The sequence below is a fragment of the Mucilaginibacter gracilis genome, assembly GCF_003633615.1.
Taxonomy (GTDB): Bacteria; Bacteroidota; Bacteroidia; order Sphingobacteriales; family Sphingobacteriaceae; genus Mucilaginibacter; species Mucilaginibacter gracilis.
In genome coordinates this window covers 4,209,488-4,670,860 of the sequence record NZ_RBKU01000001.1, presented here as the reverse complement: position 1 = coordinate 4,670,860, position 461,373 = coordinate 4,209,488, and the positions used below count along the sequence as shown (strand labels likewise).

Genomic DNA, 461,373 nt, shown 5'->3' with positions numbered 1-461,373 from the left:
CCCTTGGAAACCAACAGGTGGCGCTTCCAGAACTTTTTTCCCCAAAGGAACATTTTCATCGAAGGGTGGCAATGCAGGTCGATAATGGCGTTGTCATTCATTTTGAAACCATCGTCAGTCACACTCGCGGCCAGTGCCCTGATGGGCGCGGGAACAGCGAATGCTGCAAAAGCGATTGTCGTGTTTTTTAGGAATTTCTTTCGGTTTAATAATCCGTTCATGACAGGCAGGTTAAGTTCTGTTAAATATAAAAATAATATTTTAAATAGCTCATATTAAGGTAGTAAATTATATATTTGATATTTATAGTTAGTATTATATTCATGTTAAACGATTTCCAGATGGCTGCTCCTATTTTTCCTTATATCGATCATGTGTTCGTCCTGATGCTGGAGAACCATTCCTTTGACCATTTGCTGGGTTTTTCGGGAATCCTGGGGCGGGACGCGGAGACGGGCAACCCGACCGCGGTAGACGGATTGACAGGAGGAGAGTCGAACAGCTATTTGGATGTGACTTACCCGGTTAAGAAAGGAGCGGATTATTCGATGCCGGTGGATCCGGGGCATGAGTTTGTGGATACATGCCTGCAACTGACGGGTAGAGCGGACTATGATCCCGCTTCTGGTTATGGGGTGATCGATAACAGTGGCTTTGTGTTGGATTATGTCACCAGCCCGACGGCGGGCGAGGGGAAGGCACCGGATAACTTCGGAAAGATCATGCAGTGTTTCGCGCCGGAACAATTGCCTGTACTGAATGCCCTGGCACGGGAGTTCGCGGTTTGCGACCGCTGGTTCTCATCGGTTCCCGGGCCGACCTGGCCGAACCGCTTTTTTGTGCATGCGGCTACTTCCGGTGGCCTCGACCATAGCCCGACGACGGAGGAGATCTTGCTTTGGCAGAACATCGGCGGGATCCATTTTGAACAGGGGAACATCTTCGACCAGTTGCGGATCAAATTCGATGACGGTTACCGGCTCTACCGGGGGACCAACTTTTTGAGCGACGTTTTCCCGAACGTGGCGGCCCTGAAAGGGATCAACGCCACCGAGGTGCATAAAATGTGGGCCTTTGACGCGGATGTGAACAGCGGGAATTACCCTTATCCCTATACCTTTATCGAACCCAGTTATGGCGATGTGCTGCACAATACCTATAAAGGAGGGAGCTCCCAGCACCCGCTGGACGACGCGACGGGCGGCGAAAAGCTGATCAAATCGGTTTATGAGTCGATCCGCAGGTCGCCTTTATGGCCCAAGAGTCTGCTGCTGGTGCTTTGGGATGAGCACGGGGGATTTTATGACCACGTAGCGCCGCCCGCAGCCGTAGCACCGGGCGACCGGACCGTGAACGCTTCCCTGAACCAGTATGGCTTCGATTTTAAACAATATGGGGTGCGGGTACCCGCGGTGATAATTTCGCCGCTGATCCGAAAAAATACGGTCGACCACCGGGTTTATGACCATGCCTCAGTATCGGCTACCCTGCACGACCTGTTTGACACGGACCTGATGACCGAAAGGGACGCGAACGCGAATTCGCTGATGGGCCTGCTGGATACGGCGAACCCGCCCCGGACAGATGCGCCGATGACCCTGCCGGATCCGGCTGATTCGGTCCTTAACTTTCCTACGCAAACGGTGTTCCCGATGAGTTCGGGTACGCCCGGTGTCACCGCCAATAAGGGGAGTTTGCCTGGTATCTTACATGCCGCGCTAAAAACGGACCTGGCGATTTCCCCGCCCGAAGACCATCCAGCCATTCAGACGGAGTTCGCTGCGATCCAGACCCAGGACGACGCGGCGAAATACATGGGTAAGGTCAAGGGCAAAATGGACGCCGGCAATTTATCAATAACCTAGCTATGCAATTTTTCGATCTCCATTGTCATCCGGGTCTGAAGACCCTGTTTCGTCCGCAAGACGGGACACAGTTCTCGGCCTGGGAAACCCTGGGCGCAGCCCGGGTATTCGGTGATATCCTGTCCAGCCAGTGTTCGCTGCAGCAGATCACGCTCAGGCGGCAGGTGCCGCTGATCTGCATGACGCTACATCCGCCGGAGTCCGGGATGCTGGACCAGTTCATCATCAGAGCCGGTGCGAGCGTGTTGTTTCGCCAGTTGATGGACGTCCATCGCTTACAGGAGATGTACAGCGGAGCGGATGGATACCAGTCTGTATTCGCGGAAGAACTGGCCAACCTCACCGCCTTACCGCGTCCGGCCGATAACATTTCGGCGCAGGTGGCGGTCAAATTTCTGAAGCACTGGGGTGATTTCCGGCCGCAGGATACGGGTACGGTCCACGCGGTATTCAATATCGAGGGCGGTCATGCCCTGTACAGCCATGCCGATCAGCCGGGAACCGTGAAAGAGGCGACGGACAACCTGGATGCCTTCCTGGCACTGGGCTACCTCATCCTATACCTCACACCGACCCACCTCACGCCCAATCAGTTTATCAACCATGCCTACGGGAACAAGATCCTGACCAAAGGGCCCTTGCTCCCCAGGGGCATGGGGATCACACCGGACGGGATGGCCCTGATCCGGCATGTCTATGCCAGGGGACTGCTGATCGATGTCAAACATATGAGCTTGTTGTCCCGATTACAGTTCTACCGGTTACACGCCCTGCATTTTCCGGACCGCCCGATCATCGCCAGCCATGCGGGCCTGGTGGGCTATTACGCCTTCAATGAACCGGGGGACGCTTTCCTGGGCTGGGCGGTGAACGAGGTGGTGACGGCCGATTACGTGGAGCTGAAAGGGGTGAACAACCGGGGCCTGATGGTTGGTACTTCTTTCTATCCTTTATCAATCAATCTTTTTAATGAGGACATCGTCGCGATCCTGAAAAGCGGCGGAATGATCGGTATCTCCATGGATGTCCGTATCCTGGGTGGCAAGGATAATGACCAAGCCTTGCAGCATGATTACCTGAGCCCGGCTGAATATGCCGTATTGAAGCTGCCCGATGCGGAACGGGAGAAGAAGATTGCGGAGCTGGCAGACAATTTATGGGCGGGAGCGGCCCCGGCGGCGGAAACCGTCCCGGCTGATCAGGCCGTTTGGCAGCCCGTGGTCGAAACCGAATCAGCTGAGCTCTTTACGGCCAGTGTACCTACCGCGGTCGGTCCCCTGCTGACGGAACATGCGCGGCTGATCGCCAACCATTTGCTGCAGATCCATTTTGTGGCGGACATATCCGGGCTTCCTTTACCCTGGCAGCAGGTCTGCATCGGTTCGGATTTTGACGGGTTGATCGAAGCGGTGGATTGCTGTAAAAATATCACCGCGTTGGACCGGATGGCTACCGCCCTGGTGGATGCGCTGAAATCCGGAGCCGCTGAAAGGGAGATCGATCTGGGCATGGCATCGGCTGATATTGTGTCAGCTTTTTGTTATGGAAATGCGGTAACTTTCCTGGAAAGGCATTTCACAGGGTGATAACAGTTTTATTTTAACTCGCCAGCTGGCAATCACATCGGATTGACCCAAAGATGAAATTATTCTGGAAAACCCGACCATGATCCACTGCATCTCGCGTCAAGGTCACAGTATCGATGAAATGGGGACCCCACACATGCAGATTCAACAGGGACCTAAGTAAGCATTAAATCGCTATAGCGTATAGTGAGGATTCTGCAGTAGTGTCAGCACCACCTGGTGAGCTGTTTTCTTTTCCCAGCGCGCGATTAACCATGCAATAAAGCTCAAAGTGAAAATGTCGTCGTTTTCTGCCAGATCAGTCAGGTTTAAAACAGATTTTCTATAGGCTGGCTCAACAGCCACACGGGGGTTGAGCAGGTATTTTTCAACCAGCTTCAGGAACGATAGCACGCGTTCCTCCGAAGTTTTAAGCAGGTACTTCTTGTACCGGCGCCGGAAGCTGCTGATCCGGGACATGGCCAGCTCAATGTTAGCAAACTGTGCATGCACTAAAATTTCCATCAGGCTTTTCCGGATGGTCCACAGCATCCCCATTCTTTTTTCGTACCAGGCATCAGACTGTGTCAGTAAACTTAGTTGTTTCAAACTTCCCCGGTCATCGCACAGGGCCAAAAACATGGTCAGGCATATGCGCAGATCTTCGGTATCTTCCGGCTTGGACCTGTGTTTGGTATCGGCGAGTGATTTTTGTAATAGCGTAATCGCATCGCCCGTAAAGCCGGTAAAAAACAGGTTGAGTGAAGCGAGTAACTGATAACGTAAATAAAACAATGCCCCGTAGTGGCTATCGGTCACCATCAGATCCATCATTTGCTTCAGATAGGTGGAACTCGCTTCAAAGCTCTTTCGTCTCAGGTGAAAGTTCGCCAAAAAATACAGGATGGATATATGGTAAAAAAGATAGGTCTGATTTTGATGTGGCTGGCCTTGCATGAATTGGTCTGTCCGCCGGATATAACGCTCTATTAATCCATAATTCTGCTGGATGGCCGCGTATTCATTGGCGATGAAAAGAATTTGATAAATGGATTTATAGGTCATCAGATCCTGCTCTGAAATTTTGTATTTGCGGATCGTCGCGATCATCAAAGCCGTTAGGTTAACGATTTTTCCGTTCAGGTGGACTTCCTGCAGTTCCTGCCTCAGGTAGGCATAGGCCATATGGAGCCTGGCATCGCGTTGCATCTGAGACTGGTTCTGCAGGAAGCGTGCGGTCAGCGTTTCGAGCGTTTCGGCTCCCTTCAAATGGGCGTACTGGATTTTGAGCTGCAGGAGCTCATTTAGTAAATTAAACTGCTCCGATTGTTCAGCCAGGCGCTCAGCCCTGTCCAAACAGTTGAAAGCGATCTTAACCACTTCGTTTTCCAGCAGGAAACGCCCCACCACAAGCAAGCGCAAGGCCTCGTAGGTTTCCGAATGATTGCTTTCAAAGGTTTTCTGGGACAAGAATAACAGCAGATTGTCCTGCAAGCGCTTGCGCAAAGCATGGTAGGCGTCACGGTTTTTCTTTGAATTGTAGAGCTTATTTAAGATCGTTATATCGTCAGTTCCAATCAAATCAAGCAACTGTAGGTTTTTCACATCCAGCCTTTTATTTTTTCGGCTTAAAAACTGCCTGAAAAGTATTTTATCATTATTATCAAGCAGATTGATCAGTTCAGCAAGCGTGTCCATATAGATATATTACGATATTTTAAACGCAATACTACAAAATTATATCATCAGTAATTTTAATTATTTGATTTTGTGCGGTTTGTTTTACACCCGACATTTACTTTCATATTCATCACTAAAACAAAATAAAAATGGAACCGCTAACCAACAGAACAGAAGAAAATTCAAAAATTAGAAACCCGTTCAAACCAACCGCCGCATTTATCGGCGCATCCTGGTTTGCCTTATTAACCGGCGCGATGAGCTATTGCATTGGCTTATGGAACGCCGGCATGGCGCTCAACGAAAAAGGTTATTATTTCACCATTTTATTATTCGGATTATTCGCCGTTATTTCCGTACAGAAAAGCGTCCGGGACAGGGCAGAAGGACTTGCGGTGACCGATCTTTATTACGGTATCAGCTGGTTTGCCACTATTGCATCCATGCTCCTGTTGACGATCGGACTCTGGAACGCGAATATGGCGCTGAGCGAGAAAGGCTTTTATGCCATGGCCTTCTGCCTGAGCATGTTTTCAGCCATTGCCGTACAAAAGAACACCCGTGACGCGAAACTGATCGGGGATAAAGAGCTGTAACGTAGCGGTTGCCGCCCCGCAGTGCCTTGCCCAGCAAGCCTGCGGGTTTTTTGACCTCTTGATCCTTCAAGCTATTTTCTGATTTTGAAGTGGTCTATGTGGATAAACCAATAACAATAACCAATCACTTCTAAACAGAGGCATATGTATATGCGTAGCGGATTACCAATGTATATATCTAAAGAGTTCGAGGAGTCCTTCAAAATTGGATCCTCTCCGGGTTCTTGGAAAGTTACTCCAGGTGTTAATGAGGTGAAACATTTATTGATACAGTAAACCACCTTAAATCAGATCTGGAATCCGTAATATTTGTCAACTATGATCCTTTAAGTTACCCATCGGATTTCAAGTGAAAAATTATGTCCAAGCACTACAAGCCGCTAACTATCACGAAGCGGAGCATAGTGGGAAGATTTTTACGTATTTGAAGCTGCTAGTCAAAGAATGAAGTACATCAATTAAGATGCACATCCAAAAATCAGGCAAACCACTGCCATACTTACAAAGTAAAGGGCCTTATCAAACTCAGATCGGTAATTATAATATCAATATTTCGGTGAAATAATGGAGAATAGGACGACCAGGCACAGTCAGCTCTCGAAGCTTGTCAGCAAACTGACCATGAGGAATTATCTGAAAAAGATTACGGACAGGTATGTAACCGGATTGCCATGCTCTAGCATGCCCATGATCTGCGTTTGCCCGTGCCTTTAAGCGTAAACCTCGGCAAGGAAGTATTAGTCTATCCTTTCCCGTGAAGCATTAGGGAAAGTGTGGTAAAAAGATTTGTCGATCTCGCCAATACCAAAGGGATGACCCACGACAAACTGAAGAATCGTCGTGAGGAAATGTGCCGTTCGGGCTACAGTTATTGAACCATAAGAGAAACCCCATTGAAATACAGCACCCTCAATTTGATGGAGCGGGTTGTCCAAACCTCCTTTATTTTACCCCTGATATTTTAAGTCGCCGCCAGCGCACAGCTCGCAGATTACTCCGAAAATTAACCTTATATTTAATCTTATTGAAATAGACACTTGTTAAATACTAATAAAATTAGTAAATTGGCTTTATGGAACAACGATTCAAGAGCCTGTCATTATTTGAATTTCAGTCAAGATATCCGAACGATGAAAGCTGTGTAAAGTATTTAGCACAACTCAAGTGGTCTGGTGGTTATCATTGCAAGAAGTGTGGCAATGGTCATTACTGTAAAGGGAACAGTGCCGAAGATCGTCAATGTACGAGATGCCGGTATATTGAGTCGGCAAAATCGCGGACAATGTTTCAGGGCTGTAAGTTTCCAATTTTAAAAGCATTCTACATTGTATATTATGTTTCGACAAGTAAAAATGGTATCAGCAGCACTGAACTGAGCAGGAAGTTAGGCTTGAGGCAGAAAACCTGCTGGTTGTTTAAACAAAAGGTAATGAGGGCTATGAAAAGCAGCGGCAACTTTCCTATGGATGGTAAGGTAGATGTAGACGAAACCTATGTTGGCGGCCAGGACGACCAATCCATAGGCCGGAACGAAGGCCGGAAGAAAATCGTAGTAGTATCGATAGAAAAACAGGGGGTAAAGGTGTGTCCAGAATGTATGCACGGGTTATCAAAACCGCAAGCAAGGAGAACTTACTAAATTTCATGCAAGACCATATCAGAAAGGAAGCCAACATTCGTACAGATAGATGGGCTGGCTATAAAGGCTTAGAAAACGAGTTTCCGCATATTATCCGTGAGAAATCAGAAAAGAAAGGAAAGAACTTTGCTGACCTGCACCGGTGCATTATGATGTTTAAAGCATGGTTAAGGGGTGTCCACCATGCTGTCAGGCACCTTCAATCCTACCTTGATGAATACACCTACCGTTTTAACAGGCATAAAATGAAAGAGGGCATTTTTGAAAACCTAATGACCAGAATGGTCGAAAAGCCACCGTATACCTATAAAATGATTATCAATTAAACGCCTATTTCAATAAGCTTAATTTGAATGGATATGTCAAAAACAGACTATGCGGAAAGAGCGATGAACGGAGGTGTTGAAATTGGGCTGAATAATCAACGCATCGTCCCCTTTGATCAAAAACTGGATGACGGGAGCGAAGTGGCTTGGTAACTTACTGACCGACCATACTGAAAAAGAAGGCCCGACCGGGTGTCAAACGCCCGGTCGGGCCTCATGAAGTAGATATACAGATTAACGTTTAATAGCTGTGTTAGGTTTATATTGAGAATACCAGAGACCGAGTTTGGTTAAATTGCCATTGGCGTCTATCAAAGCCGATGACCACAAACGGGCGCTGGTGGGCGAGCCAGAAAACCAGGAGTAGCGCTGCACAAAAGTGAGATCTTCCAGTTTGGGCAGCAGCCTTTGCATAAAGGCCAGCACCATATCCGGTGTATAAGGATTATCAGAAACATTAACCGCACCATTGGCAACAGTAGCAAATTCGGTGATCCAGATAGGCTTGTGATACTTGTTATACAGGTCCTGCAACACTTGCACAAAGGCATTTTCATCGGTACCCACATACATGTGTACGCAAATAAAATCCACCCTGCGGCCCTGTGAGATGGCCTGGTCCATAAAGTCGTATATCCACTGCCTGGTGGGGTAAGATGCCGCCGGACTGCCAAGCGGTAAACCTATAGCTTCCAGTTGTGGCCATGCCGCCAGTGCGTCGGCCACGGTCATGTTGGACTGATCGGCCAGGTCGGGCTCATTGAAGCCCAGTACGTAACGCGCGCGGCCCTGTGTTGCCAGTTGCTTGGTATAAGCAACATTGGCATCGGTAACCGAGGCCTTACTCCAGAACATGGGCACAAACTCCGCGTTTTGTGGCGCAAGTTCCAACGGAATGGAATTACCCCAGGTATAGTACCAGTTGCTTTGCAGGTTAATGGTGTTTCCCCACCATGTGCCAATCTGGGTATTGGTATTAAAGTCGGCACCCTTTTTACCTGTCGGCACAAAAGTAATCACGGAGGATTTTGCCGGGATATATTGATTGCTCTTTGAGCAGCTCAAAAATGTTCCGCAAAGCATCGATAGAATAATATATCTTTTCATTTTATCTTTTTAAGTGTTTAATAAATAATTAAAGTGTTGCCAAACCGCCGTTATAACCAGCATGTTGCAAAGTAGGGTAACCATCCGTATCCGTTTTCCAAATCGAATAATCAAAACCCATTGTACTCTGGAAAAACGTTTGCGTGGTTGTATTTGCCGTGGCGCCATCTAACCCGGCAGCATCATTACCAACAGCTGTTGTGCGTAATGCGGTGGTTACACTGGCAGCAGCGTAGTTACCGGCGTTGGCGCCCGGGCTGTTGCCTGCTGTACCGGCTATCCTGAAAATGTAGTCCCCGTTTGGCGGCGTTGGCGAACCTTCCAGCGATGTTGAACCAACAAAGCTATTGGCTGTGTAACCCCCGTTTTGATAGGTACTTACCATACCGGCAACCGGCATCAGGTTTGTTGTGGCGGCAGCTTTAAACGTTGCATTCTTAACCACACAGTTAACCAGCTTTACCTTGTTTGTTCCGGCTATACCACCAATATTTCCGGTTTGCGGTACGCCAGTACTGCGCAAAGTAGGGAACGCATTGCCAGGCCCCATACCCACAACCAAACAGTTGGTGATACTTGAGCCAACGCCCGCAATACCGCCGATAGAAAAGCCGGCCGAAATAGTGCCCGTAAACATACATTGATCGATTGGTACGATCCCCGCGTTTTGATCGGCACCGAAAATACCGCCTACGCCGTTAACGTTGACCGCGGTGGCAGTACCTGTAGCCGTGATTGATAGTGTAGCCAGACAGTTTTTTACAATACCGCCGCCTACAACGGTTCCTTCGGCGCGGGCCAATATACCGCCTATCCGGTTTTTAGAAGCATTCTCTTCTATCGAACCTGTAGCTGTAGAGAAGGATATCTCGGCAGTAGAGCCTGAGGACGTAGTTAGGCGGCCAACAAGGCCACCAACCATTCCGCAAGATGCAACCATCGTTAAATTCGTATAACATTGGGTTACTTTACCCCCTGCCGCCAATTCACCCACGATGCCCCCCAGCACGTCGACCGTATTGGTTGATGTGACCGTGCCACTCACCATTACGTTTTGTATGGTGCCACCATTGTTTTTACCGGCTACCACACCAAACGGAGCGCTTGTATTACAATTAACATTGGCAAACCTGATATTTTTAATGGTACCTGTATTGGTATTCACCCAGCCATCGTTCGTTATTGCAGTTGTAATAGTCATGTTGTTTACTTTAAATCCCTGCCCGTCTATCGAGCCGCTAAAGCTTGGGATAGGCACCCATTGGCCCGTAAGTGTGATATCGTTAACGATTTTGTAATTTTTGGTAACATCGTTTCTCACCGCATCCAAAGCGGCTGCAGTCGAGATCAGATAAGGGCTGCCAACAGACCCATCACCGGCGTCAAATATCGACCCTTGTGTTTTCGAGAATATTTTTATGGTGCGCAAAACAGATAATTTATTGCTCTGCAAAGAAACAGTCAAATCGCCCGATATAAAACCGGTTAACGGTGTAAGCGTTAGTTTTTGAGTTCCCCCAATAGGTGCTGTGGTTAAGTTAGCCGGAGTAGTTACTACAGTTACTGTTCCGGTGGATGGTGCAAACGAAAAATCAGCAGCTTGCGGAGTCGAAACCCCATACATTGTAGTAGGGAGTGTAGTAGGTACAACCAATATCACATTGGCATTTTGCAACGAACCACTGTTTACCGTTGGTGTTAAACTGGCAATATTGTTACTACCTGTTACATTAAAGGCGCTAATATCGCAACTTGCAATAGTGCCAAAGTTATTACCTGTAATACCACCAACAAAGGTAGTACCGGTTAAGTTACCATTTATAATAACATTGGTTACAGTTCCCCTGTTGATCCCCGCAAGGCCGCCTATATTACTTTGGCCCGTAATATTGAGGTTATCAAGTGTTAAATTTTTAACAACAGCCGAAGTCGATAATTCGCCAAAGTAACCTAATTTGTCGGTTGTAGCGGCATTAATGGTACAGCCCGATATCTTTTTACCATTACCATCTAATGTTCCGGCAAATACAACTCCGGTTGCTGTGCTGGTAGCCTGAGTGATATCGTTGGCCAGTATATACGAGTAGTTTAAACCGTAAGCCACCCTGTTCAGGCGGTCGGCATCGGTCAATTCAAAAGGTGTTGTTGCTGTACCGTCGCCTTTGGAAAATGCGGTCAGTTTAATGGTTTGAACCAGTGGTGGTAACGCCATAAAGGTAGAGGTAACTACTAAATCGCCTGCGGTAAACTGGCTCGTCGGTGTGATCTTCAGCGTCCTTCCTTTAGGAGATGTACTGATCACCTCAACAGTAGTATTGGCCGGTGCGGTGATGGTTAGCACCGTCGAACGGGGATAAATTTCAAAATTAACGCTTGTGACCACATTAACGTTAAACAGCTTCGCCAGAGGCAGGCTTGAGGTAATGGCCGTGATATTCGGCAGATCGACATTGAAGATCTTGGTACAGATATATGTTGTACCTCCAAGATCAATCTTAACAGTCATGGTAAATGTGCCATCGCTGGCAGGGATACCCTTTAGAGGAACATCTACCGTCGCATTTCCCGATAGGGTTACCGGGGTTGGATCGATGGATAAGCCGTTAATCGCCTCAGCACTTATGGTAGCGGATGTACCGGGTGCCGCATTCAGGTAAGCCAGCGTAAAAGTATTACTCGCGGTTAACGCAGTACCATCAACCAGATTACCATTGACCGCCGACTTGGTATCCACAATTTGAAACCTATCTGCAATGGGTTTAACTTCTGATTCTTTTTTACTGCACCCGGTCATCACCATAAGTACCAGGCTCAGAAGAGACAAGCTCTTTTTATATAAATTTTTCATTGTTCGTTTTAAATTAGAGGGTTAATTATTGGCGTACATAGCCTTTTTTAATAACCAGGTAAACATCGCGCCATAAAAGCGAGGCCCTTGATGCAGGCAAATTTTCATAGTGGGTTACCACCATTTCATTTTCAGAAATAGAGGTGATCTCGTATTCTATCACGTCGGCCTGCCCACGGTAAAAGAAAAAGAACGCGCCATCGTAAAGCTGGAGATAATGCTTGCCGTTACGCACCTGCATGGTCCAGTGCTGTATAGGTTTGTTGGGCGTGTAAGCAATCTGTAAGTCGCCGCCATCAGCGGTAGCACTGGTTGTAGTTCCCCAGTTGGCATTTAATTCTTTTAAACGATATTGGGCTATACCATCAATTGTACCGCCGTGGCAATAAGAACTGTTGTTGTTTTTGTAAACCACCTCTTTATTGGCCAACTTAAAATTCAGCTCATCATCGTAAACGCCCTTTCCGGTTTTGAGCAGTTTATTCCATGGCGTATTAGAGTTGTTGTTAATGAGCTTTACGTGCCCGTCTGACAATGAATCCAAAACCCAGGTTTTGCCTGCCGCAGCGCCAGCACCTCCTGTTAATAAACCGTAAACAGGGTCAAGGTCAAAATTATCAGAAGTGAGCGATAAGTTTACCTTTTTTGTTACCGCTGTAATGCCGTTAAATACCGTGAGGCTAACTACATAATCGCCTTTAAAGGGGTATTTACCCAACACGGTGTCGCCAGTAGCTGTAGAGCTATTACCCAGATCCCATTTGGCAACGGCCGTTTTTCCAATTTGGGCGTTAATAAAACGATAAACATTGGGTGTACTGGTTGCTTGTACAATAATATTGACGGTATTGGGGTCAATAGGGTTTTCCAAACTAGCTGTTTGTTTTTTGCAGGCCGCCAGTATCAACAGCAGGCATGCAACTTGTATTATCCTTTTCATATTTTTCCTTGTCTTAATTATTAATATCCCGGATTTTGAACCAAAGCATTGTTCGACACAATAATTTCCTGATCAGGTATAGGGAACAATCCTGCGGCAGCGGTATTGAACTTGCTGATAAAGGGCTCGCCCCTGTTAATGTTGATTTTCGATTGTGCATAATCGAGACCTCTTCTCATCAGGTCCCAATAGCGAACACCCTCAAGGGCCAGTTCAAGGTCGCGTTCGGTATATAGCACATCAAGGGTGACTGTTGGCGGCACATAGGTTGATGGCCTTGCCCTGCGTGCCACCCGTTCAAAATACTGCTGGGCCTTTACGGCACTGCCACCATGCAGCAACTGAAGTTCAGAAGCCATTAACAGCACGTCAGAAAACCGGATATTAATAAAGTGGTTAGGAAAGTTTAAGTGATAATCGCCCTTGGTAGATTGGTTAGTTTTTAGAGCCGCCCATTTTTTAGGGAAGATATCGGTATTTTGGTAGCCGGGAGTAAACGATACCGACTGCGCTTTAGGTAAGAACAAGGTGGCATCCCGGCGGACATCCGTACTGGCGAAGCTATTGTACAGGGCAGTATCCACCGGTGCGAACGACCATCCAGCGGAATACAGAGAGGAAGCGTTGGGATCGCGCATCGACCATAGCATCACAGACAGGTTACCGTTAGCTTCTTCCCGATAGCTGTAATTACCGCTGTAGGCTAAGGCTGAGTATTGGATCTCAAAAACCGATTCTTTGTTATTATTATTAAATGGCGCATCTAATTTAAATACGTCGGCAAAGTTGGGTAACAGGTCATGCCCGCTGTTATTAATCAGGTCTTCGCTAATATTCAGTATTTGGGAGGATGATACTCCCGGCAGGTCGGCCTTTTTATAATAGCCCGTATAATATAACCAAACCCTCATCATCAAGCCACGTGCCGCGTCTGACGATACCCGGCCCAGCTCTTCAGCCGGCAAATTTTTGTAGCGTGGTAAAACGTTAATGGCCTCGGTTAGGTCCTGCGATATCTGGGTATAAACCGTTTCGGGACTGGCCTGTTTTTGCGAGTACTCTGATGCCGATAAGGTTTTGAGGATTAACGGAACATTCCCGAATAAGCGTACCAGGTCAAAATAATAGAATGCACGCAGGTACTTACATTCGGCGGTATACCTTACCCTAACTGCGGGGTTATCAAACTGGGCATCGGGCATTTTTTCGAGCAGCAGGTTGCAGCGGTAGATGCCTGTATAATATTTATACCACAACGCTTTTGGTGCCAGGTCGTCAACACGGATGTTGCCGCGGTCCATACGGCCGATTGTAGGAATATCCGTTACCGAAGCGCCACCGGTAAAGCAGCGGTCGCCCAATACTTCGCTAACGAGTTGGAAGGGAACATTCTGGTTTTGGGGCGCGTCCCACAACAAAACGTTATAGGCCGCGGCCAGGCCCTGGTAACAATCTGCCTGGTTTTTATAAAAATTGGTTTCGACATTAGAAGTAATGGGATTGAGATCAATTTTTTTATTACACCCAACGCTGAGCAGCAGTATAAATGCCACAAATATTTTTATAGAGTTTTGAATTACTTTCATGATACTTTGAATTGAATGATTTAAAAGCCTATGGATGCTCCGAAAATAATGGTACGGGCCTGCGGATATACGCCACGATCAATACCCAAACCCAGGGCACTCCCCGAAACTTCGGGATCAAAACCTGTATATTTTGTTAGTACAAACAGGTTGGTGCCGGTAACGTAAACGCGTATAGTTTTAGCTTTTATCTTTTTAATATCGCGGAGCGTATAGCCAATTGATGCATTGCGAAGCCGCAGGTAATCACCATCTTCTAAAAAGAAGGTTGAGGGATTGACAAAATTTCCATTCAGATCACCGGTAGAAACACGCGGAAAGCTATTAGAGGTACCCTCGCCGTGCCACCTGTTCAGTACAGCTATTGGGTAATTTGCGGTAGGCAGGTCCCAGCGGTGTAAACTGTTGTATATTTTATTGCCGGCTAAACCGTTAAAAAAAACATTCACATCAAAACCCTTATACCTCGCGGTTAAATTTAGCCCGTAATTGTATTTTGGATGCGGTGTACCCACATTAGACCGGTCCTGGTTATCAATTTTTCCGTCGTTGTTCAAATCCAGGTATTTGATATCGCCCGGTACGGCGTTCGGCTGGATCAGGACACCATTCTTTTGATAGTTGTTGATCTCTGCCTGGTTTTGGAAAATACCCTGCATGGTGTACAGCCAGAAGAACCCGATCGGGTTACCCGCCTGCATCCGGGTTACGCCGGTCATTTGATTACTTGCGTCGGCACCAGTGATAAAGCCCGATGACGTGCCCACGTATGTGACATTGTTATAGTTATAGGATCCATTAGCGTTAACTTCCAGGTAGAGTTTACCAAAAGCCTTATGGTAGCCCAGGCTCAACTCAATACCTTTATTGACCACGTTGCCCGCATTGCCCGTTGGGGCAGAGTTGCCAACGTACAACGGAATAGGGATAGTCACCAATAAGCCGATAGTCTCCTTTTTATATAGATCGAGCGTCGCGTTAAAGTTGCCTAAAAATTCAGCATCAATTCCCAAATCTGTTTGTTCAGACGTTTCCCATTTTAAGTCGTCGTTTGATACCCCGCTTGGCGAGGCGCCTACAACCTGCGTGCCCCCGCTACCAAAGTAATAGTTACGGGCATAGGTGCTAATGGTTGACACATATTGGTAATCGCCAATGTTGTCATTCCCGGTACGTCCCCAACTCGCTCTAACCTTTAAAGAGTTGATAGCAGTTATGTTTTCCATGAATTTTTCTTTGGTAACATTCCAGCCGACCGAGACTGACGGGAAATACCCTATCTTATTGTTCGGGCCGAAGCGGTAAGAGCCATCGGCACGCATGGTTGCTGTTGCCAAATATTTACCATCATAATCATAATTTACCCGGCCAAAGTAAGATATCAAACCGGAGTGAAATGCGCCACCGGATGCCGACGCACTCGTGTTATCTTTAGCCAAATCGAGGTAGGCATATGCGGGATCGTCATAAAGCAACCCGTTTTTTGAGGCCGATACATTGGTACCTTTACCGGTGTTAACTGTGTTTCCGATCAGCGCGGTAAAAGAATTACGCTTGATAACCTTAGAATAAGTTAAAACATTCTCCTGATTAAGGTATTTGCTCTCGGCCATAGCGGCACTTGCCCCGGAGGCAATAGTTTGATTTGTTGAATTGAGGTAATAAATTGGCGTGTAACCAGCCGAAACGTCGTACTGTAAGGCATAGCCCAAACTGCTTCTCAATTTCAAATCTTTGGTAAAGTGCAGTTCGCCAAAAGCATCTCCGTTAAAACGGGTATAGCCCGAAGTTCCATTGGTATAATAGATGCGTGCCACGGGGTTCACAACTTCCTGCGAAACATATCTTGAGATGGCAAACGTGCCGTCGTCATTCATAACCGGGGTAACCGGATCCATATTGATGGCGCTTAATATCGGGCCTGCATTACCGCTATTTGATGTAATGGCATCGCGCTGCACATTGGTGATGCTCACGTTTACACCGGTATGCAAAAAACCATCCAAAAATTTTTGCGTTGTATTTACGCGCCCGGTGTACCTTGTAAAATCCGATTTGTTTTTAGCGATGGTGCCGGCCTGCGTAAAATAGGAGAATGATGTTGCGTAGGTTGAATTATCAGACCCGCCCGAGAAAGATAGCTGGTGGTTTTGAATAGGTGCGTTTTGGTAAGCTATCTCTTTTTGCCAATTAGTACCGGTACCCAGTTTTGCTATCTCATTCTCCGAAAACGGCATTGGCTGGTTAGAATTAAAAAACGCCTCGTTTTGGATACGCGCATATTGGGTAGCATCTAACAAGTCGAGGTTCTTACGGGTATTTTGTATGCCGTAATAATATTCGTAATCTATCCTGGGTTTACCTGCCTTGCCTGCTTTGGTGGTGATAATAACAACACCGTTAGCACCACGCGCGCCATATATGGCAGCCGAGGCGGCATCTTTGAGTACCTCCATGGTCTCGATATCGCGTGGGTTTATCGCCTCCAGGTCTCCCCGCGGAAATCCATCTACAATGTACAATGGGTCGTTGGATCCGTTTGTACCCGCGCCGCGTATCCGGATGCTAACGCCTGCACCGGGCTGGCCGCTGTTCAACATCACGGTTACACCCGCAGCTTTACCCTGCAAAGCCTGGTCGGCCCGCATCAGCCCCGGTACCTCAAGGTCTTTCGTTGTAATAGACGAGATGGCACCGGTAACCAAACTCTTCTTCTGTACACCGTAACCTACCACAACAACGTCGTTCAGCGTGGTTGATTGCTTGTTGAGTACAATTTGTAAAGTAATTTGATCGGTAAGGGTAACCTCTTTGGTCTGCATGCCAATGGCGCTAAAAACCAACACTGTTGCTCCCACGGGGACATTGATGCTGAATTTGCCGTCAACATCGGTGGCAACACCAACGCTGCTGTTTTTTACCTTAACAGTAGCTCCCGGAATAGCCGAATTGTCTTCAACATCCTTAACAACGCCCTTTACTGTTTTCGTGTTCTGCGCATTTACCACTGTACAGCACACGGTAAGGTAAAGTACAAGTAAAAAAAATCGCATTAATTGTGTAAAATTGATTCTCATAATTAGTAATTAGTTTTTAAAAATTGCTGGTTTGTATTTGGTTATCAGTTAGTTAATTATATACCATATCCCATTATTTAACGGTATACTATTTGGGTAAAGGCGTTGTGGTAGCTACTATAGCATTTACCGGCTGCAGCCCCAGCGCTTTAATATAACCGTCGTTAGGCTTGCATTTCGTAAACTTGCAGTTATCTAAAAGCTCGGTTAACACTTGTTTTAGCATTTCTCTTTGTAATGGCAGCTTGCGTATTTCTTTAAAGCTTCCTCGGGGGGCCTCTGCGTAATTCACCAGCGAATCATACTTAGCCGGGGGGATGATCGACAGAATGTTTTTAGAACTATCCATTTTTTTGTAGGGCCAAAAATGCCAGCCAATGTGATTGCTCTCCAACAGCGTACGAAATTTGGAAATCCATTCGTCGGTGTTTTCGCCGGTTTCGCCTGCATAAATTGGAACATTGTACTTATCCCTAAAAGCAATAAAACGGGCTATTGAGCCTAAATCAGGTTTATCGCCGTATTTATGAAAAGTGTAGATGATTTTGCTATCGAATGGCTGATTGAATATGGCAAAATTGGTATCCCACTGCGCGCCACCTAAAAACAGGATATGGTTTTTATCAACCTTACGGATCGATTTGCTGATATCCCTGTACAAAGGCTCAATGAGGGGGTTAAACTTTGTAGCGTCAAAGTAATGAGCAACCGGCTCGTTCAATAGGTCGTAACCTAAAACTGCGGTTTCATTTTTGTACCGGTTGGCTATTTTATGCCAGATATCGATCGTTAATTTACGGTTGGCTGCGCTTCCGTATAAAAAGGGATATCCAAAACTATCATCAATATTATCTCCTGTTTGGCCGCCCGGTGCGCAGTGCATGTCTAATATCACATAAAGACCCTCGGCTTTGCACCATTTAACCACGCGATCGAGCATTGTAAACCCTCTGGTTGCATCATTTGCACTCAAGTAATCTTCTCCGGTAAATAAACGGTAGTTAAAAGGTACCCTGACAGAGTTTGCACCGATGGACTTTAAATAATGAATATCGCTTTGTGTGATGTAGGTATCTAAAAAATCCGACCAGAATTTCGCTGTTTCTTCCGGGCCTATTACCTCGTTTATCATCTCGTTAATTAGCCTGGGTGAATTGGTGTTTTTTAATTTGAACATATACCCCTCGGGCACCAGCCAATTACCCAGGTTGCTGCCTTTAATTAAAAATGGTTTACCATCAACACCAATAACGTCTTTACCCTGTACGGTAATAAACTTTGGAGGCACAGCATAGGCCTGCGTTAAAAAGGTAAGCAGTAATAAATAGTATGGTAATAGTTTTTTCATCAGTGGATGCTAATTTTTTGTTTGTATTTGGTTGTAATAGTTTTTTAGTATGTAAAAGGCTTTCTTTTTACGGCCCTGCTGGTCTATCAATCCCTTGTTGTTCCAGCCCTCCTGGTAAGTAGGGTTATTGCGTCTTGGAGACCGAAAATCGGCCAATATCCATGGTGAGGCACCTACATAATTATCAGGCATACGTTTCAGCATGGCAACCTGCTCTTTATAAAACCGCTCCTGGAACTCTTCCGTCCACAAGGTGCCAGCATCGCCGTGGTAGCCACCCAGGGCCTCGGCACCTGTTTCGCTGATGAATAGGGGCTTGTTGTACCTGGTTGACCATCTGGCATCGCGGCAGCTTTCGGGCGTACCGCCGTACCAGCCCAGGTATTCATTAAATGAAACAACATCAACATATTCGCCTAAAGGGTCGTCTACACTTCGCAGGTTTTCGGCAGAATGGTAATCAACTTCTAAAGCTGCCGAAACAAGGCGGCTTGGGTCTGTCTTTTTCGCAGTCTGGAGTAAGGTTTTCATAAAGATAGTTCGGATGTCGCTAACAGGTGTTTCGTTACCAACCGACCAGATGATAATGCTTGCGCGATTATGATCCCTGGTTATCATTTCGTTTAACTGGGCTTGTGCTTTGCCAAGCACCGCCGCGCTCGAAAAATCTATCGTCCAGTAAACCGGTATTTCTGACCATACGAACAAGCCCAAAGAATCGGCCAGGCGGGTCATTTTTTCATCGTGAGGATAATGTGCCAGGCGCACCATATTACAACCTAACTCTTTGGCCCACGTTAATAATTGCAGCGCATCACTTTGGCTTTGCGCGCGGCGCTTACCTTGCGGTATTTCGCCGTGTATACTTATTCCACGCAAAAAAACAGGCTTTCCATTAACCAGTATGCTTTTTCCGGCAACTTTTACAGTTCTAAATCCTATCTTCTCTTCAACCCTATCACTGTTGGTTTTAATAATTACTTTGTAGCATTTAGGGTTTTCTGGCAACCAGCATTGAAACTGCGGAAGGGTTAGTTTAACCTCGGCAAGGTTATTATTTACATTAAAAGTATGTTTTACCTTCAATTCCGGTATTTCAATGGTCGCTTTTTCATTTGGAACGGCGTTGTTCAGCTTAACCCATCCCTCAATTTCGCCGTTTGTTGATGCCGGCGATAATTGAATAAAGTAATCAATGATAGCCGAAGCGGGCAGTTCAACCAGTTTCACATCTCGGGTAATACCACCGTAATTCCACCAATCGGTATTTAGGGTAGGTATCTCATCGGCATAACGCTTATTGTCTACCTTGACCACCAGGTAATTACCTTTTTCTTTCAGGACAGAATCAGCAATTTCAAGATTAAAAGGCGTGAATCCGCCCTTGTGCATACCTAATTTTTTTCCGTTCAGGTAAACATCGGTACGGTAATTGGCCGCGCCGAAATAAATGAACAGCCTGTTTGAAGTTGTCGATTTTTTATAGTCGAACGATTTTTTGTACCATACCGTGCCTTCATAATAATACAGTCTGTCATTTTGTGAGTTCCAGTCCGACGGAACATTCAGCGTATATTTATCAATATAGCCATGCTCCTTCCTGTCCATTTTATTAACCTGAACATCACTGCTCCAGTAGGCTTCGGCATCGGCCTCTTTACGTTCTTTAAAGCGGTAATCGTAAAAACCGGTTTCGTAAGGATCAACAATATATTGCCATCTACCATTCAGGCTGATGGTGTTGCGGGAGGGAATGTTAGCAATAAGATCGTTTTGCGAAAACGCCAAAAAAGGCAGCGATAAAAACGCTGATATTAATAAAATAAGCCTTGTAATAATAGGTTTACAGATCATCATGATGTATTAATATTTTAATCGGTTATGGCACCCTGAGGTGCTGTACGCTTATTTAAATCGGCTTCGCCTATCAGCTAACCATCGGTTGCGCCACTAAATACTGCTGTACTGCTTTGGTTTACGCTGGCAAATATAATTTAGAATAAATGAATAAAACAATTTTATTCGTCGTATTTAATTGATTTATAGATAGTTAAAATGAAATTAATACACTTAAACACCATTGGTTTTTTTACCTAAAATTTGCTATATCACGCAGATAGCAACTTTAGTAAGCCCGTTTAAAAAAAAAGTAATACGCTTAAAAAAAATGAAGTATTTTTAGTTTAATGATCACGAAGGTTTAAACCGGCAAGCGAGGGTGCCTTAAAGATGAATTTATTGATTATAAAACGAGAATGGGGAAGTTATTCAAGGACAAGCCTGCTCCAGCCTTTTTCACCAGCATTACGGAGTTCTTTTTTTCGCTCATCCATGACCTTTAATATTTTGGCGCTATAGGACCAGCAAGTAGCCTGCCTGATCTCCAGCACTTCAGAAAGCTTGTAGGAGGATATCTTACCTTGCGTGCTGTACAAGAGGTAAACCAAGTAGAACGCCTTATTGATTGGTATTTTAGTTTTGTGGAATATCGTATTGGTGGTTACCGATTCATCATAATCACAACTCGCGCACCTTTTACTATACGGTGTGTGGCCATTAAAAGCGGTTTCATGACCGCATTTTAAACATTTAAAACCATTTTCCCATTTCAAATGAGCCAAAAATTTAAAGCAGGCATTATTATCGGGGTATATCCGGCTAAATTCGTCAAAATTAACCTCCTTCGACATTACCCTGGCCTGGGTGACTTCTTCTATGTTGGTATGCAGTACTGCGTTATCCATTTGCAAAAGAGCGTTCATCCGACTGATCTCTTGCGCCTGTTCCATTAGTTCCTGGTTCTTTTTTTCAATAATGGCTGATTTTTCTACGACTTCCCGGGTGCGGTCTTGTACTTTGATCTCGAGTTGCCTGTTCAAGTCGTCCTTTAGGGTATGCTTATGCTGTAATTCGAGTATGATCCTCTTCTGAGCTTTTTCCTTTTTTCTTTTCAGGATACGCACATTGTCGCTTATTGCAAAAGAAACAAAGAGCATTTCGACCAGGAGGCAAAAACTTAGACTATAGAAGTTTGCAGGGCCAAACGGGAGGTTGATGACAATTACCCTTTTGATAAGCCTTATTAAAAAGCCAATAAGGATGAAGGAATATCCTGCTACAAAAAAACGCGCCGGATGATATCCTTTGCGCCATACATAAACGCCGGATAACAACGCTAAGAGTATGGGTACAATTTCGATAACCTTGTAAACAAACAAATGCTTGTCTACCAGCAAACAGGCCAGAAAAAAAATACTTCGCAGAACTATAGTTCCAATAATCAGTTTATCTAAAAGCGGCGCTTTGGTCTTTAGATGCAAAAATGACCTCGTGAAAAACAATGCGAAAGTGGCAGCCGAATAAAGCGCTATGCCATAGGCGATCTCGTTCCAGCGTGGTGAATTCGGCCAGAAATATTGATAGGCGATACCGTTCGAACATATTTCGTAAATGCCTATACTCAAATTGTAAAGAATATAATATATATACTGCTTTTGCCTGAGCGCAAAAAATAAAAGAAAATTATAAAGACAAAATATCAATATCATCCCATATAAAGCCCCAAGCAAAATATATTCGCGTAAACCGTACTGGATGAACCAAGTCAAATTCTTTAAAACGATCATTACCGCAGCTGGCTGCTCAGATCTGATCGCGAAATAATACACGCGGTCGCCGGGTAAACTCTTATCAATTAAAAAGGTGATGTTTTTATGATGGAATGCGCGATTTGAAAATCCTAAACCAGCGCCCAGTCGATATTGTTTGAATTGCCCCGGACTGAGCTCCACATACATATCAATGTGGTCAATCGTTTGATCGTAAAATTCCAGTACCCAGTTTTCATGGGATACTACCGCACTTTTTTTTAGCCGGATACGATACCAATATGTATATTCACAGTCATAAGTCTTGGGCGTAAACGAGACTGAGGGCATAAACCTCAAAGAAACAGTTGGCTTAATAATATCCTGTATCTTCAAATCTCCCTGCTTATCTACAAATTCATAGATCTCGTGATAGGAAAAGATGTGCTGCCGGACACTGTCATCCATGGAAACGGAATTCTGCGCATGAACTTTTGTTGCCGTAATAGCCCAAAGTAAGAATATACTGATCAGAAAAGGAAAATATCTAAGTATCCTATTGCTCATTCAATTCGGTAATTGGGTTTATCGGATATGCAGATGCGAATATACAGGAGTTTAATGACTAATACAGATTTTGATTTTGAGACCCGCTTATTCGGACTGATGGACAGGTTGAGAGAGTTACTAAAAGACTATGACCATGAAAAATATCACCCAACAGTTTAATGAGCGATTCGTGCCGTTCAAAGCCCTGCTGATATATAAGTTTGACAGGGAAGAAAAAGCCGACCAGTTTCAAAATAGCGAAAAGGAAACGCAGATTTATGTGGAGAGTTACGACATAGGCTACAATGGTAAACCTATAATAGAGATAAGTTCGAACCCAGGTTGGAGCCACAAAATCAACGATTTAACCCAGGGCTGACGCATAAGAATAGTTAAAAGTTGATATGGTTATGAACAAAGTGTTGGAAACGTAGGTATAACTTTTGTGGTTTCGGGAGGATTAGAGTCGGGTTAGCGTTTTTTCTTTGTAAAAGCATATGACGACTTCACTTCACAATCATTTTAGATGGATACCTGATCCTCGTACAGGTAATAATAAGAAACACAATTTACTGGAAGTTATCATTTTGTCGGTATTGGCCGTTCTATGTGGTGCAGAAAGCTGGTACGAGATGGAAGAATTCGGGAAGGAGAAAGAAGATTTTTTAAAGCAGTTGCTGCCTCTTGAAAACGGCATACCCAGTCATGACACGATCAACCGGGTTTTTATGCTGATCGATTCGGCGCTTTTTGAACAGTGTTTTCGTGCCTGGACAGCGGAACTTAGCCGGGGTCTTGAGGAGTCGGGCCTGTCTGGCGAAAAGGAGTTGATCGCTATCGATGGAAAGAGCATCTGTAACAGCGCCTGCAAACACCAGGGGTTGGGGGCCTTGCATTTGGTAAGCGCCTGGTCGGGTCGTAACCAGTTGGTACTGGGGCAACAAAAAGTGGATGACAAGAGCAATGAGATTACGGCGATCCCAGCATTGTTATCGCTATTGAACATCAAAGGGGCGGTAGTAAGCATCGACGCAATGGGTACACAGAAAGCGATTGCTGAACAGATTGTCGAAAGCCAGGGCGATTATATCCTTGCTTTGAAACAGAACCAGGAAACACTTTATGAACAGGTAATCAATCAGTTCAACTTTAAAGAAGACAGTTACAGCCAGCACCTGGATAAGGGCCACGGGCGGGCGGAGATCAGAGACTGCAAAGTCATTCATGAACTTAACTGGGTTGACGAAAAGGAAAATTGGAAGGGAATAAAGACCATCATCAAAATAACCTCGGAAAGGATAATAGGTGACAGCCACTCCATACAAGACCGCTACTATATCTCCAGCCTCCGTGCTGATGCTGCCTATTTTAACCAAGCCATCCGCGCACATTGGGGCATTGAGAACCAATTGCACTGGCAGTTGGATGTCGGATTTGGCGAAGATTACAATACCACACGGAACAAACAGACCGCCCAAAACCTTGCCGTAGTCAGAAAGATAGCCCTAAATATCCTAAAAGCCGACAAAACCAGTAAGGCCAGCCTGAAAGCAAAAAGAAAAATGGCCGGGTGGAACCATAAATTTCTTCTTTCATTAATCGCTAAAACAAATTCCTAATGCGTCGGCCCTGCGATTTAACCCCGCACTTCGGCAAGTTTGGGTTTTTTTGTGCACAGAATTTGCACAAAAAAGCTACAAAATAACGATCGCTTTCTTTTTGCATAAGTTTGCCGTTGCCCTCATTGTACACATCAAAGTGCTATGAAATCTTTAAATCTGATAAATAAACTGTTTTTAAGAGCTTCCAAATTTTCTTAGATGGGATGTTGATACGGTTAAGTTTCTAGGGGGGGATTAGTATTCTAAAAAACCAGTTTTATTCGATAAAGCAAAATCTATTGTTAATGTTTAGTTTACAATGGATAACTTACTTTGGCGCATCATTTTAGTAAATTTATTTACACGTAATGGATCTGCTTAGTACGCTTTCTGATGAAGAACTATTGCCTGAATTGATCGCGGGCCGTGCTGAGGCATTCAGCGTTCTTTATGAGCGTTATAACAGAAACATCTATCAGTTTATATATAAATATGTACATTCTGCTGCTTTGGCAGATGACCTTACCCAGGAAGTGTTCATCAGGCTTTGGAACGGTCGGCAGCAATTGAGCCATGTGCAGTCTTTCAAAGGATATTTATTGATCAGTGCCCGAAACCATACCCTAAACAGCCTTAAAGCGGCCTTACGTTCTGAAAGGGCAATGGGGGAGGTTGTAAGAAATTTTGTTGCGCAACGGAAGACTACAGACGAACGTTTGCTGGAAAACGACTATGCGGCGTTTCTGCAACGGGAATTATCCAAACTACCGGAACGCAGTCGGGAGATATTCCGCTTGTGCCGCCAGGAATACCGTACCTACGAAGAAGTTGCCCTGGAGTTGGGGATTTCAAAGAGTGCTGTAAAAAACCACATGGTATATACTATGAAAGTGTTAAAAGCATCGGTAGAGCACGAGCTTGGGGTATCCTTAGCTAGCGTTTTAGTTGTTTTTTTACTTCGGTAAAATTATTTTCATTTTTACTACCCTCCCTCCATATGAGTGTTGTCTTATCCAAAGAAGCGTAAAGAAATGGAAGACGACGAACAATATTATAAATTATTGGTACAACGATTTTCTGACCGTACTGCTACGGACGAGGAATTGGAAGTATTTATCAAATTGGCTAACGAAGGTAGACTGGATAAATATCTAACCGAGGCCATGAACCGCGATGCAGGTATCGCCGCAGAAGATGAAGCGAACTTTTTGCCTCCCGCGAAGATCGGGAGACTTTGGCCGCGTAAAATAGCTGCCGCATCTGTATTATTAGCGATATCAATAGGAGGTTATTTTATATTACACAAACCTGCCGCATTAAAACAAACTGCTCAAATTCAGCCTCAGGATATATTGCCGGGCCATAACCAGGCTACCCTTACTTTGGCCAACGGAAAAAAGATAGTGCTAATAAAAGGCCTTTCGGGTAAACTGGCCCAGCAAGGCAATACACAAATCAATGTGAATGGCTCCAGTGAGGTTATTTACACCGAAACCGGTGCAAATACGGCGATCCAATATAATACCTTATCAACCGCCAAAGGTGAGGTATCTCCGTACCCGTTAGTATTAGCGGACGGGACAAAAGTATGGCTGAATTCGCAATCTTCAATCACCTTCCCGATAGCCTTTACCGGTAATCAACGCCATGTTGAGATCACAGGAGAAGCGTATTTTCAAGTAGCCCACAATTCGGCCAAAGCGTTTACTGTAAAAGCGGGGAATCAAACTGTTGATGATATTGGCACTGCGTTTAATATCAATAGTTATGGAGATGAACAAACTATCAGGACGACTCTTGTCGAAGGTTCGGCAAAAGTAACCGCGAATGGTATCGCTAAAATACTTTCTCCGGGTCAGCGTACTTTGGTAACACAAAACTCTCTTCTATTGCAAACAGCAGACACCGAAGCTGAAACGGCCTGGATGACAGGCAAGTTTATTTTTCACGATGAGGATTTACATAGCGCTATGCGCCAACTTGCCCGTTGGTATAATATTGATGTGATTTATGATTACGACCCCAGAAACGTTCTCCTGGGCGGAGGATTTTCAAAATCAAGAAATATATCTAAAGTACTCGGCGCATTTGAGCAAACCGGTGCTGTTAAATTCAGGATCGAAGGGCACACGGTACATATAACACAATGATCCTTTAAAGAACTGTCAGTTTAAATAAAAAAATCATGGAAAAAATTTTACGTCAAGGCTCACCCTAAGGGTAGCCAAGCGACGAAACAAACCAGGAGTGCGGCAAACACCCCCGGTTAAATGTTTAGGTTGCTCCCCCAGTAAAAAGTGCGAACAAATTATTGAAATTACTAACCCAAACGTCCAAATGTATGAAAATTTGTACAACAAATTTTTGTAGTGAAACCTACATTCCTAAATTTCTGCTGGTCATGAAAATTACCGCATTTATGATACTCATCTGTATCATGCAAGTAAGCGCCGCAACTTACGCCCAAAATATTACGATAAAAAAATCGGGTGCTCCATTAAAAGCAGTGATAGAAGAAATTCGTAAACAGAGTGGCTACGACATTGTTTTCGATGCTAATCTGATTAATCGTTTAAAGCCCGTAACAATAAATATTAAAGACGCGACGATTGAAACCGCCCTTGATATTTGTTTACAGGATGAGCCAATAACTTATATAATACAAGATAAGTTTGTAGTACTTAAAATTAAGAGTCCCTCAACCTCGGTCATATCATCGCAAGTTGTGGTTAAAGACATTGTAATAACAGGTCGAATTGATGACCAGTATAACAAACCGCTCCCCGGCGCTACTGTTAAAATTCAAAATTCACCAACCGCCGTTGCAACTCAGGAAGATGGGACTTACAAAATAGTAGTTCCTGATGCTAAAGCTGTATTGGTTTTTTCATTTGTTGGTTACGAATCGCAGACGGTAACCGTTGGAAACAAAACTGAAATAAACGTTATTTTAAAAGATCGCAACAGCCAATTAAACGCTGTAGTTGTGGTTGGCTATGGCACACAAGCAAAAAAAGATGTATCCACATCAATTGCAAGCGTAAATGCAAGCGATTTGGAAAATCAGATGGTAGGAAATTTTGACCAGGCCCTTGTTGGTAAAATGTCCGGGGTTCAAGTCATCCAAAATAACGGAAAGCCTAATTCACCCACTGACATCAGAGTTCGCGGTACCGGCTCCATTACCTCCGGTGTTGACCCTTTATATGTTGTCGATGGGGTGCCTTTAGGTAGTGGACAGGTAACCGAACTTGTAGACATGAATGATATTGAAACTATTGACGTGTTGAAAGATGCATCTGCTGCTGCGATTTACGGCTCACGAGGCGCGAATGGTGTTGTAATGATAACTACAAAAAAAGGCAAAGAGGGCAAAAAAGGCAAAACAACGGTCAATTACTCATCTTCGTATGGACTGCAATCTATCACCAAAAAAATTCCGATGTTGGATGCCTACCAATATGCTCAACTGTCCTACGAAGGCCACAACGCTGCATATTTAGGCGATGGGGCTACAGCCAGCAACCCAAACCCTCAACCAGGCGATCCGGCTTCTGTCCGGCCAAATTCGTATGATAAAATTCCACCAGATCTATATCCTTATTTAGGTTTAAAGTCGGATGGTACTCCGGGGGGAGCAATTGTTGCCGGGCTAACCAACACCAACTGGCAAGACCTGATATACAGAACGGCCCCAATTGCGCGGCATAGCCTCTCCGTATCCGGTGGAAATAGTAAATCAAAATATTACATCTCGGGAAATTATGAAGACCAGGACGGGATTATCATCAATTCTGATTACAAAAGGTACGGGCTAAGAATGAATTACGCTTTTACTGAAGGGAAGATCAAAGTAAATGTAAATGTTACACCCAGCTTTTCAACAGAAGACCGGGTAAACAGCGACGATTATTATGGAAATTACGGCATAGTTCAATCTGCACTTGCCATAAGCCCAATATGGCCTGTGTATAATCCCGATGGATCTTATAATTACGATGCCAACGGTAAACTTAGGCTGGGTACCGATTATCAACATAACGAGGTTGTTAACCCAGTGGCAATAGCCAATCTTTATAAAAACAAAGTAGATCATGCCAATTTTTTGGGTAACGTTTCTTTTGATTGGGAGATATTAAAAGATCTTCATTATAAATTATCCGCAGCAGCAACTTATAACACTTATGGAAATGATACTTATTGGCCATCAACGCTCCCGCTTATCGGTGTTAAATATTACGCAGCGGGTTCCTATGTACCATCAAGCCCAATTGGCCATACTTCCACTACCACCTACCTGGATTGGTTGACTGAAAATACTTTAAACTACCAGAAAACACTGGGCCAGCATCATATCAGCGCACTTGTAGGGTTTTCGACACAAAAAGATCAAATGAAGAAAGAAGGTTACAGTACTTCCGGGGCTACTAATGATGCTGTTCAAAATGCCGGGGGCGGAAGCTTTTTTTCAGGGACGCCCGATTATGATTTACAAACCTGGACTTTGGCTTCTTTATTAAGCCGGGTGCAATACGATTTTTCAGGAAAATATTTTTTTACCGCTGCATTAAGAGCCGACGGTTCTTCCCGTTTTGGGAAAAATGACCGTTGGGGCTATTTTCCATCAGCCTCTGCAGCCTGGATTGTCTCATCTGAAAAATTTATGGAGCGTGCCAAGTGGATCACCAATATGAAGTTAAGGGCAAGTTACGGGGTATCGGGTAACTTTAAAATCGGTAACTACCAGCAGTCGGAGTTACTTGGCAACAGTGTTGCGGTTTTCGGACAAACACAGGCACTGAGCGTCGGCACCGCCCCCACACAATATGGCAATGATGAATTAACCTGGGAAAAAACTGCCATGACTAATGTCGGTCTTGATATGTCGTTTTTAAATGATAGAGTTGGCTTTGAAGTAGATATATATAATGGCAACACTTTTAATTCGCTATTAAACTTGCCTGTTCCTACCATTACTGGTTACAGTACCGCCTTACAAAACATTGGCCAGGTTAATAATAAAGGATTAGAGATCGCTTTGATCGGCAGCAACACATTTGGGAAATTCAGATGGAAGACGAGATCAAATATTTCTTTTAATACCAACAAAGTAGTCAAGCTGGGCACTCAAAATGCGCCGATCATCACATCAAGTGGAACAGCGACGGCTTATTTTATAACCGAGGTAGGTAAGCCCATCGGTAGCTATTATCTCTTAAAAACTGACGGGATTTTCAAAACGGCAGCCGAATTGGCAAGTTATCCCCATTTCCCAACGTCACAGGTTGGCGATTTTAAGTTTGTTGACGTTGACGGCAATGGCGTAATGGATGTTTCGGCAGATCGTACTATTGTGGGTAGTTATTTCCCGAAATTCACCTACGGCTTTACTAATGACTTTTCTTTTTCAGGATTTGATCTGTCTGTATCTTTTCAGGGCGTTTACGGTAACCAGATTCTCAATCTTTCGCGCCGGTATATTGCTAATATGGAAGGAAATATTAACAATACCACAGAGGCTTTAAACCGTTATGTTGATGCTAATAACCCCGGTAACGGATTGGTGAACAGGGCTAACCGGAAGTCGACAGGTAATAATGCTACAATTTCTTCCTGGCATGTAGAAGACGGATCGTATTTAAGATTGCAAAATATTGTATTTGGCTATACCATTCCTACATCTTTGCTTAAAAAAGTAAATATCCAAAAAATAAGATTGTATTTGAGCGGACAAAACCTGCTGACGATTACAAAATATTCTGGATATAATCCCGAAGTCAATATGAACGGTGGCGGCAACCAGTTGACGCCGGGTGTAGATTATGGCGTATACCCCTTAGCAAAAACGATTGCAATGGGACTTAATTTAACTTTTTAAATTCAACCGACATGAAAAAATATTTAATCATCATCATACTGCTTGGCTCGCTAACTTCTTGTAAAAAGTTTTTAGACCTGGCTCCCGAGGCCGCTGTAACAACCAATAGTTTTTACGTAACAGCGTCTGACTTTAACGCTGCTGTTGTTTCCTGTTATTCAGCTTTACGTTCTTATCCTACCACGGAAATTTTTCCATTAGTGGAATACCGCTCCGACAATATGTACGTGAAGGCTTTTACGGCAGGCTCCCAGGATCAATACATGATCAATAAATTTAATGACGTGTCTGCTAACTCATTGACCACCGCGGCTTGGTCAGATATGTATAATGGGGTACTTAAATGTAATGAGGTAACATCACGGATAGAAAACGCCACCTTTTCCGCTAACCTGAAAGCACAGTACGACGGAGAAGCGCGTTTTATTCGTGCATTATATTACTTCACGCTGGTGAGAATGTACGGCGGCGTGCCGCTCGTTCAAACACCAATTTCTGTAAACGAAGCGCTTTCGACTCCGCGCTCAAGCGTTGCCGATGTTTACGCATCAATTGAATCTGACTTAAACACCGCAATTACTGAACTGCCCGAAACTTATGCGTCTACCGATTTGGGCCGGGTAAGAGCTTCTGCGGCGAAAACATTGTTATCAAAAGTTTATATAACGGAAGGTAATTTTTCTGCTGCACAGCCGGTACTTCTTGATGTAATTAAACACGCAGGTTATTCATTACAAACAAACATTGCTAATGTGTTTTCGGTATCAACAGAAATGAACAGCGAAGTTATCTTTGCTATCCGTTTTGCAAAGTCTCTCACAGGCGGCGGTCACGGTGCATGGTTCAGCCCGGGAGCAGATTCTACCACATCAGAAGTAAATGCATCTTTAATTGCAGCTTACAAGGCAGATGCAAGACGTAAACTTTTATCTTTTACAAAAAGCGGTAGTATCTATTACATCAATAAATATGCTGATGTGCCCGATGCTACAACAAAAAACTTTGATAATGATTTTATCGTTTTAAGGTATGCGGATGTGCTGTTGATGTATGCCGAATGTTTAAATGAAATATCTGCGTTAAACAGCGATGTCACAAGCGAGTCAAGTCCTTTGTTTTGGCTTAATCAGGTGAGAAAGCGCTCCAGTCCTACAGTTCCATTTACCGCAGCGCAGTATACAAGTCAAAGTGTGCTGCGCGATATTATTATTCAGGAAAGGTGGTTGGAGTTTCCATTAGAGGGCCAGCGATGGTTTGATCTGATCAGGACGAAAAGCGCCAAAACGCAGCTACTGAAGAATTCAGGAACGGGCGCAGCTCCTATAACCGACGTGCCCGATTTTCGGTTGATTTACCCTATCCCTAACGCCGAAATACAAAAAGTAAACAACCCGCAAATTTTATCTCAAAACCCTGGTTATAATTAAATAAGGTTTTAACAGGAAATGTATTAGCTCATATATTTCCTGTTAAAACCTCATATACAACTCGTATGAAAAAAGAATCTTTTAAAAAACTGATCATATTTCCTCTCTTGTTGCTGATATCATTGGCAAGTGCCCAGCAATCTCCTCAGGAAAAACTAAAAAGCGTATTTAATCCGCAAAGTAATAAAGTCTTGGTGGCTGCACATCGCGGCGATTGGCGTAATGCCCCCGAAAATTCGGTACAAGGGTTAAAAAATGCTATCGGTATGGGTGTAGACATTGTTGAGTTGGATTTAAAAAAAACAAAAGATGGCGTTTTGATTGTGATGCATGATAAAACTATTGATCGAACGACGACAGGTAAGGGTTATCCTCAGAACTTTGTTCTTGATTCACTGAAAAAACTTTTCCTGAGAAAAGGAAATGGCGTACCGTCAAACCATAGGATACCAACCTTTGAGGAATTTTTAATTGCGGCAAAGGATAAGGTTATTATTGATGTAGATAAAGGCTATGAATATTTCGATGATGTAGTTAAAATGTTAAAAAAACACGACATGACCAAACAAGCGATAATCAACATAGATGATAATACGTATTACAACAGTATTGTTACCCGTTTTGGGGCAATTGATACTTCGGTCATTATTATGCCTATAATCAATTATACCAAACCAAATGCCGGGAAAATCATCGCCAGCTATTTTGGTTATCCTAATACCATCTTCCAGCCGGTTTTTAAGTCAGATACATTATCGCTTATAGCTAAGATGGATTTGCTGAAACATCAAAAATTCGGTTTATGGTTAAATAGTCTTTGGCCATCTCTTAATGGTGGCCACGATGACGATAAAGCTGTAGAAGAAAACAACCCGGATGAAACCTGGGGCTGGCTACTTAAAAAAGGAGCCAACATTATTCAAACAGATCGTCCAAAAGAGCTGCTTAATTATTTAAAAGAGAAAAAATTGCACCAATAATACATAATCTCGTTAGTTAAAGTAATAGTCTACCAAGATTATCAACAAATAGTTCCAAAGTTGCCAGGTAAGGTACATGCTGCAAATCAGATTCTTAGCAGGTTGTCGTTTTTTCCATCAAAATCTGCCTTTACGATAAAGAATACGGATTGTTCTTTAGCGACGTACACGCCTGTTGCTATTTGCTGCCTAACTGCAATATCGCATCCAAGTAACCATTGCCACAGGTTATGATGGTTTTCTTAAGTTTCTTTTCTTCCTTTGCCGGCTCGGTCTCGATTTGTTCCAAGGCTTCGTAAAATAGATCCTCATAATACTCAATATGTTCTGGGTGTACGGTTCGCCAATGGCCGCCAAAATCTTTTTTCAAGAATGGTTGAAGTATAATGTGGCTAAACCGATAGCACTGGCCTCTCTTCGCCGATTTACTTTCTTCTCCTAAGATCTTGAACTTAAGCACTAATGGTGGTTGTTTTTAAATTGGCCAAGCGGGGTTAATCAAATGTGGTTTATCCACCTTAACTTCTAAAATACTTCATTGCTTTTTCATAGCAGATTTAGGTATTTATATCTATGAATTATATATTTGTCGCCTGCATGGGTAGCCCACACCTTTGTTTTTTAAACCAGTTATGAAAAAGGAGATAGAAGATATTCATATTCGACATATTGAGGGGCTTAAATGCGGCCGTCAGGCAGATTTCAACAAGCTTTATTCTATCTACGCCGACCTGCTTTACGGCTTTGTTTTAAATCTTACAAAATCCCCATCAATAGCAGAAGATGTTTTACAGGAAACGTTTCTTCGTATCTGGCAAAGAAGGGAAAGTGTCTCAATCGAGTTGTCATTTAAATCATATTTGTACACCATTGCGAAAAATTTAGTGATGGATTCCTTTCGGAAACAGGTACAAAATATAAATTTTGACACTTATATCCAAAGCGAATACCAACACCCTGTAGAAGATTACATGGGTCAGAAGATAAATTTTGATGACTTTACGGCGAAATTGGAAAGCGCAAAAGAAAAATTACCTCCACGGCAGAAGGAAGTGTTTGAACTCAGTAAGGAAAAGGGACTAACAATCACACAGATTTCCGAACAACTCGATATATCACAGAAAACCGTAAAAAACCAATTGTCTCTGGCTTTAAAGACAATCAAACAGGAATTGACACCGCTTTTACACGTTATTCTTTTGATGATGCTTAAACAATAAAATACGTGCCTGAAAAAAAATAAAATTATAACCGGGACTTTTCTGCCGTTTTAGCGTATCTCTTAAAACCAAATAAACCGAGATGCAGGGCAGCTATTTTAAGAATCTTCTGGAGAAGCTTTTTCAAGGAGAAATTACCTATGAGCAATATCTTGATTTAAAGGATCAGGTTAAAGATTCGACAGACGAAGAAATTTCGTCTGGACTCCAATCGTTGTGGGACGGTTATTCATTGGCTGAACCCATGGAACTGGCAACTAAATTTGGTGTGCTATCAAATATTCATCAGCAAATAGGCGTCGAAAATACCAGGAACAGCCGCCGCACTAATTGGTGGAGATATGCTGCGGTATTGGCCATTCCATTGCTTATCATTAGTACATATTATGCTGCTTTCCACCAAAAAACCAAGTACGATTTTACAGTATTGACGAGTGAAGGCGAAAAATCGCAATTGTTATTGCCTGATGGAACGAAGGTTTGGTTGAATTCGGGCTCAAAGATTACCTACGCCAACGACTTTAGCGAAGACAATAGGGAAGTGCGTCTGATTGGGGAAGCATTTTTTGAGGTAAAAAAGGATGCAAAACACCGCTTTGTAGTTGCAACAGAGCAAGTTAATGTAGAAGTGCATGGAACGGAGTTCAATGTATCGGCCTACCCGGACGAACGGGATACTAAGGTTTCGTTGCTTAGCGGTAAAATATCGCTTATTGACCCCACGAATAATAAAACAATGGCGACAATGAAACCGGGATACCAGGTTGCGGTTAATAAGAATTTACACCGGTGGTTGAGTTATAGCTGCGACGTTGAAACAGAGGCTTTGTGGGTGAAAAGTGTGCTGCGGTTTGAAAATGCCGCCGCCGGGGAGGTTTTTACCAAACTGGAGCATTGGTACGGGATAAAGATTCATATCGAAAATCCCGATACCTCGATAAGGTATGGCTTTACACTTAAAAGCGAATCTATCCGTGAAATGCTCGACCTTATCAATAAAATAACTCCTATAAATTATAAAATAAACGGAGAGGAGGTTTTTATACGGTATAAATAAACTAAAAAAGCACAAAAAACAATTGTTTTTTGTGCCCATGTATGTCTACAATAACGTGAACTCCAAAACTTGCCAGTTTTTCAATTTTTTGATGAAGGAGCAAACGTATGTTGTGGCAAATTTACCATTATAACTTTATAAACCTAAAACGTATGTTGAAAAGAAGAAGTATACTATTCAGCCTGGCCATTCTATGCCTGATGAGTAATATTGCATTTGCCCAATCATTACCCAAAATTGATCTCTCATTGAAAGGAGTAACGCTGAAAGAATTCATCTCAGCTGTAGAATCCAAAACTAATTATACATTTATTTATAATAACCTGGACTTAACCCAAGCTGTTTCTATCGAAATTAAGCGAGGTGATCTTCGGGAAATACTCAACAAAGTATTATCGGCCAAAAAGATAGCTTTCGAAATATCTGGCACAAGAATTATCATCGATCCCAATATCACTAAAAAGAAAATACCCGATAACCCGCAGCTACAAAAAAAGATTTCGGGAACTGTAACAGATGAAAAGGGAATGTCTTTAATTGGCGTGTCTGTAAGAATAAAATCAGCCGGTAGCGGCACAGCCACTGACCAAAACGGAAATTTTACGTTGATGGTGCCGGAAAGCGCAACCCTGGTTTTTTTTTATACAGGCTATAAACAAGAGGAAATAGTTGTGGCCGGAAAACAACAAATCCTTGTTACCCTGAAGGAGGATCATCGGATTTTAGACGAAGTGGTAGTAGTAGGATATGGTGTTCAGAAAAAATCAGATCTAACTGGTTCTATCTCCTCCATCAAGGGAGAAGAACTACAGCAATCAAAAGCGATATCTTTTATGGATGCGATGCAGGGAAGGAGCGCAGGCGTGCAGGTTACCTCTTCCTCTGGCGAGCCGGGCGCGGCAACAACGGTTAGCATTCGCGGAACCAATTCTTTCAACTCGGGGACGCAGCCTCTGTATGTTATTGATGGTGTGCAGATAGATGTCAATAATGCCGAAGCGGCAAGTTCTGGATTGGGCAATACATCTCAAACTAACCCAATGGCAGGTATCAACCCATCTGACATTGCATCGATCGAAATCCTGAAAGACGCTTCTGCCACGGCAATTTTCGGCTCAAGGGGTGCAAATGGAGTGGTCATTGTTACAACCAAGAGCGGCAAATCAAATACATCGGTTATCGAACTCAATACCTATGCTGGTGTTTCCTGGGCATCTAGGAAAATAAAAATGCTTGGTGCACAGGATTATGCAAACTACAGGTTTGAGGCAGATGGCCCTATTGATACCGTATGGTCGAGAGATAGTAATGGCGACGGATTACTGGACGCACCGAAAAATATGGCAGGTGTACCCTCGCACGACTGGCAGGATGAGGTATTGCGCAAGGCATTGTCGCAAAGTTATAACATCAGTTTTAGCGGTGGGAGCCCAAAAACAACATTTTATGGATCAGCCAGTTATTTAAACCAACAGGGCCTTATTCTAAATAATAAATTTGAACGCTACGGATTTAATTTAAAGATAACTCACAATGCAACTAACCGGCTTCGTATAGGCGGAAACATCAATGTTTCGCAGGCTATCGCTACTGGTCCGGCATCAAACGGGGGGGATGGTGTAACGAACTCCAACGGACTTATCCAAAATTTCATGCTGTACAAACCTGTAAATGTTCCAGACCCTGGATCTTTGGCGCTTGATCCTGACGGATCAGCCTTTGGTAGTCCGGTAGACTTTGTAACCTATGCCTATAAATCATCGCCCCTGTCAAGGGCAATTGGTGATTTAGTGGCAGATTACCGGATAATCGACGGGCTTACATTAAGTGTAAGGAGCGGTGGTGTTCTAACTTATTCCTCCAATAAAGAATTTTATCCGAGTAATACATCCTGGGGCCTAGCCGCAAACGGGAAAGCTATATTAAATAACAGTAACAGCACTAACTGGTATGAAAGTAACACGCTGACTTATACGAAGCGATTTAAACAAAAGCACGCACTTACTGCACTGGTGGGCTTTGAAGCAAACTCTTACACCAGCGAAACATTTGACATGGCTGGAGAAGGTTTTGATATACAAAGTATTAACGCGGTGGATAACATTTCAAGCGCGAAAGTGTTGACGAAGTTGCCAACCACTAATAAAATAAAATATAATAGGGTTTCTCAGTTTGGCAGGTTAATCTACGGATACGACGACAGGTATTTATTTACAGCAACTTTAAGAAATGATGCTTCATCAAAGTTAGCCGACAATCATAAATCCGCATTATTCCCGTCTGGTGCGTTCGCATGGCGAATGTCCAACGAAAGATTTATGAGAAAGCAAAGACTGTTTTCGGATATAAAATTCAGGACCAGCTTTGGTATTACCGGTAATGAAAGAATCCCACCATACCAGTCACTCTCCACCATGTCTAATGTTTATTACTCCGCTTCTACCGGCAGTGCTACATTGGGAGAGGCCCCGTCAATATCAGGCAATTCATTACTTACCTGGGAAACCACTTATCAATATGATGCCGGGCTTGATTTCTCGTTATTGGATGACAGAGTAACCGTGTCTACAGATGTCTACTTGAAGAAGACAAAAGATCTTTTATTGCAGGCCGATGTTTCATCACAAACAGGATTTATGAAACAGTGGCAAAATCTTGGGCAGATTGATAACAAGGGTCTTGAATTTTCTTTAAGTACCATAAACCTGCGCAATAAGAACTTTACTTGGTCGAGCAATTTTAATATCAGTTTTAACAGAAACAAAATCATCAACTTAGGATCTGTAAGCTATCTTCCGGTCAACATAAAAGGAGGTAATATTTCCTCCGTAGGCCGTGTTATCGTAGGGCAGCCAATTGGAACCGGGTATGGTTACGTGTTTGACGGTATCTACCAAACCAGTGATTTTATTACAACAGGCACGGTAAATACTTTAAAACCCGGTGTGCCATCAATATTAGGCCGGACCGTTCGGCCGGGCGACCTCAAATTTAAAGACCTTAACGGTGACGGACGAGTTGATAATACCAACGATTATACGATCATCAGCAACAGTAATCCCAAACATTACGGTGGTTTTTCCAATAATCTTAAATATAAGAATCTTGAATTGAATGTGTTATTGCAATGGTCTTACGGTAACGATATTTTAAACACAGGTCGCTACCGGTATCAGGCTGGCGCGGGTTTCTTTGCCAACTTATCCCAGGATTTTTGGACAAACAGGTGGACTACGTCAAACCCTACAAACACCGTTCCGGCATTGAAAGGGCAAGGTAAGACCGATATATCTTCCTACTATGTAGAAGACGGCTCCTACATGCGTCTAAAAAATATCACACTAAGCTATAATTTGAAAGGATCGAAGTTTTTAAAAACGGCAGGCATATCCGGATTTAGATTATATATAACAGCAGAGAACCTTTATACATGGACAAAATATACAGGCTTTGATCCCGAAATTGCTTCTTATTCGCCGTTGTTACCTGGTATAGACAATATCTCCTATCCAAGAAGTAAAACAATTACACTCGGTTTAACCGCTAAATTTTAATTGCGATGAAAAAAATAATTTACTCCTATTTCGCCTTAGTGCTTTTGCTTAATGCCGGATGCAAGAAATTTTTGAAGGAGCAGCCGTACTCGGTAGTGAGTACTGAGAATTTTTATAAAACGCCCGCCGATGCCGAACTGGCTATTACCGGGGTCTATGATATTTTAAACTCACCGGACGTACAAGGGCAGGGCAACCAGCCCATGTGGGGGCGATCTATGGAGTACCTCACATCTATGGGTTGTGATGAACTGATCGGGGATCCCGGGCTTCTAAGCACAGATGTTAATTTCCTGGCGCTAAGTAATTACACTTACACCTCGGAAAACACCCTGTTGTGGTACACCTATTTTGCTTTATACGCAGGTATAAATCGTGCAAACCTGATTATAGAACGCGTTCCCGCGATCAGTATGGACGCCACCAGGAAAAAAACGATTGTTGCCGAAGCGTATTTTATGAGGGGTTTGTTCTACAGTTACCTGGGCTGGCTTTGGGGTGGCGTACCTTTGGCTGATTCATCCATAGTCGATTCAAAGAGCCCCAGAGCTACGATGAAAGAGATTATGGACAGGGCTGAGTTTAACTTTAAATACGCCTACAATAATTTACCGGCCCGCAATACAATTACAGGCAGGGTAAACAAATATACCGCGGCAGCCTTTCTTACTAAACTATACTTATACATAGCCAGTTGTAAGGAGAATAATGTAGGCCAAGGACTGAATTTTCCACTCAATAGTTTTGATTGGGTAGATAAAGATTCTGCTTACCAGTTAGCCTTGCAATATGCAAAAGATGCGTATAGTAATAGCGGCTATAAACTGATAAGGCCATTCAATTACCTGTTTCTCGCGGCAACAGAAACAACCGCCCGTGATGAACACATGATGATTGTACAGGCTGGCGCGGGTGGTAATCAGGAGTATATCGTCTTTACTTATCTTGCTGGTCCAACGGGTAACGCTACAGTTAATTCAGGAACATATGGCTGGGTAAGGCCAGTGAAAGAAGGCTACCTTCGCTTTAATACGAACGACGGCCGAAGGGCGCTAAGTTTCAGCGGTTCAATCCCAAGCAATGCGGCATCAACAGTGATTAATGGATACACATATTACACGCCAGCCGCCATTGCCACCAATCTTTCCAATATCTGCATCAACAAATGGCGGGAAGATGACCCCGTAAGCAAAAGGAACAGGGGAATTCCATCCTGGGCAGGAGAGACAGATTATGGCATTCTTAGGTTTGCGGATATTATACTGATGTACGCAGAGGCGAGATTTAAAACAGGTGACGAAGCCGGCGCCCGTTCCTTGTTGCGCGAAATAAGGTTAAGAGCTTGTAATGACAATGTAACCCAGGTTAATGCCATCACAACCGCCTACCTGAAAACAGATTTTATGCAGGAATTGCTGGACGAAAGATCAAGGGAGTTGTTGTGTGAGGGATGGAGGAGGTTTGATCTGATCAGGACAAATAAATTACAAACTGTAGTGGCGGGTTTGGACGAAGCGGTAATGTTTCCACGAGAAGACGTTCCTTCATTAAAAAGTAATTTTAAGCCTTACAAGATATGGTATCCTATACCCAGCCGGGATTTGGCAACGAATCCAAACCTGATACAAAATCCGGGTTATTGAGTGCCCCGAACAATTAATAAGAGCCCTGTGACGGCAGATTGTTAAGCACTGTTTTACGAGAGACCCGGGGGTGAAATTCCCCGGGTTTACTCCACAACCAGGCAAGCTTTGAACATAACCCAATAAAGGCGAACGCAATAAATTTTGACATAGTAGAACTAACAGATATGTTTATAAAATACTGTTTTAAGCTGTTGCTTATAGCAACCACATTATTTGCCTTTGTGCAAAAAGCAAAGGCCCAAAATTATTCCGAATATTTACGAAAAGAATATGTATCGTTAGCTGGTGATACGATCCGTTATCGGATACTTTATCCCGAAGGTTACGACCGGCAAAAGCATTATCCATTGGTGCTTTTCATGCATGGCGGTGGTGAACGGGGCAGTGAAAACCAGCGCCAGTTGTATACAGGAAATTTGGGTGCCCTTTTATTGGAAAACGAGAACAGAAAAAAATTTCCTTGTATAGCGCTGTTCCCACAATGTCCAACCGATAAATATTCGGCATCTGCTAATATTAACCGGCAAACAAAGCCTTATACCATAGTCTGTAATTACAGCAATCCCATGCCGGTAGTGCTGCAATCCATGCTCGCTCTTACCAAGTCGGTTATCGCCGCCGAAGCAGTAGATACCAACCGCGTTTACATTATCGGCACATCAATGGGTGGTATGGCAACTTACGAGGCAGTTTATCACAATCCAAACCTGTTTGCCGCGGCGGTAGCTGTTTCTGGAGCGGGCGATACCGGGCTTTATAATAAATGCACCACCGCAGAAACGTCATTTATCATTTATCACGGCGAAGAAGACCCCGTGATTGGAGTATCAGAAGCATATCGCATGGATAAATGTTTGGCTACTTTGAAAGCTGATGTGTATATGGCTACATTCCCTGGAGTAGACCATGTGAGTTGGATCAAGGCGTTTGCTCTGCCAGACTTTCTTCCGCAATTATTTTCGAAGTCAAAAAAAAATAAAACTCCATGTAATGGCAAGTAACAACATATACGCTAATCCTAATCAATCGTTAGCATGGTAAAAAACAAATTGAAAAGAAAGCCTTTTTTATTGTTCCTCATGATGGTCTTGCTAAACCAAGCCTTTTCCCAGGAAACGGTATATGTAACCGCGTTCGGAGCTATACCGGACAGTCGCCAGGATGTAACACCGGCACTTAACCGGGTACTTGCATACTGCAAAGGAAAAGCCCGGGTTACTATTCAATTTCCAAAAGGCCGCTTTGATTTTTATCCAGAAGTTGGTCATAAGAAGTCAAACCCCATAGGGATTAATTTATTTAAACAGCATGGCCTTACTATTGATGGCGGCGGTTCAGAATTTATTTTTCACGGAAAAATGCAGGTGGCTAATGTTGATTCAAGCAGTGATATTGTGCTACGTAACTTCTCTGTTGACTGGGACCGCCCGCTGATATCGCAGTGCCAGGTAGTTGCTGTTACAGATACCTGCCTTGACGTAAAAATAGACCGGCAGGTCTATCCGTATGTGATTGAGCAGGATACCATCCAGTTTATTGGAGAGGGTTGGAAATATCCGGTATTGGAAATGTATAGCACCCTATACGATAAAGATACCAAAGAGGTTGTTTACAATACCTGGGATGCCCCGTTAGGTAATATATTTCAAAGTAAAGCAGAGCAGCTGGCCGGCGGGGTTGTTAGGTTTCACGGTAAACCGAAGATGAAACCGGAGGTGTTTTCGGACAAGGTAGACCAGCCCGTTGCGGTTAGGTATGCATGGTCTTTTTCTCCTGATGTTACGCTTTATAACGATGATGGCCTCCCTGCTGCTCCATTTCGTACTGATGACTGGTAGTAATAGAAAGTGGAAACTTATAGATCATAACAAAGGCCATTATCTGGTAATGGCCGGAGTAGCCATACCACTAATTGATGAATTTTTGAATTAACAAAATAGAATATGATAAAATATGTAATAATTGCTTGTTTTTGCCTGATGTCTTTTGTGGCTTCAAAAGCACAGGAACTCAAATCGCCCAATGGGAAGTTTGTCTTGACATTCGATTTAACAACCGATGGAACGCCAAAATACAAACTCGCTTTTAATGGTAGAATAGTTATAAAGCCAAGTAAGTTAGGATTTGAGATAGAATATGGATTACCTGTAGCAGAAGATAATAGGGCTGCTGATGTAGCGCAAAGAACGGTTGACCCCAAAGCGTCCTTATTTGACAATTTTACCATTATTGATACAAGAACAGCCTCGTTTGATGAAAGCTGGACCCCCGTTTGGGGGGAGGTAAAAACGATACGTAACCACTACAACGAATTGGCAATTACCCTTGACCAAAAAACGACCAACAGGCAAATACTGATCCGTTTTCGCCTATTTAACGACGGCCTTGGGTTTCGATACGAGTTTCCAGAGCAAAAAAACTTAACCTATTTCACCATTAAAGAAGAAATAACACAGTTTGCTATGGCGGGTGATCATACTGCCTTTTGGATTCCCGGCGATTATGATAGCCAGGAGTATGATTATACAACGTCCAGGTTATCAGAGATAAGGAATTTGATGGCAAAATGCAAAGCGGAAAACCCATTGCAAACATTTTTTTCACCAACAGGCGTACAAACCTCGTTAATGATGAAAACTGCCGACGGTTTGTACATCAATCTGCACGAAGCAGCTCTGGTTAATTATGCATGCATGCATTTAAATCTTGATGATAAAAATTATGTTTTTCAGTCTTGGTTAACGCCAGATGCCACCGGGCGTAAAGGCCAAATGCAGGCGCCTTGCACTTCGCCATGGCGTACCATACTTGTAAGTGACGATGCACGGGAGATCATCGCGTCAAAGATGATCTATAATCTCAATGAACCCTGCAAAATAAAAGAAACGTCATGGATCAAACCAATGAAATATATGGGCGTTTGGTGGGAAATGATCACCGGTAAAAGCACGTGGGCTTACACTAATGCATACGCATCTGTTCAGTTGGGGGTCACCGATTATAAGCAGGCAAAACCGAATGGAACGCATGGTGCGACAACTGCTAATGTGAAAAAGTATGTTGATTTTGCTGCATTACACGGCTTTGATGCTGTGTTGGCCGAGGGGTGGAACGTAGGTTGGGAAGACTGGTTTGGAAACACTAAAGATCATGTTTTTGATTTTGTTACCCCCTATCCTGATTTCAATGTTGAAGAAATAAGAGATTACGCAAAATCCAAAGGCGTAAAGATCATCATGCACCACGAAACCTCTGGTTCTATACGCAACTATGAGCGTCAAATTGATACCGCATACAAGTTCATGAAAGCTAATGGTTATGATGCTGTAAAAAGCGGTTATGTTGGGAGTATTCTCCCGTTGGGTGAGCATCATTACAGTCAATGGACCGTCAATCATTACCAGTATGCCATTGAAAAGGCCGCTGAATACCATATTATGGTTAATGCACACGAAGCCGTCCGCCCAACCGGCATAGCCCGCACGTGGCCTAATCTGATAGGTAACGAATCTGCAAGAGGAACCGAATATCAGGCATTTGGCGGCTCTAAAGCAAACCATGTAACCATACTACCTTTTACAAGATTATTGGGTGGCCCTATGGATTATACACCCGGTATCTTTGAAATGGATGTCAGCAAGCTTAATCCCGCAAACAAATCTCATGTCAACAGCACAATTGCCAATCAACTCGCTTTGTATGTAACCATGTACAGTCCGCTGCAAATGGCTGCCGATTTGCCGGAAAATTATAACAGGTTTCCTGATGCTTTCCAGTTTATCAAAGATGTAGCGGTAGATTGGGAAGACAGCAAATACATTGAAGCAGAACCAGGAGAATATATTACCGTTGCCCGCAAAGCAAAAGGTACGGGCAATTGGTTCGTAGGCAATGTAAATGGCTATAATGCCCGCAACTCAACCATTGCATTCGATTTTCTGGACGAGGGTAGGCCATATCTTGCCACGATTTATGCGGATGCAAAAAATGCACATTATAAAACAAACCCGCAAGCCTATACCATCCGAAAAATGGTAATAACTAACAAGTCTAAGCTAACACAGTTTTCCGCTCCTGGTGGTGGTTATGCTATAAGCATTATCAAGGCTGATAATGCAGAAATAAAATGATGGAGAAGGTTATAGTTTTTAAGGTACTAAAAAGCAAGTATTCTTTTATTCCGGAACACACTGAAACTGGAAATAATAACATTTATTAATTAAGACTTATGAAAATAAAATCGCCTGTATTGGCAGCCATTCTATTCGGGGTGGTGTTGCCACTAAAAGGATTTTCGCAAAATCAGGATTCCGCGATTACGAAAAAAGTAAATTCCTTATTAGCGCGTATGACTCTTGAAGAAAAAATAGGTCAGATGAATCAGTACTCGGGAGAAGCGGTCACGGGCCCGGTGAATTCTATGAATAAAACACAAAAGAGCGATATCAAGGCCTGGTAGGTTCTATGCTTAATGTAAAAGGAGTAAAAGATACCAGGCAAGTACAAAGTATTGCTTTACAGTCACGCCTCAAAATACCGCTATTGTTCGGCCTTGATGTTATACACGGATATAAAACGGTTTTCCCTATACCCTTGGCAGAAGCGGCATCCTGGGACATGGAGCTATTGGAACAATCTGCACATATCGCTGCAAAGGAGGCTGCCGCTGCTGGCATCCACTGGACATTTGCGCCAATGGTAGACATTGCCCGCGACCCGCGATGGGGACGCATTATGGAAGGTGCGGGCGAGGATACTTATTTAGGGAGTTTGGCCGCCAGGGCCAGGGTAAAAGGCTTCCAGGGAACACTGGGAAGTACTGATGCTGTACTGGCTTGTGCCAAACACTTTGCTGGTTATGGTGCGGCTACAGCAGGTCGTGATTACTATGCTGTTGATATGAGCAACCAGATGTTATGGGAAACTTATTTGCCGCCGTTCAAAGCCGCTGTAGATGCGGGCGTGGCAACATTCATGAATTCTTTTAATACTTTAAACGGTATCCCGGCTACAGGTAACGTTTACCTGCAACGTGACATACTAAAAGGCAAATGGGGTTTTAAAGGGTTTACCGTAAGTGATTGGGGCTCTATCGGCGAAATGGTTACTCATGGCTATGCCGAAAATGATACAATAGCTGCATTGCGGGCTATAACTGCGGGTAGCGATATGGATATGGAAAGCAGAGCCTACCTTAAAACGTTGGGCACCTTGGTCAAACAAAAGAAAGTAAGCATGGCGTTAGTTGATGATGCTGTAAAAAGGATATTATACCTGAAGTATAAGTTAGGATTATTTGATGACCCATACAAGTTTTCTGATGAAAAAAGGGAAAAACAAGTATTAAACGATACATCGCACAAATTGATAGCGCGTTTTTGCGCTGAACGTTCCATTGTTCTATTAAAAAATGAAAGAAATACACTACCCATTCAATCAACAGTAAAGACGATAGCACTGATTGGCCCATTAATAGATGCCCGGGCAGACCTGGACGGTAGTTGGGCTGTTCAGCCTGTAGATACCGCAGCTATTGTAACTTTTGTACAAGGTTTAAAAAACAGATATGGTAATCATGTTAAATTTCTGACTGCTAAAGGTTGCGATGTAACCGGCGCTTCAATGGCCGGTTTTGATGAAGCTGTAAATATAGCGAAGCAAGCCGACCTGGTATTGATGGCGATCGGGGAGTCCGGCAGTATGAGCGGCGAAGCAAAGTCGAGAAGCGATATTCATGTACCAGGCGTGCAGGAGCAACTATTTGCTAAAGTTAAAGCAACAGGGAAGCCGGTTGTGGCAGTTATAATGGCTGGACGGCCCCTTATACTTGATTCAATTGCTGACAAAGCGGATGCTATACTTTATGCCTGGTGGCTGGGCAGTGAATCCGGAAATGCTATTGCCAGCGTATTATCCGGCAATTACAATCCAGCTGGCAAGCTGCCGGTATCCATTCCCCGTAATGTTGGGCAACTGCCTTTTACCTATGCACAATTAAACACTGGCAGACCGGTGATGGAAGATCAGAATACGACATATAAGTCGGCTTATATCGATGTTGCTAACTCACCCCAATATGCCTTTGGCTACGGGCTGAGTTATACCACTTTTGCGTATTCAGATCTTAAATTAAGCCGATCTTTCATGTCCGCAACCGACACCCTAAAAGTTTCATTTACATTAACAAACACGGGCGACTATGCCGGTGAAGAAATTGCTCAACTATATATAAGGGATAGGGTAGCATCAGTTGCAAGGCCAATAAAAGAACTGAAAGGTTTTATCAAAAAAAAATTGGAAAGAGGCGAAAGTGAAACGCTAACCTTTGCCATTACTAAAGAGAGTCTTTCTTTTTATAATAGCCAGTTGAATTGGGTGGTTGAGCCAGGGGAATTTGATATCATGATCGGTTCTGCCTCAGACAAAATTTTGCTTCGAGATAAAATCTTTGTCAAATAAGTATAACTGCCGGGACTTTTCGTTTCAAATTGCCCAGCCTGCCAAAGCAATATTTGTGTTTTTTCTTTGATCGTAATGGTTGCCAGTATCTTATATCGAAAATTCTTAAAAAGAAATGTAAACCTACCAACGGTAAATTACTAACCATAAAAACTAAATAAAATGAAAAACAAAAACAAAATCGGGTATTTCTGCCTGGGCCTGTTAACCCTCGGTGTGACGTCATGTAAGACTGAAAAGTTAATTGACCCCGAGTTTTCAAACGCATCATTCAGAACGCTCAGCATCTCCAGCCAAAGATCTCTGACGCCAACGAGAGCTGCTGATTACGTTAACTCCATTGGCGTTAATGTGCATTTAACGTTTGTACCTTATCATGATCATTTTTACGATATTGTTTACCCGAAACTTAAATTACTGGGTATTAAGCATGTTCGTGGCGGGGTGCCTTACAAAGGGTTTCTGAGCACTGCTGATACCGGTATTATTAAAACTCGTTTTATTATTCTGCACGACAGCCTGGGTATAAAAACAAACTATTCTATCGCAAACAAAAAAGTGGTGGATAGTTTAAACCTTAGAGACGGTGGTAATTATCTATCCGTATTCCAAAACAACTCAAAACTGGTTCAAACTATCCAATCGCTCGAAGGATTTAACGAACCCGATCTTACCATCTATGGCTGGTATCCTTCCAATTACGATACGCTCACTTACAAAATCCAAAAAGGCCTCTATAATAAAACACATTCAATGCCCGAACTTGCTGGTATTCCCGTAGTATCTACCAGTATAACAGCCTGGTGGAGCAGCCCCTCAAGGCCCAACAAGATTGCGGCTATTACGCCGAGCATCAGCAATTACTTTGACTACGCTAATTTTCATCTTTATGATGCAGGCGATGCCAATTATAAAATGTTCCCTGGAACCTATTATGACCTAACCAAAAGTTTTTTCCCACCGGTACGTAACGGCAAACCCTATGTTGTAACGGAAACCGGCTATGAAAATGCCCGCTACTGGAATCAACCAGGCTTAGCTGGTTATAATTCAAATACATATCACTATTTGTCGGAATTGAGCTCCGGAAAATATTATTCTGTAATGTTCATGGAGGAATTGAGTCGCGGTGCTCAACGTGTTTATGCTTATGAATTTATGGATGAAAATACAAGCGATCAAACATATTCTGAAAATAATTTCGGTTTGATCCATACCGATGGTACCGTCAAACCTGCGTTCACAGCCATCAAAAATACGATAGATCTCCTGAAAGATGTTAACACACCTTTCGTGCCAACATCACTTTCATTTATGATGACAGGCGATACCACTAACGTAAAAACCATGCTTTTCCAAAAAGCGGACGGTCGTTATTATTTAGCATTCTGGCAGGGTGTAAAGAAGACTTCAACACCCAACGGGATCAACTATGATTTTCCAAACTTCCAAGATCTACCTGATGACGTGCAGAACGTGCAAGTCACATTTACGTATCCTTTTTCAACAGCTAAAACCTATATACCTCTTCAGTCCGCTTCCCCGGTTACCAGCGGTATTAATATCGTTACGATAAGCATTCCTGTTCCCGATCAATTACTTATTCTGGAACTCAATCCGTAATAGTCAGAGGAACTGCATCCAGGAAATATTCTGAGATGCAGTTCCATATATTGGATAAACCTATAACACTGACCTCTCTTCGCCAATTTATTTTCTTTTCATAAAAGCCTGAATTTAACAAATTGAGGTAAGCAATTGAGATATTAGCCTGTATTTTGTTCTTTTTTTGCTACATTCGGGTTGGCGTGTGGCAAAGATGGATACCCTAAGTGCACTTTCGGATCAGCAACTTTATATTTTGTTTCGGCAAGGTAACGGGATGGCTTACACCGAGATCTATCATCGTTATAAAGGGATACTGCACCTGCACGCATACAAAAAGCTGGGCGATTTTGAAGAAGCCAAAGATGTAGTGCAAGAGTTATTTACCTTGCTTTGGAACGGAAGGGAAGCCTTACCTGATACGGATAACTTTTCGGGCTACCTATATCAATCGCTGCGCAACCGTATTTTTAATGTCATCTCGCATAAAAAGGTAAAATCGCGTTATGCGGATTCTATTACCCAGGTTTTTAACGAAGGTTACGTGATAACCGATCATTTGGTTCGCGAAAAGCAACTGGCATTGAGTATTGAGGCCGAGATTGCTAATTTGCCGCCTAAAATGCAGCAGGTTTTTCTGTTAAGCCGTAAATCATATCTTTCTCATAAAGAAATAGCTCAGGAATTATCTATTTCCGAGTCTACAGTTAAAAATCAAATCAAAAGTGCGCTTAAAATTCTGCGTACCAAGCTGGAGTTGTTAATTTTAATGGGTATTGTTTTCTTTATCGATAAGGTTTGACTGTTTTTGTTAAGCTTTTGTTAATTTTTTTGTTTTTGATATAGCCCCTAGCCCTAAGTTAACTGTCTTGTTGTTATAAAAGGAGAAAAAAATCCTTATAATATGCAAGATCAGGACCCACACATACTATTTGAAAAATACTTGGCCGGCAATTGTACCGAGCAGGAAAAAGCATGGCTTGAAAGCTGGTACCTGGAGTATAAGGAGCAAAACCTGCCCAACCTTACTTCAGCTCAATTTCAGGAAATAGAAAACTCACACCCAAAAGTACTCGGCGCAAGCCCCCGCGTGGTATCGTTTTGGCCACGTATTGCTGCCGCCGCGGCTGTTTTGTTACTGGTATTAGGTGGCGCATGGTTGGTGGTGCGTAAATCCAATTTGGCTACAGTTGCCGAGCAACATATTAGTAGGGATATAAAACCGGGTAATAACAAAGCCATTTTAACACTTGCCAACGGGCAAAAAATTATTCTGAATAATGCTAAGATCGGTCAAATGGCCACGCAAGGAAATGCGGCTGTAGCCAAAATAGCCGAAGGGCAGCTGGCTTACAATGCAAGCACAACAATGGCTTTAGCCGAGGTATTAAACAAGATTGAAACACCGCGTGGGGGGCAATACCAGGTAGTTTTGGCCGATGGTACTAAAGTTTGGCTAAATGCAGCATCATCATTAATCTTTCCAACTGCTTTTACAGGTAAGCAACGCCGTGTTGAGCTTCATGGCGAAGGTTATTTTGAAGTGGCGAAAAATAAAAACATGCCTTTTATTGTAAGCAGCGATGAGCAACAGGTTGAGGTATTAGGTACACATTTCAATATCAGTGCTTATAAGGATGATAACGGTGTTTTTAAAACTACTTTGCTGGAAGGTAGCGTGAGGTTAAATAACAAAGTAATGATGGTACCCGGAGATGAGGCGGATAATACCAATAACAATATTAAACTAAAGCAGGTTGACGCCGAAAACTCCATTGCCTGGAAAAACGGCAAGTTTACTTTTCAAAACGAGGATATTCAAAGCCTTATGCGCAAAATTGCCCGCTGGTACGATGTGCAGGTGGTTTATAGTGGATCAATGATGCATAAAAACTTCTCGGGCAGTGTATCGCGCTTCGCTAATATCGCTACAATGTTGGGCGTGCTCGAATCTACCAATACCATTCACTTTAAGATTGAAGGAAGGAGGATTACCGTTATGCCATAAATATACTTCTCCATAACGGTAACCAAAAAAAGAAAGCCAGGAGTGCTTGGAACCACCCCTGACTTGTTTTTTGCCGGGTTACCTCTTTAAAAAGTACTGCGACTAAACAATCATTTTACGATTTAACCCTAACAATTCAAATGTATGAATTTTTATATTCTTACGCGCACGTATAATTGCCGTGCCGTTCACAAAACCCTATTGGTTATGAAGTTGATCATGATTTTCCTAACGGTTGCTATTTTGCAAGTAAGTGCAAATAGCTTTGCCCAACGGATAACCCTGAACGAAACTAACAGCTCACTGGAAAAAGTTATAAATAAAATCCGCCAGCAAAGCGGTTATGATTTTGTTTACAATGATTTTGATTTGCAGGGCGCGCTGCCTGTTACAGTTCATATCAGCAATGTGGATCTGAAAAGGAGCATTGATATATGCCTTGCGGGCCGCGATCTGGATTATGAGATCAAAGAAAGAACGATCATCATTAAAAAGAAGGAAACAACTTTGCTAACCGAGTTAACAGAATTGCTTACGCCAACTGGCTTGATACATGGGTCGGTTATTGATGCTAATGGTGTTGGTTTGCCGGGTGTAATTATTAAAAACAAAGCCCTGAAAACCATTGCTGTTACAAATACCAACGGTGAGTTTATTTTAAATGTTGAAGAAGGTACCACTTTAATATTCTCATACATCGGCTTTAAGCCACAAGAGGTTATTATGCATAAAACAACTAAAAAGTTCATAATTAGTATGGAGCAGGATATTTCAAAACTGGACGAAGTATCGGTAGAAGGTTACCGCACAGATTCAAAGCGTTTATCAACCAGTGATATAACTATGGTAACAGCCAGTGACCTTGAAAAGCAGCCTGTTCAGGATGTTTTGCAGGCACTGGAAGGCCGCGTGCCTGGTATGAATATTACACAATCGAGCGGTGTGCCGGGAGCGCGTTTAAGTGTTGAGGTAAGAGGAAGATCAAATTTCGATTCAAATTTATCATCAGATCAGCCTTTGTTTATTGTTGATGGCGTGCCGATGGCCGCTGCCAATGATAAGATCAACTCGCAATCAGGTCCGTTTGGTGCTGCAACCGTTCAAGGTTTAACAGCATTTGCAGGTATCAATACGGCCGATATTGAAAGCATTGCTGTTTTAAAGGATGCCGATGCAACAGCTATTTACGGTAGCCGCGGTGCAAATGGTGTAATATTGATTACCACCAAAAAAGGTAAGGCAGGTAAAATGTTGGTAAATGTAAATGCGTATTCGGGCATTAGCACGGTTGATGTTTTAACACCGCTGCTCAATACACAGCAATACTTAACCATGCGTAATGAAGCTTTTGCTAATGATGGCTTAACTAAAACCAATGCCAACGCTTATGATGTTTTACTTTACAACAGCACCCGTTATACCGATTTTGAAAAACTATTGGTGGGTAATAATGCCCGTACAAATGATGCCCAGGTTAGCGCATCTGGCGGCGATAAATATACCCAATACCGTATAGGTACAGGTTATCATAAAGAAACAACAGTTTGGCCGGGCGATAAATCGGCAGACAGGGCTTCGGCAAGTTTTGCTTTGAATACCAAATCGAGCGATGAACGGTTTACCGCGGCCATAACAGCCAATTACTCGGTAAGTACCAACAACCTTACCGCGGTAGATTTGGCTTCGGCAGTAACATTGCCACCCAATTACAGGCTGTATGACGCCAATGGAAATATTGCCTGGAACGAAGGCGGAGTTAACGATGGACGCACAAATCCACTGGCGCAGCTTAATCAACAATATCTTTCTACGCTTATTAATGTAAATGCCAATATGGTATTGAATTACAAGCTATTAAAAAGCCTCACCTTGCGCAGTAGCTTTGGTTACAATAGCTCGCAAAATAATGATCAGCGGTTAACGCCAATATCGGCACAAAACCCATCATTAGCTAATTTGAGTGGTTTGGCAGGTTATGGCAATAATCAGCTTAAAGATTGGATCATAGAGCCACAAATACAATACACCGAAAATATTAGCAAAGGTAAATTAGATGTTTTGGCAGGTGCTACTTATAACAGAACCAATACTGCGGCACAAACCATCAACGCATCCGGATATACCAGCGATGATTTGTTGAGTTCGTTAACAGGCGCAACAACCATTACTGCGGCTAATACTGCCACACAATATAACTACCAGGCATTTTTTGGCCGTGTAAATTATAACTGGCAAGATAAATACATTGTCAATTTTACAGGCCGTAGGGATGGCTCAAGCCGTTTCGGTCCGGATTTTCGTTTTTCAAACTTTGGTGCTGTAGGTGGCGCATGGATATTTAGTAATGAGGACTTCCTGAAACATAACAAGATCATCAGTTACGGAAAACTACGTGGCAGCTATGGTGTAACCGGTAACGACCAGATAGCCAATTATCAATACCTGGATCAATGGAAAGCTACAAGCACTTACGGTGATTCGTCAACCCTGTATTCTGTTAAATTGTTAAACCCGGTGTTACATTGGGAAAAAAACAAAAAAATGGAATTTGGTTTAGAGATGGGCTTTTTCAATGACCGTGTTTTGTTGTCGGCATCAATTTACCGCGATATAACTTCCGATCCTTTGGTTACTTACCCTTTACCTAAGATTACCGGTTTTTCTTCCATTGTAGAAAATTTGGATGGGGTACAAATAGAGAATAAAGGTTTAGAGCTAACTTTTACAACACAAAACATAAAAAAGGGCTCGCTAACCTGGACTACCGATTTTAACTTTACGTTACCTAAAAACACCTTGTTAGCGTTCCCTAACCTGGCAACTTCCAGCTATGCCACCACCTATGCCATTGGCGAATCTTTAAACAGGATATATGCCGCTCAATATATTGGTGTTAATCCAACTACAGGCTTGTATACAGTGAAAGATGTAAACGGGGATGGTGTTGCCAACGTATCTGATTATGCTAGCCTGGGTACTAAAGACCCTAAATTTTATGGTGGTTTAAACAATACATTTAGCTACAAAAGAATAAGCCTGAGTTTTTTCTTCCAGTTTATCAAGCAAATAGGTAAAGATTGGAGAGCGAGTTCAATCGTGAATCCTCCGGGAACGGTTTATAATATGAGTACGCTTGCCCTGAGCAGATGGCAAAATCCGGGTGATGTTACCGATGTTCAGAAATTTACAACATCGGCAGGCTCAATAATCGGTACTTCGGGTTATTACGCTGCATATCTCTCTAACGCGTTTTATACCGATGCATCATTTATCCGTTTAAAAAATGCTTCTCTATCCTATACATTGTCACCTAAGGGACTTAGTGCTTTACATGTATCTGCGTTTAAGTTTTACGTACAGGGGCAAAATCTGTTCCTGATCACCCCATACAAAGGTGCCGATCCGGAAACGCAGAGCTACACCGTTATGCCCCCATTGCGTACCATTATTGCAGGTTTACAATTAACACTATAAGCTATAAAGTCATGAAAATAAATTCGATATATAAAAAATTTACGATATGCACTATATTGATCATGGGCATATTAGTAGCAGGATGTAATAAGTTTGTAGATGTACCAGCCCCGGTTGATTCTATAACCGGAGCCCGGGCTTTTGATACTGATGCAAAGGCCGATGCCGCCGTACGCGGGATGTACCTGTACATGGTATTAGGCAATACGTCGGGGTATGGCAGTACATCACCTGGTTTGGGCGTATGTTCTGATGAGTTATCACTTACAACAAACACAACCTCAAATGCATACTATCAATTATACAATAATGCTATTACATCGGTAAACTCGTCTATCTATAATTACTACTGGGCGCCTATGTATAACGTTATCTACACAGCTAACGCCATTATAGAAGGTTGCGCAAACTCTACAGGCATGAGTGCTGCTGCCAAGATACAGTATACAGCCGAAGCCAAATTTTTAAGGGCCGTAAATTATTTTTACCTGGTTAATTTGTGGGGCGATGTACCAATGCCTGTAAGTAGCGATTATACTGTAAACGAAAACCTATCGCGTACTCCGGCAAGCCAGGTTTACAGCTTAATTGTGGCCGACTTGCAATATGCTCAGGCTAACCTGGCTAAAACTTATTTAGGAGGTGCGCTGCGCTATCGTGCAAACAGGTATGCTGCCAGTGCCATGCTTGCTCGCGTTTACCTCTATCAGCAAGATTGGGCCGATGCTGAAACTGCTGCGACAGATGTTATAGATGGTGCAGGCAGCTCGGTGTATGCAATGGAGCCTACTTTAAATAACGCATTTTTGGTTACCAGTAAGGAAGTTATTTTGCAGATAGTGCAACCTGCTACCAATCTTTATACCTGGGATGCTTTTAATTTTGTACCAAGCCTGGCCACCAGTTTGCCAAATTATCCAATTACCGATGCCTTGTATTATTCATTTGAAACCGGCGACCTGAGAAAGACTAACTGGATCAAAACCATTACTATAGGTACTGTTACGGCTCATGCGCCATACAAATACAAGTTAACATCGGGCACTACCGCCACGGCTAGCCGTACCGAAGCGTTAGTATTTTTACGCCTTGGCGAGCAATATTTAATACGCGCCGAAGCCAGGGCTCAGCAAAATAAATTAGCCACCGCCATTACTGATCTGGATGCAGTACGCCATCGGGCCGGGATTACTTTGATAGGAACAACGCAGCCAAATATTATTCAAGCAGACCTGTTAACCAAGATAGCTCACGAAAGATTTGTTGAGTTGTTTGCAGAACAGGGCCATCGCTGGCTTGACCTGAAACGCACTGGGCAAGCGGATGTAGTGTTAGCAGGTAAACCTAACTGGACACCGCAGGCCCAACTTTTCCCTATCCCCGCTACCGATATCACCAATGATCACAACCTGGTTCAAAACCCTGGTTATAATTGATCTTACTACATCTTAAAATGAAAACCATGAATTTTAAAAGTTTTAAAATTTGCTTGTTAACCCTTGCGCTACCTGTAATGGCACTGGCACAGAATGATCCGTTTACCGTTACTGGTAAGGTAGCAACATCGCACAATGGCGATGTTGTTTACCTTGTCTACATAAATGGCAAAACAACTGTTAAGGATAGTACTATAGTTAAAGATGGCGGCTTTACCCTTACCGGTACTATACCTGCTCCACAGGTTGCTTACCTCCGTATAGGTAAAGTACAGCCAGCTAACAACATCGATTTTTACTTGTCGAAAGAGAAGGTGACCGTTACCGCTACCGACTCATTAAAGTACGCCACAGTAACCGGTAGCAAGCTTGCCGCGGATTATAGCCGTTTAATGGAAAAATTGCATCCTTTAATTAAGCAAAGAGTGCTGGCACAAAATAAATATGTAGCCATTGCGGCAGCTGATAGAAAAGGAGCAGAGGGCGTGGCTTTGGTGGCCCAGATCACGGAGAGCAGTAAGCAGATGAGCGCGGCTATTTATGATTTTGTGGATCATAACCCAACATCATACGTGTCACTTGATTTTTTGGAGAAGGTTGCCGGCTCGGTTATCAGGTACGATGTAATTATGCCGCACTATGAAAAGCTGAACGCTGAGTTGAAAAGTACGATATCAGGCAAAGAGTTTGGCGAAAAGATTGAAGGGTCAAAAGGGATACAGGTTGGCAATGTTGCAAAAGGCTTTGAATCAACCACGCCAGACGGTAAAACGCTGGCCTTAAAGGATGTGGTGGCAACCGGCAAATATACACTGGTTGATTTTTGGGCCAGCTGGTGCGGCCCCTGCCGTGCCGAAAACCCTAACGTGGTAAATGCTTATGCAACTTATCATGATAAAGGATTTAATATTCTGAGTGTATCGTTAGATACCAAGGGCGAGAACTGGAAAGCCGCCATTGCCAAAGATGGGATGCCCTGGAACCATGTATCAAGCTTGCTGGGTTGGAAAGAGCCTGCCGCCGTGTTATATGGTATACAAGCTATCCCGCAAAACGTTCTGTTAAATTCTAAAGGCGTGGTAGTAGCCACCAACCTGCGTGGTGAAGCGCTTTTGGCTAAGCTGAAACAATTGATGTTGTAATTAAAACCTCCACAGTTCAAAAAGCACATCTCCCCGAAAGGAGAGGTGTGCCTTATTTATCTATCTAAAAAAACACCCCATGAATTTTAAATATTTTAAGATTAGCATACTCGGTGCTTTGCTGCCTTTTATGGCCATAGCACAAACCGCCAATATTACCATTACCGGAAAAATTGATCCATCGCATAATGGCGAAAAGGTTAGAATTATTTATGGCCTTACTTTACGAAATATACGTTTGGATAGCGCCACGGTTACAAACGGCCACATCGCATTTAACCTGCCCAATGTTCCGCCACAAGTGGTAACTATAAGCAATGGTAAAAAAATACCTTTTGATCGTTTGTCCATATACGTAAACAAAGAAAACATTACTCTCACTACTCGGGATTCGCTTAAACTGGCCGTAGTGAAAGGCGATAAGCTAACCGAAGATTACAGTCGGATGAATGCCGCCATAGTTAAATTACAAGATCAGGAATATGAATACATGGCTAAATTAAGTGCCATACCGGTAAGTGAGCGCAAAACCAACGAAGCCGCATTATCAATAATGGCTAACCAGCAGGATATTAAACTACGCATAAGCGAAGCCACCTATGCTGCAATTGATGCCAACCCAAATTCATACATATCATTTGAGTTTTTGAAAAATATAACAGGTGGCACTATTAAATACGATTTGGCCATGCCCCACTTTTCTAAACTAAGCCCCGAGATTAGAAACTCCAAAGAAGGAAAAGAATTTGAAACTAAAATATTGCTGGTGAAAAACCTACGCTCAGGTTTAAAGGCGGCAAATTTTGAATCAACCACGCCTGATGGTGCAAAATTAAGTTTACAGGATGTGATTGCGAAAGGCAAATATACCCTGATTGATTTTTGGGCAAGCTGGTGTGTGCCCTGCCGTGCCGAAAACCCTAACGTGGTAGAAGCTTACAATAACTATCACAACAAGGGGCTTAACATTTTAAGTGTATCGTTAGATACCAAAGCCGATGCCTGGAAGGCCGCCATAGCTAAAGATGGCATGCCATGGAACCATGTTTCGGGTTTAATAGGCTTTAAAGAGCCTGCTGCCGTGTTATACGGTATCCAGGCTATCCCTCAAAATGTATTGGTTGATGCCAATGGCACCATTGTAGCAACCAACCTTCGCGGGCCGGATCTGCAGCAAAAGCTAAAGCAAATTTTTGCTCAGTAATAATTCTTAGTTTTTAGTGTGTGTTGGGGTATTAGTTGCCGTTAGGCAATTAATACCTTTTGTGCTATCAGGCTATCAATGTACTGGCCTATGGTTTTAATGGTGGCACTTTCTAAAAAATCTTCGTTACGCTGCATCCATTCGTTACCTGCTTTAAAAAGCATGGCAATACGGCCGTCGGCAAATTCTACCTTCCAAACCTTCCAGCTTTTATATTTATCTACAGTAATGCGTACTAATTGTGATGTGTTGGCTAACAGAACTTTGTATTTCATGATCAATGTTGTAGTAGTTGAGTAGCGTTTTTACCATAACCTTTTTGATTTGACAGATGTTGTTGTAAAGACGTTCCGGACAGAACAATATTATACAACCACAGGGTAATTAGCGTTAAAATTGTGTTAAACTATTAAAAATTCCATTTATATAACCCTGAATATGGATTTGTATAGGCTATCACTATGGGATAAGCATAGCTTTAAACGCATTACAATCTCCCCGGAAAGTATCAAAATCCACCGTATGGTGAATACCGTTCACGGTTGCCTTACTGCTGTGCTGCCAGAATTTTCAATAGTTGGCTTTATCAATGTAATCTTCCGGTTTATCGTAGTGAGCTATCCATAGCGGGTATTCATCGTAAAACCCTTTTAAGTAATCACGGTAAAAGCTTAAGCCAGAATAAATAATAAGTTTTACCGACGTGCGGTGATTAATGGTGGGCATACCTGAATTCAAAGCCAATGCCCCGGACGGTTTCCAGGCTGATGTTCGCGTCGGCGCTTAAATACTTCCGCAATTTGCTGACAAAGACATCCAGGCTGCGGCCCGAGAAATAGTCGTCGCTTTTCCAGATATGCAGCAGCAGTTCATTGCGTTTGATCAGCCGGTTGCGGTTCGCGCAAAAATACAGTAGCAGCGTGGCCTCTTTTTCCGTCAGCCGGGTATCGCCCGTCACGTGGCGCAGCAGCAGGCTGGGGTGGTCAAAACTATAGCTGCCGATTTGTAATAGTTCGGGAATTACCGTTTCAGGCGGCTCCGTGCGTTTCAAGATATTCTTGAGCCGCAAGACGAGCTCCTCGACCTCGAAGGGCTTAACCACATAATCATCGGCACCAAGGCCGAGCCCCTTCAATCGGTCTTCTTTCTGGTTCCGGGCGGTCAGGAAAATAAAAGGTATGCCCGGATGTATCCCGGTGATCTTTTCGGCAAGGGTAAAACCATCCATCACCGGCATCATTACATCCAGTACACAGATGTCCGCGCTTTCCGTTTTAAAAAAGGCGAGGGCCTCCGCGCCGTTCATTTTCCAGCTGACTAGGTAGCCTGCCAGTTCCAGGTATTGTTTAAGGATACCGCCGAAATCCGGGTCGTCTTCTGCTAACAGGATATGTTTGTTCATCGGGGTAAAATTAAAGTAAAAGTGCTGCCCTGCCCGGTGCCGCTTTGCAGCCGGATATTCCCGCCGTGGGCCGTAACCACCTGTTCACTATAGTAAAGGCCAAGGCCAAGGCCCTTGGTAGTATGGATGTCGCCCTTTTCGGCGCGGTAGAATTTCTCGAAGATACGGGACTGGTCAGATTCGGTAATGCCTTTACCGTTGTCACGGATAGCGATGCGGTAAGCATCCGTCTCCGCAACCGTGGTAACGATGACCTGCCCGCCGCCGTATTTGACAGCATTGTCCAGGATATTGACGATGGCAGTGGTCAGGTGGAAGCGGTCGGCTTTAATTGCAGCTACCTGGCTATCCAATTCGGCAATCAGTTCGGTCTGCGGGCTGCTCAGCTTAAAATCTCCCAGAAGTTCGGTGATAAAGGCAGGCATATGGACCAGTTCCCGATGTAGCCGGAGCTGCTGTGGCCCGGCGGTATGCGAGATTACCTGCCCGATCAGTTTCCGAAGCCTTTGCTGCTGCCGGTCAATGGTGGCAACCGAGTTATCCAATACCGCGTCAGGCTGACCGGCAAGCCTTTCTTTAACCGTGCTGAGCGCAACGCCCAGGGTAGCCAGCGGGGTGTTGAATTCATGGGTGATGTTGTTGATGAAGTCGGTCTGCATGTCCGAGATCTTCTTTTGGGTGATTAGGCTCCTGATCGACAGGTAAAAAAGCAAAATGACCACGCCCAGCAGCAGCACTGAGAAGATGAGCAGGCCCAGCATCTTCCGCAGGATACTGTTTTCGCCCCCGTTGATGGCGAAGCCGGAGCGGGAAGTAAAGTTACGGACTAGCCCGCCGTTGATATTGTTATCCGTGGTCAGGTCATGGATGACCAGTTGTTCGCCGTACAGCTGACCACTGCCGAACCAGGGCCGGTCGGTCAAGGTAAATGTTTGGCCGGAAGGGCTTTCCAGCAGGACCTTGCTGATCACCACCTGGTAAACCGTGCGGTACTGGTGCAGTACCGGGTTGGAATTGATATATTGGGCTACCTTTCTGCTCAATACCGGGGCCCCGGAACTGAAAAAACTTTGGGCAGCGGTGATACCCCGCGCGCGCAGCAGGGCGTTGCCATGCACAAACCAGGCATTCCGGACCGAATCGATATTGATCAGGTTCTCCATCCGTATCAGTTCCAGGCGTACCGCGCTTTGCGCTTCCTTCTCTTTGAGGATATACGTATTGTAAATAAAATAAGACTGGATCGCCGCCAGCGCCGTTATCGCCAGGCTGCATCCCCAGATCAGGTATCTTATTTTGCGCTTCATAAATTCAAAGATAGTCGGGTCCGGTGATTTATGTGCAGGAAAGGGCGGCATTAACATTCCGTTAACCAAGCATTAACCCAATCCGGGCTTTCGTTAAGTGATGTTTGCAGCAAATCAAAAGATGATGCGCCGATTTATTTACTTATTACTGTTATTGCCGCTGGCCGGGTTCAGCCAGTCGATCAAATTGTCCGGTCAGCTACAAGACGAAAAGCACCAGCCGGTTCCTTATGCCACAATTACCTTGAAGCACCAGCCGGATTCCCTGGTTTTTAAAAACAACCTTGCCGACAAAGACGGGCGGTTCGCCTTCAGCGGTATCAGCAAGGGCAATTATATTTTACAGGTAAGCGCTGTCGGTTTCCAGGCGCATCAGCAAAGACTTACGCTTTCCGGGGATGCCGTTTTGCCGGTCATTGTGCTGAAGGAGGAATTGACCCAGCTTGGGGAAGTGACGATTGCGGCCAAAAAACCCACGGTCACCCGGAAGATAGACCGGGTGGAATTTAACGTGGAAAATACGGCGCTGTCATCTACCAATGCCTGGGAGATCGTTAAACGCGCGCCGGGCGTACAGTCGGGCGGTGGTGAGCTGTCCATCCGGGGCAGCAAGGGTATCCTGGTGACCATCAACGATAAAAAAGTTTACCTGTCTGGCGATGAATTGAAAGCTTACCTCGAAGGCACCAATGGCGGGGATGTAAAATCTGTGGAAGTGATTACCAACCCACCTGCCAAATATGAAGCTTCGGGCAGCGCGGTTATTAACATCAAGCTGAAAAAGAATACCCAGGCCGGTTATAAAGGCTCGCTCGCCGGGAGTTATGTACAGGGCATTTATGCGAAAAGCAATGTCAGTACCAGCCAGTATTACAAAACGGAAAAGTTGTCGCTCTCCGGTAGCTATACCTTCGGCAACGGAATATATTATAACGAGATCAAAGAAGTGACCCGCTATACCGCCGGGCAGCAGACCTGGGAGGATGAACTCAGGCGTAAGAATTACCGGGATGCGGAACATACCTACCGGGCGGGTTTGGACTATGCCATCGACAGCCTCAATAGCCTGAGCCTCGGGACGGACGGCTATATTGCCCGGCAGAACCATGCACAGTACAATGTACCTACCCGGATCTACGACCAGGCGCACCAGTTGGTCTCTTATTTCGAGACACAGAATAACCGGCTGGCACCTAATCATAACGGTTCTTACAACCTGAATTACGAGCACCTGTTTTCTGGCAAAGAAAAGATCAGCTTAGGGACGAACTATACCGATTACAGAAGTGAAGCTGACCAGGATGTACGCACGGCCTATTATTTTGTTAACCCTCGCGACGCCCGTTTTACCACCGATAATACCCAGCATATCCGTTTATTCAGTACGCAGCTGGACTACAGCAAAAAAAGCAAACTTTTTGATCTGGAAACGGGTTTTAAGTACAGCCATGTCAAAGCGGCCAACGGGGTTGATTTCAGGCGGGACACGCTGGGCGGATTGGTCAATGATCCGGCACTGAGCAATACTTTTGCCTATAATGAATCAGTCTCTGCGGGATATCTGAGCCTGAACAAAGACCTGAAAAGTTGGAGTTTCAAAGCAGGGCTAAGAGGGGAATATACAGCCATTAACAGCCGTTCGGTAAGCCCCTCGGAGCTGAATAGCCAGCATTATTTCAACCTGTTCCCGACCTTGTTTATCCAGGATAAATTATCCCCGGATCATCAACTGGGGTTCTCCTATGGTAAACGGATCAACCGCCCGCAATACAGTTACCTGAACCCATCCCGGAGCTATTTCAGCCCCAATTCCTACCTCGTGGGCGATGCCCGGCTGAAACCGGCTATGACCGACCAGTTCAGTCTGAATTATGATTACAAGGAAAATTATCATGCGCAGTTGTATTACATCAGCGAGCGTAACCCGACCATACAGCTGCCCTTTCAGGATAACGCGACCAATACGCTGATCCAAAAAGTAACCAATATTCCCGGTAACCATTATTATGGTGTTGACCTGAGCACCAGTTTACAGCCCGCAGCCTGGTGGTCTGTGGATGTGCAGGCCGGGCCGGGGCATGTGGAAAGCAGTTTCGGGCTTGCCGATGGTACGGTATTGCATAACCGGGCTTTTACGGTTAATGGCAGCCTGGACAACCAGTTGACGGTCAATAAAAAAGCCGGTTTTACGGCGGGGATCAATTTCAGCTTCAATACCGCCGGTGTGCAGGGCCCTGCACGGGTGAGCGGTACGAGCAGCCTGGGTTTCAGCGCCCGGAAAAAACTATGGCAAAACCGCGCGGAGATCTCCCTGTTGGTATCGGATATCTACAGGGGTGAAAAGATGAAGGTCAGTTCAAACTATGCGGACCAGCATAATTATTTCACCTATTATGGCGACAGCCAGAACCTGCGCATCAGCTTTAAATATAACCTGGGTAACACCGGCTTAAAAGCGAAGGCTGCAAAGGCGAAAACGGAGGAACAAAACCGCTTATAAAAAAGCGGTTTAATGTACACGCAAAACCTTTTATCATCTTTACTGGTTTTGGATTGATACAACTAATTCATGACGACCGAATGTTTTAGACCGTACCACTTTGTATCCTGATCCTGGTGAAAAACGGGCTGGATATAACAAGCCGCGATCAGCATATTGACCATCCTTTATTCCGGGAAGAAATCTCTCTCCAAAAAACAGCAATTATACGCTTTCGAACTTACTTCTTTTCGTCAATTAGCTAAATTTCCTGATCGCATCGGCGGTAACCGGGGTAAAAAAATTAATTAAATTACCATCCGGGTCCCGGAATAATAACGAACGATTGCCCCATGGCATCGTGGTTGGTGTTTGTACGATGTCATTAATAAAATCTTTGATTCTTTCATATTCATCATCAACATTCGCTACGCGAAACTCAATGATTACACTATGGTTATGGGCTGGCTTAACCAATCCCTCGCCAAATAGGCTCATCGTTTTGGTGCTCCCTATGGCCAAAGTAGCCGTGGGGGAAGCAATTTCTGCAAAGTCGTCTGTGTACCACTGTGCAGGTAGCCCGGTTACCTGTTCGAAAAACGGAACCAAAAGTTTAATGTTATCGGTTATAATTCTTAAGGATGTTAATTTCATGATATTGCCCTTTAATTAATTGTGTTGGGCAAAAGTAATAAGGCGCTATGACAGCAGTATGTCAGGGGTGTTGGAAGTTTTTTTCTTTATCTTTTAAATAGGATGCAAGCGTTAGTTCGTGGGGCTCGAAATGGATATGAAGTGGAGTTATACTGGTTATTCGGTCTAAATTAAACATCCGGTACGCTTTTCGTAATCTACAGTAGGCTATCAACGACCAATTTTCTTGCAGCGTGTAATACAATGCAAATGGTTCAATGTTTCTTTCCGTTGTTTCGTCTTTGTAGCCAGACCTGTAGGTAATATTTAAAACTTTAAAGGATGTTAATGCATTTTGAACCATTGTTAACCAATTGCTTGTGGTGGTATTGGGCATGGCGGGGCTAATTGCAATTCTGTTAGCCAACAATTCAATTTTATCTTTGGTTGCATATAATAAAACAGCTTTGATCTTATTGATCGCTTCGGAATATGCGGTAACCAGCGAACTGTCACTATTCTTCATCACCACCTGTTCAACCGTTATCAAAGCATTTGCCTCATCTTGGGTAAACATAACGGGTGGAATTCGATAACCTTCCAGCAATGCGTATCCTTTTCCGTCTTCTGTATAGATAGGTACACCTGCTTGTTCCAAAACTTTGATATCTCTATAAATTGTCCGGATGCTTACACCAAACTTTTCAGCAAGGGTGGTTGCGGTTAGCATTCTTTTAGTTTGCAATTGTGTTAAAATTGCCGTCAATCTCGAAATTCTCCTGGTATCCTTATTATTCATGTTCGGCTCATTTACGGCGTTTTCCATTTGGCGAGGGCTCAATTAGCGTTTGCGCCGTGTTAAAATACGGTTTTAATAACCTTATCCACCCCGTTAATCAGGTCGGCCACCTCCGCCGGTTCGGGTTCGCGTTTTTTGTTGACGGCGCACAAATCATAAAGCTCGGCCAGTAAACCGATGTGCCGGTAGGCCGGGAAATCAATGATCTCGTTTTTTTTAAGAACTTCGTTCAGGTCGGCGATGGTTTTCCGGCTTATTTTCAGTTGCCGGCGCTCACAAACCTGCTCCATGTGTTTTTCGAGGGCGATGGCGGCTATAGCCCCGGCTGCCCGCAAATGTTTGTTTTTGAGTAGTAAAGCTGCTTTATCCAGTTCGGCATCCAGCAAGGCGGCTTGCACCTCGCGCCGGATATCCAGCAGCGAACTATCCAGTGTTTGCAGCACCGCCGCGATGATTTGGTACTGCTGCTCGAAAGCCGGGATAGCCGCGTCGGGTCCCGCAACCACCTTTTTATCGAAGCCGGCGGTCACTATGGTTTCACTGAAATAATCGGCTATCACGTAATTGTCCTTATTAATCTCTTTCCGGTTCTTCGGCTTTTCATATAAGGCCAAAAAATCATTGTAGCGTAATGGGAGCAAGGTCTTTACTACGGCCGTGGCTTCGCTGTACCAGGGCTGGTAAGCGGACTTAAAAACCGGCAACCCCTTTTTAAATTCCTGGTAGTTTTTTTTAAGCACGTTGGTAAAATGCTGCTCGATTTGCTCGGGGAACTGCTCGTCTCTTATGGCGTTCAATAAGTTTACCCCTTGGGTATGCAGGCGCTTCACCTCGGCTTTCAACTGCTCTAAATCGTTTCTCATATCGGCGGCAAAAATAATAAAAGTCGCCAAAGCATACTGCCGGGCAACGTTTCTCCTAAATATTGTGCGTTATGGTTTTAACAAAAAGGCCTCAACGATATTAATATAGACATTTGGTTCCTCAAACATAGGTGCGTGTCCGGAATATTGCATTTCCACAAAAGTGGCATTTTTTATGAGTGAAGCAACTTCCTTTCCGTCAGCAGGAGGGTTCAGGCCATCATACTTTCCGCTGATAACCAGTGTTTTTGCTTTAACTTTATCGAGCTGTTTTCTGAAATCGAAAGCACTAATAGCTTTATTGGCCGCATTAAATTGTTCGGGGCTCAGCTTTGTTTCAAATACCTCCAAATGGTTTTTCATCAGTTCGGGGTCATACACCATAAATTTTAATAGTTTTAATATGGTTTCGTGCATATTAAAACCCTTAATTTCTTCCTCATTTTCTTTAAACAAACGCTGTATCGAAGAGGTAAGTCCATTGGACTTTGTAACCGTTAATATTAACTTATCAATACGATCAGGCACTGTGATAGCAACCTGTTGAGCGATATAACTGCCCATGGATAGGCCAAGCAAATGCGCTTTTTCGAAGCCAAAATGATCCATGATGCCAATAATATCCTGCACATGATCTTCCATAGTGAATGCTAACGGCTTATCTGACTGTCCGTGACCACGGCAATCCAATGCTACTGTTTGGAAGTTTTTCGACAGTGGTTCAATTACATTTCTTAAATGTGCCTGGTGATCGCCGCCGACGCCATGTATTAAAATAATAGGAAACCCAGTTCCTTTGACTTCGGTATAAAGCCTGATACCATTGATTTTTATAAGTTCCATATAGATTGTTTAAACGTGTTTTGCCATGAAAAGGTATACTTCCTGAAAAATGTAAACATTAAACTACTTTATAAGATTAGTGCCTCCGTTTCTATAACACTGTTATCACATTTAATTATTGCCCTGCATTTAATTGGCGGGGTATGTAGCCCAAATAATCAGGAATATTTTATTCTGGACAATATGCAGGAGGGTTACGAAGAAATTCCGGCAATAATAACCGGCATTTATTATTTTGAGGGCAAAAAGATCCCGGTCAGATTTGGATGGGTCAAGCATCGCAAATCATAAAAGACTATTCTTTATAGATATCGAAACGGCCGAACGGCACTTTACAAAATTTTTAACAATACTTTGAAATATAAATTCTCATCCAGTCAAGAAGAAAATACGAACAATAACAAACTGTACGGTGATTGTAGCGATTAGGCACAGAATTGCGTATTACATAAAAATCAAATTACATTAACCGTTGCAAAACTTGCTTTATGAAAATCACAAATTTACATTTATTGATATTATTGCTTGTCCTAATGGCTGCCGTAAACTTGGCCAACGCCCAAACGAAAGTTGGTATAAAAGCCGGGGTGAACTTTTCTAACGTAATGATGAAGGATGAAAATGGCAATAAAATTAACACCCAATCTGTGCCGGGCATTCTCCTGGGACTGACTGTTGATATACCAATTGCAGGTGACGTTTATATACAGCCGGCAGCGCAATATTCCCGTAAAGGATATAAGCAAGAAAACGGTGGCTTTTATGGCTCCGCCACCAACTTTAAAATTAATGCATCCTATATAGAAGTACCTATCAATTTGCTGTATAAGCCACGTTTAGGTAACGGCAAGTTATTGTTCGGTGCAGGGCCATATATTGCGTATGGAACTGGTGGTGATTGGACGTCGGACAATGATGCGGCTATTGGTGATATTGTTGTAGGGAAAAAGGGAGACGTTATTTTTAAAAACAATGCGATGGATGGAGGGGATATAAATTCGTATTTGTATGGAAAGCCACTGGATTATGGTTTGAATTTTTTAGCAGGGTATGAGTTTTTTAATAAACTTTCTGTTCAATTGGGCGCACAGTTGGGGTTGGCAAATTTACAGCCGCACGTTGACGGCGTAACACGCGAGGACAAACTAAAAAACTCGGGGTTCGGTATTTCGCTTGGTTATAAATTCTGATGGAAATTCAACACGTCCTTTTTAAGTAAAGGGATCACTGCTTTTTTTTTACATTTTGTGTTATTACCTTTAAAAATCATTTTTATACCATACAATGAAGCAACTCCGCATTACTATATATGTCCTCCTGATTTTTTTAGCGCCCAAAGCATTGATGTTTTTATCAACCGTTTAAGAAAGCACCTTGCAGCAGCCCCGTCCATTCGTGTTGGAAATGTGAATGGCGCAGGGGATTTAGGTTTTGTATTGAAGGACAGGCATAAACCCCAGTACGATCAAAAACGAACATCAACTGTTCGTTTCTGATACAAAAGGAGAGTTAAGCAAATATCCATAATTCACTATCGGTCAATCAAATACAAATCAGGCACAATCTTTAATGATACGTCATCTTACCGGATTTTAATTATATTCTTTAGCATATGTTTAAAAACAATATCCTTACAGCATGGCGTAATTTAGTTAGAAATAGGCTCTATTCATTTATTAATATTTCAGGTTTAGCTTTAGGAATAGGATGTGCGATATTGATTTTTTGTCTTTTACGCTACCATCTGTCTTTTGATAACTTTCATAAAGATGAAGACCGGATATACCGGGTTGTTTCCAAGACGACCTATGACATGATCGATTACTCGCAAGGTATTCCAGCACCATTCGGCAAAGCATTTGGCAATGATTACACTTATGCCGAAAAAATTGCGATGCGGGTGAACAGAACAGGCGTTTTATTCAGCACGACAGGAAGAGATATCAAACGTTTTAAGGAAAATGCCGCTTATGTAGAGCCCGAATACTTTGATATATTTAATTTTCCGATGCTTGAAGGTAATGCCAAACAAGCGCTCATTGCCCCTGATATGGCTATTGTTACCAATAAAATTGCTAAAAAGTTATTTCCTAATGAAAACGCTATAGGCAAGCAACTGGTACTTAATAATAAAGATGTATACACGATAAACGGGGTATTAAAAGACATTCCTGTAAACTCGGATCAGCAGCAACAGATCTATTTATCCTATGCTAATTTTAAGAAACATAATCAATGGCAGGCCAGTGACAGTTCATGGAGCAGTATCAGCAGCGGGGTACAGTGCTTCCTGAAATTGAAACCAGGGGTTAAAGCCCAGGAAGTTGAAAACTCATTTCCCCAATTAATTAAAAAATATTGTAAACCTGCCGATGCCAATAGCTACTTCTTTTACTTACAACCTTTATCATCTATCCATTTCGATACCAGGTATGACGGAAAAATTGAACCGAAATATTTGTGGGCTTTGGCGTTTATCGGCTTGTTCCTGGTTATAACGGCATGTATTAATTTTATAAATCTTGCTACGGCCCAATCGTTAAACCGCGGTAAAGAAGTTGGTGTACGCAAAACGATGGGCGGTTCCACAGCACAGATGTTCAGCCAAATCATGGCGGAAACAGCGGTACTAGTCATTACAGCCATCCTGATTGGGATGGGATTGGCTATCATAGTTTTACCATTATTTAACCAATTATTCCATACAGAAATAGCCAGAAATGAATTTTTGAAATGGCCGGTATTATCCTTTGCCGTTGTATTGCTTATTGTGGTTACATTGTTATCAGGCTATTATCCAAGTATAAAGCTGGCCAAATTTAATCCGGTTGAAGCCTTGAAAGGCAAAATAACCCAGCAACAAGGTGGCGGCATATCTATCCGAAGGGTATTGATCATCCTGCAATTTACCATCGTACAACTGATGATAATCGCTTCAATTGTAATAGCTAAGCAAATGCGGTTTTCCTTAAATTCTGACCTGGGATTTAATAAAGACAACATCCTGTTGATTGATCTCCCGGGAAAATCAGCCAAGGCTTTACCTACGCTGCATAACCAATTATCCCAAATCCCTGGTATCAGTAATATTAGTTTCTGTTCCAGTGCGCCCATGTCCGACAGCAATGACTGGTACGGGTTTAAGTTTGACAATCGCCCCACGGAAGAAGCATTTCAGGTCAATGTCAAAAGAGGAGATGACCATTACCTGTCAACCTTTGGCTTGAAACTAATAGCGGGCCATAATATTACTTCTTCTGATACCGTTAGCGGCTACTTAGTCAATGAAACCATGTTGAAAAAGTTAAACTTATCAACTCCGCAAGAAGCACTTCAAAAACGGCTTATAGTAAATGGGTTTTCATTTCCGATTGTTGGCGTTATAAAAGATTTCCACAATGAAAGTTTCCATGCCGGTATTGATCCCATTTGTATATTCAGCATGTCAAAAGATTTTTATAGATGCGCCGTCAGAATTCCTGCAAAATCAACAAAGGAGGATTTATTAGCCATCCAGACATTATTTACAAAAACTTTTCCAGACAATGTTTTTTCATATTCATTCCTGGATAAAGATATCCAGGAGATGTACGAATCGGAGATTAGTTTGCAACAACTTATGGAAGCTATGGTTGGTATTTCCATTGTTATTGGCTGCATGGGACTTTACGGGTTGGTTTCTTTTATGGCCGTACAAAGAAGAAAAGAGATTGGTGTAAGAAAAGTACTTGGCGCAAGTGTAAGGTCTGTGCTTTGGCTTTTTGGAAGAGAATTTAGTAGGTTACTCATTATCGCTTTTTTAATAGCAGCCCCTTGCGCATGGCTTTTGATGTCACACTGGCTTCAGGATTTTGTTTATAGAATAAATATAGACGCGACCATATTTTTACTATCCTTAACTATCACTGCATTTATCGCTACAGTAGCTATCGGTTACACCTCTTTAAAAGCATCCCTGGCTAATCCCATAAAAAATATAAGGACTGAGTAAATCAAATTGACCAACATGAAAAGAGCTATTTTAAGTTCAATATTTGTATTATTCACAGTTGTATCTTTTGCTCAAAAATGTGATTGTAACCTGTATTACAACTGGGTGAAAAAAACCTTCGAACAAAACGATGCAGGATTCACATACACTATTTCAATAAAGGGGCAACAAAGCTATGACCTTCATAATAAACTCTTTCTTGAAAAAGTTTCTAAAACAACCGACTTTACTGCATGTACTGTACCTAGGGTTTTATAATTTTATCCGAGAGTGCAATAAGTTCATTCTGTGTGCCTTGATCTGCTTCGTTTGAAAGTAAAACAATACCTGAATTCAAATCGGGGTAAAATACCATATAACTGCTAAATCCTAAACTGCCGCCTGTGTGGGAGATGCTCCGCTTACCGTTCTCCGTTTTTCTTACTTTCCAATTAAGTGCAATAGCACCATCTTCAACCTTTCCAAAAGTTGGCTGGTGACTTAATTTTGCGATAGCGTTTACTTCATTTAGGTGAAATTTCATATACTTTAACATATCTGAACTCGAAGAAGCTATACTTGCTGCCACTTGCAGATCCTCCCAATCAATAATGGGCATCACACGTCCTTTACCATCATAACCTTTTGCCATTTTTGAGGGCAGTTTTCCAAGAGTTAATAGGAGTGTGTTTTTCATTTTGAGTGGTTCAGCGAAATGTATTTTCAGAAGGTTTTCGTAGGAGTTGTTATAGACGATTTCCATAATATAACCAAGCAATTGGGCGGCGGTGTTACAATGTCGAGCAGTGCTTCCGGGCAATACCTGTAGTTTTACATGATGCAGATCTCGGTAAAAATCTTGTCTGCTATATTTTGTGTGAACTGAATCTAAAATATAGGGAATGGAGTCTGGATTTGCCTTTCCAAAGATATCTTTATCTGGCATCCAGTTGGGTAGTCCAGATGTGAGATTAACCAAATGAAGTAAAGTGATAGGTTTTCCGTTGTAATTCAAATTAGGATAATCTTCTTTGAGGTACTTTCTTATATCATCATCAAGGTTTACCTTTTTATCGAGAACGGCTTTTGCAAGCAAAGTTGCCCCAAATGTTTTTGTAATGGATGCAAGTTCGTAAACGGTATTGCCCGTTGGTAATTCTGATTTTTCCTTTTGGATTGAACCATAATTATAGAGATATGACTTTCCATCTTTAATAATCCCTATTGAAATGCCAACCCTAGAATTATTTTTCATAAATGCAGAAACTGATTGCTCTACCAGTGTATCTAATGAGATTTTTAATTTATTGTCGCTGGGTAATTTAAGTTGGTTTTTTTGCGCAAAGCAGAGCAATATTTGCATTAGAAAAATTAAAAATAGGAATACTTTTTTCATATATTATTATTGAGTCTCTTAATAAGACGCTAAAAATTACGAATAGGTTGCACCGATAATATTTCATGAGACGGATTTGGCTCAGAAGGCTTATAAGGGATCTAAATGAAATAGGTTCAGTAGAAACACTTTGAACACGGTCTAAAGAATATTTAAGCTAGAAAAAGGCAATAAAAAACCGGAATCGATGTGTTCGATTCCGGTAAAGTACTCAAACCCGACGTCTACACGAACCCTTTATTAGAAGACTTAAAACGTTTGGCCACTCTGTTTGATGATTAAGGTCAATTTGAAATATCTAACCCGTTTTCGATTGAACCATTGTTTATCACACTTTACCAAATGTAATCAATCAATATATGTTGACTTAATAAGATACATATAACTTCCATATTTAAGGCATTTCAAGGGGTTTATAACCAGTCATCGCGTCAATATTTCTAATAAGCTCTTTTATCGAGGCTCTTATTTCTGCATCGCTGCTTTTGCTTTGCGTTTTTTCTAAAAAAGCTTTGACGTTTGTTTTAAATATCGAGGCATCTTCTTCGCCAATAGATAGGCGTTCAAGTGCATAGTTTAACCCATTCAATTTTTGTGTGAGCCATTTACGGTCTCTAAACAAACTAAGATTGGCATCATGGTTTCCGATACCATCCAAGCAGGCTTTTATTGTTGCTTTCATGTAATTATAGGTTTTAGGCTAAACAAGTATAATAGATTTAAATTACCCTAAATCATAAGCCACTATGCTGTGAACGCTCATTAACATGGCTATATATTTGGCCGCCGTGCTTTTGTGCATATTGGGAAATCGGTAAATCGCTATTTTGTCGTAAAATAGTTGCGCTCGTTCTATTTTTTCAATCAATTCAGCAAAAGCATTTTTATACTGATCGGGGACGATTGGGTCGTTTTTTAAGAATACTATGTTATGGGCTTGGCTTGCCAGTCTGATGTTTGCATCTTCTTTATGGATGTGAATAGCTTGCAGAATGTTCCCCAGCCTTTCCAATGTATTTGAAGCCCCCATAACTTAGTCGGGCATCGAGTTTATCCTTTGGATTACTTCGATTTGTTCACCACGTTTTTGAAGTGCAGGCACTACAACCGTATCGTAAACAAAACGCTGTTTTGATGACAAGCAATCGTAACCCTCATCTATGACTTTTTGAGAAATGCCATACGCGGGTGTTCCTTTTTCGATTAAGCCCTCATCTAAAAGGTCTTGTATTGCTTCATGCAATTCGTGGTCATAGTCATTAACGCTCATAATATTATTGGTTTATATCAAATATAGCGAATGCCTTGAAATATAAGTGCATGAAATTCAATACATTTGTATAACTTAAATTAACCCGTCAGCGGGATATTATTGGTTAGATCTTTCTTGAAAAATGGAGTTTTGATGGTTTGGTACATCGAACCGGAAAGTTGAACAAAGCGATGGAGCTTATCTATCTGATTAACAGCACTTCACCTAAAAAACAAAGCCGCGTTAGAACTAAAATACGTCCTAATCGCGGCTTTGTACCCCTCGACCTTGTTGGTTCGAACCAATTTATGCAAGATCTTATTCAGTTATCGAGAATACCCTTAAAGTATAATAATGTGTCTATTTATAAATCTTAATTGACGAAGAGGGAGAGCGTTATGGTTCACCCATTCGCCATATTCCTCATTGTAAACGCTATATTTTCTGGTGACTTCTCTTTTGTATTCAAAATCTGCCAATAACGGAAAATGTGAATTTCTTGATTGCGAAAAGGCGTACATAATCGCTACAAACTTATTTGCCGAAAAGCAGTCTGCCGGAGCTAGGATGCGAGGTTTCGCCATCGAACTTTTTTGATAAGGTGTTATGTGCGCTTAGTGCAGATCAATAAGGCAGAATGGCTCTTTAAATAGGTATATATATATATTAAAGCGGGTAGAATCAAGATTTATCACATTCCACTGGAGGTCACGAAGGTTTACTATGTTTATATCTTCCGGCTCAAAAGGCGCAGGGTCTTCTGCGACGGCATAAACGTCGTCAGGATTTTCATCTTCCATTGGATGTAAATCTGAAAAATTTCGCCTCCATGAGAGGACCTGAAACAGTTAATAAGCACCTTTTAGCTTTTATTCAATATTAAAATATTTCTTTTTCAAAAAGAAACGAATACTTACTGTACAAAAAACTGTTTAATGCATTTCGGTATTGTGTGTAATTAGTGTTTTTGTACACGATTTTCAAGCATCGATTTACAAAATTCGATATAAATACAGATATTGTGCCTTAATTTAGGCTATTATTAAATGGGAAATGTGACTGACGACACAAATTTGTGGACTGAAGCTTTGCGAAAAGGTGACGAGAAAGCACTGGCCCATTTTTTTAAGCTTCATTATCGCGGGTTACATTACTTTGTTAGTAAAATGGTTCTGGATGATGCGGAAGCCGAAGATATTGCGGCCTCTGCGTTTGTAAAACTTTGGGAACGTAAAGAAGATTTTGAATCTGCTCAAGGAATCAAAGCTTTTTTGTTCATCACCTGCAGGAATGCAAGTCTGAATTTTTTAAAGCAGTTAAAACGAAGAACCTCCAAGCAACAAGAATACGTTCAGCATCTTGACCTGATAGATTTGGCTGTACTCAACCAAGTTGTAGAGTCGGAATTTTTAAATATTTTGCACCAGGAAGTGGAATTACTTCCTGAACAGTGCAGGAACGTCTTTACCTTACTATATTTTGAAGGTAAAAAAACAGATGAGGTTGCAAGTCTTATGAATATATCTGTTAAAACTGTACGGAATCATAAAGCTCGTGCAATCGAAATTTTGCATAATTCATTTTTGAAAAAAGCCGCTTCCGATGCGCTCACACTCGCCGTATTCATCTTTCTAAATAAAAAATAAAAAAAAACATTTTTGACTGGGCGTTTTGCCGTTTTGTGGTTTCTATGTTAGATGCTGGTTAATAAATTGTAAGATTAAACTTCGGAATCGGCATCAACACCAAGAGACATGTTTGAAAAAGAATTTGATATTGCAACGTTAATCGGCCTCTACCAGAAAGGTGAGATGAGCCATGACGCACGACAACGGTTGGAGGACTGGCTCAGAGAAAATCCAGCCAACCAAATTCTTCTAAATGAATTAATGCAAGAAAACAGGTTGCATTCAAAATTTACAAAATTCAGGGCAATTGACGAAAACTCCGGGTGGCGAAAGGTTTTAGCAGGGATTTCGGAAATTCCGCATCGTCCTGTAAAGGGGCGATGGCTTCATTTGTGGCCTCGTATTGCAGCATCGGCAGCGATAGTCATCATCGTTTCAGGGCTTTATTTTTATAGTAAGAATAATCAATTAAGCCACAAGATACACCCCGCTTACGTTAATGATATTTCTCCTGGAAAAGTTGGCGCAACGCTGACTTTAGCTAACGGTAAGGAAATTAAATTAAGTGAAACTTCAAATGGTGAAATTGCCAAAGAGGCAGGGGTTAGCATTTCCAAGTCCGCAAATGGTGAAGTTGTATACAAGATCAAATCAAACAACAACGATCCAAACAAAACCAACACTTTGACCACCGCCAAAGGCGAAACCTATCTTTTAATCCTTCCGGACCATTCAAAAGTTTGGTTAAATGCAGCTTCTAGTTTAACCTATTCGGCTAACCTTATGGATCATGGAAAACGACGCGTAACACTAAAAGGCGAAGGTTACTTCGAAATTGCCAAAGATAAAGTACATCCTTTTATAGTTAAAAGTAATGATCAGGAAGTTGAGGTGTTAGGAACACATTTTAATGTAAATGCCTATCCTGATGAATATGGCATAGCAACCACTTTATTGGAAGGTTCTGTATCGGTTAGATCTGGCCGCAATTTTCGCATGATCAAGCCGGGTGAACAGGCGTTGAATACAGGGAGTTCAATTAACGTCAGTGAAGCCAATATTGAAAATGTTACCGACTGGAAAGGGGGGGATTTCTTTTTAAATCATATCAACTTCAAAGTGGCAATGCGAAAGATTGCTCGATGGTATGATGTTGAAGTAATTTATGATGCTTCAGTTCCTAATGAACTTGAATCCGGTGGTTGGATATCCAGAAATAATAAACTTTCAGAAGTTTTGAGTGCGATAGAGGCTTCAGGGCAGGTGAAATTTAATATTGAAGGTAGAAAAATACGTGTCTCCCGCTAAAATTTATATCCCCAAATGCAACAAAATCAACAGAATTATTCACTTAAATCAACAATAATGAGAAAACTATTACTTCCGTAAACCTATGGCCATAAAAGAAGAAGCCAGGAATGCTTGTAACATCCCTGGTTCTCGTTCAAAACAATCAGCTAAATAATCAACTGTTTACCCGCAGATGCCACGACCTTCGAAAGCACGGCGTTCTGCTTAATCGAACTAAACAAATGTATAAAAATTATACTAATGAAGTTGGTATACCCAAACCTCTATGCCATAAAATATTGCTAATTATGCGATTAACCACCGTTATCCTTATAACCTTCTTTATGCAAGCCAGTGCCGCCGGATTTGCACAAAAAATCACATTAAACCGGCGGAATGTGCCGCTGGAGGAGGTATTGAAGGAGATCCGTAAACAAAGCGGTTTTGACTTTTATTATGATGGAAAGGTTATTTCCACTATAAAAGACATTGACGTGTCTCTTGAAAATGCTTCAATAGATAAGGCAATGGACCAGGTTTTATCGGGATTGAGCCTTTCCTACACAATTGATGGAAAAATAATCTCTATTAAAGCGAAAGAAAGTTCTATTCTAAAGCAGTTATTTGAAAATATTGACGTAACAGGGAGAGTGCTTAATGAGAATGGTGCTGTACTCGTTGGTGCAACGGTTAAAATTAAGGGGAAGAATTTTAGTGTAGTAACCAATGAAAAGGGCGAGTTTAGAATCAATAATGTAAGAGACGATGCTGTTCTTGAAATTAACTATATAGGCTATAAAGTTAAAGAAATAAAAGTATCTCCAAACCTTGGCGATATAAAACTTGAAGTAGCGGTAAGTAACCTCAATGAGGTAAATGTCCTGGTTAGCACCGGCTACCAGACTATAGCTAAAGAACGGACTACCGGTTCCTTTGGTACAGTCAGTAGCAAAGAAATCAGCAAGTCGACTACTTTTGACCTCGGGTCTGCACTGGAAGGGAAAATAGCAGGAGTTGTCAAAGATCAGAATGGTTTCACCATCAGAGGTAAAGGTACCTTTCTTAGCAATGGTTCCGATCAGCCACTTTACGTGATAGACGGATTTCCAGTTGAAGGGGAGTTACAGTTTGTAAACAATCAGTTTATTTATTATAAGATGCCGGCAATTAATCCCGACGATATTGAAAGCATTACAGTTTTGAAAGATGCTGCTGCAGCTTCAATATACGGTGCCCGCGCAGGCAATGGTGTTATCGTTATTACTACAAAAAGGGCAAAAAAGAAAGGAGCCGCAGAGGTCTCCTTTTCAACCGATATACAGGTAACACCGAACTATGATTATAGCTACATGAAGTACATGTCAGCAAGCAAGTATATTGACATGCAATGGAATTTTGTGAACAATAATCCCGCATTGATAGACCCATCTCAAAGGCAATTGGAAGTAAATAGATTGCGTAATGGGGATTTTATTCCGTCTCCCAGTTTGGATCTAATGCTCAAATATTATGACGGTTCATTATCTAAGCAAGAAGCAGATAAGCAATTGATGCAGTATCGTTCAAACGGGGTTCCTTTACTTGATGACCTTAAAAAGTATATCTATCAGTCGCCTATTATTCAACGATATGCGCTTTCGGTAAGCAAAGCCACAGATGGAATCAATACGACTGCATCGTTTACTTTTTCAAATAACAAAGGATCGTCTCAGCATACAGACGATCAGTCGCTCATTACAAGCCTTCGTAATTCTATTAATCTTACAAAATGGCTTACAGCTGAAATTGATGCTAATCTCCAGTATGGTAAAGGTGAAGCTCCGCAGTATGGGGCGGATGCTGCCGTAACTGATTTGTATCCGTATTCTCGCCTTGTAGATGGTAGTGGAAATTCTGTTTCTTATTACAGATCCAGAACTCAACCAAGCGACCTCACTACCCTCAAACAATATCCTAATGATTTGTTGCCCCTTGATTTTTCCTTAATCAATGAACTGGGAAGTAGCCTGGTCCATACTACTGAATTTCGTACGCGAATCGCTACAAGCCTGGATTTTAAATTAACAAAATGGCTGAAATTTACTTCGGGGTTTCAATATGAGAACGGTAAGGATGAGGCAATTACGTTGGATGATAAAGATTCTTATAGGATGAGATACCTTTATGATGTCAATACATATCTAGATCCAAGTTCTAATACAATTGGTCACCGCGTACCTTATGGGGATGCCCGTACGGTGGCCACAAATAATTCAGAAAACTATACCTGGAGAAACCAGTTGAATTTTAATTATACGACAAACGATCACCTTCATTCATTGGTGGTACTTGCGGGTAACGAAATGCGGGAGGTTAGCGGTAATTATTCAATGAACAAAGTTTATGGGTATAACAGCGATCTTTTAACATGGACAGATTTGAATAACTATGACCTGATACAGGGTGGAGGAAACGTTTTCGGATCGTATGCTTCTTTCAGTAGTGATGATTTCCATGCGGAACGGGAAAATAAAAACCGATATGTCTCGTACTATGGTAACGCTGCTTATACCCTGATGAGCCGCTATGACATAACAGGTAGCATACGGTGGGATAAATCTAACTATTTCGGAACCAGTCTTAAATACGAGAACAGGCCTCTTTGGTCTGGGGGCGTGGCCTGGAATATGATGGAAGAATCATTCATGAAAGATGTTAAGTGGCTTAATCGTCTTAAACTCCGCGCTACGTACGGTGTTAACGGAAATATTGCAAGGGACGTTTCGCCATACCTTGTTGCACAATATAGCTCCGATCAAACTAATTCTGTGACCCAAAGGCCTTACGGTACAGTTAGTTCCCCTCCGAACGCAAACCTTCGATGGGAAAAAATAAAAGTTTTCAACCTTGGTGCCGACTATACCATACTGAACAATCGCCTTAATGGTACTATTGAATACTATAAGCGAAATAGTTCTGACCTACTGGTAGACACACAAATAGACCCTACTTATGGTTTCAGTACATTAAAGCAAAATGCCGGCGATATGACCAATAGTGGAATTGAAATGAGCCTTAATGGATCTATTCTTAAGAAGAAGGACTGGGGATGGACGGCTGGTTTTACATTTGCCTATAATAAGAACAAAGTTACCAAAGTATTTATTCAGCCTTCCGGCACGGCGAGTATTGCCGCCGGAGGAACCGGTACTGGGACCCTTATCGAAGGGTACCCACTAAATTCTTTGTTTAGCTATCGGTTTGCCAGGATTAATGATAAAGGCGATCCAGTTGTTTACGACGAAAAGGGCGCAGAGGTATCAAATGCAAATATTAACAATTTCAGTGCCCTTGTATACAGTGGAAGCCTTGTTCCATTGTATACCGGAGGTTTTAATACGAGCTTTAATTGGAAAGGAATGGAGCTATCGGCCAATATAATCTATAGTGGCGGAAATGTAATGCGTAAACTCAGCGCGAGTCCTGACCTTTCTGCGTACGAACAAGGTGTTACTAACCTTATGTACGATGGGTATGATAATGCCTGGAAGAAACCGGGTGATGAATTGAAACCAGGTGTAACACCAAGGGTAACCTATAATTATGATCAAAACACTACTTACCGAAATCAATATTGGCTCTACACCGATGATAAGGTAGTTTCTGCGAGCTATATCAAACTCCGAAGTTTGACATTTTCATATGACCTGGCACAAACAAAGCTTTTAAGCAGAAGTATTTTCAAGAGCATCCGTTTACGGGCACAAGCCAACAACTTATTCTATATCGCGGCAAATGGCGAAGGTAGCGATCCCGAAGCGTATAATGCCACTAATGGAACACGAACACTCAAATTAAAGCCAGGTTATTCTTTTGGCATAAACTTTTTATTTTAAAATTAAGATCATGAAAAAGATATTATCCATAATAACATGGAATAAACGAAAGGTGATAATCAATCTACCAATATTTATTTTATGCAGCTTCCTCATATCGGGATGCGGTAAAGACTATTTGGGGATCGTTCCCAAAGGGCAAGTAGTTCCAAAAACAATTGCAGATTACAGAGCTTTTCTGGAAAATACTATGTTGCTTACGCACGATGGTAAAACTAAAAGACAAGTTGTAAACGAAATATTTCAGACTTCATCACAAATCAGTGACGCTCCTTATAGAAATAACTATTTGTGGATAGCTACAATAGGAGCTAGAATAGATGCCACAGCAAGCGATGGAACTTATGATGGTGATTATTCTTCGTTATTTTACTACAATCTGGTGATAAACGATGTGCCTAAAATTTCTGGGTTAAGTAGCGCCCAAGTCAAAGAAGCAACGGTATTGGTAGCACAGGCAAAAGTATTCAGGGCTTTATTTTATTTTCATTTGATTAATACATATGCCAAAGCATACAATCCTGCGTCTGCCAATACAGATGGCGGGGTGCCTTATATCTCAACAGCAGATGATTTTGAAACACCTGTACCGCAATTAACAGTGGCCCAAATTTACGGACATATAATGGACGATCTAAATAGTGCGATCCCCGTGATGGACGATAATGTTATAAATTTTGTCTTCCCGACGAAAACTGCGGCCATTGGCTTGCGTGCACGCATCCATCTCTTTATGCATAATTTTAATGACGCGCAGGCGGATGCCGAAACGGTGCTTGCAAAACAAAGTTTTATTTACAATATGGTGAATTATTTCAACACCAATATTGACCCGAATGGCACCGGAAATACCATACAGAACAATCGTTCAGCCTTTGGAGGTCTTCCCCAAATTTGCTTTACCGACGCCAATGCCGAAAATTTATGGGTAGTGGGTGGCTTAACGAACATAGACTACAGTCCCGCTTTTACACCTTCTCAGAACAGAATACCGCTGAGCGACTCTGCCGGAAACCAATTTTGCACGCGTGGTCCGGGTCGTTTTGAAGACGGTGATACGCGTTTTCTCTGCAATTTTTATAGGAACTCGGATAACGGTTATTATGACTATCGCCGGGTGGATTATGCAAATACCGGAGGTATCCGAACACTGGAAGTCTACCTTATCCGCGCTGAATGTAATGCACGTCAAGGTACACAAGCGGGCATTGATAAGGCAATGGATGATCTGGATGCCATTCGGGCAAAGCGAATAATTGCCAGCAAATACATTCCATGGAAAGGCCGGGTAACAACTAAAGCCCAGGCAATAGATTTAATTCGCCATGAACGTGACGTTGAACTCTTTGGAACAGATATGATGTTCTATGATATGAAACGCTTCAATACGGAAACCGAATATCAGCGAACGATGATAAAGACAGATGATAGCGGTGTTAAGCGAACGTTGACTCCTGGTTCCGACCTTTGGATCATGCCATTCCCAAGAGATGTGACAGAAAAGAACCCCCTAATTAAACAAAACACGTCAATATAATTTCTGAAAACCCTGTAGAGCGATGAGACGGTAATGCTCATCGCTCAATTAAAAACCTACAATATTAGTTACTAAACTGTTCGTGTGCGGATAGTATTACGAGAATTATGTCTCGTGGTTAATAAAGAGTTAAAAACAATTCAATGGATAATAAGCATAATGAATCTGGGACTACGGGTGATAGCATCGTTAAGATTGAGAACCTTTCTCATCGTTATACCGTTCAGTGGGCGATAAAAGGTATTAATCTACAAATTAATAAAAAAGGAATATATGGACTGCTTGGATCGAATGGTGCAGGGAAATCTACATTGATGAACATCATGTGTGGAGTTCTAAAACAGACTAATGGCGACATTTTTATTAATAATGTTAATGTAAAGCATGATCCGATACAAGCGAAACGTTTCATTGGATTTCTACCTCAGAAACCCCCTTTGCATACAGACCTTACAGTAGAAGAATATCTTCGTTATGCGGCATACCTTCGTTGGATACCCGGTAACTCGGTCAAAGTCGCCATTGATGAAGTACTCGAAAAATGCAATATCACCCATTTTCGTAAGCGCCTTATCCGCAACCTGTCCGGTGGCTATCAGCAACGTGTGGGTATTGCTCAGGCCATCATACATCGTCCTTCACTTGTGGTATTTGATGAACCAACAAACGGGCTGGACCCCAACCAGGTATTGGAGATCCGAAAGCTGATAGCTGAAATTGGAGAAGAAAGAACCGTTATTCTTTCCACACACATGCTTACCGAAGTTCAGGCAGTATGTGATTATATCTATATGGTGGAACAGGGACAAATGGTTTTTCAGGGTACGGTGAATGAGTTTGATAATTATCTATCTCCTAATAGTTTGTTAATCAGTATGATGAATCCTCCTTTAACAGATGAACTGTCAAGTTTGCATGGTGTTTTAAAAGTAGAGGAGATTGGCAGTAATCGCTTCCGGTTACAGTTTATCGATGTCAGGGACGTTACAGAAAATATCATGAGATTGAGTCTGGAACGCGGGTGGCAATTGACAGAAATTTCTTTAGAGAAAAATTCGCTCGATACCATTTTTGCAGAATTATCAAAAAAAGCCCATAAGTAAGACAGCGCCTAATCACACAAATCATGAAGAAAGTTTCTAATAACCTTCTCCCCAATTCTCATTGGGAAGAGAAGCAAATAGTATGGCGTATTGCGCTGACGGAACTGCAATCGTTATTTTATTCACCAATTGCCTGGGTAATTCTGATAGCATTCACATTGCAACTGGCGCTTACGTATACCGGACAACTTGGGGGATTAATTCAGGGACAAATTGATACGGGTGTTGGGCAATCGGAATTGACGTCCCGCATTCTTGGACAAGGAGTTTTTGGCCTTGTAAGTGTATATGGAGGTGTGCTCGATAATCTCTTTTTGTATATTCCATTAATAACAATGGGACTTTTGAGCAATGAATTGCAAAGCGGATCTATAAAACTATTGTATTCATCTCCTGTAAAAAACTATCAAATCATTCTTGGAAAATTCTTATCGATGATGATTTATGGCTTGGTTCTACTTTTCATCATTTTCGTTTTTGTGATATGGACCGGCTTTGTTGTGAAAGATTTCGGATGGGCACATGCCCTGACCGCAATGGTTGGAGCCTACTTGTTGATCTGTACATTCTCAGCGATAGGATTGTTTATGTCAAGCGTGACCTCTTATCAGGAGATAGCTGCAATTTCTACACTTGCAGCACTTACCTTTTTCACATTGGTCAATAAGGTGGGCCAGGATATTGATTTTATAAGGGACGTTACTTACTGGTTTTCAATAGCCGGTCGTGCAGAGTCATTTGTTAGAGGCATGTTGTGCTCTGAAGATGTCATCTATTTTGTGGTAATTATATTGCTCTTTCTTTCTCTTTCCATAATTAAATTGAATGCTGTAAGGCAACAAAATAGCTGGAAAGCATCGCTGTGGAAGTACATAGCCGTAATTGTATTAAGTTCTGGAGTCGGTTATCTTTCATCAAGGCCTCAATTGATGTCCTATTATGATGCTACTCAAACCAAAACCAATACAATTACCCTCAACAGCCAGGAAATATTAAAAAACCTGAAAGGCGGGCTTACAATAACCACCTTTGTCAACATCCTTGATGATATTTCTGTCGCAGGTATGCCTCAGAACCGGAAAGGTGATATGGAAAATTTCAGACAGTTTATCCGCTTCAAACCGGATATCAGGATGAAATATGTTTACTACTATGCAGATGGTGGTAACCTTGAACTAAAAAAAAAATACCCTGGTCTTAATGCAAGAAAAATTCTTGAGAAGGTTTGTCTTGTTGAAGATCTCGATCCGAATGATTACTCGACTGCGGAAGAGGTAGAGAGGAAGTACCATGTAGATCTTAAATCTGAATATTACCGGATGGTGCGCTTGGTGGAACGGGATAGCGGTGAAAGGACTTATCTAAGGATGTTTGATATGCCAGATCCTCAGCCACGCGAAACGGAGATATCAGCCGCTTTTAAGCGTTTGACAATGAAATCACCTGTGGTAGGATTCTTACAGGGGCATGGAGAACGTAAGTTTAACCAACAGGGGGATTTAAGTTATCGTAGAATTAGTACAGACAAGGTCTATAGGTATTCACTGATAAACAATGGATTTGATTTCCAGCTGGTATACCTTGACAAAGAAATTCCTAAGGATGTAGATTTGCTGGTTATAGCTGAAATGCGTACATCCCTTTCTTCGGATGAGCAGAAAAGATTGAACACTTTTATTGCTCGCGGCGGCAATCTTTTCATTCTTGGGGATATCCGCAGGCAAAAAGTGATGAATCCTGTTATAGAACAATTCGGCGTTCAGTTCAGGCCCGGACAGCTTGTACAATTATCTGAAAATGGAATCCCTCCCAATTTTATAGTTTCTTTCCCTACTGATGAGGCAATTGCACTTTCATACCCCTACAAGCCCTTTGGTTCAAAGAGGGGTATTGGTATGTCGGGAAGTTTGGGAATAAAATTCATCGCAGATAGCGGATATAAAACGATACCCTTTTACCTGACAGATAACAAAACTGTATGGAACGAATTAAAACCCGTTAATTACGAAGATGAGACCCCTGTTATAGATTCGGTCGCCGGTGAAAGGACCGGATTGTATGCTACCGTAGTAGGTCTTACCCGGATGGTGAAGGGTACACAGCAGCGGATATTAATATCAGGTGATGCCGATTGTATCAGTAATGGGGGAATAAATTTCTATCCAAAAGGATTGCCAATATTTAATGACCGATTGGCCAACGGTAGCTTTTTCTGGCTTTCTGGAAATAAAATGCCGGTGGATACGCGCCGTCCGAAAACAACGGACAATGATATCCATTTGGGTACAACGGGGTTTAATATAACCAAAATTTTTCTGGTGTGGGTACTACCAGGATTAATGTTGGTAGCAGGTATTGTAATCTTTCTAAAAAGAAGGGGGCGTTGAAAAAATATATGAAAAAAAATATTGTAAAAAGGATTGCTTTTACGGAGCTACAGACACTTCTCTTCTCTCCGGTTGCGTGGTTGGTGCTTATACTTTTTACGTTTATGTCTGCGATGAACTTTTCGGATATATTGATCCGTTCGGTTCGGTCAGAAGTGTTACACCGTGGTATAACCAATCTTACCCTCAACAGATTTGCAGGCGGTGAAGGGTTTTTTCGAAATGTCCTGGGATTTCTTCAACTATATATACCGCTACTTACCATGGGGTTAATGAGTAGGGAGTTCAGCAGCGGATCTATTAAATTACTTTACTCATCTCCAGTTAAAACTACTCAAATCATATTGGGTAAATTTTTAGCAATGGCGGTGTTTTGTTTGTTACTGATAACGATCGTTTTCATTTACGTTTTAATTGGTTCGCGTGCCATAGAAAACTTCGATTGGGGATTAGTGCTCTCCGGAATGCTGGGAATATACCTGTTGATTATTACCTATTCCGCGATAGGTCTGTTTATGTCGAGTCTAACATTCTACCGGATTGTCGCTGCTGTAATGACAATCACTTTTATCGTATTACTAAACTTAGCAGACTCGTTTGGTCAAAGTGTTGATTTTGTGCGGGAAATAACCTATTGGCTTTCTATTGCCGGAAGAGCGGACCAGTTCATATCCGGATTGATTTGCAGTGAAGATGTCCTTTACTTTTTAATTATTACAAGCCTCTTCCTTACGTTGTCATCTTTGCGTTTACAGGCTGCCAGGGAAAAAATCCATTTGACAAAAGCATGGACAAAATATGCGGTAGCTTTTTTGGTTGCGATGTTCCTCGGGTATTTGACTTCAAGGCCGATACTGATGACGTATTATGACGCCACCCAAACTAAGCAACGAAGCCTAACTAAGAATAGTCAAAATATCGTGAAGAAAGTTACGGGAGGACTTAAGATGACCACATACGTCAATATTTTTGACAATAGTGCATTTGCTGCCATTCCCGAAGCACAAAAGTCTGATAAAAGGCCTTTTATGCAGTTGATACGTTATAAGCCCGGGATTCAAATGGAGTATGCCTATTACTATGCACCAACACTATCCTCTGATCTCATCGCATACAACCCAGGTCTTTCAACGGAAAAATTAATCACTAAGAGTCTTGAGAAGATGAAGGGATTGAGGCGAAGTGAGGTTCTTTCATTGCCTGATATGAATAAAATAATAGACTTGAAAGCAGAAGGGTATCAATTAGTGCGTGTACTTGAACGTGATAATGGAGACAAAGTATTCCTTCGAATGTTTGACGATTTGGAAATGTACCCAAGTGAACACGAAATATCTGCTGCTCTTAAACGAATGACCATGGTTCATCCTCCGTTAGTGGGATATCTGAGGGGGCAAGGCGAACGTGATTTGGAACAAACGAACGACGCCAGTTATAGTCGTTTTGCAACGGAAAAGTCATTTCGTAACTCACTTGTAAACCACGGTTTTGACTTTGTTGTGATTGGATTGGAAAAGGATATTCCTGTAAATATCAATATCCTGATTATTGCCGATATGCGCAAAAAATTAAACAAGCAAGAACAGTCGCATCTTGATGCTTACATCAATCGCGGAGGAAGCCTGATTGTTCTGGGTGATATACATCGCCAGGAAATAATGAATCCAATACTTTCGAAAATTGGAGTTAATTTCCTGGCCGGGCAACTCGTCCAGTTTACCGGAGAGGACTATAGTCCGGATTTCATTGTTTCAGAAGCTACCACTGCGGCTAAAAATCTTAGCTATTTTTTTGATGGTGGCGAATCTTTTCTTGTTACCATGCCCGGAGCAGTTGGATTAAGCTACCGCACCGATATGGGGTTTGACGTAAAGCCTATTCTTGTTACGAAAAGTAAAGGAGTATGGAACGAACAGGAAACATTCGATTTTATCGATAAAATACCAAAATTGAATGAGGCAGCCGGCAAGGTTGAAAAGTCATATCCCACAGCAATTTCTATGGTACGTAAAATTAACGGCAAACAACAGCGGGTAATGATATTTGGTGATGCAGATTGCATGAGTAACAATGAAATTGGCCGAACCAGACAAGGCCTCGCCTCCCAGAATTTCAACCTCATTTTGGGCACTTTTAACTGGTTGTCAGGCAATGAATTTCCGGTAGATACCCGCCGCAGGGAGCCAATTGATAATAACATCATTATCAATATGCATGAGGCAAAGATGTTTAAAATGCTGCTTATGTGGGTATTTCCATCGCTCTTGCTATTTGGATATTTGCTGTTATGGTTGCGTAGGCGTGGAAGATAAAATGAATAGTTATGGCTTTTTATATTGACAATCAAACACTGGAAGATATCAATGTCTTTGGGAAAAAAGGCAGAGCGTCTGTTTTTAACTTATATAATGTAACAAAAACAAGGGGGGGAGCAAAAATCCTTGAAAACATATTCCGTTATCCTTTATCAGATGAGCGGGCAATCAACCGCAGGAGTTCAATAATCCGTCACATGATGGATTCAGGGGTAGAGTTTTCATTCAGCGGAGAACTATTTGATACGATTGAGCATTATTTAGCTAACATAGATACGCGTACAAAGCTAATAGTTGAAGATAATTTTGTCCAACGGAAACTAAAAGGAGCGGTAGGTGCTGATAACGAATATAAGCAATTGCACAAGGGGCTGCTGGCTATTATCGAAATATTGCATCTGTTACATGTGTTTGCGGGAAAGATGGAATTAGATTCCTTCAAAAGCCCCTATCATGAGGAGCTGGAAAAGGTATATAGCTTATTACGTGATCCTGAACTTCGGCCATTTTTGGATAAGCTGGAGGCCAAAAAGATGAGTTTTTCAAAAACCGCTGAACTGGATACATTAGCAAGGTTTAAGGTGCGGGAAAAGCTGCTGGGGATTTTAGATTATATCTACCATTTAGATGTATATATTGCTGTCGCCACAGTGGCATCTCGCCTTGGGTTCTCGTTTGCCGCGGCTTTGCCATCATATAGCACTCAACTGGACGTGGAAGGAATGTATCACCCTATGGTGAATAATGCCGTGCCAAATACAATAAAGACCGACGAAAATGGAAATGTCCTTTTCCTCACGGGTGCAAACATGGCGGGTAAATCCACCTTCATGAAGACACTTGGGCTGACCATGTTTCTCGCTCATGCGGGCTTTCCGGTTCCCGTTAAAAAAATGAAGTTTTCGGTGCTGGATGGCATGTTTACTACCATTAATCTGCCAGATAATCTTGGCACCGGTTTTAGTCACTTTTACGCGGAAGTTATGCGTGTTAAAAAGGTTGCCGGCCATCTGGGTAAATCTAAGCGACTACTGGTTATTTTCGATGAACTCTTCCGCGGCACAAATGTAAAAGATGCTTATGATGCCACAGTTGCCATTGCAGAAGCTTTTGCAACAAGGTTAGATTGTCTATTTGTTATTTCTACGCATATCATTGAGGCGGGCGAAATATTGCGTAGTCGATCGAAAAATGTACGCTTTATCTACCTTCCCACTATCATGGAAGGTACTACTGCAAAATATACCTATACCTTGAATGAGGGCATCACCACCGACCGTCACGGAATGATGATAGTTAATAATGAGAATGTTTTGAACATTCTTGGTTCAGATAAGGCTATAAAAGAATCATCCCAGAACCCCATTAAGCGGTTTGCGGTAGACAAGCAAACACTGGAAGACCTTAACTTATTGGGGGAATTCCGTCCAGACTCCATATTTAACATCTATAAATGTGCCAGGACAAGGGGCGGGAAAGCGCTCTTGGAAGAAATGTTTCTAAATCCATTGACTGACGCCGGTTTAATCAATGAAAGAATTGATTTATTTAAATATTTTCAAGATGAGAAGCATAGCTTTTTGCCCAACAACGAAGTGTTTGAGCGGGCGGAACAATATCTTCAGTTTGCCGGACAAGGAAGCGCTGCCACATCCTTGATAAATATGGGTCAGAAGCTACTGATGCAGTATTTAGCAAACGATAGGGAGTTTCAAATGATCAAAGAGGGCTTGGCGGCGGCTGTAACATTGATTGCGCACTTTAAAATTTATGTTAGTCAATTAAATCGTAAAGATTTACCTTCTTCCATGCTTCCCGCGATAGAAAATTTAGACCGCTTGTTCTCTGATAAAAAGCTGTTATGGATATCGAAAGATGAATCTGGCGAAATAACATGGCGACAAATTGCAAAACATGATTATCTGCTGCGAAGGGTTTATCATCAAGAGATGCAGCAACTGCTTAAAACGCTTTATGAGATCGACCTTTATACATCAGTTGGTGAACTTGCAAGTAAAAGAGGGTTCGTTTTTCCTGATGCCATTCCTTTCAATACGATGGACAACCAGATTTCAATAGATCAATTCTATCATCCAGGGTTGCCAGGTGCCGTTGCAAATCATATAACGATATCGAAAGAGAAAAATGTAATTTTCCTTACCGGAGCTAACATGGCTGGAAAATCAACCCTAATGAAAGCTTTTAGCGTTTCGGTTTATTTAGCTCACATGGGGTTTCCCATTGCAGCTAAGTCAATGAAATTCTCTGTGCAGGACGGCATTTATACTTCCATTAATGTATCTGATAACCTTACTTTAGGGCATAGTCATTTTTATGCGGAAGTTCTCCGTGTAAAACATATTGCAAAAGAGGTGGCCGAAGGAAAAAAATTAGTGGTGGTTTTTGACGAACTATTTAAAGGTACCAACGTGCAAGATGCATTTGATGCAACACTTGCCGCAACAGCTGCTTTTGGAGGACATCGGGATTGCTCATACGTCATATCTACTCATATCATTGAAGTGGGCGAAGCATTAAGAGAAGGCGGTAATAATTTTCAGTTTTCGTATTTGCCAACAATAATGGAAGGCGTGGTTCCCAGATACACTTATAAATTAACTAATGGGATTACCGAGGACAGGCAAGGTATGATCATCATTAACAATGAAAAAATCCTTGAACTTATTACGGATAGACCCCAATAAAATGGAAACGACATGAGCTTTTATACATGTTGTTCATCAAGCAATAATTAAATAAAAAATGAAATTCAGATATCTTTTAGCTTACACGATTAGTGTTTTTGTTATTCACAATGCTAACGGCCAGATTTTGCCCTTAGACCCTGCCGTGAGGACAGGCAAATTACCAAATGGCTTTACTTATTATATACGCCGAAATACGGAACCCAAGAATAGGGTGGTGATGTATCTGGCCAATAAAGTAGGATCTGTTCTGGAAACCGACGAGCAGCGGGGCCTGGCCCATTTTATGGAACACATGAGTTTTAATGGTACCAAACACTTTCCAAAAAGTGAGTTGGTGAATTACCTACAGAAATCCGGCGTGCGTTTTGGTGCAGACCTAAATGCTTCAACTTCTTTTGATCAAACGGTATATCAATTGCCTCTCCCGGCAGATAACCCGGAAATACTTAAAAACGGAATCCAAATTATGCGCGACTGGGCACAGGAGGCTATTTTAGAACCGAATGAGATCGACAAAGAACGTGGTATCGTTATGGAAGAGAAACGCCTGGGCAAAGGCGCCTCAGAAAGAATGCAGAGACAGACTTTTCCTTTAGTGCTGAACTACTCGAGATACGCCTCACGCCTTCCTATCGGAACAGAGCAAGTGTTATTGAATTTTAAACCAGACGTTATAAAGTCGTTTTATAAGGATTGGTACAGGCCGGATTTGCAAGCACTGATCGTGGTTGGTGATATAAACGTTGCAGAGCTGGAAAGAACCATTAAGACTAAATTTTCTGATCTGAAGAATCCCATAAAAGAGAAAACAAGAACAAAATATACTGTGCCTTTAACAGGTAGGAATCAATTTATTGCCGTTACAGATAAAGAAATGCCTTCTACCGTGATACAAGTTCTGATCAAGCATAAAGCACAGGACCTCAAAACCGCTGCAGATTATCGTAGCTCGCTCATCGATGGCTTATTTAATCAGATGTTGAGTGAGCGCTATTCGGAGTTGTCCAAACAGGCGGATCCACCATTTTTGCAGGGCGGGGCAAGCATTGAAGACTTGATGGGCGGCCTGGATATGTATGCAGTTTCGGTAGTGGCTAAGCCGGGGGAACTGGAAAAAGGTTTTAAAGCAGTTTGGAGAGAGAGCCGCCAGGCCCAGTTGTTTGGTTTTACGCAGACTGAACTAAACCGTGCCAAGCAGAATTACCTGAGCAGTATGGAGGCTGCGTTAAAGGAGAAAAACAAAACGCAGTCAGAATCTTACGTAAACGAATACCTTCAATATTTCTTAAACCAGACCGCAGCTCCTGGTATTGTTAAAGTAAATAAACTGGTAAACCTGTATATTCCTGGAATTTCCCTTCAGGAAGTTAATGCAGTGAGTAAAGAATATATTAAAGATGTCAATCGGGATATCCTTATCATGGCACCTGAGAAAGACAAAGCCACCTTGCCGGATGAAGCTAAAGTGCTTAGTTGGATACAAAGTGTTAATGAGGAGAAACTGGAAGCATTTAAAGATAATACGAGTGCCCTGCCTTTGTTGACGGGAAGCCCCATAGGCGGGAAAATTGTAAAAGAGGACAAAGACGCTGCCTTGGGGATTACTACGCTTACCTTAAATAATGGGGTAAAAGTGCTTCTTAAAAAAACCGATTTTAAAGACAACCAAATCGTATTCTCGGCGTTTTCCAAAGGAGGGACTTCTCTGTATAGCGATTCCGATTTTCAAAGTGCTACTAATGCTGCGAGTTTAACCGTAGCTGCCGGAGTAGGGAATTACACCTCTACCCAATTACGTAAATTTCTTACAGGTAAACAAATAGGGGTAGCTCCTTATATCGGAGAACGCACACAAGGATTTAATGGCAGCGCCACGCCAAAAGATTTAGAAACCGCGCTCCAATTGGTCTATGGATACGTCACAGAACCTCGTAAAGACGAAGATATTTTTAAAGGACTCGTTGCTAAAACAAAATCAGGTTTGGCAAATCGCGGAGACGATCCAAACATGGTATTTAGTGATACCGTAAGTGCAGTCCTGAGCAATTATAATATCCGCCGAACGGGACCCAGTATAGAAAAAATTGATCAGATTGATCTGGATAAAGCATTTAATATTTATAAAGAACGTTTTTCAGATGCCTCAGGGCTTACGTTTATTTTTGTTGGAAGTATTGATGAAGCAACGCTAAAACCATTACTGGAAAAATATCTTGGTTCTTTGCCTTCTAAAGGACACCATGATGAAGCAAGGGATTTAGGTATTCATATTCCGCCAGGAAAAATATCTAAAACAGTTTATAAAGGAACAGAACAAAAATCCACGGTATACATGGTGTTTTCAGGGCCTTTTGAATATAGCTATGAAAATGAAGTTAAAATGGATGCTTGGGAAGAAATTCTGGAGATCCGGATGTTAGAGCGGCTGAGAGAAGACGAAAGCGGGGTCTATGCCCCAAGGGTAGAAATTAATACTTCAAAGTATCCTCAGGAAAGATTCAACATGGTAATTTCCTTTGGTTGTGCGCCGGCTAATGTGGAAAGCTTGATTGCTTCGGCCTTGGATGAAGTGAAGAAAGCTGGTAAAAATGGTCCTACACAAGAAAATATCGATAAATTTAAAGCAGAAGGCCAGAGAACCAGGGAAATGGGATTAAAGAATAATAGTTCCTGGTTAACCTATCTCAATGGACAGCTGATCAATAATGAACCTTTAACGCAAGTTAACGATTATGATGCGGCTATTGGCAAAGTCACGGTATCAAGCCTGAAAGATGTTGCTGCGAAATATCTAAATGGGGATAATTATATCAGACTTATGCTTCTCCCGGAAAAATAAAAAATATTAAGATATAACTAATTATTACAAATCATGTAGATCAGTATTTTGCCCTAATTAGTGATCGCTACGCCCGGGTTGTAATGGTCTGCGTGGCCGTTTTGGTTTTTCGGTCTGATTATCACGGCGGGGTGAACCTGATAAGCCAACGGGTGGCTTTTTCAAAACAGGCTTTGAACTCTTATCTTCTGCAAAACGGACACTAATAGTACCGTCATCGATACTGGCACCATGGAATGCTTCATTAGCCCTTGCTGCACCGGTATCATCGGTCATGGTAATAAAACCGTAGCCTTTACTTTCGCCACTCAACCGGTCGGTCACGATGGTAACGGTGTTGACAGTCCCGTGGATGCTGAACATTTCCACCAGTTCAATGTTCCTCCATATCTTTCGGTATGCCTACAATAAAAAGCTTCGCCATGGCGCAAATATAAACACTATGTCAAAGTATTGGCAAATCCGCTAATTTGATAAAACGTACTATTTTCAGGAACTTGTGTTATAAATGGTTGCTGATATGATGATTACTGCGAGCGTAATAACATTAAAGTCGGTCGGGTGATCTTTGAGGATTTTTCTGCCAAGACCTTTAAGCGGCGGCCTGAATGGATGAAGATGTTAGGCGAATTAAAACGGACCAAAGGCAAGCTGTGTGAAATGATCTTGTTTACGAAGTGGGATAGGTTTAGCCGGAATACGGCAAACGCTTATAACATGATCGACGTACTGCAAGCACTGAGCATTGAGCCAAACGCCATTGACCAATATTTAGACCTGAAAATTCCTGAAAGCCGGATTATGCTTGCGGTATATATCGCCCAGGCCGAAGCTAATAATTTAAGAAGAGGTTTGAATGTGGTTGTTGGAATGCGCCGGGGTAAAGTAGAGGGGCGATGGATGGGAAAGGCACCTGCCGGTTACGTCAATAAGATACGTGATAATAAAACAAAGTATATCGACATAGTTGAGCCGGAAGCCAGTCATTTGAAATGGGCATTTGAAACCTTAGCGAAAGGGTTATTCAGAACTGAAGCCGTTTGGAGGTTTGCCCGGTCAAGAGGGATGAAAATGACAAGGAATACCTTTTGGGTATGTATCCGTAATCCTGTTTATTGCGGTAAGATCATTGTTCCGGCGGATGAACATAACGAAATGTACTTAGCTGATGGCAAACATACGCCCATCATCAGCGAAAAGCTATTTTGGGATGTTCAGGATGTACTGAACGGTAGAAAAAAGGTACAAAAGTTTAATCTTGAAGTACCTGAAAACTTAGTTCTTAGAGGATTTTTATATTGCCCTCATTGCGGTAAACAGTTAACAGGCAGTGCCTCAAAGGGTCGCAACGCATATTATACCTATTATCACTGCAAATCACCATGCAAGGCAAGGTTTAAAGCAGACGACGTGAATATGGAATTTGAAAAGGATTTGAGGAAATTCTTACCAAAACCAGGCATGGCGCAACTATTTAAAGAAATAGTGTGTGATGTTACAGCGGATGATCAGCAGAATTTTGAGGTAGAACGTAAACGCTTAATCAACGAAATTTCAGAACAAAATAATATCCTGACTAAAATTCGCACGATGCTTTTATCGGAAGATATAGACCTGCAAGATTATAAGATTATGAAATCTCAATGTGAAGATAAGATCGTGAGGCTTGAGGCAGAATTAAAGGAAGTCAAGGCGAATAAAGCGGTTGAAACGGATTTAAGTTCCATTGTTGATGAAGCTTTAATTAGGCTAAAAACCCTTATAGAATTGTATGATGGGGGCAATACTGATGAAAAAAGGTATATAATTGGTTCGATCTACCAAAAAAAAATGATAATTCTTGAAAATTCAGATCGAACCGGGGATGCTAACTTAGCAGCGCAGCTTATGTATCAGATTAACGACGGTTTAAGAAAGAAAAAAGCCGGAGTTAGAACTAAAATTAGAACTAACTCCGGCTCGGTACCCAGCGCCGGAGTCGAACCGGCACGGTTTCCCACAGGTGTTTGAGACCAGCGCGTCTACCAATTCCGCCAGCTGGGCATGTTGTAAGTTCTATAGTTCCTTACAAGCGGGCTGCAAATGTATTTAAAGTATCTTTAATTCGCAACAAATATTTCTGTCTGTAGTAAATATCTTTTATGCTGTTTAGCTGGCTAAGTTTAGTTGCCTCATCATCAGTTTCATAGGCGGATATGGCTGTTGATAATTCTTTTTCCAGTTCGTTATCCATGCCCGCAATTTGCATTTTAATGGCGTTAAAAGCAGGTTGATCCTCAATTTCCATCAACGCTTCGTTAATTTCCATCATCTCCATTAAAAAACCTGGGGCCAGTTTATGCTTGTCGCCGTCGGCCAGTAGGCCATGTAGCTGTAGTATGTATTCGGTACGCCTGGCCGGGTTGGAGAGGGTTTGATACGCTTTGTTATTCAGCGTGGATAGTTCGAGTATCTCTTGCTGTTTAGCCTCGTCTTCGTTAGCATAAAAATCGGGATGGTATTTTTTGCTGAGTTGATAAAATTTAGCTTTCAACGTTTTTTCATCTACCGAGAATGACTCAGGAAGCTCATATAATTCAAAGTAATCCATAAGATGGGTTATTAGTGGATTGGGTTTATTAAGTATACGGGTTCATGCGGAGCGTTAACTAAAGCCTAATAAACACTCATAACTTAATCAATGTTGCTTAGTTACAAGAGGCAACCCCATCGGTGTCACAGGTTGGTAGCAAAACGAATTAAATAAAAAATTGTGCCGTAGGTACAACACCTGTTGAGGTGGCATACCTACGGCATGCAAATATGCAATTATTAACTAAAACCGACCTTTTGCACCGATGATGCATTTTAAAATTGTTTAACTAAACAACATTGATAACTTAATACCAATTAGTATTTAATAAAATGCTTTAAAATACTATTACCATATACAAATACCATTAATGTAATGAGTATTACAAAACCCACAATTTGTGCGCGTTCCATAAACTTATCATTTAAAGGTTTGCCTTTTATCATTTCTATAACCAAAAACATAGCGTGCCCGCCATCTAATACTGGTATGGGCAATAAGTTCATTAGTGCAAGTGCCATTGATAAAAGCCCCACAAGGCGCCAAAAGTTCAACCAGTCTATATGCCCACCAAACATAGTGGCTATCTCAACCGGGCCGGCAAATGCCTTTGTGGCCTTAACTTCGCCCTTAAATACTTTTCCTAAACCTTTGGCATTAGCTGCAAAAGTAAGCCAGGCCTTTGATGCACCTACAGGCAACGAACCAAAAAAGCTGTAAGTTTCGGTTGTTTCCTTAGGAAAACTATCACGATCCCTGTAAAAGCCCAGCGTGCCATCGGCAGAAACCTGAGCAATTAGTTGTTTAGGTACGTTGTTTCTTTTTATGGTAAGATCTAATTTTTTATTTATATTTTGCTTAATGGCATCCTGTAGCTGGTCGTAAAACTCAATAGGTTGTTTGTTTACGGCAACAATACTATCACCTTTTTGCAAGCCTGCCTTATAGGCATTACTGCCCGGCATTACCGAGTCTATCTTAAACTTGCTGCGCAAATTGATAAATTCATCAACATTGTCTGATAAGTCGTTCAATATTGTGGGAGGTATGGTAATTATCACTGTTTTATCGCCACGCAACACAGTAAGTTTAGTATTGTTCATCAATACGTTCGAACTATGCAACTCGTCGTAACGCAACAGGGGTTTACCATTAACTTCGGTTATTTTGTCGCCAGCCATAAGTCCTATTTTTCGGCCCACACTTCCGGGAGCTATACCATATTTTACATTGGCTGCAAGTGTATAGCTATCGCCGTATTTAACGGTAAGCATCCAAAATATAAAAATGCCTAAAACAATATTTACAAAAATACCAGCCAGCATTACAATTAAGCGTTGCCAGGCTGGTTTTGAGCGGAACTCCCAGGGCTGTGGCGGGCCAGCCATTTGCTCGGTATCCATAGATTCATCAATCATGCCGGCAATTTTTACATAACCGCCCAGTGGTAACCATCCAATTCCATATTCAACGCCTTTGTAATTAAATTTTACCAGGCTTACGTTCCAAGCATCAAAAAACAAATAAAATTTTTCTACTTTAATGCCAAAAGCCCGAGCCGCTAAAAAGTGGCCAAGCTCATGTAATATTACCAAAATAGAAAGGCCCAGTATTAACTGGACTATCATAATAACTACACTCATCCTTTATATTTATATCAAATAGTTATAAGCGCCTGCGGCGCTTGCTTAATTAAATTTTGCGCTAATATGCGGGTTTCTTTATCAGTATTCAAATAATCGTCTAAAACGGGCTTTTGTATAAAACTCATTTTTTGCATGCATGTTTCAATCATATCGCTCATGCCCAAAAAGCTTACATTGCCGTTAAGAAAGGCCGCTACAGCAACCTCGTTAGCGGCATTGATAATACAGGGCATGTTACCGCCCATGCTTAATGCCTTGTATGCGATGCCTAAATTACGGAAAGTTTCCAGATCGGGTTTTTCGAAACTCAGTTCCGGGTAATCCATAAAATTGAACCGCTTAAAATCGTTTTTAACGCGGTTAGGGTAGGTGAGGGCATATTGTATGGGCAGGCACATATCGGGCAAGCCCATTTGCGCTTTAATAGAGCCATCCTCAAATTGAACCAGCGAATGTATAATTGATTGCGAATGAACAATAACTTCTATCTGGTCGGCATCAACATTAAACAACCATTTGGCTTCAATTACCTCCAGGCCCTTGTTCATTAGCGAGGCCGAATCGATAGTGATTTTGGCTCCCATTACCCAATTTGGATGCTTTAGGGCATCGTTTTTAGTAACCGACGATAAATAATTTAAATCTTTGCCCCTAAAAGGGCCACCAGAAGCGGTCAATATCAGTTTTTCTATCGCGTTGCGTTCCTCGCCCACAAGGCATTGAAATATAGCCGAATGCTCAGAGTCAACCGGGAGTATTTTAACCTGATGCTGATTGGCAAGCACCGTTATTAACTCGCCGGCTACAACAAGGGTTTCTTTATTTGCGAGGGCTATGGTTTTGCCTGCTTTAATGGCGGCTATTGTTGGCTCTAAACCAGCAAAGCCAACCATTGCGGTTAAAACGGTATCAATTTCGGGGTGGGTAACAATAGCTATAACGGCCTGGCTGCCTGCTAAAACCTCAATAGGCAAATGAGCAAGTGCTGCTTTAACGTAAGCATATTGTTTATCGTCGCCAATAATTACGTAGGCCGGCAAAAAAGCTATGGCTTGTTCAATAAGCAGGTTAGCATTGCTTAGTGCGGTAAGCACAAAAGCCCTGAATAAATTTTTATTACCCGCAATTACTTTTAAAGCCTGTGTGCCTATGCTACCTGTTGAACCCAGGATAGCTACATTTTTGGTCTGTTGTTGATGCATCTATAATTTTAATTCCCGCCTAAAATCGTTCCCGGCACGTCATCCTGTGTTGTACAAAAGTATTATTCTTTTGGTAATTATTTATCCCTTATTTGAGTAATGTAATAATTCGTTGGCAATCTTACGGTCGTTAGCTAAACGCGGAACTTTATTTTGGCCGCCCAACTTACCTTCCGATCGCATATAATCAATAAAAGCATTCTTTTTTAAACTGGTTACTTTTAACGGTTGCAGTATGCTCCCTTTAATGAGGTCAAAATAGTAAATATTTTTCTTTTGCAAAGCATCATCAACCTTTAAACTAAAGGCTGCTAAATCTAAAGGCTCTGTTCCAAATTCAACAAACCATTCGTGATAGGGTAGTTGGCCCTGTGGCGGGTTTACCTGTGGTGCTACGGTAAACTCGGTAATATCAATCTCTTGCTCCCGGGCAACACTCAGCAAGGCGTGTTCAACCTCTTCGCCAATTACATGTTCGCCAAAGGCCGATATATAATGCTTAATACGGCCGCTTACCACAATTTTATATGGGTTTTTAGATGTAAATTTTACCGTATCGCCAATACTGTATCCCCATAACCCGGCATTGGTGTTTAATATGAGGGCATAGTTTTTATTAAGTTCAACCTCTGATAATTGCAAGCGGGTTGGATTGGCGTCAAAATACTCGTCAACCGGGATAAACTCGTAAAATATGCCCGAATCTGCCAGTAACAGCAAACCTTTATCTTTTTGCGAATCCTGGAAGGCAATAAAACCCTCGGATGCCGGATAGGTTTCAATGGTATCTATTTTAAAACCTATGCTTTCTTCAATTTTAGCGCGGTAAGGCTCGTAGTTTACGCCGCCATAAACAAAGAGTTTAAAGTTGGGGAAAATATCCTTTATCTTTTTTCCTCCCGCTTTTGCGGATAACCTGTCGAAATACATTTGGCACCAGGGCGGTATGCCCGATATGAGGCGCATATCCTCGGTTAGGGTTTCGTCAACTATGGCATCAACCTTTTGTTCCCAATCTTCAATACAATTAACCTCGTAGCTTGGCTTGCGGTTTTTTTGCAGGTATTGCGGTACATGATGCGCCACAATGCCCGATAGGCGACCAACTTGTATACCATGTTTTTCGGCCATGATGGGGCTGCCCTGTAAAAATATCATGCTGCCGTCAACAAAATCGGTTTTGCCGGTTTCGTAAATGTAATTGAGTAAAGCATTGCGTGCGGCCTTAATATGCTGCGGCATGCTTTCTTTAGAGATCGGTATGTATTTTACGCCCGATGTTGTACCCGATGTTTTTGCCAGATAACTTGGTTTACCGGGCCACAATACATCCTCATCGCCATGCACCATACGGTCTATGTAAGGGCGCAGGTCTTCATAATCTCTTATGGGTACGTTGCGTTTAAAATCGGCGTAAGTTTTAATGTCGCTAAAATTATGGTCTATGCCAAAAGCGGTATTTTTGGCTTGCGCTATGAGTTTTAAAAACACCTGCTGCTGCATAGGCACTGCATTTTTGCGCAGTTTATTCAATCGCAAATTAATAAGCGCTGCAAAGGGCTTGCTTAGTGCTGCTTTTAGTCCCATAGGTTAAAGTGTTTCGGCAACATCGTCGTCAACATCCTGATTGCTGTAAATCAGTTTACGGTAAGTGACTATTAAAATAATGTTTACAAAAGGGTAGGCAAATAATAAAAGAACCGATAGAGGAGGCAAATACTGCGAAACTTTTGCCGGAATAGCTATTAATATCACTATGATACTTAAAATAGAGACCACGTGAACCATGTGATCTTTTGTTAAGCTAAAGCTTTGATTTAAAGATTCAATTGGCCCCGACAGATCGTCTACCACGTAGGTATTAAAAAACATAAACCTCAATATTAAGTACAACCCAATAATTACGCCTAAAACGTTAGCCGCAACGCTTGCTAAAGGGTAAGGCAATAAATGATCGAGTATAAATATTTTGTAGGTTACTACACAGGTGCCAATTATAAATATTACGGCCAAGTAGCTTAAAATCATTCGGATGTGTGGCAGTACCTGTCGAATTTCAAACTCATAATATTCGCTGTCTATGAGCGTAAATATCAGCTTATAGAGGCCCAAGGTTGTATAAGCTTGTATAAAAACTAAAATGAACGAGGCCAGCATCTCGGTATAAAAATCGCCCGATGGGATTACTAAACCTATTACTATCGACATAAAGAGCATTAGAAGTGATGCTATTGCCGAGTACACAATAATGGTAATAAAGTTTTTTCTGAAAATACCCCAGGCGGTTTTAATTGTATCCGCAACAGAGAATGGATGGTACATGGCTTATGATTTTTTAAGTATTACCCTCTTCCACAAATCTTGAATAAAGCCCAGGCCGTAGGCTGTTAGTTGCGTAAAGGCTGCAATAATACTCAAAAATGCAACTTTTACCGATTTATTACTAATTAGGGAGTGAAAAAATATCAACAAAGTAAAAATAGTTAATATAATGTTACACAGGTAAGTTAACGGCGTTTTAATAACATTTGTAATTATTGTGAACAACAAAAACAGGGTGAATGAGGCCGGAAAAAAATGCACCAACTTTAACTCGCCGGGGAAAAACTTGTAAATATTGATACGCGCCCTCCCAAAAAAATGCAGTTGCTTAAAAAACTGTACAAAGCTTGTGCGCCGCTTATGGAAAACAACGGCATCGGCAATTAAGCCGATTTTAAAACCCATTTTATGGATGCGGATACTATACTCAATATCTTCGCCTAAACGGGTTATGATAAAGCCGCCGGTTTTTTCCCATACCTGGCGCGAAATACCCATGTTGAAACTTCGCGGATGGAACTGGCCTATACCCTTTTTATTACCACGTATGCCACCGGTTGTAAAAGGGGAGGTCATGCTGTAGCTGATGGCTTTTTGCACAGGTGTAAATGATGCTGCCGCGCCATCCGGGCCACCGTAGGCATCCAGAGGATGGCTATATAAATAATTTTTTACCGTATTGAGGTAATCGGGCGGAATTAAACAATCCGAATCAAACACCACAAAGTAATCGCCTTTAGCTTTTGCGAAGCCATAGTTGCGTGCAAAACCCTGGCCCTCGTTGGGTTTTACGTAATAACTAATATCCAAGCGGTTGCTGTAACCCTCAACCACGGTTTTAGCATCAGCGGTTGAACCATCTTCAATAACCAAAACCTCAAACTGTAAATAAGTTTGATGGGTTAGGCTTTCCAGCAGCTCGTTGATTTCCTGCGGGCGGTTATATAGGGGTATGATGATGGAAAAAAACATTCTTGTTAAATGTGCAGATGAGTTGGAATGTGCATATGTACAAATTAGTAAATGTGCAGGTATATTTATTTTTTAATGATTAAATGATTGCTTAAACTGTTTAAAATACTCAAATGCGTCATTGCGAGGTACGAAGCAATCTCTAACTATACAGAGCGATTCTGCAAGTCCGTTTGTCCTATGTAGAGATTGCTTCGTACCTCGCAATGACGTGATTATTGGATGTTTTATAGTTTATAATTATTAGTAATAAATTTAAACAAGCCATAGCTAAAAAAAGCATTAGCACATCTACTCATTTGCAGATCCGCACATTTACAGCTTTTCTTCTATCTGGTAATTATTTCTTTCGGTTGAGTTACGCGCCACCAATTCGGCAATAAAGCCGGTTAAAAATAATTGGAAACCTACAATTATTGCTACCAATGCTATATAAAATAGTGGATCGTTTGTGGCATCGCGATATGGTATCTTTAAATGCTGGGTTTCGTTTTGATGAATAATATATTGCTTTTGGCATACTATCCAAATTGCTATCACAAAACCTGTTAAAAAGCTTAAAACACCCATAGTGCCAAAAAAGTGCATAGGCCGTTTGGCAAATTTGCCTACAAAGAAAATAGAAAGCAGATCGAGAAAGCCGTTAACAAAGCGGCTTAGGCCAAATTTAGTTTTGCCGTATTTGCGCGGAAAATGCTCTACAGCTTGTTCGCCAATTTTAGTAAAACCCGCCCATTTTGCAATAACGGGTATATAACGGTGCATTTCGCCGTAAACCTCAATGTTTTTCACTACGGTTTTACGGTAGGCTTTTAAACCACAGTTAAAATCGTGCAGGTTGTTTACGCCCGACATTTTGCGTGTTGCGGCATTAAACAGCTTGGTTGGTATAGTTTTACTTAACGGATCGTGCCGCTTGGCCTTCCATCCCGATATGAGGTCGTACTTTTCTTCTGTAATACGGCGGTAAAGTTCGGGTATTTCGTCCGGACTATCCTGCAGGTCGGCATCCATCGTGATAACCACGCTGCCAACTGCGGCGGCGAAACCCACATTTAAAGCTGCAGATTTACCATAATTACGACGGAACTTAATACCTTCTATAAATTGGTTCCCTTCGCTTAGTTTGCGTATCATTTCCCACGAGCCGTCGTTACTGCCATCATCAACTAAAATGATCTCGTAACTAAATTTGTGTTCGCTCATTACCTTGCTTATCCACGAGGTAAGCTCAGGCAACGATTCCACTTCATTATATAAAGGAACTACAACAGATATATCCATTTTTTAAGCTGAAAGCTACGAAGCATAAAGCTAAAAGCTTTTTTTGAAGATTGATTTAATTTAACATTTTTTAAGATAGCCGCTATTACTATTTACTTAGTTCGGCATAGTGTTTGTGAAACAATGGTATGGTTTCTATCCCCTTGTAATAGTTAAATATATCGTATTTTTCGTTTGGCGAATGCAATGCGTCGCTATCCAAACCAAAGCCCATTAGCACGGTTTTTATACCCAATACCTCTTCAAACAAGGCTACAATAGGTATGCTACCACCACCACGGGTTGGGATAGGCTTTTTGCCGAATGATTCTTCAATAGCTTTTTGGGCCGCCTTATAAGCTATACTATCTGTAGGAGTAACCACAGGCTCGCCACCATGATGCGGGGTTACCTTTACCTTTACATAAGGCGGTGCTATCTTTTCAAAATGTTTAGTAAACAACTCGGTTATTTTATCCGAAGATTGATTTGGAACCAGCCTCATCGAAATTTTAGCATTGGCTTTTGATGGTAAAACCGTTTTAGCGCCTTCACCAATATAGCCGCCCCAAATACCATTAACCTCTAAAGTTGGGCGGGTGCCGGTGCGCTCAAAAGTGGTATATCCTTTTTCGCCCCAAAGCTCTTTAACGTCCAGGTCTGTTTTGTATTCCTCTTCATTATATGGAGCTGCATTCAGTTCGCTGCGCTCGGCTTCGGTTAATTCAATAACGTCATCGTAAAAACCGGGTATGGCAATGTGATTATCTTCATCATGCATTGAGGCTATCATTTTAGCCAAAATAGTTGCCGGGTTGGCAACCGCACCACCATAAACGCCAGAGTGCAAATCGCGGTTGGGGCCAACAACTTCCACTTCCAGGTACGAAAGGCCACGCAAACCTGTCTCTAACGACGGGTTTTCCATGCTTATCATGGATGTATCGGAAATTAAAACTACGTCGGCTTTTAATCTGCTGGTGTTAGCTTTAACAAAAATACTGAGGTTTGACGAGCCAACCTCTTCTTCGCCCTCTATCATAAATTTGATATTGCAAGGCAAAGTATTGGTTTGCATCATCAGTTCAAATGCTTTTACATGCATATAAAACTGGCCTTTATCATCGCAAGCACCGCGGGCATATATTTTACCATCTCTAACTGTGGGTTCAAAGGGCGGTGTTTTCCAAAGCTCTAACGGGTCGGGCGGTTGTACATCGTAGTGCCCATAGGTTAAAACAGTTGGGAGTTTGGGGTCAATTATTTTTTCGCCATAAACTATAGGGTAGCCTGCTGTTGTGCATACTTCAACATTATCGGCACCGGCATCACGTAGTTTTTGAGCAACAAAATCTGCCGTTTGTAGAACCGATTCCACATATTTGGGATCAGCACTTACCGACGGAAACCGTAACAGATCAAAAAGTTCGCTTAATAAACGCTCTTTATTTTGCTCTACATATTGTTTTATAACCTGCATGTTTTGTATTTTGAAGGCAAATATAGAATTTAACTTTTATCTGATATAACCAAAACCCGCCCCTGTACTAAAAAGAAGTTATATAAGATAGTTAAAATGAGATTTTATGGTTGTATATTTGTTTGAGTTGCTACGAGTTAAGCAATAAGTTTTGTTACGATGGGTTTGAGGAAGTTACTTGTATTTTTAGTTTTATTTTTTTGCTTTTTGAGTTTGAAGGGTTTGGCCCAAACGCCAAGCTGTAGCGCGGCATCTAAATTTTACAGTAAAGATAGTATCATTATAACAACTTTTGGAGCCAGTACTGTTGCTGGTGTTAATGGTTACTCGTTTCAACCATATTTGCAGGCAAATTTTAAATATTGTTACGTAGGTAAAGCCATTGTTGTAACCAACTACGGTATAGCCGGGCAAACAACAACGCAGGGCCTTGCTCGTTTTCAATCGGCTATTACCGGTAAAACCGGATTTGTATGTATATTAATGGGGGTAAACGATGCGCTTAACCTGGTTTCGGGCTCAAAGCCGGCAACTGCTGCACAAGTTACCAAGGCATTGGCCATTACCCAAAGTAATATGGAAGACATGGTTCAAATGGCCCTATCAAACAACCTGGTGCCCATTATTGGAACTATACAATATGTAAATGACAGAAATTTAGCTGCTTATAAAACGGCAAACAGTTACATTAAGCGTATAAACGCCGGTTATATAAAATTGGTTAGTAAATACAAAGGCAAAGTTTATTTGGCCGATATAAACGCAGCACTTGGTTATGATTTTACGCTTTTTCAGGCAGATGGATTACACCCTAATGATAAGGGCGACAAAGTTATAAGCTACGTTTGGTTTGACGCTATAAACGAGGCTATTGAAAATAAATTATTATTAATAGGCTTAGATCAAAATTACCCTAACCCGGCCCGTACTAAAACAACCATTGGTTTTAGTTTGTCGCAATCGGGCAATGTTAATATACAGCTATACAATATGCTTGGCCTGCCATTAAAAACTTTAGCTAACGAGTTTTATAATTCGGGCTACCACCAGTTGGATGTTACACTTAACGATTTGAAGCCCGGCATGTATATATACGTGATGAAAATTGCAGGCAGGCAACTCACTAAAAAAATGATAGTAGTAAATTAGTTTTAAGTTAATAGTACTAAGTATTGAGTCAAAAGTTAGATTATTCTTTTTTTGACTTAGAACTTAAGACTTCCGGCTAAAGACTAACCGTCAGCTCTCATACATTAAATTAATCTGCGCGGCCTACGGCATCGTATAATGGTGCTTTATTATCGCTCTTTTGCAAAATATTCTTTTTAGTTTCTAACTTAGAAACGTTAGCAGCAACATTAGCTTTTTTTAAGCTGTTTGATAACACGATGCCTGTAGATAACAAAGCTAAAACAAGTATGATAATTTTTTTCATGATAACAATAAGGTTATGTATTTGTGTTAAAACTAGCTGTATTTAAAATACAGCCGTATAATGTTTTATTAATATCCCTGGCCTACGTCTGTTTTATCAGAAGTAACATTTTTTTGTTTAGAACCTGGTTTTACACTATTGTATTTAGTACATTATTGAGCACCGCCCACAACTGGAGGAGGAGGAGTTGGAGTAGTATCGCCTGTGTAGTCGCCCTGGCCTACGTCGGTTTTATCAGCAACAACTGTTTTTTGAGTGGGCTTTACGCTGTCTTTAGTACAAGAAGAAACTAAACCTGTGGTTGCAATTACAAATGCTATGATGATTATTTTTTTCATGATGGTTGTGTAAATAGATGGTGTAGAATAGGTTATTACTTTGTTTTTAATTATTGAGCACCGCCCGGAGTTGGTGGAGGAGTTGGGGTAGTATCGCCTGTGTAGTCGCCCTGGCCTACGTCGGTTTTATCAGCAACAACTGTTTTTTGAGTAGGCTTTACGCTATCTTTAGTGCAAGACGAAACCAAACCTGTGGCTGCAATTACAAATGCTATGATGATTATTTTTTTCATGATGGTTGTGTAAATAGATGGTGTAGAATAGGTTATTACTTTGTTTTTAAATTATTGAGCACCGCCCGGAGTTGGTGGAGGAGTTGGGGTAGTATCGCCTGTGTAGTCGCCCTGGCCTACGTCGGTTTTATCGGCAACAACTGTTTTTTGAGTGGGCTTTACGCTGTCTTTAGTACAAGACGAAACTAAACCTGTGGTTGCAATAAAAAATGCAGCAATCATTATTTTTTTCATGTGGATAGGTATATAGAGTAGTTATTAAATAAATCAAATTAAGGGGCAACATTGAGTGGGGAAACCCGTATAAATCAATCGCCCTGCCCAACGTCGGTTTTATCAGAAACTATAGTTTTTTGTGCATTAGCTGCTGGCTTAACAGTATTCTCCTTATTGCAAGATGAAGCTACAGTAAGTGTTGAGATCGCAGCGAATAAAACAATTATTTTTTTCATAATATGTTATTGATAAAGTTGTTACAATGTTTAATTGATTTTTTTATTGAAGCAAAACTATTAATTTAATATTACTTACCAAAACTTTTTTCATAGTTTTGCAAATTTTTTTTTTGAGATGATTTTTAGCCGACTGGCGTAACTTTAGCATTAGCCAACCCGTATAAAACTGATTATTTAATTTGTTTCAACCGTCCAAAATATTACTTTTATTTAATGAAATCCAAATGTCTTTGTCTGTTAGTTATTGCGTTAACTGTCGCCACACATCTGAGCGCATTTACTGTAAATGATAAAAGCACGCCTGATTCTATCAATATTATAAAGCTTAATAAGCAGGCCTATAATAATAGGTTAACCGACCCTAACGAAACTATATTACAAGCCAGAAAGAATGTTGTTTTAGCGCAGAAAATAAATTTTGATAATGGCGTTGCCGAAGCTTATCGGGTTATTGGTATAGGGTATGATTATGTTAGCCAGCCAGATACGGCACTTAATTACTTTTTTAAAGCCCTGGCTATTTTCCAGTCTACAAACAATCAGGATGGAGAAGCTAAAGTAAATAACAACATTGGCAACCTGTATCACGAAAGCGATTACGAAAAATCAATAGAGTATTTTAACGAGGCACTCAATATTGCAAGCCGGGTAAAAGACCAAGACCTTATTGCCACTATAAATTTGAATTTTGGTAATATTTACTATCGAAAAAAAAACTTTACCAAAGCGCTCGATTACTACACCAAAAGTAACGAGTTATTTATAAAAGTTGGTAATGCTACAAACTCCATTTTGTGTTCGCAAAATATTGGAGTGATATACTATAATTTAAACCAATTTGATAAGGCAGAAACTTTGCTGCTTGATGCTAATAAAAGAGCCAAAGAAAAAGACCTGAACGCAGCAGTTGCCAGTATTAATTTAACACTAACATCGTTATTTGAAAAAAAAGGGGAGTTTGCCCAAGCCGAAAAGTATTTGGCCGAAGGCTTAACCTATGCTTTATTAGTAAAAAGCAGCAAGTTAGAGTACGATTATAAATTAACCAAATACGAGCTTGAATTTACCCGCCGTGATTACAAGGCCGCCTTATTTAGCTTACAGGATGTTTATAAGCTTGATAGCATAAGGTATAAAAATAACGTATCAAACTCGCTTAGTTTGCTCACCGTTCAATACAAACAAATAGAAAGCCAGCATAACAACGAAATGCTGGCCGCACAGCAAAAAAAGCAACAAATACTTTTTTGGGCCACTATATTGGTAGCCAGTTTATTGCTTGTAGTAATATTTTTATTAATTAGCAACGTTAACAGCAAGGCAAAAACAAACAAACACCTTACTGCCCTCAACGAAAAAATAACCGAGCAAAAAGAAAACCTCAACCAAATAAACCATCATCTGGAAGAAATTATTGACGAAAGAACCAAGGATCTCCAGGTAAAAAACAAAAAGCTGGCCGATTATTCGCTACATCTTTCGCACCAGATACGGGGGCCTATTGCTACCTTAAAAGGTTTGTTAAACCTTGAAAAAGACAGGCTGATAGACAAGGATGAATGCGTTAAACTGATGAACAAGTGCGTATCGGAGATTGATGATAATATTATTGATATGAGCGATATGCTGCACGAATCGTCAAATAAACCGGTTTAATGTATTTGCCAGTTTATAGGTTGCTTTCCTTCTTCTATTAAAATTTGATTGGTTTTTGAAAACGGGCCACTGCCAAAAAAACCACTATAGGCAGAAAAAGGAGAGGGGTGGGGCGATTTTAGGATGTGATGTTTTTCACCATCTATAAGCTGGGCTTTGGCCTGTGCAAACTTACCCCACAAAATAAATACGATACCTTTTTTATTGTTCGAAATTTCGCTAATCACCTTGTCGGTAAATATTTCCCAGCCTAATTTTTGGTGCGAGCCTGCGGTATTTGCCCGTACCGTTAAAGTGGCATTTAACAGCAACACGCCTTGCTGTGCCCATTCGGTAAGATCGCCGTGTGCAGGTATCTTAAAACCTGCTATATCTGTTTGTAACTCTTTGTATATATTTTGGAGCGATGGTGGCACTGCAACACCCTTTTGCACCGAAAATGATAGGCCATGAGCCTGGTTTACTCCATGATAAGGGTCTTGCCCAAGTATAACTACCTTTAAATTGGTAAAAGGCGTTTCGCGGAAAGCGTTGAAAATATCTTTACTCCGCGGATAAATAATTTGATTTGATGCCTTTTCGGTTTGTAAAATATTTTTGAGATTGACCATGTAATCCTTCTCAAATTCGCCCTTTAAAATATGGAGCCATGATGCTTCTAAATCGATTGACATAAATGTAAAACAGGTGTTGGTTAACAGTACAAATAAACAGATATTTGCAACGTTATAAAATTACAAACTATGTTAAATATTGTTCGTTTAATTATTGCCTGTGTGGTACTTGCTGCCTCAATAGCAATGTGCGTTTTTGGTTTATGGGGATGGGGGATACTTGTTTTCTTTATAGGAGGATTAATTTTGTTAACTTTCTTTTTAAACGAAAATATGTTGATAGCCCAATATTATTTACGTAAAGAGGATACCGTAAAATCTGAACAGTGGTTACTGAAGATAACTGATTACGAAAAACAACTTTATAAGGGCCAGCACGGCTATTATAATTTATTGATGGGGTTGATTGAATCGCGCAAGGCACCTTTAAAATCGGAGAAATTTTTTAAGAAAGCGCTTTCTTTAGGGATGAAAATGTCGCATAACGTTGCATTGGCAAAATTAAGCCTTGCCGGGATAGCCATGGCTAAGAGAAATAAGCGTGAAGCTACCATTTTATTACAGGAAGCTACCAAGGCAGATACCAATAAAATGCTTACCGAACAAATTAAGATGATGAAGGGCCAAATGGCTCAAATGGATAAACAACAGGTTGTACGCGGCGGATACCGCCAGCAGTATTAAAAGATATAATCTGTTATCACACAAAAAAAGCTGATGTATAATTAAAATACGTCAGCTTTTTTTATTTGTCGTCTAAATGGCTGTAATAATCGGGACTAACTAGTGTAGGCCCGTCCGAAAAATTATTATCCGGAATAAAATAATCGTTAGATGAATGGGATATCTCCACAATTTTTAACAAATGGCGGATAAAAGAAACATCAAACTTGCTCCGGCTAAACTTAATTAGATATTCGTTTTCTGTTATTTCGAGGCTGGTGTTAGTCATAACCAATGGATTTTATGAATTATAAATATATATCTTCATAATCATGCCAAGGTTTTTAAAAAATTAAGCTTCGGTTAAATTTGTGTGAACTCAATTTCAATACTTGTTGAAAAGGTTTGTTAATAACTGCAGTTTGCTTTTAATAGCTTTATCTTCTTTTTATACATTGCCCTTTGTTATCATCAAATGAAATTAAAATTCATTTGATGATAACATTAATACGGCTTTGCTTACTTCGGCTTATTTATACGCTGTTCCAATTAATTTACTAAACAAACCAAGCCATTACCACCTCTTTTACGGGCATTGCAATATCAAGCTTTAACTTTTTGCGCATGCCGCCCAAATCGTTAAATACCTTGTTGGGATTGCCTGCCTTGAGTTCTTTAATGTTACTAAAGCCCATTTTTTTAAGTACCGGTACCCACTCTGTTGGTACACCGGCGGCTGTAAATTCAAGGTTTTCTTCGGCTTCGTCTTTTATATTGGTAACGGTTATACTTTCGGGGCGCATTTGTGGGAAGAACAACACTTCCTGAATGGTGGTTTGGTTGGTCATGAGCATCACCAAACGGTCAATACCTATACCCAGGCCCGATGTTGGCGGCATGCCGTATTCTAAAGCACGCAAAAAGTCGTCGTCCATAGCCATCGCTTCCTCGTCGCCACGGCCAGCTAAAAGCAATTGTTCCTCAAAACGCTCACGCTGGTCTATCGGGTCGTTAAGTTCGGTGTATGCGTTGCCAATCTCTTTACCCATTACAAACAACTCAAAACGCTCCACCAAACCATCTTTAGTACGATGTTTTTTAGCAAGCGGTGTCATTTCTATCGGGTAATCGGTAATATAAGTGGGCTGTATTAAATACTCTTCAACTTTGGCACTAAATATCTCGTCAACCAGCTTACCTTTTCCCATTGTGGTATCCACCTCAATAGCAAGGTCGCGGCAGGTTTGGCGCAAAGCGGCCTCGTCCATTGCCGATACATCAATGCCCGTGTACTTCAAAATACTATCAAACATCGAAAGTTTTTCGTAAGGTCCGGCAAAGTTAATATCGTGTTCGCCAACGGTTACTACCGGTTTTCCATGCACTGCAAGAGCTACTTTTTCTAAACACTGTTCTACCATAGCCATCATCCAGATATAATCTTTATAGGCTACATAAATTTCAACCGAAGTAAATTCGGGGTTGTGGGTACGGTCCATCCCTTCATTGCGGAACATCTTACCAAACTCATAAACACCATCAAAGCCTGCTACAATTAGCCTTTTTAAATAAAGTTCGTTGGCTATGCGTAAAAACAGCGGCATATCCAACGTGTTATGGTGCGTTTTAAAAGGCCTTGCTGCGGCGCCACCGTGTACACTTTGTAAAATAGGCGTTTCAACTTCCATCCAGCCCTGGCTATCAAAAAAGTTTTGCATGGTGCGGATTACTTTTGACCGGTTGATGAAAATTTGTTTAAATTGCGGGTTAACCGTTAAATCAACATAACGCTGGCGGTAACGCATTTCCGGGTCGGTAAAGGCATCGTGTACTGTACCGTCTTCTTCGCGCCTAACAACGGGCAGCGGTTTTAACGATTTAGACAGGATGGTTAACTCCCGAACATGTACCGATGTTTCGCCGGTTTGAGTAGTAAACACATACCCTTTAATACCTATAAAATCGCCTAAATCCAGTAATTTTTTAAATACGGTATTGTACATAGTTTTGTCCTCACCGGGGCAAATATCATCGCGCTTAATGTATATCTGTACGCGGCCGGTAGAGTCTTGCAGTTCGGCAAATGATGCGCTGCCCATAATGCGGCGGCTCATCATACGGCCTGCAATTACCACTTCCTGGTAAGCATCGGGCTTGGTTGCAAAATTCGCCAAAATATCTATGGCGTTAGTATTTACGTTAAATGCTTCGGCAGGATAGGGGTTGATGCCTAAATTGCGTAGTTGCTGCATCGCCTCACGGCGAAATATTTCCTGTTCGGATAGACCAATGCTCATAGCTAAAAGCGTATTTATTTAAAGGATTGCAAAAGTAAGATTTTATGGGCAGAGTTGGGAATGTTGTGGATAGTTTTGATGTTATACATCAGCATCACTTTGTGAAACCTTATTGGCGAAGTGGCATATTAAACCACAGACGCTACCAATTACCGGTACTATCACTATGATAATAAATGAGCCGAGCATAATAGCCACACCCTGTGGCATACCGCAGTGAATATTTGAACCTTGTAATGAATTCGTAATAAGGTTAACAGATAACATAGTTAAGCCCACGCCTAATAACATCATTAATGCCATAATTGCGCCAATGGGTATTGCTATTTTATGACCAAGCCTAAACCCGGTTAAAATAACTGAAGTATGGGTGGGATAAACAAAATAAAATATTCCATAGTATGAACATTATTTTCGGATGTTTAATAACTAATTCATTCTTGTTTAAGTTGCCTGAACTACCTTCTTTTTTTATAGTTCCAAATTAGAAAGCCTGCCATTCCAACTATCGGAATTACAATAGTGCTAACCGCCACGCCATAGAGGATAAGTACAAAACCTGTTAACGCATCTGGTGGCTGGTGAGTTATGTAATTGGGCTTTCTTTGATAATATGATAAAGCAGCAATCCAGAAAATGTTTAAAATGGTGGCTATAATTGCAATTTTACCGATAGATAAACGTATTCTGTTGTTTATCCTTAACAGTGTAAGAATAGCCTGTATTATTGCAGGCGAAAGAAATAGAATTAATAATGTAAATGCCGTCATATCATTTTTATCAATTCCATCTTTTAATATTTTCATCGCGTGAATTTTGCAAAGTACCTTTGTACGGATTAATGCTTGCCTCGCCGATGTTTTTGGTTTTTGAGTACAATATTAACCCACCAATTATGCCGATTATTGGTATAATAATTACGATAAGGAAAAAATTTATGCCAATTACGGCAGGAATTGTCATATCGCATTTAATAACAGTTTTGCTGTATGTTGCATTAACTGCATATAGGCACCAACCCAATTAAGCTTAGTATAATTGTTGATAGCATGGCCAACAAGGTTATGCTCATAATGCTGGTTTGTATATTACCCCTAAGCCGTTTGCTTACCAGCACGGTTTGGCCTATTGGAGAAGCGAAGATTAAGAATATGACCAATATACCACCCATGCTATTAAATTTATAGTTAATACAAAAGCAAACAAAAGGTAACCTAAGCCTACCTTTTTTGTATTATTTATTTAAAGCAATACACCCACGTAAAATACAAAAGGTGGCTTAGTTTTACCCAAGCCACCTTTTGTATGTGTTTTTTTACAATATTGCTATCCGTGCCTGCCGTGGTTACCACCCATAGGGCGGCCACCGCCGCCAGCCGGACGTGGCTGACCGCCTTGCGGATGTTGCGGAGGCCGCTGTTGCGGAGCATGTTGCTGCGGTTGCTGCCTTTGTTGTTGAGGCTGTGGCCTTTGCTGCTGTTGCTGAGCAGGCTGAGTATGCTGTTGTTGCGGAACTGGTTGCACATTCTGCGGTTGCCCTTGCGGTTGAGTAGCGTGATTGCCAAAACCACCGTGATTGGTATTTGTAGGCGGCGTATTATGCTGCGGCTGACCTTGCTGTTGACTGCCTTGATTTGTATTTGCCGGCTGGGCAGTATGCTGTTGCTGATTTTGAGGTTGGCTGCCCTTATTACCAAAGCCGCCGGTATTAGCAGGGTGGTTTTGGTTGGTTTGGAAACTACGACCGCCTCCATTACTTACCGCCGTGCGGGCTGGCTGCCCATGGTTGGCGTTAGCATATTGGCCCTTATCGTTACGGGCGGCTTGCACGTGCGACTGTTGTGCCGCTGTTGGCTGTACATGGTGTTCGGTCATGGCTGCGCGCTCTTCGGGGCGGGGAGTTGCCCTTACACCACCGGGCCCGTTAAAACTAACGCGATTTACAGTTGTGTTACGAATAACGGTGTTGTTTACATAGGTATTGTGTACCACTGTGCGGTTAACATGCACCACTGCCGTATTATACCTAAACGAATTGCCACGCCATTCGCCACCCACAAAGCCGGTGCCTATGTAGCCGTAACCGTAGTTAACACCGCCGTAAAAACCTACATGGCGGCCCCAATATCCGCGGTGAAAACCATAAATGCCACCTTCGTAACCCCAGTAAGCGGGCGTCCACAAATAACCTGGTTCGGGTGGTGCTACCCAGGCGCCCGGCACCCAATAGTAACCGTCAACATCGTTATAGGCCCAATACCCTGGTGTCCATAAATATCCGTCAACCGGGCACTCTGGCTGATCGTAAACCGGTAGAGGCGGGGGTGCAATACGAGCAGAAATGCTTATCCCTAAGCTTATTTGCGCAAAAGTTTTTGGCGTATTTAAGCCCAAAACTAATAGAAATGCTAAAATTTTGAAACTATTTTTCATAACATTGATTATTTAAAAATCAAGATTATGACAGTTAAAACGCGTTAAGGTTTTATTTGGTTAATATAATATCCAATTTTAATCCGGCTTTAATCTACTTCGGCTTCCTGTAAATACATTTCATCAATAATTTGCGCGTATTTTTTTTCTATCACTTTACGCTTGGCCTTTAGGGTGGGAGTTATTTCGCCCTCGTCCATACTAAACGGATTGCGTTTTATTTTAAAGTTTTTAATACGTTCAAATTTGGCTAACTCGTTGCTTAGTTTGCGTATGTCCTGGCCTATCCAGCTTGTTATTTCGGGGTTGTTAATAAATAAGTCAGGTTCTTCAAAAAAGGCATTGTCCAGGTTAAATACCTCCTGTAGCGTTTCCCTTGCGGGGACAATAATTGCCGTAATGTATTCACGTTTATCGCCTATTAAAAATACACCCTCAATTTTGGGGCTTTTTAAATAAGTGTTTTCAACCGGGGTGGGGTAAACGTTTTTACCGTATGCATTAACCAGCATGTTTTTAAGCCGGTCGGTAATTTGCAGGTTGCCTTTATAAAAACGACCAATATCGCCGGTATGGAACCAACCCTCTATATCAATGGCAACGGCTGTTTCTTGCGGCTTATTCCAGTAGCCCTTCATCACACAGTGGCCGCGAACAATGATCTCACCTTCCTCGCTTTGGAAATCAGGATTAAACGATTCGTAAGTTTGGATGCTGTAAATATGCCCAGTATCAACATTTTGTATAGCTACCTCAATACCCGGTATAATGCGGCCAACGGTACCATAAACCTGCCTGTCGTATTCCGTAACCGACATAACCGGCGATGTTTCGGTTAAACCGAAGCCCTCCAATATTTTGATACCCAAATCGCCAAAAAATTCACCTATGTTTTTAGGTAATGCGCCACCGCCCGATATCATAAATTTTAAGCGGCCACCCGTTTTTTCCTTTATCTTACTAAAAACAAGTTTTTCGGCCAGTTTATGCTGTTGAGCCAAAATGAAACCTGGTTTTTTACCGGCTTCGTGTACCAGGCGATATTTTTTACCTATTTCTAGTGCCCACAAAAATATTTTGGTTTTGGCGCCACCTGCTGCTGTACCGTTTTTAATGGCTTTATCATGAATGCGCTCCAGTAACCGGGGTACGCAATTCATTACGGTTGGCCTTACCTCGCCCATATTTTTGGCCAACAGATCGAGGCTTTGGGCGAAGGCTATTTTACAGCCCTTGGCTAAACAAACATGGTATGTTGCTGTGCGTTCAAATACGTGCGAAAGCGGCAAAAACGACAAAAAAGTTTCGTTTTCATCAATAACGGGTATTTGATCCAGACAAACACGCACGTTTTCAACCAAATTGGAGTGGGTGAGCATTACCCCCTTTGGCGTACCTGTTGTACCGGAAGTATAGATGAGGCACGACAGATCCGACGGGATAATTGCCTCGCGGGCGGCACCAATGGCGGAACGGTATTGATCTACGCGGGTTAAACCTTCGGCTATCAAATCGGTAAAGCCTATAACGCCTGCATTAAGATTAACGTTGGCAGTGTGTTTTCCAAATTCGTCAAAAGTAGGCACAATACGCATTAAGTCGGCACAGTTATTGGCTATTTTAATAACCTTGCGGAACAAAAAAGGATTGCCCACCAATACAGCCCGCGCGCCGGAATCGTTTAGTATATATTCAATATCACTTTCGGATAGGGTGGGATAAATGGAGGTATTTACGGCTCCAATTTGTTGCAGGGCCTGGTCGTAATAAACATAATCGGGGCCATTTTCAATAATGAGGGCCAGCCTGTCGCCTTTTTTTATACCGATATCTAAAAGATAGGCCGAGATAGCATCAATTTTATCTAAAGCTTCCCGATAGGTTATCTCAACCCAGGCATCACCAACTTTATGGATCATGAAAGTATTGGTGTCAGGGTGGATATTGGCTACCGTATTGCGGATTAATTTAGGGACAGTTGATTGAGGTGTTACCGGGTTCATTAAATCAGGGTTATAATCAAGCAAATTTATATTATTTAACATAAATATAAAGCTATCTTGGTTTTGAGTTGTTTATTTATTTTAGTCTAATTTTGCCAAATGCCGTCAATTCGCCTCGAAACCCCAATAAATGCCCCAATTGAGCTGTGTTTTAACCTTTCGAGAAATATAGATATTCACCTGGCATCAACCAAACAAACGCAAGAAACTGCCATTGCCGGTAAAACATCGGGCTTAATTGAACTGGGCGAAACCGTAACATGGCGCGCCAGGCATTTTGGCGTTTGGCAAACGCTTACATCAAAAGTTACCGAAATGGAAGAGCCGTTTTTTTTTGCAGATGAAATGGTACACGGAGCTTTTAAATATTTTAGGCACGAGCACCACTTTATTGAGTATAATGGTTGTACCTTAATGACTGATGTTTTTATTTTTGAATCGCCTTTAAAAATATTAGGTAAATTAGCCAACGCGCTGTTTTTAACCCGGTACATGACTACTTTATTAGCAACACGTAACAGTATAATTAAACACCTTGCCGAGCAACAATAAACAAAACAAAGTACCTTAATTACCGTATACATAAACAAAAGCTATATTTATGAAAGTTTTTAAAGCCATATTGGCCGCGCTTGTATTGGCCATTATTTATGGCGGTTGCGCAAGGGATTCGAAGAAAAACACTGCCGTGGCAGCCGTACCCAAATTAGTGAGCGGCGATTTTAACGGCGATGGCAAGAAAGAAACGATAACGCTGATTAAGCCCAAACTAAATGCCGACGGAACAGCTTGCTTAGATAGTAGCTGCACGGCTTACATCAGGTTTTCGGATACTACAATTCATCAAATTGCTGTTAAAAATTGTATAGGGGGCACCCCCGATAATTTGGGCGACCTTAACGGCGACGGCAAAGATGAAATTGGCCTATTGCCCGATTGGTTTACAAGTTGCTGGCATAGCTACCTGGTTTATTCGTACACAAACGATGAATGGGTTTACGCTGTACCACCCATACCCACACATTGCAACCAGTGGGAAGCGAATATAAAGCCCATTGAAAAAGACTCGTTAAATAAAGGATACGTGGTTATACACTACAGCGAAATGGATAACGACAAAATTGTAACAAAATCTAAAATTATATCTATCAAATAGCTTCTTATTAACCACGAAAAACTGGGCTGGAATCACCTTGCGGGTTTTTTTTGACAGTTGCAGCCGTGTTTGTGATATTTAAAAACTGCTGAACTAAAACTTTAGTGTTAATTTATGTTAAAACATGTGCCAAATTAGATACATTAATATAACTTTATATCACCAAAGTATTTAGCCAACTTACAATACACAAAGTTCTTTATTTGGTAAATAATAAGGTCAGTTAATTAAAAAGAGAGAGCACCCCGTGTTTTCTCTTTTTTTTTGCCCGGGTTTTAAAAAGGTGTGCTAAAAACAGGAGCGGTTTCTTATTTTTTCTTTAACGAGCCATTAACTTAATTTTGCCCAATGGCATATAAAGGCTAATTTTAGGTGAGTTGATGATGAATAATCCGCAAAATAAAAAACGGCAAGATAAAAGTGGTGCATACATTTTGTTGTTGTTTTGCCTGGTAATCTTATTTTCGGCCTGGGATTATTATAGCAACGTACCGGTTGGGCCTTATCAACTTATATATCCTTCTAATTTTGGTAATCGCATTAATATACCCCAGGATAACCCAACAACAAAGCAAGGCGTTTATTTAGGCAGGCTGTTATTTTACGAACCTAAACTATCGGCCAATAACAAATTATCCTGCGGAAGCTGCCATCAGCAGGATAAAGCTTTTACCGACGGAAAAGCTTTTAGCGAAGGCGTGGATGGTGTGCCTACTCCGCGTAACTCCATGTCGTTAACTAATTTATTGTGGACACGCAGGTTTTTTTGGGATGGCAGGGTTACAGGGTTGGAAAGCCAGGCCGCCGTACCGCTAACCAATGAGCACGAAATGGGGCAGGCTTTGGCTGTATCGGCAAAAAAGCTAAAGGCCGATAAACAATATACTGCCTTATTTGAATTGGCATTTGGCGACCCCACGATAACCGGCGATCGCATTTTAAAAGCAATAGCACAATTTGAACGTACACTAATTTCGGCAAATTCGCGATACGATCAATATTTGCACGGAACCTATCAGCCAACAACCGACGAATTGAAGGGCATGGAGCTATTTAACCGCGATCCTGAGCCTGAAAAAGGTATTCGTGGTGCAAATTGCGCGCGCTGCCATGGCGGAGTTAAAAATTATAGCGAACTCTTCCACAATAATGGTTTGGATAGCATACCTAAAGACAATGGAATTGAAGCCCAGAGCGGACTGGCAAGCGATCGTGGCCGTTTTAAAGTACCCACATTGCGTAACATAGCCCTCACTGGGCCTTACATGCACGATGGCCGTTTTAAAACCCTGCAAGATGTTGTTGACCATTACAGCGATCACATCAGGCAATCGGTAGCGTTGAGTACTTTTTTGCGGGGACAATCTAACGAGAAAAACGGCAAAACGTTAAAATTGCTGCCCGAAGAAAAGAAACAACTTGTCGCTTTTTTAAATATGCTCACCGATTATACCTTTGTAAACGACCCGCGTTTTTCTGATCCGCATCAACCTGCATCTAAAAATAAACACCTATGAAAAAAATACAAACCCTTTTGCTTTCCGCATTATTTGCCTTGCTGTTAAATCCTGCTTTTACCAGCGCCCAAACAGGCAGCAAACAAGCAACGGTTAAAGTTAGTGGCGAGGTTTCGGCACCGCTTGATATTAAACTGAGCGATATGGCACAGTTTGAGCAAACCAAAGTAAACCGCAAAGATAGGGACGGTAAAGAGCGCGTATATTCGGGCGTGATGCTTTCGGCGATATTACAAAAAGCAGGCGTTACCATGGGTAAGGATTTGAAAGGGGAGAACCTTACCAAATATGTATCGGTTGAAGCAAGTGATGGTTACCAGGTTATATTTGCCTTAGTCGAACTGGATAAAGACTTTACCGACAGGCAGATTATTTTAGCCGACGAGGTTGACGGAAAGCCCCTGCCCGAAGGCGACGGGCAATTCCGTATCATAGTTCAGGATGAAAAGAAACCCGCCCGTTGCATCAAAATGGTAACAGCAATTACCATAAAATTTGCCAAATGATGAACTTGTAGACGCAACGGTATTTTGCCAAGGCAGGGACTAAAAACCAATTACAGTTAACAATTGGGCCTGTTATTGAAATTTAAAATCACAGCAATAACGCTCACTAAGTGGGTAAGTTGCCTTGTTTTACTATTTGGTTCGGTGTTCTTTAATGTATTCGGCCATGGTGTTTACATCCACCAACACCTTTCTGCCGTCTTTTGGGTCGCGAATATCAATGCCATACTCACGTTTCAGCAGCACTATCAATTCCAGCGAATCTATCGAATCTAAGCCTAAGCCATCGCCAAATAAAGGTTCATCATCCTTAATTTCTTCGGGCGTCATCGGGGTTAGGTTTAAAAACGAAATGATCTGTTGCTTTAACTGTTCTTTTAATTCTGCTGTTTCCATTAATTTCTATTATCTATAAACTTGCCGCGTTTTGGTTTCGCTAATAGCGGCTTAAACTAAATCAATTTTTTAACTTTTAACCCTAAAACGGCTGTAGCCTGTAATACCAGGGTTATACCCAGCAAAGGTATAATATTTACTAAAACATCTTTCAGCTTTCCACCCTCTAAAAAAAGCCCATAATAAGCTTCAAGGCACCAATGTAGGGGCGATAATTTCATCACAACCCTAAACGATTCGGGCATCGAAAAACTGGGCACCATTAAACCGCCTATAGCAGCCAGCATTACAATGGATATTGCTCCAAAGCCATTTGCTTGTTCTTGCGTTTGCGCAAATACCCCTATACAAATAGCATAGCTTACCGCGCACCAGCCACACACCAACGATACAAAAACCAGCGCGCCAAAATCTGCCGGGAGATTTAATACAGGTAAACCCATGTAAGGGAAAAGCCATATCCCGATAGCAAATATAACCGCAGCCTGTAGCAGGGTAACTAAAAGATAGGTGATTTGTTTGGACAAAAGCGCCACAAAATAATTGGTAGGCAGGGTTTTTAACCGGATAAAACTGCCGCTTAATTTTTCGCGAACGATACTCCCGGCAAGGGATATGACCACAAAAAACATAGCAAAGATAGTCCACGACGGTACGTTGTGTTGTGATGCATTGGGAATATTGCGGCTGCCATCCCATAAAACAGGGGTTTCGGTAATGGTAATTTTATTGTTAAGCAGTTCATCTTCCAGTTTAGGCGGAAGTTTTTTCGAGTTGATAGCGAGGTACATAACCCTAAGTATCTGCTTGCTTTGTACAACCTGCAAAGCACTGTAAAGCGCGCCCTGTACAGATTGCCTGAACTGGTTTTGCAGTGCTGGCTTATAATACATATTGAGAGGCAGCATGGGCTTTGCAGCCGAATCTACTTTGCCACCATCGAGGCCAAAAGTGTTAAGTGCCTTGCCCGATACCAGCTTTGCCTTTGCATCTATCATTGTCGAAAAATCGGCGGGAATAACGATGGCTAATGGTGCCTCGCTATTGTGCATGCGCTCGGTTAAGTTTTCACTACGCTCAGTTTTGGGGATAGTTTGCATTTTAAACATGCCTATACCATTAACAGCTTGCAAAAACTCTACACTCAGTTTCCCTGTATCGTTATTGCAAACCAGCAGTGCAACCTTGCTTTTATTCACCAGGTTAAAGGTGCTGTTTTGTATACTGGTGATGATAAGCACCAGCGCTATGGGCATGCCAAACATCAAAGTAATACCAACCTTATCCCGGCTTAATATCCGTATATCTTTAATTATAGTTGCCCACAGTTTAAACATATTAATCCCTGTAGTTTTTACCTGTTAAATTTAAAAACAGGCCCTCAAGCCCATCCTGTTTGTGTTCGGTTAATAAGTTGCTTAGGCTGTTATGCGCAATGAGTTTACCCTCGTCTATCATGGCTACTTGTTGGCAAAGGCCTTCGGCCTCGCTTAACTGGTGCGATGTATAAATGAGCGTGGTGCCGTTTTTATTGAGTTCTAACAAATAGTTGATGATAGCATGCCGGGTTTGTACATCTACGCCAACAGTAGGTTCGTCTAAAAACAAAATGGCGGGGTTGTGTATTACGCCAATAGCCAAATTAACGCGCCGCTTCATCCCACCCGAAAACTGCTGAACCGGTTTATCACTCACATCGGCCAAGCCTAAAACATCCAGCAATAGGGTAGTGCGCAATTTTATTTGCTGCCTGTTTAGGCCACACCATGCGCCAAAAAATTCCAGATTTTCAACCGGACTTAACTCCTGGTAAAAAGAAAAATCTTGCGGTACAAAGCCAAATAGCTTGTTAACTTGCTTGTTGTTGCCTTTAATCTCTTGGCCCAACAGTTGTATTCTACCTGCTTTAACAGATAATAAGCCGGTCATCAGGTTCATTAATGTGGTTTTGCCGGCTCCGTTGGGCCCAAATAAGCCAAAACGTTCGCCTTTTTGTATTTGCAGGTTAAAATTCCGGAAAAAGGTATTGTTATTTCCGGGATAGTTAAACGCAATGTTTTGTATGTTAATGGCCACATTGCTCATGGCTTCCATGTAATTTTCGATAGCGATGTAAACGCCTGTTTTTCTATCTCGGCAATCTCAAATAAATATTCGCTCATCTGGTTAAAATCTTCCTGACTTCCAATTCTGCCCTTATATATTCCCGAAGCCTGTACGGCAGCCGAGCGCCATAAATCGCCCGCTTGGGTAAATGTGTTTGATATTTCGAGCAAATCGTCGTTGGGTAAATAGGCATGGGCCTGCTGCAAAAAAGCGCCATAAATGTAACGGAAACCACCACCGCCGGTGCCAATTTCTTCTTGCATACGTACCAGTTGGGCAAGGTATAAACCTGCAGTTTTTAAGCCAAGCTTATCGCGCCAGTTTTTTATCCGTTTGGCTATAAATTTTATGCCATCCACACCTGCAATGGGGCCTGGAATGTGCAGCATATTATTCACATTTTTGGCGATGCCTTTTTTTATTGCCCTGCGTATTTGCTCATCGGTAACCGGGCGCCCTTCTTTAGGGTAATATAACTGGCCCTTTGGTGCCAATGCGCCTTTTGCAAAACGTACGCGTTCTAATTCATAACTCGTCATGGTGGTAACGGTCTCCATCACCGGGTCGCTTATCAGGTAATTATCGCCCTCTTTGCCATAAACTATCAGGTTGTGGGCATTAAAATGGAAACGGTATTCTTTCGGGAAATAAGGCAGATAATATACACCAACCTGGCAACCAACCGGGTGCCCATCGGCCAAACATTGGTCGAGGTAGCTTTGAGCTTTTTGCTTTGAGCTAAATTTTTTTCGTACAACAGGTATATCCAAAGCCTTACAGGTGCGGTTAAATACCAAACCCGGTAACGTGCGGAAAGCAATTGCGGGCCCGTTATTAATTTTAATAAGCGGGATGTAAACAAAAAAAAGCCCAGCGCCAATACCAAAAGCAAGCGGCTCGGTAATTTGATGAACACCCACATTTTGCAGCAGGCTGGTGGTTACACCGTTTTCGCAATGTGCCGCCTGAAAGTGTTCATAATTAAGTTTCATTAACGCTCATGTTTTTTAAATCGGCTATGCTCACGTTAAAAACCTCGGCATAGCGTTGCAGTTTTTTGTCGGATAATACTTTAAATACACCCGGCTTTAAATGCCTGCTGATTTGCCATTTCCAAAAGCCGGTATAACCGGCCAGTATGCTTATATCCATTAAAGCCTTCTCCATAAAAAAAAGCAGCGGGCTAGCCTCGTTGTTTAATACCTTTTGCCTCGCCTGTTCCACGCGCAAAGCAATATCGTCCCAGGCGGCATCAAGGGCGGTTATTTTAACATCCCAGCCCTTACTTAGTTGGGTAGTGTATTTGCCGTTTTCGTCGGTGGCGTAGCAAACTTCCTTGGTTATTTTGCCCAGCGAACTTAAATCCTGCGGCACATCTTCCTTTTTCATCAGATGCTAAACAACGGTAAGCATGGCGTACATATACGAGAAGCGCGAACTCTCGGGCACCAGCAGCAACAGTTTTTCGCCAACCTTTAACCTGCCGCTGTTAAAAAGCTCATTAATCATTAAATAAATTGAAGCCGCACCAACGTTACCAACGGTGTAAAGGTTGATAAACCATTTTTCGTAGGGGATGCCGCCGCCATATATCTCAACCAAATCGTAAATTTTGCTCTTGAAAAAATTGCTCGATATATGCGGTAAAAAATGATCGATGTCTGCAGCGGTTAATCCTCTCCGTTCAAATATCTCTTTTATTTTTTTGCCGCCCAGCGCAACAATATTATCGCTCAATAAATTAATATCCTGCTTTACGCTGAAGATGGATTTAGTCATGATTTCTTCGGGCGTATAATCCATAAAGCCTTTTAGCGTGCCATCGGGTTGTTTATCGCCGCCCATGTACATACAGGTTTCCATTTCGTTGGCGTACGAAATACCTTCTATCCAATCTAACCGCAGGCTAATGCCCTCCTTATTCGGCTCGTCGGACATTAAGAAGGCTGAAGCTCCGTCGGACAACATCCACCGTAAAAAATCCTTTTGGAAGGCGATGTATGGGTTGGCATTTAACTCAACCAGCTTTTGCGCTTCTTCCTCAAACACATCGGCAACCAGTAAGCCCGAAAACCTTTCGGATCCCGTGGCAACGGCCAGCTTAACATCGCCCGTGCGGATAGCCATATAGGCGTATTTTAGCGCGTGCATACCTGCGCAGCATACACCTGCCGGCGATACCACTTCAATAGCTTCGGCCTCGGGCAGCCATCCGTGCGTCATTACGCCGTGGCTCGGCATCATTTGGTCGGGCGATGAGGTGCCGCACGATAGCAGTTCAATATCCTTAATATGCAAAGGTGCATCTTTAAACAACTCCTTTACCGCTAAGGCTGTCATTTGCGCATTGGTATGGGTTGATTTGCCTCCTTTTTCGAGCGCGTAATAGCGGTTTACAATGGCATTATTACGTAAAACAATACTTTTTGATTTTGATGGCTTACCATTAATATAACCCAGGTAAAGCTCCATATCATCATTAGGAACGGCTTGGTTTGGAAAAAAAGCAGAAGTTTTATTAATATAAACGGGCATATACAAATTTATGATAGACTTAAAAAATATTGCTTCCGGGCCATAATTCGCTTAGGTGTTGTAAAGCGAAAAAATATGGCGTTTAGCGTTAGCATAACAGGCGCGCCAATCCAAAAGGCAACTAACAGATAGTACTTGAATACCTTTAACCAAGGCATTTTGTTTTTTCTTTTCGAAATAAATGTTGCCCAAACTTTAAAAATTTTACCTGCAACGGTTTCAATTACCATTAAGTTGTACTTTAATACAACAGCCTTTTGGGCATTAAGCTCATCCTGAAAGCCGTTATAATTATTATTAAGCAGATGGGGCAGCAGGCTTTCGCCGAAGTTTTTGCTCCGTTTTATTTCATCATCGGGTACACCCGGAGGCGGAAATATATTGAGGTACCTATCCTTTTTGCCCTTGAGCATCCAGTGGAAAATGGTAACAAAACTAACAGGGTTGGCATGCGTATCAACAAGGGCTATATTGCCAACATGTTTTGCCCCGGCAGCACTAATTAGTTTTTTTACCCGTACAAAGGCATTGAGCCACATATTGCGGGCCCCCGTTACTGTTATAACCGGCGCATCTTTTAGCAAAGCCTTAAAAGCAACATCATTCATCAATGAGTTAAAGGGGATGCTGGGCGATAAAAACCAGGCCTGGTAACCCAGTATAATTAAATCGTATTGGGTTTGTTTTAAGGTAAAAGGTTCTAATTCGGCTGGTATATCCAGTTGGCAATCGGGCATTACACTAAAAAACCGGTCTGTTGTCCAGGGGAAGGCGTAATTGTTTTTTAGGTTAACGTTTACTTTTTCCACATCAATCCCGGCTTCCTCAAGCGGCCCGGTAAAATTATCAAGTATGTCCCTTAACTGGCCCGATTGTGTGTAGCAAATTGCTAAAACCTTTTTACTCATGCGTTCAAAAAAAATTAAAGATCCTGTTGGCGTAATATTTTCGAACTTTTACTGTAATCAACAATGGCATCCTGCACTACAAGCGGCAGGCTTTTAAATTGTTTTTTAATTTGCAATTTATCGCCATCAAGCTGTTTATTGTATTTTACAATTTTAGGGGCATGCTCTTGTATAATTAACCGTAAAAAACGGTATTCGGCGTTGCTGGTGTCCTGGGCAATTTCGGTTTCCAGCTTAATGCGGCCTTCTTTAAATAATTTTAACTTTTGCGCGGGTATTTTTACCAGGCCTGCTTTCCGCATTAAAAGAGTGCCTTCAAAAGCTTCCTTTTGATGTGCTGATGAAGTATTTAGCACCAAAAGTTGGTTGTTAATAACCTCTACCTTTTCCGATTTTATGGCCGCGTAAAAAGCCTCGCGGTCTAATTTCTGAAGCAGACCTTCGCCTTGAGCAACAGCAATCAGCAGCATTAAAAGCAGCAGCAAAATAGTCCTTATCTTCATCTATAAAACAAACAATTAACCATGCGAATATAAATATTTATGTTGAACTTGATATTTAGTATGCATGTGTTAGCCTTATTTTGATAGATTTCCATTACTTTTGGGGCTTAGCCATTGTGTTAAAAAGGGGTTAAAGGCCTCAAATTATATATATTTATAACAACGTTAAGTGCATAGTCCCCTAAAGCAATTTACCAACCATTGGGCCATTATTTTAGGCGGCTCGAGTGGTTTTGGATTGGCATCTGTTGAAAAACTTGCCTCTCATGGTATGAACATCGCTATACTGTACCGCGAAACCCGTTCTTCCGAAAGGGAACTTAAAAACAAACTTACCCTGCTTGCCCAAATTCATAACGTTATAATAGCTCCCTTCAATATAAATGCGCTGGATGCCTCAGGGCGCGAACAATTTATTGAGCAAACTAATACTATAATAGCCAAGGGAAGTGTTAAATTGCTGCTGCACTCTATCGCCCGCGGAAATTTAAAGCCGCTAATGGCCGATGCCGACGGCGGGGCACTTTCGGTAGCCGATATTGAACATACCAGTTACGCCATGAGCAATAGTTTGCTTGATTGGGCAAGGCTGCTTATTAAAAACCAGCTTTTTAATACCGATGCCCGCATAATTGGTTTAACCAGCGAAGGTTCAAACCGGCATTGGGACGGCTATGCGGCCGTTTCGATAGCCAAGGCATCGTTACAGAGCCTGGCTACTTACATGGCCGTGGAGTTGAGCAAATATGGCCTCCGTACCAATTTGATACAGGCCGGCGTTACCAATACACCATCGTTAAGAATGATTGCCGGCAGCGAACAATTAATTGAAACTGCTGTTAACAGGAACCCAATGGGCAGAATTACCGAACCGCAGGATGTGGCCAATGTAATTTACCTATTGTGTACCGCCGAGGCGGCCTGGATAAACGGATCGTTAATTCATGTAGATGGCGGAGAGCACTGCCGCTAATTATTTAATGCTATTGATAAAACATGAATAACGATATATTAAGCCATTTACCTTACAAATCTTCGTTTTTGTTTGTTGATAACATTACCGCTATTGACGATGATGGCGTTACAGGCAACTATACTTTAAAGCCAGATGCTTTTTTTTACGAAGATCATTTTGTTGGTAACCCGGTAACCCCAGGCGTTATTATTACCGAAATTATGGCGCAAATAGGCCTTGTTGTGTTAGGCATCCATTTAATGATAAGCGGGCAACACGAAGAGGGGGTATTGATGGGACAGGATTCGTTTCCTCTGCTCACATCAACCAATATTGACTTTTTTAAAATGGTACTACCCGGAGAGAAAGTTGTTGTAACATCCAAAAAACAATATTTTAGGTTCGGTAAATTAAAATGCGCTGTTGAGATGCTTAACGAGGCTAACCAAGTAGTGGCAAAAGGTATATTTTCGGGAATTATTAAAAGTGCCGTAAAAAGATAAATAAAGCATATGGGTGGTAGAGTTGTAGTTACGGGTTTAGGTGTGGTTTCTCCAAACGGGATAGGTATTCCCGATTTTTTGCAGGCTATCCAAAACGGCGTATCGGGCATAAAATTCGTTCCCGAATACGAAGAACTAAAATTTAACTGCCAGGTGAGCGGAACTCCGGCCTTTGAATGGGAGCAACTGCGTAACTATATTCCGGAAACATCATTGTATGGTTTAAAAGGTAAGGGTATAGCCTTTGGCATTAAAGCGGCCCTTGATGCCTGGATGGACGCCGGGAACGAAATTTATAGCCCGCATACGCTTTGGGATACCGGGTGTGTTTTTGGCAGCAGCGTATCAGACACAGACGTGATAAAAAATGCCATAACCCGTGTTGACGCTAAAGAATCAAAAAAATTAGGTTCGCGGGTGGTAGAACAAATTATGAATAGCGGTGTTACAGCCTATATTTCGGGACGATTGGGTTTGGGGAACAAAATAGTTAACAACTCTGCCGCGTGTGCCACGGGCACGCAATCGGTATTAATGGGTTACGAGTACATTAAGTTTGGCATGGCCAAACGCATGGTTGTAGGCAGTTGCGAATATGTAGACAAATACATTTTTGGCGGTTTTGATTCGATGCGGGTTTTATCGCGCAAGTTTAACCATGAGCCGCAAAAGGCATCGCGCCCAATGAGTTTAACTGCCGGGGGCTTTGTACCCGGTTCGGGCGCGGGAGCTTTGGTTTTAGAAGATTTGGACTATGCGCTGGCCCGCGGAGCGAAAATTTATGCCGAAATACTTGGCGGTTCAACTAACTCGGGCGGCCAGCGCAATGGTGGCAGCATGACGGCCCCAGCCGCCGACGGCGTAATTAAATGCATTAACGAAGCAATAAAGCTATCAAACATTGACGCAAGCGAGATTGACCTGGTGAGCGGCCATTTAACCGCAACAATTGCCGATAAGTTTGAAATTGAAAACTGGAGCAAGGCTTTGAAGAGGAGCGGGGACGCTTTCCCTATGGTAAATTCGCTTAAATCCATGGTGGGGCACAGCCTGAGCGCGGCTGGTTCGTTGGAAACCGTTGCCGCCGTTTTGCAAATTGTTAATAATTTTGTGCATCCGAATGTTAACTTAGACGACCCCAACCCTGAAATAATTGAAATAACGGGCGAAAATAATTTGCCCACAAAAAAAATAAATAGGGAAATCAATATTGTAGCAAAAGCTAATTTTGGTTTTGGTGATGTTAACACCTGTTTAATCATATCAAAATATAATAACTGATGAGTAGAGAAGAAATTTTAAGTGAACTAAAAAAAGTGCTGGTACCTTACACCGAAAACAAAGAAATGCTTGCCGGCATAACCGAAGAAACCGACCTGATAAAAGATCTGAATATCAATTCGGCCAACCTGGTTGATATTATTATTGATGCGGAATCGCAATACAATATTGAAATTGATTTTGATTCGGCCGAAAAAATGTACACCGTAGGTAACTGCATAGATGTAATTGCCGAGAAAATAAATCACTCTGCTTGATAAGCATCGGCAACGATATTGTTGATTTGAATGCCATCAACAAGCAGCGCACTGCCGATACTCGTTTCTATTCCAAATTTATCACTCCCGCCGAAATTGAACTTCATGATCCGGCCATAGCTACGCTACCGTTACAAAGTTTTGTATGGTTACTATGGTCGGTTAAAGAGGCCGTTTATAAATATCAAAAAAGGCTTAACCCGCAATTGGTATTTGCGCCCATTAAAATTGTAGTTAAACAAATTACCGTTCCCGCATTATACAACGCCGCCCAATTTAATAGTGATAGCTGGGAGGGTAGCCCAAACCATAATGATTTTTGTTTTGGGTGCGCCACCGGCAACGGCCAAACACTATTTTTTAAAACCATTATTCATCAATATTATATTGCCACTATTGTAAGTAACAATAGCTTGTTTCCTCATGTTTACTGGGGCGTGCAGCGTATTGCTAATGGCGGCCATCAACATCAATCGCAACTTGTACGCACGTTTTTACTAAACAAACTCAGCAGTGTTTTTATAAAGCAAGATCTCGCTTTGCAAAAAAGCCCGGTTGGTTATCCTGTTCTTTTAGTTAACAATATTGAAGCCTGCATGCCTATCTCGCTGGCTCATCATGGCTTGTTTACTTCGTATTGCTTTCAGTTAAATTTGCAAGGGTTGTAATGCAAATTGCTATTTATGCTTTTTGTAATTGCGGTTTAGTTTACTGTTTTAAAACAGCATGAGGCATAGGGTATCCACAACTAATTTTTTTTCATCTGTATAGTTTTAAAGATTGCCTCTTTACCGCAATAGTTTAATATTGAGTTGCTTAATTGCTAGCCTCTGTCAGTAATGCTATTGCTTCGGTATCAAGCTTTAAATTTGTAGCCTTAACTAAATCGGCCAGTTGCTCAATGCTGGTGGCACTGGCAATTGGTGCGGTAACAGCGGGTTGCGCCAGTAACCAGGCTATTGATACCTGTGCAGGGTTGGCACGGTATTGCGCCGCAACCTGGTCGATGGCGTTTAATATTTTAAGGCCTCTATTGTTGAGGTATTTTTTGTTGCTTGCACGTTTAGTGGTAGCTAAATCTGCTTCGGTGCGATATTTCCCGGTTAAAAAACCGCTTGCCAGGGCGTAAAAGTTAATTACAGCAATATCGTTTTCTAAGCACACGTCTTTAAATTCGGCTTCAAAATCTGCACGGTCATATAAATTATATAGCGGTTGCAGGGTTTGGTAGGTAGCCAGATTATGCTCTTTACTAACATGCAAAGCCTCTGTTAAACGTGTGGCACTGTAGTTTGATGCACCAATGGCGCGCACCTTGCCCTGTTTAATTAAATCGGTGTAAACTTCAAGAGTTTCGCGTAGTGGTGTATGGGTATCATCATCGTGAGATTGGTATAGATCAATATAATCCGTTTGCAAGCGTTTTAATGAGTCTTCAACTGCCTGGGTAATATATGCTCTGGAAAGGCCCTTTTTATCCGGCCCCATCTCCTTACCAACTTTGGTGGCAATAATAACATTATCGCGTTTGCCGCTTTGTTTTAGCCATTTGCCAATTATCGTTTCCGATTGACCGCCTTCGCCGCCATGCGCCCATGTCGAATATACGTCGGCAGTATCTATGAAATTAATACCGGCGTTGGTTGCGGCATCCAGTATTTTAAATGATGTCGCTTCGTCTATCGTCCAACCAAAAACATTTCCGCCAAAACATAGCGGGCTCACATCAATACCGGTTGTGCCTAATTTTACTTTGTCCATTTCTATTTTACTTTTAATTCTGCAATATGTTCTGCCAGTTCAGCAACCCAACCCGAAAAGTAAGGCTCCGATCCGGCAACGCGAATCCATTTGCCGGTATAATCCCTGGCGATAGTCAAATGTAACGAATCGTCCAGTGAGGTAAACTTATATATTTCGTTAAATGACGCATGACTGACCGGCGTAACTATGCCATCAACCAATCCGTCGCTTCCTGTTAATGTTGTTTCAAACGTTTCCATAATGTGTTATTTAGTATGCTTACTTAACGCATCGGCGGCATTTGTGTTTTAAATAGAATTGTCCATAAAAGCATCCTTTTATTGCTTAATAATTAAAATATATTAAGTAATTGTAAAACACTCAACTACTAATGCTGTTAAACCATATAGAACTACTATACTAATTATGATGTTAAACAACAAAGTGAATTATTACCAGGTTACGCAGGGAGTTTGGGGAATGAAAACCCTTTTTGTAAACATATACATGGTGGCTAACCGCAAAGGTATTGCCGATGGATGGGTTTTGATAGATGCTGGTTTGCCTGGTTATTCGTCAAAAATAATCCGCATGGCCGAAGCTTTGTTTGGCGAGGGTGCCAAACCGGAGGCCATTATTTTAACTCACGGCCATTTTGACCATACCGGGTCACTATCCGAGTTATTGAAGCATTGGGATGTACCCGTTTACGCCCACCCTTTGGAACTGCCTTATTTAACCGGGCGATCATCATACCCACCCGCTGATCCAACCGTTGGCGGCGGTTTAATGAGTTGGCTCTCATGGTCGTACCCAACAAAGCCAATTGATTTGGGTGATAAGATACAGGCTTTAGATACCAGCGGCGATATTACTGAACTGCCCGAATGGAAAACTATTCATACACCGGGCCACTCGCCGGGGCACGTATCTTTGTTTTTTAAATTGAATGCCACGCTAATTGCCGGTGATGCATTTGTTACTACCAAAACCGAATCGGCATTTTACGCCCTAATATTTGCGCAAAAACTATCGGGACCACCCAAATACCTTACTACCGATTGGGCCGCGGCAGCACAATCCGTAAGGAAGCTTTACCAGTTAGAACCCCGTACAGTGGCCACGGGGCATGGCTATACCATGCGAGGCAAAGAGCTGCAAACCGAATTAAAAAACCTGGCCGACAACTTTGAGGATATAGCCATACCCGCCAACGGGCGATATGTGCAGGTACCCGCTATGGCTGATGCTGATGGGGTAGAATACGTGCCGCCGTTAATGGTATCAACCAAATTTAATTTAGCGGCTATTGCCCTGGTATCGGTTACTATAGGTTATTTTGCCGTTAGAGAGGTGCAAAAAAGATTTTTGTAAACCCGGTTAGTGCTATATTTGCTGTAAGCAAGCAACATTAATTTGGACCCGGATATTCTTAAAAAAATAATAGTTACGCCTATGCCTTATGGCAAGTACAAAGGCACCATGATATGCAATTTGCCTGTGCATTACCTGGAATGGATGTACGCACAGGGTTTTCCGCAGGGCAGCCTGGGTATGATGTTGCATACCATTCACGAGATAAAAATAAACGGACTAGAGTATCTGCTTGCGCCGTTAAAACGGAAGTAATAGGGAGTATGAAGTAATACCAAATGAGGGCGTGCGATTCCCTCCCCACGGGAGGGTGTAGGGAGGGGGGTTATTCGAGAGCAAAGCAAATAAACCCCTCCCTGCCACTTCACCGCCTAACACACCCCTCCCCAAGGAGGGAACGGAAGCTATCCATTATATTTGTGTTGTTACTTTAAAGCAATTTAAAAAGATTGTAGGTGTTTCCGTCAATCGCTAATCTTACATTGCGCTTACAACCACTATAATGCTAAGTTCGTATATTGAGGTATAAAATTAAAAACGAATGAAAAAGTTAAGTTTGTATTTGTTAAGTGTGGTTTTGTTGTGGGGATGTGCTAACGGCCAGCCCGAAGACCATTCATTTGCCAAATTACCCGAGCCAAAGGCTGGCGAAAAAGTAGCCACTTTTGCAGGAGGCTGCTTTTGGGCCATGAGCGAGGCCATGTCCGAATTAAAGGGTGTTAACAAGGTAGTTGCAGGTTATGCCGGCGGAACGGTTAAAAACCCTACCTACGAGCAGGTTTGCCAAAAAAATACCGGTCATGCCGAATCTGTTCAAATTTATTATAACCCTGCTGTTATTACCTATGCCCAGTTAGTTGAAGCATTTTTTTATGCGCACGACCCTACCGAACTTAATTACCAGGGGCCGGATGATGGCGAAGATTACCGTTCGGCAATTTTTTACCGCACGCCCGAAGAAAAAGCAACCGTAGAGCAACTAATTAAAAAAGTAAACGCTACACACCATTATAAAAACCAAATAGTAACCGAAGTGGTACCCTACAAAGCTTTATACCCCGCCGAAGTTTACCACCAGGGCTATTACAAGTTACATCCCGAAAGCGGATATATACAAAGTGTATCGGTGCCTAAAGTAATGAAAATGCGCCGTGCCGTGCCTCAATTGCTTAAACCCGAGTTTACAAAATAACCTACAGGTAATTTAAAGCCTGAGGGCCGTGGTTAAACAATAGATCAACAATGCTCAGGTTTTTTAAAAAGCCCTGCTTCTCTTCAAAAAGCTGAAAGTAAGGCTTCTGGATAAATTGCGATTCTTTTCTCGGGTCAATATTTGTCCGGAAGTCTTCCATTTCCAAATACTCGGGCATATACTCCTCGGTATAGTTTAGCTCAACTTTAAGTTTTAACAACTTAATAAGCAGCCTCAATAGCTGGTCGTTATAATCAAACAGGTACTCAAAGTGGTTATGATAAAACGGAGCTAGCTCATCCTCATAAAATTCAAAATAAGAGCTGCGCCTGTAGCAATTTTGTAACGATAGCCAATGCAATCGCTGCCATTTAAAATCGTAACTTATTTTAACGTCCTTAATTTTGGTGTGTACTTTGGCACCTTTAGCAACTGGTACTGTTATAGCCAACACACCATCGGGCGAATAAATATTGGCGCGGTTGCGGTACGTTTGCTTAATTAAATGCTCTTCGCCCTCAATTAAAAAATTGGTTTTATGCTTATTTAGTTGTGCAAAGTATTCAACAGGAGGCAAATAGAACATTGGCAAAATAGCGCCTTTTCCGGTCATATATATTTTTTATGTTTGTGGTTGGGATTTTAGCAAAAATAATGATAAAAGCAGTGCTTTCAAGAATAGTGTTTTTCTTTTTATTTCTTATTTCATTGCTGCCTTTTTGGTTTTTGTACCTCGCGTCGGATGTATCTTACATCGTCCTCTTTTATATTGTTGGCTATCGCCGTGAGGTAGTACAGCAAAATTTACGCAATTCATTTCCAAACAAAAGCCCGCAGGACCTTAAAGTAATTGAAAAACAATTTTTCCGTTACCTGTGCGATTTGATATTCGAAACCATTAAAATGATAACGATATCTAAAAAGCAGGTTTTGCGCCGCATACGCCTAACCAATCCCGAATTAATTGAAGACTATTACCAGCAGGGCCGTAGCCTGATTGCCGCCGTTGGCCATTATTGCAATTGGGAACTTTGCATACTACGTTTTAGCCTTTTGCCCCAGTATCAAAAAGTAATGGTTTATAAACCCTTGCAGGATGCCGCATCCGACAAGTATTATTTAAAAGTGCGTGGGCGTTTTGGCGTAACGCTGGTGCAAATGAAGGCAACCTTGCGTAAATTAACCGAATTAAGAAAAAGTTTAACCTTTACCGTTTTAGCTGCCGACCAAACCCCCGTACAGCACGAAACGCAATATTTTACGCTTTTTTTAAACCAGCAAACCGCTGTATTTCAGGGTATTGAAAAAATAGCCATCATGTTTAACTCCGCCATTGTTTTTGGCGAAATAAAACGCATTAAACGTGGGTTTTACCAATATAAATTTGTGCCTTTGGTTAACGAACCCAAGCAAACACAACCATTTGAAATAACAAATCTGTATCTTCGGCATCTCGAACAAATGATAAATAATGAACCACAATATTGGCTATGGTCTCACAGAAGGTGGAAGTTTAAGCCGGAGGATGTAAATAAATGATTTTTCCAAAAGTAGCCGTTGTTATATTAAACTGGAACGGCAAACATTACCTTCGCGATTTTTTGCCATCGGTTTTGGCGAGTACTTATCCTAACCTGGAAATTATTGTCGGCGATAATGCCTCGTCCGACGGCTCGGTTGAATTCTTAAAAGAAGAATATCCAACTGTAACCATTTTAACAAACGACCAAAATTACGGTTTTACGGGCGGCTATAACCGCATACTAAGCAGGATACAGGCCGATTATTACATATTGCTCAACTCGGACATAGAAGTTACCTCTGGGTGGATAGAACCCGTAATCAGGATGATGGAGCAGGACGCGCTTATTGCCGCTGCTGCTCCCAAAATAAAATCGTTTAGTAATAAAGCCCTTTTTGAACACGCCGGTGCAGCCGGTGGCTTTATAGATAAATTTGGGTACCCATTTTGCGAGGGACGTATATTTTTTGAGATAGAGGCCGATAGGGGGCAATACCAAACATCGAAAGAGATTTTTTGGGCATCGGGCGCGGCGCTGTTTATCAAAAAGAAGTATTGGGACGAGTGCCTGGGTTTTGACGAACGCTTTTTTGCCCACATGGAAGAGATTGACCTGTGCTGGCGCCTAAAAAATATGGGCTTAAAGGTAATGTACTGCGCCCAATCTGAAGTTTACCATGTTGGCGGAGGTACACTCAATACCGAATCGCCATTTAAAACTTATCTCAATTTTAGAAATAACATGGTGCTGCTCAAAAAAAACCTCCCTTTTTCAAGGGCCATTATTATTATTCCCATCCGGTTTTTATTCGATTTAATGGCTCTTTTCCGTTTTATTACCGAAGGCAAGTATAAAAACGCCTGGGCAGTTAGCCGCGCGCATCAAAACTTTTTGCGCAGGTTGTTCACCAAAAACATTACCACGGTAAAATCGCGAAACCGCAATTATAACCTAACAGGCATGTACACGCGCAGCCTGGTGCTCGATTTTTTTGTAAGAAAGAAAAAACACTTTAGTGACCTTGATCCGGCGGACTTTCTTTAGTTATCTCGGCGTTTTTTACCAGTGCTTTAGTATCTGTTCCTTCCGGGAAAAACACCTGTATATCGCGTTTAGGGTGCGGTATCTCAATACCTTCTTCGGCAAACTTGATATATATTTCGCTCATAATCTGGCTCTTTAACGATGTCCAATTGCTAATCTCGGCAGCCCAAAACAATACCTTAAAATCAATGGAGCTTTCGCCAAAATCGTTTAAATACACCGCCGGGGCAGGTATTTGCATAATATCTTTGTGTGTGTTAACAATATTTTTCAGTATCTCCTGTATTTTACTTACATCCGAACCGTAAGCCACACCAATAATCAGCTCCACCTGCCGGTTGTTGTTTGATAAGGTCCAGTTTACCACGTGTTGCGATATCAAATCGCCGTTAGGTACAATAAGCTCCGAGCCGTTACCGATATTGATTTTACTTGAGCGGATACCTATCTCGGTAATCGTTCCGGATTTACCGCTAACTTCAATAATATCGCCAACCTGCACTGGCTTTTCAAACGCCAGTATAACGCCCGATACCAGGTTATTTACAATGTTTTGTAAACCAAAACCAATACCCACACCCAGGGCACCTATTACAAGCGTAACTTTATCCATAGGTATGCCTGCGGCATTAATGGCTACAAAAAAGCCCACAACAAATACCGTTAAACGGATGAGCAAAATGGAAGAACGTGTTTTTTTAGCCTGCGGCGTTAGCTTGGTTTGCTGGCCCGCAAAATCATAAAAATAACTAATAACCCGTGCCACTAAGCCCGATATCCAGATGATAATCAAGAAAATAAATAAGCTACCAAAAGTAAAAGCAGTACTGCTAAATTTGTACGGATGGTTTAAAAAATCGCTGGCCTGGTCGTAAAGGTAATCGTCAACCAAAAGGTTTTTGGCCAATATTACTAACCATAGTATTGCGGTTACCTTTATTAAAACATCTTTAAATTTCTTTTGCAGTAACTTAAAATCAAAAAACGAGGCTACACTCTGGTTGTCGGTTTTTTTGTTGGCTTCCAACTGTAAAAACAAGCTTTCCATTAGTATTTGTACCAATATGTACATGCCCATACCCATACAAAGGTTAAATATGGCTGTGCAGCCCACTATATTGGCAAGGCTAAACCTGCCTGCTATGTTAAGTATTATTGAAACCCCGTTTAGGGCTATAAAAATCTTCAATATGGGTAAAAGGTATGGTGGGTATTGTTCGGGTATTAATTTAACCGCCTTTATTAACCTTACGGCAGCATAAATTGCTGTTGCCGATAAAAGCAGCAACAATATGCGGGCAAGGTGGGTTATCTCAATAAACAAATTGCCTAAACTGCATATTACGGCCAGCACAAAAAGTATTTTCCAGAAGGTAAATAACGGTTTGGGCCAGTTGTTTTCAATAAGCACACCTATACAAGCCAATGTACCTATTAACATGGTTTGGATAAAAACCTGCGGCGGATGATCGTAAAAGAAGGGTGCCAATATGCAAAGCACCACTAACGACGATGCAAACGGATGTTTTATAACATAATGCGTTTGAGCAAACAGTTGTGTACAATCGGCCCCTTTAATGCGGACTATTTTTAGTTTGCTGGTTAATATCCAGGCAAAAAACAAAAGCAACAACAATACGCTCCCCAAATGGCTCCAATAGTTTGCTTTGCTGGTAAAAAAATATTTATAAAGTTTATAATTGAGCTTATAGGTTTGAAATAGGGCACTATCTACCGGGTTGCGCTGCTTGTGCATATCCCATATAAAACCGTTTTCGTTGCCAATGGCATTTAGGGTAAACTGGCTAATTTTAATATCCACTTTATCATCAAGGTCTATCATTAAAATGGATAACGATGAAATGCGGTTTTGCAGGAGCCCTATTTTTATAATTGATTTTTTTGCACAGCTATCTAATTTTTGCCACTTGGTTTCAAGGTTTTCAACCTGTAATACGTATTTATCCTGTAAAGTACTGTCTTCGGGCGCCGAGTGCAGAACGGTATCTTGCTTAAAGGCAATAATATCGGTGTGTATTTTATCCAGCTGGTTGCTGTATTCGGTTAGCTTATCTTCCCATTTATTGGTTTGATCGCTAATATGATCTATCATGGTGCGGATAGTAACCAGGTAGCCAAGCGTGCCCGAATTATCAATGGTTTTTTTCATGAGCGCCATGCGCGATTCTAGAGTAGGAAGTCGCTGGCTAATATCCAGGGTATCAAATCCTTTAGAAAGGTCGGAGTTGGTTTGAATATAGAGGCTGGTGTAATTTTCAATTTTACCCAACAAATCATCTAACGAAGCATCCCCGGTTCGCTTAAAGGATTGCATCATTGAGTCGCGCTGTAGCACTTTATGCCTAAGTGAATCGCGCAGGGAGTGCGGTGTTTTTTTCTTTTTGGCTTGCGCACTGCTGTTATTTACTGTTGCAAAAAGCAATAATACAATTAACCCCGACGATAGAAGTTTAAAAAAATTACGCATATGTTATTGTTATTCAGATATTAAATTCTCGATACCCAGCCTGTACGAATCCATCCCGAAACCGGCTATAACGCCCTTGCAGTTACAGGCCAGCATAGAGTGGTGCCTAAACTCCTCGCGTTTATAAACGTTTGATATATGTACTTCAATTACAGGTACAGTAATGGCGGCAATAGCATCGGCAATGGCTATTGATGTATGGGTGTAGGCACCAGCATTAATAACAATGCCGTGGTAGCTAAAACCAACCTCGTGCAGTTTGTTAATGATATCGCCCTCTGTATTGCTTTGGTAGTACTCAATGTTAATATTGGGGTACCTATTACGCAGTTGGGCAAGGTACGTTTCAAAATCGGCACTGCCGTAAATAGATTTTTCACGAACACCTAACAGGTTTAAATTCGGTCCGTTGATAATTTGTATCTTCATCAGTTCAAATATATACAATAAAACAAAAAACAGGTGGATTGGCAGAGGGCAAAAAAAGGTTTTAGTTCGTATTTAAAAATAGAAAAATCCTTATCGGGAAATTCGGTAGAAGCCTACCTTGGCGATTTGGAAAAGCTGATTCAATTTGCAGATAGTAAGCCGGTTAAGCTAAAGCCCGATACAGTTGAGCTAAACCACCTGCGAGAGTTTATTATGTGGATAAACGAATTGGGGATGATACCCTCGTCTCAGGCACGTATTATATCGGGCATTAAAGCCTTTTACAAATACCTGCTCATGGATAATCAATTAAACTATGATCCTTCGGAATTACTGGAAGCGCCCCGCCTTAGCCGTAAATTGCCAGATACTTTAAGTGTTGTTGATATTGACAAATTGATTGATGCCATTGACCTATCAAAGCCCGAAGGTATGCGAAATAAAACTATGATTGAGGTTTTATATGGCTGCGGGCTGCGAGTTACCGAACTGGTAAACCTGCGCATATCAAACCTATACCTCGACGTTGAATTTATAAAAGTGCTGGGGAAAGGCGATAAGGAACGATTAATACCCATTGGCTCGCAGGGCGTTAAATTTTTAAAACTTTGGTTGAATGAAGTACGCACGCACAACACCATACAAAGCGGGGAAGAAGATATTGTATTTTTAAACCGCCGGGGCAAACGCTTATCACGGGTGTATGTATTTTTGATGATAAAGGAACTGGCCGAAAAAACAGGCTTAAAAAAAAGCATTAGTCCGCACACGTTTAGGCATTCTTTTGCTACGCATTTAATAGAAGGCGGTGCCGATTTACGCGCCGTGCAAGAAATGCTTGGCCACGAAAGCATTACTACCACCGAAATATATACCCATTTGGATAAAGAATATTTAAAGGGTGTTATTATTGAGCATCACCCCAGGAGTTAACCTATCCTTATGCAATGTTAAGTTAAGAAGGCATTTATGCACCGGCAGACTATTGCGGTTAAAGTTTGAATAAGGTTTAAAAAGTATTGTTGAGTACCCGGCAATCGCCGCCTGTTATAACGGGGATTGCCAGGTACTCAATAATACCAATTCAATTAATCATGGCGGCCACGTCCATGGTCGTCTTGGCCGCGTCCGTTATCGCGGTGTTCGCCCTTGTCGTTGCGTCCGCGTCCATTATCGTGGCCTCTATCGTCACGGCGGTCGTTTCCACGCTCATTATTAAATTTTTTGGCCTGTCCCGGTGGCATTCCGTGCGGGTTTCCACCCTGGCGGTACCGCACATCGCGTGTGTTCCGTATAATTTCCTGCCGTCCGTGGTATCCTTTAAATTTTCTGTATTGAACCCTGTCCTGGCTAAAATTTAAATAGGGGCGTGGCCTGTTTACTACAACTTTATAACCTGAATACAGGTCATAATTGGCATAGCGCGTTGGCAGTGCCGACGAATATATCCATCGCCCGTTACTTAAATAAATAAACTGGTGCGATGAAACATTGTAATAACTCTCCACATCGGGCAGGTAATAATAGTCGGCCCTGTCATAGCCTGTAGGCCCCCAGGTGGGCTGTGTGCCTATGTTAATACTCAGGCTCAGTTGAGCATAGCTTGTATAATGTACCGTTGCAAGCGTAATAACGCTCAACAGCATCGTGTAAATCAATTTTTTCATGTTTTTTGTAATTTCTTATTAATTAGATAGATTTAGTATTCTTTAATTGTTTATATATGCAAACTGTAAGCATCTGTAACAAGGTTCGCTTGCCAAAATGCGTGCCGTTAATTATTTTAACATTAGGCATAAAAACTAATAAGTTTATATTTGAGGCAAGTTAGCCGTATTTGCAGGCTGATAATTTTTGATAATGACAAACACAAGCGTTGCAAACATCCACAAATATGAGTTGGTTGTTGGTTTAGAAGTACATGCACAACTATCAACAGCAAGCAAAATATTTAGTGCCGATTCATCTGCCTTTGGTGGCAAACCAAATACACATATCAGTCCGGTATCGTTAGGGCACCCGGGTACTTTGCCTAAACTTAACAGCAAGGCCATTGAATATGCAGTTAAATTAGGCTTGGCGGTTGATAGCCGTATTAACCTTAATAACCATTTTGCCCGCAAAAATTATTTTTATGCCGATTTACCCAAAGGCTATCAAATTAGCCAGGATACACAGCCTATTTGTATTGGGGGCAGCATAGAGGTGCATTTAAAAAGCGGCGAAACTAAAAACATTGCCATCCACCATATCCATATGGAAGAGGATGCCGGTAAAAGCATGCACGACCAGCACAGTACCGAATCGTTTATCGATTTGAACAGGGCAGGGGTGCCGTTGCTCGAAATTGTATCAGAACCGGATATTCGCAGTGCCGAAGAAGCGCACCAGTATTTAAACGAGATACGCAAATTAGTACGTTACCTTGATATTTGCGATGGTAATATGGAAGAAGGCAGCTTGCGATGCGATGCCAATATTTCGGTACGCTTAAAAGGTGCCGAAAAACTGGGCAACCGCTGCGAGGTTAAAAACTTAAACTCGTTCCGCAATGTGCAGCGTGCCATTGAACACGAGTTTGTGCGCCAGATAGAAGTACTGGAAGCTGGTGGAAAGATAGACCAAAATACCCTTAACTTTGATGCCGATACCGGCGAAACATCCGTTTTGCGCTCAAAGGAAATGGCAAATGATTACCGTTATTTTCCCGACCCAGACCTGCCACCTGTTATTTTAACAGAAGATTATATACAGCGCATCCGCACGGCTATGCCCGAGTTGCCCAAAGCGCTGTATCATAAATATATTACCACGTTAGAACTATCAGTTTACGATGCATCGGTTATCACCGCCGATAAAGACCTTGTACATTACTTTGAAGAACTGATTAAGCTAACTGCCAATTACAAAGCTGCCGCCAACTGGTTAATGGGCGCAGTAAAATCGTACCTTAACGATCATGGCATGAGCATTAACCAACTCACGCTTACGCCCCAACAATTGGCGGGTTTAATAGCCTTGGTTGATAGCGGTAAAGTAAGTAGTTCGGTGGCGGCGCATAAAATATTCCCGGTGCTGGTTAAAGATTCGGCGAAAGCTGCCCAACAGGTAGCCGACGAGCTTAATTTAATTATCGACGAAAGTGCATCCGATGTATCGGGCTTTATTAAACAAACCTTAGAAAAGCATCCCGATAAGGTTAACGAATACCATAACGGTAAAAAGGGCGTTGTAGGCTTGTTTATGGGCGAGATAATGAAGCTATCAAAAGGAAAGATAGACCCTAAAAAAACAAATCAATTATTGATAGACGTACTGGAATCATCAAAATGAGATCGAAAATAAATTTGCTGTTAATCGTTTTTTGTGCCGTAACCATTGCCTCGTGCAAGCACGACGACTATTTTATTTTAAGCGGCGAGGTAAAAAACCCAAGGAGCATTCAAAAAGTATACCTGCTTAAAATGGATACTCTTAATAACGCTACCAAAGAAGTGCTTATCGATTCGGCAGCTTTGAGCGACCAAAGCAAATTCTCGTTCAAACAATCAACATCGTACCCCAACATGTACAAGCTTAAGGTTGGCGGTACCATATTTGATTTGATTGCGAAAAACGGCGACGATATTGATTTTAAAACAGATGCAACCGATACCACCAATATGTATGAAATAGGTGGGTCGATGGATTCGGAGCATATTAAGGATTTTAACAAGCTGAGTAATTTTTATGGCAAAATTACCGAGCAAATTATGACGGACTATAACGCCAAGCTAAAAGCCATAGGCGCGCCTTCCGATTCGTTGTTTAAAATTTCGGAAGCCAGTTACCAAAAAAACGAAAAGGATTACGCCGCTGCCGCCATTAAATTTATGAACGATAATAAATCATCGCTCACAGGTTTTTATGCTGCATCAAGTTTAAACCCCATTGTTTACGAAACCGACCTGATTGCTTATGCCGATGCCGTGAGGGATAAATTTAGCGGTAACCCGGCGGTTGAGCAATTTGTTAAGCACATGGACGACGTTAAACCGGTATCAATTGGCCATAAAGCACCGCAGTTTACCCTGATGGATGCCAATTACAAACCTGTTAAGGTGTCCGATTTTTTAGGTAAATACCTTATTATTGATTTTTGGGCATCGTGGTGCCTGCCTTGCCGTAAAGAAAACCCCAACGTAGTTAAGCTATATAATAAATATAAAAACAAGGGCCTTAACATTTTAGGCGTATCGTTAGATAATGAACGGGCTGATTGGCAAAAAGCCATTGAAGCCGACCACCTAACATGGACCCAGGTTTCGGAGTTTCAAAAGTTTGACGGCCCGGTTGAAAAGGCTTATCGTATAGAGGCTATACCATCTAACTTTATTATCGACCCAAAAGGAAACATCGTTGCCAAAAATATAATGGGTGCCGAACTTGAAGATTTTTTAAACAAGGCATTCAGTAAATAGTAATTGAACGTTAAGCTTATGTAACTATTAACAATTTGTTAATATTACATTAACGTATTGGTATGATTAAGCTTATACATTTGACAAAAAAACAATATGAGCAATTCGAAACAAAAGATCCTGATAGTTGATGATGAACCGGATATTTTGGAGCTGATAGAGTATAACTTAAAAAAAGAAGGATACCAGGTTTATACAGCCCGCAATGGCCAGGAAGCCGTTACAGAAGCAAAACGATCATTACCGGATTTAATAATTCTGGATATTATGATGCCTAAAATGGATGGCATTGAGGCTTGCCGCATTATGCGTACCATGCCCGAGTTTAAAAATACCTTTATGGTTTTTTTAACCGCCCGCAGCGAAGAATACTCCGAAATTGCAGGTTTTAACGTTGGTGCCGATGATTATATAGCCAAGCCCATTAAACCCCGCGCTTTGGTTAGCCGTATTAACGCAATATTAAGGCGCAACTCGCCAACCGAAGAAGTATCAGACAATAAGCTTGAAATTGGCGATTTAGTTATCGACCGCGAAGCTTACCTTGTTTTTCAAGGTGGTAACAAGGTTGTATTGGCTAAAAAAGAATTTGAATTGCTGTACCTTTTGGCATCAAAACCCGGCAAGGTATACACCCGCGAAATTATCCTGAAAAACATTTGGGAAGATTCGGTAGTGGTAACTAACCGTACAATTGATGTACACATCCGTAAACTGCGCGAAAAACTGGGCGAAACTTATGTTTCAACCGTTAAAGGTGTAGGCTATAAATTTGAACTACATTAATACAGAATAACTGCTAAGGTTATTTGAGCTATTATAAAATGATAAAGCCGGGTAGCTTAAACTATCCGGCTTTACTATTGTACATTTTATTGGTTAAAAATTTCTCCAATGGCCGCGTTCCCAAACGTAACCGCCAGGAGTTTCGCGCCAGTGGCCGGGTATCCATTGCCTATTGCTGGGGCGTTCGTAATGGCCGTTAATGTAAACATAATGGTTACCGCGCCATTCCCATTCTCCCGGAATCCATATGGCACCCTGGTAGGGCGGTGCAGGCCGTTCGTACCTCGGTTCAACAGGCCTTTCACGAACTACAAACACGGCACGTGTTGTACCACAACCCGCTAACAGCATAGATGCTATGCCAACTATTGTTAAAAATTTTGATATCGTTTTCATCGGTATAATTATTTATACTGATACGACAACTATTTTTTGCAAAAGTTTAATCTGTAAACCTTATGGTTTTCTAAATTTAGCCGCTACTACCAACTCTTTAGTTCCGCTGCTATAATCGTAAAAGCCTAATCCCGTTTTTACACCCTTACTACCGGCCGTAACCATATTAACCAGTAAAGGGCAAGGCGCATATTTTTGATTCCCGAAACCATCATACAGCACCCTCAGGATGGCAAGGCAAACATCTAAACCAATAAAATCTGCTAGTTGCAACGGCCCCATCGGGTGGCCCATGCCCAGTTTCATCACGGTATCAATTTCTTCTACACCGGCTACGCCTTCGTATAAGGTATAAATAGCTTCGTTTAACATCGGCATTAAAATGCGATTGGCAACAAAGCCCGGATAATCGTTTACCTCAACAGGCTCCTTATCTAAATCCCGCGATAGTGTCATAATGGCTTCTGTAACCTTGGCATCAGTAGCGTATCCGCTTATAACTTCCACCAGTTTCATTATCGGTACGGGGTTCATAAAGTGCATACCAATCACTTTATCGGGCCGCCCGGTAACAGCCGCTATTTTGGTGATTGATATTGACGATGTATTGGTGGCTAAAATGGTTTTTGCCGGGCATATCTCATCCAGTTCCTTAAATATTTTTAGTTTAAGGTCGGTGTTTTCTGTAGCAGCTTCAATAACCAAATCGGCAGTATCTACAGCTTGTTTAATAGCTGTATAAGTATTGATGTTGGCTATGGTATTCGTTTTTAATTGTTCGTTAATAATACCCTTGGCTAATTGCCTGTCTAAATTTTTTTTAATGGTGTTTAGGCCTCTTTCTAATGCAGCACTATCCACATCAACCATATTAACAACGTAGCCGTGCTGGGCAAAAATGTGCGCTATGCCGTTACCCATCGTTCCCGAACCTATCACCGTGATGTTTTTCATTTGCTGCTTTATTAAGTTAACTATCGTTTTAATTATTAAAAATTTATGGCGTGGGTTATTGAACTGATAGATGCCTTGTTAACAACCGGCATTTGCGGCAAGTTACAAAGCAATGGCGCATTGGAGTAATTTAAAATGACAGTTTGCGTACTTTCGTCGGCATCGCCATTAAAAATAATTCCCTTTACGGGGATGCCTTTGTGCTTTAAAGCATCTATTGATAGTAAGGTATGGTTTATACTGCCCAAATAATTTTTTGATACCAGTATCACCTCGGCATCAAGTTGCTTAATCAAATCTATCATAAAAAAACTATTGTTTAGAGGCACCATTAGCCCGCCTGCACCTTCAATAATAAGTTGATTTTTTGTTTGGGGAGCAATAATTTGTGTCATATTAATAACCAAACCGTCCAATTGCGCCGATTTATGTGGCGAATAAGGCTGCGTTAAACGATACGTTTCGGGGTGAAATACCGAAACCGTATTTGATACCAGGCTTTTCACCAACAAGGTATCGCTGTTGTCCAAATCGCCGGCTTGTATGGGTTTCCAGTAATCGGCCTTTAGCTTTTCAACCACAATAGCCGATACGATTGTTTTTCCAATTCCGGTTCCAATGCCGGTTATAAAAATAGGTTTGTTCATTCGGTTATTTGTTTGATCAGTTGGGTAAGGTTAATTATTTGTTGTTCGGTATTAAATGCATGGATGCATATCCGCAGCCGTTCGGTGCCGGCAGGTACTGTTGGGCTAAGTATCGGGCGAACATCAAAGCCGTTGTTTTGTAGATGAGCAGCAGCTTGCCGTGCGCTATCATTGCCGTCAATAATGATGCTTTGAATTGCACTGTCGCTATTAATTAACCCGCTATTGTTAGTCAGTTGTGATTTAAAAAGCGCAATATTATGCGCAAGGTTTTGTTGCTGCCCTTTTGAAGCCTGCAAAAGTTGATAAGCCATTTTTACGCTCACTAACTGATGAAACGAGGCCGCCGTGGTATAAATAAACGACCTGGCAAAGTTGATAAGGTACTGCCTTAACACATCGCTGCCCAAAACTATGGCACCATGCACGCCCAACGCCTTGCCAAATGTTACCACCCGGGCAAATACCTCATGCTGCAGGTTAAGCTGGTTTACCAGTCCCTTGTTGAATACACCGAGGGCGTGCGCTTCGTCAACCACTACATTGGCGTTATAAGCTTTTGCCAAATTAACTATTTCATTTAAGGGTGCCACATCGCCGTCCATAGAGTAAACGCTTTCTATGGCTATATAACAATTGCCCGTAGCATGTTTAAGTTTTTGTTGTAAACTATCTAAATCGTTGTGCTTAAAGGTAAACCTGTTGGCGTGGCTTAGGCGGGCGCCATCAATAATGCAGGCGTGTATCAGTTCGTCGGTAATAATGGTATCGCCGCGTTGCGGAAGGCACGAAAACAGACCCAGATTGGCATCATAGCCCGAATTAAAGATGAGCCCTGCTCCGGCATCATGAAACTGAGCAATGCCGGCTTCCAGTTCTTCGCAAAAAGCGGTATTACCAGTTAACAGCCTCGAGCCTGTTGAACCATTAAGGTAGTTAGTATGTTGTGCTAAAAAGGCATCTACATCGGCCTTTAGTTGGGATGATTGGGCAAAACCAAGGTAATCGTTAGAGCAAAAATCAATAGGTGGCTTATCGGTTTTTAAGGTGCGGTAAGTACCGGATGCTTTCCTGTCGTCCAGTTTACTTTTGATATAGGTATCAGCGCTGTTCAATATCATTATAATTTGCGCTAAAATAAGAAGAGGCCGTCTCATAAGCAATTATGAGGCGGTTTTTTTATGGAATATATTTGGATTGTGCTATTAGGGGCTGAAGCTCTATTGTGCAGATATTTCGTTTCTGATCGATTCTAAGAGCGTTTTTTGGAAAAAGGGGGCGAAAAGCCTCAGGCTTTCCACTTTCTGAGGTTATGAGCGATGGATAACAGGCCTATTTCGACCTCGGTTTTGGACATGCCTTTCAGCAGAAAGCGCCTGAAGCCATGATTATGCTTCAGTTGGGCAAATACCGGTTCCACATCGGCAGGCCTTCGCTTTCGGTATTTGATGCCCTGTTCTGTATTTAATCTTTCCTTTGCTTCCTGCTTGTGTTTTCTCAGGGAATGGTTCACCTCAACGATCCGGTTGCCCTGCCCGCTATGGCATACGCCACGCATGGGGCAGTTATTACAATTCTTTGCCTGGTAACGGCTGATCAGCTGTACATGGCCCGATGTGGTTATTCTTTGACCATCACCGATATGTGCCATCCGCTGGCCCATCGGGCAGGTCAGGTAGTTTTCCCCTTCGTTGTAATGCAGGCTGTCATTACTGAACGCTTTGATGCCTTCCTTTTGTTCTTTGTCGAACGTATTGTACTTGATATAGGCTTCGATGCCTTTTTGCTGTAAGATGCCGTAGTTCTCGTCTGAACCGTAGCCGGCATCGGCCACAACTGCTTGGGGAAGTGTGTTGTATAGTGCTTCGTATTGGTCTATGTGAGATGGCAGGGTCTGATAATCGGTAGAGGTTTGATGCAGGCTGTAGTTAAGGATGAACTGATCTTGTGTGGATATTTGTAGGTTATATCCAGGTTTAAGCTGCCCGTTCAGCATGTGGTCTTCCTTCATCCGCATAAAAGTCGCATCCGGGTCGGTCTTTGAAAAGCTGTTACGGATACCTAACTGCTTTTCCTGCTGGTCATAACGTTCCAGGTTTGCAGGCCAGTTCTTTCTGGCATAGTTCAGCTTTTGTTTGACCTGCTTGCTTACTTCTTCCTTGTCGTTCAAAGCGGCATCGATCTTAGCTATGGTTTCTTTTACTTTTTCAGGGTTGATCTCTTCAAAAGATATTGGCGTGGTATCTTTTAGTTCTTCTGCCGCAAGGCCTTGCGCGTACTTCCATAGTTCATCCAGCTGGCTTTTGATCTTCTCTTTACTGTTCTTGATGCTTTTGCCCCATACAAAGGTGTATTTGTTCGCCACCGATTCGATCTTGGTGCCATCGGTAAACACAGTCTCTTTAAGCGAAACGATACCCTGTTCTGCCAACAGCAGTACAATCTGAGAGAAGATCTGCTTTAAGATACCCGACAGCTTTTCGCTCCGGAAACGGTTTATGGTATTGTGATCGGGCTTCTTCATCCCCAACAGCCACATAAAGTGGACGTTCTGTGCCGCCTGGTCTTCCAGCTTTCTTGATGAATAGGTATTGGTCAGGTAACCATACACCAGCAGTTTCAGCATCAGCCGCGGATGGAAGCTTGATGCCCCGCCGCCTTTATACTTGCGGTTGATCGGTTTAACGTCTATCAAGTCAACTACTTGTTTGACTATGCGTACCGGGTGGCCCTCAGGTACTAACTCCTCCAGTTTATACGGTAAAAATGTTAACTGGTCAGGGTCATATGGCTTAAAAACTACTTTCGCTCCCATGCCTTTAAGTTAACAAAAATCACTCTAAAATAACAAGAGGCTGCCTCACTTTTGAGACAGCCTCTCTCTATTCAATTATTTTTGTGATGGAGGGGGAGGTGGATTACCGCCGCCGCCATTACGCATTCTCGACATTCTTTCTTCTTCCATTTTTTTGTACGCAACTTTTTGATCGTCGGTTAAAACGGCCAAAATTTTGTCATTGGCTTCTTTCCTCAACGGTTGCATTGCCGACCGCATTGCATCTCTGTCGCCGTTTGCAGCTTTCATAACGCTATCCATTTTGGTAGATTGTGCGGTATAAATTGACAAAACTTTAGCTGTTTGATCGTCGGTTAATTTTAACTGAGTTTGCATTTCTTTAGCCTGTTCCGCCGGGCTTCTACGCATACGGCCACCTTGAGCCTTGCTCAAAGACACTATGCTTACTACAAAGCAGCATACCATTAATAATTTCTTCATTTTTTTTTAAGTTTAACTGTATGATAAAGATAGGAGCAAAAAGATTAATAACAAGCCTGTAACTTAATTGTTGCCTTTGTTCATCTTTGAGATGGAGCGTTGCATCTGCATCATCATAGCGGTTAAACTTTCCATGGTTGGCTCGGGTGCTGGCTGTGGTATCTGTGTTGATATATAGGCCTTGGCCTTCCATAATTCTAAAATATCTTCGCCGTTAACTTCGTAAGGCTCGTACACCGGGTTGTCAGATACCAGCTTCAGTTTCTTTTGATCTTTAAACTTACTGCCTATGCGTTTGTAAACCACGCCATCGCTTTTGCTTACAACCACATAAGTTTCGGCAAGTTTAACATCGGCCCAGTTTTCAACGTATTCGCCAATAATAATTGAACCTGATGGAAGTGGCAGCATCGAATCACCTTTAATTTCGAATGCGCGGAAAGTGCCGCCGGTAAACATGGGTAAATTAAATTTGGGTAGTTTGGCAACATATTCCGGGTCGGCGTAGCCGTTCATATAACCGGCACTTGCTTTCATGGGTACCAACTCAATATTTTCGTTATCGTCTTTATCAACCGATATACTTAGTATTCTCAAATTAGCCGGATTGCCCTTTGGCTTGGGCGCCCATTTATCGTCAATGGCTTCGTTTATAAAATCGTCAACACTTAAATCAAAGTATAATGCTATTTTATTTAGTAATTCATACTTGGGTTCGGCGCGGTTTTCCTCATAAGCACCCACTAAAGAACGCTTAATATCCATCTCATCTGCAAACTGTTGCTGTGTTAAACCCTTTTTTTTGCGGAGATACTTAATATTTGAAGAAATATTTGACATAAAATTTGGAATTGCTAAAATTGTTAGTATTTTTATGCCAATAAAATTAGTAATTAAAATTTAAACAGCCAAATTAAATTATGAACACGTTTATTTATATCATTACCGACAGAAACCGTAATTGCTTACACACAGGCACAAGCACTGATTTAATTAAAACTTTGGACTTTTACACCGAGATGCCAAACCTGTTTTTTGACAGTGCACAGCAATTAAACCGCCTTGTTTATTTTGAGGAAATTACTAATGAAGAAATGGCCATGGAAAGGTTTAAGGTATTGAGCCGTTTTACAAGGGCCCAAAAAGAAAAAATGATCAGATCTGTTAATCCCGACTGGGTAGACCTGACCATTGGTTTAAAATTTGAAGCCAATGCCATGCAGCGTACAGCCTTCAGGCCATCGATAGCAGGCGGCAGAAAGCGCGTTAGTTCTTTTTAAATATGAGTGCGCCGGAGTTCATGCAGTATCGTTTACCACCTCTGTCTGCCGGTCCGTCATCAAAAACGTGGCCCAGGTGTAAACCGGTACTTTTTTCTATAACCTCGTCGCGGCTCATGCCGTAGCTGTTATCCTGAATAATTTCGATTTTTTTAGGATCAAAGGGTTTTACAAAGCTTGGCCATCCGGTTCCGCTATCAAACTTGTCTTCAGACGTAAATAGAACGTCGCCCGTGGCTGCGCTTACAAATACACCTTTTTGGTGCATTTCAAAATAGGCGTTTTTAAAAGCAGGCTCGGTACCGCGCTCAACCATAATATAATACTGGTTGGCGGTAAGTTGTTTTTTCCACTCGGCATCAGTTTTTGATTTTGGGCGGCCCTTTGTTATCTTATTAGTTTGCCCGCTGCTCATTTGGCATCCGCAAAATGCTATTAGCATTGTAATCGCCAAAATATTGATTGCTTTTTTCATGACATTTGTTTGTTTTAGTGGTTATGTAAGTAATTACATTTTAAAGCTTAGTTGCTTTTATTTTAATAACCTTACAATTGTTTGTTAATAAAATTACGAAGTATAATTTAATTTGGTTTGTTTGAGCCTCGTAGTTTACAAACAAATGATAATGAAAAATTATTTGCTATTGGGCACCAAAACGCTGGTTACAACATCAATAATACCGTTGCTTTGTTCAATATCAAATTGACTAATAGTTGCTTCGTTGCCTTTTTCGTCTATCAATACTATATTTCTGTCGCCGTTTATTTTAGCACGCAGCTTTGAGCCCGTAAGGGTAACAAATACCACCTCGCCTTTGCCTGCGGCTATTTGTTTAGCTATATCTTTTGATGTAAGCCGCCCGTTAATAACGTGGTAGGTTAACAGCCTGGTTAAATCGGTATTATGCGCGGGTTTTGATAGCGTATCTAAAGTGCCCGGGGCCAGCTTTGCAAAGGCTTCATTTGTAGGTGCAAAAACGGTTAAAGGGCCGCGGCTTTTAAGCGTTTCTGATAAACCGCAAACAGCAATTGTACCTGTTAAGGTGGTATGATCTTTTGATTTTACAATATTATAAACAATATCTTTATCTGATGTCATTTGTGCGCCGCCTACCATTCGGGTTTTAACGTGTTTAGCAACTGTGCTTTTTGTTGTGTCGCCGGTACGCGCAACCTGTTGTGTGGTAGTATTAGCCGTTGCTTTAAGTTGGGCGTTTGAGGTATACGAAACACAAAGGGAAACTACTATTATCGAAAAAAATCTCATCATCATCTGCAAAAAATATTAAAATTGTTAAACGGCACCTTTAAGTAAGCCGCCATCAACGCGTAAGGCCGCACCGTTGGTGCCTGCCGATAAGGGGCTGCAAAGATAAACAACCAGGTTTGCAATTTCGTCGGTAGTCATAAAACGTTGCAATAATGAGGTTGGGCGCATGTGGGTAAAAAAATCCTGCTCAACATCTTGTTTTGATTTATTTTGATTTTTGGCCAGATCGTCAATAAAACCGCCAACACCTTCGGACAGGGTAGGCCCCGGTAAAACCGAATTTACGGTTACATTGGTGCCTTTAGTTAACTCGGCTAAACCGCGAGATACGGCTAATTGTGCAGTTTTTGTCATGCCGTAATGTATCATCTCGGCTGGAATTTGTATTGCCGATTCGCTGCTGATAAATATTACACGTCCCCAATCCTTTTTAATCATTTTAGGGAAATACACCCGCGAAAGCCTAACACCACTCAAAACATTTACCTCGTAAAACTTCAGCCAGTCGGCATCGCTAATTTCCTCAAAGGCTTTAGGCTCAAATATTCCTACGTTGTTAACCAGTATATCCACTTCGGGAAGTTGGCTCAACAGGCTTTCAATCTCGGCAGGCTTCGAAAAATCGCAGGCAATGCCTTGTATATTATTATTGCCTGTTTCTGTTTTTAATTGTTTAACGGCGGCTTCAATTTTATCGAACGATCGCCCGTTAATATAAACCATTGCCCCCTCGGCGGCTAATAACCTGGCTATTGCAAAACCAATCCCGGCGGTAGAGCCTGTAACCAGCGCAATTTTGTTTTTAATATTCAAGTCCATTAAAAGTATATTTAAAGTTTATGATGTCCCTGTTCACGCCTTCGCGAAGTATTGTCAACCAGTTCAAATATTTTAGCCAGGCTAACTGGCTGGTGGCTCCGTAGCTTTTCGCCGTTATCATTACCTATCAATATCACCGTAAATGGCACGTTTGATACCTTCCATTTTTTGTAATGCTCCGCATTGTTTGCCGAATAGGTAACCACTTTATAAATAATATTGCGACTATTGGTTCCGTTTGGGTCGGCTTTTAAAATATTAATTTGCCTAATTAAATCTGCATTGTTGGTTTTATCGGCAAAAATAAAAACACAATGGTTAGCCGGCCCCTGGCTTTTAAACCATAAGCAAGCCGCAAAGATTATCAAAATTTTAATTTGCATAGCCATGTTAAAGCCACAACAACAAAATAACTACATTGTTACAGCTTTTACATACTTTTGATTAAGCAGTTTAAACATGACAACTTTTAAAAAACCAAATTTACGTTTATGGCATAAAACAGCCATTTTTTGCCTTGCATTAAGCCTTATATCGTGGGGCAAATACGGGCACGAACATATTAACCGCGCCGTGGTAATGAGTTTGCCGCAGCCCATGCAAAGCTTTTTTTATAACCATATTGATTTTTTTACCACAGAGGCAAACCTGCCCGACGTGCGCAAATATACCATTGGCGATACCGCCGAATTTCCGCGGCACCATATCCATTTAGAGGCCTATGGTAATTACGACGAAATACCCCGGTCGACAAAAGATGCCAAAACCAAATACGGCGCTAAATTTTTAACTACTCACGGTATTTTACCCTGGTATATTCAAGATATGATGGCGAAGCTAACTGCCGCTTTTAAAGGCAAGCATAAATCGGACATACTTTTACTTTCTGCCGATTTGGGCCATTACATTGGTGATGCCTACATGCCGCTACATACATCCGAAAACCATAACGGCCAGCTCACCAACCAAAAAGGGATACACGGCTTATTTGAGGCCCAACTGCCGGAATTGTTTGGCAATACCTATAATTATAATGCAGGCAGCCCGCGTTTTATTGATGATGTGCAAAAAGAAACCTGGCGCATAGTAAAGGCATCTAACAGCACAGCCGATACACTTTTACAGGTAGACAGGGATTTGGTGAAGCAATTTGGCGGCAGTAATGTGTATGAAATGGAAAATGGCAAGGTAAAGGTTAACATGTATTCGGATGTGATACATACAGCGGAATATTCAAAAGCTTATCATACCAAACTAAATGGTATGGTTGAAAGGCAATTGCGCGGCGCCATAGCATCAACAGCCAGTTTTATTTATACTGCCTGGGTAAATGCCGGTAAACCCGATTTAACCGATTTAGACAATACCGAACTTACCCAACGCAATGCTACCAATTTAATGCACGACAGGGTTTTATTTAAAAGCGGAAAACTGTTTGGCCTAAAAAGCGAAAAGGAGTTTTAACGAAATTTAAACAGAAATAACTGAACAAAAATAAATGAGAACATATAGCGAAAAGGAAATAAAATATTACACCGAAGAATGGGCCGTAAAAAGGCTGAATAAATGGAGCTATGTTTTTAAAAATGGACTTTTATACCAGGGTTTGCCAGTTGGTGTAATTTGTTATTTTTTTGCGATATTGCGTTTTCATTTCGACCAGTTTAAACTGATTGATTTTTGTGTTAATATCCTTGTGTATGGCATTGGTGGCATGTTAATGGCCTATTGGACATTTAAAACCGTAGATAAAAATTATAAACGGGCCTGTGAGCAACAGGCAGTACAGCAGTTGTAAAATTGCGAACTTAAAATAATATAGACTACTTTGATAGTCTTTTTATAGATTTGGGCAATTTTACAACATACATTGACAAAGCCTATACTCGTTATCAAATTCGGAACAGCATCTATCACCCATAAAAATGGCGATCTGGATGAAACCGTAATGGCCACCATTGCCCGCCAGGTGGCAAGCATTCATCAGGATTACCATATTGTTATGGTGTCCTCCGGCGCAGTAGCTGCCGGTAAAAAATTATTAAAAAATTATAGCGGCACCATTAGCGAGCGTAAAGCCGCCGCCGCAATAGGGAACCCCTTATTGCTAAACAAATACTCTGGTTTTTTTGCGCCTTACGGGATAAATATTGCACAGAGCCTTTGCGAAAGGCAGCATTTTAGCAATCGCAACCAGTTTTTGCAGCTAAAAAAAACCTACGAGGACCTTTGGGCCAATGACATTATCCCCATAGCTAACGAAAACGATGTGGTAAGCAACCTTGAACTCAAGTTTTCGGACAATGATGAGTTGGCTACCTTAATTGCAGTTGGTTTTGGTGCTTCGGTACTGCTTTTTAGTACATCGGTCCCCGGTGTGCTTGATGCTAATGGCGAGGTAATACCTGTTATACCCCTAATAGACAAAGCTGCCCTGGGCCTGGCTAATAAAGAAAAATCGGCATTGGGTCTGGGCGGCATGGTATCAAAACTAACCTTTGCACGCCTGGCAACCAGGATGGGTATTAAGGTAGTTATATTTGGCATAAGCACTACCGATGGTATTTTGAGCGCTATTAAGGAAGAAACCGGCACCCTGTGCCATCCGCAGAAATGCTCTATGCCTGCCCGTAAAAAATGGCTGGCAAGCGGTAGCTTAGTTACCGGTAGCCTGCAAATTGATGCCGGGGCATGCAAGGCATTACAAAACGGGCACAGTTTATTGGCAGTAGGTGTAAAAGCCATTATTGATAAATTTGAACAAGGCGAGGTTATTGAGATACTAGACGAAAACCTGGTAACTATAGCAGTTGGCCGTTCAAAAGTATCATCGGACGAGATTGCGGGCAACATGAAAACGCAAAAGCTAACCATAGCCAATGCCGATGATATTGTTTTATTATAAAACCGAAAATTATGGAATCTATCCAGCATTTACTATACCAGGCACATAAGGCATCAACGGCCATTAAGCTGTTGGAAGACGATAAAAAGAAAGCCCTTTTAAAACGCCTGGCTATTATCCTTTCGGAGAACCACGCTTTAATTATTGAGGAAAACAAAAAGGACCTGGACAAAATGCCCGATACTGACCCAAAAAAGGACAGGCTTTTGTTGAATGATGCCCGTATTGCCGATTTATGCACCAGTATTAAAGACATTGCTGCCTTGCCCGATCCGGCTGGGCAAATTGCTTTGGAGCATACCACCGCAAACGGCTTATTTATTCAAAAGAAAACGGTACCGCTGGGTGTAGTAGGTGTAATTTACGAATCGAGGCCGAACGTCACCATTGATGTGGCTGCGCTTTGCATCCGCTCGGGCAACGTTTGCGTTTTGCGTGGTGGCAGCGATGCACTAAACACAAACATTTGTTTAGTAAACCTGATACACAGCACACTAAAGGAGTTTGGTTTAAACCAAGCTATAGTACAACTATTGCCAACCGACCGCAAGCATATTACCGAAATGCTTACTGCGGTAAAGTATATTGATATTATTATCCCCCGCGGATCGCAACAGTTGATTGATTTTGTGCGCGAAAACTCGATGGTACCCGTAATTGAAACCGGGGCCGGCGTATGCCACACTTACGTTGAAAAAACTGCCCTGCTTGATAATGCTGCTGCCATTGTGGTTAATGCCAAGGTAAGCCGCCCGTCGGTTTGCAATGCTTTAGATACAGTATTGGTTGACGAGGAGGTTGCAGTACAGTTATTAAAGCTGGCCACACCTGGTTTGCTTAATTATAAAGTTGAAATTTTTGCCGACGACGACAGTTATGCAATACTAAACCAATTGCAATATCCGTACCTGCAACACGCTACCGCCGAAGATTTTGGTCGCGAATTTTTAGATTTTAAATGCTCCGTTAAAATAGTTAACGGCATTGACGAAGCTTTAGAACACATAGGCAAATACTCATCTAAACATTCGGAAGCGATAATCTCCGAAGACAAACCCTTAGCCGAACGTTTTATCAATGAGGTAGATGCGGCGGCGGTATATGTTAACGCATCAACCCGCTTTACCGACGGCGGCGTTTTTGGCCTGGGTGCCGAAATTGGCATCTCAACCCAAAAGCTGCACGCACGCGGCCCATTTGCCCTGGAAAAATTAGTTACCGAAAAATGGTTTGTTAGAGGAGATGGGCAGGTAAGGTAGATTGTTGGTTTAAAAAAAATAACTGGCTGTGCCAGTCAAGGCTATTTACAATATTTGCATTTGACGAATTGAGTACATCGATATTGAACAGTCTATGTAGCAGCCTGGATTTCCATTTTCTTTTTACCCAGGGTAAATTTTTGATTGTGTCATTAGAAAATAGCTTTATTTCAACGTTCTCAATACCTAAACCTTTGCGCTTCCTAAATAATTCAATTTCTTCCCATCGAAGAGTTTCTTCCTTATTGGTATCCGGGTGTAGTAGGTAAATGTATTCATCGGTGACGATTAGTGCCGGTAATTTTCTATTTGCGAAACGCAATATCCTAACTGACATAATTAGTAGCCTCAATAAAATAAATGGCCAAACAATCATATAAAGATGCGCTACATCCCACCTATAAACCAAAATGACAGCGCAGTATAGAAACAACAAAAAGAACACCGAGCAAAGTAAGAGCCTCGTAATGGCTTTAGATTTACTGAAATAAAAAGTATCCATACTTTAAATATCGGCAAAAGGCATCATAAAACAAATATCGCTATAAACTAATCCAACTTTCCTTTTTAGCACTCTCAAACAAGGCATCAATAACTTTCATGTTATTTACGGCGTCGGTTAATGGCGTTGGTACGGGGGTATTGTTCAATATCGCTTTACTAAACTCATCGGTTTGTATAGTGTATTGGTTAACGGGGTCGGTTAGCATCTCTTTAATTTCGCTGTTATTTTGTAGCCATAAACGGGCGGGTTCATCGGCTATGGCGTTAACCGGTATCTCAATTTCTAAGCGGCCTTTGGTACCAAATATGTTTACGCGCTGGTAAGGTTGTAATTGTGTAGAGCAGGTAAAGGTTGCCGTTACGCCGTTCCCAAAATCTAACAAACCCGATGTTAGGCGGTCGGTTTTCATTTCCGGATCAAAGTCAATTAGGCTTGTAACGCGTTGTGGTTCGGTGCCTATTATGTAACGCGGAAACGAGATGCAATAGCATCCAATATCCATCAGCGCGCCGCCACCAGTTTCGGGCTTATTGCGGATGTTGGCGGCATCATTGTTAAAATAGGAGAAAAACGCGTTTATCGTTTTTACCTCGCCTAATAAACCAGCATCAACCAGTTGTTTGGCTTTGAGCCATTGCGGGTGGAAACGGTACATAAAAGCTTCCATTACTTTAAGTTGCGGGTATTGCTGGCAGGCATCAAATAGCTGTTGAGCTTCGCGAGCCGTTAAGGCAATTGGTTTTTCGCAAAGCACATGTTTACCGGCCTGCAAAGCTTTAATGGTATAAGGCACGTGTAAATGGTTGGGTAGCGGGTTGTAAATAGCATCAATATCAGGGTCGGCCAGTAGGGCTTCGTAGTCGTCATATATTTTAAAAATTCCCAAATCATTGGCAGTTTCTTCCGCCTTTTGCTTGTCGCGCGAAGCAATGGCAACAACCTGTGCATACTGGCTTTTTTGCATAGCCGGTATTACCTGTACACGGCCAATTTTAGCCGTGCTTAATATTCCCCAACGTACCTTGTTCATAGTGCTTGTTTTTATAACGAATAGCAAAGGTATAAACTTGTGGCAGAAGCATCAATTTCTTATTACGGACTATTATTATCTTTTTAATTAAAATAAATCACACAAACTATAAGTTTAACGGTTATCTAATCTATAAAAAAAATAAAAACTATGGATACCATAAATGCAACGCAACAAGAAGAACATATTAAGCCGCTGGAAGGAACTGAGGCCATTGAAAAAATAAGGGAACTAACCAAAAAAGCTGACTCTTGCTTTTTTATTACCAGTATTAAAACAGGTTTACCTGTTTCGGCCAGGCCAATGTCTACCCAGCAGGTTGATGACCAGGGTAACCTTTGGTTTTTGAGTGCTAAAGACAGCGAACACAACAAAGAAATTACCGCCGACCCTTTTGTGCATCTGTTTTATCAGGCATCGGCTCATACCGGTTTCGTCAATATTTATGGCATGGCCGAAATTGGTAACGACAAAGCCAAAATTGAAGAAATTTGGGACCCCATCGCCAAAGTATGGTTTCAGGGCGGTATAGACGATCCGTTGATAACTACCATTAAGGTTAGTCCGCTTCAAGGTTATTACTGGGATAATAAGCATGGTTCTATTGTTCAATTTGCTAAAATGGCGGCATCCCTGGTAACAGGCAAAACAATGGACGACTCGATAGAAGGCACGCTTAATGTTGGCGAATAAAAAGCCACGGCAATGCCTTTAATTTAACGGCATTGTTATAATTCCCCGGTATAATTTTTACCGGGGATTTTTATTTCCGAAAAGCTATATTTGAAGGATACAAAAAATGATCCGTTTCAAATACAGCAAAGGCCCCATCCAATCAAAAATTGCAATTATTGTGGTTTTAGCCGCAATATGGGTATTGATGGTGCTTTTTATGAACCACCCTACGGCTGTAGAACGCTACTATTCGGGTAGCTTGTATTTGGGTATTTGTTGGGTGCTGCATCCGGTATTTAATTTGTTTCCGTTTAGCGTTGGCGATGTATTTTATATCCTCCTTATTGTTTATCTGCTGTACGTTCTTATCAAAATTATCCGTTTATTGGTATTGCGCCGCTTTAGGTTAATGTTTATTTGTTTGCTTAAAGTAATTATAGTTGTACAAGCTTTAATTGTGGTGTTTTATATTTTTTGGGGATTAAATTATTTCCGTCCGTCGGCAGCAAAAAGGCTAAATCTGCAAGATACGTCGTACAGTTTTGAGGATATAAAACAGGTAACCGCAATGCTTATTGATAGCGCAAACGCAAGCAGGGCCCGTTTAACCAGCGAAGATACGTTGCAAAATAACGCAGCTATTTATCAAACGGCAGCAAACGCTATAGATACCCTCTCAAAACAGTCAAAATATTTCCCCGCTATTCATCCCAAAATAAAATCGTCGTTACTTACTTTTTTTATGAATTATTTGGGTACCGAAGGCGACTACAACCCATTTACTTCCGAGGCGCAGATGAATTACCAGATGCCTGTTTTTTTGCGCCCATTTACCGCCTGCCACGAAATGACACATCAAATGGGCTTTGGCGCCGAGGATGAAGCTAATTTTGGCGGTTTTGTAGCAGGTATTGGTTCGCACAATCGTTTGTTGCGGTATTCGGCTTATTACAGCGGGATGGAGGAGTTTATGCTTACAGTTTTTTTAAAAGATAGTTTAAGTTATAAAAAGCTCAAAACAAATATATCGCCACAGGTACGTAGCGACCGTAAGCACGACCGGCTTTATTGGAAAAGTTTTGAAGGTAAGGCAGGTATATTCGGCAGCATTTTGTACGATAACTATCTAAAAAGCAACAATCAGCCGCAAGGCTTAAAAACTTATAACCGAATGATACGCCTGGTTATGGCCTGGTACTGTAAAAAGGAGCCATAAAATAACTTAAATAAAGGCAACCTTCTTAATTTACATACGTTCAAGTCAGTATCAACTAACTACCAATTTAAAACATCAGTATTTTGATTTTATTATTATTATTGGCTATCTATACCTAAAAAAGGTAGTGGCCATAACCTAAATTTTAGATGAGTTTAAAAAAACAAATTTTGCAATCAGGAAAACCTCTTTTTAAAAGTATCGAACTAACTTTTTTTCGGTACGGGGTTTCTGCCGGTGGTGAAATTAACATTATAACTATAGATAAAAATGCGCAGCAGCTATTTGACGTGCCAGCAGATGATATTATAGCCGATGCAAACAAGTTACTTAATGTGATTGACGAAGCCGACAGGGAAACATTAATTTCGGCATTAAAACAGCAACATGATTTTGAATGGGAGGGAAAAGTTACCGTAGCGCCCAACATCCGGAAATTAATAAAAGCCCAGGTAACTCATACTAATAATACCCTTAATTGTGCATTTATAGATATTACCCCGGTTAAAAAATTACAACTAAAGCTAAATAAAGCTAAGCGTTTGCTGAGTGAAACCGGTAAGCTGGCCAAAATAGGCACCTGGGAAATTAACCTGGTAACTGGTAAATTAACCTGGTCTTCCGAAGTTTATCATATGCATGAGATGGACGTTGAAGATGGTATTGATTTACAGACGGCCATAAATTTTTACACCCCTGTTTCCAGGCCGGTAATAAAGGCTGCAGTTGATAAAACCATTGCAACAGGCGAACCTTACCAGGTTGAACTGCCCATGCTAACGGCCAAGGGTAATTTATTATGGGTACGATCTAGCGGTAATATCATTAAAAAAAATGGCAAGCCTAAACGCTTATATGGCGTTTTTCAGGATATAACGTATCAAAAAGATATTGAAGAGCAGCACAGGGTTATTTTCGAATTTTCTACAGATGCACATTTACTGTTTGACGAAACAGGAATAATTGATTGCAACAATGCTGCTGTCGAGATGATGGGTTACTCGGATAAATCGGAGTTAATGTCACATCACCCGGCTGATTTTTCGCCCCAATATCAACCAGACGGACAGTTATCCCACGAAAAATCGAAAGAGATGGATAGGCTTGCCCACGAAAAGGGGGTACACCAGTTTGAGTGGATGCACAAGCGTAAGGATGGCACCGAATTATTTATTGAGGTTACCCTCAACCCCGTTTCTATAAGGCATAAAGAGGTGTTGCTGGTTGTTTGGCACGACATCACCCTGCGTAAACAAGCTGAGGAGAAGCTGCGGAAAAATGAAGCATTGCTATACGAAACCCAGGAATTAACCCATAGTGGGAGCTGGGAGATAGACCTTGTAACCGGAAAAAATTATTGGTCGGCGGAGGCCTTTCGGATATTTGGATTTGAACCTGTTGGTACCGGCCCGCAAACCCACGATTTTGATCAGCTCATTCACCCCGACGATCGCGATAAATACAAAAGTGCCATAAAAATGGCCGTAAAAGGTGGTAAAACATCCGATTTTGATTTGCGCATTTTTCCTAAAACCGGCGGTATAAAGTACATACAGGCAATTGGCAAACCCCAATTTAACGAGTATGGAGCGGTAACAAGATTATACGGTGCAATTATTGATATAACGGCCTATAAACTGGCCGAAGAAGCAATTCGCCTAAAGCAAAAGCAACTGAATACCTTTATAGAGGTTTCGCCGGCTGCCATTGCTATTTTTGATAAAGAAATGCGATATATAGCTGCAAGCGACATCTGGAAAAAAGATTATAAGCTGGAGCGTAAAAACATTGTAGGGGTGCGGCACTACGACCTCTTCCCGGACTCGTCGTTGCGGTGGAAGGAATTTCATGACAGGGGCCTGCACGGCGAAATAATTGGTGAGGTTGAAGATAGCTATGTGCGTAAAAATGGCAAAGTGCAATGGTTTAGATGGGAAATAAGGCCTTGGTTTGAAAAAGACGAAATAGGCGGAATCATTATGTTTACCGAAGTAATAACCGAGCGTAAAGAGGCCGAGCAGGCCCTGATAAAAGCAAAAGAGCAGGCCGAAAACGCCGCTCAGGCTAAAACTCAGTTTCTCTCTACCATGAGCCACGAGATACGCACGCCCATGAATGCGGTTATTGGCTTTACGCACTTGTTGTTGCAAAACCCGCGCAAAGACCAGGAAGAGTACCTTAAAATATTAAAGTTTTCGGGCGAAAACCTGTTGGTGCTCATTAATGATATATTGGATTTTAGTAAGATAGAAGCCGGTAAGCTGGAGTTTGAAAACGTTGATTTTAGCGTTAAAGACCTCATTCGCAATATAAGGGCCGCTATGGAACAGCGCGCTATTGAGAAAAATATCCAGCTTAAGCTGATGATAGAAGACGATTTGCCTCATGCCGTAATTGGCGATCCGGTTAGGTTGGGCCAAATATTAACCAACTTAATTAGCAATGCCTTAAAATTTACCAATTATGGCAAGGTAACGGTAACAGCGTCGCTAATTAACCAAACCGAACAATCGGCAACTATTGGCTTTGAGGTTAAAGATACCGGCATTGGCATACCCTTAGATAAGCAGGCATCTATATTTGAGAGTTTTACACAAGCCAGTTCGGATACAACACGTAAGTATGGCGGTACAGGTTTAGGGCTTACTATTACCAAACGCCTGCTGGAAATGCAGGGTAGTTTTATTAAATTACAAAGCGAGCCAGGCGTAGGCTCAACATTCTCGTTTAACTTAACCTTTGCCAATAGCAACTTAAAGTTAGAGTCGAGCGTATCAAGGCAATCACCTGTTGTACAGGGAAGTTTGTTGGGCACACGCATTTTATTGGCCGAGGATAACCAGATTAATATTTTGCTGGCTAAGCAGTTTTTAAAACAATGGGACGTGGAATGCGATGTTGCCGAAAATGGCGAACTGGCTGTAAAACTCACCCAAGCCAACGACTATGATATGATATTAATGGATTTGCAAATGCCAGAAATGGATGGTTATACAGCCACCCAAGAAATACGCAAACTTGAGCCGGCATATAAATATCGAAAATTACCCATTATAGCCCTAACAGCATCGGCCATGTTGGATAATAAAGACAGGGCATTTATAGTGGGTATGGATGATTATATTAGCAAACCCTTTAACCCCGACGAGTTGTACCGTAAAATTGCGCACTACAGTAAAATATCAAAAGCTAATAAGCTATTGCATGCCGTAAATTAGTTATCTTATATTTTCCAATGCTCGCATTTGGTTAAAAATGCCTCGTCGGCATCCGCGCCAATACCAATTGCATGTGGTAGCGATAAAAAATAACCCTTGTATGTTAGGCCGCCAATGCAGGGGTCTGCCAGGTGGCCCAGCATACAGGTATCCATATCGTAAAAACTAATATTCGGGCTGGCGTAAACAAAATGTAGCTGTGCGCTTGCGGCAATGCGGCTTTCAAGCATACCGCCCATCATGCAGGCAACGCCATGTTCTGCACCCAAGTTATGTATCTTGATGGCTTCGTTTATCCCACCCGATTTTGCGAATTTAATATTAATGTATTCGCACGACCCGCTGTTGATTTGTTTGTGCGCATCGTGATGGTTATACACACTTTCGTCGGCCATAATTTTGATAGGGGATAGTTCCTTTAAACGGGGCAACAGGTCATCATACCAGGTACGCATTGGTTGTTCGCAAAATTCAACATCGTAATGAAACATGTTTTGCAATGCATAAACAGCATCGTCAAAATCCCAACCCTGGTTAGCGTCTATACGTATTTTTAAATCCGGGCCAACGGCTTCACGTATTAGTTTAATACGTTCAACGTCTTGTTTGGCATCTTTGCCCAATTTAACTTTAAGTATAGTTGCACCGCTTTGTTTAAACTCTACAGCTTTTTGTGCCATTTTACCGGGCTCGCCAATGCCTATGGTTATATCCGTTTCAACCTCGCGTATTTCGCCACCTAAAAATTGGTAAAGTGGTAAATTGGCATCCTTTGCAGCAATATCATAAAGTGCCATATCAAATGCGCTTTTTATAGTTGCGTTACCGGCGGTAAAGTTGTGTAGTTGCTGTAGCCTTTCGGGTATATTTAAAGGGTCTTTACCTCGCCATAACTTGGCAAATTCGCGCGCCATAGCCAGGCAGGTATCCTGCGTTTCGCCAACAATCATCGGGAAGGCCGAGCATTCGCCAACACCATAAAAACCGGCATCGGTATGCACGCGTATAAATGTATTTTGCGCATAATCCATAGTTCCGGTGGCAATGGTAAACGGTTCCATAGGTATGCTGAAACGGTAAATATCAATATAGGTAATTTGCATAACGCTAAGATAATAAATGTACCAGTGAATGTGTAGGTGTGCGAATGGGTAAATGTGCAAATCAATGTGCTTGTGTGCGAATGAGTAAATGTGCAAATGCCTTATAACATTAAAAAATTGAAAAACAATTTGCACATTCGCACATTTACTCATTTGCACATCTACAATGAACAAACTATCAAATTCAACTTCGCCATATTTACTTCAGCATGCCAATAACCCGGTTAACTGGTTTCCGTGGGGCGCCGAAGCTTTACAAAAGGCTAAAGACGAAAACAAGCTTATCCTGGTTAGTATTGGCTATTCAGCCTGCCATTGGTGCCATGTTATGGAACATGAGAGCTTTGAGGATGAGCAGGTGGCCGAAATCATGAACGACCATTTTGTTTGTATTAAAATTGACCGCGAAGAGCGACCCGATATTGACCAGATATACATGAGCGCCGTGCAGTTAATGACCGGCCGTGGCGGTTGGCCCTTAAATTGTATTTGCCTGCCCGACCAACGGCCCATTTACGGGGGCACATACTTCCCTAAAACCGATTGGATGGGGCTACTTTTTAACCTCGCCAATTTTTGGGAACAAAAACCACAGGAGGCCGAAGAATATGCTGTGAAGTTAACCGAAGGTATACACCAGTATGAAAACATTAGTTTTGTTAACGAGCACATGGAAAATACCCCTGCCGACTTACAAGCTATTGTTAAACCCTGGAGCAAATATTTTGATTTCAAAGAAGGTGGAATGGACAGGGCTCCCAAGTTCCCGATGCCCAATAACTGGCAGTTTTTAATGCGTTACGCTCATTTAATGAAGGATGAGGAAACCAATGTTATAGTTAGGCTTACCTTAGAAAAGCTTGCCAAGGGCGGCATTTACGACCATATTGGCGGTGGCTTTGCGCGATACTCGGTAGACGGGCATTGGCACGTACCGCACTTTGAGAAAATGTTATATGATAATGCCCAACTCATCAGTTTGTACTCCGAAGCCTATACCTGGTGCGGAGATAAGCTTTATAAAAATATAGTTGACGAAACCATTGCCTTTATAAAACGCGAACTCACATCGCCGGAGGGCGGCTTTTATTCGGCACTTGATGCCGATAGTGAAGGGGTAGAGGGCAAGTTTTACACTTTTACCCTGCCAGAGATTGAAGAAATATTGGGCGACGATGCTGGTTTATTTGCTATATATTACAACGTTACCGCCGATGGTAACTGGGCCGAAGAGCATACTAATATATTTTTCCGTAACGATGAGGATGAATTATTAGCGCATAAACTTGGTATCCCGGTTGATGCTTTAGTTGATAAAATAGCCCAACTCCGCGTTAAAATGCTCCAGGCCAGGAGTAGCCGTGTAAGGCCTGGGCTTGATTATAAAATACTAACATCGTGGAACGGCCTTATGCTTAAAGGGCTTTGCGATGCTTACCGTGCCTTTAACGAGCCTGCTTATTTAGAAATGGCACTAAAAAATGCCCATTTTATAAAAAACAATTTAATTAGCGATAACAAGCAAATAAGCCGCGTTTACAATAAACTAAACGCAAATGATGGTATAGCGTTTTTGGATGATTACGCTATGTTGGCAGATGCTTTTATAGCGCTTTACGAAGTTACGTTTGATGAAAATTGGCTGCAATTAGCCAAAGCCTTAACCGAATATGCGCTTGATTATTTTTATGACAACGCTACCGGAATGCTATTTTACACGCCCGACAATGGCGAGCAACTGATAGCACGCAAATTTGAGGTGATGGATAATGTAATACCGGCATCAAACTCGGTAATGGCGCGCAACCTTAAAAAATTAAGCTTATTTTTTGATAATACCGAATATGAGGCACTTGCCGCCCAACTGCTGCGCAACATTAAAAAGCTAATGGCTAAATATGGTTCGGCATACTCCAACTGGGCCATGCTGATGCTTGATGATATAATGAGCACTTATGAAATTGCCATTACGGGCCATGATGCCGAAATTAAGCGTATTGAGATAGAAAAAAAGTACATCCCCAATAAAATTATCTTGGGCGGAACAAAAGGAAGTTTACCTTTGTTGCATGATAAGTTTACGGCACAAACTCAAATATATGTTTGTGTTAATAAAACCTGCCAATTGCCGGTAACAGAGGCTGAGGCGGCATTTCAACAAATAAAAGGTTGGGATTAAATGGTTTGCGGCGGGGTAGCCGCGGATTTTTTATTCCGATTAATTTAAAAACACAAAAAACATAATAATGAAGATTGAACCCCAACACGTAGTTTCGCTTACTTACGACCTGTATGTTAACCAGGAAGATGGTACTGAAGGATTAGTAGAAAGTGCAACTCAAGAGCAACCATTAACCTTTTTATACGGAGCAGGCCAAATGCTGCCTAAGTTTGAAGAGCATTTGAGTACCTTATCAACCGGTGATGATTACGAATTTCGCCTGAGTGCCGAAGATGCTTACGGCCAATATGACGAAGAAGCTGTGGCTAACCTGCCTAAAGAAATGTTTAACGGAACGGATGTGCCCGAAATTGGCAGCGTTTTACCTTTACAGGATAACGAAGGTCATCATTTTCAAGGCCAGGTAGTATCAATTGCCGAAGACGCTGTAATTGTTGACTTAAACCACCCTATGGCTGGCCAGGCCCTGCATTTTAAAGGTAATATTTTAAATGTGCGCCCTGCCACTCCCGAAGAACTTTCGCACGGCCATGCACACGGAGCAGATGGTCATCATCAGCACTAAAAATTTATTATACAATAAAAACAAAACGGGTCATTGCTGTAATCTAATCAGCAATGGCCCGTTATTATTTGGGCGAAATTAAAAACGGGCTGTGTTGTTGCCAGTTATAAAATCCCGAATCTTCTGAAGCCTGAAATAACGAAAAAGTGATAGCCTATACAACTGTCTTTTGACAGCCCCTCCGGTATTGATTGTACCCAATACTGCGCCGTTAGGTGCAATAGCCCGGTAGAAAACAAAATATCTAATCCTTTTGCGCCGTAGGTGACAATACTTAACAAACTATTATTGTTCGCGATAGAAACCGGCCAGGTATCGTACCGCCGGCACGAACTAATTGCCGGGCGTTTTTTCTACCGACCTTTAACTCATCCGGAGTTAAAAAAATGTTGCAATAGTAACTCCATAGCTTGAAATTAAAAACGTTATGGGTAGCGATAGCGCGGCAATCGCAAACTATAGAGGGGGCGGAAATGTATCGGTGCGGTTGTTTCCTTACAGCAATTACACGTTTTACTGTAAAAAACCAATAAACTAATAAAGGGGAAAAACGCAACGTTTTTCCCCTTTATTAGTTTATAAAAGTAAGGCTCGCTTACTTCAGTTTTTTGGGTGGTGTGGTTGATGCCGGTGCTTGCTTTACTTGTTGTTGCTGGCGCATCAGTTCTTCCATTTTAGCGGCAAAACCGCCTTTCTTTTTAGTTTTATCTTCAGGTTTCTTTTTGTTATCCTGTATTTGGGCGTGTATTTTTTTATCATCAACCATCAGGCGTATTAAATACTGTTGGGCAAAGGTTAACATGTTTGCCAAAAAGTAATAATAATTTAAACCCGCAGGGTATTTGTTTAGTACAAAAATGAATATAACAGGTGTAATGTACCCAATATACTTCATTTGGCCGCTTGCGCCCGATATTTGGTTGTTAAAGTAAGTGTAAATAAATGTTGAAATAGTCATCAACAAACACATTAAACTTAGGTGATCGCCCAGTAAAGGTATGGTGGTTCCAAATTTAATCAAATCGTCATAGGTTGATAAATCCTTCATCCACAAAAAGCTTTGGCCGCGTAACTCAAACAAAGCCGGGAAAAACCGCAGAAAAGCAAATACAATTGGCAATTGCAGCACCATGGGCAAGCAGCCACCCAGGGGGTTAACTCCAGCCTTTTTGTAAAGCTTCATGTATTCCTGCTGTAGCAGGGTAGGGTTATCCTCGCCAACTTTGGCTTTTATCTCGTCCATCTCGGGCTTTAGCACACGCATTTTAGCCATGGATAGGTACGATTTATAGGTAAGCGGCGATAGTACCAGTTTAAGCAAAATTGTCAATATCAGGATAACAATACCATAGTTCCAGCCAAACTGTTTCAAAAAGTCGAATACAACTAATACTACATACCTGTTAATGTATTTAAACAATACCCAACCTAAATCAATTTGTTTATCAAGGTTATAACCTTGCGCCTTCAATGTTTTAAACTCGTTTGGCCCAAAATAAAACTCCATCGGGTAAACACCGGCTGTATTAGCAGGTATTTGCAAGCTGGCCAGCATCTGCTTAACCTCGGTTTTATTACTGGTATCGAGGCTTACACGGAGGTCTGATTTAGTAAACCCGTCTTTATAAATCAACACGTTTGAAAAAAAGTGCTGTTTAAACGATACCCATTGCACCTTTTTATCGGCAATGGTTTTGGCTTCATCGCCGGTTACGCTTAGGTTGTATACATCGTCTTCGGTATTTTTATACGTAACGGTTGAATACTGGCGCTCCATACCCATGTCCTTTTCGGTTTTGAGCATGCTCGATTGCCAGTTGATGTCGATAGTTTTATTATCAGCTACAACGTTATCTAAGCCAACCTCTTTTATAGTGAGGCCCAATTTATAACCTAACGGACTAAGGGTGTAAACATAGTCGATGTATTGGGTGGCACTGTAATTTAAACGGAAGGTAATTGTAGAATCGGCACCGGCTGAGTTTAAACCCGCGGATGATGGTTTAAAATACAAATCGTTGGTGTTGATTTTTTTATTGCCGGCAATAAAATTTAAACCAAAATGGTTATTGGCACCATCAAACAGTATGAGTGGTTTGCCATCAAAAGTTTTAAATCTCTTTAACTCTACCGACTGAACGCGGCCACCAAGTGTTGAAACTTTTACCAGTAATTCTTTATTTTGTACGGTAACCAGTTTATCATCACCTACTGTAGCTGCGCCAAACGCAGTTTTCAATAAGGCAGAATCAACAACTTTGGGTTTTTTAACCGAATCGGCTTGCGGAACTACAGCGGCTGTTTTAATTCCGGCTCTTTTTAACGAGTCGGCATGTGCGGCTATTTGTGCTTTTTTAAGTTCGGCTTCACTCGGCTTCATCAGGTAAAATGAGCCAAAAAGTATCAGCATAATCAGGAATAATCCTGTGTAAGTATTTTTATCCATTGTAATAAGTACGTAACAAGCTGCTATTTTTTACGGGCATAAACCAGCGCAGCGGCCACAAAGTTAACAAAAAGTGGGTGAGGATTAGCAACCGTTGATTTTAATTCCGGATGAAATTGCGCACCCACAAAAAACGGGTGATTTTTAAGCTCTACAATTTCAACCAGGTTGTTTTCGGGGTTCATTCCCGATGGTATCATTCCGGCGCTTTCGTATTGTTTAAGGTAATCGTTATTAAATTCGTAACGGTGGCGGTGCCTTTCGGAGATGTTTAATTGGCCGTAAATAGCTGCCGCTTTACTGTTCTTTTTAATTTGGCAGGCATATGCACCCAGGCGCATGGTGCCGCCTTTGGCAGTAATCTTTTTTTGTTCCTCCATCATGTTGATAACCGGGTAGGGGGTATCGGGGTTCATTTCAACACTGTGTGCATCTTTTAATCCCAATACGTTGCGGCCAAATTCAACCACGGCGCACTGCATGCCCAGGCAAATACCAAAAAACGGAATATTGTTTTCGCGCACGTAACGTATAGCTTCTATTTTACCCTCAATGCCGCGCACGCCAAAGCCAGGCGCAACCAATATACCATGCAGGCCTTTCAAACGGTCAACAGCGTTTTCGGGTGTTAATTGCTCCGAGCTAATACATTCTACCCGTACCTTGCACTCATTTTGCGCGCCGGCATGTATAAACGATTCGGTGATGGATTTATAGGCATCCGGCAATTCAACATATTTACCAACCAGGCCAATGCGTATTTCGGCAGTTGGGTTTTTCAGGCGGCCTAAAAAGTCTTTCCAGCGTTCTAAATTAGGCTCGTTTTTGCTCGATAGCTTGAGCTTGCTCATTACTGTTTTATCTAATTGCTCTTTAAGCATCAGCAACGGCACATCGTAAATGGTTGATGCATCTATCGATTCGATAACCGCGTTAACATTTACGTTACAAAATAAGGCTATCTTTTTACGGATGTCCATATTGATATGATGCTCGGTACGGCAAACCAAAATATCTGGTTGGATACCATACTCCAACAACATTTTAACAGAGTGTTGGGTTGGCTTGGTTTTTAACTCGCCCGCAGCAGCTAAAAATGGAATAAGGGTTAAATGGATAACGAGCGAATCATTTTGCCCATGCTCCCACCTAAACTGGCGCACAGCCTCAATAAATGGTAACGATTCGATATCGCCCACGGTGCCGCCAATCTCGGTTATTACAACATCATACTCGCCGGTTTCGCCCAGTATGCGGAAGTTGCGTTTAATCTCATCGGTAATGTGCGGAACTACCTGTACTGTTTTACCTAAAAACGCACCTTCGCGTTCGCGGTTGATTACGTTTTGGTAAATACGGCCTGTAGTAATGTTATTGGCTTTTGATGTTGGCGTATTTAAAAAACGCTCGTAGTGCCCAAGGTCAAGGTCGGTTTCGGCACCGTCTTCGGTAACGTAGCATTCACCGTGTTCGTAGGGGTTTAATGTTCCGGGATCGATGTTAATGTAAGGGTCAAATTTTTGGATGGTAACCCGGTAACCACGTGCCTGTAGTAATTTGGCCAGTGATGCAGAAATAATACCCTTCCCTAACGACGAGGTAACGCCGCCCGTAACAAAAATATATTTAGTCATATGTTTTTTTTGAATTTCGGTACCCGATGAATGGAGAACAGAAATTGTTTGTGTACGGGATGCAAAGGTAAAAAATTATTTGGGATTTGCCCGATGTGTTGGTAAAACGACACCGATTTTACAAGGCAAATGATACTGCCGTAACTAACAGCTTGTTAAAAAGGCACATGGGTAATAGCAAAACACAGGCAATCAAAAAACATGTAAGGCAAGGGCACGTTACAAATTCTTCAACAACTTCGTCAAATCTTCCGGCGTATCAATGGCATAGGTTTCCAGTTCGGTTTCGGCAACTTTAATGCGGTAACCGTTCTCAATCCAGCGCAATTGTTCAAGGCTCTCGGCTTTTTCAAGTGACGATACCGGTAATATCGTTACCTGCTGCAAAATATCGCTGCGGTACCCATAAATACCAATGTGCTTGTAATAAGTATAATGGTAAAGCCATTGCTGCGGCTCGCTGCCACGCACGTGGGGCAGGGGAGAGCGCGAAAAATAAATTGCCTCCGAGTTTTTATTTAAAATAACCTTTGGCGAACTAAAGTTATACAACTCTTCGGTTGTTTGTATTTTTTTAACCAGGGTGGCAAGCTGCGTATCCGGTTCATCAAAGCACGATGCCACTTTGGCTATCTGCTGCGGATCTATAAATGGTTCGTCGCCTTGTATATTGATAATCACCTGGTATTCGGGATGCGCACCGGCAACTTCCGCACAACGGTCGGTGCCGCTTTGGTGTGTTTGTGCCGTCATCACCGCAACGCCGCCAAATTGTTGTACGTGCGTAAAAATGCGCTCATCATCGGTGGCAACAATAACCTCGGTTAAGGTATCGCATTTTTTTGCCTGTTCGTAAACGCGCTGTATCATGCTTTTACCGTTGATATCAACCAACGGTTTTCCGGGAAAGCGGGTTGACGCATAACGGGCGGGTATAATACCTAAAATCTTCATTTTTTCAATGTAATCGTTTTAAACGCCTTCAACGCCTTTTCCTGGTCGCCTTCCGAAAGGCCGTCGCCCACCATATTAAAATTTAACTGCGAAGTGCGGCTTTTAATGTAAACCCCGGTTTTGCCTTCGGTAGCAGTTTGGGGCCAAATGGTTTTGATGATATATTGTTGAGTAGTATCAAGGCGTATGTTATGGCTTTTAATGGATTGAGGTATGCGGATGGGTACATAAATGGTACTATCCTTATATTTCAGGTCGGCAATATAATCGGCTCCGGGATAATACCTTCGCCATTTATCGTCGGGCACGCGAATCTTTTTAGTGTATTCAATATTAGCCTCCACTTTTATAGGCAATGCCCCTTTAATTGCCTGTTGTTGCATTAAACGTTTAGTTTCGGCTTCCAGTTTTTCTTTGGGCACGTAAGTAACATCCGGGTCACAAAAATAGCAGGTAGAAGAGGACCAGTTTTTTTCGTCGGTTAGGTATTGCTGCTCAGTTGCAATTAAACTACTGGCATAGCCCATTGTACTATAATCAAATGATATGGTGCCCGACGATGTTGTAATAGTACCCACAAACGAATCGGTACCATTACCAGGCTCATAGCTCCAGCCGTAAGGCATATCCATTGTAAAGTAACCTGTATCGAGCTTTTTGGTGCAACTAAATAAGGATATAAATAAAAAGAGATAAATAAAATTTTTAACTTTCATCATCTAATGTCAGCCCTTTCCTTAATAGATATAGTTTTAAAGGCAGTTAAAGCCTGTTCTTGCTCTCGCGCATCTAAATTAGCAGCCACCAAATTAAATGTTAAATGATCTTTTTTGCCATAAAAATAAATAGCTGTAATACCCTTACCAGTAACTTTTGGCGATATTGTTTTTATGATATATCTATTGGTTGAGTCTATACGAATATTGTGATTTTTTATTTCAGAAGGTATGTTTATCGGTAAAATAATTGCGCTGTCTTTATATGTCAACTTCGCAATATAATCAGCTTTAGGATATTTTATTTTCTCTTTTTGATTTGGTTGATGAATTTCACTTTTGGGCGTTGGCTCGGCTTCCACTTTAACCAATGTAGAATCGGTTATTCCCTTTTCTTTCATTTGCCTTGCCTTCTCACTTTTTACATTAAAATTGGCTGTATAAGTTATACCTGGTTTACAAAATAAACAATCTTTTAACCAGCTTTCCTTTTTTAGATATTCTTGTTCGGTTGGTATTAATGAATTAGCATAACCGTGATAACTAAAATCGAATACAAAGTAAGAATGCATTGTTAATATTCTTCCAATAAAGGAATCTTCACCACGTTCTTCTTTATAAACCCAAGTCCTCGGAATGATTATCTTAAAGGATTTCAAATCGAGTTCTTTTAAATTATTATACTGAATAAAGCCAAATAAGATTGGTACAACTAAAATAAGCCACTTACTCCGCATGCTGTATATTATTAAAACAATCCGTTTATCTCGCGCTCTATCAGTTGTATAATGGTACCCAGGTCTTCGGGGTTATTGGTAAAATCAAGGTTGTCTTTATCCAAAATCAATAATTTGCCAAGCTTATAGCTTTCAATCCATTTCTGATACTTGTCATTCAGTTTTGAAAGGTAATCAAGCCTGATACCACTTTCGTATTCGCGCCCGCGGCGTTGTATGTTGCTAACAAGTGTAGGCACCGATGCCTTTAAATAAATAAGCAGATCGGGAGGTTTAATAAACTCGGTAATGTTATCAAAAATAGATCGGTAGTTTTCAAAATCGCGCGTTGTCATCAAACCCATATCATGCAGGTTTTCGGCAAAAATAAAGGCGTCCTCGTAAATGGTTCTGTCTTGTATAATCTGGCGATCGCTTTTTTGTATTTCTATAATTTGCTGGAAACGGCTATTTAAAAAATAAATCTGCAAATTAAAGCTCCACCGTTTCATGTCGCTATAAAAATCTTCCAGGTAAGGGTTATTGTCAACAGCTTCATATAGCGGATCCCATCCGTAATTTTTGGCCAATAATTCTGTGAGCGTTGTTTTACCGGCTCCTATGTTTCCAACAATGGCTATATGCATGCGATATGGTTAGCCCCCCGGCCCCCTAAAAGGGAGGCAAAGGGAAATAGTTTAATATTAAGTATGTTAGTTATTTATAGTGCAAATTAATTAAAACATCTGCAATAACAAATAGATTTTATTGCTCCCCCTTTAGGGGGTTGGGGGGCTTTAAAACTTTCTAAAACCAATTATCTCCCTTACTTCACTAATAGTTCTCCGTGCACTTTCGCGGGCTTTATCGGCACCTTGTTCGGCAACTTTGCGTAAATAAGCCGGGTCGTTGGCAATGGCGTCAATGCGTTCGCGAATGGGGGCTGTGGCAATAATCATATCTTCGGCCAGTTGCTTTTTCAAATCGCCGTAGCGTATCTGGCACTTGTTATACAAGCTATCAAAATGTTGGACAGTATCTGCCGACGATACAACCTTCATCAAATCAAACAGATTTTGTATTTCCGATGGTTTTTCCTGGTTCTCAACCGTTGGCCCTGCATCGGTAACGGCGCGCATTACTTTTTTGCGGATAACCTCCGGCGAGTCCGACAGGTAAACCGCATTAGCCTCACCTTCCGATTTTCCCATTTTGCCTTTCCCGTCCAATCCCGGTATTTTTACCAGGTTGGCACTGTAACTAAAGGCAAAAGGTTCTGCAAAGTATTCGGTATTGTACAGGCGGTTAAAACGGTTACCAAAGGTGCGGGCCATTTCAAGGTGTTGTTCCTGGTCTTTACCTACGGGTACTTTGGTGGCTTTATGTATCAAAATATCGGCAGCCATTAAAACCGGGTAGGTTAATAAGCCTGCATTTACGTTTTCGGGGTTTGCGCGTACTTTGTCTTTAAACGATGTGCTGCGTTCCAATTCGCCAAGGTAGGCGTTCATGTTCATGTATAAATACAGCTCGGCAATCTCCGGCACGTCCGATTGTACGTAGATGGTCGCTTTTTCCGGGTCAATACCGGCAGCCAAATATTCAACAAGCACCTGTTTAACGTTGCCGTGCAGGTTTTCGGGGGTAGGGTGTGTGGTTAATGAATGCAGGTCGGCAATAAAAAAATAGCATTTATATTCTTGCTGCATTTTAACGAAGTTTTGAATAGCTCCGTAATAATTCCCTAAGTGTAAATTTCCGGTAGACCTAATACCGCTAACAACAGTTTCCATTTGGGCGAAAGTAAGTATTTTTTCTATTTTTGAGGACGATGAAAATGATATTGAAAAAAATCCACGCCCGTTTTTACCGTTACAGCGTTGGCTTTTTTGTTGCACTGTTTTATCCGCTACTGTATTTTTATTCGCGAAAGCCGTCCCGTTACGCAACCATGAACCGGCTTAGGCAGGCTTGCAGTTGGTGCAGCTCGGCCATATCGGGCATTTTTTACCGGGTAAAGTACGAACAGCCTATTGATTGGCAGCGCACTTATATTGTGTGTCCTAACCATAGCTCCAGTCTGGATGTTACGGCTTGCAACATGGCACTCAAAAATAACTTTCACTATATGGGTAAGGATGCGTTTTTAAAAAACTGGGCCTTAGCTATCTTTTTTAAAAGCATGGATATTCCGGTTAACCGCGAAAGTAAAATGTCGTCGTTCAAGGCATTTAAAAAGGCTGCCGAAAATTTAAAAAACGGGCGTACACTGGTAATTTTCCCCGAAGGCAAAATACCCGACGATTATCCGCCCCGTTTAAACGAATTTAAAAACGGCCCCTTCCGCCTGGCTATTGAGCTTAAGCTGCCAATATTGCCCATAACATGTGTAGACAACTGGAAAATAATATGGGATACCGGCCTCGAAACCGGTGGCAGCCCGGGCATTGGCCATGTGTACGTGCATAAACCCATAGAAACTTCACATTTAACCTTAGAGGATGCCGACAGGTTGAAGGATGAAGTATTCGGCATCATTAATACCAAATTTACAAGTGGCCAATGGTAAACATCTTGAATAAATGATTCGTTTTTTTAGGCGCTTACACAACTACTATTACATATTTACGGCTCTGCTAACATTAGCACTGTTTTATCCGTTGCTTTGGTTTTATTCGCGCAAGCAGTCAAGATACCCTACGTTAAACAAATTGAGGCGAGTATGCTGTTATATAAGTTCAACGGCATCGGGTATTTTTTTTAATGTTACCGAGCAGGAACCGGTAGATTGGAGCCGTACCTACATTGTTTGCCCCAACCATACATCTAACCTTGATATTTTGGCAATGTGTATTGCCGTTAAAGGCAACTATCATTTTATGAGCAAGGCCGAACTGGCAAACACACCTTTTTTTAAAATTTTTGCTAAAACGGTAGATATTCCGGTTAACCGCGAAAGCAAAATATCGTCATTTAAAGCATTTAAAAAAGCGGCAGAAAACCTTAAACAAGGCCAAACGCTTATCATTTTCCCCGAAGGCAAAATAGGCGATGAGTACCCTCCAATTTTAGAGGAATTTAAAAGCGGCCCGTTCCGGTTGGCTATTGAGTTAAAAATACCTATCCTACCAATTACTTCCTTAAACACCTGGCATATTTTACACGACAGTGGCTTTAAACGCGGCAGCCGCCCCGGCATTTGCGATATATTTATTCATAAATCCATTGAAACCGCCCACCTTACTATTAATGATGCCGATTTGTTGAAGGATGAGGTTTATAACCTGATTAATCAAAAATTTATGAGTGCGGATTTGCCGAATGCCGTTACAATGAAATCAGTTTCGGTTGGATAGGGATATATGATTTACACCTGCCAATACAAAATACATTATCTTTTTATTTAACTTTACCTGCCATGACAATAGATAACGAAACCGTTGAGAAGATAGCCCACTTAGCGCGCCTTGAAGTTACAGAAACCGAAAAAAAGGATTTAGCTAAAGATATGAACCGGATATTGGATTTTATGGCCAAACTGAATGAGGTTGACACAACTGGCATTGAACCATTGGTTTACATGACCGAATTAACCAACAGCATCCGCGAAGACGTTGTTAAACAGGAAATAACCCACGAAGAAGCCCTTGAAAATGCTCCTGAGCACGATGCCGACTATTTTAGAGTTGCCAAAGTGATAGGCTAATACATTTTTGACAGTTCAATATTGATCCTAAGAAACGTATTTTAAGCATCTGATAGGCTGTTATCATTAACGGATACTTAAAAATGCGTGGCACTAAATAAATAAACTGCCGCTTGTAACATTTACCTATATATCTTAGTCAAAGAAAGAAAAAACGGATGCAACCATTAATAACGCTTAAAGATATTGGTCGTAAATATGTTATCGGTACCGAGGTTATACACGCCTTAAAATCGGTTACGTTAAATATTAACAAAGGTGAGTTTGTGGCATTAATGGGCCCTTCGGGTTCGGGCAAGTCAACCCTGATGAATATTTTAGGCTGCCTTGATACACCAAGCAAAGGAGAGTACACATTAAATGGTACCGACGTAAGCCGCATGAGCGATAATGACCTTGCCGAAGTACGTAACAAAGAAATTGGTTTCGTTTTTCAAACCTTTAACCTTTTGCCACGTAATACCGCTTTAGATAACGTTGGCCTCCCGCTTATTTATGCCGGGGTAAATAAAGTAAACCGCGAAAAGCGCGCAAAAAGTGCCCTTGAAAATGTTGGACTTGGTAACCGTATAGATCATAAACCAAACGAGCTTTCGGGCGGGCAGCGGCAGCGCGTTGCTGTGGCCCGTGCCTTAATTAATAATCCATCTATCATATTGGCCGATGAGCCTACGGGTAACCTCGATACCAAAACATCTATAGAAATTATGGCCCTGATGGAAGAAATTCATGCTAAGGGCAATACCATTATTTTAGTTACCCACGAAGAGGATATAGCCTTACACGCCCACCGTATTGTACGTATGCGCGATGGATTGGTAGAAAAAGATTATTTAAATACCGATATACATACAAGCAAACAAACAGCCAGTCTTTAGTCGTCAGTCTTTAGTTTATAGTCATGAGTATTTGCGGGTTAATAGCTGCTTTGTTTTTTTGACTCAACATTTAAAGCTCAGTACTTTAAACTAAACCTTAGCCATTCCGGGGATAGAGGCAATAAGCTTTTTGGTATAATCTTTTGTTGGGTTGTAGTACACTTGTTCGGCATCGCCAACCTCTTCAATAGCACCCTTGTTCATCACTATAATACGATCGGCTATGTGTTTAACCACCGATAAATCGTGCGAGATAAAGATGTAGGTTAGGCTAAACTCCTCTTGTAATTCGCGCAGTAAATTCAATACCTGTGCCTGTACCGAAACATCTAACGCCGAAACCGATTCGTCGCAAATAATAAATTTGGGTTGTAAAGCCAAGGCCCTTGCAATTACAACACGTTGCCGCTGCCCTCCCGAAAACTCGTAAGGGTAACGGTTAAAATGATCGGCATTTAAATTTACACGCTTTAAAAGCTCCATAACCCGCTCTTTGCGCTCGGTATTGTTGTTATACAATTGATGCACGCGCAAAGGTTCCATAATAGCTTCGCCAACAGTAAGCCTTGGGTTTAGAGAAGAGTAAGGGTCCTGGAAGATGATTTGTATATCTTTTCGCATTTGCCTCATTTGCTCGGTGCTTAGGCTTTGCATGTTGGTATTTTCTAATAGTACGGTACCCGATGTAGGCTCAATAAGGCGTAAAATACTGCGGCCCAACGTGCTTTTTCCACAGCCCGATTCGCCAACAAGGCCCAGAGTTTCGCCGCGGTAAACCTCAAAACTAACATCATCAACTGCTTTAACGTAGTTTTTAACAGGCTGTAAAAAGCCATCGTTTACCGGATACCATTTACTAAGGTTTTGAACCCGTAAAAAAGGCTCCTGCGAGTATAAATTTACCTTACGCTGCAATAATTGGTTAATACTGTAAGCGTTTTTCTGCTGAATATCATGAATGCTGAAATCGGTTTTAACCATTTCACCACCGGCATCAAAGCGCAAAAAGTCCGAAACGGTAGGTAACATTTTTAAATGATGCGCCGTTGAGGGCCTGCACGCCAGTAAGCCTTTAGTGTAGGGGTGTTGTGGGTTGTTAAAAATTTGGGCAATATCGCCGTGTTCAACCACATCGCCCTTGTACATTACCATAACCTGGTCGGCTACTTCGCTTATCACCCCCAAATCGTGCGATATAAATATCAAGCTCATGTTGCGTTCGGCTTTTAACCTGAGCAAAAGTTCAATAATTGTTTTTTGCACGGTTACATCAAGTGCTGTTGTAGGTTCGTCGGCTATCAATATTTCCGGATCGCACGATAATGCCATAGCTATCATTACCCGCTGTTTTTGCCCGCCGGATATTTCGTGAGGGTAAGCTTCAAATATTTTTTCGGGTCGTGGCAATTGCACTTCCTTAAACAATTCAATGGTACGTTGCCTTGCCTCTTTGTTATTTAAACCCTTATGCAGCCTGATGGCTTCGGCAACCTGCGAGCCGCAGTTGAGCACCGGGTTTAACGATGTCATCGGTTCCTGAAATATCATACCGATGCGGTTACCCCTTATGGCGCGCATTTCGCGGGCACGCAGTTCAAGCAAATTAATATCGTCGAGCAATATCTGCCCTTTAATGATGCTTTTAGACGGTTCTAATAAACGCATAATAGCCAGCGAAGTAACCGATTTTCCCGAACCCGATTCGCCCACTATACCTATTACCTCGCCCTTATCAATTTTAAACGAAATATTTTTAACAGCCGTAAACAGGCCATCGTGGGTTTTAAATTCAACAATAAGGTTTTTAACAACAAGCATAATTAATTAAACAATAGTTACATTCTCATCCGCAATCAACTCGTCCCCTCTAAACCGCCTGATGAGCTGTGCCGTAGCAATAACATCTTTTTGGCAATAAGTGCATATTCGCGCCAAATCGTTTTCGTTCCAATAAACGTGGCCCACCATGCTACCATCAATATCGTCTTTTGGAGTTGGAATATTGAATATTTCGGTTAATAAACTTAATGAGGTATAGCTTTTATAATCGCCAAACTTCCACAACTCCATGGTATCCAAATGGTTAATTTCCCATGGCTTTTTTCCGGCTATTTGTAATTGCAGAGGGAGCGAAATTCCATTAATCAGCATACGGCGGCAAAGGTATGGAAAGTCAAACTCCTTGCCGTTGTGCGCGCACAAAACCATATTTACAGGTTGCTTTTTAAGCAGAAGGCAAAACTCTTTGAGCAATTCGCCCTCGTTATGCCCTGCGTACGATTTGATGCGTAAACCCATAGGTTGCTCCTTGGTAAATATACCTACCGATATGCAAATAATTTTACCAAACTCGGCCCAGATACCCGCACGTTCGTAAAACTCATCGGGTGTTTCGTCTTTACGCTGGTACTGGGTTTTGGCACCCCACAGTTTTTGTAAAGTTGGCGGCACTTGTTCAAAGTTAGCATATTGAGGTACGGTTTCAATATCAAGCACAAGTATGTTTTGCAAATCGAGCTGTTGAAGCATAGCTAAAATTAATAAAAAAAACAGTAGTTAAAAACTGTACCGGCTGACTGAAATTAACTACACTGTATAAAAAATATACACTGCATTGCCCTTAAAAACGTTGCGTTTTTGTTATAGAAAATTGCAATAAAATGCCAGACTAATAATTATTGGGTATATGGCTGACCAGCAAGTCAGGTTTTAATAGCTACAACGAAATTTGGACTATAATTTGCTGCTAACTAAGTAATTAAACGCCAACCATATGAAATATATAGTGCCGAAGTTAAAAAGCTTTATAAGTGCGTTGGTTCACCCACGCACATTGGCCTTGCGGAACGAAGGTTTAACCGACGAGGAACTGTCAAAGGATCATAACACCTGGTTTATTTAAAACCGGAAGTTTGATAAAATTTGATTCGATGATACTTTCGGGAAGGAATATAAATTTCTTGTCGTAAATATTGCCGTCTAAGTAATAACTCAGCCAATACTCGTTGTTTAGCCCAAAGGTAGCCTCGTCAATTGGTTCAATCAGCGCGTACCCCTGGCTTTCAACTTTAGGTATCATATGCCTTAAAACGGAGGTTTTTACCTGTTCGCCATTTTTTTCGCCATAACCTTTTGATGTAATTAATACGTTTTCAATAATTTCCTTTTTTAGGTTTATTAAATAAACGTACCATATTTTACTTTCGCTGCTTTCGCGCTCAAGTGCCACAGCAATGGCTATATCTTTAACGTTATTATCAGGTAAGTCTTTTTTCATAACACATGAAAAAGTAACATATTATTTCTTAACTGCCTTTGCCTTTTTAACAGCAGGCTTTTTAACAGGTGCAGCTTTAGCTACAGCCTTCTTGGCTCCAAATTTCCCTTTTTTAGGTTCCTTCTCGGCAATCTCGGCCAGGGCTTTACATTCGTCAAAGGTAAGCGTAAGCGGGTCCTTATCTTTAGGTATCTTAATGTTGAGTTTTTCAAACTCAATGTAAGGGCCCCAACGGCCATTCAATATTTTAACCTCCGGGTTTTCATCAAATACTTTAATCAGGCGCTCGGCGTCTTTTTTACGCTTCTCCTGGATAATTTCAATGGCCTGGTCTTCCAGCACATCCAGCGGGTCAATACCTTTTGGTAACGAGTAAAAAGCACTGTTGTGCCTAATATATGGGCCAAATTTACCAATGGCAACCGTCATGTCCTTCTCTTCAAAAAAGCCAACTTTTTTGGGTAGCTTAAATAGCTCCATTGCCTCTTCCAAAGTAATGGTTTCCATCATTTGGCCGGTGCGCAAGCTTGCATATACCGGCTTTTCCTGACCCTCCACTTTTTCCTTGCTTTCGCTTTCGCCTATTTGTACAAATGGGCCGTAACGGCCAATACGTACCGAAACCATTTTGCCCGATTTCTCGTCGATACCTAAATCCCTGCCGCCGTTGGCTCTGTCGGCATTTTTAGTGGTACTTTCAACCTCCTGGTGGAAAGGCGTATAAAACGACCGGATCATGGCTGTCCATTCCGTTAACCCTTGGGCTATTTCATCAAATTGCTTTTCAACGGTAGCGGTAAAGTTAAAATCAACAATGCCATTAAAATGCTGAACCAAAAAATCGTTAACTACGGCACCAATATCAGTTGGGAACAATTTAGAGCGTTCCACACCTGTATTTTCGGTTTTTTCTTCTTTAGCAATTTTTCCGTCGCTCAAAGTCATCACACGGAAATTACGGGGTTTGCCATCCCTGTCTTCTTTAACCACATAGCCACGATTTTGAATAGTGGAAATGGTAGGAGCGTAGGTACTGGGGCGGCCAATGCCTAATTCTTCCAGTTTTTTAACCAAACTGGCTTCGGTATATCTGGCTGAAGCGCGAGTGTAGCGTTCGGTAGCTGTCATTTCCCGTAAGGTGAGTAACTGCCCTTTGGTTAAAGGCGGCAAAATAGCATTGTCGCCGTCTTCTGATATTTCTTCATCCTCGTCAGAAGATTCCAGGTAAACCTTCAAAAAGCCATCAAATTTCATCACCTCGCCGTTAGCAACTAAATCTTCGTTACGGGTTGATATACTAATTTTTGCAACGGTTTTCTCAAACTGTGCTTCACTCATTTGCGATGCAATTGCACGCTTCCATATCAATTCGTAAAGCCTCCGTTCAGAAGGGTCGCCGTCTGTGGTATGGTTTTCAAAAAACGTTGGGCGGATGGCCTCGTGAGCTTCCTGCGCGCCAGCCGATTTAGTTTTGTATTTACGTAACTGATGATATCTTTCGCCGTATGCGGATGTGATTTGCTTCTCGGCTGCCTGCAAAGCAGTGTCGGATAAGTTTACAGAATCGGTACGCATATAAGTTATCTTACCATATTCGTACAGCTTTTGCGCTACCTGCATAGTGCGCGAAACCGAAAAACCCAGTTTGCGGCTGGCTTCCTGTTGTAAAGTTGACGTGGTGAAGGGAGCCGCCGGGCCACGTTTGGTTGGCCGGGTTTCAAGGCTTTTTATATTAAAAGCTGCTGCAATACAATCGGTTAAAAATTTCTCGGCATCCTCTTGTTTGCTAAAGCGCTCCGGCAATTCGGCCTTGAACGATTCGCGACCTTTACCAAAAAGAGCCACGATGCGGAATGCAGCTTCGGCCTTAAATTTATTGATCTCTCTTTCCCTATCAACAATAAGCCTTACAGCTACCGATTGAACACGACCTGCTGATAGCGATGGTTTTACTTTTTTCCATAAAACCGGAGATAGTTCAAAACCAACCAGCCTGTCTAAAACACGACGCGCCTGCTGTGCATGAACTAAATTATAATCTATTTTACGTGGATTTTCTATCGCCTTTGTTATGGCCGATTTGGTGATCTCATGAAACACGATGCGTTTTGTCGTTGCATCCTTTAAATCTAATGTATCAAATAAATGCCATGATATGGCTTCTCCCTCGCGGTCCTCATCCGATGCCAGCCAAACCATTTCGGCTTCTTTAGCTAACTTTCTTAACTCGCTCACTACCTGTTTTTTATCGGCAGGAACCTCATACTTTTGTTCAAAGTTATTGTTAATATCTATGGCATCTTCCGATTTAACCAAATCACGGATATGCCCGTAGCTCGACTTAACAGTGAAGTCTTTTCCCAGGTATCCTTCAATGGTTTTGGCTTTCGCCGGTGACTCAACTATGAGTAAATTTTTGGCCATTCAACAATTTTTTTCTGCAAATAAAGCATAAAGTACGCGAAACACAAACTTTAGTTTTGCTTATGTGAGGATAGGTATAACGTTATAGGGGTATTGAGTTGCTTGTTAGTTATTAAGTTATTTGGTTATTAAGTAATTACTTGGTAAATGATTGATTTATTAACCTCAATAACCAATAACTCAGTAAACAAATAACTAAAAATAGTTCAATAACTATATCAAAAACCCGCCGCCTAAAAGATCATCACCCTCGTAAAACACTGCCGATTGCCCCGGTGCAATACCCGAAACGGAATGATGAAAATCAACCTTCATGTGGTCGCCAATTTGTACTATATTACTTAACATACCGGCGTCTTTGTAGCGTATTTTGGTAATGGCTTCAATGGGTTCGGCAATGCTGGCGTATTTAATTAAATTAAGGTTACGCACCCAGGCTTCTTTACGTTCCAGTTCGTCGGCGGTACCTAAAACAACGGTGTTGCTTTCGGGCATAATTTGCGTAACAAACATAGGTTGCCCCAAGGCAATGCCCAAACCTTTACGTTGCCCTATGGTATAAAAGGGGTAGCCCTGATGTTTGCCCACAACGGTGCCATCGGTAAGTATATAATTGCCACCGGCTACTCTTTCTTCAAGGTCGCCAACTTTGTGTCTTAAAAAGGCTCTGTAGTCGTTATCGGGCACAAAGCATATTTCGTAGCTTTCGCTTTTATTGGCTAATTCAAGCTGGCCCATATCTTTAGCCATTTGGCGTATCTCGGCCTTGGCAAAACTACCCAGCGGGAATTTGGTGCGGGCCAGGTTTTGTTGTGATACACCCCAAAGCACATACGATTGATCTTTATTTTGATCCAGGCCCTTTGATATTACATGGCGCCCGTTATCGTGCTGCCTAATGTTGGCATAGTGCCCGGTAGCAATAAATTCGCAATCCAATTTATCGGCACGTTTTAATAGTGCTTCCCATTTAATATGGGTGTTACACAGCACACAAGGGTTTGGTGTGCGCCCGGCAAGGTATTCGTCAACAAAGTTATCAATTACAAAATCGCCAAACTCGCTGCGTATATCTAATATATAATGCGGAAAACCATACCCAACAGCAAGGGCACGGGCATCGTTAATACTATCTAAACTGCAACAGCCGGTTTCTTTGGTGTTAGTGCCCGACGAAGCATAGTCCCACGTTTTCATGGTTAAACCAATCACCTCATACCCTTGCTCGTGCAGCATCACTGCCGCTACCGAACTATCAACCCCGCCACTCATGGCCACTAATATTCTACCGTGCTTGCTCATTGTTATAGGGTGCAAAAGTAGTTATTAAATAAAACAAATAGGGTATGCCTTAGTCAGTTAAAGGTAAAGAGAACGGTGCTTATACATCGTAAACAAGGGGGAGTTTTTTGGTTAAGGCCGGGCACAAACCCGTTGGCGGAATTAATTTAATTTTATTAGAGATAAAGATATACAAAAATTTAGCACCCCTGCTGCAAATAAATATAGTCCAAAAACCGCAATAAGAGCACTATATAAATAGATTACCCCCAAAAACAAAGTAATTATAGCCCAAATATTAGAGTGCTTTTTTTTATTCTTTCCATAGTATCGATCAATAAAAGACTGTGAAATAACAAATGGCATTCCACAAACTATGTAAGAAAAAAAACGCCAATCATATTTACTGAGTGATGCCAAAATGTTAGGTAAATAAAAAGCAATGATGTTGTATAATATCCAAACCAGATCAAGTGGTATGAAATAATTGATAATGTACGCTTCATTCTTAATCTACTTTAATAAAGTTACCGGCGATAGCAAAATAAGTTGAAGAAGAATCATAGTACCTTTGTACGTATATACTACATACAAAAAAGTTATACTTACGTGATAGAATGCCATCTGAAAAGCCAAGATATTCTTTAAACTGTTTTGGATTAGGGTTCATTGTAATAAGTAATATTAAGATCGCGTAGAATACGTATGAGATCTTTTTTTTGTTTAACTCAAATTTTGAAGCCATTGAGTTAAATATTGATTTAAAGGTAATTGAATTATATTTTTGTGGTTTCTTTGTTACTACAATATCAGGTGATGGTTGTGTGTATTTAAATGAAGAAGGTATAACTATGGTTCCGGATGCCGAGTCATGGAAGCCTTCTCTCCCAAAGAAAGTAAATTGCTCTAATGGAATAAGGCGAAGAATAGACCTAAGTAAAATATTTAAGATTTTAGGAGTGGATCCATCGCTCATGGCCACTTTTGTTCTTGTTAAGAGTTTACCTACGGTATAGCCAGTAAAATATTCCATCAGGGTGTAATACCCAAAAGAGCAATAGCAGAATATTTGTAGAGAAAAGTACTTTTCTGATTTATAAATATCTTCATAAATCGGATCTATTTTAAATATGCATTCTATTACCAGCGGGCATATAGCATATAATAAAATTAAGTTGTCAATAAAAAGGTTAGCAAATCTTCGATAGATGCCAGCAGGGTGCATTGTGAAAAGGTTTATGTTGCCATAGCCCCAGTCTGGCGGATTAAAAAAAAGAAGCGTGGGGCCTCACCGGACAGCAGGCACGACCAAGCGCCTATATACGAGTGATAATCCCCACGCTATCGCGTATGGCAGTTCTCGGCTCGTATAGTTCGGGTTGAATTTGGTCGTTTCGCTGCCCTGAACGAGTTCGCTAATAAATAATTAACCAAATATATAAAACGCCAGGTGAATTTACACGGGTATTTTTATACTTTAGAGGAAAAATAACCTATGCCTCTATTCTATTATGTAACAGAAGACTTTTATTCAAGAAAGAAGAAATTTGAAGCTGAATTAAGAAAGTTAGAATTAGAGCATGTTGACTTTTTTATGGAAGTCAATAATCAGCATAAAAATATATATATATCCTTAATCGAATATATAGTATTGGGAGTTAGCAACGGGATGGTTTTTTTCGAATTTAATAAAAATTATTTCGATGCAATCCCTGAAAATGTCAGGGAAGATTGTGTTAACTTATTTATTGAGATTTTTGAGCATCCGCGCATGGTATAGGTATACTTACCCTTTCTCCTGATTTATTGCCATCGATAGAAAGAAGGAGAGCGCTTGGTGTGATCCATCGATATTCCACACCATCTTTTAGCTTGAAAACAAGATTTATAGGGTCATTGCCTATTATTTCAATAAAATCCTCTCCGTGGTAATTTTCAATTTTAGTACTCATACTTTAAAGGTAATCAATTTCTTAAATAGATTACATCAATGCATATTTAATTTTACTAACCGGCTTATTGGTTTTTTGGTTAATGTAATTTAGGATAGTCATAGACAATAGTTTTGACCATATCCTGGTAAAGTAGGCTACCAGTGTTTTAGCATAATTTTGCTGTATTCTAAACTGATCTGCAAGTTGTGAAAATACAGTTTCAATCCTTTTACGTTTATTTCTGTATGGCTCTGGGATAAATGAGATGTTTTCTATTTTCGCATTTGCTTTAGAATCGTAAAGGAGGCTAATTTTAGATTCTTCCTTTAGTGTTTTTTTATAAGACTGGCTGGTATATCCTTTGTCTGCAATGAGTCGGATATAATCTTTGTTATTTTTTCGGGTTTCATTAAATCTTTCGCCAATACTATCTAAATAGTTAACATCGTGATATGATGCCGGAGTAACATCAAAAAACTGGACAGCGCCCTCAAAGGAACATACAGCGTGTAACTTATATCCGAAGTAATATTCGTCCTGCGAAGCGCAATAGCCTACGTTAGGCTTAATGTAATGATGTTGGGCACCAATCTTAACCCAATTCTTTCGAGCGAACCTACATAGTCTTAAAGGCATAGAATCGACTATGAAAACCTGTTGAGCGGTGACGATCTGCGAAAGTACTTGTTTTCGTACTTCCTCTATCTGAACTTTTAGCTTTCGCCTTCTATCGTTGTATTGTCGTCTGCTAAGAAGACCTGGAAAATCTTTTTTGCTAAGTAGGGCGAAGAAATAGTTTTCGCTGGTATGGCCCATACTTTCTGCCGTACAAGCCAGCGCAATTATTTCAATATCAGAGAAAGTAGTTTTAGGGCCAGGTTTAACTTGTTTTTTAAAAATAGGAGAGTCTTCGCCTAAGACCTGTCTTAGAACGCATAATATCTTGTCGAAATTTGACTTAATAGAATGCATTGAAAATTTTGCCCGTAGCCAAAACTTTCCTTACTTTTGAGGTAAGAAAGATAGCCGAACGGAATTATTCGTTTAGTTGTTTAACTTCTTGAAAAGCCCCTCTGCGTCGCCAAACTATGAGGGCTTTTCTATTTAATAGCTACAATATCAATTTATCAAGGTTTGATACATAATTATCTTTTAGTTCTTCTAATCCATCTTTGAAAAATTCTTTTATTCCATAGTAATAAACACCATTATGCATAACACGCCCAATCTGTTTATCTTTAAAGAGAGAGGATAGGGTAACGGTTATTTTAGTTTTGATTTCTGCGGTAATATCAATGGTGTGCTTAAAGGCGATACACTTGTAAACCCCAGCGGCATTTTTAATAAAGTAACGAGGGTTTTCAGAATCAATATCTAAGCACCATTTGATAGATTCGCGCCATTTTATTTGCACGTCAGGTCTTTTACCTTTGGCAACATGGAGCTTGGCTTCTAAGTCCGTTATCTCCGACTTTTTAACAGCTATCTCATCGATGATTTCTGCAATTTCTTTAGCTACCGGATCTTTTTCAAGTTCTTTTTCGGTAGCCTGAATTACTGCATTTGATAACTGATTAATATTAGCCATGTTATTAAATTTATTCAAAAGTAATAACAATTATTATTTTTGTCAATCAAAAGTTTTCAACAAAAAAGCGGCTCTATTGGCCGCTTTTAAACATTATCTTTTTAAGAAATTAATTCCGCCAACGGGTCGGGCACAAGCATTAACTACAAAGAAATAGGCATTGTTTATCAATAACTTATATAAGTTATCTAACTAAAATATTTATATTTCCATTCAAATCTTCAACAGTTACTATGCCCGCCAGTTCAGAAAGTGTGAAGCAGGTTTTATTTAAATGCTGAATTATTTTTAATATTTCTACACTTAAATTGGGGCTTCCCCAGCCTTTCGCTTTAAATACCTCGGGGTAAAATCCATTCATTCCAAGCAGATAAAAGCCACCATCTTTAGTGGGGCCAAGCGCACTGTCAAAATGTTCCAGTTGCCTAAATGCTAACCTAATAATGCGTTCATCCAATTCAAGGCAATCACTACCTATAATAATTACATGTTGGTAACCTAACTTAAATACCTCAGCAAATGCGTTGGCAATGCGCTGGTGCATATCTAAACCTACCTGCTTTTTCTTAATATAAATATCGTTTGGCCAGTTGTCGTTTTTATCTACCGCTCTGTCATAGTATAAAAACTTATCAGTACTTAATGTTTTGGTGATAAGTTGGGCATGACTAAGCATCTGCCTATAAACTTCAAGCGCTTTATCATCGCCAACTGTTTTAGCGAGCCGTTTTTTCACCCGGCCCAAGTCGGGGTTTTTTATAAAAATAATGATGGCGCTTTTTTTCATGGCATAATAGGTTAACATGCTAAATATAAGGTTTTAAAGTACTTTTTTGTTGCGCCAAACCATAATATTACTTTTTGATGTGAGTGGTGTAAGCTTAGCTTGTTTTTAAATTGTACGCCAATTATTTTTCTGTTTTTAATACCCCGAAAAATGTTTGATTTATAGGTGTTTATTACCCACCAGGCATTTTGCGCAGAATTTGTGTGTTTAAATTGAATTTGGGACGTTTTTTGGCTGCTTTTTAAATTATGCAGTTATAAAAATATAAGGTTTTTTTTGCCAAAATAACACTGAAAAAACTAAACTTTTAAACAGTAATTAATGTAATTACCTTGTTACTTTAATAATAATAAAAGTGCATTGCACCCATTGTAACAGTGTTTTATTATAATAGATTTGACTAACCCTTTAATTAAAATGAAAACATTATCAAGCAACCTGACATTCGAACAAAAGTTACAAGGCTTCATTATAGCAATAATTGGCATAGCCGCTATTGTTAACTATATAATCTAACCAATTATAAACCTGAATTGTAACCTAAGGGTGATGCCGCTCGGCTATCACCCTTTTTGTTTTATACTTTTTTGGCCGGTGCTATAGCTATTTTGTGGTTGTTGCGGTGTTATTTTTTTTATTTTAGCACCGCCCATGAAAACAAAGTTTTATTTTCTGATTTGCCTAATTGTTTTAAGTGTGGCTTTAGCCGCTTGCAAACACCAAATTGATGCTAAAATGTTGGTAGGCAAGTGGAATTATACTAAAGTAGAGAATCCTTATTCGGCCAATCCGCCCGATACAGTTTCGGCGCAGCAACTGGCCGATAAAAAACCATCTATCAGCTTATCCCCAAAAGGCGAATTATTAATGATTTGGGGTGGTAAAGTGCTTTCGCATGGCACCTATAAATTAGTTGAGGGTAGTATTAGTTATACCGAACAATTGCCCGATGGCAAAACCAGAATTTTTCCTTTCTGGATAAAAGAACTAACGGATAAACAAATAATTTTTGAGACCAGGGAAGACGACGCCGTCCGGGTAACCGCAAAAAAAGAATAGATGAAACAACAAAGAAAATCGGTTGCCATTGATATGGACAACGTTATAGCCGATATTGAAGAACAAGCCATTATTTGGTATGAACGGGAATTGGGCGTGCGTATACCCAAAGAAGCCATGCACGGAATCCCCGAAAAAGACGCCTTTCCCGACCAGGAAGCTCTGTTCCGATTTATACACGCGCCAGGCTTTTTCCGCACGGCACCAGTTATTGCCGGCGCAATTGAGGCTTTGCAAAGGCTGATGCTTAATTTTGATGTTTATATTGTATCGGCAGCCATGGAATTTCCGCTTTCGTTATACGAGAAGCACCAGTGGCTTGCAGAGCATTTTGCCTTTATCAGCTGGCACAATATTGTTTTTTGTGGAGATAAAAGTATAATCCATACCGATTATTTGATTGACGATCACCCAAAAAATCTGGATTTTTGCCGCGGCAAAGCTATTATGTTTACAGCCGGCCATAACCGCAACCATACCCAATACAACAGGGTTAATAGCTGGGCCGAAGCTATTGAATTGCTGGAAAGCGAATTATAAGCCCGTTAACTTACTTTAATAGCATACTGCTCGCTCACCGCCTGGTTTATAAACGTAGTTAAGCCTTTGCCCTTTTCGGCAAGGGCCTTCATTTGTTCAATGTTATCAACCCCGGCGCTTTGGTAGGTGTACAGGTAAATAGTGCCATCCAAAAACTTAACCTTAATACGGTCTTCGCCTATCTCATAAGCCAACACCCCAGAATTTACTGAGCTTTTGTAGCGCTGCATAATTGGTGAACAAAAATTGGTTTTATCGGTTTTTGCTAACTGGTTTAATTAAGTAACTAATAACTAAGCCAGAAATGTTTAATGAAAGTAGGCAATTTTTATCAAATAAAGTGTCAGGTTGAATATTATTGCAAACCAATTTTAATGTATTGATTTTGAAGCACTAAATTGCGATAAATAAAAGAGGCCCACCCGCAGGCAAGCCTTTTTATAATAAAAATCGGTTTAAATTTATTCGGCTATAATTTTAACGTCGATATTGCCACGTGTTGCTTTAGAGTAGGGGCAACCCTTGTGCGCTGCGTCGGCAAGTTTTTGAGCCTTATCCGTGTCAATACCGGGTATGTGGACGTGTAGTTCGGCAGATAGGGCGTAAGCCGTTTCACTCTCTTTATTAAAGCCAACATGCACATCAACAGTAGCTTCCGAGACATCAACACCGTCGCGCTTCCCAACCGAGCCAAGCGCGCCTAAGTAACAACTACCCCAGGCACCGGCAAACAACAGCTCGGGGTTTGCATAGCCATCCTCGCCTCCCATTTCTTTAGGGGCCTTCAGCTCCAAATCAATAACACCATCTGCCGATTTAATATGGCCATTGCGGCCACCTTTTGCTGTAACTACAGCGGTATATAATTTTTCCATTATCAATTACTTTTAATTTAATAAAGCAATTTTTGGCTAAGATGTTTGAGTTAATTGAAATTGTTGAGGGGCTTTATATAAATTGAAGTATAACGCAAACGAGATTAAAACCGGGATTACGTACGCATCATTTGTTGAAAACGCCCATGTTAATAACCCTTATTAAATTACTCAAAAAACAGCCAAAAACAACCCGAATCAATTTTTAACATGTTAATAATTAAGTAGTTATAGTTAATAACCTGTTGAAAAACCTTTCCGCCCAAAATTGAAAGCGAATAAAAAATACACGATATTAGTACCATCAGGAACGACGTGCTTTAAAAATCATTTTAAAATGCACACAAAACTTGGTACTTACCGCCAGGCTATGGCAAAGCGGTTATTAAAAACGGGAGCGCAGGTTGAAAAATTTGACTTCCGTTTTCTTTTTTTAATACGTTTGTGTTTTACACCATCAACTGTAATGTACTCATTAACTGCAAGTTGTTGTTTTTACTTATTGATGTTGATTTTTAAACCTGCCTTATTGTTATCAAAATTGAAACCTTAAAAAGTTATTGCCCGTATATAGGCTATATGCACCATTAATACTTTAAGCTATGTTTCAAATAATCGCTGTTTTTTCTCTTGTGTTAATCGTTTTTGTATATACCAACTTTGTTCAAACCGAAAAGGAAGACGAATGGTTATAGTACAAAATTAATACTGCGCAAATATTTGGCCGGTATTGCTTTTTTATGGGTATCTGAATTTTCGGGGCATATCCTCGTGCTGGGTATTTAAAATTCTATGTTCGGTATGTGTTTTAATGCTTTGCTGGCAATTATTTAAGGCGAAGTAGATATTAAAATAGTTGTTATAAATATGATATTTTAATAACTTGATTAAACCATTGCTATAATAAACCATCAAACAACAAAAAACAAACCGAAAATGAAAACCCGAATTTTTACGCTATTTGCCTCATGCTTTACATTGGTTTTTATGTTAAATACCTCGCTGGTGTTTTCGCAAGACATTGCGGCTACCATGAAAAGCAGAACGCCCGAAGAAAAGGCGCAGGGGCTTACCATGATTATGAAATCGAAACTAAATCTTGATTCGGCACAAACTACCAAAGTGCAGGCTATTAACCTTAAATACGCCATAAAAACCGACCCGATTATGAAGGGCGATGGCGGTAAGTTTGCTAAATTTAAACAGCTAAAAGAGATCCAAAAAGATAAAAACGCCGATTTAAAGGCCGTTTTTACGGCCGACCAATACCAACAATACCAAACTTTGCAGGAAGAGATGAAGGAAAAGATAAAAGAGAATATGAAAGAGCACAAGCAATCATAACATCTAAAAATAATAAAAAAAGGGATAGGCAAAATGGACTTGCCTATCCCTTTTTTATTGCCGTGTTAACTTAATTGCCGGCTAATAATGGGTTGTTTAATACACCCGTAAATAATATTAAACCTGTTTTTACTTCCCTGATAGCAAAAAAGAAAGGCCTGTCAATAGTGTTATTGGTTGGGGCGGGGGCGCCAACGCCAATTTCTACAGATGTTGCTGCTGCGGCTTCGGTACCATCTTCATTTACTTCTATAAATGTTTTGTGCTGCACTTTTGTTATTTGCAGGTTGCCGGTAGCGCTAATGCGCGTAAAATTGGCTAAAGGCGAAAAGGCGTTGCCCATACCAAGCCCAATTAAGGCATTATTAAGCGGGAGCCCATAGCTGAATTTGAATTTTGGGATATTGAGATTGCCATTATTTGCATGTAACTGTGATGTTAAAGATTGCCATTTAGCCGAATCTAAAGTGCTCACCAAACTTTGTACCGTTGTGGTGATGGGCATAATAATTACCATGTTAAATTTTTTGTTGTTATAGGGTAATTCAAAAACATGCACGTCATTATTAATATAGCTGTTATAATGTACCACACCGCTCATAAAATCGGTTTGAATGGTATTGTTGTTTGCCAGATAAAACGCCTGTTGGTGGGTTGAGGCCGGGTTGAAACGATTGTCCCAGGTGCCTTTAAAATAAAGTGCATTGATAAGATACATCACATCTAATGCATCGGTTTTGTCTACAAGATTTGGGATCTTACCATTGGTTTGGTCGCTCACCCACTGGTTCATCATATCTTTTGTAGCCGCCGCGCCAAAATCTACCGATTGTACTTTTGCCTGATACAGCGTGCTATTGGTTTGTGTAAACTGTGGCAAAACAGGTAATGTTTGGGTATACCAAACCGAATTAGCAACTTTTAAAATGGTGCCGGGGTCTACCTTGGGCAAGCCTGTTATAAGTTTGTTGTAATAGTTATTTACCTGGTCTGGTGTAAAACCATTAAAATTCATGGTGCTGTTAATATCGGTAAAGGTTTGGCCCGCGCTGCCATTGTTTGCCATGGCCATTGCAAAACTTACGCTCAAAGGCGATATCATCAGGTTATCGTTAAACGATGCATCTGCCGATACTTTTTTTAACAGTTTAAACGAAAATGAATTATCGGCTAAAACTTTTTGTTGTTCGGTAGTTGTGAGTTCCAAATCAACACCTTGTTCAACCGAAGGGTTGTTTTTTTTACATGCCGAAAACAACAATAATAAAAGGCACAAAGCAGGGAGTAAACTTTTGCGTATCATATAAACGTTTTTTTTACAGGTTTATTTAATAATACGCTTTGCCTTAAAAAAACGCTACAGTAATACGAAAAAATATTTTTGGACGCTTATATAAACCTTAAAACTAAGATTATTGATGTGGGTAAAACCTCGGCTAAAAAACCGAGGCTTTTTATTAGTTAAATAAGGAGCCAAAATTTTGGCCGCTACTATTTTGCAGCAAACAAAGTTTTATAATTATTGCGATAGTAGTAAGCTACAAACAAGTCGGCTAAAATTAAGGCTATAGACATTGGCAAGTTCGACGGGCCCAGGTAAGCATTAAACAGCGCGATGTTAATAAGAATAGGGAATATTACAACCGCAGCTAAGGTGTTATACCGCCCAATAACAAACAATAGGCCACAAACAAGTTCGATAGCTTTTACAATACTCATGATATGCACCAGGCTGATCCCCGTCATATAAGTTTTAACATCCGCTGATGGTACGGGTTCCTTCATTAAGTGAAAAAAATAAGATACTGAGGCAAACAAAAGCAGGGCACCAAGTAACGAACGTACAATAATGTAAGCGATTTTCATTTTTTTTTAATTTTATGATATGATTTAAAAAAGGTGGGTTTATTGCTGTTCGTTATAATCGTAATTTACCATCCACTGCATGCCAAATTTGTCTGTCCACATACCAAAATATGCGCCCCAAAAGGTTTTTTGCAAGGGCATGGTTACTTGTCCACCGGCAGATAGGCCATTAAAAAGCCTGTCAGCTTCGTCTTCACTTTGCGCACCCAGCGATAAAGAGTAGTTGTCGCCTAAAGTGTATTGCCCCTTCCCCATAGATGCAACAGCGTCGCTAGCCATTAAAATATTGCCGTTACCAATAGGCAGGCCAATATGCATTACTTTGTCCGCATCTTCGGGTCCTAAGTTGTCTGATCCGGAAATGTCTTTATACCGTTGTATCATTGTAAACTCACCGCCAAAAACAGACTTGTAAAAATTGAAAGCTTCCTCGGCATTACCCGGAAAAGTTAAGTAAGGGTGAATAATTGGCATAATTTATTTGGTTTAATATTTGGTTTTTAATTGTAGCTAAGTTATGATAATCATCTTGTTTTGATGCCTTTAAAGTCAATTTTAAGTGTATTTTGAGACAGCTTTTTTAATGTTTACAAATATTAATTATGGTGGGCATCAAACAACTTGTAATTTTAATAACCCGGCAATACCCGTTATCCCCGCGTTTAATACTGAAGACATGAAAGCGTTGCCGCGACATATTTTACCTGAAGATAAATTATGGATTGTTAGCCTTGTTGTTTCAATCAAAATAAAACGTTAATTTACAAAGCTTTAACGTATACTCATATACACCCAATATTATTTTGAACCTGCTTTTTAAATCAAATTAAAACTGAATGACTAAATTAACGCTGGTTTTTATCTCTTTGTTTGCATTTGCAACTGCTATAAAAGCACAATCAACAACATACCATGCCTTTAAAATTGATTTGGGTGCCGGAGTCGATCTGCTAAATGATAATGCCGCCACATTTACTTTTACTATTGAGCCCCATTACCGCCTTAGCGACGTATTTGCATTAGGCCTGAGGTTTCAAGGTGCGGTAAATGTCAGTCTGAAAAATAACGGCGGTGGCGTACACGCATACTCTTCAGATTGCCTAAGCGGCGATTATTACGTAACCGACGTAAAAAAAACAAGCATGCTGTTTATTGGCGGCGGTTTAGGCGTTTTTACACAATCGGACAATAACGGCGACAACCAGGTTGATAACTTTGGTTTTTTCCCAAGGGTAGGTGTCGAAACATCCCGTTTCCGGGGATCGTTAGAATACAACGTAACCGGCGGACTAAGAAATTATTTCTCCATTAATGCAGGCGTCTATTTTGGCGGCAGGCGCCGCTAACGTTGCTACGCTCAAAATAGTTACTGCAAGCAAGCCGTCAGTTTGGCCTTTTTACCTGTTATTAAATTTGCCCACCCGTTTTAATACTGATGCTATAAAATGTTTATTGTCTTCGCTTAGTGTATTTGTTTTTGTGCCATCGCTTAATTCGTAAATGATAGATCCGTTTTCACGTTGGGCAATTAGCTTTTCGCCGTCCATTTTAAACTCAATATAACTATCAGGCGACATACTTTTAATGCTCATGTTGTCATCGGCAAAAGCGATCTTACCATAGTAGCTCATTCGGGTTAAAACGCCATTATTATCATTTTGTATAACCACATGCTTGCCTTGCCTGCAAGCTGTTAGGGCTATAATTATAAAGGCAGCCAACAATATAAAGTTTATCTTTTTCATTTGTTTTATTTTATAACACAAAGATAAATAAAACATAGTACCATACAATACATAGTACTATTTATATTTGCTGAATGCCCTATTTTATTTACAAGAGGTTTCTTTTATGTTGTTTAAATTTATCTAATTTTAGCCCTATGAGCAAAGAGGTTAAAACCAGGGGCATTGGTAAACGTAAAATATTTGTACTTGATACGTCGGTTATTTTATACGACCATAATGCATTTCAAAACTTCCAGGAGCACGATGTTGCCGTGCCTATACAGGTTTTAGAAGAACTGGATAACATGAAAAACGGGAACGATAACCGCAACTTTGAGGCCCGTAGTTTTATACGCTTAATTGACGAATTTGCCAAAGGTAACCTCATTAGCCATTGGCTACCGTTAAACGGCACCAACAAGGGGCATTTTAAAATTGTTGTAGATAAAAAAACCGACACCGACGCCGTAGAGATATTTGGCGACGGCAAAGTTGATAACCGGATACTGAATGCCGCGCTAAGTTTGCAATATGAAAATCCCGACAAAAAAATTATCCTCGTATCAAAAGATATTTGTTTGAGGCTAAAAGCAAAATCGCTTGATTTGCATGCCGAAGATTATGAAACCGGTAAAATAAAAAACCTGGAGCAGCTTTATACCGGCAAGGCAATAGTTAACAAAGTTGCCGATACGCTACTTACCCAATTCTCAAAAAATGGAACCTTAAACGCCACCGACCTTGAAATTGGTAATTTTCAAAACAATCATTTTTACATACTGCATGGCAAACGCAAATCGGTTCCGGCATTTTATAATGGGCAAACCAAGCAGATTGAAGAAATTGTTGAGCAGCCTGTTTTTAATATCCATCCTAAAAATATGGAGCAGTCGTTTGCTATACATGCCTTGCTTAATCCCAATATAAAACTAGTAAGCATACAGGGCAATGCAGGTACCGGTAAAACGCTGCTGGCCCTTGCCGCCGCACTGGAACAGCGTAAAAACTTTAGGCAAATATTTGTTACGCGCCCAATTGTGCCGCTTAGTAATAAAGATATAGGTTTTTTACCGGGTGATGTAAAATCGAAGATAGACCCTTATATGGCTCCTATATGGGATAACCTCAAGTTTATTAAAGACCAGTTTAGTGATGATGAAAAGATGCAGTTTAAAATTGACGAACTTGTTGCCAACGATAAAATAGCCATTGCCCCCTTGGCTTTTATTAGAGGCCGCACTTTAACCAAAATATTTTTTATTGTAGACGAAGCCCAGAATTTAACACCCCACGAAGTTAAAACCATTATATCGAGGGCGGGAGAACACACCAAAATTGTATTTACAGGCGATATTTACCAAATAGACACGCCATACCTTGATGCCGAAAGTAACGGTTTATCATACCTTATAGATAAGGCAAAAAATCACCCCCTATACGCCCACATAACCTTGCAAAAAGGGGAGCGGAGCGAATTGGCCAATTTAGCTATCGAACTTTTATAGCGTATTGCCGCTTAAAAACATACACATCGTTATCAAAAATGGTGAGTATTTAATCAATCAAAGCGTCTGTTACTTTGGCAATATCGGCACTTACTTTGGTAATAAACTCTAATTGCTCTTTTAACAAATGAGCATCCAGTGTTACTTCGGGTTTTGGCGGTAACGTTTCTCCAACCGCAATGGGTATTTTAGGCGGTTCGGTTTGCACGGGTGTTACTTTTTTTGCGCTCTCAAATAAAATATTGATGGAGCGTTTAACCAGCTTTAAATTATCAGGCTGTGTGGTTTGTGGCTTATTAATCATTGCCGAAGCTATATTGGCTATATACGAAGTGAGGATATGATTGAGCACTACAAATTTATGTACTTCTTTAATATGCTGTTGCCGGCGTTTGGGTTCGGATGTCATCCTCTCAAAAGCGGCTGATAAATTTGCCGAATACACATACACGTCTTTACGGGCTAATTTATATTCGGTAGTATTAACATTTTTGCCCGATAACGATTCGGCCACCTTCATCAGGTAATTAATATTGGCTTGCAGTACGTCGTTAAGCGTAGTTTTTATCAATTCAAACTCCCAGGTAGGGAATATAATATAACTGGCTATAAAAGCTATTGCCGACCCTATAATGGTATCAATTATCCGCTCTTCAACAACATGGCCCACGCCTAAAAATTTAAAAAGTATCAGCACATAGGGCGTCATAAATATTACACTCACTATGTAATTAAGCCTTTGAAAGCTGTATGCCCCAATCATAAACAGCATTAAAATAACAAATTGCGCTGTGGTATTATTAACAAAGTACAAAACCAAAATACCCACCGCGCCGCCCGCAATAGTACCTAACAAACGCTGGTAATTGCGCTGCTTGGTAAGGCTGAAGCCAGGTTTTAAAATTACAATAATGGTGAGCAGTATCCAGTAGCTATGGTGCCCGTGCGTAACAGTTTTACTGGCAATAAAGCCAATTAAACACACCAAAGCTACCCTTAACGAATGCTTAAAAATAGACGAACTTAAGGTTAGGTTATCGGCATAAATGTGTTTGTCGTAATCCTGATGGGTAACAAATTTTGAATATTCAACTTCGGCCCGGTTCTCCAATAACTCAGCCGATTTGGAGTTGTAATATTTTGATATATTCACGATGGTTTTATCCATATCGCGAAGGTTAACGAGTATCTTTTTTAATACCAGGTTGCTAATTTCCTTTTCAACCACGGTAAGTTCATCTATTCGGGCCTTTAGCTTCTCTAATTCAGGTGCAATATTAACAGTGTCTTTATAGGTTAGATTTGCCTGTATGGCAAAACCCAAATTGTCCAACTCATCCGCAATGTGCGCTATTACGCGGGCAATATCGTTCAGAATTCCCGTCTTTTCAAATTTTTGGTGAATGGCTGCATAATCATAATGCGTAGCCATTATTTGTTCAAATAAATCAACCAGGTCCACAAAGGTTAGTACCAATATGCGGCTGGCATTGGTAGATTCCTTTACCACAAGGCGGCTTTTAAACAATAACTCCCTAACAGCATCCTGGTTGTGGCTAACCTGTATCTGCTGCGATACTACTTTGTGATAGTTATCTTCAATATTAGTTTCTGGCCGGTAAAAGTCGGCTTTAATGCGTAAAAATTTGGCAACATCCAGCATGTTTTCGCCCAGGGCTTGTTGTGCCGCACGATATGGCCTAATGCTAAAAAATGTTATGCTTAATAAAGTGTACCAAATGCTACCGGCAAGTATGGTTGCGCTGTAGCCCAGTATTTGTGCGGGTTGCAAAGCTTGTTCCATCATTAATATCATAATGAGCAAACAAGCCGTACCTACAGATGCTGCGCGGTTACCGTAAACCGAAAACATTGAAAAAAAGAAAGCGAATAACACAATCTCTATCCCCATTGTAAACACGTTTAGGCGGGCAAAACCTGTGGTAATGGCAACAATAAACATAAAGGCACTGCAAATAAGCATACCATTGCGTTTATGCATTACGGGGCCGGGGTTATCGGCACCGCTTACGCAGAGGGCACCAAGCGAAAGCGTTAGGCCGGTTGCCAATAATCCAAATTGAGCCAGCACCAGCGATGGCAATAAAACTCCCAACGAAATACGCAATCCATCAGAAAAGTACTGACTGAAAAAAAAACTTTGTATTTCTCGGGTGTGGCGCTTCATCATTAATCAGTGCGCTAATATAGCCAAGTAATATTTAACCCAAAACAACATATCGTAATTGCAATGTAATACATACCATACCTATTTACTGGGTTTTTTTATAATTAAATAGGGTTAATTCAGCTAATTTGCCTATTTTCAGCCCTTGGGTAGGTAATTGAGTTATTACGTTATTGGTTATTAAGGTAACTAAGATAATAGCCCAATAATTAACAAGTTGCTAAGTTGTTTAGGTAACAACATCACAACTCAATTACCTAACTACGCAACTCAATAACTTAACAACTCAATAACTAAAATATCATCAATCAAACCAACAAAAAATCTATGACCTCGGTTTTAAAACTTAGTCAAAAAGAAACAGCTTTTAATCAGGAAGTTGTTACCCGTTTTGAATTATACAACAGCTTATTCCTTACGCTTCCTTTTTACCAGGTTAAGGATACCGGTATATTGCTACCCTTTTTTAGTTCGCACTGCGAACATGGGGCCGCCGAGCAGCTTGCACCACTGGAAATTATACGAAGCTTTTTTGAAAAGTATGTGCCCGATATTGATCGTGAGGAACGCTTGAACCGTTTGTTCCGTTTTATACAATATATTGAACGGCAGGTTGTATTGTTTGATTCGATTGAAGACGCTGCCTTTAACAAACTTGGCCATAACGACGATGGTGGCGGCACCATACAAGGCTTGTTACAGCAAGCCCAAAGCCGCGACGATATGCGTAAAACCATTGGCGAAAAGTTAAACAAATTTTGTTTAAGGCTGGTGCTAACTGCACACCCAACGCAGTTTTACCCCGGTCCGGTTTTAGGTATCATGACCGATTTAAGCGAGGCCCTAAAACACGATGATATTAATACCGTTAACCTGTTGTTACAGCAATTAGGTAAAACTCCTTTCTTTAATAAAACATCGCCAACCCCGGTTGACGAAGCTGTTAGCCTGGCCTGGTTTTTAGAAAACATATTTTACAATGCCGCAGCCTCTATACAAGCAAAGGTTGACGACCAGTTTGATGGCGACGGCGAACACCAGGTTATTGAATTAGGCTTTTGGCCCGGAGGCGACCGCGACGGTAATCCTAATGTTTCGTCAAAAAGCACTCAGGAAGTAGTTGTTCACCTGCGGAGGTCTATTTTTAGGTGTTATTACCGCGAGTTTAAAGAGATGAAAAAACGCATCAGCTTTCGCGGAGTTACCAAGGCGATGAATAAGCTTGATGAAATATTTTATCAAAACGCTTTTAACGCGAGCGATAAACCTCAAAACCAAAAAGCCGAAATACTGCAAAACCTGCTTACCGTTAAAGATGTATTGGAGAAAGACCATTACTCGCTGTTTGTAAACCTTGTTGATAGCATGATACGCAAGGTTAAGCTGTTTGGCTGTTACTTTGCCACTTTAGATATACGGCAAGATAGCCGTGTGCTACGCAATGTATATAAGTACTGCACCGATAATAGTTCGTTAAAAAGTGCGGATAGCAGCAAGTATTTTGATTTAGACGAGGCCGGCAAACTGAAAGCCATCCAATTTACCGAGATCAACTACAGCCCGTTAGACGATGCCGACGATATGGTAAAAGATACCCTGCAAACCATCAGGCTGATGAAAGATATTCAGCTATCCGGTGGCGAAAAGGCTTGCCAGCGTTTCATCATCAGCAATTGCCAGCAAGCATCAGATATATTGCAACTTATCAACCTGTTTTTATGGTCGGGATGGAAAAAAGAGCAACTCAGTGTTGATTTTATGCCACTGTTTGAAACCGTAAACGATTTAGCTAACGCTGCCGATGTAATGGAGCTTTTGTACACTCATCCGTTTTACAAAGAGCATTTGCAACGCCGCAACAACAAGCAAACCATCATGCTTGGCTTTTCTGATAGTACTAAAGATGGTGGCTACTTAATGGCAAATTGGTCGATATACAAAGGCAAAGTTGAACTTACCGCTATGGCCTTAAAATATGGAATCGAACTGGCGTTTTTTGATGGGAGAGGAGGGCCGCCGGCCCGTGGCGGCGGTAAAACGCACCGTTTTTACTCATCAATGGGTAAAGAAATAGCTAACGATAATATTCAGCTCACTATTCAGGGCCAAACTGTTAGCTCCTTATATGGCTCGCAGGATACTGCCGTGTTTAATATGGAGCAGTTGGTTAACGCCGGCATCGTATCGGCTATGAACCCCAATGTTAACGATTTATTGGACGACAGCCATAAAAATATGATTTCGGACATGGCCGAAGCCAGCCACAAAAAGTTTATGGCCTTGCGCGAGCATCCTTTGTTTTTAAAGTATCTCGAAAAAATGAGTCCGCTTAAACTCCTGTCCAACATTAACATCAGCAGCAGGCCAACCAAGCGTAACGCCAATTCGGAGTTAAAGCTTGAGGATTTGCGCGCCATTAGCTTTGTAACGGCATGGAGCCAGTTAAAACAAAATATACCGGGCTTTTATGGTGTAGGCACTGCATTAAAAAAGATGAAAGACGATGGCCATTGGGATGGTTTAAAAGATTTGTATGCTAAATCGGGATTCTTTAAAACGATGATAGATAATTGTATGATGTCGATGTCTAAGTCCGACTTCCGTATCACCGCTTACCTGGCCAGCGATGAAACATTTGGCGATTTTTGGAAGATGCTGAAAGACGAATTTGACTTAACAAGCGAATTGCTTTTAACCTTAACCGGCTCAACTGTGCTGATGCAGGAATATCCCGTTGAAAGAAAGTCCATCGCCATACGCGAAAAGATAGTATTACCGCTGGTTATTTTGCAACACTTTGCCTTGCAGCAACTTAACACCTTACCGCCCGACGATAAATTTTATGCCGTTTATAACAAACTGATAGTACGCACAGTTTATGGCATTGTTAATGCAGGCCGCAACTTAGCTTAATACTATTTTACGCAAACGAAATGCTTTTTGGGATAAAAATTGAGCGCCATATGTATAATATTTATTAGTTTTGCCAAATACAATAATTAACATCAATGAAAATCCAATCACTTAGTTTTATTATGCTGGCCGTTTTGGCTACTGCATCAATACAATCATGCAGTCCGGATAGGGCCAAGGCTTATAACAACCGTACTAATGTTGACCCCAATGGCTTAGCCTTTATACAAGGTGCTCACGAAGGCGGATTAACAGAAATTGAAGCTTCAAAAATTGCGTTGAAAAACTCAACTAATAAAGAGGTTACCGATTTTGCCGCAATGCTGATTAAAGATCATTCGGAAGCCGGAGTTGAAATTGATACGCTTGCCGATCACAAATATGTTTACCTTAAACCACAGGTTAACAAAGAGCATACCGAATTATTGGATAGCCTGGCTACCAAAACCGGTGCTGCTTTTGATAAGGCATACATAGAAATGATGGTTAAGGATCATGAAGAAGCTAAGGAGCTTTTTGATGGCGGAAAAGAAAGTACTTATACCGATATTCGCGAGATAGCTGATAAAATAGCCCCTAAAATAGACGACCATTTAAAAACTGCAAAATCTATCCAGGCGTCTTTAAAATAGTAAATACTATAAAAGCCTTATTGCCAAAGGGAAGCTCATAAAACAGCTTCCCTTTTTTTGTTAACTGTATATTAATAACAGCATCTGTACAAACAAATGGGCCCAAATTTTATTTCATAGTAAACATTGCTATGAGTAAAACCATCATTATATCAAACAGGCTGCCTGTAAAAATTACCGGAAACGAGGGCAACTACAGCCTTGAACCCAGTGAAGGCGGGTTAGCTACCGGTTTAGGCTCAATATATAAACAAGGCGATAACGTTTGGATAGGATGGCCCGGCGTAGACGTGGCCGAAGAGCAACAACCAGATATTACCCATAAACTTCGCGATTTAAGTTTAATGCCCGTTTACCTATCGCAAGAAGAAATTAATGAGTACTACGAAGGTTTTTCTAACGAAGTGCTTTGGCCTGTATTTCACTACTATGCATCAACATACGCCAGCTACAAACAAAGCAACTGGCAGTTTTACCAACAGGTTAATAAAAAATTTAGAGATGTTGTTTTAAGAATATTGGAGCCCGGCGATATTGTTTGGGTTCACGATTATCAATTGCTTTTATTACCCGGACTAATTAGAAACGAACGGCCCGATGTTTCAATCGGGTTCTTTTTACATATCCCGTTCCCCTCATACGAAATGTTTAGGCTTATACCCTGGCGCGCCGAATTGCTTGATGGTATCCTCGGTGCCGATTTAATTGGCTTTCATACCTTTGATGATGCCCGGCATTTTATGAGCGCGGCTACAAGGCTGCTGCCGGTAAGGTCGTCGTCAAATATTATCAATACCGGCGACCGGTCTATCGTTGTAGAATCGTTCCCGATGGGTATCGATAGCGAAAAATATGCTGCCCTAACCAAAGCACCCGAAGTGCTGGAGCAGGTTAAACTTTTAAAACATAATTTCAAAGGTCTGCAAATCATCCTGTCTGTTGATAGGCTCGATTACAGCAAGGGCATATTGCAGCGTCTACAGGCTTTCGAAATGTTATTAAAAACCTATCCCGAATACAAAGAGAAAGTATCGCTCTACATGATTGTGGTGCCATCGCGCGATACCGTTCCCCAGTATAAAGAACTGCGCGACCAAATAGATAAACGCGTAGGTAATATTAACGGCTTGTACCGTACCATGGATTGGAACCCGATACATTATTATTATCGCTCTTTTCCTATCGAAACGCTATCGGCACTGTACCATATTGCCGATGTTTGCCTGGTTACACCCATGCGCGATGGTATGAATTTGGTTAGTAAAGAGTTTGTAGCCAGCCGTACTAAAAACGACGGGGTACTTATATTAAGCGAAATGGCAGGCGCATCTAAAGAGCTTACCGAAGCCATCATAGTAAACCCTAACAATATGGTTGAGGTATGCAGCGCCATTGTTGCTGCCCTCAACATGATTCCCGACGAAAAGAAGCGCCGGATGGTACAGTTGCGCAGTATGGTTTCTAAATTTAATGTAAACCATTGGGTTAAGCTTTTTATAAATAAACTGGCCGAGGTTAAAGAGATGCAACTTGCTATGCGAACCAAGCATGTAAGTTATAAAACCGAGCAGCACATCAAAGATCAATTTGCCAATGCTACCAAACGCCTTATATTTTTAGATTACGATGGCACGCTTGTTAACTTTAAAGCCACCGCCGAGCAAGCTATACCCGATAAAGACCTTTACGACCTGCTGGATAAACTAACAGCCGACCCTGCAAACCACGTTGTTTTAATTAGTGGCCGTAAGCACGAAAATTTAAACGATTGGTTTAGCCACACCCAAACAGATTTAGTTGCCGAACACGGTGCATGGACTAAGTATAAAGGGCAAAAATGGCACCGCATACCCGGCCTTACCGACCAATGGAAGCCCGACGTGATGCAAATTTTAGAAAGTTATGTAGACCGTACACCGGGATCATTTATCGAAGAAAAAACGTATTCGCTGGTATGGCATTTTCGCAAAGTGGAAGATGGCTTGGGCGAATTACGGTCGAACGAGTTAATGAGCAACCTAAAATACCTTGTTTTAGATAAGGGCCTGCAAATATTACCCGGCGATAAAGTTATTGAGGTGAAAAACATGGAAATAAATAAAGGAAAAGCCTCGCTTACCTTACTTGCTAATCAGGATTATGACCTGATTATGGCCCTTGGCGACGACCATACCGACGAAGATATTTTTAAAGCCCTGCCACCCGAAGCGATAACAATTAAAATAGGCAGCAATAACTCCGCTGCCAAATACTACCTGCGCAACCCTTTCGAGGTTCGCCGTTTGTTACGCTCATTAACTCAATTGGGAGCATAAACTTTAAACGGCAACCTCTTCAACCAGCATGTTGTAATGCTGTAAAATATCATCGGGTATTTTTACCGCTTTGCCGGTAATCATATCAATCATAACAAAATCAAACCATCCGTCGCAACTGGTTTTGTCGTTAGTTTTATTGGTTATCATAAATCTTACACGGCAACCGCGGTCGTCAATAGTTTCTATGCTTGTTTTCACAATAAAATAGTCGCCCAGCACCAGTGCGCGTTTGTAGTTAATATGTACCGCCTTTACAACCCAACCAAAGCCGCGCTCCATAAACTTCTCCATCGACATGCCATAGCAAACGTCCATCTGGTCGTAGCGGGCTGCCAGCACATAATCCAGGTATTTACTGTTATGTACATGCCTAAACATATCAATATCATCAGGACGCACCCTTAATTCGCTTTCAAAAGTTTTATAAATGGTTGTATGTGGCATGTTGCAAATATAGTAATTGCTTGTTTCAATTGACAAACACACTACAATGGTTAGTGTTTCAAAAAAACGCTGAGTATTTAACCTTATAATGGCACAAATCAGGCTTTGTAAGCTTATCTCTTTTGCTAAAGGAGATTCTTAATTTCAACAAAAGCGATACTTTGCAATATAAATTACAGTAAAATATCGATTTTGTTACCAACTTTATAAAGTTTTAAGGTTTTTAATTTAAAAATAGCAATCACTTAATTTTACATATTGTTAAAAATACACTATCTAAACCGAGTTAAATTAATAATTGCAAAGAAAACAGTAATTTGTTATGAAATTATCATAAAAATTCATTTTTATTTGAATATATGTTAATTCAGCCTTACTTTTGTTATGTAATTAAAATTTTAAACATTTAATTTAAGAGTCATGAAAAAGATATTAGTAACTGCTATATTATTCTCGAGTTTATCAATAGGTGTTTTTGCTGCCGATGGTGGTAAAAAGAAAGATGCATCAAATTCCGAAGCTGTATCGTATACAGTTTTAAATCAGTTTGCCTATGATTTTAAAGATGCTAAAGATATTGTTTGGAAAGTTGATGCCAACTGCCAAAAAGCTGACTTTATTTCTAACGGACAAAAATATACTGCTTTTTATTCGGTAACCGGCGAGTACATGGGCATTACCCGCGCCATCACCATTACCAGTATTCCTGCTGCAGCTCAAAAAGAAATAGCCACTCAATATGCCGGTTACCAGGTAGGCGAAGTTATTGAACTACAGCCTAAAGCAACAAGCACATCTGCACTGGAGCCTTATGCATCATCAAATGCAGACGAAACTAAAGTTTTCTTTGTTGATCTGAAAAACGAAAAAGAAGAGATTTTAGTTAAGGTTAATTCTAATTCCGATGTTTATTTTTTCAAACAAGTAAAATAATTTATCCCGTAAAGTAATAATAAGAGCTGGTCGTTTTGTCCGGCTTTTTTTTTGTTAAAACTATCAGTTGTTGCGTTGTCGGCGAGGTAAACGGGATAACAGTATTATCGTAATACCTGTATAGGTATGCAGGCAACGGCTGTCTGCAATTTACCGCAGTGCGCAAACTAAAACCCGGGCTGGGTGGCTAAAGCGCGATGGTGTACCGCAAGTAACCCCACTCACTAAAAATAAGTAATTGCAGCATGCGGCTTGTAAAAAAATGAGCTTATGGTAGGGGAGTGCCACAAGGAAGAAAATCATTTATGAATTGGTGCCAATTTAACATCGGTGATGATTGTCGCTCCCGCTACAGTATTTTTTTTGACGTAAATGCAAACAAATTTTCTTTCCAGTTTCGCTTGCTTTAATAGTTCAAGTTTTTCGTTGGCTTTTGGCTCTTTTAAATTCATGATATAAACTGCCGCCGACTGTGCAAAACCAACTGCGGCAATGGTATCGCCCTGAATACGAATTACGGCTGGTTGAAAATAGCATCCAAAAAGAACATTAGGTTGCGTTGTTTGACCACTTACAACCTTGGTAACGAACAATATGGCCATCATGCTAATAAAACTGAATGCTATTTTTACTATTTTCATGATTTAAATTTAGTATTTGTAAAACTAATTTATTAAAAAGAATGCTCATTAATGAGTATTAAGCCAAAAAAAATAATTTATTTTAATTGGAAGTTGTTATCGAGGCTGTGGCTTATGAAAAGTTTGAGGTATTTGATATTACACAAAGCCACCAACCACCGGCTGGCAGATACCAACAGCAGCAGCTATTGCAGTGCGCTGTGATAAAAAAACACATATCCTATAATTAATATTATGTTAAGTAACTTCATTCAATAAAAGCCCGAATTACCGGGCTCCTATTTGTTTATTTATTGCCTGCTCTTAAAGCATCTAATTTCTTTTGCATCAAATTAGCATTTACAGCATCTTTTTTACCCAAGTAAACCTTTTTTAAAGCATCAATCGGGTCTTCTTCTTTTGGTTGCTCAGCAGTAGCTTTTTCTAAATACGGCTTAGCTTTATCAAAATATACAATTGCTTGTTTAGATAATAAATCGTATTGAGCCTGGCTGGCTTTGGGGTTTGATTTGCTTATAGGCATTGTATTTGCTTTGTTAAACAAATCTATACCTTGGTTAAGGTATGATAATCCCATATTCAAATTAGCATCGTAATAATCCGGATCGATAATTAAAGCCTTTCCAAATTGGTCTGCTGCCTTATCATACGATTTTTCTTGCAGCAAAATGTAACCCTGGTAATAGTATAAGCTCTTATTTTTAGGGTCTACCTCAATAGCCTTATCCAATTTATCACCTAATTCTTTAACACGGCCTTTTTGTAGGTAAAGCTGTATTTCACGGTTACGCAAACTGGCGTTTGCTGGGTATTTAGCAACCGCTTCTGATACTATTTTCATAGCACCGGCGGTATCTTTATTTAACATATAAACCTGCACCAAATCGCCGTAAATATTTGCTTTGCCGGTGTACGGTGTAGCTAAAAGGTTAGTGTATAACTTAATTGTTTCGGGGTACTTTTTTGAGTTTAACGCCGATAAGCCGGTGTAAAATATGGCGTTGGTATCTTCGGGCATCACGGTTCTGTAATAATCAAAAGATTCGTAAGCGCCATTATAGTTACCTTTTTGGTATTGCCTAACACCCTTATTAAAGGTGTACTGAGCAAGGGTTCTGTACGAATCCTCAATCTGTTTCTTGTTCTCCCCTTTTGTATCCAGTTCTTTTGCTTTTTTCAAAGCTTCATCGGCAGTAATAAACAAAGGTGTCGATCTGCTTGCTACGGTATCATTTAAAGCTAATGCTGCGTAAATTTCACCTTTAACGGTGTAAGTAAGCGGCAAGCCCGATGTTTTGGGGTGTACAGCGGCCTTGTCTATTAAATCTTTAGCTGTTGTTAAGCTTGGGAGTGCTAATTTAGGCGAAGCCCTTAACCCATCGTATTTGGTAAAAGCATCTTGTGCATCTCTAAGCACATCTTTCTGCGCAAAAACGGCAGTTACCGAAACAAGTGATAATAAGCCTGTTATCAGAAATTTAATTTTCATTGTCAATTATTTTAGTGGTTATTATTAATGCATCGCTAAAATGCATTTTTTATTTCAATTGGTTAACTGGTTTAATTTATTATTTACCTTTTTCAGCTGAGTTTGATCGCCCGTTTGCAAATATAGCATTTGTAGTGCTTTTAAACACGTTTCGCTATTGGGGGCCATTTCGCTCGCCTTTTCGAGCCAGTTTTGCGATTGATTTATACAAACCTGGTATTGCTCAGGTTTGTTTTGATGCAGGGCTTTTTTTAAATAAAGCAATCCCAGGTTAAAAATCGGATCGTAGTTATTGTTGTTAATGTCAATCACCTGGTGATACAGTTGCTCTGCCCTATCCGGGTCGTTCAAATGGTCGTAGCAATTGGCGGCCATAAAAATAACATTCGGGTCGTTAGGTGCAATTGTCATCAGGTTATTAAGCACCGGCTTTAACAGGTCGTAATTTTTTTGATTGTTGTAAATATTTGCTTCCTCAGATAGTAAATATTTATCACCCGGATACTCGTCTAATCCTTGTTGTATAATTTGTAGGCTCCTTGTAGTATCGCCCAGTGTTTTATAAACATTTGCTGCAGTTTGTATGTGTTCGAGGCGCGGTTTTTTTAGCATTAAAACCGTATCGTAATAAGCCACAGCAGTTTTGTAATTGCCTAACTTATAATAAATATTGGCCAGATAAACATTAATTTCTTTAGCGGCAGGCACATACCTTTTGGCTATATTAAAATTTGATATAGCAAGGCGGTAATTGTTTTTGGTATAATAATCAAACGCTTTACGCTGATATACATTGGCCAGGCAGCCCTTACTGTAATTCATTTCGAGGTTGTACCTGTATATTTTGCGCATGTGCAATAACCTGTTTACAAGCTTTGTGGTTTGTAACAGCATGGTATCGGGCAGGTTAAGCTTGTTTACCGAATCGATATTAAGAATGGTGGCATAAACCATTGCCTTGTACACATTTTTACCCATGTCCACGCTATCCGAATGGGTTTTGAAAGTTGCATCGACCGATTTTTTTGAATCGCCCAAATATTTCACATCGTTTTTTTTATGGTACAGGGCCAGGTTGTTAATTACATCCTTCATCGCCTCGGACTGTGCCCTGGCAATAAAGGATGTAAAACAAATACATGCGATCAGTAAAGTTATTTTACGGATTAACATAACCTAAAATTTATTCTTCTATTTCGTCCTCGTCGGCAGTGCCTTCAGTTGCGTCGCTGTCTGCATTACTGTCGCCTTCAGCCGGTTCGCTGGCTTCAGCAATTATAGTGCCTTCTCCTTCAGTAACTGTTTCTTCGGCAGCTTCGGCTTCTACCACCTCTTCTTCGCGTTCTATCTGTGCCACCGAGGCTATACTGTCGTTCTCTTTTAACGATATTAACCTCACTCCTTGCGTTGCCCGGCCCATTGTTCTTAACTCGCTAACTGCAATACGTATAATAATGCCCGATCGGTTAATAATCATCAAATCGTGCTCGTCGGTAACTCCTTTAATAGCAACTAATTGGCCGGTTTTATCGGTAACGTTAATGGTTTTAACACCCTTACCTCCCCTGTTGGTTACGCGGTAGTCGTCAATATCGGTACGTTTACCATATCCTTTTTCTGATACTACTAATACCGTTGTGGCGGCATCATCAATAGCTATCATACCCACAACTTCGTCGGTTTCGCTGGCGAGGGTAATACCTCTAACACCTGTTGCAGTACGCCCCATTGGCCTAACGGTTGATTCGTTAAAGCGTATTGCTCTGCCCGATTTTAAGGCCATTACAATTTCGCTGCTGCCAGTTGTTAACGTTGCCTCAAGCAAAGTATCACCTTCATTGATGTTGATGGCGTTGATACCGTTAGCGCGCGGACGTGAATAAGCTTCTAACGAAGTTTTTTTGATCACACCTTTGCGGGTACACATAATAATAAAGTTATTTTCCAAATAATCTTTATCCTTTAGGCTTGTTAACTTAATATAAGCCTTAATGTTTTCTTCTTTAGGGATATTGATGATGTTTTGGATAGCACGCCCTTTTGATGTACGCGTACCTTCGGGAATTTCAAACACACGCAGCCAAAAGCATTGGCCTGTTTCGGTAAAAAACAGCATGTAATTATGGTTTGATGCAATAAGCAGGTGCTCAATAAAATCGGCATCGCGGCTATTGCTGCCTATAGCTCCCTTCCCTCCTCTTGCTTGCGTGCGGTATTCGGTTAAAGGTGTACGTTTAATGTAACCTTCGTGCGATATAGTGATTACCACATTTTCATCCTCAATAAAATCTTCGGTTTGCATTTCTGCAGATGAATGCACTATTTGTGTGCGGCGCTCATCACCGTATTTTTCTTTAATCTCGGTCAGTTCGTCTTTGATGATCTGCATACGCAAACCTTCGTCGGCTAAAATAGATTTTAAGTAATCTATCAGTTTCATAAGTTCGGCATACTCCGCTTTTATCTTATCGCGTTCCAGTCCGGTTAAACGGCGAAGCGTCATATCCAAAATAGCACGGGCCTGTATTTCGCTCAAGTCAAAGCGCGTCATCAAGCCGTCGCGAGCCTCGTCCGGAGTATTCGAACTGCGTATCAGTTGAATAACCTCGTCCAAATGGTCTAAGGCGATTAACAAACCCTCTAATATATGGGCGCGTTTTTCGGCTTCGGCCAGTTCAAATTTGGTACGGCGTATAATTACTTCGTGGCGGTGCTCAACAAAGTGATGTATTAAATCTTTCAGGTTCAATAACATTGGGCGGCCATGTACCAGCGCAATATTATTTACACTAAACGATGTTTGTAACGATGTGTATTTAAAAAGGTTATTTAACACAATAGCCGCATTGGCATCGCGCTTAATTTCGTAAACCACACGGATACCTTCACGGTTTGATTCGTCGCGAATGGCCGATATGCCTTCCAGTTTCTTTTCATTCACCAGTTCGGCAGTACGCTCAATCATGATGGATTTATTGATCTGATAAGGTATCTCGGTAACGATGATGCGTTCACGGTCGCCGTTATAAATCTCGATCTCGGCGCGCGAGCGCAATACAATACGGCCACGACCGGTTTCTGATGCCTCGCGGGCACCTTCAAAACCATAAATAATACCACCGGTGGGGAAATCGGGGCCTTTAACAAACTTCATCAGTTCGCTAATTTCAATGGCCCTGTCATCAATATAAGCTATGGTGGCATTTACAACCTCGGTAAGGTTGTGTGGTGCCATATTGGTAGCCATACCTACCGCAATACCCGATGCTCCGTTAACCAACAGGTTAGGGAACTTAGCGGGCAATACAGTTGGCTCTTGTAACGAGTCGTCAAAGTTTAACTGGTAGTCTATGGTGTCCTTATTAATATCGGCCAGCATCTCTTCGGCAATTTTTTGCAACCTTGCCTCGGTGTAACGCATTGCCGCAGGGTTATCACCGTCTATCGAGCCATAATTGCCCTGCCCGTCAACCAAAGGGTATCGCAGGCTCCAATCCTGGGCCATACGCACCATAGTGCCATATACCGACGAATCGCCATGCGGGTGATACTTACCGAGTACCTCACCCACAATACGTGCCGACTTTTTATAAGGTTTGTTTGCGTTCAATCCCAAATCAAGCATACCAAAAAGTACGCGCCTGTGTACAGGTTTTAAACCGTCGCGAACATCAGGTAAAGCCCTTGATACGATAACAGACATCGAATAATCGATGTATGCCGACCGCATTTCTTCTTCAATATTGATAGGGATAATTTTATCAGACGAGCCTCCGCCGCCATTTTCTAAATCTTCAGCCATTGTTATATTTTATGCAATCGTCGCTTATTACAAAATTAAATTTAGGTGCTTTTTAAAGCGACGTGCGAAGTTAACAAAATATGTGGTACGGGGGTACGCTGTGGATAAATTTTGATGTTGTAGATTATGTATTAAGCGTATCAAAAGTTTTGCTTTTACTCAAATATAATTCAACCGTTTGCTTTAGCAATTCAAAATTACCGGTTGGCAAAATGGTTAAATTAGGGTGTGCCTGCAAGCCGCAGGCTGTAGTGGTTATAACGGGTATGCCGGCGGCAAGTGCTTTTAGCAGCATAACCGGCCGGTGTTCAACATAAGCCGGGTAAATAACCAGCCCTATACCATCCAATATATTTTGCCCTGCGGGTTCAGTTTTAACGCCATCCCAAAAGTTTTCATACTCGGTAGCTTTGCCGGTAACTACAAGTGCAAGGTTTAACTCTGTTGCAAGTTGTTTTATTTCGTAAGCACCCTTGCGGCCCACTGCCGATGCCGGGAACAAAATTTTGTTACCCGCCAACGGCTTTTTGCCAATGTTAGGCAGTGCCCAGTTAAGTTTAACGGCTTTGTTATTAAAAATATTAGCTATCTGTTGGTGTGGCGTTACAATATGCCTGGCTTTAGTTAAAGCAATGCACTCAAATTCGACCCAATTTGCCGGGGCGCGAAAATCATTGAGCGTTTCGCTTCGCGAATGTATGGTGTGTGCATGGTTAAGGCATTGGTGCAATTGTTCAAAGGGTAACCTGTTCATCAAAACATCAAAGGTGCGCCCGCCTAAGGCACCATACTCAAACATAAAAGGCAACAGGTTTTGCGCAATAACTAAATGTGTGCATTCTATAGGGATGTTTTTCGACGCCGCTTTTGCCAACTGTCTATCAAAGTTAAGGGCCTGTTTAAACACGTTGCCCTTTGCAAACAGCCTAAGGCTAATAGCCCTTTTTACAGCCACTAATGGCAGGGTTTTTACTTTGGCGTTAGTGGCAATTACCCAATTATATCTGTTTAGCCTGATAAACTTACTTTGATGTATGGGTACTATAAAATAATCATCACCGGATGCCTGTTTATTGATGTAATCGTTGTACTCGTTCCACTTTTCGTCTAACACGAAGGTGGTTATGGGTTTGGCACTGGCGCGCTTATCGGGGTTTGGATAATTAAAACAACCGAAATTGCCGCACGAATAACAATCGTTTAATTGGGATGGCTTAAGTTTAGTTGCATAATCGATTTCCGAAGTAACTCCGGTGCCGCCGCTTCTAAATTTGATAATAAGTTTATCTGCCGTAAGTTCGGCTTCAATTCTAAAGGGTTTATTGGCTTTAAAACGCAAATCAATGTAGTTCCATTTTACGGTAGCATCCCTATCCTGCTCCGCCAACGATCCTTTTATTACCCGCGTATGCTTGTGGCGTTCAATAATATCAAAATTTGCTTTTAATGCGGCATCATACAAACCGTTTGATAGCTGGCACAAACCACCTGCAATGGTTGGTACTATGCACCCTTCCCTTATTTCGCGACCTAATACGTAGCCTTTTAACTTGTTGGGGCTGCCAACATATTTCCAAAAGCTGAACACCTGCCCGGCATCAATTTCTACACCGTTTATTTTTTTAACGGCTATGCGCAAGTTTTCTATTTTGCCGGCGGTTAGTATCCAGTTTTCGGCATTATCGTCTGCGTTCCATAGTTCACTTTCCGAAACCGAAACAACTGCTTGCTGTTTTAAACTTTTGTTGTGATATAATTTTTGTTTAGGCGTTACCGTATTAACAAAAAGCCGTTTGGCTATCAATAACCGCGACTTTAAATGAAAAACAGCTTCACTTAAAAAGTTATGGTTATTTGCTAAAGTTTGTTTTGTAAGCATTGCCAGCCATCAAAAATATTGATGACATAAACTTAATAATTTTATTTAAAAGTGCGTTTTAAAATAACACTTTTACCCTGCCGGAATAAACGCCTTTGCTTTTTCTAACACCTTTGGTAAGCCGCTAACATCCTTGCCACCTGCAGTTGCATAAAATGGCTGACCGCCGCCGCCACCCTGTATCTCTTTAGCCAATTCGCGGATGATGCTGCCGGCATTTAGACCCTTTTCTTTCACCAGGCTTTCTTCTATCATTACCGTGATGTTAGGTTTGCCGTCAATTTCGGCAACTAATACTAAATACAGGTTGGGTACAATATCTTTTAAGCTATAAGCCAGATTTTTTATCGCATCAGCGTTAGGTAAATCAACCTTTTGGGCAATAAAGTTTACCCCGTTTATATTTTGGACCTGCGCCGCCAAACCTTGTTTTAAACCCGAAGCTTTTTCGAGGATGGATTTTTCCAGTTCCTTTTTCAATTTGCTGTTTTCGTCCATTAAATCTTTAATGCTTTTGGCTATGTCTTTCGGGTTTTTAAGCAGTTCTTTAATATCCTGTATCAGTTTATTTTGGTTGCCGATATATTTTTCGGCAGCCAGGCCGGTTATAGCTTCAATACGGCGCACACCTGCGGCAACGGCACTTTCGGTAATAATTTTAAAGTAACCTATTTGCCCGGTTGATTGCACGTGCGTACCGCCGCAAAGCTCAATGCTAAATTTAGCATCTATTGTTACAACCCTAACCGTATCGCCATATTTTTCGCCAAACAAAGCGTTTGCGCCTAAGGCAATCGCTTCCTCTTTGGGGAGTTCTTTAATATCAACGTTAATATTCTCGCGTATCTTTTCGTTAACGATAGCTTCTATCTGCGCTATTTCATTATCGGTAACCTTGCTGAAGTGCGAAAAATCAAAACGCAAATATTCGCCATTTACCAAACTGCCTTTTTGGTTTACATGCGTACCTAAAACCTGTTTTAAAGCCGCATGCAACAAGTGCGTTGCCGAGTGGTTGTTATTGGTTGCCTTACGTTTAGCCAAATCGACAATGGCGGTTAAGGCATCGTCAATATCCTGCGGAAGTTTATCTACAAAGTGTACTATCAGCCCGTTCTCTTTCTTAGTATCGGTAACGGCAACAATCTCACCATCCGGAAAAACCAGTTCGCCGGTATCACCCACCTGCCCACCGCTTTCGGCATAAAAAGGCGTTTTATCTAAAACCAACTGGTATTGCTCCACACCCTTTGCCTTAACCTTGCGGTATTTAACCACGTGAGCAATAGTTTCGGTTTCATTATAACCTACAAACTCAACCGTTTCATCGTCTTTTAAAACAATCCAATCGCCGGTATCAATGGCAGTTGCCGCGCGGGAGCGGTTTTTTTGTTGTTGGAGAGCGGCTTCGTAGCCAGCAATGTCAACAGTAAAGTCAAAGTCCTTCGCCATCAGTTCCGTTAAGTCAATCGGAAACCCAAACGTGTCGAACAATTCAAATGCAACAAACCCATGCAATATTTTTCGGTCTCTGTACGCATTTATTTCTTTGGTTAGCTCCGCATTTGAAGGAATAACGGCGCCCCTTGTCATGATTATATCAAATCGAAGTATTCCTTTTTCCAGCGTTCTTAAAAATGCTAATTCTTCTTCAAGAACAACTTTTTTCACAAATTCTCTTTGTTCCCAAAGTTCATTAAAAACACCTTTAAACTGTTCGGCCAAAATAAGAACCAATTTATTTAAAAAAGGTTCTTTTATTCCTAAAAACTGATAAGAATATCTAACCGCTCTACGTAATATCCTACGGATCACATAGCCGGCCTTATTATTGGATGGCAATTGTCCATCTATAATGGCAAAACTGATTGCACGTATATGGTCTGCCATAACACGCATAGAAATCGCTTCCATTTTATCTGCTCCGGAATTATCCGAAACTTTTTCATATTTAATTCCGCTCTTCTCCGAAATAAACTGTATTAGGGGTTGGAAAATATCAGTATCATAATTAGATGCTTTACCTTGCATCACCCTTACCAAACGTTCAAATCCCATACCTGTATCGATATGTTTAGCAGGCAAGTCGATTAGTTTAGAATAAAGGAATAAATTGTCAGATTTCCATTTTTTTATATCAAAATTAAGCCCAAGGTTGTTCTTATTTTCTTCTATAACTGCAATGTATTCTGATAGCCCGCCTTTTTCACCACCAAAAACTCTATTGAATTGCATGAAAACATTATTCCAAATTTCTATTACGTCGGGATTGTCTTGATTTACTAAATCTCGACCTGGAAGTTCTAATCTTTGTTGCAATGAACGCCCATCATAATGAATTTCCGAGCACGGACCGCATGGGCCTGTTTCACCCATTTCCCAAAAATTATCTTTTTTATTTCCTAAGACTATATGATCTTCGTTTACATATTGCAACCATAAATCAATAGCTTCTTGATCTTTAGGCAATCCCTCCTTTTCATCACCTTCAAAAACCGTGACGTATAGACGATCTTTCTCTATTTTGTAAATTTCCGTTAATAGTTCCCAACTCCACGCTATGGCTTCTTTTTTAAAATAATCACCAAAGCTCCAGTTACCTAACATTTCAAACATCGTATGATGATATGTGTCGATACCAACTTCTTCCAGGTCATCGTGCTTGCCCGATACTCGTAAACAACGTTGAGTATCCACAACGCGCGGAAACTTTATTGGCTCTTCTCCCAAAAAAACACCTTTAAACTGATTCATGCCCGCATTGGTAAACATTAATGCGGGGTCGTTTTTAACCACAATTGGCGCCGATGGCACAATCTGGTGTCCTTTGGAAGCAAAAAAATCTAAAAAAGCCTGACGTATTTCCTGAGCAGTCATGTGTATAAAATTATGGGTGCAAAGATATTTTTTTGATGTCGGATTTCGGATGTCCGATTTCGGATTTATTTTTATTTCGGAGATCGGCTGTTCGATGTCGAATTTATTTCTATTTCGCAGGTTCGATTTGGAATTTTTAATATCAGGAAGAAATGTTAGTACTTTGATGCAAAGCACACTAAACTCAAACGTTAGCAATTCATTTTTCAAATCCGAAATCGAACATCCGATCTTCGAAATAAAAAATCTTTCAATCCGAAATCAAAAATCCGAAATCCAACATATCTTTGCCCTATGCCTTACAAAGAACGCGACATTAGCAAGCTGTACTATACTATGGGCGAAGTTTCGGCCATGTTTGATGTAAACCAATCGTTGTTGCGGTTTTACGAAAAGGAATTTGATATTCTGCAACCCAAAAAAAATAAAAAGGGCAACCGCTACTTCACTCCCGAAGATATTGCGAACCTCAAAATTATTTTTAACCTCATTAACGAAAAAGGCTATACCCTGCAAGGTGCAAAAGATTACCTGCGCGAAAACTTAGGTGTAACCAAAGATAACCAGGCTGTTATCAATTCGTTAGAAACTTTAAAGCAGTTTTTGCTGGAGGTGCGGGATCAGATGTAGGGAGCCTCACCCTGCCCTCTCCAAAGGAGAGGGTTCTTGATGTGCTTGGTTTCAAAGTCCTCTCCTTTGGAGAGGATTTAGGTGAGGCTCTTGTTTTTTCAATTATCTTGTTATATTTGCCGCAACTTACCTCAAGTAAACATGAACGGTTTTCACATACATCAACTGCATCTGCACCATCGTACCAAGTAACGATACGCATTTACTGTATGTTTTTATTAGCAATAATAACCCGTTTAGTCCATTACTACCCTTAATACCAAATTTGTGAAAACACTTAAAATAGCGATCCAGAAATCGGGGCGCCTTAATGAAAAATCTGTTGAGTTACTAAAAAACTGCGGATTAAACTTCGAGAACTACAAAAGCTCCCTTATTTCGCCGGTATCAAATTTCCCTCTGGAAATTCTTTTTCTTCGCGACGATGATATTCCCGAGTATGTTCAGGATGGCATTGCCGACCTGGGCATCGTAGGCGAAAACATGATTGAGGAAACCGAAGTTGATGTAAATTACCTGCAACGCCTGGGCTTTGGCAAATGCACCCTAAAAATTGCCATCCCCAATAGCAGCGATATTCAGCAACTGTCGGATTTTAATGGTAAATCCATTGCTACATCCTACCCTGCCATCCTTAAAAAATACCTGGCTAAAAACGATATCAAAGCCGATGTGCGCATGATATCCGGCTCCGTAGAAATTTCTCCCGGCCTGGGTTTAAGCGATGCCATTTTTGATATTGTATCAACCGGCGGAACCTTAAAGAGCAACGGGTTAAAACCGTTTAGCGATGTCATGACGTCCGAAGCTATCCTGATTGGCAATAAAAATGTTGACAGGCCAGACTTGATTGAAGAACTGATTGCCCGTATACAATCAGTATTGCGCGCCAAAGAAACCAAGTATGTAGTACTAAACGTTAGTCGCGATAATTTAGCCCAGGTATTGGCCCTGCTTCCGGGAGTGAAAAGCCCGTCGGTAGTACCATTGGCCGAAGCTGACTGGGTGGCCGTTCATACCGTTATCCCCGAACGCGACTTTTGGGATAAAATAAGCAAGCTAAAACAAGCAGGTGCACAAGGCATAGTGGTTATGCCAATTGAAAAGATAATTGCTTAACCCCCCGGCCCCCTAAAGGGGGAGAATATGCAAGTGGCTATAAAAGATTAATGCAATGAATAGCATAAACAAAAAAATTGAGGACAATAGTTCCCCCTTCAGGGGGCTAGGGGGCTATACGTATGGTGAGCTTTCCGCTGCCCAACTTCGCTCGCTCGTTCAGCGCAACGTTGATCCGGCTAACGAGATACGCGCTGTTGTTGAAGATGTAATAAGCAATGTGCGTGAGCATGGCGATAATGCTTTACTTGGCTACGCACAAAAATTTGATCATGTTGAATTGCAAAAGCTGTATTTAGATAAAGCCGAACTTGAAGAACTGGCTACCGCCCTCTTGCCGGAGCAAAAACAGGCTTTGCAAACTGCTTATCAAAACATCAAAAAATTTCACCAAACGCAACTCAAAACCGAAGACAAGGTTGAAACTATGCCCGGCGTTACCTGCTGGCGCGAGTTAAGGCCTATTGAACGTGTTGGTTTATATATACCCGGTGGTAGCGCCGTTTTACCAAGCACATTGCTCATGTTGGGCATTCCGGCGCAAATTGCAGGTTGCCACCAAATAGTGGTTTGCTCGCCGCCACAAAAAAACGGTAAGGTAAATGCATTTATAGCTTACGTTTGCCAATTGCTTGGGATAGATAAAATTTACCTTGCGGGAGGTTCGCAAGCCATTGCCGCTATGGCTTATGGTACCGAAACTATACCGGCGGTTGATAAAATATTTGGTCCCGGAAACCAGTTTGTAACCAAAGCCAAAACCATCATCCAATCAACCACTACCTGCGCCATTGATATGCCCGCGGGCCCATCGGAAGTATTGGTAATTGCCGATGAAACCAGCAACCCTGAGTTTGTGGCTGCCGATTTATTGGCCCAGGCCGAGCACGGTGCCGATAGTCAGTCTATATTAGTAGCTACGTCACAAAATATAATTGATGCCGTTAACAAAGCTTTGGAAAAACAATTACCCGTTTTACCAAGAGCCGAAATAGCCGGAAAAGCAATAGCAAACTCCTATTCGGTTTTGGTTAATGATTTGCAACAGGCTATGCAGTTTAGCAACCTTTACGCACCGGAGCACTTAATACTGGCTACCGAAAATTGGCAGTCGATAGTAAACAGCATCATTAACGCCGGGTCGGTATTTTTAGGAAACCTAACCCCCGAAAGCGTTGGCGATTACGCATCCGGCACTAACCATACCCTGCCAACCAGTGCTTACGCGCGGGCATATTCGGGCGTATCGGTTGATTCGTTTGTGAAGAAGATAACCTTCCAGCATATCACGCCCGATGGCATCCAGAACATCGGGCCAACCGTAGAGATTTTAGCCGAATTGGAGGGCTTGCATGCGCATAAAAATGCGGTGACAATACGAAGAGCCCCCTAACCCCCTAAAGGGGGAACTGATTGTCCTGACTGATTGTCCTGATGGGACTGGAATTGATTACAGTAAAAGAATTATTACCATGACACAAGATATTTCGAATAACGAATCATCAAGCAGTAGCAACCTTGCTAATCAAAACTCCCCCTTTAGGGGGCTAGGGGGGCTTCTACGAGAGAACATCCGCAACCTCACACCCTACTCCTCCGCACGCGATGAGTTTCAGGGCGAGGCCAGTGTTTACCTTGACGCCAACGAAAATGCTTTTGGCTCGCCGCTAACCGAGCAATATCATCGTTACCCGGACCCTATGCAGTACGCCGTTAAAAAGCGCTTGATGGAAATAAAAGGCGTACCAACTCGCAATATATTTTTAGGTAACGGCAGCGACGAGGCTATCGATATACTTTTCCGCAGCTTTTGTAACCCTGGGGTTGATAATGTTATCATCGTACCGCCTACTTATGGCATGTATCAGGTATCGGCCAATATTAATGATGTAGAGGCCCGCAAGGTAAACCTTACACCCGATTATCAGCTTAACATGGAAGGTATTGCCCAGGCTATTGATGAGCATACCAAAATGATATTCATCTGCTCGCCAAATAACCCTACCGGTAACTCCATCAACCGCACCGATGTGGAAACGCTGCTGGCTAACTTTAACGGTTTGGTTATTGTTGATGAGGCTTATATTAACTTTAGTCGCCAAAAAACCTTTATACAGGAGTTAACAGAATATGCTAACCTGGTGGTATTACAAACGCTATCGAAAGCGTGGGGACTTGCAGGTTTACGCCTTGGGATGGCCTTTGCAAGCGAAGAAGTTATTGAGGTGATGAACCGCGTTAAACCGCCTTACAACGTTAACGAGGCTACACAACAACTGGTTTTAGAGGCTTTACAGAATGTTGACCAGGTAAATAGCTGGATAAAGCAAACGCTGGCCGAGCGCGATAAATTGGTTTTATGGTTAAAGCAATTTGATTTTGTGCTGGATATTTACCCGTCTGATGCCAACTTCATCCTGGTTAAAACCACCGATGCTAAAGCGATATACAATCATTTGGTTGGCCAGGGCATCATTGTGCGCGACCGATCAAAAGTTGAGCTTTGCGAAGGTTGTTTGCGCATTACTGTTGGTACGCCCGAAGAAAATATAACCCTGATTAATACGCTTAAAACAATAAATTTAGGATAATAACCATTTCAACACTACCTTTAAACAGGAATGAATAAGCTGAAAAGAATACTTTTTATTGACCGCGACGGTACGCTGATAACCGAACCTGCCGACGAACAGATAGACTCGTTTGCTAAATTGGAGTTTTATCCGCACATGTTACAATACCTGCCCAAAATTGCTGCCGAACTTGATTTTGAATTGGTAATGGTAACCAATCAGGACGGTTTAGGTACGGCTGTATATCCCGAAGATACCTTTTGGCCGGTACAAAATTTTGTGATTAAAACCTTGGCTAACGAGGGCATAACCTTTAGCGATTACGTTATAGACCGCACCTTTGCCCGTGATAATGCGCCAACACGCAAACCCGGCACCGCGTTGCTCACAAAATATTTTGACGAAGAAGTTTACGATCTTAAAAATTCATTCACCATTGGCGATCGGTTGAACGATGTGCTTTTAGCCAAAAATTTAGGTGCAAAAGCCATCTGGTTAAATAACAACAGCAATTTAGGCGGAGCCGAGTTTACCACAGAACAACAGGCTGCCATTAAAGAAACCGTAGCCGTTGAAACTACCGAGTGGGAAAAAATATACGAGTTTTTAAAATTGGGCGAACGCACAACAGAACATGTGCGCAAAACCAAGGAAACCGATATTGCTATCAAAATAAATTTGGATGGTAAAGGCGATGCCAAAGTATCAACGGGGCTGCATTTTTTCGATCACATGTTAGATCAGATAGCCCGCCACGGCAGTATTGATTTGGATATTACCGCCAAAGGAGACTTACATATTGACGAACATCACACGATTGAAGATACAGGCATAGCACTGGGTGAAGCATTCCTTACTGTATTAGGCGATAAGCGCGGAATAGAACGGTACGGATTTTGTTTGCCTATGGATGATTGCCTGGCACAGGTAGCCATTGATTTTGGTGGCCGCAACTGGATAGTGTGGGATGCAGAATTTAAACGCGAAAAAATTGGCGAAATGCCTACCGAAATGTTTTACCATTTCTTTAAGTCGTTCTCCGATGCTTCAAAATGCAACCTTAACATCAAAGCCGAAGGCCAAAACGAACATCATAAAATTGAGGCCATATTTAAAGCCTTCGCCAAAGCCATTAAAATGGCCGTGCGCAGGGATGTGAATAATATGGTTTTGCCAAGTACCAAGGGAGTACTTTAATAAGATGCAAGAGTCAAGATGCAAGAATCAAGACTTTTGTAGAATTTATAAAACTGAATTGAGTAGGAAGATGTCTTGCATCTTGCATCTTGGTTCTTGATTCTGATTAAAATGACAGGTATTATTTACTACGGAGCCGGCAACATATTTTCATTAACCTCAGCTTTAGACAGGTTGGGCATTAGTTACGGCATGATACATACCGAAGCCGATTTTGAGCAGTACGACCGGTATATTATACCTGGCGTGGGCCATGCAGGTGCTGCCATGAATAAGCTTGAGCAAACCGGTTTAGTGCCTGTAATAAAGAAACTTACAAAGCCAACTTTAGGTATTTGTGTAGGTATGCAATTGCTAACATCCTATTCCGAAGAGGGGGATTCCAGTTTATTGGATATTATACCCGTAAAAACATTGAGGTTTAAAGATAGCGCCCAATTTAAAGTGCCCCATACAGGTTGGAATCAGGTTTATCCCGAGTTGGATAACCCGCTTTTTAAAAATATCCCGCAAGGTTCGCACTTTTATTTTGTGCATTCGTATTATATTGAGCATAATCCCTTATATACTTTAGCATCAACTAATTATACATTGCCGTTTTCGGCTTCTATTCGGAAAGATAACTTTTTTGGTGTACAATTTCACCCCGAAAAATCAGGTCCGTTTGGCGAGCATCTTTTAACTAACTTTGCAAATATTTAATTCAATACAATGTACATTATCCCCGCTGTTGATATTCTCGACCAAAAGGTAGTTCGCTTACGCGAAGGTGATTATCAGCAAATAACCAGCTACGATGTTTCTTTAGAAGAGATGATTGAAACATACCGCTCAAACGGTGCAGAATTGATCCACATCATCGACCTAAACGGTGCTAAAGGCGATTTTAGCAATCAGGAATATCTGTTCAACATCATCAAAAAAACAGATATGAAAATTCAGTACGGCGGCGGTGTACGCAGTATCGAAAAAGTTAAGGAGCTGCTTGGTGCAGGCGTTCACCGTGTAATTGTAGGAACACAGGCCATAACCAACCCCGATTTTTTAAGTGAACTTAGTAGAGAAGTGGGCAGCAAAGACGGTAAAACAGAAAAAATTGTAGTAGCTATAGATGTTTTAGACGAGGTAATTAAATACTCGGGCTGGATGGAAAGCTCGCCAATTAAGCTAATGGATTATGTTGATAAGTGTCTGAACCTCGGTTTCTTCCGGTTTTTATGTACAGATATTAATAAAGACGGAAAACTGGGCGGCGCAGGTATTGAGCTTTACGAAAAACTGTTAGACCATTCCCCTTTTATCAAACTGATAGCTTCGGGTGGTGTAAGTTCCATGAAAGATATTGAGAAGCTGAACAAAATCAAAGTAGAATCGTGCGTGGTAGGCAAAGCCATCTACGAAAACCGCATTACTGTTGAAGAAATTAAACACTGGAATTTAGATGCTTTGATTTCAATATAAATAAAATTGTCATTGCGAGGAACGAAGCAACCGCAGACTATACAAGGCTGCTCTGCCTATGTGCGGTTGCTTCGTTCCTCGCAATGACACACTAATATTATGCTTTCAAAAAGAATCATTCCCTGCCTCGACGTTAAAGATGGCCGCACCGTAAAAGGTGTGAACTTTGTTGACCTGCGTGATGCCGGCGACCCGGTTGAACTGGCCTGGAACTACTCGCAGCAAGGCGCCGATGAATTGGTGTTTTTAGATATTACAGCTACGCACGAACGCCGTAAAACAATGGTGGAACTTGTAAAGGCCGTTGCGCGCAACATTAACATCCCCTTCACTATAGGTGGTGGTATAAACGCAATAGAAGACGCTGACGCGCTTTTAAACGCCGGGGCTGATAAAGTATCCATCAACTCGGCTGCGGTGCGCACCCCGGCTCTTATTGACCAATTAGCCAAAGCTTTTGGTGTGCAGTTTGTGGTGGTTGCGGTTGATACCCGCCACAACGACGGGAAAAACATAGTTTACTTAAACGGTGGGCGCATACCCACAGAAAAAGAAACTTTTGATTGGATACGCGAAGCCGAAAGCCGCGGCGCAGGTGAGATACTGTTAACCTCAATGGATCACGACGGTACCAAAGCAGGTTTTGATTGCGGCTTTTTAAAAACCATAAACGATGCCGTGCATATCCCGGTTATTGCGTCTGGCGGCGCAGGTTCGGTACAGCATTTTGTTGATGTATTTGAACAGGCTAATGTTGATGCGGCACTGGCGGCTTCGGTATTTCATTATGGCGAGATATTGATACCCGATTTAAAGGCTGTGTTGAAGAATAAGGGTATTGAAGTAAGAATAAGCCCCACCCAACCCTCCCCGGAAGGGAGGACTTTTTAAAGTCTACCCAACCGGGAGAGATTTAGAGGGGGCTAAAATATAAAAACATGAATATAGATTTTAACAAAGGCAACGGCTTAGTGCCGGTTGTAATACAAGACGACCAAACCCTTGAAGTACTGATGCTGGGTTATATGAACCAGGAAGCTTACGATAAAACCGTGAGCGAAAATAAAGTCACTTTTTTCTCTCGCACTAAAAACCGTTTGTGGACAAAAGGCGAGAGTAGCAAAAATTACTTGCATGTAAAAAGCATGGCTTTAGATTGCGATAACGATACGCTTTTGATAAAAGTTAAAGCCGAGGGACCAACCTGCCACACAGGTGAAAGAAACTGCTTTAAAACTTCATATAACCATAACTTTATATTTGAATTACAGAACATTATAAACGAAAGGTATGACAATCCGTCAGAAGGTTCATACGTAAATAAGTTGCGCAAAAAGGGCTTGAATAAGATAGCCCAAAAGGTGGGCGAAGAAGGTGTCGAAACCGTAATTGCTGCCTTAGCCGAAACCGAAACCGACCTGATAAACGAAGCTTCTGATTTGATGTTTCACTTGCTGGTATTGCTTCGCGAGAAGAACTTAAACTTGGAAGTGATAGCTAAGAATTTAGAGTCGAGACATAAGTAGTGTTTAGTTAGTAGGTTATTTGTTATGAGTTATTGGCAAATGCAAAAGTTAGTCGGCTTAATTATTTTCAGCATTTTTACTTCTTCTACTGTGTTTGCACAATCAGATTCTTTGCTGCGTGCACAGATAAAAGAGATAGCTAAAGATGCCAAAGGCGCAGTAGGTTTTGCCATGCTGGGTATCGAAAATCGTGATACCCTCTCCTACAACGGCCAGCTGCATTTGCCTATGCAAAGCGTGATGAAGTTCCCGATAGCGATTACTGTTTTGCACCAGGTGGACGAGGGTATGCTGACTTTAGATCAACTTATACCTATCGATAAAAGTGACCTGCCTGAAACATATAGCCCGCTTCGCGATAAATTCCCGGAAGGAAATGTGAGCATCGCGATAAGGGAATTATTAAGCTACATGGTATCGCTTAGTGATAACGATGCGTGCGACATTCTACTCAAAACCCTTGGCGGTACAGCTGTTGTAGATGCTTATATGCATAGTTTTGGTATCAAGCAAATAGCAATAAAAGCATCCGAATTTCAAATGGCCCAAGCCTGGGACGTACAGTTCACTAACTGGACGATGCCCAAAGAGATGATCCGCTTGCTGGATATTGCTACCAAACCTAATTTCTTATCCAAAACCAGCCACGATTATTTATGGAAGATAATGGAAGCAACCATTACCGGCCCAAATCAAATTAAGGGTTTGCTACCGGCGGGAACCATTGTAGCGCATAAAACAGGCCGTTCCGGGACAAACGACGGAATAGCGGCTGCTACAAATGATGTGGGTATTATCACATTGCCAAACGGTAAACATTTGGCCGTAGCCGTATTTGTCACCAACTCGGCCGTTGATCTGCCTGCCCGCGAATCGGTTATCGCCCGCATTGCGAAAGCGGCTTATGACTATGAGATAGCAAAGTAGTTATTACCTTTATTAAAATTTAATTGCTAGGGACGAAGCAATGACACGGAGAAGATAACAAATGACAGTCGAAAAAATAGCCGAACTTACAGGCCACTCCAACCCTATTTTCACATTAGAGCTTTCGCAGAAGCCCGGCGTACTGTTCACAGGTGGTAACGATAAAGGCGTGGTAGAATGGAGCCTGAAAGATAACTCTTTTATTAAGGTTATGTTCCCGGTTCCGGCTTCGGTTTACGCTATACACTGCCCTACTGGGTATCCACTCATGTTTGCGGGTTTACGCAACGGAATGGTTATGGCGTTCGATTTTATGAAGCAGGCTTTACTGCCAACACTCAAACATCATGTCAAACCTATATTTGATATTAAATCGGTTGTAAGTAAAAAAGAACTGCTTGTAGCTTCCGAAGATGGCGGGGTTTCGGTTTGGAGTTTAGATACATTGAACTTATTACATACTATTCAGGTTTCTACAGATACCGTTAGATGCATTGCCGTTTCGCCAAACGAAAAGCAAGTTGCCTTTGGTTGCCGGGATAACATCATCCGGGTGTATGATCTGGAAGACTATGCGCTCATCCATACCATTAAGGGCCACACGATGTCGGTATTTTCATTAGCTTATTCTCCCGACGGAAGTTACCTGGCATCGGGCGCGCGCGATGCACAGGTTAAAATTTGGGACAGTATAACTTACCGGCCCATCACCAATATTCCGGCACATTTGTTTGCAGTCAACCATATAGACTTCCATCCTACTCAACCTTATTTTGCTACCGCCAGCATGGATAAAAGCATTAAGATATGGGGAGCAGACGATTTTAAGCTCTATAAGGCCATCAGTCGCGAAAAAGGGTACCCAGCACATCCATTATCCATAAACAAGCTTGCGTGGTTTGATAACGGCTCAAAACTTGCTTCCGTGAGCGACGATAAGGCAGTTATGATATGGAATATATCTTTTTGATGTGCAAATTTTAATGTGGAGATGAGAAAATGTACACGTGTGCAAATGAAAATAATTATTTAATTTACTCATCAAAACAATTTGCACACCTGCATATTTACTAATTTGCACATCAATTTACACATCTAAAAATGGTAGTATCCGAAACAACACTCAAATGGGCAATGCGTTTTTATCCGCCGCTTTTTTTTCAGCGTATATGGGTACAAAAATTTAACAAGGGTTTTACTGGTGTAGAAGTTAAAATAAATAAAAGCGTTTTTAATAAAAACTACAACGATTCTATTTTTGGCGGAACCATATTTGCCGGGGCCGATCCGTTTTACGCACTACTTTTCGACCAGCTATTGCAAAGGCGCGGTTTTAAAGTTAGGGTATGGCTTAAATCGGCACAAATACAATACCTAAAACCTGGCCGAACCAACCTGTATTTTAAGATAAACATCACCGAAGCCGATGTTGCCGAGGCCGAAAAAATTTTAAATACTGTTGGTAAATTTGTAAAAGCCTTCCCAATTGAGATGTATAATAAAGAGGGCGAACTATGCGTTTCGCTTGTAAACGAAGTATACGTTCGCAACTTGCATGTTGGCGAAGAAGCAAATATAGCCTATTAACTGTGGTATACAAGTGCCTTTGGGTACATGGCAACAAATTCAATAAGTAGTTTAATAAAATAAACTTAAATGGATAACTACCAACACCTTATAGCAAATGGTTACACAATTTCAACAGATAAAAGTCTGCTTGATTTTGAAGTCATATTTAATTATCTCGGCTATGAATCCTATTGGTCTAAAGGTATTGCGCCCGAAACTTTGCGTAAAGCTATTGATAACGCCATGTGTTTTGGGGGTTACCACCATAAAAAACAAATTGGTTTTGCCAAAGTAGTTACAGATAAAGCAACTTTTGCTTATCTTGCTGATGTGTTTATTTTAGAACCATACCGGGGTTTAGGCTTATCTAAGTGGCTTGTGCACACTATAAAGTTGCACCCCGACTTGCAAGGTTTGCGCCGATGGATGCTGGCTACTGCCGATGCGCATGGCTTATACGCACAATTTGGATTTGAACCTGTAAACAACCCCGAGCGCTGGATGCAGATATTTACGCCTTACCAAACCAATAATTGAGAACAGAGAGGCGTTATGAATATAAGGAAATTGATTTTTGAAGGAGAAGGTGTATCTCTGGACTTTAAAAAAACCATTACCAGTTGCGAAAAAATTGCCCGCACAATGGTATCATTCGCTAATAATAAAGGTGGCCGTTTGCTGATTGGCGTTGCCGACGATGGTACTATTAAAGGCGTAAAAGCCGAAGACGAAGAAAGGTACATGATAACCCGTGCCGCACATTTATTTGCCAAACCCGCGCTCGACCCCATATTTGAAGAGGTTTATTTTGACGATAAACTGGTACTGGTTGTAGAAATTAAGCCAAGCGAAGATAAACCCCACTCTGCCCTTGCCGAAGACGGTAAATGGTGGGTTTACATCCGCGTAAAAGATAAAAGCATACTGGCCAGTAAAATAGTGGTTGACGTGCTCAAACGATCAAACAAAAGCGATGGCGTTTTAATTGAATATTCCGACAAGGAACAAGCATTGCTTAAATACCTTGATACCAATCCGCGCATTAACATTAAGGAATACTGCGAGTTATCAAAAATAAGCCGCCGCGGAGCTCAAAAAATTGTGGTTAACCTTGCACTCTCGGGCGTGATTAAAATACATACTACTGAGAAGGAAGAGTGGTATACGGCGTGTTAAAAGGTTGATTATTGGGTTGGCTCATCATGCTTCCAACCCACTCACTCCTCCCGATATAACGAACTTCATCATATCGCCCGCACCTTTATCAATATGTTTTACTTTACTGGCAGGTATAATAATCACCTGGCCGGCAAAGGAGTATGAGTATGGAAAGTAAACCGCTACATCGCCCGGCAGGCCCATTAGGCTAAGATCCTTTTGCATCAAAAAGCCAACTTTTTTCAGGCCAAATTCATTAACTTCAACCAATACGGCTTCGTTAAACTTTTTCTCGTCGCCTACAAAGGCTTCGGTAATATCTTTGATGGACGAATACAGAAAGGCAAACAAAGGCACGCGGTTTATCCAGCGGTTAAACCAGTTTTTAATGGGTTGCGTAATAACATTGGTAACAATAACCCCTGCCACCAAAATAATAACCACTACCGACAAAATACCCAACCCTGGTATGTAAATAGGTTTTCCACTTTTATCAACCAGTATAACACTACTGATATTCAAAGCGTTATCAATACTCGAAATAGCCCAGAATATTAAAAAAAATGCAGCACCCAGAGGCACTACAATTAATAATCCTTTTACAAAATAATTAAGCAGGGCCCGGGCAATTTTATTCATTTAAGTATCTCCTATTCATAAAAATAAACGCGTTTTACACGTTGCGATACATTGGTTAGTATCTCGTAAGGTATGGTATTAATTTGTTTGGCCAGTTCCTCAATTTTGTATTCTTCGTTAAAAACTATCACTTCATCGCCTTCTTTTACTTCAACGGCGCTCACATCAATCATACACATATCCATAGAGATATTGCCCACTGTGGGCACCAAAACTCCCTTTACCAGCATTTTACCAACCCCGTTGCCAAAGGCACGTAAATAACCGTCGGCATAGCCAATACGCACGGTTGCAATTTTACCGTCGTGAGGTAAGCTGCCGTTGCGGTTATAACCAATGGTTTCGCCGGCACGTATTTTTTTAACCTGCGATATGCTGGTTTTTAAAGTTGCCACGGCTTGCAGCGGGTTTACCTCGTTGTTTATAGCACCATCAATACCATATAAACCAATACCTAACCTAACCATATCAAACTGTGCTACAGGCCAGCGAGTTATGGCCGACGTATTGGCCATATGCCGCAATACTTTATATTTTAACGCTCCCTGTATTTGATGATAAGCTTTTTCAAAAGCGCGTATCTGGTTTAAAGTAAAGGTATCGTGTACTTCGGCATCGCTTGCAACCAGGTGCGAAAATACCGATTGCACCTGTATATATTTGTTGGTTTCGAGCAAGTCGCACAAAGCTTCAATCTCAAAATCTTCAAAACCTAAACGATGCATACCCGTATCTATTTTTAGGTGGATGGGGTAATCAAAAATATTTTTTAGCTGGGCAAATTTAACAAACTCATCAAGCAATGTAAAACTATAAATTTCGGGCTGTAACGTAAATTCAACCATTTTATCAAACGCCGAAGTCTCCGGATTCAGTACCATAATTGGCAAACTGATGCCGGCATTACGTAAAGCTATACCTTCGTCAATATAGGCAACGGCCAGGTAATCAACCTTGTTAAATTGCAGCATATTGGCTACCTCAAAACTGCCACTTCCATACGAAAATGCTTTAACCATTGCCATTATTTTAACGTTGGCGTTTAGCTTTGAGCGGTAAAAATTCAAATTATTTTGCAATGCATTCAGGTTTATTTCCATTACCGTTTCGTGCGCCTTTTGTACCAGTGCGTGGCTAACCCGCTCAAATTCAAAAGCCCTCGAACCTTTAATCAGGATGGTTTCATCCTCAAAATTCAAATCGGGCAGGACAGATAGCAAAGCATCCGTATCGCTAAAAAAATATTTCTGAGCGGTGCTAAATAAAGCCTGATGTGCCGATAGTGCTTTGCCGACACCTATAAATTTATCTACCTGTTTTTGCGCTACAAGTTGTGCCACCTGCTTGTATAAAACATTATGCTCTAACCCGGATTGAAAAATATCCGAAAGGATTAATGTGCGGGTTTGATGCTGGTTTTGCTGATTCAAAAAATCGAGTGCTATTTCTAACGATTGGGTGTCGGAGTTATACGAGTCGTCAATAATAGAGCAATTGTTTATCCCCTGCTTCAATTCCATCCGCATCGATACCGTTACCAGCTTCTCCAAACGGTCATCGCATATTTGTGCATCATAGCCCAGCGCCAGCATGGTTGCCCAGCAAAAAATTGCGTTTTCAACCGATGCCGCATCAATAAAGGGCACCAGGCACTCAATTTCTTTACTTTTATACGTGCCACGTAAATAGTACTTATTGGCTATAATGGTTTCGCTAAAAACGTGCAAGTCAGCCTCTCTAAAATTACGGCTCCAGCAAAAATTAGTTTTGCCAGGCACCTGGGCTTTGTATTTAATTAAGGTATCGTAATGGTAAATTACGGTTTGGCAGTTTGTAAAAAGTTTAAGCTTTTCTTCCAATTTTTGCTCGGCATTGGCAAAACCTTCATCGTGCGCCGAACCCATGTGTGTTAATACGCCAATAGTTGGCTTTATCATCGGCTCAAGCTTTTCCATTTCGCCAACTGTTGATATCCCGGCCTCAAATATACCCAGGTTATACTGTGCATCAATTTGCCAAACAGATAGTGCCACTCCAATTTGCGAGTTATAGCTTTTAGGGTTGCGTACTATTTTTTTATCGGGGCACATTAACTGGTACAACCATTCTTTAACTATGGTTTTTCCATTGCTGCCCGTAATACCAATTACCTCTAAAGCATCAAATTTGGCGCGGTGATATGCGGCCAGTTGCTGTAAGGCTGTTAATACATCGGCAACTAATAAAAAATTGGCATCCGGAAATGATTCGGCTTTTGCTGGTGGTTTTGATATTACAAAATTACGCACGCCTGCTTTATATACTTCGGGAATATAATCGTGACCATCTCGGCGGCCACTTAACGCAAAAAATAGTGATGCGCCCGGATTGTTTATTTTGCGGCTATCGGTAATTAAATTGATGACGGTTACATTGTGCGCAATTGTGCCCGTTGCGCCTGTAATTTGCTGAATATTGCTGATGGAGTATTGGTTGCCAAGCATGGTGCTAATTTCAAGATATTTATACCAATAGAAGAATTTTAACGAATTTTGGTTTAATGGAAATTGAACGTTCTGCAAAAAAAATTACCGACCCTAAAGTTGGCCTTACCAAAGCAGAGCAATACTGCGCTTACCAGGAACGCGCCCAACAAGATGTTCGTAATAAACTATACGATTGGGGTTTGTACCCGAGCGATGTGGAACAAATTATTGGCAACCTGATAGAGAACAACTTTTTAAACGAAGAACGCTTTGCCCGCGCTTATGTAAACGGGAAGTTTAACCAAAATAGCTGGGGAAGGATTAAAATTAAACAGGGCCTTAAATTTAAGCAGGTGCCCGATAAACTGATACAAAAAGCCCTGAAAGAAATTGATGGTGATGAGTATTTGAATAGGCTAACTCAAATTATTAAAAAGAAAGAAGCAACCATGAACGAGCGCGATAGTTATAAACTCCGCTATAAATTACAGCAATATGCTATGAGCCGCGGTTACGAAAGTGATTTAATTGTTGATGTTTTAAAGGCCGGATGAGGCTTATCTAAACCAGGTTAAATTGTCCTTTATTCAAAATATTAATGAACCGTAAATACTTTATTTCTTCGTTAGCCACTGCCACTGCGGCGTTATCAACCTTTGATACCTGGGCCGCACCTGCCGAAAAAGAAAATTTTAGCAACCGAAAACATAAGGTGCCCCCCTATTTAATACCTGGCGACACCATTGGCATCACCAGCCCGGCAAGTTATATTAGTCTGGCCGAAATTCAGCCCGCTGTTCAGTTAATGGAGAGTTGGGGATTTAAGGTAGAAGTTGGCACTACAGTAGGTAAAAAGGACTTTACTTATGGCGGAACAGACGATGAGCGGGCCGCAGAGTTGCAAACGATGTTGGATGACCCTAACATTAAAGCCATTATGTGCGCCCGGGGCGGTTACGGAGCTGTGCGGATAATTGACAGGCTCAATTTCCGCGCTTTTAAGTCGCGGCCAAAATGGGTAATCGGCTTTAGCGATATTACCGTTTTACACTGCCATATTAACCAAAACTTTGGTATTGCTACACTGCACTCAAAAATGTGTAACAGCTTTCCCGATGATTGGGCAAAGGCAGAGCCCGTACAGGTATCTACCATTTTATCAATAAAGCAGGCACTCACCGGGGAAAGCTTAACCTATGCCACCCCGGCATGCAGTTATAACCGAAATGGCAATGCAAAAGGTAAATTAATAGGTGGTAACCTTAGCATTATAGCAAACCTGGCGGCTACAAAATCGGATATTGAAACCAGGAACAAAATTTTGTTTCTGGAAGATACCGACGAATACCTGTATAATATTGACCGTATGTTTTGGAACCTTAAACGCAGCGGAAAGCTATCTAACCTTGCCGGGTTGGTTATTGGTGGCTTTAAAACAAAACCCGATACAACTGGCGATGAATTTGGCAAAACCATTTATCAAATTGTAACCGAAAAGGTTAAAGAGTACAATTACCCCGTTTGTTTTGATTTCCCGGTAGGGCACCAACGCAACAACTTCGCCCTTAAATGCGGCGTTGAGCATGTTTTGAATGTTGACGGTACCGGTACCATGCTTAAAGCGTTTTAACCAAAAACCTGATGTTTATTAATGATTAAAACCTAATGTGGTATTTGCACTAATTATACCACCTTTACTTGTTGTATTGATATTTATGTACCCATTACAAGGCTATATAGCCAGAGGTAAAAACCTATCTCGAAAAGGATATATGAATACTCAACAACAACCTTTATCAAAAAAACACATGCCTTGCGGATAGCAAAACAACTCTCAAGGCGTTATTTTGGGGTAAATTAGCTTTTTGCTTTTTTGAACCTTACGCGTGGTACCATTGCTATAAATTTGGTTTCGTAGGCTTTAAAAAGGGCTTCAATATCGGCGGCGCGGCTTCCGTTTTCTCTAAAAGCTCGCGATAGCGCGTTTCCCTGGGCGCGGTTCATCCCAATTAACTCGTACCAGGCATGGCTGGTTAATACTAAATTGTCAAAGGCTTCTTCAAGTACCATAAGCAACACAATTTTAATAGTTAACCATTAACTTAAAATAAAGTTTTCTATTTTAAGCGTAATTTTTTTGGTATTTCCAGTCGGGCCACTCCTATCCGGTTATCGGCCATGCCGTAATACACATCAAACGCATCGGGCTGGCCTATATCGTGCCTGCAATCTATCCCCGTTGGGAAAACAACGTTGGCAATGGCACCAATTTTTTCTTCGGGCAAAGTTGGACTTAAAATGGGTTGTGCCGAACGGTAAAGTATTTTAGATGGCTCTTTTTCGGCCAGTATCATTACACCAGCCGAGTAGGATAGTTTATCGCCTTCCAGTTGATGTACGCCATGGTAAAGTATCATCCAACCGTGCCTGGTTAATATTGGCGGTGTTCCTGCTCCTATTTTAAGCCGTTCCCAACCCGCTACCGGGGTAGCCAAGGGCCTGTTAGATACAAACTTAGGCAAGTGACGATAGAGATGGTTTGCCGATTGGAGATGCGAGTAAGAGATCCAAATACACTCGTGATGTTCTCTAATTTCGCGATCTAACGGGTAGCGAATTGTTTCCTCGGGCCTTGTGCCCGGAAAAAGCGGACGGTGCAGCATGGCCATAGCCTGCTGCCCGTGCGGGCTTTGAATTACCGTGGGAAACATGCAGGCGTCTTTGTTGTTGATGCCGTTAAATTCTATATTTTCGTAAGGCGAGTATGTTGCTAAACCCAAGCGTTCCCAATGCAATAAATCTGTCGATTGTGCCAATGCAATACGCGGCCCGTCAGGCGAGAATGCCGTATAACTCATAATGTAGTGCTTTAACGGCTCTACGTAAGTTATCCGCGGGTCTTCGCAACCGCCGCCTCCGTCTGGACGTTTTTCGTAATCAGCCTCTGGTTCAAGTGCAATTCCTGAACGCTCAACACCAACCGGATCGCCGGCTTTGTTAAATTTAACTTTGGCTATGCCAATGCGCGAATAGTTGTTTTTGGCTACCATGCGCGCAAATAAATACAAGTCGCCATTGGGCCCGCGTACCACCGCCGGGTTTAGTACACCTTCAATTTCCAGTGGGTTACCCGCTTCGGGCTCCATAATAACCCCTAAACGTTTTAATCGAAATGAGCCCATTCTTTTTCGCTTGCCTTTTCCATTTCCACTGTATAATCGCCCCGCCTTGCGGCTTTATTACATGCTGCGCGATGAAACAGCATTTGCTGGGCAACTTCAATGTTTTCATCCTTGCCTCTCCAGTATTCTAAAGCAGGTTGTTGTATTGCGCGCGAAAACGAAAATGTAAGTGCCCAGGGCATTGCCTCGTCAAACTTTTTATGCATCATATTTAACCGTTCGGAGGCCAAAACGCCAGGTTGCCCGCCCGATAAAAACGCCACTCCCGGAACAGATGCGGGCACGCAGCGCATAAAGCAATTTACAGTAGCCGTAGCAATTTCTTCGGTATTACTTTGGTAGGAGTTTTGGGTGCCGGGTAATATCATGTTAGGTTTTAATATCATCCCTCCCAAATCAACCTTGTGCTGATACAGGGCGTTAAAAACGGCATGTAACACTTCGGTAGTTACTTCCCCGCATAATTCTAACGAATGGTCGCCATCCATAATTACTTCGGGCTCTACAATAGGTACCAATCCGGCTTCCTGGCAAAGCGCCGCATAGCGTGCCAATAAATAGGCATTAGCTTTTATACAAGTGCTTGAAGGTGTATTGGCACCTATGGTAAAAACAGCGCACCACTTAGCAAACCTTGCCCCCATTTTATAGTACTCGGCTAAACGCTTGCTAAGGCCATCTAAACCTTCGGTTAATTTTTCTCCCGGGAAACCGGCCATTGGTATGGTTCCCTCATCTACTTTAATGCCGGGGATGATGCCTTTTTCCTTCAGTATATCTATAAATCTAACACCATCGGCGGTAGTTTGCCTAATGGTTTCATCAAACAATATTGCGCCATTAATACATTCTTCCAACCGGGGTGTGGTAACTATAAGTTCGCGATATTTGCGGCGGTATTCTTCGGTTTGCGGGATGCCCAGCTCTTCAAAGCGTTTGTTGCACGTGGCTGTACTTTCGTCCATTGCCAACAAACCCTTATCACCAGCCATGAGGTTCCCTGCAATAGTTTTTAGTTCAGATATATTCATTCCTTTTTAACTCCTTTTAACGGCGTATTGATATAACAACACAAAAGTTAAGTTGTTTTGGCTGCAATTGAATGATTGGTTACAAGCGTAACTAACCCGATAAAAACAACGGTTGTTGGGATATTACAAAATATATTTTGATCTGTGCCAAGGCCGATAAGCCACACGCAAATGCGCTGTCGGCATTATGAAACCGATGTTGTTATTTGTTGTAACTATTTAATTACGAATACAAACCACCGTTAACAGATAGTACCTGCCCGGTTATGTATGCAGCTTGTGCCGAAGCTAAAAAGCCTGCTGCGTGGGCCACCTCCTCTACCGTGCCGAAACGGTTTGCGGGAATTAGTTTTCTTAACTCGCGTTCATCAAGGCCTTCGGTCATATCCGTTTTTATAAAGCCGGGGGCTATGCAGTTTACGGTGATATTTTGGCGGCCAACCTCTTGTGCAAGGGCTTTTGTTGCGCCAATAACGCCGGCCTTAGCTGCCGAGTAATTGGTTTGGCCCGGTAACCCTTTAAGGCCGGATAACGATACGATGTTGATGATACGGCCATAGCGCTGCATAAGCATATCATCTAAAACCAGGCGGGTTACGTAAAAAAAACTATCGAGGCTGGTTTTTACTACGCTATCCCATTGCTCATCTTTCATCCAAAGCATCAGGCTATCGTCCTTAATACCTGCATTGTTAACAAGTACCTCAATGTGTTTATCGGGGTTTGCAGTTATCCAGTTGCCCAGGGTTTGCTTTATCTCAACTTTGTTGGATACATCAAACTGTAACGTATCTGCGCTGCCGCCGCTATTGGTTACAGTAGAAAGTGTAACGCCGGCTTCTGTAGCATTACTTTTATAGTTGATTAAAACATGGTAGCCCATTGCCGAAAGCTTTACACAAATTGCTCTGCCAATTCCTCGCGATCCGCCGGTAACTAAAGCGCATTTCATAACAATTACGAATTAAATGAGATAGCAGCCTCGTTTACCTCCAAAAAGTTTTTTACGTTTTCGAGGTCTTTATATTTAGGCTGATCCTGAATAAATTTAGGGAATATGGCACGCATTTTATTGTACAGGTTAAGCGTATGCGGTGCCAGTTTGGTTTGGCATTCTAAATAATCAACCGCTTGCAAAAGGCTCATTAATTGTATGCTCAAAACTGCAAAGGCATTATCAATAACGCGCCCGGTCATTAAAGCGGCGTTGCAACCCATACTTACAATATCCTGGTTATCATTATTGTTAGGGATGCTGTGTACATACATAGGGAACGAAAGCGTTTGATTTTCGGCCACTGTGGATGTGGCTGTAAACTGCATGCCTTGCATGCCAAAGTTTAAGCCCAATACCCCCAAATTTAAAAACGGCGGAAACTTTTTGTTGAGCTTATCATTCATCAAATAATTTAGCTGCCGCTCGGATAGCATTGATAATTTGGTGATGGCTATTTTTAGCTTATCCATCTCGAGCGATACATAATCGCCATGGAAGTTGCCACCATGAAATACATTTTGGTTTACGTGGTCAATCACCGGGTTATCATTAACCGAGTTTAATTCGTTAACTAAAACGGTTTCGGCATTTGCTATGGTATCGTAAATTGGCCCCAAAACCTGGGTTACACAACGTAACGAATAGTACTCCTGTACCTTATCCTCAAAAACATCGTGCCCTATATTATCCGGCTGATATAAATGATCGGACCGGTTGCGGATCATTTTACTGCCTGTAAGAATATTACGCAGCATGGCAGCAATTTTATTTTGCCCCTTGTGGTGCTTAACAATATTAAGTTCGTGCGAAAAATGATCGTCATAGGCTTCAACAACCTCGTTAGTCATGGCCGACAGCATGGCTGCCCAACCCAATAACTTTTGTGCCTGTATCACATTCACCATTCCAATACCCGTCATGGCCGAAGTGCCGTTTATAATAGCCAAACCTTCGCGTACATGAATGGTGAGCGGCTTGATGCCAAGTTGGTTATAAATTTGGATAGTGGGGTATTTGCCGCCATTGTATAATACCTCGCCCTCGCCTATTAGCACTAAACCTAAGTGAGCCAGTTGAACCAAATCGCCACTGGCACCTACGCCTCCATGTTCATAAATACAGGGCGTAACGTTTTTATTGATAAGCTGTTGCAGCAATAGCACAACATCGGTATGTATGCCCGAGAACGCCTGCATCATGCTGTTAAGCCGGGCTATCATTAACGCTTTTACCAGGGTGGGCTTAAGCAAAGCCCCGTTGCCCGAGCTGTGGCTGCGGATAAGGTTATATTGGAGTTGCAGCAAATTATCTTCGCTCACTTTGTATTGCGCCATGGGGCCAAAACCGGTATTGATGCCGTAAATGAGTTTATTTGACGAAAATTGCTGCAAAAATTTAAAATTGGTATCTACCTTATTTAAAGCAGACTGGGGCAGATTAACTGATTTTCCGTTGAATACCAGGTTTGAAAAATCGGCTAAAGAAAGAACATCCTGTCCAACAGAAATCATAGGCGAATACTAAATTTTTATATTAAAACTTTGTCATCCCAATCGGGTACGGTTGGGATAACCAATATTGGGCTTAATGGGCAAATATAAACCCTCGCAAACAAATACACTAAAATATTTACCTAAACTCTTTTATCAATAAACTTGATCGCCTTTCGGCTTGCTTCCGGAAACTGCATTTTTTGTATCTCGGCCAGCGAAACGTATTTTATGCCGGGGCTTACACGCAATCGGGCTTGTAAGTAAGCACGTATTTTGCGGTCGGCGGCTTCGGTGTGTTCTGCGGGTAATAAGTGCAAAATCACCTCGTCTAAACCAATGTCGTTGCAATATACTTCAACTACAAAGTCAATCACCTCTTCAATTTCATTCAGCAAATCAAACATAGCCGGTGGGTAAAGCGTGGTGCCTTTAAACTTAATCATTTGCTTTTTACGGCCAATAATTGGCGATAAGCGCAAGGTATTGCGGCCACAGGTACAGGTGTCGTCGTCATACATGCATATATCACCGGTTTTATAACGTAGCAGTGGCATACCTTCAACGCCTAAAGTGGTAATAGTTACTTCGCCGGGCACATGGGGTAAAACTGGCTGGTTATCATCGTCTAAAAGTTCAACTATCAATAAATCGGGTTGTAAATGGCCACCTTGCCTTGCGCAGCACTCGGTAAAAGCGGTTTGCATTTCGGTTGAGGCGTAGGTTGAGTAAAGTTGTATATCCCAGGCCTCGGTTATCCTTTTTCCTAATATGTTGTATGAAAAATCGGTATTGCGGATGTTTTCGCCTATGCAAATTGCTTTTTTTACCGACGATTGATTAACATCAATGCCATGGGCATGAGCAAATTGGATTAACTTTAAAATAAACGATGGCACGCCTACAATTGCCGTTGGCTTGAGCCTTTGGATGGTTTCCCATTGCAGGGATGGTACGCCCGGGCCCAGGCGGACAATGCCTGCCCCCATTTTACGCAAACCCGAATAGTAGGCTATGCCGGCCATAAATTGCCTGTCTAAAGTAAGCATCAACTGGTAAACATCAGTAGCGGAGCCATCTGCGCACGCAAACGAATGATACTCGTTTACAGCCAGGCGATCCAGATCGTTATCTGTTAAGGCTATGGTAACCGGGCTGCCCAGCGTGCCCGATGTTGAGGCGTATTCAATAATTTTATCGCGGCTAACGCACAAAAAATCGTTATTGCGCTGCTGTAAATCTTCTTTAGTGGTAAAGGGCAGGGTGCTTAAATCGGCCAGTGTTTTGATGCTGTCAATATCAACGTTGTGTTGCTTAAATAACTGTTGGTAAAACGGCGAATTTTGCTTTAAATAAACCAGCAATTGCCGCAGCTTTTGTGTTTGGAGTGTGCTTTGGGCTGTTGGAAATGCTGTTTCGTTAAAAGTCATGCTGGTATTGATAATAAAACGGCTTGGCAATTGTTTGCCCACACAGCAAATAAACAAAAAATGCGCGAACCCGGATTTATAGAAACCGATAAATTAATTACCCAACTGATATAATTTAAAGAATGCCCATATGGCTTCGCAAGCATTTAAATTTTTACTGGTTTTGCCAATAATAAAACCGGGCAAATATTGCCAGCCGCCGGGCCAGGTGTGGCCGCCATTATTAACCGTATAGCCAATAACCTGCATACCTGTAACGGCGTTTGTATATTCTTCTTTTACAATACTGGTGCCATCTTTGGCGGTATCGGGCATGGTGGTTATTACCGGCTTGGGGTTGCAGTTATCAAGCAGAACCCATTTTTTAATAATATCGGGGTGCGAGTAAATAGATCGTCCGAAAAGATTGCCTCCTTTATAAGGCACAATAGGGTCTTTAGTGCCGTGAATAAACATGATGGGCATTGGGTATTGCGGCGCATAACCTTCGTTGGTGTTTAACGTGGCGGCAACAATGGCAACTGCTGCTATTTTATTACCGAGTTGGCAAGCTAACCTGGCCGCCATAAAGCCTCCTTTTGATATGCCTGTTACATAAATGCGGTTGGCGTTAACGTGATAATTGTAAACCAGATAAGTAATCAACTCATCAATAAATTTAACATCGTCTATCCTTTTTACGTTTTTACCATCCTGCCAACCATGCTTTGAGGCCGGGCAAACTACAATAAATCTTTCGCGATCGGCAACGGGCCTAAAATTAGCCAATCTAAACTGCCCCTTCGGGCTGGCGAAACCGCCGTGAAGCGAAATAACTACGGGCATGTTTTCGGTAGCATTATCGGGCAAATACATTGTAAAATCGCGCTTTATGCCGTTAACTTTAATTTGCTGCTCAACCAGTTGGCTTTGCGCTAATACGGGTGTAGCCTTTAATGTAAATAATAAAATAATACCCGTAGTGCATTATAAAGAAAGTTGTTCATTTCGCCAATAAATGGTATATTGTATTGACTGACAATCAATTACAAACATGAACAACTTGATTCAAAATTACACTTTTATTTTAGAAGAGTTTAGGAAACTGTCAATAAAAGAGGACTTTTATTACAAACCAGTAAGGCCAAGACTGTCTGATTTAGAGTTAATTACGTTAAATTTGACCGCTGAATATTGTGGAATAGATTCTGAATATCAGTTATTTAGAAACCTGAAAGGTACCCCGCTTGATATCTTGATCGAACGAAGTGTTTACAATAAGAGAAAAAGAAAATTGTTCCCGCACATAAATGAGGTGAGAAAAAAGCTTGTTCAGAAACTGAACGCTGTCCAGGACTGTTTCATTGTCGATTCAATGCCTTTAGAGGTATGTAAAAATGCCCGTGCAGCAAGAAGTAAAATCTGCAAAGAACAGGAATACGCTTTTCCAAACCATGGTTTTTGTGCTGCGCAAAGTTCGAGGTATTATGGATACAAACTGCATGCAGTTTGTTCAGTAGATGGTGTTTTTGAGAACTTTGACCTAAGCCCTGCTTCCGTACATGACATACATTACCTGAAAGATATACAACAACAAATGACTGATTGCGTGCTACTTGGAGACAAAGGCTATTTGTCCGCAGAGGTACAGGTCAATCTTTTTGAATCTGTAAACATTAGATTGGAAACCCCGATGAGAAACAATCAAAAGAAATTCAAACCGTATCCATACCTATTCAAAAAATCAAGGAAAAGGATTGAAACGCTATTTTCGCAACTGTGCGATCAGTTTATGATCAGAAGAAATTATGCCAAAACTTTTGAGGGGTTTAAGACAAGGACGTTAAGTAAAATAACTGCCCTGACCACCATTCAATACCTCAACAAATTTATCTTTAAAAGGAACATGAATCACATTAAAATAAATTTAGTCTGATAATGCACTACGGGTAAAATAATAGTAAATTTCATATCAATATTTAAGCACATAGTATATACTGTTAAAAAGGGCTTATGGTTTTAATTTTATTGAAGCAGTAAGCAAAAAGGCCGATAAAGCTACCGGTAACTAATTACCTCAAAAGGGGCGCCGCTTGCGGATGTGCGATGTGTTTAAACACTTAAACAAAACTTAATTGAAACATTAACAGTAGCGTGGAGTTATAATTTAGTTAAACAAAAAGCTTACGCAATGAAAACCGTTAAATTACTAATTTTTGTATTAATTGCCACTATGGCTTTTAGTGCGGGCGCACAAATTAAGTTACCGCCGCACCCGCATGGCCCACCGCCAAGGCCCAATATCCACATAGGCAAACCAAGGTGGCCCCGATTTACACGCAGACACCGGGCTGTGCATCATCGCCGTAGGGTTGTTTTACACCGGCCACCGGCACCACACCGCGTTTTACCGCCTCGGCCACCTCGCCCTTAATCAAGTATTGATAGTATTATAATGCCACAACTAATAGTAAGGGCCAGCTTTTTCCGTTAATGCATAAACCGTTTAAGGCTTAGCTAATAGCCCTAAACGGTTTTTATAATATAGTGTATTTTTTTCACTATCCCACATCGGCTTTGCTTGCCAGATAAGCCATTTGACCAAGGTGATAACTGGTGTGATTAGTACGATTTATCATAATATTGAGTTTGTTGCGGTGAGGCTCGTTGGCAAAATCGGCAGCCGATACTGCGGTGTGCCTGTCAAACCAATCGGCAACCTGCATCGTATCAATATGCTGTTCTATGCAGGCATTTATTGTTGTAAAATATCCTTTAAGCGTTTCGATTGATGGCTGTTCGAGGCCCGATTTATCCGGATTTTTCAAAAAGATCGTTTCCAATTCGGGATAAAATTTCTCGCCCCAGCCCATTATCGGCAGTAAAGCATCGCTCACCGCTATTAAATGGCCAAAAAGATAAGTGCCTGTATTGCGGCCCGGTGCCGTTTCGGTTGCTAACTGCTCGTTGCTAAGGGTGTTTACTAATTTATTAAGGCGGGCATTTTGAGTGTTCCACGCTGCAATTGTCATTTTAATAAAGAGTTCCATTTTTTATTTTATTGGGATTGATTTTAAAGCTTAAGCGGATAAGTTATTCGCTATTCAACTATACCTATGGGCAGTAAAAATGCTATTAATTAGTCCAGGTTTTTGCTTTCACGTTAAAAATGACTTACAGATTAAACCCCATTGCATTACCATTCATTTTAACCTAAGTTTAAAATACGGCAATTGCATTTTTAAAAGGACTACAATTATCGGATTAAATAACGCAACAAAAAATAACATTAAACTTACATTAGAAAGCTATTTGCAGCAATACAAAATTGATATTTAACCTTAGCTTAGTTTCGTTTAACATCCGCCAAAAAACATATATGACAACCGAACAAACCCGCCTTGCCGACCATTATGCTCAAAAAATAAACTGGCTTAAATGGGGGCCGTATTTATCGGAACGGCAATGGGGCACCGTGCGCGAAGATTATAGCGAAAACGGCGATGCCTGGAATTATATAAGCCATGATATGGCACGCAGCAAGGCGTACCGCTGGGGCGAAGAAGGACTTGCCGGAATTAGCGACGACCAGCAACTACTTTGCATGGGGTTAGCCCTATGGAACGAAAAAGACCCTATACTGAAGGAACGCCTTTTTGGCCTAACCAACCAACAGGGTAATCATGGCGAAGACGTGAAGGAGCTTTATTATTACATTGATAACACGCCCTCGCACAGCTACATGAAAATGCTGTACAAATACACACAACAGCCTTACCCGTACAGCCAATTAATTGATGAAAACCAGCGCCGTAGTAAACTCGACCCGGAATTTGAGTTGATTGATACCGGTTTGTTTGATGATAACGGTTATTTTGATGTGTTTATTGAATACGCCAAAAATAACGAAGACGATTTATTTATACAATATACCATTTGCAACCGGGGCGTAAAAGATGCCCCTATACATGTAATACCGCAATTATGGTACCGCAAAACATGGGGACTGGGCGATGATACTGCCAAGCCTTTGATGCTTTACCATGGCAATAATTGTATGATGATGCGAAGTGCCGTGCTTGGCGACTATTATTTTTACGCCGATGGAGAGGCGGAATTTTTATTTACCGATAACGAAACTAATAACGAACGGCTCTATAATTCGGCAAATAATTCGGCTTTTGTTAAAGACGGGATAAATAACCGGGTTGTAAACGGCGATACTAATGCCGTAAACCCGCAGCACGAAGGCACCAAAGCAGCTATTTGGTATCAAAAAAACGTACCTGCGCAAAGCAGCATAACTTTTAAATTACGCCTCAGTAAAAACCAGCAAAATAATGCCTTTGCCGATTTTGATGCTACACTATTGGCACGAAAAGCCGAAGCTGATGAGTTTTATAACGATAAGCAGGCGGCTATAAATAACGATGACGAAAAACTGGTTCAGCGCCAGGCCTGGGCCGGTATGCTATGGAGCAAACAGTTTTTTTTATACGATGTGAACCGCTGGATTGAAGGCGACCCCGGCCAGCCGGTGCCACCCAAAAACCGCAGGCATGGACGAAACCACCGATGGAAACACCTGATAGCCGGGGATATTATATCAATGCCGGATAAATGGGAATATCCGTGGTTTGCGGCCTGGGATCTGGCTTTCCACTGCATGTCGCTCGCGCCTATTGATCCTGGTTTTGCAAAGCAGCAGTTGGCTTTGCTGGTAAGTGCCAAATACATTCACCCAAGCGGACAATTGCCTGCTTATGAATGGGATTTTGGCGACGTTAACCCGCCTGTACACGCCATGGCAACCTGGCGCGTATTTGAGGAAGACCAAAAGGCAAAAGGCAAGGCTGATATTCAATTTTTGGAGGATGTTTTCCATAAAATGCTACTCAACTTTACCTGGTGGGTAAACCAAAAAGATAGCGAAGGCAATAATATTTTTGAGGGAGGCTTTTTGGGCCTGGATAATATAGGGGTATTTAACCGCAGTGCCCCAGTACCCGGAGGCGGCTGCCTGGAACAGGCCGACGGAACGAGCTGGATGGCCATGTATGCCCTTAATATGCTGCACATTAGTGCAGAGCTTGCCATGTTTAACCCCGTTTACGAAAACATGGCCATTAAATTTATGGAGCACTTTTTATACATAGCCGGCTCCATTGCCAATATGGGTGAAGACTCGTGGGGTTTGTGGGACGACCAGGACGGTTTTTATTACGACCTGCTACGCAAACCCGAAGGCGGGTATGACCGGCTGCGTTTACGAACCCTGGTTGGCCTGATACCCATGTTTGCCGTAATTGTGTTTGACGATAGCCGCTGGAAAAACCTGCCCAAATTACGCAACAACCTTGATAGGTTTATGCAACAACGGCCAGACCTTGTACAGTTGGTAAGTTATTGGAGAGATACCAATGGCAACGAGCAGCATTTACTATCGCTGCTGCGCGGCCACCGTATGAAACTTTTACTGCGCCGTATGCTTGATAGCAATGAGTTTTTATCGGAGTATGGAATACGTTCAATATCAAAAGTTTATGAGCAGCAGCCGTTTGATTATTGGCTTAACGGCACCGATTTTCCGGTAAGGTATAACCCCGCCGAAAGCGACACGGGCATGTTTGGCGGTAACAGCAATTGGCGCGGGCCTATTTGGATGCCTATTAATTACCTGCTCATCCAATCGTTATACATGTTTTATAACTATTATGGTAACGATTTTAAGGTTGAATACCCTACCGGATCAAATCAATACTTTTCGCTGGCCGAAATTGCGGGCTTTTTGAGCAAGCGTATAAAATCAATTTTTTTAAAGAACGAAAGCGGCGAGCGGCCTGTATTTGGCGGCCATCCAAAGCTAAACCACGACCCTCATTTTAAGGATTATATTTTATTTCACGAGTATTTTAATGGCGATAACGGCAAAGGCTTAGGCGCAAGCCACCAAACCGGTTGGACAGGTTTGGTGGCTTTGCTGTAGAATTTAAAATGATAACCTGGACTATTGGGGTTTGGTATATTGCTTAATTCGCCCGTATAGAGGCACGAAGCAATCTTTGCGCAGGACAAACGGACCCACAAAGCCGTTCTGTATAGCTTAGAAATTGCTTCGTGCCTCGCAATGGTGATGTTTGTTTTTTTTGATGATTTTAATAAATCATCAATCAGGGTGCTAAAAACTTCCCGTACCACAGTCCCGAATTTTTGATGGTGCGTTTTTGGGTTTTAAAATCGATGTGGATGATGCCGAAGCGCGGGTGATAACCTTCGGCCCATTCAAAGTTATCGGTTAAGGTCCAGATAAAATAACCTGCTACTTTGCAGCCGTCGTTTTTGGCCCGGAGCACCTGGTTGATGTGGTTTTGCAGATATTTTAACCTCAGAGGGTCATCTACCCTACCATCCTTTACCTCATCCGGGAAAGCGGAACCATTCTCGGTAATGATGATTTTTTTCACAAAGGGGTAAGCATCAAATTTTTTGATAACCTCGTAAATGGCCGGGGGGTAAACTTCCCATTTCATATCGGTTAACTGCACATTTCTGTGCTGGGCTTTAACCAGGCGCGCACCTATATAGGGTACAAATAGCGAGGCTTTTACAATTTCGCGGGTGTAGTTTTGGAGGCCGATAAAATCAAACTCAAAATTCATTAAATGCTCATCGCCGGGCAGCATGTATTGCTTTATACGGCTAAGTACTTTAATATCTTCGGGGTAACCCATGCTCGATACAGCTTCAATAAATATGCGGTTAAAAAATACATCAGCGCGCGCCGCTGCAGCAACATCCTTAGGTTTATTAGAATAAGGTTCGATGTGCGAGCACGAAAAAGTTGTGCCTATCTGTGCGCCGGGCAATAGTTGGCGCAATAGCTTACCTCCTGCTGCCATGCATAAAACGGCGTGGTGTACGGCAGGTAAAAAGTTTTTAATACCTGTGCGGCCAGGGGCATGTATGCCTAAAAAATAACCGGCACCGGTAAATACAGCCGGTTCGTTCATTACCATCCAGTGTTTTACGCGGTCGCCAAAGGCGTTGGCGCAAATTTTTACGTAGTTACTAAACCAGTTTACAATTTCGCGGTTTGTCCAGCCGCCTTTCAGTTCAAGCTCATGAGGCAAATCCCAATGGTAAATGGTTACCCAGGGCTCAATACCTAATTCGAGGCAAAAATCAATAATGCGGTTGTAATAAGCTATTCCGGCGGGGTTAACCTCGCCCGTTCCGTTAGGTAAAATACGTGGCCAGGCTATAGAAAACCTAAAATTAGGGATGTTAAGCTCTTTAATAAGCGCAATATCTTCGCGGTAACGCTCGTAAAACTCGCAGGCAATATCGGGAGTATCGCCGTTTAAAACTTTGCCCTTCTTTTTGGTAAATACATCCCATATAGAAGTACCACGACCATCAATAGCCAATGCACCCTCTATTTGCGGGGCAGCGGTAGATACGCCCCAATTAAAATTATCCCCAAAAAAGGCCCGGTTAACAGGCTGGTTGTATAAGTCGGCTTTCATTAAATATTAGCGCAGGCTAATTTAAGCCCAACCGCAAATTTCCGAATAAAAATCTATAGTAAATAACACTATTGGGCAAAATGCTTTAGTGCATATACAAAGAGCGCATGCTTCTTAAAAAAACACGCTCCTTAATTTTGTTGAGCAGTAAAAATAAATTCAGGAAAGATCTCATGGCGTTTATGTTTTATTTTCAACATAAAGCTACATGTAAATGTTTAAGCTATTGTGCATTACATGTTACCATTAGGTTAAGTGCCATTTTAAAAAACTTAGCTTTTAAGCGCAATTTGTTTTATATTCAGCTTTGTAAAACTTAACCTGTGCATGAAAAAAATATATGCTTTAGCGCTTTTGATAACAGTTATTTTTATTTCGGGCTGTAACGATCATTTTTACGCCCCGGCGTTATACAACAATAACTCAACCTACCTGGCAAAGCCCATGCATACCGATTCGGCAAAGTCGGCCAGTTACGTATCGGGCGGGTTAGGCTTAGGTTCGGGTATCGACCTAAAGGATAACACCTACATGGGTTTGCTGCGTTTAGACCATGCTAACACCTTTGATAATATTAACTTAGCCTACGGCGTATTTGGCTTTGCTGGTAGTTACGAAAATACGTCGATAGAAAAAACCGAAGCCAATTATTTTAACAATAAATTTTTTGCAGGTTTAGGTGCCAATGCATCAGCTAATTTTTTTATCCCGCTGAATGATAAGGTAGATTTAAGGATTATTGGGATAGACTTGGCTTACAGCAGCGAATTTGGCGATTATGCCGATTTTAGGAAAGCAGTGAGGAGCCAGCCCGGTTTCCATACCGATATTAACAACAACTTATTTAGCGGCGGTTTAACTACCGAGGTTGCCTGGCGCGGGCGCAACAACCCGCAAATACATTATGCAGTAAAGGGGTACTTAGGCAAAACATTTGGCAACCACGATTTTAACGACTATACCAATTCATACTACAACAACTCGGAATACAACAATATTAATTACAGCGCAAGCTTTTTTGTACAAATGCGTAAATATTTTTTTGTGGTAGAAAGGCAAAACATTGTTAACGTTAATTTACGTGTTGGTTATTGCTTTTAAATTATTCGGAGTATACGCTTTGTACTCTATCGCGCAGGTTATAGCCTGATGCCATTACCTCGCCGTAGGCGCCTGCGGTGCGTACAACAATGATATCGCCGCGATATGACTCGGGCAGTTCAACATCTTTTCTGAAACAATCTGTGCTTTCGCAGATAGGGCCTACTACGTCGTATTTGATAAGACTCAAGATGCCAGACTCAGGACTCAAGACTTCTTTTCCCGACTCGTCATTCTTGATTCCTGATTCTTGATTCTTGACTCTCTCCTTCCCGCTCAAATTCTCTATCACATGGTAAGCCTGATAAAGCATTGGGCGTATCAGTTCAGTCATCCCGGCATCCAGTATCAGGAAATTCTTTTTAATGCCGTTTTTTACATAAAGTACGCGGCTCACTAACGATGCCGATTGCGCAACCAGCGCACGGCCCAGTTCAAAGTGTACCTCCTGGCCCGGTTTCACGTTTAAAAAATCGTTAAATACTTTAAAATAGCTCGCAAAATCGCAGATAGGATTTTCGTCGGGCTCATAATAATCAACACCTAAGCCACCGCCAAGGTTTAATACTTTAATGGGCAAATTACGTTCTTCAAACCATTGCTGCAATTCGTTTACGCGCACGCAAAGGTTTTTATAAACACTCAAATCTGTAATTTGCGAACCGATATGGAAATGAATGCCTAAAAATTGCAGATTAGGCAATTGGCCCAAAGCTTCGGCAACGGCAGGCAGTTCCCAGGTGTTTACACCAAATTTATTTTCTTCCAGTCCGGTTGTTATAAAGTGGTGCGTATGGGCATCAACATTAGGGTTAATGCGTATGGCAACACTTGCTGTTTTATTTTTGGCTTTAGCCAGATCGTTAATGATTTGCAACTCCTGCACCGATTCTACATTGAAACAGAATATTTCCCTGTCTAATGCCTCGTTAATTTCCTTGTCGGATTTACCTACACCAGCAAAAACCACTTTGCCTTTATCAAAACCATGTTCAATAGCTGCCTTTACCTCGCCACCGCTCACACAATCGGCACCAAAACCGTACGATTGTATTTTATCAATTACTTTCGGATTAAAATTAGCTTTCATGGCGTAATGCACATGGAAGTTATATTGCGCCGATGCATAGGCGCAAGCCTGCAAAGTTTGAGCAAGCAAATCTAAATCGTAATAATAAAACGGTGTTTCTAAATTGTTAAAACGGGTAAGGATATTGGTGTTGAACATGTTGTTTTTTGTTCATGGTTCATGGTTGATAGTTCATGGAACCATAGTGTAAAATTATTTTATTATAGATATTGTGACAAGCATCCCGACCATGAACCATGATCTACGAACCATCATCTCTTCAAAACAACCTGCTGTGTAAACTCCTTAGAGTTTCAACTTTATCGGCTGTTTTAACGAGGATAGAGATATTGTAGCTGCTGCCACCATACGATATCATGCGCAAAGGTATGTGTTTAACCGATTCGAGTACGCGGGCTGCATAGCCGTGCGTTTCGGCACCAAAATCGCCAACTACGCAAACTATGGTTTGGTTAACATCAACCTCAACGGTGCCAAAAATATTTAACTCGCGGGTAATGTCGCCAAGATAGGTAGTATCATCTATTGTGACAGATACCGCAACCTCCGATGTGGTTATCATATCTATAGGCGTTTTGTAACGTTCAAAAACTTCAAAAACGCGGCGCAAAAAGCCATAGGCCAGTAACATGCGGCTGGAGTGAATTTTGATAGCCGTAATATTATCCTTTGCGGCTATTGATTTAATTTCGCCTTTATCGCTGCTGTTACTGATGAGTGTTCCCGGTGCGTTGGGCTCCATGGTGTTGAGCAGCCTAACGGGTATTTTATATTTTTGTGCCGGAAATACACTCTGCGGATGCAAAATTTTTGCGCCAAAGTAGGCTAACTCGGCAGCTTCGTCAAACGATAGCTGTGCAATTGGTTTGGTGCCTTTAACTATACGCGGGTCGTTATTGTGCATACCGTCAATATCCGTCCAAATTTGCACCTCTTCGCTGCGTATGGCTGCTCCTATTAACGATGCCGTGTAATCGCTGCCGCCACGGCGCAGGTTATCAATCTCCCCAAACGAGTTTCGGCATATATAACCCTGGGTAATAAACAACTTATTATCGGGATGTTGATTTAACAAGGGTGTAATATGGTCGGTCATGTAATCAATTACAGGTTCGCCATCCTCATCAATTTTCATAAAATCCAGTGCCGGTAATAAAACTGCCGGTACACCTATTTCCTGTAAATAAACATAGTATAGGGTTGTGCTTAACAGTTCGCCCTGGGCCAATACAATTTTATCTTCAATGGTGGTAAAGTTATCGGTAGCCAGGTTGGTTAATAAACCAAAATGATAGTCAATTACTTCCTTGCCCGATTCTAAAAACTCCGGGGTGCTAAACAATTCGGAAATAAATTTTTGGTACTTAACCTTTAGCGGTGCAATTAATTGCATGGCCTTCAACTTATCGCCGGCAAGGTACGCCTGCCCAATTTCGACCAAGCTGTTAGTTGTGCCCGAAACGGCAGATAAAACCACGATTTGCCTTTCTGCCGGATTGATAATATCCAGCAGTTTTTTCATCCGTTCGGGGCTGCCAACAGATGTTCCGCCAAATTTTAGAACTTTCATTTTTAAATTATATTTAAGCTTAAATGGTCAACGGGAAGCAAAACCATTGAGCAGCCAAAAATAGGTTTTTACAGCTAAAAATCCGCGTAAAGCGAAATTAAATTTGGAACGAATACCTGTACCTGCATTACTACAGAAGAAATGATGGTATGCTTAACTATCAAATTTCTCCAACAGTTTTAGCAGTGTTTCAAAATCTTTTGGATAAGGTGCGTGTATGGTTACTTCGTCAACCTCATTAATTTTAAAGGTTACCTCGTAGGCATGTAAGGCAAAACGTTTCATAATGGGTAACTCTTCCTGCTCTTTACCTAAACGGTAGCCGCGTTTTATGGCCGATAAAAACACAGGTTTACCTTTATACATTTCGTCGCCGGCAATGGATGCCCGTTGCGTGGCCAGGTGAATCCGGATCTGGTGCATGCGCCCGGTAACAGGCCTGCATTGTACCAACGTATAGTGCTTAAAATACTTTAACGACTGAAAATGGGTTTCGGCGCGTTTACCTTCCTGGCGGCTGATGGTTACATTGCCTTTACCGGCGTTTAATATCGGCAAGTCAATTTGCAGGTCCTCAAATACATGGGTGCCCTCAATAATGGCATGGTATATTTTTTTTACGCGGCGTTTTTCAAACTGGATAGAAACCAGGCGGTAAGCCTCGGGGTTTTTGGCTATAATTAACGCTCCCGAGGTTTCTTTATCTAAACGATGGCATACTTGCGCATCCGGCGAATAATTTTTGGCAAGGCGCAGCATATTAATCTCGCCTCCCTCGCGCTCATCTAACGAACTGATGAATGGCGGTTTATTTACAACAATAATATCAGGATTTTCAAATAAGATCAGGTCCTGGAACTTGGGTATCTTCATTGCTGCAAATATCACCAAAATGCCCGACATTAAAAATGCCATTTGCATAGCCCCTTTTTACCCCCTTACCACCGTGCCTGTTATGTAACCAAATGGTTCGTCGGTTGCTATAAATATCTCGTTTTTATTATCCATACCAAACTGATCGAGATTAAACGGAATATGGTGTTTGTTAGGCATAACTAAACTAATCTCGGTTACCTCGGGGTAGGTTTGCAAAACAGCTTCGCCCATAGCATATAATGTTTGCTGCACCGAAAGGCTTTTGTGGAAGGCAAAGGTTTTTAACAGCGTTGTGCGTATTTGGCCAAATAATTGCGTAAAATTAAGCGATGTACTGTTGTAGGTCCAGGTGGCCTGGCATTGCGTGGCCAGTATACGGTCGGCAGTTTCTTTTAAACTGGTGTATTGCTCTTTAATATAACCTTCAAAACCCGAATCGGTAGTTTTTAATATCAACAAATCTTTAATACCGGCAGTAATAACAAGGCCATCGGCGTCCTGCACAATGCTTGTGGTATGCTTTTCGCTGCCGCCGCCAATATACGCATGCGGGTGGGTATCGCCGTTAAAGGCCATGCGCTGATACGGGTGTTCAATAATTTCGATATTGGTACGCGTTACCTGCGGGTTATTATTTAAAAAATAAGCGGAAAGGTATAAGGCAAAATCTTCAATACCATCTGTAAAATGTTCCTTAGCCAATACGTATACCGTGTTTTTTTGCGTATCGGTAGCTAAAATTTTAGAGTTGTCGCCAAGTGTGTGTGCGGTTTCAAAATCACCTTCGAGGGCCACACTTACCGAAATTTGCCTAAACTCATGATAATCGGCATGGCGAATAATTTTCGACAAGTTAACTGCATTTTTTCCGTAAGCGTTTTTACCTAATTTGATATTCATTATAATTAGTTTTGATTATTGTTAAAAGATTAGCAATTTAGAAATTTCTAAACTGTTTTTGCAGTAATTTATAGGAATTTTAACTTTTTTTACACAAAATGAGCCAATTTGCAATTAAATCTACAAATATAATCACACCGGAGGGTGTGGTTAACGGCTTGATACTGATTGAAAAAGGGCTTATAACTGATGTTTTACCGGCTGATTATAATACCAATTTACGGGTAATAGACGTTGGCGATAAAATTGTAATGGCCGGGGTAATTGACCCGCACATCCATATAAACGAACCTGGCCGTACCGATTGGGAAGGTTTTAATACGGCCACCCACGCCGCAATTGCAGGCGGTTTAACAACTTTGGTTGATATGCCCCTTAACTCGGCACCGGTTACCACAAGTGTTGAGGCATTTGAGCAAAAGCTGGCCGCAGCAAAAAATCAATTACATACCAATGTAGGTTTTTGGGGTGGCATTGTGCCGGGTAATTCGCACCAAATAGAACCGCTTATTAAAAAAGGTGTGTTAGGCTTTAAAGCATTTTTAACCCATTCGGGTATTGACGATTTCCCGAACGCAACCGAAGATGATCTGCGCAAAGCAATGCCAATCATCGCAAAATATAACTTACCACTGTTGGTACACTGCGAATTGACGGATGATTTTAAAGTAACCGATCAAGACCCGCTATCTTACACGGATTACCTCGCATCGCGGCCAAAATATTGGGAAGATGATGCCGTGAGTTTGATGATACGCCTATGCGAAGAATTTAATTGCCGGGTACATATCGTTCATTTATCGTCGTCAAATTCCATCGGCCAAATAGCCGAAGCAAAAAAAAGGGGTTTATCCTTAACTGTAGAAACCGGGCAGCATTATTTATATTTTGCGGCTGAAGATATTAAGAACGGGCAAACACAATTTAAATGCGCCCCGCCGATACGTGAAAAAGATAACAACGATTTACTGTGGGAAGCCCTAAAAAGCGGTGTTATTGACTTTGTGGCTACCGACCACTCCCCCGCCCCGCCCGATTTGAAACAGATGCAAAGCGGCGATTTTATTAAAGCCTGGGGTGGTATATCGTCGTTACAGTTTGCGTTGCCTGTTTTATGGACAGCGGCTAAACAACGCAATTGCACCGTTATGGATGTAGCAAAATGGCTATCAGAAAACCCGGCGAAACTAATTGGTAAAGCCGGTAGCAAAGGCAAATTAGCTAAGGGATATGATGCCGACCTTGTTATTTGGGATGCAGAAGCTTCGTTTAAGTTAACAGAGGATATGATTTATCATAAGCATAAGGTTACGCCATATTTGGGCGAAACCTTATTTGGCGTGGTTGAACAAACGTATATTGCGGGCGTTAAGGTTTTTGATAAAGGAAACATTAAATTAAACCAAGGACAGATAGTTTTAGGAAATGACTAATTACACCAGCCGCGCCGAAAAAATACTTTTGCGAATTAACCAGCTTGCCGCTATTAGCGAGGACGAAGATGGCATTACCCGTACTTTTGGTACCGACAAATTTATGTTTGGCGTTGCCTTAGTTGCGCAATGGATGATGGAAGCCAGGTTACCAGGGCGGGTAGATAATATTGGCAACGTTCGGGCTTTCTTAAAAAGTGATAATCCTGATGCTAAAACTTTCGTTATCGCGTCGCATATTGATACGGTGGTTAATGCTGGCAAGTTTGATGGCCCGCTTGGCGTGTTAGTGGGTTTGGATATTGTTGAACATTTAATTGCATCTAAAACTAAACTGCCATTTAATATTGAACTGATAGCTTTTAGCGACGAGGAAGGAGTGCGGTACCATACCACGTACCTGGGCAGCAAGGTTGTAGCCGGCTCGTTTGACGATGGCTTATTATCTAAAACGGATAAAGGCGGTATAACTTTAAATTCGGTAATTGAATTAATTGGCGGCAAGGCCCAATTGCTACCCGGCGATGCTATTGAACCCCAAAATTGGCTGGGCTATTTTGAAATACACATAGAACAGGGCCCTGTTTTGTACGAAAACAACATACCCGTAGCCATAGTTACCGCCATAGCGGGGCAAAAACGTGTTGAAATTACCTTTACCGGGATGGCCGGACATGCAGGTACAGTGCCAATGGATATGCGAGCCGATGCCTTGTGCGCCGCTGCCGATTTTGTGCTGGCTTTAGAAAAATTTGCCTTAGAAAACAAAAACAGCCTGGTTGCTACCGTTGGTAAATTAGATGTGGTGAACTCCGCCAGCAACGTTATTCCTGGCAAGGTAATTTGCAGTTTGGATTTGCGCAGCGCCGACGAACGCCAATTAATTATTGCCTACCAAACTGTTAAAGACCTGTGCCAGTTGATTGCCGATAAACGCAAAATAACATTAAACTGGAATTTGATACAGGAAACCCAACCCGTAACCTGCGATGAAGGATTAAGCAAATTGCTCGAAAAAGCTATTTCGGCATCAAACATTGAAACGGTTAAACTGGTTAGCGGTGCAGGGCACGATGCCGTGCCTATATCGCAGGTTTCGCCGGTAAGCATGTTGTTTGTGCGGTGTTATAAAGGCATCAGCCATAACCCTTTGGAGAATGCCGAGTTGAAAGATATTGCGGCAGCTATTGAGGTGTCGGATAAGTTTTTAGAAGAATTGATAAAAAGTAAATAAGATAAAGCGAATTTACCACAGAGATCACAAAGAAGAGAAAACACAGAGGTTCACAAAGATTTTAAAATTGAACAAATGCTAAAAACTCTGTGTAACTCTGTGAAAAAAATCTTAGTGTCCTCGGTGGTTAAATTCATTTAATTAAATAACAAGAATATGGAAATTTCAGCATTAACCCGGTCGGTAGTCAAGCGTAACCACGCTGTTATTGCGCCCGATGGTTATATAAACAGCAACGTACCGGGCTGGGAAAACTGCACCGTTAACGTTATTATTAACGAGCAAATGGGTGCTAACCTTTGCCAAACCTTAATTACGGCAGCAAAAGGTTGTAAATTATCTGGGCTAACCAAAGCTTCGCAAATATTTTTTTATGTGGTTGAGGGTAGCTGTACGGTAAGCATTGGCTCACAAAACAAGGTACTAACTAAGGGGCAGTTTGTTTACGTGCCCATTGGTAAAGAGTATTTATTTGATGGCTTTGCCGAAGGCAGCCAATTGTTAACCTTCCATAAGGTTTACGAATATATTGATGGTTACGATGTGCCCGACACTTACTTTGGCGATGCAGCCGATATTGAAGGGCCGATTTACATGAACGACGACGCCCTTCGGATACAGGTTTTATTACCGCCCGATTTAAGTTTTGATATGGCTGTAAACATTTTTACCTATCAAACCGGCGGAAACCTGCCTATGGTTGAAACCCATATTATGGAACATGGTTTACTATACCTGCAAGGCCAGGGCATATACATGCTTGACCATGAATGGTACCCTATAAAAAAAGGCGATTCGATATGGATGGCACCGTATTGCCAGCAGTGGTTTACCGCTATGGGGAAAGAACCCGCCGTGTATATTTATTATAAAAATGTAAACCGTTTCCCTACAACAATTTAACAATGACCATTGCCGAGTTTGACCACCTAAGCGAAAGCGAGAAGCAAGATGCCTTGTTTCAATGCTGCGGTTCAACAACCTGGGTTAACCTCATGCTTACAGCCTTCCCGGTTGAAGATTTAGTTGACCTGCTGGAGTATGCCGATGAAAAATGGCAGCAGTGCAAAAAAAAGGATTGGTTAGAGGCTTTTACACACCACCCCAAAATTGGCGATGTGGCCTCGCTAAAGCAAAAATTTGCAAGTACTGCTAACTGGGCGTCGGGCGAGCAGGCTGGTGTTAATACCGCTCCGGATGATGTGCTTAACGCTTTAGCTAAAGGGAATACCGATTACGAAGAGAAATTTGGGTTTATATTTATAGTTTGCGCCACAGGCAAATCGGCAGGCGAAATGTTGTGGCTTTTACAATCGCGCTTGCCGAACGATCCCGATAAGGAGATTGAAATTGCCGCTGCCGAACAAGCCAAAATAACCCGCATCCGTTTAGAAAAACTATTTGCATGAGCCAGATTACCACCCATATTTTAGATACCACCCTGGGCAAACCTGCGCAAGGTGTCGCCATATCGTTACACCGGCAAAAAGATGCCAACTGGGATAAACTGGCCGAAGGCAAAACCAATACCGATGGCCGGATACCCAATTTGCTTGATAACGAAACCGTATTACCCGCAGGTATTTATAAAATGAGGTTTGAGGTTGCGCCTTATTTTGAAGCCCTTAACGTTAGCGCATTTTACCCTTTTGTTGAAATTGTTTTTAACGTTACTTCGGGCCAGCACTATCATGTACCTTTACTATTAAATCCGTTTGGATATTCAACTTACCGCGGCTCGTGATTAACGGAGCCGTAATAAATTATTTAAGATGAAATTAAGCATCAGCGAAAGCGATAAAACAGCTTTATTAAACACACTTGGCACTGCAAACATTGAGTTCCAAAAAAAATATCCCGGCGATAAGCCCGACAGGCAGGCTGTACATACTGTATATGGCGGTGCCAACCTTTTTAAAGCAGATACTACGGTTAAAATGGGCGAAATAGCCCTTAAAAACCTGCAAACCTATGCACCTAACTTTGTAACCCTGGCCAACGTTTTAAAGCTGGATGGTTATGAGCACCTGCCGCATTTAGAAAGCGATATTGCCAAATTAACCGCTAAGTTAGATGCCATGACCGAGGCAGAGCGCAAAGAAGAAACTGCATGGCTGGCCTATTCGGTATACAACAAGATAGTTAAGAAATTACAAACTGAAGCCGTAGAAGATTTTAGGATAGATTTTGAAGATGGCTTTGGTAACCGCCCCGATGCCGAAGAAGATGCAACAGCCGTTAACGCAGCTAACGAATTAGCTTTAGGTATGGCTAACGGTACAATTTCGCCATTCATTGGTATCCGCATCAAGCCGTTTACAGAAGATTTGAAAGCGCGCGGCGTGCGCACACTGGATATTTTCCTCAGCACCTTGTTCGAAAAAACAGATGGTAAACTGCCCGATAATTTTGTGGTAATGCTGCCCAAGGTTACCATACCCGAGCAGGTTGTAACGTTGGTTAATTTATTCGAAATTATAGAAAAGGTAAACAACCTACCCGCCGGTTACCTTAAAATGGAAACTATGGTGGAGGCTACCCAAATAGTGATGGACGACGAGGGCCGCAACCCTTTGTTCCGCATTATTAAAGCCAGCCAGGGCCGCTGTATTGCCGCCCATTTTGGCACTTATGATTATACGGCGTCGTGCGGAATTACTGCCAAATACCAAACCATGGCCCACTCCGTGTGCGATTTTGCGCACCACATGACCAAGGTTGCCCTTGGCGGTACAGGTATATTTCTGTCGGACGGTGCAACTAATGTTATGCCTATCGGTCCGCACAGGGGAGATAACCTGAGCTTCGAACAACTGAAGGAGAATCGCGATTCGGTACATAACGCATGGAAAACGGGTTATACCCACACCATGCATTCGTTAATAAATGGCATGTACCAGGGCTGGGACCTTAACCCGGCACAATTGCCCATGCGCTACGCTGCAACCTATAACTTTTTTTTAAGCAGCTATAGCGATGCCGTATTCCGCTTAAAAACGTTTGTTGAAAGGGCGGCAATATCAACCCTTACCGGAGATATTTTTGACGATGCAGCAACCGGACAAGGTTTACTAAACTTTTTTTTAAAAGCCATGAACTGCGGTGCCATAACCGAAGAAGAAGCTTTGGCAACAGGTTTAACGCTGGACGAAATACGCAGCCGCTCGTTTTTCAGGATATTGGAAGGTAGACGAAAAAAGTAAAAGCCTCAACTAACCTTCCCCGGAAGGGAGGGCTTTAAGAGCAATGAACAATAAACTAAGTTAAGGTACTTCCCAAAAAGGCGTATCTTTAAAGTAAATCGAAAAAACAATCTAAATCAAAAATCTCCCCTTTCGGGGGGAGATTTAGAGGGGCTTAACATGCAAATAACTGCCAAACTGGTTGATATTAAGAACAAAAGCATCTATCCCGCAAGGGTAAGCTTTGCCGATGGCAGGATAACCGCTGTGGAAAAAATTGCTGTGACCGATGAATCGGCTTTAGCCTATATTATGCCCGGCTTTGTTGATGCGCATGTGCATGTGGAAAGTTCGATGTTGGTACCGGCGGAGTTTGCAAGGTTAGCAGTAGTGCATGGCACCGTAGGCACCGTTAACGACCCGCACGAAATTGCCAATGTGTGTGGCCTGGCGGGGGTTGAATACATGATAGAAAACGGTAAAACCGTGCCGTTTAAGTTTAATTTTGGTGCCCCAAGCTGTGTACCTGCCACTACATTTGAAACCGCTGGAGCGGTATTAGATGCCGCCGACGTAGCTAAATTATTAGAACGCGACGAGGTTAAATATCTGGCCGAAATGATGAACTTCCCCGGCGTGTTGAACGGGGATGCCGAAGTTTTAGCGAAAATAAAAAGTGCCTTAGCTGCCGGAAAGCCCGTTGATGGACACGCGCCCGGTTTGCGCGGCGAACAGGCCGGCCAATACATTAAGGCCGGCATTAGCACCGACCATGAATGCTTTACTGCCGAAGAAGCACTGGATAAGCTGAACTACGGCATGAAGATACTGATACGTGAGGGCAGCGCCGCTAAAAACTTTGATGCGCTGATAAACCTGCTGCATGATTACCCCAACCATATGATGTTTTGCAGCGACGATAAGCACCCCGATAGCTTAGTTGCCAGCCACATAAACGAACTTTGCAGCCGTGCCGTACATAAAGACGTTGATGTATTTAAGGTACTGCAAGCTGCTTGTATTAACCCGGTTGAGCATTATAAATTAGATATTGGCCTGCTGCAACCCGGCCAGCCTGCCGATTTTATTTTGGTTAACGATTTGCGAAACTTTGAGGTTTTGCAAACTTACATTGATGGTGTTTTGGTTGCCGAAAACGGTGTTTCGTTAATTGAAAGCAGCACGGCGGGCCTGGTTAACAATTTCCGGGTAACAGAAAAAACGCCGGGTGATTTTGCGTTTGAGGTTAACCAACTATACAACGAGTTAACACCAGTTATTGAGGCTATCGACGGGCAACTTATTACCAACAAACTATTGGTAAAACTAACACCCGAAAATGGTTTACTCAAGCCCGACCTTAAAGATGATATTTTAAAAATAGCGGTTGTTAACCGTTACCATAATGCGCCCATCGCGAAAAGTTTTATCAAAAATTTTGGTTTAACCGAGGGCGCCATAGCATCGTCGGTGGCACACGATAGCCATAACATTGTAGTTGTTGGTGTTGATGATGATAGTATTTGCAAAGCTGTAAACCTTATTATTAAAGCCCAAGGCGGCATTAGCTGCGTGAGCAATACCGATGAAACTGTTTTGGCACTGCCCGTTGCAGGCTTAATGAGCACCGGCAATGGCTATGATGTTGCCAGAGCTTATACCGCTATTGATGCCAAGGCCAAGCTGATGGGCTCAACCCTCTCTGCCCCTTTCATGACGCTTTCTTTTATGGCACTCCTGGTAATACCCCATTTAAAACTAAGCGACAAGGGTTTGTTTGATGGCAGCACTTTTGCCTTAATTTAATAATTGCTGCATTAGCCCTGTTATTGCCTGCACCTTTGTTACCAAATAAATAATTTATTACATCTTTGCACCATGAGTAAAATCTGGCAAAAAACTATTACTGTAGATAAACTTGTAGAAAACTTTACCGTGGGCCGCGATCGTGAATTTGACGAGCAAATGGCTGCGTTTGATGTACTGGGCTCATTGGCCCACACCCAAATGCTGGCCAGCGTTGGCTTGCTTGATAAAGCCGACCTGGAAGTAATACAATTGGAATTAAAAAAGATATACGCCGATATTAAAACCGGCGATTTTAAAATTGAGGCCGACGTTGAAGATATACACTCGCAGGTGGAAGTGTTGCTTACCCGCCGCATTGGCGAGGCCGGAAAAAAGATACACAGTGGCCGATCGCGCAATGACCAGGTTTTAGTTGATCTGAAACTATATTTCCGCCACGAATTGCAGGAAGTTGTTGAAGCAGTGCAAAGCCTGTTTAACCTGCTTATCAGCCTCAGCGAAAAGCATAAACATGTTTTATTGCCGGGCTATACGCATTTGCAAATAGCCATGCCATCCTCATTTGGCCTATGGTTTGGCGCTTATGCCGAAAGTTTGATTGATGATTTGGAACTTATTTTGGCGGCATACCACATTACCAATAAAAACCCACTGGGTTCGGCGGCGGGTTATGGTTCGTCGTTTCCGTTAAACCGTACTTTAACTACGCAACTGTTAGGTTTTGAGGCTTTAAACTACAATGTGGTTTACGCACAAATGGGGCGCGGAAAAACCGAACGCGTTATTGCACAGGCACTATCTTCTATCGCGGCAACGCTGGCCAAAATGGCAATGGACCAATGCCTTTACCTGAGTCAGAATTTTTCTTTTGTGAGCTATCCCGAAAATTTAACGACAGGATCGAGCATTATGCCGCATAAAAAAAACCCCGATGTTTGGGAAATTATGCGTGGCCGTTGCAACCGCCTGCAAGCATTACCTAACGATGTTGCCATGATGACGACTAACCTGCCATCGGGCTATCATCGTGAACTTCAATTATTGAAGGAGCTACTTTTTCCGGCTTTTGCCGATATTAAAAACAGCCTGCACATGGCCGCCTTTATGCTCGAACATATCACCGTAAAGGATAATATACTTGATGATGCTAAATATGCCTACCTGTTTAGCGTTGAGGAGGTTAACCGACTAGTTTTAAGTGGAATGCCTTTTAGGGATGCCTATAAATACGTGGGCCTCGCCATTGAAAAAGGTGAATTTAAGCCGGATAGAAACGTTAACCATAGCCACGAAGGCAGTATAGGCAACCTTGGCAATGAGCATATTACCAATGCCATGCAAAACTTGGTGGCGCAGTTCCCTTTCGAAAAGGTGAATAAGGCAATTGAGGGTTTAGTAGCATAAACACAAAATAATTCTTACTTTATCCCCCCCAGCCTTTTTGTCCGGTGGCGGGATAAACCAGATCATTAAAATGAACGGCCAAAACAGAGCAGATATATACCCGGGTTTACTGGTTGATATTATCCTGAAAAAAGATCAGCGGAGCGGTAAGTTAACGCGGGGCGTTGTGGCTAACCTGCTTACCAGTTCGGCGTACCACTCGCGCGGAATTAAAGTACGGTTAGAAGACGGACAAGTGGGCAGGGTTGCCGAGATTGTTGAAGAAGACTAATTAACATGCAGAAAGAACCCAAAATAGACTCGCTTATCCGTTTTGATGTGCAACATAGGCTTATTATGGCACTTGCTGTTGGCATCCTTGTATTTTGCCTCATTTACGGGCATGTATCGGTACCGTCGCTCATTATATTATCGTGGTTAAGCTGCGCCTCGGTTATCATCATTACCGATTGGCTCATTATCCTTTCATCGCACCCGCGCGAAATGCGTAAAATAGCACGCCTTAAAGATTCTAACCGGTTTATGATACTGTTGTTTATTATTGCAGGCTCATGCGTTAGTTTATTTGCTATTCTGTTTTTGCTAAAGGCCAGCAAAGGCAGCCATCATGATGATGTACTGCGCCTGGCATTATTGGCCGTTGGCTCGGTAATCGTATCGTGGTGGATGTTGCACACTGTTTTTACCATGAGCTATGCCCACATGTTTTACACGACTACACCGGACCCTGACGATAAAGCAACAGCCGTTATAGGCGGCCTACAGTTTCCGGACGAAAAGACCCCGGATTATCTTGATTTTGCCTATTTCTCATTCGTAGTGGGGATGACATTTCAGGTATCAGATGTTGAAATATCTTCGCGCCCCATACGCCGGATGGTTTTGTTACACGGCCTTATCTCGTTTGCTTTTAACACTGCTATTGTAGCTTTGAGTATAAACGTGGTTTCGGGCCTGGTTTAATAATGAACCCTACGCGGAAACCATATCGATTAAATAGACATAAAAATTTATCACTAAATCACATCCAATGATTCAAGTACTAATTTATTCGATTATGGTAATTGCTTTTATTATTTGGCTAACAAATGAAAGTAAACACAAATCTAAATGGGGTGTAAATTTAAAACGTGTATATTGCCCGGTATGTCAAACCAAGCAGCCTATTATACGAATACCTGATAACAAAGCAGAAGCTCTTTGGGGTGGCACAACTTGCCCAAAATGTCATACACATCTTGATAAATATGGCGACGTAATTCATAAGCTGTAGTTTACACTAACCAAATTGCGCCATTAATAACTAATCTGAGTATCGATATTTGAGGATTGAAAATTATATATTAAACCTCGTCAACATCATAACCGCTTGTTTATGAATGCCGTTTTGCATTAATGGCGTCCATCCTAATAAATACCCTTTAATACCCATAGCCTGACCGGCCCATTTCCAGATGTTAAAATAGTCGGTATGTTTGGTTATTTTGCCGCCGCCAAACTCAAACTTTGCCGAAACACGGTTGGTAACCTTGCGCCCAGTACGGCTAAAAGTATAAACAGCAACCCAATTGGCACTTCCGGTTTTTTCGTTTGCCTCAATGTTGCTTACCGTAACCTTTATATCCGGATTTTTGAGTAACATCCGCCACATGTTTTTGGCGTTTTCGCCGATTTGCAAACCAAAGGCAGGGTCGGTAAACTCTATATCATCGGAATAACAGGCAACCATTCCTTCGGCGTCACCTGCCGCAAAGGCGGCGTAAAAATTTATTAGGAGTTGCTTATTATCCATTGGTAGTTTATTGTATAAATCCTATTTATTACTATTCTTTAAAGCCTTAATCAAATAATCCCTTATCCTTGCCAATAAACTTTGGTCGTAATAAGTTAAGTCCTAACTCTTTGTTTAATTGCTGGGTAACATAGTCGCACAACTCGGGCGAATATCGTTCATCGTGCTGATGCATAAAAAACCAAACCGACTGTAAACCCTGCTGGTGCCATTGTTTAATGCGTTGCACCCACTCGTCAACGCGGGTATAGTCGGTTGGGTCAAGGCTGTTGCCCACAAAACGTATAAAGGCATGCGGCGTGGGTAGTTCCATATGTACACAGTCGCGGCGGCCAGAGGCATCGGTTATTACGGCTCCTTTATTCAAATCGCGCAGCATCCCAAAAAACTCATCGCGAATGGCCGGAACAGCAAACCAGTCTTTATGCCTCACCTCAACAAAAACAGGCACATCATGCGGTAAATGTTGCAGGTAACTTTTTAGCTCGGGCATGCTTTTGGGCGTATAGTTATCACTAAGTTGCAAAAATAAGGGGCCAAGTAAATCGCCGAAGGCCATAATACCTTCGTAAAACGCAGTAGTAACTTCTTCGGCATTTTTTAAACGTTTAATATGTGTAATACTTTGCGAAAACTTGGGGCAAAACTTAAAGTGTGGGTTCTGCAAAGCCTTATCCTTCCACTTTTGGATAGTTGTAGCCGGATAAACATTATAAAAAGTAGCATTAAGCTCAATACAGTCAAAATGCTTAACATACTCATCTAAAAAATTGGCTTCCTTGGTTTTATCAGGATATATTTTGCCCACCCATTCTTTACGGCCCCATTTGGCGCAACCTATATGCACTTCCAGTTGTTTTTTGGGTTCGGCGGCATTCAAGGTTTCGGTTGTCAACCGGGGGTTGGGTGGCAAAGTAAAATCAATAGTTGCCAGTTCAGGCGTGGTAACGCGTCCAAATTCCATATTCTTATTTTATAACTTCATTTTTTGATTTCGGATGTTCGATTTCGAATTTTTTAGTTTATTGGAAATTGGATTTAAAAAATCCCAAATCGAACATCCGAAATCCCACATCAAACTAATCTTCTTCCATCCGGCTGTATTTCCGGGTGTCGTTCATGGTGGCATAAACCGTTAACGATACCGCGATGCAAGCCGTAACATACCAATAAAACCAGTTGGCGTGCCCGTGCTGTTTAAACTGTAAGGCCAAATATTCGGCACTGCCTCCAAATACCGAGACTGCAATAGCATACGGAAAACCAACCCCCAAAGCACGCACATTAACCGGAAATAACTCGGCCTTTACAACTGCATTAATTGATGTGTACAAGCTTGTAATGGTGAGCGCAATCATAATCAGCGCAAATGCTGGCAGAATTTCATGGGTTTTCTCCAGGGTGCCCATAATTGGGATTGTGGTTAAAACGCCAAGCACCCCAAAAGCAATAAGTAAAGGCTTGCGGCCTACCCTATCCGACAATAAGCCGAACAACGGTTGTATCAGCATAAAGCCAAACAATGTTAAGGTTGATATAAGCGTAGCCTGGTTTTTATTAAAGCCGGAGGTATTTACCAAAAACTTTTGCATGTACGTACTAAAGGTATAAAACGCCACCGTGCCGCCCATTGTTAAACAAATAACCAGTGCCACTGCTTTGGGATGTTCAAAAAGAGCCTTTAATGTTCCTCGGTTTTGTTTGGTATCGCGCTCCTTGCTAAAGGATTCCGTCTCCATTAAACTGCGGCGTAAATACATTGCCGACACTGCTAAAACCGCACCAATACCAAACGGAATGCGCCAACCCCAACTATGCAATTGCTGTTGTGTTAAAAAATATTGCTGCAATAAAACCAGTACTCCCAGGGCCAGCAGTTGCCCCATAATTAAGGTAACATATTGGAAACTTGAATAAAAGCCGCGATGCTTTTTGGTGGCCATTTCGCTAAGGTAAGTTGCGCTTGTACCATATTCGCCGCCCACGCTCAGGCCCTGTAATATCCGCGCAAGCACAAGTATAATTGGTGCTGCAATGCCTATTTGCTTATACCCCGGTACCAAAGCTATAACCAACGACCCGGCACTCATTAATAAAACAGATAAAGTAAGCGCAGCTTTACGCCCTTTTTTATCGGCATAAACACCCATTATCCAGCCGCCAATGGGACGCATTAAAAAGCCAAGCGCAAAAACGCCAGCCGTATCTAACAATTGCGCGGTTTCGCTGCCTTTCGGGAAAAATGAGCCTGCAAAGTACAGCGAGAACGCCGAATAAACATACCAATCGTACCACTCAACCAGGTTACCTATTGAGCCACCGATGATAGATTTTAGGCGGTGCCCTATGGCTTCGGCTGATGGTGTTGGGGTTAGGCTGTTCATGAATGTTATAAAGGAATACCGGTTATGCTTTAGGTTACTTGTAAAGGTAAAATTTAAAAGCCAAACAAAAAATGCCGGCTAAACCAGCAGTTTGTATTGAATTGTATTTTAAAAACCGATTTGTATTTTCACAATTGTGCCCATTTTAAAATCATCCGGCTTTAGCCATGTTTTCGCTTTCTAAAAGTTGGAGTAATATTTTTTCGGCCAGGTTTAGTTCGTTAGCATCGGCCTGGTCTTTTTCGTCAAGTTTAGCTACGTACTTATCTATCGTGCCATCTTCATAACTTTTAATTACTGCCGGGTGTACGTAGTATTTTTTACAAACTGTGCGTGTATTACCCAGATTTAGGGCTACCTCATCAAGCACGTTTACTATCTTCTTTTTGCATTCGGTAGCGGTTTCAAACCCTCCTGCGGTTTTAAAAGCATATAGCGCGCTTACACTACCGGCCCAGGTTCTAAAATCTTTGGCGGTAAAATCTTCGCCAGTTGCTTCCTTTAAATAGTTGTTCACATCGCCGGAGCCGATAGTGCAATGCTTGCCATCGTGATCGTAATATTGAAACAGCTCCTTACCGGGGATATCGCGGCACTGCTTTACCAGCTTTGCAAGCTTTTTACTATGCAAAGCTATCTTTTGATAAACCCCCTTCTTTCCGCGAAACTCAAAGCTCATATCGTCACCGTTAATTTTAACGTGCCTGTTTTGCAAAGTTGTTAACCCGAACGAGCCATAGAGTTTTTTATACGAATCGTTACCAACCCTTATACTGGTTAGCTCCATTAACTTTACCACCAGAGCCAAAACCTTTTGGTAAGCCATGCCGTGCCGTGCCAGGTCTTTGGCAACCTGTTGCCTTATAGCGGGCAAAAAGCTGGCAAACAGTTGCATACGATGAAATTTTGAATGGTTACGTATAGCGTTCCACTCCGGGTGGTAACGGTATTGCTTGCGGCCCGCTGCATCTACGCCCGTAAACTGCAAATGGCCATTGGCATAAGGCGATATCCAAACATGAGTATAGGCAGGCGGAATTACCAAACTTTTAAACCGTTGCTGCAACTCTTTATCTTTAACCGGCTTGCCGTCGGCATCGTAAAAGGCGAAGCCGCTTTTAGTAACCTTACGCGTATACCCCGCTACCGAATCGCTCACGTAGCGCAAGCCTACAGCCCGTGCGGTTATTTTGGGGTCGCGCCCTATCTTCTCTAACTTTTTTTGCAAACGGTTCATTCAGTCACAACAAGCCGTAGTAAATTAAGTTTGAGGACTATTGCTTAATTTGCGTGGCGTTTTGACAGGGAGTGTTGACAAGCCTTTATCAAACAATTTAGTGCTATTTTAATAGTGCAATGACGGATAGTCTTTAGCCACCAAGTCTTAAGTTCTAAGTCAAAAAAAGAATAATCTAACTTTTGATTCAATACTTAGTACTATTAACTCAACATTAGTTTAATACGGCAAAACCTGATACTTAGTGCTTTTCGAATATTTTTTAACTTTTTATCACCCTTTGTATCTCGTCCAGTTTCATCAGGGCTTCTATGGGGGTTAGGGTATTTACTTCCAAGTTATTGAGCATATCGCGTATTTTTATCAAAACGGGGTCGTCAATGCTGAACATTTGCATTTGTACGGCTTGTTTTTGCACTTTTTTAATGCTCTCTTTAATGCTTTCGCCGCCTGTACGTTCGGCTTCGAGCTTTTTGAGTATCTCGTTGGCGCGGCTCAATACTTTGGGTGGCATACCGGCCAGCTTGGCTACATGGATACCAAAACTATGTTCGCTGCCGCCGGGAACCAGTTTGCGTAAAAATATAATTTTATGCCCAACCTCTTTAACCGTTACGTTGTAGTTTTTAATGCGGTTAAACATATTGGTGAGTTCATTTAACTCGTGGTAGTGGGTGGCAAACAAAGTTTTAGCTTTTGCCGAAGGGTGGTTATGCAAATATTCGGCAATGGCCCAGGCTATTGATATACCATCGTAAGTGGATGTGCCCCGGCCAATTTCGTCAAGCAATATCAGGCTGCGGTCGCTCAGGTTATTTAAAATACTGGCCGTCTCGTTCATCTCAACCATAAAGGTAGATTCGCCCGATGATAAATTATCCGATGCTCCTACCCTGGTAAATATTTTATCAACCAAACCAATTTCGGCACTTTTGGCGGGTACAAAACAACCCATTTGCGCCATGAGCACTATTAAACCGGTTTGCCTTAATATGGCAGATTTACCGGCCATATTGGGCCCGGTAATAATGATGATTTGCTGCGAATCGGAATCCAGGAAAACATCATTGGTGATATATTCTTCGCCTAAAGGCAAATTCTTTTCAATAACCGGGTGGCGGCCGCCCTTAATATCAATTACGCTGCCCATGTTAATTTGCGGCTTAACGTAATAGTTTTTAATGGCTATGGTGGCAAAGTTGAGCAATACATCCATTTGAGCAACCAAATGAGCATTAAGCTGTATGGGTTTAATATATTCGGTAAGCTGGTATAGCAATTCGTTATATAAACGGGTTTCCAGGGCTAATATCTTTTCTTCGGCACCTAATATCTGCTCTTCGTATTCCTTTAGTTCGGGGGTAATATAACGCTCAGCGTTAACCAGGGTTTGCTTGCGTATCCACTCGGTTGGCACCTTATCCTTGTGGGCATTACTCACCTCCAGGTAATAACCAAATACATTGTTAAAGGCCACTTTGAGTGATGGTATGCGCGTAATTTCGGCCTCGCGCTTTTGTATCTCCAGCAAATAGCCTTTGCCACCGAAGGCTATTTTCCGCAGCCTGTCTAACTCCTCGTTAATGCCATCGGCAATTACGCTGCCCTTTACAATCATTACAGGCGGGTCGCTTTGCAGTTCCTTTTCAATTTTATCGCGGATGAGCGCGCAGGGGTTAAGTTGTTCGCCAATGGTTTTTAGTGCCAGGCTTTCGCTCGTGCTGCAAAGGCCCTTCATCAAATCAATGGCTATGAGCGCTTTTTTTAGCTGCACAACCTCGCGCGGGTTAGCCTTTTGTAAACCTATTTTAGATATTAAACGTTCCAAATCGCCAATGTGGCGTATCTGCTGTTTCAATTCTTCGCGCTGCCCCTCCTGCGCTATCAGGTATTCAACCACATTCAGCCTGTCTTCAATGGGCTTGCGCTCTTTTAAAGGCATCACTATCCAGCGGCGCAGCATGCGCGCACCCATAGGCGAACAGGTATGATCGAGCACATCAACCAAGGTAACAGCATTGTCGTTATGCGAGCCAATTAACTCCAGGTTGCGGATGCTAAACCTATCGAGCCATAAATACCGCTCCTCCTCTATCCGGCTAATGGCCGATATGTGCTGTAAATTTTTATGCTCGGTTTCGTTTAAATAATGCAGTGCCACGCCTGCCGCCACAATACCCAAATTGAGTTTTTCGATACCAAAACCTTTTAGCGATTTTACCTCGAAGTGTTTGAGCAGCGTTTCTACGGCATAATCGCCGGTATAGGCCCATTCATCCAGGGCGTAAGTATAAAAGCGGTCGCCAAAGGTTTCTTTAAAAATGGCGTTCCTGCTTTTCGGGAATATAATTTCGCTGGGGCTGAAGCCTTGCAGTAGTTTATCAATATAATCGCTATTGCCCTGGGCGGTTAAAAACTCGCCGGTTGATATATCAAGCAAAGCAATGCCGATGCTGTTTTTTTTCGAAATATAACGATGCCAGGTAATTATTGCTCTTTTGCTGAACGATGTTATCGCCGTAGGCAACGCCGGGTGTAACCAATTCGGTAACGCCGCGCTTTACAATGCTCTTGGTGGTTTTGGGGTCCTCAAGCTGGTCGCATATAGCCACGCGCTGGCCTGCCCTAACCAGTTTAGGCAAATAAGTATCTAACGAGTGGTGCGGAAAGCCTGCAAGTTCTATATGCGTGGCCGCGCCATTGGCCCTTTTGGTAAGCACTATACCCAATATGCCCGATGCCTTAACGGCGTCTTCGCCAAAAGTTTCGTAAAAATCGCCAACGCGAAACAGTAACAGCGCACCGGGGTGCTTTGCCTTTATGGCATTGTACTGTTGCATTAACGGTGTTTCTTTTATTGCGGTATTTGCCAAAACTAATGTTATGTTTAAATGGCTAAGTTAATGCTATAGTAACGGTATAGGCAGTTATGTTGAAAAAAATTGCTTTGTGGATTACATAACGTACAAGCCCTAACCTTGTACACACAAATTTTAGAGAAATAAGTTAAATATAAATTGAACTTTTTAACCTCATAAAGTTATGATAAGCCCCGGATTTATATTTTTGTTTTTATTTGCTGCAAACCAATTTATATAATAAGCTATGCAACACAGTGCAAAATCGATAAGGCCGTTTATAGGCGCGAAAAACTTTGAGCAGTCGAGAAACTTTTACCGCGACCTGGGTTTTGCGGAAAGCGTTATAAGCCATAACATGTCGTTATTTACAACCGGGCAATTAGGGTTTTACTTACAAGATGCTTATGTTAAGGATTGGATAGATAATACCATGATATTTTTAGAGGTTGATGATGTTAGCAGCTATTACAACCAATTGCTGCACCTAAACCTACCCGGCAAATACGAAGGCGTAAAACTTACCCCAATACGCACCGAGTATTGGGGTAGCGAATGCTTTTTGCACGATCCATCGGGCATACTTTGGCACTTTGGCCAATTTTCGCAATTTAAATAAACAGCGATTGTTTTGTTTACCCGTTAACCAGCGGTATTAAACGCTCGCCAATGAGTTGAATAGATTTTAAAAGTTGTTGCTGCGGCAGTGCAGCCTGGTCCATTTGAAAAGTTACGCGCGAAACGCCTCCCAAAGCTTCACTATGCCGTAGTATTTTTTCGGCAACATCTTCGGGGCTGCCAACCAGTAAGGCACCGGTTGGGCCGGTTTGCGCATCGTATTGCTGGCGGGTGATGGGCGGCCAGCCCCGCTCCTTCCCTATTTTTCCAAACACTTCGGCATAGCCGGGGAAAAAATCGTTAACGGCTTGCTGCGTTGTATCGCCAACATAACCAATAGAATGCAGCCCAACTTTTAAACGCTCGGGCGCGTGCCCTGCTTGTTGGCCGGCTTTGCGGTACAAATCAACCAGGGGCCTAAAGCGGTGCGTTTCGCCGCCAATAATGGCAACCATTAGCGGCAAACCCATAACGCCTGCGCGGATAAACGATTGCGGTGTGCCGCCAACGCCAAGCCAAACCGGCAACGATGCCTGAACGGGGCGCGGGTAAACTGCCTGATTATTTAAGGGCGCACGGTACTTGCCTGCCCAGGTTACAACCTCGTTATCCCGTATTTTTAATAGCAGCTCCAGCTTTTCGGCAAAAAGCGGGTCGTAATCTTCCAGTTTGTAGCCAAATAGCGGGTAGGCTTCTATAAACGAGCCACGGCCCGCCACAATTTCGGCACGACCGTTGGAAATGAGATCTAAAGTAGCAAAATTTTGGAACACCCTCACCGGGTCGGCAGCGCTTATAACCGTTACGGCACTTGTTAAGCGTATGCGTTTGGTACGCGCAGCAGCAGCGGCAAGTATCATGGCCGGGGCCGAATCTAAAAACTCCTTGCGGTGGTGTTCACCAATGCCAAAAACGTCCAGCCCGGCCTGGTCGGCATGTTCAATCCGCTCCAGCAATTGAGCCATAACATTTACGTTGCGTGCTCCCTTATCGGCTGTATTATCAAACATGGCGGCAGCAAAACTGTCTATTCCTATTTCCATCTTATTCAATATTTAAAAATTGATGTTTAAACAACTATTGGCAAGTTTAAACATATTAGTGGTTAAAAAGCAAATTTACAGTTCTTTTGAAACCGTGCTGACAAACTTGCATCCTAACACACAGCATCTAAAACTAAAAAAAGGTTTTTTTAGTTTTAGATGCTGATGTATAAAAATAATATATCTTAGATTTTTAATTGATCACCGATTAGTTGAGTACAAAAAACACCGGTTATACAAACCGAATATTATTATAACAATGGCTATTAATTTACAAAAAGGGCAAAAAATAGATATAGGATTATCTAAAATGACTGTGGGTTTGGGTTGGAACCCGAACGAAGGAACAGGCTACGAATTTGATTTGGATGTTTCGGCTATCATGATTGATGCTAACCGCTTTGTACCCGAAGACGAGTTTTTTGTTTTTTACAATAATGTTGATTCGCCAGACATGGCGGTACATCATACCGGCGACGATCCTTCGGGTGGTAACAGCGATGGTGGCGATGATGAATCAATCAATGTTGATCTCACTAAAGTTGACGCTAAAATACAGGAGATTTTATTTGTAGTTACCATTCATGAGGCTGCCGCGCGGAGGCAAAATTTTGGGCAGGTGCGCGATTCGTACATCCGGATTATTGACGAGCAAACCGGAAGCGAAGTTTGCAAATATGAACTGGGCGAAGATTTTTCGATTGAAACCGCAATTGAGTTTGGCCGCCTGTACAGGCGCAGCGGACAATGGAAATTTGAGGCTTCGGGAGTGGGATATAAAGAAGATTTGGCTTTCTTTTTAAGTAAATACTTTAAAGGGCAAATCATAAAATAATAAAAACATGGCTATAAATTTGGTAAAAGGTCAAACTATTGATCTGCGCAAAAACGATAAAGGCGAAAGCTACGATCTGTCGTCGGTTACTATTGGCTTGGGTTGGGATGTTAAAAAAAGCCACAGCGGCGGCTTTTTAGGTAAACTATTTGGCGGTGCCGAAGAGGCTGAATACGATTTGGATGCCATTGCCTTTTTGTTAGATAAAAACGGCAAAGTGGCCAACATGGGCCGTAGTGTAAAGGCCAATGATGGCCGCCAGATAACCCTTTTTGAAGGCGACGTAATTTATTTTAACTCGATGAGGCATCCATCGGGTAATATTTGGCTAACGGGCGATAACCGCACCGGGGCAGGCGAAGGTGATGATGAACAGATTATTGTTAAGCTGGATTCGCTGGATGCTAAATATGAGAAGATACTTTTTATTGTGACCATTTACCAGGGCCGCAAAAACAACCAGCACTTTGGCATGGTTGAAAACGCCTTTATCCGCGCGGTTGATAATCGTGGAAACGAGATCACAAAATTCAGCCTGTCGGGTAATTCAACCTACAATGGTATGTGCTCCATGACGTTTGCCGAAGTTTACCGCCACGATGGTTCGTGGAAATTTAGAGCCATTGGCGAACCAAGCATTACCGATAGTTTTATTGATTTACTGGCAAATTACAAGGCATCATAAAAAAAACACAGGTTACGGTTACTGGTGCAAGCGCCATTACCGTAACCTGCAACCCTATGCAATACTACCAGCATTACTCGTTTGATTTATGGCTAACGCTTATCAAATCAAATAGCGGGTTCAAAACCGAACGCACTAAAATTTTTCACCGGGATTTTAACCCGGCCAATAAAAGCATTGCCGATGTTGCCCTGGCTTTTAGGCAGGTTGACCTGATGTGCAACACCATTAACGAACGCACAGGCAAAAACATTGATGCCGACGAAATGTATTTGATGGTTATCAGCATGATTAATGATAATCAATTTAACCTGCATGATATTGATACCGGCAAATTGTTTGATGATATGGAAAGGCTGCTGTTTAATTATATGCCAATCGTATATTCGGCTGAAACAAATGAGGTGCTATTGCATCTAAAACAAAACAGCGGGGCTACAATGAGCTTATTAAGCAATACCGGTTTTATAAAAGGGGTAACACTACGCAAAATATTGGCTGAACTGGGTATGAACGAATACTTTAACTTTCAATTATATTCGGACGAGGTTGGTTTATCAAAGCCCAATGCCGCTTTGTTTAACCTTATGCTTAAAAACATAACTTTACTTTATAACCATGTTGACATTGATTTAAAAAATATTATTCATATTGGCGATAACCCCAAGGCAGATATTGAAGGGGCAAATGCAGTGGGTATAAAGAGCCTGCTTATTAATTCGAACAATAAAAGTATTACCAGCTTAATTAATCCATGTTAGTCAGCTATTCGCTTCATCATATTAATAATTCGTCGGGCTTTGGCTTTAGTGCCGACGATTACAGCCGTTTTAAATTTGGAGACGAAGCCGTGGCAAAAACATTTGGCACCCAACTGGCCGATGGCTTTATTAAGGAGTGCCTGGCAAAACAGCCTATAGAAAAACAAATAGTAGTTATATCAAGCCCCTACTCGTTTATCCCTACGGCCACATTTGCCATGAAAACCTGGTTTGTGTGCCGCTTAAACCGCTGGCTGGCCACTAACGGCTACCATGTGGTGCAAGAAACCAAGGTACACCGCACCATAACCTACAAAGAAGACTATGGCGAACTAAGCGCCGAAGACCGAATGAAACTCATCGGTAACGACTCGTTTCACATTGACAGGGATTTTTTGGAAGGCAAAACACTAATTTTTTTAGACGACATAAAAATTACCGGCAGCCACGAGCGCATGATTATGAAAATGGTTGAAAACTATCAACTGAACAACGATGTTTACATGCTGTACTTTGCCGAACTGGTGAATAAAAACATTCACCCTAATATAGAAAACCATTTAAACTATCACCAGGTAAAATCAATTTTTGATTTGGAAGGTATCATAAAAAGCGGCAGCTTTACTATTAACACCCGTATAGTTAAATACATATTGAATTACGACCATGATAGTTTCCGCATTTTTATAGGTAACCAAACCAGTTTTTTTATTGATTTGCTTTACGATATGGCACTCGGTAATGGCTATCATCATATTGATGCTTACTCAAAAAATCTTAACTTTATTACATTAAACCTATTAAATAACCATAAAATAATACAACATGGCAATTAACTTGCAAAAAGGCCAGCGCGAAGCTATAACTACTCCAAAGTTTACTATAGGCCTGGGCTGGGACACTAACAGTTCGTCTACAGGCAGTGCATTTGATTTGGATGCTTCGGTTTTTATATTAGATGCAAACAAAAAAATAGTTGAAGACGATTTTTTTGTGTTTTACAACAACCTTCAATCTCCCGACGGGGCAGTACAGCACACGGGCGATAATTTAACAGGTGCGGGCGATGGCGACGACGAACAGGTAATTGTTGATTTGAGTAAAATTGACCCACGTGTATCCGAAATTTGCATTGTAGTTACCATACATGAGGCCGATAGCCGCAGGCAAAACTTTGGGCAGGTGCGCAATTCGTTCATCCGCATTTTTGATTCGGCCACTAATGCCGAAATATTAAAATACGAATTGGAAGAGGATTTTTCCATTGAAACCGCGGTTGAGTTTGGCAGGATATACAAACGTGATAACACCTGGAAATTTGAAGCTGTTGGCGCCGGAATGAAGGGCGGTTTACAGGATTATTTAAATAAATACAACTAAAAATTATGGCAATTAATCTTCAAAAAGGGCAGCGCATTAATCTGCAAAAAGATAATGGCAACAAGCTGCAATCGGTTTGTGTGGGTATTAACTGGGGTGCTATTGTAAAAAAAGGTTTTTTTGGTACTACTAAAGAAGCGGTTGACCTGGATGCCAGTTGCGCTTTGTTTGCCGAAGACAAGCAGCTTTTGGATGTAATATACTTTGGCAATCTGACCTCGAAGGATGGATCGGTAAGGCACAGCGGCGACGACTTAACCGGCGACGTAGATGGCGACGACGGCCTTGATAACGAAATAATTACCCTTAACTTTACCACCCTGCACCCGGCCGTAACCTATGTTGCGTTTATGCTTAACAGCTTTCGCGGACATGATTTTGGGCACATTCCTTTTGCCTCCATCCGCATTTACGAGGGTACGCCTACGCGGGTTAATGAGGTTTTTGCCACTTACGATATTGCCCACAGCCCCGATTTTGCAGGCTATGTATCAATGGTAATGGGTGTGTTTTATAAACGGAACGACGAATGGAAATTTAATGCCATTGGCGAGCCCACAAAAGATAAAAAACTACAGGAAACTGTTAACACCGTTGGCCAAAATTATTTATAAGGCACGATAAAAAGCATTATCGTTATTAGTATATTTTAATTGCAAATTATGGAAACCATACCAAACGGCGATGAGCTGAATATAACACCGGTAAACTTAGCGGCCACGCCGGTAAAGCTGGATAAAGAGGGAAATGTGGATTTAACCAACATTAAACCCGAAGAGGTACAAAAATATGCCGAGCTAAGTAAAGACCTTAACCCTAAGGATGTTAACTCGATACTTAATTATGGTACCGAGGTGCAAAACTCGATGGAAAGGTACAGTAATACCTTTTTAACATCGGTACGTACCTATAACTCGGGCGAAGTTGGCGTATTGATTACCGACCTGCTTACCGAACTGAACTATATTGACGTTGACGAGTTAAACCAGGGTGCTTTTTCGTCGTTTATATCGCACATACCGTTTGTTAAAAAACTGGTTTTTGATGCTAAAAAGCTATTTCAAAAGTACGATACGGTTGTTAACAACATTGATAAAATAACCAATAAAATTAAGGCGGGCCGGGTAAATTCTATCAAGGATAACAGCTCGCTGCAAACCATGTTTGATAGCAATGTGGGCTACATCCATCAAATGGAAGAGCTTATTATCTCGGGCCAGCTCAAGTTTAATGAACTGAGCGAGCAACTGGCGCAAATGGATGCCAACCCATCGGCTTATAACGATTACGAGATTGCCGACATGCGCGATTTTGTAAACCGCCTTGATAAGCGCCTTGCCGATTTAAAGGTGGTGCGTTTTATTATGATGCAGTCGCTGGCGCAAATACGGGTGGTGCAAAACAACAATACGTCTATCGCCGAAAAGGCCCAGTCTATTGTTTCGACCACCATACCGGTTTGGAAAAACCAACTCACCATTGCAGTTGCACTCCACAGGCAAAAAGAGAATGTGGAAATGCAAAAGAAAATATCCGACACCACAAACACTATTCTGCAAAAAAATGCCGAGCTGCTTAAACAAAACAGCATTGATGTTGCCCGCGAGAATGAAAAAACGGTGGTATCGTTAGAAACTTTGAAGAAAACAACCGCATCGCTGATAGAAACCTTAACAGAAGTAAAAAGGATACACGACGAGGGTACGCAAAACCGCAAGGTGCTGAATACCGAACTGCAAAACCTTGAAGTAGAACTGAAGAAAAACGTTACGAGCCTTACATAGCCAATAGCCACCACGTATTTTAATTTATAAAAAGTCGCCACGGGTTAAGCCGAGTGGCGGCTTTTTTTATACCATGGGTCAATCTATAATTTCGTAATTTTGTAACTACAATTTTAATAATTTTACCTCCGGTTAATGGATGAAAACAGGCTAAATATTTTAAATGAATCTAACGGCATGATAAGCAAACTGCAACTGCTGTCTGTTTTTTTTGCCGAAGATGTTATTTATAAAATTTACCTGCGCAGCCAGGTTATCCATAAAATGTTTGAAACCAACCCCGAACTGGATATTAACAAGCTGCAATTATTTCACCTGCAATTTACCGCCAGCTTGGTTGATTTGCTAAGGAAAATTAAAAAAAGCAACGAAAACAACATCAGCCTTTTGTTTGACGAGATACAGCTCAACAAAGAAATGATTGATAAACTGAGCGATACCATTTATACCGAAGCCAACTATAACCAGGATAAGCAAAGGCAATCGCTCAAAATAAACCTGTCGTTGCGCAAACTGTTCCAGGTATTATCGACTGATTCAACCGAAAATCCGTTCTCAAAAAACATTAATGCTTTTAGTTCGCGCTTTGCACCCGATTTTTTTTATACCATTACGCCCGAACTCTTTGCCGAACTTACCGACTACGATTTAAACAACGTTTACACAAATAGTTACGCCACCATTCAAAAAAGATTAATGGGCGTATTGTGCAAATACGATTTTAAAACTGAGTTTTATTGCGGCCTAAAAGCAGGGAGCCAAATTATAGAAGTTTATAAGTTTTTGAATGCCGACAGGTATTTTATATACTCGCCTTCTAATAATTTATTCTTATTTTGCGATATTACGAAGATAAGCACCAATAGCTGGTTAAATAATTTGTCGAAAAAGGAAGCATTGATCCGCGAATTAAAAGATAAGAATGACAAATTACAAAGCAGCGCCGGAGCGATGAAAGCCAACATGCCAACCGAAATAAAGGCGTTGCTGGCCGAAAATTATAAAAAGATTCAAGACATTCATTTTTTAGACAACGTGGGCAATTTTGACATACAGGCCAATATTTTAAAAACAATGTTAAATACTGATATTATATAAATATGGATTTTTTACACACGCTTTTAGGGCCCGATATTAAAGCCGGGCTGCTTATAATTTTAAACCTGATTGTGATTGAGAGCCTGCTCTCGGTAGATAACGCTGCCGTACTGGCCACTATGGTAATTGATTTGCCAAAAGAGCAAAGAGCCAAAGCTTTACGCTACGGTATTATAGGCGCCTATGTTTTGCGTGGCGTTTGTTTGTTTTTAGCATCGTGGCTGGTTAAAATATGGTGGCTAAAACCTATTGGCGGCTTATACCTAATGTACCTTGCGTTTAACTATTTTAAAGGGAAAATTGCCGAAGCAGGCGGCGGCGAAGATGAATCTGTAGATAAGAGCCAAAATTGGCTATATAAATCAACTGTGGGTGTGTTCGGCATTTTTTGGGCCACAGTTGCCATTGTTGAATTAATGGACCTGGCTTTCTCGATAGATAACGTTTTTGCTGCCGTAGCCTTTACCGACCATGTTTTTTTAATTTATACCGGCGTTTTTATTGGTATACTGGCCATGCGTTTTGTAGCGCAGGCTTTTGTTAAGCTGATGGAAAAGTTTACATTTTTAGAAACGGTTGCCTTTGTGGTTATTGGTGTGTTAGGTATTAAACTAACAGCTTCGATATATATCCACTTTTATCCGGATGCGGCTTTTTCTAAAATGATGGAAGGCGAAAAGGCCGACATTTTTGTTTCGGTATTTACGGTGGCTATTTTTGTTATCCCGGTAATTACATCGTTACTGTTTAATTATCCTAAAAAAAACATTATTGAACCCGAAGTTGCCGAAGCTGCCGAGGATGTTTTGGATAAATCCTGATTCTGTTTTTTTACCCTATCATGCCGGTAAACAGTCCGGTAACCGTTAATGAATAAAATAATAGCATCAATTGCAGGTGTAGGCTTTTTAAAAGGCGGCGGTACTTATGCCGCCATGTTAACCTGCATTTTTATATGGTTTTGGTGGCAAAACCCGGCCCTGCAAAACGGCTGGTACTTTTTGCTTATCACCATGGTGATTACACTTATTGGCATTTACGTAAGCAATAAAGTTGAACCCGACTGGGGCGAAGATAGTTCGCGCGTAGTAATTGATGAGGTTGCCGGTATGCTGATTACGATGTTGTTTATCCCGGCAAATTTGTATTTTTTAATTGCGGGGTTAGTTTTATTTCGCTTTTTCGATATTGTGAAACCCTTGTTTATCCGTAAGATGGAAGATATCCCCGGCGGCATGGGTGTTATGATGGACGATGTACTTGCCGGTGTGTACTCAAACCTATTGTTGTGGGTGGCCTATTACGTGTTAATCGTATTTTTAAAAGTTAAAATATAAGCCACAGGCTGTTGCAAAAAACCAAGATTATAAAAACAAATTTTGCGCTTATTGATAAATTTGCATCTTTACACTACAAACAATTATCAACAAAACACCTCAATAGTCAATACTTTATATAATGAAAAAAGTTATTCTGGTAACAGGCGCATCATCGGGCATAGGCTTGGCCTGTGCAAATGCATTGCAGGCAAAAGGCCACGCAGTTTATGGTTCGGCGCGGGATTTAAAACGGTTAAGTTCGGTGTCATTTAAACCTATTGAGCTTGATGTTACCAGCGATGCATCGGTAAAGGCGGCTATTGATAGCATTATTAAAGCCGAAGGCAAGCTGGATGTGTTGGTAAATAATGCCGGTAACGGTGTAGCCGGCCCTGCTTATGCCATGCCTGTAGAAAGCGCCAAGAGCCAGTTTGAAGTAAATTTTTTTGGTGTGATACGCATGTGCGGCGCGGTATTGCCCGGCATGATTGCCAATAAAAAGGGCTTAATTGTAAACATCAGCTCGTTGGCGGGTTTGTTTGGTTTGCCTTACCAAAGCATGTACAGCGCATCAAAATATGCTATTGAGGGTTACTCGCAAAGTTTGCGTATGGAACTGCGCAATACAGGTGTTAAGGTAACCATTATTAACCCCGGAGATTTTAAATCGGACTTTAGCCAAAACCGCAGCAAAATACCTTTTAGCATCCAGAATGAAGCCCTTGAAACGGAATACAATGCCGCCGTTGCTGCAATGGAAAAAGACGAAAGCATTGCGCCAAGTCCCGAATCGTTAGCTAAAACGTTATGTAAAATTGTAGATTCATCGAGCCCGTCGCACCGTTATTTGGTTGGGCAGGTTGGCCAAACCATTGTGCCAACTTTAAAGGCCATATTACCCGGCGGTTTGTTTGAAAAGTTAATGAACGACCATTACGGCATCAAGTAAAAAATAATCAGATAAAAATAATTGAGCCTGGTATGAAAATACCGGGCTTTTTTAGTTTGATAGGCTAACATTAAGTTACCGGGCAAAAGTAGTTGTTAAGCATTGTGCCTAAAGGCGCAGTTTTGTGAGATTCCTTGGTACCTAACCATGACGTTTTTAATTCCTCTCTTGGAGAGGGGGCGCGTTGGCGAGTGCAGTGGCAGGGGTGTGTTGTACGACAGGCATTTCGAAAATAACACACCCCTCCGCCCCTCTCAAGAGGGGAATCGCACAAGTCAACGCTCTTATTCGTCAGTTCACTTTCATAGGCCATAGGATTCTATCACTCGCAATGAACGATAGTTTAGGTGTTTTTAACAGCCTGTTAAAGGTTATTGCCACAAATATGTTGCTACCGAACCTGCTTTTAAACTGGTAGTAACGGCTTTACCTTTAAAAAAAATGTCGAAAATTTGGGTTGTTGTGCCTGTGTTGGTAACAATTAAAACCTTTTTACTATCGGGCAGTTTAAAGGCCACGCTGGCCAAGGCATCCAAATTGTTTGATGCCACCCTAACCGCTCCTGGCCTTACAAATTTAGAAAAGTGTGCCATTGCATAATAAGCTATGCTGCGCTTTACGGCATCGTTATTTATGGTAACCGCGCCCTGGCACATGGGGCAACCTCCCCTATCGGTATGCGGCTGATTTTGGGCATCGGCGGCTAGGTTCCATTCCAGCACATTGCGGCACCAGTTACGGGTGGCCCCGATAAAAACATCAGACACCGGTTTTGATACCTTAAATTGTGACGAATCGCGATCATCAATAACCATCTGCTCGGTAAAATACAGGTTTTTATCCGGATGGGCTTTGTGTACCCGGCTTAATGCATCTATATCGCCCTGGTATAAATGAAAGGCCGAACCATCAATATATTTTTTAGCTTCGGGATCGTTTAAAACCGTAATGGGATAATCGGGCCTGTCGGCATTATGGTCGTATATCACAATTTTGGTTTTAATTCCGGCTGCTTTAAAGGCTGGGCCCAGGCTGGTTTTTATAAATGCGGCCACATCTGCCGCTTCCATGTACATACTGGGGTTATTAGCCGGATTGAGGGGTTCGTTTTGCACGGTTATGGCATCAATGGTAATACCGTTACGCTGCATTTCGGTTAGGTATTTAACCAGGTAATTGGCATAAGCCTCATAGTATTCGGGTTTTAAACTGCCGCCCCGGGTATGGCCATTGGTTTTCATCCACACCGGGGCCGACCATGGCGAACCCAGGATCTTTATTTTAGGATTAATGGTCAATATCTGTTTCAGCAAAGGGATAACATCCTTTTTATCGGGACCGAGATCAAACTTTTCCAGCTTTGTATCGGTTTGCCCGGCAGGCAGGTCGTCGTACGAAAAAACGTGATCGTTCAAATCCGATGCGCCAATGCTTAAACGTAAATAGCTTACGCCGATATTATTATCATTGGTAGCAAAAAGCTCTTTGAGCAAGGCTTCGCGCGCAGGTTGGGCCATGCGGATGATGTGCATGGCGCTGCCCCCGGTTAGGGCAAAACCAAAACCATCAATAGTTTGGTAGGTTACGGTTTCGTCGAGAGTGATAATCTGGTTTTGTTCATCGGTCGCTTTAAATACAAGGGTTTGTTTTTGCCGGGCAAACAGGGCCGATTTATCGGCGTTGGTTAACCACACGCTTACCTGCGCAAATGTTTGCCCGCTAAAGGCGGTTGCTAATAAAAAAACTAAAAACAGCTTACACTTCATGTTTATTGAACAATTAAGAAACCAATTCGTCAAACAAAGTTTGCTTGATGCCCATCTCTAAACCGCGAAGTTCGGCAAGGCCTTTGAGCCTGCCAATAACCGAGTAGCCGGGATAGGTATTATAGTTAAAATCGTCGAGTATTTTATGGCCATGATCAGGGCGCATGGGTATGCTTATATCGTTTCGGTTACTGTTTGTTCGTTTTTTTTGCTCCAAAATAATATTTTTCATTACGGCATACATGTTTGTGCTGCCGCCCAGGTGGTCGGCTTCGTAAAAGCTGCCGTCGGCCTCGCGTTGTACGTTGCGTAAATGGATAAAGTGGATATGGCTTCCCAGCCTGCTTACTATACCGGGCAGGTCGTTATCTGCACGGGCACCCAACGAACCGGTGCAAAACGTTATGCCGTTTGCCGGAGACGGGCAATAGTTAACCAGGTCGCGCAGGTCTTGCTCGGTTGATACAACCCTGGGTAAACCCAGTATAGGGAAAGGCGGATCGTCTGGGTGGATGCACATTTTTATTCCGGCGCTTTCCGCTTCCGGTATTATGGCGCGTAAAAAATAGGCCAGGTTTTCTTTAAGCTTGGCGGCATCTGTTTGTGCGTAGCGTTGCAGGTGCTCTTTAAATTCGGCAATGGTAAATACCTCATCGGTGCCGGGCAGGCCGGCCATAATGGTGTTGGTTAAATATTCTTTTTGTTGGGCATCAATGCTATCCAAAAATTGCTTTGCGGCTTGTTGCTGTTTAGGGGTAAAATCGGTATAAGCACCTTCGCGCTCTAAAATATACAAATCAAATGCCGCCACAGCCGGGGCATGGTAACGCAAGGCCGAAGCATTGTTGGGCAGGCGGTAATCTAAATTAGTACGCGTCCAATCAAGCACGGGCATAAAGTTGTAGCACACCGTTTTTAGGCCAGCCGCCGCCAGATTGCGTAAAGTTGCAATGTATTTGGCAATATAGTGGTCGCGGTGTTCTCCGGCGGTTTTGATACTCTCGTGTATGTTTACACTCTCCACAACCGACCAACGCAAACCTGCTTTAGCAATAATATCTTTACGTTGGTTAATCTCGGCCAGGCTCCATTCGTCCCCGCAAGGGATATGGTGTAGTGCAGTTACTATGCCTGTAGCACCGGTTTGGCTAATTGCAGCCAGGGTTACCGGGTCGGCAGGGCCAAACCAACGGAATGTTTGTTCTAAATTTGGTAGCATATTTAGGGTGAATGGTTTAAATAAGGTTATCGTTTTATAATATTTTTCTGTCGGTTATTAACAATCAATTTTTTAAAAATTTGATTGAAATTGAGTATTTTCGCACATATTTGCAACCGATTACAAAGAAAAAACAAATAATTAATAAAGCGCTATCCGGCGGCAAATTGTTGCATATTTTTTTGGTTGGTTATAAGTTAAACGTGTTAGCACCGTTTTAATTTTTATTGACGAAAAATTATCCACCATAAAAAAACCTCTTAAATTAATTTCTACCACTAAATAACCCCAATGAAAAAAACTGCAATTGTAACTGGCGGAGCTTCTGGCTTAGGTTTAGCCGTTACCAAAAAATTTGTACAAAGCGGTATACAAACCATAATTATTGGCCGTAACGAAGAAAATTTAGCTCGTGTTGCAACCGAACTTGGCGAGCTTTGCCAATATAAAGTGGCCGACCTGGGTAAACTGGATACTATACCTGCTTTAATTAGCGAGATTACTACCGAGTATAACCATATTGATATATTGGTTAATAACGCCGGCATTAACCTTAAAAAGCATTTTACTGAAGTGAGCGACGAGGAATTTGGCCGGGTGGTGCAAACCAACATGAATGCCGTTTTTAGCGTTAGCCGCGAAGTAACAAAGGTGATGCTACAGGCCGGCACTGGTTGCATAATTAACATTAGCTCGATGGCGGCGCAATATGGTATACCTTACGTTATTGCCTATACGGCATCTAAAACCGGAATTGAGGGCATGACGAGGGCTATGGCTGTTGAACTATCGGCCCGTGGCATACGGGTAAATTGTGTGGCACCGGGGTTTATAAAAACCAACATGTCGGCAAAGGCTTTAGACAGCGACCCGGAGCGGAAACAAAAAGTGATGTCGCGTACGCCGATGGGCAAACTGGGCGAACCGGAAGATGTTGCAGAAGCAGTATATTTTCTGTCGTCGGAAGCGGCAAAGTATGTTACCGGGGTTGTGTTACCTGTTGATGGTGGTAACTCTATTGGGTTTTAAGTGATTAAATATGCATGTACCGGGAACATGGTGGTATAACGCTATAAACAGCACTTATTGAAATTCACAACAAATTTACAAGGTTTTATTTACTCAAACAGGTCTTTAATGTAACGTATATTTTATTGCGCTTTCGTTATTAAGATGTTAACCCCGCGAAAATATTTGTGGAAAATGTTTTTTTGAAAATTTACCCGTACCTTTTGGCTAATTAAATTAGCTTACCATGCCAACGCAGTTAAATATAGGGCCGGTTAAAAACTTAAACTATCAAATACTTGTCATTTACCTATTGGTTTATGCTGGTTTTTATTATGCCTTAAGTTGTGCGTACATGCTTTGTATAAAATATGCTTTCAACGATGTTTTTGCTGCAATTAATGGCAACAAAAAGCAGTTGGAAATTACTGCGTTAACATACGCTGAAATTTGGGTAAGTTATAAGCCGATCATTGTATTTCTATTTATCGCGATCTGCTCAAATATATTTTTCTATTTTAAATTCCGTAAAAATCTAACAGAAATTAATATAGTTCTCGGTTCTATTTTATTGTTTTTTATCACCCAAAATTGTATTACCCATTTACTTCATTAACTCCGTGTTCGGTATTTGGAGTATTGCCGTGCTTTAATAATTTAAGCAGGGTTGGTAATACAATTAATAACAACGGCAGAGCAAACAACAGGCCGCCTATTACCGCTATGGCTAAGGGCTGGTGCAGTTGGGCACCGGTGCCAATGCCGAGCGCCAGGGGAAGCAGTGCTATAATGGCCCCGGTGGCTGTCATTAATTTGGGCCGCAGGCGTGCTGCTATGGCGTGTATAATGCTTTGTTCGCTTGTCCATTCCAGCAGGCCGGTTTGGTATTGGTGGTAGGTGAATATGGCATTTTCGGCAATAATCCCAATTATCATAATAATACCTGTATAGCTGCCTACGTTTAAAGGGGTATGCGTAATAAACAGGGCTACAAAGCAACCTGCGGCACCCATTATGGCTAAAAATATGATAATTGCCGCCGCCATAAAACTGCGGAACATAACCAGCAAAACAATAAATACCAGTATGCTTGATGTTATTAAAATGGTTAACAATTCGGCAAAGGCTTTCTGCTGCTGGGCGTAATCGCCGCCGTACTCAATGCGGTAGCCCGGGGGTATATTTATGGTTGATAGCTTACTTTGAATATCTTTAAGTGTACCGCCCAAATCGCGCTTATCCAGTCGGGCGCTTATTACGCCCATCATTTTTTGGTTTTCGCGTTCTATTTCGGCTACGCCAGCTTCAATTTTAACATCGGCAACAGCCGAAAGTGCCTTGGTTTGCCCGGATGGTAAAAATATATTGGTAGCCTCAAATTGTTGTACCGATGTTTGCGCAGCGTTGGGATAAATCATGCGGATGTTAACGGACTGTTCTTTCTCTACCATTGTACTCACCACATTACCATCTAACTGGGTTTGTAGCTGAAACTGAAAATCGGCGGGGTTCATGCCTAGTTGGGCCAATTTGGTTACGTTGGGTACAACCGTCATTTGCGGGCCGGCTATGGTTATACCGTCGAAAACGTCGGCAGTGCCTTTTACGTCTTTAACCAGCGCGGCGGCTTTTCGCGAAATGTCTTCTAAAGTTTTACGGTCGTCGCCAAAAACTTTAATTTCTATGGGTTGGGCCGATGTGGTTAAATCGCCAAGCATATCTTCAATTACCTGCCCAAAATCAATGGTGAGTTGTGGTAACACGGCTTGTATTTTACCGCGTAACTCGTCGCTCACGGCTTCGGTGGTTTTATCGCGCTGTTTTTTTAGTTGTATCAAATAATCGCCGCGGTTTGGCTCGGTAATAAAAAAGCCCATTTGGGTGCCCAGCCTCCGTGAAAACGATGCTACTTCGGGTTGCTTTTTAATCAGGTCGTCAACCTGTTTCAACATGCGGTCGGTTTCTTCAAGGGTAGTTCCGGGCGGACTGTTATAATCCAAAACGATGGCACCCTCGTCCATTTGAGGTAAAAAGCCTGAGGGCAACCTTCCGGGAAGCAGCACAATGAGAGCAATGCAGCATGCAATAAAAACAATGCTGATAAACGGCATCCTTAAAAAGAATTTGATCCAGCCATCTTTAACCTCTTTATGCGGTTTTACATTTTTACTTAGCGGGATAAAAATAAACAGCATAGGCAGCAGCAGCCACGTTACAAAAAACGACATACTAAGTGTGATAATCATACTGAAAGCCAGCACCTTAAAGTATGCACCTGCCACACCGCTCATTAATATAAAAGGTATAAATATGACGATGGTACTTAGCGACGAACCCAGCATTGACGGAAACAAATAGGCTATGGCCTTGCGCACGGTATGGTGCATACCTTGGGCGGGATGCTCCTCGTGGCTGCGGTAAATTTGTTCGACAACGATTACGGCATCATCTATCATTAAGCCAATGGCGGCGGCAATGGCACCCAATGTCATGATATTAAAAGTGTAACCGGCAAGTAATATCCCGGTAACGGAAAGTGCCAAGGTAGCCGGGATGGTAATGAGGATGATAACACTCGCCCGCCACGACCGCAGGAAAACAATAACCACTAAAATGGCCAGTATTAAGCCAATCCAAAGTACATCGCGTATGCTGCTAATGCTGTCGTTAACAAAATCGGCTTGCTTATAGTAGGGTTTTAAATGTACATCGGGCGGCAATATTTTATCAAGCTCGGCCACTTTGGCCATAATATCGTTATTAACATCAATTAAATTGGCGTCGGGTTGTTTAATTACGGCAACCAGGGGTACATCTTTACCGTTGGCGTTTATGCGCACGTACTCTTTTTGGGCGTTAATTTTTATATCGGCAACATCTTTAAGCTGCACGGTGCGGTGCGGGTTGTTGAGTACCACCAGGTTTTGCAGCTTGCTTAAATTATCGAGGGCATTATCGGTAAGGTTTAAATACATACGGCCATGATCGTTAATATAACCATTGGATGCCAGTATGTTGGCCTGTGTAATAGCCGTTGATATTTGCGCCGGCGTAATACCTAAAACCGAAAGTTTGGCCGCTTGCAACACTACCTGGTATTCTTTGGTTTTGCCGCCTATAACTGCAATATCGGCCACGCCGGATACGGCGGCCAGCAAGGGCCGTACCTGGAACTGAGCTATTTTACGGAGCTCGATACCGGAGCGGTTACCTTCGAGCGAGAAGCCCATTACGGGTAAAATAGACGGGTTCATTTTTTGAACCGATATTTGGGTATTGGGCAGCAAATCGCCTTTAATTTGGTCGGTAAGGCCCTGTACCTGGGCCATAGCCTTGTCAATATCGGCATCCCAGCGTAAAAAAACATTAAACTCGGTACTGCCGCGAGATGTGGTACTGCGTATATAATCCAACCCTTCGGTACGTTTGATGGCGTTTTCGATGGGAATGGTAACGGTGGTCATCATTTTATCAACCGGCTGCTGCCCTGCTTCGGCAATAATTTTGATCTTGGGGAAGGTAATATCCGGAAACAAGCCTGTTTTTAATTGCTTATAGCTGTATACCCCACCCATAATGATAAGCACCAGCAAACCGAATAATGGTTTTTTATAGTGGTGGTGAAGCCCCAGCCCCCCCCGCCCCCTGAAGGGGGAGCTACTTGTATGGTTATCTTGCATTGTACCCCCTAACCCCCTGAAGGGGGAATAAGTAAGAAATTTTTTTCATAATGCAGTCCGGCTTTGTATATCGCGGAAGATTTCTGTTTCGCTCAACCGCTCTTACCAACCCCGGTTCTATCGCAATGACAACGGTGGGGAGGTTGGTATTTGCCTTACTCTCGCATAAACCCCTCCCTGCACCCTCCTGTGGGGAGGGAATCGCGCTGGCCCAATGCTTAAATCTTATAATCTGTTTTTTCATGGGCTATTACTTATCAGAAGTTTCCCCTTTAGGGGACGGAAGGGGTTTTACTTTGCTCGAATCTGCCAGGCCGTAAGCACCGTTGACAATTACCTGGTCGGTTGCGGTAATTTTATCGCTTTTGATCTCTTGCAGCGAGTCTGCCGAAATTTTGCCGGCCTGTACCTCCACTTTATAGGCTATGTTATTTTTTCCTAACTTAAATACCCAAAAATGCTGTTGTGTTTCGTCGGTTTGTACGGCGGCAACGGGTACTGCCAGGCCCGCTTGCGGGCCTGATAAAGATATGCTTACCTTTAAATTTGCGCCTTCGGGTAAATTGTTTGCGCCCATGTTTACGATGAAGGATTGTGTTTGCACGGCAGGATCGGCAGTGGGTAAACCGTTTTGCAGGTGCGAGCTAACCCGACGGCCATCGGGCATTATTACGGTGCAGGGTGTGCCTGCTTTAACTTTGCCCAAATACTCAACGGGCACGTTAACCAATAACACTAATGATGATGTTTGCACCAGGTTTGCCAACACATCGCCTTCGCTCACATAATCGCCGTTTTGGAAATTAACGGCGGTTATAATACCCGATGTACCGGAAGTTATTTTGATAGGATCGCGAAATTGGGCCAATATGCCGCCTTTATCAATATTTTTAAGTGCCTGCTGCTCTTTACTGGTTATGGTACAAAATACCTGGCCGGTTTTTACATAGTCGCCGGTTTTCCAACCACGGTGTTTAATATAACCCGTTATACCTGCCCTTATTACCGATTTTTGCTGATACTGTGTAGTAGCATTAAAAATAATGCTATTGTTAAAAGTATGCGTAACAGGCTTGCTGAGGGTAACCAAAGGGGTGCTTTTAACTTCGGCATCGCCTTCGGGCTTATCGGCACCAGTGCAAGCGCCCAGCAGTATTGCTGTACCTAAAACACTTAATATTTGTAGTTTTTTATACATTTTACCAGTTATAATAATTGTATTGATTGGCCAATAAAAGTACCTGCACTTTGGCGGCTGTTAAGTTTTGCTTTGCGGCTACATAATCGGATATTGATTTAATGTATTCGATGATGGATAGCTGGCCGTTTTGCAGTTTTTCTTTATCCAATTGCAATAGTAAATCTTGCTTTTGTATCAGTTTTTTAATTAATACCATGTTTTGGTTAAACAGGCCAATTTGCTTTTGAATATTTTGCAGGTAGTTTTTTTGCTGAATGGTAAAGTTATCGCGGGCGTAAGCAATGCCTTGCTGGGTTATTTTATTTTGGCTGTCGTTAATTTTACGCTGGCGGCCATCGTAAATAGGGATGTTGAGGTGCAGCGAAGCCTCCAAACCTACGTTGTGCGGGATGTTGGTAAAATCGGAAGCCATCATTCCGCCGCTTCCCGCAAAGGTTAAGGCAGGTAAGTATTTGGTATTAAAGGCTGTTTGCTGAAGCGAAATAGTTAAACTATCGAGTTTAAATTTTTCGCGAAAATAAAACGTGGCGGGGCTGGCCTGTATTGCAATTACGGGTTCCTGGAGTTTGTTGAAGCCGGTATCGCTTATGGCAGCAGCATTTTTTAGGGCACCGTATGCGTTTACTTCGGCAATGCGGGCGGTGCTTAAATCGGTTTCGCGGCCATTTTGTTCAATTTCTAAAAGTAAATAATCGCTCTGCATTAAAAGGCCGCGTTTTACCAGTGCTTCTACAGTGGCTTTGTGCTCGCTTACCTGTTGTATTACTTGTTGCAGGTATTCTTCCTGTTGCTGGGCCTGGTAAACCTGTATGTACAGGTCGGTTACGTTTTTGCGTAAATCGTGTTCAAGTTGTTTTTTTGTGCTGAGGTTAACGGCGGCAAGGTTGGTGTTTTGATCCTGTAAAGTGCTTATTGTTTTTCTATTGAGCAACGGTATAGCTACATTGAGTTGCGTGGCATACAGGCCGCCGTTGGTTAAAGCGGCATCGTAACCAAAGGCATCGGCAGCGGGGTTTGGTGTGATGCTGATAGGTTTACCGTTATCTGCAAAAAATGGTGCAAAAGTATAATCGGAAGTAAAGTTTACCTGCGGCTTTTTGTTTTGGGCATTAATGAGTTGCGCCTGCAGGCCATATATTTGCTGCTGGTTAACATTTTGCTTAATGCCTGCATCGTTTTTTAGTGCGTTGCTAATAAAATAATCGATATTAAGCTGCTGGGCAAAAGCTACTTGACTAAAAATAACTAAAATAATATATAATAGAAAACTAAAAGCTGATTTCATTGTGGTATGGTGCGTGCCTGTTGTAATACCTTATATTGTTTTTGTATTACTGTTGTAAAACTACATTATAAATCTGTAGAAAAAATGTATCTAAAAAAAATGCGCATTAAAAGCAGATTAATTTGGCACGAAAATTAAACCGCACTAAATAATAGCACTCAAATATCTAATTTTGCCTCCATTATATATATATGACCGATACAAACACTTTATTTAATAACGCAGTTGGGCTGCTCGGGCAGTTAATTGCTACCCAATCGTTTAGCCGGGAAGAGGCAAATACCGCAGCTATTATAGTTGATTTTTTAAATGCTCGCGGTGTTAAAACCGAGCGCAAAATGAATAATATTTGGGCACGTAACCAATATTTTGATGCGGCAAAACCTACTATATTGCTTAACTCGCACCATGATACAGTTAAGCCAAACACGGGTTATACCCGCGACCCTTTTGAGGCTAAAATAGAGGACGGTAAATTATACGGCCTTGGCAGCAATGATGCCGGGGGCAGCCTGGTATCGTTAATATCAACGTTTTTATATTTTTATGAAAGGCAAAATCTTAAATATAATTTGTGCCTAGCCATTACTGCCGAGGAAGAAATTTCGGGGGCCAACGGGTTGGAATTGATTATACCGGACTTAGGCCAACTGGATTTTGCCATTGTGGGCGAACCAACCCAAATGCAGCTTGCCATTGCCGAAAAGGGTTTGATGGTTTTAGATTGCACTGCGCACGGCAAAGCCGGACATGCCGCTCGCGAAGAAGGCGACAACGCCATTTATAAGGCCATGAAGGATATTGAATGGTTCCGCACGTATAGGTTCCCGAAGGAATCGGAGATATTTGGGCCCATTAAAATGTCGGTAACTATGATCAACGCAGGTTCGCAGCATAATGTGGTGCCTGCTACCTGCACCTTTACTGTTGATGTGCGCGTTACGGATGCTTACCGCAATGAGCAAGTGCTGGAGATGATAAAGGAGCATGTTGATTGCGAGGTAAAGGCCCGTTCTATCCGGTTAAAACCATCATCGATAGATAGAAACCACCCGATTGTACAATCGGGCATCAAACTGGGCAGAACAACGTATGGTTCTCCTACCACGTCGGACCAGTCGTTACTGGATATACCATCCGTAAAGGTTGGCCCTGGTGATTCGGCCCGCTCCCACTCTTCGGATGAATTTATTTATGTTAACGAGATTAAGGAAGGGATTGATTTGTATGTTGCGATGCTGGAAGGAATTATGTAGTGGTAAGGTTAAGGGTGAAAGGATAAAGATTAAAGGTAAAAGGATACAGGGAAATGTTAAGGTCTAAAGGTTTCCATTAAATTAAAATTTTACAACTAAAACTTTAAATGTTTTACTGTTAGGCCGTGGTTGATGAGTTGTTTTAACGAGTCGATACCTATTTTTAGTTGGGTTTCTACGTATTGCTCGGTCACTTTGCTATCGCTTGCGGCGGTTTTTACGCCTTCGGGGATCATGGGCTGGTCGGACACCAGAAGCAGCGCACCGGTGGGTATTTTGTTGGCAAAGCCGGTTGTGAAAATGGTTGCGGTTTCCATATCAATGGCCATTGCTCGCAGGGTTTTAAGGTATTTTTTAAATTTTTTATCGTGTTCCCAAACACGGCGGTTGGTGGTATAGCAGGTGCCTGTCCAGTAATCACGGTCGTGCTCGCGTATGGTGGTTGAGATGGCTTTTTGCAGTGCGAATGACGGCAGGGCGGGTACTTCGGGTGGCATATAATCGTTTGATGTGCCTTCGCCGCGTATGGCGGCTATGGGCAATATTAAATCGCCAACGTTATTTTTCTTTTTTAAGCCACCGCATTTGCCTAAAAATATGGCGGCCTTTGGTGTAATGGCGGTTAACAAATCCATCACGGTTGCTGCAAGGGCGCTGCCCATGCCAAAGTTAATAATGGTAATACCATCGGCACTTACGCTTTGCATGGGTTTATCTAAGCCCATAATGGGTGCATCGTTATGCCATTTTGAAAACAACTGTAAATAGCCCGAAAAATTAGTGAGGATGATATAAGGTGTAAAATCTTCGAGCGGGCGGCCAGTGTAGCGTGGCAGCCAATTGTTTACAATAGCCTCCTTAGTTTTTAAACCGGAGCGCACAGGCCCCTGTACCTCTTTTACTTTTTTAGAGCGTTCAACAATTAAAGCATCCTTTTTAATCTCTTTTTCTTCGTTCATCTTTTTGTTTTCAATACACCTCTTTTAAAAATCTGCAAACTAAATTTAGAAATTGGGCTTAATTATATATTTTTCGTAAAACTTAACAATATGATCTACAGCATCTTCGGCAGTATCAACCAGGCGAAAGAGGTTTAAATCTTCGGCTTTAATGTTGCCGGCGGTTAGCATTTTATCTTTTGTCCACTCAATTAAATCGCCCCAATATTCAGTGCCAACTAAAACAATGGGGAACCTTGCTATTTTACCGGTTTGTATTAAGGTAACGGCTTCAAAAAACTCATCGAGCGTGCCAAAGCCGCCGGGCATGGCTATAAAGCCCTGTGCGTATTTCATAAACATTACTTTGCGCACAAAAAAGTATTTAAACTCCAGCAGCTTATCGCGATCGATGTATTTATTTTCGAACGTTTCAAAGGGCAGTTCGATACCTAAACCAACGGATTTTCCCCCGGCTTCAAAAGCACCTTTGTTGGCTGCCTCCATAATGCCGGGCCCGCCGCCTGATATTACGCCGTAGCCTTGTTTGGTTAGCAGGGCGGCAATTTTTTCGGTTAACTGGTAATATTTATGATCGGCTTTGGTACGTGCCGAACCGAATATGGATACGCAGGGGCCAATTTTAGCCAGTTTCTCAAACCCATCAACAAACTCGGCCATTATTTTGAGTATCTGCCACGAGTCGGTAACTTTAATTTCGTTCCAGTCTTTATTTTCAAACGCCTTCCGTATTCTATTCTCTTTCATGTAGTATATATTATATACCGCGCTGATGCTTTTGGCAGCATGCACGGCAATTTATGCGGTGTGTATTGCAATAATTATTACAGTTATTGCAATAGGTATTACGAACCCGTTTGCCGCAGGCTAACGGGCGATGCGCTAAATTTTATAGCGTTTAAATAGTGCGAAAGTATATGCGTGTACTGCTCGTAATATACGCTGCCACAATCTAACTGTACTTGCCCTTTAAAAAGGATGTAAACGATGCGCCCCTCGTTGTTGGCCTGCATGTGGAACTGCCAATCGCCGCAGATGAGGAAGATGCTTAAACCGCCCGTCCATGTTTTATTTAACATGTTGGTTTGGTAAAGGCCCTTGCGGGTGATGTGCGAAATTAGTTTATCGGCATTGTTTTGAGCTATTTCGTTTGGCTCGGAATACCCTTCAACGGGTAGTTTTATTACAGCTTCAATTTCAGGATGCATATACTTACAAGTAAAAGTTTAAAATAAGGTCAAGTTCTAATTTTAATTCCCAAACTATTTGGAAGAACAGGTTGCCCCGGTCTTTTACGCAGTTATTGTACACAAAACCCTTAAATTTAACGCTTTACTTTTAAAGTATCAAGAAATTGAATTAAATTATTTACAATTATTTAACATTGAACCAAAATTTTTGCTGTTTAGCCAAATAAACGTTGCAATTATTGCTTTTTACTCAGTTTTTAAAGCAATAATTGCATTTACAGATCAATGATCGTTAAGGGGCAAACCCAGGCGTTGAAAGTCTTTCCAGTTCATATATTCGTCGGCCTTGCGGTGCTCAACCATGGTTATACAATCGTCAACCGGGCAAACCAGGTTACACAGGTTGCAGCCTACGCACTCTTCTTCTTTAATGGTGTATTTGTTGTATGGCTTGCCATAATCAAGCGTGATAGATTGGTGCGAGGTATCTTCGCAAGCGATGTAACACAAGCCGCAATGCACACATTTATCCTGGTTAATGTTGGCTATAACGTGGTAGTTGATATCCAGATCTTCCCAGTTAGACATGGTGTGGACGGATTTGCCGATAAAATCGTTTAGGGTTTTAAAGCCTTTATCGTCCATCCAATAGTTTAGGCCCTCAATCATATCCTCAACAATGCGGAAACCATGTTTCATGGCTGCGGTGCAAACCTGCACGTTTGAAGCGCCGAGCAGCATAAACTCAACAGCATCTTTCCAGGTGCTTATGCCGCCTATGCCCGAAACCGGTACCTTGCGGGTAATTTCGTTTTGGGCAATGGTGGTTAAAAATTTTAAGGCTATTGGTTTTACCGCCGGGCCGCAATAACCGCCAAAGGCCGATTTACCGCCAACATTTGGATTTGGAATTAAGGTATCGAGATCAATACCGGTTACGGATTGAATGGTATTGATTAACGACAGGGCATTTGTACCGCCCAACACCGACGCCAAGCCGGTTGGCACTACCGAATGCACATTTGGGGTTAATTTGGTTATTACGGGTATTGTGGCAATTTCCATAACCCACTCAACCACCATGCGGGCAATTTCGGGATCCTGGCCTACGGCGGCGCCCATGCCACGCTCCGTCATGCCGTGGGGGCAGCCAAAGTTAAGTTCGAGGCCGTGAGCGCCGGTATCCTGCACTTTTTTTATGAGTTCGTGCCAGCTTTCGCGATCGTTATCGGCCATGAGCGAAACTACCATTGCCCTATCGGGAAATTCTTTTAAAACTTCTTTAATTTCGATAAGGTTAATATCCAGCGGCCTATCGGATATTAACTCGATGTTATTGAAACCCATTACGCGGCTGCCATGATAATCAACCGCCGAATAGCGCGACGATACGTTTTTTACCTGTGTGCCCAGGGTTTTCCATACCACGCCGCCCCACCCGGCTTCGAAAGCGCGGAGTACGTTTATTTTTTTATCGGTTGGCGGCGCACTGGCTAACCAAAACGGGTTTGGCGATTTAATGCCTAAAAAGTTTGATGATATATCGGCCATGAGTAGTTATTGAGGGTTAGGAGTTCATAGTTGATGGATGATGGTTCATAGATCACCACAACATCAAGTATTATTTTTAACCTGTTCTTTTATCTAATTTAACACTTCTTACTATGATCTATGAACAATTATCCATAAACCAATTACACACTTAAAAATTCTAAAATCCCTGCTGCGCCGTCTTTGCCGGCTTGTACGGCATCTACAACTTCGCGGCCCCCGTTTACGCAGTCGCCGCCTGCGAATACGCCGTTCAGGCTGGTTACGCCGTGGGCATCGGTTGTTATTTTGCCATATTTATTTTCGAGGCTCAAGCCAGATACCAGGCTCTCAAAGGGCATTTGCCCGGCGGCCTTTATAATCATGTCTACTTCTAAAACAATGGTTTCGCCAGTTTCAATTGGCGAGCGGCGACCGCTTGCATCGGGCTCGCCCAAAATCATTTTACTGCAAACCAACGCGGTAGCTTTGCCGTCAACACCCAATACTTCTTTAGGAGCGGCCAGCCAAATAATGTTGCAGCCGTCAAGCTTAGCTATATCAAGCTCAACCTGGGTGCAGGGCATTTCGGCCTCGGTGCGGCGGTAAACCATGGTTACCTGTTTTGCGCCGAGGCGTTTGGCCTGGGTGGCGGCGTCAATAGCCGTCATCCCCATACCTATTACGGCTACGTTTTCGCCTACCTTAACCTGGTTAAAGGGTTTGCTACGGATGTCGTATATAAAGCTGATGGCATCTTCAACACCTTCCAAATGTTCGCCGGGTATTTCTAACTGGCGGGCAAGGCCAACGCCTATGCCTATGTAAACGGCATCGTACTGGCTTTGTAGTTCGGGCAGGGTAATATTTTTACCTAATTCCTGATTGTAATTTATTTCGATACCACCTAATGATAGTACGTAGTTAACTTCGTCTTCGCAAAACTCGGGGGTTACCTTGTAAGCAGCTATACCATAAGTCATTAAGCCGCCGCCTTTGGCTTCCTTTTCGTAAATGGTAACATCAACGCCCTGGCGGGATAACACGTGCGCACACGATAAACCGGCAGGCCCCGCGCCTACTACTGCTACTTTTTTACCGTTTGACGGCTTGCGGGTAAACAAAGGCCATTTTTCGCGAATGGCTTTTTCGGTGGAGTAACGTTGTAAACGTGCTATCTGTATGGGTTCTTCTTCCATCAGGTTGTACACGCATGAGCCTTCGCATAGTTTTTCTACCGGGCAAACTTTGGAGCAGCCGCCACCCATAATATTGGAATCGAATATGGTATGGGCCGAACCTTTAATGTTTTCGGTTGCTATTTGTTTAATAAACTTGGGCACGTTGATGCTGGTAGGGCACGATTTGATGCAGGGTGCATCGTAACAAAAAATGCAGCGGTTAGCCTCAACCAGTGCAGCCGTAAGGTTTTCAAACGGGGGATGTATGTCCGAGAAGTTCTCGGTGTACTCATCAGTTGTAAGCCTGAAATTAGTTATAGCCATATTTTTATTTCGGATTTCGGATGTTCGATTTTGGATTTGCAGACGCGGGGATGTGCAGATGTTTCTTTATTTCCATTTTAAGTTACTGTCTTGATTCTTGTATCTTAATTCTTGATTCTTATTTCCTGTATCTTGATTCTTGACTCTCGCTTCTTGACTCTATAAATTACAGTTCCGTTATCGGGCCGTAGGTTTCGGGGCGACGGTCGCGGAAGAATTGCCAGGTGCTGCGCACTTCGTCAATCATGTCCAAATCAAACTCGGTAACCAGTAGTTCGTCGTTATCTTCGGATGCCTGGCCGATAATTTGTCCGCGGGGATTTACGTGGTACGATGTACCGTAAAACTTGCCCAGGTTCCAGGGTTTTTCTTCGCCAACGCGGTTAATGCAGCCCATAAAGTAACCGTTGGCTACAGCGTGCGCGGGTTGCTCTAACTGCCACAGGTATTGCGATAAACCTTTTACTGTTGCCGATGGGTTGTACACAATTTCGGCACCGTTTAGGCCCAGGCAACGTGCGCCGTCGGGAAAATGTCTGTCGTAACAAATATAAATGCCTACTTTGGCATACTTAGTCTGGAACACCGGATAGCCTAAATTACCGGGTTTAAAAAAGAATTTTTCCCAAAAGCCATTGGTTTGTGGGATGTGGTTTTTGCGGTATTTACCCAGGTACGTACCATCGGCATCAATTACGGCGGCGGTATTGTAAAGCACACCGGCCTGCTCCCTTTCATATATCGGGACGATGATGACCATGTTGTATTTTTTGGCGTATTGGGCCATTAAATCAGTTGTGGGGCCGGGTACACTTTCGGCGGAGGCGTACCATTTGGCATCCTGACCGGGGCAAAAGTACGGGGTGCTGAATATTTCTTGCAGGCAAAGTATCTGTACACCTTGTTTACCGGCTTCTTCAATATACGGGATGTGCTTTTGTATCATGGCATCTACAATCTCTTTGATGGTACCCTCGCCTTCGGTTTTGGGTAAGCTCATTTGGATGAGGCCGGATTTAATGATTCGTGGCATTGTATTGATGTTTTAGCCTCACCCTAACCCTCTCCAAAGGAGAGGGGATTTGGAGGATGTATGATATTTTGTTTTATGTTTTAATTTCGTCATTGCGAGGTACGAAGCAATCTTTACTTAGCACAAGCGGCAGACGTTTTTTATTCCCTCCTTGGGGAGGGTTGCGTTTGGTTGTGAAGTGGCAGGGAGGGGTTTATTCGCCTTGCCATCGCACAAACCCCTCCCTACACCCTCCCGTAGGGAGGGAATCGCACTGGGCCAACGCTTTTTTTTAATTTATGTATCCATTCAAATCATTATCGGTTATCGTCTTTTACTTACAATATGTTTGATACTTTGTTGCGTTTGATGAATTGGCCGTTGCCTTTTTGTACCAGGCATTGGTTGTTATCAATAACTACTTTGCCGCGTAGTAATACGGTTTTTACTTTGCCGGCTACCTGCCAGCCTTCGTAGCCGGAGTAATCAACATTCATGTGGTGGGTGGCGGCAGACAGGGTGTGTTTTTCGTTTGGATCGAATATCACAATGTCGGCATCGCTGCCTACGGCTATGGTGCCCTTGCGGGGATACATGCCGAATGCCTTGGCGGCGTTGGTGCTGGATACTTCCACAAATTTAGACAGGCTGATTTTGCCCTTGTCTACTCCTTCGGAATATAATAGTTCTATCCGGTTCTCTATTGCGGGGTGGCCGTTGGGTATTTTGCTAAAATCGTTTTTACCCATCAGTTTTTGCTCCCACATAAAAGGGCAATGGTCGGTTGCTACAACTTGCAGTAAGCCCTGGTTAATACCGGCCCATAGTGCGGCCTGATCCTTTTTTTGGCGTAAGGGCGGGCTCATTACCCATTTGGCACCTTCAAAATCCTGCTCGTACAGGGAGGCATCTAAAATTAAGTACTGGATACAGGTTTCGGCAAATACCTGATAATTGCGTGCGCCCGCCTGGCGAACGGCGTTTAAGGCACCCTCGCAGGTGAGGTGAACAATGTATGCCGGGCAGCCTGTGTAACCGGCCATTTGGGCAAAACGGTTAGAGGCTTCGGCTTCGGTAACTTCGGGTTGCGACAGATAGTGATACAGGGGGGATAGCTTGCCCTGGGCGCGGTGCTTTGCCACAAGGAGGTCAATCATATCTCCGTTAGTTGCATGTGCAGTAACCATCCCGCCCTGTTTTTTCACTTCACTCATCAAATCAAACATCTGGCGGTCATCAACCATCAGTGCACCTTTATAGGCCATAAAGGTTTTAAAGGAGGTTATGCCTTCCTCTTCAACCATTTGTTTTATCTCGGCCTTTATATCTTCATTAAAATCGGTAACGGCCATGTGGAAACTGTAATCGCCAACGGCTGTGCCCGTTGCGCGCGATTGCCAATCTGCTAAGGCATTTTTTAGTGAGTCGCCTTGTGTTTGCAACACAAAATCAATAACGGTTGTGGTGCCTCCGTATAGTGCAGCACGGGTTCCGGTTTCGTAGGTATCACTCGAAAAGGTGCCCATAAAAGGCATGCTCAGGTGTACATGCGGATCGATACCACCCGGGAAAACGAGTTTGTCCGAAGCATCGATAACCGTACCGGCTTGATAATCCAGATTTTTACCGATAGCAACTATAGTTTCGCCCTCGATATAAATATCGGCCACTGAATCATCGGCAGAGGTTATGATTCTGCCATTTTTAATTAATATTGACATATAGCCCAAGCCCCCTCTAAATCTCCCCCGGTTGGGGAGACTTTTAAAGCCACATGTAAATCTCCCCCGGTTGGGGAGACTTTAATTGGGCTCTTTAAATCTCTTCCCGAAAGGAAGACTTTTAAATTTAATGTATAACTGTTACAGTATTTCATCATCTATATTGTTCATTATTAAAACATTTGCACATTAGCATATTAAGCAATTTGCACATTGTTTGAATGTTTTTGCATTGTTACGAGGTAAGCAAGGCCCGATATAAAGAAGCCTACAAACCATGCATAATTGTACAGATAAACCAGCCAGGGCCAAACTGCGCCCTGCGGAATTACGTGTATTATGGTTAAAAAGCCCGGCACATTGGGTAATATACCCAATAACAACGCAATTATGGCATAGGTGTTAAAGCCGTTGCCGAAGGTGTAGCGGCCTGTGTAGCTGTAAAGTTCGTTTAAATTTAATTGTTGTTTGCGGATGAAGTAATAATCGGCTATCATGATGCCGCCTATTGGGCCCAACAGGCCCGAATAGCCTACTAACCAGGTGAAAATATAACCGGATGGATCGGCAATTAATTTCCAGGGGAATATGAGTAAACCTATAATGCCGGTTATATAACCGCCGGTTTTAAAGTTGATTTTTGATGGCGATAGGTTGGCAAAATCGTTAGCGGGGCTAACTATGTTTGCGGCTATATTGGTGGCCAGGGTTGATAGCGCAACGGCTATCATGGCAATGCTTACCAGTATTTTACTGTCAAACTTTCCGGCTAAAACAACGGGATCCCAAATGGTTTTGCCGTAGATGATGAATGTTGCCGAGGTTACCACTACACCGATGAAGGAAAAGAGTGTCATGGAGGTTGGTAAACCTATGGCCTGCCCCATTGCCTGTGCGCGCTGACTTTTGGCGTAACGGGTAAAATCGGGAATGTTTAACGACAGGGTTGCCCAGAAACCTACCATGCCGGTTAGTGAAGGGAAAAAGAACGCCCAGAACTGAGATACGGATTTGAATTTGGATGGCTGCGCCAATATTGGGCCCAGGCCGTGTCCGGCGGATATTGCCCAAAATAGCAAAGCTAAGGCCGCCGCCGGGAGAAAGAATGCTTTGAATACCAATAGCTTTTTGATACTATCGACTCCTAAATAAACCACATACATATTTAAAGCCCAAAACAACAAAAACGTAATTGCCGGCCCGGATTGTAACGACCAGGAAGCAGGGAATATTTGCGGAAGCGAATCGATACCCGGAAGCCATAGTTTTACCATTTGATACATGGCGTAGCCGCCTATCCAGGTTTGGATGCCAAACCAGCCGCAGGCTATAATTGCCCTTAACATGGCCGGGATATTTGCTCCCTTTATGCCAAAGCTTGCCCTTGCAAAAACCGGGAACGGGATGCCGTATTTTGCACCTGCACGGCCATTCAATATCATGGGGATAAGTACAACGGTGTTGCCGATGAGGATGGTTAAAACAGATTGCCACCAGTTCATGCCGCCCTCTATCAATGAGCTGGCCAGCATATAGGTTGGGATACATAAACTCATGCTTATCCACAGGGCGGCGTAATTCCAGGTGCCCCAGGAGCGCTTATCCAAAGGGATAGCGGCCAGGTCGTCGCTGTGAAGTTCGGCGTCCATGATGTCGGTTGCTATGGTTGATGTGGGTTGCATGTCCGGTATAAATTAAAAATTCAATATACGCATATTTGTTAATTATTGGGTTATTGGCTTATTGTAGTGCTCCTACGGAGCACGTTTATTTTTGTTGATAATATTCTACCGACCTTTAGCCCCTATGGGGCATAATAGCATTTACGGTTAGGACGAATATCGAACACCGAATTTTGAATATCAAACACCGAAATCAAATTCATCATTCGGTGTTTGATATTCGGTGTTCAGTATTAAACTTTAGAACGAATATCTTATCAGTTTATCAGTAAATATATTCGTCGGCTATGCTGATGGCCTGAGAGATAATATCCAAACCCTCGTCTACCTGGGCTGCGGTTACTGATAGCGGCGGTGCTATGAAAATATAGTTCCAACGGACGAATGCGTACATGCCCAATTCTTTAATTTTGGCGGCAACCTTGTTCATAATTTCCATTTCGCTGGCTTTGGCGTTGTATGGTGCCATTGGCTCTTTGGTGTTGCGGTTTTTTACCAGTTCGATGCAACCCAGCAAACCTGTATTGCGGAAATCGCCGATGCTGGGGTGAGTTTTTTTCATTTCTTCAACCTTGTCTTCAATGTACCGGCCCATGTTGGCTGCGTTTTCTATCAGGTTTTCGTCCTCATAAATTTTAAGCACCTCTACCCCTGCCGAGCAGGTTACCGGGTGGGCCGAGTAGGTTAGGCCAAGCATTAAGGGTTTATCATCAAACGCGGCAGCAATTTTATCGGTTACTATTAAAGCTCCTAAGGGCAAATAGCCTGCGGTGATGCCTTTTGCGGTGGCTATCATATCGGGCACAACGCCGCCGTGGTTATCAACACCAAACCATTTGCCGGTACGGCCAAAGCCACTCATTACCTCGTCGGCTATGAGCAAAATGCCATGCTTGTCGCATAAGGCGCGTATCTTTTTCAGATAATCGGGCGGGTATTTTATACAGCCCGATGTGCCGCTTTCGCCTTCCATTAAAATGGCGGCTACGGTTTCGGGGCCTTCAAAATCAATTACCCGCTCAATATGGCTCACGCATTCGCGGTTGCAGGTTTTAATTTCCTTTCCCCAGGGACAGCGGTAGCAGTACGGATCTTCTACGTGTACAAAATTGGGTGCCTGTTGCGCGTCGGAAGCGATTTTGCGGGGGTCGCCGCCGGCTGTCATGGCGCCATAAGATGCACCGTGAAATGCCCTGTAGCGGGTTATAATTTTATGGCGACCTGTGTATAAACGCGCCAGCTTAATTGCATTTTCAATAGCGGTTGCACCGCATACCGTGAACAGGGTTTTTGTTAGGTTACCCGGCGTAATTTCGGCCAGTTTTTTCCCTAATTCGCCACGCACTTTGGTAACGCAGCTTGGCGTTACATAGCTTACCTGCTGCATTTGCTCCATAACGGCCTGCGCAACTCGAGGGTTGCCGTGACCGATGTTCACATTCATTAATCCGGAAGAAAAATCAATGTAACGTTTGCCCTCATAATCGTACAGGTAAATACCTTCGGCATATTTTACAGCTATTGGATTTATACCCTTTTGTTTGCTCCACGAAAACAAGGTGTAATCCATGCTGTTTTGGACTATCTCTTCTGTCTCTGATAAAGTTTCTGTTGTTAGCATAATATTGAGTTCCCTACCCCTAAGGGTAATAAAAGTTAAAATTTGTTATCGTTGTTATTTAACTTAAAGTTATTGCGAATCCCGGTTCGCATTTCCCTTAACGTAGGCGTTTGAAAAGTGACCAACTTTTGTTTTGGTTAACAGATCTTGTAATATCCAATCCTCAACATCTTTAACTAAAACGTTTACCTTGTCTCCGCATTTAATTAGTTTCATGGTATTAGGATCGTTATTAAGTTCGCCTAAAAAATAACCGTCCTTAAATTCGCTGACCTTAACCCACATATGTTCGGCCTCATCACCTTCTTCAAATCTTACTTTGACACCATAATTAAAAAGTACTTCGCCATATTTTTCAATTCCGTCTCCATTTTCTTTAATGAAATCGATTAAATATGAAATTTGCTCCTGGGCTTTTTGCTTGTATCCTTGTAAAATACTGTCATTAGCGGCAAACGAAACGACAAGATTTTCATTCGCCTCAGGTTCCTTTTTCTTACGTTTAAAAAATTCAAACATATCAAGTCGACTATTAACTCATCCAGTTTACGCCCGCTTCGGGGTTCCATTTGGTGGTTGTTTTTTTAAGTTTGGTCCAAAATTCAATGGAACTTTTTCCGGTTATATCCCCTACTCCAAATTTACTTTCGTTCCAGCCACCGAACGAAAATGGTTCGCGCGGTACGGGTACGCCAACGTTAACACCTATCATACCGGCACTGGCATTGCTTATTACATGCCTTGCAGCGCCGCCATTTTGGGTGAACACTGCGGCAGCGTTTCCGTATGGGTTGGCGTTCTCAATGGCCAGGGCTTCGTCTAAAGTTTTGGCGCGCATAATACTGATTACGGGGCCAAAAATTTCTTCGCGGGCCACGTCCATGTCGGGCGTTACGTAGTCAATAACCGTTGGGCCAACGTAAAAACCGTCTTCCTTACCTGCAACAACCGTGTTGCGGCCATCCACCAATATTTTTGCGCCCTGAGCTTCGGCACTGGTTATATAACGTTCAATGTTATCTTTAGATTGTTTGCTGATTACCGCGCCCAGGTTGTTACCTGCAACTACTTTTTGTGCTTCTTCAACAATTTTGGCGATGATGTGATCTACCTCGCCAACGCCTACCATAGCCGACGCAGCCATGCAACGCTGCCCGCCGCAACCGCTCATGGATGCGGTGATGTTAGCCGCCGTCATCCCCGGAATGGCGTCGGGCAATACCAGCAGGTGGTTTTTTGCGCCGCCTAAAGCTAAACAACGTTTGTAATTATAGGTGGCGCGGCGGTAAACTATTTTAGCCACTTTGGTTGAGCCTACAAATGATACGGCCTCGATGCCGGGATGATCGCAAATGGCTTCAACTATCTGGCTGTCGCCGTGTACCACGTTGAAAACGCCATCGGGCAAACCGGCTTCTTTTAATAATTCGGCAATGCGGCCAACGCTTAATGGTACTTTTTCGGATGGTTTGATAATCATGCAGTTACCGAGTGCTATGGCGTTGGGGATTGTCCAGTTGGGTACCATGCTTGGGAAGTTGAAAGGCACTATGGATGCTACTACGCCCAATGGCACGTACTCGGTGCGGCACTCTATGCCTTTGCTTACTTCGAGCAGTTCGCCGGTTATTAATTGCGGTAACGATGTGGCAAACTCGGTTAACTCAATGGCTTTTTCTATTTCGGCAACGGCTTCGCTGTAGGTTTTGCCGTTTTCTTCAACTATAAGTTTCGATAACTCTTCGAGATTTTGATGTAATAGTTGTTTGTATTTAAAAAATACCTGCACACGCTCTTTAATTGGTGTGCCCGACCATGATTTGAACGCCGCTTTGGCTGATTGAACGGCTGCATCCAAATCGGACGAGCCGGATAATGGAACCTTAGATAGTAACGCCCCATCAACCGGGGAAACCACATCAATATAATTAGTGGCTTGGGTATCAACAAACTGGCCGTTTATATAATTTTTAACTGAACCGTACTTCATTTATTATAATTTAGATTAGTAATATTAATTGGCGATTGTTTAGCCGAGCCTAATTTGTAAATTTACATTTACCTAATAACTATAAAAGCCTAAACAATTGTTAATAAAGTTTAAACATACACACAAAAAACAAAATATGCAAAATTTTGGTTTTTTTTCGCAAAAAATGCAGAAATACGAAAGGGTTGTTTTGGGTTGCGTGATTGATTGGCGTAGCGAGGATACGGGTATCATTGCGGGTGTTCTGGGGTTCGGGGATTACAAATACCCGAATAGGTTAGACCGGATTATAAATTCGGACTAACGTAGGGTTATTTTGGGTTGCATGATTGATTGGCGTGGGCGGCACAGTGTGCTTGCGGGGGTTAGTGGTTTAGCGAGGATGATATTTATTAGTAAACTGTTAAATTATGTAAAACTTTTACGTTATTTATTGTTTGATAGGTAAAAAATAATAGTTTTGTCTCAATTCGAAAATTAAGATCAATAACATTATCAACTCCTATGCCTGATAAGTTTTTGCCTGTAAAATTTACAGCATCCATTTACACCAACAATCAAGAGATCACTCCCGAGCCCAATTTGATGAGGGCCCTTTATCAAGATTTGGCTAAATTTGAAGTTATCCCAGGAGCATATAACGAGTTAGATACAAAAACAAGTAATATCGTAACAAATAGACTTAGATTTTACAAACTCGACAATTCATTAACCATCAATTTTGGCATTAACAGAATTGATATTCAGGCGAACTACAACGCTACCGGTGTATTTAATAGTATCCAAGCTTTTTGTGATCAAGTGATAGACATTTTAGAAATAATCAACAAAAAATACGAAAAAAAATCTAATCGGTTAGGTATTGTTATCAATCTAACAAGTCAAAACTTAGATGCCAAAGCCTTGACAAACGATTTCAAACCTTTTTATCATACCACTGAGCTTTTTGAAAACTCAGTTCCAACCGATTGGAATAATAGAGCCAATTACCGCTACATTAGGGATTTCGGTTCAAAAAAGGAACTGTGTAACAATGTTTATATTTTTTCTTATGGTGCGGCTGAAATATCAATAAATGGAATAATCGTTAGGCAAAACGCAGTAAATCTTCAATTAGATATTAATACTATTCCAGAAGCACAAAACATCAGATTTTCTGCTGTTGATTATACCAATTTTTATAATAACTCATCTAAATGGCTGAACGATTTTTATCAATCACTTGAATCAAGATTTAATAAATCATAAACTTACATTACATGGAAAATATTAATGACACCGGCGTTAGCCTAAGTGTAAGTGTTCAATCTATCGATGAACCAACCTCACCTAATAATGACACTTATAACTTTTTGCAATTTGAAGATTTATATAAAAATGGAGATTTTATTAAAGCTAAAGCTAGATTTTCAACCGATTTATTAATATCGATAAAAAACGAGGAACCGGATGACTTTTATGAATCATATACCTTGTCTACATATAATAAATATTATGCAGATTATGGCATTGCTTCTGGAGAATGGTTAAATGATTTGTTGACTCAAAATTTAAATAATGTTGCAATCGTATGTGGAATATTAAAAATTCTTTCCTTCGTTGAGTTTTCAAAACTTCAATCTTTTGCTCGTACGATGCTTATGATATGTATATTTCAATATGAAAAACATCCAGATGTTGAGATTGCTGAACAAATAATAAAGTGTATCGAAAAGTGGAATGATAAAGCCTTTATAAATACTCTGCAAAAAATGAATTGTGAAATCGGTTTTATAGATTTATATAAAGATCTAGTGTTAGAACAATTACAATTATTATAATGCGCCTTTTTGCTCGTAAGATTTTAATGGCAAAATGGGCTAAGGATATTGATGGTGAAATTTCTGCCGATGCTATAACTTCATGTTTACGAACATTTAAAAATAGTTTATCATTTTGGGAAATTGAAGAACTAAATGAAGAAGCTATAAAGAGATGCGTTTTAGCTATGGCTACATCTGAAAACGTAGAAAATCTTAGTTCCATGAATATCTTGACAATAGACGAATCTTTTTTTATCGAAAATGATTTAGTTATTGAACATGCGCCCGAACAAGGAAAATCACATATCCCATCACTAAACAAATATCATTTTGATTTAATAAATCTAAACTATTCACGGCTTAAAATATTTGCAGATTTTATTAAAAAAAGAGTAGACTATTTTTCTTCTTTAAATAAAGAAGAAAAATTAAAAATATTCGAAATTAGAATTATAATTGAAAGTAAAGTGGTGGCAATAGTGCAAGATGCTATAAATGATGGCACCTTAGATGCCTCTCTATTAAATGAAAAACTTAGAGCGAGATTTAATTCAAATCCGCAATCTATACCGTAACTAAATCTTATAGTGTAGCGCAAAAGCGTGGCGCGTAACTGTTGAAATTGGGCCGTTGCGTTTACTATGTTTCATGGATTACAGATCCCTGAATAGGTTAGACCGGGTTATAAATCCGGACTAACATAACTAAACTAATATATCGGACTAATATAAAATATCTACAGCATACCAATCGCTTGCAGAATATTTCTCCTTTCGTCGAAATGACATTTTTGTGGTGTTTTTAGTTTCTTATCTTAACCCGCTTAAATCGGGCTGGGCCAGTTTGAGTACTTTAAAGTACATGTCGGTTTTGGTTTGGTATACGCCTTCAATGCGGGCTATGCGTTCGTTCACTACTTCTACCAGGTGGCTGTTGTCGCGGCACATAACGTCAACTTCGAGGTCAAAATCGCCGGAGGTACTGGCCAGGAAGCTTACTTCGGGAAATTCCATTACCTTGTGGGCAACGCTCTCGATGAGGTTAGCCGGGCGTACTGATATTTTGATGTGGGCGTAAGCGTGGAAGCCAACCTTTTCGGGGTTTACGCGGCCAACTATCTGGATGGTTTTATCATCGATGAGTTTGCCAACGCGGGTACGGATGTTACTGATGGAAACGCCTAACTTTTCGGCCATTACGGTGAACGACATTCGGCCATCTTCCTGCAATAACATTAAAATTGAAAAGTCGAGTTCGTCGAGTGAACCGTTACTGTGGTTAGCGTGTGATAGATCCATTATATTTTTTAGAATAAGGCTGTATTAATGAATACAGGATAATACCTTCTCAAAGATGCGAAAATTACTTGTTAAAAATACTTTTTGCAAAATTAAACCCAGATTAAATTATTATTTTAATTTTTGATTGTTTTTTTGAAAAAAAATTTAACGAAAATTGATTTTTACTTAAAAACGCAATAATAATTTTGCGCAAACGCGCCCAACGGCTATTTTATTTTACCAACAATGGCCATTACCAGTGTTGCCGAGTTATGCGCAGCCGTTTGGTAAAAGGCGGCAACATCATCGTGAGCATTGTTACTGGCACTATCACTAAGGCTACGGATAACCAAAAATGGCACCTTTTGCTGCCAGCAGGCCTGGGCCACGGCTGCGCCTTCCATTTCGGTAGCTTCGGCATGCATATTGGCCCAAAGTTGTTGGGTTGCCGTGTTTGATGATACAAATACATCGCCGGTAACAATTACACCGGTAACCACTTTGGGCGAACGGCCCGCGCGGCCCACATTTTGAAACTGGATATTGCTGCTTACCTGCTGCGCCAGCGTTATCAGGTTTGCCGAACAAGGAAAGTATTCGGGGTTGGGCATTTGGGTAACGGCACTTTGGGTTGCACGTCGCAGCATCCCATCGGGAGTGATGGAGCCATAATCGTGATAGGCGAGTTTGCTGCCTATCACCAGGTCGCCGGGCGAAAGATCGGGGTCAACCCCACCGGCTATGCCGGTAAATAATACCTGTGACGGCGCAAAATGATCGAGCATGAGCGTGGTTGTTATGGCTGCGTTTACTTTGCCCATGCCGGTCTGCGCCAGTACCACATGATGACCGTTAAGGGTGCCTTCGGTAAATTTTATGTTTTGGATGGTAAGCTCTTTAGCATCCTGAATGAGTGAATGGATGAGCGACACTTCGGCACCAAACGCCCCTAAAATGCCGGTTGTGTTTTTAACGGGCTCCTGCGCGTTTGCAAGGCGAGTAAAGGTTAGGGCGAATAGGGCGAGGACTATAAATTTCTTCATTGTGGTGGTTTATGCTAATATGAGGGCGGCTATAGCAAAAGCATCCATTACCCAAAGGGCAATACTAATTTCGCTGCTTTTACCGCAAAATACCTTGATTATGGTAAAGCTTAAAAATCCCCAGATGATACCCTGGGTTATAGAATAGGTGAAAGGAATTAACACCAGGGCCAGAAAGGCGGGAATGGCATCGTCTAACACAGTCCAGTTAATTTTGGTTACTGCCTGGAGCATAAACACGCCAACTAATACCAAAGCGGGGGCCGTGGCAATTGCCGGAACTACCGATAGCAGCGGTGCCATAAACAGGAAAGGCAAAAACAGCAGGGCACCAACCACGGCGGTTAAACCTGTGCGGCCTCCACTGCCTATGCCCACAGCCGATTCGATATAGGCCGTGCCGGGGCTTGAGCCTACCAAACTTGCCAACGTTGTTGAAACGGCATCGGTTAAAAGGGATTGCTTTACGTTTTGGGGTTCGCCATGCTCGTCGAGCAGGTTGGCGGCCTCGGCCAGGCCGATAAAGGTTGACAGGCTATCAAACATATCCGTGAAAACGAAAGCAAATATAACGGGCAGGAACGACCATTTGAGCGAATTTACCAGATCGAGCTTAAAGAGTAAACTAAAATCGGGCAAAGCGAAGGCTCCTTTCCAGGTTACTATGGCATCGGCACCTCCCCAAAACCTTCCGATTGGATAGGCCGCCAACGTTGTAAACAATATGCCAAACAATATGGCTCCCTTAACCTTGCGGATAAGTAAAACAGCCATCACAAAAAAACCTGCTAAAAAGGTTATTAATGCCGGTTTTAAAGCACCAATGCCTATAATGGTTGCCGGGTTGGCTATAATAAATTTGGCACTGGTAAAACCTATAAGGGTTATAAATAAACCTATGCCGGCAGTTATGGCATAGCGTAACTGCTTAGGGATTGCTTTTACAATATGTGTGCGGATGTTAAATATTGATAACAGCAAAAATACAATACCCGCCCAAAAAACTGCGCCAAGTGCGGTTTGCCAGGGCACTTTCATGCCCAAAACTACGGTGAAGGTAAAAAACGCGTTAAGGCCCATACCTGGTGCTACCAGTATGGGGTTGTTGGCGTAAAGCCCCATCATTAAACTGCTGAAAAACGATACCAGTATGGTGGCAGTTAGTACGGCGGCAAAGGGCATACCGGCCTGGCTTAAAATGGCGGGGTTAACTACTATAATGTATGCCGTTGCCAAAAATGACGATGCCCCGGCTATAACTTCGGTTAAGATGGTGGTGTTATTTTTTTTTAGCTGAAAAAGCTGCTCCATTTACAATAGTTTATGCCTAAAGATATTGTTTTGGTGCCTTAAACACAAATAAGCTTATAAATTTGTTAGGTTAAATTAAAGCAACAAGCTATGCAAATGTACCAGCAAGGCATCCAACTGAGGGAGCGTAAAAGAGGGTTTCATCTTATCACGTCGGAAATTTTGCAGGCTATGCCGCACATCGGCAATATTAAAACGGGTATGTGCCAGGTGTTTATACAGCATACTTCGGCATCGTTAAGCATCAATGAAAATGCCGACCCTACAGTGCGTAAAGACTTTGAGATGTTTTTTAATAAAACAATTCCGGAAAACGACCCTGACTACCTGCACGACGATGAAGGCCCCGACGATATGCCCGCGCATTTAAAAGCTGCACTTCTTGGCTGCTCGGTAATGATACCTATACGCAACGGCAGGCTGGCATTGGGCACCTGGCAGGGTATATACCTGTGTGAGCACCGCAATTATGGCGGCAACAGAAGCCTGGTGATTACGGCCTGGGGGGATTGAAGGGCGGGCCTTGCCTCTAATGTCGGGTTTAATTAGCGGGAGATTAACAAATCATTAAAAATGCTGCGGGGGTAAACTTTATGAGGCGATAAACCTTACCTTTCATCACATCAATAAAAGCATTACTATGATTCGTTTTGAAAACAAAATAGCATTAATTACGGGTAGCACACAGGGTATTGGAGCGGCATGCGCGTTGCGACTGGCAAGCGAAGGCGCCGATATTATACTGAACGGTCGCAAGTTTGACGAGCGTGCCGAAGGCCTGATTAGCCAGATAACAGCAATGGGCAGGCGGGCAACCTTTATTGCTGCCGATGTAAGTGCATCGCAAAATGTGGTAAATTTAATAAACGATGCCATTAAGGTTTACGGCAACCTGGATATTTTGGTGAACAATGCCGGGGTTGAAAAAAACCATAACTTTTGGGAAGTAACCGAGGAAGAATACGATTTTGTGATGGATACCAACCTGAAAGGTATATTTTTTGGCATACAGGCCTTTGTTAAATATTGCATGGGCGCAGGCAGGCCGGGCGTGGTGGTGAATATGAGCTCGGTGCACGAGGAAATTATTTTTCCGCACTTTGCGGCTTATTGCGCCAGCAAGGGTGCGCTAAAAATGCTTACACGTAACCTGGCTACTGAGCTGGCTCCATATAATGTTCGCATTAATAATGTGGCTCCGGGGGCTATCTCCACCCCTATTAATCATGCGTTGCTCGAAAACCCTGAGTTGCTGAACAGTGTTTTAAAGAATATCCCGATGAAAAAACTGGGTAAACCCGAAGACGTTGCCGCCGTGGTTGCCTTTTTAGCGTCGGCTGATGCTGAATATGTTACCGGGTCGACTTATTTTGTGGATGGCGGGTTAACTTACCATTACGAGGAGCAGTAGGCAAGGTGCTTTTGGAGATGAATAGTGGCCACTGATAAGTTACGGAAACGCCGATGTTTGATAAGGTTTTTAGCGTTTTCGCCAATTTGGCTGTTTTCCGGTTATTGAGTTGGTAAATTGAGGTTAAACAAATATTTAACAACCTATTAATACCTTTATTTTTAAAAGGAATGTATCTCACCCATCTGCCAGCTATTATAAAACCACTATTTATAACGATGGCCGAAAGGTTTTTTACAGAAAATAATAATTTAGCTTTTTGGAGATTTAATTGCCTAATTTTTTGAATGGTTAACTGAATTTTACCGGCTTTTTATAAAAAACGTTCCGTTTTAATTGGGATTTTTGAGAAAATGCAGCTTTACGAGAAAAAATTTGCGATTTAATTTGAAAATTAAACTAAATTTTGTAGACTTGCTGAACAATAAGAAGCCGACGAGCGTATTTTACTACACAGGCCGGCTTTGGTTTTTAGTCGATGATCTTTTTAAACGATCAGAGTTTCACGATGTAGCCATACTCATCGATGGCGTAATGTGAGTCATTTGTATTGGTGTCGACAATTTTACTGTACTTCTTTTTTGGGGTTGATAATAGTAAGATAAAGCAACTCACCATTAGTACTACTTCTACTACGGTTAACATATCAAAAATTTAATTAAATATTTTACAACTCGCAAAATTACATTTAACAAAACAAAAGTTTTAAATTGTTTATAAATAAAATGTATTACTGCGTATTGCCAAATAGTAAACAAAAAACGTTCCATATTTATTGTGCAAACATCAACATTGTGTTTAAACACCAATAAGCCATAAAAATATTTTTCATCAGCCGGGACACCTTACAAAAACCTTTCAAAATTGGAAGGTTTTTTTTATTTTGGGAATGTTTGATTTAGGGAACGTGCGCACCAGCGGGGTACGGGTATCCAAATAATTTAACCAGTAATTAAATGAAAATATCGAAACATCTTTTTTTCTTGCTACCAATGTTTATTGCAGGATGCCATGGTACTATAACTCAAACAGGAAGGCAAGATCAATCCGATACAATAACGCCTGTGAGAAAAAAAGAAGTAAAAAAACACTTTTCAAATTTTAGTTGCGATTCAACTATTATTAATAATGAATTTAGTCTTGATGCTTTAGCATTTAAGGTTTTTAAAGCCGATACGAATAAAATTAAGTCGTTATTTTTAAATCCTGTTGTTTTAAAATTTGAATCGCAAAAAAACGCGGAAGGGGGTTCATATAATCTATACAATTTTACAGATGGTGTAAACAAACTTACCTTGTATAACAACAGCGGTTTTTATTTAGAGGATAGTGATATAAAAAATGATAAAGTTCGTTTAAATAAAAAAATATCAATTGGAATGGCAAAGGGTAATTTTCTTAAATTAGTTAAAAGAACGGACATTAAATGCGATACTATTACTGTGGTAAATGACGAATCAACATTTGAAACGGTTTATATTTTCGACAATTTGAAGCTAAGGGAGATAAAGATGGGGCAGATTGTGGAATAGCCGCCCGTTCCACGTAGTTTGTTGCCCGAATGTCTGCGACTCAAACAATTATGTATCCGAAAATAGCTACGTCACCTAACGCGCAGATATGAGTATTGGAGAAAGTTGGAATAATGTAATTGTGTTCGCTGTGAGAACGCGCGGCACGCACGCACCAGCGGTGGGAGGACACTTGCGGGAGCGGTGAATCCAATTCACCATATTGTTAATTAACATAAAAAAAATGATGGAAAAGTATTTCAACTCCTCATTTTCTCTTTTTTAATTTATTATGTAATTTCCCAGCATACTAATTTCTTAACATGAAGCTGCTTTATTCTATTTTAATTGTTCTGTTAGCCATAAGTGTGGCAAAGGGCTAGGCAAGCCGAATTGAAAAAGTGGTCGATTCTTGTATTATAAAAAGAAATTTTAATGGAGCAGTTTTAATAGCTCGAAATGGCAAGATAGATTATATAAAACACACTGGTTTAGCAAATCGACACTATAATATTCCATTCTCCGCTAAAAGCAAATTTCAGATATTTTCCGTAACCAAAACGTTCACAGCCGTACTTATTATGCAACTGTACGAACAAGGCAAGATCAATCTTGATTCAACAATAGCGGCCTATTACCCGGAATACAAAGGCGAAGCCGGCCACAAAGTAACTGTAAGGAACTTACTAACTTATAGCAGCGGCCGCTATTTAAAAGAAATGGACCCCAAATATATTCCGGAAGCTTACGACCAAAATTTGTGGCCGGTTGACACGTTCATTAACCGATATTGCTCCGAGAAATTGATTGACACTCCAGGTACTAAATTTAATTATAGCAATGGCGATTATATTTTACTGGGTAGGATAATAGAGAAGATATACAAAAAGCCATTTGATGTGATCCTGCGTGAAAAAATACTCATTCCGCTAAAAATGCTCAATACCAACTATTGGCATCATGAAGATATTGTGGGTAATTTGGACGAAGGATATTACAATAAAGATGGTAATGTTGACTCCTTGATAATGCCTACTAACCATTATATCGACAACCATTTTTCTGCGGGGGCGATGTATTCTACGGCACAGGATCTATTAATTTTCGACCAGGCTATTTTTAATCACACCCTGCTTAAAAAATCGACCGTGGATACGATGTTAACTTCTTATCCAAAACTGGGTGATGTTGCATTTGGCTTTTGGGTATATGCAAGAAAGATAGGTAAAACAAATACCATTTTTGCTGAAAGACAAGGTGGTGGCTACGGCAACGAATCGAACTGGGTACACCTGATAGATAAAGGAGTAACGCTCATATTGTTGTCGAATACTGAAACCACTGATTTAAACAAAATGAGATTAGATGTATTAAATGCTTACTTAAATAGTAAATAGGTTGGCAATTGACATATATACGGCAAACCTGATTCATAATACATAGTTCGATTGTCCTAAAGCCACAAGTGAGGACACTTGCGGGAGCGGTGAACCGGTGGAACCGTTGGCCAAAAGAATTGACCTAGGCGTTGTTACGGAAAAAACAACAGCGCGAAATGAACCGCCTTTTGCCAGAGGGAGAAGGGAACGGGAAGTTGGCGGCAGATATGTGCATGGATAGGCACGTTATTATTACGGTTTGCCGGGCAGCTTAATAGGTGTTATATTAGTTGAACCTGGGTTGCAAGCATGTGGTATAGGCACAAGTACGCCCCGCTTTGGGCTATGCTGCATACTTGCGCCAGTGGCGGGGGCTTTTTTTAGTTATATAATATTGCGGAAGCGTGGGGAGTTTCATAATGCATAATTCGATTGTCCTAAAGCCACAAGTGAGGACACTCGCGGGAGCGGTGCGGCAAGTACGTACAAGCGGTTCGGATTAGGCACCATTAGCCTTAAGTAACAATACGAATGCCAAGTAGCATTTGCAAAATACAATTGACTTTATATCTTACTAAATATAAATGTTACTATTTAAGCAACCAAAACAATATAAATATTAGATATATTTATTCCCGGGAACCAACGATACACGCTATTAACTTCATGATAACACTATAAATTAACTTAATTATAAACAACAAAAACGCTTATACAATGAAAAAAATAATACTAATAGCCGCATTAGTAATCAATGCAACCTTAGCCCGGGCTCAATGGACTACTGCGAGCACAGCAGGAAATTATTCGCTACCCACCGGTAACGCGGGTATCGGCACAACCGCACCGGCAACCAAACTGCACGTTCTTGTTTATAACGATGGATTAAACATCACCACGGGTCTGCAAAACCAAAGCAGTAATCAAAATGGCGGAACAGCGGTGGGAATCGGCTTTTTAAATGAATGTTGTGGAAGCTGGTGGAAGGCGGCAATTGTCCATGAAAGAACCAATGCATACGGTGTTGGCAGCCTCAAATTTTTAGTAAGCGGCACAACCGACGCAAGTACAGTTAGTTTAGCCGATACAAAAATGACGATATTACCATCGGGCAACGTAGGTATTGGAACCACAGGCCCCGACCAAAAATTAACCGTAAACGGAACTATCCACTCCACGCAAGTAAAAGTTGACCTAAATATGCCTGCGCCAGATTATGTATTTAATACCGACTACAACCTGATAAACCTTAATGAATTAAAAAACTATGTAGCCAAGTATCATCACTTACCCGAAATACCTTCGGCTGCACAAATGGCCAAAAACGGCATAGACCTGGGCGATATGAATACTATCTTGCTTAAAAAAGTAGAAGAATTAACCTTATATCTTATTGAAAAAGAACAACAGATTAAAGAAATTAAGGAAACCCAACAAAATGAGAATCAAAAACTACAGGAACAACTCAAAATAATGCAGGACCAGCTTCGTAATATCATTAGTAAAAAAACTAAGTACTTAAAAAAAAAGAGGTTCACCCGAAGGTAAAACCATTTTTTCTTTTAAATGAGTCTTGTCCTAAAGTAAATTTACAGGTTTATTAATCCTTATATAAGTTTACATTATATAACTCTGCGGAAGCGTGGACGTTTCCGACTACATGCTCCTTACATATCAACAACGGCGGTATCGCATATGTAGGTTGGTACTATACCGGTTGCGTTGATGCGGGTTTCGGCTTCGGTGGCGAGGGTGTTGCCGGTGTAAACGAGTACGGTATCGAGGCCGAATTTGTTGCCGCCCAAGATGTCGGTATGGAGGGTGTCTCCTACCATGAGGATGTCTTTTTTACCGACGGGCATTTTTTCCCGAACGAGATCGTAGGCAAACATAAACATCTGCGAATCGGGCTTGCCGAAACGGATGAATTTTTTGCCCAAAATGGTTTCTATCATGTTGGCTATCCCTCCTATGGCTATGGCTACATCTTTAGACGAGAGCGGATACGCCAAATCGGTATTGGCTACAATGGTGGGGATGTTGCGGCGGCGCAGCAGGTTTACTACCTTGTTTAAATCGCTAAACCAGTTAAAACCTTCGTCGTCGAGCATTACGAGGGCGTTTACCTGGTCGATATTACTATCGTTTATCTGGCTTACGGGCAGGGTATGCAGGCCGGATGTTTCGATGTAATGGGCCGAATTGGTGGTGCCGAGGTAGGCCACAATACCATCGTGAACCTTGAGATCCAGATATTCTTTGGCTAGCATGCCCGATGATATGATGTGCCCGTATTTGATGTTGGGGAGGCCAATTTTATGAAAGCCATCAGCCAGTTGTATGGGGCTTCGCGAGGCATCGTTGGTTACGATGTAGTACTTTTTTTTCTCGGCATCAAGGTACTCAAAGGTTTTTTCCATGCCCGGCACCAGTCCGCGGTAGTTTTTAATTACGCCAAAGGCATCAAAAAATATAACCTTATACTGGTCAACTATATCTTTAAAGTTTTGGGTTTGGATCATTGCGGAGGGTATATTTATAAGGTATTTGCAGGTATGGGTATATCTAATTCGCTGATGAGCTTTTGGGCATCAAAGCCGGTTTGGATAGATGGGAGGTAAATATCAAAGGCTTCGGCTTGCAGCTTTTGGGCATATTGTTCGCTAAAAAAGTGCTTGCCATCCTTCATTACGTAGTTGAGGATAAAAAAGCGGTAGGCTTCGCGCATAAAGCGGATCTCATCGGCAGTAAGCGGGTTTATTTTGTGGTATTCTTTTAAAAATATCATAAAACGGTCTTCCATCATGGGGCTGATGAGGTAGCTGAACACGGTACGGTCGCCGGCATCGGATACTACGCGGCTAAAGAAGTAGAAATCCATGATGCGGGAACTCATGCGGAACCAATCGTAATCCCAGCGCGAGTAAAGCTCAAGGCGGTTGTTTACCGAGAAGTTGCCGATGTTCCAATCGATAAACACGGGGATGGTTTCAAAGCTACCTGCGTTATACTTATTGCGGTATTTTAAAAATTGCTCGCAATGGTGCTTTATGATTTCGCCGTTTTCGATGGTTCCAAATTTAAGCGGATCGGCGGTAAGCCTCTCCTGCAGGGTATTAATATCGGTACGCAGCGTTTTTGACGATTTGGGCAGCACGTTGCTAATGCGCGAGCAGGCTTTATGAAACCTGGCTATTTGCTGTGCCAGGGTACGTATCTGGTGCTCGTCGAGCCTGCGGGGCAAGCGTTGCATTACGCGGGTTGGGTTATAAAACACTACCCAGGCATCGGTTTTACCCCATTTGTACCTGAAGGTGTAAACGCGGTTGTTTTTGAGCAGCGATTTTGACAGCAGGTTTTCGAAGGGGTAAAGCAGGTTGTTGCAAAGGGAATGGATAATGCGGTGATCTTCTTTAAAGTGCTCGTAATTACCAAAGTACGAGAGCTTGGCTATCACAATATCATCATCGCGAAAGGTGATGCGGAATACATGGTTGGTTGATACCATAGCACTAATATCCTCAATATGCTTAATGTGCTTTGAGGCATCATAACCTTGCCAGGCGCGTTTGATAATGGTGGAATAGTTCATTCATTTAAGAGTTTTTACCACAGAGGTAACAGAGAGTTTTTCACAGAGGGGCACAGAGACAATTTATTAACTATAGCCGTTTATCACTTTTTTAACTCCGTCTTTTAATTTTAACACGTTGAAATTTATCAGTAAACCTAATTTGTAATTTCCGAGTTTCATGTATGTTAAAGTTTGAGCAAGGTGTATGTCATTTAAAGCCTCAACGCTTTTAGTTTCTACAACTAATTTATTCGCCACCAAAATATCAATTCTATAACCAACCTCAAGTTTAACTTCTTCAAAAATTAAGGGCAATGCTTTTTCTTTCTCAACATATAATCCGGTTTTGAGCAATTTATAATACAAACATTCTTTATAAGCACTTTCTAATAACCCCGGACCTAAAACCTTATGAACATCTATAGCCGCTCCTATAACCATACCAGAAATCTCATTTTCACTCATATTAACCCTCTGTGCAACTTTGTGTTTTCACTCTTCGTGTTCTCTGTGGTAAATTATTTATATGATCTCGAAATAGCGTTTCAATTCCCAGTCGCTTACGTGTTTGGCGTATTGTTTGCATTCCCACAGGCGGGTTTGGGTAAAGTGTTCAACAAAGGCCTGTCCGAATAGTTCTTTGGCTAAGGCAGAGTTTTTCATGTCGGTAGCGGCTTCGTACAGGTTTGGCCTTAGTTTGCCGTTTTTGGTATCGAGGTAGCCATTGCCAACCGTTGGCGGTATATCTAAAGCGAGTTTGTTTTTAATGCCGTAAAGGCCCGACGCCAGCGCGGCGGCCATAGCCAGGTACGGGTTACTATCGGCACCGGGTATGCGAGTTTCTAAACGGGTATAGTTTTTTGATGGATGAAGCACGCGCAAGGCTGCCGTGCGGTTATCAAAACCCCAGGTTACAGTTGTTGGCGCCCAGGCACCCTCAACCAGGCGTTTATAGCTGTTAATGGTTGGCGCATACATGGGCAGTAAATGCGGCAGGCAATGCAACTGGCCGGCAATATAATGTTTCATGGTTTGGCTCATATCGTGCGCGTCGGTAGCATCGTAAAACAGGTTTTCGGTTTTACCGGTGTTCCATAAACTTTGGTGAATGTGGCCGCTACAACCGGGCAGGGCATCGTTCCACTTGGCCATAAACGAGGCCGTTATGCCGTGTTTGGACGCTATCTCTTTAGCTGCATTTTTAAAAAGCACGGCCTTATCGGCGGCAGCCAAAACATAATCGTGCGCTATGGCGGCTTCGTAAACGCCGGGGCCGGTTTCGGTATGCAAACCTTCTAAGGGTACGTTAAATTTTTGGAGCAGGTTAAACAGGTCGTAATAAAAATCGCTGTGCTGGGAGGTACGCAAAATTGAGTAGCCAAACATGCCCGGTGTTAAAGGCTGTAGTTTGGCAAAGCCTTTATCTTGCAGCGATTGGGGTGTTTCGTTAAAATTAAACCATTCAAATTCCTGCGCAAACTCGGGGTGGTAGCCCATTTGTTCGGCATCGCGGGTAACGTGTTTTAATAAGCTGCGGGGGCAGGCGTGCAAATCGGCACCGTCGGCCTTGCTAAAATCGGCCAAAAAAAACGGAATATCATCCTGCCAGGGGATGGTACGGAAGGTATCGATATCTATTCGGCAGGGCCTATCGGGGTAGCCGCTTTGCCAACCGGTAAGTTCAACGTTATCATAGCAGGTATCGGTGCTGTCCCAGCCAAAAACCACATCGCAAAAGCCATACCCATCTTGCAGGCCATCAATAAATTTTTGCCGGTTAATAATTTTACCACGCAATATGCCATCAATATCGGCAAAGGCGAATTTTATTTTATGTATATCTTTTTCATTGAGGTATTCAATGAGCTGATGTTTATCCATATGATTTATATTGGTATAGCTTAACAAATATAGCCATTGGCAGCTTTATTATTGGCGTTATGCACAAATGAGGGCAAAAAAAATCCCCTGAATTTACATCCAGGGGATTTATTATCTGGCTAACCAGTATTACAATTTAGCTGATTTTACAGTTTTGATGATAACCGCGGCTACTTTGTATGGATCGGCAGCAGAGTTAGGGCGACGATCTTCCAGGTATCCGCTCCAGCCTTTTTGAACTGTGTATAACGGGATACGGATAGAAGCACCACGATCTGAAACGCCATAGCTGTAATCGTTAATTGAAGCGGTTTCATGTTTACCGGTTAAACGTTGCTCGTTATCGGCCCCGTAAACGGCAATATGCTCGGCAACAACTTCTGCCGGACGGAAAGCTTCCAAAATTTTGGTATAAGTTTCCTGGCTTGCTGCAGTTCTTAATGTAGTGTTTGAGAAGTTAGCGTGCATGCCCGAACCATTCCAGTCAAGCTGACCTAATGGTTTGCAATGCCAGTTGATAGATACGCCATAGCTTTCGCCGATGCGCTCTAACAGGTAACGTGCAACCCAAATTTGATCGCCGGCCTCTTTTGCGCCTTTAGCGAATATCTGGAATTCCCATTGGCCTGCGGCAACTTCGCCGTTAATACCTTCAACATTTAAGCCTGCATCTAAACATACGTCTAAGTGCTCTTCAACTATTTCTCTTCCAAATGCGTTGTTAGCACCTACAGAGCAATAGTAAGGGCCTTGCGGACCTGGGTAACCACCAGCCGGGAAGCCAAGAGGTTTATTGGTTTTAGGATCCCAAAGAAAGTATTCTTGCTCAAAGCCAAACCAAAAATCGTTATCGTCATCCTGGATCAAGGCACGTCCGTTTGATACGTGTGCTGTTCCTGTTGAATCTAATACTTCGCACATTACCAGGAATGCACTTTTTCTTTGCGGATCAGGGCAAATGAAAACTGGTCTAAGAATACAATCAGATGAGCCGCCTGGTGCTTGCTCGGTTGAAGAACCGTCAAAGCTCCAATCAGGGCACTCGCCTAATGTTCCGCCGAAATCATCTACAATTTTTGTTTTGCTACGAAGGCTTTGTGTGGGTTTATAGCCATCAAGCCAAATGTACTCAAGTTTTGTTGCCATTGTTAATTGTGTTTTTGTAAAGATTGATTCAAATATGCGATTTTTGTAACGAATAATTCAATTATGAATGCGAACTTATGATATTCTTTCAAATTTTCATAATAATCTATCAAATTAATATAGATAGTAGGAGTTTTATTGCAAAAAAGCCTGATACATACCTAATTATTTAAAAAAATTGCACAAAACCGTCAAATTTGAATCTTAAATTGAACGTTTTTAAAGCTAAATATATTGTTTAGCCATCTTTTTTACCAAATTGTTAATTTAGCGCAAATACAAAGGTCAATTTTAGCATTTTGATAAAAATGCCGCCCATTTTTAACTGCTCAGTTTTGGCTGGTGAGCGTTTTTAAAACATTTTTTGCATATGCCATTTTATTTTGTTCCCTTTAGCTTTGCCTTATTTTAAAATAGAAATTAGCATAACACCCTTATTAATAACATGAAAAGAATTGCAGCGCATATTGTTTCTATTATACTTATCCCGCTTATCGCTCCGTCCTATCTTTTCTGGATCATTTTATTCTATTTTCCGCAGCTAACACACATTACCACCATCAGCGATAAGCTGTTGGCCATACTCTACATATTTTTGGCCACTACCCTGCTGCCGTTTATTGTAGTGTTTGTTTTATACAAGCAAAAAAAAATACGGACGCTTACCTTAGATAACAAGGAAGACCGCGTTATACCGCAAATATTTTCGTGCTTTATTTATGCCGGGGTATGCTTGTTTTTAGTGTATACACAAGGTGCCACCAATGCCTTAACCTTATCAATGGTAGCGGTATCTGTATCGGTAATTGGCCTTACGCTAATTACCCCCTACTGGAAAATAAGCACACACGCTTGTGGCTCCTGGGGTATGTTTGCTATTTTGTTCGATCTGCAATCGCGCTTTGCCCAACCGGGCTTTTGGGTGCTTTATTATATTATACTTTTCCTTACGGTAACGGTTTGTATAGCACGCCTTTACCTAAAGGTACACACGCCAATGCAGGTATTGGCGGGCAGTATTATGGGTGCAATTATTGGCTTTTCGCTTTTTCATTACTGTTTGCGCTAAAAAACAAGGCTTAAACTACAGCAAAACGTGTTTATTTAAAATCAAATTTGCAAGCTTAGGCAATATAGCTATGTGTATTTGGTGTTAAAACGCCTTTTTATTGATAATTTTTTATACTTATCCTCCTAAAGCTATATAATTTACAATTATTTGATTATTAGCATTTTATAGCCTTTTTTGCGCTAAAACCGCTTGCTTTTTTAAGGTTGCGTTTGTAACTTTATACTAAATCAAAAAAAAAGGAGGTCGCAAAATGAATACCGTTCACAAAATTGAAACCTGGGGTAACACGCATCACCCCCTGGTACTTGATCCTATCCGGATTGCTTTAGGCATTTTCCTGGCTTTTAAGGGCGCGTCTTTCATTAATAATAGCTATACGCTGCATGCTATTATTGCCAACCAAAACGCAATTACTTTGCCCGAAACCATATTGATGCCGGCAGTTTACGCCATTGCTTTTATACATTTAATTGGTGGTATGATGTTAGCCCTGGGCATTTTTTCGCGCATAGCATCACTGGTGCAAATACCAATTGTACTTGGCGCCGTGTTGCTTTCAAACGCGGTACAGTTGCCGGGTAACTCCAGTGTTTGGCTATCTATTGTAACCCTGGTATTATTAATGGTATTTTGCGTAGTGGGTTCGGGTAAATTATCTATCGAAAAGATAATGGAGAACCAGCATACCATATTTAACTGATTGGCTGGCCCAGCAAAAAAAAGGCGACAGATTTGAGAATTTGCCGCCTTTTTTGTTACCAGTTTTTAAACGGATTTAATGACAGGTTTGAGTTGTAATACCTTGCATCGTCGCTAACTTCGGCGGCAAGCCAAGGCGGAGTATCAAATTGTTCGTTTTCATCGTCGAGTTCAATTTCGGCTACTATTAAACCCTGGTTATCACCGTTAAAAACATCCACTTCCCAAAGCTTGCCAGCAAAAGTTATGCAGTAGCGTGTTTTGCTAATAACGGCTTCGCAAAGGCTGCTCAACAATTCGTTAGCCTCGTTTAACGGTATAGGGTATTCATATTCGCTGCGCGATATACCTTTGGTCTTACCCTTAATGGTGATGTAGCTCAGTTGGTCTTTTATCCGTATGCGAATGGTTTTTTCGGGGTCGGTTAACAAATAGCCCTGCTTTATAACCATACCATGGGGCTTTTGCAGCGTTTGCCATTTGGCATGGTCAACTAAAAATTTTCTTTCAATCTCTACTCCCATTGCAAAAATATCAATTGCCAATAATAAAATTTTTGCCCTCAATGGCCAGTTCCGTTTCCGGGAAAACCGAGCGGGCCTCGTCCAGCAATTCGGTAAGAGTTTTATACCTCGCCGAAAAATGGCCTATCAGTAGTTTTTTAGCCCCTGTGAGCCTTGCTATCTCTCCCGCTTGCAAAGCGGTGGTATGGTGGGTTTCGTTGGCTCTATCAAGCATGGCATGGGCAAAGGTAGCCTCGTGGTAAAGCAAATCAACGTTGGCTATTTGTTTAAAGTAACTTTCGTTGTACAGCGTGTCTGAGCAGTAGGCGTAAGCCATTGGCTCATCGGCAGGTGTTGTTAGCTCACTGTTGGGATGCACCTGCCCATCGGTAGTTAAGTAATCAACCCCGCGCTTTAGTATCGAGTAATAGGTTACGGGCACTTCCAACTCGTCGGCCTTTTCTTTGTTTATTTTACGGAGCCTGCGCTTTTGGCGAAACAGGAAACCGGTACACGCTACCCTATGATCGAGTATAATGGTTTCTACCGTAATATCCTGATTGTCTAAAATCACTTCGGCCTTTTCGGCATTGGTTGGGTAAAATATCAACTCAAAATGCAACGTTGTTTCTGAGTATTTGAATTGAATATCAATAATCTCCTTTAAATGCGGCGGCCCAAATAGCGTTAACGGTTTTTTACGTCCGTTTAAATGAAGCGACGATAGCAGTCCCACCAAGCCCAGGTAATGATCGCCGTGAAGGTGGCTGATAAAAATATAGTCAATCCGGCTCGATTTGATATCAAAACGCAGCATTTGTTGTTGCGTGCCTTCGCCGCAATCAATCAAATAAAAACGTTCGTTAATATTGAGCGCCTGCGCTGTGGGGTTTCTGTTATAAATTGGTGTTGCCGAACTACTGCCCAGAATGGTTACATCAAATCTCATGTTCGGTTAACAAATAGAGGTGTTATCTTGATTCTTTTTTAAGATCTTTTTCAATCTCTTCCATAAAGATCAAATCGATAGCTTCGTCGGTTGTATTAACTACGGTAAGCACGTTATCCAGTTGCGATATGGTTACCAGCCTTGATACCGGGGTATTTAAACCTACCAGGATAAAAACGCCGTCGCCGTTTTTACACAAACGGTGCCCTACCAGTAAACTGCTGAGGCCAGATGAATCAGCAAATTTTACAGCCGACAAATCAAGAACGATATTTCGCTGCCCTTCGGTATTCATCAGTATTAACTCCGATTTTAGCTGGGGTGTTATCAACGAATTTAGTTTGCTTTCATTGAGCTTTACCACAACATATTTTTCGTGCTTGTCTACAGTAAATTTCATTGTTAATAAATTGAGGTGTAAAGGTATATTATTTTAGGGGCAATTAAAATAGCCTGTTATCATTGAACAGCGTACTAAAAACAGTATTCAATAATGGCAAGCCTTATTTTAAACGCCCAACATTGCTTTAAAATTTAAAATTCCAGGTAACCGATGGTATGGCAGTGCCAAAAATACTTGTCTCCACGGCCTCTGTTGTGTTAGGTACGGTTTTGCTATCTCTAAAGGTAATAATGTAGGGGTTATGATAGCCATACACGTTGTAAATACCAAAATTCCAGCTTGAGTGGTATTTTTTGTGTTCCTTACCTTCAAGCGTTGCGCCTAAATCAAGCCGGTTGCTTGCGGGTTGCCTGTAGCCGTTCCGTTCCGAATAAGAGAAGGTGGTTAAGCCGCCAATGTTATATTTGCCCGTAGGATAAGTAACCGCGTTGCCCGTTCCGTAAATAAATGAGGCCGAAAACGTCCACCGTTTGTTAAGCTGGTAGATGCCTACAACAGAAACGTCGTGCGTGCGGTCTTGCCTTGCGGGATAGTAGCTGCCGTTATTAATGGCCGCAAACTTGCGTTCTGTTCTGGATAAAGTATAGCCCAGCCATCCGTTAAAACGGCCATACTTCTTTTTCAAAAACAACTCCAAGCCGTATGCCCTGCCCGAGCCATAAGTTAACTGCGATTCTACGTCCTGGTTGGCTATCAATTGGGCTCCGTCTTTATAGTCAATTTGGTTTTGCAACCACTTGTAGTACACCTCGGCAGAAAACTCGTAGGTATTATCCTTAAAATTGCGGAAATAACCAGTAGAAACCTGGTCGGCTATCTCGGGCTTAACGTTGTTGCTGCTCATCACATACAAATCTGTTGGTGTGCTGCTGGTGGAGTTGCTTAACAAATGGATGTTTTGCGTATTGCGGTTGTACGATGCCTTAACCGAATTTTCGTCGTTAAGGGTATAACTGGCCGAAAAGCGCGGTTCTAAATTAAAATAACTTTGCACTACCGAACCCGAACTATAGGTATTTGAGCTAACGGTGTTGCCGGCCAAATCGTAAGTTTTAAATGTACCGGGGCCAAGCAAAAACATACCACTCAGCCTAAGGCCGTATAAAAAGGTAAGCTTATCGTTAGCTTTCCATTCGTCGCTAACGTAGGCGGCGTTTTCAAAGCCGTAACGCTGCTCAATGCTGCGGCTGTTAAAGCTTGATGTTTGGTTGGTAGTAATATCGCCGGGAGCTATGCTATGGTGCAAAACATTAATACCAAACTTTAGCGAATGCCCGTTACCCATAGAATATTGTAAATCTTCCTTGAGGTTAACATCCGTTATTTGCGATGTGGCCTTAAAATTATTATCGGCACTAAAGCTTTGTATAACGTAGTTGTAATTGCTATAAACAACGGATGTATTTGAAAACAACCTGTTATTAAACAAGTGGTTAAACCTTATAGTGCCCGTTGCGTTACCCCAATTGGTACCAAAGGTGTTTTTTAGCCCCAATACATCTTTACCAAAATATCCCGAAAGGTATACGGCGTTTTTATCATTAAAATGATAGTTGGCCTTGGCATTGATATCGTAAAAGTAAAGGCTGCTGCCCTTAATTGCCGAATCTTTTGATGCACCCAAAAACACATCGATATAGGTGCGGCGCGCGCTTACCATAAACGAGCCTTTATCTTTAACCAATGGGCCCTCAACCTTAATGCGCGATGCGATAAGCCCCAAACCGCCCTGAACGGTAAAATCTTTATTATTACCATCGTTCATTTTAATATCCAGCACCGATGATAAACGGCCCCCGTATTCGGCAGGCATACCGCCTTTAAAAAGTGCAACATCCTTTATAGCATCCGAATTGAAGGTAGAAAAAAAGCCGAACAAATGCGAAGCATTATAAACCGTAGCCTCATCCAGCATAATCAGGTTTTGGTCGGATGCTCCGCCTCGTACATAAAACCCGGTGTTGCCTTCGCTGGCTGCTTTTACGCCCGGTAAAAGCGAAATGGTTTTTAAAATATCTTTTTCGCCCATTAGCACAGGTACGTTATTAATCTGGGCCATGTTTAGCTTCTCCACTCCCATTTGCGGCGACGCAATCTGGTCGTTATTGGGCCGGTTGGCACTAATAACAATCTCTTTTAAACTGCTTTTGGCCGATAAAGCTATATTAAGGCTGTGATTTTGACTAATGGTGAGCGAACGACTAATGGTTTCGTACCCGATATAGGTAACGATAAGGGTATAAGCACCCGCCGGAGCCGAAAAAGAATAAAAGCCATAGTTATTGGTGGCCGTAGCTGCCGCCGATACTTCTTTTAACCGCACTGTGGCTCCAATTAGCTGTTCGCCGGTAGCTTCGTCGCGGATGGTGCCGCTAATGGTATATTTTTTTTGGGCAAATACAGGCAACGTCAACAATAAAAACAAAACACAAAGTAAGTATCTGCCCATATATGGATTTTAAAATTATGATAGTTTAATTAACAGGCAACCCAAACTAAGGCTACGCATTTGCTACAAACATAAATAAATATGCCTTATCATTGCTTAAAACAAGCATATATACTTACTCTTTATCCAACACTTTCAAAACCGTACCATACAAAATCTCGGTACCAAGGGCCAGGTCCTCGTCAGTCGAATATTCCAAGGGGTTATGGCTCACACCGTCTTTACAGCGGATAAATATCATCCCGTAATCGCACGCGTATGATAGTGCCAAAGCATCATGAAAAGGGCCGCTCATTAGTTCGGGCGCATCCACGCCCAATGTAACGCACTCCTGTTTGATAATATCCTTTATCCAGGTAGCGCAATAACGCGGTTCGCTGTTGGTATCTTCGGCTATTTCGTAGGTAAGTTTATGTTTTTGGGCGGTTGCTGCTATCATTTCTCTAACCTGTTTCTCATATGCATGGCGCCTGTCAAGGTCAATATCCCGCAAATCCAGTGTAAACGAAACCTCCTCGGCAATAATGTTTCGCGAGGCCGGGAAAACATCAATAGTAGCCACCGTGCCAACTGTTGGCGCGCCGGGTATCTGGGTTACAATATCGTTTAAACCTACAATAATGCGGGCCGCCCCTAACAAGGCATCCTGCCGCAGGTGCATGGGTACCGAGCCAGTGTGACCAGCCATACCTTTTAATTTAACCGTGAGCCACAATGGCCCCGCTATACCGGTAACAATGCCAATGGGTTTGTTTCCCCAATCCAATATCGGGCCTTGTTCAATATGCAGTTCCAAAAAGCAATAAATACTGCCGGGTGCATATTGCGAGTTAGCAAAGGCAGTTATATCGCAGCCAAAATCCGTTAAGGCCTTTTCGCGGGTTATGCCGTCATGGTCGGTACGTTGCAGTTCGCCGTCTTCCAGTTTGCCCAGTATACCGCGCGATCCAAACAGTCCCTTTTTAAACCGCCAGCCTTCTTCATCCGCAAACGAAACTATTTCTATGCTGCGGCGTGGTTTTATGCCGTTTTCTGTTAGTGTAGTAATGGCTTCAATAGCGCATAAAACCCCGGCAACGCCGTCAAACCTGCCGCCGTAAGGCTGCGAATCAAGGTGTGAGCCCAGCATCAGCACGGGTAAATCGGGTTCGCTGCCTTCAAGGCGGCCTATTAAATTGCCAAAGTTATCTATATGGGTTTGCATACCTGCGCTTTGCATCCAACTTGAGGCCAGCTCAAAGGCTTGCTTTTCTTCCTTTGAATGCGCAGGGCGGCAGGTGCCTGTTTCGCCAATTTTACCTATTTCGCTCATCTCACCAAAGTGACTGCTTAATCGCTTTGCGTTTATTTTCATGCTTTAATATTTTATCGGGGTGTTTTCGGTTCACAATATATTAACAATTTATAAGGTGTTACCTTTGTGCGATGGATTATTTTAAAAAGCTGCAGGATTTACTCAAAATTGAACTGAATGAAGACCGCAACTCGTATATCAAGCTAACCGAATCGGGCTCGGCTGCCGACCGCCGCGCCAATGGTATTACCTGGTACCCCGTTGCCATACGCGGAACCGAGCCAAGCCGTGGCGATTATTTAACCGTTGAACTGGAGCGCACCACGCACCAAGATGTTGCCCACCAATTCAGGTTCGGCTCGTCGGCAGCGCTATTCTCCAACCACGACCCCAAAAACGACCGCATCGAGGGCACGGTAACCTACCAGGGCAACGACCGCATAAAGCTGAATTTGTTTACCGATGAACTGCCCGACTGGTGCCGCGACGGCAAATTAGGAATCGACCTACTGTTTGATAACAACAGTTACGATGAAATGCAGAACGCCCTTAAACAGGCCGCTGTTTTGCACGATAAACCCACCGAGGGCCAACTCATCCAAATATTAACTGGCGAAAGGGAACCGTCGTTTTCTACAGGATATGTATATTCGTCAACAACGGGCTTAAACCAATCGCAGCAAACGGCGGTACAAAAAATAGTGTCGGCGCAGGAGTTGGCCGTGGTACATGGGCCACCGGGCACAGGCAAAACAACCACGCTGGTACAGGCCATTAAATCGTTGATCCGCAATGGCGAAAAACGGGTTTTGGTAGTTGCGCCAAGCAATACTGCTGTTGATTTGTTAAGCGAAAAACTGGCCGCCGAAGGTTTAAATGTATTGCGCATAGGCAACCCGGCAAGGGTATCGGCACGGTTAATGGCTTTAACTTTGGATAACAAAATGGCCGAACATAGCCAGATGAAGGATATTAAGAAGCTAAAAAAAATGGCTTCGGAGTTTAAAAACATGGCGCACAAATACAAGCGCAGCTTTGGCAAAGCCGAACGCGACCAGCGCAAGGCCCTGTTTGATGAGGCCCACAAAATAATGAAGGACGTTGATAAAACCGAACAATACATTATTGATGATGTGGTAGCCAGGGCGCAGGTAATTTCGGCAACGCTGGTTGGTGCCAACCATTACACCATCCGCAACCTGCAATTTAACACCGTTGTAATTGACGAAGCCGGGCAAGCCCTCGAACCCGCCTGCTGGATACCGATACTAAAGGCCCAAAAACTAATACTTGCCGGCGACCATTGCCAGCTATCGCCAACCATAAAATCTGCCGAGGCTGGGCGCAAGGGTTTAAGCACTACCCTGCTCGAAAAATGTATAGCCTTGCATCCCAATTCTGTTACGCTGCTTGATGAGCAATACCGCATGAACGAGGCCATAATGGCTTATTCGTCTAAAGTGTTTTATTACGATCAATTAAAGGCGCATAGCAGCGTAGCTCAACATTTACTATTTGCCGGCGACACTCCGTTTACCTTTATTGATACCGCCGGTTGCGGCTTTGACGAACAAACCGCAGGCACCAGCGTTGCCAACCCGGACGAGGCCGCCCTGCTATTCAGGCATCTTGAAAAACTTGCTGCTGGGTTAACGGAGCGTTACACGCTAAACAATTTCCCCAGTATCGCCGTTATATCTCCCTATCAGGAACAAATACGTTTGCTTAAAGAACAGCTCATAAACTCGCCAAGCCTTGCGGACTACGGCAATAAAATATCGGTAAACACCATTGATAGCTTTCAGGGCCAGGAGCGCGACGTAGTTTATATTAGCATGACCAGGAGTAACAGCAACAACCAAATAGGCTTTTTGGCCGACATCCGCCGCATGAATGTTGCCATGACGAGGGCCCGCAAAAAGCTAATTATTATAGGTGACAGTTCCACGTTAGGCACCCTGCCCTTTTATGCCGACCTGATTAGCTACGCCGAAAAGATAAACGGCTACCAAAGCGCATGGGAGTTGATTAATTACGAATAAATGTATTTCGGTTTAACATAATCCTGATAAGCTACCATTTTCTTTGTATTAATTGCGTGCTTTTCAATTCCCCCTTCAGGGGGTTAGGGGGCTTTAATGTAACGGCTTTAATACAACCGGGCTTACTCCAAAAATTACTGTTATATTGTGTGCTTATAACTGACATTATTGTTTTTTAGCCATGAATAAAAAATTACTTGCCGCTTTGCCCCTGGCATTAGCGTTTGCCGCACATGCGCAGCAGGGTAATCTAACCACTCAAGATTACCAGCGTGCCGAAAGCATGATGACCTATAATACCGAACCTTTTATTGACCGTGCCAGCGTACGCCCCACCTGGTTAGCAAATGATAAATTTTGGTATCGCGTTTTAACCGCCCAGGGCAGCGAATTTATGCTGGTTGACCCGGCAAAAGGTACGCGTGCAGCAGCCTTCGATCATCAAAAGCTCGCGGCCTCTTTATCGGCAGCAGCTGGTAAAAAATACGAGGCGGCTATGTTGCCTTTTCAAAGCTTCAGCTTTTCGACTGACGATAAAGCGATAATATTTCAGGCGGACGACAAGCAATGGAAGTGCGATTTGCAAACTTATGCCGTTACCGAAGATAACTCGCAACCGGCATCGGGCATGCGCGGTGCAGCCGGTGGTCGCAGAGGTGGCGGCGGCGGTCGCCGTGGCGGATTTGGCGGTGCTGTTACATCTCCCGATGGTACAAAAGCCGTTTTTATAAAAGATTATAACCTTTGGCTCCGCGATGTAAAAAGCGGTAAAGAAACCCAACTGACTACCGATGGTATTAAAGATTACGGTTACGCTACCGATAACGCGGGTTGGAAAGCAAGCGATGGGGCAATTGTTGCCTGGTCGCCCGATTCTAAAAAGGTTTCAACCTTTAAGCAAGATCAGCGTAACGTAAGCGATATGTATTTGGTAACCACCAACGTTGGTGCCCCTACCTTAAAACAATGGAAATACCCCTTGCCGGGAGATAAAACCATCCCGATGATTGAGCGGGTTATTATTAATGTTGACGAGCCGAAGGTTATTAAATTACTAATACCTGCCGACCCTCACCGCGCTACTTTGAGCGATGATATAGCGAGCAGCGGCACTTTTGACGATAACGATTGGAGTGCCGACGGAACCAAGCTGGCCTTTGTATCAACCTCGCGCGATCATAAGCAGGAAAAGGTACGCATTGCCGATGCCACAACCGGTGCCGTACAGGAAGTTTTTGAAGAAGATGTAAAAACCCAATACGAATCGGGCTGGGGAAGCATTAACTGGCGCTATCTGGCCAAAACAAACGAGATCATTTGGTTTTCTGAACGTGATAACTGGGGGCATTTATATTTATACGATGCCGCAACAGGCAAACTTAAAAACCAGATAACGAAAGGCGAATTTGTAGTAACGCGCCTTATCCGGGTTGACGAAAAAGCCCGAATGGTGTATTTTATTGCCGATGGCCGCGAAGCAGCAAACCCTTATTTTAGTCAGCTTTGCCGTGTTGGCTTTGATGGTAAGCACTTTGCCGTTTTAACTCCCGAAGAAGGTAACCACACCATAACCTATTCGCCAACAAATAATTACTTTATCGACAGCTATTCAAAACCCGATGTACCGCCGGTTGTTGTGCTGCGTAATGCCGATGGCAAACTCATTACCACTTTAGAAAAAGCCGATATTTCACGACTGTTAGCTACAGGCTGGAAACCGGTTACACCTTTCACCGTTAAGGCTCACGATGGTAAAACCGATATTTACGGCTTAATGTTTACCCCTACCCATGTTGATCCTACCAAAAAATACCCGGTTATCGATTACATTTACCCCGGCCCGCAGGGCGGTAGTGTAGGTGGCTGGTCGTTCGCGGCATCACGTGGTGATAACCAGGCCCTTGCCGAACTGGGTTTTGTAGTGGTAGTTTTAGAGGGAACCAGCAACCCGCTGCGCTCAAAAAGCTTCCATGATATGAGCTACGGCAACATGGCCGAAAACACCTTGCCCGATCAAATAACGGCTATTAAACAATTAGCCGAAAAGAACCCCTACATGGATATTAGCCGTGTAGGAATATGGGGTCATTCGGGAGGCGGCTTTGCTACCGCGACAGCAATGTTCCGCTTTCCGGATTTCTTTAAAGTGGGTATTTCCGAATCGGGCAACCACGATAACCGCAACTACGAGGACGACTGGGGCGAACGCTATGACGGTTTAGCCGCCAACGCCGATTACGATGCACAGGCCAACCAAAATTACGCCAAAAACCTAAAAGGCAAGTTAATGCTTGCACACGGCTTAATGGATAATAATGTACCGCCGCAAAATACCTTATTGGTAGTTGAAGCCTTAGAAAAAGCCAACAAAAACTACGATTTGGTTATATTCCCCAACAGTGCGCACGGCTACGGGCCATACTCATCATACATGATGCGCCGCCGCTGGGATTACTTTGTGAAAAACCTGTTAGGTGTTGAACCACCCGTAGAATATAAAATAACCAGCAAAACCGACCCACGTACCGGGCCGGCATTCCCATTCTAAAACAAGTAAAAACAAGGCTGTCTCAAAAGTAAAATCATTGCAAAATGAGAAAATCTCAGCCTCCTCTGTGTTAAATCTCTGTGCTCTCTGTGGTAAATTTCACCACAAAGGGCACAGAGATAAGAGCACTAAGGCCACTGAGATTAACAGAATTTTGCCAATTTACTTTTGAGGCAGCCTCGTTTTCATGTACTCACTACTTAAAATCCAGGTCGCCAATGTACACTGTGCCGTTTGCTTCCTTTTTCATTTGTAATACAATAAGCTCTTTTTTTTCCTGCGGAGTGCCGTAGTGCGTAAACAGTTCGGCCATTATAGTAGTTGGCCCGGCAATGGTAGCCCGCCTGTCGCCATAATAGTTTATCTCTATTTTGTAGGTGCCCTTTATAGCTTTCTTTAATAAAAATTGTTCGGGGCCAAAACCCTGTGTCATATCGTGCGAAATGCGGCCGCCAATTTCGGTGCGGTTATGGCTGTAGTAACATTTCTCGTTATTAGGGTCGGTTACCCACAAATCAATATCGGTGTTATTCATGTTCCAGTCCATCACCACGCGTATATCAACCGGCATGGGTTTAATCAGATTTTTTTGTACGGTCGATGTACTGAGTTTGCCTTTATTCAGTGCAATTATCCTGTTTATTTCGGGCAAAAATATTTCTTGTATACCATTGTACAGGCGGTCGGCATCGGCGGTATAACTCTTGGTCATGGCGTTATAAAGCACATTTAACGCTTGCTGGTGCTGGCCTGCATCCTCTAAAGCCAAACCATAATCGCGGTAGCTTTGTGGGTCCATCGGCCGCAAATCGGTCACCTTTTTAAAGGCAAAAACCTCACCTTCATAATCGCCAATTTGCTTCAATTTATAACCCAGCATTTTGTACAGTTCGTAACTGCCTAAATCCATTTCGGCCAGGTTGCTTAGTATGCGCATACCTATCTCTTTGTTGCCGGTTTTTAAAAAGTAATCGGCTACGTTAAAATAGTAAACCGGGTTGGCGCTAAAAGTCTCTCTTAAATCTAAATACTTTTGGTATTGGCCCGTTTTAGCTTCGTTTTGTATAATTTTTAAATAATCGGCATCCGCCGGATTATAAGCAATACTAATATCGCCCGTCTTCGCCAGCCGAACCGAATCTGTATTATTACCGCCATTAGTATTTGCCCTTGCCTGGGCAGCTTTGCCCTTTTTACTGGTTATAATTACAACGCCATTTGCTCCCCTGCTACCGTACATAGCGGTTTCGCTGACATCTTTTAATACTTTAATTGAGGCAATATCATTAGGATTGATATTGGGCAAACCGCTCACTTCCACACCATCAATAATATAAATCGGATCCGAATTGCCTGCAAAAGTTGATGTACCACGAATGCGAATGTTATTATTGTCCGCGCCCGGTGCTCCGGTAACTATAGGTGCGCTTTGGGAGCCCTGACTTACAGACAAACCAGATACCCTACCAGCCACCGAACTACTCACATCCTCGGCTTTATAGTAACCTTGCGACGCCGGGCTTGCCTGTATAGCTTGTACCGAAGCTGTTACGCTGGTTTTTCTCACTGTGCTATAACCCACAACAGCTACCTCATTTAAAGTATTACGCGCATCATTCAACAATATCGTACTCACCGCACCATGCCTTACCGTAATTTGTTTAGCCTGATAACTCAGGGCAGATACAATAAGCGTACAGCTCTGAGTTCCGCTAATACTGAATTGGCCGCTACCATTAGTTATCACACCTGTATTAATGCCGCTGATTCGCACAGTCGCCCCAATTATTGGCCGCTTATCATCATTAGCCAATACGGTACCGCTAATTTGTATTGGCCGCCCGGTTGGCCTGCTGCCGGGAGCAATATTGTGTTCTATAGGTTTACTCGCCACAACAACCTCTTTCGGCGTTAAATCCTTATCCCACCACCGGCTAAGTTCGGCCTGCATGTTAACCGACTGCGATAAGTTTTCGCGTTCAACCTCAACATTACTGGTTCCTCTTTGCTTCATAATATTATCATACTCTGCCTGCAATTCGGCGGGTGGCTCAATGCCGTATTGTATGTAATCGTTAACAGTTTCTAAAACAATGAGCGACGTATTGCGGGTAATAATACCGAAACGTTTGCCTAAGCCTTCTATATCCTGGCGGTTGGCATCATAATTTATGTCCAGTTCGCTTATCTTTTTTTGCGCCCAAAGTTTGGCTACATCCACGTTCTCTACTGCATTTTCGGCCAGGTCAAGCGTAACCTCTTTTTCATAACTTACTTTATCGCCATAGCCATATTGTAAAGTAATTTTTTGGTTAGGATTCCGTGTTACTCCCGCAACCGAAAACGCGCGCCCCACAGCCACCGGTAAAGAAGGATAATTCTCCTCAACATCGGCACCTGGCTTTATCCCTAAAAAATGTAACGACTGATTGGTTAAAATAGTTAAGGCTTTTTCGGTGTCATCCTTAGTTAAATCTATCAATTCGGCATGCGTTTTAAGGGCTATTAATTTCAAATTGCTGTAATCGGCAACAGCCGAAGAGTTGATACAGTAAACAGGTTTATTAATCAGTTTCAGCGTTTTTTCGCCGAAGGTTTGATGCCCGTCGCTCATCAATAAAAACTCATCTACAGCGTATTGCGATAAATTAATGTTACCCAAATTAGTTGCACCATCGTAGGTAACATGTTCCAGGTCGGCTTTCAAGGCGGCCCAGTTACCGCTATTTATGGTGTATGTTTTATTGCTTAAAACGGTATTACTAAAAGTTACCAGCGTAATTTGGGCATTGTTTATCTTTTTTAAATACGCATCCAATAGCGCAAATTCTTTTTGGCTATCCCGGTTGGCACCACTCAATGAAGCATCCCACAGCAAACCAATACGTTGCGGAAGTACCTTGCTCACTGTTTTGGGCTGCAAAACTGTATTGATAAAATAGTAGTACTTATTACCTTTTGCCTGTATCATTACCTCGCTGGCATCCAATGGCTTGGGAATAGAAAACGACAGGGAATGGCTGGGCGTATAATTAGTTTTATTAATGGATGCCGAGTAGGTGTTTTGGCGGTTATCAAACTTTAGGTCGTCGCTGTTTGCGCCATCAACAACCGGAGCCGTTGCACTTTGAATTACCGATGCTGTGAGCGAAAACTTACTAACCGTATCTTTAATATTCAGCGGAAGCGTAAATTTAAGGCTCCCGTTATCAGCCAACGGTATTTCTTCTTCGTAACCTATAATTACTGTGCGTGTGCTGTGTGGGTTTATAGGGTAAATGCGTGTGCGAAAGGTATTACCTTCAACCTTTTCCAAAAGGCCCGGGTCAACCCTGCGGCGTTCAATCGATTCGAAAACTACGGCTCCCTTGCCCCTGTCAACAGGTACGGCTTCGCGCATTTTACCGTTTATATCCAGCGCATAGCGGCTAATGCTCACCCCGTCTTTAAGCGGAAAACTTAAAGTACCCTCCAATATGCGCGATGTAGAATTATAAAAAGTCATTTGCCAGGTTGTACGGCTAATATTGCCATACACCGCAACATCAATTTTTAATTGCTGTAGTGTAACCCCGTTGTTGCTTTTGCCATCAACAGTAAGCTGCGGGCTTTGAGCCAGGGCAATTGATATTTGTGATAAGAGCAGTACAAATACCTGTAGAACGAAAATATTTAGTTTTCTCATGGTTTGTTAATTTCGCAAGGGATGCAAACGCGAAACACATTCCATAAATACTTTTTAAAAAAAGGTATATAACAAAAAAAGGCTGCCTTTTGGGCAACCTTTTCCTGTTGAAATTTTACTTATTACAATTTAAAGCCGTAAGCTATACGCAAACCAACCAAACCGTAGCTATCGCTCTGGCCCGAAAAGTTTTCGTAACGCAAACCAATATCTAAGCCTTTGTAGTTAGCATAACCTATTCCCGGCGATACAATAAGTTTGGTGTTTTTAGCGTAATTGGTTTCAAAACCTGCACCAGCCTCGCCGCTAAAATAAATGTTTTCGGTAGCAAAAACTTTTATACCTGCTTTAACGGGTACCAGGCCAGCATCGTTAGGCGTATATTTTGTACCGCCAATGGTTTGGCTTTTAGCAAACATGTTGTAATAACCCGATGTTAGCATTAACGATATGTTCGATTTTGTATCGTATTGTAATCTAGCTGTTCCGCCCAATGCAAAATTCGAAAAATCGCTGCGGTTACCTGTTGGGATGCCGCCTTCAATGCCAATACCTAAGCGCCATGTTTCGCCCGGATTGGTATTAGTTTGCGCCATAACGTTTGATCCGAAAAAGATGGCAACTGCTGTTACAGCCGATGCGATCCATTTAGTTGAAGTGTTCATAAATTGTGTTTTCGTTTGTATTAAATATATCATCTGTTAATTACAGAATCGATAACACCTAAGCAAACATGTTGCCATAATTACAATACGGCTTAGGGCAACAAAAACTTTAACAACTAACCGGGCTAAACCACACTTTCAACATTTGTTAATTACTGATTATCAGCTTCGGGTGAGTATTTTAAAAAGTACTTCCAAAACTTTACACTATAAATACAGTGTGCATTACAAGTTTGGCAAGGTTATTAAAGGTGTCCTTTTTAGTATAAAAAGTGTTTTGAGAAAAGTAAAACACAGAACTAAAAATTATTTTTTCCCCGATTACCAAAACAGAAAACCCTGTAAAAACAAACATGGAAGGCGTATAAGTTAAGAAATTGCTCCGCACCCCCATAGCACCCTTGGGTGGCTATTACAATTAAACCGCCTTCCGTAAAATAACTTCCTCCTTATCTTTAAGTTCGTTCTCAATTTCATGAATAGCGTTCACCGTTTTAAAGAATGAATCGGGCGTAACCGAGATAGAATCGATACCCTGCTCAACCAAAAACTGCGCAAAATCCGGGAAGTCCGACGGGCCCTGCCCGCAAATGCCAACCTTTACGCCAGCCTTTTTAGCCGAGTTAATAAGCATCGTTATCATTATTTTCACGGCCTCGTTACGCTCATCATAAATATGAGCCACTAATGATGAATCCCTGTCCAAGCCCAAAACCAGTTGTGTTAAGTCGTTCGAGCCGATAGAAAAACCATCGATATGCTTTGCAAACTGATCGGCAAGTATTACGTTCGACGGCAGTTCGGCCATCAGATAAACTTCCAGGCCATCTTCTCCCCTGTTTAAACCGTACTGGTTCATGCTTTCGTAAACCTGCAACAGCTCTTTGGGTGTGCGACAAAATGGTATCATCACCACCACATTTTTAAGTCCCATTTTTTCGCGAACTAATTTAATGGCCCTGCACTCCAGCCCAAAAGCCTCTTTATACTCGGGCGAGTAATACCGCGAAGCACCCCTCCAGCCAATCATCGGGTTTTCTTCGGTAGGTTCAAAATATTTGCCGCCCAACAGGTTAAAGTACTCATTGCTCTTAAAATCCGAAAAGCGTACAATTACCTTATTAGGATAAAATGCCGCAGCTATCCGCGCAATGCCACAAGCCAGTTTTTCAACAAAAAAGTCTTCGGCACTTTTAAAGCCCCGGGTAATTTCTTCAATCTGCTCGGTAAGTTTGGCATCTCCCAATGTTTGGTGGTTCATTAACGCCAGCGGGTGTACCTTAATATAATTGTTGATGATAAACTCTTCCCTGGCCAAGCCAACACCTTTATTAGGTATGTGCGAAAAATTGAACGCCATACTTGGCGATGCTACGTTTAACATCACCGGTGTACCGGTTTGCGGCAACTCGTCAAGGTTATAATGTATCTCTTTAAAAGCAATAGCACCGCTATAAATTAAACCAACATCACCCTCCACGCACGATGCCGTTACGAGTTGCCCCTGCTGTAAAACTTCGGTTGCATTGCCGCAACCCACAATGGCGGGCACGCCCAGCTCGCGCGCAACAATGGCGGCATGGCAGGTGCGGCCACCTTTATTGGTAATAATAGCCGATGCCATTTTCATAATGGGCTCCCAGTCAGGGTCGGTCATATCGGTAACCAAAACATCGCCTTTTTTAAAATCGATATGGCTAATTTCGTCTTTATGCTGGGCAACCAATATGTTTACGTTACCGCTGGCAATTTTATCGCCCACGGCAATACCTTTTAAAACCAATTTATCTAAACGGTTATTATCGGTAATGGCATACTCGGTAATGGTATTATGGCGCTTGCGCGAGTGGATAGTTTCGGGCCGGGCCTGCACAATAAATAACTCGCCCGATTGCCCATCTACTGCCCATTCAATGTCCATAGGGCACCAGCGGTTTTTAATACCGCTATAGTAATCCTCAATAGTTACCACCCAGCGCGATAGCTCTAATACCTGTTTATCGTTAAGACAAAAGGTATTTAACTCGTCTTTACTGGTTTCTACAATTTTAACACGCTCGGTAGCGGTATGGCCATAAACCATTTTTTTATCCTTGGTGCCTAATTTACGCTCAACAATTGCTTCGTAGCCCTGCTTTAAGGTTGGCTTAAAAACAATAAATTCATCGGGCGATACTGCGCCCTGCACTATCATTTCGCCCAAACCGTATGCCCCGTTTATAATTACGGCATCTTTAAAACCACTCTCGGTATCAAGCGAAAAGGCTACACCCGAACATGCCATATCCGACCGTACCATTTTTTGCACACATACCGAAAGGCCAATATCAAAATGATCGTAATTAAAGCTTTCGCGATAGCTGATGGCCCTATCGGTAAATAAGGATGCAAAACAATTGCGCACCGCAATCAGCAATGCCTCGGCGCCGCTCACATTTAAAAAAGTTTCCTGCTGCCCAGCGAATGAGGCATCGGGTAAGTCTTCGGCTGTTGCCGATGAGCGTACAGCTACATCAACATCTGTCTGCTTATATAATTGAGACAGATTATGGTAAGCCTCGGTTATTTCATCAATTAAAAAATCAGGAAAATCGCCCGCGGCTACCATGCGCCTCACTTTTAGGCCGCAATGGCGCAAAGCATCAATGTCGTTTAAATCGGCACTTTTTACAATTTCCCTAATTTTCTCTTGCAAGGCATTGTGAGCTATATATTGTTTATACGCCTCAACGGTAATTACATAACCGCCTGGGATACGCACATCTAACTGGGTTAAGTTTTGTATCATTTCGCCCAATGATGCGTTTTTACCGCCAACAATTTCAATATCGTTGATGCCTACTTCGTTTAAATTCAGGATAAATTTATTGCTCTTCATGTTACTAACGTTTAATTTTTTTTTACCGAACACTACAAAGGTGCGCCCTAAAAACAAACAACATTATATGTAACTTAACTATTTTTGATACTATGTTAACCACAAATTTTACATTTTACTATTTTATAAGTTACTTTAGTATTAAATGATTGCGCAATTATTTAAGGTTCACGAAACACCGGGATACTCTTTCAACGTCAGGCATGATATTGTTGCGTACTTTTACAACCAATGGCACTATCACCCCGAGCTTGAACTCGTCCATATTGTGCGCGGAACCGGGAGCCGCTTTATTGGCGATAATGTGGATAGCTTTAAAGAAGACGACCTGATATTGATAGGTGCCAACCTGCCCCATCTTTTCCGTAACGACGAAAGTTATTATGCAGCAAACGAGGACATCCAGGCCGAATCATACACCATCCATTTCCTTCCGGAGATATTCGGCCAGTCGTTTTTAAACATTCCGGAGAACAAGGCCATACAAGCCCTGCTGCAAAAGGCGGCTTATGGCATCAGCATACATGGTGATACCAAAACAAGGGTTAAAAAACTAATGGAGGATATTAATTTCGCTGCTAAAAACGAACGGATAATTTTACTGATGCAATTGTTGAACGTTATAGCCTACGCAGATGATAATTTACCCATAGCGCATTTTAACGCCAGCCATACCATCCATAAAACCGACGAAAGCAGACTCAATAAAATTTACCAATACACCCTCAACAACTTTGCGCGCGAAATTACCCTTGCCGAAATTGCAGCCATTGTTTACATGGTACCCCACTCCTTTTGCCGCTATTTTAAACAACGCACCAATAAACGCTATTCGCAATTTATATTAGAGGTACGCGTAAGCATGGCCTGCAAACTACTCGCCGAAACCGAACACAGCATAGCCCGCGTTTGTTACGACAGCGGCTTTAAAAACTTTTCCAACTTTAACCGGCACTTTAAAGCTATAGCCGGCAAATCGCCGCTGGAATACAGGAAGAGCTATAAAACAATTTAGCAATGTGCAGATGAGTAAATGTGCAGATGATAATACAATTGATAAATTAATTATTCAGATTATTTACAGGACCAGTCACTTCATCTAAATCATTTGCACATTTGTACATACCCACATTTGCACACCTGCAAATCAAAATCCATTTGCACATCCGCACATTTGCACACTTGCACATTGACAAATGGTACTTTTTACTGATTCAATAAAAAACACCATTCAACCCATCAATAATACCATTAGGTTATTTTATTGCGCTGTATCTTTGTATCGTTATGAAAGAGCAATTCCCGGTTTACGACATATGCACCATAAGCGATTTTAAGCAGGAAGACATCCTGATAAGCCGGTTTGCGCCTTATCTTCAGTCGCACAAAAACCTGGCACTTCCGCATAAGCACACCTTTTACCATATGGTATTATTTACAGAAGGCGCGGGCACGCACGCGGTAGATTTTACCAGTTTTGCGGTAAAGCCTTATCAAATATATTTTATGGTTCCGGGCCAGGTGCATAGCTGGGCCTTTGAGGGAGCGGTTGATGGTTACATCATCAATTTCTCGGTTCCGTTTTTCCAGTCATTTTTGCTGAAGCAAGATTATCTGGATAATTTTCAATTTTTTGACGGCACCACAAACCATGCTATTATCAATATTCCAACCGAACTGCACAGGCAAATAATTTATCTGTTCGAAGCTATTCTCCACGAAAGTGAGCTCAACTTAAAGCTGGGGCTGGATATGGTAAAAGCCTTAATGCTTCAAATATTTATTTTGATAGCCCGGTTAAACACCGCCGATGCGCCTAAAAGCACTGCCAATTACAACTACACATTACTCCGTAATTTTCAAAAATTGACAAATCAACGCTTTGCCGATTTAAAACTACCAAAAGATTATGCCGAACTGCTTTACATTACGCCCAACCATTTAAACGCCATATGTAAAGATATACTGGGAACATCAGCAGGCGAAGTGATACGCAACCGGGTAATATTGGAAGCCAAGCGCTTACTCATCACCCTTAACCTATCCGTTACGCAAATAGCATACAATCTCAATTTTACCGATAGCTCTTATTTCACTAAATTCTTTAAAAAATATACCGGCTTAACCCCCGAAGATTTTAGAAAAACACTTTAACCCATACCCAACCATGATAACATTAGCCACCAATACCGAGTACAAGGTTTCATCACAATTTCAGGCAGCTTTACACGCCAAATGCCCGCGCTGCCGCACCGGCAACATGTTTGCCAATAGCATGTATGGTTTTACCGGCCAAAAAATGAATGAGTTTTGCCCGCATTGCAATTTAAAGTTTGAGCGCGAACCCGGTTACTTTTATGTAGCCATGTTTGTAAGCTACGCCATGAATGTGGCGCAAATGGTAACACTGGCCCTGGGCACGTATATTTTAACAGGCAGCAATAGCCCCTGGTTATACATTACCATTTTATTGGGAGTGGCATTTACGCTCTCGCCGTTTAACTTTAGGTATTCGAGGGTTATTTTATTATACTGGCTAACACCAGGATTACATTTTAACGCCGAAAAAGCTAAACCACATACCGCCATTTAAAGGTAAGGATTGCTATATTTGATGAAAATCAAACACAACACATGACAAAACTTACCATTAATAACAACGGTTCGGTTAAAATTGAAGGCGAATTTGAAATTGTAGATATGCAAGGCAATGCTTACGGTTTACAAGGACGTACCGTTGTATCCATTTGCCGCTGCGGCCTATCGGCAAATAAACCATTTTGCGATGGAGCGCACCGAGGGCATTTTGAGCATAATGCTGAGGCTTTCGACTTGCCGCCGCGTAAAGTATAGTAAAACAAAAAGTGCTGAATGATTAATCATTCAGCACTTTTTGTTTTATTAAGCCTCTGCTACTACTGCAGCTTCTTTGTAGGATGAGATGTGGCTGGTTTTAATGGTAAGCATAAATGCTTTTCCAACATTTATCTTCACAGTTTTCTCTTTCAAAAACTCCTTCATCACCTCGTCGGTTTTAATGGTTTCAAACAAATCGCGCGCTACAGCCGATCCACTGATGTTATTAACCACCTTGCCGTTCTCTATCAGCATGTTAAAGGTATAACCAGATTTACCACGATCTCCTGCCGATTCAAAATCTGTTTTGTTAAGCAGGAAATGTTGCTCTTCGTTGCTGCTTCTTTTAAGATGCAGACGAATAACGGCCGCGTACTTTTTCCAGGTTTGTAAATATTTTCTTTCTTCCATGTTTGCTATTGTGATACTACTTCCGGAACCGCCTAGGAACGGTTTTGAAAGATGAACTATACTTTAACTATTCGCCGGACTGAGGTATTACAGTGTCCGAAAAAAAGGTATTAAACACCGCGAAGCGGGTGCATAAAGGTATAACAATTAATTAACAGGAAAGACTTATATCAAATTATTTCTTATTTGTGGCTCTAACGGCCTTAACTTCTGCTAATTTAACGCCGCTGTATTTGTTGCCAAAGCTATTGCGTACATAAGTTAACACATCGGCAACCTCCTTATCGGTCAATTGCACCTGCGCAGGCATATTGTTTGAATACGACTGACCGTCAATATCTACATTTTGGGCAAAACCATTAAGCACAATTTTTATGAGTTTGGTTTTATCGCCCTTTACATAACTGGTGTTAATTAAAGGCGGGTTCATGTTGGGTACGCCCCCGCCATCCATCATGTGGCAGCTAAGGCAGTATTGCAGGTAAACTTTTTGCCCCGCAGCAACCTGTGCAGATAACCCTGCCGGTGCTTTAGACGCCGTTTTTTTAACCTGCGCAAATATTTGTAACGAAATAAAAGTGAATAAGCAAGTGGCAATAATTAAACGCGATTTCATGAATAAAGTGAGATTTATTGTAATACAGTTGATTTTATTTTTTATTGTAAACCACGCGGTAAATGGTTCCGCGCGAATCGTCAGAAATATAGAGCGAACCATCACTGCCTTGTGCTAACCCACATGGGCGGTGGTCTGCCCGTCCCGCGGCTGTTTTTGCAGGTGAACCCGAAAAATTATCGGCAAAAACTTCCCACTGCCCCGATGGCATTCCGTTTTTAAACGGCTGAAAAACCACAAAATAACCGGCCTGTGGTTCCGGCGCACGGTTCCACGATCCGTGGAAGGCTATAAAAGCACCATTCTTATATTTTTCGGGGAACATATTACCGGTATAAAACAGCAACCCATTGGGTGCCATATGACCGGGATAGGCAGCCGCAGGGTCAATAAAGTTACCAACTGCTTCCTTTTTACCATCGCCGCCATATTCGGGCGCCATTATTTTTTTATGCTGAAACTGGTCGTAATATAAATATGGCCAGCCTGCGTTATCACCTTTTTTTAGTGCATATAAACACTCGGCAGGTAATAACGACGATTCTTTAACGGTGTACATGTCCGGGAAAATATCGTGTAACTGATCGCGCCCGTGCTGCATCACAAAAAGTTGATTATCTTGCTGGTTCCAGTCAAGGCCAACCACGTTACGCAAGCCGGTTGTGTAACGCACACCCTGGCCGTAGGTTTGGTTTGGCTTATTGGCCTTAAACTGCCAAATACCTCCTGCCGAATCCAGTATGGGGCACCCCTTAATACCCATCGATCCCTTTTGCCTGTCATGCTCCTGGCACGAGTTTGAGTATGCGCCAACGTTAACATAAATATTACCCGCATTATCAAGAACTATAGATTTGGTTTCATGCTCGCGGCCCATTTTTAAACCGGTAATAATTTTCTCGGGAGCATTAGGGTCAATCACCTCATTGTTATCATTCAGTTTATACCTAAACACCTCCTGGTTAGACGATGCATACAAATATCCGTCTTTAATATAGATGCCCGTACCGCTATAATTGCCAAAACCGCCCGTAACCACCGCGCGGCCATCGGCATTTTGCTTTAAAACTAAAATGCCCTTACCCTCTTTAGGGCGTGCCAGTTTTACGTAAATAATACCTTGTGGCGTAACCGTTAGATGCCTTGCCTGCGCACCCAAATCGGCAACTTTTAAAGCTCCAAAACCAGCGGGCAAAGTTAGCCCGGCATTATAAGCATCTGGTTGTACACCGATATCGGCTTTTAAAGCATATAATGTAACACTGGCCGTAAGCAAGGCAACCGGCAACAGGTATTTTAAAACATTGTTTTTCATAAAAGTTATGGCTTGTTTTATTTAGATAAAAGACAAACGTGCTTTTTGTTTTATTTGCGTTAAAGATATTTAAAATTTTAAAACCTCAACAAAGGCATACCGCTATCAAAAAAAAAGCAAGCCAGCTAATTTATGCCGACTTGCATTATATCTTAGCAAATCAAAAAAATTACTTCGTGCTGCGCTTTAAGGTTGAGTGCATTTTGTAACCGCTATAATCCAACGTAAGGCTTATGGTGTCGCCCTCGGGGTAATACTTGCAGGTATTGGGCACGGGCATTCCGTTAACATCAACATTAAAGGTAAAATCGTTACCGGTAACTTTACCATCGGTAATATTAATGGTGCCTTGCGGCGTTTCGGCCGTACCGGTTACCTTATCGCCGCTAAGTGTAAAATTATAATTAAGCGCAAAGTCACCATTAGGTGTTTTAAGAGATCCGGTCCATTTACCGGATAGATCTGCCACTACAGCCAGGCAAATTGTGAAACAGCAAACAAAAGCTACCGTTGTAAAAATTCTTCTTTTCATTTTTGGTTTGGTTTTTAATAATTAGAGTGTGTTTAAATTTTGTTCAACATAAATATAAAAAATAAATATCAATCTACCATAGCAATTTGTTACGATATGATACGCACATGCGCCAGGCAATTTTTCCTATTAAGAAATACAATATTTCTTGCCAATGTCATTATTTGGCGTACACACAAGCCTATCCTTGCCGTTTAACCTTTTGTACCCTACCTTTAACGCGTAAAAATAAAGCTATATATGAATACTGAAAAAGCTATTTTGGCTGGTGGTTGCTTTTGGGGAGTTGAAGAATTATTCAGGCATTATCCGGGTGTTATTTCAACTGTGGTTGGATATACCGGGGGCGATGTACCCAATGCAACATACCGAAATCATGGAACACATGCCGAAGGCATAGAGATTGTATTTGACCCGGCACAATTGCCGTACCGCAAACTGCTCGAATATTTCTTCCAAATTCACGATCCAACAACCAGAAACCGGCAAGGCAACGACATTGGCACCTCTTATCGCTCGGCCATATTTTTTATGGATGAAACCCAACACGAAACTGCCAAAACTTTAATTGCCGATATGGACGCCTCGGGCAAATGGCCGGGCAAAATTGTAACCGAAGTAGTACCCGCAGCCGATTTTTGGAACGCCGAAGAAGAACACCAGGATTATTTAAAAAAGCACCCCTACGGCTATACCTGCCATTTTGAACGCCCCGAGTGGAAACTGGCGTAATACAAAAACGGGTGCAAAAAACAACAAAACCGCTTCCCTTATACCCGATAGCGGTTTTGCCGTTTTTTAAGCGCTTGGCTAACCGCGTGTTTTGGTAGTATTAATGTAGCCAAAACATGGTTCAAAACCTTTTAAACCCATATAAGGGCGTATTGCAGCATTTATATGGCCCCCCCCCCGGCAACCATCAAAAGCCCATATCTCTACCTCTTTTTGTTAAAATTGCAACAACTTATGTATCAATACAATGCCATGTTTTAGCTAATATTTTGTTTCTCGTTTAATAAACAACTATTGCTCGGCTTATATGTTTAATTTTACGCCCGGTTAACCCAATTAAATAACGATGACACAGAAAATTCCGCCTACGCTTGATAATGATTTCTATAAAAATATACTGGAAAGCCTGGAAGACTATTGTGTATTTACCACAGATACCGACTATATCATAACGTCGTGGAATAAAGGGGCCGAGCATGTTTTAGGCTACACCGAAGTAGAGATTTGCGGCCAGCATGCACGGATTATTTACACCGAAGACGACTGTAAGAACGGCATACCGGAGCACGAATTTGCTGAAGCACTCGAAAAGGGCCGCGGCACCGACGAGCGCAACCACCAACGCAAGGATGGTTCGCTATTTTGGGCCAGCGGGCTCATATTTCCATTAACCGATACCGACAACAAGCAAATTGGCTACACCAAAATTCTGCGCAATTTAAGCCGGAGAAAGGAAGCTGAAGATGAAGCCCTGGAGGCACGCAAATATGCCCAAAGCATTGTTGAAACCTCAAAGGAACCGATGCTGATTCTCAATTCCGACCTCACCATTAATTCGGCAAGCAAGCCTTTTTTCAAACTTTTTGATCTCGAAAAAATACAGACCGAAGGAGTAAATATATTTGAAGCCATCGCCCACAAGCTGGATACCAAAGCCTTGGCCAAAGAAATGCAGCATTATGATAGCTTTGAAAATTTTGAGCTGATTTATACCCACCGCAATAGCGATGAGCACGTTTTGCTGGTTTCATGCCGTAAAGTTTTTCAAACCTTCAAATCCATCGGCCAGCATTTACTCACCTTTCACGATGTAACGCTGCAACGCAAACTTGAACAGGCTAAAGAAGATTTTATAAGCGTAGCCAGCCACGAACTTAAAACGCCAATCTCGGTAATACGCTCCTACACGCAAATACTTAACATTGAACTTAAAGACAAGGTTAACGAACGTGTAAATACCACCATAGGGCGCATTATGGTACAATCCGAAAAACTGAGCCGCCTCACCTCGTTCCTTTTAGATGCCTCGGCATTTAAATCAGGCACTGTGCAACTCAAAAAAGAGCCATTTGTACTACTGGAACTGGTTATCGACATAGTGCAGGAGATGAACCAGGCCAATACCAAACACCATATTGCAGTAACAGAAATGAGCGATGTATGCGTGCTGGCCGATAGGATGCGGATTAGCCAGGTACTCACCAACCTGCTTACCAACGCAATTAAATATTCGCCCGATAGCGTAAATATTGATATCGATTTAACTGTGGACGAAAAAAAGCAGATAGTCCGTACCTCCATAACCGACCATGGTATTGGTGTACCTGCGCAAAACCAGGCCAGCTTATTCCAGCGTTTCTCGCGCACCGATAATATGAAGGCACAAAAAATAGAGGGGTTTGGCATGGGCCTTTATATAGCAGCCGAAATAATTAAAGCGCACAACGGCAGCATCGGCGTTGAAAGTGACGGTTTACAAGGTTCGGCCTTTTACTTCGATTTACCTTTTTTACACCCACTAAGTACCCGAAAATAACAGTAACATGAAGCCATAATCATTCAACTTTATTTGTATTACAACAACTACCTTTACAGCCGATGGATATTCAAAGCTATATTAACAGTGGAAACCTGGAGTTATACGCACTCGGATTAGCTGATGCCAATCTTACAGAAGAAATATGCGCTTTGCGTTTAGCCTATCCGGAGATCAATCAAGAACTTGAAGAAATTGAGCTAACCACCGAAAAGCTAGCCAAGCATCAAGCTATAGCACCCAATCCGCTATTAAAAAACAGGATTATGGCAGCCCTTGATGTGGCCCAGGAGGCCATCAACCTGGATAACCTGCCGCCAACCGGGAAATACTCAAACTACAAAAGCTGGCTAAAAGCCGTAGAACACCTGATACCCACCCAACCGTTTGACGATTTTTTTGCACACGTACTACAGCAAAATGAAAAGATAGCGCAAACCCTTGTGGTTACCAAATTAAACGTACCCGACGAGATACACGAGGAGGTGGAAGAAAGCTTTTTCATCCTGAAAGGGACCTGTACCTGTACCGTGGGCCGGGAAATATTTACGCTAAACGCCGGCGACTATTTAGATATTCCCCTACACACCAATCACGATATTTGCATCAATTCGCCTTATTTAATTGCTATATTACAGCACAAATTTGCTTAATAAACTTTCAATGCACACTTAACCGGTACAATTAAAATAGCAATAACCCTCAAACCAATTGTTATTTTTTTTTATTGGCATAGTTATGGCAACACCCTTGTTACATTGCCATTTATTAATCGCTAATGCCAGCATCCTTACTTAATAATTTCGAGTTATTGCAATTGCTCCGTTCCCGTAGCATTACCGGAGCCGAAGCTTTGTACGACCAATATGCCCCAATATTGGGATTAGCTATTTTTAGGATAGTTGGGCAAAAAGAGCTAACCCACATCATTCTTGAAAAAACCATTTGTAAAATATGGGACACCGTTGTGCTATATAATGAACAAGAAACTTCCCTCCTTAACTGGATGCTAAACACAGCAAAAACACTCGCAAAAGAAGCTATTGCCCTTCCCGTTGCAGCAATTACTACCTAAACTATATAAAAAACAACACGATATGATTTTGTTTGGGCGATATTTTACAACGCAACAAGTAGCAGCCCGGCATCATCAACCCATTTGGGTAAGGGCAACTATTGACACATCCCGGCAAACGTAGCAGCAGCTGTTAGGCAAGCCTAGCCAAGGTGTTTCTCGAAGCACTCACCTTCCCTAACTCATTTAATGTAAAATAGCCAATACATTCTCGGTAACCCGCTAATATCCAAAACTACCTTCCGCCTCATAAATTTACAACCATAGCAGCATACCCTTTTGTTACCCCCCTGCGGAAAAACCTGCGGGGAACCTTTAAATAAATATGGTATTCGCCACAAATATTTTTTTACTAAACCAAAATCATAAATAAATGCAGTTTAATTATGATTTTTAAAAATGCGCCATAGGTGCAAAATGTTGGTATACCATTAACCCGTTGTTGTAGTTGTTGCGCAATGCTTCTTTTATTGGTTTCGCTACTAATATGTAAGCCAAATGTGGCTACCTCTTAACCAAACAATATTCAATTATAAATTATAAAATAGCATAACCCTTATTGTAAAACCCTCTGGGTGTGCTTTTAGCAACTTGCATTAATATTATTTTTACTATTATTATCAATAAAAAATTAGTATTTTTATTGAAATTAAAAACCTAATTATATGGAAAACCCAAAAAACCATGGTGGTGAGCCAACGCCGCCAAGCACCCGTATTTCCCTTGCAATAGCAAAAATAAGAGTAAAAGCATGGTTAGATGCCATGGCAACCCTGCCTATGTTTAAAGATAAACCAAAACAAATACCCCGGGCACTATATATATCTATGAAAGATATAACACAACTTGAAGAAGATTGCAAAAAATATTACAAACACGATAAGCTGGAAGGCATACGTATTTATTTTGGCCTGGCCGGCGAATTAGAACCTATAACCCGCTCTTCAGCTGATTTGCGCGGCATGGCGGTACCCGTTTTAAAAGTACCTCACCACTCTGCCGGTAAAGATGCAGTGTACTGCAACCTAGAAAACCCCGATCCTAATGATACCAGTATATACGATTTTACTGCACCATGCCCGGCTTATTGCGACCTAAGCAGCGAGCTATATTTACCAGTGAGTTAATTAATTATACAAATAGTAAGATTTAGCCGCTCACTCAAAAACAATTAAATACCCGGAGTTAAAAACATCACCTTAATATTTACCTTTACAATGCTTTGTCTACGCGTTGTTGTAGCTGGGGAAACTACCTTTTTTAACATGTCCCCTTAGACGCTGTTTTAAAACACCAAAACAACCGTCATTGCGAGGTACGAAGCAATCTCTACGCAGGACAAACTGACTTACAGAGCGGCTCTGTATAGTTTAGAGATTGCTTCGTACCTCGCAATGACGCGGGGGATTGATGTTTTTATTCTTTATAATCATTTACAATTGAATGAATAGATAAATTTACCACAGTGTGAAACACATATACACCACAATTATTATCCCCGCAACTTCTTTACTCCCTATTTTAATAGGCTATAAAAAAAAGGTTTTTATAAGCAAATATTTAGCAATAATATTTGCTTATTTAATTTTTGCGGGGATAATGATTTTTCCCGAAAGGATATTAGGCTCGCATCACATCAATAATTTACCTCTGCTGCATTTTTATACCATTGTCGAATTTTTATTTATTGCGCGATATTTCCAAAAAATTTTTCAAACTAAATTAATAAATCAGGTTGCCACTTTAATAAGCATTGTATTCACTATTTTAAGCATCCTAAACTTTATATATATTCAGGATATTTATCAGTACAATTCTTACCCAAGGCCAATTGCGGCAATAATTATCATATTTTTTTGCATATACCATATATTTTGGCAGGCCGAAAAGCAGCAAGAGAAAGCCTGGCTTAAACAGCCGGAAAACTGGATAACCGTGGGGCTGTTAGTTTATTTTTGTAGTTCTTTATTTTACTTCGCTTTTCTTAATATTATTTACCAGAGGCCTACCCTAACGTTATATTTTATTCTTGGCGACGTTCATGCAACACTTGTGTTATTGATGTATGTGCTATTCAGCAAAGGCTTTTTAGTTTATAAAAATGAACGATAACGTTGCGGTGCTCCTCACCATCACCACGGGCGGTATATTTATACTGGTTATTTCTTTTATACTCCTTTTTGTACGCAACCAAAACCGCCTGCTCAAAAAACAGGCCGAACTGCATGAAACCAAGCTGTTGCACCAGCATGAGTTGCTAAAAACAATCATCGTTTCGCAGGAAGAAGAACGGGGCCGGATAGGGCAAGATCTGCATGATGATGTAGGTACGGCCCTGTCAAACCTGCGCCTCACCATTGAGATGTTCACCCAGTTGCCGGCCAGCGGGCTGGATAAATTTTCTGTCGGCTGCAAAGCCATTATTGATAAAATTATTACCGATGTAAGGCATATCTCGCATAACCTATCGCCGCCCGGTGTAGCGCATTATGGTTTCGCGGGCGCACTCGAAGAACTGTGCGAAATGATGTCGCAAACGGGCGCCATCAGCATCACTATCGATAACAATTCGGCCTATACAACCGATGGGTTGGGCACCATTAACGCGCTATCGCTTTATCGCGTTATGGCCGAGTTGATAAATAACACCATTAAGCATGCCCGGGCAACCAAAATTTTTATTTCGTTTACCGAGGCCGAGGATAGCGTTGAAGTACTTTACACCGATAACGGGATAGGCACTACAGCCACCATAAACCCGGCTAAAGGTATGGGTATGCAAAATATAGAAACACGGCTAAAGGTAATTGGGGCAACGCTGTTACCTCAATTACCGGCGCATACGGGGTACAGTTTTAGGTTTATTTTAAATAAATGAGATGAGCATAAAAGTTGCTGTAGTTGACGATCAAAACATTTTTAGGCAAAGCCTGTGTTTTTTAATAGAAAGCATTGCCGATTTTGAGCTTGTTGCAAGCGCTGCCGACGGCGATACACTGCTGGCAACTTTAGCCACTTTACCCCTACTGCCAGATGTTTTGTTGATGGATATGAGCATGCCCGGTATGGATGGGATAGAACTCAATACCATACTAAACAAGCGGTTCCCCACAGTTAAGGTTATTGTTTTATCGGTACACGGGCAAAACAGGCTTATCTCTAAAATGATTTCGGCGGGGGCAGCCGCGTACTTGGTTAAAAACTGCGACCGCGACGAACTTATAACTGCTATAAAAACCACCTATACAACCGGCTATTACATGAACAAGCAGGTGCTGGTAGCGATACAAGAAAAAAATAGATCGGTGGGTAAGCTAAAACATTTTGACGCTTATACCATACTTACCGACCGCGAAATACAGGTATTGGAAATGATTTGTAACCAATATGCCAGTGCCGAAATTGCCGAAAAACTTTTCATTAGTGCGCGCACGGTAGAAGGGCACCGCAACAATCTGCTCTTAAAAACCCAAAGCCGCAATACTGCGGGCTTGGTGCTTTTTGCTATAAAGCACCAACTATTCACCCTTTTTTAATCTGCCGCAATTTAAAACAGGTATTTATACCTGTTTATTAAAACGGGCATTTGTGCGCTTAACAAAGTACCGACAATTGTACAAATTTGTTTTACTCGCAAGCACAACAGCTTATTTGTTATGATAAGAAAAGGTTGGTTACACTGCGGGTATAAACTTAAAGCATATGCCACAAAATTACGTCACCGACAGAACAGTCCCATGTACCCATTGCGGTAACAACATTGATAAACACGCCATTCCCTTTATCCAGTCTGACGAAGCCACAAACGCCCTTGCCGTAAAACTACAGCAACAGTTAGATACTGTTTTAGCAAAGGCTATTGCCAAAGGGTATTCCCTGCCACAAACAGCGGTAATGGCGGGTGCTGCCATTGCAACGGTAGGCTCTAAAGTAATTAAGGTAGCTGCATTGTCGGGAGCAAATGCGTCTACAATTTTGGGGTTTATACAAGGTAAGTCGCTGGGTACAGATGTGGTTTTGTTAGGCAACAACGTACCGCTGAGCGATTATAAAACTTTGCTACTTGAACCGCTTACAACACAAATTAACACACTAAATACCGGCCTGGCTGCAATACCCGCGCCTACATACCCTATAGGTGCCTGTGCTGGCCAAAAAATGATACAATATATTGTTAATCAATCTAACCCTAAAACAGGCAGGATAACAAAAATAAACATGGCCGAGATCTTTTGGAAAACAGGGGGCAAGTCCGTCTGGTCTACCGGCCAGTTGGTGCCATCATGCAATACCTGTAACCGGGTTTTGCCCATGCTGCTTTGCAACTATAACAGTGATCGCGAGCAGGTACCTTACAAACTAACCTGATATTATTTAAAACAATTACCATAAAAACTAAAATTATGAATCTTCTGCAATTAGGCTCACAAGGCAGCGATGTACAAAAACTTCAAAACCAACTGATAGCGCAAGGCTTCCAAATAGCTGCCGATGGTATTTTTGGCCCTGGTACCCAGGCTGCCCTTAAACAGTACCAGCAAAGCAAGGGCCTTACCGCCGATGGCATAGCAGGTGCAAACACATTTAGCGCACTTGGCGATAGCGTTACCACCGCTACCGGCATCAGAGGCATTGATATATCGCACAATAACGGTGCAATAAATTGGGCCATACTTGCCACCGAAGTAAGCTTTGTTTACTGCAAGGCCAGCCAGGGCAACAGCTTTAAAGACCCCATGTTTCAGCAAAATTTTCACAGGCTGGCAGTGGCAAATATCATCAGAGGAGGTTACCATTTCCTCAACTTCCAAAACTCGCCGGCAGATGTGCAGGTAGAAAACTTTTTAGCCTGCGGCATTGATTATTCCGTAATGAATGTGCTGCCCCCTGTGTTAGATGTGGAGTGGCAGGTACCGCAAGCCCTTAACGATTATATTAAGCCTAACAGAACGGCTTGCGTTCAACTCGTTGCCGACTGGCTTTCGGCGGTAGAATTAAGAACCGGTCGTGTACCAATGATCTATACCAACCCCAGTTTTTGGCGCGACTTTTTGGGCAACCCGAGCGGATTTGAAAACTACCCGTTGTGGACATCCGGCTACAGCAATAATCCGCCTGCTATGATACCAGGTTGGTCGCACTATACTTTTTGGCAAAACAGCGGTACGGGCAAAATAAGCAGTATTAATGGCGATGTAGACACCGATGTATTTAACGGCGAAATGGACGACCTGATTCGGCTGGCATCACCTTCTCCCCAGCCTATCATCTAAATTAAATTACTGAAACAACACGGTTTTGAATAAATAGCCACAGATAATAATTAAAAACAAACTAAATAATCAGTATTATGGAATCAGATCTTTTATCAATTTCGCAGCAGTTTTCCGGACTGCCAATGGATGCGCTTATCGGCGGCCCGCTTAACGCAGCCGCACGTGCAAATGCCGCAATGGCCATGACGCAAACCAAATTTATGCTCGACACCTGTTTTGCCAAAACAACAGCACCGGCAATAACCAAAACGGCCGGTACACCGGCGATGTATAACGCAAAAGGTGAATTAGAAACCCCCGCAGTGTTGGGAACCCCCGATGTACCGGAGCATGACAATTATGTGCCTGTAATGGTAGTGATGTCGTTAACAAGGGGGGTTATTACTCCCGGGGTACCCGGTAAAAAAGGCGACCCTAACGCCACCCCGAAAATAGAAGATACACCCGGTACGCCAACTACCATCCAGAGCATGACCACGCAGTTTAACCTGCCGTTATTAACCATAGTGCCACTAAATTCGCTGGCTGTTGATACGGTAGATATTAGCTTTGAAATGGAAGTTAAATCCAGCTTTTCTGAAGAAACATCCGAAGCGAAATCAACCGAAAGCAAGGGCGAGGGTAGCTTTGAAGCAAAAATGGGCTGGGGTCCATTCTCGGTAACCGTAAGGGGTAGTGCCAGTTACGATTCAAAAGACTCGCAAACGCATAACACCCATTACGAAAAAAGTAACTCTGCAAAGTATACAGTTGCTGTGCATGCAGCCCAATTGCCACTGCCAAAAGGTGTTAATACTATAATTGAGGCGTTCTCTCAATCCATATCGCCAATAACGCTCGAAGCTTCTAAATAAACAACAATTTATTATACAAACCAGCTAATACAAACAGGCGGTTAATAACCTTCTGTTTGTATTAGCTTAGTCAACTTAATTATGCCTGCAGTAATTGATCAGCCTTTCATGCCCGATTTCAGTAAAGAACTGGATATAGAGTCGCTGATCAGCGCGCCCCTTGTAGCAGTTTCAAAAGCTAATGCTGTAATGGCACAAGGCCAAACCCGGTTTCTTTTAGAATATTGCTTTAACAAAAAAGGCGATAACCATGAGCCTGTAATGATAAGGATGGCGCTTACCCGGGCTGTTATATACCCTGCACAGCAAGCAGAACCCGGAATACCGCCAACACTGGCCTCGGCGCCGGGTGTTACACCGGTAGTATTGGCCAACGAAGGTATGCCTGCAACACCGGCCAGGCCAAAATCAATTCAAAACGAAATCACTTACTTTGAACTGCCGTTGTTAACCATTGTACCGCTTAATTCATTAGCGGTTGATAAGATCAGTATTGATTTTGATCTCGAGATTACTTCCACAACGGCTAAACCTACAACAACAAATAACGATACCAATAATAAAATAACAGACCAAAAGCCACAACTATACGGCAGAATAAGCAATACCACAGGCAACGACACCAATAACGCTGATAAAAGTAATGTTACCAATAACACTACCACTAAATTAAAAGTAAATATAAATGCTGCCACACTGCCTTTGCCAAAGGGGGTGTTAGCAATTATTGATATGTATACCAAGGCCATACAACCTTCGCCTGCCGAAAGTAAATAAATTTATAAACCCTTAAAGTAAAATAATCATGTTAAACCCCGACCAAAAAATACCTTGCCCTATTTGCAATGCCACCATCCTTTTTGATGTAAAACAATTGTTAATGGGTATACAATTTGGCTGCCCTAACTGCCATGCCTCGGTTGGCCTGGCTTCAGAAAGTAAAGAACTCGTGCAGCAAACCATGCATAAAATAGAAGAGCTAAAGGCTGGTGCTTCTAAATAAGTTAACGCTAATAAACTAAAAACATGATAAGTTTCAAGCAATTTGTAACCGCTATACAAGACGCCATAGTAACCGCCAGTGATGCCATAATGGACAAAAACATTTCGCTGCTGGACAAGTATTTTACAGAAGCCCCTAAACCGGCAGGCACAGATAGTAAACATACGCTCATACCCAAATCGGTTATATTGGAGTACCCGCATTTAACCAGTAACGGCGAAGTAGAAAACCTGGAAGTTGCGGTACCGCTTATAACGCTGGTACCGTTAAGCATGTCGAAAGTTGAAAAAGCTTTTTTAACAGCTCATTTTGAAATGGAAATAGTAGATGATGAGGTTCAGCTACATTTTTCTGATAAGGGCAGCACCGGCTTGTTCAATAAAAAGCCAAAAACTGCCTGGGGTAAAATAGAACTTACATTTTCGCCGCAAGAAACACCCGAAGGTTTTAAATTGCTCATTGCCGGATATGAGGATATACTGAAACGGCAAATAGCATAAACGGAATTGCCATGAATACTAACCAATTTTTCAATGACCCGAAGCGATTGGCTACTCTATCCGATGATTAAGGCTGATTTAAAATATCAAAGCCGCTTTTTGAGCGAACAGGTGTATTATCTTTTAAGCTTTTGATTTAAAACATATAAATCATAGGGTAAAACAAACTGGCATTTTTTGCCCTGTAAAAAAACGATTATTTTTTTCAGTTCTTCAAATTTAGCAACATCATAAAAAGCTGGGTGCCCTTGTAAAACAATAACGTCTGGATATTTACCAATTAAATTATTGTATTGAATTACAAACTGATCAAAATTGGGCACACCAGTTGCTACTTCCATATTAACGCGGTTATTCATATGTAATATACCACGTTCATATCCCGACTTTTTGCCATCCAATAAAACAACTTTGTAATTTTTATTTTCAGCAATAACCCTCGTGGTATTGCTGTCCACAGCATTATAAGGCGATCCAAAAGTGTGCATTTGTACTCCCAACAGCTTAAATACAATGGAATCGGCCGTGTTAAAATGCTGCTTTTGAAATTGGTATCCTGTGCCATCAAACTCCCTTTTATCTCCGCCAGGCGGGTTATTGTTTGTATGGGTGAAGCCATGGTTCCAAACCTCGAAGATGTTTTCGTTCTTATCGTTTTTTGCGGCAATATATTTTGAATACGCTTTCAGTGCCGTGCTATCCAACCGTACAGCTATTACGCCGATAGCCGTCTTTATTTTCATATCCAATAAATAATCAAGTACGGGGGCAGCGTTACTTGTACCATTTTTGCTACCCAGGTCATCCAATTTCAAAATCACCATCGGTTGTGCGTTTGCATGGCCAAATGCCAATATCAGGTTGCATAACAATGCGAAACCTATAAATCTTTTTTTTATCTGTAACATCAATTCTATATGTTTTTTTTGTGGGTTCGCTATTGCCACTCGGGACCCTACTTGGCCTTTGGTTAACGGATGCTTTTTTTTTTAAGTATTTTGAATGTTTACAAAATTATCAATCGCGCAATTGCTAATTTACCTTATGCTGCTTCCCACAAACAAATTGTATTTAAACGCAAATCTATCTAATGGGAATTGTTTATCGGGTTTAACAATATGGATGGCTTCGTTGTTACAGTTCAAAATAAAATTACTAATAAGCATGCAATTACTTGATATTAGTTTTTGTTCGCAACAAAATAACTTTTAAAGTCAATCAAACGGGGCATGATGAAAAAATAGCTGAATTTATGGTCGCGCATAAAAGGTAGTTTTGCTATGGTTAATCAACTTTATCATGAAATTAAAATTCTTTTTTGGCATTCTTTCTGTTTTCTCAATCCACTTTGCATTCGCTCAATCACCCAAATTTATTTTATTAGATCCTGCGCGCCTCTCGTCTAAAAAAGCGAGCTATAAACAAGGTGAGTCAGCAGTTGTAAAACAGGTACAATTAGTTATTAAAGCCGCCGATAAATTACTTGATGATAAGCCTGCATCGGTAATGGAAAAGGCCTTTACGCCACCAAGCGGATCGAAGCACGATTACATGAGTATGGCACCCTACTTTTGGCCCGACCCTAATAAAGCCGACGGCTTGCCCTACATCAGACGCGACGGAGAACATAACCCGGAAATCAAAAAAATAACAGATGATGATTTTTTGAACGAAATGGTAAGCAAATGTAAATTTTTATCGCTGGCCTATTATTTTACAGGCGATGAAAAATACGCGAATAAAGCATCCCAGCTTATAAAAGTGTGGTTTATAGATAGCGAAACCCGGATGAACCCCAACCTTAATTACGCGCAAGCTATACGAGGCGTAAACGATGGGCGTGGTATTGGTATTATAGAGTCGAGGTGCCTTTGTAATTTGGTTGATTGGATGGCGTTGTTAAAAGGTTCCAGGTTGTTTACGTTTGAGGGTGGTGTAAAGGCTTGGTATAAGGATTATCTTAATTGGCTTTTAACCAGTAAAAATGGCATTGACGAGCACAACGCCAAAAACAACCATGGCACGCACTATGATACCCAGGTAATTTCATACGCGCTTTACTTAGGCGATACTGCACTGGCCAAAAAAACACTCGAAGCCGATAAAAAAAGAATAGCACTACAAATTGAACCCGACGGAAGACAGATGCTTGAGTTAGAACGTACAAATGCGCTTGGCTACAGCAGCATGAATTTAATAGGATGGAGTAATATTGCTACCCTGGCCGGTAAAATAAATGTGGATATTTGGAACTACACCACTACCGACGGAAGAAGCCTGCACAAAGCTTTTAACTGGTTAGCCCCTTACGCCCTGGGCGAAAAACCCTGGACAGAGTACAAACAAATTAGTCCGTTTAAAAAAGACGACTTTTATCAGCTATTAGTTGTCGCCTCCAATAAATATGGCGAGGTTGATTACATTAAAAAATCAACATCAATAAAAAAGAACGACAAAATACAGTTAACAGACTTGCTGTACAATTAAACCAAACAATTTAATAATAGCTGTAAGGGGGCAATTAGCAACAGTTAATTGCCCCCTTATTTATGCAACCATCCGATGCGAACGAAACTCCCTTTGAAAGGTAAGAGGGCTTTTACCGGTAATGAGCTTAAAATATTTGTGAAAGCATGCCGAATTGTTGAAGCCACACTCGTAACATAACTGCTTAATAACACGGTCGGTTTCTATAAGTAGCCTGCAGGCATAGCCAACCCTAATCTCTATTAAAAACTGCGAATATGTTTTATTTGTTCGAGACTTAAAGTAGCGACAAAAAGAGCTTGGGCATACGTTGGCAAGCGAAGCTATTTCATCCAAACGAATCTGATTTTTAAAATTTGCATACGAATAATCAAAAATAGCTTTGATGCGTGGATCGGAAATAAGCTCCGTACCCGGCATATAACCTATTGACGACAATTGTTCGCGGGTTTTCGAAGATGCAATAGTACCCAGTGCTTCAATAAGTAAAACTATCCTGTTTAAACCATCGGCATTTAGCATTTTTTTAACAATTTGGGCTGCTAAATCTTTTTCTTCACCGCCTATCCTGATACCGCGGCCGGCCTCATCTAATAGCGTTCGTATCATCTTGCTTTCCGGTAAATGCAGAAAATCCTCCCCAAAAAAATTACGGTCGAAGTAAACAGCGCTGGTATTAACGGCTTGCATAGCATCCTCCATAAAATACTTGGTATCAAACTTAAAATAGTGCGGAAGCTCGGCCCCAATTAAAAACATATCACCTGCTTTAAAAGGTGTTGCATGGTCGCCAATAAATAACATACCACTGCCTTGGTTAATATGTACCCACTCCAACTCGGTGTGGTAATGCCATTTATTATCGAAATGAGGAGAAAAATCATGCTCAACATGAAAAGATTGTGCTGGGGCTTTAGCAATTTTAAAATGCTGCGGCCTATTAGGCTTCTGGAAAAATTGGTTCATAAAATTGGTTATTTTATAACTTCAAATTTATGAGCCGCATTTTGATTGTAACGGTGTTAAAAATTCAATAATTGCATGTCTAATGTCCGCCGCCCAACATATAGTGAGTATTAATTGGGATGGGGTTCATTGTAACCGGCATGTTCGCGTGGCGAATAGTTAAAATGTTCCTTAAAACATTTTCTAAAATAATTTACATCTAAAAAACCAACCATGTAGGCCACTTCGTTAACGGTTAACTGCCCGCCGGCAAGTAACTGGGCCGCTCTTTTAATCCTTATTGTTCTAATAAATTCAATACCTGTTTGGCCTGTGAGCGATTTAATTTTTTTATAAAACGATGTGCGCCCCATTGCTGTTTCCTGGATAAGGTGCTCAATACTCAAATCCGGATCGCCCATATTTAGTTCAATAAACTGTAATGTCTTATTCAAAAAGACTTCATCTAAGCTCGTAATGGCAATATTTTGCGGATCGAGCTTAATTTCTTTTCGGTAACGCAGCCTAAGCTTTTGCCTGTTTTCAAGTAAATTCCAAACACGGAGTTCCAATAAACTCATACTGAAGGGTTTGGTTATATAATCGTCCGCACCTGTCTCAATCCCCTCCATCTTAAAAATAAACTGTGTACGCGCGGTTAACAAAACTATGGGGATATGGCTCGTCTCTAAATCCGATTTTAGCTTCACACAAAGTTCAATCCCATTTAAACCCGGCATCATCACATCGGTTACAATAATATCCGGAATTACTTTTTTGGCAGTAGCCAGCCCTGCCAAACCGTTTGTTGCCGTATAAACGTCAAAATCGCCGCTAAATCCATCCTTTAAAAACTGTAGTACGTCGTCGTTGTCTTCTATCAGTAAAATCATTAAGCTATCGCGGGTTTCTTTGCCAAGTATTTCGCTTTTTTTGAGTGCTAGCTTTGTTTGTATATTTTGGTCAATTTCCTGATAGTTTAAAATATCCTCCCCATCAACCAAGCGGGTACCCAGCTCATTTTGTTTAAAGTGCATATTTCCCAGTTGCATTTTTATTATAAACCTTGCAAAACCATTTTGATGTGGCGTTTGCTGCTGGCTTTCAACACTAATTTCTCCATAATGTAACTCCACCAATTGTTTAGAGAAAGCCAGGCCCAAACCATTGCCTTCAATCTTCAGGTTATGGTCTTCATGGTAAAACTGGGTAAATATCTTGTCTATTTTATTGGGGGCAATACCGTAACCATCATCTTCAACTTTCACCAAAACACACCCATTATCGCTATCTTTAATCACGCTGATTACTATTTCCCCAAAGTTTTTGCCAAACTTTATTGCGTTGGATAAGAGGTTAAAAAAAACTTTCTCCAACTTGTCAACATCAAACCAAACGTTTATTTCATCAGTGTTTTTGATTAGTTTAATGGTCATGTTTTTGGCAGTCGCAAGCCCCGCAAAAGCCACCATTATCTCCTCAACAAAGGCTATGATATTATTTTCTGTTACCTCCAAATGCATTTGACCGGCGTCTAGTTGCTTCTTATCCAGTAACTGATTTACAAGGTGCATCAGTTTATTGCCGTTCCGTTGCATAATGCCTAATTGCTGCTTTATTTGGTTATAGCTAACCTCGTCAGTCATCATACGCTCAATAGGAGCTAAAATCATGGTCAGCGGTGTCTTAATTTCGTGCGAAATATTTACAAAAAAGCTAAGCTGATTACGGGCCAGTTCCTGGTCTTTGGCATGGTTAATAGATTCAAATGCCAGTTCCGTTTTTAAACGCTCGGTTCTTTTGGAGTAAATATTGAACAGGTAAAGCAAGTAAATAACCAAAGCCAAATAGGCACCGTAAGCATAAAAAGTTTTATACCAGGGCGGTAAAATAATTATTTTTAACACCCTTGGTATATTGTTCCAAACACCATCGTTATTGGCTGCCTTGATTTTAAAATAGTAAGTTCCCACATCTAAATTGGTGTAAGTTGCACTTTGCTCACCGGTTAAATAATGCCATTCACTATCGCTAAAACCTTCCAACTTAAACGCATAACTATTTTTATGCGGGGCTATGTAATTTAACGCAGCAAATTTTATGGTGAATGAGGTTTGATTATGATTTAAGCTGATTTGAGTAGTTTCGTCAATAGGTTTTTGCAGCGGCGAACCCTCTGTTTTAAAAGATACCGATTTATTGAAAATTAAAAAATCGGTGAATACAATATTGGGCTTTACGCGGTTTACCTTTATTTTATCGGGGTCAAATACCGTAATTCCATTTATTCCGCCAAATATAAGCTTACCATTGGCAGCCTTTAAAGCCGCGCCGTTACTAAACTGGTTACTTTGTAAGCCATCCTCCACACTATAGTTTGCTATAACAAAATCGCTTTTATTAAACGGTACGGCAAATCGCTTTAAATCAATAGAAGATATTCCTTTATTGGTACTAATCCAAAGGCGGCCCTTACTATCTTCCAATATTTCATGAATAGTATTGTTTGCTATTCCTTTTTCTTCATCTATACAGTAAAACCGGCTGCTTTTAGTATCAAAGTAGTTTAGCCCGCCACCATCGGTACCAATCCATAAGTGCCCATTTTTATCTTTGCAGATACTTAAAATGGCATTACTGGTTAAGGCATAGGGCTTTTCAATATTTGCCGGGTAATGCGCTATTTTGTTCAACTTTACGTTTAAGCAATCAAGCCCGTTATTTGTAGTACCAACCCATAAATTATCTCCGGTTTTAAGCAAAGCTGATATTTTGTTATCGCTCATATGGAAAGATTTTAGCGACCCCGATTTTGATAAATAATACAAGCCGCTAAAATTGGTTCCTATCCAAAGCCCCTTCTCGTCGTTCAGTAATACTAAATTTTGGATAACGCCCGATTCCGTTGGTCTGGGAAGGATGTGCGTATCGCTAAACGTTTTGGTTGTTTTGTCAAATATAGTAAGGCCATTGCCCGTGCCAATCCAAAGTTTGGTGGCGTCGGTTGTATTTTGGGCAATTCGCTTAACACTGTTGCCCAGCAACTCGCGCATAACGCCGTTGTATTGATAATAACTGTTATTGATTTGCAGTGCGCTATCTACATGGTTAAGGCCGCCATCGTCGGTACCCATCCAAAAATCTCCCGGCTTATCCTCAAATATAGCGTTAACCACATTGTACGATAAGTTATTTTTGCCGCCTTTTTTTAAACCCATGTAATAGAAATTGTCAAATTGGTTATAAACGCAATTCACCCCTCCATTAAAAGTGCCCAGCCAAATGTTATGTTCATCATCCGTAAAAATTTCCCTGATGGAATTTTGGCTTAACGAATTTGGGTTTAAAGGTTCGTTAATAAAACTTTTAATTTGACCTGTTTTTATGTTGATAACATTTAAGCCCTTTTTTGTACCGGCCCAAATTACTTGGTCGTCAACCTCTAACAAAGCGCGAACGGTATTGCTTAATAAACCGTTCAATTGGTCGTAATTGGTGCAAATACCGCTTTTAACGTCGTAATATATCAGTCCTTTGGCCTCGGTACCAATCAAAAAATTATGGTGCCGATCTTGTAAGATGCAACGAACCACCGTGCCCGAAAAGTTGTTATTTTTTAATAAAGGCGCTGGAACAGGTATGAGCTTTTTTTGTGCCGGGTTGTATATTTTTAGCGACTTACCATTGCCGATCCATAAATTTTGGTAACTATCCACATATAAGCACTCTACTTTGTTGTTACCGCATAGGGCAGATTTGGTTAGCTCGCCCGGCGGGCCAGATTTACTTTTAGGATTTATAAAGAATAGCCCCTTGTTGGTGCCAACCCAAATAACATTAAATTCATCCTGCGCAATGTTTAAAACTATATAATTAGAATCGCCGTGTGGTAACGTAAAACGGGTGAAATTATCTTTCAGCGGATCAAATACATTGATGCCATTTACCGTGCCAACCCAAATACGGCCGCCACTATCTTTAAATAGCTTATTGATCTTGTTATTGCTAATGCTTGTAGCGTCGTTAGCGTTGTTTTTATAGATTGTAAAATCAAGGCCGTTAAACTTACTTAAACCATCGTAAGTACCAAGCCACATATACCCTTTATCATCTTGCAAAACAGAAAGTACCGTATTTTGCGGCAAACCGTTATCAACGTTGATGTTCTTAAATATCAACGTATTTTGTGCATAGGCACCTGTCTCACTCCAAAAAAAAAGCAAAAAAACGCAAATAGAGAAAAACAGCTTTCTTATCAATTGCACGGTTTATAAAATGGTTATCTGTTAAAATTGGCTAATCTAAGTAACTAATTTTTTGTTGGATAAACAATAATAACCGGTTTTTGCATCCCCATTAAATAAGGGATAAATATTAATAAATGTATTTTTTTAACGTGGTGATAAAGCAATTGCTGGCTTGCCCTTTTCCAAATTATATTTACGGGTTAGTGCTTCCATGTAATAATAGTCGGCGTAGCTTAGGGGCACGTCTATTTCACTGTTCGCGGGTTTAGATCCAGTGCTGTGCAACAAAACAAATCCCTTATTGCTCCCGGCATTGGCCATATATTTCTGCGTTAAGCTTTCCATAATAGCATCTGCCTTTTTTAAATATTTTATTCTGGCCTGGCTGTAGCCGCTCAGTTCATACAGTGCCGATGCTACTATTGCAGCCGCCGAAGCATCGCGAGGCTCGTTTGGTATGTTTGGCGCGTTATAATCCCAATACGGAACCAGATCGCTTGGGAGATTAGGGTTCTGAAGAATATATTTCGCAACATTCTCGGCCTGTTGAAGGTATAATTTATTACCGGTTTCACGGTAACACATGGTGTAACCATAAAGTGCCCAGCTTTGCCCCCGCGCCCACGCCGACTCATCGGCATAGCCCTGGTGGGTTTGTTTTTTTATTACCTCACCTGTTTCAGGGTCATAACTTACCAAATGATACGAACTATAATTAGGGCGAAAGTGATTTTTTAAGGTGGTGTTTGCATGGCTTACAGCAATTTTGTAAAAAGTAGAATCGCCAGAGAGTTTTGATGCCTCAAAAAGCAATTCCAAGTTCATCATGTTATCAATAATTACCGGGAATTTCCATTCCTTTTTATCCCATGATTTAATGGCGTCTACTTTAGCACTGTACCGTGTTGCGAGCGTTTTGGCAGCTTCAATAATTACCGTTTTATAGTGCTTATTGGCGGTAATTGCATAGCCGGTACCGAAGCTACAATAAATTTTAAAGCCCATATCGTGCGTTGTACCATTATTTTTTTCGGTTTCTAAACGCAATGTATAAGCTTCGGCTAACTTTAGCCACTTTGCATTGTTTGTATGCCGATACAATAACCATAGTTCGCCGGGGAAAAAGCCACTACACCAATCTTTTGACGGAACGAGTTTAAGTTGCCCATCAGATAGCGTGCGCGGCGATACTCCAGTGCTATCCCGGTGCCGCGCTTTAATTATCTCTGCCAGCATTAAATTTGTTTGGGCTTCGGCTTTCTTAAACCCTGTTTCAACTAAATTTTGAGCTGATACCGCGGTACAGGTTAATATTAAAACAAAAGCAATAGCGAGCGTGTTTTTAAAATTCATTTTTTTTAATTGCTATTAATTTAGCCAGATCAATGGGTTTCTTACAGGTAAGTTCCTGATTACTTCGGGAACCGTTGGATTATGGTTGAGAGATTTCCAGGTGCTAAACCACTGGTTATTGAGATACGCAAACGCACCGAACAGCAGTGACGGTTGCGCAACGGGCCATTCATCCCAATACATTACATCGTGCCGAAAGGGCCATTTACTTTTATCAAAAAGATAGGGATATAGGTATTCCACTCCTTTTTTTATCCCTTTGCCATCCGGGGTATAAAAATTCCACAAATTGTTTTCGGGCGTTGAAAGTATCTGGCAGAGTGTTGCCAGTGCATCAAGATCGAAAATTGAATAACCATAGGGCTTTGTGCGTTTTAGCTCCAGTGGCAGGCTCCCGTCTGCTGCCATTTGGTTGGGCAGCAATATGTTTTTAAAACGATTGATACAAGTATCAGTAAGCACCTTGTTTTTGGTAAAACGGGCAAAGCAGGCTACCTGCATTGTCCAACAAGTGCCGTGGTTGTTTTTAGCAGCCTTTTCTTCTAGTCCGTTTTTACTGGTTGTTAACCAGCTAAGGTATTGTATAAACCAGTTACGTACCTGCCCTACTAATGTTTTATCCATTGCCGGGTCGCCTTCCATAGCCATAACGCCCTGTGCTACCTCCATTAACTGAATGGTATCAATAATGCCAATTCCCCTGCCGGTAGTTAAGCCTTTTATAGCCTGTGCGTATTGTAAATTGGGGTTCATCAGCGTTTCGGGGTTGGCAAACCATGCACGCAGGTGTAAACTTGCTTGTTTAATGTATTTAACCTGGTGGGTAAGTTTATAGGCTGATGCCAGCGCGCCTATAATTTGGCTAAAACGGATCATGGCCAAACGGTGCGCGGTAAAATTATCCGGATTGGTTAATCCGTCTTTTTGAATATAGGGGGCCGAGGGGTCTTTGGGGTCAGGCCACCAATAATCCCCTTCCGAATAAAAATCGTGTTTGCCACCCGCGCTACGTGCCGAGCTTTGTGCCGTAATGGTAATTGGCTGCTGCCGCATTGCCCATTCGGCCTGTGCCATAACATTTTTGTTTAAAACCGCCTTAACATCGTTTATAGTTAAACTATCGTTTTTGGGCTGTTGCCAGGCAATATTGGGCAACAAAACTGCCAAACCAAAAAACCATAAACATGTTAGTTTTCTCATACCTTATTTATAGCGCTAAAAAAACAGTTGGTAAACCTGCCGAACTTACACCAATTGTGCTACTGCCATTATTAGTTTTTACAGATATTAAGGCTCTCCCATTGTAAGCCTGCACAACGCGGGAGCCTCTGCTTGTACCAACATTATCCAGCAAAGTTCCATCTCCGGCCAGCGAAAACGTGATTGTATTTTTTGCGTCGAGGCATTGTATTCCCTGGTCGTCAACAAGATTAACCTGCACAGTAACTACTCCCTCGGCTAATGATACTTTTTTGATAATTATTTTTGATGGTTTCGACCATTTTTCGGTTTGATACATCTGGTCAATTTCGTCGGTCAAAACAGTACCACCGCTTTTGGCGACTACTTTTAAATGATTGCTGCCCGGTTTAAAAACAACATCCCAATGAAAACCCGCCGCCGGGAAATCGGCACTGTTTCGCTTTTTAACGCCGTAACTTTTACCATTAGCAAATAACTCAGCCTCTGTACAATTTGAATATACTTTAACCATTTTCAATTCGCCCGCTTTGCCCCAACGTACCGGCCAGTTATGCCCGTATATATGCACCATTGGCTTATTGGCCCAGTATGATTGAAATACGTAATATGATTCTTTCTTTGTAAGATCATGCTCAACCACACCTTTCTGGTTAACATACGGAACCGGGTTTTCGGGGCGCAAAGGCGTTGCAAAATCCTTAAATGTCCAAAAAGCAGTACCTGTTAACCATGGCATCGTTTCCTGCTCTTTCAGGGTCCAGTCAAACAAATCACATATATAACTTTCGCTCCAATCGCCGTCTCGCGATACCCGCGCATTTCCACCGTGCAAATTGGCATCGCCCAAACGCTCATCGGCCCCTTTGCCCGTTGGAATATTATTTAAAAAACCCTCCGGATCTTCCGAATTGCGTAAGGCTTGGCTATCACCGCCCCATTCAATATGCAGAAAATGCTTTACCAATTTAAACTCGGTTTCTGTAGTATACTTATAATCTTTATATGCACCCCGGTACCACCCTGCCCATATTGAAGGTGAATAAACATCTACGATATCTTTACAAAAATCGCATCGGCGGATGGCGGTTTTACGTGAAGGATCCAGCCGGTGTGCGCGGTCGTTCTGTTCGCCCATAAATGTCCTGATCTCCTGTTTATCAAAGTCAGAAAAATCACCTTCCCAATCGTTCTCATTACCAAGTCCCCATATAATAACCGCGGGATGGTTGTAATGTTGTTCTATCATATTGGTTAGCATACCGCGGGCCTGGTTTTTATATACATCGCCGCCAAGGCCACCGCGGCACCAGGGCTCCTCTTCCCACACCAGAATGCCAAGGCTATCGCACAAGTTTAATATGATGCGCGATTGCTGGTAATGCCCCAACCGTATAAAGTTTGCCCCCATGTCTTTAATCATCAACATCTCCTTGCGCATCATATCTTCAGTAACAGCGGCGGCAACACCGGCCTGGTCATCATGCCGGTGCGTTCCTTTAAGTAATAATCGCTGCCCGTTTAGCTTAAAAGGGCCATAATCTACAAATTCAAAATTACGGAATCCAACTTTTTCCGTCTGCATAACGGCACCTGTTTTGCCAATAACGCTTACCTTTAAGGTGTATAGCGCAGGATTATTGGGCGACCATAACGAGGGGTTTTGAACGCTGAACGAACTAACCGCAATATCGCCTTTCAGTCCTTTTAATTTAATTTGCGACGAATCTACTACGCGGCCTGCCGGATCGAAAAGGCTGCTCTTTACAGTAGCCAAAGAATCCTTACCGGGATTATAAAATCGTAGCCTGACGTTAACCAGGCCCGCTTTTTTTTGAAGATCGACGCTGGCAGAAGCAAAGACTTTATCGATTGACAAGGAGGGTGCATAAACCAGGTTCAGGTACCTGTATATGCCGCCATACACACAAAAGTCCGACAAGCGCGAGGGGATACTTTCCAGATCGCGAGAGTTATCACACCTAATACTGATGGGTACTTTACCGCCAAACTGTTTTTTACAAACAGCCGTTTTTTTAAAATCTTCTGCCGCCTTTGTAATATCTACCGTCCATTCATCATACCCGCCCAAATGCGATCCTACTTTAGTAGTATACAAGTACACATCTGTTTTTTGCCCGGCCCCTTCAAAATGAAGTAAAGTACGCCCATAGGTGTAGGGGTTTTGCACATCTATCTGCGTGCGGTACCAGCCAGGGCCCTGATAATAATTGCCGGTTGGGTCAACAGCATCGCGGCTATTAAAACAGTGCGGCAGGCTTACCTGGCTCCAAACCGGCACGCTCTCGGGGTTACCAGCAGTAACCGGCCTAACAGCTTCCCAAATTCCGCCAATATCCTGTTTTAAAAACTGCCAGTTATTGTTGATACGGCTTGTTTGCTGGCCATACCCGTAAACTGATAACAATATTAATATTAAACCTAACTTAATTTTTTTCAACTGTAAGCTTTTTTTTCTTAGATGTTTTGTTTTCGCAATGGCAAACCCTGGCCCCTAAGGTTCGCAATTGCTTATGGGGCCGGGCTTTTCATTTTTAAATTAATCAGGGTTTATAACTGTTTTTTTAAGAAGCGCACTTTACCAGCCCGTGTTTTGCGAAGCTGTAGGAATACCAGGATTAAGTTGTAATTCTGAAATCGGTATCGGGAAACAAGTATCGCGCATCGATACATTATTGTACGGTGTTGAGGCACTTACCTGGCCCGTATAGCCATAGGTTGATGTGGCCGATGATGTAGGCGCCAAAGGTGTTGCCGGGAACAACAGCGGCCCGATGCTGTATGCAGCTTGTCCTGCTGTAATATAGGTATACATATTTTTTTCAACAGTATAAAAAGTACCCCAACGATAAAGGTCCATTTTGCGCAGGCCTTCGCCACCCAATTCTAAAGAACGCTCAAGCATAATCTCCTGCCTAAGTGTAGCCTGGTTCCAGTTGGCAGCTACAGGTAAATCGCATTGTGTGGTATAGTTAAACAAAGTAGCCGTTGCTGTGGCAGTAGTACCTGTTGTTGGCGCGCTAAATGTAACTGTAGGTGAGGATGTGTAACCGGCTCCGCCGTCGGTAATGATTATCGCGGTAACCTTACCGCCCGAAATTGTAGCCGTACCCACCGCAGTGCGTGTACCGCCGCCACCAGTAAAAGTAACAGTTGGCGCAACAGTATAGCCTGTACCAGCATTAGTAATGGTTGTTGAACTTACATATACACCGTTAAGGTTAATACCATACCCCCGCTCTCTAACCATATTAATGTACCCTATATTAGTAGCATTGGGGCCATTTATTTCATTGTCAGCTTCGGCAGCCATTAACAGCACGTCTGAGTACCTAAGCAGCGGGTAGTTTGTACCACCAAAGTTTTTAACGCCATAGCTGGACGCTGTTTCATATTGCCTGCGCCATTTAGCCATAGACCGGCCCCAAACAGCAGTTGCCGCTATAGTAATCGGGGCACCGGTAATTACCTGCCCGGTATAGTAAAAAGGTGCTAAAGTCCAATCCCTACGCAAATCGCCTTTGCCAAACGAGTTGTAATAGGTACCGGTGCCCTCATACAAACCTTGCATAAAACCAGCTTGCGTATTGGTATTATTGATACCTATTGTAGAGCCAAAACGCTCATAATTAAAGTTTACCTCCGGGTTGGTGCTGTAAAACTCAACTTCCCAAATACACTCCTGGGTATCTTCAACCTTAGCACTTTCGTTAATAAATATTTTTGTATAGTCGGCATTTAAGCTGTGCATGCCGCCGCTTATAACTTTTTGTGCATAATTTTTGGCTTGTACAAAATACGCTGGATTACCTAAGCGGCCCGCCGCACTTAAATAAACCCTGGCAAGTATACCATCAACGCAATCTGTTGATACACGCCCGGTAGTGCCCCACACTGCCGATGAGTTAACCAAACCTTCGGCGGTAGTCATGTCGGTAATAATTTTATTGTATATCTGTGCTTTTGGAACGCGTGGAAAGTTTATATCGGTAGGGCCGGCGGTTGGTACAAGCTTTAAGGGTACACTACCCCAGTAGCTTACCAAAATAAAATAATAGTAAGCTCTTAAAAACAAAGCCTCACCCATAATTTCGTTTTTTGTTGCTGTTGCCACCGGCGAATTTGGTAAGGTGGCCAATAACAAATTAGCCCGTTCTATACCGGTATACATATCGTTCCAGCAATTAGTAAAATTGGCGTAAGACGAGCTTGCATTATAACACGCTGCCGATACGTTTGCCGAGCTGCGCGCATAAATATCATCGGTAGAAGTACCGGCTTCCAATGATAAAAATCGCGAATAGGTAGATTCATCCGTATTACCCAATTCCGAATACACATCCATCAACGCCGAAGTAAGTTGCGCAGGTGTGCTGTAATAGGTTGTAGGTGAAACCGAATCTTGCGGAAGAACGGTTAAAAACTTTTTACACGAAGTGAAAGCACTCCCGGTAAAAATAATTATGAGAAACAATATTTTCTTTTTCATGATTTTATTTTTTGCTTTAACAGATCACTGTTTTCAAGTTGCTTTTTTGAAAAATGATGATGAATGTTGTTTAGCGAATACTATGCTTTATAAGTTTATAAGGATAAGTTTAAACCGAGGGTAACAACTTTAGCTCTCGGGTAGGCCGAATAATCTACACCGGGTGTTAATGCCGATGAAAAAGAGCTCACTTCGGGGTCTAAACCAGAGTATTTAGTCCAGGTATATAGGTTTTGAGCCGATAAGTACAAGCGTAAACTTGACATTCCGGCTTTTTTAATAAAATCCGAGTTAAACCGGTAACCCAAATTAACTGTTTTGAGTCGTAGGAAAGAACCGTCCTCCACATCCCTTGACGAATAAAAAGCGGGCTGGGTACCACCAGTGCCGGCGCGGGCGTAAAGGTTGCTCGGGTTGGTCGTGGTCCAGCGGTCGGCGTAAGTGGCAAACTGGTTTGCGCCCTGCACGTTGGAAATACCACCTCCGCCTTCCATCAATATGCGGTTAACATTCATGATCTGGCTGCCGTAACTAAATTGAAAGAATACGTTTAAATCGAAACCTTTGTAAGAAACATTGTTAGAGAAACCGCCCGTAAATTTAGGATTGGGGTTGCCTATGGTTGTGGCATCGTTAACGTCTATAATACCGTCGCCATTCAAGTCTTTATATTTCCATGAACCCGGCTGAACGGTTTTGTTTACCGTACCATAATAAGGTACGCCGGCATTTAATACATTATTTGTGCCAGTTGAAGCAAAATCAGATGTTTGATAAACACCATCCGATGTCAAACCATAAAACATGCCTATAGGCTGCCCCACGCGGGCAACAAAGCCAGGGCTGGCGGCTATGGTATTGCCCGATTCCCATTTAACAATGGTATTTAAGTACGTTTGGCCCGATGTGAGCGATAAAACTTTATTGCGGTTAAAAGAAATATTGAAGGAGCTGCTCCATGTAATATTTTTTGTGCTAACGTTCACGGTTGTTATAGCAAACTCAAGCCCTCTGTTTTGCACCGACCCAATGTTCTCATAAGTACTTAAATACCCTGACGAACCTGGTAAAGAAGCGTTTAACAACAAATCGGTGGTTGTTTTATTGTATACATCGGCAGTTAGCGTAATGCGCTGGTTTAAAAAGCCAATATCTAAACCAAAATCGGTTTCGGCGGTGCTTTCCCATTTCAAATTAGGATTAGCAAGGTTTAACGGATAGGCTCCGTTTATTAATGTATTGTTTGCAGCGTAAGCACCGGCAACGCCGCCAGATATTGAGCCCACACCCAAAAGGCCATATGGCGCCGTATCCGAAACCCTATTGTTACCGGTAATGCCATAGCTTGAGCGTACTTTAGCATCCGATATTATTTTATTCTTCTTAAGGAAACTCTCCTGACTAAGATGCCATGCCAACGATCCGGATGGAAAATAGCCCCATATATTATCGCCAATAAATTTTGAAGAACCATCGGCCCTAAAGCTTGCCGTAGCCAAATACCTCGAATCGTAGCTATAATTTATCCGCGCTAAAAATGATGCCAGCGTGTTGCTGGATTTGTTAGTTGTAATGGTTCCGGGTGTACCTTGTGCCAGGCCACTAACCCCTAAACTTTCGTTAGGAACGCCAAGTGCCGAAAAAGAGTTTGACGAGGTGATGTTTTTACCCATCGAAAAACCAACCAATGCATTTACATTGTTTTTTCGGGCAAAAACCTTGGTATACGTAAGTGTATTTTCGTTCAGCAAATTAACGATAGAATAATTGCTCACCGAGCCGTTAGGCCCGCCGCTCCCTAGCGTACTAGCAGGACTCCCCAGACGTGATTGTGACGTGTTAAACTGATCGTACTCCAGCATACTTGAATTTAAGCCGCCCGAAACCCGCAGCCTTAATTCGGGAATAAAGTTATAATCCAGATAGGTGTTTGCTGTTAATAAGTTAGTTGACCGGTTCCTGATTTCGTTGGTGGCCGTTAAAACAGGGTTCCACTCGTAATTGGTTGAGGTTATAACAGCACCGTCTTGTGCCTGTGTTAAAATAGCATTCGGGTCTGTTCCCGGAGGTACAACGGGGCGGTATCTCCAGGTACTAATAAGCAGCGGATCGGCTGTTGTAAAAGTACCTCCAACCTGGTTGCCATTGGTTACTATGTAACTATAATTGGTATTTAAACCTACTTTAAACTTTTCGTTTATATTTTGATCAAGCGTTACGCGGCCCTGATAACGTTTAAACCCCGAACCTATAACGGTACCATCCTGGCCCAGGTAAGAGCCGGTAACGGTATACTTGGTATCTTTTGTTCCACCTCTTAGTGCTACAACATGACTTTGCATAGCAGCTTTACGGAACACTTGCGACTGCCAATCAATTGCGGGTTGATTTAAATAATCATTTAATGATAATGTTCCGGTTGGATTGTAGGTTGCATTTTGGATGTTATAGAAAGTGTAATCCTGTGTCAAATTTGTGGCCAATACCGAATCTGTTTCTAAAACATATTTCACGTAATTGTACGGATCCATCACGTTTTGCCTGTTGATATTCGATTGAACACCATAGTAGTTATCATAAGTGATAACAGGTGGCCCGGTTTTTCCTTTTTTTGTGGTAATTATAATAACGCCATTTGCTCCGCGTGCACCGTAGATAGCCGTTGAAGATGCGTCTTTTAGAATATCGATCGATTCGATATCTGAGGGACTGATGGAGTTATTGTTGTAATTTTCTATCGGGAAACCGTCAATAACATACAAGGGTGAGTTATCTTGTGTTACCGAATTACCGCCCCGTATAATAATTGCCGGCGAAGCTCCAGGCTGCCCATCGGGCGAAGTAACCTGAACGCCAGCAACCCTGCCGGCCAAAGCATCGTCGAACGATTTCACAGGTGCTTTATTCAGGTCGGTTACATTTACCGAGCTTACAGAGCCTGTGAGATCACGACGGTTAACCTGGCCATAGCCTACAACCACAACCTCGTTTAAGCTTGTAGAGTTATCATTGAACCTGGCATTTATTACGGTTTGTGTACCTACAGTTATTTCCTGAGCAATATAACCTATAAAACTAAAAACTAATACCGAGCGGCTGTCTGCAACGTTTATGGTATACTTACCTTTAACATCGGTAACGGTTGCATTGGTTGTTCCTTTTACTTTTACCGTTGCACCAATCACCGTTTCGCCGTGGCTGTCGGTTACGGTGCCTGTAATTTTGATAGGCTTTGCCTGGGCTAGTGTTTTTGAGTTATCAATTAAAACAAGCGCCATCAGCATAAGCAAATACCTGGTTGAAGTTTTGCCATGCCTCATTAAAAATTTTGTAAATAATTTGAGCATAATTTAGATAAATTAGGTTAGTATGGTGTTATAAATGGTTTATCTCAGAGCAACGAAGCAGGCGGGTATGTTCGCAATTTATTACGAACACCAAACTTCATTTAAGTTTATTTTTCAAATGTCTTGAAAAAAGATAGCTCAACATCTATTTATATTGACCGACTATTCAGTTATATTGACCTAGGTACCTAAAAAGTACTTTATAATTAGAGGATAAAAAAGGGAGTAGAAAGCAAAGTTTTTTTGCTCATTTTTTGTGTTTTAAAGGTGTATTAGCACGCCTTTTACATGTTAGTTTAACATACTTTTTTGTGGTAACAGGATGGGTATAGACCAGAATGGGCGGCGATACCCATCCAGGGTGCAATGGGGTTACACTTCTGTTTCTTTCTGCAAGCGTTTAACTTAACATTACAGCATATCTATTAATTGCAGCCTTACACATTTGGTAAGCTGGCGCATTATGTAATAAAGCTATTGCAGCAGAAAAAAACAACGGCCATTCCGCCGTTTTTTAAACAGATTAAAAAAAACACACTACATATCAAAGCTGTTGAGCAGCTTGATCTCATTGCGATATAATAAAATCTTTCCGTTGTTCTCTAATATTTTGAGCAAACGTGATATTACTACTCTCGAAGTAGCCAGTTCATCCGCGATCTGGTAATGTGATGCTTTGATAACGCTTGAACCCGAAAGCCGTTGCTTTTCTTTCAAATAAGCGATGAGCCTGTCATCCAACTTATAAAACGCAATGCTTTCGATGGACTTTAGCATTTCAGAAAAACGCTCGTTAAAACTACGCATAATGTAGTTTTTCCAGCTCGGATATTTGCATAACCATTCATCCAGTTTATTATGCGGTATGGCAACAATGGTAAGGTCGCCTTCGGCTGTGGCTTTAACTTCGCTTTTCTTTTCCTCCAGGCAACAACTGTAAGCCATGGAGCAGGTTTCACTGCTAGACAAGTAGTACAGTAAAATCTCATTACCATTGTCGTCTTTTTTTAGCACTTTTAAAGTACCTTTCAATACCAGGGGCATCATACGGATATACTTTCCATAATCCATAATAATATCCCCGTCTTTAAAAGACCGTAATTCACCAAACTCGTTAATTTCTACAATCAAAGCAGGCTCAAAAGTTGCTCCAAATCCTTGTAAGACATCCATAGGGCTAAGTTAACAGTATTTTCATACTTAGCGGCCAGGTTGGTTCAGCGCTCCGGTTATTGGTTCACAAACCGGTTAACCTGTTCCCAGGTTTTCCCGTTAATAACGTTATCAATTCCGCTTTTGGTTAAAATTGATTTGGCCATCATACTGCGTCCGCCGCTTTGGCAAAAAACCACAATGTTTTTTTTGTTCTTAAATTTTGATAACTGTGTTACTATCTGGTCCAAGGGGATGTTTACCGAACCCTTAACATGGCCTCCCGCAAATTCTGAGGGGTTACGCACATCTACCAAAAAAGCACCTTCTTTGATAATAGTTTGCAGATCAGGCTCATCCGATGCACCGAATAATTGCTTAAATATATTCATGGTTTATTTTTTTTAAGAGTTTAACAGATGTCGTTCCCATTTTGCTAATGGCTGTATTAAATAATAGCATAAAGGTCTTCGGAATAAGCTTTTGCGACGGTTACAAATGTTACATTCAATTTTTAACATCTGCCGCTTTTAAGGTCAGTGGCAAAATATAGTGCGTTAAATTTATTGCCTGGGATTAATTTTCAACCTATCTTTTCTTTTACACCTGGTGCATTCAAATTACGCATTGGTACGCTTAAAAATGCAGGTATTGCATGCCGGCCACCGGTAAAGCCGCCATACAAGCCCGTTACCGCTAATTATCAATTAAGTTAAATTAGTAAAACTGTTATACATATTAATGAAACATTAATGTAATGTAAATTACAATTGATAAATTTGTTAATGGCAAATGATAAAAAAGGAAAAGACTTATTGCCAGAATGGGAACAATTTATTACAAATAAAGATTCTAAAGCATTTCATGATCTTTATATTGGCTATTATCATTATTTTCATTTTTTAGGAAAAAAAAAGGGGTTCGCCCCTCCTATCATCGAAGATGCGATAAGTGATCTTTTTCTGTATATCTGGGGAAATTCCGAGAAATTACGCGTTGTAAGAAATCATCACAATTACCTGGTTACATTTTTCATCAATAAACTATTGAGCAAAAGGGGGCCGGGGAAAGAAGATGTGATTGATATTATGGAAATATCAGAACTGCTTACAGTTCCGTCTGCCGAATACGAGCATATTACGGCTAACGTGCAAGAAAGCGTAGCCGAAACCATTAAAAGTTACGTAGAACGGCTGCCGCCAAAGCAAAGATTAATGATTTACCAGAAATTTTACCTCGGATTATCATACAATGAAATCTCAACAACTAATAATGTATCCGTTAGAACCGCTTACAACACCATATTTCACGCTATAAATACTTTAAAAGCTAATTTAAGTAAAGAAAAGGTCTTAATTTCAGGTCTTTTATCATTAAGTATCATCTTTTTTTTATTTTTTTTCAAAAATCTCTGGTAAAAATCAAACCGATGCCACTCTATTGTTTAGTACACAATAAAAATGCATACAAAAGATTTTTTATACCTGCTGGAAGACCAAAGCTTTTTAAATTATTGCAATGGTAGTAATCAAAACGATACGGAGTATTGGCAAAACCAGCTATTGGAGCATCCTGAAGATGAGAAAGCTATTCAGGAGCTTAAAGTATTGGTAATATTATTAACCGAAGAAACCCGGAAACAGCAAGCAGAAGCAGGTTTTAAATTGCTGCAACAAAATATATCTGCGCAAACAAAAATTACCGGTAAAGTTAGGCCCTTGTTTAAACGGCTATCCGTTGCAGCCTCCTTATTAGTAGTGTTATCTACCGGGCTTTATCTCTATATTTCAAAAAATAACAAGTCCATAGCTTATTCCATCAACAAATCCAACGATGTTAAACCTGGTGGCAATAAAGCCATACTCATTTTAGCTAACGGAACAAAGATTGACCTTACCAATGCCCAAAACGGAACATTAGCCGTACAAAACGGAACTCAGATATCTAAAATGGCCGATGGCCAGGTTATTTATCAGCCTGCCGAAAACCTTAACGGCCAGGGAAACGCACCTGATATCAATACCATCCAAACACCTGTAAAAGGCCGGTACATGATCGTTCTGCCCGATGGTACCAAAGTATGGCTAAACTCGGTATCATCATTACGTTACCCTTCTGTTTTTGATGAGAAAACAAGGGAGGTTGAGTTAACCGGCGAAGCTTATTTTGAAGTTGCCCATGTTACCTTAAAGGGAACCAACAAAAGGGTACCTTTTATTGTGCAAACAACATCGGCTACCAACCCCAATAAAACGCAAAAGATTGAGGTATTAGGTACGCATTTTAATGTTAATTGTTATGATGACGAGCCTCTTAGCAAAACTACTTTGCTCGAGGGTAGCATTAAAGTTTCAAACGCCAATATAACAGGCGGCCGCGAAGCACTGCTCAGCCCGGGCCAGGAGTTGAGTTCAGGAAACGGTAAGTTTAATGTAGGCCAGGCCGATATTGAAGCAGCTATAGCCTGGAAAAACGATGATTTTGTATTTAGGGAAGATATCAGGAGTGCCCTGCGCAAGGTTGCACGCTGGTATGACGTAGATATTGATTACGCAGAATCGGCACCAAAACAGCTGATGCTTGGAGGCTGGATTTCGCGAAAGAAAAACATTTCTGAAGTGCTCGACATGATGGAAGGCACCGGAAAAGTTCATTTTATTATTACAGGAAGGAGGATTATGGTTACAGAGTAGTACTTGCCCTCTAGCCATAACAAAAAAAGCCAAAAGTGATTAAACACTCCTGGCCTTAAAGTTTGGCAAATCCTAAATAATTTTCATTAATAGTTAACCTGTAAATCGCACGCGCTTCGAAACAACCGCGATTTGCATTACCAAACATTACAAATGTATAAAATTTATACTATTCAACGCGTCGTGCCTTACCCGTACGTCATTAAACTCCTACGTATTATGCGATGGGCAACCTTAATCTTCATGTTAACGCTAATGCAGGTTAGTGCTGCCACTCTGGCGCAGCGCATATCCATCAGTAAGCGTAACGCTCCGTTAGAAAGCGTTTTAAAAGATATCCGCCAGCAAAGCGGCTACGATATTCTTTTTGACCTTGACCTTGTTTTAAAGGCCAAACCCGTTACCGTAGATTTGGTTAACGCTACCCTTGACGAGGCGCTTCAAAGTTCGCTGGCCGGGCAGCAGCTCACGTATACCTTAGAGAATAAAAAAATAGTAATTAAGGAGATCCGGCTGTTCGATAAAATAAAAAACGTTTTTTCGGCTTCGGTTGATGTAAGGTGTACAGTTACCGATAGCCTTGGAAGCACCCTACCCGGGGCCATTGTAACAGTAAAAGGCACAAAAACAACTTATGTGGCCGATAATAACGGCGAATTTACTGCCCTGGATATACCACCCGCCGGGATGGTATTGGTAACTACCTACGTAGGTTATCAGCGCCAGGAAACTTACATCAACCGCGATGCTAAAAGCCCTTTGCGCATTGTATTAAAGCCCGCCATGACTCGCCTTAACGAGGTAAGTGTGGTTTATGATGGGTATCATAAAATATCAAAAGAGCGTGCCGCGGGTGCCTACTCTTCCATTTCGCATGATGAAATACAAGCCATGCCCGCCGTTAACTTAATGTCGAGGCTGGAAGGCAAGTTGCCTGGTGTTAATTTTGACGTACGCAGTAACTACCTACAGGTACGTGGCATAAACGATTATAGCGAAAACAGCGCAGTACTCATCGTGGTAGACGGCTTCCCGCTCATCAGCCCCAGCGACCAGCCCCGGCTAACCAATTTAACCGGCAACGTAACCGGCAATGCTGTAATAGGCAACTTAAATCCCGACGATATTGAGCAAATTACGGTATTGAAAGATGCGTCTGCAACATCTATCTGGGGTTCGCGCGGTGCCAATGGCGTTATCGTGATTGAAACCCGCAAGGGTAAAAAAGGCTTGCCTGTTATTAATGCCAATTACACTTTGGGCGTTTCGCAGCGGCCAAACTTCAATAACCTGAAGTGGATGAACAGTGCCCAGTACATTGATATGGAACAGGATTTGGTGAACAGGGGAATGCTTACCGATCCGGCGTCAGTTTCTTCGGGTAGTGCCATGTACACTGCTAACAATAGCGACGCTACCGAATGGATGTACCGCGTAAAACGCGGAACGGCCACAGCAGGCCAGCGCGATGCGGCCTTGGCCGAATTGAGCACGCATAGTTCGCTCGAACAGATCAATAAATATCTGTTGCAAAATGCGGTGAGCAACCAGGCCAATATTTCTGTATCTGGCGGAGCCGATAATACGATTTACAGTGTTTCTGGAAACTACACCAAAGACCAGCCTTTTTACAAAGGAAACTGGGCTGAAAATATGATCCTGAATTCAAACACCTCATCCGATGTGTTTAATAAAACATTGACTATCAGAACCGGGCTTAATTACCGTTACTCCAATAGTACATATAACGGCGCCGCGGTAGATGCGCTTTCAACCACAACAACATCATTGCGGCCATATGATAACCTTGTTGATGATAACGGCAACCATATTCAACGCACCATCATCTTCAGGCAATCTATTGGCGATGGGCTGGTATCGCAAGGGTACCTTCCCTTCGGTTATAATGCTATTGACGAATTAAATTATTCAAATACAGTTTCCAAAACAAATTCAATCAGGCTCTCTGCAGGCATCAACGGTAAAATAACCAGAGACTTAAATGCCGATGTATCCTTTATGAGCCAGCGGCAATTTGGCAGTAACGTTACTATTAACGAACTGAATAGTTATGCCAACCGCATCCAATTGAATACGTATACTGTGGTAAACAATGGTAAACTTTCGTACGGGATACCTTATGGGGGCACTTATTACGAAGAAAACCCTACTGCTTACGATACTGATGTGCGCGGGCAATTAAATTTCGATCATTCGTGGAAAGAGGGTCACCAGGTAACTGCTTTAGCCGGTACCGAGATCAGGGAAACCGGTACCTCTACCACCACCTCAACCCGTTACGGCTATAACCAGGATTCCAATTCTATCGGTGTATTCAGTCCCAACGCTTCCATCCCTACCTTTTACGGCTATTCAACAACGTTGAGCAATAACCTAAGTGGTATTTCTGCCACCAGGCGCAGGTATCTTTCTTATTATGCTAACGCTGGCTATAGCTTTCTGGATAAATATTTTGCCACAGGTAGCGTAAGGTTTGATGACGCTACTATGGTGGGTATTGACCCATCTGTGAGGGCCAAACCATTCTGGTCTGCCGGTTTCCGTTGGAATGCCACTAAAGAGGATTTTTTTAGCAAGGTAAGTTGGTTGTCAAAACTCGCTGTCAGATTAACTGTGGGCACCGCCGGAACAGTACCTACAGTAGGAAGCAACATTACCGTACTTTCCGTGAGCAGCCAATCAGATAGCCGCACCGGTTTAACAACAGCCACTATAGGTACCCCCGCAAATAGTACGTTGCGCTGGTCAACCACCCGCCAAATCAATTTCGGTACCGATTTCGGCTTGTTCAAAAACCGGTTAATCGGGAGCTTTGATATTTACACTAAAAAAACTGTGGATATACCGGTTAATCAGGTGTATAACCCAACCTACGGCTGGTCTTACCTAACGTTTAACACGGCAACCATGGCTGGCCACGGCATTGATTTGGGTTTAACAGGTGATGTGATCCGGATGCGGAAGTTCAAATGGAGCTCAACCTTTAACTTCACTTATGCCACTAATAAAATTACCGATGCCCATTACATCAACGAAACGGCCAATATACTTGCCGGAGGCACCTATATAGAAGGTTTGCCGGTTGGCGCCTTATTTGTTTACAAATGGGCGGGCCTGGATAACAAGGGCCAGTCGCAAGTTTACGACCGCAATAACAACATTGTAAGCAGTACCACATCAATATCAAACTTTACCCGTGCCGATCTTAAATATGCCGGGGTAACCTACGCGCCTTATACCGGCGGCTTTTTTAACACGTTTAATTATGGGCCTTTCTCTGCAACGGCGCAAATAACCTATTACTTTGGCAGTGTATTCACCAAACCATCGGTAACAACCAACAATTACGCAACCAATAACTCTACTTTTTATGGTTCTATCGGAAAAGTTGAGGACATAGCTTACCGCTGGCGCAAACCTGGGGACGAGGCAACTACCAACATACCCGGTATTACCAATTCAAGCTACAACAGTATATTCCGTTATCAAAACTCGGACTTACTTGTAGAAAAGGGCGACCATCTACGCTTGCAACAAGTAAGTTTAGCTTATACCGTGCCGGCAAAGTATATACCCAGGAGTATTTTCAAGAGCTTGTCGCTTAGTGCCAATATCCAAAACTTAGGTATTATCTGGCGCGCCAATAAAGACCATCTGGACCCATTGTATACCAATAGCTCCGGTAATTACTCTAACCTGCCTCCGGCTTTAAGTTATTTAATTGGCGTAAACGCTTCATTTTAAAACATCATGAAAAAAACTATATTCACACTTGCGGTGCTCATCCTCATGAGCAGCTGCCGCAAATATGTCGAGATCACTCAACCTGGTATACGTACCCTTACTTATACCACCGATTACCGCTATCTTTTAGATAATGCCAACGTTTTTGAGGGCAGCTATGGTTACCCTATCATATCTGGCGACGATACGGAATACTCGGATGTTAACCAGCAGAACAACATCAACTCCATATGGGGTGCCGTTTACACCTGGGCGGATACTTACATATCCGAAACAGTGAGCGATACCGACTGGGATAAATTATATAACATTATTTATAACTGTAATACGGTTATTGATGGTGTATTAACCTCGAAGAATGGAAGTGACGCCTTAAAACAGCAGCTGTACGCCGAAGCGCTGGTACACCGCGCCAACTGTTATTTAATATTGGTTAACATTTACGGCAAACAATACAATGCCACTACGGCAGCTACCGATTTGGGTGTGCCATTATTAACAACGCCAAACCTGTATGCCAGTTTAAAAAGGGCCAGTGTAAACACGGTTTACGCGCAGATATTGACTGACCTTGTAACCTCAGTAAGCAGGCTCCCAAAGCTTCCTGATGCCAATATCAGGCCGTCAAAGGCGGCAAGCTACGCGCTCCTGTCAAAAACATACCTTAACATGCGCGATTTTACACGCGCCGGCCTATATGCCGATAGTACCCTGAGCATACAAAGCACCTTGCTTGATCTTAAGGCTTACAGTGCGTCTTCGGGTAGTGCTATCCCTAAAAGGATTGCCGATCCGGAGGTGATACTATCTAAAATTGTAAATGGTTACTACACCGGTATCCCCATTAGTGCCGACGCTTTAAACTTGCTTGGAACCAGCGATTTGAGATATGTTTTTTTCACTAATGCCGGCAATAGCGGTGGCTTTAATCCCAAATTTACAGGCCGTGGTTACTGGAGATATCAACTTAGCGGCGAGAATATTATCCAAACTGGCCCATCGGTACCCGAAGTGATGCTCACCAAAGCCGAGTGCCTGGCCCGCCAGGGCGATGCAACCGGTGCTATGCTGATAGTAAATAGTTTGCGTAAAAAACGGTTTTTAGACGCCGATTATGTCGACTTGCCTACCACCGATGCAGCAACGGCCCTTAGTACCGTAATAGATGAACGCAAACGCGAGTTTGTAGGCAGAGGATACCGCTGGTTTGATCAGAAACGCATGAATTATGATGCCGCCTTCGCGTTAACTAAAACCCGGGTATTGAAAGGCGTTACTTATACTCTGGCGCCAAACAGCAACCGCTATTTGTACCCTATCGGCCAGAAATATATCCTGCTCAACCCCGAACTTGAACAAAACCCACGGTAATAAATATTTTACATGTTTAAAAAAACTTTTATAGTGCTGGCCATCCTGGCATCGTCAGCCCAAGCTCAAACGGTGCCGGGAAAGGTTATTCTGAAACCCGAAAAACCTATCCAGGGAAAGCCCTTACAAGTGGCTTATACGCCGGGTAAAGAGAACATCGACCCCACAAAAATAAAAAGGGTTTTTGTTTACCAGTTTGCAAACTTTCAATGGCGTGTAGATACACTACCACTGCAAGCCCAAGCCGGAAACCATTTTACGGCAAAAATTAACCTGGATAGCAGGTCGGCGTTTGTGGCGTTAAAGTTTGACCTCGCAACAAGCCTTGATACCAATGCCAATGAATATGCCTGGCCGGTAACTGATAAAAAGGGTTTAAAATTACCGGGCGGAGCATTGGCGCAAGCCTTGTTCCGCATGCCGGCCAGCCTCGGGGGGCCGGCCGGTTATTTCAACAAGTTCCCCAACAAGCCATCGGCAGATACGCTACAAACGCTTTTAAAAGAAGAGCAAGAAATTAAAGGCAGTTCTCCATCACGGTACGCCCACGCTTATATCGCTTTGCAAAGGCTAATTAACGGGCCACGGTTTAAACAGGTAGCACCGGCCTTGCTCGAGAAGTTATGGACAGGAGGCGGCCTTTCGGGCCAGGACACAACGGAGCTTTACCAGATTTACGGGTTTGAACTTAAAGATGAAACCCGTGCGGCGGAGTTGAGGAAACAGATTATTCTGCGCGCGCCGCAAGGCGATCTTGCCAGGTTGGAAGCCTACAAGCAAGCCATGAAAATAGGAAATAACCAGCAAATCATCGCGAACAGCGAAAAGTTTTTGGCCGATTTTCCGGTAAGCGGGCAAAAGAACAATGCCCCCCGCCAGAATTATATTTATTATAGTGTGTACCGTAACCTTGCGGCGGCTTATTTTCAGGAAGGTAAATACGATGACATCATTAAGAAGAGGAAATCCTGGGATTTTAAAACCGAAAATGAAATTTACCGATGGAATATTGACCGCGGGCTGATGCTGAAAACAGTATCGATAGCTGCAGTTAAACCTTTGGCGGATAGCCTGGCTGAGGATTTACTAACTAAAATTAACGACCATTCGTACCGGGAGGATTTTGATTCCCCTGCCGACGCGGCCGCCAATGCCATTAAACAAATGGACGACCGTATCCGTACCCAGATTAACATTCATTACAGCCTTGATGACAATCAAATTGCCCTGGATTACTTTAAAAAGCTATCCCCAGGCGCCCAATTTGCCAATGCCGAAACTAACGAAATACACGTGCAATTGCTTGACCGCTTGGGGCAAAGCCAGGCCGTTAAGGGTATATTAGAACAAAGTGTGCGGAGTAACGCAGTTACCCCTAAAATGTTTACCCGCATTAAGGATATTTATACCGCCGAGCATAATGGCGTAGCCGGTTATGAGCAGTATCTGGCGTCATTAAAGTCGGCAGATGAAATAAACGGTTTGAAAGCCGAGGTAAAAGCGCACCTCCTCAATCAGGATGTTATGCCTTTTGCATTGGAAGACTTGAACGGCAACCTGGTACGCTCCAGCGATTGGGAGGGTAAAATTGTGGTTATTGATTTTTGGGCAACCTGGTGCAAGCCCTGTATAGCCGCCTTCCCCGGTATGCAGATGCTGGTTGACAAATACGCCAAAGACCCCCGGGTTGATTTTTATTTTGTATCAACCCAGCAGTTTGGAGATTATAAGCAAAAGGTGAAAGACTTTATTAAACGCGAAGGCTGGCGCTTTAATGTGCTGTTTGATGGTGTTAATAAAGAAACCGGCGCGCAGGATGAAGTTTTTTCGCCGCTGGCCAAATTTTTCAAATCATCCGGTATTCCGCGTAAAATCATCCTCAAGGATGGTATCATGAGGTACACCAACGAAGGTTATTCGGGAAGCCCGAGCCAACTGGCCGACGAATTATCTTATGCCATTGAACTTTTAAAATCAGAAAAATAGATGTTACTTAAAAAGATACTTGTAACGGTAATCATTGTTATGGCAGCGTGCCAATTTACCTCGGCCCAAATAAGCACCAAGGATAAGTTGTACACAGCCCTTACCGCTATTCAAAAAAATTACGTCGATTCGCTGAGTGATCAGGCCCTTATTGATGCCGCCATCAAAGGGATGTTTACCTCGCTCGACCCGCACTCCAAATATTTTAGCGCCAAAGAGGCGCAGGAGATGAAAACCATGATGAGCGGCTCTTTTGTAGGCATCGGCATACAATATATTAGTCAGAACGACAGTGTTTTTATTACCCAGATCATCCCTGGCGGCCCTGCCGAAAAAGGCGGGATAATGCCGGGCGACCGCATCTTAAAAATTGATAGCGAGGTAGTAACCGGGGCCAGGTTTAGCAACATGGATATTTTGAAAAAAATACGGGGCGTCAATAATTCGCCAATCAGGCTGGAGCTTTATCGCCAGGCATCAAAAAGGAAAATTACAGTTAATTTAATTCGGGGTGCTGTGGCAGACCATTCGGTGAGGGCAGCCTATATGCTGAACAGCGATATTGGCTACATTTCGATAGGGATATTTGCCCAAACAACGCAACCCGAAATTGAAGATGCCTTAAAAAGCCTTAAAAAACAGGGGATGAGATCGCTCATATTAGACCTACAAGGCAATGGCGGCGGATATGTTGAAGCCGCTTTAGGCGTAGCCGACGAGTTTCTGAAGAAAGATCAGATGGTGTACTACACCGTAGACCGTGATAAAGGCCGCGACTATTACTATGCATCGGCATCGGGCACGTCATGGGGTGGCAAACTGGTGGTGCTGGTTGACCAAAATACGGCATCGGCCAGCGAATTGCTAGCCGGCGCCTTACAAGACTGGGACCGCGCGGTAATTGTTGGGCGCAGAACGTTTGGGAAAGGATTAACACAACGGCCAGTACCGCTTCCGGATGGCTCGGTGCTGGAGCTAACCGGTGGAAGGTTGTTTACACCAGCCGGAAGAACGGTGCAAAAACCCTATAAAGGCGTTAATTACAACGCGGATATTACTAACCGTTATATGAGCGGCGAATTATTCTCCGATAAACCAATTACCCTGCCCGATTCGTTAAAAACTCATACCCTGGTTAGTAAACGGGTGATATATAACCACAGCGGCATTTTGCCCGATAAGTTAGTACCCCTGGATACCTTGCAGGATGCTACCTGGCTTAAAGCAGTAGCAGCAACCGGAGCGGTTAACCAAACTGCATGGCAGCTTGTAGATGAGCACCGTGATGAGCTAAAAGCTGCCTATCCGGATTTTGATGCTTTTAATAGCGGCTACAAAGTAGCTCAACGCAAGATAAACGAGATTGCCAGGGTGGCAGAAAAACAAGGCATCCAATTGCCTGTACATAATAAAGATCGCATTTTTGACCTCCTTGCCCTGGAAATTAAGGCCGAAATAGCAGCGCAGTTATTTTCTGGGCACGAGTATTATCTCCGCGTAATCAGCAAAGAAAATACAAGCATCCGCGAAGCGATAAACATTTTAAACAACGGCCGCCAATACTCTACCTATCTTGATGGCGCAAAGGCTCTGTAACTAAACAGCAGTTAATTAATAAACACCCACAAACACACATGAAAAATTTAACGTTCTTTTTAATGACCATGTTAGGCTTACCTTTATGGTGCGCCGCCCAGCAAGGATACGTCATTACCGGTAAAATAGGCACGCTGGATAAACCCGCAAAAGCGTTTTTGAGCTACCATATCAATGGCGTGCGCCATCTTGATTCAACGGTGCTTAACAAAGGTTTTTTTGAGTTTAAGGGTATTGTACCATCAACCAGGGAGGCTCATATCCGCATTATACACGATGGTATGCCCGATAACCCCATTTACAAACCCGTATATGATGTTTACGGCTTTTACATTGAGAACAAAAACCTCAGGATAGAAACTGCCGACTCTATCAACAAAGCTAAAATTTACGGATCGGCCGTGAACGACGATAACGCTGCGATGGGTGCCCTGCTGAAGCCTATTTACGACCAGTTTACGGCTTTAAACGATGAATACAGATCTAAAAACGCACAGCAAAAAGCAGATACCGCCTACATTAACTCGTTAGAGCGGCGCGCTGCCAAAATTACCGCCGAAACTATAGCCGCTAAAAGAAAATACGCGCTGGAGCATCCGGATTCTTACATGGCTATTGTAGCGTTAAATTCAACAATGGGAGAAACCTTTGACGCGCAAGCCACCGAAAAAGTGTTTAACAAATTATCGCCTGAGATACGCGGCTCCGAACTCGGCCAGGCATCTTTAAAGCGTATCCTGGAAGTTGTTCGCACCGAGGAAGGCGTAATAGCACCCGACTTTACGCAGGACGATGTAAACGGTAAGCCTGTAAAGCTTTCAGACTTCCGCGGACATTACGTACTTGTTGATTTTTGGGCTTCGTGGTGCGGCCCATGCCGCCGCGAAAATCCGAACCTCATTAAGGCCTACGCCGATTTTAAGGATAAAGGATTCCGGATTTTGGGTGTATCGTTAGACAAGCCGGCCGACAAAGAAAAATGGCTGAAAGCAATAAAAGACGACGGGTTGACCTGGACACAAGTATCCGACCTTAAAGCCTGGGATAACCAGGTAGCTAAACTTTACAGTGTAACGGCTATACCGATGAACTTTTTAATTGACCCTAAAGGTAAAATTGTTGCAAAATATTTGCGCGGAGAAGCCTTAAATGCAAAACTGAAAGAAATTTACAAATAGCAACACCGCAATAAATAATTATTGTTAGAGAAAAACGAACCGATGCGGCAAAAGCATCGGTTCGTTTTTTTTGTTTTTAGTTTGGCTTTGCTTTATGGTTAACGGCGATGCCCAGCCAATAACAACCAGGTATTTAAAAGTTAATCCTCGAAATGCAACACCAATTAAACGCAAAAACTGTACAAATAAACTTCAAAATAAATTACTTATCAGGGTGCTTATTTCCCATCCGTTAATTCAAAGCTGCCTTTTAACCGTATGTCATCAGACGAAGAGCCAATCATCAGTTTAAAGTTACCCGGCTCTGTAACCCAGGCCATATATTTGTTGTAAAAAGATAGCTTCTCTTTATTCACAATAAACACAAGCGTTTTACTTTCGCCCGGTTTTAACATTACCTTGCTAAAATCTTTCAATAATTTAACCGGTTGCACTACCGAAGCTACCTCGTCGCGCAGGTATAGTTGCGCCACTTCTTCACCCGCATATTTCCCCGTATTGGTAATTTTAAATGTAACCCTAAGGGAATCACCGGTGCTTAAAACAGGTTTATCAATTTTTAAGTCGGAGTAACTAAATGTGGTATAACTTAAACCATATCCAAATTCGTAACGGGGTGTATTTTGCTCATCAATATACGATGATAGGTATAACTTGTTGGCTTCGTTGTTATATGGCCTGCCGGTGTTGGTTTGGCTATAAAATAGCGGTATTTGGCCCATTGACCGCGGAAAGCTAACCGGTAATTTGCCCGCAGGATTATACTTACCAAACAGAACATCAGCAATAGCATTTCCGGCTTCGCTGCCCAGCCACCAGGTATATAAAATGGCTTGCGCCTTATCGGCTATTTTGTTAAATATTAATGGCCGGCCACCCATTATGATTACAATAATGGGCTTTCCGGTTTGTTCTATGGCATCAAAAAGCTTTTGCTGATCACCGGGCAGTTCAATATTTGCGCGTGATTTTGATTCGCCACTCATATCAAAGGTTTCGCCCAAAGCCATAATCACCACGTCTGATTTGGCTGCAATCGATACCGCTTCGGCAATATCCTGTTCGCTGCTGCGCTGAACGGTGCCCCCCTTAGCGTATACTAACTGCTGATTTTTAGCAACTGCCGAAAGTACCCCATCATACATACTCACAATTTCGGTAGTGTCCTGGTTAACATTCCATGCACCTGCCTGGTCGCGTTTGGCCTTTACCAGCGGGCCTATCAGCGCAATGGTTTTTACCTTGGCTGTTAGGGGCAGCACCTGGTTTTCGTTTTTCAACAGCACTATTGATTTTTCGGCTACGGCCCTCGCCGCTACACGGTTTTGAGGATCGTTCAAAACCTGTTGCTCACGCGCCTCGTCGCAAAATTTGTAGGGATCGTCAAACAAACCAAGTTCGTATTTTTTATATAAGATGCGTTTAACCGCGTCGTCAATTAGTGCTATATTCACTTTACCTTCTTTAACCAGTGTTACCAGGTTTTTACGGTATATTGAGCCCTCCATATCCATATCGCTCCCTGCGGTAATGGCCTTAAAGGCAGCGTCCTGCTTATCACGCGCGTAACCCCAAATCAGCATCTCGCCAATCGAGTTCCAATCGCTTACCACAAAGCCCTTGTAGTTCCATTTGTTTTTTAAAATGTTACGCAATAAATAGCTGTTAGCGGTAGCCGGGATGCCGTTAAAGGTATTAAACGAATTCATGAAAGTTGCAACACCTACGTTGGCAGCGGCTTTAAACGGTGGCAGGTATGTTTGCCAAAGTTCATGATCGCTCATTTCTACAGCCGTATAATCACGACCGGCAGTTGCCGCTCCGTAAGCTGCAAAGTGCTTAGCGGTAGCCATTACGGCATCGGTGCCTCCCAGGTGTCTACCTTGAAAACCTATTACCCGGGCTTCTGCAATACGGCTGCCCAAATAAGGGTCTTCTCCGGCACCTTCCATTATGCGTCCCCATCGCGGGTCGCGGGCAATATCAACCATGGGTGCAAACGTCCAGTGAATGCCTGAAGCGGCGGCCTCACGCGCGGCCAGGTGGGCCGATAACTCAATAGCGTCCAGATCCCACGAAGCCGCCTCAGCCAACGGAATAGGGAAAGTGGTTTTATAGCCATGGATAACATCCAGCGAAAAAAGCAGCGGGATTTTTAACCGCGACTGCATGGCCATATCCTGCACCTCCCGTGTACCCCTGGCGCCTTTTACATTTAATACAGAACCAACCCAGCCATTTTTGATCTCGGTTTCCAAATCATTCTTTTTGGGATTGGCGGGCCCTGTCATCACCTTGCCCGAGTATTGGTTAAGCTGGCCAACCTTTTCGTCCAGGGTCATTTTATTTAACAGCACATCTACCTTCCGCAAAATTGCTGCATCCTGGCTTTGTGCTTTAACCTGCGAAGTGATAATTACAATAAAACAGCAGATAATCAAATAACGACTATACATGATATATTGATTTTAATATTGAATAACAATTTATTTACCTGCCGCGTTTTGCTTTTTACGTGCATCAAAAAAATCAATTAAATGATAGGTTTGCTGGTTTAGCTCGGTCATTTTATCAGCAAGGGGCTGGTAAATTTCGTAAAGGTTATTTAGGATGCCTTTATTAGCGTCTGTGTTAGATGGATCCACATTCTTGTTGCTGGGGTCGTTATCCTGATATTTAAACCAGTGCCATCCCACGCAATTGCCCGATTCTAGTAAACCAAGTGTATAATTCTGATAAAAAAGCCCCCTCTCCTGCTGCGTTTTTACAACCCAGCCCGCGCCAGAATAATTGCCCATTTTTGAATCTTCGCCTTTTACATACCATTCGGTGATAATAAATGGCTTCCCCGACCATGCAGTCCAGTTACGCATGTCGTTGTTATCAGGTGTCCAATGGTCGTAGTAATTAATCGAGATCACATCCAGGTATTTACCTGCTGCTGTCATCACCTCTTTAACTGTTTTTTCGTAACCATTAAAGCGGCAACCGATGTACATATGATTGGGATCGTACTTTTTGATGGCCTTAGAAACCAGGCTCAAATACCGGTCAACCACAAAACCCAAAAACTCATTACGCATGTTATCAGTAATAGCCGCTTTATCATAATGATGTTCGTTCATCCAGGTTTTGGCCGCAATTAAACCAGGATCGCCCTCATCCTTTTTAGACAAATAATTATCCAGCGATTTACGATAGAACGGCAGCTCGTTATCCGAAAAATAGCCGTACAGGTTTTTATCCAACCGGTATTCTGCTATTTTTTTTGCATATTGATCACAGTATTTTTCAAACTCCGGGTCAAACACAAATATGGCATTATCGGGATAACCCAAATGTCCTGATTGCTGATAAGCCCCTTTAGTACGCCCGTAAGATCCCATAAAATCAAGCATAACGGTATAAGTTAAAGGCTTTAATTTGTTACCAATATCGGTTAGCTCTTCATAGTCCGACCAGGCTCCGGCAGCATTGAAACCAAAACCACGGAGCATCTGCGTGGTTTTAAAGCTCCAGTTTGATGGGTTTCTGTACAGTTTCTTAAAGCTCGTTTGATTATTATCCGATTTGCCTATATTGATATCGTTAACACCCTTAACTATAAACAAGTAACCATCCGGATCTACCGACCACCAACGCCCATCTACCCTGGTTACGTAAAAAAAACCGGTTGCTTTTACCTGCCTGGCTTTGGTTGCCCCGTAGGCATCCAAATTTTCATCTTCCGAGGGCTGATAATTTTTTAATGTAGCAATAGTGCGTGTTTGATAATCTTTCCATTCGCGGAAACCGGGCTTTTGCCCGGTTCCCTGATTGGAAATTTTTGCGCTCACCGTTAGTTTATATTCATCAGAAGATTGAGCGTTACTATTTACGGCGAAGAATAATAAGGGTAGCAGGAGATACTTTTTTAACATGTTTATCAATATTTGAATTGATTATGGATTTTGAGTCAGTTTAGGATTAATCTGTATTTCCCTGAGCGGAATTGGAAACAATAAGGCATGCGGAGCCGATATCTGGATAACTACCGTGCCATTTTTAGTTTGATATTTATTAAAAGACGCATTCATTACATCCACAGCACGATCTGTACGCAGCAAATCAAACCAGCGGTGGCCTTCCATATTGAGTTCTAAACGACGCTCAGTTTCAAGTGCTAATTTAAACGCATCGTGCGAAGCAGTTTGAGCAGCAGTAACATCGTTATCCGTAATTTTGGTGATAATGGCTGTAGCTGTAGCACCGGTACCACCACCGCCGGTAATGGTTACGGTAGGGTTACTTGTATAGTTTTGCCCCGCTGTAACAATGTTAATGGCCGTTACCTTACCGCCCGATATAGTTGCAGTAGCCGTGGCATTGCTGGTTGCCCCACCGCCGCTTATTGCTACCGTTGGTGCCGAAGTATAGCTTGCACCACCGTTTACAACCGTAACGCTGCCCAATGTTTCGCCATTTACAAAATGCCCGTAGCCGCGGCGCCTAACCTGGTTAACGGCATCAATAGCTGTAGTGCTTGGGCCGTTGTTAATTTCGTTATCGGCTTCGGCATACATCAGTAGCACATCAGCGTAACGTATCACTATCCAGTCATTATTGCTGTCGTTGGCGTTGGCCGGTACATCAGTATATTTTTTGGTGTAATAATAAGTAACGTTGGCCGATGTAACATAGTTGGCGATAGAATAACCGCGACGAAGATCGTTTGTGGGAAAGGCATCGTACAAATCTTGCATGATGGTGTTGAAACCCGAACCACCGCCAACAGTAGCAATAGTAGAGCCGCTTTGATTGGGTACAAACCAATTGAAAAACGGGCTGCCAGTACCCAAACCGCCCTTGGTGTAACGCACCGCAAAAATAATTTCCTTGTTCATCTCGTTAGCCGTATTAAACACATCGCTGTAAAGCGGCAACAAATCGTAGCCCCAGGCATTAGTAGCCTTTGGAAGCAACTCGGCAAGCTTGCTTTTACATTGCTGAAATTTTTTCTCGGTTAAATATACTTTGCCCAATATTGCTTTTGCGGCACCGCTGGTGGCCCGGCCCAAATCGGCAGCGGCATAGGTTGCAGGTAAAACAGTTTCGGCGTCGCTCAGGTCCTTTTCAATTTGCGCGTAAACGTTGTCAACCGTTTCGCGGCCATAACCTAACGATTCATCTATCGATGCGATCTCTTTAGTTACCAGCGGAATACCGCCCCATATCCTAACCGCGTTAAAGTATGATAAAGCCCTTAAAAATTTAGCTTCGGCAATGTAACGGTCTCTTAAAGTGGCACTCATGCTGATGCCGGGTGCGCGGCCAATGATGGCGTTACAACGCGCTATGCACCTGTAAAGATTTTGCCATTGGGTTGATAAGTTAACATTTTCGGGCGCAACAGTAAACAGGTCAAAATCGCCCAAACCTGCGCCAGAAACAAGTGCATTGCTGTTATCCGATGGTACATCGGTAAACAGATACATACCCGTACCACTCGTACCCTTGCCGTAAATATCCTGCAAAGCACCGTAAGCTGCCGTTACAGCAAGGCCCAGGCCATTTGCATCCGAGTACAGGTCATCCACCGAAATTTTAGTTGGATCACTCAGTTCTATAAAATCCTTTTTGCAGGATGTCCCGGTAACTACAAGGAACATCAACATTGCTATATATTTTTTCATAATAATCTTGTTATATAATTAAAAGCCAACATTTAAACCCACCGAAAAGGTGCGTGGAAGCGGATACGTACCCTGATCAACACCGTAACGTGGCGCTGATGATCCGGCCCATACGTTAACCTCGGGGTTATACCCAAAATATTTTGTGAATGTTGCTAAGTTCTCGGCCGTTAGAAACATCCGTGCACTATTGATTCTTAACTTTCTTAAAACATTACCAGCTAGAGAATAGCCCAGGGTAACATTGCGCAAGCGCAGGTAAGACCCATCAAAGATGTTACGGGTAGATACAACTGTTGTTGATGAGGGATTGGTAACCGCGGCACGTGGTGTAAAACCATCACCCTGATCGGTGGCTGATCGCCAGCGGTTTAAGGCATTGGTGCGAACGTTGAAAGATCCGTTATAATAATCGGTGTAACGGTCTGCCGAGTTTAAAACTTTGTTACCATAAGTACCCTGGAAAAGGAAGCTTAAATTAAAATTTTTGTAGTCAAACCTATTGGTGAAGCCATAGTTAAACTTGGGCAAAGGGCTACCGATATTTACAATATCACTGGCATCAATTTTGCCGTCGCCGTTAACGTCTTCATACTTAACATCGCCGGGTACCGAACCGCCAGCTGCCCATTTGGGGCTGGCCGCTACATCTGCCGCATCGCGGTAAACACCTATCTGCCTGTAACCATAAAAACTGCTCATGGCCTCCCCAGGTACAACACGGATAGAATTGGTGTAACCGAAGGCCGCATCATAGCCTACAAAATTACCATCATCTGTAAGGCTGATAACCTTGTTTTGGTTAAAAGATATATTAGCGTCCGTAGTCCATTTCAGCTTACCGGTTAAATTGGCCGTTTTAATCGAAAACTCCAAGCCATTGTTTTCAACCGAGCCAACGTTGGTGAATATGGTATTAGCGTAGCCATAAATTCCAGGTACACCACGGCTTAAAAGCAAATTAGTGGTTAACCTGTGATAGGCATCGGCCGTAAAGTAAATGCGGTCGCCTAATAAACCTATTTCCAAACCAATATCAGTTTGCTTGTTGGTTTCCCAGGTTAGGTCGGCATTGGCCAGTGTGCTTGGCGAAAAGCCAAACACCGGCGAGGCATTACCGGCGCCAAAAACATAATTAACCTGCGTAGCATAACTTTGCGAGCTGTAATTCCCAATGTTATTGTTACCGCTAACGCCATAGCTGCCGCGCACTTTAAGCTCGCTGATTGCTGTAATGTTTTTCATAAAACCCTCTTCGGCAACGCGCCATGCGGCAGAGAATGCCGGAAAAGTAGCATATTGCTTATTTAATCCAAACCGGGATGATCCATCTGTGCGTATCGAAGCTGATAACAGATATTTATCTTTATAACTATAATTTGCACGTCCGAAGCCGGAGATGAGGGCATTGTCGCTTCGCGAATAGGTGCCTAAGATAACCCCTGCATCATTTGGATTCTCGATAATTGAATTGGTAACAGTGCCGTTTTGCCCGGCCTGGCTGGTTTCGGTATACGTGTTTTTTTGGAACGAATAACCGGCCAGTAACGAAAGGCTATGATTTCTGCCTATTTTAGTATTGTAATTCAGGGTATTTTCCGAAACATAGTTATAGTTAGTACCTTGTGTGGTACGAGCCCTTATATTGGTTAATAAGGGGTTGTTGATGTTTGCAGTTGGGCCATTGTCTGACTGTAGCGTTGACGGTACAAACCAACTGCGGTTGTTAAATATCCCTTCAAAACCAAAATTGGTTCTAAATTTTAATCCTTTAATAATGTCGTATTCCAACGCCGTATTTGATAATACCCGGCTGGTAGTTGTTCTGTCTTTATACAGGTCAAGTACGGCAACGGGGTTATAAGGGTTTCCGCTAAAGGTTTGTCCTCCACCCGATAAAACTACCGTAGCATTAGAGTAATCGCCGTTGGGCTGGCGCACGGGTAATATGGGCGGTTGCAGAAGCGCACTGATAACCGTACCACCCACGCCGGATGGGTTTACGCCGATGCCGTTGATAAGCGCATTATTCAATCCGCCACCAGTAGCGGTCTGATCGTTAATGGCATAGGAAGGAGCTATATTAAAACTTAATTTTAATTTTTTGGTTAGCTGCGCATCCATACTGGCGCGTAACGTATAGCGGTCAAAATCGGTAGCCTTAATTAAGCCTGTTTGCTTAAAATATGAACCGGTTGTGTTAAAAGTAACCTTATCATTACCCCCCGAAGCGGATAAAGCATAAGAACTTGTTAAGCCACGTTGAAAAATCTCGTTCTGCCAATCTGTATTAACAAGCGATGATGGATCGTTATATATGGCCGGCAAGGTTTTGGCCGAATTGGCAAAAGCGTCTTTTACATAATCAACATACTGGTCTTTGTTTAGCACATCAACTTTTTTTGACACGTTAGCAACACCAATATTAGTACTCAGGTTAAATTTTGTCGACCCGGATTTACCCCGTTTAGTGGTTACGATAATGATACCGTTACCCCCTCGCGATCCATATATTGCAGCGGCAGCGGCATCTTTCAGTACCTGTACCGTTTCAATATCCGCAGGGTTGATGTTGTTAAAATCATCTGCGCTATTTAATGGATAACCGTCGACAACAAATAAGGGGCTGTTGCCTGCACCAATTGAGCCCAGACCGCGAACGGTAATAACTGGAGCCGAACCGGGATCACCCATTGACTGTGATACCTGAACGCCCGAAATCTGACCGGCCAATGCCTCTCCTGGGGTAGCTACCAACCTGTCTTCTATCTGTTTTGCGCCTACAGAACTCACTGCGGTTGACAGCAATTTCTTTTTCATCTCGCCATAACCAACCACAACCACATCATTTAATGTATTGGTTGCTTCTTCTAATAGCACATCTATCTGTAATTTACTGCCAACCAGTTGCTCCTGGGTTTGGAAGCTAATGAAACTAAAAACCAGTATAGCCTTAGTATCGGGTACCTTAATGGTATAATCGCCGTTAACGCTGGTTACCGTGGCGGTTGTAGTGCCTTTTACTTTAACTGTAGCGCCCGGGAGCGGAACGTTTTTGCTATCTCTTACTTTACCCCTGATGGTGATGCTTTGAGCGTAGGCTGTAGAAATTTGAAGAGAAAGAGCGAAAATCAGCAACTTTAAAACTCGTCCATACGAGGATATTTTTAGTTTGCTTAAAAATTGCGGGTACAATAATCTCATATTTTATATTTTAATGGTTTATACATTGGTTTATAGGTTTGGCCCTGGGAGCAGGTGCTAAAAAGCTTGGTTAGCTACGTCGATTTGAGACAGTTGTTCTGCTTCATCATAGAGTATTTATTTATGGTTAAAGAAAAACGGGCGTAACCCGTTGTTAATTGGTTAGGGCAAATTTGTAAATAAGCCCCATGAAAACGAGTAAACGAAAAGACTTTAATTAGGGTAAAAAATGACTTTTTTCGACTTAAATCGCTCTTTTAATAAGGGATAACTAAAAAAAACAATGATGATGCTTTATTCTGTTAGTGTATTAGCCGCAAAATCAGGATGCAGTGGAACGCCATTCGGAAGGAGATTTACCGTACATTTTTTTAAACTCCCGACTAAAGTATTTAGTGTCGTTAAATCCAACCATCGGCGTTACTTCACTAACCGTTATGTTATTTTGCTGTAAAATATCTGCTGCTTTTTTTAACCGCATCGACTTGATAAAGTCAGCAGGCGAAAGGTCAGTCAGTGCGCATATCTTTTTAAATAGTACGGTTTTACTCATCCCAATTTCAACCCCTAAGGCAACAACACCAAAATCGGCATCACTCATATTTTCATCAACAATCTTCATCAGTTTATTGATAAAAATCTCATCGGGGTTATTGAGTATTACCTGTTGAGGATGCAGTACCATTTGCCGGCTAAATTTTTCGCGCATCACCAGCCTCGACAGTAACAGGTTGTTTACGTTTAACTCCAGCAATTTAACGCTGAATGGCTTGGTTAGGTAAATATCGGCGCCGGTTTGCAAACCGTTTACCTGGTGAATATGCGTAGCCAAAGCGGTTAGCAAAATAACAGGAATATGGCTGGTTCGGTCATCTGTTTTCAATTTCCGGCAAAACTCCAGGCCGTCCATCACAGGCATCATTACATCGCTAATAATCACATCCGGAATTTGCTGTATAGCATAATCAAAAGCCGCTAAGCCGTTTTCAAAGGCTTTGATTTGATAACCGGGCAACGATTCAACAATAAAATCGCGCAGTTCGGGGTTATCCTCCGCCAAAACAATTAATCCCTTTTGGCCGGCCGGGTGGCTTGCCGTGTTTACGGGTAGCTCAATACCCGTTTGTCTTTCAAACGAGTAAGCACTTTCCACTTTATACGTATCTTCAATTAAATGAACATTGTTACCCGGTACAATACTATGTGGTAATTTTACCGTAAACGTTGTGTTACCTTCTTTGTTTAATAATTGAGGAGTGCTTTTAAAAGCAATATTACCCTGGTGCAATTCAACAATGCTTTTTGATAAAGCCAGGCCAACCCCGGTTCCCGAATTGGATTGCTCATCATGCACCTGGTAATAGTTGGTAAATAACTTGGGTTGGTGTTCCAGTGGTATACCCTTTCCATTGTCTGTTATATTAACTACCAATTCGGCTTCATTATCACTAATATTTACAGATATACGGCCATTATTTGGCGTGAATTTAAACGCGTTTGAAAGTAAATTAAAAAACACCTTCTCCAACTGGTCATGGTCGGTATATAAGTAGCATTCCGAATGTTCTGTATTAAAGCTGTAGCTGATGTTTCGGCTTTCGGCCAGCGCGGTAAAAGAAAGAAAGATCTCTTTTACAAACGATACAACCTCGTTACGCTTTACATATAAAACCATATTACCGGTTTCTGCTTTTCTAAAATCTAACAGTTCACCAACTAGTCTAAGCAATCGCTCGGCATTGCTTTTAATTTGCAAAACCTGCCTGTTGATGCCACTATTATCCAGGGTAATATTGTACAAATTTTCAACCGGACCCAAAATAAGCGTTAGCGGTGTACGTATCTCGTGAGATATATTTGTAAAAAAGTCGAGCTTCATTTTGTAAAACTCTTCCTGCCTTTCGTTGTGAAGATGCTCGTTGATCAGGTCGCGTTCCAACCGCGCACGGATCTGGAAAAATTGGATGATCTTGTAAAATATATATACCGACACGCAAACATAGACGCAGTAGGCCCACCAGGTTTCCCATAACGGCGGCAAAATATCTATTTGCAGCACCCTGCCCTCGTCGTTCCAGTAGCCATCGTTATTAGCCGCTTTAACGGTAAAGGTATAGTGCCCTGGCGCCAAATTGGTAAAACTGGCCTCTTTTTGATTGCCTGTTAATATCCACTGGTCGTTATTACGCAAACCCGCCATTATATAGGCATAGCTATTTTTTTCCGGATTGATAAAATTTAGTGCCGAAAACCCTATCGTAAAGTTGTTTTGATTGTAAGGCAGCGTTAGTTGCGATGTTTCGTTCAACGGAAATTTGAGGTATGATTTCTTACCAAAAACCACCTCTTTATTATTGATCTGGAAGCCGGTAAACAAAATTTCGGGCCTGTATTTATTTTTCACAATCCTATCCGGATAAAACGTGGTAATGCCGTTCATCCCACCAAATAAAAGTTCGCCGTTGGCTGTTCGGTACGCCGAGTTTGCTAAAAACTGATTGCTTTGCAACCCGTTAGCCGCGTTATAATTATGAATTTGATAGTGACCTGCTTTTAATGGGAAGTCTGCATCACCAAAAACAAGCTGCGACAAACCATTATTTGTACTCACCCATAATGCCCCGGATGCGTCAGAAATCATTCCGGCCACTAAATTATCAACCAATCCGTCTGCTTGTTTAATGGCATATAGCTTATCTGTTTTTTTGTCCAGATAATTTAATCCTCCACCGTCGGTACCAATCCACAACCTTTTTCGGGAATCTATATAAAGCGATAAAACGTTGTTGTTACCTAACCCCGCATTTTTACGGCGGTACAGTTTAAACTCACCCGAAAGTTTGTTGTAGCGGTTCAATCCATTTTGGGTACCAATCCATAAAAAGTCCTCATCGTTTACCAGGCAGTTAATGTAGTTATCGGCAATGCTTGCATTGCCCTTGCTATCGGCTCTTAATTGCAATAATTTTTTACCCTCGTAGTTAATCAAGCTTAAGCCCGCGCCATTGGTACCCACCCAAATACCTTCTTTAACAGGCAAAAGTGCGTTAATTAACCTGGCGGCAGTTTTATTATTAAAAGTTTCGAGCTTGATGGATCTAAAGGTTTTGGAACTTCGGTTAAATTTAAACAGCCCATCTAAAGTACCCGCCCATAAATTATCAACCGAGTCTTTGATCAGCGTTTTAATCTCATCAGATACCGGGTAATAGGCCACCAAACCTTTTTGCCGATTGATGTAATTTAACCCGCCGCCAAACGAACCAATCCATAAACCACCGTCCTCATCTCCTACTATCGATTCGGCCAGCAACTTATTTAGCCCTATGGTATTACCAACCCGTTCGCCAATGTTGGAGAAATTTGAATTACCCGGATAATAAATATTGATACCGCCGGCATAGGTACCGAGCCAAACATTACCGCTATGATCGGCCATGAGGCTCCAAACCGATCCATCGCTCAAGGTTTTGGAGTTGTTAGGATTATGCTGGTAATTTGAAAAGTTATTTCCAGCCGCATTCCAAATTGCGAAACCGTTTCTTGTAGCAATAAGTACCTGGTTTTGTTTAATAATCAAATCATTTATCCAGTTGGATGGCAGGCTTTTGGGGTCGTTTGGTTTGTTAATGTAATGGGTACAGGTATTGGCCCGGGCATCGTACCTAAAAACGCCGTTATTTTCCGTCCCAAACCAAAGCGATCCATCTTTATCCGACTTAATAACAATGGCTTTAGCCGATAAGAGCTCTTTATTATTTGCCAAAATTGTGGGCAACGCAACCGAATTACCAGTTTTAGGATCAAATCTTTTAAGCCCCGATTTTATACCCACCCAAATGGTATGGCTAACATCTTCGGCTAACGAAAAAATAACACCCTCATATAATTCGGCATCTTGCTTTTTCCATTTGTCTACGGCATGCAGGTCTTCCAGGTTTGGGGTAACATATTTTAAACCTCTAAATGTTGCAACCCATATTTTGCCCATTTTATCCTGCTGTATTGCAGTAATAAAATTACCCCCGCCTTTGGAGTTCGATAACCCTACATGCTTAAATGTTTCAGTTTGTTTATCAAATAGGTTTAATCCGCCGCCGGTTCCTATCCATAGCCTGTTCTGCTGGTCCTGATATAACCTGTTGATACGGCTGTGGCTGATATTGGTTGCGCTTGAATCGTTCGGACGAAAAATTTTGAAGTTGGTGCCGTCGTATCGCGAAAGGCCATTCCAGCTACCTATCCAAATGTAGCCGCTTTTATCCTGAAGAATTGTTGCTATCGGGTTTTGAAACAAACCATCTCTGTAGGTAATATGCCTGAAACGGATACTCGAATCTTGCGCACACAAATGGCCAATCGGCACAATTGCCAACAAAAATAAAAATGCAGATACCAACGCATGTTTTATAAAAACCATTATTCAACTCTAGGTGTATTGGCAAAAACGGAGAAAGCCACATCAATAATAACGATTTTCAACAAATAACAACGACTATTTTATTCGGATCCAACCTTTGCAACACCAACTGGGTTAACGCTTAAACAGGAACGTTCCGTTTAATACACTCGTAACTTTGCCAAGTTTCACTATCAAAAACAACTGCTATTTGGGCAATTAGTTTATTATTATGTTAAAAAAATATTTCCTTGTTGTTAAGCCTTAAACAAGCAAAATGCATCGTTATTTAAAAGCACGTTCCGTACACTTGTATATGCAATATACTTCATGCCAACAAGTTACAACAACGCCCGCAAATCAATTGTATTTGCAGGCGTTTTAAAATCGTCAGGTTTATATAGTTGGCCTAATACTAAACTTGTTGGATAAATATTTATTTAAAAATAATTACGCCTAACCAAATTTTAATAAAACAACTTTTAGCCCAACCTCTAAAAATTAAACTAAATGCTTAAACTTTATACTTGTTTCATCACTTCGGCAAAAAGCTTATAGGAGTGCATTTTTTCGCTATGGTCGAAAACGTGAGAAGTAGCCATTACCTCGTCAACTTGTGTTTTATTTACAAAATCACGCATCTGGCTTTTTATAGATTGTACACTGCCTATAAACGAGTAGCCTAACATTTGCTCTACGGCGTCGCGCTCGTAAATGGTCCAAATATCGTCCATACTTTCAACAGGAGGTTGCAACAGGCGGCGTTTGCCTGTTATAACACCCATAAAAAACTGCTTTACCGAGGTAGCAAGGTATTCTGCCCGCTGGTCGGTATCGGCAGCTACCACATTTACACAAGCCATAACATAGGGCTGCTTTAATACAGCCGACGGCCTAAAGTTTTCGCGATACAGTTTAATAGCTTCCAAAAAATAAGCTGGTGCAAAGTGGCTTGCAAAAGCATAAGGTAACCCTTTTGCAGCAGCCAAACGCGCGCTATCAGTACTTGAACCTAATATCCAGATGGGAATATCAAGCCCCTCGCCAGGATTTGCCCTTACCCTGCCATCATAATTATCGGCGGCAAATAGTGTTTGCAGGCGTTCAACATCTTTGGGGAAGTTGTGTGCGGCGTTCATGTTTTCGCCACGGATGGCCATAGCGGTAACCTGGTCGGTTCCGGGTGCGCGGCCCAGGCCAAGGTCTATCCTATCGGGATATAAAGAGGCCAGGGTGCCAAATTGTTCGGCCACAATAAGCGGCGCGTGGTTGGGCAGCATAATACCGCCCGAACCTACCCTGATGCTTTTAGTACCCCCTGCAATATACCCTATAAGAACAGCTGGTGCCGAACTTGCCACCCCCATCATGTTATGATGTTCGGCAAACCAATAGCGGGTGTAACCCAGCTTTTCGGCCTGTTGGGCCAAATCCAGGCTGTGTTTAAATGTATCTGCCGGCGTTTGCCCTTCTACAACTGTAGCCAGATCGAGCACCGAATATTTTATATCTGTTAACTGTTTCAAACTCATTTTTATAGTTCAATTAGTGAAGGGATCAACATTAAATATTGATCCCTTTACTTTTATTATAATACCAATTCGCCAAGTGCGGCTTTGGTGAAGCCTTTTAATTCGCTGTTTTTACCGTCGCGTATTTTTTGCGCCCAATGCGGGTCGGCAAGCAAGGGCCTACCTACGGCAACCAGGTCAAAATCTCCACGATCTAAGCGGCGCATTAATTCTTCTAACGAACTTGGCTCAGAACTTTCGCCGGCAAAGGCTCCAAAAAAATCGCCGCTAAGGCCCACAGAACCTACCGTGATTGTTGCTTTTCCGCTTAGTTTTTTTGCCCAGCCGGCAAAGTTAAGGTCAGATCCGGCAAACTCGGGCTCCCAGAAACGGCGTTGCGAACAATGAAAAATATCTACTCCGGCATCTGCCAAAGGGTTTAACCATGCCTCCATCTCCGACGGTGTTTTAGCCAGTTGATTTGTGTAAGCCGCGGGTTTAAATTGCGATAAACGGATAATGATAGCAAAATCTTCGCCTACCTGTTTACGCACTTCCTTAATAACTTCTATCGCAAACCGGCTACGCTCGGGCAAGGTTTTGCCACCATAAATATCATCGCGTTGGTTGGTTGCGTCCCAAAAAAACTGATCTATAAGGTAACCGTGTGCCCCATGTATTTCCACACAATCAAAACCCAGGCTTTTAGCATCTGCGGCGGCGCGGCCAAATGCGGCAATGGTATCTGCAATATCCTGCTCGGTCATGCTTTTACCGTTGTTAAAGCCTGGCCTGTTTAGGCCCGACGGACCTTCAAACGGTTGGGCAGGCAGCCATCCCGATTGGTGATTATCCATAATACCCATGTGCCATATTTGCGGCCCCATGCTACCACCTTCGGCATGTACGCCATCAATTACATTTTGCCAGCCTGCTAAAGCTTCTTTACCATAAAAATGCGGAATATTGGCATCGTTAGATGATGAAACCCGTTCGATAACCGTTCCTTCCGACAATATTAAACCTACCTCACCTTCGGCGCGTTTGCGGTAATAGGCGGCAACATCGGCTGTGGGCACTCCGTTTGGCGAGAAAGAACGCGTCATGGGGGCCATTACAATTCGGTTTTTAATATTTAACGATTTTAATTGAAAGGGTTGAAATAAGCTATTTGTGCTCATGATGTTTAAAATAAGTAATGTAATTTAAATTTGTGAATGGATTAACTGGCTTAAAGCAGCAAAGGTTTCTTCATTACGCATATAATAAGTCCACTGCCCCTTGCGGGTTGACTTTACCAGGCCTGCGCGCTGTAAAACCGACAAATACTCTGAAACGGTGGACTGCGTTAAACCAGCCTTCTGCTGAATTTGCCCTACGCATACGCCAATATCGTACCCATGTACGGCTTGCTCCGGAAAACTCAACTCGGGGTGTTTTAACCAGTTTAATATTTGCAACCGGGTTTTGTTAGAAAGAGCTTTGAATACTTCTACCTGATCCATAGCACAAAGATATATCGGTTATTCCCGATATACCAATAAATAAAAAAGAGATGACATTTTACTGATAACGGAGGTTTAAAAACCAATTAAGAAGGGATTGACTTTGAAAGTAAATTAAGCAGGTCGGTTTTGGTTAACGACCCTATAAATGAGTTGTTTGCCTGTATTAAGCCTTCGGTTAATTCGCGTTTGGTTTGTTGTACCAGCAGTATTTTTTCTTCTACGGTATTGGTACATATCATGCGTACAGCTACAATGTTTTTGTTTTGGCCTATCCGGTGCGAGCGGTCAATAGCCTGGTTTTCTACAGCGGGGTTCCACCAGGGGTCAACCAAGTACACGTAGTCGGCTTCGGTTAAATTTAAGCCGGTTCCGCCGGCTTTGAGGCTAATTAAAAATACGCGGATCTCGTTATCTTCCTGAAACCCCTTAACTACCGATTGCCTGTTACCGGTGCTGCCTGTTAGGTACGAAAAACGGATATTCCTTTTTGTGAGCTCTTTCCGGATAAGGTTTAACATGGTTACAAACTGCGAGAATACCAGTATTTTATGCTGGCCCATTTTGCCGGTTATCTCTTCAATAAGCATGTCAATTTTTGCCGATCCGTCATCAGATACCTTATCATCTCCCAGTAAAATTGGCGAATCGCATATTTGCCTTAGCCGCGTTAGTCCTTTAAGCACATTCATCGGGCTTTTGCGTATTTCGTCGTTAGTAGTTGCCGATATAAATTCCCTAAATTCCTTTTCGTAGGCATCGTAAATGCGTCGCTGCTCCGCTCCCATTTCGCAGTATAAAACCATTTCTGTTTTATCGGGCAGTTCTTTGGCAACTTCCTGCTTGGTACGGCGCAGTACAAATGGTTTTATTTTGGCCTGCAGTTCCAGCAACCGCTTGCTGTTTTTAAACTGATCTATCGGGTTTAAATAAATATCTTTAAAATATTGCTTGCTGCCCAACAAACCGGGACAGGCAAAAGATAGCTGACCATATAAATCGTACGAATTGTTTTCCATCGGGGTACCGGTAATCACAATTTTATTGCGAGATTTTAGCAGCCTAACCGTTTTATACCTTTGCGATTCGGGATTTTTTATCAGTTGCGATTCATCCAAAAAAACGTAGTTAAACTGGTAATCTTTCAAAAAATTAATATCCGCCAGTAAGGTTCCATACGAGGTAAGTATTATTTCGTACTGCTCAAATTGCTCCGTGTTTTTAATACGATCGGCACCATAAATGGTATGTATCCTGATAGATGGTGCAAATTTGGCAACCTCGGCCTGCCAGTTAAAAATGAGCGATGTAGGTACCACCAGTAAATTAACATTGTGCGGTGCCTTGGCCCTTTGTAACAATATAAAAGCGATAATTTGAATGGTTTTGCCAAGGCCCATATCATCGGCCAGGCAGCCGCCAAAGTTAAAATCGTCTAAAAAATTAAGCCAGTTTAGCCCTTGTTTTTGATAGTTGCGCAAGGTTCCGTTTAGCCCGGCTGGGGTATCAACGGCTTTGATGGAATCAAAATTAGCGAGCCTATCGCGGTAAAAGCTAATTTCTTTTTTAACGCCTTCATCCAGTAATTGCTGCTCATACCATAAGTCAATGGCCGCAAAATTAATTTTGGGTGTGCGGATAGTTTCATCGTCGGCTATCTCGCCGCTGTTAAAATAGTTGGTAAACTTGGCTATCCACTCTTCGGGCAATATGCCCATTGTGCCATCGTCCAGTTGCACATATTTGCTTTTGTTTTTTATGGCCCTTTGTATATGCTGTAAAGCTGCCTTTTTTTTACCAAAACGCGCTTTAACTATGGTATTAAACCAGTTTATGCCGCTTAAAACCTGTATGGTAATTTTTACTTTATTGGGGTTAAGTTTATTGCCCTCTAACTCGTTAAAACCTAAAATAGTAACACCGGCCTGCTGCCAATGTTCAAAAGTGTTTAAAAACCAATCTTCCTGCAAAAATCGTTTTTTGTGCAGGTAAAAATAATGTAAATCGTTTTCCAATTGTTCATCAAAGTAAGGATGCTGCCTCACCAATAACGATGTAAAGGCTATTTCTTCATCCTCGCTCCTTTGCACCTTAAATTCGGTGCCTTTAATATCGGCGCTAAATATTTGCCGCCTGCTCCTTATCGGGATCTCTACTTCGCCATATCTTATAACCGGTATCAGCATCACGTGCTGCCCAAAATCCGAAAGGTAAATTAACCTTTCAATATCCTCTTTAAAGCCTTGCTGCTCCAATTGTTTTGCGGTAGCAGGTTTAATGTGCTTGTACTCAATACCTACGTGGTCTTCCAGGTTGGTAAGCAATTGCTTTTTAAATTCCGGGTATTTTGATGTGTGTACCAACAGGTTATCGGGCTTGTTTTTTAGTAACGCTATTACCCCTAATAGCTGCTTATTATCAACCAGATAAAGCGTGTTGTTGATAGCTAGAAAATAGGTAAACATCACCTGCAACTCGTTCAATTTATAAACGGTGTTGTTTATTTTTATCTGGCCCGATAGTTCGTAAAATTGTGCTTTGGTATCTACTTTTAAACTCAGTTGGTTTTGAGCAATGCTCACCTTAACGGGAAATACGGATGCAGCGGTTACGTTTTCTGAAACGCTGCCATCGTGCCGGTAAAAATTGTAATTGAGTGGGTTGTTGATAATTGCCCTCAACGCAGGCAAATCCGATTCGTTTTTTTGAGTTTGACTGTGACTTTGAAATTTGTGAATACCTGTAAAAAATTTAACAGCCTGCGGATCGTCGGTTTCCCACAGCATATCAAGCGGGGCCACGGAGGTAAGAGGATTTTTAATTTTACCGTCTTTAGTAGTTTTAGCGCGGAACAATTCAACTATAAGATAGCCATAATATTTATGCTGCCTAAGCAGTACGCAAAGGCGTTGCTCATCAGTATCGGTAATATTTTTCTGCGCAGTTACGGTTGTTAATACGCTGGCTTTCATTAGGCCCAGGCTATGGGTAGTTATGGGTATTAAACCTGTATGCCGCGCACTAAAACTTACTCTTTTGTTGGCATAATCAACTGCAAAATGTTCGTCCAGATTGGGTTCCTTATCCATCCCATAGTCTGCAGCAAACTTTTTTAATTTTTCGAGGCGCAGCGCATGGTCAAAAAATATTCGAAACTCGTCACGTTGTAAAATAGCACTTAATACGTACCCCTCGTGTTCGCAAAGCTTACCTGGGGCATGGGTGCAGGTGCAATAAACATGTAAATTATCTCCGTTTAAATTTACATCTACCAGCGGGAAGGCTACGGTTTGATATTGACCGGTAAAAACGCCCTGGTTAAGCTGCAAGCTTTCGGCAATTATTGACTGTACGGATTGCTTATCGAAAGACACACCGCCCTGTGTTTGCTGGGCAATAATATGTGCGTTAAGACCTTCAAAACTAAAATCATCCCAAATCAGTCCGTTTTCATTGCTTAGTTTCATCAATTGCGCCACTTACTCAAAAAAACGCTATTTTTTTTTAAAAAAGGAATATTTAATTGAATCCGATTGTATTATCTTAAAAGATTTGAGGCACATCGGCAGGGTTTTGCCCAAAAATGCGCATGAGGGATTTGTATAACTCGGGATGCTTGTGTTGAAACTGGTCGGGTTTGGTAAAAAAGTATTCCGACACGACGGCCAAAAACTCGGCCTCATTGGTCAAAGCATAAGGGTCAATGTCCGATTTGCCTTCTTCTATCCTCCGCATTTCCTGGTGTATCATTTTAAGCCAGGGTTCGGCGTATTGGTGCGCTAAAATATTTTCGGGAACGCCATCGGTAGCCCCGTCAGATTTATCAATCAAATGCACAAACTCATGTATTGCGGTATTTTCTTTTCCGCTATTTTCAGAAAAACCCTTAACCAGTGCAGCCCTTGATAGCAGCATCTGCCCGTTCATGTAGCCCGAACCCACCATGCCCAAAATATTACGGTTACCACCCTCAAACTGAAAATCGCCATCAAAAGTATCAGGATATAATATTACATTGGTGAGGTTGCTGTAACGCCACTCGGGGAAACCAAAAACAGGTATCACTGCGCTTGCTGCTATCATTACACGGTCAACATCCGTTACTTCGGTTCCAACGCCTTCAATACGGGTATTATTCAAAAACCCGTTTATTTTAAGCAAAAAGCGGCTCTGTTCGGCAGTATTTAGTTTTTGATAATAGCTGATATGGGTTTGTAATATCTCCGGGTAATTAACAAGCGAAGCGGTGGCGTGTTTAGCAGTACTTGCCTTTTTCCTGAAAAAGAAATAGGCCGCAACCAACAAAAAAACAATAAGTGCCGGCAACATCATATACGGTTTGCGGTTAAGGCGCTTAATTGTTGAGCTATAGCTTGCAGCAAGCCATAAGTTAGCCAGCTATTTTTTTTATCAACATCGCCGGCGCTAACAGTGGCACGATAGTTTAACTCTTCGTCGGGTTCAAACAAAACCGGCATTTCATCAACAAAAACCTCAAAACGATGAGTGTAACCAGCAAAAAGCAGGCGTGCTTCAAATTCAAATTCATCGCCCATATACTCAACGGGCAACATAAACATGTCGTCTTCAATCATAATCAGATGTTTTTTTCGGCCCCAGGGGGGCTATTGCATTAAATTATGGTTAATCCTCATCGTCGTCTTCGGGGTCAAAAAGCGGATCGTCAAAAAGTTCATCATCTTCCGGATCGGGCTCGTTAACATCATCACCTACCCTTATTTCGTGCAGGTCGTCCTCTTCTTCCTGGTCAAAGTCCTCTTCCTCGGTAACGTAATCTTCGTCAGGGTCAACCATTAACTTTTCGTTAGTAATCATAGCGGAGTGTATTTATGTTGTTAACGCAAAATAGCGTTTAAGGTTTGGTTAACTACCAATCAAAAAACTGGAAGCTTAGTATGTGAATTTATTAAATGCGACTAACTCTGCGGGCTAAAAATCTCATCTATCAGTGCTAAATGTTACTATAAATACAAGTTAACCATTTGCCGCCAATACTTGGGCCGGTGCGCAAAACCGTTCCACACGTAAAATTGGGCTGGTATGTTTTTGGATATTAATAATTGGTTTAGATACTGGTTACTGCCTATAAATGGGTCGGTTTCGCCGATAGCCAAAATAATCTCCATTTTGCGGAGGGTGTTTAACTGGACACTATCGGTTATGTTGGCTAAAAATTGCTGGGGCATATTAAAGTAAATATCCTCGTTATGGTAGGCATCAAAAAGATCGCTAAAATCCTGAATGTTTTGTGTAAGATCATATCGCCCGCTTAAGCAAACTACCCGCTTAAAAAGCTGCGGGTGTTTTAAAGCTAAATTGGCCGCGTGGTAAGCACCCATACTACAGCCGGCAACTTCTAAATATCCATCGCTGTTTTTGGAGCGCATGAATGGGATAACTTCGTTTAAAATATATTGCTCGTATTCCAGATGCCTGTTTATGCGATTGGCCGGAGTTGTATTTTTGTTATAAAAGCTTTCGCTATCAACACTGTCAACGCAAAATAATTGCAACTCGCCGTTCTCTATCCGTTGGTGCAAAGCCTCAATAATACCCCAGTTTTCGTAGTCGAAAAAACGTGCCATACGGGTTGGAAAAAACAGTATAGCCCGGCCCCCGTGGCCAAAAACCAACAGCTCCATATCCTTTTTCAGCCCGTTACTATACCATTTATGATATTCTCTATTCATTGGCTTCGGCTTTTTTACGCGAAATATCTTTAAAGCATATTAACTTAACATCAATGTTCTATTAAAGTTGTGCGCCCGTTTTTTCGGCAATAATTGTTTTCCATACCGCGTACCCAAGCTTGCTCAGGTGCAGGCCGTCATCTAAAAACAATTCGCGTTTGGGCTTTCCATCGGCGCCAAGCATATCGGCAAACAAGTTTATGTACTGCCAGTTTGGGAGCCGGGTGGTTATTTCTGTTGAAATTAACTGATTGGCTGATTTAAACTGCTCTGCTATGTTCCAACGGGTTGGGCTTGGTTTTAGCGAAATAAAATAACAGGGCAAATTGCCAAAGCGTTCTTGTGCTACAACAACCAGTTGCTTAAAAAAAATGTACACTTCTTCGGGGTGGCGGCCATCTCCTAAATCGTTGTCGCCTGCGTAAACAATTAATTGCTTGGGTTGATAGTCTTGCATTATCCGGTTAAAAAACCATACGCAGGCAGCCAGTGTTGAGCCGCCAAAGCCCAGGTTAACAGGATTAAGAGCGGGTAAATCGGCAGAGAGGCTATCCCAAAGCCTAATGGTTGAACTACCGTAAAAAATTGTACCCCTTTTGTCGGGTATTTGTTTGCTGGCCGCTTCCAGCCGTTTCACTTCATCTTCGTACCAAAACATGCGGGCAAATTTAACCGGTTTATTTATACCGTTTTCCAAACCTAATTAAATTGAGCCTAAAAAACCATTAATTGCACAATTTAATACGCCGTTAATACCGGGATAATACTTACTACTGTTAAGTTAACAGTAGTAAGTCTTGAGTCAAAAGTCAGATTATTCTTTTTTGACTCAGAACTTAAGACTTGTGGCTAAAGACTATCCGTCATTACACGATTAACATGACACTAGCAAAAAGCTATATCTATATTGTAATCAATACCCAATTTTTTACATTTTCATCCCAGTCATGCTGTTATTGCTCCCGTTTTTAAATATTGCTTCACTGTTTAATAAATAGGCACCATTGATTACCACTATCTCGCCGGAATTTAAACCTGATATGATGGACACATAATTTTGATTGCCCGCGCCTGCTTTAATTACCCTGGGCGAAAAGCTGCCATTTGTGTTTTTCACCCAAACTTTACTGCCCTCGCCATCAGTTAATATGGCCGAAACAGGCACGGCCAACGCGCGTTGCCCAGCACCCGATATAGCAATATTAGCCAGCATACCCGGCCTGATTAATCCTTGAGGGTTGGGTATGCTGATTCTGATTAGCGCTACTTTGGAAGAGCCGGATAGTTCGGGGTTTATAAAGTCTACTTTGCCTTTGATGGCCGGGCCTCCCAAATCGGCAATAGAAACGTTTACCAAATCCTTCTCCTTGTAATTGCCGGCTTCGCTGGCGTAAAGCTGCGCTTCCACCCAAAGGCTATTTAAGCCCTGCGTTTTGAGCACCGTCATACCATCGGTAACGTAGTCGCCCTCATGAACGCCAATATCACTTACTGTACCGGCAACGGTGCTTAATATTGTGGTGGTAGCCGAAACCTTATTAGTTGCGGCCAGGTTTTTGATTTGCGATGCAGACAAACCCCATAATTTTAACTTGTTTTCTGCCCCGCTAATTAATTGGTTATAGTCAACATCGGGGTTGTGTAATACTTTTTGTTGTTGTTTGGCCAAAAGGTATTCTTTTTGCGCCTCCTGCAAGTCTTCACTATAAAGCGAATAAACCGGCTGCCCTACGGCAACTTTTTGACCGACAGACCTGATAAACAATTGCTGTACCCGCCCGGCTAACCTGGCACTAAACTCCGCAACAGTATTTTCATTGGTTGTAACGGTGCCGGTAAGCATTTTTTCGTTGCCCGTATTTTCTTCCCTAACGGTGTCTGTTTGTATCCCGGCCAATTGTAATTGCGTTGCATTTAGGGTGATTGTATTTGCGCTGGCAGCATCTGTTAACTCAACCTTAATCAGTTTCATGCCGCATATGGGGCAATTACCGTCGTGTTCTTCGTGCACCTGCGGGTGCATAGAACAGGTATAATAGGCTTTGTTTGCTTGGTTAGCCGTTTGTGGTGCTTTTTGTTTGCAGGCAGCAAAAAGCAAAGTAAGCAACAGCACAACGGTATAGGTTAACTTATTCATTTTTTTTTATTTTAATAAAGCTTTCACTGTCTGCTAAATATTGGGCATTTGCGGCCACGCTGTCTGTAGCTGCCAGTCCTTTTGTTATCTGTATGCTGTTACCGATTTCAATGCCGGTATTCACCTCATGTGCTTTGTAGGATGCCCCCTGTTTCAACCAAACTATCTTGGTGCTACCCAGATCAATAAGGGCCGCTTTAGGTATCCACAAACCGTTGATACTACCGGTTTGGATGCTTGCTTTAACCAGAGCGTTCACTTTTAGCTCGTGATTCATGTTGTTAAGATATACCCTTATACTGGTTGTTTTATCGCCATTCTGTAAAGTGGGTTCAATAAAATTAACCCGTCCGCTTATCAGCATGCCAGGCATATCCGGCAGTGTGAGTTTTACAGGCTGGTTGAGTTTTAATGCCCCTGCCTGCCGCAGGTCAATTTTAACAATTGCCCACAAACTATGCGGGTTAACCACGTTAAAAAGTATTTGCCCTTTGGTTACATACATACCCTGCTTTACGGCAAGCGGTAAATTATTAGCGAAATCTACTACAGGTTTTGTTTCTGTTGCAACATCCATCTGGCTGTGTGCAACATCATGCACATGCCCTTCGTAAGCACTGTAAACAGGGAGGCTATAAAAAGGCTTATTATTTTTAATAACCTGGTTTACCTGTTGGTTGGTCATCCCTTGTAGTAGCAATTTGTGTATTGCGGCATGGAGTAATCCGGTTTCCTGAGGTGAATTTTTGCTGATGTACAACATATCCTGCTGTGCAGTAACCATGTCTGCACTGTAGATGTCAAAAATACGTTGCCCGGCGTGTATCTCCTGGAATGCGTATTTGATATACAGTTTTTCGATGCGGCCTGAAAAGCGTGACGCAATATTATTAAAGGTGCGGGTATCAAAGTCCAGGTAACCATCTGCCGAAATTTGGGTAGCACTCACTTTTTCTACAGGGGTAATTGCACTAACGGAAGAAATAACATTCCCGTTAACCGGCTGCAAAACCGTGTTGAGGCTGATGCCCGCCCCCTCGCTGGCCTGGCCTGATGTTTTTACCAAAGTCATCCCGCAAATTGGGCAACTCCCCGCATGGTCTTCTATAATTTGCGAGTGCATGGGGCAAGTATATTTCACGTCAGCTTTAGCCGCAGATGTATTGGAAGCCGGATTATTGTTTTGGCAAGCTGTTAGTGCCAGCGTTATGGTTAATAATAGGGCAAAAAAAATATTAATACGTTTCATAATCCCTTTCATAAGTTACCTGTATGGTTAATAATTCCTGCAGGCGGTCTAAGGCCGCCATCCTTGCCATCTGTAGGCTTTTTATACCTTCAAGCACCTGGGGCAAATCGCCGGTATTTTGCTCATAGGCCTGTAGGGCTGTTTTATAAGTATTTTGCAAGGCCGGGATAATGTTTTGATTATAATTTTTGAGTTGCCTTTTTTTGCTGTTTATATCTGTTCGGTAACCTGCTAATTGCCCCTGCGCCTGGTTAAGTATATCTAACTTTTTTTGTTGCAGTTCTTCCACTTCGTAGCGGATGCCTTTTAAATTGGCTTTGTATTCTTTAGAGGCCCAGGGTACTATAGGGATAGTAACCGAACCCATGAGTATATATTGGTTGGCATAACCGCCGTAGCTAAACATGTGCCCCGCCTGCAAACCAAAATCGGGTTTGCGTTTGGCGTATTCCATTTTTGCATTAAGTTGTTGCAAATCAATATTGCTGTTAATACTCTTAATGTCGCTTCTTTGACGGGCGAGCGTTATGGTGTCTGTAATGGCGGTTTCGTAATTTTTAAGTACAATGTTAGTGTCAACATTAAATGCTGATTGTTGTGCCCGGTTCATTAGCGTGTTTAGCATAATGTTTTTTTGGCTTATCTCGTTATTCAATTGTTCGCGGGTGTTATCTAATTCAAACAAATCGGCTTTAGCTTTATAAATATTGGGTAGTTTTTCTTTGCCATAAGTGAGCCGGATATTGGCATCTTTAAGCATATATTCCAACAGGTTTTGCGTGTTTTGCAATTGCACCAATTTTTTTTCTAATACCACCCGTTCATAATAATATTGCCGGGCCTGGGCCATCAATTGATTTCGCAGGTAGTTTTTATCCTGCCTGGTTACCTTAGATAAGGCTTTCATATAATCTTCTTTAGCCTTTAACTTTGCCGGGTTGGTAAACATTTGTTCGGCCTGTATCATAAACGAACCTCCGTTTGGGTTAATTTGATAAGGAACCTGGTATTGCCCTGCGCTTAACCGGGGTGCATCCAGGCTTTTTGATCCTGTTGCGTAGGCATCCTGTGCGCTGCTTTTAGCATCATAAGCCAACAAGGCCGGGTTGGCGGCTACACGGGCTAAAACGCTGTCTAAAGGCAGGCTTTGCGCATTTGCTTTAACAACCATTAGCAAGGTTATTAGCATTATCTGATATTTTTTCATTATTCTTTTACCTCCAAAACTTCCAGTTTGCCATGTTTTTTGAGCTCGTATTCTTTCACCATTAAAAAAATGAGCGGCGTTACCAATAAAATATGCGTGGAGGAAGTTAATACCCCGCCAATCATCGGCAGCACAATGGGCAGCATTACATCGCTGCCTGTACCGGTGGCCCACAATACCGGTACTAAGCCAAACAGGGCCACACAAACGGTCATCAATTTGGGCCGTAGGCGTTTCACTGCGCCGTTCATTACATAAAACCTTAAATCTTCTTTGGTTATGGTTTGTTTGGAGTTGCCTTTTAACGTAACTAATTGTTGCATGGCATCATTTAAATAAATTACCATTACAATACCAGTTTCCACAGCAATACCAAAAAGGGCAATAAAGCCTACTGCAACGGCAACCGATAAATGCACGCCGAAGAAATAAACCATGTAAGCCCCGCCAATTAGCGCAAACGGAATAGAGATGAGGCTGAAAAATGCTTCGCGGATAGAATTAAAAGCGAAGTATAAACAGGCAAAAATGATAATCAACACAATGGGCAAAATCATTTTTAAGGTATGCTCTGCCCTAATCAGGTTTTCGTACTGCCCGCTCCATTCAATATAATAACCTTTTGGTAACGCTTTAACCAGGTTGTTCAATTTATCTTGCGCCTCTTTAACGGTACTGCCCAGGTCGCGGTCGCGAACGTTAAATAATACCGTACCCCTTAACAACGCGTTTTCTGATTGAATCATGGCAGGGCCGTCGCTAATCCTGATGTCGGCAACCGAGGATAAAGGTATAGGGCCATTATTCATGGTTTGCACCAGCGTTCGTTTTATTGCATCCAGGTTATTGCGGTAATTTTGTGCAAGCCTTGCGTTTACACTAAAGCGTTGCCGCCCTTCCACGGTAGTGGTTAAATTCATTCCGCCCAAAGCACTTTCCACCACTTCGTTTACATCATCAACACTCAAACCATATCTGCCAATGGCATCTTTATTTACTTGTATATCCAGGTATTTACCACCCGTAATGGGGTCAACATATAAATCTTTTACGCCGTTCAAACCTGTTAAAGCCTGTTTCATATGGTTGGCTAACATGCTTATCGTATCCAAATTTTGACCGTATATCTTCAGCCCCACATCGGTACGGATGCCGGTAGAGAGCATATTGATGCGGTTAATAATAGGCTGTGTCCAACCGTTAACTACGCCGGGTATTTGCAGCTTGGCATTTAGTTCGTTAATAATATCTTCTTTTTTGATGCCTGCCCGCCATTCACTTTTCGGCTTTAGCAGCACGATAGTTTCCGTCATGCTTATCGGCGAATTATCTGTAGCTGTATTAGCCCGGCCAGCTTTACCTAAAACATTGGCTACCTCGGGTATGCTCTTAATAATTTTGTCTTGTACCTGTAAAAGCTGTTTAGCCTGCGCGTTAGATACATCGGGCTGGGTAACGGGCATAAACAGAATAGTGCCCTCATCTAACGGTGGCATAAATTCGCTGCCTAAGCTTAATAAAAGCGGTATGCTTACTAACAAGGCTATAATGTTAATGCCTATGGTTGTTTTGCGCCAGGTTATGCACCAGTTTAATATGGGCCGGTAAATTTTCTCCAACCCACGGTTTAACGGATTATGGTTGTCGGTACGTAATTTCCCTTTCAAAAAAAATGAGGTGAGTACCGGGGCCAGCGTTACCGCCAGGATGGCATCAATGGCTAAAATAAATGTCTTGGTCCAGGCTAAGGGCCCAAACAATTTGCCCTCTTGCCCCTCCAGTAAAAATACCGGCAGAAATGAAGCAACAATAATAAGCGTAGAAAAAAACACGCCCCTGCCCACCTGTTTACACGAGGCCTCAATTATTTTTATTCTTTCTGCTGTAGTCATAACTTTTCTTTTTCTTGTGCAATAGATAGGTTGCGATGCGAGTTTTCCACCATCACAATACCGTTATCCACTATCACCCCAATAGCTAATGCAATACCCGTTAACGACATGATGTTAGATGATATACCAAAAGCGTTGAGCAAAATAAAACTTGCTGCAATGGTAATAGGTATTTGAATAATGATGCTGAGTGCGCTTTTAAAACTCAATAAAAACAGGATAACAATAATAGAAACCGTTATCATTTCTTCGATGAGCGTATGCTTTACCGAGCTCATTGCGTTTTCAATCAGTTCGCTCCTGTCATAAGCAATTTTGAATGTTACGCCCGCCGGTAAACCCTTTTGAATATCGGCCATTTTGGCTTTAACCGCATGGATAACCTTATCGGCATTTTCACCATATCTCATCACCACAATACCGCCTACGGCTTCGCCATCGCCGTTCCGGTCAAAAACACCCAGCCGTTCATCGCCACCCATTTGCACTGTAGCAATATCTTTAATGTTAACCGGTATGGTATTAATTACACCTACGGGCATGTTTTCAACATCGGCTAAACTTTTAATATAACCCAGCCCGCGCACAATATAACCGGTACCGTTCATTTCAAACTTGCGGCCACCCACATCGTTATTATTGCTTTTGATGGATTTGAGCACCTGCGACAAAGGGATGCGGTAATAGTTAAGTTTATTAGGATCGATAGTTACCTGGTATTGTTTTTCAAAACCGCCAAAAGATGCTACTTCGCTTACACCGGGCACCGTTTGTAAACCAAGTTTCACATACCAATCCTGTAAGGCGCGCTGCTCGCCTAAGTCCATGTTTTTGGCGTCAAGGGTGTACCATAATACATGGCCTACGCCAGTACCATCGGGCCCTAAGGTTGGTGTAATACCTTGCGGCAATAAACGTTGGGCGTAATTTAACCTTTCCAGCACCCGGCTCCTTGCCCAATATACATCGGCCTTATCTTCAAACACAATATAAACAAAGCTCATCCCAAACATAGAAGTTGCGCGTATGGCCCGCACTTTTGGAATACCCTGCAGGTTACTCACCAGTGGGTATGTTACCTGGTCTTCCATAATCTGCGGACTACGCCCCTGCCATTCGGTAAACACAATCACCTGGTTTTCAGAAAGGTCAGGAATGGCATCGATAGGATTTTCGCGAACTGCGTAAACGCCCCAGGCAAAAAGCCCGATAGCAGCCAGTAGAACCAGATACCTGTTTTTTAAAGACAGGCTTATCAATTGATTAATCATCTTAATTACGTTAATAGGCCCCGCGTTTGCGGGGCCTAAATGAACTACATTTTCATTGTGCTGGTTTTCTTTTTAGCCGGATCTTTTTTTACCAGGGTCATACCGCATTTTGGGCATTTGCCTGGTTTGTCCGACAGTACTTCGGGGTGCATGGTACAGGTGTATTGTACCTTGGCAACAGGCTTTACCTTTTTGGTTTTAGTAGTGTCGGTAACGGGATTGGTTGAGTGCGCAGCAAAAACACTTGCGGTACAAAACACAATGGCAATAGCCATTAGCATTACTTTTTTCATAAAGATTAAAATTTAAAAAATGAATAAATAGCATAGGAAAACCTACACGTGAGTTATATATTAAGATGGATTACGAGGGAAATATAGCCGATACAGAATGTAATGGCGATGAAAAATACAGGTCAGATCCTGTATGCGCAGTTTAAGGTATATATTGGTGCAGCGGGGCTCCCCGGCGGGGCGTTACTTTGATAAGCCACCGTTGATATTTGTACGGCAACAGGAATTGCGGCATGCCATGTTGCTAATGAAGGCAAGATAACAGGCGACAAATGCCCAAAAGCAAAAGAAACCGCATTGACGTGGCTATCTTTTACCTTAAAACTTTTACTTACATTTTTACAGCAATTACTTTTATCGGCATGGTCTGCCTTGGCGTAGGTTAGGGTAACCGAAGCCAGCTTACCGCAACAATAAAAACGGTTTACACCTATACCCACACAGGATAAAAGGTAGATAGCCGTTAATAAGATAAGCGCGGACCGTTTCATTGATACGAAGTTAAGTAATTTATTAAACAGAAACTAAATGTGTGTTTAATAAATTTGGAAATGACTGAATATTTACTTTCCGTATTTAAGGTTACTTATCAAATGATTTATGATGCTATTAAAAATGCTATCAATTGGCGCCGCGCTTATCGTATAACCTAACTACAGCACAGTTGGTAATACCATACTTAAAATATCAATAATGCATCCTTATCTATTCTTCTTCGCCGGTATTCACCATTTTAGCCATCACAAAAAAGGTGTTTTTTACCACTATTTTTGAGCCTTGCTTTAATTCTTTAACCGGAGTGATCTCGGTAAACCCAATATCGGATACCCCTTTACTTAAAGGTACACGTTCAAATACAATTCCGTTGGCATCCTGTTTTTTTACCGCAAAAATATAATCCTGCCCGCCGTTACTTACTATAGCTTCCGAGGGTACAGCAGGTAAAACGGTGCTGCCGATGCTGATAATAGCCGTTACATTCATACCCTCTATCAGCCCTGTTTTATCGCCAAGCACCACTGCATGTACCGGGATGGTTTTTGACTGATTGGCGAAGGCTGTGCCGATAGAATAGATCTGCGCGTCGTACTCTTTACCCGCACTATTGGTTAAAGTGAAATGTATGCGTTGCCCGGCCTTAACTTTGGGCAGGTCTTTTTCGAATACGAACAGGTCGAGATGCAATTGCGAATTGTTGACGATTTGAGCAATAGGCGTAGAAGCATCAACACTTGAGCCGATTTGTGCCGATACATCGCTAACCGTGCCGCTTATTGGTGCCAATACCGCAATACTGGTTACCAAACTGCCGCTGTTTGTTGCGGCTTGCGAAATACCCATAGCTAACAACTGCATTTGTTGCGATTTTTTGGCCGCCTGCAACGCAGCCAATTCCGCCTCGGCTTTTTGCAGGTTTTTAAATGGCGCGGCATTGCCTGCCACCAGTTGCTTTTGCCGCTCGTACTCCTGCCGGGCGAGCGTAAGTTGTGCCTGGGTAGTTTGCGATTGCTGTTGCAATTGTGCAATATCCGGATTAAGTATGGTAGCTATCACCTGGCCTTTATTTACATAGTTACCTGGTTGCACGGTTAATGTGCGTATGGTGCCCTTGGTGACCGAAGTAACCAAGGCTTTATTTTGATTTGGCACCGAGAGCAGGCCGTTGGCCTTAATAGCAGTAGCCAGGTTTTTCATTGCTATAACACCAAGTTGAATACCGGCGGTTTTAATTTGGTTAGCCGTTAAACTTACCATGTTGGTTTCCTGGCGAGCGGGTTGCTCTTTTTCCTCATCCTTTGATTTTTCCGGTTGCCCGCAAGAAATTAGGGTAATTACCAAAAAGGCCGGGATGATGTAGCTGTAAAATTTGAAATATGCTTTCATGCAATGTTTTATTTACTGTTATTAGTGTAATAGTTGAGTTGAATGGCGGATTGATTATACTCATTGAGCACATCGAGGTAGTTTCGTTGAATATCAATAGCCTGGGTAAGAAATTGTGATAGCTCTCCAAATCCGATCTCGCCGTAACGGTACGATAAGTTGGCCGCGTTAATAATGGCATCCGCTTGTTTTAACCCGCTGGAGGTATAATAATTAAGCAGATCATCATTTTTTTGCAGGGTTTCCCGTTCCTGGCTATATGAGGTATTGAAAGCCAGTTGTTGATCTTTTAGGAGGGTTTGCTGGTAATTTTGTTCAAGCTGCGCCGCCTTAACCAAATGTTTATACTGGCCCCTGCCGAACAACGGGATACCAACAGTTACCGAAAACCCCGAATAAGGCGGGCTAACGCCATACAATCGCTGCGAAAAAAACCGGCCCTCTAAGGATGGCATTTGGCCTTGGCCCGTTACCTTTGCTTCTGCACCTGCAATATTTACCTGCTGCTGCTGTAATTTTAAAAGCGGATGCGCCGCACTATCCGGTTCCGAGCCATCGGGGTTAATTTTTTGTAATTGTACACTATCCGGCAATAAATTCAACTTTGTATTTACCAGGCGTTTTAAGGCTTGCTGCTGGTTTGCCATATCCCTTTGTATTAACCGCAACTGCACTTTGGTTTCCTGGGCTTTAGCTTTCGCGGCTATGCTATCCAGCCCTGCATTTTCCCCGGTTTTTACCCTCAAAACGGCGGCTTTTGCTAATGCGGAATAAATGCTATCTAATTTTTGCCATAAACGTTGTTTGCTTTGGTAATACCACAAGTTATAATAGGTTGCGGCTATGTCCCTTTTAATATCCGCTATTTGTACCTGCCGGGCAAATTCCGCAGAACGGGTTTGCTCGTTCAGCAACTTTTTGCGGGCACTATACAAACCTGGCCAATCCAGGCTTTGGGAAACACCTATTTTTAATATCCCTTTTTGATCGTCGGGGTTAATATCCTCGTTTTCAACAAACACTCCGGTTTTAGGTAGGTTGAAAGCTGTTTTACCCAATTCTTTCCGCTGATCGATCTTTAAACTCAACGAGCGCAATTGCAAGTTGTTTTGCATAGCCATTTCATAAGCACTATTCAGGCTAATGCGTTTGGCGGTTGGAGATTGAGCGAAGGTTGGTAACGTAAAGCCCATAACCAATAATGCAATCAAAGCCTTTTTCATTTTTCCGGATAAATTTGGTGAGGAACTTTGGTTTTTGGTGAAAATTAAATACAGTAAGGGTAGCACAACCAGCGTTAATAAAGTGGCAGTTAACAATCCGCCTATCACTACGGTAGCTAATGGTTTCTGAACTTCGGCCCCCGCACTTGACGAAACCGCCATAGGCAGGAAACCTAAAGAAGCCACCGCTCCCGTCATCAATACCGGTCGCAAGCGGTCTTTAGTACCTTCATATATTCTTTGCAATACGTCATCAACACCATCTTTAGCCAGTTGGTTAAACGTGCCTATAAGCACAATGCCGTTAAGCACCGCCACTCCAAACAGTGCAATAAAGCCAACACCTGCCGAAATGCTAAACGGCATGCCCCGTAGTAATAAGGCAAACACGCCACCAATGGCAGACATGGGTATAGCCGAAAAAATAAGCATAGCTTGCTTAAAAGATTTGAATGTGAAATAGAGCAGGATAAAAATAAGCAGTAATGCTGCCGGAACCGCAATCATTAGCCTTGCACTGGCTTGCCGCAAATTTTGGAAAGTGCCGCCGTAGGTATAATAATAACCGCTTGGCAAAGGTATTTTAGCGTTTAGTTTAGCCTGTACCTCCTTAACTGCGCTTTCCACATCGCGGCCCGTTACATTAAAACTAACTACAATACGTCGCCGGGCGTTTTCACGGCTAATTTGCGCGGGGCCGGTTTGGTAGGTTACGCTTGCTACCTGCGAGAGCGGAATCTGGTTACCATCCGGTGTAGGTATAAACAAGTCGCTTACATTTTCTATAGCATTCCGGTGTGCAGAATCCAGCCTCACCACCAGGTCAAAACGGCGTTCGTTTTCATAGATAGAACCGGTGGAATTACCTGCAAAAGCGGTGCTGATAACCTGGTTCACATCTTCAATATTTAGCCCGTAGTTAGCCATCCGTGCGCGGTCGTATTTCACCGTTATTTGTGGGAGCCCGCTAACCCGTTCCACCTGCGGCGCGGTAACGCCCTGCACAGGTTTAATGGCTTGTGCAACTTTAACGGCCAGCATGTTTAAAGTGTCGAGGTTTTCTCCAAAAATTTTAACCGCCACGTCTTGCTTAACCCCGGTCATCAATTCGTTAAAGCGCATTTGTATGGGTTGGCTGGGTTCTGCTATCACACCCGGCAAGTCTGCCAAAGTATTACGCATATCATCTGCCAGTTGGTAAAAACCCTTGCCCGACGGCCATTCCGATTTATCTTTGAGTATCACCATCAGGTCCGAAGCTTCTGGCGGCATGGGGTCTGTAGCTACATCGGCGCTACCCGTTTTACCCACCAACATTTTAACTTCAGGATATTTTTTGAGCATCCGTTCTGCCTGCATAATGGTTTCTACAGTTTGCGTAAGCGAAGTACCTTGTGGTAACACAAATTCGATAGCATAATCGCCTTCTTCCAGTTGCGGGATAAACTCCCCTCCCATTTTGGAGAAAATAACACCACTAACAATTAATAACACAACAGCAGCCCCAACCACCTGATATTTAAAACGGATGGCTGCTTTTAAAACGGGTTGATACTTGCGTTGTAAAAAGCCCATCATCCGGTTTGAAAGCGTTTTTTGGGGTTCGGCATTTTTGGAAAGCAATAAAGCCGACATCATGGGGATGTAAGTGAGCGATAATAGCAAAGCACCCAAAATGGCAAAGCCAACAGTTTGCGCCATTGGCCTAAACATTTTGCCTTCTATACCGGTTAAAGTTAAAATGGGTATGTAAACCACCAAAATGATAATCTCGCCAAAGGCGGCACTATTACGGATACGGGAAGCGGACTGAAATACTTCCTCGTCCATTTCGGCCTGTGTAAAACGGCCATAGCTTTTGCGTAGGATGAGATGGTGCATGGTAGCCTCTACTATAATAACCGCGCCATCTACTATCAAGCCAAAATCAATCGCTCCTAACGACATCAAATTAGCCGATACGCCAAAGAGGTTCATCATAGAAAGGGCAAATAATAATGCTAATGGGATGGCCGAAGCCACAATTAACCCTGCGCGCCAGTTACCTAAAAAAAGTACCAACACAAAAATTACAATCAGGGCACCTTCAATCAGGTTACGCTCTACAGTGCTTATGGCGCGGTTAATGAGGTTGGTACGATCTAAAAAAGGCTCAATAACTACGTCGTTAGGTAACGATTTTTGTACCAATTCCATACGCTCCTTTACCAACCCAACAACCTCGGCACTGTTAGCTCCCTTAGTCATTAAAACTATACCGCCAACCACTTCCTTTTCGCCATTATACGTCATGGCTCCATAGCGTGGCGGCGAGCCTAATTGTATTTTTGCCACATTTTTAACCAGTATGGGCACACCGTTAGTCTGCCTTTTTATAATGGTATTTTCTATATCAGGTATACCGGTCATCAAACCCACACCACGGATAAAATAGGCATTAGGTTTGCGGTCAATATAAGCACCTCCTGTATTCTGGTTGTTTTTTTCTAAAGCGGTAAATATCTCGGGGATGGTTACATCCATAGCTTTGAGTTTATCGGGATCAAGAGCCACTTCGTATTGCTTGGCAAGACCGCCAAAGGCAGTAACTTCGGCCACACCGGCAATTCCATATAGCTGGCGGGTAACTATCCAGTCTTGCATGGTGCGCAGTTCCATCGCCGAGTATTGATGTTTGCTCCCTTTTTTGGGATGTAAAATATATTGGTATATCTCGCCCAACCCTGTGGTAACTGGTGCCATTTCGGGCCTCCCTGTTCCCTTTGGAATCTGCTCCTGCACCTCGTTCAGTTTCTCGGCAATTAGTTGCCGCGCGAAATACACGTTAACCGATTCCTTGAATACAATGGTGATAACGCTCAAGCCAAAGCGCGACATGGAGCGCATTTCGGTAACATCAGGCAGGTTTGATAGCGAACGCTCTACCGGGTAGGTTATAAACTGCTCCACTTCCTGGGCGGCTAATGTAGGTGCTTTGGTAATTACCTGCACCTGGTTATTGGTAATATCGGGCAAGGCATCAACCGGGATTTGCGAAGTGCTCCAAATACCCCAGGCCATAAGCGCAAGGGTAAAAAAGCCAATAACCAGTTTATTACGGATGCTGAACCGTATAATGGCATCTAACATAAAAATTTGCTAAAATTGAATAAAGAAATACATCCCAGCCTGAGTTACCAGGTGGATGAACAATTACAACCAGAAAAAATTATGCTATTTGCGGCGGTTGCCAGATATCAAGAATTTGTTGCTTAACAACAGGGGTTGGATAGGCGGGATAATTAACAACAACCGCTTTTGTAAATAGGGCTGTTAATGGCATACTTGCAATGTAACGCGCCGTAGAACAGCAATTGCAGGTACAAAAAGGCGGGCAAATTTCCTTTTGAGAATGCCCTCCACAAGTTTTAGTTTGAGAAATAGTAGTATCAAATGAAAAAGCAACCTCATCTTCTTTGTCCTGACAAGGCATCAGGGCAAGTAAAGTTATGTAGATGCTAAATAAAATGGCCACATATTTCATTACCACAAAGGTATAGATTTTAATAGTTTATATACCCTAAAAATGCAGGTTTTATAAGTTACTACTGTGCCTGTACTGCCTGTTTGCAACACAACAGCTTTAAGCGTATGGCGCCATGCTTCCAAACCACTACCAAATTACCAATTATTAATCCTCAATAAAACCAACAGGTTCTAAATCATTCATCTCATCATCGGTAAAAATACGGGAGCGTATCATAAAGCGGAAACCGGTAGGTATTTCGATAGAGAAACTGGAGCCACGGCCCTGTACAATATCTAAAGTAAGTTGGGTGTGTTGCCAGTATTCAAACTGATCTTTACTCATCCAAAACTCGCAGCCGTCAACGTTACCTAATTTCACATCGCTCCCGCCGAGTATAAAGTCGCCTTTTTCGAAGCACATAGGCGACGATCCATCGCAACAGCCGCCACTTTGGTGAAACATGAGCGAACCGAAGCGCGATTTCAATTGTGCTATAAGGCCAGAGGCGGCTGGGGTTACGAGTACACGGTGGGTCATTTGTTGAGGGTTAAAAGTAAAACAGCAACAACACAGTTTGCAGCTTTTGTTTTGAATTTAAAAAAACAATGCACCTGGCAAGCCCGAGGTGCATTGATGCAATTAAACTAATTGGGGATTATTAAAAGAAACCTAACTTGTTTTTATTGTACGATATGAGCATGTTTTTGGCTTGCCGATAGTGGCCCAACATCATTTTATGATTTTCGCGCCCGAAGCCGGATTTTTTGTAGCCACCGAAAGGTGCGTGGGCAGGATAAGCGTGGTAGTTGTTAACCCAAACACGGCCAGCCAAAATAGCACGCGGTACCTGGTAAACCTCGTGGGCATCGCGGGTCCAAACGCCGGCACCAAGGCCGTAAAGCGTGTCGTTAGCTATAGTTATCGCTTCTTCGGTAGTTTTAAAGGTGGTTACGCAAACTACAGGCCCGAAGATCTCTTCCTGGAAGATGCGCATTTTATTGTGGCCTTTAAAAATAGTTGGCTGTATATAATAACCGCCGGCTAATTCGCCGTCCAGTTTTTTCACATCGCCTCCGGCTAAAACTTCGGCACCCTCGTCGCGGCCAATTTTCAAGTACGATTGTATTTTTTCGTACTGATCGTTAGATGCCTGGGCACCCATCATGGTGTTGCCATCTAACGGGTTTCCCATAATAATGGCGTTAGTGCGCTCTATTACACGTTTTATAAATTTATCATATATTTTTTCGTGCACCAGCATACGAGATGGGCATGTACAAACTTCGCCTTGGTTCAATGCAAATAATACAGCACCTTCTATCGCTTTATCAAAAAACTCATCGTCGGCATCGCCAACGCTTTCTAAAAATATGTTTGGCGATTTACCACCCAGTTCCATCGTAACCGGGATGAGGTTTTCAGAAGCATATTGCATAATTAAACGGCCTGTAGTGGTTTCCCCTGTAAAAGAAACCTTGGCAATGCGCGGCGACGAAGCCAGCGGTTTACCTGCTTCTGGTCCAAAACCGGTAACAATATTTAACACACCCGGAGGCAGTATATGGCCTATAAGTTCCATTAGTACCATGATAGATGTTGGGGTTTGCTCGGCGGGTTTTACAACGCAGCAATTGCCTGCGGCAAGGGCCGGTGCAATTTTCCAGGTAGCCATAAGCAGCGGGAAGTTCCAGGGGATAATTTGGCCAACCACACCCAGCGGCTCGTTCATGATGATGCTTACCGTGTACTCGTCATGTTCGGATATTTCGCCTTCTTCGGCGCGGATAACACCGGCAAAATAACGGAAGTGATCAACAACCAGGGGCAAATCGGCAGCACGGCACTCGCGGATGGCTTTGCCGTTATCTATGCATTCTACCACGGCTAATTGCTCTAAGTTAGCTTCTATGGTATCGGCAATTTTGTTGAGTAGCGCTGCCCGGTAAGCGGCAGATGTTTTTCCCCAGGCAGGGAAGGCGGCGTGTGCGGCATCAAGTGCAAGCTCTACATCGGCTTTTGCGCTGCGGGCAGCTTGTGTAAATACTTTGCCATCAATTGGCGATACGTTATCAAAGTATTCGCCGTTAACCGGCGGTACAAATTTACCGCCAATAAAGTTATCATACTTAGGCTTGAACGTAGGTTTTAAAGCAGTGCTCATAATTTTAGATCTTTTTTTAGATTAATTGGTGGCACTAATGTAGGCGGACTATTTACCGCTGGTTTGCACTATGGTATCAAATGGTAGCACAATAATGTCAAAATAAATTAGGGCTTGCCGATTCCGTTAACTATGTATAACTTGCTTTGAATTAGTAAGCCAATGACTAATAGAAACCTGGTTAGTCCGTTAAGCCTAAGTAACCAAAAAGAGATACATACACTGGTAGAAACCCGCCGGGCCTACACCATGAGCCATTGCGAACTGAATGTTTTTGAAACATACGAGCGCAGCGAGCTGGTGCCTTTAACTTTTAGCGACCTGGTAATTACCAGCATGCTAAGAGGTAAAAAGGTAATGCACCTTTTTGATAAACCGGGCTTTGATTACCTTCCGGGAGAAACCGTTATAGTGCCGCCAAATATCACCATGAAAATTGATTTCCCGTTGGCCACGGCAGCGCAGCCATCGCAATGTACAGCATTGGCCATTAACCAGCATGAGATAACATCCACCCTTGATTTTTTGAATGAGAATTACCCGCGCGAAGACCAAGGTATTTGGCAATTAAACTATAACCAGTTTCACTTTTTTAATAATGATGAGTTAGCGCAACTCATTAATAAACTGGTACGCATTAGTACTGGCGACGCCCTAACCAAGGATGTTTTAGCTAACCTTACTTTAAAAGAACTACTGATCCGTATTATGCAGATGCAGAACCTCAACGATGTTGCAAATAACGCGCATCAGCTAACCAATAACCGCTTTGCCTTTGTTTTAGAGTATATTAAGCAGCACATTACCGGCAAGTTAAGCATCGACAATTTAAGCCAAATGGCCTTTATGAGTAAGCCAAGTTTTTTCCGCGCGTTTAAGCACGAGTTGGGCATATCGCCGGTAGATTATATAATTAAAGAGCGGATACTATTGGCTAAGCAACTCATGAACAACCCATACAACAGCATATCCGACGCTTGCTTTAAGGCAGGCTTTAATAACCTCAATTATTTTAGCCGAACCTTTAAAAAAATTGAAGGTGTTACACCAAGTTTATATAAAACTGCGCTAAGAAATTAGCCGCTATATGCCTGGTTGTTATGTATTTGAAAAAGTAGCTGATGGTATCAATCCCCCGTAAATGTAGTTACGGAAGTAAAACCTATACCATCAATCGGGTGTTAGCTTTTCAGCCGGGTTTACATTTCAAATTGGCTTTAACTACATTGCATACTGAAGAGGTTGTTAATTATCTTTATCCGCTACTAAGGACTTACAAGACAAAATAACCAGTTTAGAGGCGCGGGTTAAGTACATTGAAACAATGTATCTTAATGTCATGGAATAGGTAAATAATCGTAGATATTAAAATCCCGGCAACTTCCCGGCAATTAAAACGAAAAAACCGCCAAATCGTTATGATAAGGCGATTTTTTGTGGACCCGGAGGGATTCGAACCCTCGTCCAAACATGGTATAAGGTATGCTTTCTACATGCTTATCTGCTATTCAATTGTCGGGAAGGGGAAGGTTAGCCGCTCACCTGTACCGTCCTCCGTATGTGCTTGTTCTCGCTCGCTTATCGCACCTTTGGCAAGCCAGTTTCATTTGTCGGTGCCCCTATTGCCAGTTCAATGAAACAGAACACCGGCGGGACAAAAGCTAGTTAATTCTAAATTAAGCAGCTAAGGCAAATTGATTTTCGCCATTTGAAAGTTTGAGCGTTCAGATTAAAGCGCTAATTCACCCAACGCGCTGCATGCTTACCTACTTATCTCCATCCTGTCAATTCCGGTCGAGCCCAATTTTTGGTGTTGATAAGATTGCAAAGATACGGTTTTAGTTGCAGCGGCAGTAGCAGTGTTGAATTTTTTGTTAAAATAACGTGCTACTGCTATTAATGCTACCCTACTCTTCCCGGATATACCTGTAAGGCTTTCTCTAAACAAACCATAGCCTTTTGTAAGTCGTCGGCGTTTAACACATAGGCCATCCTAACCTGATTTAAGCCAGCACCGGGTGTACTATAAAAGCCGGTTGCAGGTGCCATCATCACGGTTTGGTTATCGTACTCAAATTCTTCGAGCATCCATTGGCAAAATTTATCGGCGTTATCAATAGGGAATGTGGCCACCACATAAAAAGCTCCACCGGGGTTAGGGCAAAATACGCCTTCCATCTTATTTAAGGCTTGTACCAGCACATCGCGGCGATGGGTATATTCTTTATTAACCTTCTTAAAATATTCATCAGGAGTATCAACAGCAGCTTCGCCCGCTATTTGCTCAACCATACCCGGACTAAGCCTGGCCTGGGCAAATTTAAGTGCCGACGAGATGATGTTCTTATTTTTTGTAATCATACAACCCAAACGTGCTCCGCAAGCGCTATATCGTTTGCTCACGGTGTCTAACACAACCACATTCTCATCCAAACCGTTAAGGTGCATGGGCGATATAAATGTGCGGCCATCATAGCAAAATTCGCGGTAAGCCTCGTCGCTAAACAAGTACAAATCGTATTTTAGTGCCAACTGCTTTAAAGCTTCCAACTCCTCGGGCGAGTATAAATAGCCCGTTGGGTTATTAGGGTTGCAAATTATAATGGCCTTGGTTTTATCGGTTATCAGCTTTTCAAATTCGGCAATGGCGGGTAAGGCAAAGCCGTTTTCAATGTACGATAATATGGGTTTTACCACTACATCGCTCTGGCAGGCAAAGCCGTTGTAATTGGCGTAAAATGGCTCTGGTATTATCACTTCGTCGCCAGGGTTAAGGCAGGTAAGCATTGTGATAATGATTGCTTCGGAACCACCTGTGGTAACAATAATATTATCGGGCGTAATATTGTAGCCCAATTTATTGTAGTAGGATGTGAGCTTTGTGCGGTATGATAACGTACCCTCGGACGCTGTGTAGGCCCAAACCTTAAAATCGATGTTTTTAATGGCATTGAGCATGCCTTCGGGAGTTTCTATATCCGGCTGACCGATGTTTAAATGGTAAACTTTTTTTCCTTGTTGTTTAGCTTTGTCGGCAAATGGCGTTAACTTTCTGATGGGCGAAGCAGGCATTTCCCTGCCTTTTTGCGAAATTTTTGGCATGCGGCAAAATTAGTAAAAATCAACACCGGTACATAATTCAAATTAAAGCAAAAAAAAGTCCCCTACCTTTTAAAGGTAAGGGATTATATAATTTATTTTTTTAGCTTATTTACTACCAGCAACCGCAGCCGCCGGCATTACCTCGCCCATAATAATGAGGTTTTTGGTTGGGGTTTTTGCGTTTGATGTTACCACAATTGTTTTAGAAAAAACGCTTGCCACAGCAGCGTTATAAGTAATTTTTATAACACCCTTAGCACCTTTTAATACAGGTGTTTTTGTAAAATCGGCAATGGTGCAACCGCAGGTAGGTTGTACATTACTTAAAATTAAAGGCTCTTCGCCAATATTTGTAAAGGTAAACTCGGTAGTAACGGGCTTGCCTTGTGGTATTTTACCAAAATCGTGTTTTTCTTCTACAAATTTAAACTCGGCTTTATTATCTGTTTGTGCCGATGCCGTAACGGTAAAACCTAAAATTACAGCGCAAATCATAATTAACTTTTTCATATTGTTATGTTGTTTGTATTAATGCTTTCTAAATGTTAAACTAATGTATTAATTATTTCGACTAAAAATAACAAGTAAAGTTTAATTTTGCAATCTATTATTAATCATTTATTTGATTGCCTGTATTTAAACACAGTGTAAAATTAATGTTTTCTACTATCCCCATATGCCATATATTTGCTATTATTGTGGCACGGGGCTTATTTACGTGCTGCGTTTTTTTACGAAAGTAAGTAAATATTTACTTCAAAAAAACTATAGTTAAAAGTATCGGTTTTATAAAGTAAATACCACAAAAGCAAAATTGAATTTTATACTTTTGTGTTAACAACCAAATTATATATGCCTGCTAACGAGAATTACAACCAATCCGAAATATCACAGCTTAGTTTTGACGATTTTAAACACATTGTTATTACTGACTACCGTGTAGGATTTGAAAGCAGGCAGGCCAGTATACTGGGCCGCCGGGAAGTACTTACCGGCAAGGCCAAGTTTGGTATTTTTGGCGATGGCAAGGAGGTTGCCCAACTGGCCATGGCAAAAACTTTCCGCAAAGGCGATTGGCGCTCAGGCTATTATCGCGATCAAACTTTTATGTTTGCCACCGGAATGTGCTCGTTAAAGGAGTTTTTTTCGCAATTATATGCCAACCCAAGTTTAGAAAAAGACCCTGCATCTGCCGGAAGGCAAATGAATTGCCATTTTGCAACCCGCACTATTGACGAAAACGGCGACTGGTACGATTTAACGGAGATGATGAATTGCGCGTCGGATATTTCGACAACCGGGGGGCATATGCCCCGTTTACTTGGTTTGGCTTACGCATCAAAACTGTACCGCGAAAATAAAGAATTGGCTTATCTCAAAAACTTCTCGGTAAATGGTAACGAAGTTGCCTTTGGCACAATAGGTAATGCGTCAACATCCGAAGGATTGTTTTTTGAGGCATTTAACGCCGCAGGCGTATTGGCTGTACCCATGGCCATTTCTGTTTGGGATGATGCTTACGGCATATCGGTACCGGCAAAATACCAAACCACCAAAGAAGATATATCCGAAATATTAAAGGGCTTTCAGCGCGAGGGCAATACCAACGGCTACGAAATATTTAAGGTTCGCGGTTGGGATTATGTTGGCCTTTGCGAAACTTACGAAAAAGCCATTGCTATTTGCCGTGAACAACACGTGCCCGTGCTGATACATGTTACGGAAATGACTCAGCCTCAAGGCCACTCAACTTCTGGCTCGCACGAGCGTTATAAATCAAAAGAACGCCTGGCCTGGGAAGATGAGCACGATTGCCTGGTGCAAATGCGCAAATGGATGGTTGAATCGGCCATTGCAACTGCCGAAGAACTAGATGAATTAGAAAATACCGCTAAAAAATACGTGCGCAATTGCCAACGCGATGCCTGGAACGATTTGGAAAGCGAAATAAAAGGCGAACTTACCCATGCAACCTTATTGATAAATAACCTTGCCCTGGTATCGGCGCAAAGCGAGCGGTTGCTGGCTATTAATAAAACACTTAGCGAATGCTTTGACCCTGCACGCCGTGATGTGATAGCGGCAATACGCAAATCGTTATTAGCTACCGCAAACGAAAGTAATGAGGCCCGCACCGAGCTTTTAAACTGGTTTAATACAGAATCGGCAAAAAATAACGACCGCTTTAATACCAAGCTTTTTACCGATACACCACATTCGCCACTATACGTGCCCACAGTTGCCCCCGATTATAATTGGGATAACGATAGTATGATTGACGGGCGTGAGATTTTAAATGCCTGTTTTGAGGCCAACTTTATACGCGACAAAAGTATTGTAGCTTTTGGCGAAGATGTTGGTGCCATAGGCGATGTAAACCAGGGTTTTGCGGGCTTACAAAACAAGTTTGGCGATTTGCGTATTGTAGATACCGGCATACGCGAAGCTACAATTGTTGGCCAGGGTATGGGATTGGCCATGCGCGGCTTGCGCCCTATTGCCGAGGTGCAATACCTTGATTATTTAATGTATGCCATGAACGTTTTAAGCGACGACCTGGCAAGTTTAAGTTACCGCACCAAAGCCGGGCAAAAGGCTCCGCTAATTATACGCACGCGCGGCCACAGGCTTGAGGGCATTTGGCACTCGGGTTCGCCGCTTGGTTTTATTTTGAATGCTTTACGCGGAATACATATTTGCGTGCCCCGTAACATGACGCAGGCTGCCGGGATGTACAATACCTTACTGCGTGGCGACGAGCCTGCCCTGGTTATTGAATGCCTTAACGGCTACCGGTTAAAAGAGAAATTGCCGCAAAACGTAGGCGAATTTACTGTACCACTAGGCCGTGTAGAAATTTTACGCGAAGGGAACGACATCACCATCGTATCATACGGTTCAACGCTGCGCATTGTACAAGAAGCCGCGGAAGAACTTAAAGCTATTGGGATAAACGCTGAAATTATTGATCCGCAAACGCTTTATCCTTTTGATCTCGACCATGCTTGTGGCCGGTCGTTACAAAAAACCAATAAACTTTTGGTTGTTGATGAGGACGTTCCGGGTGGTGGTTCTGCATATATATTGCAACATATATTAGAAAAACAAAACGGCTATTTTAATTTGGATAGCCAACCACGTACACTAACCGCCAAACAACACCGCCCGCCTTACGGCTCGGATGGTGATTATTACAGCAAGCCATCGCACGAAGATATTGTTGAAATGGTTTATAACATGATGGGGGAAACCTATCCGGATAAGTATCCGCCAATATATTAACTTTAGCAAAATGGCTTTTACGTGGTGAGGCTAACAGCATAATTGCTGTATGTTGCGTTTAGGCGCATATTGGGCACCGCTGGTGGCTTTAAAATGAAACCCAAAATTTTTTAAAAAAATGTTTAAAGCTAACCTAATGGCTCACCAAACGGATATTCGTGTATAAACTGCACCGCTTCGCCGTTCTAGGCGATGGCGTAAATATTAAACACATACAAAGTAAACGTTAGCAAACCAACTAATCACCTGTTAAATAATAGGCTATTTCGCAAATTATGGGCGTTTTTGGGGTTGGTATTACCAATGCCTTTGCTTTTTAACGCCCAGTTTATCAAACAAATACTGTGGCCTATCAGTGAATTGGTATTTAAGTAAACCGTTGTTTATTTAAAACAGCAATCAATCTCTGGGTTTATGTTTCCTTTTTTTGGTGTGGGTTTCTTCCTTTTGTTTCTTTTTCTTTTTAGTCGATTTTTTTTCGACCACAGTGGGCTTTTCAACCTTTGCTACAGGCTTTTTTGCCACCGGCACAATAACAGGTTTTTTAATAGCCGAACTATCAACAGGGCTAATATCATTTACGCTAAACACATTGTTACGCAGGCTGTATTGCAGTATCTTTTTTTTGCCGGTGGGTTTTGCATTTTTGCCGCTGCCTTCGTAAATGGGAAACTCACGCACCAGGCTGCCATCTTTAATGTAAAAATTATCATCGCCACGATAACCCTTTTTAGTTTTTGTGGTTAGTTTTGGGAAATCCAGCTTTTGCGATTTTGCACCTCTAAACTCGTAGGCGTAAATATTAACATGGTTAGTAGTATCCTTGGCTTTAGCCTCTATCAATATTTCGGGGTTGCCATCCATATTCATATCGGTGTTGTAAATATCAATAATGGAGCCTTCCAAATCGCCGCCTGTGTTGCTGTATTGCTTACCTGTTGAATCGGAATGAAGTATCATGTAAGCGCCCGACGAATCTTTACCCCTGCCCCACCCAAAAACATCAAAGTATTTTCCGGGTGAGCTTTCTATCATTTTATGATAGCGGAACGGAGCCATCAAAGCTGCTTTTACAGGTGCAGCCGCAACAGGAGTGTTTTGTTTTTCATCCTGTGTGCATGAGGCTAGCCCCCCAGCCACGCAACAAAATAAAATGGCTATATACTGGTATCTTGTGCTAAACATATCATTAGTTTAAAACTCTCTGGTTAGTTAAAAATAATATCGGGTGGTAACTCGGTTTTAGGCCTTCCGGGCATGGTTATATAAACCCGCAAGGTATTTGCCGCACCTACATAAAAATACTTTACTACTATTTTATGATAGCCTTTTTGCAACAGTACATCTCCGCCGTGTTCAAACAAGCTGTGTTTACCATCGTTATCAACAACAATGTTATCGTCAATTAACAAGGTTGAACCATCTGCCGATGCAGTTGAGAAGCCATATTTACCATCCTGATCTATACGAATATAGCCATTATATATTACACCAAACGTTCTGTTATTTTTGCGGAAGGCAGCGGTACCAAAATTTTTGGTAATACCGGTATCAACATATTTGGCGGCATCCAATTGGTCGGTACCGGTAAAACGCCCGGGCAAAACCTTGTATTTTAAGCCCGCTATAGTACCTGTGTAATTTACGGCAGGTGAAGGCGGAAAATTATTCATAACGGTACGTGTAACTGCACTCCGTTTCCCGGATGGGCTCACTACTATGGTTTGCAACAAGCGGCTCGCACTATCCGGAACTAAAATAGTTAACGGCTCTTTATATTCAAGGTCGGTTTCGCGGGGCGTGTACCCATCAATAGTATAGTACACCTTGGCACCTGTAACCGGGCTTTTTAAGTCAAATTTAAAGCTGTTGCCTGTTGTAATGGTATCAACAGCACCCACGGCAGTAGCCACGCGGTAATTATAGCCTTCGGCATCCAATTTGCCTAAATGCGCGGGTACCCTTATCCCGGCAAATTCCGCATAGTTTTTATTGGCCACTGGTGTCCATGCTATTTCGGCAAGAGCCAGCATGCGCGGTAATACCATGTATTCCACTTTATCCTCGGTAGCAATATATTCCGTCCAAAGGTTGGCTTGCACGCCCATAATATATTTTTGCTCGTCGGGAGCTAACGCGCCCGGCACGGGGTTATAGTTGTAAACCTTTTGTAATGGTGCGTAGCCGCCAATGCTTAAAGGCTCCAGGTAGCTAAAACCTTGTGCGTGGTCAAAATAAACGCCGGCGTTTCCGGGCGTCATAATTACGTTATGGTGCTGCTGCGCAGCGGCAATCCCTCCCGATTCGCCCGTCCAACTCATTACCGTTGCATTTGGTGCCAGGCCGCCTTGCAGTATCTCGTCCCAGCCAATAATGCTGCGGCCTTTGCTGTTCACAAATTTCTCTATCCGTTGTATAAAATAGCTTTGCAGGCCTTCTTCATTCTTCAATTTTAGCTTTTTGATGAGCTTTTGGCAAAATGCCGATTTACGCCACGCCTCTTTAGCAACCTCATCGCCACCAATATGAATTAATTTACTCGGGAACAAGGCCATCACTTCGGTTAATACATCCTCCATAAATTTGAATGTATAATCGTTTGGGCAATAAATATCGGGGAAACCGCCCCAGCTTTCGGCAACTTTGTAACTGCCTTTCGGGTCGCAACTCAATTCGGGATAGGCCGCAACGGCTGCTTCCGAATGACCGGGCATTTCAATTTCGGGCACAACGTTAATATACCTGTCGGCGGCGTATTTAACAACGTCTTTAATCTCGTCCTGGGTATAATATCCGCCATATGGCGTATTGTCATATTGTTGGGGATAAAAATCGTGGTAGTTGCCTATTAAGGTACGGGCGCGTTTGCTGCCAACTTCGGTTAAGCGCGGATATTTTTTTATTTCAATACGCCAGCCCTGGTCGTCGGTTAAGTGCCAGTGAAAGTTGTTTAACTTATACGACGCCATCAGATCGATATATTTCTTAACAAAGGCTATTGAAAAAAAATGCCTCGATACATCAAGGTGCATACCACGGTATGCAAAGCGCGGATAATCGTCAATCTCTACACAAGGCAGTTTGGCAAAAGCGGCCTTTTCAACCGGCATTAATTGTATAAGGGTTTGTATGCCATAAAATAAACCGGCCCCTTTGCCAATTATGGTAATGCCATTGGGTGTGATACTAAGATGATAGCCGCCGGGAGGTAAACTTTCGGCTCCGGCAGACACCAACTTGATTACATTATTAGTAGCCGAGTTATCAATAGCACCAATTTTGTGGTAACCCCAGTTGGCTGTTAAATAAGATGCTAAAAAAATGATGCTTTTGTTTGATGGCGTATCGGTTTGTATTACCGTTTCCATACTTAATGAAAATGTACCGGTAGATTTTTTTAACGATACAGGTGCCGGAATGATGTTTAAATTGGGGTTATTATCCTGGGCGCTTGCCATAAATACCCCAGATGCAAAAAGCAGTACTAAAAAATATTTAACCATATAGCAAATTAAGCAAAGCGTGAAGATAGCAGATTTTACAGAAAGAAAAAACAGAACAGCGTTGTAAATAAAAAGGAGTAAAGATTTTTTGTCTTTACTCCTTTCAATATCATTTTGATGCCTTTAATTAATCGGCTGTAACAATATGTTCTTTACCGGCCAGGTAGCGTTCGGCCTCTAAGGCGGCCATACAGCCGGTACCGGCGGCGGTTACCGCCTGGCGGAAGATATGATCTTGCGCATCGCCACAGGCAAAAACACCTTCAATATTGGTTTGGGTTGAATCGGGATGGGTAATAATGTAACCCGTCTCGTCCATATGTATCTGCCCTTTAAATATATCGGTATTAGGGTGATGGCCTATGGCAACAAAAAAGCCTGTAACATCTAATATTCTTTCTTGTTGTGTTTGGTTGTTTAACACCCTTACACCGGTTACGTTTTGGCCGTCGCCTACAATTTCGGTAGTTTCGGTATTGTAAATAATCTCGATGTTGGGTGTATGCATTACACGGTGAACCATTGCTTTTGATGCTCGAAACTCATCTCGCCTAACCAGCATGTAAACTTTGCGGCATAGTTTGGCTAAATAGGTAGCCTCTTCGGCGGCGGTATCACCGGCACCTACTATGGCAACATCTTGCCCGCGGAAAAAGAAACCATCGCAAACGGCACATGCCGAAACGCCAAAACCATTATATTTTTGTTCGGAATCAAGCCCCAGCCATTTAGCCGACGCACCTGTTGAAATAATTACAGTATCGGCCAAAATTGTTTTAGTTTCATCAACAACAACTTGATGCGGCAGGGTCGAAAAATCAACCGAGCTTACGTAGCCAAAACGTATATCGGTGCCAAAACGTTCGGCCTGTAACCTAAAATCTTCCATCATTTCGGGGCCCATAATTCCTTTGGGGTAGCCCGGAAAGTTTTCTACATCGGTAGTTTGGGTTAACTGGCCGCCAGCTAACATACCGGTGTATAAAACGGGTTTTAAATCGGCACGGGCAGCATAAATTGCAGCCGTATAACCAGCCGGGCCCGAACCTATAATTAGGCACTTAACGTGTTCTTGTTCCTGAGACATTATTTTGAAAATTATGGCACAAATTTAGTTTTTTTGCAGCACAGCGCAAATAGTATACCGTCAGCAAATTGCCATTGTTTGTGGCATATAGGCATTTAATTTAATTACAAACGCGCATTAATTTTGCATTAAAATGATGCTTAAACAGTTACCGTTTCTCGGCTTCTATCAGCTTGTTCTGCAATTCTTTTATCAAGCGCTGGGCGGCATCCTTTAAATTAGGATTACCTCCAAAGGCTTCGTCAAAAGTTACTTTCTTGGTTTTGCGTTTATACTTAAACTCAATATAGTAGCGTGGCACTTTTGAGCCCTTGCGCTTAGTACTATCATCGGCCATGTTTGATGGAAAGTCCCAAAAACCAAGGTCGGCAGCCTTGCGGTGCAGGTATAACAAATCGTCGTTTCGTAATTTAAGGTGCGATTTGACAACCGAATCGCGCGAGTTCACATATTCGTAATCTCCATTTTTTGAATTATATCTATTGAGCAGGCTATCGCCTGTACCGTAATTAAATACAATGGAGTCAAACTCCGAAAATTTATACGGGGCATTTTTCACCATCATACCGTAATAGTAAAAGCAGTATAATAAAAACGGTACAACAATGCTCAGTAATAAAAATATCTTCTTCTTTCTGTTATCCATGTTTGTTATTTGAAAGGCCAAAAGTAGAAATTCAAAATCAAATCATCTAAAAAATAAAACGTCCACAAAAGGTTTTTACCTGCTTATCAATTAAAATGCAGTGTCCATTTACTATTATTGCAAACATTAACGTTAGCATTAGGCCATGAACAACACATTCAACATTATATCATCAGTTATAAAAAACCGCCGCACTACAAAACCGCCCGAAATGAACGGCGAAAAAATACCCGACGAGCAAATTAACGCGCTGCTTGAACTGGCCGACTGGGCGCCTACACACGCTAATACCGAGCCCTGGAATTTCACAGTATACACCAACGGTAAAACGTTTGGCAAGCAACACGCCGAGTTATACGCCGCAAGCACCGCCGCCGAAAGTTATATGCAAATGACTTACGAAAAGTTGTTGCACATGGGCGATAAGGCATCGCACGTAATAGTTTGTACCATGCAGCGTAAACCCCTGGTGAGGATACCCGTGCTTGAAGAAATTGCCGCAACGGCCTGCGCCATGCAAAATATATTATTGGGTGCTACGGCACTTGGCATAGCATCGTACTGGGGTAGCGGCGGCATGGTGCACAGCCCTGCAATGAAACAGTTTTTAAATCTTGATACTCACGATGTGGTGATGGGTGTACTTTACCTGGGCTACTCGGATACTAAGCCAACCGGAAAACGCAACATTCCGCTAAGTGATAAGGTTACCTGGGTGAGATAGCTGAGGATTTGCGAGTAATCAAATGGAAACAATATTGAACAATGACTTACTAATGTCCGATCTCGATATTCTTACTGTAAACCTATAGATCGATAAGACCGTTGTTGGATTGATGGGATAAATTTCGGTGTTCTACATTCAAAATTCAGTGTTCGATATTTGTTCCTTAACTTCATGACATGGATGGTATTTTTACCGCCATAATTGTTAAAAAAGGCGCTGGGAGCCAGATTTACCACTATTATTAAGGTGTATGCCTATAAACAACTCATGGGTACCGGTACTAACGGTATTGAGGTTTGAGGTTGTATAATCATATGAGTAACCAAACGACAGGAAAGAGCTTATGGTGAAGCCCATCATGCCTGCTACGGCATCGTCCTGGCGGTATGAAGCGGCTATCCAAAAATGGTCGCGGAAGGCCATTTTCAAATTTAGGTCTACCGTGTTTGGTGCAGGTTGAATAATTTTATACATCAGCGATGGCATTAAGGATATATCATCCGAAAGGAATAGTTTATAACCTGCGGTAAAGTAATAATGCGGAACGGTTTTGCTTTGGTTATAAGCCGAATTATTGGCAAAATTTAGCGTTTGCGGCAAAAGCTGTTGTACCGATGCGCCTATAAAATAAGTTGCCGAATATGCCCAAATACCAGCGTTAACATTAGGTTTTATCTGGCTGTTATTGCCGTAGTAAATAGCCGGGTCAAGCGGGTCTTGCAAGCTAACTTCGCTTGTATTTAAACTAACGTTTGTAATACCGCCCGATACCCCTGCCGACAAATTAAGATCGGGTGTGAGGCCGAGGTGATAGGCATAGGATGCATCAATACTGGTTTGCCTGATGGGGCCTGCCTTATCGCTATACATAGTTAGGCCAATGCCGTGGTGAGGAGCAGCAGCACGGTAAGTACTTACGTACGAACGCCCTACAGGGTTATCGCCGGCAGGCACTTCCATTGCGTCGCCTTCTATAAAATCACGTCCTATTGGTGCTGTAATGGTAAAATATGTGGTAACGGGTGCCCCGGCTAAGCCTGTCCACTGGCTGCGGTAACCCGATTTTACGTCGACGTAATTTTCAATACCACTAACTGCCGGATTAATTAAAAGCTGATTAAAAATGTATTGGGTATACTGGGGTTGTTGTTGCCCTTTAACATTTATAAATACCAATAAAAGTAACGCTGCAAAATAAAATTTCTTCATTTACCGTATGATTGTAACCGAACCGGATATTATACCTCGCCCATTTTTAGGCTCAATGTTTGTAATAGCAAGTTAGTACTGGCAAATTAACAGAATTATAACCATCATCCAAAGATATTGCTTACCCAACTTAATAAAAAACTATTTCGTTGTTATAATTATATATCGTTACCATACAGTCGGGATAAGCATCAAGGCCTTTATCACCCGGGTATCGGTTTTATAAACCCAACAAAGTTATGGCTAACTATTGCTAAGGTTACTTAATTGCTTGTTGGCTAACTCCAATTTATTGGCCAATTCGCGGTTCTCTTTACGCAAATGGTATATTTCTATAGCGTTTTGGATGTACATTTTAAGTTCTTCGTCGGCCCAGGGTTTTACCAGATACTTATAAACCTGCCCACGGTTTATAGCATCCATAACGGCATTAATGTCCGAAAAACCGGTTAATAAAATGCGGATCGTATCCGGGTAAACCGGAATTATGGATTCTAAAAACTCAATACCGGTCATTACCGGCATGCGTTGGTCGGTAACAATTACTGCAATTTCGTTTTGTTCCAGTATCTTTCTGCCGTCCCGGGCAGATTGAGCCACATGGATGTTAAAGTCGCGCCTAAAAGCCGCTTTAAAGCTGTTTAAATTATGTATTTCGTCATCAATATATAAAACACCAAATTGCATCATTTAAACGTTGTGTTATTTTAAAGTAGTTAAAACGCAAATATCAAAAGATTGATACCTGTTAAACGAAAAAATTTATAAAAAGTTTAATTTTCTACGCACATTTATAATCAAATTGATATAAACCGCAATTGCCATTGCAAATAATGAAGAAAGTACTTTTACTCATTCTCCTGTCTGTTCAATATTGCCATGCCTTTGCCGGGATAGACACTTTAACCGTTACCGAAAACAAAATTGAATTGATTGACAGGCGCTTTTTTACCCAGGTAGAAGACCCCTCAAAAAAGTTAACCATTAATGATATTTTAAAACGGAATGATTTTACAAACTCACACACCGAACTGCCAAGTTTAAGGGTATCAAACCCGGTTGTTTGGTTAAAAATAAATATTAAAAATAAAAGTAGTCAGGCCAATATCCCAATTACAATTGATGGTGTAATAATTGACAGTTTTGATATTTACTGTTTGAAAAGTGGCACCCAAGAGACCGCCCATTTGGAACCTGAACAAATTGATAGCGACTATTTTTCGCCTAAAGAAACGGTAATTAATTGCGCTATCACTCCCGATTCAACACAGGTTGTTTACATACGTATACAAAGCAGTTCGCCCAATATAATCCCCATCGAAGTTTATAGCGAAAACAAGTATTGGGAAACTTTGAGCTCAAAAAACACCGGCTTTGGCATATTTATAGGCATTGTGCTGGTGATGGTGTTTTATAACCTTTTTTTGTACTTTATTGTTAACGATAAAAGTTACCTGTATTATGTAAGTTATGTTTCGTTTTTAAGTGCTTCGCAAGGGCTTATTCACGGTTATAAGCTACACGCTGTTAACGCCTTAATACTCAATAATTATATTATACCGGTTACCAGGATATTGCTTTGGCTATCCATCACTTTGTTTGTAAATGAGTTTTTGCAACTTAAAAATCAATATAAAAAGTTATATAAATTTTACTGTATACTATTTTACATTTGGATAATCCCGGCGGCTTTTATTGCAATGGGGCAAGCCAACGTCGCCTACAGCGTTATTACTTTAAACTCAACCATTTGCTCAGTTTTACTATTGCTTATTGGCATTTGGCTTTACTTTGATGGTGTAAAACATGCCAAGTTTTTTATGCTGGCCTGGAGTTCGTTGTTAATATCGGTGCTTATTTCGGTTGCCCGTAATAAGGATATTGTGGCTTATAACGGCTTTACATCAAATATTTTATTGTATGGAGTGGTACTTGAACTGGTGCTTTTTTCGGTGGCTTTGGCCGATAAGATCAATTTCTATCGCCATCAAAATAGCGAGTCGCAATTTCTATCGCTAAAAATTGCTAAAGAAAACGAAAAACTAATAACCGAGCAAAACATTCAACTCGAAAACAAGGTGCTTGAACGTACTAAAGAACTAATTGAAAGCAACCGCAATTTACAAGGCCTCATTACTAATTTAAAAGCCGCACAATCGCAATTAGTAGAAACCGAAAAAATGGCCTCCCTTGGGCAGCTTACCGCTGGTATAGCGCACGAAATTAACAACCCTATTAACTTTGTACGCTCAAACATTAAACCGTTGAAACTAGACTTTAACGACCTTTTTGAGTTGCTCGAAAAATATGAAGCGGTTGAACAACAGGAAGGTTGGGCTGCGCTATTAAAAGAGCCGATTGAATTTAAACAAAAAATTGACATCGGTTTTATTAAAAAGGAAGTTACCGACTTGCTTGACGGTATTGAAGAAGGTGCATCGCGCACGGCCGAAATTGTACAAAGCCTGCGCGCCTTTAGCCGTACCGACGAGGTAGAGCTAAAACCGGCCGATATTAATAAAAGTATACTTAACTCGTTGGTATTGTTGCGCAACACCATTCCATATTATATACAAATTACGCCTGTTTTTGATAAAATTGAACCCATAAATTGTTACCCGGGCAAGCTAAACCAGGTTTTTATGAACATTATACACAACAGCATACAGGCTATTATTGAGAAGAAAAAACACAACAAAGAAAACATATTGATACAAACCAAAGACTATACCGATAATATAACCATTGAAATTACCGATACCGGCGTAGGCATGACCGACGAAGTAAAGCAAAAAATGTTCGACCCCTTTTTTACTACAAAAGAGGTGGGCGAAGGCACCGGCCTGGGCCTCTCCATCGTATTCGGCATTATCGAAAAACACAAAGGCGCTATCGACGTAAAATCCAAAAGCGGCAAGGGCACAACCATAACTATCATGCTGCCAAAAACTTTGAAGTAGTGGGTGGTTGATTTTGTTAGTTGATTGGTTAAGTTAGTTGATTTAGTGAGTTGGTGAATTTAAAACTTAACAAACAAACCAGAATCAGTTGCTCCCGTTTTCTGTTTCCAAAACCAATTCAACAACTCACTAAATCAACTAACTTAACCAATCAACTTAACTCCCTCCCCCTCACGCTTCTTCCTTAAAGTAAACTTTGTAGTAATTCATGGCCTTGTCGTCGTCAAAGCCCTTTTCTATCAGTTTTTTATCACCGTGTATGTAAATATGGAAGTTATGATCGAGCTTTAAAACACTTTTGTAAACCTTGCCTTGCTTTTTTACAGCCGCGTCGGATATATCAAACGTAGATGCTATCTCGGTTTCGTAATCCTGCTCATACTGTTGTTTGTATGTTTTAAACGATTCGATGGCCTGCGGGTTGCCCAGCACCTCGCCTGTAAATTCGTCCATATCAAAAGTATCGTTATCCTTAAAATATTTCATGGATTTATTGAGCAGGTCAATTTTATCGGCCTTGCTTAACTCAAACTCTTCATCAATTTTTTGAGTTACAAAATTTTTATAAATACTTAAAGTATTAATGGTTTGGTTAAAACTATCGTTGCGTATTTTGAGTTTTAAAAAATCATCTTTCCAGTAAACCGCTTCGTTGCTGCGGTTGGTTTGGTCAATCACCAAAACTTTATAACCTTCGGCTTTATCGGCATTAAAAATAAGGCAACCTTTATCCAGTTTATGAATATTGATACCATTTTCTTCATACTCCAGGTTAAAACCGCCTTTATCCGGAAATACCTTTAAATAGGTTTCCTTGTTTTCCGATTTAAAAATGCCAATGGCATCCAGCAACTCTCCCTCTAACTGTACATCTTTAAAAAGCGCCACATACAATTCGCCCGATTTTATTTTGGGATGATTGGTGCTATCATATAAATACTTGGTAATTTGCTGGCTAACCTCGTGAAAACGCGCCTGGTCGTTAAATATCTCCCCTGCAAAGTGAAACATATCATTCAAATTAAGTTCGCTTGAATGCATAAAATGGTAAACCTCGTTCACCTTTTCAAACGCACTTAAAAAGTATTGCATCAATAATTTGTTAAGTACTTCGTCGGTAATACCCATTGGCTCGTCCGACAGGATGTAAAATTCATCCTGTAATTTATTGCCAACCCGGTGTATAGATAGTTGGCTCATTGAAGCTTCAAAAGATGCGATCATGTTTAATTTTTATACAACAAAGTAAGCAAATTGAAACGATTGCAAATACTTTAATAATTTGATAAACAATTACAACAATTTTATATTTTATTGATTTTTTGTATCTTGCTTAAAATAAGTTACAAAGCATGAATATTTTTATTGGGAATTTGCCTTATAAAATTCAGGAATCGGAGTTGAGGGAGCTTTTTGAAGATTACGGCGAGCTTACATCTTTAAAAATTATAACCGATAAACAAACCGGACAAAGCAAAGGCTTTGCTTTTGCTGAAATGCCCGACCGGGAATCGGCCCTTAAAGCACTTGATGACCTGAATGAAGCCGAAATTTATGGCCGCAACATTGTAGTAAAAGAAGCCGAAGAAAGGCCAAAAAACACAGCAAGGCCAGGTGGCTACAAAGGCGGTTTTACTAAAAAATAATTACCAGCGCTACTATTAAACTCTTTTTTCTGGCAGTTTATGCCAGGTCAATATTTGGGCATTAGCCAAAAATCTCTCCTTAAAAACATAAATACGTTTCTGTTAGTATTTATTTGATAATAAGTTTTTACATTGAGGCATCAATTAACCTCAGTTATAATATGCTTCGCTCTGTATTATTATTTTGTTTACTAAGCACTACATTATCGGTTTATGCGCAGGAAACCATCGAATTATCCAACAATTATTCGCCGGATATTATTCAAAAATACCATGCTTTTAAAGATAACCGCGATATAAAACATGGTGCATATCAGGCGTTTTATAAAAAGAAAACGGTAGTAGCCTCAGGGCTTTATACACAAGGCAAGCGCACCGGAGTATGGCACTTTTATGATATAAAAGGCAATATTACACAGCATTACAACTACGATAAAAATCAATTGCTGTACGTAACCGATGAAGACCCCACCGGCAACTTCACTAAATATGAGTTTATACCCAAGCCAGCCGCTACCGACTCGGTAACCTTCCCTATAAAAATTGGCGGGCTGTTATATGGCTACCAGCCCTACCTTAAAATGTTTAGGGTTGACGAAGTGAACCTATACAATCCTGCATCGGTGTATGCTGTTTTAGAAATATTGGTAACCCCTTTTGGCCAACTGGCCGAGTGTAAACTGATGGTAAAAACCAAAGTGATGGTAAACTTTCAAATTCAGGAAACCAATGTGGCCACCTACCTGCTCAACAATGATTTACTGAGCCCGGAAGATAAGCAGTTTTTACCAGCATCGGTTAACCGTCAACCGGTTTCGTCAACAATTTATATCTACTGCAATGTACAATCCAATGGGCGGATAAGCATATTTTAAACTGTTACAGTAACAAGTAGTGTCATGTTAATCGTGTAATGACGGATAGTCTTTAGCCACAAGTACTAAGTCTTGAGTCAAAAAAAAGAATAATCTAACTTTTGACTCAAGACTTAGTACTATTAACTTAACAGTAGGTTTAATGATACCCTTTTAAGCTACAACCTCTTCAACCTTTTGATTTGGGCGACCATTTTTAAACGCTTCGCGGGGTTTTAAGCCTAATAGCTGCAGCATGGCCATATCATCGCTAAAGCTGGGGTTTGGTGTAGTTAACAGCTTTTCGCCGGCAAAAATTGAATTGGCACCCGCCATAAAACAAAACGCCTGTTCAACAGTACTCATTTCGGTGCGCCCAGCAGATAAACGGATTACCGATTTAGGCATAACAATTTTTGCGGTAGCAATCATCCTCACCATATCCCAAACGGAAACACGTGGCTGATCTGCCAGGGGCGTTCCCTTTACCGGAACCAGGGCATTTATAGGCACCGATTCGGGATGTTGAGGCATGTTTGATAGCGTTTTAAGCATCGAGATACGATCTTCATTGGTTTCGCCCAGGCCAATAATACCACCGCTGCAAACGCTGATATGGGCTTTACGCACGTTTTCTAACGTTTGTAACCTGTCGTCATAAGTACGGGTGGTTATAATGCGTTTATAATCATCTTCGGATGTATCCAAATTGTGGTTATAGGCATATAAACCGGCATCAGCCAAACGTTGCGCCTGGCTCTCGGTAAGCATACCCAGGGTACAGCAAACTTCCATATCCATGGCGTTAACTCCCTTAACCATTTCAATAACCTTATCAAAATCGCGGTTATCGCGCACTTCGCGCCAGGCTGCGCCCATGCACAAACGTGATGCGCCACCTGCTTTTGCTTTTGCGGCAGCTTCTAAAACCTCGTCTTTAGGCATCATGGCATGCACATCAACACCTGTGTTATAACGTGCAGCTTGCGGGCAATAAGCACAATCCTCGGGGCAACCGCCGGTTTTGATGGAGATTAGCGAACTAATTTGCACCTCCGAATAATCTTTATTTTCGCGGTGAATAGTAGCCGACCTGTAAATAAGGTCTAATAGCGGGGAATAATATATTTCAGAAATTTCGTCTGTTGTCCAGTTGTGTCTAACTTCAGTCATGTAGTGTTATTTTAAAGTTCCAAAAATAAGTAAAAAATCATTATGGAATGTTGAGATACGATTTATGATGTTGATACAAGCTTAACTATTGCTCATCATGTTACAGATCGCCGGCCACATCTTAGATAATGTACCAAAAAAATCTGAAGGTTTTATTCCCTCTACCGCTTCCGGTTTCTCCAAAAGCTTTAAATCTTCATATTTTGCAGCTATCAAACTCCAATCTGCAATAGGTATTATTACAGCGGTACGGTTTCCGCCTGTATCTACAATGTAACTTAAAGGCATAAATTAAATGTAAAAAACCCCCTATCGCAATACTCCATTACAACAACAACTTAGTAGCCAGCCAAAGCGGTAATAAAAAGCCAAAGCAATCTGTAAAAGTTGTGATAATGATTGACGAAGCCACCGCGGGGTCTATCCCTACCCTTTTTAGCACTAAAGGTATTGATGCTCCCGTTAAACCGGCTATGATGAGGTTACCCGTCATGGCTAAAAACAGCACCAAGCCCAACATGGGGTTAGCATCGTAAAACAAGGCTACGCAAAATACAATAATGCCGTTGGCGCAGCCGTTTATCATGCCTACTAAAAATTCTTTTAAAACGGTGTTATAGGCTTGCTTATCGTTAAGGTCGTTTAGGGATATACGCCTTACCGTTACCGCCAGCGCCTGGGTTGCAGCGTTACCACCCATACCGGCAATAATTGTCATATAGGCCGAAATAACCGATAGCTTGGCCACGGTAGAATCAAAACCACGGATAATGGATGCTGCTAAAAACGCTGTGCCCAGGTTAATAATAAGCCATGGTAAACGGCTTTTTACGGCATCTTTCCAGTTACCACTTAGTTCCTCATCTTCGGATACACCGGATATTTTTAGTATATCCTCGGTATTTTCTTCCTCCATTACGTCGATGATATCATCAACAGTAATTCGGCCCAGCAGGCGCATATAGTCGTCAACCACGGGGATGCTCGATAGGTTATATTGCGAAATCAGCTTGGCAACATCTTCCTGATCCAGATCGGCTTTTACATAAACGTATTCGGTTTTAACCAGGTCGGCAACTTTGGCGTCAGCTTTAGCTTTAATTAAATCCTTAACCGAAATAATGCCCTGTAAAATCTCCCTGTCGTCTACCACGTAAATGGTATAAAAATCCTCCATCTCTTCCGACTGGCGGATAATTTCTTCAAGGGCATCTTTTTTATCCATGGCTACATTCACCTGGATAACATCGGTATTCATCAAACCGCCTGCCGTATCTTCGGCGTAGCTTAATAAACTCCTTATTTCGGTAGCATCTTCATGGTCAATATTCTCTAATATCTCATGCTGCTCGTGCTCCTCTAACTGCGAAATTAAGTCTGTAGCGTCATCATAATCCAGTTCCTCAATAATTTCAGACCGCTTTTCCGGATCAAGGTTAAACAAAATGTCTTCGGGGTGATGCTCCTCATCCATTTCGGATATGACTTCCGAAGCAACTTCAACCGGCAAAACATTGATAATCCTTTCCCTGCCCTCCTGGTCGAGCTTCTCGAAAATAATAGCTATTTCCGAGGCGTGATAGTCCTCCAAAACTTTTCGAAGTTCATCATCCGTCCCCTCAAGCGCGGTTGTAACGCGCAGCAGATCTTCTTTATTAATTTCAAAGGATTGCATACCGCTCTAAAAATAAACAAATAAGCCCAAAATGAGGAATAAAACCCCTTAATAATGGCCCTACAAAACCAAAACCGCTTTGAATTAAGTACTTAGTTTTACAGGGTTGCTACCCAATTAATTTTAACGCCGCTAATATGCTGTAAAAGCGCAATCACTTTTTCAACCTGATTTTTGCGTACCTCAATTTTAATTTCGCAATCAGTATCAAATTGCTGTTCTGTAATGTTTAAATTTTCACTTTTAACAATGCGCATAACATCATTCATTTGCAAATAGTTAAAGCTTACTTGGTAAACATCGTTCACCGTTTTTTCAATCACCTTAACAGCCTTCAAAGCTTCCTCGGCAGCAACTTTATAAGCATTTATAAGCCCCGGAACGCCAAGCAATGTGCCGCCAAAATACCGCACTACAACAACGGCTATATTGGTTAAATTTTTAGATAGCAAGGTATTTAAAATGGGTCTTCCTGCGGTACCGGCCGGTTCGCCATCATCATTGATACGGAATATTGATCTGTCGGGGCTCAACCGCAAGGCCCAGCAGTGATGGTTGGCTTTTGGATGCTGGCTTTTTAGTTTTGCAACCAGGGCCTTAATATCCTGATCTGACCGGATAGGGTAAGCAAAAGCCAGAAACTTACTACCCCTATCGCGAAAGATACCTTCGCCAGGTTCGGTTATCGTTAGGTAAGTATCGTTAAACAGCATAAGGTTTTATTATTCGTAAAACATCGTCCCCTATCCTATCTTCCGATATTGTTTCGCCTTGTATTACAGGTGCTTGCAAGCCTTGTTTTAAAGTTACCGGGCCGGTAAATATCCGTGCCTCGTCCCACAGGCCATCTTTAATAAAATGCGCCAGCGTATTGGCTCCGCCCTCAATTATTACCGATTGTATATCCTGCAAGTAAAGCTGATAAAGGATGTATTGGGGAACGTAATAGTTAAAATCTTCTAACGATATGTATTTTATGTTGCCGTCAAACTCGGTTTTAACCTCGTTAAAAACAAAGGTTTCTACCGATTGATCGAACAAGTGCAAATGCCTGGGCAACTCAAGCCGCCTGTCAATCACAATCCGCTTTGGGCATTTGCCATTGCCGTAACGCACATTTAATTGCGGGTTATCAATCATGGCAGTATTTTTTCCCACTAAAATGGCATCTTCCTCGCCCCGCCACTGGTGTACCAACTTGCGCGATTCGGGGCCGGTTATCCAAAACTGGCGCGCATCATCAGGGGCAAAAAAGCCATCTTCGGTTTGCGCCCATTTCAATATAATGTAGGGCCTGTGTTTTTGTATACGGGTAAAAAAGCGTTTGTTTAAATCAAGGCATTCGTTTTCTAAAACGCCAACAGTTACATTAATGCCTGCGGCAATTAATTTTTCAATGCCTTTGCCGTTCACCTCATCAAACGGGTCGCGGCAGCCAACAACTACGTTCGGTATTTGATGCGCAATTATCAAATTGGCACAGGGTGGCGTTTTACCGTAATGTGCGCAGGGCTCCAATGTTACATAAATAGTTGATTGCGAAAGCATTTGCGCCGCGTTATCAAAACTATTAATTGCGTTGTCAACGGCATTAACTTCGGCATGCGGGCCGCCGTAGTGCTGGTGGTAACCTTCGCCAATTATAGTATCGTTATGTACTATCACAGCGCCAACCATTGGGTTAGGGCTAACGCTGCCCATGCCCAACCGGGCCAGCTGCAAAGCGCGCTGCATGTATTTATTATGATGAACCATTTTTGCAAAGGTATGTTTTTATGTTTCTTTGTAGAATGAAAACTGTTGGGGATGCGTTGATCAAGTTTGATGAGGTACTCAAGTCGATTTACGACAAGCCTGAAATAAACGCCATTAAATACCTGGCCATAAGCGAGGTAACCGCTTTATCAAAAGCGCAGTTACGGGCCTATGCGTCAACAGAATTTAGCGCGGTGCAAGCTCAAAAATTAAAAAAAATCCTTCGTGCCTTGCAAACCGGTAAACCTATCCAATACATTTTAGGCGATACCGAATTTTACGGTTTGCCCTTTAAGGTAACGCCAGCAGTTTTAATTCCGCGGCCCGAAACCGAAGAACTTGTAGAGTGGATAATTAGCATAGCAAAACAACGCAACGAGCTGGAAACCATACTGGATATAGGTACGGGTAGCGGTTGTATACCCATCACGCTTAAAACCTATTTACCATCGGCTAAGGTTTCGGCTGTTGATGTATCTACACGTGCGCTAAACATAGCCAGGCAAAATGCGCAACTGAATGACGTTGAAGTTGATTTTATTAAAACCGACATTTTAAAACAAAGTGGTATTACCCTGCGCAATACGCACTATTCCATCATCGTAAGCAACCCGCCTTACGTTACAGAGGGCGAAAAAAGCGAGATGCACGGCAATGTATTAAACCACGAACCGCATTTAGCCCTGTTTGTTACCGATACCGATCCGTTAATTTTTTATAACGCCATTGCCAATTTTGCCCTGCAAAATTTAAAAGAGAATGGTTTGCTTTTTTTTGAGATAAACGAAAACCTGGGTAAAGAAACCGTTAATTTATTGAAAGATAAAGGCTTTAAAAACATACAGCTACGCCAGGACCTGCGCGGGAAAGACAGAATGATAGGAGCTGAATTAACCCAATAGTTAACCCAAAAGCCCTGCAACCAATAAAATAATGGTTGTTACCTTCCCTCAATATGCTAACAAGTGTACTGCCTAAAACAAGTGTTATTTCACCTTTATCCAATGTTCTTCAACAACCATTCCGCTTGGCAGCGTTCCCGAAAGGGTTAACATGTTCCCTTTAATACTCCAAATATAGGCTACCTTTTTCCCCACCAATTGCGATGGCCGGCTGCTAAAGGTTTGGCTTTCAAAGCATGTATCACCTTTTAAAATGTAATCTCCTGCTTCGTAACGCTCGGTTTGATAACCCTTTTGGCTGGCAAAGGCAGCAAAATTATGAACGGTATATATCCGCTGCATTTTATACTCTTTGGGCGCGCCATCGGGCTTGCCGTTATATATACCGCCTGCAAATTGCCAGGTGCCTTTTAGTGTTTTAACGGTTGGCGCCTGTGCAAAAGCCATTGCCAATAAACCACACATTATACAAGCAAATACAGTATTCCTCATTTTCAATTCCAATAGGTTTAAGCCCAGTTAATGCCTTTTTTTAACAAGCCCAAAGTTTTTTCTTCTTCCGAACCGGGTTGCGGCTGGTAATTATATATCCACCGGGCTTGCGGCGGTAAACTCATCAGGATAGATTCAATACGGCCATTGGTTTCCAAACCAAACTTGGTTCCAGCATCGTAAACCAGGTTAAACTCGGCATAGCGGCTACGGCGCTGGTATTGCCATTCCTGCTGGGCTTCGGTGTATTGGCTGTTTCGGTTGCGGTTAACTATCTCGGTATAAATAGGTAAAAACGACCGCCCTACGGCCTTCGAAAATTCAAAAATATCATCCCACGTATGCTCATCGGTTGCCGTAATACGGTCGTAAAATATACCGCCCACGCCGCGTGTTTCATTGCGGTGCTTGATGAAAAAATAATCGTCGGCCCATTTTTTAAAACGCGTGTAAAAATCGGCACCAAAGCTATCGCAAACCGATTTTAGGTATTGATGAAAAAAACGGGCATCATCTTCAAAAACGTAATGCGGCGTAAGGTCTATCCCACCACCAAACCAGCGCACCGGCTCCTTGCCATTTGCCGACGGCATTTCAAAATACCTAATATTCATGTGGATGATGGGTATTAATGGGTGATTGGGATGGATAACTATGGATACCCCGGTAGCAAAAAAGTCGTTCTGGTCAACTTTAAGTGCATTCTTAATGGTTTCGGGCAATAGCCCATCAACCGCCGAAAAATTAACCCCACCCTTCTCAAGCACATTGCCGTTTTCAATTACACGAGTGCGCCCGCCGCCGCCACCATCCCTGTGCCAGTGCTCTTCCACAAAAAGGCATTTACCGTCTAACTGCTCAAGTCCGGCACATATCTCATCCTGAATTTTTTGGTACTCGGCGGCTATTTCTTCCTTGGTTATCATGGGTCAATTTTGGGTGTTTGGCACAGTTCTGCTCAACAGTTACAGGGCTGTTATTGTGTATCAACAAAAGTAACTAAAAATTTAAGTCGGCAAATTTCAAATATTATTTGCAAATCTGATTTTCTTATATACTTTTGTAGTGTACTATTTAACTAATACACTAAACAATCGAGTATGATACAAATCAACAATCTAAATTTTGGCTACTCAAAAAAGGCATTACTTTTTAAAAACCTTACCCTAAATTTGGCTAAAGGGCACATTTAGGGTTTATTGGGCAAAAACGGCGCGGGCAAATCAACCCTGTTACATAACCTAACGGGCCTGGTATACCCCCAAAGCGGCGTATGTGCAGTTAACGGTTTAAATAGTGCCGACAGAGACGTAAGCTTTTTACAAGACATGTATTTTATTCCCGAAGAATTATACGTGCCTCCGGTAACGGCTGCAAGGTTTGTAAAAGATACGGGGAGTTTTTATCCGCTTTTTAGCGAAGAACAATTTTACACTTACCTAAGCGAGTTTGATGTTCCGCGCGAATCGGTTTTAGATAAACTATCCTTCGGCCAGTAAAAAAAGGTAATGATAGCCTTTGGGCTGGCTACCAATACAAGCCTGCTGGTAATGGACGAGCCAACAAACGGGCTCGACATCCCTTCCAAAGTACAGTTTCGTAAAATTATTGCTTCGGTTTTAACCGAAGAACGCTGCATTATCATATCAACCCACCAGGTGCGTGACCTGGATAGCCTGATAGATACTTTAGTGGTTTTGCACAACAGGGAAATAGTAGTGAACCAAACCTTAGATACAATTTCCGAAAAGCTGTATTTCACCACGCTTGATGCCCACGACAGCCAAATCGCCTTATATGAGGAAGAAACCATGCGCGGCAAAAACGCCATTTTAAATAATACCAACGGCCTTTACAGTAAAGTTGATATGGAACTTTTATTTAATGCCATTATTAGCAATAACAAACCTTTAATTAACCTTTTAAATACTACAACCGTATGAACAACATATTCAGTTTAAAACGTTTTGCAATACTGTTTAAAAAGCATACAATAGAGCATTATAAAGGCTATTTAATGTCGCTCGGTGTATTGTTTGGGTTGTTAGCCATATCTTTTGGTTCATCAGTGTTCAAAAGCAAAATGCCTGTTAGCATAGGTAATCAAATGATAAATTATATAGTGTGTCTTTTGTTATCAGGCACCATTTTTACCAGTAACGTATTTAATAACCTGGGCGATAAGCGCAAAACCATTGCCACACTTACATTGCCGGCATCAATATTTGAAAAATATATGGTAGGGTGGGTATACTCCTACTTAATTTTCCAAATCCTGTTTACAGCTTTGTTTTATGCTTTATTATTCATCATTTCTATCATGGGTAACTGGCCGGCAGGTTCGGTACATTATTTGGATCTATTCTCTGCCGATCAAAAAGTGTATTTTGTATTTCCGGGATACATCATCCTACATGCCATTACATTATATGGTGCCATTTATTTCAAAAAAATGCACTTCATCAAAACCGCATCCTCCCTTTTTATTATCGGTTTAATATTGTGGGTTTTAAACGACCAGGTTTTAGAAGCGGTAATGGGTGTTAAAATATCCGGAAACCCACCTTTCGGTGGCTTATCATTTAATCAGAATAACCAGTTTTATAATTTAGAAATGGGTGATATGTACTTTAAATGGACCATCATTTTGTTCATGGTACTATCAGCTATATTGTGGGCCGCATCATACTTCAGGCTTAAAGAAAAACAAGTTTAACGAGCGAGGGATTTAGAAGATGGAATTTAGAAACAACGAAGCCATATACCTGCAAATTGCAGCCTATGTGAGCGAAAAAATATTGCGCGGGGTGTGGGCGCAGGGCGAAAAAATACCTTCCGTTAGAGATCTTTCGGTTGAGCTGCAGGTTAACCCCAATACAGTAATGCGCACTTACGAATTTTTGCAAAGCCAGGAAGTGATATTTAACAAACGCGGCATAGGCTTTTTTGTAGAAACCGAAGGAATTAAAAAAGTAAAGCTTTACCGCAAAGAGCGCTTTTTACAACAGGATTTGCCCGATTTTTTTAGAAATATATTTTTATTGGATATAACGCTCGACGATTTGCAGGCGCGCTATGAAAAATTTAAAACAGAAAACTTTAAAACAGAATAACATGAAAACAAGTAACAAACTATTATTAAGTGCCCTTATAATTTTCGTGATATCACTTGGTATTTATAACAGTGCCCTGCGGGCCGAATTTTTAACCGGCAATTTTAAAAACCCTTATCGTAACTATCATCCTAAAAACGTTAATTACTTTAACGAAGTAGAGATTAACGCAGCAAGCCAGTTAGATGTATCCATTGTCCCCGGCCAGGGCAAGGTATATGTGTCTAAATGGTCGGGCAATGTGGTTAAAATTACCCAGCAAGGTAAACGCCTTATAGTTAACGTTGTTTATTTAAAAGACGACAATAAAAATGGCGGTAGTATCATTATAGAATGCCCTGCGTTGGTATCGGTTAAAGCCAAAGCCTTTTTTACCGATGAGGGAAAGCTAATTACGCATAACAACCTAAATAGCAACAACGACGATAGGCACATAACCGTTAAAGGCTTTAAACAAGACAGTTTATTGATTGAAGCCGATAACGCCAGTAGTATAGGTTTGGTGGGCAATAAATTAGGTTCGTTAAACGCTATTTTAGGTTTTACACCCGGCGCAGCGTCTTCGCTAAGTATTGAGCAAAGTAATACTATTCAAAAATCAAATTTACAGGTGCGCCAAAAAGGGCGATTAGAGGTAGAAAACATTAATATACCCCAGCTTAAATATCACTTTGCCGATAGTGCCGAGGTTTCGTTTACCGGCGTTGCCACCAAAAGCTTAAACAAAAATTAATTACCCAAACCATGAAAAAGGCATTAATAGGCGCATTAATTGTGGTACTGGTATTAGGCAGTTCGTTCCACTTCAGTATAGTTTATTTAAACTACATACGTACCCTGGGCATTGGGTTTACTCCCGGCATAAGCATTTTGAAACCTGATAATTATGCTGCAGCCCACAAAGATATTTTTATTGTGCAGCGTTAGCAAGTGCAACAACACCCGCTAAACACTGGTTTAAATATAATTTGGCTCTGTGAATCTTTGTGTTCTCAATCTCCGTGTCCTCTGTGGTGAAAACTAACCGCAGAGGAAGCAGAGGGCACAAAAATTTGTTAAACAGCCTCTAATTCTGGCTTCTAAAACAGTATTTTATTGTTCTAAATAATCCAGATCCTTGCCAAAGCTTTCTTTTAGCTGGCTCAATGCAAAAAGTGCTATTAAGGTTAAGGCTATCATCATAACATAGCCGCTTTTAAGCAGCCCATAGTGTTTTGTTAGTGCCTGAAATATGATGGTTATTGGTATTAACGAGCCACGCACAAAGTTAGGCACCGTAGTAGTTACCGTTGACCGGATATTGGTGCCAAACTGCTCGGAAGCAATGGTTACAAAAGTTGCCCAATAACCTACAGACGTGCCCATAAACAAACAAAGCCATATAAAACTATCCGGCGTAATGCCTGTAGTGCCCAGATAGCAAAATGCACTCACTACCGATAAGATAAGAAACACCAGCACTGTTATTTTTCGCGATTTGGTAATTTGCGATAAAAACCCGGCAAAAATATCCCCTATAGATATACCTATGTAGGTGTACATAATGCCTGTACCGGCACTTAACGGCGTAGTAGCACCTAGTACTCTACCAAATTCTGGAGACAGTGTTACCAATATACCAACAACAAACCATAGCGGTGTACCTATTAAAATGCAGCATAAGTATCGCCAAAAACGTTTCCCGTTGTTAAACAGCATACCGATGTCACCTTTCGCAACCGAATTTTTTGCCGCAACATCCTTATACATGCCCGATTCAAATGTGCCTAACCTTAACAGCAACAGTAAAACACCTAAGCCCGCCCCTACAAAGTAAGCAGTTTGCCACGCATAATGCTTGGCTACAATAGCGGCGGCAACAGCACCAAATAAGCCTATAACGGCAACCATCATGGTGCCGTAACCACGGTTTTCTTTACTCATAGTTTCGCTAACCAGGGTTATGCCCGCGCCAAGTTCGCCGGCAAGGCCTATGCCCGCTATAAGCCTTATTATGGCATACGTATTAACATCGTGAACGAAACCGTTGGCAAAGTTAGCCAGCGAGTACAACAGAATAGAACCAAATAGCACCCGGATGCGGCCAAATTTATCGCCAATAATACCCCAAAAAATACCACCAACCAGTAAACCGCCCATCTGCATATTCATAATAAAAAGGCCCTTATCGGTTATCTCGGCAGCAGGTACACCAATATCTTTAAGGCTGGCAACGCGTAAAATAGCGAAGATGAGCAAATCGTATATATCAACAAAATAGCCCAACGCGGCCACTATAACCAGGAATATTACATTTTTAGATGTATCGGTACTCTTCATAATTAAGTTTTGGTAGGGCTAAAATAGCCAAACTAAGCAAAATAACCAGCACAAAAAAACCCCTGGAAGCTAATTCCGGGGGCCTTGCATTTTATGATTGATAATACTTTTATACTTTTTTTACATTTACGGCTTGTAAACCTTTTCGGCCTTCTTCAACTTCGTATTCAACGCTATCGTTATCTTTAATAGCATTTACGCCGCCTTGTACATCTTTAAAATGCACAAACAAATCTTTACCGTCATCAGTAACGATAAAACCATAGCCCTTTTGAGTGTTAAACCATTTTACTTTTCCAGTTTTCATAATTAATAATAGTAATAATATTAAAAAAATTAAATGGGCCAAATTATAAAACCAAACTGAAAAAGTATTTTATTATCAGAAAGGGTATCAATGTTTTAAGCCTGTAAATTCAAAGATATAAATTTAACAATAAAATGCAATAAAAATTATTTATTTGGCTGAGGGGTAGTACGCAAGTATGGTTTTACTATAGTAAAGCCCTTGGGGAACCTGGCAGCAATGTCTTCAGTTTTAATAGTCGGCACTACTACAACGTCCTCGCCTTCCTTCCAATCGGCAGGTGTGGCTACGCTGTAATTGGCCGTTAGTTGTAACGAATCTATCACGCGTAGTATCTCCACAAAGTTGCGTCCGGTTGATGCCGGATAGGTGATGATAAGCTTAACCGTTTTATCGGGTGCTATGATAAACAACGAGCGCACAGTAGCATTAACTGATGCATTGGGGTGTATCATATCGTAAGCTTCGGACACTTTACGGTCCGGGTCGGCAATTATCGGGAAGTTAACCTCTACACCCTGGGTTTCGTTAATATCCTGTATCCATCCCTGGTGCGATTCTACCGAATCAACACTCAGTGCTAATACTTTTACATTGCGTTTTGCAAATTCGTCTTTAAGTGCAGCAGTTTTGCCCA

At 42.0% G+C, this 461,373-nt stretch carries 396 protein-coding genes, 1 tRNA gene, 1 other RNA gene and 3 pseudogenes (2 of these 401 only partly in view); 184 read left to right on the top strand and 217 right to left on the bottom strand.

The genetic code is table 11. The annotated features are described in order from the left end of the window. Positions 1-221, bottom strand: the beginning of a protein-coding gene (locus BDD43_RS20745; protein WP_121199470.1) for a dipeptidase. 1,264 nt of this gene lie to the left of the window's left edge; the window shows 221 of its 1,485 coding nt (coding positions 1-221); the start codon lies at positions 219-221; its stop codon lies off the left edge, out of view. Positions 222-323: 102 nt separating this feature from the next. Here BDD43_RS20745 and BDD43_RS20740 point away from each other — a divergent pair, with 102 nt between their 5' ends. After that, on the top strand, positions 324-1,865 hold the full coding sequence (locus BDD43_RS20740; RefSeq protein ID WP_211339708.1) for an alkaline phosphatase family protein: 1,542 nt from the start codon (positions 324-326) through the stop codon (positions 1,863-1,865). 2 nt (positions 1,866-1,867) lie between these two features. Beyond that, positions 1,868-3,451: a membrane dipeptidase gene (locus BDD43_RS20735; protein ID WP_121199469.1), complete on the top strand. Its 1,584-nt coding sequence runs from the start codon at positions 1,868-1,870 to the stop codon at positions 3,449-3,451. Positions 3,452-3,625: 174 nt separating this feature from the next. Here the strand turns inward: BDD43_RS20735 and BDD43_RS20730 are convergent, their stop codons facing one another. Beyond that, entirely contained in the window at positions 3,626-5,128 is a 1,503-nt protein-coding gene (locus BDD43_RS20730) for a hypothetical protein (RefSeq protein ID WP_121199468.1), read from the bottom strand. 131 nt (positions 5,129-5,259) lie between these two features. Here BDD43_RS20730 and yiaA point away from each other — a divergent pair, with 131 nt between their 5' ends. Then, entirely contained in the window at positions 5,260-5,706 is a 447-nt protein-coding gene (gene yiaA / locus BDD43_RS20725; protein WP_121199467.1) for an inner membrane protein YiaA, read from the top strand. 1,072 nt (positions 5,707-6,778) lie between these two features. Continuing rightward, positions 6,779-7,671: pseudogene (locus BDD43_RS20715) on the top strand (IS1595 family transposase). 234 nt (positions 7,672-7,905) lie between these two features. Here the strand turns inward: BDD43_RS20715 and BDD43_RS20710 are convergent. The 8 genes from BDD43_RS20710 to BDD43_RS20675 all read right to left on the bottom strand — a co-directional run bounded on the left by BDD43_RS20710 (position 7,906) and on the right by BDD43_RS20675 (position 22,632). Continuing rightward, positions 7,906-8,778 (bottom strand): glycosyl hydrolase, encoded by an 873-nt coding sequence (locus BDD43_RS20710; RefSeq protein WP_121199466.1) that lies wholly within the window; start codon positions 8,776-8,778, stop codon positions 7,906-7,908. A 28-nt stretch (positions 8,779-8,806) separates the two neighbouring features. Then, positions 8,807-11,626 (bottom strand): beta strand repeat-containing protein, encoded by a 2,820-nt coding sequence (locus tag BDD43_RS20705; protein ID WP_121199465.1) that lies wholly within the window; start codon positions 11,624-11,626, stop codon positions 8,807-8,809. A 25-nt stretch (positions 11,627-11,651) separates the two neighbouring features. Beyond that, positions 11,652-12,566: a PKD domain-containing protein gene (locus tag BDD43_RS20700; RefSeq protein ID WP_121199464.1), complete on the bottom strand. Its 915-nt coding sequence runs from the start codon at positions 12,564-12,566 to the stop codon at positions 11,652-11,654. 20 nt (positions 12,567-12,586) lie between these two features. Then, positions 12,587-14,152, bottom strand: coding sequence for a RagB/SusD family nutrient uptake outer membrane protein (locus BDD43_RS20695; RefSeq protein ID WP_121199463.1), 1,566 nt, complete (start codon positions 14,150-14,152; stop codon positions 12,587-12,589). A 20-nt stretch (positions 14,153-14,172) separates the two neighbouring features. Beyond that, positions 14,173-17,205 (bottom strand): SusC/RagA family TonB-linked outer membrane protein, encoded by a 3,033-nt coding sequence (locus BDD43_RS20690; RefSeq protein WP_162847133.1) that lies wholly within the window; start codon positions 17,203-17,205, stop codon positions 14,173-14,175. 112 nt (positions 17,206-17,317) lie between these two features. Further along, positions 17,318-18,577: a glycoside hydrolase family 5 protein gene (locus tag BDD43_RS20685; protein WP_121199461.1), complete on the bottom strand. Its 1,260-nt coding sequence runs from the start codon at positions 18,575-18,577 to the stop codon at positions 17,318-17,320. Between the two features lie 9 nt (positions 18,578-18,586). Next, positions 18,587-20,434 (bottom strand): glycoside hydrolase family 2 protein, encoded by a 1,848-nt coding sequence (locus BDD43_RS20680; RefSeq protein ID WP_246001690.1) that lies wholly within the window; start codon positions 20,432-20,434, stop codon positions 18,587-18,589. Positions 20,435-20,841: 407 nt separating this feature from the next. After that, positions 20,842-22,632 (bottom strand): 7TM diverse intracellular signaling domain-containing protein, encoded by a 1,791-nt coding sequence (locus tag BDD43_RS20675; protein ID WP_121202061.1) that lies wholly within the window; start codon positions 22,630-22,632, stop codon positions 20,842-20,844. A 235-nt stretch (positions 22,633-22,867) separates the two neighbouring features. On the opposite strand from BDD43_RS20675, the gene BDD43_RS20670 reads away from it, so the two are divergent. From BDD43_RS20670 to BDD43_RS20640, 7 genes are all read left to right on the top strand, one after another. Continuing rightward, positions 22,868-23,092 carry a hypothetical protein gene (locus BDD43_RS20670; protein WP_147425695.1) on the top strand — a complete coding sequence of 75 codons (225 nt, stop codon included), beginning with the start codon at positions 22,868-22,870 and terminating at the stop codon, positions 23,090-23,092. Between the two features lie 118 nt (positions 23,093-23,210). Further along, on the top strand, positions 23,211-24,332 hold the full coding sequence (locus tag BDD43_RS20665; protein WP_121195558.1) for an ISAs1 family transposase: 1,122 nt from the start codon (positions 23,211-23,213) through the stop codon (positions 24,330-24,332). A 350-nt stretch (positions 24,333-24,682) separates the two neighbouring features. Beyond that, positions 24,683-25,279: an RNA polymerase sigma factor gene (locus tag BDD43_RS20660; RefSeq protein WP_121199458.1), complete on the top strand. Its 597-nt coding sequence runs from the start codon at positions 24,683-24,685 to the stop codon at positions 25,277-25,279. 66 nt (positions 25,280-25,345) lie between these two features. Next, complete coding sequence (locus BDD43_RS20655; protein ID WP_121199457.1) at positions 25,346-26,464, top strand: FecR family protein; 1,119 nt, start codon at positions 25,346-25,348, stop codon at positions 26,462-26,464. A gap of 251 nt (positions 26,465-26,715) precedes the next feature. Next, entirely contained in the window at positions 26,716-30,192 is a 3,477-nt protein-coding gene (locus BDD43_RS20650) for a TonB-dependent receptor (RefSeq protein ID WP_121199456.1), read from the top strand. A gap of 11 nt (positions 30,193-30,203) precedes the next feature. Then, positions 30,204-31,619: a RagB/SusD family nutrient uptake outer membrane protein gene (locus tag BDD43_RS20645; RefSeq protein WP_121199455.1), complete on the top strand. Its 1,416-nt coding sequence runs from the start codon at positions 30,204-30,206 to the stop codon at positions 31,617-31,619. 65 nt (positions 31,620-31,684) lie between these two features. Then, on the top strand, positions 31,685-32,599 hold the full coding sequence (locus tag BDD43_RS20640) for a glycerophosphodiester phosphodiesterase family protein (RefSeq protein ID WP_121199454.1): 915 nt from the start codon (positions 31,685-31,687) through the stop codon (positions 32,597-32,599). A gap of 178 nt (positions 32,600-32,777) precedes the next feature. Here BDD43_RS20640 and BDD43_RS20635 read toward each other — a convergent pair whose 3' ends face one another. Next, on the bottom strand, positions 32,778-32,969 hold the full coding sequence (locus BDD43_RS20635) for a hypothetical protein (protein ID WP_121199453.1): 192 nt from the start codon (positions 32,967-32,969) through the stop codon (positions 32,778-32,780). 262 nt (positions 32,970-33,231) lie between these two features. Here BDD43_RS20635 and BDD43_RS20630 point away from each other — a divergent pair, with 262 nt between their 5' ends. The 16 genes from BDD43_RS20630 (at position 33,232) to BDD43_RS20560 (ending at position 57,404) form a co-directional block, all read left to right on the top strand. After that, complete coding sequence (locus BDD43_RS20630; RefSeq protein ID WP_121199452.1) at positions 33,232-33,819, top strand: RNA polymerase sigma factor; 588 nt, start codon at positions 33,232-33,234, stop codon at positions 33,817-33,819. A gap of 82 nt (positions 33,820-33,901) precedes the next feature. Next, positions 33,902-34,876, top strand: coding sequence for a FecR family protein (locus tag BDD43_RS20625; protein ID WP_121199451.1), 975 nt, complete (start codon positions 33,902-33,904; stop codon positions 34,874-34,876). A 152-nt stretch (positions 34,877-35,028) separates the two neighbouring features. Next, a complete protein-coding gene (locus BDD43_RS20620) occupies positions 35,029-38,430 on the top strand; it encodes a SusC/RagA family TonB-linked outer membrane protein (RefSeq protein ID WP_162847131.1) in 3,402 nt (1,133 codons plus the stop codon). Between the two features lie 5 nt (positions 38,431-38,435). Further along, positions 38,436-40,073, top strand: coding sequence for a RagB/SusD family nutrient uptake outer membrane protein (locus BDD43_RS20615; protein ID WP_121199449.1), 1,638 nt, complete (start codon positions 38,436-38,438; stop codon positions 40,071-40,073). Positions 40,074-40,240: 167 nt separating this feature from the next. Further along, entirely contained in the window at positions 40,241-41,077 is an 837-nt protein-coding gene (locus BDD43_RS20610) for a carboxylesterase family protein (RefSeq protein ID WP_121199448.1), read from the top strand. A 33-nt stretch (positions 41,078-41,110) separates the two neighbouring features. After that, positions 41,111-41,914: a glycoside hydrolase family protein gene (locus tag BDD43_RS20605; RefSeq protein ID WP_147425694.1), complete on the top strand. Its 804-nt coding sequence runs from the start codon at positions 41,111-41,113 to the stop codon at positions 41,912-41,914. A 105-nt stretch (positions 41,915-42,019) separates the two neighbouring features. Further along, on the top strand, positions 42,020-44,206 hold the full coding sequence (locus tag BDD43_RS20600) for a glycoside hydrolase family 97 protein (RefSeq protein ID WP_121199446.1): 2,187 nt from the start codon (positions 42,020-42,022) through the stop codon (positions 44,204-44,206). A 98-nt stretch (positions 44,207-44,304) separates the two neighbouring features. Continuing rightward, positions 44,305-44,535: a hypothetical protein gene (locus tag BDD43_RS30630; RefSeq protein ID WP_246001688.1), complete on the top strand. Its 231-nt coding sequence runs from the start codon at positions 44,305-44,307 to the stop codon at positions 44,533-44,535. A gap of 5 nt (positions 44,536-44,540) precedes the next feature. Next, positions 44,541-46,535, top strand: a complete 1,995-nt coding sequence (locus BDD43_RS20595) for a glycoside hydrolase family 3 N-terminal domain-containing protein (RefSeq protein ID WP_246001686.1) — start codon at positions 44,541-44,543, stop codon at positions 46,533-46,535. A gap of 162 nt (positions 46,536-46,697) precedes the next feature. Next, a complete protein-coding gene (locus tag BDD43_RS20590; protein WP_121199445.1) occupies positions 46,698-48,158 on the top strand; it encodes a hypothetical protein in 1,461 nt (486 codons plus the stop codon). A 196-nt stretch (positions 48,159-48,354) separates the two neighbouring features. Beyond that, positions 48,355-48,942 carry an RNA polymerase sigma factor gene (locus tag BDD43_RS20585; RefSeq protein WP_121199444.1) on the top strand — a complete coding sequence of 196 codons (588 nt, stop codon included), beginning with the start codon at positions 48,355-48,357 and terminating at the stop codon, positions 48,940-48,942. Positions 48,943-49,044: 102 nt separating this feature from the next. Beyond that, the gene (locus tag BDD43_RS20580) at positions 49,045-50,148 is read left to right on the top strand and encodes a FecR family protein (RefSeq protein ID WP_121199443.1); all 1,104 of its coding nucleotides are present in this window, start codon (positions 49,045-49,047) and stop codon (positions 50,146-50,148) included. Between the two features lie 207 nt (positions 50,149-50,355). Next, on the top strand, positions 50,356-53,622 hold the full coding sequence (locus BDD43_RS20575; protein WP_162847130.1) for a SusC/RagA family TonB-linked outer membrane protein: 3,267 nt from the start codon (positions 50,356-50,358) through the stop codon (positions 53,620-53,622). A gap of 62 nt (positions 53,623-53,684) precedes the next feature. Next, the gene (locus BDD43_RS20570) at positions 53,685-55,058 is read left to right on the top strand and encodes a RagB/SusD family nutrient uptake outer membrane protein (RefSeq protein WP_162847129.1); all 1,374 of its coding nucleotides are present in this window, start codon (positions 53,685-53,687) and stop codon (positions 55,056-55,058) included. Between the two features lie 26 nt (positions 55,059-55,084). Further along, positions 55,085-56,200, top strand: a complete 1,116-nt coding sequence (locus tag BDD43_RS20565) for a TlpA disulfide reductase family protein (protein WP_162847128.1) — start codon at positions 55,085-55,087, stop codon at positions 56,198-56,200. Between the two features lie 79 nt (positions 56,201-56,279). After that, positions 56,280-57,404 carry a TlpA disulfide reductase family protein gene (locus BDD43_RS20560; RefSeq protein ID WP_121199439.1) on the top strand — a complete coding sequence of 375 codons (1,125 nt, stop codon included), beginning with the start codon at positions 56,280-56,282 and terminating at the stop codon, positions 57,402-57,404. Positions 57,405-57,445: 41 nt separating this feature from the next. Here BDD43_RS20560 and BDD43_RS20555 read toward each other — a convergent pair whose 3' ends face one another. From BDD43_RS20555 to BDD43_RS20540, 4 genes are all read right to left on the bottom strand, one after another. Then, the gene (locus BDD43_RS20555; RefSeq protein ID WP_121199438.1) at positions 57,446-57,679 is read right to left on the bottom strand and encodes a hypothetical protein; all 234 of its coding nucleotides are present in this window, start codon (positions 57,677-57,679) and stop codon (positions 57,446-57,448) included. Positions 57,680-57,974: 295 nt separating this feature from the next. Then, the gene (locus BDD43_RS20550) at positions 57,975-58,130 is read right to left on the bottom strand and encodes a GH25 family lysozyme (protein WP_121199437.1); all 156 of its coding nucleotides are present in this window, start codon (positions 58,128-58,130) and stop codon (positions 57,975-57,977) included. Then, positions 58,117-58,806, bottom strand: coding sequence for a response regulator transcription factor (locus tag BDD43_RS20545; RefSeq protein WP_121199436.1), 690 nt, complete (start codon positions 58,804-58,806; stop codon positions 58,117-58,119). The genes BDD43_RS20550 and BDD43_RS20545 overlap by 14 nt, the downstream gene beginning before the upstream one ends. Then, the gene (locus tag BDD43_RS20540) at positions 58,803-60,113 is read right to left on the bottom strand and encodes a sensor histidine kinase (RefSeq protein ID WP_162847127.1); all 1,311 of its coding nucleotides are present in this window, start codon (positions 60,111-60,113) and stop codon (positions 58,803-58,805) included. Before BDD43_RS20540 ends, BDD43_RS20545 begins: the two co-directional genes overlap by 4 nt. A 121-nt stretch (positions 60,114-60,234) precedes the next feature. Between BDD43_RS20540 and BDD43_RS20535 the strand changes: the two genes are divergently transcribed. Next, on the top strand, positions 60,235-62,613 hold the full coding sequence (locus BDD43_RS20535; protein WP_121202060.1) for an outer membrane beta-barrel protein: 2,379 nt from the start codon (positions 60,235-60,237) through the stop codon (positions 62,611-62,613). 237 nt (positions 62,614-62,850) lie between these two features. Here the strand turns inward: BDD43_RS20535 and BDD43_RS20530 are convergent, their stop codons facing one another. The 4 genes from BDD43_RS20530 to BDD43_RS20515 form a co-directional block, all read right to left on the bottom strand. Next, on the bottom strand, positions 62,851-63,246 hold the full coding sequence (locus tag BDD43_RS20530) for a VOC family protein (RefSeq protein ID WP_121199434.1): 396 nt from the start codon (positions 63,244-63,246) through the stop codon (positions 62,851-62,853). A 61-nt stretch (positions 63,247-63,307) separates the two neighbouring features. After that, a complete protein-coding gene (locus BDD43_RS20525) occupies positions 63,308-64,024 on the bottom strand; it encodes a helix-turn-helix transcriptional regulator (RefSeq protein ID WP_121202059.1) in 717 nt (238 codons plus the stop codon). 59 nt (positions 64,025-64,083) lie between these two features. Beyond that, a complete protein-coding gene (locus tag BDD43_RS20520; protein WP_211339707.1) occupies positions 64,084-64,887 on the bottom strand; it encodes a hypothetical protein in 804 nt (267 codons plus the stop codon). Positions 64,888-64,956: 69 nt separating this feature from the next. Next, positions 64,957-65,730, bottom strand: coding sequence for an alpha/beta fold hydrolase (locus BDD43_RS20515; protein WP_121199433.1), 774 nt, complete (start codon positions 65,728-65,730; stop codon positions 64,957-64,959). Positions 65,731-66,218: 488 nt separating this feature from the next. On the opposite strand from BDD43_RS20515, the gene BDD43_RS20505 reads away from it, so the two are divergent. The 4 genes from BDD43_RS20505 (at position 66,219) to BDD43_RS20490 (ending at position 69,979) form a co-directional block, all read left to right on the top strand. Then, positions 66,219-66,920, top strand: coding sequence for a porin family protein (locus tag BDD43_RS20505; protein ID WP_121199431.1), 702 nt, complete (start codon positions 66,219-66,221; stop codon positions 66,918-66,920). Positions 66,921-66,977: 57 nt separating this feature from the next. Further along, entirely contained in the window at positions 66,978-67,226 is a 249-nt protein-coding gene (locus BDD43_RS20500) for a hypothetical protein (protein ID WP_121199430.1), read from the top strand. Positions 67,227-67,342: 116 nt separating this feature from the next. Further along, positions 67,343-69,721 (top strand): ABC transporter permease, encoded by a 2,379-nt coding sequence (locus BDD43_RS20495; protein WP_121199429.1) that lies wholly within the window; start codon positions 67,343-67,345, stop codon positions 69,719-69,721. Between the two features lie 15 nt (positions 69,722-69,736). Beyond that, the gene (locus BDD43_RS20490; protein ID WP_121199428.1) at positions 69,737-69,979 is read left to right on the top strand and encodes a hypothetical protein; all 243 of its coding nucleotides are present in this window, start codon (positions 69,737-69,739) and stop codon (positions 69,977-69,979) included. Here BDD43_RS20490 and BDD43_RS20485 read toward each other — a convergent pair. The 5 genes from BDD43_RS20485 to BDD43_RS20460 all read right to left on the bottom strand — a co-directional run bounded on the left by BDD43_RS20485 (position 69,966) and on the right by BDD43_RS20460 (position 73,148). Beyond that, positions 69,966-71,096 carry a serine hydrolase domain-containing protein gene (locus tag BDD43_RS20485; protein WP_121199427.1) on the bottom strand — a complete coding sequence of 377 codons (1,131 nt, stop codon included), beginning with the start codon at positions 71,094-71,096 and terminating at the stop codon, positions 69,966-69,968. The genes BDD43_RS20490 and BDD43_RS20485 overlap by 14 nt on opposite strands. A 394-nt stretch (positions 71,097-71,490) precedes the next feature. Beyond that, a complete protein-coding gene (locus tag BDD43_RS20480) occupies positions 71,491-71,778 on the bottom strand; it encodes a hypothetical protein (protein WP_121199426.1) in 288 nt (95 codons plus the stop codon). Between the two features lie 42 nt (positions 71,779-71,820). Continuing rightward, positions 71,821-72,126: a hypothetical protein gene (locus tag BDD43_RS20475; protein WP_121199425.1), complete on the bottom strand. Its 306-nt coding sequence runs from the start codon at positions 72,124-72,126 to the stop codon at positions 71,821-71,823. A 3-nt stretch (positions 72,127-72,129) separates the two neighbouring features. Then, positions 72,130-72,366 carry a hypothetical protein gene (locus BDD43_RS20470; protein WP_121199424.1) on the bottom strand — a complete coding sequence of 79 codons (237 nt, stop codon included), beginning with the start codon at positions 72,364-72,366 and terminating at the stop codon, positions 72,130-72,132. A gap of 596 nt (positions 72,367-72,962) precedes the next feature. Further along, the gene (locus BDD43_RS20460) at positions 72,963-73,148 is read right to left on the bottom strand and encodes a hypothetical protein (protein ID WP_121199423.1); all 186 of its coding nucleotides are present in this window, start codon (positions 73,146-73,148) and stop codon (positions 72,963-72,965) included. A gap of 246 nt (positions 73,149-73,394) precedes the next feature. Here BDD43_RS20460 and BDD43_RS20455 point away from each other — a divergent pair, with 246 nt between their 5' ends. The 9 genes from BDD43_RS20455 (at position 73,395) to BDD43_RS20415 (ending at position 92,030) form a co-directional block, all read left to right on the top strand. Then, the gene (locus tag BDD43_RS20455; RefSeq protein ID WP_121199422.1) at positions 73,395-73,994 is read left to right on the top strand and encodes an RNA polymerase sigma factor; all 600 of its coding nucleotides are present in this window, start codon (positions 73,395-73,397) and stop codon (positions 73,992-73,994) included. A gap of 108 nt (positions 73,995-74,102) precedes the next feature. Further along, positions 74,103-75,284: a FecR family protein gene (locus tag BDD43_RS20450; RefSeq protein ID WP_121199421.1), complete on the top strand. Its 1,182-nt coding sequence runs from the start codon at positions 74,103-74,105 to the stop codon at positions 75,282-75,284. A 290-nt stretch (positions 75,285-75,574) separates the two neighbouring features. After that, positions 75,575-79,141 carry a SusC/RagA family TonB-linked outer membrane protein gene (locus tag BDD43_RS20445; protein ID WP_162847126.1) on the top strand — a complete coding sequence of 1,189 codons (3,567 nt, stop codon included), beginning with the start codon at positions 75,575-75,577 and terminating at the stop codon, positions 79,139-79,141. 10 nt (positions 79,142-79,151) lie between these two features. Then, positions 79,152-80,678, top strand: a complete 1,527-nt coding sequence (locus BDD43_RS20440; RefSeq protein ID WP_121199419.1) for a RagB/SusD family nutrient uptake outer membrane protein — start codon at positions 79,152-79,154, stop codon at positions 80,676-80,678. 143 nt (positions 80,679-80,821) lie between these two features. Beyond that, complete coding sequence (locus BDD43_RS20435; RefSeq protein WP_121199418.1) at positions 80,822-81,781, top strand: ABC transporter ATP-binding protein; 960 nt, start codon at positions 80,822-80,824, stop codon at positions 81,779-81,781. Positions 81,782-81,804: 23 nt separating this feature from the next. After that, positions 81,805-84,168 carry a Gldg family protein gene (locus BDD43_RS20430; protein ID WP_121199417.1) on the top strand — a complete coding sequence of 788 codons (2,364 nt, stop codon included), beginning with the start codon at positions 81,805-81,807 and terminating at the stop codon, positions 84,166-84,168. An 8-nt stretch (positions 84,169-84,176) separates the two neighbouring features. After that, positions 84,177-86,480 (top strand): Gldg family protein, encoded by a 2,304-nt coding sequence (locus BDD43_RS20425; RefSeq protein WP_147425693.1) that lies wholly within the window; start codon positions 84,177-84,179, stop codon positions 86,478-86,480. An 11-nt stretch (positions 86,481-86,491) separates the two neighbouring features. Next, positions 86,492-89,188 (top strand): MutS-related protein, encoded by a 2,697-nt coding sequence (locus BDD43_RS30410; protein WP_211339706.1) that lies wholly within the window; start codon positions 86,492-86,494, stop codon positions 89,186-89,188. A gap of 58 nt (positions 89,189-89,246) precedes the next feature. After that, positions 89,247-92,030, top strand: coding sequence for a M16 family metallopeptidase (locus BDD43_RS20415; protein WP_121199415.1), 2,784 nt, complete (start codon positions 89,247-89,249; stop codon positions 92,028-92,030). A gap of 57 nt (positions 92,031-92,087) precedes the next feature. On the opposite strand, the gene BDD43_RS20410 is transcribed toward BDD43_RS20415, so the two are convergent. After that, positions 92,088-92,393, bottom strand: coding sequence for an RNA recognition motif domain-containing protein (locus tag BDD43_RS20410; protein ID WP_121199414.1), 306 nt, complete (start codon positions 92,391-92,393; stop codon positions 92,088-92,090). A 174-nt stretch (positions 92,394-92,567) separates the two neighbouring features. Here BDD43_RS20410 and BDD43_RS31105 point away from each other — a divergent pair. Both BDD43_RS31105 and BDD43_RS31100 read left to right on the top strand, forming a co-directional pair. Further along, positions 92,568-92,918: pseudogene (locus BDD43_RS31105) on the top strand (recombinase family protein); the annotation flags it as partial. Further along, positions 92,901-94,040, top strand: a complete 1,140-nt coding sequence (locus tag BDD43_RS31100) for a recombinase family protein (protein ID WP_394339638.1) — start codon at positions 92,901-92,903, stop codon at positions 94,038-94,040. The pseudogene BDD43_RS31105 and the gene BDD43_RS31100, both read left to right, overlap by 18 nt. Here BDD43_RS31100 and BDD43_RS20400 read toward each other — a convergent pair. The 9 genes from BDD43_RS20400 to BDD43_RS20360 form a co-directional block, all read right to left on the bottom strand. Beyond that, a tRNA-Leu gene (locus tag BDD43_RS20400) sits at positions 93,994-94,073 on the bottom strand. The two genes, BDD43_RS31100 and BDD43_RS20400, sit on opposite strands and share 47 nt — an antisense overlap. A 22-nt stretch (positions 94,074-94,095) precedes the next feature. Beyond that, on the bottom strand, positions 94,096-94,620 hold the full coding sequence (hscB, locus tag BDD43_RS20395; RefSeq protein ID WP_121199413.1) for a Fe-S protein assembly co-chaperone HscB: 525 nt from the start codon (positions 94,618-94,620) through the stop codon (positions 94,096-94,098). Positions 94,621-94,919: 299 nt separating this feature from the next. Then, complete coding sequence (rseP, locus tag BDD43_RS20390; protein WP_121199412.1) at positions 94,920-96,245, bottom strand: RIP metalloprotease RseP; 1,326 nt, start codon at positions 96,243-96,245, stop codon at positions 94,920-94,922. A 14-nt stretch (positions 96,246-96,259) separates the two neighbouring features. Then, on the bottom strand, positions 96,260-97,450 hold the full coding sequence (locus BDD43_RS20385) for a 1-deoxy-D-xylulose-5-phosphate reductoisomerase (protein ID WP_121199411.1): 1,191 nt from the start codon (positions 97,448-97,450) through the stop codon (positions 96,260-96,262). 81 nt (positions 97,451-97,531) lie between these two features. Beyond that, the gene (locus BDD43_RS20380) at positions 97,532-99,037 is read right to left on the bottom strand and encodes a GH3 auxin-responsive promoter family protein (protein ID WP_121199410.1); all 1,506 of its coding nucleotides are present in this window, start codon (positions 99,035-99,037) and stop codon (positions 97,532-97,534) included. A gap of 3 nt (positions 99,038-99,040) precedes the next feature. Continuing rightward, positions 99,041-99,772 carry a hypothetical protein gene (locus BDD43_RS20375; RefSeq protein WP_121199409.1) on the bottom strand — a complete coding sequence of 244 codons (732 nt, stop codon included), beginning with the start codon at positions 99,770-99,772 and terminating at the stop codon, positions 99,041-99,043. Between the two features lie 3 nt (positions 99,773-99,775). Next, positions 99,776-100,744: a glycosyltransferase gene (locus tag BDD43_RS20370; RefSeq protein WP_121199408.1), complete on the bottom strand. Its 969-nt coding sequence runs from the start codon at positions 100,742-100,744 to the stop codon at positions 99,776-99,778. A gap of 315 nt (positions 100,745-101,059) precedes the next feature. Next, entirely contained in the window at positions 101,060-102,028 is a 969-nt protein-coding gene (locus tag BDD43_RS20365; RefSeq protein WP_121199407.1) for a glycosyltransferase family 2 protein, read from the bottom strand. Between the two features lie 88 nt (positions 102,029-102,116). Continuing rightward, positions 102,117-103,487 (bottom strand): dipeptidase, encoded by a 1,371-nt coding sequence (locus tag BDD43_RS20360; protein WP_121199406.1) that lies wholly within the window; start codon positions 103,485-103,487, stop codon positions 102,117-102,119. Between the two features lie 207 nt (positions 103,488-103,694). Here BDD43_RS20360 and BDD43_RS20355 point away from each other — a divergent pair, with 207 nt between their 5' ends. Next, positions 103,695-104,636: a GDSL-type esterase/lipase family protein gene (locus tag BDD43_RS20355; protein WP_162847125.1), complete on the top strand. Its 942-nt coding sequence runs from the start codon at positions 103,695-103,697 to the stop codon at positions 104,634-104,636. Positions 104,637-104,745: 109 nt separating this feature from the next. Here the strand turns inward: BDD43_RS20355 and BDD43_RS30170 are convergent, their stop codons facing one another. The 5 genes from BDD43_RS30170 to BDD43_RS30165 form a co-directional block, all read right to left on the bottom strand. Continuing rightward, entirely contained in the window at positions 104,746-104,922 is a 177-nt protein-coding gene (locus tag BDD43_RS30170) for a hypothetical protein (RefSeq protein WP_162847124.1), read from the bottom strand. A 152-nt stretch (positions 104,923-105,074) separates the two neighbouring features. Continuing rightward, positions 105,075-105,260: a hypothetical protein gene (locus BDD43_RS20350; protein WP_121199404.1), complete on the bottom strand. Its 186-nt coding sequence runs from the start codon at positions 105,258-105,260 to the stop codon at positions 105,075-105,077. 50 nt (positions 105,261-105,310) lie between these two features. Then, on the bottom strand, positions 105,311-105,493 hold the full coding sequence (locus BDD43_RS20345; RefSeq protein ID WP_121199403.1) for a hypothetical protein: 183 nt from the start codon (positions 105,491-105,493) through the stop codon (positions 105,311-105,313). Positions 105,494-105,544: 51 nt separating this feature from the next. Beyond that, a complete protein-coding gene (locus tag BDD43_RS20340) occupies positions 105,545-105,727 on the bottom strand; it encodes a hypothetical protein (RefSeq protein WP_121199402.1) in 183 nt (60 codons plus the stop codon). A 74-nt stretch (positions 105,728-105,801) separates the two neighbouring features. Continuing rightward, on the bottom strand, positions 105,802-105,945 hold the full coding sequence (locus tag BDD43_RS30165) for a hypothetical protein (RefSeq protein WP_162847123.1): 144 nt from the start codon (positions 105,943-105,945) through the stop codon (positions 105,802-105,804). 216 nt (positions 105,946-106,161) lie between these two features. Between BDD43_RS30165 and BDD43_RS20335 the strand changes: the two genes are divergently transcribed. Then, a complete protein-coding gene (locus BDD43_RS20335) occupies positions 106,162-107,604 on the top strand; it encodes a tetratricopeptide repeat protein (protein ID WP_121199401.1) in 1,443 nt (480 codons plus the stop codon). Here the strand turns inward: BDD43_RS20335 and ung are convergent. Next, complete coding sequence (gene ung, locus BDD43_RS20330) at positions 107,601-108,278, bottom strand: uracil-DNA glycosylase (RefSeq protein WP_121199400.1); 678 nt, start codon at positions 108,276-108,278, stop codon at positions 107,601-107,603. The two genes, BDD43_RS20335 and ung, sit on opposite strands and share 4 nt — an antisense overlap. Positions 108,279-108,347: 69 nt before the next feature. On the opposite strand from ung, the gene BDD43_RS20325 reads away from it, so the two are divergent. Further along, positions 108,348-108,902: a DUF2892 domain-containing protein gene (locus BDD43_RS20325; RefSeq protein WP_121199399.1), complete on the top strand. Its 555-nt coding sequence runs from the start codon at positions 108,348-108,350 to the stop codon at positions 108,900-108,902. Positions 108,903-108,963: 61 nt separating this feature from the next. Here the strand turns inward: BDD43_RS20325 and BDD43_RS20320 are convergent, their stop codons facing one another. The 5 genes from BDD43_RS20320 to BDD43_RS20295 all read right to left on the bottom strand — a co-directional run bounded on the left by BDD43_RS20320 (position 108,964) and on the right by BDD43_RS20295 (position 115,614). Continuing rightward, the gene (locus tag BDD43_RS20320; RefSeq protein ID WP_121199398.1) at positions 108,964-109,170 is read right to left on the bottom strand and encodes a hypothetical protein; all 207 of its coding nucleotides are present in this window, start codon (positions 109,168-109,170) and stop codon (positions 108,964-108,966) included. 268 nt (positions 109,171-109,438) lie between these two features. After that, positions 109,439-111,178 (bottom strand): lysine--tRNA ligase, encoded by a 1,740-nt coding sequence (lysS, locus tag BDD43_RS20315; RefSeq protein WP_121199397.1) that lies wholly within the window; start codon positions 111,176-111,178, stop codon positions 109,439-109,441. A gap of 458 nt (positions 111,179-111,636) precedes the next feature. Further along, entirely contained in the window at positions 111,637-111,984 is a 348-nt protein-coding gene (locus tag BDD43_RS20310) for a hypothetical protein (RefSeq protein WP_121199396.1), read from the bottom strand. Positions 111,985-112,504: 520 nt separating this feature from the next. After that, positions 112,505-113,611: a YXWGXW repeat-containing protein gene (locus tag BDD43_RS30405; protein WP_211339705.1), complete on the bottom strand. Its 1,107-nt coding sequence runs from the start codon at positions 113,609-113,611 to the stop codon at positions 112,505-112,507. Between the two features lie 89 nt (positions 113,612-113,700). Then, the gene (locus BDD43_RS20295; protein WP_121202055.1) at positions 113,701-115,614 is read right to left on the bottom strand and encodes an AMP-dependent synthetase/ligase; all 1,914 of its coding nucleotides are present in this window, start codon (positions 115,612-115,614) and stop codon (positions 113,701-113,703) included. 99 nt (positions 115,615-115,713) lie between these two features. On the opposite strand from BDD43_RS20295, the gene BDD43_RS20290 reads away from it, so the two are divergent. The 4 genes from BDD43_RS20290 to BDD43_RS20275 all read left to right on the top strand — a co-directional run bounded on the left by BDD43_RS20290 (position 115,714) and on the right by BDD43_RS20275 (position 118,793). After that, positions 115,714-116,166: an SRPBCC family protein gene (locus BDD43_RS20290; RefSeq protein WP_121199394.1), complete on the top strand. Its 453-nt coding sequence runs from the start codon at positions 115,714-115,716 to the stop codon at positions 116,164-116,166. Positions 116,167-116,215: 49 nt separating this feature from the next. Beyond that, positions 116,216-116,770 (top strand): hypothetical protein, encoded by a 555-nt coding sequence (locus tag BDD43_RS20285; protein ID WP_121199393.1) that lies wholly within the window; start codon positions 116,216-116,218, stop codon positions 116,768-116,770. A gap of 380 nt (positions 116,771-117,150) precedes the next feature. Continuing rightward, positions 117,151-118,287, top strand: coding sequence for a cytochrome-c peroxidase (locus tag BDD43_RS20280; protein WP_246001683.1), 1,137 nt, complete (start codon positions 117,151-117,153; stop codon positions 118,285-118,287). After that, positions 118,284-118,793, top strand: a complete 510-nt coding sequence (locus BDD43_RS20275) for a molybdopterin-dependent oxidoreductase (protein ID WP_121199391.1) — start codon at positions 118,284-118,286, stop codon at positions 118,791-118,793. Before BDD43_RS20280 ends, BDD43_RS20275 begins: the two co-directional genes overlap by 4 nt. Before the next feature lie 132 nt (positions 118,794-118,925). Here the strand turns inward: BDD43_RS20275 and BDD43_RS20270 are convergent, their stop codons facing one another. The 8 genes from BDD43_RS20270 to BDD43_RS20235 are packed head-to-tail and all read right to left on the bottom strand — an operon-like array spanning position 118,926 to position 125,241. Beyond that, complete coding sequence (locus BDD43_RS20270; protein WP_121199390.1) at positions 118,926-119,189, bottom strand: phosphopantetheine-binding protein; 264 nt, start codon at positions 119,187-119,189, stop codon at positions 118,926-118,928. A gap of 56 nt (positions 119,190-119,245) precedes the next feature. Next, complete coding sequence (locus tag BDD43_RS20265; protein ID WP_121199389.1) at positions 119,246-120,526, bottom strand: ABC transporter permease; 1,281 nt, start codon at positions 120,524-120,526, stop codon at positions 119,246-119,248. Position 120,527: 1 nt separating this feature from the next. After that, positions 120,528-121,283, bottom strand: a complete 756-nt coding sequence (locus tag BDD43_RS20260) for an ABC transporter ATP-binding protein (protein ID WP_246001681.1) — start codon at positions 121,281-121,283, stop codon at positions 120,528-120,530. Then, positions 121,271-122,287, bottom strand: coding sequence for a BtrH N-terminal domain-containing protein (locus tag BDD43_RS20255; RefSeq protein WP_121199388.1), 1,017 nt, complete (start codon positions 122,285-122,287; stop codon positions 121,271-121,273). The genes BDD43_RS20260 and BDD43_RS20255 overlap by 13 nt, the downstream gene beginning before the upstream one ends. Continuing rightward, positions 122,277-122,684: a hypothetical protein gene (locus BDD43_RS20250; RefSeq protein WP_121199387.1), complete on the bottom strand. Its 408-nt coding sequence runs from the start codon at positions 122,682-122,684 to the stop codon at positions 122,277-122,279. The genes BDD43_RS20255 and BDD43_RS20250 overlap by 11 nt, the downstream gene beginning before the upstream one ends. 6 nt (positions 122,685-122,690) lie before the next feature. After that, on the bottom strand, positions 122,691-123,830 hold the full coding sequence (locus BDD43_RS20245) for a beta-ketoacyl-ACP synthase III (protein ID WP_121199386.1): 1,140 nt from the start codon (positions 123,828-123,830) through the stop codon (positions 122,691-122,693). 8 nt (positions 123,831-123,838) lie between these two features. Then, positions 123,839-124,738: a hypothetical protein gene (locus tag BDD43_RS20240; protein ID WP_121199385.1), complete on the bottom strand. Its 900-nt coding sequence runs from the start codon at positions 124,736-124,738 to the stop codon at positions 123,839-123,841. A gap of 14 nt (positions 124,739-124,752) precedes the next feature. After that, entirely contained in the window at positions 124,753-125,241 is a 489-nt protein-coding gene (locus BDD43_RS20235; protein WP_121199384.1) for a hypothetical protein, read from the bottom strand. Between the two features lie 169 nt (positions 125,242-125,410). On the opposite strand from BDD43_RS20235, the gene BDD43_RS20230 reads away from it, so the two are divergent. The 5 genes from BDD43_RS20230 to BDD43_RS20210 are packed head-to-tail and all read left to right on the top strand — an operon-like array spanning position 125,411 to position 128,905. Next, positions 125,411-126,214 carry an SDR family oxidoreductase gene (locus BDD43_RS20230; protein WP_121199383.1) on the top strand — a complete coding sequence of 268 codons (804 nt, stop codon included), beginning with the start codon at positions 125,411-125,413 and terminating at the stop codon, positions 126,212-126,214. 23 nt (positions 126,215-126,237) lie between these two features. Then, positions 126,238-126,699 (top strand): 3-hydroxyacyl-ACP dehydratase FabZ family protein, encoded by a 462-nt coding sequence (locus BDD43_RS20225; protein WP_121199382.1) that lies wholly within the window; start codon positions 126,238-126,240, stop codon positions 126,697-126,699. 9 nt (positions 126,700-126,708) lie between these two features. Next, a complete protein-coding gene (locus BDD43_RS20220; protein ID WP_121199381.1) occupies positions 126,709-127,980 on the top strand; it encodes a beta-ketoacyl-[acyl-carrier-protein] synthase family protein in 1,272 nt (423 codons plus the stop codon). Continuing rightward, a complete protein-coding gene (locus tag BDD43_RS20215; protein ID WP_121199380.1) occupies positions 127,980-128,237 on the top strand; it encodes an acyl carrier protein in 258 nt (85 codons plus the stop codon). Before BDD43_RS20220 ends, BDD43_RS20215 begins: the two co-directional genes overlap by 1 nt. Beyond that, positions 128,234-128,905: a 4'-phosphopantetheinyl transferase family protein gene (locus tag BDD43_RS20210; RefSeq protein ID WP_162847122.1), complete on the top strand. Its 672-nt coding sequence runs from the start codon at positions 128,234-128,236 to the stop codon at positions 128,903-128,905. Before BDD43_RS20215 ends, BDD43_RS20210 begins: the two co-directional genes overlap by 4 nt. 148 nt (positions 128,906-129,053) lie before the next feature. Here the strand turns inward: BDD43_RS20210 and BDD43_RS20205 are convergent, their stop codons facing one another. Both BDD43_RS20205 and BDD43_RS20200 read right to left on the bottom strand, forming a co-directional pair. After that, a complete protein-coding gene (locus BDD43_RS20205) occupies positions 129,054-129,998 on the bottom strand; it encodes an aldo/keto reductase (RefSeq protein ID WP_121199378.1) in 945 nt (314 codons plus the stop codon). A 2-nt stretch (positions 129,999-130,000) separates the two neighbouring features. Continuing rightward, on the bottom strand, positions 130,001-130,240 hold the full coding sequence (locus tag BDD43_RS20200) for a hypothetical protein (protein WP_121199377.1): 240 nt from the start codon (positions 130,238-130,240) through the stop codon (positions 130,001-130,003). A 166-nt stretch (positions 130,241-130,406) separates the two neighbouring features. Between BDD43_RS20200 and BDD43_RS20195 the strand changes: the two genes are divergently transcribed. The 3 genes from BDD43_RS20195 (at position 130,407) to msrA (BDD43_RS20185) (ending at position 132,546) form a co-directional block, all read left to right on the top strand. Next, entirely contained in the window at positions 130,407-131,354 is a 948-nt protein-coding gene (locus BDD43_RS20195) for an MBL fold metallo-hydrolase (protein WP_121199376.1), read from the top strand. Positions 131,355-131,396: 42 nt separating this feature from the next. Next, on the top strand, positions 131,397-131,609 hold the full coding sequence (locus tag BDD43_RS20190) for a DUF3820 family protein (protein ID WP_121199375.1): 213 nt from the start codon (positions 131,397-131,399) through the stop codon (positions 131,607-131,609). 286 nt (positions 131,610-131,895) lie between these two features. Then, positions 131,896-132,546 carry a peptide-methionine (S)-S-oxide reductase MsrA gene (msrA, locus tag BDD43_RS20185; protein WP_121199374.1) on the top strand — a complete coding sequence of 217 codons (651 nt, stop codon included), beginning with the start codon at positions 131,896-131,898 and terminating at the stop codon, positions 132,544-132,546. Between the two features lies 1 nt (position 132,547). Here the strand turns inward: msrA (BDD43_RS20185) and BDD43_RS20180 are convergent, their stop codons facing one another. Beyond that, positions 132,548-133,159, bottom strand: coding sequence for a WbqC family protein (locus BDD43_RS20180; protein WP_121199373.1), 612 nt, complete (start codon positions 133,157-133,159; stop codon positions 132,548-132,550). A 41-nt stretch (positions 133,160-133,200) separates the two neighbouring features. On the opposite strand from BDD43_RS20180, the gene BDD43_RS20175 reads away from it, so the two are divergent. Further along, positions 133,201-134,085 (top strand): lysophospholipid acyltransferase family protein, encoded by an 885-nt coding sequence (locus BDD43_RS20175; RefSeq protein ID WP_121202053.1) that lies wholly within the window; start codon positions 133,201-133,203, stop codon positions 134,083-134,085. Next, positions 134,082-135,113 (top strand): glycosyltransferase family 2 protein, encoded by a 1,032-nt coding sequence (locus BDD43_RS20170; protein WP_121199372.1) that lies wholly within the window; start codon positions 134,082-134,084, stop codon positions 135,111-135,113. The genes BDD43_RS20175 and BDD43_RS20170 overlap by 4 nt, the downstream gene beginning before the upstream one ends. Here BDD43_RS20170 and BDD43_RS20165 read toward each other — a convergent pair. Beyond that, on the bottom strand, positions 135,082-137,601 hold the full coding sequence (locus BDD43_RS20165; RefSeq protein WP_121199371.1) for a mechanosensitive ion channel family protein: 2,520 nt from the start codon (positions 137,599-137,601) through the stop codon (positions 135,082-135,084). The genes BDD43_RS20170 and BDD43_RS20165 overlap by 32 nt on opposite strands. A gap of 9 nt (positions 137,602-137,610) precedes the next feature. Further along, complete coding sequence (aroQ, locus tag BDD43_RS20160) at positions 137,611-138,030, bottom strand: type II 3-dehydroquinate dehydratase (RefSeq protein ID WP_121199370.1); 420 nt, start codon at positions 138,028-138,030, stop codon at positions 137,611-137,613. Between the two features lie 33 nt (positions 138,031-138,063). Between aroQ and xerD the strand changes: the two genes are divergently transcribed. After that, on the top strand, positions 138,064-138,963 hold the full coding sequence (gene xerD / locus BDD43_RS20155) for a site-specific tyrosine recombinase XerD (protein WP_121199369.1): 900 nt from the start codon (positions 138,064-138,066) through the stop codon (positions 138,961-138,963). Positions 138,964-139,118: 155 nt separating this feature from the next. On the opposite strand, the gene BDD43_RS20150 is transcribed toward xerD, so the two are convergent. Continuing rightward, positions 139,119-139,697, bottom strand: a complete 579-nt coding sequence (locus BDD43_RS20150; RefSeq protein ID WP_211339704.1) for a hypothetical protein — start codon at positions 139,695-139,697, stop codon at positions 139,119-139,121. A gap of 193 nt (positions 139,698-139,890) precedes the next feature. Here BDD43_RS20150 and gatB point away from each other — a divergent pair, with 193 nt between their 5' ends. The 3 genes from gatB to BDD43_RS20135 all read left to right on the top strand — a co-directional run bounded on the left by gatB (position 139,891) and on the right by BDD43_RS20135 (position 143,276). Continuing rightward, positions 139,891-141,363 carry an Asp-tRNA(Asn)/Glu-tRNA(Gln) amidotransferase subunit GatB gene (gene gatB, locus BDD43_RS20145; RefSeq protein ID WP_121199368.1) on the top strand — a complete coding sequence of 491 codons (1,473 nt, stop codon included), beginning with the start codon at positions 139,891-139,893 and terminating at the stop codon, positions 141,361-141,363. After that, a complete protein-coding gene (locus BDD43_RS20140; protein WP_121199367.1) occupies positions 141,360-142,490 on the top strand; it encodes a TlpA disulfide reductase family protein in 1,131 nt (376 codons plus the stop codon). Before gatB ends, BDD43_RS20140 begins: the two co-directional genes overlap by 4 nt. A gap of 96 nt (positions 142,491-142,586) precedes the next feature. Beyond that, the gene (locus BDD43_RS20135; RefSeq protein WP_121199366.1) at positions 142,587-143,276 is read left to right on the top strand and encodes a response regulator transcription factor; all 690 of its coding nucleotides are present in this window, start codon (positions 142,587-142,589) and stop codon (positions 143,274-143,276) included. Between the two features lie 93 nt (positions 143,277-143,369). On the opposite strand, the gene BDD43_RS20130 is transcribed toward BDD43_RS20135, so the two are convergent. The 7 genes from BDD43_RS20130 to BDD43_RS20100 all read right to left on the bottom strand — a co-directional run bounded on the left by BDD43_RS20130 (position 143,370) and on the right by BDD43_RS20100 (position 149,390). Continuing rightward, positions 143,370-143,672 carry a YXWGXW repeat-containing protein gene (locus tag BDD43_RS20130; protein ID WP_121199365.1) on the bottom strand — a complete coding sequence of 101 codons (303 nt, stop codon included), beginning with the start codon at positions 143,670-143,672 and terminating at the stop codon, positions 143,370-143,372. Positions 143,673-143,732: 60 nt separating this feature from the next. Beyond that, positions 143,733-144,626, bottom strand: a complete 894-nt coding sequence (locus BDD43_RS20125; protein WP_121199364.1) for a 3-hydroxyacyl-CoA dehydrogenase family protein — start codon at positions 144,624-144,626, stop codon at positions 143,733-143,735. Positions 144,627-144,661: 35 nt separating this feature from the next. Then, entirely contained in the window at positions 144,662-145,273 is a 612-nt protein-coding gene (gene bioD, locus BDD43_RS20120) for a dethiobiotin synthase (RefSeq protein WP_121199363.1), read from the bottom strand. Then, positions 145,270-146,394: an aminotransferase class I/II-fold pyridoxal phosphate-dependent enzyme gene (locus BDD43_RS20115; RefSeq protein ID WP_246001679.1), complete on the bottom strand. Its 1,125-nt coding sequence runs from the start codon at positions 146,392-146,394 to the stop codon at positions 145,270-145,272. Before BDD43_RS20115 ends, bioD begins: the two co-directional genes overlap by 4 nt. A 167-nt stretch (positions 146,395-146,561) precedes the next feature. Next, positions 146,562-148,088, bottom strand: coding sequence for an IS1182 family transposase (locus tag BDD43_RS20110; RefSeq protein WP_121195523.1), 1,527 nt, complete (start codon positions 148,086-148,088; stop codon positions 146,562-146,564). 75 nt (positions 148,089-148,163) lie between these two features. Further along, a complete protein-coding gene (locus tag BDD43_RS20105; RefSeq protein ID WP_121199362.1) occupies positions 148,164-148,550 on the bottom strand; it encodes a hypothetical protein in 387 nt (128 codons plus the stop codon). A 63-nt stretch (positions 148,551-148,613) separates the two neighbouring features. Continuing rightward, the gene (locus tag BDD43_RS20100; protein ID WP_121199361.1) at positions 148,614-149,390 is read right to left on the bottom strand and encodes an XRE family transcriptional regulator; all 777 of its coding nucleotides are present in this window, start codon (positions 149,388-149,390) and stop codon (positions 148,614-148,616) included. A gap of 80 nt (positions 149,391-149,470) precedes the next feature. Here BDD43_RS20100 and BDD43_RS20095 point away from each other — a divergent pair, with 80 nt between their 5' ends. Continuing rightward, the gene (locus tag BDD43_RS20095; protein ID WP_121199360.1) at positions 149,471-149,830 is read left to right on the top strand and encodes a GIY-YIG nuclease family protein; all 360 of its coding nucleotides are present in this window, start codon (positions 149,471-149,473) and stop codon (positions 149,828-149,830) included. On the opposite strand, the gene msrB is transcribed toward BDD43_RS20095, so the two are convergent. From msrB to BDD43_RS20075, 4 genes are all read right to left on the bottom strand, one after another. After that, entirely contained in the window at positions 149,817-150,305 is a 489-nt protein-coding gene (gene msrB / locus BDD43_RS20090; protein WP_121199359.1) for a peptide-methionine (R)-S-oxide reductase MsrB, read from the bottom strand. The genes BDD43_RS20095 and msrB overlap by 14 nt on opposite strands. Before the next feature lie 159 nt (positions 150,306-150,464). Beyond that, positions 150,465-151,103, bottom strand: coding sequence for a fasciclin domain-containing protein (locus tag BDD43_RS20085; RefSeq protein ID WP_246001677.1), 639 nt, complete (start codon positions 151,101-151,103; stop codon positions 150,465-150,467). 21 nt (positions 151,104-151,124) lie between these two features. Further along, positions 151,125-151,919, bottom strand: coding sequence for an SDR family NAD(P)-dependent oxidoreductase (locus BDD43_RS20080; RefSeq protein ID WP_121199357.1), 795 nt, complete (start codon positions 151,917-151,919; stop codon positions 151,125-151,127). An 11-nt stretch (positions 151,920-151,930) separates the two neighbouring features. Further along, entirely contained in the window at positions 151,931-152,302 is a 372-nt protein-coding gene (locus tag BDD43_RS20075) for a DUF4174 domain-containing protein (protein ID WP_162847121.1), read from the bottom strand. A gap of 76 nt (positions 152,303-152,378) precedes the next feature. Here BDD43_RS20075 and BDD43_RS20070 point away from each other — a divergent pair, with 76 nt between their 5' ends. From BDD43_RS20070 to BDD43_RS20055, 4 genes are all read left to right on the top strand, one after another. Beyond that, entirely contained in the window at positions 152,379-153,383 is a 1,005-nt protein-coding gene (locus BDD43_RS20070; protein WP_121199355.1) for a zinc dependent phospholipase C family protein, read from the top strand. A gap of 34 nt (positions 153,384-153,417) precedes the next feature. Continuing rightward, positions 153,418-153,717, top strand: a complete 300-nt coding sequence (locus tag BDD43_RS20065) for a hypothetical protein (RefSeq protein ID WP_121199354.1) — start codon at positions 153,418-153,420, stop codon at positions 153,715-153,717. A gap of 72 nt (positions 153,718-153,789) precedes the next feature. Beyond that, complete coding sequence (gene proB, locus BDD43_RS20060; RefSeq protein ID WP_121199353.1) at positions 153,790-154,824, top strand: glutamate 5-kinase; 1,035 nt, start codon at positions 153,790-153,792, stop codon at positions 154,822-154,824. 11 nt (positions 154,825-154,835) lie between these two features. Beyond that, on the top strand, positions 154,836-156,083 hold the full coding sequence (locus tag BDD43_RS20055) for a glutamate-5-semialdehyde dehydrogenase (RefSeq protein WP_121199352.1): 1,248 nt from the start codon (positions 154,836-154,838) through the stop codon (positions 156,081-156,083). On the opposite strand, the gene BDD43_RS20050 is transcribed toward BDD43_RS20055, so the two are convergent. After that, positions 156,058-156,420: a hypothetical protein gene (locus BDD43_RS20050; protein ID WP_147425691.1), complete on the bottom strand. Its 363-nt coding sequence runs from the start codon at positions 156,418-156,420 to the stop codon at positions 156,058-156,060. The genes BDD43_RS20055 and BDD43_RS20050 overlap by 26 nt on opposite strands. 205 nt (positions 156,421-156,625) lie before the next feature. After that, positions 156,626-157,618: a Gfo/Idh/MocA family protein gene (locus BDD43_RS20045; protein ID WP_121199350.1), complete on the bottom strand. Its 993-nt coding sequence runs from the start codon at positions 157,616-157,618 to the stop codon at positions 156,626-156,628. 150 nt (positions 157,619-157,768) lie between these two features. Here BDD43_RS20045 and BDD43_RS20040 point away from each other — a divergent pair, with 150 nt between their 5' ends. From BDD43_RS20040 to BDD43_RS20030, 3 genes are all read left to right on the top strand, one after another. After that, positions 157,769-158,311: a pyridoxamine 5'-phosphate oxidase family protein gene (locus tag BDD43_RS20040; protein WP_121199349.1), complete on the top strand. Its 543-nt coding sequence runs from the start codon at positions 157,769-157,771 to the stop codon at positions 158,309-158,311. Between the two features lie 106 nt (positions 158,312-158,417). Continuing rightward, positions 158,418-159,509: a DUF3810 domain-containing protein gene (locus BDD43_RS20035; RefSeq protein WP_121199348.1), complete on the top strand. Its 1,092-nt coding sequence runs from the start codon at positions 158,418-158,420 to the stop codon at positions 159,507-159,509. Positions 159,510-159,658: 149 nt separating this feature from the next. Next, positions 159,659-162,727, top strand: coding sequence for a PAS domain S-box protein (locus BDD43_RS20030; protein ID WP_121199347.1), 3,069 nt, complete (start codon positions 159,659-159,661; stop codon positions 162,725-162,727). Between the two features lie 5 nt (positions 162,728-162,732). Here the strand turns inward: BDD43_RS20030 and BDD43_RS20025 are convergent, their stop codons facing one another. After that, entirely contained in the window at positions 162,733-163,830 is a 1,098-nt protein-coding gene (locus BDD43_RS20025; RefSeq protein WP_121199346.1) for a mandelate racemase/muconate lactonizing enzyme family protein, read from the bottom strand. A 166-nt stretch (positions 163,831-163,996) separates the two neighbouring features. On the opposite strand from BDD43_RS20025, the gene BDD43_RS20020 reads away from it, so the two are divergent. Continuing rightward, the gene (locus BDD43_RS20020; RefSeq protein ID WP_121199345.1) at positions 163,997-166,009 is read left to right on the top strand and encodes a thioredoxin domain-containing protein; all 2,013 of its coding nucleotides are present in this window, start codon (positions 163,997-163,999) and stop codon (positions 166,007-166,009) included. A gap of 67 nt (positions 166,010-166,076) precedes the next feature. After that, a complete protein-coding gene (locus BDD43_RS20015) occupies positions 166,077-166,577 on the top strand; it encodes an FKBP-type peptidyl-prolyl cis-trans isomerase (protein ID WP_121199344.1) in 501 nt (166 codons plus the stop codon). A 595-nt stretch (positions 166,578-167,172) separates the two neighbouring features. On the opposite strand, the gene yidC is transcribed toward BDD43_RS20015, so the two are convergent. From yidC to trpS, 7 genes are all read right to left on the bottom strand, one after another. Then, the gene (yidC, locus tag BDD43_RS20010; protein ID WP_121199343.1) at positions 167,173-169,023 is read right to left on the bottom strand and encodes a membrane protein insertase YidC; all 1,851 of its coding nucleotides are present in this window, start codon (positions 169,021-169,023) and stop codon (positions 167,173-167,175) included. A gap of 23 nt (positions 169,024-169,046) precedes the next feature. Further along, positions 169,047-170,657, bottom strand: coding sequence for a CTP synthase (locus BDD43_RS20005; protein ID WP_121199342.1), 1,611 nt, complete (start codon positions 170,655-170,657; stop codon positions 169,047-169,049). Positions 170,658-170,876: 219 nt separating this feature from the next. Further along, positions 170,877-171,611, bottom strand: coding sequence for a 3-deoxy-manno-octulosonate cytidylyltransferase (gene kdsB, locus BDD43_RS20000; RefSeq protein WP_121199341.1), 735 nt, complete (start codon positions 171,609-171,611; stop codon positions 170,877-170,879). Then, positions 171,608-172,330: a hypothetical protein gene (locus tag BDD43_RS19995; RefSeq protein WP_121199340.1), complete on the bottom strand. Its 723-nt coding sequence runs from the start codon at positions 172,328-172,330 to the stop codon at positions 171,608-171,610. The genes kdsB and BDD43_RS19995 overlap by 4 nt, the downstream gene beginning before the upstream one ends. Further along, the gene (locus BDD43_RS19990) at positions 172,327-173,064 is read right to left on the bottom strand and encodes a hypothetical protein (protein ID WP_121199339.1); all 738 of its coding nucleotides are present in this window, start codon (positions 173,062-173,064) and stop codon (positions 172,327-172,329) included. The genes BDD43_RS19995 and BDD43_RS19990 overlap by 4 nt, the downstream gene beginning before the upstream one ends. Positions 173,065-173,075: 11 nt before the next feature. Next, positions 173,076-173,690, bottom strand: coding sequence for a deoxynucleoside kinase (locus BDD43_RS19985; protein WP_121199338.1), 615 nt, complete (start codon positions 173,688-173,690; stop codon positions 173,076-173,078). Between the two features lie 150 nt (positions 173,691-173,840). Further along, the gene (gene trpS, locus BDD43_RS19980; protein ID WP_121199337.1) at positions 173,841-174,836 is read right to left on the bottom strand and encodes a tryptophan--tRNA ligase; all 996 of its coding nucleotides are present in this window, start codon (positions 174,834-174,836) and stop codon (positions 173,841-173,843) included. 44 nt (positions 174,837-174,880) lie between these two features. Here trpS and BDD43_RS19975 point away from each other — a divergent pair, with 44 nt between their 5' ends. The 4 genes from BDD43_RS19975 to BDD43_RS19960 all read left to right on the top strand — a co-directional run bounded on the left by BDD43_RS19975 (position 174,881) and on the right by BDD43_RS19960 (position 177,627). Next, entirely contained in the window at positions 174,881-175,612 is a 732-nt protein-coding gene (locus tag BDD43_RS19975) for a lysophospholipid acyltransferase family protein (protein ID WP_121202050.1), read from the top strand. 13 nt (positions 175,613-175,625) lie between these two features. Next, positions 175,626-176,399: a lysophospholipid acyltransferase family protein gene (locus BDD43_RS19970; RefSeq protein WP_121199336.1), complete on the top strand. Its 774-nt coding sequence runs from the start codon at positions 175,626-175,628 to the stop codon at positions 176,397-176,399. Between the two features lie 62 nt (positions 176,400-176,461). Further along, positions 176,462-176,749, top strand: coding sequence for an Asp-tRNA(Asn)/Glu-tRNA(Gln) amidotransferase subunit GatC (gene gatC, locus BDD43_RS19965; RefSeq protein ID WP_121199335.1), 288 nt, complete (start codon positions 176,462-176,464; stop codon positions 176,747-176,749). A 158-nt stretch (positions 176,750-176,907) separates the two neighbouring features. Next, positions 176,908-177,627: an ABC transporter ATP-binding protein gene (locus BDD43_RS19960; RefSeq protein WP_121199334.1), complete on the top strand. Its 720-nt coding sequence runs from the start codon at positions 176,908-176,910 to the stop codon at positions 177,625-177,627. Between the two features lie 90 nt (positions 177,628-177,717). On the opposite strand, the gene BDD43_RS19955 is transcribed toward BDD43_RS19960, so the two are convergent. Next, positions 177,718-179,445, bottom strand: coding sequence for an ABC transporter ATP-binding protein (locus BDD43_RS19955; protein WP_121199333.1), 1,728 nt, complete (start codon positions 179,443-179,445; stop codon positions 177,718-177,720). Positions 179,446-179,451: 6 nt separating this feature from the next. Continuing rightward, the gene (locus BDD43_RS19950) at positions 179,452-180,156 is read right to left on the bottom strand and encodes a 3'-5' exonuclease (protein ID WP_121199332.1); all 705 of its coding nucleotides are present in this window, start codon (positions 180,154-180,156) and stop codon (positions 179,452-179,454) included. Between the two features lie 244 nt (positions 180,157-180,400). Here BDD43_RS19950 and BDD43_RS30865 point away from each other — a divergent pair, with 244 nt between their 5' ends. Beyond that, positions 180,401-180,529, top strand: a complete 129-nt coding sequence (locus BDD43_RS30865; protein ID WP_262707424.1) for a hypothetical protein — start codon at positions 180,401-180,403, stop codon at positions 180,527-180,529. Here BDD43_RS30865 and BDD43_RS19945 read toward each other — a convergent pair. The 8 genes from BDD43_RS19945 to BDD43_RS19910 all read right to left on the bottom strand — a co-directional run bounded on the left by BDD43_RS19945 (position 180,500) and on the right by BDD43_RS19910 (position 188,936). Continuing rightward, entirely contained in the window at positions 180,500-180,904 is a 405-nt protein-coding gene (locus tag BDD43_RS19945) for a hypothetical protein (RefSeq protein WP_121199331.1), read from the bottom strand. The two genes, BDD43_RS30865 and BDD43_RS19945, sit on opposite strands and share 30 nt — an antisense overlap. A gap of 21 nt (positions 180,905-180,925) precedes the next feature. Continuing rightward, on the bottom strand, positions 180,926-183,328 hold the full coding sequence (topA, locus tag BDD43_RS19940; RefSeq protein ID WP_121199330.1) for a type I DNA topoisomerase: 2,403 nt from the start codon (positions 183,326-183,328) through the stop codon (positions 180,926-180,928). Positions 183,329-183,541: 213 nt separating this feature from the next. Further along, complete coding sequence (gene mnmA, locus BDD43_RS19935; RefSeq protein ID WP_121199329.1) at positions 183,542-184,630, bottom strand: tRNA 2-thiouridine(34) synthase MnmA; 1,089 nt, start codon at positions 184,628-184,630, stop codon at positions 183,542-183,544. Positions 184,631-185,117: 487 nt separating this feature from the next. Beyond that, positions 185,118-185,834: an RDD family protein gene (locus BDD43_RS19930; RefSeq protein ID WP_121199328.1), complete on the bottom strand. Its 717-nt coding sequence runs from the start codon at positions 185,832-185,834 to the stop codon at positions 185,118-185,120. Positions 185,835-186,354: 520 nt separating this feature from the next. Continuing rightward, the gene (locus BDD43_RS29760) at positions 186,355-186,561 is read right to left on the bottom strand and encodes a hypothetical protein (RefSeq protein WP_147425690.1); all 207 of its coding nucleotides are present in this window, start codon (positions 186,559-186,561) and stop codon (positions 186,355-186,357) included. Between the two features lie 30 nt (positions 186,562-186,591). Then, positions 186,592-187,515: an IS982 family transposase gene (locus BDD43_RS19920; protein ID WP_121199326.1), complete on the bottom strand. Its 924-nt coding sequence runs from the start codon at positions 187,513-187,515 to the stop codon at positions 186,592-186,594. A 139-nt stretch (positions 187,516-187,654) separates the two neighbouring features. Beyond that, positions 187,655-188,131 (bottom strand): hypothetical protein, encoded by a 477-nt coding sequence (locus BDD43_RS19915; RefSeq protein ID WP_121199325.1) that lies wholly within the window; start codon positions 188,129-188,131, stop codon positions 187,655-187,657. 184 nt (positions 188,132-188,315) lie between these two features. After that, positions 188,316-188,936: a TIGR04282 family arsenosugar biosynthesis glycosyltransferase gene (locus BDD43_RS19910; RefSeq protein ID WP_121199324.1), complete on the bottom strand. Its 621-nt coding sequence runs from the start codon at positions 188,934-188,936 to the stop codon at positions 188,316-188,318. Between the two features lie 633 nt (positions 188,937-189,569). Between BDD43_RS19910 and BDD43_RS19905 the strand changes: the two genes are divergently transcribed. Continuing rightward, positions 189,570-189,977: a hypothetical protein gene (locus BDD43_RS19905; RefSeq protein ID WP_121199323.1), complete on the top strand. Its 408-nt coding sequence runs from the start codon at positions 189,570-189,572 to the stop codon at positions 189,975-189,977. Further along, on the top strand, positions 189,978-190,517 hold the full coding sequence (locus BDD43_RS19900) for a 5' nucleotidase, NT5C type (protein WP_121199322.1): 540 nt from the start codon (positions 189,978-189,980) through the stop codon (positions 190,515-190,517). A gap of 5 nt (positions 190,518-190,522) precedes the next feature. On the opposite strand, the gene BDD43_RS19895 is transcribed toward BDD43_RS19900, so the two are convergent. After that, positions 190,523-190,747, bottom strand: coding sequence for a hypothetical protein (locus BDD43_RS19895; protein ID WP_121199321.1), 225 nt, complete (start codon positions 190,745-190,747; stop codon positions 190,523-190,525). A 231-nt stretch (positions 190,748-190,978) separates the two neighbouring features. Then, positions 190,979-191,392 (bottom strand): organic hydroperoxide resistance protein, encoded by a 414-nt coding sequence (locus BDD43_RS19890; RefSeq protein WP_121199320.1) that lies wholly within the window; start codon positions 191,390-191,392, stop codon positions 190,979-190,981. A 936-nt stretch (positions 191,393-192,328) separates the two neighbouring features. Here BDD43_RS19890 and BDD43_RS19880 point away from each other — a divergent pair. Then, positions 192,329-192,736: a hypothetical protein gene (locus BDD43_RS19880; protein WP_147425689.1), complete on the top strand. Its 408-nt coding sequence runs from the start codon at positions 192,329-192,331 to the stop codon at positions 192,734-192,736. 70 nt (positions 192,737-192,806) lie between these two features. On the opposite strand, the gene BDD43_RS19875 is transcribed toward BDD43_RS19880, so the two are convergent. The 3 genes from BDD43_RS19875 to BDD43_RS19865 form a co-directional block, all read right to left on the bottom strand. Next, complete coding sequence (locus BDD43_RS19875) at positions 192,807-194,039, bottom strand: serpin family protein (RefSeq protein ID WP_121199317.1); 1,233 nt, start codon at positions 194,037-194,039, stop codon at positions 192,807-192,809. Between the two features lie 188 nt (positions 194,040-194,227). Then, positions 194,228-194,602 carry a DoxX family protein gene (locus BDD43_RS19870; protein WP_121199316.1) on the bottom strand — a complete coding sequence of 125 codons (375 nt, stop codon included), beginning with the start codon at positions 194,600-194,602 and terminating at the stop codon, positions 194,228-194,230. Between the two features lie 39 nt (positions 194,603-194,641). After that, positions 194,642-195,076 (bottom strand): VOC family protein, encoded by a 435-nt coding sequence (locus BDD43_RS19865; RefSeq protein ID WP_121199315.1) that lies wholly within the window; start codon positions 195,074-195,076, stop codon positions 194,642-194,644. Positions 195,077-195,438: 362 nt separating this feature from the next. Here BDD43_RS19865 and BDD43_RS19860 point away from each other — a divergent pair, with 362 nt between their 5' ends. Next, positions 195,439-195,948, top strand: a complete 510-nt coding sequence (locus BDD43_RS19860; RefSeq protein ID WP_121199314.1) for a hypothetical protein — start codon at positions 195,439-195,441, stop codon at positions 195,946-195,948. A 51-nt stretch (positions 195,949-195,999) separates the two neighbouring features. Here the strand turns inward: BDD43_RS19860 and BDD43_RS19855 are convergent, their stop codons facing one another. After that, positions 196,000-196,347 carry a hypothetical protein gene (locus tag BDD43_RS19855; RefSeq protein ID WP_147425688.1) on the bottom strand — a complete coding sequence of 116 codons (348 nt, stop codon included), beginning with the start codon at positions 196,345-196,347 and terminating at the stop codon, positions 196,000-196,002. A gap of 137 nt (positions 196,348-196,484) precedes the next feature. On the opposite strand from BDD43_RS19855, the gene BDD43_RS19850 reads away from it, so the two are divergent. Further along, on the top strand, positions 196,485-197,834 hold the full coding sequence (locus tag BDD43_RS19850) for a PhoH family protein (RefSeq protein WP_121199312.1): 1,350 nt from the start codon (positions 196,485-196,487) through the stop codon (positions 197,832-197,834). 49 nt (positions 197,835-197,883) lie between these two features. On the opposite strand, the gene BDD43_RS19845 is transcribed toward BDD43_RS19850, so the two are convergent. Next, positions 197,884-200,025, bottom strand: coding sequence for an FUSC family protein (locus BDD43_RS19845; protein ID WP_246001673.1), 2,142 nt, complete (start codon positions 200,023-200,025; stop codon positions 197,884-197,886). A 324-nt stretch (positions 200,026-200,349) separates the two neighbouring features. On the opposite strand from BDD43_RS19845, the gene BDD43_RS19840 reads away from it, so the two are divergent. The 3 genes from BDD43_RS19840 to BDD43_RS19830 all read left to right on the top strand — a co-directional run bounded on the left by BDD43_RS19840 (position 200,350) and on the right by BDD43_RS19830 (position 205,882). Next, the gene (locus BDD43_RS19840; RefSeq protein WP_121199310.1) at positions 200,350-202,935 is read left to right on the top strand and encodes a phosphoenolpyruvate carboxylase; all 2,586 of its coding nucleotides are present in this window, start codon (positions 200,350-200,352) and stop codon (positions 202,933-202,935) included. Between the two features lie 95 nt (positions 202,936-203,030). Beyond that, positions 203,031-203,567, top strand: coding sequence for a DUF4142 domain-containing protein (locus BDD43_RS19835; protein WP_121199309.1), 537 nt, complete (start codon positions 203,031-203,033; stop codon positions 203,565-203,567). 131 nt (positions 203,568-203,698) lie between these two features. Next, positions 203,699-205,882 carry a bifunctional alpha,alpha-trehalose-phosphate synthase (UDP-forming)/trehalose-phosphatase gene (locus tag BDD43_RS19830; RefSeq protein WP_121199308.1) on the top strand — a complete coding sequence of 728 codons (2,184 nt, stop codon included), beginning with the start codon at positions 203,699-203,701 and terminating at the stop codon, positions 205,880-205,882. A gap of 3 nt (positions 205,883-205,885) precedes the next feature. Here BDD43_RS19830 and BDD43_RS19825 read toward each other — a convergent pair whose 3' ends face one another. Beyond that, on the bottom strand, positions 205,886-206,329 hold the full coding sequence (locus BDD43_RS19825; protein ID WP_121199307.1) for an acyl-CoA thioesterase: 444 nt from the start codon (positions 206,327-206,329) through the stop codon (positions 205,886-205,888). A gap of 420 nt (positions 206,330-206,749) precedes the next feature. On the opposite strand from BDD43_RS19825, the gene BDD43_RS19820 reads away from it, so the two are divergent. After that, complete coding sequence (locus tag BDD43_RS19820) at positions 206,750-207,262, top strand: hypothetical protein (RefSeq protein ID WP_121199306.1); 513 nt, start codon at positions 206,750-206,752, stop codon at positions 207,260-207,262. A gap of 299 nt (positions 207,263-207,561) precedes the next feature. On the opposite strand, the gene BDD43_RS19815 is transcribed toward BDD43_RS19820, so the two are convergent. The 6 genes from BDD43_RS19815 to alaS form a co-directional block, all read right to left on the bottom strand. Further along, positions 207,562-207,903: a hypothetical protein gene (locus BDD43_RS19815; protein ID WP_121199305.1), complete on the bottom strand. Its 342-nt coding sequence runs from the start codon at positions 207,901-207,903 to the stop codon at positions 207,562-207,564. Positions 207,904-208,189: 286 nt separating this feature from the next. Beyond that, complete coding sequence (locus BDD43_RS19810) at positions 208,190-209,392, bottom strand: tetratricopeptide repeat protein (protein WP_121199304.1); 1,203 nt, start codon at positions 209,390-209,392, stop codon at positions 208,190-208,192. A 54-nt stretch (positions 209,393-209,446) separates the two neighbouring features. Further along, on the bottom strand, positions 209,447-210,565 hold the full coding sequence (locus BDD43_RS19805; RefSeq protein ID WP_121199303.1) for a tetratricopeptide repeat protein: 1,119 nt from the start codon (positions 210,563-210,565) through the stop codon (positions 209,447-209,449). Between the two features lie 10 nt (positions 210,566-210,575). Beyond that, entirely contained in the window at positions 210,576-213,194 is a 2,619-nt protein-coding gene (gene gyrA, locus BDD43_RS19800) for a DNA gyrase subunit A (RefSeq protein WP_121199302.1), read from the bottom strand. Positions 213,195-213,318: 124 nt separating this feature from the next. Continuing rightward, positions 213,319-215,073 (bottom strand): VanW family protein, encoded by a 1,755-nt coding sequence (locus tag BDD43_RS19795; protein ID WP_121199301.1) that lies wholly within the window; start codon positions 215,071-215,073, stop codon positions 213,319-213,321. 72 nt (positions 215,074-215,145) lie between these two features. After that, positions 215,146-217,950, bottom strand: coding sequence for an alanine--tRNA ligase (alaS, locus tag BDD43_RS19790; RefSeq protein ID WP_121199300.1), 2,805 nt, complete (start codon positions 217,948-217,950; stop codon positions 215,146-215,148). Positions 217,951-218,244: 294 nt separating this feature from the next. On the opposite strand from alaS, the gene BDD43_RS19785 reads away from it, so the two are divergent. From BDD43_RS19785 to BDD43_RS19720, 14 genes are all read left to right on the top strand, one after another. After that, complete coding sequence (locus tag BDD43_RS19785; RefSeq protein WP_121199299.1) at positions 218,245-218,580, top strand: MerR family transcriptional regulator; 336 nt, start codon at positions 218,245-218,247, stop codon at positions 218,578-218,580. Between the two features lie 267 nt (positions 218,581-218,847). Then, positions 218,848-219,699, top strand: coding sequence for an ATP phosphoribosyltransferase (hisG, locus tag BDD43_RS19780; protein ID WP_121199298.1), 852 nt, complete (start codon positions 218,848-218,850; stop codon positions 219,697-219,699). Between the two features lie 55 nt (positions 219,700-219,754). Further along, positions 219,755-221,092, top strand: a complete 1,338-nt coding sequence (hisD, locus tag BDD43_RS19775; protein WP_121199297.1) for a histidinol dehydrogenase — start codon at positions 219,755-219,757, stop codon at positions 221,090-221,092. 79 nt (positions 221,093-221,171) lie between these two features. Further along, positions 221,172-222,290, top strand: coding sequence for a histidinol-phosphate transaminase (gene hisC / locus BDD43_RS19770; RefSeq protein WP_121199296.1), 1,119 nt, complete (start codon positions 221,172-221,174; stop codon positions 222,288-222,290). Positions 222,291-222,320: 30 nt separating this feature from the next. Further along, positions 222,321-223,469 (top strand): bifunctional histidinol-phosphatase/imidazoleglycerol-phosphate dehydratase HisB, encoded by a 1,149-nt coding sequence (gene hisB / locus BDD43_RS19765; RefSeq protein WP_121199295.1) that lies wholly within the window; start codon positions 222,321-222,323, stop codon positions 223,467-223,469. A 111-nt stretch (positions 223,470-223,580) separates the two neighbouring features. Next, the gene (gene hisH / locus BDD43_RS19760; protein ID WP_121199294.1) at positions 223,581-224,171 is read left to right on the top strand and encodes an imidazole glycerol phosphate synthase subunit HisH; all 591 of its coding nucleotides are present in this window, start codon (positions 223,581-223,583) and stop codon (positions 224,169-224,171) included. 9 nt (positions 224,172-224,180) lie between these two features. Continuing rightward, positions 224,181-224,930 carry a 1-(5-phosphoribosyl)-5-[(5-phosphoribosylamino)methylideneamino]imidazole-4-carboxamide isomerase gene (gene hisA / locus BDD43_RS19755; protein WP_121199293.1) on the top strand — a complete coding sequence of 250 codons (750 nt, stop codon included), beginning with the start codon at positions 224,181-224,183 and terminating at the stop codon, positions 224,928-224,930. A 99-nt stretch (positions 224,931-225,029) separates the two neighbouring features. Next, the gene (gene hisF, locus BDD43_RS19750) at positions 225,030-225,821 is read left to right on the top strand and encodes an imidazole glycerol phosphate synthase subunit HisF (protein WP_121199292.1); all 792 of its coding nucleotides are present in this window, start codon (positions 225,030-225,032) and stop codon (positions 225,819-225,821) included. A 47-nt stretch (positions 225,822-225,868) separates the two neighbouring features. Further along, a complete protein-coding gene (gene hisIE / locus BDD43_RS19745) occupies positions 225,869-226,456 on the top strand; it encodes a bifunctional phosphoribosyl-AMP cyclohydrolase/phosphoribosyl-ATP diphosphatase HisIE (protein ID WP_121199291.1) in 588 nt (195 codons plus the stop codon). 39 nt (positions 226,457-226,495) lie between these two features. Then, complete coding sequence (gene bla / locus BDD43_RS19740) at positions 226,496-227,383, top strand: class A beta-lactamase, subclass A2 (protein ID WP_121202049.1); 888 nt, start codon at positions 226,496-226,498, stop codon at positions 227,381-227,383. 61 nt (positions 227,384-227,444) lie between these two features. Then, entirely contained in the window at positions 227,445-228,353 is a 909-nt protein-coding gene (locus tag BDD43_RS19735) for a WD40 repeat domain-containing protein (RefSeq protein WP_121199290.1), read from the top strand. 131 nt (positions 228,354-228,484) lie between these two features. After that, entirely contained in the window at positions 228,485-228,970 is a 486-nt protein-coding gene (locus tag BDD43_RS19730) for a DUF4442 domain-containing protein (RefSeq protein WP_121199289.1), read from the top strand. Positions 228,971-229,039: 69 nt separating this feature from the next. Beyond that, the gene (locus BDD43_RS19725) at positions 229,040-229,489 is read left to right on the top strand and encodes a GNAT family N-acetyltransferase (RefSeq protein WP_121199288.1); all 450 of its coding nucleotides are present in this window, start codon (positions 229,040-229,042) and stop codon (positions 229,487-229,489) included. 15 nt (positions 229,490-229,504) lie between these two features. Next, positions 229,505-230,128, top strand: coding sequence for an AlbA family DNA-binding domain-containing protein (locus BDD43_RS19720; RefSeq protein WP_121199287.1), 624 nt, complete (start codon positions 229,505-229,507; stop codon positions 230,126-230,128). Positions 230,129-230,152: 24 nt separating this feature from the next. Here the strand turns inward: BDD43_RS19720 and BDD43_RS19715 are convergent, their stop codons facing one another. Together BDD43_RS19715 and BDD43_RS19710 are read right to left on the bottom strand one after the other, a co-directional pair. Continuing rightward, a complete protein-coding gene (locus BDD43_RS19715) occupies positions 230,153-230,749 on the bottom strand; it encodes a DUF502 domain-containing protein (RefSeq protein WP_121199286.1) in 597 nt (198 codons plus the stop codon). 11 nt (positions 230,750-230,760) lie between these two features. Further along, complete coding sequence (locus tag BDD43_RS19710) at positions 230,761-233,232, bottom strand: bifunctional UDP-N-acetylmuramoyl-tripeptide:D-alanyl-D-alanine ligase/alanine racemase (RefSeq protein ID WP_121199285.1); 2,472 nt, start codon at positions 233,230-233,232, stop codon at positions 230,761-230,763. A 56-nt stretch (positions 233,233-233,288) separates the two neighbouring features. Here BDD43_RS19710 and BDD43_RS19705 point away from each other — a divergent pair, with 56 nt between their 5' ends. Continuing rightward, entirely contained in the window at positions 233,289-233,768 is a 480-nt protein-coding gene (locus tag BDD43_RS19705) for a regulatory protein RecX (protein ID WP_121199284.1), read from the top strand. Positions 233,769-233,812: 44 nt separating this feature from the next. Next, positions 233,813-234,844, top strand: coding sequence for a S66 peptidase family protein (locus tag BDD43_RS19700; protein WP_121199283.1), 1,032 nt, complete (start codon positions 233,813-233,815; stop codon positions 234,842-234,844). A gap of 227 nt (positions 234,845-235,071) precedes the next feature. On the opposite strand, the gene BDD43_RS19695 is transcribed toward BDD43_RS19700, so the two are convergent. From BDD43_RS19695 to BDD43_RS19665, 7 genes are all read right to left on the bottom strand, one after another. Continuing rightward, complete coding sequence (locus BDD43_RS19695; RefSeq protein ID WP_121199282.1) at positions 235,072-235,284, bottom strand: hypothetical protein; 213 nt, start codon at positions 235,282-235,284, stop codon at positions 235,072-235,074. A gap of 47 nt (positions 235,285-235,331) precedes the next feature. Beyond that, positions 235,332-236,396: a glycoside hydrolase family 130 protein gene (locus BDD43_RS19690; RefSeq protein WP_121199281.1), complete on the bottom strand. Its 1,065-nt coding sequence runs from the start codon at positions 236,394-236,396 to the stop codon at positions 235,332-235,334. After that, positions 236,378-237,427: a class I fructose-bisphosphate aldolase gene (locus BDD43_RS19685; RefSeq protein ID WP_121199280.1), complete on the bottom strand. Its 1,050-nt coding sequence runs from the start codon at positions 237,425-237,427 to the stop codon at positions 236,378-236,380. The genes BDD43_RS19690 and BDD43_RS19685 overlap by 19 nt, the downstream gene beginning before the upstream one ends. 223 nt (positions 237,428-237,650) lie before the next feature. Then, the gene (gene fabG, locus BDD43_RS19680; protein WP_121199279.1) at positions 237,651-238,379 is read right to left on the bottom strand and encodes a 3-oxoacyl-ACP reductase FabG; all 729 of its coding nucleotides are present in this window, start codon (positions 238,377-238,379) and stop codon (positions 237,651-237,653) included. Positions 238,380-238,384: 5 nt separating this feature from the next. Continuing rightward, positions 238,385-239,935, bottom strand: a complete 1,551-nt coding sequence (locus tag BDD43_RS19675; protein WP_121199278.1) for an HAL/PAL/TAL family ammonia-lyase — start codon at positions 239,933-239,935, stop codon at positions 238,385-238,387. Between the two features lie 122 nt (positions 239,936-240,057). Further along, positions 240,058-241,344, bottom strand: a complete 1,287-nt coding sequence (locus BDD43_RS19670; RefSeq protein WP_121202048.1) for a phenylacetate--CoA ligase family protein — start codon at positions 241,342-241,344, stop codon at positions 240,058-240,060. Positions 241,345-241,437: 93 nt separating this feature from the next. After that, complete coding sequence (locus tag BDD43_RS19665; RefSeq protein ID WP_262707455.1) at positions 241,438-242,217, bottom strand: alpha/beta hydrolase family esterase; 780 nt, start codon at positions 242,215-242,217, stop codon at positions 241,438-241,440. Between the two features lie 160 nt (positions 242,218-242,377). On the opposite strand from BDD43_RS19665, the gene BDD43_RS19660 reads away from it, so the two are divergent. Next, positions 242,378-243,259: an IS982 family transposase gene (locus tag BDD43_RS19660; protein ID WP_121196630.1), complete on the top strand. Its 882-nt coding sequence runs from the start codon at positions 242,378-242,380 to the stop codon at positions 243,257-243,259. 625 nt (positions 243,260-243,884) lie between these two features. Here BDD43_RS19660 and BDD43_RS19655 read toward each other — a convergent pair. Further along, positions 243,885-244,373, bottom strand: a complete 489-nt coding sequence (locus BDD43_RS19655) for a DinB family protein (RefSeq protein ID WP_121199276.1) — start codon at positions 244,371-244,373, stop codon at positions 243,885-243,887. Positions 244,374-244,702: 329 nt separating this feature from the next. Between BDD43_RS19655 and BDD43_RS19645 the strand changes: the two genes are divergently transcribed. Next, on the top strand, positions 244,703-247,309 hold the full coding sequence (locus BDD43_RS19645) for an MGH1-like glycoside hydrolase domain-containing protein (RefSeq protein WP_121202047.1): 2,607 nt from the start codon (positions 244,703-244,705) through the stop codon (positions 247,307-247,309). 184 nt (positions 247,310-247,493) lie between these two features. Here the strand turns inward: BDD43_RS19645 and BDD43_RS19640 are convergent, their stop codons facing one another. Further along, the gene (locus BDD43_RS19640) at positions 247,494-248,849 is read right to left on the bottom strand and encodes a GH1 family beta-glucosidase (protein ID WP_121199274.1); all 1,356 of its coding nucleotides are present in this window, start codon (positions 248,847-248,849) and stop codon (positions 247,494-247,496) included. Positions 248,850-249,176: 327 nt separating this feature from the next. On the opposite strand from BDD43_RS19640, the gene BDD43_RS19630 reads away from it, so the two are divergent. Next, the gene (locus tag BDD43_RS19630; protein ID WP_121199272.1) at positions 249,177-249,950 is read left to right on the top strand and encodes a hypothetical protein; all 774 of its coding nucleotides are present in this window, start codon (positions 249,177-249,179) and stop codon (positions 249,948-249,950) included. 1 nt (position 249,951) lies between these two features. Here BDD43_RS19630 and lysA read toward each other — a convergent pair whose 3' ends face one another. The 4 genes from lysA to pucL form a co-directional block, all read right to left on the bottom strand. Then, on the bottom strand, positions 249,952-251,178 hold the full coding sequence (gene lysA / locus BDD43_RS19625; RefSeq protein ID WP_121199271.1) for a diaminopimelate decarboxylase: 1,227 nt from the start codon (positions 251,176-251,178) through the stop codon (positions 249,952-249,954). Positions 251,179-251,299: 121 nt separating this feature from the next. Continuing rightward, complete coding sequence (locus BDD43_RS19620) at positions 251,300-252,610, bottom strand: aspartate kinase (protein WP_121199270.1); 1,311 nt, start codon at positions 252,608-252,610, stop codon at positions 251,300-251,302. A 153-nt stretch (positions 252,611-252,763) separates the two neighbouring features. Beyond that, positions 252,764-253,483 (bottom strand): RluA family pseudouridine synthase, encoded by a 720-nt coding sequence (locus tag BDD43_RS19615; protein WP_121202046.1) that lies wholly within the window; start codon positions 253,481-253,483, stop codon positions 252,764-252,766. A 57-nt stretch (positions 253,484-253,540) separates the two neighbouring features. Then, positions 253,541-254,386: a factor-independent urate hydroxylase gene (gene pucL, locus BDD43_RS19610; protein WP_121199269.1), complete on the bottom strand. Its 846-nt coding sequence runs from the start codon at positions 254,384-254,386 to the stop codon at positions 253,541-253,543. Positions 254,387-254,484: 98 nt separating this feature from the next. Between pucL and allB the strand changes: the two genes are divergently transcribed. The 10 genes from allB to BDD43_RS19560 all read left to right on the top strand — a co-directional run bounded on the left by allB (position 254,485) and on the right by BDD43_RS19560 (position 264,411). Beyond that, complete coding sequence (gene allB / locus BDD43_RS19605; protein ID WP_121199268.1) at positions 254,485-255,819, top strand: allantoinase AllB; 1,335 nt, start codon at positions 254,485-254,487, stop codon at positions 255,817-255,819. Further along, positions 255,812-257,053, top strand: a complete 1,242-nt coding sequence (locus BDD43_RS19600; RefSeq protein ID WP_121199267.1) for a M20 family metallo-hydrolase — start codon at positions 255,812-255,814, stop codon at positions 257,051-257,053. Before allB ends, BDD43_RS19600 begins: the two co-directional genes overlap by 8 nt. Before the next feature lie 156 nt (positions 257,054-257,209). Then, the gene (gene allE, locus BDD43_RS19595) at positions 257,210-257,956 is read left to right on the top strand and encodes a (S)-ureidoglycine aminohydrolase (protein ID WP_121199266.1); all 747 of its coding nucleotides are present in this window, start codon (positions 257,210-257,212) and stop codon (positions 257,954-257,956) included. Between the two features lie 2 nt (positions 257,957-257,958). Next, on the top strand, positions 257,959-258,462 hold the full coding sequence (uraD, locus tag BDD43_RS19590) for a 2-oxo-4-hydroxy-4-carboxy-5-ureidoimidazoline decarboxylase (RefSeq protein WP_121199265.1): 504 nt from the start codon (positions 257,959-257,961) through the stop codon (positions 258,460-258,462). Beyond that, positions 258,459-258,797: a hydroxyisourate hydrolase gene (gene uraH / locus BDD43_RS19585; protein ID WP_121199264.1), complete on the top strand. Its 339-nt coding sequence runs from the start codon at positions 258,459-258,461 to the stop codon at positions 258,795-258,797. The genes uraD and uraH overlap by 4 nt, the downstream gene beginning before the upstream one ends. A gap of 28 nt (positions 258,798-258,825) precedes the next feature. After that, positions 258,826-260,256 (top strand): DUF6986 family protein, encoded by a 1,431-nt coding sequence (locus tag BDD43_RS19580; protein WP_121199263.1) that lies wholly within the window; start codon positions 258,826-258,828, stop codon positions 260,254-260,256. Positions 260,257-260,415: 159 nt separating this feature from the next. Next, on the top strand, positions 260,416-262,041 hold the full coding sequence (gene ade / locus BDD43_RS19575; protein ID WP_121199262.1) for an adenine deaminase: 1,626 nt from the start codon (positions 260,416-260,418) through the stop codon (positions 262,039-262,041). Between the two features lie 72 nt (positions 262,042-262,113). Continuing rightward, positions 262,114-263,448: an argininosuccinate lyase gene (argH, locus tag BDD43_RS19570; protein WP_121199261.1), complete on the top strand. Its 1,335-nt coding sequence runs from the start codon at positions 262,114-262,116 to the stop codon at positions 263,446-263,448. 70 nt (positions 263,449-263,518) lie between these two features. Continuing rightward, complete coding sequence (locus tag BDD43_RS19565; RefSeq protein WP_121199260.1) at positions 263,519-263,719, top strand: YwbE family protein; 201 nt, start codon at positions 263,519-263,521, stop codon at positions 263,717-263,719. 5 nt (positions 263,720-263,724) lie between these two features. Beyond that, positions 263,725-264,411, top strand: a complete 687-nt coding sequence (locus BDD43_RS19560; protein ID WP_121199259.1) for a DUF1345 domain-containing protein — start codon at positions 263,725-263,727, stop codon at positions 264,409-264,411. Between the two features lie 373 nt (positions 264,412-264,784). Here BDD43_RS19560 and BDD43_RS19550 read toward each other — a convergent pair whose 3' ends face one another. The 5 genes and pseudogenes from BDD43_RS19550 to mutS form a co-directional block, all read right to left on the bottom strand. Beyond that, positions 264,785-265,240 (bottom strand): nuclear transport factor 2 family protein, encoded by a 456-nt coding sequence (locus BDD43_RS19550; RefSeq protein ID WP_121199257.1) that lies wholly within the window; start codon positions 265,238-265,240, stop codon positions 264,785-264,787. A gap of 46 nt (positions 265,241-265,286) precedes the next feature. Beyond that, positions 265,287-266,204 (bottom strand): DUF72 domain-containing protein, encoded by a 918-nt coding sequence (locus tag BDD43_RS19545; RefSeq protein WP_121199256.1) that lies wholly within the window; start codon positions 266,202-266,204, stop codon positions 265,287-265,289. 115 nt (positions 266,205-266,319) lie between these two features. Continuing rightward, positions 266,320-267,624, bottom strand: a complete 1,305-nt coding sequence (locus BDD43_RS19540) for an MFS transporter (protein WP_121199255.1) — start codon at positions 267,622-267,624, stop codon at positions 266,320-266,322. A gap of 151 nt (positions 267,625-267,775) precedes the next feature. Further along, positions 267,776-268,861 carry a DNA topoisomerase IB gene (locus tag BDD43_RS19535; RefSeq protein WP_121199254.1) on the bottom strand — a complete coding sequence of 362 codons (1,086 nt, stop codon included), beginning with the start codon at positions 268,859-268,861 and terminating at the stop codon, positions 267,776-267,778. Between the two features lie 262 nt (positions 268,862-269,123). Next, positions 269,124-271,734: pseudogene (mutS, locus tag BDD43_RS19530) on the bottom strand (DNA mismatch repair protein MutS). Positions 271,735-271,966: 232 nt separating this feature from the next. Here mutS and BDD43_RS19525 point away from each other — a divergent pair. Next, positions 271,967-272,338: a VOC family protein gene (locus tag BDD43_RS19525; RefSeq protein WP_121199253.1), complete on the top strand. Its 372-nt coding sequence runs from the start codon at positions 271,967-271,969 to the stop codon at positions 272,336-272,338. A 16-nt stretch (positions 272,339-272,354) separates the two neighbouring features. On the opposite strand, the gene BDD43_RS19520 is transcribed toward BDD43_RS19525, so the two are convergent. Then, positions 272,355-273,380, bottom strand: coding sequence for an LLM class flavin-dependent oxidoreductase (locus tag BDD43_RS19520; protein ID WP_121199252.1), 1,026 nt, complete (start codon positions 273,378-273,380; stop codon positions 272,355-272,357). 259 nt (positions 273,381-273,639) lie between these two features. Between BDD43_RS19520 and BDD43_RS19515 the strand changes: the two genes are divergently transcribed. From BDD43_RS19515 to BDD43_RS19465, 11 genes are all read left to right on the top strand, one after another. Beyond that, complete coding sequence (locus BDD43_RS19515) at positions 273,640-274,215, top strand: TerD family protein (RefSeq protein WP_121199251.1); 576 nt, start codon at positions 273,640-273,642, stop codon at positions 274,213-274,215. 7 nt (positions 274,216-274,222) lie between these two features. Beyond that, the gene (locus BDD43_RS19510) at positions 274,223-274,900 is read left to right on the top strand and encodes a TerD family protein (RefSeq protein WP_121199250.1); all 678 of its coding nucleotides are present in this window, start codon (positions 274,223-274,225) and stop codon (positions 274,898-274,900) included. A gap of 56 nt (positions 274,901-274,956) precedes the next feature. Then, a complete protein-coding gene (locus BDD43_RS19505) occupies positions 274,957-275,661 on the top strand; it encodes an HAD family hydrolase (protein WP_121199249.1) in 705 nt (234 codons plus the stop codon). After that, on the top strand, positions 275,655-276,497 hold the full coding sequence (locus BDD43_RS19500) for a phosphoribosyltransferase family protein (protein WP_121199248.1): 843 nt from the start codon (positions 275,655-275,657) through the stop codon (positions 276,495-276,497). Before BDD43_RS19505 ends, BDD43_RS19500 begins: the two co-directional genes overlap by 7 nt. After that, positions 276,487-277,041: a TerD family protein gene (locus BDD43_RS19495; protein ID WP_121199247.1), complete on the top strand. Its 555-nt coding sequence runs from the start codon at positions 276,487-276,489 to the stop codon at positions 277,039-277,041. The genes BDD43_RS19500 and BDD43_RS19495 overlap by 11 nt, the downstream gene beginning before the upstream one ends. Before the next feature lie 5 nt (positions 277,042-277,046). Next, a complete protein-coding gene (locus tag BDD43_RS19490) occupies positions 277,047-277,655 on the top strand; it encodes a TerD family protein (RefSeq protein ID WP_121199246.1) in 609 nt (202 codons plus the stop codon). A 48-nt stretch (positions 277,656-277,703) separates the two neighbouring features. Beyond that, a complete protein-coding gene (locus tag BDD43_RS19485; RefSeq protein WP_121199245.1) occupies positions 277,704-278,825 on the top strand; it encodes a toxic anion resistance protein in 1,122 nt (373 codons plus the stop codon). A gap of 135 nt (positions 278,826-278,960) precedes the next feature. Then, complete coding sequence (locus tag BDD43_RS19480; RefSeq protein ID WP_121199244.1) at positions 278,961-279,923, top strand: hypothetical protein; 963 nt, start codon at positions 278,961-278,963, stop codon at positions 279,921-279,923. A gap of 2 nt (positions 279,924-279,925) precedes the next feature. Continuing rightward, the gene (locus BDD43_RS19475; RefSeq protein WP_121199243.1) at positions 279,926-280,744 is read left to right on the top strand and encodes a TerC family protein; all 819 of its coding nucleotides are present in this window, start codon (positions 279,926-279,928) and stop codon (positions 280,742-280,744) included. 48 nt (positions 280,745-280,792) lie between these two features. After that, complete coding sequence (locus BDD43_RS19470) at positions 280,793-281,260, top strand: phosphatidylglycerophosphatase A family protein (RefSeq protein ID WP_121199242.1); 468 nt, start codon at positions 280,793-280,795, stop codon at positions 281,258-281,260. 121 nt (positions 281,261-281,381) lie between these two features. Next, on the top strand, positions 281,382-282,191 hold the full coding sequence (locus BDD43_RS19465; RefSeq protein WP_121199241.1) for an SDR family oxidoreductase: 810 nt from the start codon (positions 281,382-281,384) through the stop codon (positions 282,189-282,191). Between the two features lie 371 nt (positions 282,192-282,562). On the opposite strand, the gene BDD43_RS19460 is transcribed toward BDD43_RS19465, so the two are convergent. Both BDD43_RS19460 and uxuA read right to left on the bottom strand, forming a co-directional pair. Next, the gene (locus tag BDD43_RS19460) at positions 282,563-283,957 is read right to left on the bottom strand and encodes a glycoside hydrolase family 30 protein (protein ID WP_121199240.1); all 1,395 of its coding nucleotides are present in this window, start codon (positions 283,955-283,957) and stop codon (positions 282,563-282,565) included. 13 nt (positions 283,958-283,970) lie between these two features. Next, a complete protein-coding gene (gene uxuA, locus BDD43_RS19455; RefSeq protein ID WP_121199239.1) occupies positions 283,971-285,176 on the bottom strand; it encodes a mannonate dehydratase in 1,206 nt (401 codons plus the stop codon). Between the two features lie 291 nt (positions 285,177-285,467). On the opposite strand from uxuA, the gene BDD43_RS19450 reads away from it, so the two are divergent. Beyond that, positions 285,468-286,205, top strand: coding sequence for an SDR family NAD(P)-dependent oxidoreductase (locus BDD43_RS19450; protein ID WP_121199238.1), 738 nt, complete (start codon positions 285,468-285,470; stop codon positions 286,203-286,205). Positions 286,206-286,431: 226 nt separating this feature from the next. After that, complete coding sequence (locus BDD43_RS19445; protein ID WP_121199237.1) at positions 286,432-286,800, top strand: hypothetical protein; 369 nt, start codon at positions 286,432-286,434, stop codon at positions 286,798-286,800. Here BDD43_RS19445 and BDD43_RS19440 read toward each other — a convergent pair. From BDD43_RS19440 to BDD43_RS19425, 3 genes are all read right to left on the bottom strand, one after another. Further along, positions 286,781-289,864, bottom strand: a complete 3,084-nt coding sequence (locus BDD43_RS19440; protein WP_121199236.1) for an efflux RND transporter permease subunit — start codon at positions 289,862-289,864, stop codon at positions 286,781-286,783. The genes BDD43_RS19445 and BDD43_RS19440 overlap by 20 nt on opposite strands. Positions 289,865-290,114: 250 nt before the next feature. Next, positions 290,115-291,062 carry an efflux RND transporter periplasmic adaptor subunit gene (locus BDD43_RS19430; RefSeq protein ID WP_121199234.1) on the bottom strand — a complete coding sequence of 316 codons (948 nt, stop codon included), beginning with the start codon at positions 291,060-291,062 and terminating at the stop codon, positions 290,115-290,117. Position 291,063: 1 nt separating this feature from the next. After that, complete coding sequence (locus BDD43_RS19425) at positions 291,064-292,350, bottom strand: TolC family protein (protein ID WP_121199233.1); 1,287 nt, start codon at positions 292,348-292,350, stop codon at positions 291,064-291,066. 191 nt (positions 292,351-292,541) lie between these two features. Between BDD43_RS19425 and BDD43_RS19420 the strand changes: the two genes are divergently transcribed. Further along, the gene (locus tag BDD43_RS19420) at positions 292,542-293,606 is read left to right on the top strand and encodes a M20 family metallo-hydrolase (protein ID WP_121199232.1); all 1,065 of its coding nucleotides are present in this window, start codon (positions 292,542-292,544) and stop codon (positions 293,604-293,606) included. A gap of 95 nt (positions 293,607-293,701) precedes the next feature. On the opposite strand, the gene BDD43_RS19415 is transcribed toward BDD43_RS19420, so the two are convergent. The 3 genes from BDD43_RS19415 to BDD43_RS19405 all read right to left on the bottom strand — a co-directional run bounded on the left by BDD43_RS19415 (position 293,702) and on the right by BDD43_RS19405 (position 295,773). Next, entirely contained in the window at positions 293,702-294,565 is an 864-nt protein-coding gene (locus tag BDD43_RS19415; RefSeq protein WP_211339703.1) for an AMP nucleosidase, read from the bottom strand. Positions 294,566-294,610: 45 nt separating this feature from the next. Beyond that, on the bottom strand, positions 294,611-295,312 hold the full coding sequence (locus BDD43_RS19410) for an LOG family protein (protein WP_121202044.1): 702 nt from the start codon (positions 295,310-295,312) through the stop codon (positions 294,611-294,613). 98 nt (positions 295,313-295,410) lie between these two features. Then, positions 295,411-295,773: a hypothetical protein gene (locus tag BDD43_RS19405; RefSeq protein ID WP_121199231.1), complete on the bottom strand. Its 363-nt coding sequence runs from the start codon at positions 295,771-295,773 to the stop codon at positions 295,411-295,413. Positions 295,774-295,831: 58 nt separating this feature from the next. Here BDD43_RS19405 and BDD43_RS19400 point away from each other — a divergent pair, with 58 nt between their 5' ends. Continuing rightward, the gene (locus BDD43_RS19400) at positions 295,832-296,044 is read left to right on the top strand and encodes a hypothetical protein (protein WP_121199230.1); all 213 of its coding nucleotides are present in this window, start codon (positions 295,832-295,834) and stop codon (positions 296,042-296,044) included. Here BDD43_RS19400 and preA read toward each other — a convergent pair. The 8 genes from preA to BDD43_RS19360 form a co-directional block, all read right to left on the bottom strand. Beyond that, positions 296,038-297,306 carry an NAD-dependent dihydropyrimidine dehydrogenase subunit PreA gene (preA, locus tag BDD43_RS19395; protein WP_121199229.1) on the bottom strand — a complete coding sequence of 423 codons (1,269 nt, stop codon included), beginning with the start codon at positions 297,304-297,306 and terminating at the stop codon, positions 296,038-296,040. The two genes, BDD43_RS19400 and preA, sit on opposite strands and share 7 nt — an antisense overlap. Before the next feature lie 143 nt (positions 297,307-297,449). Next, complete coding sequence (locus BDD43_RS19390) at positions 297,450-298,790, bottom strand: NAD(P)-dependent oxidoreductase (RefSeq protein WP_121199228.1); 1,341 nt, start codon at positions 298,788-298,790, stop codon at positions 297,450-297,452. Positions 298,791-298,956: 166 nt separating this feature from the next. After that, positions 298,957-299,823, bottom strand: coding sequence for a nitrilase-related carbon-nitrogen hydrolase (locus BDD43_RS19385; protein ID WP_211339702.1), 867 nt, complete (start codon positions 299,821-299,823; stop codon positions 298,957-298,959). Between the two features lie 317 nt (positions 299,824-300,140). Further along, positions 300,141-301,523, bottom strand: a complete 1,383-nt coding sequence (hydA, locus tag BDD43_RS19380; protein ID WP_121199227.1) for a dihydropyrimidinase — start codon at positions 301,521-301,523, stop codon at positions 300,141-300,143. Between the two features lie 197 nt (positions 301,524-301,720). Further along, on the bottom strand, positions 301,721-303,205 hold the full coding sequence (locus tag BDD43_RS19375) for an NCS1 family nucleobase:cation symporter-1 (RefSeq protein ID WP_121199226.1): 1,485 nt from the start codon (positions 303,203-303,205) through the stop codon (positions 301,721-301,723). Between the two features lie 265 nt (positions 303,206-303,470). Then, positions 303,471-304,826, bottom strand: a complete 1,356-nt coding sequence (locus tag BDD43_RS19370; RefSeq protein WP_121199225.1) for an aminotransferase class III-fold pyridoxal phosphate-dependent enzyme — start codon at positions 304,824-304,826, stop codon at positions 303,471-303,473. Between the two features lie 69 nt (positions 304,827-304,895). Continuing rightward, positions 304,896-305,345 (bottom strand): DUF2314 domain-containing protein, encoded by a 450-nt coding sequence (locus tag BDD43_RS19365; protein WP_121199224.1) that lies wholly within the window; start codon positions 305,343-305,345, stop codon positions 304,896-304,898. A gap of 13 nt (positions 305,346-305,358) precedes the next feature. Then, on the bottom strand, positions 305,359-306,816 hold the full coding sequence (locus BDD43_RS19360) for a CoA-acylating methylmalonate-semialdehyde dehydrogenase (protein ID WP_121199223.1): 1,458 nt from the start codon (positions 306,814-306,816) through the stop codon (positions 305,359-305,361). A 504-nt stretch (positions 306,817-307,320) separates the two neighbouring features. On the opposite strand from BDD43_RS19360, the gene BDD43_RS19350 reads away from it, so the two are divergent. Genes BDD43_RS19350 through BDD43_RS19340 form a run of 3 tightly spaced genes read left to right on the top strand, consistent with a single transcriptional unit; the run spans position 307,321 to position 309,193 of the window. Further along, positions 307,321-308,064, top strand: coding sequence for a hypothetical protein (locus tag BDD43_RS19350; protein WP_121199221.1), 744 nt, complete (start codon positions 307,321-307,323; stop codon positions 308,062-308,064). 11 nt (positions 308,065-308,075) lie between these two features. Continuing rightward, positions 308,076-308,636, top strand: a complete 561-nt coding sequence (locus BDD43_RS19345) for a hypothetical protein (RefSeq protein WP_121199220.1) — start codon at positions 308,076-308,078, stop codon at positions 308,634-308,636. After that, entirely contained in the window at positions 308,636-309,193 is a 558-nt protein-coding gene (locus BDD43_RS19340; RefSeq protein WP_121199219.1) for a hypothetical protein, read from the top strand. The genes BDD43_RS19345 and BDD43_RS19340 overlap by 1 nt, the downstream gene beginning before the upstream one ends. Before the next feature lie 234 nt (positions 309,194-309,427). Here the strand turns inward: BDD43_RS19340 and BDD43_RS19335 are convergent, their stop codons facing one another. From BDD43_RS19335 to BDD43_RS19325, 3 genes are all read right to left on the bottom strand, one after another. Next, positions 309,428-309,916, bottom strand: coding sequence for an Lrp/AsnC family transcriptional regulator (locus tag BDD43_RS19335; RefSeq protein WP_121199218.1), 489 nt, complete (start codon positions 309,914-309,916; stop codon positions 309,428-309,430). A 209-nt stretch (positions 309,917-310,125) separates the two neighbouring features. Beyond that, positions 310,126-310,941, bottom strand: coding sequence for a 5'-methylthioadenosine/adenosylhomocysteine nucleosidase (locus BDD43_RS19330; RefSeq protein ID WP_121199217.1), 816 nt, complete (start codon positions 310,939-310,941; stop codon positions 310,126-310,128). Positions 310,942-310,950: 9 nt separating this feature from the next. Then, the gene (locus BDD43_RS19325; protein ID WP_121199216.1) at positions 310,951-312,252 is read right to left on the bottom strand and encodes an NCS2 family permease; all 1,302 of its coding nucleotides are present in this window, start codon (positions 312,250-312,252) and stop codon (positions 310,951-310,953) included. Positions 312,253-312,342: 90 nt separating this feature from the next. On the opposite strand from BDD43_RS19325, the gene BDD43_RS19320 reads away from it, so the two are divergent. The 6 genes from BDD43_RS19320 (at position 312,343) to BDD43_RS19300 (ending at position 318,101) form a co-directional block, all read left to right on the top strand. Further along, on the top strand, positions 312,343-312,765 hold the full coding sequence (locus tag BDD43_RS19320) for a secondary thiamine-phosphate synthase enzyme YjbQ (protein ID WP_121199215.1): 423 nt from the start codon (positions 312,343-312,345) through the stop codon (positions 312,763-312,765). A 127-nt stretch (positions 312,766-312,892) separates the two neighbouring features. Beyond that, positions 312,893-313,663, top strand: a complete 771-nt coding sequence (locus BDD43_RS19315) for an SDR family NAD(P)-dependent oxidoreductase (RefSeq protein WP_211339701.1) — start codon at positions 312,893-312,895, stop codon at positions 313,661-313,663. Between the two features lie 387 nt (positions 313,664-314,050). After that, a complete protein-coding gene (locus BDD43_RS30160) occupies positions 314,051-314,203 on the top strand; it encodes a hypothetical protein (protein WP_162847120.1) in 153 nt (50 codons plus the stop codon). A 416-nt stretch (positions 314,204-314,619) separates the two neighbouring features. After that, a complete protein-coding gene (locus BDD43_RS19310; protein WP_147425687.1) occupies positions 314,620-315,195 on the top strand; it encodes a hypothetical protein in 576 nt (191 codons plus the stop codon). Between the two features lie 380 nt (positions 315,196-315,575). Beyond that, positions 315,576-316,571, top strand: a complete 996-nt coding sequence (locus tag BDD43_RS19305; RefSeq protein WP_211339700.1) for a serine hydrolase domain-containing protein — start codon at positions 315,576-315,578, stop codon at positions 316,569-316,571. Between the two features lie 699 nt (positions 316,572-317,270). Continuing rightward, positions 317,271-318,101 carry a hypothetical protein gene (locus BDD43_RS19300; RefSeq protein ID WP_121199212.1) on the top strand — a complete coding sequence of 277 codons (831 nt, stop codon included), beginning with the start codon at positions 317,271-317,273 and terminating at the stop codon, positions 318,099-318,101. A gap of 119 nt (positions 318,102-318,220) precedes the next feature. Here the strand turns inward: BDD43_RS19300 and BDD43_RS19295 are convergent, their stop codons facing one another. The 5 genes from BDD43_RS19295 to BDD43_RS19275 form a co-directional block, all read right to left on the bottom strand. Next, the gene (locus tag BDD43_RS19295) at positions 318,221-319,075 is read right to left on the bottom strand and encodes a TIGR01459 family HAD-type hydrolase (protein ID WP_211339699.1); all 855 of its coding nucleotides are present in this window, start codon (positions 319,073-319,075) and stop codon (positions 318,221-318,223) included. A 14-nt stretch (positions 319,076-319,089) separates the two neighbouring features. Then, positions 319,090-320,145, bottom strand: coding sequence for a hypothetical protein (locus BDD43_RS19290; protein WP_121199211.1), 1,056 nt, complete (start codon positions 320,143-320,145; stop codon positions 319,090-319,092). 66 nt (positions 320,146-320,211) lie between these two features. Further along, the gene (locus BDD43_RS19285; RefSeq protein WP_121199210.1) at positions 320,212-320,592 is read right to left on the bottom strand and encodes a GxxExxY protein; all 381 of its coding nucleotides are present in this window, start codon (positions 320,590-320,592) and stop codon (positions 320,212-320,214) included. Between the two features lie 57 nt (positions 320,593-320,649). Beyond that, complete coding sequence (locus BDD43_RS19280; RefSeq protein ID WP_121199209.1) at positions 320,650-322,008, bottom strand: glutamine synthetase family protein; 1,359 nt, start codon at positions 322,006-322,008, stop codon at positions 320,650-320,652. A gap of 129 nt (positions 322,009-322,137) precedes the next feature. Continuing rightward, a complete protein-coding gene (locus BDD43_RS19275; RefSeq protein WP_121199208.1) occupies positions 322,138-323,154 on the bottom strand; it encodes a glutamine synthetase beta-grasp domain-containing protein in 1,017 nt (338 codons plus the stop codon). A 445-nt stretch (positions 323,155-323,599) separates the two neighbouring features. On the opposite strand from BDD43_RS19275, the gene BDD43_RS19270 reads away from it, so the two are divergent. After that, on the top strand, positions 323,600-324,223 hold the full coding sequence (locus tag BDD43_RS19270) for a phosphatase PAP2 family protein (protein ID WP_121199207.1): 624 nt from the start codon (positions 323,600-323,602) through the stop codon (positions 324,221-324,223). Between the two features lie 253 nt (positions 324,224-324,476). Continuing rightward, positions 324,477-324,926, top strand: coding sequence for a DoxX family protein (locus BDD43_RS19265; protein ID WP_121199206.1), 450 nt, complete (start codon positions 324,477-324,479; stop codon positions 324,924-324,926). Positions 324,927-324,981: 55 nt separating this feature from the next. Here the strand turns inward: BDD43_RS19265 and BDD43_RS19260 are convergent, their stop codons facing one another. From BDD43_RS19260 to BDD43_RS19240, 5 genes are all read right to left on the bottom strand, one after another. Then, a complete protein-coding gene (locus tag BDD43_RS19260) occupies positions 324,982-325,449 on the bottom strand; it encodes a CYTH domain-containing protein (RefSeq protein WP_121202040.1) in 468 nt (155 codons plus the stop codon). 10 nt (positions 325,450-325,459) lie between these two features. Continuing rightward, positions 325,460-326,377 carry a ribonuclease Z gene (locus tag BDD43_RS19255; protein ID WP_121199205.1) on the bottom strand — a complete coding sequence of 306 codons (918 nt, stop codon included), beginning with the start codon at positions 326,375-326,377 and terminating at the stop codon, positions 325,460-325,462. A 22-nt stretch (positions 326,378-326,399) separates the two neighbouring features. Then, positions 326,400-326,777: an STAS domain-containing protein gene (locus BDD43_RS19250; protein WP_121199204.1), complete on the bottom strand. Its 378-nt coding sequence runs from the start codon at positions 326,775-326,777 to the stop codon at positions 326,400-326,402. Positions 326,778-326,904: 127 nt separating this feature from the next. Then, positions 326,905-329,229: a TonB-dependent receptor gene (locus tag BDD43_RS19245; RefSeq protein WP_121199203.1), complete on the bottom strand. Its 2,325-nt coding sequence runs from the start codon at positions 329,227-329,229 to the stop codon at positions 326,905-326,907. 115 nt (positions 329,230-329,344) lie between these two features. After that, on the bottom strand, positions 329,345-330,583 hold the full coding sequence (locus tag BDD43_RS19240) for a M20 family metallo-hydrolase (RefSeq protein ID WP_121199202.1): 1,239 nt from the start codon (positions 330,581-330,583) through the stop codon (positions 329,345-329,347). Between the two features lie 71 nt (positions 330,584-330,654). Between BDD43_RS19240 and BDD43_RS19235 the strand changes: the two genes are divergently transcribed. Continuing rightward, on the top strand, positions 330,655-332,565 hold the full coding sequence (locus BDD43_RS19235) for an AAA domain-containing protein (protein WP_121199201.1): 1,911 nt from the start codon (positions 330,655-330,657) through the stop codon (positions 332,563-332,565). Positions 332,566-332,746: 181 nt separating this feature from the next. Next, positions 332,747-335,113, top strand: a complete 2,367-nt coding sequence (locus tag BDD43_RS19230) for a S9 family peptidase (protein ID WP_121199200.1) — start codon at positions 332,747-332,749, stop codon at positions 335,111-335,113. Between the two features lie 196 nt (positions 335,114-335,309). Here BDD43_RS19230 and BDD43_RS19225 read toward each other — a convergent pair whose 3' ends face one another. From BDD43_RS19225 to ppsA, 3 genes are all read right to left on the bottom strand, one after another. Continuing rightward, positions 335,310-338,798, bottom strand: coding sequence for a VIT domain-containing protein (locus tag BDD43_RS19225; RefSeq protein WP_121199199.1), 3,489 nt, complete (start codon positions 338,796-338,798; stop codon positions 335,310-335,312). A gap of 122 nt (positions 338,799-338,920) precedes the next feature. After that, entirely contained in the window at positions 338,921-339,463 is a 543-nt protein-coding gene (locus tag BDD43_RS19220) for a hypothetical protein (protein WP_121199198.1), read from the bottom strand. 418 nt (positions 339,464-339,881) lie between these two features. Further along, entirely contained in the window at positions 339,882-342,341 is a 2,460-nt protein-coding gene (ppsA, locus tag BDD43_RS19210) for a phosphoenolpyruvate synthase (protein WP_121199196.1), read from the bottom strand. A gap of 145 nt (positions 342,342-342,486) precedes the next feature. Between ppsA and BDD43_RS19205 the strand changes: the two genes are divergently transcribed. From BDD43_RS19205 to BDD43_RS19190, 4 genes are all read left to right on the top strand, one after another. Beyond that, positions 342,487-343,356 (top strand): AraC family transcriptional regulator, encoded by an 870-nt coding sequence (locus BDD43_RS19205; protein WP_121199195.1) that lies wholly within the window; start codon positions 342,487-342,489, stop codon positions 343,354-343,356. Between the two features lie 272 nt (positions 343,357-343,628). Continuing rightward, a complete protein-coding gene (locus tag BDD43_RS19200) occupies positions 343,629-344,495 on the top strand; it encodes a helix-turn-helix transcriptional regulator (RefSeq protein WP_121199194.1) in 867 nt (288 codons plus the stop codon). Positions 344,496-344,508: 13 nt separating this feature from the next. Then, positions 344,509-344,934 carry a DUF983 domain-containing protein gene (locus BDD43_RS19195; RefSeq protein WP_121199193.1) on the top strand — a complete coding sequence of 142 codons (426 nt, stop codon included), beginning with the start codon at positions 344,509-344,511 and terminating at the stop codon, positions 344,932-344,934. A gap of 41 nt (positions 344,935-344,975) precedes the next feature. Continuing rightward, positions 344,976-345,194, top strand: coding sequence for a CDGSH iron-sulfur domain-containing protein (locus BDD43_RS19190; protein WP_121199192.1), 219 nt, complete (start codon positions 344,976-344,978; stop codon positions 345,192-345,194). A 48-nt stretch (positions 345,195-345,242) separates the two neighbouring features. Here the strand turns inward: BDD43_RS19190 and BDD43_RS19185 are convergent, their stop codons facing one another. The 4 genes from BDD43_RS19185 to BDD43_RS19170 form a co-directional block, all read right to left on the bottom strand. Further along, the gene (locus BDD43_RS19185; protein WP_121199191.1) at positions 345,243-345,608 is read right to left on the bottom strand and encodes a hypothetical protein; all 366 of its coding nucleotides are present in this window, start codon (positions 345,606-345,608) and stop codon (positions 345,243-345,245) included. Between the two features lie 175 nt (positions 345,609-345,783). Beyond that, complete coding sequence (locus BDD43_RS19180; protein ID WP_121199190.1) at positions 345,784-346,224, bottom strand: c-type cytochrome; 441 nt, start codon at positions 346,222-346,224, stop codon at positions 345,784-345,786. Positions 346,225-346,258: 34 nt separating this feature from the next. Continuing rightward, positions 346,259-347,539 carry a PQQ-dependent sugar dehydrogenase gene (locus tag BDD43_RS19175; protein ID WP_121199189.1) on the bottom strand — a complete coding sequence of 427 codons (1,281 nt, stop codon included), beginning with the start codon at positions 347,537-347,539 and terminating at the stop codon, positions 346,259-346,261. A 169-nt stretch (positions 347,540-347,708) separates the two neighbouring features. Continuing rightward, positions 347,709-348,071, bottom strand: coding sequence for a glycoside hydrolase (locus tag BDD43_RS19170; protein ID WP_121199188.1), 363 nt, complete (start codon positions 348,069-348,071; stop codon positions 347,709-347,711). Positions 348,072-348,311: 240 nt separating this feature from the next. On the opposite strand from BDD43_RS19170, the gene msrA (BDD43_RS19165) reads away from it, so the two are divergent. The 13 genes from msrA (BDD43_RS19165) (at position 348,312) to BDD43_RS19100 (ending at position 359,327) form a co-directional block, all read left to right on the top strand. Then, positions 348,312-348,803, top strand: coding sequence for a peptide-methionine (S)-S-oxide reductase MsrA (gene msrA / locus BDD43_RS19165; RefSeq protein ID WP_121199187.1), 492 nt, complete (start codon positions 348,312-348,314; stop codon positions 348,801-348,803). A 346-nt stretch (positions 348,804-349,149) separates the two neighbouring features. Beyond that, complete coding sequence (locus BDD43_RS19160) at positions 349,150-350,619, top strand: ATP-binding protein (protein ID WP_121199186.1); 1,470 nt, start codon at positions 349,150-349,152, stop codon at positions 350,617-350,619. Between the two features lie 62 nt (positions 350,620-350,681). Continuing rightward, positions 350,682-351,272 carry a cupin domain-containing protein gene (locus tag BDD43_RS19155; protein WP_121199185.1) on the top strand — a complete coding sequence of 197 codons (591 nt, stop codon included), beginning with the start codon at positions 350,682-350,684 and terminating at the stop codon, positions 351,270-351,272. 125 nt (positions 351,273-351,397) lie between these two features. After that, positions 351,398-351,694: a hypothetical protein gene (locus BDD43_RS19150; RefSeq protein ID WP_121199184.1), complete on the top strand. Its 297-nt coding sequence runs from the start codon at positions 351,398-351,400 to the stop codon at positions 351,692-351,694. 665 nt (positions 351,695-352,359) lie between these two features. After that, entirely contained in the window at positions 352,360-352,821 is a 462-nt protein-coding gene (locus BDD43_RS19145) for a hypothetical protein (RefSeq protein ID WP_121199183.1), read from the top strand. A gap of 974 nt (positions 352,822-353,795) precedes the next feature. Beyond that, positions 353,796-354,572: a sensor histidine kinase gene (locus BDD43_RS19135; protein ID WP_121199181.1), complete on the top strand. Its 777-nt coding sequence runs from the start codon at positions 353,796-353,798 to the stop codon at positions 354,570-354,572. A gap of 1 nt (position 354,573) precedes the next feature. Then, complete coding sequence (locus tag BDD43_RS19130; RefSeq protein WP_121199180.1) at positions 354,574-355,230, top strand: response regulator transcription factor; 657 nt, start codon at positions 354,574-354,576, stop codon at positions 355,228-355,230. Positions 355,231-355,396: 166 nt separating this feature from the next. Next, a complete protein-coding gene (locus BDD43_RS19125) occupies positions 355,397-356,062 on the top strand; it encodes a hypothetical protein (RefSeq protein ID WP_121199179.1) in 666 nt (221 codons plus the stop codon). A gap of 35 nt (positions 356,063-356,097) precedes the next feature. Next, complete coding sequence (locus BDD43_RS19120; protein WP_121199178.1) at positions 356,098-356,967, top strand: GH25 family lysozyme; 870 nt, start codon at positions 356,098-356,100, stop codon at positions 356,965-356,967. A gap of 77 nt (positions 356,968-357,044) precedes the next feature. Beyond that, positions 357,045-357,824: a DUF2589 domain-containing protein gene (locus BDD43_RS19115; RefSeq protein WP_121199177.1), complete on the top strand. Its 780-nt coding sequence runs from the start codon at positions 357,045-357,047 to the stop codon at positions 357,822-357,824. Between the two features lie 81 nt (positions 357,825-357,905). Further along, positions 357,906-358,601 (top strand): DUF2589 domain-containing protein, encoded by a 696-nt coding sequence (locus BDD43_RS19110; RefSeq protein ID WP_121199176.1) that lies wholly within the window; start codon positions 357,906-357,908, stop codon positions 358,599-358,601. A 28-nt stretch (positions 358,602-358,629) separates the two neighbouring features. After that, positions 358,630-358,827 (top strand): hypothetical protein, encoded by a 198-nt coding sequence (locus BDD43_RS19105; protein ID WP_121199175.1) that lies wholly within the window; start codon positions 358,630-358,632, stop codon positions 358,825-358,827. Positions 358,828-358,850: 23 nt separating this feature from the next. Continuing rightward, positions 358,851-359,327, top strand: coding sequence for a DUF2589 domain-containing protein (locus tag BDD43_RS19100; RefSeq protein WP_121199174.1), 477 nt, complete (start codon positions 358,851-358,853; stop codon positions 359,325-359,327). 116 nt (positions 359,328-359,443) lie between these two features. Here BDD43_RS19100 and BDD43_RS19095 read toward each other — a convergent pair whose 3' ends face one another. Next, positions 359,444-360,235 carry a DUF2334 domain-containing protein gene (locus BDD43_RS19095; protein WP_121199173.1) on the bottom strand — a complete coding sequence of 264 codons (792 nt, stop codon included), beginning with the start codon at positions 360,233-360,235 and terminating at the stop codon, positions 359,444-359,446. Positions 360,236-360,626: 391 nt separating this feature from the next. Here BDD43_RS19095 and BDD43_RS19090 point away from each other — a divergent pair, with 391 nt between their 5' ends. Beyond that, complete coding sequence (locus tag BDD43_RS19090; RefSeq protein ID WP_121199172.1) at positions 360,627-361,814, top strand: alginate lyase family protein; 1,188 nt, start codon at positions 360,627-360,629, stop codon at positions 361,812-361,814. 60 nt (positions 361,815-361,874) lie between these two features. On the opposite strand, the gene BDD43_RS19085 is transcribed toward BDD43_RS19090, so the two are convergent. The 9 genes from BDD43_RS19085 to BDD43_RS19045 all read right to left on the bottom strand — a co-directional run bounded on the left by BDD43_RS19085 (position 361,875) and on the right by BDD43_RS19045 (position 378,960). Next, on the bottom strand, positions 361,875-362,780 hold the full coding sequence (locus tag BDD43_RS19085; RefSeq protein ID WP_121199171.1) for an AraC family transcriptional regulator: 906 nt from the start codon (positions 362,778-362,780) through the stop codon (positions 361,875-361,877). 110 nt (positions 362,781-362,890) lie between these two features. Next, positions 362,891-367,024, bottom strand: a complete 4,134-nt coding sequence (locus tag BDD43_RS19080; RefSeq protein ID WP_121199170.1) for a hybrid sensor histidine kinase/response regulator transcription factor — start codon at positions 367,022-367,024, stop codon at positions 362,891-362,893. Positions 367,025-367,150: 126 nt separating this feature from the next. After that, positions 367,151-368,359: a glycoside hydrolase family 88 protein gene (locus BDD43_RS19075; protein ID WP_121199169.1), complete on the bottom strand. Its 1,209-nt coding sequence runs from the start codon at positions 368,357-368,359 to the stop codon at positions 367,151-367,153. A 15-nt stretch (positions 368,360-368,374) separates the two neighbouring features. Beyond that, the gene (locus BDD43_RS19070) at positions 368,375-369,559 is read right to left on the bottom strand and encodes an alginate lyase family protein (RefSeq protein ID WP_121199168.1); all 1,185 of its coding nucleotides are present in this window, start codon (positions 369,557-369,559) and stop codon (positions 368,375-368,377) included. A gap of 7 nt (positions 369,560-369,566) precedes the next feature. Then, positions 369,567-372,020 carry a glycoside hydrolase family 2 TIM barrel-domain containing protein gene (locus tag BDD43_RS19065; RefSeq protein ID WP_121199167.1) on the bottom strand — a complete coding sequence of 818 codons (2,454 nt, stop codon included), beginning with the start codon at positions 372,018-372,020 and terminating at the stop codon, positions 369,567-369,569. 138 nt (positions 372,021-372,158) lie between these two features. Then, positions 372,159-374,069 (bottom strand): RagB/SusD family nutrient uptake outer membrane protein, encoded by a 1,911-nt coding sequence (locus tag BDD43_RS19060; RefSeq protein WP_121199166.1) that lies wholly within the window; start codon positions 374,067-374,069, stop codon positions 372,159-372,161. A 95-nt stretch (positions 374,070-374,164) separates the two neighbouring features. Next, positions 374,165-377,416, bottom strand: coding sequence for a SusC/RagA family TonB-linked outer membrane protein (locus BDD43_RS19055; RefSeq protein WP_246001669.1), 3,252 nt, complete (start codon positions 377,414-377,416; stop codon positions 374,165-374,167). A gap of 537 nt (positions 377,417-377,953) precedes the next feature. Then, the gene (locus BDD43_RS19050; RefSeq protein WP_121199165.1) at positions 377,954-378,589 is read right to left on the bottom strand and encodes a Crp/Fnr family transcriptional regulator; all 636 of its coding nucleotides are present in this window, start codon (positions 378,587-378,589) and stop codon (positions 377,954-377,956) included. 56 nt (positions 378,590-378,645) lie between these two features. Continuing rightward, entirely contained in the window at positions 378,646-378,960 is a 315-nt protein-coding gene (locus tag BDD43_RS19045; protein ID WP_121199164.1) for a rhodanese-like domain-containing protein, read from the bottom strand. Between the two features lie 393 nt (positions 378,961-379,353). Here BDD43_RS19045 and BDD43_RS19040 point away from each other — a divergent pair, with 393 nt between their 5' ends. The 7 genes from BDD43_RS19040 to BDD43_RS19010 all read left to right on the top strand — a co-directional run bounded on the left by BDD43_RS19040 (position 379,354) and on the right by BDD43_RS19010 (position 391,157). Continuing rightward, positions 379,354-379,986 carry an RNA polymerase sigma factor gene (locus tag BDD43_RS19040; protein WP_121199163.1) on the top strand — a complete coding sequence of 211 codons (633 nt, stop codon included), beginning with the start codon at positions 379,354-379,356 and terminating at the stop codon, positions 379,984-379,986. A gap of 42 nt (positions 379,987-380,028) precedes the next feature. Continuing rightward, positions 380,029-381,261: a FecR family protein gene (locus BDD43_RS19035; protein WP_121199162.1), complete on the top strand. Its 1,233-nt coding sequence runs from the start codon at positions 380,029-380,031 to the stop codon at positions 381,259-381,261. Between the two features lie 243 nt (positions 381,262-381,504). Continuing rightward, entirely contained in the window at positions 381,505-385,026 is a 3,522-nt protein-coding gene (locus tag BDD43_RS19030) for a SusC/RagA family TonB-linked outer membrane protein (RefSeq protein ID WP_162847119.1), read from the top strand. Positions 385,027-385,032: 6 nt separating this feature from the next. Further along, on the top strand, positions 385,033-386,397 hold the full coding sequence (locus tag BDD43_RS19025) for a RagB/SusD family nutrient uptake outer membrane protein (protein WP_121199160.1): 1,365 nt from the start codon (positions 385,033-385,035) through the stop codon (positions 386,395-386,397). Positions 386,398-386,409: 12 nt separating this feature from the next. Then, on the top strand, positions 386,410-388,383 hold the full coding sequence (locus BDD43_RS19020) for a TlpA family protein disulfide reductase (protein WP_121199159.1): 1,974 nt from the start codon (positions 386,410-386,412) through the stop codon (positions 388,381-388,383). 39 nt (positions 388,384-388,422) lie between these two features. Continuing rightward, positions 388,423-389,979 carry a S41 family peptidase gene (locus tag BDD43_RS19015; protein WP_162847118.1) on the top strand — a complete coding sequence of 519 codons (1,557 nt, stop codon included), beginning with the start codon at positions 388,423-388,425 and terminating at the stop codon, positions 389,977-389,979. A gap of 38 nt (positions 389,980-390,017) precedes the next feature. Next, positions 390,018-391,157, top strand: a complete 1,140-nt coding sequence (locus tag BDD43_RS19010; RefSeq protein WP_121199157.1) for a redoxin domain-containing protein — start codon at positions 390,018-390,020, stop codon at positions 391,155-391,157. A gap of 218 nt (positions 391,158-391,375) precedes the next feature. On the opposite strand, the gene bglX is transcribed toward BDD43_RS19010, so the two are convergent. The 26 genes from bglX to BDD43_RS18880 form a co-directional block, all read right to left on the bottom strand. Then, complete coding sequence (bglX, locus tag BDD43_RS19005) at positions 391,376-393,613, bottom strand: beta-glucosidase BglX (protein WP_121199156.1); 2,238 nt, start codon at positions 393,611-393,613, stop codon at positions 391,376-391,378. 30 nt (positions 393,614-393,643) lie between these two features. Continuing rightward, entirely contained in the window at positions 393,644-395,077 is a 1,434-nt protein-coding gene (locus tag BDD43_RS19000) for an agarase (protein ID WP_121199155.1), read from the bottom strand. A 21-nt stretch (positions 395,078-395,098) separates the two neighbouring features. Beyond that, positions 395,099-396,829 (bottom strand): RagB/SusD family nutrient uptake outer membrane protein, encoded by a 1,731-nt coding sequence (locus BDD43_RS18995; RefSeq protein ID WP_121199154.1) that lies wholly within the window; start codon positions 396,827-396,829, stop codon positions 395,099-395,101. A gap of 18 nt (positions 396,830-396,847) precedes the next feature. Further along, the gene (locus BDD43_RS18990) at positions 396,848-400,033 is read right to left on the bottom strand and encodes a SusC/RagA family TonB-linked outer membrane protein (protein WP_121199153.1); all 3,186 of its coding nucleotides are present in this window, start codon (positions 400,031-400,033) and stop codon (positions 396,848-396,850) included. A gap of 322 nt (positions 400,034-400,355) precedes the next feature. Further along, complete coding sequence (locus BDD43_RS18985) at positions 400,356-404,453, bottom strand: hybrid sensor histidine kinase/response regulator transcription factor (protein ID WP_121199152.1); 4,098 nt, start codon at positions 404,451-404,453, stop codon at positions 400,356-400,358. Positions 404,454-404,953: 500 nt separating this feature from the next. Then, entirely contained in the window at positions 404,954-405,964 is a 1,011-nt protein-coding gene (locus BDD43_RS18980; protein ID WP_121199151.1) for an LLM class flavin-dependent oxidoreductase, read from the bottom strand. Positions 405,965-406,020: 56 nt separating this feature from the next. Continuing rightward, a complete protein-coding gene (locus tag BDD43_RS18975; protein ID WP_121199150.1) occupies positions 406,021-407,124 on the bottom strand; it encodes an NADH:flavin oxidoreductase in 1,104 nt (367 codons plus the stop codon). 24 nt (positions 407,125-407,148) lie between these two features. After that, positions 407,149-407,448 carry an ArsR/SmtB family transcription factor gene (locus tag BDD43_RS18970; RefSeq protein WP_121199149.1) on the bottom strand — a complete coding sequence of 100 codons (300 nt, stop codon included), beginning with the start codon at positions 407,446-407,448 and terminating at the stop codon, positions 407,149-407,151. A gap of 86 nt (positions 407,449-407,534) precedes the next feature. After that, entirely contained in the window at positions 407,535-410,915 is a 3,381-nt protein-coding gene (locus BDD43_RS18965) for a DEAD/DEAH box helicase (protein WP_121199148.1), read from the bottom strand. Between the two features lie 76 nt (positions 410,916-410,991). Continuing rightward, positions 410,992-411,780, bottom strand: coding sequence for a M90 family metallopeptidase (locus tag BDD43_RS18960; protein ID WP_317128804.1), 789 nt, complete (start codon positions 411,778-411,780; stop codon positions 410,992-410,994). Beyond that, entirely contained in the window at positions 411,777-412,043 is a 267-nt protein-coding gene (locus tag BDD43_RS18955; protein ID WP_121199147.1) for a hypothetical protein, read from the bottom strand. Before BDD43_RS18955 ends, BDD43_RS18960 begins: the two co-directional genes overlap by 4 nt. Positions 412,044-412,092: 49 nt before the next feature. Continuing rightward, positions 412,093-412,284 carry a hypothetical protein gene (locus tag BDD43_RS18950; RefSeq protein ID WP_121199146.1) on the bottom strand — a complete coding sequence of 64 codons (192 nt, stop codon included), beginning with the start codon at positions 412,282-412,284 and terminating at the stop codon, positions 412,093-412,095. A 146-nt stretch (positions 412,285-412,430) separates the two neighbouring features. Then, complete coding sequence (locus tag BDD43_RS18945) at positions 412,431-413,159, bottom strand: esterase family protein (RefSeq protein ID WP_162847117.1); 729 nt, start codon at positions 413,157-413,159, stop codon at positions 412,431-412,433. Positions 413,160-413,220: 61 nt separating this feature from the next. Continuing rightward, entirely contained in the window at positions 413,221-413,856 is a 636-nt protein-coding gene (locus BDD43_RS18940) for an SGNH/GDSL hydrolase family protein (RefSeq protein WP_246001668.1), read from the bottom strand. A 231-nt stretch (positions 413,857-414,087) separates the two neighbouring features. Continuing rightward, a complete protein-coding gene (locus BDD43_RS18935; protein ID WP_121199145.1) occupies positions 414,088-415,296 on the bottom strand; it encodes an efflux RND transporter periplasmic adaptor subunit in 1,209 nt (402 codons plus the stop codon). Continuing rightward, a complete protein-coding gene (locus tag BDD43_RS18930) occupies positions 415,289-416,557 on the bottom strand; it encodes an efflux RND transporter periplasmic adaptor subunit (protein ID WP_121199144.1) in 1,269 nt (422 codons plus the stop codon). The genes BDD43_RS18935 and BDD43_RS18930 overlap by 8 nt, the downstream gene beginning before the upstream one ends. Beyond that, a complete protein-coding gene (locus tag BDD43_RS18925) occupies positions 416,532-417,716 on the bottom strand; it encodes a TolC family protein (protein ID WP_162847116.1) in 1,185 nt (394 codons plus the stop codon). Before BDD43_RS18925 ends, BDD43_RS18930 begins: the two co-directional genes overlap by 26 nt. Before the next feature lie 35 nt (positions 417,717-417,751). Then, a complete protein-coding gene (locus BDD43_RS30860; RefSeq protein ID WP_121199142.1) occupies positions 417,752-419,644 on the bottom strand; it encodes an efflux RND transporter permease subunit in 1,893 nt (630 codons plus the stop codon). Further along, on the bottom strand, positions 419,641-420,915 hold the full coding sequence (locus BDD43_RS30855) for an efflux RND transporter permease subunit (RefSeq protein WP_121199141.1): 1,275 nt from the start codon (positions 420,913-420,915) through the stop codon (positions 419,641-419,643). The genes BDD43_RS30860 and BDD43_RS30855 overlap by 4 nt, the downstream gene beginning before the upstream one ends. A 44-nt stretch (positions 420,916-420,959) precedes the next feature. Continuing rightward, on the bottom strand, positions 420,960-421,208 hold the full coding sequence (locus BDD43_RS18910) for a heavy metal-binding domain-containing protein (RefSeq protein WP_121199140.1): 249 nt from the start codon (positions 421,206-421,208) through the stop codon (positions 420,960-420,962). 122 nt (positions 421,209-421,330) lie between these two features. After that, positions 421,331-421,699: an HYC_CC_PP family protein gene (locus BDD43_RS18905; RefSeq protein ID WP_121199139.1), complete on the bottom strand. Its 369-nt coding sequence runs from the start codon at positions 421,697-421,699 to the stop codon at positions 421,331-421,333. A 214-nt stretch (positions 421,700-421,913) separates the two neighbouring features. Next, positions 421,914-423,092: an efflux RND transporter periplasmic adaptor subunit gene (locus BDD43_RS18900; protein ID WP_121199138.1), complete on the bottom strand. Its 1,179-nt coding sequence runs from the start codon at positions 423,090-423,092 to the stop codon at positions 421,914-421,916. 8 nt (positions 423,093-423,100) lie between these two features. Then, a complete protein-coding gene (locus BDD43_RS18895; protein WP_121199137.1) occupies positions 423,101-427,444 on the bottom strand; it encodes a CusA/CzcA family heavy metal efflux RND transporter in 4,344 nt (1,447 codons plus the stop codon). A 79-nt stretch (positions 427,445-427,523) separates the two neighbouring features. After that, a complete protein-coding gene (locus tag BDD43_RS18890; protein WP_121199136.1) occupies positions 427,524-427,838 on the bottom strand; it encodes a DUF6660 family protein in 315 nt (104 codons plus the stop codon). A gap of 147 nt (positions 427,839-427,985) precedes the next feature. After that, complete coding sequence (locus BDD43_RS18885) at positions 427,986-428,360, bottom strand: DUF779 domain-containing protein (RefSeq protein WP_121199135.1); 375 nt, start codon at positions 428,358-428,360, stop codon at positions 427,986-427,988. Between the two features lie 121 nt (positions 428,361-428,481). Next, complete coding sequence (locus BDD43_RS18880; protein WP_121199134.1) at positions 428,482-429,984, bottom strand: aldehyde dehydrogenase family protein; 1,503 nt, start codon at positions 429,982-429,984, stop codon at positions 428,482-428,484. Between the two features lie 162 nt (positions 429,985-430,146). Here BDD43_RS18880 and BDD43_RS18875 point away from each other — a divergent pair, with 162 nt between their 5' ends. After that, positions 430,147-431,064: an AraC family transcriptional regulator gene (locus BDD43_RS18875; protein ID WP_121199133.1), complete on the top strand. Its 918-nt coding sequence runs from the start codon at positions 430,147-430,149 to the stop codon at positions 431,062-431,064. Positions 431,065-431,418: 354 nt separating this feature from the next. On the opposite strand, the gene ssrA is transcribed toward BDD43_RS18875, so the two are convergent. From ssrA to BDD43_RS18860, 3 genes are all read right to left on the bottom strand, one after another. Beyond that, positions 431,419-431,786: a transfer-messenger RNA gene (gene ssrA / locus BDD43_RS18870) on the bottom strand. 100 nt (positions 431,787-431,886) lie between these two features. Next, positions 431,887-433,086: a pyridoxal phosphate-dependent aminotransferase gene (locus BDD43_RS18865; protein ID WP_121199132.1), complete on the bottom strand. Its 1,200-nt coding sequence runs from the start codon at positions 433,084-433,086 to the stop codon at positions 431,887-431,889. 105 nt (positions 433,087-433,191) lie between these two features. Further along, positions 433,192-433,596, bottom strand: a complete 405-nt coding sequence (locus BDD43_RS18860; protein ID WP_121199131.1) for a DUF1573 domain-containing protein — start codon at positions 433,594-433,596, stop codon at positions 433,192-433,194. Between the two features lie 342 nt (positions 433,597-433,938). Here BDD43_RS18860 and BDD43_RS18855 point away from each other — a divergent pair, with 342 nt between their 5' ends. After that, positions 433,939-436,368: an alpha-ketoacid dehydrogenase subunit alpha/beta gene (locus tag BDD43_RS18855; protein ID WP_121199130.1), complete on the top strand. Its 2,430-nt coding sequence runs from the start codon at positions 433,939-433,941 to the stop codon at positions 436,366-436,368. A gap of 399 nt (positions 436,369-436,767) precedes the next feature. Here BDD43_RS18855 and BDD43_RS18850 read toward each other — a convergent pair whose 3' ends face one another. The 4 genes from BDD43_RS18850 to BDD43_RS18835 form a co-directional block, all read right to left on the bottom strand. Then, positions 436,768-437,553, bottom strand: a complete 786-nt coding sequence (locus tag BDD43_RS18850) for a hypothetical protein (RefSeq protein ID WP_121199129.1) — start codon at positions 437,551-437,553, stop codon at positions 436,768-436,770. Positions 437,554-437,576: 23 nt separating this feature from the next. Then, entirely contained in the window at positions 437,577-439,871 is a 2,295-nt protein-coding gene (locus BDD43_RS18845) for a family 20 glycosylhydrolase (protein WP_121199128.1), read from the bottom strand. 127 nt (positions 439,872-439,998) lie between these two features. Beyond that, complete coding sequence (gene trxB / locus BDD43_RS18840) at positions 439,999-440,958, bottom strand: thioredoxin-disulfide reductase (RefSeq protein ID WP_121199127.1); 960 nt, start codon at positions 440,956-440,958, stop codon at positions 439,999-440,001. A 148-nt stretch (positions 440,959-441,106) separates the two neighbouring features. Beyond that, positions 441,107-441,604 carry a hypothetical protein gene (locus BDD43_RS18835; RefSeq protein ID WP_211339698.1) on the bottom strand — a complete coding sequence of 166 codons (498 nt, stop codon included), beginning with the start codon at positions 441,602-441,604 and terminating at the stop codon, positions 441,107-441,109. A 145-nt stretch (positions 441,605-441,749) separates the two neighbouring features. On the opposite strand from BDD43_RS18835, the gene BDD43_RS18830 reads away from it, so the two are divergent. Beyond that, a complete protein-coding gene (locus BDD43_RS18830) occupies positions 441,750-442,328 on the top strand; it encodes a nitroreductase family protein (protein WP_121199126.1) in 579 nt (192 codons plus the stop codon). Positions 442,329-442,535: 207 nt separating this feature from the next. Here BDD43_RS18830 and BDD43_RS18825 read toward each other — a convergent pair whose 3' ends face one another. Both BDD43_RS18825 and BDD43_RS18820 read right to left on the bottom strand, forming a co-directional pair. Next, positions 442,536-443,540 (bottom strand): PorP/SprF family type IX secretion system membrane protein, encoded by a 1,005-nt coding sequence (locus BDD43_RS18825; RefSeq protein WP_121199125.1) that lies wholly within the window; start codon positions 443,538-443,540, stop codon positions 442,536-442,538. Positions 443,541-443,783: 243 nt separating this feature from the next. Then, positions 443,784-444,230: a response regulator gene (locus BDD43_RS18820; protein ID WP_211339697.1), complete on the bottom strand. Its 447-nt coding sequence runs from the start codon at positions 444,228-444,230 to the stop codon at positions 443,784-443,786. A gap of 143 nt (positions 444,231-444,373) precedes the next feature. Here BDD43_RS18820 and BDD43_RS18815 point away from each other — a divergent pair, with 143 nt between their 5' ends. Beyond that, the gene (locus BDD43_RS18815) at positions 444,374-446,500 is read left to right on the top strand and encodes a sensor histidine kinase (protein WP_121199124.1); all 2,127 of its coding nucleotides are present in this window, start codon (positions 444,374-444,376) and stop codon (positions 446,498-446,500) included. Between the two features lie 171 nt (positions 446,501-446,671). Here the strand turns inward: BDD43_RS18815 and BDD43_RS18810 are convergent, their stop codons facing one another. Continuing rightward, positions 446,672-447,724: a nucleoid-associated protein gene (locus BDD43_RS18810; protein WP_121199123.1), complete on the bottom strand. Its 1,053-nt coding sequence runs from the start codon at positions 447,722-447,724 to the stop codon at positions 446,672-446,674. Between the two features lie 128 nt (positions 447,725-447,852). On the opposite strand from BDD43_RS18810, the gene BDD43_RS18805 reads away from it, so the two are divergent. Together BDD43_RS18805 and BDD43_RS18800 are read left to right on the top strand one after the other, a co-directional pair. Beyond that, the gene (locus BDD43_RS18805) at positions 447,853-448,146 is read left to right on the top strand and encodes an RNA recognition motif domain-containing protein (RefSeq protein WP_121199122.1); all 294 of its coding nucleotides are present in this window, start codon (positions 447,853-447,855) and stop codon (positions 448,144-448,146) included. A gap of 161 nt (positions 448,147-448,307) precedes the next feature. Further along, complete coding sequence (locus tag BDD43_RS18800) at positions 448,308-449,021, top strand: toxin-antitoxin system YwqK family antitoxin (RefSeq protein ID WP_121199121.1); 714 nt, start codon at positions 448,308-448,310, stop codon at positions 449,019-449,021. Between the two features lie 153 nt (positions 449,022-449,174). Here the strand turns inward: BDD43_RS18800 and bioB are convergent, their stop codons facing one another. From bioB to ribD, 5 genes are all read right to left on the bottom strand, one after another. Further along, the gene (gene bioB / locus BDD43_RS18795) at positions 449,175-450,173 is read right to left on the bottom strand and encodes a biotin synthase BioB (protein ID WP_121199120.1); all 999 of its coding nucleotides are present in this window, start codon (positions 450,171-450,173) and stop codon (positions 449,175-449,177) included. An 81-nt stretch (positions 450,174-450,254) separates the two neighbouring features. Further along, complete coding sequence (locus BDD43_RS18790) at positions 450,255-450,461, bottom strand: hypothetical protein (protein WP_121199119.1); 207 nt, start codon at positions 450,459-450,461, stop codon at positions 450,255-450,257. A gap of 37 nt (positions 450,462-450,498) precedes the next feature. Continuing rightward, complete coding sequence (gene mgtE / locus BDD43_RS18785) at positions 450,499-451,848, bottom strand: magnesium transporter (RefSeq protein ID WP_121199118.1); 1,350 nt, start codon at positions 451,846-451,848, stop codon at positions 450,499-450,501. A 98-nt stretch (positions 451,849-451,946) separates the two neighbouring features. Then, positions 451,947-452,561, bottom strand: a complete 615-nt coding sequence (locus BDD43_RS18780) for an IMPACT family protein (RefSeq protein ID WP_121199117.1) — start codon at positions 452,559-452,561, stop codon at positions 451,947-451,949. Continuing rightward, positions 452,551-453,603, bottom strand: a complete 1,053-nt coding sequence (ribD, locus tag BDD43_RS18775) for a bifunctional diaminohydroxyphosphoribosylaminopyrimidine deaminase/5-amino-6-(5-phosphoribosylamino)uracil reductase RibD (RefSeq protein ID WP_162847115.1) — start codon at positions 453,601-453,603, stop codon at positions 452,551-452,553. Before ribD ends, BDD43_RS18780 begins: the two co-directional genes overlap by 11 nt. Before the next feature lie 35 nt (positions 453,604-453,638). Here ribD and prmC point away from each other — a divergent pair, with 35 nt between their 5' ends. Further along, positions 453,639-454,505, top strand: coding sequence for a peptide chain release factor N(5)-glutamine methyltransferase (gene prmC / locus BDD43_RS18770; RefSeq protein WP_121199115.1), 867 nt, complete (start codon positions 453,639-453,641; stop codon positions 454,503-454,505). 84 nt (positions 454,506-454,589) lie between these two features. On the opposite strand, the gene BDD43_RS18765 is transcribed toward prmC, so the two are convergent. Together BDD43_RS18765 and hemF are read right to left on the bottom strand one after the other, a co-directional pair. Continuing rightward, positions 454,590-454,997 carry a hypothetical protein gene (locus BDD43_RS18765; RefSeq protein WP_147425686.1) on the bottom strand — a complete coding sequence of 136 codons (408 nt, stop codon included), beginning with the start codon at positions 454,995-454,997 and terminating at the stop codon, positions 454,590-454,592. Positions 454,998-455,014: 17 nt separating this feature from the next. Beyond that, positions 455,015-455,923, bottom strand: coding sequence for an oxygen-dependent coproporphyrinogen oxidase (gene hemF / locus BDD43_RS18760; RefSeq protein ID WP_121199113.1), 909 nt, complete (start codon positions 455,921-455,923; stop codon positions 455,015-455,017). A gap of 273 nt (positions 455,924-456,196) precedes the next feature. On the opposite strand from hemF, the gene BDD43_RS30620 reads away from it, so the two are divergent. The 6 genes from BDD43_RS30620 to BDD43_RS18735 are packed head-to-tail and all read left to right on the top strand — an operon-like array spanning position 456,197 to position 459,037. Continuing rightward, positions 456,197-456,496 carry an ATP-binding cassette domain-containing protein gene (locus BDD43_RS30620; protein ID WP_246001665.1) on the top strand — a complete coding sequence of 100 codons (300 nt, stop codon included), beginning with the start codon at positions 456,197-456,199 and terminating at the stop codon, positions 456,494-456,496. Between the two features lie 9 nt (positions 456,497-456,505). Then, the gene (locus tag BDD43_RS30615) at positions 456,506-456,940 is read left to right on the top strand and encodes an ATP-binding cassette domain-containing protein (protein ID WP_246001663.1); all 435 of its coding nucleotides are present in this window, start codon (positions 456,506-456,508) and stop codon (positions 456,938-456,940) included. Next, the gene (locus BDD43_RS18750) at positions 456,937-457,713 is read left to right on the top strand and encodes a hypothetical protein (protein WP_121199112.1); all 777 of its coding nucleotides are present in this window, start codon (positions 456,937-456,939) and stop codon (positions 457,711-457,713) included. Before BDD43_RS30615 ends, BDD43_RS18750 begins: the two co-directional genes overlap by 4 nt. A 19-nt stretch (positions 457,714-457,732) precedes the next feature. After that, a complete protein-coding gene (locus BDD43_RS18745) occupies positions 457,733-458,110 on the top strand; it encodes a GntR family transcriptional regulator (RefSeq protein WP_121199111.1) in 378 nt (125 codons plus the stop codon). A 1-nt stretch (position 458,111) separates the two neighbouring features. Next, on the top strand, positions 458,112-458,843 hold the full coding sequence (locus BDD43_RS18740; RefSeq protein ID WP_147425685.1) for a hypothetical protein: 732 nt from the start codon (positions 458,112-458,114) through the stop codon (positions 458,841-458,843). Between the two features lie 11 nt (positions 458,844-458,854). Then, positions 458,855-459,037 (top strand): hypothetical protein, encoded by a 183-nt coding sequence (locus tag BDD43_RS18735; protein WP_121199109.1) that lies wholly within the window; start codon positions 458,855-458,857, stop codon positions 459,035-459,037. Positions 459,038-459,202: 165 nt separating this feature from the next. On the opposite strand, the gene BDD43_RS18730 is transcribed toward BDD43_RS18735, so the two are convergent. The 3 genes from BDD43_RS18730 to BDD43_RS18720 all read right to left on the bottom strand — a co-directional run. Next, positions 459,203-460,429: an MFS transporter gene (locus BDD43_RS18730; RefSeq protein WP_121199108.1), complete on the bottom strand. Its 1,227-nt coding sequence runs from the start codon at positions 460,427-460,429 to the stop codon at positions 459,203-459,205. Positions 460,430-460,538: 109 nt separating this feature from the next. Next, positions 460,539-460,736 (bottom strand): cold-shock protein, encoded by a 198-nt coding sequence (locus BDD43_RS18725; protein ID WP_121199107.1) that lies wholly within the window; start codon positions 460,734-460,736, stop codon positions 460,539-460,541. A 146-nt stretch (positions 460,737-460,882) separates the two neighbouring features. Next, positions 460,883-461,373 carry the 3' portion of a peroxiredoxin gene (locus BDD43_RS18720; RefSeq protein ID WP_121199106.1) on the bottom strand. The gene runs 145 nt beyond the window's last position, so 491 of the gene's 636 nt are visible here — the last part of the coding sequence; its start codon lies off the right edge, out of view; its stop codon occupies positions 460,883-460,885.

Excerpts from the sequence above, each read along its gene's own strand:
- BDD43_RS20740 (WP_211339708.1), top strand. The coding sequence starts at position 324 with ATGTTAAACGATTTCCAGATGGCTGCTCCTATTTTTCCTTATATCGAT.
- BDD43_RS20735 (WP_121199469.1), top strand. The coding sequence starts at position 1,868 with ATGCAATTTTTCGATCTCCATTGTCATCCGGGTCTGAAGACCCTGTTT.
- BDD43_RS20730 (WP_121199468.1), bottom strand. The coding sequence starts at position 5,128 with ATGGACACGCTTGCTGAACTGATCAATCTGCTTGATAATAATGATAAA.
- yiaA (WP_121199467.1), top strand. The coding sequence starts at position 5,260 with ATGGAACCGCTAACCAACAGAACAGAAGAAAATTCAAAAATTAGAAAC.
- BDD43_RS20710 (WP_121199466.1), bottom strand. The coding sequence starts at position 8,778 with ATGAAAAGATATATTATTCTATCGATGCTTTGCGGAACATTTTTGAGC.
- BDD43_RS20705 (WP_121199465.1), bottom strand. The coding sequence starts at position 11,626 with ATGAAAAATTTATATAAAAAGAGCTTGTCTCTTCTGAGCCTGGTACTT.
- BDD43_RS20700 (WP_121199464.1), bottom strand. The coding sequence starts at position 12,566 with ATGAAAAGGATAATACAAGTTGCATGCCTGCTGTTGATACTGGCGGCC.
- BDD43_RS20695 (WP_121199463.1), bottom strand. The coding sequence starts at position 14,152 with ATGAAAGTAATTCAAAACTCTATAAAAATATTTGTGGCATTTATACTG.
- BDD43_RS20690 (WP_162847133.1), bottom strand. The coding sequence starts at position 17,205 with ATGCGATTTTTTTTACTTGTACTTTACCTTACCGTGTGCTGTACAGTG.
- BDD43_RS20685 (WP_121199461.1), bottom strand. The coding sequence starts at position 18,577 with ATGAAAAAACTATTACCATACTATTTATTACTGCTTACCTTTTTAACG.
- BDD43_RS20680 (WP_246001690.1), bottom strand. The coding sequence starts at position 20,434 with ATGATGATCTGTAAACCTATTATTACAAGGCTTATTTTATTAATATCA.
- BDD43_RS20675 (WP_121202061.1), bottom strand. The coding sequence starts at position 22,632 with ATGGATGACAGTGTCCGGCAGCACATCTTTTCCTATCACGAGATCTAT.
- BDD43_RS20670 (WP_147425695.1), top strand. The coding sequence starts at position 22,868 with ATGAAAAATATCACCCAACAGTTTAATGAGCGATTCGTGCCGTTCAAA.
- BDD43_RS20665 (WP_121195558.1), top strand. The coding sequence starts at position 23,211 with ATGACGACTTCACTTCACAATCATTTTAGATGGATACCTGATCCTCGT.
- BDD43_RS20660 (WP_121199458.1), top strand. The coding sequence starts at position 24,683 with ATGGATCTGCTTAGTACGCTTTCTGATGAAGAACTATTGCCTGAATTG.
- BDD43_RS20655 (WP_121199457.1), top strand. The coding sequence starts at position 25,346 with ATGGAAGACGACGAACAATATTATAAATTATTGGTACAACGATTTTCT.
- BDD43_RS20650 (WP_121199456.1), top strand. The coding sequence starts at position 26,716 with ATGAAAATTACCGCATTTATGATACTCATCTGTATCATGCAAGTAAGC.
- BDD43_RS20645 (WP_121199455.1), top strand. The coding sequence starts at position 30,204 with ATGAAAAAATATTTAATCATCATCATACTGCTTGGCTCGCTAACTTCT.
- BDD43_RS20640 (WP_121199454.1), top strand. The coding sequence starts at position 31,685 with ATGAAAAAAGAATCTTTTAAAAAACTGATCATATTTCCTCTCTTGTTG.
- BDD43_RS20630 (WP_121199452.1), top strand. The coding sequence starts at position 33,232 with ATGAAAAAGGAGATAGAAGATATTCATATTCGACATATTGAGGGGCTT.
- BDD43_RS20625 (WP_121199451.1), top strand. The coding sequence starts at position 33,902 with ATGCAGGGCAGCTATTTTAAGAATCTTCTGGAGAAGCTTTTTCAAGGA.
- BDD43_RS20620 (WP_162847131.1), top strand. The coding sequence starts at position 35,029 with ATGTTGAAAAGAAGAAGTATACTATTCAGCCTGGCCATTCTATGCCTG.
- BDD43_RS20615 (WP_121199449.1), top strand. The coding sequence starts at position 38,436 with ATGAAAAAAATAATTTACTCCTATTTCGCCTTAGTGCTTTTGCTTAAT.
- BDD43_RS20610 (WP_121199448.1), top strand. The coding sequence starts at position 40,241 with ATGTTTATAAAATACTGTTTTAAGCTGTTGCTTATAGCAACCACATTA.
- BDD43_RS20605 (WP_147425694.1), top strand. The coding sequence starts at position 41,111 with ATGGTAAAAAACAAATTGAAAAGAAAGCCTTTTTTATTGTTCCTCATG.
- BDD43_RS20600 (WP_121199446.1), top strand. The coding sequence starts at position 42,020 with ATGATAAAATATGTAATAATTGCTTGTTTTTGCCTGATGTCTTTTGTG.
- BDD43_RS30630 (WP_246001688.1), top strand. The coding sequence starts at position 44,305 with ATGAAAATAAAATCGCCTGTATTGGCAGCCATTCTATTCGGGGTGGTG.
- BDD43_RS20595 (WP_246001686.1), top strand. The coding sequence starts at position 44,541 with ATGCTTAATGTAAAAGGAGTAAAAGATACCAGGCAAGTACAAAGTATT.
- BDD43_RS20590 (WP_121199445.1), top strand. The coding sequence starts at position 46,698 with ATGAAAAACAAAAACAAAATCGGGTATTTCTGCCTGGGCCTGTTAACC.
- BDD43_RS20585 (WP_121199444.1), top strand. The coding sequence starts at position 48,355 with ATGGATACCCTAAGTGCACTTTCGGATCAGCAACTTTATATTTTGTTT.
- BDD43_RS20580 (WP_121199443.1), top strand. The coding sequence starts at position 49,045 with ATGCAAGATCAGGACCCACACATACTATTTGAAAAATACTTGGCCGGC.
- BDD43_RS20575 (WP_162847130.1), top strand. The coding sequence starts at position 50,356 with ATGAAGTTGATCATGATTTTCCTAACGGTTGCTATTTTGCAAGTAAGT.
- BDD43_RS20570 (WP_162847129.1), top strand. The coding sequence starts at position 53,685 with ATGGGCATATTAGTAGCAGGATGTAATAAGTTTGTAGATGTACCAGCC.
- BDD43_RS20565 (WP_162847128.1), top strand. The coding sequence starts at position 55,085 with ATGAATTTTAAAAGTTTTAAAATTTGCTTGTTAACCCTTGCGCTACCT.
- BDD43_RS20560 (WP_121199439.1), top strand. The coding sequence starts at position 56,280 with ATGAATTTTAAATATTTTAAGATTAGCATACTCGGTGCTTTGCTGCCT.
- BDD43_RS20555 (WP_121199438.1), bottom strand. The coding sequence starts at position 57,679 with ATGAAATACAAAGTTCTGTTAGCCAACACATCACAATTAGTACGCATT.
- BDD43_RS20550 (WP_121199437.1), bottom strand. The coding sequence starts at position 58,130 with ATGCCCACCATTAATCACCGCACGTCGGTAAAACTTATTATTTATTCT.
- BDD43_RS20545 (WP_121199436.1), bottom strand. The coding sequence starts at position 58,806 with ATGAACAAACATATCCTGTTAGCAGAAGACGACCCGGATTTCGGCGGT.
- BDD43_RS20540 (WP_162847127.1), bottom strand. The coding sequence starts at position 60,113 with ATGAAGCGCAAAATAAGATACCTGATCTGGGGATGCAGCCTGGCGATA.
- BDD43_RS20535 (WP_121202060.1), top strand. The coding sequence starts at position 60,235 with ATGATGCGCCGATTTATTTACTTATTACTGTTATTGCCGCTGGCCGGG.
- BDD43_RS20530 (WP_121199434.1), bottom strand. The coding sequence starts at position 63,246 with ATGAAATTAACATCCTTAAGAATTATAACCGATAACATTAAACTTTTG.
- BDD43_RS20525 (WP_121202059.1), bottom strand. The coding sequence starts at position 64,024 with ATGAATAATAAGGATACCAGGAGAATTTCGAGATTGACGGCAATTTTA.
- BDD43_RS20520 (WP_211339707.1), bottom strand. The coding sequence starts at position 64,887 with ATGAGAAACGATTTAGAGCAGTTGAAAGCCGAGGTGAAGCGCCTGCAT.
- BDD43_RS20515 (WP_121199433.1), bottom strand. The coding sequence starts at position 65,730 with ATGGAACTTATAAAAATCAATGGTATCAGGCTTTATACCGAAGTCAAA.
- BDD43_RS20505 (WP_121199431.1), top strand. The coding sequence starts at position 66,219 with ATGAAAATCACAAATTTACATTTATTGATATTATTGCTTGTCCTAATG.
- BDD43_RS20495 (WP_121199429.1), top strand. The coding sequence starts at position 67,343 with ATGTTTAAAAACAATATCCTTACAGCATGGCGTAATTTAGTTAGAAAT.
- BDD43_RS20490 (WP_121199428.1), top strand. The coding sequence starts at position 69,737 with ATGAAAAGAGCTATTTTAAGTTCAATATTTGTATTATTCACAGTTGTA.
- BDD43_RS20485 (WP_121199427.1), bottom strand. The coding sequence starts at position 71,096 with ATGAAAAAAGTATTCCTATTTTTAATTTTTCTAATGCAAATATTGCTC.
- BDD43_RS20480 (WP_121199426.1), bottom strand. The coding sequence starts at position 71,778 with ATGAAAGCAACAATAAAAGCCTGCTTGGATGGTATCGGAAACCATGAT.
- BDD43_RS20475 (WP_121199425.1), bottom strand. The coding sequence starts at position 72,126 with ATGGGGGCTTCAAATACATTGGAAAGGCTGGGGAACATTCTGCAAGCT.
- BDD43_RS20470 (WP_121199424.1), bottom strand. The coding sequence starts at position 72,366 with ATGAGCGTTAATGACTATGACCACGAATTGCATGAAGCAATACAAGAC.
- BDD43_RS20460 (WP_121199423.1), bottom strand. The coding sequence starts at position 73,148 with ATGGAAGATGAAAATCCTGACGACGTTTATGCCGTCGCAGAAGACCCT.
- BDD43_RS20455 (WP_121199422.1), top strand. The coding sequence starts at position 73,395 with ATGGGAAATGTGACTGACGACACAAATTTGTGGACTGAAGCTTTGCGA.
- BDD43_RS20450 (WP_121199421.1), top strand. The coding sequence starts at position 74,103 with ATGTTTGAAAAAGAATTTGATATTGCAACGTTAATCGGCCTCTACCAG.
- BDD43_RS20445 (WP_162847126.1), top strand. The coding sequence starts at position 75,575 with ATGCGATTAACCACCGTTATCCTTATAACCTTCTTTATGCAAGCCAGT.
- BDD43_RS20440 (WP_121199419.1), top strand. The coding sequence starts at position 79,152 with ATGAAAAAGATATTATCCATAATAACATGGAATAAACGAAAGGTGATA.
- BDD43_RS20435 (WP_121199418.1), top strand. The coding sequence starts at position 80,822 with ATGGATAATAAGCATAATGAATCTGGGACTACGGGTGATAGCATCGTT.
- BDD43_RS20430 (WP_121199417.1), top strand. The coding sequence starts at position 81,805 with ATGAAGAAAGTTTCTAATAACCTTCTCCCCAATTCTCATTGGGAAGAG.
- BDD43_RS20425 (WP_147425693.1), top strand. The coding sequence starts at position 84,177 with ATGAAAAAAAATATTGTAAAAAGGATTGCTTTTACGGAGCTACAGACA.
- BDD43_RS30410 (WP_211339706.1), top strand. The coding sequence starts at position 86,492 with ATGGCTTTTTATATTGACAATCAAACACTGGAAGATATCAATGTCTTT.
- BDD43_RS20415 (WP_121199415.1), top strand. The coding sequence starts at position 89,247 with ATGAAATTCAGATATCTTTTAGCTTACACGATTAGTGTTTTTGTTATT.
- BDD43_RS20410 (WP_121199414.1), bottom strand. The coding sequence starts at position 92,393 with ATGTTCAGCATCCACGGGACTGTCAACACCGTTACCATCGTGACCGAC.
- BDD43_RS31100 (WP_394339638.1), top strand. The coding sequence starts at position 92,901 with ATGCGCCGGGGTAAAGTAGAGGGGCGATGGATGGGAAAGGCACCTGCC.
- hscB (WP_121199413.1), bottom strand. The coding sequence starts at position 94,620 with ATGGATTACTTTGAATTATATGAGCTTCCTGAGTCATTCTCGGTAGAT.
- rseP (WP_121199412.1), bottom strand. The coding sequence starts at position 96,245 with ATGAGTGTAGTTATTATGATAGTCCAGTTAATACTGGGCCTTTCTATT.
- BDD43_RS20385 (WP_121199411.1), bottom strand. The coding sequence starts at position 97,450 with ATGCATCAACAACAGACCAAAAATGTAGCTATCCTGGGTTCAACAGGT.
- BDD43_RS20380 (WP_121199410.1), bottom strand. The coding sequence starts at position 99,037 with ATGGGACTAAAAGCAGCACTAAGCAAGCCCTTTGCAGCGCTTATTAAT.
- BDD43_RS20375 (WP_121199409.1), bottom strand. The coding sequence starts at position 99,772 with ATGTACCATCCATTCTCTGTTGCGGATACAATTAAAACCGCCTGGGGT.
- BDD43_RS20370 (WP_121199408.1), bottom strand. The coding sequence starts at position 100,744 with ATGTTTTTTTCCATCATCATACCCCTATATAACCGCCCGCAGGAAATC.
- BDD43_RS20365 (WP_121199407.1), bottom strand. The coding sequence starts at position 102,028 with ATGGATATATCTGTTGTAGTTCCTTTATATAATGAAGTGGAATCGTTG.
- BDD43_RS20360 (WP_121199406.1), bottom strand. The coding sequence starts at position 103,487 with ATGCAGGTTATAAAACAATATGTAGAGCAAAATAAAGAGCGTTTATTA.
- BDD43_RS30170 (WP_162847124.1), bottom strand. The coding sequence starts at position 104,922 with ATGAAAAAAATTATCATACTTGTTTTAGCTTTGTTATCTACAGGCATC.
- BDD43_RS20350 (WP_121199404.1), bottom strand. The coding sequence starts at position 105,260 with ATGAAAAAAATAATCATCATAGCATTTGTAATTGCAACCACAGGTTTA.
- BDD43_RS20345 (WP_121199403.1), bottom strand. The coding sequence starts at position 105,493 with ATGAAAAAAATAATCATCATAGCATTTGTAATTGCAGCCACAGGTTTG.
- BDD43_RS20340 (WP_121199402.1), bottom strand. The coding sequence starts at position 105,727 with ATGAAAAAAATAATGATTGCTGCATTTTTTATTGCAACCACAGGTTTA.
- BDD43_RS30165 (WP_162847123.1), bottom strand. The coding sequence starts at position 105,945 with ATGAAAAAAATAATTGTTTTATTCGCTGCGATCTCAACACTTACTGTA.
- BDD43_RS20335 (WP_121199401.1), top strand. The coding sequence starts at position 106,162 with ATGAAATCCAAATGTCTTTGTCTGTTAGTTATTGCGTTAACTGTCGCC.
- ung (WP_121199400.1), bottom strand. The coding sequence starts at position 108,278 with ATGTCAATCGATTTAGAAGCATCATGGCTCCATATTTTAAAGGGCGAA.
- BDD43_RS20325 (WP_121199399.1), top strand. The coding sequence starts at position 108,348 with ATGTTAAATATTGTTCGTTTAATTATTGCCTGTGTGGTACTTGCTGCC.
- BDD43_RS20320 (WP_121199398.1), bottom strand. The coding sequence starts at position 109,170 with ATGACTAACACCAGCCTCGAAATAACAGAAAACGAATATCTAATTAAG.
- lysS (WP_121199397.1), bottom strand. The coding sequence starts at position 111,178 with ATGAGCATTGGTCTATCCGAACAGGAAATATTTCGCCGTGAGGCGATG.
- BDD43_RS20310 (WP_121199396.1), bottom strand. The coding sequence starts at position 111,984 with ATGAAAATATTAAAAGATGGAATTGATAAAAATGATATGACGGCATTT.
- BDD43_RS30405 (WP_211339705.1), bottom strand. The coding sequence starts at position 113,611 with ATGAAAAATAGTTTCAAAATTTTAGCATTTCTATTAGTTTTGGGCTTA.
- BDD43_RS20295 (WP_121202055.1), bottom strand. The coding sequence starts at position 115,614 with ATGAACCCGGTAACACCTCAATCAACTGTCCCTAAATTAATCCGCAAT.
- BDD43_RS20290 (WP_121199394.1), top strand. The coding sequence starts at position 115,714 with ATGCCGTCAATTCGCCTCGAAACCCCAATAAATGCCCCAATTGAGCTG.
- BDD43_RS20285 (WP_121199393.1), top strand. The coding sequence starts at position 116,216 with ATGAAAGTTTTTAAAGCCATATTGGCCGCGCTTGTATTGGCCATTATT.
- BDD43_RS20280 (WP_246001683.1), top strand. The coding sequence starts at position 117,151 with ATGATGAATAATCCGCAAAATAAAAAACGGCAAGATAAAAGTGGTGCA.
- BDD43_RS20275 (WP_121199391.1), top strand. The coding sequence starts at position 118,284 with ATGAAAAAAATACAAACCCTTTTGCTTTCCGCATTATTTGCCTTGCTG.
- BDD43_RS20270 (WP_121199390.1), bottom strand. The coding sequence starts at position 119,189 with ATGGAAACAGCAGAATTAAAAGAACAGTTAAAGCAACAGATCATTTCG.
- BDD43_RS20265 (WP_121199389.1), bottom strand. The coding sequence starts at position 120,526 with ATGTTTAAACTGTGGGCAACTATAATTAAAGATATACGGATATTAAGC.
- BDD43_RS20260 (WP_246001681.1), bottom strand. The coding sequence starts at position 121,283 with ATGGAAGCCATGAGCAATGTGGCCATTAACATACAAAACATTGCGTTT.
- BDD43_RS20255 (WP_121199388.1), bottom strand. The coding sequence starts at position 122,287 with ATGAAACTTAATTATGAACACTTTCAGGCGGCACATTGCGAAAACGGT.
- BDD43_RS20250 (WP_121199387.1), bottom strand. The coding sequence starts at position 122,684 with ATGAAAAAGGAAGATGTGCCGCAGGATTTAAGTTCGCTGGGCAAAATA.
- BDD43_RS20245 (WP_121199386.1), bottom strand. The coding sequence starts at position 123,830 with ATGCCCGTTTATATTAATAAAACTTCTGCTTTTTTTCCAAACCAAGCC.
- BDD43_RS20240 (WP_121199385.1), bottom strand. The coding sequence starts at position 124,738 with ATGAGTAAAAAGGTTTTAGCAATTTGCTACACACAATCGGGCCAGTTA.
- BDD43_RS20235 (WP_121199384.1), bottom strand. The coding sequence starts at position 125,241 with ATGAAGATAAGGACTATTTTGCTGCTGCTTTTAATGCTGCTGATTGCT.
- BDD43_RS20225 (WP_121199382.1), top strand. The coding sequence starts at position 126,238 with ATGAATAACGATATATTAAGCCATTTACCTTACAAATCTTCGTTTTTG.
- BDD43_RS20220 (WP_121199381.1), top strand. The coding sequence starts at position 126,709 with ATGGGTGGTAGAGTTGTAGTTACGGGTTTAGGTGTGGTTTCTCCAAAC.
- BDD43_RS20215 (WP_121199380.1), top strand. The coding sequence starts at position 127,980 with ATGAGTAGAGAAGAAATTTTAAGTGAACTAAAAAAAGTGCTGGTACCT.
- BDD43_RS20205 (WP_121199378.1), bottom strand. The coding sequence starts at position 129,998 with ATGGACAAAGTAAAATTAGGCACAACCGGTATTGATGTGAGCCCGCTA.
- BDD43_RS20200 (WP_121199377.1), bottom strand. The coding sequence starts at position 130,240 with ATGGAAACGTTTGAAACAACATTAACAGGAAGCGACGGATTGGTTGAT.
- BDD43_RS20195 (WP_121199376.1), top strand. The coding sequence starts at position 130,407 with ATGATGTTAAACAACAAAGTGAATTATTACCAGGTTACGCAGGGAGTT.
- msrA (WP_121199374.1), top strand. The coding sequence starts at position 131,896 with ATGAAAAAGTTAAGTTTGTATTTGTTAAGTGTGGTTTTGTTGTGGGGA.
- BDD43_RS20180 (WP_121199373.1), bottom strand. The coding sequence starts at position 133,159 with ATGACCGGAAAAGGCGCTATTTTGCCAATGTTCTATTTGCCTCCTGTT.
- BDD43_RS20175 (WP_121202053.1), top strand. The coding sequence starts at position 133,201 with ATGATAAAAGCAGTGCTTTCAAGAATAGTGTTTTTCTTTTTATTTCTT.
- BDD43_RS20170 (WP_121199372.1), top strand. The coding sequence starts at position 134,082 with ATGATTTTTCCAAAAGTAGCCGTTGTTATATTAAACTGGAACGGCAAA.
- BDD43_RS20165 (WP_121199371.1), bottom strand. The coding sequence starts at position 137,601 with ATGCGTAATTTTTTTAAACTTCTATCGTCGGGGTTAATTGTATTATTG.
- aroQ (WP_121199370.1), bottom strand. The coding sequence starts at position 138,030 with ATGAAGATACAAATTATCAACGGACCGAATTTAAACCTGTTAGGTGTT.
- BDD43_RS20150 (WP_211339704.1), bottom strand. The coding sequence starts at position 139,697 with ATGAAAAAATTGATTTACACGATGCTGTTGAGCGTTATTACGCTTGCA.
- gatB (WP_121199368.1), top strand. The coding sequence starts at position 139,891 with ATGACAAACACAAGCGTTGCAAACATCCACAAATATGAGTTGGTTGTT.
- BDD43_RS20140 (WP_121199367.1), top strand. The coding sequence starts at position 141,360 with ATGAGATCGAAAATAAATTTGCTGTTAATCGTTTTTTGTGCCGTAACC.
- BDD43_RS20135 (WP_121199366.1), top strand. The coding sequence starts at position 142,587 with ATGAGCAATTCGAAACAAAAGATCCTGATAGTTGATGATGAACCGGAT.
- BDD43_RS20130 (WP_121199365.1), bottom strand. The coding sequence starts at position 143,672 with ATGAAAACGATATCAAAATTTTTAACAATAGTTGGCATAGCATCTATG.
- BDD43_RS20125 (WP_121199364.1), bottom strand. The coding sequence starts at position 144,626 with ATGAAAAACATCACGGTGATAGGTTCGGGAACGATGGGTAACGGCATA.
- bioD (WP_121199363.1), bottom strand. The coding sequence starts at position 145,273 with ATGAACAAACCTATTTTTATAACCGGCATTGGAACCGGAATTGGAAAA.
- BDD43_RS20115 (WP_246001679.1), bottom strand. The coding sequence starts at position 146,394 with ATGATATTGAACAGCGCTGATACCTATATCAAAAGTAAACTGGACGAC.
- BDD43_RS20110 (WP_121195523.1), bottom strand. The coding sequence starts at position 148,088 with ATGGGAGCGAAAGTAGTTTTTAAGCCATATGACCCTGACCAGTTAACA.
- BDD43_RS20105 (WP_121199362.1), bottom strand. The coding sequence starts at position 148,550 with ATGAAGAAATTATTAATGGTATGCTGCTTTGTAGTAAGCATAGTGTCT.
- BDD43_RS20100 (WP_121199361.1), bottom strand. The coding sequence starts at position 149,390 with ATGTCAAATATTTCTTCAAATATTAAGTATCTCCGCAAAAAAAAGGGT.
- BDD43_RS20095 (WP_121199360.1), top strand. The coding sequence starts at position 149,471 with ATGAACACGTTTATTTATATCATTACCGACAGAAACCGTAATTGCTTA.
- msrB (WP_121199359.1), bottom strand. The coding sequence starts at position 150,305 with ATGAAAAAAGCAATCAATATTTTGGCGATTACAATGCTAATAGCATTT.
- BDD43_RS20085 (WP_246001677.1), bottom strand. The coding sequence starts at position 151,103 with ATGATGATGAGATTTTTTTCGATAATAGTAGTTTCCCTTTGTGTTTCG.
- BDD43_RS20080 (WP_121199357.1), bottom strand. The coding sequence starts at position 151,919 with ATGGACTTGAATATTAAAAACAAAATTGCGCTGGTTACAGGCTCTACC.
- BDD43_RS20075 (WP_162847121.1), bottom strand. The coding sequence starts at position 152,302 with ATGCAAATTAAAATTTTGATAATCTTTGCGGCTTGCTTATGGTTTAAA.
- BDD43_RS20070 (WP_121199355.1), top strand. The coding sequence starts at position 152,379 with ATGACAACTTTTAAAAAACCAAATTTACGTTTATGGCATAAAACAGCC.
- BDD43_RS20065 (WP_121199354.1), top strand. The coding sequence starts at position 153,418 with ATGAGAACATATAGCGAAAAGGAAATAAAATATTACACCGAAGAATGG.
- BDD43_RS20055 (WP_121199352.1), top strand. The coding sequence starts at position 154,836 with ATGGAATCTATCCAGCATTTACTATACCAGGCACATAAGGCATCAACG.
- BDD43_RS20050 (WP_147425691.1), bottom strand. The coding sequence starts at position 156,420 with ATGTCAGTTAGGATATTGCGTTTCGCAAATAGAAAATTACCGGCACTA.
- BDD43_RS20045 (WP_121199350.1), bottom strand. The coding sequence starts at position 157,618 with ATGAACAAGGTACGTTGGGGAATATTAAGCACGGCTAAAATTGGCCGT.
- BDD43_RS20040 (WP_121199349.1), top strand. The coding sequence starts at position 157,769 with ATGGATACCATAAATGCAACGCAACAAGAAGAACATATTAAGCCGCTG.
- BDD43_RS20035 (WP_121199348.1), top strand. The coding sequence starts at position 158,418 with ATGATCCGTTTCAAATACAGCAAAGGCCCCATCCAATCAAAAATTGCA.
- BDD43_RS20030 (WP_121199347.1), top strand. The coding sequence starts at position 159,659 with ATGAGTTTAAAAAAACAAATTTTGCAATCAGGAAAACCTCTTTTTAAA.
- BDD43_RS20025 (WP_121199346.1), bottom strand. The coding sequence starts at position 163,830 with ATGCAAATTACCTATATTGATATTTACCGTTTCAGCATACCTATGGAA.
- BDD43_RS20020 (WP_121199345.1), top strand. The coding sequence starts at position 163,997 with ATGAACAAACTATCAAATTCAACTTCGCCATATTTACTTCAGCATGCC.
- BDD43_RS20015 (WP_121199344.1), top strand. The coding sequence starts at position 166,077 with ATGAAGATTGAACCCCAACACGTAGTTTCGCTTACTTACGACCTGTAT.
- yidC (WP_121199343.1), bottom strand. The coding sequence starts at position 169,023 with ATGGATAAAAATACTTACACAGGATTATTCCTGATTATGCTGATACTT.
- BDD43_RS20005 (WP_121199342.1), bottom strand. The coding sequence starts at position 170,657 with ATGACTAAATATATTTTTGTTACGGGCGGCGTTACCTCGTCGTTAGGG.
- kdsB (WP_121199341.1), bottom strand. The coding sequence starts at position 171,611 with ATGAAGATTTTAGGTATTATACCCGCCCGTTATGCGTCAACCCGCTTT.
- BDD43_RS19995 (WP_121199340.1), bottom strand. The coding sequence starts at position 172,330 with ATGATGAAAGTTAAAAATTTTATTTATCTCTTTTTATTTATATCCTTA.
- BDD43_RS19990 (WP_121199339.1), bottom strand. The coding sequence starts at position 173,064 with ATGCGGAGTAAGTGGCTTATTTTAGTTGTACCAATCTTATTTGGCTTT.
- BDD43_RS19985 (WP_121199338.1), bottom strand. The coding sequence starts at position 173,690 with ATGCATATAGCCATTGTTGGAAACATAGGAGCCGGTAAAACAACGCTC.
- trpS (WP_121199337.1), bottom strand. The coding sequence starts at position 174,836 with ATGGAAACTGTTGTTAGCGGTATTAGGTCTACCGGAAATTTACACTTA.
- BDD43_RS19975 (WP_121202050.1), top strand. The coding sequence starts at position 174,881 with ATGATATTGAAAAAAATCCACGCCCGTTTTTACCGTTACAGCGTTGGC.
- BDD43_RS19970 (WP_121199336.1), top strand. The coding sequence starts at position 175,626 with ATGATTCGTTTTTTTAGGCGCTTACACAACTACTATTACATATTTACG.
- gatC (WP_121199335.1), top strand. The coding sequence starts at position 176,462 with ATGACAATAGATAACGAAACCGTTGAGAAGATAGCCCACTTAGCGCGC.
- BDD43_RS19960 (WP_121199334.1), top strand. The coding sequence starts at position 176,908 with ATGCAACCATTAATAACGCTTAAAGATATTGGTCGTAAATATGTTATC.
- BDD43_RS19955 (WP_121199333.1), bottom strand. The coding sequence starts at position 179,445 with ATGCTTGTTGTTAAAAACCTTATTGTTGAATTTAAAACCCACGATGGC.
- BDD43_RS19950 (WP_121199332.1), bottom strand. The coding sequence starts at position 180,156 with ATGCTTCAACAGCTCGATTTGCAAAACATACTTGTGCTTGATATTGAA.
- BDD43_RS30865 (WP_262707424.1), top strand. The coding sequence starts at position 180,401 with ATGAAATATATAGTGCCGAAGTTAAAAAGCTTTATAAGTGCGTTGGTT.
- BDD43_RS19945 (WP_121199331.1), bottom strand. The coding sequence starts at position 180,904 with ATGAAAAAAGACTTACCTGATAATAACGTTAAAGATATAGCCATTGCT.
- topA (WP_121199330.1), bottom strand. The coding sequence starts at position 183,328 with ATGGCCAAAAATTTACTCATAGTTGAGTCACCGGCGAAAGCCAAAACC.
- mnmA (WP_121199329.1), bottom strand. The coding sequence starts at position 184,630 with ATGAGCAAGCACGGTAGAATATTAGTGGCCATGAGTGGCGGGGTTGAT.
- BDD43_RS19930 (WP_121199328.1), bottom strand. The coding sequence starts at position 185,834 with ATGCACCCTGCTGGCATCTATCGAAGATTTGCTAACCTTTTTATTGAC.
- BDD43_RS29760 (WP_147425690.1), bottom strand. The coding sequence starts at position 186,561 with ATGAGTACTAAAATTGAAAATTACCACGGAGAGGATTTTATTGAAATA.
- BDD43_RS19920 (WP_121199326.1), bottom strand. The coding sequence starts at position 187,515 with ATGCATTCTATTAAGTCAAATTTCGACAAGATATTATGCGTTCTAAGA.
- BDD43_RS19915 (WP_121199325.1), bottom strand. The coding sequence starts at position 188,131 with ATGGCTAATATTAATCAGTTATCAAATGCAGTAATTCAGGCTACCGAA.
- BDD43_RS19910 (WP_121199324.1), bottom strand. The coding sequence starts at position 188,936 with ATGTTAACCTATTATGCCATGAAAAAAAGCGCCATCATTATTTTTATA.
- BDD43_RS19905 (WP_121199323.1), top strand. The coding sequence starts at position 189,570 with ATGAAAACAAAGTTTTATTTTCTGATTTGCCTAATTGTTTTAAGTGTG.
- BDD43_RS19900 (WP_121199322.1), top strand. The coding sequence starts at position 189,978 with ATGAAACAACAAAGAAAATCGGTTGCCATTGATATGGACAACGTTATA.
- BDD43_RS19895 (WP_121199321.1), bottom strand. The coding sequence starts at position 190,747 with ATGCAGCGCTACAAAAGCTCAGTAAATTCTGGGGTGTTGGCTTATGAG.
- BDD43_RS19890 (WP_121199320.1), bottom strand. The coding sequence starts at position 191,392 with ATGGAAAAATTATATACCGCTGTAGTTACAGCAAAAGGTGGCCGCAAT.
- BDD43_RS19880 (WP_147425689.1), top strand. The coding sequence starts at position 192,329 with ATGAAAACCCGAATTTTTACGCTATTTGCCTCATGCTTTACATTGGTT.
- BDD43_RS19875 (WP_121199317.1), bottom strand. The coding sequence starts at position 194,039 with ATGATACGCAAAAGTTTACTCCCTGCTTTGTGCCTTTTATTATTGTTG.
- BDD43_RS19870 (WP_121199316.1), bottom strand. The coding sequence starts at position 194,602 with ATGAAAATCGCTTACATTATTGTACGTTCGTTACTTGGTGCCCTGCTT.
- BDD43_RS19865 (WP_121199315.1), bottom strand. The coding sequence starts at position 195,076 with ATGCCAATTATTCACCCTTACTTAACTTTTCCGGGTAATGCCGAGGAA.
- BDD43_RS19860 (WP_121199314.1), top strand. The coding sequence starts at position 195,439 with ATGACTAAATTAACGCTGGTTTTTATCTCTTTGTTTGCATTTGCAACT.
- BDD43_RS19855 (WP_147425688.1), bottom strand. The coding sequence starts at position 196,347 with ATGAAAAAGATAAACTTTATATTGTTGGCTGCCTTTATAATTATAGCC.
- BDD43_RS19850 (WP_121199312.1), top strand. The coding sequence starts at position 196,485 with ATGAGCAAAGAGGTTAAAACCAGGGGCATTGGTAAACGTAAAATATTT.
- BDD43_RS19845 (WP_246001673.1), bottom strand. The coding sequence starts at position 200,025 with ATGATGAAGCGCCACACCCGAGAAATACAAAGTTTTTTTTTCAGTCAG.
- BDD43_RS19840 (WP_121199310.1), top strand. The coding sequence starts at position 200,350 with ATGACCTCGGTTTTAAAACTTAGTCAAAAAGAAACAGCTTTTAATCAG.
- BDD43_RS19835 (WP_121199309.1), top strand. The coding sequence starts at position 203,031 with ATGAAAATCCAATCACTTAGTTTTATTATGCTGGCCGTTTTGGCTACT.
- BDD43_RS19830 (WP_121199308.1), top strand. The coding sequence starts at position 203,699 with ATGAGTAAAACCATCATTATATCAAACAGGCTGCCTGTAAAAATTACC.
- BDD43_RS19825 (WP_121199307.1), bottom strand. The coding sequence starts at position 206,329 with ATGCCACATACAACCATTTATAAAACTTTTGAAAGCGAATTAAGGGTG.
- BDD43_RS19820 (WP_121199306.1), top strand. The coding sequence starts at position 206,750 with ATGAAAAAGATATTAGTAACTGCTATATTATTCTCGAGTTTATCAATA.
- BDD43_RS19815 (WP_121199305.1), bottom strand. The coding sequence starts at position 207,903 with ATGAAAATAGTAAAAATAGCATTCAGTTTTATTAGCATGATGGCCATA.
- BDD43_RS19810 (WP_121199304.1), bottom strand. The coding sequence starts at position 209,392 with ATGAAAATTAAATTTCTGATAACAGGCTTATTATCACTTGTTTCGGTA.
- BDD43_RS19805 (WP_121199303.1), bottom strand. The coding sequence starts at position 210,565 with ATGTTAATCCGTAAAATAACTTTACTGATCGCATGTATTTGTTTTACA.
- gyrA (WP_121199302.1), bottom strand. The coding sequence starts at position 213,194 with ATGGCTGAAGATTTAGAAAATGGCGGCGGAGGCTCGTCTGATAAAATT.
- BDD43_RS19795 (WP_121199301.1), bottom strand. The coding sequence starts at position 215,073 with ATGCTTACAAAACAAACTTTAGCAAATAACCATAACTTTTTAAGTGAA.
- alaS (WP_121199300.1), bottom strand. The coding sequence starts at position 217,950 with ATGACTGCTCAGGAAATACGTCAGGCTTTTTTAGATTTTTTTGCTTCC.
- BDD43_RS19785 (WP_121199299.1), top strand. The coding sequence starts at position 218,245 with ATGCCTTACAAAGAACGCGACATTAGCAAGCTGTACTATACTATGGGC.
- hisD (WP_121199297.1), top strand. The coding sequence starts at position 219,755 with ATGAATAGCATAAACAAAAAAATTGAGGACAATAGTTCCCCCTTCAGG.
- hisC (WP_121199296.1), top strand. The coding sequence starts at position 221,172 with ATGACACAAGATATTTCGAATAACGAATCATCAAGCAGTAGCAACCTT.
- hisB (WP_121199295.1), top strand. The coding sequence starts at position 222,321 with ATGAATAAGCTGAAAAGAATACTTTTTATTGACCGCGACGGTACGCTG.
- hisH (WP_121199294.1), top strand. The coding sequence starts at position 223,581 with ATGACAGGTATTATTTACTACGGAGCCGGCAACATATTTTCATTAACC.
- hisA (WP_121199293.1), top strand. The coding sequence starts at position 224,181 with ATGTACATTATCCCCGCTGTTGATATTCTCGACCAAAAGGTAGTTCGC.
- hisF (WP_121199292.1), top strand. The coding sequence starts at position 225,030 with ATGCTTTCAAAAAGAATCATTCCCTGCCTCGACGTTAAAGATGGCCGC.
- hisIE (WP_121199291.1), top strand. The coding sequence starts at position 225,869 with ATGAATATAGATTTTAACAAAGGCAACGGCTTAGTGCCGGTTGTAATA.
- bla (WP_121202049.1), top strand. The coding sequence starts at position 226,496 with ATGCAAAAGTTAGTCGGCTTAATTATTTTCAGCATTTTTACTTCTTCT.
- BDD43_RS19735 (WP_121199290.1), top strand. The coding sequence starts at position 227,445 with ATGACAGTCGAAAAAATAGCCGAACTTACAGGCCACTCCAACCCTATT.
- BDD43_RS19730 (WP_121199289.1), top strand. The coding sequence starts at position 228,485 with ATGGTAGTATCCGAAACAACACTCAAATGGGCAATGCGTTTTTATCCG.
- BDD43_RS19725 (WP_121199288.1), top strand. The coding sequence starts at position 229,040 with ATGGATAACTACCAACACCTTATAGCAAATGGTTACACAATTTCAACA.
- BDD43_RS19720 (WP_121199287.1), top strand. The coding sequence starts at position 229,505 with ATGAATATAAGGAAATTGATTTTTGAAGGAGAAGGTGTATCTCTGGAC.
- BDD43_RS19715 (WP_121199286.1), bottom strand. The coding sequence starts at position 230,749 with ATGAATAAAATTGCCCGGGCCCTGCTTAATTATTTTGTAAAAGGATTA.
- BDD43_RS19710 (WP_121199285.1), bottom strand. The coding sequence starts at position 233,232 with ATGCTTGGCAACCAATACTCCATCAGCAATATTCAGCAAATTACAGGC.
- BDD43_RS19705 (WP_121199284.1), top strand. The coding sequence starts at position 233,289 with ATGGAAATTGAACGTTCTGCAAAAAAAATTACCGACCCTAAAGTTGGC.
- BDD43_RS19700 (WP_121199283.1), top strand. The coding sequence starts at position 233,813 with ATGAACCGTAAATACTTTATTTCTTCGTTAGCCACTGCCACTGCGGCG.
- BDD43_RS19695 (WP_121199282.1), bottom strand. The coding sequence starts at position 235,284 with ATGGTACTTGAAGAAGCCTTTGACAATTTAGTATTAACCAGCCATGCC.
- BDD43_RS19690 (WP_121199281.1), bottom strand. The coding sequence starts at position 236,396 with ATGGGCTCATTTCGATTAAAACGTTTAGGGGTTATTATGGAGCCCGAA.
- BDD43_RS19685 (WP_121199280.1), bottom strand. The coding sequence starts at position 237,427 with ATGAATATATCTGAACTAAAAACTATTGCAGGGAACCTCATGGCTGGT.
- fabG (WP_121199279.1), bottom strand. The coding sequence starts at position 238,379 with ATGAAATGCGCTTTAGTTACCGGCGGATCGCGAGGAATTGGCAGAGCA.
- BDD43_RS19675 (WP_121199278.1), bottom strand. The coding sequence starts at position 239,935 with ATGATTTCTGTTGGACAGGATGTTCTTTCTTTAGCCGATTTTTCAAAC.
- BDD43_RS19670 (WP_121202048.1), bottom strand. The coding sequence starts at position 241,344 with ATGACTTTTAACGAAACAGCATTTCCAACAGCCCAAAGCACACTCCAA.
- BDD43_RS19660 (WP_121196630.1), top strand. The coding sequence starts at position 242,378 with ATGAACAACTTGATTCAAAATTACACTTTTATTTTAGAAGAGTTTAGG.
- BDD43_RS19655 (WP_121199276.1), bottom strand. The coding sequence starts at position 244,373 with ATGGAACTCTTTATTAAAATGACAATTGCAGCGTGGAACACTCAAAAT.
- BDD43_RS19645 (WP_121202047.1), top strand. The coding sequence starts at position 244,703 with ATGACAACCGAACAAACCCGCCTTGCCGACCATTATGCTCAAAAAATA.
- BDD43_RS19640 (WP_121199274.1), bottom strand. The coding sequence starts at position 248,849 with ATGAAAGCCGACTTATACAACCAGCCTGTTAACCGGGCCTTTTTTGGG.
- BDD43_RS19630 (WP_121199272.1), top strand. The coding sequence starts at position 249,177 with ATGAAAAAAATATATGCTTTAGCGCTTTTGATAACAGTTATTTTTATT.
- lysA (WP_121199271.1), bottom strand. The coding sequence starts at position 251,178 with ATGTTCAACACCAATATCCTTACCCGTTTTAACAATTTAGAAACACCG.
- BDD43_RS19620 (WP_121199270.1), bottom strand. The coding sequence starts at position 252,610 with ATGAAAGTTCTAAAATTTGGCGGAACATCTGTTGGCAGCCCCGAACGG.
- BDD43_RS19615 (WP_121202046.1), bottom strand. The coding sequence starts at position 253,483 with ATGAAGATACCCAAGTTCCAGGACCTGATCTTATTTGAAAATCCTGAT.
- pucL (WP_121199269.1), bottom strand. The coding sequence starts at position 254,386 with ATGAATATCAAATTAGGTAAAAACGCTTACGGAAAAAATGCAGTTAAC.
- allB (WP_121199268.1), top strand. The coding sequence starts at position 254,485 with ATGAGCCAATTTGCAATTAAATCTACAAATATAATCACACCGGAGGGT.
- BDD43_RS19600 (WP_121199267.1), top strand. The coding sequence starts at position 255,812 with ATGACTAATTACACCAGCCGCGCCGAAAAAATACTTTTGCGAATTAAC.
- allE (WP_121199266.1), top strand. The coding sequence starts at position 257,210 with ATGGAAATTTCAGCATTAACCCGGTCGGTAGTCAAGCGTAACCACGCT.
- uraD (WP_121199265.1), top strand. The coding sequence starts at position 257,959 with ATGACCATTGCCGAGTTTGACCACCTAAGCGAAAGCGAGAAGCAAGAT.
- uraH (WP_121199264.1), top strand. The coding sequence starts at position 258,459 with ATGAGCCAGATTACCACCCATATTTTAGATACCACCCTGGGCAAACCT.
- BDD43_RS19580 (WP_121199263.1), top strand. The coding sequence starts at position 258,826 with ATGAAATTAAGCATCAGCGAAAGCGATAAAACAGCTTTATTAAACACA.
- ade (WP_121199262.1), top strand. The coding sequence starts at position 260,416 with ATGCAAATAACTGCCAAACTGGTTGATATTAAGAACAAAAGCATCTAT.
- argH (WP_121199261.1), top strand. The coding sequence starts at position 262,114 with ATGAGTAAAATCTGGCAAAAAACTATTACTGTAGATAAACTTGTAGAA.
- BDD43_RS19565 (WP_121199260.1), top strand. The coding sequence starts at position 263,519 with ATGAACGGCCAAAACAGAGCAGATATATACCCGGGTTTACTGGTTGAT.
- BDD43_RS19560 (WP_121199259.1), top strand. The coding sequence starts at position 263,725 with ATGCAGAAAGAACCCAAAATAGACTCGCTTATCCGTTTTGATGTGCAA.
- BDD43_RS19550 (WP_121199257.1), bottom strand. The coding sequence starts at position 265,240 with ATGGATAATAAGCAACTCCTAATAAATTTTTACGCCGCCTTTGCGGCA.
- BDD43_RS19545 (WP_121199256.1), bottom strand. The coding sequence starts at position 266,204 with ATGGAATTTGGACGCGTTACCACGCCTGAACTGGCAACTATTGATTTT.
- BDD43_RS19540 (WP_121199255.1), bottom strand. The coding sequence starts at position 267,624 with ATGAACAGCCTAACCCCAACACCATCAGCCGAAGCCATAGGGCACCGC.
- BDD43_RS19535 (WP_121199254.1), bottom strand. The coding sequence starts at position 268,861 with ATGAACCGTTTGCAAAAAAAGTTAGAGAAGATAGGGCGCGACCCCAAA.
- BDD43_RS19525 (WP_121199253.1), top strand. The coding sequence starts at position 271,967 with ATGCAACACAGTGCAAAATCGATAAGGCCGTTTATAGGCGCGAAAAAC.
- BDD43_RS19520 (WP_121199252.1), bottom strand. The coding sequence starts at position 273,380 with ATGGAAATAGGAATAGACAGTTTTGCTGCCGCCATGTTTGATAATACA.
- BDD43_RS19515 (WP_121199251.1), top strand. The coding sequence starts at position 273,640 with ATGGCTATTAATTTACAAAAAGGGCAAAAAATAGATATAGGATTATCT.
- BDD43_RS19510 (WP_121199250.1), top strand. The coding sequence starts at position 274,223 with ATGGCTATAAATTTGGTAAAAGGTCAAACTATTGATCTGCGCAAAAAC.
- BDD43_RS19505 (WP_121199249.1), top strand. The coding sequence starts at position 274,957 with ATGCAATACTACCAGCATTACTCGTTTGATTTATGGCTAACGCTTATC.
- BDD43_RS19500 (WP_121199248.1), top strand. The coding sequence starts at position 275,655 with ATGTTAGTCAGCTATTCGCTTCATCATATTAATAATTCGTCGGGCTTT.
- BDD43_RS19495 (WP_121199247.1), top strand. The coding sequence starts at position 276,487 with ATGGCAATTAACTTGCAAAAAGGCCAGCGCGAAGCTATAACTACTCCA.
- BDD43_RS19490 (WP_121199246.1), top strand. The coding sequence starts at position 277,047 with ATGGCAATTAATCTTCAAAAAGGGCAGCGCATTAATCTGCAAAAAGAT.
- BDD43_RS19485 (WP_121199245.1), top strand. The coding sequence starts at position 277,704 with ATGGAAACCATACCAAACGGCGATGAGCTGAATATAACACCGGTAAAC.
- BDD43_RS19480 (WP_121199244.1), top strand. The coding sequence starts at position 278,961 with ATGGATGAAAACAGGCTAAATATTTTAAATGAATCTAACGGCATGATA.
- BDD43_RS19475 (WP_121199243.1), top strand. The coding sequence starts at position 279,926 with ATGGATTTTTTACACACGCTTTTAGGGCCCGATATTAAAGCCGGGCTG.
- BDD43_RS19470 (WP_121199242.1), top strand. The coding sequence starts at position 280,793 with ATGAATAAAATAATAGCATCAATTGCAGGTGTAGGCTTTTTAAAAGGC.
- BDD43_RS19465 (WP_121199241.1), top strand. The coding sequence starts at position 281,382 with ATGAAAAAAGTTATTCTGGTAACAGGCGCATCATCGGGCATAGGCTTG.
- BDD43_RS19460 (WP_121199240.1), bottom strand. The coding sequence starts at position 283,957 with ATGAAGTGTAAGCTGTTTTTAGTTTTTTTATTAGCAACCGCCTTTAGC.
- uxuA (WP_121199239.1), bottom strand. The coding sequence starts at position 285,176 with ATGCTACCAAATTTAGAACAAACATTCCGTTGGTTTGGCCCTGCCGAC.
- BDD43_RS19450 (WP_121199238.1), top strand. The coding sequence starts at position 285,468 with ATGAAAAAAACTGCAATTGTAACTGGCGGAGCTTCTGGCTTAGGTTTA.
- BDD43_RS19445 (WP_121199237.1), top strand. The coding sequence starts at position 286,432 with ATGCCAACGCAGTTAAATATAGGGCCGGTTAAAAACTTAAACTATCAA.
- BDD43_RS19440 (WP_121199236.1), bottom strand. The coding sequence starts at position 289,864 with ATGCAAGATAACCATACAAGTAGCTCCCCCTTCAGGGGGCGGGGGGGG.
- BDD43_RS19430 (WP_121199234.1), bottom strand. The coding sequence starts at position 291,062 with ATGTATAAAAAACTACAAATATTAAGTGTTTTAGGTACAGCAATACTG.
- BDD43_RS19425 (WP_121199233.1), bottom strand. The coding sequence starts at position 292,350 with ATGAAATCAGCTTTTAGTTTTCTATTATATATTATTTTAGTTATTTTT.
- BDD43_RS19420 (WP_121199232.1), top strand. The coding sequence starts at position 292,542 with ATGACCGATACAAACACTTTATTTAATAACGCAGTTGGGCTGCTCGGG.
- BDD43_RS19415 (WP_211339703.1), bottom strand. The coding sequence starts at position 294,565 with ATGAACGAAGAAAAAGAGATTAAAAAGGATGCTTTAATTGTTGAACGC.
- BDD43_RS19410 (WP_121202044.1), bottom strand. The coding sequence starts at position 295,312 with ATGAAAGAGAATAGAATACGGAAGGCGTTTGAAAATAAAGACTGGAAC.
- BDD43_RS19405 (WP_121199231.1), bottom strand. The coding sequence starts at position 295,773 with ATGCATCCTGAAATTGAAGCTGTAATAAAACTACCCGTTGAAGGGTAT.
- preA (WP_121199229.1), bottom strand. The coding sequence starts at position 297,306 with ATGGCCGATATATCATCAAACTTTTTAGGCATTAAATCGCCAAACCCG.
- BDD43_RS19390 (WP_121199228.1), bottom strand. The coding sequence starts at position 298,790 with ATGGCTATAACTAATTTCAGGCTTACAACTGATGAGTACACCGAGAAC.
- BDD43_RS19385 (WP_211339702.1), bottom strand. The coding sequence starts at position 299,823 with ATGCCACGAATCATTAAATCCGGCCTCATCCAAATGAGCTTACCCAAA.
- hydA (WP_121199227.1), bottom strand. The coding sequence starts at position 301,523 with ATGTCAATATTAATTAAAAATGGCAGAATCATAACCTCTGCCGATGAT.
- BDD43_RS19375 (WP_121199226.1), bottom strand. The coding sequence starts at position 303,205 with ATGCAACCCACATCAACCATAGCAACCGACATCATGGACGCCGAACTT.
- BDD43_RS19370 (WP_121199225.1), bottom strand. The coding sequence starts at position 304,826 with ATGCTAACAACAGAAACTTTATCAGAGACAGAAGAGATAGTCCAAAAC.
- BDD43_RS19365 (WP_121199224.1), bottom strand. The coding sequence starts at position 305,345 with ATGTTTGAATTTTTTAAACGTAAGAAAAAGGAACCTGAGGCGAATGAA.
- BDD43_RS19360 (WP_121199223.1), bottom strand. The coding sequence starts at position 306,816 with ATGAAGTACGGTTCAGTTAAAAATTATATAAACGGCCAGTTTGTTGAT.
- BDD43_RS19350 (WP_121199221.1), top strand. The coding sequence starts at position 307,321 with ATGCCTGATAAGTTTTTGCCTGTAAAATTTACAGCATCCATTTACACC.
- BDD43_RS19345 (WP_121199220.1), top strand. The coding sequence starts at position 308,076 with ATGGAAAATATTAATGACACCGGCGTTAGCCTAAGTGTAAGTGTTCAA.
- BDD43_RS19340 (WP_121199219.1), top strand. The coding sequence starts at position 308,636 with ATGCGCCTTTTTGCTCGTAAGATTTTAATGGCAAAATGGGCTAAGGAT.
- BDD43_RS19335 (WP_121199218.1), bottom strand. The coding sequence starts at position 309,916 with ATGGATCTATCACACGCTAACCACAGTAACGGTTCACTCGACGAACTC.
- BDD43_RS19330 (WP_121199217.1), bottom strand. The coding sequence starts at position 310,941 with ATGAAGAAATTTATAGTCCTCGCCCTATTCGCCCTAACCTTTACTCGC.
- BDD43_RS19325 (WP_121199216.1), bottom strand. The coding sequence starts at position 312,252 with ATGGAGCAGCTTTTTCAGCTAAAAAAAAATAACACCACCATCTTAACC.
- BDD43_RS19320 (WP_121199215.1), top strand. The coding sequence starts at position 312,343 with ATGCAAATGTACCAGCAAGGCATCCAACTGAGGGAGCGTAAAAGAGGG.
- BDD43_RS19315 (WP_211339701.1), top strand. The coding sequence starts at position 312,893 with ATGATTCGTTTTGAAAACAAAATAGCATTAATTACGGGTAGCACACAG.
- BDD43_RS19310 (WP_147425687.1), top strand. The coding sequence starts at position 314,620 with ATGAAAATATCGAAACATCTTTTTTTCTTGCTACCAATGTTTATTGCA.
- BDD43_RS19300 (WP_121199212.1), top strand. The coding sequence starts at position 317,271 with ATGAAAAAAATAATACTAATAGCCGCATTAGTAATCAATGCAACCTTA.
- BDD43_RS19295 (WP_211339699.1), bottom strand. The coding sequence starts at position 319,075 with ATGATCCAAACCCAAAACTTTAAAGATATAGTTGACCAGTATAAGGTT.
- BDD43_RS19290 (WP_121199211.1), bottom strand. The coding sequence starts at position 320,145 with ATGAACTATTCCACCATTATCAAACGCGCCTGGCAAGGTTATGATGCC.
- BDD43_RS19285 (WP_121199210.1), bottom strand. The coding sequence starts at position 320,592 with ATGAGTGAAAATGAGATTTCTGGTATGGTTATAGGAGCGGCTATAGAT.
- BDD43_RS19280 (WP_121199209.1), bottom strand. The coding sequence starts at position 322,008 with ATGGATAAACATCAGCTCATTGAATACCTCAATGAAAAAGATATACAT.
- BDD43_RS19275 (WP_121199208.1), bottom strand. The coding sequence starts at position 323,154 with ATGGCAACAAAACTTGAGTACATTTGGCTTGATGGCTATAAACCCACA.
- BDD43_RS19270 (WP_121199207.1), top strand. The coding sequence starts at position 323,600 with ATGAAAAGAATTGCAGCGCATATTGTTTCTATTATACTTATCCCGCTT.
- BDD43_RS19265 (WP_121199206.1), top strand. The coding sequence starts at position 324,477 with ATGAATACCGTTCACAAAATTGAAACCTGGGGTAACACGCATCACCCC.
- BDD43_RS19260 (WP_121202040.1), bottom strand. The coding sequence starts at position 325,449 with ATGGGAGTAGAGATTGAAAGAAAATTTTTAGTTGACCATGCCAAATGG.
- BDD43_RS19255 (WP_121199205.1), bottom strand. The coding sequence starts at position 326,377 with ATGAGATTTGATGTAACCATTCTGGGCAGTAGTTCGGCAACACCAATT.
- BDD43_RS19250 (WP_121199204.1), bottom strand. The coding sequence starts at position 326,777 with ATGAAATTTACTGTAGACAAGCACGAAAAATATGTTGTGGTAAAGCTC.
- BDD43_RS19245 (WP_121199203.1), bottom strand. The coding sequence starts at position 329,229 with ATGGGCAGATACTTACTTTGTGTTTTGTTTTTATTGTTGACGTTGCCT.
- BDD43_RS19240 (WP_121199202.1), bottom strand. The coding sequence starts at position 330,583 with ATGAAAATAAACGCAAAGCGATTAAGCAGTCACTTTGGTGAGATGAGC.
- BDD43_RS19235 (WP_121199201.1), top strand. The coding sequence starts at position 330,655 with ATGGATTATTTTAAAAAGCTGCAGGATTTACTCAAAATTGAACTGAAT.
- BDD43_RS19230 (WP_121199200.1), top strand. The coding sequence starts at position 332,747 with ATGAATAAAAAATTACTTGCCGCTTTGCCCCTGGCATTAGCGTTTGCC.
- BDD43_RS19225 (WP_121199199.1), bottom strand. The coding sequence starts at position 338,798 with ATGAGAAAACTAAATATTTTCGTTCTACAGGTATTTGTACTGCTCTTA.
- BDD43_RS19220 (WP_121199198.1), bottom strand. The coding sequence starts at position 339,463 with ATGAACACTTCAACTAAATGGATCGCATCGGCTGTAACAGCAGTTGCC.
- ppsA (WP_121199196.1), bottom strand. The coding sequence starts at position 342,341 with ATGAAGAGCAATAAATTTATCCTGAATTTAAACGAAGTAGGCATCAAC.
- BDD43_RS19205 (WP_121199195.1), top strand. The coding sequence starts at position 342,487 with ATGATTGCGCAATTATTTAAGGTTCACGAAACACCGGGATACTCTTTC.
- BDD43_RS19200 (WP_121199194.1), top strand. The coding sequence starts at position 343,629 with ATGAAAGAGCAATTCCCGGTTTACGACATATGCACCATAAGCGATTTT.
- BDD43_RS19195 (WP_121199193.1), top strand. The coding sequence starts at position 344,509 with ATGATAACATTAGCCACCAATACCGAGTACAAGGTTTCATCACAATTT.
- BDD43_RS19190 (WP_121199192.1), top strand. The coding sequence starts at position 344,976 with ATGACAAAACTTACCATTAATAACAACGGTTCGGTTAAAATTGAAGGC.
- BDD43_RS19185 (WP_121199191.1), bottom strand. The coding sequence starts at position 345,608 with ATGGAAGAAAGAAAATATTTACAAACCTGGAAAAAGTACGCGGCCGTT.
- BDD43_RS19180 (WP_121199190.1), bottom strand. The coding sequence starts at position 346,224 with ATGAAATCGCGTTTAATTATTGCCACTTGCTTATTCACTTTTATTTCG.
- BDD43_RS19175 (WP_121199189.1), bottom strand. The coding sequence starts at position 347,539 with ATGAAAAACAATGTTTTAAAATACCTGTTGCCGGTTGCCTTGCTTACG.
- BDD43_RS19170 (WP_121199188.1), bottom strand. The coding sequence starts at position 348,071 with ATGAAAAGAAGAATTTTTACAACGGTAGCTTTTGTTTGCTGTTTCACA.
- msrA (WP_121199187.1), top strand. The coding sequence starts at position 348,312 with ATGAATACTGAAAAAGCTATTTTGGCTGGTGGTTGCTTTTGGGGAGTT.
- BDD43_RS19160 (WP_121199186.1), top strand. The coding sequence starts at position 349,150 with ATGACACAGAAAATTCCGCCTACGCTTGATAATGATTTCTATAAAAAT.
- BDD43_RS19155 (WP_121199185.1), top strand. The coding sequence starts at position 350,682 with ATGGATATTCAAAGCTATATTAACAGTGGAAACCTGGAGTTATACGCA.
- BDD43_RS19150 (WP_121199184.1), top strand. The coding sequence starts at position 351,398 with ATGCCAGCATCCTTACTTAATAATTTCGAGTTATTGCAATTGCTCCGT.
- BDD43_RS19145 (WP_121199183.1), top strand. The coding sequence starts at position 352,360 with ATGGAAAACCCAAAAAACCATGGTGGTGAGCCAACGCCGCCAAGCACC.
- BDD43_RS19135 (WP_121199181.1), top strand. The coding sequence starts at position 353,796 with ATGAACGATAACGTTGCGGTGCTCCTCACCATCACCACGGGCGGTATA.
- BDD43_RS19130 (WP_121199180.1), top strand. The coding sequence starts at position 354,574 with ATGAGCATAAAAGTTGCTGTAGTTGACGATCAAAACATTTTTAGGCAA.
- BDD43_RS19125 (WP_121199179.1), top strand. The coding sequence starts at position 355,397 with ATGCCACAAAATTACGTCACCGACAGAACAGTCCCATGTACCCATTGC.
- BDD43_RS19120 (WP_121199178.1), top strand. The coding sequence starts at position 356,098 with ATGAATCTTCTGCAATTAGGCTCACAAGGCAGCGATGTACAAAAACTT.
- BDD43_RS19115 (WP_121199177.1), top strand. The coding sequence starts at position 357,045 with ATGGAATCAGATCTTTTATCAATTTCGCAGCAGTTTTCCGGACTGCCA.
- BDD43_RS19110 (WP_121199176.1), top strand. The coding sequence starts at position 357,906 with ATGCCTGCAGTAATTGATCAGCCTTTCATGCCCGATTTCAGTAAAGAA.
- BDD43_RS19105 (WP_121199175.1), top strand. The coding sequence starts at position 358,630 with ATGTTAAACCCCGACCAAAAAATACCTTGCCCTATTTGCAATGCCACC.
- BDD43_RS19100 (WP_121199174.1), top strand. The coding sequence starts at position 358,851 with ATGATAAGTTTCAAGCAATTTGTAACCGCTATACAAGACGCCATAGTA.
- BDD43_RS19095 (WP_121199173.1), bottom strand. The coding sequence starts at position 360,235 with ATGTTACAGATAAAAAAAAGATTTATAGGTTTCGCATTGTTATGCAAC.
- BDD43_RS19090 (WP_121199172.1), top strand. The coding sequence starts at position 360,627 with ATGAAATTAAAATTCTTTTTTGGCATTCTTTCTGTTTTCTCAATCCAC.
- BDD43_RS19085 (WP_121199171.1), bottom strand. The coding sequence starts at position 362,780 with ATGAACCAATTTTTCCAGAAGCCTAATAGGCCGCAGCATTTTAAAATT.
- BDD43_RS19075 (WP_121199169.1), bottom strand. The coding sequence starts at position 368,359 with ATGAATTTTAAAAACACGCTCGCTATTGCTTTTGTTTTAATATTAACC.
- BDD43_RS19070 (WP_121199168.1), bottom strand. The coding sequence starts at position 369,559 with ATGAGAAAACTAACATGTTTATGGTTTTTTGGTTTGGCAGTTTTGTTG.
- BDD43_RS19060 (WP_121199166.1), bottom strand. The coding sequence starts at position 374,069 with ATGAAAAAGAAAATATTGTTTCTCATAATTATTTTTACCGGGAGTGCT.
- BDD43_RS19055 (WP_246001669.1), bottom strand. The coding sequence starts at position 377,416 with ATGCTCAAATTATTTACAAAATTTTTAATGAGGCATGGCAAAACTTCA.
- BDD43_RS19050 (WP_121199165.1), bottom strand. The coding sequence starts at position 378,589 with ATGGATGTCTTACAAGGATTTGGAGCAACTTTTGAGCCTGCTTTGATT.
- BDD43_RS19045 (WP_121199164.1), bottom strand. The coding sequence starts at position 378,960 with ATGAATATATTTAAGCAATTATTCGGTGCATCGGATGAGCCTGATCTG.
- BDD43_RS19040 (WP_121199163.1), top strand. The coding sequence starts at position 379,354 with ATGGCAAATGATAAAAAAGGAAAAGACTTATTGCCAGAATGGGAACAA.
- BDD43_RS19035 (WP_121199162.1), top strand. The coding sequence starts at position 380,029 with ATGCATACAAAAGATTTTTTATACCTGCTGGAAGACCAAAGCTTTTTA.
- BDD43_RS19030 (WP_162847119.1), top strand. The coding sequence starts at position 381,505 with ATGTTAACGCTAATGCAGGTTAGTGCTGCCACTCTGGCGCAGCGCATA.
- BDD43_RS19025 (WP_121199160.1), top strand. The coding sequence starts at position 385,033 with ATGAAAAAAACTATATTCACACTTGCGGTGCTCATCCTCATGAGCAGC.
- BDD43_RS19020 (WP_121199159.1), top strand. The coding sequence starts at position 386,410 with ATGTTTAAAAAAACTTTTATAGTGCTGGCCATCCTGGCATCGTCAGCC.
- BDD43_RS19015 (WP_162847118.1), top strand. The coding sequence starts at position 388,423 with ATGGCAGCGTGCCAATTTACCTCGGCCCAAATAAGCACCAAGGATAAG.
- BDD43_RS19010 (WP_121199157.1), top strand. The coding sequence starts at position 390,018 with ATGAAAAATTTAACGTTCTTTTTAATGACCATGTTAGGCTTACCTTTA.
- bglX (WP_121199156.1), bottom strand. The coding sequence starts at position 393,613 with ATGTATAGTCGTTATTTGATTATCTGCTGTTTTATTGTAATTATCACT.
- BDD43_RS19000 (WP_121199155.1), bottom strand. The coding sequence starts at position 395,077 with ATGTTAAAAAAGTATCTCCTGCTACCCTTATTATTCTTCGCCGTAAAT.
- BDD43_RS18995 (WP_121199154.1), bottom strand. The coding sequence starts at position 396,829 with ATGAAAAAATATATAGCAATGTTGATGTTCCTTGTAGTTACCGGGACA.
- BDD43_RS18990 (WP_121199153.1), bottom strand. The coding sequence starts at position 400,033 with ATGAGATTATTGTACCCGCAATTTTTAAGCAAACTAAAAATATCCTCG.
- BDD43_RS18985 (WP_121199152.1), bottom strand. The coding sequence starts at position 404,453 with ATGGTTTTTATAAAACATGCGTTGGTATCTGCATTTTTATTTTTGTTG.
- BDD43_RS18980 (WP_121199151.1), bottom strand. The coding sequence starts at position 405,964 with ATGAGTTTGAAACAGTTAACAGATATAAAATATTCGGTGCTCGATCTG.
- BDD43_RS18975 (WP_121199150.1), bottom strand. The coding sequence starts at position 407,124 with ATGAGCACAAATAGCTTATTTCAACCCTTTCAATTAAAATCGTTAAAT.
- BDD43_RS18970 (WP_121199149.1), bottom strand. The coding sequence starts at position 407,448 with ATGGATCAGGTAGAAGTATTCAAAGCTCTTTCTAACAAAACCCGGTTG.
- BDD43_RS18965 (WP_121199148.1), bottom strand. The coding sequence starts at position 410,915 with ATGAAACTAAGCAATGAAAACGGACTGATTTGGGATGATTTTAGTTTT.
- BDD43_RS18960 (WP_317128804.1), bottom strand. The coding sequence starts at position 411,780 with ATGATGTTGCCGGCACTTATTGTTTTTTTGTTGGTTGCGGCCTATTTC.
- BDD43_RS18955 (WP_121199147.1), bottom strand. The coding sequence starts at position 412,043 with ATGATTGAAGACGACATGTTTATGTTGCCCGTTGAGTATATGGGCGAT.
- BDD43_RS18950 (WP_121199146.1), bottom strand. The coding sequence starts at position 412,284 with ATGATTACTAACGAAAAGTTAATGGTTGACCCTGACGAAGATTACGTT.
- BDD43_RS18945 (WP_162847117.1), bottom strand. The coding sequence starts at position 413,159 with ATGAATAGAGAATATCATAAATGGTATAGTAACGGGCTGAAAAAGGAT.
- BDD43_RS18935 (WP_121199145.1), bottom strand. The coding sequence starts at position 415,296 with ATGAATAAGTTAACCTATACCGTTGTGCTGTTGCTTACTTTGCTTTTT.
- BDD43_RS18930 (WP_121199144.1), bottom strand. The coding sequence starts at position 416,557 with ATGAAAGGGATTATGAAACGTATTAATATTTTTTTTGCCCTATTATTA.
- BDD43_RS18925 (WP_162847116.1), bottom strand. The coding sequence starts at position 417,716 with ATGGTTGTTAAAGCAAATGCGCAAAGCCTGCCTTTAGACAGCGTTTTA.
- BDD43_RS30860 (WP_121199142.1), bottom strand. The coding sequence starts at position 419,644 with ATGACTACAGCAGAAAGAATAAAAATAATTGAGGCCTCGTGTAAACAG.
- BDD43_RS30855 (WP_121199141.1), bottom strand. The coding sequence starts at position 420,915 with ATGATTAATCAATTGATAAGCCTGTCTTTAAAAAACAGGTATCTGGTT.
- BDD43_RS18910 (WP_121199140.1), bottom strand. The coding sequence starts at position 421,208 with ATGAAAAAAGTAATGCTAATGGCTATTGCCATTGTGTTTTGTACCGCA.
- BDD43_RS18905 (WP_121199139.1), bottom strand. The coding sequence starts at position 421,699 with ATGAAACGGTCCGCGCTTATCTTATTAACGGCTATCTACCTTTTATCC.
- BDD43_RS18900 (WP_121199138.1), bottom strand. The coding sequence starts at position 423,092 with ATGAAAGCATATTTCAAATTTTACAGCTACATCATCCCGGCCTTTTTG.
- BDD43_RS18895 (WP_121199137.1), bottom strand. The coding sequence starts at position 427,444 with ATGTTAGATGCCATTATACGGTTCAGCATCCGTAATAAACTGGTTATT.
- BDD43_RS18890 (WP_121199136.1), bottom strand. The coding sequence starts at position 427,838 with ATGAAATATGTGGCCATTTTATTTAGCATCTACATAACTTTACTTGCC.
- BDD43_RS18885 (WP_121199135.1), bottom strand. The coding sequence starts at position 428,360 with ATGACCCACCGTGTACTCGTAACCCCAGCCGCCTCTGGCCTTATAGCA.
- BDD43_RS18880 (WP_121199134.1), bottom strand. The coding sequence starts at position 429,984 with ATGAGCACTGCTTTAAAACCTACGTTCAAGCCTAAGTATGATAACTTT.
- BDD43_RS18875 (WP_121199133.1), top strand. The coding sequence starts at position 430,147 with ATGACTAATAGAAACCTGGTTAGTCCGTTAAGCCTAAGTAACCAAAAA.
- BDD43_RS18865 (WP_121199132.1), bottom strand. The coding sequence starts at position 433,086 with ATGCCAAAAATTTCGCAAAAAGGCAGGGAAATGCCTGCTTCGCCCATC.
- BDD43_RS18860 (WP_121199131.1), bottom strand. The coding sequence starts at position 433,596 with ATGAAAAAGTTAATTATGATTTGCGCTGTAATTTTAGGTTTTACCGTT.
- BDD43_RS18855 (WP_121199130.1), top strand. The coding sequence starts at position 433,939 with ATGCCTGCTAACGAGAATTACAACCAATCCGAAATATCACAGCTTAGT.
- BDD43_RS18850 (WP_121199129.1), bottom strand. The coding sequence starts at position 437,553 with ATGTTTAGCACAAGATACCAGTATATAGCCATTTTATTTTGTTGCGTG.
- BDD43_RS18845 (WP_121199128.1), bottom strand. The coding sequence starts at position 439,871 with ATGGTTAAATATTTTTTAGTACTGCTTTTTGCATCTGGGGTATTTATG.
- trxB (WP_121199127.1), bottom strand. The coding sequence starts at position 440,958 with ATGTCTCAGGAACAAGAACACGTTAAGTGCCTAATTATAGGTTCGGGC.
- BDD43_RS18835 (WP_211339698.1), bottom strand. The coding sequence starts at position 441,604 with ATGGATAACAGAAAGAAGAAGATATTTTTATTACTGAGCATTGTTGTA.
- BDD43_RS18830 (WP_121199126.1), top strand. The coding sequence starts at position 441,750 with ATGAACAACACATTCAACATTATATCATCAGTTATAAAAAACCGCCGC.
- BDD43_RS18825 (WP_121199125.1), bottom strand. The coding sequence starts at position 443,540 with ATGAAGAAATTTTATTTTGCAGCGTTACTTTTATTGGTATTTATAAAT.
- BDD43_RS18820 (WP_211339697.1), bottom strand. The coding sequence starts at position 444,230 with ATGATGCAATTTGGTGTTTTATATATTGATGACGAAATACATAATTTA.
- BDD43_RS18815 (WP_121199124.1), top strand. The coding sequence starts at position 444,374 with ATGAAGAAAGTACTTTTACTCATTCTCCTGTCTGTTCAATATTGCCAT.
- BDD43_RS18810 (WP_121199123.1), bottom strand. The coding sequence starts at position 447,724 with ATGATCGCATCTTTTGAAGCTTCAATGAGCCAACTATCTATACACCGG.
- BDD43_RS18805 (WP_121199122.1), top strand. The coding sequence starts at position 447,853 with ATGAATATTTTTATTGGGAATTTGCCTTATAAAATTCAGGAATCGGAG.
- BDD43_RS18800 (WP_121199121.1), top strand. The coding sequence starts at position 448,308 with ATGCTTCGCTCTGTATTATTATTTTGTTTACTAAGCACTACATTATCG.
- bioB (WP_121199120.1), bottom strand. The coding sequence starts at position 450,173 with ATGACTGAAGTTAGACACAACTGGACAACAGACGAAATTTCTGAAATA.
- BDD43_RS18790 (WP_121199119.1), bottom strand. The coding sequence starts at position 450,461 with ATGCCTTTAAGTTACATTGTAGATACAGGCGGAAACCGTACCGCTGTA.
- mgtE (WP_121199118.1), bottom strand. The coding sequence starts at position 451,848 with ATGCAATCCTTTGAAATTAATAAAGAAGATCTGCTGCGCGTTACAACC.
- BDD43_RS18780 (WP_121199117.1), bottom strand. The coding sequence starts at position 452,561 with ATGCTGTTTAACGATACTTACCTAACGATAACCGAACCTGGCGAAGGT.
- ribD (WP_162847115.1), bottom strand. The coding sequence starts at position 453,603 with ATGGTTCATCATAATAAATACATGCAGCGCGCTTTGCAGCTGGCCCGG.
- prmC (WP_121199115.1), top strand. The coding sequence starts at position 453,639 with ATGAAAACTGTTGGGGATGCGTTGATCAAGTTTGATGAGGTACTCAAG.
- BDD43_RS18765 (WP_147425686.1), bottom strand. The coding sequence starts at position 454,997 with ATGAGGAATACTGTATTTGCTTGTATAATGTGTGGTTTATTGGCAATG.
- hemF (WP_121199113.1), bottom strand. The coding sequence starts at position 455,923 with ATGATAACCAAGGAAGAAATAGCCGCCGAGTACCAAAAAATTCAGGAT.
- BDD43_RS30615 (WP_246001663.1), top strand. The coding sequence starts at position 456,506 with ATGATAGCCTTTGGGCTGGCTACCAATACAAGCCTGCTGGTAATGGAC.
- BDD43_RS18750 (WP_121199112.1), top strand. The coding sequence starts at position 456,937 with ATGAACAACATATTCAGTTTAAAACGTTTTGCAATACTGTTTAAAAAG.
- BDD43_RS18745 (WP_121199111.1), top strand. The coding sequence starts at position 457,733 with ATGGAATTTAGAAACAACGAAGCCATATACCTGCAAATTGCAGCCTAT.
- BDD43_RS18740 (WP_147425685.1), top strand. The coding sequence starts at position 458,112 with ATGAAAACAAGTAACAAACTATTATTAAGTGCCCTTATAATTTTCGTG.
- BDD43_RS18735 (WP_121199109.1), top strand. The coding sequence starts at position 458,855 with ATGAAAAAGGCATTAATAGGCGCATTAATTGTGGTACTGGTATTAGGC.
- BDD43_RS18730 (WP_121199108.1), bottom strand. The coding sequence starts at position 460,429 with ATGAAGAGTACCGATACATCTAAAAATGTAATATTCCTGGTTATAGTG.
- BDD43_RS18725 (WP_121199107.1), bottom strand. The coding sequence starts at position 460,736 with ATGAAAACTGGAAAAGTAAAATGGTTTAACACTCAAAAGGGCTATGGT.